Origin of the sequence: Geothrix sp. (assembly GCF_020622065.1) — a bacterium.
GTDB lineage: Bacteria > Acidobacteriota > Holophagae > Holophagales > Holophagaceae > Geothrix.
Genome location: NZ_JAHRYQ010000001.1, coordinates 960,766 through 1,404,966, shown reverse-complemented (window position 1 = coordinate 1,404,966; position 444,201 = coordinate 960,766). Strand labels below are relative to the sequence as shown.

General features: G+C 68.2%; 431 protein-coding genes and 3 tRNA genes (2 of these 434 cut by a window edge). 212 read left to right on the top strand and 222 right to left on the bottom strand.

Annotated elements, in window-relative coordinates; translation table 11 throughout:
* The 3 genes from QZ647_RS06600 to QZ647_RS06590 all read right to left on the bottom strand — a co-directional run.
* Nucleotides 1–1,201, bottom strand: the 5' portion of a protein-coding gene (locus QZ647_RS06600; RefSeq protein ID WP_291271399.1) for a nitric-oxide reductase large subunit. Its footprint begins 1,088 nt before the window's first position; 1,201 of the gene's 2,289 nt are visible here — the first part of the coding sequence; its start codon is at nt 1,199–1,201; its stop codon lies beyond the left edge, outside the window.
* 172 nt (nt 1,202–1,373) lie between these two features.
* Nucleotides 1,374–2,045, bottom strand: a complete 672-nt coding sequence (locus tag QZ647_RS06595; RefSeq protein ID WP_291271398.1) for a biotin--[acetyl-CoA-carboxylase] ligase — start codon at nt 2,043–2,045, stop codon at nt 1,374–1,376.
* Between the two features lie 4 nt (nt 2,046–2,049).
* A complete protein-coding gene (locus tag QZ647_RS06590) occupies nt 2,050–2,847 on the bottom strand; it encodes a type III pantothenate kinase (protein ID WP_286353134.1) in 798 nt (265 codons plus the stop codon).
* Between the two features lie 110 nt (nt 2,848–2,957).
* Here QZ647_RS06590 and QZ647_RS06585 point away from each other — a divergent pair, with 110 nt between their 5' ends.
* The 3 genes from QZ647_RS06585 (at nt 2,958) to QZ647_RS06575 (ending at nt 6,675) form a co-directional block, all read left to right on the top strand.
* Nucleotides 2,958–4,328, top strand: coding sequence for a tryptophanase (locus QZ647_RS06585; RefSeq protein ID WP_291271397.1), 1,371 nt, complete (start codon nt 2,958–2,960; stop codon nt 4,326–4,328).
* 59 nt (nt 4,329–4,387) lie between these two features.
* Nucleotides 4,388–5,788 carry an aldehyde dehydrogenase family protein gene (locus tag QZ647_RS06580; RefSeq protein WP_291271396.1) on the top strand — a complete coding sequence of 467 codons (1,401 nt, stop codon included), beginning with the start codon at nt 4,388–4,390 and terminating at the stop codon, nt 5,786–5,788.
* A 71-nt stretch (nt 5,789–5,859) separates the two neighbouring features.
* Nucleotides 5,860–6,675: a transglutaminase family protein gene (locus QZ647_RS06575; protein ID WP_291271395.1), complete on the top strand. Its 816-nt coding sequence runs from the start codon at nt 5,860–5,862 to the stop codon at nt 6,673–6,675.
* A 13-nt stretch (nt 6,676–6,688) separates the two neighbouring features.
* On the opposite strand, the gene QZ647_RS06570 is transcribed toward QZ647_RS06575, so the two are convergent.
* The 10 genes from QZ647_RS06570 to QZ647_RS06525 all read right to left on the bottom strand — a co-directional run bounded on the left by QZ647_RS06570 (nt 6,689) and on the right by QZ647_RS06525 (nt 16,451).
* Complete coding sequence (locus QZ647_RS06570) at nt 6,689–7,498, bottom strand: SDR family oxidoreductase (protein ID WP_291271394.1); 810 nt, start codon at nt 7,496–7,498, stop codon at nt 6,689–6,691.
* 39 nt (nt 7,499–7,537) lie between these two features.
* Nucleotides 7,538–8,314 (bottom strand): PhzF family phenazine biosynthesis protein, encoded by a 777-nt coding sequence (locus tag QZ647_RS06565; protein WP_291271393.1) that lies wholly within the window; start codon nt 8,312–8,314, stop codon nt 7,538–7,540.
* 28 nt (nt 8,315–8,342) lie between these two features.
* The gene (locus QZ647_RS06560) at nt 8,343–10,334 is read right to left on the bottom strand and encodes an ATP-binding cassette domain-containing protein (RefSeq protein WP_291271392.1); all 1,992 of its coding nucleotides are present in this window, start codon (nt 10,332–10,334) and stop codon (nt 8,343–8,345) included.
* 54 nt (nt 10,335–10,388) lie between these two features.
* A tRNA-Ala gene (locus tag QZ647_RS06555) sits at nt 10,389–10,464 on the bottom strand.
* A 50-nt stretch (nt 10,465–10,514) separates the two neighbouring features.
* The gene (locus QZ647_RS06550) at nt 10,515–12,491 is read right to left on the bottom strand and encodes a LysM peptidoglycan-binding domain-containing protein (protein WP_291271391.1); all 1,977 of its coding nucleotides are present in this window, start codon (nt 12,489–12,491) and stop codon (nt 10,515–10,517) included.
* A 43-nt stretch (nt 12,492–12,534) separates the two neighbouring features.
* The gene (gcvH, locus tag QZ647_RS06545; protein ID WP_286353142.1) at nt 12,535–12,921 is read right to left on the bottom strand and encodes a glycine cleavage system protein GcvH; all 387 of its coding nucleotides are present in this window, start codon (nt 12,919–12,921) and stop codon (nt 12,535–12,537) included.
* Between the two features lie 41 nt (nt 12,922–12,962).
* Nucleotides 12,963–14,066: a glycine cleavage system aminomethyltransferase GcvT gene (gene gcvT / locus QZ647_RS06540; protein ID WP_366526154.1), complete on the bottom strand. Its 1,104-nt coding sequence runs from the start codon at nt 14,064–14,066 to the stop codon at nt 12,963–12,965.
* A gap of 41 nt (nt 14,067–14,107) precedes the next feature.
* Nucleotides 14,108–14,854, bottom strand: coding sequence for a DNA/RNA nuclease SfsA (gene sfsA, locus QZ647_RS06535; protein ID WP_291271389.1), 747 nt, complete (start codon nt 14,852–14,854; stop codon nt 14,108–14,110).
* A complete protein-coding gene (locus QZ647_RS06530; protein WP_291271388.1) occupies nt 14,845–15,402 on the bottom strand; it encodes an HAD family hydrolase in 558 nt (185 codons plus the stop codon). The genes sfsA and QZ647_RS06530 overlap by 10 nt, the downstream gene beginning before the upstream one ends.
* Nucleotides 15,399–16,451: a hypothetical protein gene (locus QZ647_RS06525; RefSeq protein ID WP_291271387.1), complete on the bottom strand. Its 1,053-nt coding sequence runs from the start codon at nt 16,449–16,451 to the stop codon at nt 15,399–15,401. Before QZ647_RS06525 ends, QZ647_RS06530 begins: the two co-directional genes overlap by 4 nt.
* Nucleotides 16,452–16,535: 84 nt before the next feature.
* Here QZ647_RS06525 and QZ647_RS06520 point away from each other — a divergent pair, with 84 nt between their 5' ends.
* A complete protein-coding gene (locus QZ647_RS06520; protein ID WP_291271386.1) occupies nt 16,536–17,228 on the top strand; it encodes a CoA transferase subunit A in 693 nt (230 codons plus the stop codon).
* Nucleotides 17,229–17,233: 5 nt separating this feature from the next.
* Here QZ647_RS06520 and QZ647_RS06515 read toward each other — a convergent pair whose 3' ends face one another.
* The 7 genes from QZ647_RS06515 to QZ647_RS06485 are packed head-to-tail and all read right to left on the bottom strand — an operon-like array spanning nt 17,234 to nt 27,338.
* Nucleotides 17,234–19,051, bottom strand: coding sequence for a response regulator (locus QZ647_RS06515; protein ID WP_291271385.1), 1,818 nt, complete (start codon nt 19,049–19,051; stop codon nt 17,234–17,236).
* Nucleotides 19,048–20,718, bottom strand: coding sequence for an ATP-binding protein (locus QZ647_RS06510; protein ID WP_291271384.1), 1,671 nt, complete (start codon nt 20,716–20,718; stop codon nt 19,048–19,050). The genes QZ647_RS06515 and QZ647_RS06510 overlap by 4 nt, the downstream gene beginning before the upstream one ends.
* A gap of 57 nt (nt 20,719–20,775) precedes the next feature.
* Entirely contained in the window at nt 20,776–23,247 is a 2,472-nt protein-coding gene (locus QZ647_RS06505; protein ID WP_291271383.1) for a methyl-accepting chemotaxis protein, read from the bottom strand.
* Between the two features lie 37 nt (nt 23,248–23,284).
* Nucleotides 23,285–23,815, bottom strand: a complete 531-nt coding sequence (locus tag QZ647_RS06500) for an RsmD family RNA methyltransferase (protein WP_291271382.1) — start codon at nt 23,813–23,815, stop codon at nt 23,285–23,287.
* 16 nt (nt 23,816–23,831) lie between these two features.
* Nucleotides 23,832–24,860: a beta-ketoacyl-ACP synthase III gene (locus tag QZ647_RS06495; RefSeq protein WP_291271381.1), complete on the bottom strand. Its 1,029-nt coding sequence runs from the start codon at nt 24,858–24,860 to the stop codon at nt 23,832–23,834.
* 23 nt (nt 24,861–24,883) lie between these two features.
* A complete protein-coding gene (locus tag QZ647_RS06490; RefSeq protein ID WP_291271380.1) occupies nt 24,884–25,315 on the bottom strand; it encodes a chemotaxis protein CheW in 432 nt (143 codons plus the stop codon).
* Complete coding sequence (locus tag QZ647_RS06485; RefSeq protein ID WP_291271379.1) at nt 25,308–27,338, bottom strand: ATP-binding protein; 2,031 nt, start codon at nt 27,336–27,338, stop codon at nt 25,308–25,310. Before QZ647_RS06485 ends, QZ647_RS06490 begins: the two co-directional genes overlap by 8 nt.
* 123 nt (nt 27,339–27,461) lie before the next feature.
* Between QZ647_RS06485 and kdsB the strand changes: the two genes are divergently transcribed.
* The 4 genes from kdsB to QZ647_RS06465 all read left to right on the top strand — a co-directional run bounded on the left by kdsB (nt 27,462) and on the right by QZ647_RS06465 (nt 31,855).
* Nucleotides 27,462–28,247, top strand: a complete 786-nt coding sequence (kdsB, locus tag QZ647_RS06480; protein ID WP_291271378.1) for a 3-deoxy-manno-octulosonate cytidylyltransferase — start codon at nt 27,462–27,464, stop codon at nt 28,245–28,247.
* A 63-nt stretch (nt 28,248–28,310) separates the two neighbouring features.
* Complete coding sequence (gene trxB, locus QZ647_RS06475; RefSeq protein ID WP_291271377.1) at nt 28,311–29,279, top strand: thioredoxin-disulfide reductase; 969 nt, start codon at nt 28,311–28,313, stop codon at nt 29,277–29,279.
* Nucleotides 29,280–29,291: 12 nt separating this feature from the next.
* Nucleotides 29,292–30,431: an alanine racemase gene (gene alr / locus QZ647_RS06470; protein WP_291271376.1), complete on the top strand. Its 1,140-nt coding sequence runs from the start codon at nt 29,292–29,294 to the stop codon at nt 30,429–30,431.
* A gap of 47 nt (nt 30,432–30,478) precedes the next feature.
* A complete protein-coding gene (locus tag QZ647_RS06465; protein WP_291271375.1) occupies nt 30,479–31,855 on the top strand; it encodes a diguanylate cyclase in 1,377 nt (458 codons plus the stop codon).
* Here the strand turns inward: QZ647_RS06465 and QZ647_RS06460 are convergent.
* Genes QZ647_RS06460 through QZ647_RS06450 form a run of 3 tightly spaced genes read right to left on the bottom strand, consistent with a single transcriptional unit; the run spans nt 31,839 to nt 37,092 of the window.
* Complete coding sequence (locus QZ647_RS06460) at nt 31,839–34,151, bottom strand: putative LPS assembly protein LptD (protein WP_291271374.1); 2,313 nt, start codon at nt 34,149–34,151, stop codon at nt 31,839–31,841. The genes QZ647_RS06465 and QZ647_RS06460 overlap by 17 nt on opposite strands.
* 7 nt (nt 34,152–34,158) lie before the next feature.
* Nucleotides 34,159–34,881 (bottom strand): ZIP family metal transporter, encoded by a 723-nt coding sequence (locus QZ647_RS06455; protein ID WP_286353160.1) that lies wholly within the window; start codon nt 34,879–34,881, stop codon nt 34,159–34,161.
* A gap of 6 nt (nt 34,882–34,887) precedes the next feature.
* Nucleotides 34,888–37,092: an Rne/Rng family ribonuclease gene (locus QZ647_RS06450; RefSeq protein WP_291271373.1), complete on the bottom strand. Its 2,205-nt coding sequence runs from the start codon at nt 37,090–37,092 to the stop codon at nt 34,888–34,890.
* Nucleotides 37,093–37,439: 347 nt separating this feature from the next.
* Between QZ647_RS06450 and QZ647_RS06445 the strand changes: the two genes are divergently transcribed.
* The 6 genes from QZ647_RS06445 (at nt 37,440) to QZ647_RS06420 (ending at nt 44,560) form a co-directional block, all read left to right on the top strand.
* On the top strand, nt 37,440–38,414 hold the full coding sequence (locus QZ647_RS06445) for a phosphate ABC transporter substrate-binding protein (RefSeq protein WP_291271372.1): 975 nt from the start codon (nt 37,440–37,442) through the stop codon (nt 38,412–38,414).
* An 81-nt stretch (nt 38,415–38,495) separates the two neighbouring features.
* Nucleotides 38,496–40,667, top strand: a complete 2,172-nt coding sequence (locus tag QZ647_RS06440) for an ABC transporter permease subunit (protein ID WP_291271371.1) — start codon at nt 38,496–38,498, stop codon at nt 40,665–40,667.
* A complete protein-coding gene (gene pstA, locus QZ647_RS06435; RefSeq protein WP_291271370.1) occupies nt 40,667–42,268 on the top strand; it encodes a phosphate ABC transporter permease PstA in 1,602 nt (533 codons plus the stop codon). Before QZ647_RS06440 ends, pstA begins: the two co-directional genes overlap by 1 nt.
* A 161-nt stretch (nt 42,269–42,429) precedes the next feature.
* Nucleotides 42,430–43,176, top strand: coding sequence for a phosphate ABC transporter ATP-binding protein PstB (gene pstB, locus QZ647_RS06430; RefSeq protein WP_291271927.1), 747 nt, complete (start codon nt 42,430–42,432; stop codon nt 43,174–43,176).
* Nucleotides 43,176–43,841 carry a phosphate signaling complex protein PhoU gene (gene phoU, locus QZ647_RS06425; RefSeq protein ID WP_291271369.1) on the top strand — a complete coding sequence of 222 codons (666 nt, stop codon included), beginning with the start codon at nt 43,176–43,178 and terminating at the stop codon, nt 43,839–43,841. The genes pstB and phoU overlap by 1 nt, the downstream gene beginning before the upstream one ends.
* Nucleotides 43,842–43,855: 14 nt before the next feature.
* Complete coding sequence (locus QZ647_RS06420; RefSeq protein ID WP_291271368.1) at nt 43,856–44,560, top strand: response regulator transcription factor; 705 nt, start codon at nt 43,856–43,858, stop codon at nt 44,558–44,560.
* 24 nt (nt 44,561–44,584) lie between these two features.
* Here QZ647_RS06420 and QZ647_RS06415 read toward each other — a convergent pair whose 3' ends face one another.
* On the bottom strand, nt 44,585–45,934 hold the full coding sequence (locus QZ647_RS06415) for a HAMP domain-containing sensor histidine kinase (RefSeq protein WP_291271367.1): 1,350 nt from the start codon (nt 45,932–45,934) through the stop codon (nt 44,585–44,587).
* A gap of 113 nt (nt 45,935–46,047) precedes the next feature.
* Between QZ647_RS06415 and QZ647_RS06410 the strand changes: the two genes are divergently transcribed.
* The 8 genes from QZ647_RS06410 to QZ647_RS06375 all read left to right on the top strand — a co-directional run bounded on the left by QZ647_RS06410 (nt 46,048) and on the right by QZ647_RS06375 (nt 53,457).
* Nucleotides 46,048–46,695, top strand: coding sequence for a DUF47 family protein (locus tag QZ647_RS06410; protein ID WP_286353168.1), 648 nt, complete (start codon nt 46,048–46,050; stop codon nt 46,693–46,695).
* A 7-nt stretch (nt 46,696–46,702) separates the two neighbouring features.
* Entirely contained in the window at nt 46,703–47,719 is a 1,017-nt protein-coding gene (locus QZ647_RS06405; RefSeq protein WP_291271366.1) for an inorganic phosphate transporter, read from the top strand.
* 191 nt (nt 47,720–47,910) lie between these two features.
* Nucleotides 47,911–48,447, top strand: coding sequence for a GNAT family N-acetyltransferase (locus tag QZ647_RS06400; RefSeq protein WP_291271365.1), 537 nt, complete (start codon nt 47,911–47,913; stop codon nt 48,445–48,447).
* On the top strand, nt 48,447–49,127 hold the full coding sequence (locus QZ647_RS06395; protein ID WP_291271364.1) for a lysophospholipid acyltransferase family protein: 681 nt from the start codon (nt 48,447–48,449) through the stop codon (nt 49,125–49,127). Before QZ647_RS06400 ends, QZ647_RS06395 begins: the two co-directional genes overlap by 1 nt.
* Nucleotides 49,117–50,055 carry an arginase family protein gene (locus tag QZ647_RS06390; protein WP_291271363.1) on the top strand — a complete coding sequence of 313 codons (939 nt, stop codon included), beginning with the start codon at nt 49,117–49,119 and terminating at the stop codon, nt 50,053–50,055. Before QZ647_RS06395 ends, QZ647_RS06390 begins: the two co-directional genes overlap by 11 nt.
* A gap of 9 nt (nt 50,056–50,064) precedes the next feature.
* Complete coding sequence (locus QZ647_RS06385; protein WP_291271362.1) at nt 50,065–50,568, top strand: hypothetical protein; 504 nt, start codon at nt 50,065–50,067, stop codon at nt 50,566–50,568.
* A 37-nt stretch (nt 50,569–50,605) separates the two neighbouring features.
* Entirely contained in the window at nt 50,606–52,531 is a 1,926-nt protein-coding gene (locus QZ647_RS06380) for a hypothetical protein (protein ID WP_291271361.1), read from the top strand.
* Nucleotides 52,532–52,578: 47 nt separating this feature from the next.
* Nucleotides 52,579–53,457 carry a DUF2911 domain-containing protein gene (locus QZ647_RS06375; protein ID WP_291271360.1) on the top strand — a complete coding sequence of 293 codons (879 nt, stop codon included), beginning with the start codon at nt 52,579–52,581 and terminating at the stop codon, nt 53,455–53,457.
* 16 nt (nt 53,458–53,473) lie between these two features.
* Here QZ647_RS06375 and QZ647_RS06370 read toward each other — a convergent pair whose 3' ends face one another.
* The 3 genes from QZ647_RS06370 to QZ647_RS06360 form a co-directional block, all read right to left on the bottom strand.
* Nucleotides 53,474–53,929: a YfiR/HmsC family protein gene (locus tag QZ647_RS06370; RefSeq protein WP_291271359.1), complete on the bottom strand. Its 456-nt coding sequence runs from the start codon at nt 53,927–53,929 to the stop codon at nt 53,474–53,476.
* Between the two features lie 101 nt (nt 53,930–54,030).
* A complete protein-coding gene (locus tag QZ647_RS06365) occupies nt 54,031–54,699 on the bottom strand; it encodes a radical SAM protein (RefSeq protein WP_291271358.1) in 669 nt (222 codons plus the stop codon).
* Nucleotides 54,696–55,457 (bottom strand): SDR family oxidoreductase, encoded by a 762-nt coding sequence (locus QZ647_RS06360; RefSeq protein WP_291271357.1) that lies wholly within the window; start codon nt 55,455–55,457, stop codon nt 54,696–54,698. The genes QZ647_RS06365 and QZ647_RS06360 overlap by 4 nt, the downstream gene beginning before the upstream one ends.
* Here QZ647_RS06360 and QZ647_RS06355 point away from each other — a divergent pair.
* From QZ647_RS06355 to QZ647_RS06345, 3 genes are read left to right on the top strand one after another with little or no spacing between them, the layout of a single operon-like run.
* Nucleotides 55,456–58,011: a SpoIIE family protein phosphatase gene (locus QZ647_RS06355; RefSeq protein WP_291271356.1), complete on the top strand. Its 2,556-nt coding sequence runs from the start codon at nt 55,456–55,458 to the stop codon at nt 58,009–58,011. The genes QZ647_RS06360 and QZ647_RS06355 overlap by 2 nt on opposite strands.
* Complete coding sequence (locus QZ647_RS06350) at nt 58,008–58,502, top strand: hypothetical protein (protein ID WP_291271355.1); 495 nt, start codon at nt 58,008–58,010, stop codon at nt 58,500–58,502. The genes QZ647_RS06355 and QZ647_RS06350 overlap by 4 nt, the downstream gene beginning before the upstream one ends.
* Nucleotides 58,502–59,293, top strand: coding sequence for a transglutaminase-like domain-containing protein (locus tag QZ647_RS06345; protein WP_291271354.1), 792 nt, complete (start codon nt 58,502–58,504; stop codon nt 59,291–59,293). The genes QZ647_RS06350 and QZ647_RS06345 overlap by 1 nt, the downstream gene beginning before the upstream one ends.
* A 19-nt stretch (nt 59,294–59,312) precedes the next feature.
* Here the strand turns inward: QZ647_RS06345 and QZ647_RS06340 are convergent, their stop codons facing one another.
* Together QZ647_RS06340 and QZ647_RS06335 are read right to left on the bottom strand one after the other, a co-directional pair.
* Complete coding sequence (locus QZ647_RS06340; RefSeq protein ID WP_291271926.1) at nt 59,313–59,738, bottom strand: PAS domain-containing protein; 426 nt, start codon at nt 59,736–59,738, stop codon at nt 59,313–59,315.
* Between the two features lie 91 nt (nt 59,739–59,829).
* Complete coding sequence (locus QZ647_RS06335) at nt 59,830–62,082, bottom strand: NADP-dependent malic enzyme (RefSeq protein ID WP_291271353.1); 2,253 nt, start codon at nt 62,080–62,082, stop codon at nt 59,830–59,832.
* A 181-nt stretch (nt 62,083–62,263) separates the two neighbouring features.
* Between QZ647_RS06335 and QZ647_RS06330 the strand changes: the two genes are divergently transcribed.
* Both QZ647_RS06330 and QZ647_RS06325 read left to right on the top strand, forming a co-directional pair.
* Entirely contained in the window at nt 62,264–62,809 is a 546-nt protein-coding gene (locus tag QZ647_RS06330; RefSeq protein WP_291271352.1) for a hypothetical protein, read from the top strand.
* Nucleotides 62,810–62,833: 24 nt separating this feature from the next.
* Nucleotides 62,834–63,808, top strand: coding sequence for an alpha/beta fold hydrolase (locus tag QZ647_RS06325; protein WP_291271351.1), 975 nt, complete (start codon nt 62,834–62,836; stop codon nt 63,806–63,808).
* Nucleotides 63,809–63,827: 19 nt separating this feature from the next.
* Here QZ647_RS06325 and QZ647_RS06320 read toward each other — a convergent pair whose 3' ends face one another.
* The 3 genes from QZ647_RS06320 to QZ647_RS06310 all read right to left on the bottom strand — a co-directional run bounded on the left by QZ647_RS06320 (nt 63,828) and on the right by QZ647_RS06310 (nt 67,552).
* Nucleotides 63,828–65,087: a hypothetical protein gene (locus QZ647_RS06320; protein WP_291271350.1), complete on the bottom strand. Its 1,260-nt coding sequence runs from the start codon at nt 65,085–65,087 to the stop codon at nt 63,828–63,830.
* Between the two features lie 115 nt (nt 65,088–65,202).
* A complete protein-coding gene (locus QZ647_RS06315) occupies nt 65,203–66,351 on the bottom strand; it encodes an aminotransferase class V-fold PLP-dependent enzyme (RefSeq protein ID WP_291271349.1) in 1,149 nt (382 codons plus the stop codon).
* A gap of 7 nt (nt 66,352–66,358) precedes the next feature.
* Nucleotides 66,359–67,552 (bottom strand): alanyl-tRNA editing protein, encoded by a 1,194-nt coding sequence (locus QZ647_RS06310; protein ID WP_291271348.1) that lies wholly within the window; start codon nt 67,550–67,552, stop codon nt 66,359–66,361.
* A gap of 43 nt (nt 67,553–67,595) precedes the next feature.
* Between QZ647_RS06310 and QZ647_RS06305 the strand changes: the two genes are divergently transcribed.
* Nucleotides 67,596–68,984, top strand: a complete 1,389-nt coding sequence (locus QZ647_RS06305; protein WP_291271347.1) for a replication-associated recombination protein A — start codon at nt 67,596–67,598, stop codon at nt 68,982–68,984.
* Between the two features lie 64 nt (nt 68,985–69,048).
* On the opposite strand, the gene QZ647_RS06300 is transcribed toward QZ647_RS06305, so the two are convergent.
* From QZ647_RS06300 to QZ647_RS06290, 3 genes are read right to left on the bottom strand one after another with little or no spacing between them, the layout of a single operon-like run.
* Nucleotides 69,049–70,632 (bottom strand): methyl-accepting chemotaxis protein, encoded by a 1,584-nt coding sequence (locus QZ647_RS06300; RefSeq protein ID WP_291271346.1) that lies wholly within the window; start codon nt 70,630–70,632, stop codon nt 69,049–69,051.
* A 56-nt stretch (nt 70,633–70,688) separates the two neighbouring features.
* Entirely contained in the window at nt 70,689–71,555 is an 867-nt protein-coding gene (locus QZ647_RS06295; protein WP_291271345.1) for a pirin family protein, read from the bottom strand.
* Between the two features lie 10 nt (nt 71,556–71,565).
* The gene (locus QZ647_RS06290) at nt 71,566–72,264 is read right to left on the bottom strand and encodes a pirin family protein (protein WP_291271344.1); all 699 of its coding nucleotides are present in this window, start codon (nt 72,262–72,264) and stop codon (nt 71,566–71,568) included.
* 118 nt (nt 72,265–72,382) lie between these two features.
* On the opposite strand from QZ647_RS06290, the gene QZ647_RS06285 reads away from it, so the two are divergent.
* The gene (locus QZ647_RS06285; RefSeq protein WP_291271343.1) at nt 72,383–72,811 is read left to right on the top strand and encodes a universal stress protein; all 429 of its coding nucleotides are present in this window, start codon (nt 72,383–72,385) and stop codon (nt 72,809–72,811) included.
* Here QZ647_RS06285 and QZ647_RS06280 read toward each other — a convergent pair.
* From QZ647_RS06280 to QZ647_RS06255, 6 genes are all read right to left on the bottom strand, one after another.
* The gene (locus QZ647_RS06280; RefSeq protein WP_291271342.1) at nt 72,808–73,806 is read right to left on the bottom strand and encodes a patatin-like phospholipase family protein; all 999 of its coding nucleotides are present in this window, start codon (nt 73,804–73,806) and stop codon (nt 72,808–72,810) included. The genes QZ647_RS06285 and QZ647_RS06280 overlap by 4 nt on opposite strands.
* A gap of 62 nt (nt 73,807–73,868) precedes the next feature.
* The gene (locus tag QZ647_RS06275; protein WP_291271341.1) at nt 73,869–75,059 is read right to left on the bottom strand and encodes an acyl-CoA dehydrogenase family protein; all 1,191 of its coding nucleotides are present in this window, start codon (nt 75,057–75,059) and stop codon (nt 73,869–73,871) included.
* 203 nt (nt 75,060–75,262) lie between these two features.
* Entirely contained in the window at nt 75,263–75,850 is a 588-nt protein-coding gene (locus QZ647_RS06270) for a thymidine kinase (RefSeq protein ID WP_291271340.1), read from the bottom strand.
* Between the two features lie 9 nt (nt 75,851–75,859).
* A complete protein-coding gene (locus tag QZ647_RS06265) occupies nt 75,860–77,026 on the bottom strand; it encodes a DUF4388 domain-containing protein (protein WP_291271339.1) in 1,167 nt (388 codons plus the stop codon).
* A 1-nt stretch (nt 77,027) separates the two neighbouring features.
* Nucleotides 77,028–78,917: a tetratricopeptide repeat protein gene (locus QZ647_RS06260; RefSeq protein WP_291271338.1), complete on the bottom strand. Its 1,890-nt coding sequence runs from the start codon at nt 78,915–78,917 to the stop codon at nt 77,028–77,030.
* Nucleotides 78,918–78,934: 17 nt separating this feature from the next.
* Nucleotides 78,935–79,222 carry a DUF1844 domain-containing protein gene (locus tag QZ647_RS06255; RefSeq protein WP_291271337.1) on the bottom strand — a complete coding sequence of 96 codons (288 nt, stop codon included), beginning with the start codon at nt 79,220–79,222 and terminating at the stop codon, nt 78,935–78,937.
* A gap of 187 nt (nt 79,223–79,409) precedes the next feature.
* On the opposite strand from QZ647_RS06255, the gene QZ647_RS06250 reads away from it, so the two are divergent.
* Nucleotides 79,410–80,432, top strand: coding sequence for a carboxypeptidase regulatory-like domain-containing protein (locus tag QZ647_RS06250; RefSeq protein ID WP_291271336.1), 1,023 nt, complete (start codon nt 79,410–79,412; stop codon nt 80,430–80,432).
* A 62-nt stretch (nt 80,433–80,494) separates the two neighbouring features.
* Here QZ647_RS06250 and QZ647_RS06245 read toward each other — a convergent pair whose 3' ends face one another.
* From QZ647_RS06245 to QZ647_RS06220, 6 genes are all read right to left on the bottom strand, one after another.
* Complete coding sequence (locus QZ647_RS06245; protein WP_291271335.1) at nt 80,495–81,271, bottom strand: exodeoxyribonuclease III; 777 nt, start codon at nt 81,269–81,271, stop codon at nt 80,495–80,497.
* A gap of 13 nt (nt 81,272–81,284) precedes the next feature.
* The gene (locus tag QZ647_RS06240) at nt 81,285–81,626 is read right to left on the bottom strand and encodes an ArsC/Spx/MgsR family protein (protein ID WP_291271334.1); all 342 of its coding nucleotides are present in this window, start codon (nt 81,624–81,626) and stop codon (nt 81,285–81,287) included.
* Nucleotides 81,623–81,964, bottom strand: a complete 342-nt coding sequence (locus QZ647_RS06235) for a hypothetical protein (RefSeq protein ID WP_291271333.1) — start codon at nt 81,962–81,964, stop codon at nt 81,623–81,625. The genes QZ647_RS06240 and QZ647_RS06235 overlap by 4 nt, the downstream gene beginning before the upstream one ends.
* The gene (gene metG, locus QZ647_RS06230; RefSeq protein WP_291271332.1) at nt 81,961–83,865 is read right to left on the bottom strand and encodes a methionine--tRNA ligase; all 1,905 of its coding nucleotides are present in this window, start codon (nt 83,863–83,865) and stop codon (nt 81,961–81,963) included. Before metG ends, QZ647_RS06235 begins: the two co-directional genes overlap by 4 nt.
* Before the next feature lie 48 nt (nt 83,866–83,913).
* Nucleotides 83,914–84,480 (bottom strand): DNA-3-methyladenine glycosylase I, encoded by a 567-nt coding sequence (locus tag QZ647_RS06225; RefSeq protein WP_291271331.1) that lies wholly within the window; start codon nt 84,478–84,480, stop codon nt 83,914–83,916.
* A gap of 68 nt (nt 84,481–84,548) precedes the next feature.
* The gene (locus tag QZ647_RS06220) at nt 84,549–85,016 is read right to left on the bottom strand and encodes a peptidylprolyl isomerase (protein ID WP_291271330.1); all 468 of its coding nucleotides are present in this window, start codon (nt 85,014–85,016) and stop codon (nt 84,549–84,551) included.
* Between the two features lie 56 nt (nt 85,017–85,072).
* On the opposite strand from QZ647_RS06220, the gene QZ647_RS06215 reads away from it, so the two are divergent.
* The 4 genes from QZ647_RS06215 (at nt 85,073) to QZ647_RS06200 (ending at nt 87,301) form a co-directional block, all read left to right on the top strand.
* Nucleotides 85,073–85,522 (top strand): hypothetical protein, encoded by a 450-nt coding sequence (locus QZ647_RS06215; protein WP_291271329.1) that lies wholly within the window; start codon nt 85,073–85,075, stop codon nt 85,520–85,522.
* 68 nt (nt 85,523–85,590) lie between these two features.
* Nucleotides 85,591–86,016, top strand: a complete 426-nt coding sequence (locus QZ647_RS06210; RefSeq protein WP_291271328.1) for a hypothetical protein — start codon at nt 85,591–85,593, stop codon at nt 86,014–86,016.
* A 2-nt stretch (nt 86,017–86,018) separates the two neighbouring features.
* Complete coding sequence (locus QZ647_RS06205; RefSeq protein ID WP_291271327.1) at nt 86,019–86,312, top strand: 2Fe-2S iron-sulfur cluster-binding protein; 294 nt, start codon at nt 86,019–86,021, stop codon at nt 86,310–86,312.
* Nucleotides 86,309–87,301, top strand: a complete 993-nt coding sequence (locus QZ647_RS06200; RefSeq protein WP_291271326.1) for a hypothetical protein — start codon at nt 86,309–86,311, stop codon at nt 87,299–87,301. Before QZ647_RS06205 ends, QZ647_RS06200 begins: the two co-directional genes overlap by 4 nt.
* Nucleotides 87,302–87,312: 11 nt before the next feature.
* On the opposite strand, the gene QZ647_RS06195 is transcribed toward QZ647_RS06200, so the two are convergent.
* The 3 genes from QZ647_RS06195 to QZ647_RS06185 all read right to left on the bottom strand — a co-directional run bounded on the left by QZ647_RS06195 (nt 87,313) and on the right by QZ647_RS06185 (nt 89,995).
* Nucleotides 87,313–88,050, bottom strand: coding sequence for a CsgG/HfaB family protein (locus QZ647_RS06195; protein ID WP_291271325.1), 738 nt, complete (start codon nt 88,048–88,050; stop codon nt 87,313–87,315).
* A gap of 28 nt (nt 88,051–88,078) precedes the next feature.
* Nucleotides 88,079–88,375 (bottom strand): HU family DNA-binding protein, encoded by a 297-nt coding sequence (locus QZ647_RS06190; RefSeq protein ID WP_341849994.1) that lies wholly within the window; start codon nt 88,373–88,375, stop codon nt 88,079–88,081.
* Between the two features lie 147 nt (nt 88,376–88,522).
* A complete protein-coding gene (locus QZ647_RS06185; RefSeq protein WP_291271324.1) occupies nt 88,523–89,995 on the bottom strand; it encodes a leucyl aminopeptidase in 1,473 nt (490 codons plus the stop codon).
* Nucleotides 89,996–90,143: 148 nt separating this feature from the next.
* Between QZ647_RS06185 and QZ647_RS06180 the strand changes: the two genes are divergently transcribed.
* Nucleotides 90,144–91,448, top strand: a complete 1,305-nt coding sequence (locus tag QZ647_RS06180; RefSeq protein ID WP_291271323.1) for an anthranilate synthase component I family protein — start codon at nt 90,144–90,146, stop codon at nt 91,446–91,448.
* Nucleotides 91,449–91,460: 12 nt separating this feature from the next.
* On the opposite strand, the gene QZ647_RS06175 is transcribed toward QZ647_RS06180, so the two are convergent.
* The 8 genes from QZ647_RS06175 to QZ647_RS06140 all read right to left on the bottom strand — a co-directional run bounded on the left by QZ647_RS06175 (nt 91,461) and on the right by QZ647_RS06140 (nt 98,495).
* Nucleotides 91,461–91,967 (bottom strand): HNH endonuclease, encoded by a 507-nt coding sequence (locus tag QZ647_RS06175; protein WP_286353213.1) that lies wholly within the window; start codon nt 91,965–91,967, stop codon nt 91,461–91,463.
* A 54-nt stretch (nt 91,968–92,021) separates the two neighbouring features.
* The gene (rmuC, locus tag QZ647_RS06170) at nt 92,022–93,311 is read right to left on the bottom strand and encodes a DNA recombination protein RmuC (RefSeq protein WP_291271322.1); all 1,290 of its coding nucleotides are present in this window, start codon (nt 93,309–93,311) and stop codon (nt 92,022–92,024) included.
* A gap of 7 nt (nt 93,312–93,318) precedes the next feature.
* Nucleotides 93,319–93,753 (bottom strand): tRNA (adenosine(37)-N6)-threonylcarbamoyltransferase complex ATPase subunit type 1 TsaE, encoded by a 435-nt coding sequence (gene tsaE / locus QZ647_RS06165; RefSeq protein WP_291271321.1) that lies wholly within the window; start codon nt 93,751–93,753, stop codon nt 93,319–93,321.
* Nucleotides 93,746–95,140 carry an NAD(P)H-hydrate dehydratase gene (locus QZ647_RS06160; protein ID WP_291271320.1) on the bottom strand — a complete coding sequence of 465 codons (1,395 nt, stop codon included), beginning with the start codon at nt 95,138–95,140 and terminating at the stop codon, nt 93,746–93,748. The genes tsaE and QZ647_RS06160 overlap by 8 nt, the downstream gene beginning before the upstream one ends.
* Nucleotides 95,141–95,223: 83 nt before the next feature.
* The gene (locus tag QZ647_RS06155; RefSeq protein ID WP_291271319.1) at nt 95,224–95,805 is read right to left on the bottom strand and encodes a phosphoribosylglycinamide formyltransferase; all 582 of its coding nucleotides are present in this window, start codon (nt 95,803–95,805) and stop codon (nt 95,224–95,226) included.
* Complete coding sequence (gene pta / locus QZ647_RS06150; protein WP_291271318.1) at nt 95,802–96,806, bottom strand: phosphate acetyltransferase; 1,005 nt, start codon at nt 96,804–96,806, stop codon at nt 95,802–95,804. Before pta ends, QZ647_RS06155 begins: the two co-directional genes overlap by 4 nt.
* Entirely contained in the window at nt 96,803–97,165 is a 363-nt protein-coding gene (locus QZ647_RS06145) for a hypothetical protein (RefSeq protein WP_291271317.1), read from the bottom strand. The genes pta and QZ647_RS06145 overlap by 4 nt, the downstream gene beginning before the upstream one ends.
* A 22-nt stretch (nt 97,166–97,187) precedes the next feature.
* A complete protein-coding gene (locus QZ647_RS06140) occupies nt 97,188–98,495 on the bottom strand; it encodes an aldehyde dehydrogenase family protein (protein WP_291271316.1) in 1,308 nt (435 codons plus the stop codon).
* 187 nt (nt 98,496–98,682) lie between these two features.
* Here QZ647_RS06140 and QZ647_RS06135 point away from each other — a divergent pair, with 187 nt between their 5' ends.
* The 3 genes from QZ647_RS06135 (at nt 98,683) to QZ647_RS06125 (ending at nt 101,701) form a co-directional block, all read left to right on the top strand.
* On the top strand, nt 98,683–98,994 hold the full coding sequence (locus QZ647_RS06135; RefSeq protein WP_291271315.1) for an STAS domain-containing protein: 312 nt from the start codon (nt 98,683–98,685) through the stop codon (nt 98,992–98,994).
* Between the two features lie 76 nt (nt 98,995–99,070).
* Complete coding sequence (locus QZ647_RS06130) at nt 99,071–101,431, top strand: SpoIIE family protein phosphatase (protein ID WP_291271314.1); 2,361 nt, start codon at nt 99,071–99,073, stop codon at nt 101,429–101,431.
* Nucleotides 101,432–101,515: 84 nt separating this feature from the next.
* Nucleotides 101,516–101,701, top strand: a complete 186-nt coding sequence (locus tag QZ647_RS06125) for a hypothetical protein (protein ID WP_291271313.1) — start codon at nt 101,516–101,518, stop codon at nt 101,699–101,701.
* A 21-nt stretch (nt 101,702–101,722) separates the two neighbouring features.
* Here the strand turns inward: QZ647_RS06125 and QZ647_RS06120 are convergent, their stop codons facing one another.
* Complete coding sequence (locus QZ647_RS06120; protein WP_291271312.1) at nt 101,723–103,033, bottom strand: DUF4010 domain-containing protein; 1,311 nt, start codon at nt 103,031–103,033, stop codon at nt 101,723–101,725.
* A 19-nt stretch (nt 103,034–103,052) separates the two neighbouring features.
* Nucleotides 103,053–103,526: a hypothetical protein gene (locus QZ647_RS06115; protein ID WP_291271311.1), complete on the bottom strand. Its 474-nt coding sequence runs from the start codon at nt 103,524–103,526 to the stop codon at nt 103,053–103,055.
* Between the two features lie 83 nt (nt 103,527–103,609).
* Between QZ647_RS06115 and bshC the strand changes: the two genes are divergently transcribed.
* Genes bshC through ftsW form a run of 7 tightly spaced genes read left to right on the top strand, consistent with a single transcriptional unit; the run spans nt 103,610 to nt 111,792 of the window.
* Entirely contained in the window at nt 103,610–104,785 is a 1,176-nt protein-coding gene (bshC, locus tag QZ647_RS06110) for a bacillithiol biosynthesis BshC (RefSeq protein ID WP_291271310.1), read from the top strand.
* Nucleotides 104,782–105,513: a bacillithiol biosynthesis deacetylase BshB1 gene (gene bshB1, locus QZ647_RS06105; protein ID WP_291271309.1), complete on the top strand. Its 732-nt coding sequence runs from the start codon at nt 104,782–104,784 to the stop codon at nt 105,511–105,513. Before bshC ends, bshB1 begins: the two co-directional genes overlap by 4 nt.
* A 1-nt stretch (nt 105,514) precedes the next feature.
* Nucleotides 105,515–106,498, top strand: coding sequence for a tRNA lysidine(34) synthetase TilS (tilS, locus tag QZ647_RS06100; RefSeq protein WP_291271308.1), 984 nt, complete (start codon nt 105,515–105,517; stop codon nt 106,496–106,498).
* Nucleotides 106,499–106,554: 56 nt separating this feature from the next.
* Nucleotides 106,555–108,474 (top strand): ATP-dependent zinc metalloprotease FtsH, encoded by a 1,920-nt coding sequence (gene ftsH / locus QZ647_RS06095; RefSeq protein ID WP_291271307.1) that lies wholly within the window; start codon nt 106,555–106,557, stop codon nt 108,472–108,474.
* Between the two features lies 1 nt (nt 108,475).
* Nucleotides 108,476–109,288, top strand: a complete 813-nt coding sequence (gene folP, locus QZ647_RS06090) for a dihydropteroate synthase (protein WP_291271306.1) — start codon at nt 108,476–108,478, stop codon at nt 109,286–109,288.
* Between the two features lie 57 nt (nt 109,289–109,345).
* The gene (glmM, locus tag QZ647_RS06085; RefSeq protein WP_291271305.1) at nt 109,346–110,665 is read left to right on the top strand and encodes a hypothetical protein; all 1,320 of its coding nucleotides are present in this window, start codon (nt 109,346–109,348) and stop codon (nt 110,663–110,665) included.
* An 8-nt stretch (nt 110,666–110,673) separates the two neighbouring features.
* On the top strand, nt 110,674–111,792 hold the full coding sequence (gene ftsW / locus QZ647_RS06080; RefSeq protein ID WP_291271304.1) for a putative lipid II flippase FtsW: 1,119 nt from the start codon (nt 110,674–110,676) through the stop codon (nt 111,790–111,792).
* Here the strand turns inward: ftsW and QZ647_RS06075 are convergent.
* Nucleotides 111,789–112,925, bottom strand: coding sequence for a TIGR03936 family radical SAM-associated protein (locus QZ647_RS06075; protein ID WP_291271303.1), 1,137 nt, complete (start codon nt 112,923–112,925; stop codon nt 111,789–111,791). The genes ftsW and QZ647_RS06075 overlap by 4 nt on opposite strands.
* Before the next feature lie 317 nt (nt 112,926–113,242).
* On the opposite strand from QZ647_RS06075, the gene QZ647_RS06070 reads away from it, so the two are divergent.
* Nucleotides 113,243–113,953 carry a lipopolysaccharide kinase InaA family protein gene (locus QZ647_RS06070; protein WP_291271302.1) on the top strand — a complete coding sequence of 237 codons (711 nt, stop codon included), beginning with the start codon at nt 113,243–113,245 and terminating at the stop codon, nt 113,951–113,953.
* Here the strand turns inward: QZ647_RS06070 and QZ647_RS06065 are convergent.
* The 9 genes from QZ647_RS06065 to QZ647_RS06025 form a co-directional block, all read right to left on the bottom strand.
* Nucleotides 113,928–114,506: a peptidylprolyl isomerase gene (locus QZ647_RS06065; RefSeq protein ID WP_291271301.1), complete on the bottom strand. Its 579-nt coding sequence runs from the start codon at nt 114,504–114,506 to the stop codon at nt 113,928–113,930. The genes QZ647_RS06070 and QZ647_RS06065 overlap by 26 nt on opposite strands.
* Before the next feature lie 43 nt (nt 114,507–114,549).
* Nucleotides 114,550–116,343, bottom strand: coding sequence for a hypothetical protein (locus tag QZ647_RS06060; RefSeq protein ID WP_291271300.1), 1,794 nt, complete (start codon nt 116,341–116,343; stop codon nt 114,550–114,552).
* Nucleotides 116,340–116,993, bottom strand: coding sequence for a response regulator (locus QZ647_RS06055; RefSeq protein WP_286353237.1), 654 nt, complete (start codon nt 116,991–116,993; stop codon nt 116,340–116,342). The genes QZ647_RS06060 and QZ647_RS06055 overlap by 4 nt, the downstream gene beginning before the upstream one ends.
* Nucleotides 116,994–117,060: 67 nt before the next feature.
* Entirely contained in the window at nt 117,061–118,116 is a 1,056-nt protein-coding gene (flhB, locus tag QZ647_RS06050; protein WP_286353238.1) for a flagellar biosynthesis protein FlhB, read from the bottom strand.
* 1 nt (nt 118,117) lies between these two features.
* A complete protein-coding gene (gene fliR, locus QZ647_RS06045) occupies nt 118,118–118,903 on the bottom strand; it encodes a flagellar biosynthetic protein FliR (RefSeq protein WP_291271299.1) in 786 nt (261 codons plus the stop codon).
* An 8-nt stretch (nt 118,904–118,911) separates the two neighbouring features.
* Nucleotides 118,912–119,190, bottom strand: a complete 279-nt coding sequence (gene fliQ, locus QZ647_RS06040; protein ID WP_286353240.1) for a flagellar biosynthesis protein FliQ — start codon at nt 119,188–119,190, stop codon at nt 118,912–118,914.
* Entirely contained in the window at nt 119,187–119,942 is a 756-nt protein-coding gene (gene fliP, locus QZ647_RS06035) for a flagellar type III secretion system pore protein FliP (RefSeq protein WP_291271298.1), read from the bottom strand. The genes fliQ and fliP overlap by 4 nt, the downstream gene beginning before the upstream one ends.
* A complete protein-coding gene (locus QZ647_RS06030; RefSeq protein WP_286353242.1) occupies nt 119,939–120,469 on the bottom strand; it encodes a flagellar biosynthetic protein FliO in 531 nt (176 codons plus the stop codon). The genes fliP and QZ647_RS06030 overlap by 4 nt, the downstream gene beginning before the upstream one ends.
* Before the next feature lie 48 nt (nt 120,470–120,517).
* A complete protein-coding gene (locus tag QZ647_RS06025; RefSeq protein ID WP_291271297.1) occupies nt 120,518–121,387 on the bottom strand; it encodes a nuclear transport factor 2 family protein in 870 nt (289 codons plus the stop codon).
* A gap of 98 nt (nt 121,388–121,485) precedes the next feature.
* On the opposite strand from QZ647_RS06025, the gene QZ647_RS06020 reads away from it, so the two are divergent.
* The 6 genes from QZ647_RS06020 to QZ647_RS05995 all read left to right on the top strand — a co-directional run bounded on the left by QZ647_RS06020 (nt 121,486) and on the right by QZ647_RS05995 (nt 128,321).
* On the top strand, nt 121,486–121,947 hold the full coding sequence (locus tag QZ647_RS06020; protein ID WP_291271296.1) for a (2Fe-2S)-binding protein: 462 nt from the start codon (nt 121,486–121,488) through the stop codon (nt 121,945–121,947).
* A complete protein-coding gene (locus QZ647_RS06015; protein WP_291271295.1) occupies nt 121,944–124,091 on the top strand; it encodes a molybdopterin cofactor-binding domain-containing protein in 2,148 nt (715 codons plus the stop codon). The genes QZ647_RS06020 and QZ647_RS06015 overlap by 4 nt, the downstream gene beginning before the upstream one ends.
* 73 nt (nt 124,092–124,164) lie before the next feature.
* Nucleotides 124,165–124,638: a (2Fe-2S)-binding protein gene (locus QZ647_RS06010; RefSeq protein ID WP_291271294.1), complete on the top strand. Its 474-nt coding sequence runs from the start codon at nt 124,165–124,167 to the stop codon at nt 124,636–124,638.
* Nucleotides 124,635–126,785, top strand: a complete 2,151-nt coding sequence (locus tag QZ647_RS06005; protein ID WP_291271293.1) for a xanthine dehydrogenase family protein molybdopterin-binding subunit — start codon at nt 124,635–124,637, stop codon at nt 126,783–126,785. Before QZ647_RS06010 ends, QZ647_RS06005 begins: the two co-directional genes overlap by 4 nt.
* A 7-nt stretch (nt 126,786–126,792) precedes the next feature.
* A complete protein-coding gene (locus tag QZ647_RS06000) occupies nt 126,793–127,770 on the top strand; it encodes an XdhC/CoxI family protein (protein WP_291271292.1) in 978 nt (325 codons plus the stop codon).
* On the top strand, nt 127,767–128,321 hold the full coding sequence (locus tag QZ647_RS05995; RefSeq protein WP_291271291.1) for a nucleotidyltransferase family protein: 555 nt from the start codon (nt 127,767–127,769) through the stop codon (nt 128,319–128,321). The genes QZ647_RS06000 and QZ647_RS05995 overlap by 4 nt, the downstream gene beginning before the upstream one ends.
* On the opposite strand, the gene QZ647_RS05990 is transcribed toward QZ647_RS05995, so the two are convergent.
* Nucleotides 128,311–128,709 carry a helix-turn-helix domain-containing protein gene (locus QZ647_RS05990; RefSeq protein ID WP_291271290.1) on the bottom strand — a complete coding sequence of 133 codons (399 nt, stop codon included), beginning with the start codon at nt 128,707–128,709 and terminating at the stop codon, nt 128,311–128,313. The genes QZ647_RS05995 and QZ647_RS05990 overlap by 11 nt on opposite strands.
* A gap of 106 nt (nt 128,710–128,815) precedes the next feature.
* On the opposite strand from QZ647_RS05990, the gene QZ647_RS05985 reads away from it, so the two are divergent.
* The 9 genes from QZ647_RS05985 to QZ647_RS05945 all read left to right on the top strand — a co-directional run bounded on the left by QZ647_RS05985 (nt 128,816) and on the right by QZ647_RS05945 (nt 137,002).
* Nucleotides 128,816–129,367: a flavodoxin family protein gene (locus QZ647_RS05985; RefSeq protein ID WP_291271289.1), complete on the top strand. Its 552-nt coding sequence runs from the start codon at nt 128,816–128,818 to the stop codon at nt 129,365–129,367.
* Nucleotides 129,368–129,438: 71 nt separating this feature from the next.
* A complete protein-coding gene (trxA, locus tag QZ647_RS05980; protein ID WP_286353249.1) occupies nt 129,439–129,759 on the top strand; it encodes a thioredoxin in 321 nt (106 codons plus the stop codon).
* A gap of 29 nt (nt 129,760–129,788) precedes the next feature.
* Nucleotides 129,789–130,439: an NAD(P)H-dependent oxidoreductase gene (locus tag QZ647_RS05975; protein WP_291271288.1), complete on the top strand. Its 651-nt coding sequence runs from the start codon at nt 129,789–129,791 to the stop codon at nt 130,437–130,439.
* A 146-nt stretch (nt 130,440–130,585) separates the two neighbouring features.
* Nucleotides 130,586–131,575 (top strand): aldo/keto reductase, encoded by a 990-nt coding sequence (locus QZ647_RS05970; RefSeq protein WP_291271287.1) that lies wholly within the window; start codon nt 130,586–130,588, stop codon nt 131,573–131,575.
* Nucleotides 131,576–131,598: 23 nt separating this feature from the next.
* A complete protein-coding gene (locus tag QZ647_RS05965) occupies nt 131,599–132,459 on the top strand; it encodes an MBL fold metallo-hydrolase (protein WP_291271286.1) in 861 nt (286 codons plus the stop codon).
* 52 nt (nt 132,460–132,511) lie between these two features.
* The gene (hutU, locus tag QZ647_RS05960) at nt 132,512–134,176 is read left to right on the top strand and encodes a urocanate hydratase (protein ID WP_291271285.1); all 1,665 of its coding nucleotides are present in this window, start codon (nt 132,512–132,514) and stop codon (nt 134,174–134,176) included.
* A gap of 3 nt (nt 134,177–134,179) precedes the next feature.
* Nucleotides 134,180–134,578, top strand: coding sequence for a YchJ family metal-binding protein (locus QZ647_RS05955; protein ID WP_291271284.1), 399 nt, complete (start codon nt 134,180–134,182; stop codon nt 134,576–134,578).
* A gap of 187 nt (nt 134,579–134,765) precedes the next feature.
* Nucleotides 134,766–135,905, top strand: coding sequence for a hybrid sensor histidine kinase/response regulator (locus QZ647_RS05950; protein ID WP_291271283.1), 1,140 nt, complete (start codon nt 134,766–134,768; stop codon nt 135,903–135,905).
* A gap of 122 nt (nt 135,906–136,027) precedes the next feature.
* Nucleotides 136,028–137,002: a DUF1028 domain-containing protein gene (locus QZ647_RS05945; protein ID WP_291271282.1), complete on the top strand. Its 975-nt coding sequence runs from the start codon at nt 136,028–136,030 to the stop codon at nt 137,000–137,002.
* Between the two features lie 72 nt (nt 137,003–137,074).
* On the opposite strand, the gene lspA is transcribed toward QZ647_RS05945, so the two are convergent.
* The 6 genes from lspA to QZ647_RS05915 form a co-directional block, all read right to left on the bottom strand.
* On the bottom strand, nt 137,075–137,566 hold the full coding sequence (lspA, locus tag QZ647_RS05940) for a signal peptidase II (protein ID WP_291271281.1): 492 nt from the start codon (nt 137,564–137,566) through the stop codon (nt 137,075–137,077).
* Nucleotides 137,566–140,310 carry an isoleucine--tRNA ligase gene (gene ileS, locus QZ647_RS05935; RefSeq protein WP_291271280.1) on the bottom strand — a complete coding sequence of 915 codons (2,745 nt, stop codon included), beginning with the start codon at nt 140,308–140,310 and terminating at the stop codon, nt 137,566–137,568. The genes lspA and ileS overlap by 1 nt, the downstream gene beginning before the upstream one ends.
* Before the next feature lie 205 nt (nt 140,311–140,515).
* A complete protein-coding gene (mscL, locus tag QZ647_RS05930; protein WP_291271279.1) occupies nt 140,516–140,905 on the bottom strand; it encodes a large conductance mechanosensitive channel protein MscL in 390 nt (129 codons plus the stop codon).
* A 58-nt stretch (nt 140,906–140,963) separates the two neighbouring features.
* Nucleotides 140,964–142,112 (bottom strand): OmpA family protein, encoded by a 1,149-nt coding sequence (locus tag QZ647_RS05925; protein WP_291271278.1) that lies wholly within the window; start codon nt 142,110–142,112, stop codon nt 140,964–140,966.
* Nucleotides 142,113–142,372: 260 nt separating this feature from the next.
* Nucleotides 142,373–142,897, bottom strand: a complete 525-nt coding sequence (locus QZ647_RS05920; protein WP_291271277.1) for a biotin/lipoyl-containing protein — start codon at nt 142,895–142,897, stop codon at nt 142,373–142,375.
* A gap of 10 nt (nt 142,898–142,907) precedes the next feature.
* The gene (locus QZ647_RS05915) at nt 142,908–144,401 is read right to left on the bottom strand and encodes an acetyl-CoA carboxylase biotin carboxylase subunit (RefSeq protein WP_291271276.1); all 1,494 of its coding nucleotides are present in this window, start codon (nt 144,399–144,401) and stop codon (nt 142,908–142,910) included.
* Nucleotides 144,402–144,579: 178 nt separating this feature from the next.
* On the opposite strand from QZ647_RS05915, the gene QZ647_RS05910 reads away from it, so the two are divergent.
* Nucleotides 144,580–145,023 (top strand): hypothetical protein, encoded by a 444-nt coding sequence (locus QZ647_RS05910; protein ID WP_286353264.1) that lies wholly within the window; start codon nt 144,580–144,582, stop codon nt 145,021–145,023.
* 4 nt (nt 145,024–145,027) lie between these two features.
* Here QZ647_RS05910 and coaBC read toward each other — a convergent pair whose 3' ends face one another.
* Together coaBC and QZ647_RS05900 are read right to left on the bottom strand one after the other, a co-directional pair.
* Nucleotides 145,028–146,236 (bottom strand): bifunctional phosphopantothenoylcysteine decarboxylase/phosphopantothenate--cysteine ligase CoaBC, encoded by a 1,209-nt coding sequence (gene coaBC / locus QZ647_RS05905; RefSeq protein WP_291271275.1) that lies wholly within the window; start codon nt 146,234–146,236, stop codon nt 145,028–145,030.
* Nucleotides 146,236–146,706: a DinB family protein gene (locus QZ647_RS05900; protein ID WP_291271274.1), complete on the bottom strand. Its 471-nt coding sequence runs from the start codon at nt 146,704–146,706 to the stop codon at nt 146,236–146,238. The genes coaBC and QZ647_RS05900 overlap by 1 nt, the downstream gene beginning before the upstream one ends.
* Before the next feature lie 96 nt (nt 146,707–146,802).
* Between QZ647_RS05900 and QZ647_RS05895 the strand changes: the two genes are divergently transcribed.
* From QZ647_RS05895 to QZ647_RS05870, 6 genes are all read left to right on the top strand, one after another.
* On the top strand, nt 146,803–147,087 hold the full coding sequence (locus QZ647_RS05895) for a hypothetical protein (RefSeq protein WP_286353267.1): 285 nt from the start codon (nt 146,803–146,805) through the stop codon (nt 147,085–147,087).
* Between the two features lie 140 nt (nt 147,088–147,227).
* Nucleotides 147,228–147,923, top strand: a complete 696-nt coding sequence (locus tag QZ647_RS05890; protein WP_291271273.1) for a TetR/AcrR family transcriptional regulator — start codon at nt 147,228–147,230, stop codon at nt 147,921–147,923.
* A 26-nt stretch (nt 147,924–147,949) separates the two neighbouring features.
* Nucleotides 147,950–148,900, top strand: a complete 951-nt coding sequence (locus QZ647_RS05885) for an HlyD family efflux transporter periplasmic adaptor subunit (protein WP_291271272.1) — start codon at nt 147,950–147,952, stop codon at nt 148,898–148,900.
* On the top strand, nt 148,897–149,784 hold the full coding sequence (locus QZ647_RS05880; RefSeq protein WP_291271271.1) for an ABC transporter ATP-binding protein: 888 nt from the start codon (nt 148,897–148,899) through the stop codon (nt 149,782–149,784). The genes QZ647_RS05885 and QZ647_RS05880 overlap by 4 nt, the downstream gene beginning before the upstream one ends.
* Nucleotides 149,777–150,706 carry an ABC transporter ATP-binding protein gene (locus QZ647_RS05875; RefSeq protein ID WP_291271270.1) on the top strand — a complete coding sequence of 310 codons (930 nt, stop codon included), beginning with the start codon at nt 149,777–149,779 and terminating at the stop codon, nt 150,704–150,706. The genes QZ647_RS05880 and QZ647_RS05875 overlap by 8 nt, the downstream gene beginning before the upstream one ends.
* Nucleotides 150,707–150,714: 8 nt before the next feature.
* Nucleotides 150,715–151,842 (top strand): ABC transporter permease, encoded by a 1,128-nt coding sequence (locus QZ647_RS05870; protein ID WP_291271269.1) that lies wholly within the window; start codon nt 150,715–150,717, stop codon nt 151,840–151,842.
* Between the two features lie 56 nt (nt 151,843–151,898).
* Here the strand turns inward: QZ647_RS05870 and QZ647_RS05865 are convergent, their stop codons facing one another.
* The gene (locus QZ647_RS05865; RefSeq protein ID WP_291271268.1) at nt 151,899–152,699 is read right to left on the bottom strand and encodes a class III extradiol ring-cleavage dioxygenase; all 801 of its coding nucleotides are present in this window, start codon (nt 152,697–152,699) and stop codon (nt 151,899–151,901) included.
* A gap of 125 nt (nt 152,700–152,824) precedes the next feature.
* Between QZ647_RS05865 and QZ647_RS05860 the strand changes: the two genes are divergently transcribed.
* From QZ647_RS05860 to QZ647_RS05845, 4 genes are read left to right on the top strand one after another with little or no spacing between them, the layout of a single operon-like run.
* Nucleotides 152,825–153,553 carry a pyridoxine 5'-phosphate synthase gene (locus QZ647_RS05860; protein WP_291271267.1) on the top strand — a complete coding sequence of 243 codons (729 nt, stop codon included), beginning with the start codon at nt 152,825–152,827 and terminating at the stop codon, nt 153,551–153,553.
* A complete protein-coding gene (locus QZ647_RS05855) occupies nt 153,550–153,930 on the top strand; it encodes a response regulator (RefSeq protein WP_291271266.1) in 381 nt (126 codons plus the stop codon). Before QZ647_RS05860 ends, QZ647_RS05855 begins: the two co-directional genes overlap by 4 nt.
* Nucleotides 153,927–154,745, top strand: a complete 819-nt coding sequence (locus tag QZ647_RS05850) for a DUF4388 domain-containing protein (protein WP_286353276.1) — start codon at nt 153,927–153,929, stop codon at nt 154,743–154,745. The genes QZ647_RS05855 and QZ647_RS05850 overlap by 4 nt, the downstream gene beginning before the upstream one ends.
* Before the next feature lie 18 nt (nt 154,746–154,763).
* The gene (locus tag QZ647_RS05845; protein ID WP_291271265.1) at nt 154,764–155,693 is read left to right on the top strand and encodes a methyl-accepting chemotaxis protein; all 930 of its coding nucleotides are present in this window, start codon (nt 154,764–154,766) and stop codon (nt 155,691–155,693) included.
* 18 nt (nt 155,694–155,711) lie between these two features.
* Here QZ647_RS05845 and QZ647_RS05840 read toward each other — a convergent pair whose 3' ends face one another.
* Nucleotides 155,712–156,398: a fumarylacetoacetate hydrolase family protein gene (locus tag QZ647_RS05840; protein ID WP_291271264.1), complete on the bottom strand. Its 687-nt coding sequence runs from the start codon at nt 156,396–156,398 to the stop codon at nt 155,712–155,714.
* Between the two features lie 9 nt (nt 156,399–156,407).
* On the bottom strand, nt 156,408–157,328 hold the full coding sequence (locus QZ647_RS05835) for a tyrosine-type recombinase/integrase (RefSeq protein ID WP_291271263.1): 921 nt from the start codon (nt 157,326–157,328) through the stop codon (nt 156,408–156,410).
* 33 nt (nt 157,329–157,361) lie between these two features.
* Here QZ647_RS05835 and QZ647_RS05830 point away from each other — a divergent pair, with 33 nt between their 5' ends.
* The 3 genes from QZ647_RS05830 (at nt 157,362) to QZ647_RS05820 (ending at nt 161,611) form a co-directional block, all read left to right on the top strand.
* Nucleotides 157,362–159,188: a long-chain fatty acid--CoA ligase gene (locus QZ647_RS05830; RefSeq protein ID WP_291271262.1), complete on the top strand. Its 1,827-nt coding sequence runs from the start codon at nt 157,362–157,364 to the stop codon at nt 159,186–159,188.
* Between the two features lie 122 nt (nt 159,189–159,310).
* Nucleotides 159,311–159,745, top strand: a complete 435-nt coding sequence (locus QZ647_RS05825) for an FKBP-type peptidyl-prolyl cis-trans isomerase (RefSeq protein ID WP_291271261.1) — start codon at nt 159,311–159,313, stop codon at nt 159,743–159,745.
* A gap of 123 nt (nt 159,746–159,868) precedes the next feature.
* Nucleotides 159,869–161,611: a PAS domain-containing sensor histidine kinase gene (locus tag QZ647_RS05820; RefSeq protein ID WP_291271260.1), complete on the top strand. Its 1,743-nt coding sequence runs from the start codon at nt 159,869–159,871 to the stop codon at nt 161,609–161,611.
* Here QZ647_RS05820 and QZ647_RS05815 read toward each other — a convergent pair.
* Complete coding sequence (locus QZ647_RS05815; protein ID WP_291271259.1) at nt 161,601–162,263, bottom strand: response regulator transcription factor; 663 nt, start codon at nt 162,261–162,263, stop codon at nt 161,601–161,603. The genes QZ647_RS05820 and QZ647_RS05815 overlap by 11 nt on opposite strands.
* Nucleotides 162,264–162,510: 247 nt before the next feature.
* On the opposite strand from QZ647_RS05815, the gene QZ647_RS05810 reads away from it, so the two are divergent.
* From QZ647_RS05810 to QZ647_RS05785, 6 genes are all read left to right on the top strand, one after another.
* Nucleotides 162,511–162,924 carry a response regulator gene (locus tag QZ647_RS05810; protein WP_291271258.1) on the top strand — a complete coding sequence of 138 codons (414 nt, stop codon included), beginning with the start codon at nt 162,511–162,513 and terminating at the stop codon, nt 162,922–162,924.
* Between the two features lie 38 nt (nt 162,925–162,962).
* Entirely contained in the window at nt 162,963–163,418 is a 456-nt protein-coding gene (locus tag QZ647_RS05805; RefSeq protein WP_291271257.1) for a nitrous oxide reductase accessory protein NosL, read from the top strand.
* Nucleotides 163,419–163,506: 88 nt separating this feature from the next.
* Nucleotides 163,507–163,758, top strand: coding sequence for a hypothetical protein (locus QZ647_RS05800; protein WP_366526153.1), 252 nt, complete (start codon nt 163,507–163,509; stop codon nt 163,756–163,758).
* Entirely contained in the window at nt 163,721–164,857 is a 1,137-nt protein-coding gene (locus QZ647_RS05795; protein WP_291271255.1) for an FtsX-like permease family protein, read from the top strand. The genes QZ647_RS05800 and QZ647_RS05795 overlap by 38 nt, the downstream gene beginning before the upstream one ends.
* A gap of 2 nt (nt 164,858–164,859) precedes the next feature.
* Nucleotides 164,860–165,582 (top strand): ABC transporter ATP-binding protein, encoded by a 723-nt coding sequence (locus QZ647_RS05790; protein WP_291271254.1) that lies wholly within the window; start codon nt 164,860–164,862, stop codon nt 165,580–165,582.
* Nucleotides 165,579–166,571: a hypothetical protein gene (locus tag QZ647_RS05785; RefSeq protein WP_291271253.1), complete on the top strand. Its 993-nt coding sequence runs from the start codon at nt 165,579–165,581 to the stop codon at nt 166,569–166,571. The genes QZ647_RS05790 and QZ647_RS05785 overlap by 4 nt, the downstream gene beginning before the upstream one ends.
* Nucleotides 166,572–166,840: 269 nt before the next feature.
* Here the strand turns inward: QZ647_RS05785 and QZ647_RS05780 are convergent, their stop codons facing one another.
* From QZ647_RS05780 to QZ647_RS05735, 10 genes are all read right to left on the bottom strand, one after another.
* Complete coding sequence (locus QZ647_RS05780) at nt 166,841–167,347, bottom strand: hypothetical protein (protein ID WP_291271252.1); 507 nt, start codon at nt 167,345–167,347, stop codon at nt 166,841–166,843.
* 144 nt (nt 167,348–167,491) lie between these two features.
* The gene (gene hemN / locus QZ647_RS05775; protein WP_291271251.1) at nt 167,492–168,862 is read right to left on the bottom strand and encodes an oxygen-independent coproporphyrinogen III oxidase; all 1,371 of its coding nucleotides are present in this window, start codon (nt 168,860–168,862) and stop codon (nt 167,492–167,494) included.
* Nucleotides 168,859–169,848 (bottom strand): uroporphyrinogen decarboxylase, encoded by a 990-nt coding sequence (gene hemE / locus QZ647_RS05770; RefSeq protein ID WP_291271250.1) that lies wholly within the window; start codon nt 169,846–169,848, stop codon nt 168,859–168,861. Before hemE ends, hemN begins: the two co-directional genes overlap by 4 nt.
* Before the next feature lie 67 nt (nt 169,849–169,915).
* Nucleotides 169,916–171,172 carry a glutamate-1-semialdehyde 2,1-aminomutase gene (locus QZ647_RS05765; protein WP_291271249.1) on the bottom strand — a complete coding sequence of 419 codons (1,257 nt, stop codon included), beginning with the start codon at nt 171,170–171,172 and terminating at the stop codon, nt 169,916–169,918.
* A gap of 43 nt (nt 171,173–171,215) precedes the next feature.
* Nucleotides 171,216–172,193 carry a porphobilinogen synthase gene (hemB, locus tag QZ647_RS05760; protein ID WP_291271248.1) on the bottom strand — a complete coding sequence of 326 codons (978 nt, stop codon included), beginning with the start codon at nt 172,191–172,193 and terminating at the stop codon, nt 171,216–171,218.
* A complete protein-coding gene (locus tag QZ647_RS05755) occupies nt 172,187–172,879 on the bottom strand; it encodes a uroporphyrinogen-III synthase (protein ID WP_291271247.1) in 693 nt (230 codons plus the stop codon). The genes hemB and QZ647_RS05755 overlap by 7 nt, the downstream gene beginning before the upstream one ends.
* Nucleotides 172,876–173,754: a hydroxymethylbilane synthase gene (gene hemC / locus QZ647_RS05750; protein WP_291271246.1), complete on the bottom strand. Its 879-nt coding sequence runs from the start codon at nt 173,752–173,754 to the stop codon at nt 172,876–172,878. The genes QZ647_RS05755 and hemC overlap by 4 nt, the downstream gene beginning before the upstream one ends.
* Nucleotides 173,755–173,881: 127 nt before the next feature.
* Complete coding sequence (locus QZ647_RS05745; protein ID WP_291271245.1) at nt 173,882–175,045, bottom strand: NAD(P)-binding domain-containing protein; 1,164 nt, start codon at nt 175,043–175,045, stop codon at nt 173,882–173,884.
* A gap of 75 nt (nt 175,046–175,120) precedes the next feature.
* A complete protein-coding gene (gene aroC / locus QZ647_RS05740) occupies nt 175,121–176,251 on the bottom strand; it encodes a chorismate synthase (protein ID WP_291271244.1) in 1,131 nt (376 codons plus the stop codon).
* Nucleotides 176,252–176,266: 15 nt separating this feature from the next.
* Nucleotides 176,267–177,493 carry a glycosyltransferase family 4 protein gene (locus tag QZ647_RS05735; protein ID WP_291271243.1) on the bottom strand — a complete coding sequence of 409 codons (1,227 nt, stop codon included), beginning with the start codon at nt 177,491–177,493 and terminating at the stop codon, nt 176,267–176,269.
* A gap of 143 nt (nt 177,494–177,636) precedes the next feature.
* Between QZ647_RS05735 and QZ647_RS05730 the strand changes: the two genes are divergently transcribed.
* The 9 genes from QZ647_RS05730 (at nt 177,637) to mqnE (ending at nt 187,330) form a co-directional block, all read left to right on the top strand.
* Nucleotides 177,637–178,506 (top strand): NAD(P)-dependent oxidoreductase, encoded by an 870-nt coding sequence (locus tag QZ647_RS05730; protein WP_291271242.1) that lies wholly within the window; start codon nt 177,637–177,639, stop codon nt 178,504–178,506.
* A 75-nt stretch (nt 178,507–178,581) separates the two neighbouring features.
* Nucleotides 178,582–179,625: a GDP-mannose 4,6-dehydratase gene (gene gmd / locus QZ647_RS05725; protein ID WP_291271241.1), complete on the top strand. Its 1,044-nt coding sequence runs from the start codon at nt 178,582–178,584 to the stop codon at nt 179,623–179,625.
* Between the two features lie 4 nt (nt 179,626–179,629).
* Entirely contained in the window at nt 179,630–180,598 is a 969-nt protein-coding gene (locus QZ647_RS05720) for a hypothetical protein (RefSeq protein WP_291271240.1), read from the top strand.
* Complete coding sequence (locus QZ647_RS05715; RefSeq protein WP_291271239.1) at nt 180,595–182,382, top strand: peptidylprolyl isomerase; 1,788 nt, start codon at nt 180,595–180,597, stop codon at nt 182,380–182,382. The genes QZ647_RS05720 and QZ647_RS05715 overlap by 4 nt, the downstream gene beginning before the upstream one ends.
* Nucleotides 182,379–184,052: a capsule assembly Wzi family protein gene (locus tag QZ647_RS05710; RefSeq protein WP_291271238.1), complete on the top strand. Its 1,674-nt coding sequence runs from the start codon at nt 182,379–182,381 to the stop codon at nt 184,050–184,052. Before QZ647_RS05715 ends, QZ647_RS05710 begins: the two co-directional genes overlap by 4 nt.
* 48 nt (nt 184,053–184,100) lie before the next feature.
* Entirely contained in the window at nt 184,101–184,763 is a 663-nt protein-coding gene (locus tag QZ647_RS05705; protein ID WP_291271237.1) for a 3-oxoacid CoA-transferase subunit B, read from the top strand.
* 7 nt (nt 184,764–184,770) lie between these two features.
* Nucleotides 184,771–185,121: a hypothetical protein gene (locus QZ647_RS05700; RefSeq protein ID WP_291271236.1), complete on the top strand. Its 351-nt coding sequence runs from the start codon at nt 184,771–184,773 to the stop codon at nt 185,119–185,121.
* Nucleotides 185,121–186,149: a quinone-dependent dihydroorotate dehydrogenase gene (locus QZ647_RS05695; RefSeq protein ID WP_291271235.1), complete on the top strand. Its 1,029-nt coding sequence runs from the start codon at nt 185,121–185,123 to the stop codon at nt 186,147–186,149. Before QZ647_RS05700 ends, QZ647_RS05695 begins: the two co-directional genes overlap by 1 nt.
* Before the next feature lie 53 nt (nt 186,150–186,202).
* Nucleotides 186,203–187,330, top strand: a complete 1,128-nt coding sequence (gene mqnE / locus QZ647_RS05690; RefSeq protein WP_291271234.1) for an aminofutalosine synthase MqnE — start codon at nt 186,203–186,205, stop codon at nt 187,328–187,330.
* Here the strand turns inward: mqnE and QZ647_RS05685 are convergent.
* The gene (locus tag QZ647_RS05685) at nt 187,327–188,529 is read right to left on the bottom strand and encodes a phospholipase D-like domain-containing protein (protein WP_291271233.1); all 1,203 of its coding nucleotides are present in this window, start codon (nt 188,527–188,529) and stop codon (nt 187,327–187,329) included. The two genes, mqnE and QZ647_RS05685, sit on opposite strands and share 4 nt — an antisense overlap.
* A 65-nt stretch (nt 188,530–188,594) precedes the next feature.
* Here QZ647_RS05685 and QZ647_RS05680 point away from each other — a divergent pair, with 65 nt between their 5' ends.
* Nucleotides 188,595–189,152: a 5-formyltetrahydrofolate cyclo-ligase gene (locus tag QZ647_RS05680; protein ID WP_291271232.1), complete on the top strand. Its 558-nt coding sequence runs from the start codon at nt 188,595–188,597 to the stop codon at nt 189,150–189,152.
* Between the two features lie 9 nt (nt 189,153–189,161).
* Here QZ647_RS05680 and QZ647_RS05675 read toward each other — a convergent pair whose 3' ends face one another.
* Nucleotides 189,162–191,270 (bottom strand): FHA domain-containing protein, encoded by a 2,109-nt coding sequence (locus tag QZ647_RS05675; RefSeq protein ID WP_291271231.1) that lies wholly within the window; start codon nt 191,268–191,270, stop codon nt 189,162–189,164.
* Between the two features lie 47 nt (nt 191,271–191,317).
* Nucleotides 191,318–191,617: a YhbY family RNA-binding protein gene (locus QZ647_RS05670; RefSeq protein ID WP_291271230.1), complete on the bottom strand. Its 300-nt coding sequence runs from the start codon at nt 191,615–191,617 to the stop codon at nt 191,318–191,320.
* 44 nt (nt 191,618–191,661) lie between these two features.
* Between QZ647_RS05670 and QZ647_RS05665 the strand changes: the two genes are divergently transcribed.
* Nucleotides 191,662–193,044: an IgA Peptidase M64 gene (locus QZ647_RS05665; protein ID WP_291271229.1), complete on the top strand. Its 1,383-nt coding sequence runs from the start codon at nt 191,662–191,664 to the stop codon at nt 193,042–193,044.
* Between the two features lie 9 nt (nt 193,045–193,053).
* Here QZ647_RS05665 and QZ647_RS05660 read toward each other — a convergent pair whose 3' ends face one another.
* From QZ647_RS05660 to acpP, 4 genes are all read right to left on the bottom strand, one after another.
* Nucleotides 193,054–193,419 (bottom strand): hypothetical protein, encoded by a 366-nt coding sequence (locus tag QZ647_RS05660; RefSeq protein WP_291271228.1) that lies wholly within the window; start codon nt 193,417–193,419, stop codon nt 193,054–193,056.
* Between the two features lie 10 nt (nt 193,420–193,429).
* Nucleotides 193,430–195,481 (bottom strand): excinuclease ABC subunit UvrB, encoded by a 2,052-nt coding sequence (gene uvrB / locus QZ647_RS05655; RefSeq protein WP_291271227.1) that lies wholly within the window; start codon nt 195,479–195,481, stop codon nt 193,430–193,432.
* Between the two features lie 225 nt (nt 195,482–195,706).
* Entirely contained in the window at nt 195,707–196,960 is a 1,254-nt protein-coding gene (gene fabF, locus QZ647_RS05650) for a beta-ketoacyl-ACP synthase II (RefSeq protein WP_291271226.1), read from the bottom strand.
* A 90-nt stretch (nt 196,961–197,050) separates the two neighbouring features.
* On the bottom strand, nt 197,051–197,290 hold the full coding sequence (gene acpP / locus QZ647_RS05645) for an acyl carrier protein (protein WP_243288255.1): 240 nt from the start codon (nt 197,288–197,290) through the stop codon (nt 197,051–197,053).
* A gap of 98 nt (nt 197,291–197,388) precedes the next feature.
* Between acpP and QZ647_RS05640 the strand changes: the two genes are divergently transcribed.
* Nucleotides 197,389–198,336 (top strand): site-specific tyrosine recombinase XerD, encoded by a 948-nt coding sequence (locus QZ647_RS05640; protein WP_291271225.1) that lies wholly within the window; start codon nt 197,389–197,391, stop codon nt 198,334–198,336.
* A gap of 12 nt (nt 198,337–198,348) precedes the next feature.
* Here the strand turns inward: QZ647_RS05640 and QZ647_RS05635 are convergent, their stop codons facing one another.
* Nucleotides 198,349–199,227: a DMT family transporter gene (locus QZ647_RS05635; protein WP_291271224.1), complete on the bottom strand. Its 879-nt coding sequence runs from the start codon at nt 199,225–199,227 to the stop codon at nt 198,349–198,351.
* 100 nt (nt 199,228–199,327) lie between these two features.
* Between QZ647_RS05635 and QZ647_RS05630 the strand changes: the two genes are divergently transcribed.
* The gene (locus QZ647_RS05630) at nt 199,328–200,374 is read left to right on the top strand and encodes a WYL domain-containing protein (protein ID WP_291271223.1); all 1,047 of its coding nucleotides are present in this window, start codon (nt 199,328–199,330) and stop codon (nt 200,372–200,374) included.
* Nucleotides 200,375–200,380: 6 nt separating this feature from the next.
* Here QZ647_RS05630 and QZ647_RS05625 read toward each other — a convergent pair whose 3' ends face one another.
* Both QZ647_RS05625 and QZ647_RS05620 read right to left on the bottom strand, forming a co-directional pair.
* Nucleotides 200,381–201,946, bottom strand: coding sequence for an ABC transporter substrate-binding protein (locus QZ647_RS05625; protein ID WP_291271222.1), 1,566 nt, complete (start codon nt 201,944–201,946; stop codon nt 200,381–200,383).
* A 49-nt stretch (nt 201,947–201,995) separates the two neighbouring features.
* A complete protein-coding gene (locus tag QZ647_RS05620; RefSeq protein WP_291271221.1) occupies nt 201,996–202,571 on the bottom strand; it encodes a thioredoxin family protein in 576 nt (191 codons plus the stop codon).
* Between the two features lie 84 nt (nt 202,572–202,655).
* Between QZ647_RS05620 and QZ647_RS05615 the strand changes: the two genes are divergently transcribed.
* Complete coding sequence (locus QZ647_RS05615; protein ID WP_291271220.1) at nt 202,656–203,162, top strand: Rrf2 family transcriptional regulator; 507 nt, start codon at nt 202,656–202,658, stop codon at nt 203,160–203,162.
* Between the two features lie 18 nt (nt 203,163–203,180).
* Here the strand turns inward: QZ647_RS05615 and QZ647_RS05610 are convergent, their stop codons facing one another.
* On the bottom strand, nt 203,181–204,830 hold the full coding sequence (locus tag QZ647_RS05610) for a hypothetical protein (protein WP_291271219.1): 1,650 nt from the start codon (nt 204,828–204,830) through the stop codon (nt 203,181–203,183).
* Between the two features lie 128 nt (nt 204,831–204,958).
* On the opposite strand from QZ647_RS05610, the gene ttcA reads away from it, so the two are divergent.
* Nucleotides 204,959–205,810 carry a tRNA 2-thiocytidine(32) synthetase TtcA gene (ttcA, locus tag QZ647_RS05605; RefSeq protein ID WP_291271218.1) on the top strand — a complete coding sequence of 284 codons (852 nt, stop codon included), beginning with the start codon at nt 204,959–204,961 and terminating at the stop codon, nt 205,808–205,810.
* Nucleotides 205,811–206,275: 465 nt separating this feature from the next.
* On the opposite strand, the gene QZ647_RS05600 is transcribed toward ttcA, so the two are convergent.
* Nucleotides 206,276–207,466 carry a class I SAM-dependent rRNA methyltransferase gene (locus tag QZ647_RS05600; protein ID WP_291271217.1) on the bottom strand — a complete coding sequence of 397 codons (1,191 nt, stop codon included), beginning with the start codon at nt 207,464–207,466 and terminating at the stop codon, nt 206,276–206,278.
* 30 nt (nt 207,467–207,496) lie between these two features.
* On the opposite strand from QZ647_RS05600, the gene QZ647_RS05595 reads away from it, so the two are divergent.
* Nucleotides 207,497–208,642: a nucleotide pyrophosphatase/phosphodiesterase family protein gene (locus QZ647_RS05595; protein WP_291271216.1), complete on the top strand. Its 1,146-nt coding sequence runs from the start codon at nt 207,497–207,499 to the stop codon at nt 208,640–208,642.
* Between the two features lies 1 nt (nt 208,643).
* Here QZ647_RS05595 and QZ647_RS05590 read toward each other — a convergent pair whose 3' ends face one another.
* Together QZ647_RS05590 and QZ647_RS05585 are read right to left on the bottom strand one after the other, a co-directional pair.
* Nucleotides 208,644–210,329 (bottom strand): aspartate:alanine exchanger family transporter, encoded by a 1,686-nt coding sequence (locus QZ647_RS05590; protein ID WP_291271215.1) that lies wholly within the window; start codon nt 210,327–210,329, stop codon nt 208,644–208,646.
* A gap of 32 nt (nt 210,330–210,361) precedes the next feature.
* Nucleotides 210,362–211,420: an aminotransferase class V-fold PLP-dependent enzyme gene (locus QZ647_RS05585; protein ID WP_291271214.1), complete on the bottom strand. Its 1,059-nt coding sequence runs from the start codon at nt 211,418–211,420 to the stop codon at nt 210,362–210,364.
* Here QZ647_RS05585 and QZ647_RS05580 point away from each other — a divergent pair.
* Nucleotides 211,419–212,345, top strand: a complete 927-nt coding sequence (locus tag QZ647_RS05580) for a 5'-nucleotidase (protein WP_291271213.1) — start codon at nt 211,419–211,421, stop codon at nt 212,343–212,345. The genes QZ647_RS05585 and QZ647_RS05580 overlap by 2 nt on opposite strands.
* 134 nt (nt 212,346–212,479) lie before the next feature.
* Nucleotides 212,480–214,327, top strand: coding sequence for a glutamate formimidoyltransferase (ftcD, locus tag QZ647_RS05575; RefSeq protein WP_291271212.1), 1,848 nt, complete (start codon nt 212,480–212,482; stop codon nt 214,325–214,327).
* A 3-nt stretch (nt 214,328–214,330) separates the two neighbouring features.
* Here the strand turns inward: ftcD and QZ647_RS05570 are convergent, their stop codons facing one another.
* Together QZ647_RS05570 and QZ647_RS05565 are read right to left on the bottom strand one after the other, a co-directional pair.
* Nucleotides 214,331–215,014 (bottom strand): hypothetical protein, encoded by a 684-nt coding sequence (locus tag QZ647_RS05570; protein WP_291271211.1) that lies wholly within the window; start codon nt 215,012–215,014, stop codon nt 214,331–214,333.
* 89 nt (nt 215,015–215,103) lie between these two features.
* Entirely contained in the window at nt 215,104–215,562 is a 459-nt protein-coding gene (locus tag QZ647_RS05565) for a cache domain-containing protein (RefSeq protein ID WP_291271210.1), read from the bottom strand.
* A gap of 173 nt (nt 215,563–215,735) precedes the next feature.
* Between QZ647_RS05565 and QZ647_RS05560 the strand changes: the two genes are divergently transcribed.
* Nucleotides 215,736–217,268 (top strand): methyl-accepting chemotaxis protein, encoded by a 1,533-nt coding sequence (locus tag QZ647_RS05560; RefSeq protein WP_291271209.1) that lies wholly within the window; start codon nt 215,736–215,738, stop codon nt 217,266–217,268.
* 41 nt (nt 217,269–217,309) lie between these two features.
* Nucleotides 217,310–218,215: an RluA family pseudouridine synthase gene (locus tag QZ647_RS05555; RefSeq protein WP_291271208.1), complete on the top strand. Its 906-nt coding sequence runs from the start codon at nt 217,310–217,312 to the stop codon at nt 218,213–218,215.
* Here QZ647_RS05555 and QZ647_RS05550 read toward each other — a convergent pair.
* From QZ647_RS05550 to QZ647_RS05510, 9 genes are all read right to left on the bottom strand, one after another.
* A complete protein-coding gene (locus tag QZ647_RS05550) occupies nt 218,212–219,843 on the bottom strand; it encodes an ABC-F family ATP-binding cassette domain-containing protein (protein WP_291271207.1) in 1,632 nt (543 codons plus the stop codon). The two genes, QZ647_RS05555 and QZ647_RS05550, sit on opposite strands and share 4 nt — an antisense overlap.
* A complete protein-coding gene (locus QZ647_RS05545) occupies nt 219,843–221,726 on the bottom strand; it encodes a mechanosensitive ion channel domain-containing protein (RefSeq protein WP_291271206.1) in 1,884 nt (627 codons plus the stop codon). Before QZ647_RS05545 ends, QZ647_RS05550 begins: the two co-directional genes overlap by 1 nt.
* 92 nt (nt 221,727–221,818) lie before the next feature.
* Nucleotides 221,819–222,007 carry a hypothetical protein gene (locus QZ647_RS05540; RefSeq protein WP_286353337.1) on the bottom strand — a complete coding sequence of 63 codons (189 nt, stop codon included), beginning with the start codon at nt 222,005–222,007 and terminating at the stop codon, nt 221,819–221,821.
* Between the two features lie 102 nt (nt 222,008–222,109).
* Entirely contained in the window at nt 222,110–223,006 is an 897-nt protein-coding gene (locus QZ647_RS05535; RefSeq protein ID WP_291271205.1) for a proline dehydrogenase family protein, read from the bottom strand.
* Between the two features lie 204 nt (nt 223,007–223,210).
* The gene (locus QZ647_RS05530; RefSeq protein ID WP_291271204.1) at nt 223,211–223,711 is read right to left on the bottom strand and encodes a hypothetical protein; all 501 of its coding nucleotides are present in this window, start codon (nt 223,709–223,711) and stop codon (nt 223,211–223,213) included.
* A gap of 173 nt (nt 223,712–223,884) precedes the next feature.
* Nucleotides 223,885–224,457 carry a hypothetical protein gene (locus QZ647_RS05525; RefSeq protein WP_291271203.1) on the bottom strand — a complete coding sequence of 191 codons (573 nt, stop codon included), beginning with the start codon at nt 224,455–224,457 and terminating at the stop codon, nt 223,885–223,887.
* Nucleotides 224,458–224,802: 345 nt separating this feature from the next.
* Nucleotides 224,803–224,879, bottom strand: a tRNA-Lys gene (locus tag QZ647_RS05520).
* Between the two features lie 60 nt (nt 224,880–224,939).
* Nucleotides 224,940–225,929 (bottom strand): tryptophan--tRNA ligase, encoded by a 990-nt coding sequence (gene trpS / locus QZ647_RS05515; protein ID WP_291271202.1) that lies wholly within the window; start codon nt 225,927–225,929, stop codon nt 224,940–224,942.
* Between the two features lie 27 nt (nt 225,930–225,956).
* A complete protein-coding gene (locus QZ647_RS05510) occupies nt 225,957–226,706 on the bottom strand; it encodes a site-2 protease family protein (protein WP_291271201.1) in 750 nt (249 codons plus the stop codon).
* Between the two features lie 85 nt (nt 226,707–226,791).
* Between QZ647_RS05510 and QZ647_RS05505 the strand changes: the two genes are divergently transcribed.
* Nucleotides 226,792–228,360 carry an aldehyde dehydrogenase family protein gene (locus QZ647_RS05505; RefSeq protein ID WP_291271200.1) on the top strand — a complete coding sequence of 523 codons (1,569 nt, stop codon included), beginning with the start codon at nt 226,792–226,794 and terminating at the stop codon, nt 228,358–228,360.
* Between the two features lie 2 nt (nt 228,361–228,362).
* Here the strand turns inward: QZ647_RS05505 and QZ647_RS05500 are convergent, their stop codons facing one another.
* Together QZ647_RS05500 and mltG are read right to left on the bottom strand one after the other, a co-directional pair.
* On the bottom strand, nt 228,363–229,142 hold the full coding sequence (locus QZ647_RS05500; protein ID WP_291271199.1) for a TlyA family RNA methyltransferase: 780 nt from the start codon (nt 229,140–229,142) through the stop codon (nt 228,363–228,365).
* Entirely contained in the window at nt 229,135–230,151 is a 1,017-nt protein-coding gene (mltG, locus tag QZ647_RS05495; RefSeq protein ID WP_291271198.1) for an endolytic transglycosylase MltG, read from the bottom strand. The genes QZ647_RS05500 and mltG overlap by 8 nt, the downstream gene beginning before the upstream one ends.
* A 46-nt stretch (nt 230,152–230,197) precedes the next feature.
* On the opposite strand from mltG, the gene QZ647_RS05490 reads away from it, so the two are divergent.
* The 3 genes from QZ647_RS05490 to QZ647_RS05480 are packed head-to-tail and all read left to right on the top strand — an operon-like array spanning nt 230,198 to nt 232,907.
* On the top strand, nt 230,198–230,359 hold the full coding sequence (locus tag QZ647_RS05490) for a hypothetical protein (protein WP_291271197.1): 162 nt from the start codon (nt 230,198–230,200) through the stop codon (nt 230,357–230,359).
* Entirely contained in the window at nt 230,356–231,768 is a 1,413-nt protein-coding gene (locus QZ647_RS05485) for an amino acid permease (protein WP_291271196.1), read from the top strand. Before QZ647_RS05490 ends, QZ647_RS05485 begins: the two co-directional genes overlap by 4 nt.
* A 17-nt stretch (nt 231,769–231,785) precedes the next feature.
* Nucleotides 231,786–232,907: a saccharopine dehydrogenase C-terminal domain-containing protein gene (locus QZ647_RS05480; protein ID WP_291271195.1), complete on the top strand. Its 1,122-nt coding sequence runs from the start codon at nt 231,786–231,788 to the stop codon at nt 232,905–232,907.
* On the opposite strand, the gene rapZ is transcribed toward QZ647_RS05480, so the two are convergent.
* Both rapZ and secA read right to left on the bottom strand, forming a co-directional pair.
* Nucleotides 232,908–233,759, bottom strand: coding sequence for an RNase adapter RapZ (gene rapZ / locus QZ647_RS05475; protein WP_291271194.1), 852 nt, complete (start codon nt 233,757–233,759; stop codon nt 232,908–232,910).
* Nucleotides 233,760–233,850: 91 nt separating this feature from the next.
* The gene (gene secA, locus QZ647_RS05470; RefSeq protein WP_291271193.1) at nt 233,851–236,469 is read right to left on the bottom strand and encodes a preprotein translocase subunit SecA; all 2,619 of its coding nucleotides are present in this window, start codon (nt 236,467–236,469) and stop codon (nt 233,851–233,853) included.
* Nucleotides 236,470–236,608: 139 nt separating this feature from the next.
* On the opposite strand from secA, the gene ndk reads away from it, so the two are divergent.
* On the top strand, nt 236,609–237,028 hold the full coding sequence (gene ndk / locus QZ647_RS05465; RefSeq protein ID WP_291271192.1) for a nucleoside-diphosphate kinase: 420 nt from the start codon (nt 236,609–236,611) through the stop codon (nt 237,026–237,028).
* Nucleotides 237,029–237,103: 75 nt separating this feature from the next.
* Here the strand turns inward: ndk and QZ647_RS05460 are convergent, their stop codons facing one another.
* The 3 genes from QZ647_RS05460 to QZ647_RS05450 form a co-directional block, all read right to left on the bottom strand.
* Nucleotides 237,104–237,577 (bottom strand): hypothetical protein, encoded by a 474-nt coding sequence (locus tag QZ647_RS05460; RefSeq protein WP_291271191.1) that lies wholly within the window; start codon nt 237,575–237,577, stop codon nt 237,104–237,106.
* On the bottom strand, nt 237,577–239,418 hold the full coding sequence (proS, locus tag QZ647_RS05455) for a proline--tRNA ligase (protein ID WP_291271190.1): 1,842 nt from the start codon (nt 239,416–239,418) through the stop codon (nt 237,577–237,579). The genes QZ647_RS05460 and proS overlap by 1 nt, the downstream gene beginning before the upstream one ends.
* A 114-nt stretch (nt 239,419–239,532) precedes the next feature.
* Complete coding sequence (locus tag QZ647_RS05450) at nt 239,533–239,982, bottom strand: GatB/YqeY domain-containing protein (protein ID WP_286353354.1); 450 nt, start codon at nt 239,980–239,982, stop codon at nt 239,533–239,535.
* Between the two features lie 120 nt (nt 239,983–240,102).
* Between QZ647_RS05450 and QZ647_RS05445 the strand changes: the two genes are divergently transcribed.
* On the top strand, nt 240,103–240,564 hold the full coding sequence (locus tag QZ647_RS05445; protein ID WP_286353355.1) for a chemotaxis protein CheX: 462 nt from the start codon (nt 240,103–240,105) through the stop codon (nt 240,562–240,564).
* Nucleotides 240,565–240,642: 78 nt separating this feature from the next.
* Here QZ647_RS05445 and QZ647_RS05440 read toward each other — a convergent pair whose 3' ends face one another.
* On the bottom strand, nt 240,643–240,897 hold the full coding sequence (locus QZ647_RS05440; protein WP_291271189.1) for a ferredoxin: 255 nt from the start codon (nt 240,895–240,897) through the stop codon (nt 240,643–240,645).
* Nucleotides 240,898–241,031: 134 nt separating this feature from the next.
* Here QZ647_RS05440 and QZ647_RS05435 point away from each other — a divergent pair, with 134 nt between their 5' ends.
* Genes QZ647_RS05435 through recR form a run of 4 tightly spaced genes read left to right on the top strand, consistent with a single transcriptional unit; the run spans nt 241,032 to nt 243,384 of the window.
* On the top strand, nt 241,032–241,949 hold the full coding sequence (locus tag QZ647_RS05435) for an AIR synthase related protein (RefSeq protein ID WP_291271188.1): 918 nt from the start codon (nt 241,032–241,034) through the stop codon (nt 241,947–241,949).
* Entirely contained in the window at nt 241,946–242,464 is a 519-nt protein-coding gene (locus QZ647_RS05430) for a DUF2062 domain-containing protein (protein ID WP_291271187.1), read from the top strand. The genes QZ647_RS05435 and QZ647_RS05430 overlap by 4 nt, the downstream gene beginning before the upstream one ends.
* 1 nt (nt 242,465) lies before the next feature.
* A complete protein-coding gene (locus QZ647_RS05425) occupies nt 242,466–242,768 on the top strand; it encodes a YbaB/EbfC family nucleoid-associated protein (protein WP_286353359.1) in 303 nt (100 codons plus the stop codon).
* Between the two features lie 16 nt (nt 242,769–242,784).
* Nucleotides 242,785–243,384 (top strand): recombination mediator RecR, encoded by a 600-nt coding sequence (gene recR, locus QZ647_RS05420; protein ID WP_291271186.1) that lies wholly within the window; start codon nt 242,785–242,787, stop codon nt 243,382–243,384.
* A gap of 28 nt (nt 243,385–243,412) precedes the next feature.
* Here the strand turns inward: recR and QZ647_RS05415 are convergent, their stop codons facing one another.
* The 5 genes from QZ647_RS05415 to QZ647_RS05395 all read right to left on the bottom strand — a co-directional run bounded on the left by QZ647_RS05415 (nt 243,413) and on the right by QZ647_RS05395 (nt 247,604).
* The gene (locus tag QZ647_RS05415) at nt 243,413–243,694 is read right to left on the bottom strand and encodes a 2Fe-2S iron-sulfur cluster-binding protein (protein WP_286353361.1); all 282 of its coding nucleotides are present in this window, start codon (nt 243,692–243,694) and stop codon (nt 243,413–243,415) included.
* A gap of 60 nt (nt 243,695–243,754) precedes the next feature.
* Nucleotides 243,755–245,164 carry a deoxyribodipyrimidine photo-lyase gene (locus QZ647_RS05410; RefSeq protein ID WP_291271185.1) on the bottom strand — a complete coding sequence of 470 codons (1,410 nt, stop codon included), beginning with the start codon at nt 245,162–245,164 and terminating at the stop codon, nt 243,755–243,757.
* 68 nt (nt 245,165–245,232) lie between these two features.
* On the bottom strand, nt 245,233–245,574 hold the full coding sequence (locus tag QZ647_RS05405; protein WP_286353364.1) for a P-II family nitrogen regulator: 342 nt from the start codon (nt 245,572–245,574) through the stop codon (nt 245,233–245,235).
* A gap of 29 nt (nt 245,575–245,603) precedes the next feature.
* Nucleotides 245,604–246,926, bottom strand: a complete 1,323-nt coding sequence (locus QZ647_RS05400; RefSeq protein WP_291271184.1) for an ammonium transporter — start codon at nt 246,924–246,926, stop codon at nt 245,604–245,606.
* 165 nt (nt 246,927–247,091) lie between these two features.
* On the bottom strand, nt 247,092–247,604 hold the full coding sequence (locus QZ647_RS05395) for a YqgE/AlgH family protein (RefSeq protein ID WP_291271183.1): 513 nt from the start codon (nt 247,602–247,604) through the stop codon (nt 247,092–247,094).
* A gap of 56 nt (nt 247,605–247,660) precedes the next feature.
* Between QZ647_RS05395 and QZ647_RS05390 the strand changes: the two genes are divergently transcribed.
* Nucleotides 247,661–248,395 (top strand): hypothetical protein, encoded by a 735-nt coding sequence (locus tag QZ647_RS05390; RefSeq protein WP_291271182.1) that lies wholly within the window; start codon nt 247,661–247,663, stop codon nt 248,393–248,395.
* Here the strand turns inward: QZ647_RS05390 and QZ647_RS05385 are convergent, their stop codons facing one another.
* The 3 genes from QZ647_RS05385 to QZ647_RS05375 form a co-directional block, all read right to left on the bottom strand.
* Nucleotides 248,396–249,457, bottom strand: coding sequence for a cysteine synthase family protein (locus QZ647_RS05385; RefSeq protein ID WP_291271181.1), 1,062 nt, complete (start codon nt 249,455–249,457; stop codon nt 248,396–248,398).
* Nucleotides 249,458–249,530: 73 nt separating this feature from the next.
* On the bottom strand, nt 249,531–249,746 hold the full coding sequence (locus QZ647_RS05380) for a hypothetical protein (protein WP_291271180.1): 216 nt from the start codon (nt 249,744–249,746) through the stop codon (nt 249,531–249,533).
* A gap of 31 nt (nt 249,747–249,777) precedes the next feature.
* Nucleotides 249,778–250,263 (bottom strand): MogA/MoaB family molybdenum cofactor biosynthesis protein, encoded by a 486-nt coding sequence (locus QZ647_RS05375; RefSeq protein ID WP_286353370.1) that lies wholly within the window; start codon nt 250,261–250,263, stop codon nt 249,778–249,780.
* A 63-nt stretch (nt 250,264–250,326) separates the two neighbouring features.
* Here QZ647_RS05375 and QZ647_RS05370 point away from each other — a divergent pair, with 63 nt between their 5' ends.
* Nucleotides 250,327–251,481, top strand: coding sequence for a 5-(carboxyamino)imidazole ribonucleotide synthase (locus QZ647_RS05370; RefSeq protein ID WP_291271179.1), 1,155 nt, complete (start codon nt 250,327–250,329; stop codon nt 251,479–251,481).
* A 60-nt stretch (nt 251,482–251,541) separates the two neighbouring features.
* Nucleotides 251,542–254,877, top strand: a complete 3,336-nt coding sequence (locus QZ647_RS05365; RefSeq protein WP_291271178.1) for a serine/threonine-protein kinase — start codon at nt 251,542–251,544, stop codon at nt 254,875–254,877.
* 3 nt (nt 254,878–254,880) lie between these two features.
* On the opposite strand, the gene QZ647_RS05360 is transcribed toward QZ647_RS05365, so the two are convergent.
* The 11 genes from QZ647_RS05360 to QZ647_RS05310 form a co-directional block, all read right to left on the bottom strand.
* The gene (locus QZ647_RS05360) at nt 254,881–255,168 is read right to left on the bottom strand and encodes a hypothetical protein (protein WP_291271177.1); all 288 of its coding nucleotides are present in this window, start codon (nt 255,166–255,168) and stop codon (nt 254,881–254,883) included.
* A gap of 76 nt (nt 255,169–255,244) precedes the next feature.
* Nucleotides 255,245–255,658, bottom strand: a complete 414-nt coding sequence (locus tag QZ647_RS05355) for a hypothetical protein (protein WP_291271176.1) — start codon at nt 255,656–255,658, stop codon at nt 255,245–255,247.
* A 29-nt stretch (nt 255,659–255,687) separates the two neighbouring features.
* Nucleotides 255,688–256,797 (bottom strand): CofH family radical SAM protein, encoded by a 1,110-nt coding sequence (locus QZ647_RS05350; protein ID WP_291271175.1) that lies wholly within the window; start codon nt 256,795–256,797, stop codon nt 255,688–255,690.
* A 2-nt stretch (nt 256,798–256,799) separates the two neighbouring features.
* Nucleotides 256,800–256,964 (bottom strand): hypothetical protein, encoded by a 165-nt coding sequence (locus QZ647_RS05345; protein ID WP_291271174.1) that lies wholly within the window; start codon nt 256,962–256,964, stop codon nt 256,800–256,802.
* A gap of 74 nt (nt 256,965–257,038) precedes the next feature.
* Nucleotides 257,039–257,362: a ribosome-associated translation inhibitor RaiA gene (gene raiA / locus QZ647_RS05340; protein ID WP_291271173.1), complete on the bottom strand. Its 324-nt coding sequence runs from the start codon at nt 257,360–257,362 to the stop codon at nt 257,039–257,041.
* 52 nt (nt 257,363–257,414) lie between these two features.
* The gene (rpoN, locus tag QZ647_RS05335; protein WP_291271172.1) at nt 257,415–258,983 is read right to left on the bottom strand and encodes an RNA polymerase factor sigma-54; all 1,569 of its coding nucleotides are present in this window, start codon (nt 258,981–258,983) and stop codon (nt 257,415–257,417) included.
* Nucleotides 258,983–259,720, bottom strand: a complete 738-nt coding sequence (lptB, locus tag QZ647_RS05330; protein WP_291271171.1) for an LPS export ABC transporter ATP-binding protein — start codon at nt 259,718–259,720, stop codon at nt 258,983–258,985. Before lptB ends, rpoN begins: the two co-directional genes overlap by 1 nt.
* A 74-nt stretch (nt 259,721–259,794) precedes the next feature.
* On the bottom strand, nt 259,795–263,070 hold the full coding sequence (locus QZ647_RS05325) for a hypothetical protein (protein ID WP_291271170.1): 3,276 nt from the start codon (nt 263,068–263,070) through the stop codon (nt 259,795–259,797).
* Between the two features lie 51 nt (nt 263,071–263,121).
* Nucleotides 263,122–264,867, bottom strand: a complete 1,746-nt coding sequence (locus tag QZ647_RS05320; RefSeq protein ID WP_291271169.1) for a hypothetical protein — start codon at nt 264,865–264,867, stop codon at nt 263,122–263,124.
* Nucleotides 264,864–266,531: a DHH family phosphoesterase gene (locus QZ647_RS05315; protein WP_291271168.1), complete on the bottom strand. Its 1,668-nt coding sequence runs from the start codon at nt 266,529–266,531 to the stop codon at nt 264,864–264,866. Before QZ647_RS05315 ends, QZ647_RS05320 begins: the two co-directional genes overlap by 4 nt.
* Nucleotide 266,532: 1 nt before the next feature.
* Nucleotides 266,533–267,492, bottom strand: coding sequence for an acetyl-CoA carboxylase carboxyltransferase subunit alpha (locus tag QZ647_RS05310; RefSeq protein WP_291271167.1), 960 nt, complete (start codon nt 267,490–267,492; stop codon nt 266,533–266,535).
* Nucleotides 267,493–267,600: 108 nt separating this feature from the next.
* On the opposite strand from QZ647_RS05310, the gene coaE reads away from it, so the two are divergent.
* Genes coaE through QZ647_RS05290 form a run of 4 tightly spaced genes read left to right on the top strand, consistent with a single transcriptional unit; the run spans nt 267,601 to nt 273,428 of the window.
* Nucleotides 267,601–269,685: a dephospho-CoA kinase gene (gene coaE, locus QZ647_RS05305; protein ID WP_291271166.1), complete on the top strand. Its 2,085-nt coding sequence runs from the start codon at nt 267,601–267,603 to the stop codon at nt 269,683–269,685.
* A 2-nt stretch (nt 269,686–269,687) separates the two neighbouring features.
* Nucleotides 269,688–271,073: a TldD/PmbA family protein gene (locus tag QZ647_RS05300; RefSeq protein ID WP_291271165.1), complete on the top strand. Its 1,386-nt coding sequence runs from the start codon at nt 269,688–269,690 to the stop codon at nt 271,071–271,073.
* Nucleotides 271,073–271,687 (top strand): class I SAM-dependent methyltransferase, encoded by a 615-nt coding sequence (locus QZ647_RS05295; RefSeq protein ID WP_291271164.1) that lies wholly within the window; start codon nt 271,073–271,075, stop codon nt 271,685–271,687. The genes QZ647_RS05300 and QZ647_RS05295 overlap by 1 nt, the downstream gene beginning before the upstream one ends.
* A 40-nt stretch (nt 271,688–271,727) precedes the next feature.
* A complete protein-coding gene (locus QZ647_RS05290; RefSeq protein WP_291271163.1) occupies nt 271,728–273,428 on the top strand; it encodes a phospho-sugar mutase in 1,701 nt (566 codons plus the stop codon).
* A 63-nt stretch (nt 273,429–273,491) separates the two neighbouring features.
* On the opposite strand, the gene QZ647_RS05285 is transcribed toward QZ647_RS05290, so the two are convergent.
* The 4 genes from QZ647_RS05285 to QZ647_RS05270 all read right to left on the bottom strand — a co-directional run bounded on the left by QZ647_RS05285 (nt 273,492) and on the right by QZ647_RS05270 (nt 277,853).
* Nucleotides 273,492–273,725 carry a cytochrome c3 family protein gene (locus QZ647_RS05285; RefSeq protein ID WP_286353388.1) on the bottom strand — a complete coding sequence of 78 codons (234 nt, stop codon included), beginning with the start codon at nt 273,723–273,725 and terminating at the stop codon, nt 273,492–273,494.
* Between the two features lie 77 nt (nt 273,726–273,802).
* The gene (locus QZ647_RS05280) at nt 273,803–275,665 is read right to left on the bottom strand and encodes a cytochrome b/b6 domain-containing protein (RefSeq protein WP_291271162.1); all 1,863 of its coding nucleotides are present in this window, start codon (nt 275,663–275,665) and stop codon (nt 273,803–273,805) included.
* A 169-nt stretch (nt 275,666–275,834) separates the two neighbouring features.
* Entirely contained in the window at nt 275,835–276,086 is a 252-nt protein-coding gene (locus QZ647_RS05275) for a hypothetical protein (protein WP_286353390.1), read from the bottom strand.
* Nucleotides 276,087–276,197: 111 nt separating this feature from the next.
* Nucleotides 276,198–277,853, bottom strand: a complete 1,656-nt coding sequence (locus tag QZ647_RS05270) for a methylmalonyl-CoA mutase family protein (RefSeq protein WP_291271161.1) — start codon at nt 277,851–277,853, stop codon at nt 276,198–276,200.
* Nucleotides 277,854–277,932: 79 nt separating this feature from the next.
* Here QZ647_RS05270 and QZ647_RS05265 point away from each other — a divergent pair, with 79 nt between their 5' ends.
* The 3 genes from QZ647_RS05265 (at nt 277,933) to QZ647_RS05255 (ending at nt 281,206) form a co-directional block, all read left to right on the top strand.
* A complete protein-coding gene (locus QZ647_RS05265; RefSeq protein WP_291271160.1) occupies nt 277,933–279,537 on the top strand; it encodes an amidohydrolase in 1,605 nt (534 codons plus the stop codon).
* Nucleotides 279,538–279,541: 4 nt separating this feature from the next.
* Nucleotides 279,542–280,240, top strand: a complete 699-nt coding sequence (gene rpe, locus QZ647_RS05260; RefSeq protein WP_291271159.1) for a ribulose-phosphate 3-epimerase — start codon at nt 279,542–279,544, stop codon at nt 280,238–280,240.
* Between the two features lie 174 nt (nt 280,241–280,414).
* Nucleotides 280,415–281,206, top strand: coding sequence for a hypothetical protein (locus tag QZ647_RS05255; protein ID WP_291271158.1), 792 nt, complete (start codon nt 280,415–280,417; stop codon nt 281,204–281,206).
* On the opposite strand, the gene QZ647_RS05250 is transcribed toward QZ647_RS05255, so the two are convergent.
* Complete coding sequence (locus QZ647_RS05250; protein WP_291271157.1) at nt 281,190–281,429, bottom strand: GIY-YIG nuclease family protein; 240 nt, start codon at nt 281,427–281,429, stop codon at nt 281,190–281,192. The two genes, QZ647_RS05255 and QZ647_RS05250, sit on opposite strands and share 17 nt — an antisense overlap.
* Before the next feature lie 14 nt (nt 281,430–281,443).
* A complete protein-coding gene (locus QZ647_RS05245; protein WP_291271156.1) occupies nt 281,444–282,310 on the bottom strand; it encodes a hypothetical protein in 867 nt (288 codons plus the stop codon).
* 73 nt (nt 282,311–282,383) lie between these two features.
* Between QZ647_RS05245 and hutI the strand changes: the two genes are divergently transcribed.
* Nucleotides 282,384–283,592 (top strand): imidazolonepropionase, encoded by a 1,209-nt coding sequence (gene hutI / locus QZ647_RS05240; protein ID WP_291271155.1) that lies wholly within the window; start codon nt 282,384–282,386, stop codon nt 283,590–283,592.
* Between the two features lie 133 nt (nt 283,593–283,725).
* Here hutI and QZ647_RS05235 read toward each other — a convergent pair whose 3' ends face one another.
* Entirely contained in the window at nt 283,726–283,959 is a 234-nt protein-coding gene (locus QZ647_RS05235; RefSeq protein WP_286353403.1) for a YdcH family protein, read from the bottom strand.
* A gap of 149 nt (nt 283,960–284,108) precedes the next feature.
* Between QZ647_RS05235 and QZ647_RS05230 the strand changes: the two genes are divergently transcribed.
* The 7 genes from QZ647_RS05230 to QZ647_RS05200 all read left to right on the top strand — a co-directional run bounded on the left by QZ647_RS05230 (nt 284,109) and on the right by QZ647_RS05200 (nt 290,313).
* Entirely contained in the window at nt 284,109–285,080 is a 972-nt protein-coding gene (locus QZ647_RS05230; protein ID WP_291271154.1) for an ABC transporter ATP-binding protein, read from the top strand.
* A complete protein-coding gene (locus tag QZ647_RS05225; protein ID WP_291271153.1) occupies nt 285,050–285,898 on the top strand; it encodes an energy transducer TonB in 849 nt (282 codons plus the stop codon). The genes QZ647_RS05230 and QZ647_RS05225 overlap by 31 nt, the downstream gene beginning before the upstream one ends.
* Nucleotides 285,899–286,019: 121 nt before the next feature.
* Complete coding sequence (gene guaB / locus QZ647_RS05220; protein ID WP_291271152.1) at nt 286,020–287,480, top strand: IMP dehydrogenase; 1,461 nt, start codon at nt 286,020–286,022, stop codon at nt 287,478–287,480.
* A gap of 148 nt (nt 287,481–287,628) precedes the next feature.
* A complete protein-coding gene (locus tag QZ647_RS05215; protein ID WP_291271151.1) occupies nt 287,629–288,921 on the top strand; it encodes a dihydroorotase in 1,293 nt (430 codons plus the stop codon).
* A 5-nt stretch (nt 288,922–288,926) separates the two neighbouring features.
* Entirely contained in the window at nt 288,927–289,373 is a 447-nt protein-coding gene (locus tag QZ647_RS05210; RefSeq protein ID WP_291271150.1) for a DUF4440 domain-containing protein, read from the top strand.
* A 121-nt stretch (nt 289,374–289,494) separates the two neighbouring features.
* Nucleotides 289,495–289,992 carry a TspO/MBR family protein gene (locus QZ647_RS05205; RefSeq protein ID WP_291271149.1) on the top strand — a complete coding sequence of 166 codons (498 nt, stop codon included), beginning with the start codon at nt 289,495–289,497 and terminating at the stop codon, nt 289,990–289,992.
* Nucleotides 289,993–290,061: 69 nt separating this feature from the next.
* Nucleotides 290,062–290,313, top strand: a complete 252-nt coding sequence (locus tag QZ647_RS05200; RefSeq protein ID WP_291271148.1) for a hypothetical protein — start codon at nt 290,062–290,064, stop codon at nt 290,311–290,313.
* Between the two features lie 118 nt (nt 290,314–290,431).
* On the opposite strand, the gene QZ647_RS05195 is transcribed toward QZ647_RS05200, so the two are convergent.
* Nucleotides 290,432–290,569 (bottom strand): hypothetical protein, encoded by a 138-nt coding sequence (locus tag QZ647_RS05195; RefSeq protein WP_286353413.1) that lies wholly within the window; start codon nt 290,567–290,569, stop codon nt 290,432–290,434.
* A 186-nt stretch (nt 290,570–290,755) separates the two neighbouring features.
* On the opposite strand from QZ647_RS05195, the gene QZ647_RS05190 reads away from it, so the two are divergent.
* The 7 genes from QZ647_RS05190 to QZ647_RS05160 all read left to right on the top strand — a co-directional run bounded on the left by QZ647_RS05190 (nt 290,756) and on the right by QZ647_RS05160 (nt 293,965).
* On the top strand, nt 290,756–291,193 hold the full coding sequence (locus QZ647_RS05190) for an SRPBCC domain-containing protein (RefSeq protein ID WP_291271147.1): 438 nt from the start codon (nt 290,756–290,758) through the stop codon (nt 291,191–291,193).
* Nucleotides 291,194–291,215: 22 nt separating this feature from the next.
* Complete coding sequence (locus QZ647_RS05185; RefSeq protein WP_291271146.1) at nt 291,216–291,617, top strand: hypothetical protein; 402 nt, start codon at nt 291,216–291,218, stop codon at nt 291,615–291,617.
* Between the two features lie 75 nt (nt 291,618–291,692).
* Complete coding sequence (locus QZ647_RS05180) at nt 291,693–291,917, top strand: DUF2188 domain-containing protein (protein ID WP_286353414.1); 225 nt, start codon at nt 291,693–291,695, stop codon at nt 291,915–291,917.
* Between the two features lie 59 nt (nt 291,918–291,976).
* Nucleotides 291,977–292,522, top strand: coding sequence for a hypothetical protein (locus QZ647_RS05175; RefSeq protein WP_291271145.1), 546 nt, complete (start codon nt 291,977–291,979; stop codon nt 292,520–292,522).
* A gap of 84 nt (nt 292,523–292,606) precedes the next feature.
* Entirely contained in the window at nt 292,607–293,122 is a 516-nt protein-coding gene (locus QZ647_RS05170; RefSeq protein WP_291271144.1) for an SgcJ/EcaC family oxidoreductase, read from the top strand.
* Entirely contained in the window at nt 293,119–293,478 is a 360-nt protein-coding gene (locus tag QZ647_RS05165) for a nuclear transport factor 2 family protein (protein WP_291271143.1), read from the top strand. Before QZ647_RS05170 ends, QZ647_RS05165 begins: the two co-directional genes overlap by 4 nt.
* Before the next feature lie 82 nt (nt 293,479–293,560).
* Nucleotides 293,561–293,965 carry a hypothetical protein gene (locus QZ647_RS05160; protein WP_291271142.1) on the top strand — a complete coding sequence of 135 codons (405 nt, stop codon included), beginning with the start codon at nt 293,561–293,563 and terminating at the stop codon, nt 293,963–293,965.
* Between the two features lie 10 nt (nt 293,966–293,975).
* Here QZ647_RS05160 and QZ647_RS05155 read toward each other — a convergent pair whose 3' ends face one another.
* The 4 genes from QZ647_RS05155 to QZ647_RS05140 form a co-directional block, all read right to left on the bottom strand.
* A complete protein-coding gene (locus tag QZ647_RS05155) occupies nt 293,976–294,149 on the bottom strand; it encodes a hypothetical protein (RefSeq protein WP_291271141.1) in 174 nt (57 codons plus the stop codon).
* A gap of 112 nt (nt 294,150–294,261) precedes the next feature.
* Entirely contained in the window at nt 294,262–294,414 is a 153-nt protein-coding gene (locus QZ647_RS05150) for a DUF3309 family protein (RefSeq protein ID WP_291271140.1), read from the bottom strand.
* 213 nt (nt 294,415–294,627) lie between these two features.
* Nucleotides 294,628–295,434, bottom strand: a complete 807-nt coding sequence (locus tag QZ647_RS05145; protein WP_291271139.1) for a tetratricopeptide repeat protein — start codon at nt 295,432–295,434, stop codon at nt 294,628–294,630.
* A 56-nt stretch (nt 295,435–295,490) separates the two neighbouring features.
* Nucleotides 295,491–296,447: a winged helix-turn-helix domain-containing protein gene (locus QZ647_RS05140; RefSeq protein ID WP_291271138.1), complete on the bottom strand. Its 957-nt coding sequence runs from the start codon at nt 296,445–296,447 to the stop codon at nt 295,491–295,493.
* Between the two features lie 260 nt (nt 296,448–296,707).
* Here QZ647_RS05140 and QZ647_RS05135 point away from each other — a divergent pair, with 260 nt between their 5' ends.
* Nucleotides 296,708–297,268 carry a hypothetical protein gene (locus QZ647_RS05135; RefSeq protein ID WP_291271137.1) on the top strand — a complete coding sequence of 187 codons (561 nt, stop codon included), beginning with the start codon at nt 296,708–296,710 and terminating at the stop codon, nt 297,266–297,268.
* 55 nt (nt 297,269–297,323) lie between these two features.
* Here QZ647_RS05135 and QZ647_RS05130 read toward each other — a convergent pair whose 3' ends face one another.
* Nucleotides 297,324–299,876, bottom strand: coding sequence for a serine/threonine-protein kinase (locus QZ647_RS05130; protein WP_291271136.1), 2,553 nt, complete (start codon nt 299,874–299,876; stop codon nt 297,324–297,326).
* Between the two features lie 108 nt (nt 299,877–299,984).
* Nucleotides 299,985–301,028, bottom strand: a complete 1,044-nt coding sequence (locus tag QZ647_RS05125) for an NAD(P)-dependent alcohol dehydrogenase (protein ID WP_291271135.1) — start codon at nt 301,026–301,028, stop codon at nt 299,985–299,987.
* A gap of 108 nt (nt 301,029–301,136) precedes the next feature.
* On the opposite strand from QZ647_RS05125, the gene QZ647_RS05120 reads away from it, so the two are divergent.
* Nucleotides 301,137–301,646: a GNAT family N-acetyltransferase gene (locus tag QZ647_RS05120; protein WP_291271134.1), complete on the top strand. Its 510-nt coding sequence runs from the start codon at nt 301,137–301,139 to the stop codon at nt 301,644–301,646.
* A gap of 10 nt (nt 301,647–301,656) precedes the next feature.
* On the opposite strand, the gene QZ647_RS05115 is transcribed toward QZ647_RS05120, so the two are convergent.
* A complete protein-coding gene (locus tag QZ647_RS05115; RefSeq protein ID WP_291271133.1) occupies nt 301,657–302,223 on the bottom strand; it encodes a hypothetical protein in 567 nt (188 codons plus the stop codon).
* Nucleotides 302,224–302,329: 106 nt separating this feature from the next.
* On the opposite strand from QZ647_RS05115, the gene QZ647_RS05110 reads away from it, so the two are divergent.
* On the top strand, nt 302,330–302,923 hold the full coding sequence (locus tag QZ647_RS05110; protein WP_291271132.1) for a thioredoxin family protein: 594 nt from the start codon (nt 302,330–302,332) through the stop codon (nt 302,921–302,923).
* Here the strand turns inward: QZ647_RS05110 and QZ647_RS05105 are convergent.
* On the bottom strand, nt 302,920–303,861 hold the full coding sequence (locus tag QZ647_RS05105; RefSeq protein WP_291271131.1) for a tetratricopeptide repeat protein: 942 nt from the start codon (nt 303,859–303,861) through the stop codon (nt 302,920–302,922). The two genes, QZ647_RS05110 and QZ647_RS05105, sit on opposite strands and share 4 nt — an antisense overlap.
* A gap of 146 nt (nt 303,862–304,007) precedes the next feature.
* On the opposite strand from QZ647_RS05105, the gene QZ647_RS05100 reads away from it, so the two are divergent.
* The 5 genes from QZ647_RS05100 to QZ647_RS05080 all read left to right on the top strand — a co-directional run bounded on the left by QZ647_RS05100 (nt 304,008) and on the right by QZ647_RS05080 (nt 310,522).
* Nucleotides 304,008–304,790: a response regulator transcription factor gene (locus QZ647_RS05100; RefSeq protein ID WP_291271130.1), complete on the top strand. Its 783-nt coding sequence runs from the start codon at nt 304,008–304,010 to the stop codon at nt 304,788–304,790.
* Nucleotides 304,791–305,162: 372 nt separating this feature from the next.
* Entirely contained in the window at nt 305,163–305,756 is a 594-nt protein-coding gene (locus QZ647_RS05095) for a DUF4402 domain-containing protein (protein ID WP_291271129.1), read from the top strand.
* A 255-nt stretch (nt 305,757–306,011) separates the two neighbouring features.
* Nucleotides 306,012–306,803 (top strand): fimbria/pilus periplasmic chaperone, encoded by a 792-nt coding sequence (locus QZ647_RS05090; RefSeq protein ID WP_291271128.1) that lies wholly within the window; start codon nt 306,012–306,014, stop codon nt 306,801–306,803.
* 2 nt (nt 306,804–306,805) lie between these two features.
* A complete protein-coding gene (locus QZ647_RS05085; RefSeq protein ID WP_291271127.1) occupies nt 306,806–309,574 on the top strand; it encodes a hypothetical protein in 2,769 nt (922 codons plus the stop codon).
* 36 nt (nt 309,575–309,610) lie between these two features.
* Complete coding sequence (locus tag QZ647_RS05080) at nt 309,611–310,522, top strand: DUF4402 domain-containing protein (protein WP_291271126.1); 912 nt, start codon at nt 309,611–309,613, stop codon at nt 310,520–310,522.
* On the opposite strand, the gene QZ647_RS05075 is transcribed toward QZ647_RS05080, so the two are convergent.
* Nucleotides 310,497–311,306, bottom strand: coding sequence for an RNA methyltransferase (locus QZ647_RS05075; protein WP_291271125.1), 810 nt, complete (start codon nt 311,304–311,306; stop codon nt 310,497–310,499). The genes QZ647_RS05080 and QZ647_RS05075 overlap by 26 nt on opposite strands.
* A 31-nt stretch (nt 311,307–311,337) precedes the next feature.
* Between QZ647_RS05075 and QZ647_RS05070 the strand changes: the two genes are divergently transcribed.
* From QZ647_RS05070 to ccsA, 6 genes are all read left to right on the top strand, one after another.
* Nucleotides 311,338–312,258, top strand: coding sequence for a LysR family transcriptional regulator (locus tag QZ647_RS05070; protein ID WP_291271124.1), 921 nt, complete (start codon nt 311,338–311,340; stop codon nt 312,256–312,258).
* 79 nt (nt 312,259–312,337) lie between these two features.
* On the top strand, nt 312,338–313,936 hold the full coding sequence (locus QZ647_RS05065) for an aromatic amino acid hydroxylase (RefSeq protein WP_291271123.1): 1,599 nt from the start codon (nt 312,338–312,340) through the stop codon (nt 313,934–313,936).
* The gene (locus QZ647_RS05060; protein ID WP_291271122.1) at nt 313,933–314,178 is read left to right on the top strand and encodes a 4a-hydroxytetrahydrobiopterin dehydratase; all 246 of its coding nucleotides are present in this window, start codon (nt 313,933–313,935) and stop codon (nt 314,176–314,178) included. The genes QZ647_RS05065 and QZ647_RS05060 overlap by 4 nt, the downstream gene beginning before the upstream one ends.
* A gap of 69 nt (nt 314,179–314,247) precedes the next feature.
* Entirely contained in the window at nt 314,248–314,892 is a 645-nt protein-coding gene (locus QZ647_RS05055; protein WP_291271121.1) for a hypothetical protein, read from the top strand.
* On the top strand, nt 314,885–316,042 hold the full coding sequence (locus QZ647_RS05050; protein WP_291271120.1) for a cytochrome c biogenesis protein ResB: 1,158 nt from the start codon (nt 314,885–314,887) through the stop codon (nt 316,040–316,042). Before QZ647_RS05055 ends, QZ647_RS05050 begins: the two co-directional genes overlap by 8 nt.
* A gap of 2 nt (nt 316,043–316,044) precedes the next feature.
* A complete protein-coding gene (gene ccsA, locus QZ647_RS05045) occupies nt 316,045–317,817 on the top strand; it encodes a cytochrome c biogenesis protein CcsA (RefSeq protein WP_291271119.1) in 1,773 nt (590 codons plus the stop codon).
* A gap of 74 nt (nt 317,818–317,891) precedes the next feature.
* Here the strand turns inward: ccsA and QZ647_RS05040 are convergent, their stop codons facing one another.
* From QZ647_RS05040 to murD, 4 genes are all read right to left on the bottom strand, one after another.
* Nucleotides 317,892–318,443 (bottom strand): hypothetical protein, encoded by a 552-nt coding sequence (locus QZ647_RS05040; protein WP_291271118.1) that lies wholly within the window; start codon nt 318,441–318,443, stop codon nt 317,892–317,894.
* Between the two features lie 50 nt (nt 318,444–318,493).
* Nucleotides 318,494–319,897 carry a DASS family sodium-coupled anion symporter gene (locus QZ647_RS05035; protein WP_291271117.1) on the bottom strand — a complete coding sequence of 468 codons (1,404 nt, stop codon included), beginning with the start codon at nt 319,895–319,897 and terminating at the stop codon, nt 318,494–318,496.
* Nucleotides 319,898–319,921: 24 nt separating this feature from the next.
* Nucleotides 319,922–321,340, bottom strand: a complete 1,419-nt coding sequence (locus tag QZ647_RS05030; RefSeq protein ID WP_291271116.1) for an FAD-binding oxidoreductase — start codon at nt 321,338–321,340, stop codon at nt 319,922–319,924.
* 125 nt (nt 321,341–321,465) lie between these two features.
* Nucleotides 321,466–322,791 carry a UDP-N-acetylmuramoyl-L-alanine--D-glutamate ligase gene (murD, locus tag QZ647_RS05025; protein ID WP_291271115.1) on the bottom strand — a complete coding sequence of 442 codons (1,326 nt, stop codon included), beginning with the start codon at nt 322,789–322,791 and terminating at the stop codon, nt 321,466–321,468.
* Between the two features lie 78 nt (nt 322,792–322,869).
* On the opposite strand from murD, the gene QZ647_RS05020 reads away from it, so the two are divergent.
* Entirely contained in the window at nt 322,870–323,637 is a 768-nt protein-coding gene (locus QZ647_RS05020; RefSeq protein ID WP_291271114.1) for an EAL domain-containing protein, read from the top strand.
* Here the strand turns inward: QZ647_RS05020 and mraY are convergent.
* From mraY to QZ647_RS04975, 9 genes are all read right to left on the bottom strand, one after another.
* Nucleotides 323,615–324,703, bottom strand: a complete 1,089-nt coding sequence (gene mraY, locus QZ647_RS05015; protein WP_291271113.1) for a phospho-N-acetylmuramoyl-pentapeptide-transferase — start codon at nt 324,701–324,703, stop codon at nt 323,615–323,617. The genes QZ647_RS05020 and mraY overlap by 23 nt on opposite strands.
* Nucleotides 324,704–324,713: 10 nt before the next feature.
* Nucleotides 324,714–326,093: a UDP-N-acetylmuramoyl-tripeptide--D-alanyl-D-alanine ligase gene (gene murF / locus QZ647_RS05010; RefSeq protein ID WP_291271112.1), complete on the bottom strand. Its 1,380-nt coding sequence runs from the start codon at nt 326,091–326,093 to the stop codon at nt 324,714–324,716.
* Nucleotides 326,094–326,286: 193 nt separating this feature from the next.
* On the bottom strand, nt 326,287–327,273 hold the full coding sequence (locus QZ647_RS05005) for an L-threonylcarbamoyladenylate synthase (protein ID WP_291271111.1): 987 nt from the start codon (nt 327,271–327,273) through the stop codon (nt 326,287–326,289).
* Entirely contained in the window at nt 327,270–328,727 is a 1,458-nt protein-coding gene (locus QZ647_RS05000; RefSeq protein WP_291271110.1) for a UDP-N-acetylmuramoyl-L-alanyl-D-glutamate--2,6-diaminopimelate ligase, read from the bottom strand. The genes QZ647_RS05005 and QZ647_RS05000 overlap by 4 nt, the downstream gene beginning before the upstream one ends.
* Entirely contained in the window at nt 328,724–330,865 is a 2,142-nt protein-coding gene (locus tag QZ647_RS04995; protein WP_291271109.1) for a penicillin-binding transpeptidase domain-containing protein, read from the bottom strand. Before QZ647_RS04995 ends, QZ647_RS05000 begins: the two co-directional genes overlap by 4 nt.
* 60 nt (nt 330,866–330,925) lie before the next feature.
* Nucleotides 330,926–331,294: a hypothetical protein gene (locus tag QZ647_RS04990; RefSeq protein ID WP_286353449.1), complete on the bottom strand. Its 369-nt coding sequence runs from the start codon at nt 331,292–331,294 to the stop codon at nt 330,926–330,928.
* Nucleotides 331,295–331,305: 11 nt separating this feature from the next.
* Complete coding sequence (gene rsmH, locus QZ647_RS04985) at nt 331,306–332,268, bottom strand: 16S rRNA (cytosine(1402)-N(4))-methyltransferase RsmH (RefSeq protein WP_291271108.1); 963 nt, start codon at nt 332,266–332,268, stop codon at nt 331,306–331,308.
* Nucleotides 332,269–332,270: 2 nt separating this feature from the next.
* Complete coding sequence (locus QZ647_RS04980) at nt 332,271–332,756, bottom strand: hypothetical protein (RefSeq protein ID WP_291271107.1); 486 nt, start codon at nt 332,754–332,756, stop codon at nt 332,271–332,273.
* A 195-nt stretch (nt 332,757–332,951) separates the two neighbouring features.
* Nucleotides 332,952–333,311, bottom strand: coding sequence for a histidine triad nucleotide-binding protein (locus tag QZ647_RS04975; RefSeq protein WP_291271106.1), 360 nt, complete (start codon nt 333,309–333,311; stop codon nt 332,952–332,954).
* Nucleotides 333,312–333,323: 12 nt separating this feature from the next.
* Here QZ647_RS04975 and QZ647_RS04970 point away from each other — a divergent pair, with 12 nt between their 5' ends.
* The 4 genes from QZ647_RS04970 to QZ647_RS04955 are packed head-to-tail and all read left to right on the top strand — an operon-like array spanning nt 333,324 to nt 336,603.
* Complete coding sequence (locus tag QZ647_RS04970) at nt 333,324–333,779, top strand: tRNA (cytidine(34)-2'-O)-methyltransferase (protein WP_286353453.1); 456 nt, start codon at nt 333,324–333,326, stop codon at nt 333,777–333,779.
* Between the two features lie 14 nt (nt 333,780–333,793).
* On the top strand, nt 333,794–334,192 hold the full coding sequence (locus tag QZ647_RS04965; RefSeq protein WP_291271105.1) for a cobalamin B12-binding domain-containing protein: 399 nt from the start codon (nt 333,794–333,796) through the stop codon (nt 334,190–334,192).
* Nucleotides 334,192–335,556 (top strand): DNA repair protein RadA, encoded by a 1,365-nt coding sequence (radA, locus tag QZ647_RS04960; protein WP_291271104.1) that lies wholly within the window; start codon nt 334,192–334,194, stop codon nt 335,554–335,556. Before QZ647_RS04965 ends, radA begins: the two co-directional genes overlap by 1 nt.
* 60 nt (nt 335,557–335,616) lie before the next feature.
* Nucleotides 335,617–336,603, top strand: a complete 987-nt coding sequence (locus tag QZ647_RS04955; protein ID WP_291271103.1) for a hypothetical protein — start codon at nt 335,617–335,619, stop codon at nt 336,601–336,603.
* Nucleotides 336,604–336,745: 142 nt separating this feature from the next.
* Here QZ647_RS04955 and QZ647_RS04950 read toward each other — a convergent pair whose 3' ends face one another.
* The 8 genes from QZ647_RS04950 to QZ647_RS04915 all read right to left on the bottom strand — a co-directional run bounded on the left by QZ647_RS04950 (nt 336,746) and on the right by QZ647_RS04915 (nt 346,765).
* Nucleotides 336,746–338,473, bottom strand: a complete 1,728-nt coding sequence (locus QZ647_RS04950) for a nitronate monooxygenase family protein (protein WP_291271102.1) — start codon at nt 338,471–338,473, stop codon at nt 336,746–336,748.
* A 201-nt stretch (nt 338,474–338,674) separates the two neighbouring features.
* The gene (gene ilvC / locus QZ647_RS04945; protein WP_291271101.1) at nt 338,675–339,691 is read right to left on the bottom strand and encodes a ketol-acid reductoisomerase; all 1,017 of its coding nucleotides are present in this window, start codon (nt 339,689–339,691) and stop codon (nt 338,675–338,677) included.
* Between the two features lie 48 nt (nt 339,692–339,739).
* Complete coding sequence (ilvN, locus tag QZ647_RS04940; RefSeq protein ID WP_291271100.1) at nt 339,740–340,315, bottom strand: acetolactate synthase small subunit; 576 nt, start codon at nt 340,313–340,315, stop codon at nt 339,740–339,742.
* Complete coding sequence (gene ilvB, locus QZ647_RS04935; protein WP_291271099.1) at nt 340,312–342,036, bottom strand: biosynthetic-type acetolactate synthase large subunit; 1,725 nt, start codon at nt 342,034–342,036, stop codon at nt 340,312–340,314. The genes ilvN and ilvB overlap by 4 nt, the downstream gene beginning before the upstream one ends.
* 11 nt (nt 342,037–342,047) lie before the next feature.
* Nucleotides 342,048–343,736, bottom strand: a complete 1,689-nt coding sequence (gene ilvD, locus QZ647_RS04930; protein ID WP_291271098.1) for a dihydroxy-acid dehydratase — start codon at nt 343,734–343,736, stop codon at nt 342,048–342,050.
* Between the two features lie 210 nt (nt 343,737–343,946).
* A complete protein-coding gene (leuB, locus tag QZ647_RS04925; protein ID WP_291271097.1) occupies nt 343,947–345,083 on the bottom strand; it encodes a 3-isopropylmalate dehydrogenase in 1,137 nt (378 codons plus the stop codon).
* Nucleotides 345,084–345,085: 2 nt separating this feature from the next.
* The gene (locus QZ647_RS04920; protein WP_291271096.1) at nt 345,086–345,217 is read right to left on the bottom strand and encodes a hypothetical protein; all 132 of its coding nucleotides are present in this window, start codon (nt 345,215–345,217) and stop codon (nt 345,086–345,088) included.
* Nucleotides 345,218–346,765: a 2-isopropylmalate synthase gene (locus QZ647_RS04915; RefSeq protein ID WP_291271095.1), complete on the bottom strand. Its 1,548-nt coding sequence runs from the start codon at nt 346,763–346,765 to the stop codon at nt 345,218–345,220.
* Between the two features lie 133 nt (nt 346,766–346,898).
* Between QZ647_RS04915 and QZ647_RS04910 the strand changes: the two genes are divergently transcribed.
* Genes QZ647_RS04910 through QZ647_RS04895 form a run of 4 tightly spaced genes read left to right on the top strand, consistent with a single transcriptional unit; the run spans nt 346,899 to nt 350,744 of the window.
* Nucleotides 346,899–347,819, top strand: a complete 921-nt coding sequence (locus QZ647_RS04910; protein WP_291271094.1) for a LysR family transcriptional regulator — start codon at nt 346,899–346,901, stop codon at nt 347,817–347,819.
* Nucleotides 347,816–349,225: a 3-isopropylmalate dehydratase large subunit gene (leuC, locus tag QZ647_RS04905; RefSeq protein WP_291271093.1), complete on the top strand. Its 1,410-nt coding sequence runs from the start codon at nt 347,816–347,818 to the stop codon at nt 349,223–349,225. Before QZ647_RS04910 ends, leuC begins: the two co-directional genes overlap by 4 nt.
* A 1-nt stretch (nt 349,226) precedes the next feature.
* Entirely contained in the window at nt 349,227–349,829 is a 603-nt protein-coding gene (gene leuD / locus QZ647_RS04900) for a 3-isopropylmalate dehydratase small subunit (protein ID WP_291271092.1), read from the top strand.
* A 39-nt stretch (nt 349,830–349,868) separates the two neighbouring features.
* Nucleotides 349,869–350,744, top strand: a complete 876-nt coding sequence (locus tag QZ647_RS04895) for a DUF1732 domain-containing protein (RefSeq protein WP_291271091.1) — start codon at nt 349,869–349,871, stop codon at nt 350,742–350,744.
* Nucleotides 350,745–350,750: 6 nt separating this feature from the next.
* Here the strand turns inward: QZ647_RS04895 and QZ647_RS04890 are convergent, their stop codons facing one another.
* The 3 genes from QZ647_RS04890 to QZ647_RS04880 are packed head-to-tail and all read right to left on the bottom strand — an operon-like array spanning nt 350,751 to nt 353,557.
* Entirely contained in the window at nt 350,751–351,647 is an 897-nt protein-coding gene (locus QZ647_RS04890; RefSeq protein WP_291271090.1) for a DUF1684 domain-containing protein, read from the bottom strand.
* Between the two features lie 13 nt (nt 351,648–351,660).
* Nucleotides 351,661–352,518: a hypothetical protein gene (locus QZ647_RS04885; protein ID WP_291271089.1), complete on the bottom strand. Its 858-nt coding sequence runs from the start codon at nt 352,516–352,518 to the stop codon at nt 351,661–351,663.
* Between the two features lie 10 nt (nt 352,519–352,528).
* Nucleotides 352,529–353,557: a GntG family PLP-dependent aldolase gene (locus tag QZ647_RS04880; RefSeq protein ID WP_291271088.1), complete on the bottom strand. Its 1,029-nt coding sequence runs from the start codon at nt 353,555–353,557 to the stop codon at nt 352,529–352,531.
* A 67-nt stretch (nt 353,558–353,624) separates the two neighbouring features.
* Here QZ647_RS04880 and QZ647_RS04875 point away from each other — a divergent pair, with 67 nt between their 5' ends.
* The 11 genes from QZ647_RS04875 to QZ647_RS04825 all read left to right on the top strand — a co-directional run bounded on the left by QZ647_RS04875 (nt 353,625) and on the right by QZ647_RS04825 (nt 362,065).
* Entirely contained in the window at nt 353,625–353,948 is a 324-nt protein-coding gene (locus QZ647_RS04875) for a transcriptional regulator (RefSeq protein ID WP_291271087.1), read from the top strand.
* Entirely contained in the window at nt 353,945–354,694 is a 750-nt protein-coding gene (locus QZ647_RS04870; RefSeq protein WP_291271086.1) for a hypothetical protein, read from the top strand. Before QZ647_RS04875 ends, QZ647_RS04870 begins: the two co-directional genes overlap by 4 nt.
* A complete protein-coding gene (locus tag QZ647_RS04865) occupies nt 354,691–354,972 on the top strand; it encodes a hypothetical protein (protein WP_291271085.1) in 282 nt (93 codons plus the stop codon). The genes QZ647_RS04870 and QZ647_RS04865 overlap by 4 nt, the downstream gene beginning before the upstream one ends.
* 147 nt (nt 354,973–355,119) lie before the next feature.
* Nucleotides 355,120–355,419: a hypothetical protein gene (locus QZ647_RS04860; RefSeq protein ID WP_291271084.1), complete on the top strand. Its 300-nt coding sequence runs from the start codon at nt 355,120–355,122 to the stop codon at nt 355,417–355,419.
* Between the two features lie 37 nt (nt 355,420–355,456).
* Nucleotides 355,457–356,338 (top strand): undecaprenyl-diphosphate phosphatase, encoded by an 882-nt coding sequence (locus tag QZ647_RS04855; RefSeq protein WP_291271083.1) that lies wholly within the window; start codon nt 355,457–355,459, stop codon nt 356,336–356,338.
* 106 nt (nt 356,339–356,444) lie between these two features.
* Nucleotides 356,445–357,206 carry an ABC transporter ATP-binding protein gene (locus QZ647_RS04850; protein ID WP_286353477.1) on the top strand — a complete coding sequence of 254 codons (762 nt, stop codon included), beginning with the start codon at nt 356,445–356,447 and terminating at the stop codon, nt 357,204–357,206.
* The gene (locus tag QZ647_RS04845; RefSeq protein ID WP_291271082.1) at nt 357,206–358,396 is read left to right on the top strand and encodes an ABC transporter permease; all 1,191 of its coding nucleotides are present in this window, start codon (nt 357,206–357,208) and stop codon (nt 358,394–358,396) included. The genes QZ647_RS04850 and QZ647_RS04845 overlap by 1 nt, the downstream gene beginning before the upstream one ends.
* Before the next feature lie 86 nt (nt 358,397–358,482).
* The gene (locus QZ647_RS04840; protein WP_291271081.1) at nt 358,483–359,022 is read left to right on the top strand and encodes a tetratricopeptide repeat protein; all 540 of its coding nucleotides are present in this window, start codon (nt 358,483–358,485) and stop codon (nt 359,020–359,022) included.
* A 27-nt stretch (nt 359,023–359,049) separates the two neighbouring features.
* Nucleotides 359,050–360,039 carry a uridine diphosphate-N-acetylglucosamine-binding protein YvcK gene (gene yvcK / locus QZ647_RS04835; RefSeq protein WP_291271080.1) on the top strand — a complete coding sequence of 330 codons (990 nt, stop codon included), beginning with the start codon at nt 359,050–359,052 and terminating at the stop codon, nt 360,037–360,039.
* Nucleotides 360,040–360,210: 171 nt separating this feature from the next.
* Nucleotides 360,211–361,335, top strand: coding sequence for a DUF4388 domain-containing protein (locus QZ647_RS04830; protein ID WP_286353481.1), 1,125 nt, complete (start codon nt 360,211–360,213; stop codon nt 361,333–361,335).
* Between the two features lie 22 nt (nt 361,336–361,357).
* The gene (locus QZ647_RS04825; protein WP_291271079.1) at nt 361,358–362,065 is read left to right on the top strand and encodes a hypothetical protein; all 708 of its coding nucleotides are present in this window, start codon (nt 361,358–361,360) and stop codon (nt 362,063–362,065) included.
* A gap of 13 nt (nt 362,066–362,078) precedes the next feature.
* On the opposite strand, the gene ahpF is transcribed toward QZ647_RS04825, so the two are convergent.
* The 3 genes from ahpF to truA all read right to left on the bottom strand — a co-directional run bounded on the left by ahpF (nt 362,079) and on the right by truA (nt 365,331).
* Nucleotides 362,079–363,641, bottom strand: coding sequence for an alkyl hydroperoxide reductase subunit F (gene ahpF / locus QZ647_RS04820; protein ID WP_291271078.1), 1,563 nt, complete (start codon nt 363,639–363,641; stop codon nt 362,079–362,081).
* 127 nt (nt 363,642–363,768) lie between these two features.
* The gene (gene ahpC / locus QZ647_RS04815) at nt 363,769–364,332 is read right to left on the bottom strand and encodes an alkyl hydroperoxide reductase subunit C (protein WP_291271925.1); all 564 of its coding nucleotides are present in this window, start codon (nt 364,330–364,332) and stop codon (nt 363,769–363,771) included.
* A 207-nt stretch (nt 364,333–364,539) separates the two neighbouring features.
* Nucleotides 364,540–365,331, bottom strand: a complete 792-nt coding sequence (gene truA, locus QZ647_RS04810; protein WP_291271077.1) for a tRNA pseudouridine(38-40) synthase TruA — start codon at nt 365,329–365,331, stop codon at nt 364,540–364,542.
* Nucleotides 365,332–365,681: 350 nt separating this feature from the next.
* Between truA and QZ647_RS04805 the strand changes: the two genes are divergently transcribed.
* The 7 genes from QZ647_RS04805 (at nt 365,682) to QZ647_RS04775 (ending at nt 371,847) form a co-directional block, all read left to right on the top strand.
* Nucleotides 365,682–365,978: an HU family DNA-binding protein gene (locus QZ647_RS04805; RefSeq protein ID WP_243285920.1), complete on the top strand. Its 297-nt coding sequence runs from the start codon at nt 365,682–365,684 to the stop codon at nt 365,976–365,978.
* Nucleotides 365,979–366,251: 273 nt separating this feature from the next.
* Nucleotides 366,252–366,893, top strand: coding sequence for a flagellar basal body-associated FliL family protein (locus tag QZ647_RS04800; RefSeq protein WP_291271076.1), 642 nt, complete (start codon nt 366,252–366,254; stop codon nt 366,891–366,893).
* Nucleotides 366,894–366,965: 72 nt separating this feature from the next.
* The gene (locus QZ647_RS04795) at nt 366,966–367,271 is read left to right on the top strand and encodes a FliM/FliN family flagellar motor switch protein (protein WP_286353486.1); all 306 of its coding nucleotides are present in this window, start codon (nt 366,966–366,968) and stop codon (nt 367,269–367,271) included.
* 38 nt (nt 367,272–367,309) lie between these two features.
* Nucleotides 367,310–368,137 (top strand): bifunctional hydroxymethylpyrimidine kinase/phosphomethylpyrimidine kinase, encoded by an 828-nt coding sequence (locus QZ647_RS04790; protein WP_291271075.1) that lies wholly within the window; start codon nt 367,310–367,312, stop codon nt 368,135–368,137.
* Nucleotides 368,134–369,321: a hypothetical protein gene (locus QZ647_RS04785; protein WP_291271074.1), complete on the top strand. Its 1,188-nt coding sequence runs from the start codon at nt 368,134–368,136 to the stop codon at nt 369,319–369,321. The genes QZ647_RS04790 and QZ647_RS04785 overlap by 4 nt, the downstream gene beginning before the upstream one ends.
* A 25-nt stretch (nt 369,322–369,346) precedes the next feature.
* The gene (locus QZ647_RS04780; RefSeq protein ID WP_291271073.1) at nt 369,347–370,336 is read left to right on the top strand and encodes a cation diffusion facilitator family transporter; all 990 of its coding nucleotides are present in this window, start codon (nt 369,347–369,349) and stop codon (nt 370,334–370,336) included.
* Between the two features lie 38 nt (nt 370,337–370,374).
* Nucleotides 370,375–371,847, top strand: a complete 1,473-nt coding sequence (locus QZ647_RS04775) for a helicase HerA-like domain-containing protein (protein WP_291271072.1) — start codon at nt 370,375–370,377, stop codon at nt 371,845–371,847.
* A 14-nt stretch (nt 371,848–371,861) separates the two neighbouring features.
* Here QZ647_RS04775 and dusB read toward each other — a convergent pair whose 3' ends face one another.
* The 5 genes from dusB to QZ647_RS04750 all read right to left on the bottom strand — a co-directional run bounded on the left by dusB (nt 371,862) and on the right by QZ647_RS04750 (nt 376,744).
* Entirely contained in the window at nt 371,862–372,845 is a 984-nt protein-coding gene (dusB, locus tag QZ647_RS04770) for a tRNA dihydrouridine synthase DusB (protein WP_291271071.1), read from the bottom strand.
* 164 nt (nt 372,846–373,009) lie between these two features.
* Nucleotides 373,010–374,272 carry a transcription termination factor Rho gene (gene rho / locus QZ647_RS04765; RefSeq protein ID WP_291271924.1) on the bottom strand — a complete coding sequence of 421 codons (1,263 nt, stop codon included), beginning with the start codon at nt 374,270–374,272 and terminating at the stop codon, nt 373,010–373,012.
* 97 nt (nt 374,273–374,369) lie between these two features.
* The gene (locus tag QZ647_RS04760) at nt 374,370–375,203 is read right to left on the bottom strand and encodes an alpha/beta fold hydrolase (protein ID WP_291271070.1); all 834 of its coding nucleotides are present in this window, start codon (nt 375,201–375,203) and stop codon (nt 374,370–374,372) included.
* Nucleotides 375,203–375,676 carry a histidine phosphatase family protein gene (locus QZ647_RS04755; protein WP_291271069.1) on the bottom strand — a complete coding sequence of 158 codons (474 nt, stop codon included), beginning with the start codon at nt 375,674–375,676 and terminating at the stop codon, nt 375,203–375,205. Before QZ647_RS04755 ends, QZ647_RS04760 begins: the two co-directional genes overlap by 1 nt.
* A 9-nt stretch (nt 375,677–375,685) precedes the next feature.
* Entirely contained in the window at nt 375,686–376,744 is a 1,059-nt protein-coding gene (locus tag QZ647_RS04750) for an acyl-CoA thioesterase (protein ID WP_291271068.1), read from the bottom strand.
* 156 nt (nt 376,745–376,900) lie between these two features.
* Here QZ647_RS04750 and QZ647_RS04745 point away from each other — a divergent pair, with 156 nt between their 5' ends.
* Nucleotides 376,901–378,502 (top strand): DEAD/DEAH box helicase, encoded by a 1,602-nt coding sequence (locus QZ647_RS04745; RefSeq protein ID WP_291271923.1) that lies wholly within the window; start codon nt 376,901–376,903, stop codon nt 378,500–378,502.
* Nucleotides 378,503–378,532: 30 nt separating this feature from the next.
* Here the strand turns inward: QZ647_RS04745 and QZ647_RS04740 are convergent, their stop codons facing one another.
* Nucleotides 378,533–379,858: a hypothetical protein gene (locus QZ647_RS04740; RefSeq protein ID WP_291271067.1), complete on the bottom strand. Its 1,326-nt coding sequence runs from the start codon at nt 379,856–379,858 to the stop codon at nt 378,533–378,535.
* 66 nt (nt 379,859–379,924) lie between these two features.
* Entirely contained in the window at nt 379,925–382,435 is a 2,511-nt protein-coding gene (locus QZ647_RS04735) for a PBP1A family penicillin-binding protein (protein WP_291271066.1), read from the bottom strand.
* Here QZ647_RS04735 and QZ647_RS04730 point away from each other — a divergent pair.
* The 5 genes from QZ647_RS04730 (at nt 382,434) to QZ647_RS04710 (ending at nt 387,458) form a co-directional block, all read left to right on the top strand.
* Complete coding sequence (locus tag QZ647_RS04730) at nt 382,434–383,312, top strand: NAD(+)/NADH kinase (RefSeq protein WP_291271065.1); 879 nt, start codon at nt 382,434–382,436, stop codon at nt 383,310–383,312. The two genes, QZ647_RS04735 and QZ647_RS04730, sit on opposite strands and share 2 nt — an antisense overlap.
* 169 nt (nt 383,313–383,481) lie before the next feature.
* On the top strand, nt 383,482–384,882 hold the full coding sequence (vorB, locus tag QZ647_RS04725) for a 3-methyl-2-oxobutanoate dehydrogenase subunit VorB (RefSeq protein ID WP_291271064.1): 1,401 nt from the start codon (nt 383,482–383,484) through the stop codon (nt 384,880–384,882).
* Nucleotides 384,879–386,309, top strand: coding sequence for a 2-oxoacid:acceptor oxidoreductase family protein (locus QZ647_RS04720; RefSeq protein WP_291271063.1), 1,431 nt, complete (start codon nt 384,879–384,881; stop codon nt 386,307–386,309). Before vorB ends, QZ647_RS04720 begins: the two co-directional genes overlap by 4 nt.
* Nucleotides 386,310–386,334: 25 nt before the next feature.
* Nucleotides 386,335–386,598, top strand: a complete 264-nt coding sequence (locus QZ647_RS04715) for a hypothetical protein (protein ID WP_291271062.1) — start codon at nt 386,335–386,337, stop codon at nt 386,596–386,598.
* A gap of 92 nt (nt 386,599–386,690) precedes the next feature.
* Nucleotides 386,691–387,458 (top strand): TerC family protein, encoded by a 768-nt coding sequence (locus QZ647_RS04710; protein ID WP_291271061.1) that lies wholly within the window; start codon nt 386,691–386,693, stop codon nt 387,456–387,458.
* Between the two features lie 11 nt (nt 387,459–387,469).
* On the opposite strand, the gene truB is transcribed toward QZ647_RS04710, so the two are convergent.
* The gene (gene truB / locus QZ647_RS04705; protein WP_291271060.1) at nt 387,470–388,366 is read right to left on the bottom strand and encodes a tRNA pseudouridine(55) synthase TruB; all 897 of its coding nucleotides are present in this window, start codon (nt 388,364–388,366) and stop codon (nt 387,470–387,472) included.
* Nucleotides 388,367–388,756, bottom strand: coding sequence for a 30S ribosome-binding factor RbfA (gene rbfA, locus QZ647_RS04700; RefSeq protein ID WP_291271059.1), 390 nt, complete (start codon nt 388,754–388,756; stop codon nt 388,367–388,369).
* Nucleotides 388,757–388,861: 105 nt separating this feature from the next.
* Between rbfA and QZ647_RS04695 the strand changes: the two genes are divergently transcribed.
* The 4 genes from QZ647_RS04695 to QZ647_RS04680 all read left to right on the top strand — a co-directional run bounded on the left by QZ647_RS04695 (nt 388,862) and on the right by QZ647_RS04680 (nt 392,445).
* A complete protein-coding gene (locus QZ647_RS04695) occupies nt 388,862–389,587 on the top strand; it encodes a class I SAM-dependent methyltransferase (RefSeq protein ID WP_291271058.1) in 726 nt (241 codons plus the stop codon).
* 68 nt (nt 389,588–389,655) lie between these two features.
* Nucleotides 389,656–390,852: a phosphoglycerate kinase gene (locus QZ647_RS04690; protein ID WP_291271057.1), complete on the top strand. Its 1,197-nt coding sequence runs from the start codon at nt 389,656–389,658 to the stop codon at nt 390,850–390,852.
* An 8-nt stretch (nt 390,853–390,860) separates the two neighbouring features.
* Nucleotides 390,861–391,595, top strand: a complete 735-nt coding sequence (tpiA, locus tag QZ647_RS04685) for a triose-phosphate isomerase (RefSeq protein ID WP_291271056.1) — start codon at nt 390,861–390,863, stop codon at nt 391,593–391,595.
* A 55-nt stretch (nt 391,596–391,650) separates the two neighbouring features.
* The gene (locus tag QZ647_RS04680; RefSeq protein WP_291271055.1) at nt 391,651–392,445 is read left to right on the top strand and encodes a class I SAM-dependent methyltransferase; all 795 of its coding nucleotides are present in this window, start codon (nt 391,651–391,653) and stop codon (nt 392,443–392,445) included.
* A gap of 52 nt (nt 392,446–392,497) precedes the next feature.
* On the opposite strand, the gene QZ647_RS04675 is transcribed toward QZ647_RS04680, so the two are convergent.
* Together QZ647_RS04675 and QZ647_RS04670 are read right to left on the bottom strand one after the other, a co-directional pair.
* Nucleotides 392,498–393,259: a zf-TFIIB domain-containing protein gene (locus QZ647_RS04675; protein ID WP_291271054.1), complete on the bottom strand. Its 762-nt coding sequence runs from the start codon at nt 393,257–393,259 to the stop codon at nt 392,498–392,500.
* Complete coding sequence (locus tag QZ647_RS04670; protein WP_291271053.1) at nt 393,259–394,035, bottom strand: hypothetical protein; 777 nt, start codon at nt 394,033–394,035, stop codon at nt 393,259–393,261. Before QZ647_RS04670 ends, QZ647_RS04675 begins: the two co-directional genes overlap by 1 nt.
* Nucleotides 394,036–394,226: 191 nt before the next feature.
* Here QZ647_RS04670 and aroF point away from each other — a divergent pair, with 191 nt between their 5' ends.
* From aroF to QZ647_RS04655, 3 genes are all read left to right on the top strand, one after another.
* Nucleotides 394,227–395,258: a 3-deoxy-7-phosphoheptulonate synthase gene (aroF, locus tag QZ647_RS04665; RefSeq protein ID WP_291271052.1), complete on the top strand. Its 1,032-nt coding sequence runs from the start codon at nt 394,227–394,229 to the stop codon at nt 395,256–395,258.
* Between the two features lie 38 nt (nt 395,259–395,296).
* Complete coding sequence (gene secG / locus QZ647_RS04660) at nt 395,297–395,641, top strand: preprotein translocase subunit SecG (protein WP_291271051.1); 345 nt, start codon at nt 395,297–395,299, stop codon at nt 395,639–395,641.
* 75 nt (nt 395,642–395,716) lie between these two features.
* Nucleotides 395,717–395,802 (top strand) — tRNA-Leu (locus QZ647_RS04655).
* Between the two features lie 56 nt (nt 395,803–395,858).
* Here the strand turns inward: QZ647_RS04655 and QZ647_RS04650 are convergent.
* Nucleotides 395,859–397,286: a kelch repeat-containing protein gene (locus QZ647_RS04650; RefSeq protein WP_291271050.1), complete on the bottom strand. Its 1,428-nt coding sequence runs from the start codon at nt 397,284–397,286 to the stop codon at nt 395,859–395,861.
* A gap of 130 nt (nt 397,287–397,416) precedes the next feature.
* On the opposite strand from QZ647_RS04650, the gene QZ647_RS04645 reads away from it, so the two are divergent.
* Nucleotides 397,417–398,517, top strand: coding sequence for a hypothetical protein (locus QZ647_RS04645; RefSeq protein WP_291271049.1), 1,101 nt, complete (start codon nt 397,417–397,419; stop codon nt 398,515–398,517).
* On the opposite strand, the gene QZ647_RS04640 is transcribed toward QZ647_RS04645, so the two are convergent.
* From QZ647_RS04640 to QZ647_RS04585, 12 genes are all read right to left on the bottom strand, one after another.
* The gene (locus QZ647_RS04640; RefSeq protein WP_291271048.1) at nt 398,486–399,469 is read right to left on the bottom strand and encodes a hypothetical protein; all 984 of its coding nucleotides are present in this window, start codon (nt 399,467–399,469) and stop codon (nt 398,486–398,488) included. The genes QZ647_RS04645 and QZ647_RS04640 overlap by 32 nt on opposite strands.
* An 11-nt stretch (nt 399,470–399,480) precedes the next feature.
* Complete coding sequence (locus QZ647_RS04635; protein ID WP_291271047.1) at nt 399,481–400,194, bottom strand: tetratricopeptide repeat protein; 714 nt, start codon at nt 400,192–400,194, stop codon at nt 399,481–399,483.
* A 74-nt stretch (nt 400,195–400,268) separates the two neighbouring features.
* Nucleotides 400,269–400,982, bottom strand: coding sequence for a peptidoglycan-associated lipoprotein Pal (gene pal / locus QZ647_RS04630; RefSeq protein WP_291271046.1), 714 nt, complete (start codon nt 400,980–400,982; stop codon nt 400,269–400,271).
* 65 nt (nt 400,983–401,047) lie between these two features.
* Nucleotides 401,048–402,328 (bottom strand): hypothetical protein, encoded by a 1,281-nt coding sequence (locus QZ647_RS04625; RefSeq protein WP_291271045.1) that lies wholly within the window; start codon nt 402,326–402,328, stop codon nt 401,048–401,050.
* Nucleotides 402,329–402,360: 32 nt separating this feature from the next.
* A complete protein-coding gene (locus QZ647_RS04620; protein ID WP_291271044.1) occupies nt 402,361–402,756 on the bottom strand; it encodes an NUDIX domain-containing protein in 396 nt (131 codons plus the stop codon).
* Complete coding sequence (locus tag QZ647_RS04615) at nt 402,753–403,577, bottom strand: ribonuclease HII (protein ID WP_291271043.1); 825 nt, start codon at nt 403,575–403,577, stop codon at nt 402,753–402,755. Before QZ647_RS04615 ends, QZ647_RS04620 begins: the two co-directional genes overlap by 4 nt.
* A 32-nt stretch (nt 403,578–403,609) precedes the next feature.
* Nucleotides 403,610–404,281: a glycosyltransferase family 2 protein gene (locus QZ647_RS04610; protein ID WP_291271042.1), complete on the bottom strand. Its 672-nt coding sequence runs from the start codon at nt 404,279–404,281 to the stop codon at nt 403,610–403,612.
* Nucleotides 404,278–406,077: a PDZ domain-containing protein gene (locus tag QZ647_RS04605; RefSeq protein WP_291271041.1), complete on the bottom strand. Its 1,800-nt coding sequence runs from the start codon at nt 406,075–406,077 to the stop codon at nt 404,278–404,280. Before QZ647_RS04605 ends, QZ647_RS04610 begins: the two co-directional genes overlap by 4 nt.
* Before the next feature lie 19 nt (nt 406,078–406,096).
* A complete protein-coding gene (locus QZ647_RS04600; protein WP_291271040.1) occupies nt 406,097–406,798 on the bottom strand; it encodes a TetR/AcrR family transcriptional regulator in 702 nt (233 codons plus the stop codon).
* A gap of 90 nt (nt 406,799–406,888) precedes the next feature.
* Complete coding sequence (gene miaE, locus QZ647_RS04595; protein WP_291271039.1) at nt 406,889–407,485, bottom strand: tRNA isopentenyl-2-thiomethyl-A-37 hydroxylase MiaE; 597 nt, start codon at nt 407,483–407,485, stop codon at nt 406,889–406,891.
* Nucleotides 407,482–408,330: an EamA family transporter gene (locus tag QZ647_RS04590; protein ID WP_291271038.1), complete on the bottom strand. Its 849-nt coding sequence runs from the start codon at nt 408,328–408,330 to the stop codon at nt 407,482–407,484. The genes miaE and QZ647_RS04590 overlap by 4 nt, the downstream gene beginning before the upstream one ends.
* 23 nt (nt 408,331–408,353) lie before the next feature.
* The gene (locus QZ647_RS04585; RefSeq protein ID WP_291271037.1) at nt 408,354–409,007 is read right to left on the bottom strand and encodes a DUF2520 domain-containing protein; all 654 of its coding nucleotides are present in this window, start codon (nt 409,005–409,007) and stop codon (nt 408,354–408,356) included.
* Between the two features lie 51 nt (nt 409,008–409,058).
* On the opposite strand from QZ647_RS04585, the gene QZ647_RS04580 reads away from it, so the two are divergent.
* Nucleotides 409,059–409,784, top strand: coding sequence for a hypothetical protein (locus tag QZ647_RS04580; RefSeq protein WP_291271036.1), 726 nt, complete (start codon nt 409,059–409,061; stop codon nt 409,782–409,784).
* Here QZ647_RS04580 and QZ647_RS04575 read toward each other — a convergent pair.
* The gene (locus QZ647_RS04575) at nt 409,771–410,835 is read right to left on the bottom strand and encodes a sensor domain-containing diguanylate cyclase (protein ID WP_291271035.1); all 1,065 of its coding nucleotides are present in this window, start codon (nt 410,833–410,835) and stop codon (nt 409,771–409,773) included. The two genes, QZ647_RS04580 and QZ647_RS04575, sit on opposite strands and share 14 nt — an antisense overlap.
* Nucleotides 410,836–410,851: 16 nt before the next feature.
* The gene (elbB, locus tag QZ647_RS04570) at nt 410,852–411,529 is read right to left on the bottom strand and encodes an isoprenoid biosynthesis glyoxalase ElbB (protein ID WP_291271034.1); all 678 of its coding nucleotides are present in this window, start codon (nt 411,527–411,529) and stop codon (nt 410,852–410,854) included.
* A 99-nt stretch (nt 411,530–411,628) separates the two neighbouring features.
* On the opposite strand from elbB, the gene QZ647_RS04565 reads away from it, so the two are divergent.
* The 6 genes from QZ647_RS04565 to QZ647_RS04540 are packed head-to-tail and all read left to right on the top strand — an operon-like array spanning nt 411,629 to nt 418,388.
* On the top strand, nt 411,629–412,786 hold the full coding sequence (locus QZ647_RS04565) for a pyridoxal phosphate-dependent aminotransferase (protein WP_291271033.1): 1,158 nt from the start codon (nt 411,629–411,631) through the stop codon (nt 412,784–412,786).
* Between the two features lie 25 nt (nt 412,787–412,811).
* Entirely contained in the window at nt 412,812–414,836 is a 2,025-nt protein-coding gene (locus QZ647_RS04560; protein ID WP_291271032.1) for a DUF4178 domain-containing protein, read from the top strand.
* Nucleotides 414,836–415,015: a hypothetical protein gene (locus QZ647_RS04555; RefSeq protein ID WP_286353531.1), complete on the top strand. Its 180-nt coding sequence runs from the start codon at nt 414,836–414,838 to the stop codon at nt 415,013–415,015. Before QZ647_RS04560 ends, QZ647_RS04555 begins: the two co-directional genes overlap by 1 nt.
* A complete protein-coding gene (locus tag QZ647_RS04550) occupies nt 415,015–415,233 on the top strand; it encodes a DUF350 domain-containing protein (RefSeq protein WP_291271031.1) in 219 nt (72 codons plus the stop codon). The genes QZ647_RS04555 and QZ647_RS04550 overlap by 1 nt, the downstream gene beginning before the upstream one ends.
* Entirely contained in the window at nt 415,226–416,770 is a 1,545-nt protein-coding gene (locus tag QZ647_RS04545; protein WP_291271030.1) for a polyamine aminopropyltransferase, read from the top strand. Before QZ647_RS04550 ends, QZ647_RS04545 begins: the two co-directional genes overlap by 8 nt.
* Nucleotides 416,771–416,780: 10 nt before the next feature.
* Nucleotides 416,781–418,388, top strand: a complete 1,608-nt coding sequence (locus QZ647_RS04540; RefSeq protein WP_291271029.1) for an FAD-dependent oxidoreductase — start codon at nt 416,781–416,783, stop codon at nt 418,386–418,388.
* On the opposite strand, the gene QZ647_RS04535 is transcribed toward QZ647_RS04540, so the two are convergent.
* Nucleotides 418,350–418,910, bottom strand: a complete 561-nt coding sequence (locus QZ647_RS04535; protein WP_291271028.1) for a phosphoglycerate mutase family protein — start codon at nt 418,908–418,910, stop codon at nt 418,350–418,352. The two genes, QZ647_RS04540 and QZ647_RS04535, sit on opposite strands and share 39 nt — an antisense overlap.
* Before the next feature lie 290 nt (nt 418,911–419,200).
* On the opposite strand from QZ647_RS04535, the gene QZ647_RS04530 reads away from it, so the two are divergent.
* Genes QZ647_RS04530 through dsrP form a run of 4 tightly spaced genes read left to right on the top strand, consistent with a single transcriptional unit; the run spans nt 419,201 to nt 423,720 of the window.
* Nucleotides 419,201–420,955 (top strand): hypothetical protein, encoded by a 1,755-nt coding sequence (locus tag QZ647_RS04530; RefSeq protein WP_291271027.1) that lies wholly within the window; start codon nt 419,201–419,203, stop codon nt 420,953–420,955.
* On the top strand, nt 420,952–421,536 hold the full coding sequence (locus QZ647_RS04525; RefSeq protein WP_291271026.1) for a cytochrome c3 family protein: 585 nt from the start codon (nt 420,952–420,954) through the stop codon (nt 421,534–421,536). Before QZ647_RS04530 ends, QZ647_RS04525 begins: the two co-directional genes overlap by 4 nt.
* Nucleotides 421,533–422,465, top strand: coding sequence for a 4Fe-4S dicluster domain-containing protein (locus QZ647_RS04520; RefSeq protein WP_291271025.1), 933 nt, complete (start codon nt 421,533–421,535; stop codon nt 422,463–422,465). The genes QZ647_RS04525 and QZ647_RS04520 overlap by 4 nt, the downstream gene beginning before the upstream one ends.
* A 4-nt stretch (nt 422,466–422,469) precedes the next feature.
* Nucleotides 422,470–423,720 (top strand): sulfate reduction electron transfer complex DsrMKJOP subunit DsrP, encoded by a 1,251-nt coding sequence (gene dsrP, locus QZ647_RS04515; protein WP_291271024.1) that lies wholly within the window; start codon nt 422,470–422,472, stop codon nt 423,718–423,720.
* Between the two features lie 26 nt (nt 423,721–423,746).
* On the opposite strand, the gene QZ647_RS04510 is transcribed toward dsrP, so the two are convergent.
* From QZ647_RS04510 to QZ647_RS04490, 5 genes are all read right to left on the bottom strand, one after another.
* On the bottom strand, nt 423,747–424,829 hold the full coding sequence (locus tag QZ647_RS04510) for an HD domain-containing phosphohydrolase (RefSeq protein WP_291271023.1): 1,083 nt from the start codon (nt 424,827–424,829) through the stop codon (nt 423,747–423,749).
* Nucleotides 424,830–424,960: 131 nt separating this feature from the next.
* Complete coding sequence (locus tag QZ647_RS04505) at nt 424,961–425,407, bottom strand: hypothetical protein (protein WP_291271022.1); 447 nt, start codon at nt 425,405–425,407, stop codon at nt 424,961–424,963.
* 90 nt (nt 425,408–425,497) lie between these two features.
* Nucleotides 425,498–427,027, bottom strand: a complete 1,530-nt coding sequence (gene guaA, locus QZ647_RS04500) for a glutamine-hydrolyzing GMP synthase (protein WP_291271021.1) — start codon at nt 427,025–427,027, stop codon at nt 425,498–425,500.
* A gap of 100 nt (nt 427,028–427,127) precedes the next feature.
* Entirely contained in the window at nt 427,128–429,200 is a 2,073-nt protein-coding gene (gene glyS, locus QZ647_RS04495; RefSeq protein WP_291271020.1) for a glycine--tRNA ligase subunit beta, read from the bottom strand.
* The gene (locus QZ647_RS04490) at nt 429,197–430,141 is read right to left on the bottom strand and encodes a glycine--tRNA ligase subunit alpha (protein ID WP_291271019.1); all 945 of its coding nucleotides are present in this window, start codon (nt 430,139–430,141) and stop codon (nt 429,197–429,199) included. Before QZ647_RS04490 ends, glyS begins: the two co-directional genes overlap by 4 nt.
* A gap of 58 nt (nt 430,142–430,199) precedes the next feature.
* On the opposite strand from QZ647_RS04490, the gene QZ647_RS04485 reads away from it, so the two are divergent.
* Genes QZ647_RS04485 through QZ647_RS04475 form a run of 3 tightly spaced genes read left to right on the top strand, consistent with a single transcriptional unit; the run spans nt 430,200 to nt 432,041 of the window.
* The gene (locus tag QZ647_RS04485; protein ID WP_291271018.1) at nt 430,200–430,733 is read left to right on the top strand and encodes a GNAT family N-acetyltransferase; all 534 of its coding nucleotides are present in this window, start codon (nt 430,200–430,202) and stop codon (nt 430,731–430,733) included.
* A 50-nt stretch (nt 430,734–430,783) separates the two neighbouring features.
* Nucleotides 430,784–431,731, top strand: coding sequence for a carbamate kinase (locus tag QZ647_RS04480; protein ID WP_291271017.1), 948 nt, complete (start codon nt 430,784–430,786; stop codon nt 431,729–431,731).
* Between the two features lie 16 nt (nt 431,732–431,747).
* Nucleotides 431,748–432,041, top strand: a complete 294-nt coding sequence (locus QZ647_RS04475) for a YciI family protein (protein WP_291271016.1) — start codon at nt 431,748–431,750, stop codon at nt 432,039–432,041.
* 4 nt (nt 432,042–432,045) lie between these two features.
* Here QZ647_RS04475 and QZ647_RS04470 read toward each other — a convergent pair whose 3' ends face one another.
* Entirely contained in the window at nt 432,046–437,049 is a 5,004-nt protein-coding gene (locus tag QZ647_RS04470; RefSeq protein ID WP_291271015.1) for a PAS domain S-box protein, read from the bottom strand.
* A 305-nt stretch (nt 437,050–437,354) separates the two neighbouring features.
* On the opposite strand from QZ647_RS04470, the gene QZ647_RS04465 reads away from it, so the two are divergent.
* The 7 genes in view from QZ647_RS04465 to QZ647_RS04435 are tightly spaced (at most 15 nt apart) and all read left to right on the top strand, a layout consistent with a single transcriptional unit that may run on beyond the window.
* Entirely contained in the window at nt 437,355–439,136 is a 1,782-nt protein-coding gene (locus QZ647_RS04465) for a methyl-accepting chemotaxis protein (RefSeq protein WP_291271014.1), read from the top strand.
* 11 nt (nt 439,137–439,147) lie between these two features.
* Nucleotides 439,148–439,648, top strand: coding sequence for a chemotaxis protein CheW (locus tag QZ647_RS04460; RefSeq protein ID WP_286353550.1), 501 nt, complete (start codon nt 439,148–439,150; stop codon nt 439,646–439,648).
* Between the two features lie 5 nt (nt 439,649–439,653).
* Nucleotides 439,654–439,971 carry an STAS domain-containing protein gene (locus tag QZ647_RS04455; protein ID WP_291271013.1) on the top strand — a complete coding sequence of 106 codons (318 nt, stop codon included), beginning with the start codon at nt 439,654–439,656 and terminating at the stop codon, nt 439,969–439,971.
* Entirely contained in the window at nt 439,968–441,062 is a 1,095-nt protein-coding gene (locus tag QZ647_RS04450) for a methyl-accepting chemotaxis protein (RefSeq protein ID WP_291271012.1), read from the top strand. Before QZ647_RS04455 ends, QZ647_RS04450 begins: the two co-directional genes overlap by 4 nt.
* A 15-nt stretch (nt 441,063–441,077) precedes the next feature.
* Nucleotides 441,078–441,440 (top strand): response regulator, encoded by a 363-nt coding sequence (locus QZ647_RS04445; RefSeq protein WP_286353553.1) that lies wholly within the window; start codon nt 441,078–441,080, stop codon nt 441,438–441,440.
* 8 nt (nt 441,441–441,448) lie between these two features.
* A complete protein-coding gene (locus QZ647_RS04440; RefSeq protein WP_291271011.1) occupies nt 441,449–443,563 on the top strand; it encodes a chemotaxis protein CheA in 2,115 nt (704 codons plus the stop codon).
* Nucleotides 443,560–444,201, top strand: partial view of a CheR family methyltransferase gene (locus QZ647_RS04435; RefSeq protein ID WP_291271010.1) — the 5' portion only. 243 nt of this gene lie beyond the right edge of the window; only the first 642 of its 885 coding nucleotides appear in the window; its start codon is at nt 443,560–443,562; the stop codon falls past the right edge of the window. Before QZ647_RS04440 ends, QZ647_RS04435 begins: the two co-directional genes overlap by 4 nt.

Sequence of the window (444,201 nt, the reverse complement as noted above, 5' to 3'; positions counted from 1 at the left end):
ACAGGCTGCCCAGATAGCCGTTGATGCCCGCGAACTCGCCGAACAGGCTGCCGAAGACCACGATGGCCAGGGCGCCCAGCAGGACCAGCACGCCGGCCCTCTGTCCCTTGGGTTCCGAGCCGCCCACCAGGGGCGCCAGGAAGAGACCGCCGCCCACCCAGGCCGTGGCGATCCAGAAGATGGCCAGCTGCAGGTGCCAGGTCCGGGCCAGGTTGTAGGGGAGGATGCGCGCCAGGTCGAACCCGTAGAACCCGTCCGGCTCCACGCGATAGTGGGCCAGAACGCCGCCCAGGGCGGCCTGGCCCAGGAAGAGCACCGCCACCACGGCGAAGAAGAAGGCCACAGCCTTCTGGCTGGGGGTGAGGGTCCAGGCATGGAGCCGACCCTCCTCCGCGTGCTTCCAACCCGCCGCACCGCCCCAACCCAGGTAGTTGAACTTCCCGAAGATGAAGAGGATCAGGCCGAGGCCCCCCAGCAGGGTGATGAGGCTCAGGGCGCTCCACAGGTAGGTCGAAGCCGTGGGGCCATTGCCCACCAGGGGCTCGTAGGGCCAGTTGTTCGTGTAGGAGTAGTCCTTCCCGGGGCGGGGCGCCACGGTGGCCCAGGTGGCCCAGGCGAAGTAGGCCGTGAGGTGGGTCAGTTCCCGTTCATCCTGGATGAACTTCGCGGGCAGGCCCACCGCGGCCTTGCTGCCGGAGAAATAGGTCCGCCATTCCTCCACCTGGAGGCGGTAGGAGGTCGCCTCGACCTCGGTGAACTGGAGGGCGTCCGTCCCGGGATCGTAGCGGTTCTGCTTGATCTGGCTCTTCAGCAGGGCCCCGATCTCGAGGGCCTGGCCTTCGCTCAGATCCCGGAAGGCCCTGCCGTATTGCGCCCGGGCCAGGGTGTCCTGCCCGATTTCGGCCAGGCGGTGCAGGTACTCGGCGGTGTAGTCGGGTCCCAGGTAGGCCCCGTGCCCCCACAGGGTGCCGTGCTCCATGAGGCCGTACTTCAGGAAGACCTCCTGGCCGTCCTTGATCTCCTCGCCCGTGAAGAGCACCTGTCCCGAAGTTCCCATCACCCGGGCCGGGATGGGCGGTGCGCCGGTGTAGGTCTTGGCCGTGATCCAGATCAGCAGGCTGAAGCCGAAGATCATCACGAGGATGACCGCCTGGCGCCAGCGGGGGGAGAGGGGAGTCGAGTCCGTGACGGCACTGCTCATGGCGTATCCCTTTCTACTTGAGAATTTTAAAAAACAATCAAACAGTGCTCCCTTCAGCATCAATGCTCAAGCCATGATTTGAGTTCAAGTCTCTATTTCGACCAGAGGCGTGGGCAGGGATCTCCCCGTGAAGCCACCGCCCGCAAGATGGGGCCTGCACTTCCTACCGGCCCTACCCGAGCCCCGAGATCTCTCCTGCGCTGAGCCGCCGGATGCCATCGGCTGTGGCCACCTTCAGCCGGCCATCGGGCTCCCAGCCCAGGCAGGTGCCCTGCCCCTCCTCCCAGCGTATGGCGGCACCAGCGGTGGGCCATCGAAAAAGAGGTTGAAATTCTTCCTTCAAATCATTCCAAAAATGGGTGATATGGATGGCCAGCTCAAATGCCGGCGGCGTTTCCAAACCGAGATCCCCCAGGCTCGCCGGGGGAATGGCGCGGCCAGGCAGGTCCGGGGCGGCCGTCAGGTTCACGCCGAGCCCCAGAATGAGGCGTCCTCCGGCCTGTTCACCCAGGATCCCCCCCACCTTGACGAGGCGGCCATCCCGCCAGGCCACCAGGTCGTTGGGCCACTTCAAGCCCAGGGTCCGACCGCCGGGGTCCAGCACCCGGGCCGCGGCGCTCATGGCGCGCTGGAGCACCACCCCCGGGGCCACACCCGCCGGGGAAGGCAGCGCCGCCGACATCCAGAGCCCGGCCCCGGCGGCGCTTTCCCAGCGGTTGCCCTGGCGCCCCCGTCCCTGGCTCTGCTGGTCCGCCAGCACGACGCAAGGACCGAGGTGGGGATTCCGCCGCAGGAAGGCCTGGGTGGAGTCCACCACGGCCAGCCGGATCAGCGGCAGGTCCATCCGGCTACTTCCGGCCGCTGCCCTGGTTGCGGAACCAGAGGATGCGGAGGCCATCCAGGGTGAGATCCGGCGCGATCTGGCGGATGTGCTTGGTGTGGGGCGCGATCACATGGCCCAGCCCGCCCGTCGCGGCGATCTTGGCTTCCGGGCACTCGTCGAGCAGGCGGTCCAGGATGCCGTCAACCATCCCCACATACCCGTAGAAGATGCCGGACTGCATGGCCTGGACGGTGTTGCGGCCCACCAGGCGCTCCGGCTCGGCGATCTCCACGCGCGGAAGGCGGCTGGCCCGCTGGAACAGGGCATCCGCGCTGATCTTCAGGCCCGGACAGATCAGCCCGCCCAGGTATTCCTTCTTCGCATTGATGACATCGAAGGTGGTGGCGGTGCCGAAATCCACCACGATGAGGGGGGCGCCGTACTTCTCGATGCCCGCCACGGCGTTCACCAGGCGGTCCGCCCCCAGCTCGGCCGGGTTGTCGATGAGCACCTTCACGCCGGTCTTCACGCCGGGCTCGATGTAGAAGGCGTCCACGCCGAAGTAGTTCTTCGCCAGGCTCATGAGGATGGGGTGGAGCGGCGGGACCACGCAGGAGATGGCCACATGCTTGATCTGGCCGGCCTCGATGCCCTGGTGGCGCATCAGGGCCAGCGCGGAGACGCCGTATTCGTCCGCGGTGCGCTCGCGGCTGGTGGCCAGGCGCCAGGAACAGACCAGGGGCGAATCCGGTCCTTTTGACAGATCGTAGATTCCCAGCACCACATTGGTGTTGCCCACATCGACGGCCAACAGAAGACTCATGCGCACTCCGAGCCATCCAGGATCGCCTGACGCGCGCCGGGCCGCCAGCCCCTTGTGATGTCCATCCCGGTCGCCTCCGGTACTCTGGGAGTTCCGTCTCTGGAGCCTCCATGCCCCGCACGATGATCGAACCCTTCCGCATCAAGTCCGTCGAGCCCATCCGCATGACCACTCCGCAGGAGCGTCTGCAGATGCTGGAGGCCGCGAAGCTGAATGTGTTCAAGCTGAGGGCGGAGGATGTGCTGCTCGACTGGCTGACGGATTCCGGCACCGGCGCCATGAGCTCGGCCCAGTGGGGCGCCATCATGGTCGGCGACGAGAGCTATGCCGGCGCCCGGAGCTTCTTCCGGCTGGAGGCCGTGCTGCAGGGCATCACCGGCATGGCCCACTTCATTCCCACCCACCAGGGCCGGGCCGCCGAGAAGGTGCTGTTCAGCGCCGTCTGCAAGCAGGGGGACCTGGTGCCCAACAACTGCCACTTCGACACCACCCGCGCCAACCTGGAGTTCAACGGGGTCGAGGCCCTGGACCTCGTGATCGCCGAAGGGCTCCAGCCCAGCCTCATCCACCCCTTCAAGGGCAACATCGACCTGGCCCGCGTCGAGGAAGTGCTCAAGAAGGACGGCGCCCGGATCCCCTTCGGCATGATCACCATCACGAACAACACCGGCGGCGGTCAGCCCGTGTCCATGGGCAACCTTCGCGCCTACGCGTCGCTGCTCAAGAAATACGGCAAGCCGCTCATCATGGATGTCTGCCGCTTTGCTGAAAACGCCATGTTCATCAAGCTCCGGGAGCCGGGCTACGAAAACACCCCCATCAAGGCCATCTGCCAGGAGATGTTCAGCTACGCCGATGGCTGCACCATGAGCGCCAAGAAGGACGGCATGGTGAACATCGGCGGCTTCATCATGCTCCGCAGCGACGAATGGCTGGATCCCGTCCGCAACATGCTCATCCTCACCGAGGGCTTCCCCACTTACGGCGGCCTCGCCGGGCGCGACCTGGAGGCTCTGGCCGTGGGCCTGGAGGAGGGCATGGACGAGTCCTACCTCCGCTACCGCCTCCGCACGGCCGAATACCTGGGTGAAAAGCTGGAGGCCGCGGGGGTCGGGTTCGTGAAGCCCACCGGCGGTCACGCGGTCTACATCGACGCCAAGACCGTGCTGCCGGACATGCCCGTGGAGCATTACCCGGCCTGGGCCCTCTGCAACGCCCTCTACCTCGAAGGCGGCATCCGCGGCGTGGAGATCGGTTCCGTCATGTTCGGCAAACGGCTCGAGGACGGCACCGAGACCTACCACAGCATGGAGCTCGTGCGCCTGGCCTTCCCCCGCCGCATGTACACCCAGAGCCACTTCGACTTCGCCGCCGAGGTGATCGCCGATGTGAAGGCCAAGGCCAAGGAGATCCGGGGCGTGAAGATCGTCAAGCAGAGCAAATACCTGCGCCACTTCACCGCCGAAATGGCCTGGGTGTAGACACCCGCCGGACCTGATTCTTCGGTAGCATGGGCGGAACTCACCAATCGGGAGCGCCCGTGACCTCTGAGGTGGAAGCCCTGTTCGCCCGCCAGCAGGCGGCCCGGTGGCGGGTGGCGGCCACCTCGGCCCGGCAGCGCCAGGCTAAGCTCCGGGCGCTTCTGGAGGCCCTCATGACCCGCCGGGCCGAGGCCCAGGCGGCCCTGGCGGCGGACTTCCGGAAATCGCCGGAGGAAGTGGACCTCACGGAACTCTACCCCGTCATCTCGGAGATCAAGGAGGCCCTGCGCCACCTGCCCCGCTGGATGAAACCCCGCCGGGTGCCCACGCCCATCGGTCTCTTCGGCAGCACGGGTACCATCCGGCATGAGCCCAAGGGGCTGGCGCTCATCATCAGCCCCTGGAACTACCCCATCTACCTCACGCTCGGGCCTCTCGTCTCGGCCCTGGCCGCGGGTAACTGCGCCATCCTCAAGCCCTCGGAGTTCACCCCCCACACCAACGCCTTCCTGAGGAAGCTGCTGGCAGGCCTCTTTCCCGAGGACGAAGTCGCGCTGGTGGAAGGCGAGGCCGACACCGCCCAGGCCCTGCTCACCCTGCCCTTCGATCACATCTTCTTCACGGGCAGCCCGTCCGTGGGCAAGGCCGTGATGAGAGCCGCCGCTGAGCACCTGGCCTCCGTCACCCTGGAGCTGGGCGGCAAGTCCCCGGTGCTGGTGGACGCGGACGCCGACCTGCGCGGGGCCGCCCGAAAGATCGCCTGGGGCAAGGGCCTCAACGGCGGCCAGACCTGCGTGGCGCCGGATTATGTGCTGGTTCACGCCCGGGTCCACGACGAGCTGGTGACCCACCTGAAGGAGGCCTTCTCCCGCTTCTACGGTGCCGATCATGCCACGCGCCAGGCCAGTCCGGATCTGGCCCGCATCATCAACGACCGGCACTTCGCTCGGCTCCAGACCCTGTTGAGCGGCTCTTCGGCCCAGGTCGCCTTCGGCGGCGAGACCGAGGCGGTGTCGCGGTACATCGGCCCGACCTTGCTGACCGCCGTGGACCCGGCCTCGCCGGTCATGCAAGAGGAGATCTTCGGCCCCCTGTTGCCGATCCTGAAGGTGCAGGACATGGACGAGGCCGTGGCCTTCGTGAACGCCCGGCCCAAACCGCTGGCGCTCTATGTCTTCAGCGGCAGCCGCCGGACGGCGGAGGGCCTCATGGCCCGCACCACGGCTGGCGGCGGCTGCATCAACGACACGATCCTGCACTTCGCCCACACGGGCCTGCCCACGGGCGGCGTGAACACTTCTGGCTTCGGGAAGGCCCACGGGCGCCACGGGTTCGAGGCCTTCTCCAACGCCCGCGGCATCCTGCGCCAGCGCACCCGCTTCTCGGCCATCCAGCTCATGTATCCGCCCTACACGGGCTTCGTCCGCAGGATGGTGGATCTCACCCTGAAATACTTCTAGGGGCCCGCACCGGAACGAAGCGCGGGCTAAACCCGTGGCCCTGAGCCCCCGTACCTTGCCGTGGGGTTCCCATGCGCCTTGCCAATGTCCTGTCCATCGCCCTCTCCGTCAGCCTCGGCGCCCAGGCCCTGTCTCCCACGGAGGCTGGCCGCACCCTGGACGCGCCAGGCACGGTGCCCGTGCGGGTGGGCCGCCTGGTCGCCCACTTGAACCGCGCCATGCCCTTTGTGGCCACGGACTACCGGAATCGCACCGTGGAGGAGATCCTGCAGCGCGGCGCCGGGAATTGCGCGGACCACGCCCGGGTGCTCCGGAGTTTGCTGGAATCCAGGGACATCCAGGTGCGGTGGGTGCAGGAGATCAACCTTCAGGCCCCTTCAGAGCGGCGCCAGGCGAATGCCGCGGCCATGGTCCAGAAACGGGGAGCGCAGGCCAGCGTGTTTGGACGAGGCCACAACGACCATCGCTGGTTGGAAGTGTGGGATCCCCAGACAGGGGCCTGGTTCCCCGCCGATTCGAGCATCGGCGTTTCGGGAATCGATGCCTGGATCCGCCAGCGCCTGGGCTTTTCGGACCGACCAGCCGCCGTGGCCGAGATGATCGCCCCGGTGTTTGTGGAGGCCCTGACCGCGGACAAGGCGCGGGTCCCTCGCAGCTCGGCCTATCTGATCGAGGGCTTCAACCAAGCCTACGGCGGGCACTTGGCGGACCTCCCGGCGTGGCCGGCCTGGGTCGCCTCCGTGAAGGCCCTGGAACCCCTCGCATCGGGCGCCTTCAGGTCTGAAGTGGACCTCCATGATCAGGGCCGCCTCTTCGAGGACCTGGCTCAGGCCTACGGGCGTCTTGCGGCGGAGGCCCGGTCCCTGAACCTGGCCCCCCGGCCCTGAGACCGCGCCCGCCCTAGTGCCGTCCCACGAACTCGTCCATGCTCCGGTTCACGCCGAAGAAACCCAGCACCGCGTCGAAGAGGAAGGGCGGCAGCACCCGCACCACGGGGACGGTCATCACAAAGCGGGGCATGATCAGCCGGGCGCGGTTCCCCTCGATGGCCCCCATGATGCGGCCGACGACATAGCCGGGCTTGAGGATGGGCAGCAGCCAGGCGAAGCGGGTTTTCACGCCCTCGAACATGCCCGTATCGATGAAGAAGGGGCACACCACGGTGGTGCGCACCGGGCTGCCCAGGCGCTTCAGTTCCATGCGCAGGGACTCGTCGAAGCCCACCGCGGCGAACTTCGAGGCCGAGTAATCCACCAGCCGAGAGGTGCCTGCCAGACCGGCGGCAGAGGCCACGGTGACGATGTGGCCCTTCCCTGTCTTCGTCATGCCAGGAAGGAAGGCGCGCACCGTCCAGAAGAGCGCCAACGCATTCACCTGGAAGGTCCGTTCGATGGCCTCGTCGCTGCACTCCAGCAGAGGCTTGCCTGAGACGATCCCGGCGTTGTTGATGAGGATGTCCACGCCGCCCCGGGTCTCCAGCACCTCGGCGCAGGTGGCCTGGATGGCCGCCCGGTCCGAAAGGTCCACCACGAAGTCCTTGGCGTCCCCCTTCTCCCCTTGGATGGCCGCACAGACCCCCGCAAGCCCCGTGGCATCCCGGTCCACCAGGCTCACGCGGGCCCCCCGCCGGGCGGCCTCCAGGGCCATGAGGCGGCCCAGGCCGCTGGCCGCACCGGTGATGAAGACATGGGCGCCGCGGAACTGCGTCATGGAAGGCCTCGGATGGGGTGGCCCCATCCTATCAGCGCCTCAGAGGAAGAAAGTCCCCTCCAGCACTTTCACGGCGCGGCCGCCGATGGCGACCCGGTCCCCGCGCAGCTCGCAGTGGAGCTCGCCGCCTCGGGGGGAGACCTGCAGCGCCCGCAGCTTCGTCCGCCCCAGACGAGACGCCCAGAAGGGCACGAGGGTGCTGTGGGCGCTCCCTGTGACGGGATCCTCCGGGACCCCCACCCGAGGACCGAAGAACCGCGAGACGAAATCGGCCTCATCGCCCGGGGCTGTGACCACCACGGCGAAGTCGTCCATCTCGGCCAGGGCCGCCAGGTCGGGCTTCAGGCCCCGCACGGTGGCCTCGTCGTCCAGCACGGCCACCAGGTCCCGGGCCTTCCAGACCTCCCGCACACACGCCCCCAGGGCCTCCGACAGCCCCGCAACGGGTGTCATGGCCGCAGGCGGGCGGCTCGGAAAGTCCAGGACCAGCCGTTCACCCTCGCGGACCACCGACAACAGCCCGCTCCGGGACTGGAAGGCGATCTGCGACAGGAGGGGATCCCGCTCGAACAGCACAAAGGCCGAAGCCAAGGTGGCATGGCCGCAGAGGTCCACTTCGCAGGCCGGCGTGAACCAGCGGATGCGCCAGCCTGCGGGCTCGCATACCAGGAAAGCGGTCTCCGCCAGGTTGTTCTCAGCGGCGATGGCCTGCATCACCGGATCTTGCAACCACTGGTCCAGAAGCACCACGGCCGCCGGATTGCCCGCAAAAGCGCGGTCGGCAAAGGCGTCGATCTGATAGATGGGCAGGCGCATGCCCCCTGGATAGCACAAACCGCCCGGCCTACCGCTGGGCTTCCTCCAAAGCGGTCTGCGCGGCCTCCCAGTCGCTCATGGCATAGGCCAGATCCGCCTCCAGCGCCTTCTGGCCATCCAGACGGGCGTTGAAGGCCTGCCAGTCGGAAGGATCCATGGCGGCCATGTCCTTTTGCAGGTCGGCGAGCTTCGCCTCGAGGCCCACCACCTTGGCCTCGGCTTCGGCCACCTGTTTCTCGAAGCGCTTGATGGCCCTTTGTTTGTCCTTGTCGATGGCGGCAGACTTGCTGGACGGGGCGGGACCGGCCGCGGGGCCCGGAGCCTTTCCGGCCGCAGGTTGCTTCGGTTGCGGCGCTGCCGGTCTCTTCTGGGATTCGGGCTCCGGGCTTCCGGATCCCTCGTCCGCGCTCAAGTCCAGGTCCACCCAGGCCTGGTGATCCTCGTAGCCGCCTTCGCGGAACTCGGCCTTGCCCTCGTGGATGCGCAGCAGGGAATCCGCCACCCGGCCCAGCAGGTAGCGGTCGTGGGTCACCACGATGGCCGCGCCGGTGAAGCTCAGGATCGTGTCCTCCATGGCCTCCATGCTGGGGATGTCCATGTGGTTGGTGGGCTCGTCCAGCAGCAGCAGGTTCACGCCATGGCGGATGAGCGTGGCGATGCTCAAGCGGGCCCGCTCGCCGCCGGAGAGCGCCGTGACGGGCTTGTCCACCTCGTCGCCGCGGAACTGGAACTTCGCCAGGAAGCCCAGCACATCCTGCTTCAGCGCCTGGGGATTCACGGCGTGGATCTGCTGGAACACCGTGTTGCGGGGGTCCAGGTTCCGGTGATGCTGGTCGAAGTAGCCGAGCTTCACCTGGCTGCCCAGGCGGGCCTGGCCCGTGATGAAGGGGATCTCGTCGCAGATGGCCTTGAGCAGGGTGGATTTGCCCGTGCCGTTGAGGCCCACGATGCCCATCTTCTGGCCGCGCTTGATCTGCAGCTGCTCCAGCGGCGCGTAGAGGGCCTGCCCACCCCAACCCACGCTGGCGTTCTCCAGCACCAGCGCGACATCGCCGCTGCGTTGGGTCTCGGGAAAGCTGAACTTCACTTTGCGGCGGTCGCGGAGGGGTTTCTGGATGCGGTCGAGCTTGGCGAGGTGGGTGCGGCGACCCCGGGCCTGCTTCGTGTTCTGCCCCGCGATGTTGCGGCGGATGTACTCTTCCTGATTCTTGATGTAGGCCTGCTGTTGTTCGTAATGCCGCTCCAGCAGCTCCAGCTCCTGTTCCTTCTTCTCCATGAACTCCGAGTAGTTGCCTTCGTAGACCCGCGACCGGCCTATCTCCAGCTCCAGGATTTCGGTGGCGATCTTGTCCAGGAAGTAACGGTCATGGCTGATGACGGCCACGGTGGCGTCCGTCCCCTGGATGAAGTCCTCGAGCCAGCGCAGGCTGGGCAGGTCCAGGTGGTTGGTGGGCTCGTCCAGCAGCAGCAGATCCTGACCCTGGAGAATGGCTTTGGCCAGCATCACACGGCTCTTCTGGCCGCCCGAGAGCGTCTCCACCGGGCGCTCGAAATCCGCGGCCGCGAATCCCAAAGACTGCAGGATGCTTTCCGCACGGGCCCGGATGCTGAAGCCGTCGAGGTGCTCGAAGGTTTCCGTGACCTTCTGGTAGCGTTCCATCACCGACTCGAGATCTGCGCCGGCCTCGCCCATGCGGTGCTCCAGCTCGCGCATCTCGTGCTGCAGGCGCTCCACATCGCCGAAGGCCGCCAGCGCCTCTTCCAGCACGCTCCCGTGCGTCTCGGGCACCAGGTCCTGGGCGTAGTGGCCCATGCGGATGCCTCGCTCCTTCGTGGGGCGCACGACGGTGCCGCTGTCCGCCTCCAGCTGGCCCAGCAGCAGCTTGAAGACCGTGCTCTTGCCCGCGCCGTTGCGGCCGATGACACCCCAGCACTCGCCCTCCTGGACGGCCCAAGTGACATCCTTCAGCACCTCTTGAGGGCCGAAGCGAAGATCCACATGGTTGAGGGAAGCGAGCATGACGGGCGGCTTTCAGCTTTCAGCAAGAAGGCCACCTTGCGGTGGCCTTCTGTTTGGTGGAGCCAATCGGGATCGAACCGACGACCTCTTGCATGCCATGCAAGCGCTCTCCCAGCTGAGCTATGGCCCCATTCGGGAAAACCTAGTATCACACTCCTTTTGCGCTTCCGCAAGCACAGATCAGCGGGGGGACAACCGGAGCCGCTGGCCGGCCTGGATCCGGTCCCGTTTCATCCGGTTCCAGGCCTTGAGATCCTTGGGATCCAGGCCGTACTTCCGGCCGATGGCGGCGAGGGTCTCGCCCTTCTGGACCACATGGACGCGCGGGGTGGTCGAGGCCGTGCCCGAGACTGAAGCCGGGGTCGGAGCGGTGGCCCGGGCTGGGGCAGCCGGTGCCGGCGACCCCGGCAGTCGCACGGAATCGCCCGGGTGCAGGGCCTTCACGGCCTGGGGATTCAGACGCATGAGGGTTCCCAGGGGAACCCCGCGGGCCCGGGAGATCTTGGCCAAGGTGTCGCCAGGCCGGGCGCGGTACATGCTCCCGGGAACAGTCTCCGGCTCACCTGCGGGGGGCTCCGCCGCGGTTTCCGCAGGGCGGGCGGGGGTTTCGCGGGGCGGTGCCACCACGGCAGGCACCAGCCCGGACGCGGCCGCCGGTGAAGGTGAAGGTGGCACAGGCTTCTCCGCCACAGTCCTAGATTCGGCTTCCGCGGGAGCGGCCGCCTCCGAATCTGTCGGAACGGGCGTCAACACCGGAAGTGCCTCCAGGGGCCGATCTCCGAGCAGCTTCACGCGCTCGACTTTCGGGGCCAGATCCCGGTCATCCAGCGCGAGGGTGGGTGGAGGCGGCACCAGCAGCCGCTTCCCCGGCTTGAACTGTTTCGGCGTCAGGTCGTTGGCGTCCAGGAGATCATCCGGCGTCAGGCGGAAGCGCCGGGCCACCTTGGCCAGCGTGTCGCCCTTCCGAACGGTGTAGTGCTGGAAGTCCAGCCGCTTACCGGCCGGCATGCGGGCGAGCTGGCGCAGGCATTCGCCCGCCTTGCCCGGGGGCACGCGCAGCATGTAGGGGCCCGGTGGTGTAGACCCCCGCAGCAGTTCCGGATTCAGGACCTTCAAGGTGTTCGAATCCGTGCCGGCGCAGCGGGCAAGCACGGTGAGGCTGGTCATGCTGGGCACGGCCACGGTCTCGTAGGCGTACGGGGGCAGCGGCAGGATGCGCAGGCCGTAGCGCTCGGGGTTGCGCCCGACCAGGATCGCGGCGCACAGCTCGGGCACATAATTCTTGGTCTCGGTGCGCAGCCAGCGGGAGCGGGCCAGGTCCCAGAAGTTCCGGGTCCCGATGTTCTGGATGGCGCGTTCCAGCGTCAAGGGACCGGCATTGTAGCCGGAGGAAGCCAGATACCAGTCGCCGGAGATCTCATACAGCCGCTTGAGGTAGCGGGCGGCCGCGCGGGTGGCCTTCACCGGATCGCGCCGCTCCTCGATCCAGGCGTTGCCCGTAAGGCCGTAGATGCGGCCCGTGGAACGGATGAACTGCCACATGCCCACGGCCTTGGCGTGGCTCTTGGCCTCGTTGCGGAAGCCCGATTCGATCACGGCCAGGTAGGCGAGATCCTGCGGCACCCCTTCCTCCGCGAAGACTTGCCGGATCATCGGCATGTACATCGAGGCGCGGCCCAGGGCGTTCTCCATGAAGCCGCGCTTGGTGGTGGTGAAGAGGCTCACCCAGGTGAGCACCTTGTCGTTCAGATCGATGGGAAAATCGTAGGTGGCGCCCTGCTCTGCCGCCCGGACCCGCTCCAGTTCAGCCCGCAGTTCCTCGCCGCTGATGGACACCACCTCGCCGGTGGTCTTGAGGCCGGGCTCGGCCTCCGGAGCCTCCTCCTCGGCGAGCTGATCCTGGACTTCCTTCAACCGCTGCAGAAGGCTCTGCACCTCGGCATTTCGCAGCAGTTCCGCCGGCCAGTCCGCCGTGAGGACATCCGCCTCGTCGGCCCGGTCGGTCGCCGCCGTTTCGTCTTCGGCCTCCAGGGCCTGTTCGGCCGCTTCCACGAGGCTCCGGAGGCGCGCGATGCGGGTCGCGTCGGATTCCGGCGCCCGGGGGGGCGCGACCGCCACATGCGCCTGGGGGGACGACGCCGGCAGCTGCACCGGCATCGTCCCCCAGAGGAGGGCGGTCAAAAGCGGCAGCGCCATAGGTCTAGTGGCTCTCGGCGCTCACCAGGGCTTCATAGGCGGCCGCGTCCAGCAGATCGCCCGCCAGGCCGCCCGTCAGCTTGATCTTGACCATCCAGCCCTTGCCGTAGGGATCCTCGTTCACGGCTTCTGGGTGATCGGCCAGGGAGGCGTTCACATCGAGCACCTCGCCGGCGGAGGGCATGTTCAGTTCAGATACGGTCTTCACGGATTCCACCGTTCCGAATTCCTCGCCCTGGGCAAAGGTGGCGCCGGCCTCCGGCAGGTCCACGAAGACCACATCACCGAGCGCATCCTGCGCGTACTGGGTGATGCCCACCAGCGCGGTGCCGTCGCCCGCGGGCTTCAGCCATTCGTGGTCCTTGGTGTACTTCAGGTCGGCAGGAAACATGGATCCTCCATGGAGTGTGGGATGTGCGGGTGAAACGAAATCTACTTCGTCCGCTTGTAGAACGGCGTGGGGATGATCTCGGCGGGCACGGCGCGGCCGCGGATCTCGATCTCGATGCGGTTACCGGTCTTGGCCAGGTCCGTGGGGACATAGGCCAGGCCCAGGTTGATGCCACAGGTGGGCGAAGGCGCAGCGCTGGTGACGAAGCCGATCTGCTTCCCCCCCTGCACCACGGGCATGTGGTCGCGGGCGATGTCGCGCTTCTCCAGGGTCTTGAAGCCCACGAGTTTGCGGGGCGCAGGCGCTGCCTTGGCGGCCAGCAGGGCGTCGCGGCCGATGAAGTCACCCTTGTCGAGCTTCACGATCCAGCCCAGCCCGGCTTCCAGCGCGTGGATGCTGTCGTCGATCTCATGTCCGTAGAGGGCCATCTTGCACTCGAGCCGCAGCGTGTTGCGGCAGCCCAGGCCCGCGGGCAGCAGACCCAGGGGCGTTCCGGCCGCCATCACGGCGTTCCAGAGGCGCTCAGTGTCGCCCGCGGCACAGTAGAGCTCGAAGCCATCCTCACCCGTGTAACCCGTCCGGCTGATGATGCACTTGACCCCGGCGACTTCGCCATGGGTGAAGAAGTAGTAGCCGATGGGATCGAGCGGGGTCTTGGTGAGGGGCTGGAGGATGCTCACCGACAGGGGCCCCTGGAGGGCAATCTGGCCCGTGACGGGGCTTTCGTTCACCACCGTGCAGTCGTAGGCGCCGGCGTGCTTCTGCACCCAGGCGAAGTCCTTGTCCGAGTTGCCGGCGTTCACCACCAGCAGGAACTCCTCCTCGCCCTCGCGGTAGACCAGCAGGTCGTCCACGAAGGTGCCGTTTTCATAGAGGAAGGCCGTGTAGTGGACCTGGCCGATGACCAGCTTCGACACCGCGTTGGGTGTCAGATGCTCCACCAGTGCCAGGGCGCCGGGACCCTTCACGCGGATCTCGCCCATGTGGCTCACATCGAAGAGGCCAGCCTTGGTCCGCACGGCCTCGTGTTCGGCGAGGATCCCGGCGGGGTACTGCACCGGCATGTCCCAGCCACCGAAATCCACCATCTTGGCGTTCAAGGCCCGATGCGCGGCATTCAGGGGGGTCTTCATGAGCTCAGACACAGTGGCGGACATGCGGGACTCCTGAGGAGGAAAACCCCAGTCTAGCCACGCCGAACCCAGGGCAGAAGGCCCGGCACTTCCCACCCAAGGCTCCAGAGACCATCCGCCTCCCGCCTTGTGACAAGACGCACAGCCAGCGGGAGGACCATCACACCGGTTTCGGCGGCCCGGTCCAGCTCCGTGGCGTAGACCGGGTCGATCTCCCTCGCCGCATCGAAGCGATCCACATCCGTGCGGTGCACGAACAGGGCGATGGCGGCCCGGTGACCTTCGCGCACCATGGCCTGGAGCTCCCGCAGGTGCTTGGTTCCGCGCTCCGTCACCGCGTCGGGAAACAGGGCCCAGTCGCCCGCCTTCAGGGTGGTGTTCTTCACTTCGATGAACACCTGGCGCCCCTCGCCATCCAGGGCCAGCACATCGATGCGACTGTTCTCGGCCCCGTATCGAACCTCCGTGCGGACGCCGTGCAGACCGGACAGACCAGGCAGGACATCCTTCCGGGCGGCCGCGGCCACCACGCGGTTGGGCATGCCCGTCTCCACGCCCACCCAGCCCCCGGGGCGTTCCACCGTCAACCAGGTGAACTTCAGCTTGCGGTCCGGATTGGCGGCCGGCTCCAGCAACACCCGATCACCGGGCTCCCAGCAGGTCTTCATAGACCCCGTGTTGGTGGTGTGAGCGGTCACGAGACTGCCATCGTCCAGTCGCACATCTGCCAGGAAGCGCTTGTACCGCTGGATCAGCGTGCCGGGCACCAGGCCGGTCTTCTCGACCAGGATCATGGCCATTGGGCCAAGATGCGGTCCACGGCTCCCGCAAGATCCGGTGCCACCAGATCCGCCGCAGAACCATCCACCTGGGCGCCATAGCCCGTCCGGACGAGCGCCACGCGACAACCCGCCCGGCGGCCCGCCTCCAGATCGATGCCCTTGTCGCCCACCATCCACGAGCGCGCCAGATCGAGGCCCAGCTCCTCGGCGGCCCTCACCAGCATCCCCGGGTTGGGTTTGCGCTCCGGATGGTCCGCCACGGCGTAGGCCCCCTGCCCCTGCTCGTGATGGGGCGAGGCGTAGACCGCATCGATGCGGCCGTTCTCCTGGGCCAGCAGCGTACCCATCCGGCTCATGACCGCGGCGAAATCATCCCATCCGTACCTGCCGCGGCCGATGCCGCTCTGGTTGGTCACCACCACGACAGGGATTCCCCGGGCATTGAGCCGGGCCACGGCGGCCGCGGCACCGGGAATCATCACCAGCTGCTCGGGGTCGGACAGGTAATCGACCTCCTCGTTGAGGGTGCCGTCCCGATCGAGAAAGATCGCGGGTTTGGCGTTCACGGGAGCCACTCTGCCACGCACACATCGAACTGGCGCGGGCCCCGGGGGGCCCGGCCGCTCACCCAGAGCAGCTTGCGGCCATCGGAACTGAAGTGGGGGAAGGAGTTGAACACGCCGGTCCAGGTGAGGCGCTCCAGGCCCGTCCCGTCCAGGTTGATGCAGAAGAGGTCGAACCCACGCCCCTTGCCCTGGTTGTCATGGTGGTTGGTGGCGAAGACGAGGCCCTTGCCATCCGGCGTGAAGATGGGCGCGAAGGCCGCCCCCGGCAGTTTCGTGACCTGCCGCTTGGCGCTGCCGTCGGCGTTCATCACCCAGATGTCCATCTCCATGGGCTCGACGAGGTGGCGCTTGAGCAGTTCCTGGTACTTCACCGTGGCGGCTTCGCCCTTCGGGTAATTGGTGCGCCAGGCGATGAGCTTCGAATCCGGGCTGAACACGCCGCCGCCATCGTAGCCCACGCCGTCGGTCAGGCGCAGCAGATGCTTCCCATCGGTGTCCACCCGCCAGAGGTCCACATCGCCGCCGCGCTCGCTCGTGAAGACGATCCACTTGCCGTTGGGCGCCGCGGTGGCCTCGGCATCGTAGCCGGGAGCGGGCAGGAACGGCTTCGCATCGCGACCGTCGGCGCCGGCGATGTAGAGGTCATAGCCCTGGAACACGGGCCACTGGTACTTGCCCGGCGTGAAGGGCGGCCCCTCGGGGCACTCCGGGCCGGCCCCGTGGGTGCTGGCGTAGATGATCTTCCGATCCCCGGGCAGGAACCAGCCGCAGGTGACCCTGCCCTTGCCCGAGCTGACCCGCTTCTGGTCGGTGCCGTCGGCGTTCATGGTGTAGAGCTGGTCGCAGGGGTGGCCGTCCCGGGTGCTCTGGAAGATGATCTTCCGGCCGTCGTTCGACCAGTAGGCCTCGGCGTTGGAGCCGGTGTCCGTGAGCTTTTTCACGCCCCGGAGATGGGTCTCCCGGGCGTCGTGCAGGGCCTCCGGGGGTGGTGCCGGGGCCTGAGCGCCAAGGCTCAGCGCTCCCAGGACGGCCAGGAACCTCCTCCTCATGATCGACCCCCTTCCGGTTCAAACAGGAACTGGAGCAGGATGCCAGAGATGGCACACTGAAGGGACATTCCGAGGTTCCCCGTCATGATCGACAAGCGCGTCAGCAGTGCCCTGGAAGCCGTGCAGGACATCCCGGACGGAGCCCACCTCGCGGTGGGCGGATTCGGCCTCTGCGGGATCCCCGAGCACCTCATCGCCGCGCTGGTCCGGACCGGTGTGAAGGATCTCACCTGCTATTCCAACAATGCCGGAGTGGATGACTTTGGGCTCGGCCTCCTCCTGAAGAACCGGCAGATCCGGAAGATGGTCAGCAGCTATGTGGGCGAGAACGCCGAGTTCGAGCGGCAGTTCCTCCAAGGCGAGCTGGAGGTCGAGCTGGTGCCCCAGGGAACGCTGGCCGAGCGCATGCGGGCGGGCGGCGCAGGCATCCCGGCCTTCTTCACCCCCACCGGTGCCGGCACGAAGGTGGCCGAGGGGAAGGAAACCCGCCTGTTCCGGGGCCGGGAGTGCGTCCTGGAATCCGGGATCTTCGCCGACTTCGCCCTGGTGAAGGCCTGGAAGGCCGACCGCCTCGGCAACCTGGTCTTCCGCAAAACCGCCCGGAACTTCAACCCCATGGCGGCGACCTGCGGGAAGGTCTGCATCGCCGAGGTGGAGGAGATCGTCGAGGTCGGCGCGCTGGATCCCGATGCGATCCACACGCCGGGCATCTTCGTCCACCGGCTGGTGCTGGGTACGGCCTTCGAGAAGCGCATCGAGAAGGTCGTCACCCGTTAGCGGCCTCACTCCATCGGAAGGCTGATCCTCACGACGGTTCCCCGCTCGGTGGCCGCCAAGTGAGCGGTGCCCCCATAGGCATTCAGCAGCTGCGCGCAATGGGGCAGCTCGGTTCCCGGTTGCCGGGCCGGGCCGGGTTCCGCGGGTCGTAGCTGTGAGAAGGGCTCGAAGGCATGGTCGATGCGTTCCTGGGAGATGGCCCCGCCTTCGTCCTCGAGTTCCAGCCGGAAGTGGCGGTTCCCTCCCCAGGAGCGGATCTGGATCCGACCGGGTTCGCCCTGGCGGGCATGCGCCAGAAGGTGCCCCAGGATCTCCGAGAAATCTGTGTAGACGCCATAGATGAGATCCCGGGGCGCCTGCAGGTTGAGCTCCAGGGGAAGGCCTTCTGAGAGCGTCCCGTCAGCCTGGAGGAACTCGAGCTCCTGGTTCAACAGGTCGTGCAGATGGATCCATTCGGGGGCGCTGGCCTCCCCCTGACCTGCTCGGCGGAGGAGGGCCCTGACCAGGCTGTCCACCTGTGCGGTGGCCCGATGGATCTGTTCCATGGCCCGGTGGCAGGCCTGCCGGGCTTCGAGAGGGGGCAGCGCCCCTTCCTGGTCGATGGAAAGGGACAGGGCCTGGCTCTCCGTCTTCAGGGTCTGGACCGGAACCTGGAGGCGCTGGGCCATCTGCAGGAAGAGCCCTCCCAGGGTGGCTTTCCGGTCCTGGGCGCCCAGGGCCCGCTGGGCCTCCTTCAGGGCCTCGTAGGCGGACTCCAGGCCCTCGTAACTGGTGCCCAGGGCCTGGCTGGTCTCATCGAGATGGGCGATCAGCTCGGCGTTCTCCAGGCTCACCTGCAGCGTACCGGCATACAGGGCGGCCAGCTCGGCTTCGAAGGGTTGATAAGGGTGGTCAGCGCGATCCGCGGCGAGAAATCCCCAGAGGCGGTCTTCTCCGGAACGACTGCGGAGGGGGAGCAGGAAGGCCTGGGCCCGGGGATTCCACAATTGCAGCTCGATGCCCTGTTCCCAGGCCGCGGTCTGGCGGAGATCCGCATCGATGAGGACGCCTCCCGAAGCAAGGGCCTCGGCCTTGGCCGCGAGCGGGTGATCCAGGGGCAGCACCGCCGTTTCCTGGAACCCGGTGGGCCCCCAGACCAACCCCTGGAAATAGGCGCCGCTCGGGTGGAGCCGGTAGGCGCTCAGGCGGTCGAGCTGCAGCTCCTCGCGGAACTGGCCCAGGACCCGGGCCAGGATCTCGCCCGCGTCCCGCACGGGGATGATCTCCTTGCTGAGGGACAGCAGCCTGGACAGGTGATTGCTGCGCTGCTCCAGGGCGCCCTGCGCCTCCAGGAGCTTCTGGTTGCCCTCCTGGGCTTCCCGCAGCTGGGCCTCCAGATGCGCGACGACCTTCTGGCTGAACTGCCGGAGGGCCTCGCCTTCCCGCCCCTGCTCCAGGCGATCCCGCTGGCCGCCGAGGTAGGACTCCACCTGCCCCACAAAGAGGAAGGGATCGATGGGCTTGGAGATGAACCCGTCGCACCCCGTCACCAGCGCGGTCTCGCGGTCGCTCCGCATGGTCTTGGCCGTGAGCGCGACGATGACCGTGTCCTTCAGATCGGCGTTCTGCCGCAGCTTGGTGGCGACCTCGAAGCCCGACAACCCGGGCAGGTTGATGTCCAGCAGGATCAGGGCGGGCTTAAGCCGGGAGGCCGCCTCAAAGCCCTTGAGGCCGTCCTCGGCCCAGTGCATGTCGTACCCGGCCTGGGAGAGCAACCGCTGCACCAGCCGCCAGTTCATGGCGTTGTCCTCGATGCAGAGGATCTGGAGCGGCGGGGCGGTCATGCGGAGGCCCCTCCGCACAGCGGCATTTCCACGACGAAGGTGCTGCCCTCACCCTTGCGGCTGGTCACGCGGATCTGACCGTTCATGAGCCCCATGAACCGCTGGCTGATGGCCAGCCCCAGGCCCGTGCCGCCGAAGCGCCGCGTGATGCTGCCATCCACCTGCTGGAAGGGCTTGAAGAGACGCTCCAGTTCCGCGGCGGACATGCCGATGCCCGTATCCTCGATGCTGATCTGGAGCGACCCGGCGCCGAGAACCGCGGAAATGCGCACCGACCCGGCTTCCGTGAACTTGATGGCGTTGCCCACGAGGTTCGTGAAGACCTGCCGGAGGCGGTTCCGGTCGCCCATGACGCAGGCGGTGCCCTGTGGTCGCTGGTAAACGAGGCTGATGGGGCGCTCCTGGATGAGGCCCGCCGCCATGGCCTTCACTTCGTCCAGCAGCAGCAAGGGATCCACCTCCTCCAGTTCCAGCTCCATCTTGCCCGCCTCTATCTTTGAAAGGTCGAGGATGGAATCGATGAGCCCCAGAAGCGACCGGCCGTTCTGGTAGATGATCTGGAGATCTTCCTTCCCTTCCCGGCTCAGGCGGCCCTCCGGATCCTGCATCAGCATCCCCGAGAATCCGATGATGGAATTCAGCGGGGTTCGGAGCTCATGGCTCATGTTCGCCAGGAACTCGTCCTTCAGCCGATCGACTTCCTTCAGCCGCTGATAGCTGGTCAGCAGGCTGTCGTTCAGCTCCCGCAATTCCTGGGTCTTCTCCTGGACCTTCTCCTCCAGCGTGCTGGCCCAGGCGCGGAGCTCCTCTTGGCTCTGCTCCAGGCCGCGCGTGCGTTCCTGGACCAGGCGCTCGAGGTTGGCCCGGATCTCCTCCAGCTCCCAGATGGTCTCCATGAGCTGCCGCGTGCGCTCCTGGACCCGGTATTCCAGCAGCCGGTTCTGCCGCTCGATCTCGTCCCGGGAGACCCGGAGCTTGTCGGTCATCACCTCGAAGGATTGGCTCAGGTCCTGGATTTCGTCCCGGGTGGAGACCTTCACCGAAACGGTCTCGAAATTACCCTGGGCCACCTTCTGGGCGGCGTCCGTCAGCTGGATCACGGGGCGGAGGTAGCGGTTCGACAGGAAGACGGCAACGCCGATGCCCACCACCAGCGTCACCAGGCCCACCGCGAGGCTGGCCCGGATATTCTCCCGCACGGCGCGCTGGGTCCCTTCGGTGGTGAAGCCGATGACCAGGCTGCCGACCTGGTCGGCCCGCGGCTCCTCGTAGAAGACCGGCGCCACGACCACCAGCATGTTGCTCTCGCCGTGGGTGTAGGTCTGGGACACGCCATCCTTGAGCATCTGCCCCATGACCCAGTCCGGCGTCGTGGGCGTGCTGTCCAGGGCCTCTCCCCCGGCCCCATAGACGGCGCTGAACCGGAAGGAGGGGATGTTCTGGACACCCTGGAGCACCCTGGCGATGTCCCGGGTGTTGCCGGTGCTCACCGCCGGGCTCAAGGCATAGCTGGCGGTCTCGGCCACCTGGCGGGCGCTCAGTTCGGCCTGGGTGCGGATCTGCCGTTCCACCCAGCGCGGGTAGTACAGCAGGTTGAAGGCGATGAACGAGAGGACCAGGGTGCTGATGACTGCGCTCAGCTTGGTCTTGATGGAAAGACGGTACATGAAGGGGCGTCCGGGATCGGCTCCAGCCTAGCAGCCCGGCAGCCTGGCTCCACCCCGCTATAACTTGAAGATGTTCACTTCCCGGTTGAGCATGTGGACCTGCACACCCAGCTGCTCCACCGCTCCGCTGGAAGCCTCGATGGCGCGCTCGCTCTCCACGGCCTTGCCCAGCACGCGGTTCATGGTCTCCTTCAGCGACAGGACATGGTCCTCCTGCCGCGCCAGGATCTCGTGGAGGCTGCTGGCCAGGGCGCGGACCTGCTCCGTGGCCCGGGCGATCTCGTCGCTGCCGGTGCTCTGCTCCTTGGTGGAGTCGCGCACCACGCTGGTGGCCTGCTGGACATTCATGGCCAGGGAGAGGATGTAGTTGCTGGTCTGCTGCTGTTCGGCGATGACCGAGCGGATGGTCTCCACCTGGTTGTGGATGTTGCGGTTGGCCTCGTGGATGAGCGAGGCCTGGCCCGCCTGCTGGAGGGTCTCGTTGAGGATGCTCTCCACCACGCTGTCGGTCTCGCTGATGGACTCCAGGATGGCCTGCAGGGCCTCCTCGCTCTGCCCCACGGACTCAGCCCCGTCCCGGACGGCGTCGAGGCCAAGCTCCACCTGCTGGTAGGCCTTCCGGATCTCGGCCTGGAGGGTGCCGATGATCTGCTGGATCTCCTGGGTGGAGCGGCCCGTCTGCTCGGCCAGCTGCTTGATCTCGTCCGCCACCACCGAGAAGCCCTTGGCCTGCCCGTCCCCGCCCGCGTCTCCCTGGGAGGCGATGATGGCCGCGTTGAGCGCCAACAGGTTGGTCTGCTGCGCGTGGTCCCCGATGTAGTCGAGGATCTTGGCGATGTCGGCCCCGAGTTGGAGCAGGGTCCGCGTGGTGCCGTGGAAGTCCTGGACGACCCGCTCGATGACCTGGATCTTCTCCCGGTTCCGTCCCACCAGCTCCATGCCGCGGGCGGCGTTGTGGATCACCTTCTTGGTGTAGCGCTGGGCGATCTTCACGCTGTCGTCGATGGCGGAGGTGCTCTGTTCCAGGTTTTCGGCGAATTCCTTGGTGTGGATGGCGTGGCCCGCGAGGTGGTCCACATTCTTGCCCACATTCTTGATGGCGCTGTCGAAGTCGCGGATGGCCGAGGTGATGCCCTCCACCACCATCAGCAGTTCGTCCATGCTCTGGTTGATCTGCTGTACGCTGGCGGCCATCTCCACGATGGTGGCGTTGGTGCTTTCGGAGGCGAGGCTGAGTTCCATCGAGCTGGCGCTGATGCTGATGGAGGTGTCCGTCAGCTCGTTGATCTCCTGATGGAAGGACTCGATGAGCTCACGCTGGCCGTGGCTGGATTGCCGGACCCCGTCGGCGGATTCCCGGATCGCGCTGGAGGCCTTGGCCAGATCCCGGCTCGCCGAGCGGATCTGCACCACCATGCCCCGGAGGCTGCCGACCATGCGGCCGAAACCCTGGCTGAGGGCTGCCACCTCATCGTCGCTGTACACCGCCTCCAGGCTGTCAATGTGGCCTTCGCCCACCTGGCGGGCATTGCGGCTCAGCAGCAGCAGCGGCTGCTGGACATCACGCAGGATCAGCTGGATGAAGTAGATCAAGAAGATGGAGGACAGGACGAGGATGGCAAGGTTGGGTCGCAGGGCCTTCCAGACCGCGTCGGCATACTCGGCCTCGGGAATCACCGCCCTCAGCTCCGATCCATCCGGCAGGGGTTGGACCACCAGAATGTCGCCGGCGCCCGCGATGCGGGTGCGGGAACCGAGCACGGCCCCACCCCGGCTGGCTGGCAGCCGCAGGGACACACCTCCACCCGCTCCCAGTTTCAGCGTTCCCAGGAAGGCCTGGAGGTCCTCGGGGGTGGTGTTCATCTCCTGGACGAAAGCCACGGAATCGGCCAGGTTCATCAATTCGTTTTTTGCGTAACTGGTGACTTTGGTACGGATGGATGACTGGAGGGTGAGGCCGGATACCAGGATGGACAGGAGGACCACCCCACCGGTCATCGCCATGATGCCGAAGCCGAACTTGGCCCGCAGGCTGGTGGAGAACCGCGCCAGCGACTCGTTGAACCCGGGCTCCCGCGCCAGCAGCTGATAGACCTTCATCAGGTTCTGCTTGGCGAGGAAATACTGGCTGATGGCCGCCAGGGCGGCCATGACCACGAACATCACCATGATGAGGAAGCTGACCCAGATACTTTGCCCGAGGTAGAGCTTCACCCACAGGTAGGCGCCCACGCTGATGCAGGCCGCGAGGTAGAAGAACAGCAGGGACGAGGTCTGGGGAAACCGGGTCAGCGGGCGGTAGAGCTCGGGGCTGAGGGGCCCGTCGGCAAGGGACCGCCGGAGGTGCTCGATCTGGAGATAGGACCCCCCGATGGCCAGGGCCATCAGCCCCAGGGCCGCGGCTCCGCCCAGGAGGGAAAACCGGAAGTCCGGGAGCGAGGCGAAGAGGAACAACAGCCCGATGGTGAACCCGAGGAACCAGATGATCCCCGTGGCCAGACGCAGTCGGGTGATGACCAGCGCGCGCACAGAAGCACTGAGCTGAACGGGGGTCTCCGTCCTGAGCTCAGGCCGGGGTCCAGAGATGGAATCGTGCCGTACCATACTCGCGTGTTTCGGCCAGAGCCCACCCTGTCTGTAATTCCAACATGGTCTGCCGGTCCGTTTCGAAGACCAGGACCCCGTCCGGGGCCATCCAGCCCCTCAACCGGCCGGCCATCCGGCCCCAGAGGGCCGCGGCCTGATCGTAGGGTGGATCCAGGAAAATCACGGCCTGCCCGGTGTAAGCGCCCTCTGGAAGGCGCTGAAGGTCCGTCCTCAAGGGCTTGACGCCGGTACCTTCGGCATTGCGGAGCAGGCAGGACCAGCCCGGATCGGCGGCTTCCACGCAGGTGACCGGCGCGTAGCCCCGGGAATGGGCCTCCAAGCCCACGGCCCCGGTCCCCGCACAGAGATCCAGGAAGGGCCCGAACGGCCACCGCTGGAGGATCGAGAACAGCGCCTCCCGCGCCCGGTCCGAGGTGGGCCGCACGCGCAGGTCGCCGGGGGGGGGAGCCGTCAGGCGCCGCCCCTTCAGGGTTCCGGCGATGATCCGCACGGCGTCGGGCGCCGAATCAGTAGGCCCAGCGCAGCAGCGTCGAGCCCCAGGTGAAGCCGGCGCCGAAGGCGGACAGCACCACCAGATCGCCCTTCTCCACGCGCTTGGCCTCCACGGCCTGGTGGAGGGCCGTGGGAATGGTGGCCGTGGTGGTGTTGGCGTAGCGGTCGATGTTCACCATCATCCGGGAGGGATCCAGCTCCAGCCGCTTGGCGGCGGCATCCATGATGCGGATGTTGGCCTGGTGCGGGACGAAGAGCTTGAGCTCGTCGCCGCGGAAGCCGTTCCGGTCCATCAGCAGCCTGCTGTTGTCGGCCATCTCGCGCACGGCGTTCTTGAAGACCTCGCTCCCGGCCTGGTGGATGTAGTGCTCCTTCGCAGCCACGGTCTCGGCCGAGGCGGGCTTCAGTGAGCCGCCGGCGGGCATGTAGAGGAAGCAGCCGCCCGAGCCGTCCACCTTGTGCTCGAAGTCGAGGATGCCCAGCCCCTCCTCTACCCGCTCGACGATGACGGCACCCGCGCCATCACCGAACAGCACCGAGGTGGCCCGGTCCTCCAGGTTGATGATGGTGGACATGATGTCCACGCCCACCACGCCCACCCGGCGGACGCCGCCCGCAGCCACAAGGCTGGAGGCGGTGGTGAGGGCATAGAGGAAGCCCGAGCAGGCGGCATTCAGGTCAAAGCCGAAGGCATTGGTCGCGCCCACCATGTCCTGGATGCGGCAGGCCGTGGCCGGGAACAGGGTGTCGGGGGTCACGGTGGTGACGAGGATCAGGTCCAGTTCCGAGGCCTTGATGCCGCGGTTGTCCAAGGCCATCTGAAGGGCCGGGGCCCCCAGCTGCGAGGCGCCGGTGCCAGGCTCGACCCAGCGGCGCTCCCGGATGCCGGTGCGGGTCCGGATCCACTCGTCATTGGTCTCCATGATCTTGGAGAGATCGTCGTTGGTGACCACCCTTGGGGGAAAACATTGCCCAGTAGCAGTGATTCCAACGGGGGCGGCAAGGCGACGGTTCAAAGGAGCCTCCGATGACGAAACTGCCATCATCGCACGGACGGTCCCGCTCGTCAGCGCTCAGCGCGGAGGCGGTGCAGCAGCGCCAGTAGGCGGTCCACATCCAGCAAGGGCAGATCGCGTCCCTCCAGGTTGCACACGCCGGCGGTGAAGGCGCTGCAGGGATCCTCCTCGGACGAGGAGCGCCAGCCCTCCCCCGGGGGATCCAGCGTTCCGAACAGGCGCTCCAGGGGCACCCCCAGCCTCCGCCGGAAGACGGCCACCGCCGTGATGTCTCCGCTGGCCTGGGCGCAGTCCGGAAGGTGCTTCCAGGCCAGCACGGGCAGGAATTCGCCCTGGTGGATCACCACGCCCTGGATGCCCGGGGGGCCACCGGGGAGCCGGGTCACGGGTGCCGGGGCCACCACCTCCCAGAGGTCGGCGACGGAGAGCAGCATGTCCCGGCCCGCGGCCCGGACATGGAGAAGGGAGGAGTGCTCAGACACGGGCCACCCGTCGCATGAGGGAATCCATGGCCAGGCCCATGACGGCCTCCGGGTCCAGCACCCACAAGATGCCCTCGCCCTGGAGGCTGCCGCCCATGATCCCCTGGGCATGGGCCAGTTCCGGCAGGCTGCGCAGCAGGAGCTCCGTGCGCCCAGCCACTTCGTCCACCCCCAGGGCGATCTCCACGCCGTTGGCAGAGGAGGCGCCCTGCTGGCGGAGCACCACCACGAGGCGCTGGCCCCCCGGGGGCTCGGGCTGGGCCAGGCAGGCCTGGAGGGATTCCATCGGCAGCTTCATGCCCAGCACCTCCACCCGGTCGCCGCCGTGGAGGGGGACCGCACTGGCCTGGACGCGGACCACGCTGCCCAGCGGGATCCCGAAAGTCTGCCCGCCGCTGCGGACCTTGAGGCAGCTGATCACGGCACGGGACAGCGGGAGGGTCAGGCGGACCAGGCTGCCGCGCCGGGGCTCGCTGGAGATCTGGATCTCCCCGCCCAGGCCCTCGATCTCAGCCCGGACCACATCCATCCCGACGCCGCGGCCCGAGATCTCCGAGGCCTGTTCCTGGGTGGAGAACCCGGGCTCGAGGGTCAGGCGGTGCAGGCGTTCAGGCGTGTGGACCTGCCCCTCCTTGAGCAGCCCCATGGCGATGCCACGGGCCTCGATGCGGGCCAGGTCGAAGCCGCGCCCGTCGTCCCGGAGGTCGAAGCGCAGGTTCCGCCCCCGCTGGGAGGCCGAGATCCTCAGGGACCCGCTCTCGCTCTTGCCCTGGGCCGCCCGCTCCGAAGGGGTCTCCAGGCCGTGGTCAAGGGAATTGCGGATCAGGTGCAGGAAGGGTTCCGTGAGGCGTCCGAGCAGGTTCCGCTCCAGCTCGAGGTCCCCGCCATAGAAGGCCAGACGGACGGGCTTGCCCGTATCCCGGCTGAGGGTCTTCACCATGGGTTCGATGCGGGAGAAGAGGCTCTCCACCTTCACCATGCGCATCTGGAGCAGGGATTTCTGGACCTCCAGGAGCCCGGCCTCCATCTCCCCCATGATCCCCAGGGGACGCTCCTGGCCCGCGCCGCTGCCCTGACGCATGATCTGGCTGACGGAGTCCCGCAGCTGCGCCACCTCCATGAGGCGGGCCTCCAGGGCCTCCACCCGCTGCGCCGGGAGCCTCAGCACCTCCATGTCCGGGATCGGAGCTGAAGCGGGCGCTGGCTCCGGCCCCGACTCGGGGGGCGGAGGTTCCGGGGCCGGGGCGGCTGCGGCAGCCCGGACGCTGGCCGGCACCCGCTCGGGATCGGCCAGCCGGCGCGTGCCGATGAACTCCTCGGCCGGGATGCCCAGGGCCTGGTCCTCGACGGAGGGCGCAGCGACCAGCAGCAGGAAGGCCAACCCCTCCCTTCCTTCCGGCACCTCCCAGGGCAGCGTGGAAATGAGCTCGCCGCTGGCCGCCGCCGCCTCGCTCAGCGCCCGCAGGCGCTCGTCGAAGGTGGCGAAGTCCAGGCAGACGGCGAGGCCGTGGATCGGCGTGCCGGCCAGCAGCACGGCCGTCACCCGGGTGCGCTCGTAGTCGGAGAGGCCTTTCAGAACCTCGGGCGGCAGGTCCAGCAGGGAGGTCAGATCCTGGGTTCCGCCCTCCGAGGGGCGCGCCAGGGCCTCCAGTTCACCCAGCTGCCGCCGAAGCCCGCGCAGGTAGTCCTCAGGCTCCGGCCGCCCGCGCCGGAGCCCGGCCAAGCCGGACTCCAGGGCCTGAATGCCCGATTCGAGTGTCTCGATCAGGGAATCCGTCGATCGCAGGCGCCCCTTGCGCATCAGGTCGAAAATGTCCTCCATGCGGTGAGCGGCCCGGCTGAAGCTGGGGAAACCCAGCATCCCGGCCATGCCTTTGAGCGTGTGGGTCGTCCGGAACAGGGCATTCACCGAGGTCTGCACCACATGCGGCGGCTGAGGCGTCTTCAGCGTACCGAGGGTCTTCCGGGCCTGCGCGAACAGGTCCTCCCACTCTGCCCAGACATCGTCGAAGGATGGATCCAAACGCAACTCCTGACACCCCGATTCGGCACCGGGCCGCCGAATCTGGAATCTGGTCGGGATGGCCCGACCCGCCTGCCCCGATCTTCGGGTGATCCCGGTCCGCGACCATCCGATACTGTCGGGATGCGCACCCTCGCCGTCCTCCCGTCCCGCTTCCAGGCCTCCCGGTTTCCCGGCAAGCCCCTGGCCCCCATCGCGGGGAAGCCGATGATCCAGTGGGTCTTCGAGGCCGCCCAGCGGGCCGCCGGGGTGGATCGGGTGGTGGTGGCCACGGATGACGACCGCATCGCGGCGGCCGTGGACGCTTTCGGGGGAGAGGCCGTGATGACGGACGCCGCCCTGCCCTCCGGCACGGATCGCACCGCGGCGGCCCTGGCAATCCTCGGCGAATCCTTTGATTGCGTGCTGAACATCCAGGGCGACGAGCCCGCCATGCACCCCGACACTGTCGCTGCGTTGGTGGCCCTCATGCGCGCCCAGCCGGACCTGCCCATGGGCACCGCCGCCTGCCCCTTCGCCCACGCGAATGACCTGTTCAACCCCAATGCGGTGAAGGTGGTGGTGGACGACCGCCAGCGGGCCCTCTACTTCAGCCGCAGCCCCATTCCCTACCTGCGCCATTCCTCGATCTTCGAGGCGGACTTCCGGCCCTGGCTGAAGCCGGACCAGCTGCGCCACTTCAAGCGGCACTTGGGGCTCTATGCCTACCGGCCCGACGCCCTGCGGGCCTTCACGGCCCTGCCCCCCCACCCCCTTGAGCAGCTGGAGATGCTTGAGCAGCTTCGGGCTTTGGCTGCGGGCATCCCCATCGGCGTGGCCGAAACGCCCTTTCTGAGCCTGGGCGTGGATGTTCCCAGTGATGTGGCCGCCGTGGAGGCCCTGCTCCGGGAGCGGGGCCTCGCGCGCTAGCCGGTCCAGACGCGCTAGACTCGAAGGCTGGGACGCGTGCCCGTTCCTTGCCAGGAGAAGCCTGTGAGCCACCATAAAGTTGTCGTCGTCGGAACCGGCCCGGCCGGCTACACCGCCGCCCTCTACGCCTCCCGGGCCAACCTCGCCCCCCTGGTGTTCGAAGGTGCCCAACCCGGCGGTCAGCTCACCATCACCACCGAAGTCGAAAACTTCCCCGGTTTCCGCCAGGGCATCGCCGGTCCCGCCCTGATGGACGAGATGCGGGAGCAGGTCCTCCGCTTCGGCACCACCATCAAGTCCGAAACCGTGCTCAAGGCTGACCTCCAGAGCCGCCCCTTCAAGCTCAGCACCGACAAGGGCGAGTACACGGCCGATGCCGTGATCATCGCCACGGGCGCCTCCGCCAAGTGGCTGGGCATCGGCAAGGACGAGGCGCTCTCCCGCTCCGGCGGCGGCGTCAGCGCCTGCGCCACCTGCGATGGTTTTTTCTTCCGCGGGAAGGAGATCGCGGTGGTGGGCGGCGGCGACACGGCCATCGAGGAGGCCACCTTCCTCACCAAGTTCGCCACCAAGGTCCACCTCATCCACCGCCGGGACAAGCTCCGCGCCTCCAAGGCCATGCAGGACCGCGCCCTCAAGAATGAGAAGATCCAGCCGCACTGGAACCAGACCGTGCTGGATGTGGTCACGGCCACCCACGAGACGCCCATGGGCGAGAAGGTGGAGAAGATCCGCGCCCTGAAGCTCAAGGACACCGTGAACGGCGCCGAGTCCGAGCTTCCGGTGGAGGGGCTCTTTGTGGCCATCGGGCACCAGCCCAACACCGGCCTCTTCGCAGGGCAGCTGCCCATGGATGAGACCGGCTACCTCCAGGTGGAGAAGGGCTCCAGCCGCACCTCCATCCCCGGCGTCTTCGCCTGCGGCGATGTGCAGGACCATGTCTACCGTCAGGCCATCACGGCCGCCGGCAGCGGCTGCATGGCCGCCATCGACGCCGAACGCTGGCTGGTCGAGCAGGGTTTGGCCGAGTGAAGGCCCCCTGGCGTGAATGAACAGCACCTCGAACCCCTGAAGCCGCACCCGGAGGGGCGATCCCTCCGGGCCGAGGTGCACCTGGGGCGCATCGCGCGCAACTTGGATCGCATCCGCTCCGCCTCCGGGGGCCGGGAGATCTGGGGCGTGGTGAAGGCCAATGCCTACGGTCATGGGGCCGTGCCCGTGGGCCGGGCCCTGGAGGAGGCGGGCGTCCACGGCCTCGCCGTCTCCAACCTGGAGGAGGGGCTCGAACTGCGCCAAGGCGGCATCGAGTGCCCCATCCTCGTGCTGGGCGGCCTCCGGCCCGAGGCCCTGCCCGCCGCCAGCGCCGAGGCCCTCACCATCGCCGTGGTGGGACCTGAGCATCTGGCCGACTATGCGCGGCTCCTCCCCCAGCATCCGGTCCGGCTCCACCTGAAGCTGGATACGGGCATGGGGCGGTTCGGCCTGCTGCCTTCGGAGCTGGGGGACTGCCTGCCCGACCTGCGGCGGCTCGGCGCCTGGATCGAAGGCGTCATGGGCCACTTTGCCACGGCGGACGACCCGGATCAGGGCTTCGCCCAGCGCCAGCGCCGGATCTTCGATGCCTGCCTGGCGCAGCTCGCGGACGCGGGCATCCATCCAGGCCAGCGCCACCATGGCAACAGCGATGCGTGCCTGCGCGGCCTGCTCGACCAGGACACCCATCTGCGACCGGGCTTGGCCCTGTTCGGCCTCACCACGATTCCCGAGGGGCACGCCCTGGGACTGGAACCCGCTCTGGAGCTGGTGGCGGAGGTGGCGCGGGTGAAGGCCATGCCCGCGGGTGCCACCGTGGGTTACGGCCGGACCTTCGTGGCCCCCCATCCCCTCCAGATCGCCACGCTGGCCTGCGGCTATGCCGACGGCTACCGGCGGGACCTCGGGAACCGGGCCATGGTGGGTTTCCAGGGACGAACCTTCCCCGTGGTGGGCCGGATCTCCATGGACTACCTCACCGTGGCCCTGCCCCTGGATGTGCCCATCGCCCCCGGGGATCCCATGGTGCTCTACAGCGCCGACCCCTTCGCCCCCCACGGGCTGGAGCGGCTGGCCCAGACCCTGGGCACCATCCCCTACGAGCTGACCTGCGCCCTTCACCGTCGCATCACTCGTCGTTTTTTTCCCTAATCAGTCAATGAACTGCACTACCATGGGGGCTTCCGCCTACGGCCCCCATGAACCTGCTGGTCATCTCCCGCCATGACGATCTCGTCGAGCGCCTTCGCATGGCCTTCGAAGGCGCGGGGCACCGCATCCTCCATGTCGGCGACCCGCTGGAGGCCCTGGCGAAGGATGCCTGGAGCGAAGCCCATGTCCTGCTGGTGGATGCCGGCGGGGATCCTATGGACGGCTACCGGCTCTGCCGCCTCCTCCGCGGGGAGACCCGGATCCTCTTCCGGAACCTCCCCATCTTCGTGGTGGTGGATCACCCCCCCACCGAGCAGGACCAGGAGGCGCTCCGGGAGGTGGGGGGGGACGGCTTCATCCCGTCCCGCCACACGATCCAGCAGCTCCTGAACCACCTCGGGCCAGTGGTCGCCGGAGCCGCGACCCGCGGCGAGGCGGAGCGCGTTCCCGTGCTGGCCCTGGGCCTCCACCCCGGGCTCGCGTTGAAGGCCCGGGATCTCCTGCACCACTTTCTGATGGAGGTCCACTCGCCGCCGGCCCGCAATGCCGCCGAGGCCCAGCGGGTCCTGAAGGCGCCGGTGCTGCTGCTCGGGCTCACGGGAGGGGTCTCGGGCGCCCTGGCGCGGCTGGAGCATCTCCGCGATCAGGGCTGCCTGCCCTACACGATCCTCGTGGGCCAGGTGAAGGATGAGGCCATGCAGCGCAAGTTCCTCCTCGCGGGCGTCTCCGACTGGGTGCCGGTGCCTCTGTCTGCGCCCCGGCTTCTCCACGCCTGCAAGCGCGCCATTGAGTGGGTGCATGCCCGGCGCATCCAAGGCGAGTATGAATCCGCCATCCACGACCTCCGCGAGCGGCGCAGCATGCTGGAGATCGAGGCGGCGGCCCTCCGCAACGAAGTGCTGACCGACCCGCTCACGGAGCTGCTCAACCGCCGCGCCTTCGACCAGAACCTGGAACACGCCGTCCGCCAGTGGGAGCGCCACCGCCGCGGCTTCGTCCTGCTCCTCGGGGATGTCGACCACTTCAAGCTCATCAACGACCGCTTCGGCCATCCCGTCGGCGACGAGGTGCTTCGCCAGCTGGCCGTCCGCATCCGGTCCGCGCTCCGCCGGTCCGACCTCGCCTTCCGCATCGGCGGTGAGGAATTCGCCGTGCTGCTGACCGAGACCAGCCTCAAGGCCGGCGCGGAAGTGGCTGAAAAGCTGCGCCGCCGCATCGACGAGGACCCCATCGCCCTGGCCACCGGGCAGACCCTCTTCCCCACCATGAGCTTCGGGGTGGGCGGCCCCGGCAGCCAGAATCCCACCGACCTGCTGGCGGTGGTGGACAAGGCCCTGTACCAGGCCAAGCGCCTGGGCCGCAACCGCGTGGTCGTGGCGGAGGGCGGAGGCCGTCCCCCGAGGGCCCTCAGCGCCGGAAGCTGAAGAGGTCGCCCAGGCCCCTCAGGGTCAGCGTCAGATCGATGCGGTCCTCCCGCCCCCCGGAGACCAGGGCCTTGTTCACGGCCACATGGGTGAACTTCAGCACATAGGCCACGCAGGGTTCCACATAGGCCAGGGCCACCTGGCTGGAAGCGAAGCCGCTCTGGTGGAAGTCGTAGTTGGCGCTGAACTCCAGGCGGAGGCGGTCATCCCAGAAGCGCTGGACGCCACCCACCTGCAGGCCCTTCTGCCGCACCAGGAAGCGGTTGATGCCCGTGGAGAAGTAGGCCAGGTTGAAGCGGCTCCCATCCTGGGCCTTCACATCCAGGCTCAGGGCATTGTCGGAGCCTCCGGCACCCAGGTCCGAGGACCGGCGGAGGCTGATTCGAAGGCGCTCGTCGGGCTCCACATCCAGGTCCGTGTCCACGCTGGACCAGCCCTTCTTGTAGCGGCCATCGCTGAGGATGATGGGCGAGGCGTGATAGCGGGTGGCGATCCGCAGACGCGCAAGATCGGCGAAGCCTGAACCCGAGCCCGGGCGGCCCAGGATGTGCTGTTTCAGTCCCAGTTCGATGCTCCGCTCGCCGGAGGCGCTCTCGTTGACGCCCGGAAAGGAGTCCACGGTGTCGAAGCGCGGCAGGGCGCCGGCCTCCGAGTACCGGCTGGTTTCGGTGAAGCCGAAATAGGGTTCCGCCACATGCTTCAATTCACCCTTGTAGCCGAAGAGCGAGAAGTCCTTGAAGCTCCGGCCCACCTGGGGGCCCGAGAGGCGGAGGTGCCCCGAGGCCAGGAACCGCGTCGCCGCCGCGCCATCCACCTGGAAGGGGCTGGTGGCGGGATTCACCGCCGTGTCGCTGCTTCCCCCCTCCGCATCGAAGACCGGGGAGCTCAGCGAGGCGCTGTAGTGGGTGGCGCGGCCCATGATCTCGAGGTCGGCGCGGAAGGGACCCCACTGGCCCAGGCGCCCGTGCAGGCGCGTGTTGGTGTCCTGGCGGTCCCAGGCGTAGGCCCGGTCGGGCGTGGTGGTGCTGCCTTCGACGCGGTAGGCGAAGCGCCCCAGTCGCACCCCGCCGTCCAGGTAGAGCTGCGCGCCCAGCGCCACCGGGAAGAACCGGAACTCCCCCTGGGGCAGGGTCTGCCGCCGGAGGGAGGCGGGAAAATCAGGGCTGTAGAAGGGATCGCCCTGATCCGTCGTGAAGAAGAAGCTCCGCTGCTCCGCTGCCGAGAGGCTGAGGCTGCCGAAGGTGAAGCTGCGCCCCAGGTAGAGGGCCGAATCGAAGGTGGTGGCCCCCAGGTAGCCGATGCCCTTGCCGAAGTCCGCATCCACCAGGTTGTCCGAGGCCTGGTTCACATCGGCGGTCAGCTGCCAGCCGTCTTCCCGCTGCCAGACCTCGTTCAGGGAGTAGCGATAGCGATGGGTGTCGAGGCTGCGCTGGTGGATCGTCTGCCCGGACAGGCTGCCCTGATGGGTCAGGTCCGGCCGCCAGCGCATCTCACCGCCCCAGAGGACGCCCTCCTTGCTGAAGTATTCCGGCGCGAGGGTGGCATCCGCTGAGCTTCCCAGCACCTGGTAGTACGAAAGCCCCAGGGTGGATCCAAAGGCGCTCGAGAGTCCCAGCTTCGGAGGCAGCAGGCCCGAGGTCCGTTCCGCCTGGGCCGGATAGAGGGCGTAGGGCAGGTAGAAGATGGGCACGGGCCCCATCTGGACCCGGGCATTCCACAGGGTCGCGAAGCCGTCGAGATCCACTTTCAGGGACGAGAGCCGCGCCTTCCAGCCAGGCCGCTCCTCCGGACAGGGACTCAATTCCACACTATCGAAGGACCAGGTCCGCAGGGTCGTGAAGGCCACATGGGAGGAGCGGAGGGTCCAGGTCGGCGGCAGGTCCATCTGGAGCGCCCAGGCCTCGCCGGACCGCCGTTCCCAGTCCATCTCCAGTCGCTCGCTGCGCAGGCGCAGCCCGGGGCCCTCCAGGCGGATGTGGCCCTGGGCCACCAGGCGTCCTTCGGAAATGCGGTACTCAATGTGGTCCGCCAGGAGCAGCAGGCCCTCGGCCTGGATGGCGCCCTGCTCGAGGATCCAGACATCTCCCTGTTCCCGGACCCGCTCCCCGCGCCAGTCGAAGGGCACGCGGGAAAGGCCCGGGCCCGACTCGACCTGGAATGGCCTCAGGGGAAGCAGCTCCGCCAGGGTGGGCGCCTCCAGCGGCGCGGGAACCGGAATGAGGGGCGGGCCCTGCGCCGCCAGCAAGCACGGCAGGGCCCCCAGCAGCAGACCTCGGGTCTTCCCGGGGATGGTCATGAGGGGGTCAGTGATGGTGCGGCAGCAGCCGCGCGCTGAGCAGGAAGATCCCCACGCCGGAAAGCAGGGCCACCGTGCTCCGGAACCCTGATACCTTCTGCACCTCCGGCAGCAGATCCGAGCTGGCCACATAGAGCGCCAGCCCGGCCGTGAGCCCCAGGACCGGCCCCGTGGGGAGGTTCAGGAGGGACTGGCCGGCCGAGCCCACGAGGGCGGCCAGGGCCAAGGTGCCCGCCGCGAGAAGGGCGCCCCGGTTCCCGAAGCCACGCACCAGGAAGATCGAGGCGATGGTGCCGCCTTCGGGGATGCGGTGGAACAGGATGCCGAGCACCACCAGCGGGCCGAGGTTGCTGTGGGTGGCCAGGGCCGCCGCAATGGCCACGCCGTCCATGAGGCTGTGCAGGGACAACCCGATCAGGGCAAGCACCCCGCTGAGGGGCGACCCATCCTTGTGGGTTTCCTCGCCGTAGTGGAAGTGGAGCGTGATGCCGTGCTCCATCACATGGACGAGCAGATAGCCCGCCAGGACCCACAGGGCATTGGACTCCCCGCCCTTGGCTTCCAGACACTCAGGGATGATGCGGACCACCGTGACGGAAAGCAGGTAGCCCGCCGCCACACCTGAAAGAAGGCGCATGAACTGGGCGCGCCCCTGGAGGAACCGCACCACGCCCCAGCCACCCAGGAGGGTGGCGAGGGAGGCGAGAGGGGCCAGCCAGTAGAGGGACACGGCCGGTTACTCGGCCTTAGCCTTCTTGGCCCGGGTCGTCTTGGGCTTGGGCGCTTCTTCCGCCGTCTCGGCCTTGTCGGCCTTCTTGGCGGGCGCCTTGGGGACCTTGGCCTTGGGTGCGGCCTTCTTCTTCGCAGGACCTTCCGCCGTCACGGCCGGCTCGGGAGCGGGAACCGCGACGGGTTCGGGCGCCGAAGTCACCTTCGCGCGAGGGGTGCGCTTGGGCTTGGCCGAGTCCGCGGGCGCTTCGGGCGCGGCCAGGACCGGAGCTGCGGCGCCGATCCGCGGACGGGGGCTGGGAGTCAGCAGGCTGGCCACCAGATCCGCCGTGACCTTCGGAGGTTCGGGCTGGGGGGTGGATTCCGATCGGTCCTCACGGGGTTCGGCCGGGGCCGTGCCCTCGCCATTCCGCTCCGCTCCGCCCTTGCGCCGCCGCCGGCGGCGCTTGCGCTTGGCACCTTCGCCCTTGGCCTCGTCGCCAGGTTCCTCGGCCCCCTCCTCGGACTCCTCGTCCTCAGGCTTGGCGCTCTCGAACAGGGCCCGCAGGCGTTCCCGCTCGTCCAGGGCCGCCCGCTGCAGGTCGCGGCGGTCGTATTTGAAGGCTTCCTTCTTGGCCTCCTTGGCGCTTTCGCCCAGAGCCTTGTCGAAGGAGATGGGGCTGTCGCCGCCCAGCACCACGGTCTCCTCTTCCGGAGCGCCCTTCTCCCGGTGCGGCTTGGAAGCGGTCGGCTTCTCGGCCGGGGCTTCCTCGGCGCGCTCGATCTCGGCGGCCATCTCGCCGTAGCCCATGGACCAATCGGCCAGGATGAGGATCTTCGCGCCGCTCTCCTCTTCCATCTGAGTCAGGTCGCTGCGCTTCTCGTTGAGCACCGCGGCGGCGATGGCAGGGGCCAGCTTCACGCGGATCTCCCCGATGCCGCCCTTGGCCAGGATGCCATGGAGCTTGCGGACCACGGAGAGCGCCATCGCCTCGATGGTCTTCACCTTGCCGGTGCCGGCGCAGGTGGGGCAGGACTCGTGGTTCACATGCTGCAGGCTCGGGCGGATGCGCTGGCGGGTCATGACCAGCACGCCGAAGCGGTTGATCTTCCCCACCTCCATGCGCGCCTTGTCGGCCTTGAGGCAATCCACCAGCTTGTCCTGGACGGAGCGGATGTGGGATTCGCGCTTCATGTCGATGAAGTCGATGGCGATGAGGCCGGCCAGGTCGCGCAGGCGCAGCTGGCGGGCCACTTCCTCTGCGGCTTCCATGTTGGTCTTGAAGGCCATGTCCTCCACGCCATCGCCAGAGGTCTTGCCGCTGTTCACATCGATGGCCACGAGGGCCTCGGTCTGATCCAGCACCAGGGCGCCGCCGCTGGGCAGGGGCACCTTCCGGCCGTAGACGCGGTCGATCTGCTCTTCCAGCTGGTAGCGGGTGAAGAGGGGCTTCTTGCCCGTGTAGTGCTTCAGCACATCAAGGTGCTGGGGCATGGTGCGCTTGAAGAAGGACTGGGCGGCGTGGAAGGTGTCCAGGTCGTCGATCTGCACTTCCTCCACATCGGCGCTGAAGGTGTCGCGCAGGGTGCGGGTGACGACATCGTCCTCCTGCCACACGAGCCCGGGACCATGGCGGTGCTTGTAGCGGTTCAGCACTTCCTTGTAGGTGTCCAGCAGGTACTCCAGGTCGCGCTCGAAGTCCTCCTTCGTCACGCCCAGACTGGCAGTGCGGACGATCACGCCGATGTCCTCGGGGATCTCCAGGGTGTCGACGAGCTGCTTGAAGTGGCGGCGCTCCTCGGTGCTCTCGATCTTGCGGCTGATGCCGTTGACGGGATTCCCGGGGGTGATCACCAGGTAGCGGCCCGCCAGGCTGATCTGGCCGGTCATCATGGCGCCCTTGCTGCCCAGTTCCTCGCGCACGGCCTGGACCAGGATCTCCTGGTCCCGCTGGAGGACATCCTGGATGCGGCCCCGGCGACCGTCGCCGCTCATCTCCCGGGGGAGCTCCCCGAGGGGCAGGAAGCCGTTCTTCTGGCCGCCGAAGTGGACGAAGGCGGCCTGGAGGCTGGTGTCCACGCGGACGACCCTGGCCTTGTAGAGGTTGCCTTTGATCTTCTCGTTGTGGAGGAACTCGACATCGTAATCGAACAGGACGCCGTCGATCAGGGTGGCCACGCGGATCTCTTCCGGATCGGTGGCGTTGATCATCATCGTTTTCTTGGGATTCAAGGATTCTCCTGTGGTTCCCAGGGCTGCGGCTGGCGCAGGGTGTGCGCGGCGGCCTTGCATGGGGTTGGATTCGGGATGGGAGGTCGGGAAACCGAAGGGGGCCCTGCCCTGTCTTCGGCCACCCGGTAGGGAATAAAAGGGATGGTCGCAATCCGCGAAAGCAAAGGGCGTGGCCTCGATTTGCCCGCAGGATCTTCAGTCATTAAACCCACTTATTCCCCGGGGGGCAAGCAAAGAGCGCCCAGCCCCCCGGATACAGGCCCCGACGAAGTTACACGGATGTCACAACCCGAGCCAGGGACCTTCACCTCCGGCCCCCAGAGTCGAACCCATACGAGGAGGCATCGATGAGAATGCAAGTCCTGGCCCGCACCCTGCTGGCCGCTCTGGTGGGAATGTCCGCGACCGCCCAGACCGTCAAGGTCGACCCCAAGGTCACCACCTACAAGAAGGTTTCCGGGATCAGCGGGAACCTGAACTCCATCGGATCCGACACCCTGAACAACCTGATGGCCTATTGGGTTGAGGGATTCAACAAGAAATACCCCAATGTGAAGATCCAGGTGGAAGGCAAGGGCTCGACCACCGCTCCTCCGGCCCTCATCGAGAGCACCAGCCAGCTCGGTCCCATGAGCCGCGAGATGAAGAACGAGGAGATCGACAAGTTCGAGAAGAAATTCGGCTACAAGCCCACCAAGGTGGCCGTCGCCATCGACACGCTGGCCGTGTTCGTGAACAAGAACAGCACCGTCAAGTCCCTAAGCCTCCAGCAGGTTGACGCCATCTTCTCCAAGACCCGCAAGGGCGGGCTGGCCAAGGACATCAAGACCTGGGGCGACCTCGGCCTGACCGGCGAGGCGGCCTCCAAGACCATCAGCCTCTACGGCCGCAACAGCGCCAGCGGCACCTACGGATACTTCAAGGAGCACGCGCTCTTCAAGGGCGACTTCAAGGACACCGTCAAGGAACAGCCTGGTTCCTCCTCCGTCGTCCAGAGCGTCGGTTCCGACCGCTTCGCCATCGGCTACAGCGGCATCGGCTACGCCACCTCGGGCGTCCGCGCCGTGCCCCTCTCCGATGAGAAGAAGAACGGCGGCATGGCCTTCGCCGCGACCTACGAGAACGCCCTGAACGGGAAGTACCCCCTGTCCCGTTACCTCTATGTCTACATCAACAAGGACCCGAAGAAGCCCGTGGATCCCCTGACCCGCGAATTCCTGAAGTTCGTGCTCAGCAAGGAGGGCCAGGAGATCGTCGTGAAGGACGGGTTCCTCCCCCTCACCGCCAAGATGGAAGCCGACGAGATCGCCAAGCTGAAATAACAAAGTCGCGCACAGGCGTGCCGGGGGAATCCTCCGGCACGCCTGTGTTTTGACCCGGACCTACCCCTCTTACGAGACCCCATGCCCAGCACCCCCTCCAATCAGATCCGCGCCCAGCGCATGGATCGGTTCATGGCCTTCACCATTTCGGGTGGGGGCATTCTGATTATTGGCGCCGTGCTGGCGATGCTTCTCTTCATCCTGAAGGAAGCCATTCCGCTGTTCATCCCCCCCCAGTCCAAGTCCGTCGCAACCCTGCAGGCACCCCAGTCCGCCGCAGGGTGGCTGGATGAATCCGGGAAGGCGGGGGTGTTCCTTTCCCGGACAGAGGGCGTGAAGGCCCTTCGGCTCCCGGAGGGAACGCCCCTCCCCGTTCCCTCGGACGGCCCGCCTCTGCCCTGGAAGGCGCTCTCGCCCGCCACGCCGCGGGGTGAATGCCTCGTCATCGGGGCCGATGACCGGCTCTTCCTGGCCCGCATGGTCTGGTCGAAACCCGCTGGGGAGAACGACCCTGCCCAATGGACCCTGGAATCCCACTGGCAGGGCGGCGGGCTGGTCGGGCTGCAGGTGGGCGAGATCCTGACCTTCCAGACCTTGGAGGGGGGAGGCCTCGCCGGCGGAACCACCTTGAGGGTGGCCGCCCGCCGGGGCGATGGCCTGGTCTGGTCCGAATCGGCCCTGGATGGTACGGGCACCCTCGACTGGAAGGCCCTTCCCCTCGATCCCGCGCTCCATCCCACGGCGGCGGCCTGGAGCGGCGACGCCAAAAACCTCTTCATCGGAACCCGGGAAGGCCACCTGCTGGATGTGGATCCCGAGGCGAATGGCGTCCTCTCCACCTCAGATTTCGGCGAGCCGATCCAGTCCCTGGGCTTCGCGCTGGGGCACACCAGCCTTCTGGTCGGCGGGGCTCAGGGCAAGCTCGCCGCCTTCCAGCGGGTCCGGGTGAACGAAACCTTCCAGCTCCAGTCCTTCCACCACTTCCCCCGCCTGGACGGAGCCGTCCTGGGGTTTCAGCCCAGCCAGCGCGACAAGCGGTTCCTCGGTTGGACGGCCCGTCAGGTCGTGGTGGACCACCTGACAACTGAACGGCGGCTGTTCTCCATGCGCATCGACGGCCCCGGCCACGCCACCCTGGCGCCCCGGGGCGACCTCATCCTCCATGCGAACGCCGCCACGGGCGCCCTGCGCCTCTGGTCCCTGAGCGCCCCTCATCCGGAAGTCAGCTTCGGCCTGCTGTGGGGGAAGACCCACTACGAGGGGTACGAGAAGGCGGAATATGTCTGGCAGAGCACGGGCGGCACCGACGATTTCGAACCCAAGTTCAGCCTCGTGCCCCTGGTCTTCGGAACCCTCAAGGGCACCCTGTACGCCATGCTCTTCGCGTTCCCCCTGGCGGTCCTCGGGGCGCTCTACACCTCGCAGCTGGCCTCTCCGCGCCTGCGGAATGTCATCAAGCCCACGGTGGAGATCATGGCGGCCCTGCCCTCCGTGGTGCTCGGCTTCCTCGCGGGCCTCGTCATGGCGCCCCTGCTCGAAAAAATGGCCGTGGAAGTCTTCATCTACCCCTTCGCCGTCCTTTTCCTGGCCCTGCTGGTCATGCCCATCTGGAGCCGCCTGCCCCAGCCCTTCCGCAACGCCTTCGGCACCGGCCGCGAGGCGCTCTGGATGTTCCCGGTGCTGCTCGTGGGCATCTGGCTCGCCAGCCTGGCCGGGCCCTGGGTCGAGCACACGATGATGGGAGGCAGCTACCGCGCCTGGCTGCAGTCGGCCATGGGCGTCTCCTATGATCAGCGGAACAGCCTGGTGGTCGGCTTCGCCATGGGGTTCGCCGTCATCCCGATCATTTTCACCATCAGCGAAGACGCCCTGTCGAGCGTGCCCCGCTCGCTCACCTCGGCCAGCCTCGCCTGCGGCGCCAGCCCCTGGCAGACCGCCTGGCGCGTGGTGCTCCCGACGGCCAGCCCCGGCATCTTCTCCGCCACCATGGTCGGCCTGGGCCGGGCTATCGGCGAGACGATGATCGTCCTCATGGCCACGGGCAACACCCCCGTGCTGGACTGGAGCCCCTTCAACGGCATGCGCACCCTCAGCGCCAACATCGCCGTGGAGATCCCGGAAGCCCCGCTGCATGGAACCCTCTACCGCATCCTCTTCCTCGCGGCCTTCCTCCTCTTCATCTTCACCTTCATCCTCAACACCGTCGCCGAACTGGTCCGCCAGCGGCTGCGGCGCCGCTATGAGTCCATCTGATGAGCCGCTTGACCGAATCCTTCCGTCAAGGCGATGTCTTCGTCTGGCTCTCCGCCACAGTCCTCGCCTTCTGTCTTGCGATGATCATCGGCTTGGCCGGGTTCATCGCGGCCAAGGGCCTGGGCTACTTCTGGCCCAGTCCCATCGTCCAGGTCCAGACGCCTGACGGGCCCCTCCTGGGGGAGATCACGGGCCATGAGCCCGCCCGCGGGGCAGAATCCGAGAAGATCCAGTTCCGCGTCGCCAACCGCGACATCTATGGCCAGGACTTCCGCTGGATCCCCGCCGCCGACATCAGCAGCGCTCCGGAACGGCCGAAAGATGCCCTGCTCATCGAACGGCTCGAATACGGTCCCTTCATCGGCCGGATCGCCTCCATCAGCCACCAGGGCGAAGTCGTGGCCACGGGAACGCGTGCCTTGGCCGAGGCCCAGGGCCACCTGGGCGAAGCCTACCGCCTGCGCCGCCGCATCCAGTCCATCGAGAAGGGCGAAGTCGGGGAGCTCAACCGCCGCATCGAAGCCATCCGGTTGGCCCGCCGCAAAGCCGAAAAGAACGGCGATGCGGCCCTCCTCGAATCGCTGGATGCCAAGGTTTCCGCCCTCCAGGTGACCTATGACCAGGTCCAGGCGGGCCTGGAGGACCTCCGGGCGCAGTCCAGGACCTGGACCCTTTCCCTTTCAACGGCCGATGGACAGGTCAAGGAGCTGCCCCTGGCCTCCGTGGTCCGGCTGGTTCCCGCCAATGACATGAATGTCTTCGGAAAGCTGGGCGTGTACGCCTCGCGTCTCTGGGAATTCATGGCCGATTCGCCGCGGGAATCCAACACCGAGGGCGGCATCTTCCCCGCGATCTTCGGCACCGTGATGATGGTCCTGGTGATGTCGGTCCTGGTGGTGCCCCTGGGCGTGATCACGGCCCTTTATCTTCGCGAATACGCCCGGCAGGGCTGGCTGGTCCGGGCCGTCCGCGTGGCCGTGAACAACCTGGCGGGCGTCCCCTCCATCGTGTTCGGCGTGTTCGGCCTGGGCTTCTTCGTCTACGGCCTGGGGGGCACCATCGACCACCTCTTCTACGCCGACAGCCTGCCCACGCCCACCTACGGGACCGGCGGCATCCTCTGGGCCTCCCTTACCCTCTCCCTGCTGACGGTGCCCGTGGTGGTGGTGGCCACCGAGGAGGCGCTGGGAGCCGTGCCCCGTTCTCAGCGGGAAGCCAGCCTGGCCATGGGCGCCACCAAGTGGCAGACCCTCTGGAATGTCGTCCTGCCCAGCGCCACCCCCGGCATCCTCACCGGCCTCATCCTGGCCATCGCCCGGGGCGCGGGCGAGGTGGCGCCCCTCATGTTGACCGGCGTAGTGAAGCTCGCCCCCGCCATGCCCCTGGACGGAACCTTCCCCTTCCTCCACCTCGACCGGAAATTCATGCACCTCGGTTTCCACATCTACGATGTCGGGTTCCAGAGCCCCAATTCCGAGGCCGCCAAGCCCATGGTCTTCATGGCCTCGCTGCTGCTGCTGCTGGTGGTGGTCATCCTCAACCTGTTTGCCCTGAACCTGCGGCGCAAGCTGCGGGAACGCCTGGGCGGGAGCACATTCTGATCATGCCTACCGGAGCCCTCGCCATGGAAATCGACGACCCTCGCCCGGTGCCGGAGCCCGCGCTCTTGCCAGCACCGATCAACGGATCCGGTTCGCGCCCCGGAGTCCTCCCCAGGGCCCACCTGCCCCTGCCGGCCCCCAATGCCGGACCGGCGTCGACCATGCTGCGCGTCGAGCGGCTGAACCTGTTCTACGGCGAGAAGCAGGCCCTGTCGGACATCAACCTGCAGGTGGCCCCGAACTCGGTCATGTCGTTCATCGGCCCCTCGGGATGCGGCAAGAGCACCCTGCTCCGCTGCCTGAACCGGATGAACGACCTCATCGAGAATGTCCGGATCGAAGGCCGGGTCCTGCTGGGCGATACGGACCTCTACGCTCCCGAGACGGATGTGATCGCCCTCAGGAAGCGCGCCGGCATGGTGTTCCAGAAGTCGAACCCCTTCCCCAAGTCCATCTTCGAGAATGTGGCCTATGGCCTTCGCATCCAGGGTCAGCGGGACCGCACGGTGCTGGAGGAGGCTGTCGAAACCAGCCTGAAGGGGGCCGGCCTGTGGGACGAGGTCAAGGACCGGCTGAAGGACTCGGCCAACGGGCTCTCCGGAGGCCAGCAGCAGCGGCTCTGCATCGCCCGGGCCCTGGCGGTGAATCCCGAAGTCCTGCTGATGGACGAACCCTGCTCCGCCCTCGACCCCATCGCCACCGCCAAGATCGAGGACCTCATCACCGAGTTGAAGGAACGCCTCACCATCGTGATCGTCACCCACAACATGCAGCAGGCGGCCCGGGTCAGCGACTTCACGGCCTTCTTCTGGCTGGGCAAACTGGTCGAGATGGACCTCACCGAGCGGATCTTCACCACGCCGAGAGTGCAAATGACGGAAGACTACATCACGGGGAGGTTCGGCTGATGCGGCTGTTCGACACGGAACTCAAGGAGCTGCGGGACGGGATCATGGCCATGGCCGGCGTGGCCGAGGAGATGATCGATCTCACCATCCAGGCCCTGACGGAACCCTCCCCGGCCAAGGCCGAGCAGGTCAACCTTCTCGACCGCCGCATGGACGAGTGGGAGCTCAAGCTCGACCAGCAATGCATCGACCTCCTGGCCCTTCACTCCCCTGCGGCTTCGGACCTCCGCCGCATCGCCTCGAGCCTCAAGATCATCCCCGAGCTGGAGCGCATCGGCGACCACTGCTGCAACATCGCGCGCCGGGTGTCCCTGGTCCATCCGCCCATCCTGGCCGGCAACGACCTGGAGCAGCTGGGCACCGAAACGAGGAACATGGTCCGCCGGGCGGTGGATGCCTTCGTCAGCAGCGACGCCGCGCTGGCCCAGGCCGTGATCCTGAGCGACGACAGCGTGGACGCCCTCTACGGGAAGATCTACCGGGACCTGCTGCGCATCATGCTCGCGGATCCCCTCTGCATCGAGCGGGCGAGCCATCTGATCCTCGTCATCAAGAACTGGGAGCGCATCGCCGACGAGGCCACCAACATCGCGGAAGAGGTCCTCTTCATCCTCGAGGGCCGGAACGCCAAGCACCCATATCTCCGCGGCAACTCCGTAGAATAGCGACGAAGGGTCCCATGCCCCACATCCTCCTCCTGGAAGACGACACTGAGATCCGCCTGGGTCTCGAGCAGCATTTGCGCCGGGAGGGCTTCAGCCTGACCAGCGTGGGCACCGGCCGGGATGCCCTCCAGGCCCTCAGCGCACCAAGTCCCAGACTCGATGCGGCCCTGCTCGATCTGAGCCTGCCCGACATGGACGGCCTCGATGTGCTGCGGGCCATCCGGACCCATGCTTTGCACCGCGGCCTCCCCGTGCTGCTCGTCACCGCCCGGAGCGAGGAGATCGACCGGGTGCTGGGCCTTGAGCTCGGCGCGGACGACTATGTATCCAAGCCCTTCTCGGCGCGGGAGCTGGCGGCCCGCCTGCGGGCCATCCTCCGGCGCGCGGTCCCCACCGAAATCGCGGATCGCGCTCCGCAGCTGACCTTCGGCCCCATCACCGTGGACCTCGACATGCACACGGCGCGCGTGGACGGGCAGCTGGTCGACCTCACCCGCCGGGAGTTCGAGCTGCTGGCGTATTTCCTCGGCAATCCCCGCCGCGTCCTGAGCCGCGAGAAGATCCTGCAGCAGGTCTGGGGCCTGGAATACCTGGGCGAAAGCCGCACCATCGATGCCCATGTCCGGCGGGTCCGGGCCAAGCTCGGCGAGCCGGCGGCCGACCTCATTGAAACGGTCGTGGGGGTCGGCTACCGGCTCGGCGGGCCGGCTGGCGCCTAATCACCGCAGGATTTAAATCAGGCCCTAATCCTCCTGCCGGCTTGGCAACGGGGGCAGCATCACCCGGAAGGTGGCGCCCTCGCCTGGCTGGCTCTCCACCGTGACCTCACCGCCCATCAGGCGGCAGAGGTGCTTCACGATGGCCAAGCCCAGACCCGTGCCGGGTTTGGCCTTCGTAGCCTGGGAGCGGTAGAATCGCTCGAAGATGCGTCCCTGGTCAGCCAAGGGGATGCCCGGCCCCTGATCCTTGACCTCCCACAGCTGCCCCCGCTCGGAGAGCCTGACGCGGAGCTCCACTCGGCCGTCCGGCGGGCTGAATTTGATGGCGTTGGAGAGTAGGTTTTCCACCACCTGGCTCAGGCGCAGGGGATCCGCCAGGAGGGTGGCCCCTTCGGGAGCCTCGACCTCCACCGCCAGGCTGACGCCGGCTCCGGCGAGGCGCGCCTGCTGGTCCTTGACGAGGGAGGCGAGGAAGGCCGCCAGATCCAGGCGCACGGGGTCAAGATGCAGGGCCCCGCTTTCGATGCGACTCAATTCGGAGAGGTCGCCCAGCAACAAGGAGAGGCGATCCACGGACCGGAGGATGGACTGGGCCCCCGCCTGGGCCGAATCCGGCAGCGCCTCTTCCTGCAGATTCTCGGCGGCGATGCGGATGGCGGTCACCGGCGTCTTCAGTTCGTGGCTGACATTGGAGATGAATTTCTGCCGCGTGGTTTCGAGGGCCTCCTGGCTCGTCACATCATCGAGGGTGAGCAGCACGCCGCTGACGGAGCCTGCCGGGGCGAAGGGGATGGCCCGCACCCGGAGGGTCCGGCCCGCCCGCGCCAGGCGCCATTCCGAGGGTGCGCCTCGATAGGCCTTCTGAACCGCGGCGGAGCTGTCCGGGTCGCGGAACACCTCGCCCACCACCATGCCCTTCGCCAGGGGCGCCCCCAGGCCCAGGTGGCGCTGGGCGGCGGGGTTGAACTGTTCCAGACCGCCAGCAGGGCCGAACAGCAGCACCCCCTCCTCAAGTCTCGCCATGATGCTGGGCAGCAGCCGGTCCTCGCGCGCCGCCCGCTCGCGGAGATCCAGGTTCTCCTGTTCCAGGGCGGACCAGGCCCGCGGCAGGTCCTCGATGGTCCTGGGTCTGGATCCGCCCAGCAGCTGGCCCAGGGGCTCCGCCACCAGCCGCACCTGCCAGCGGGCCATGAGAATGACCACCAGGAACACCGTCATGACAAGCCCCAGGGTCCAGGGGACCGAGGCCCCCTGATGGACACTCATGCCCAGGCCGAGGCCGAGGAAGAGCACCGACCCCAGGCAGACCAAGGCCCGCCCCAGAAAAACCCGCACCCCGGACTCGACCTCGCGCTGAATCTCTTGTTCCGCCATGCCCTCAGACCATACACCTTCCCCGCGGCCCCACCCATCGCCCCGCCGCCAATTTACGCTCCGTTTACACCTCTGGAGCCGGTACAGTGGAAAACGGATCTGTGGGAGTTGTCATGTCCTTGAATGCCGTGATGCGCTGGCTCAAACCCAGGGAAATGGTCTTTTTCGATCTCCTGGAATCGGCCTCCGGGAATGTCTACCAAGCCGCCCAGCTCTTCGACCGGGAGATCCGCAGCGCCGATCCGGCGCGGTTTGCGGAGCTGCGCAGGCAGATGAAGGACCTGGAGCACACCGGCGACGACATCACCCACGAGATCATCGACCGCCTGAACCACACCTTCGTCACCCCCATCGATCGCGAGGACATCCTGACCCTCGCCCACGCCATCGATGATGTGATCGACCGCATCCATTCCGTCTGCGAACGCCTGATCCTCTACCGCATCAGCCAGGTGATGCCCGCGGTCACGGAGATCAGCTCCATCATCGTGGAGGGCGCCGGCGAGATCCTCCACCTCACGCGCTCCCTCCGCAACATGTCCAACCAGAAGGAAATCGGGGACCGCATCCGCCGGGTGCACGCCCTGGAGAACAAGGCCGACTCCATCTACCACGCCGGTCTCGCCCAGATCTTCGACAATCCGAAAGACCCCATTGAAGTGGTGAAGTGGAAGGAAATGCTCGAGAAGATCGAGGACGCCACCGACCGGATCGAGCTGGTGGCCAAGGTGATCGGCTCCACCGTCATGAAGAACGCCTGAGGCTTCGATGATCGAAGCGTTCCTCATCCCGTCCCTGGCGGTCCTGGTTCTTCTGGCTTGGGGCATCGATTACATCAACGGGTTCCACGACACCGCCAATTCCATCGCCACCGTGGTGAGCACCGGTGTGCTTCCCGCCAAGTACGCCCTCGTCATGTCCGCGACCCTCAATTTCGCCGGGGCCCTGGCGGGCACTTCCGTGGCCACCACCATCGCCAAGGGCATCGCCGACAGCCAGCATGTGGTCCCGGCGGTCATCGCGGCGGCCCTCATGGCGGCCATCACTTGGGATCTGCTCACCTGGTGGTTCGGCATCCCCTCCAGCACCAGCCACACCCTGCTCGGTAGCCTGGCCGGAGCCGTCGTGGCCCATGCAGGATTCGGGGCCCTCCACACCAAAAAGCTTGAGGAGATCGGTGCCTTCATCATCATCTCCCCCGCCATGGGCTTCATCGTGGGCATGCTGCTCATCCTGATCATCCTGTGGATCGTCCGTCATTTCTCCGGGCACAAGGTGAATGTCGTCTTCCGAAAGGCGCAGCTGGTGAGCGCCGCGGCCATGTCCTTCACCCACGGCCAGAACGACGCCCAGAAGGCCATGGGCATCATCTGTCTCGCGCTCATCGCGTACAAGTTCCATCTCCCCGTGGATGCCAAGGCCAAGGTGATCATTCCCCTCTGGGTGAAGATCGGCAGTGCCAGCTTCATGGCCCTGGGCACCGCCTCGGGCGGCTGGAAGATCATCAAGACCATGGGCTCGAAGATCGTGAAGCTGCGCCCCATCCACGGGTTCGCCGCCGAGACCGCGGCCGCGGCGGTGCTCTTCACCACCGCCCATTTCGGCATTCCGGTCAGCACCACCCACAGCATCACCGGCGCCATCATGGGCGTCGGCACCTCCATGAACGCCAGCGCGGTGCGCTGGGGCGTGGCCGGCAACATCGTGGTGGCCTGGGTGCTCACCATCCCCATCAGCGCCCTCCTCGCCGCGGGCTTCCTCAAGCTGGTGGCGCCCTTCTTCTGAGCCGGTGCTGGTTCACTCAGAAGTGACGCTCCCGTTTCCAGCGCGCCTCATCCTTCTGCGAGACTGATAGGCCCGATCCGCGGATGGCTTGTAACTATCCGGTATCAAGGTATTTGCGCGGAATTGCCGCGACCATCGCGGGACTGTCATCCCCGCCTCCGATCCTGGTTCCAACACCAGGGAGGTACGGCATGACCATCGAGACCCTCGCCCCCCATCCAGAGGGAGCCCGCTACGCGGTGCGGCCGCTGTCCAGCTCGGACTACGCCCACCTCCGCCGCCTCGAAGCGGAGATCTGGTCCGGAGACGGCGCTGGCGAACTCTGCCCCCACTATCTGCGCCTCTGCACCGAGCTCTACGGCGACTGGTGCTTCCTCGCCCTCGACGGCGACCGGCCCGTGGGCTATGTCCTGAACTTCGTGAAGGGCACCACCGCCTACTGCGCCACCCTGGCGGTCCACCCCGATTACCAGAAGGGGCGGGTGAACTACCTGCTCATCCGCGCCATGGTCTCCAAGCTGCTGCAGGAGAATGTGGACGAGTGCCGCTTCCTGGTGGAGCCCGGCAACGCCGACGCCCGCAGCGTCCACAACGCCCTGGGCGCCCGGGTGGTGGCCGAGGTGAAGGACTTCTACGCCCCCGGCGACACGCGCCTCTGGTCCGCCATCACGCGCGACGACCTGGAGCGCGTCCGGGCCCGCTACACCCGCCTCAAGCTGGTGAGCTAGTGAGCTGGGCCGGCGTCCTCTGGCCCACCTTCGCCCTGCTGCCCCGGCTGGCGGTCGGCACGGAGCCCCAGCCCGGCATGCACCGCTGGGCCCAGCGGCTCCTTCCGGCCCTGGGCCTGGATCTGGAGATTGCCGGGCAGCCCCGCCGGGACATCCCCCTCTGGGTGGCCAACCACCTCAGCTGGGTCGATCCCGTGGTGCTCATGAGCCTCCGCCCCATGGGCACCATCGCCAAGGGCGAAGTCACAGGCTATCCGCTCATCGGGCGATGGGCCCGGAAGTCCGGCATCCACTTCGTGGACCGGGAGGATGCCACCAGCCGCGCGGCGGCCCTGGCCAGCTTCACCACCTCGCTCCAGAGCGGCCGGGACATGCTCCTCTTCCCCGAGGGCACCACCACCCGCGGCGAACGCCTGGCTCCCTTCTACGAGGGCGGGCTGCGGGCCGCCTACGAGCTGGGGCTGCCCGCCCAGCCCATCCGCCTCAGCAGTCCCGCGCCCCACTACCCCTGGACCGGCGACGAGACCCTGCTCCCGCACCTCCGCACGCTGTTCGCCGCCCGCACCCCTCTCACCGTGACGGCCGAGGCCCCGCTGCATCCGGAAGACTTTCCGGATGCAGCCCAGTGGCTCGCCGCCTTTCGAGCGGCCCTCTCCCCCCGGAGCCCCGATGTCCGCTGACCTTCTCCTCCAGGGCCTCCGCACCGGCCTCACGCCGTTCTTCGGCCTGCCCCTCTGCCTCGATCCCCGACCCGCCACCGGCGTGGTGCTCGGCGCGCCCTGCGATGCGGGCGTCATCAACCGCCCCGGGGCCCGCCTGGGGCCCTGGGCGATGCGTGCGGCCGCCATGGGCATGGGTTCCCACCCGATGCCCGGGCGGCTCCGGGAAGCCCGCCCCGCCCTCGGCCCCGCGGCCGCCCGGGGCTGGCTGGACGGCGGCAACATCCCCACCCTGCCCTTCTCCCTGGCGGGGGCCCTCGAAACCGTGCAGGCCACGGTGGGCGCCTGGGCCATGACCGGTTGCCGCACGCTGATGCTGGGCGGCGACCACGCCCTCACCCTCGGCGCCCTGCGGGCCTTGGCCCGCCAGCACGGCCCTCTCGGCCTGCTGCATCTGGACGCCCACCCGGACGCGGCCGATGGGGCCGCCTGGGGCACGGACATCCACCACGGCGCCTGGCTCCGCCAGGCCCTGGAGGAAGGCCTGGTCGACCCGACCCGCGTGGTGCAGGCGGGCCTGCGGGCGCCGCGCTTCGATGACGACGAGCTGGCCTTCCTCCAGGCGGCCGGCGTGCGCATGTGGACGCCCGGGGATCTGCGTGATCCGCGGTTGGCGCCCCAGCTGGAAGAGGACCTGGCCGCCGTGGGCCGGGGTCCCGCCTACCTGAGCCTGGACCTGGATGCCCTGGACCCGGTGCTGGTGCCGGCCGTGGCCGAGCCCGTGCCCGGTGGCCTGAGCCTGGAAGAAGCCCTGCGCCTGATCCACGCCGCACGGCAGTGGCCCGAACCCTGGGTGGGCGCCGATCTCATGGAACTGGCCCCCACGCTGGAGGGCGCCGAGGCCAGCGCCCGGGTCGCCGTCCATCTCGCCCTTCATCTGCTGGTCTGAGGAGCTTGCATGAGCACCCCCACGCCCTTCGAGGCCTTCCGGATCATCCACGGGTCCCCCACCTGGGATGACATCGTCACGGGCCATGATTTCGGCTTCCTCGGCGCCGCCGAGATCCAGGGCTGGGTCCCCGGGGAAGGGCCTGCCGTGGCACGCCTGCGGGCCCTCCGGGGCGAGGATCTCAGCACTTTTGAAGCCCACCTCTGGGCCGCCTGCGCCGAGGCGGTGGGCAAGACGCCCCGGCCCGGCAGCACCCGCTGGTCCCAGGCCCAGGATCGCTGGCGGGAAGCCCTCCTGCGCGACGCCCTGTCCGCGGAAACCACCGCCGCGCAGCTGGCGCGCCGCGTGGAGCAGCTCTACGAGCAGGTGGGTTGCCCCGAGGACATGCTGGTCATGCTGAAACCCTCCCAGCCTTGGTCGGGCCTGCCGGCCACCGTGGATCCCCAGGCGGTGCAGCAGTTCCTCAGTCGGACTAGCCGGGACTCATCCCATCGATCGAGGTTCAAGCTCTAGGCTTGTGGCACTCTGGGGAACGCCACCAGGATTGCCGATGCCCCTGCCCGACCTCAGGCTGGATGATGTGCTGCTCGGTGGCTCGCCGAGGCCGGAACCTCTGCTCCGTTGGCTGCTGGCGGCCTCACCGGAGGCCCCTGCAGGAGGCGAACCCCACCGCACTGCCCAGCTGCGGTACCTTCTCGGCGCCCTGGCCGAACGCGGGCTCACGGGTCCCCTGGCCGAGGCCTGGAATCATGCCTCGGCCATCCGCCTGCTGGCCGAGACGGGCCTGCCGGACCGCACGACCCTGATGGGCGAAGGCTTCCTGCGGCTGGCGGACCATCTCATCCCCCGTCTGGATCCCGAAGGGGATCTCTACGCCCTGCTGGACCGGCTGAACCTGAAGGAGGCCGACGCCGCCTGGATCGAGGCCCTGCCTGGAGATCTCCGGGCCGCTTGGGGCGACATCCTGGCTCCGCCGCAGGAGACCTGGGTCCACGCCGCCTGCCTGCTGTCCCACCGGGCCGCCGCCGTGGGCCTGTCGCGCGATCTGCTGGCGCTGAGCCCCGAGGGCAGCGACGCGGATTCACCCTTCTTCCACCTCACCCGGGCCGTCCAGGAAGCTGCGGACCATCCCGTGGACGCCTCGGCCCACGCGGCCTGGGAGGCTTGCCGCGCGGCCTGCGTGGCCACCCTGGCCCGGGCCCATGCGAGTCTCGAAGCCCGGGGCGTCTCCACGGACCTGGTGTTCCGGCTCGAGCTGCTGGAGGCTCAGCTGGCGCGCATCGGCCAGCTGCTCGACTTCGCCGGGGCCCGGGGGGACGGCACCGCCCTCGCCGCCGAGCTGGTGCGGGGGAGCGCCTCCCAGCACGGCCTGCGGTTCCTGCTGCGCACGGTGGTCAAGCGCCTGGCCCGCAAGGTCGTGGAGCACACCGGCGAGACCGGTGAGCACTACATCGCCCGGGACCGGGCAGAGTGGTGGGCCATGGGCCGTTCCGCCGCCGGGGGCGGCCTGCTCACCTCGGTCACGGCCCTGCTCAAGGCGGCCTTCACCGCCCTGCCTTTGGCGCCCCTGCTCACGGGCCTCGCCCTCTCCGCCAATTACGCCATCAGCTTCTGTACCATGCAGCTGATGGGCTTCAGCCTGGCCTCCAAGCAGCCCGCCATGACCGCCGCCGCCCTGGCCCGGGCGCTGGAAGAAGGGGACGACCAGGCCCGCGAGATCGAACTCGTGGCGGCCATCACGCGCACCCAGGTCATCGCCACCCTGGGCAATGTGCTGGCGACGATCCCCGCGGCCCTGGGCATCGTCGCCCTCTGGGCCTGGGCCACGGGCCATGGCCCCCTGGGAACCGAATCCGCCCTGCACGGCTTGCATGGCACGCACCCCTTCCACGGCTGGACCCTGGTCTACGCGGCCATGACCGGCGTGCTGCTCTGGCTCTCCAGCCTGGCCGCAGGTTGGACCGCCAACTGGAGCGCCTATCGCTGCCTGCCCGAGGCCCTGGCCCAGAACCACCGCCTCCAGGGCTGGCTCGGGCAGGCGGGCGCCGCCGCCCTGGGCCGGTTCATCCATCGGCATCTGGCGGGCTTCGCCGGCTATTCGGCCCTCGGCATCCTGCTGGTCTTCGTGCCCATGGCCTTCGCCTTCGCAGGCATCCACCTGGAGGTCCGCCATGTCACCCTCCAGGCGGCCTCCCTGGCCCTGGCTTCAGCCAGCCTCTGGCTGGAGGGCACCTTGGCCTGGCGCGAGGTGCTCTGGGGCCTGCTGGGCATCGCCCTCATCGGGGTCATGAACTTCGCCTTCTCCTTCGCCCTCGCCCTCTGGACCGCCCTGCGCGCCCGCGACCTGAGCGGACGCGCAGGGCGCCGCCTGGGGATCGGCATCCTCAAAGCCTTCAATCGCCATCCAGGTCGTTTCCTGGGTGCGCCGCCGAAAGCCCCCACCAAGGCCCAGCCCCTCGCCGAAGAACCGCGCTGAGGCTCCTGCGGAACCCGGTAAGCTGGATGCCCACCCCGGAGATCCCCATGCGCAGCCTGTTTCTCCCTGCCCTTCTCGCAGCCGCGGTCGCCCTCCCCCTCGCCGCCCAGGCCGCCCAGGACAAGCCCGCGCCCGTGCGCCTGACGCCCCTGCGGGTGAGCCCCGCCTGCACGGTGTCGCAGGAGATCGGCATCAGCAAGATCGACCTTGCCTTCGCCCGCCCTGCCGTGAAGGGCCGCAAGGTCTGGGGCGACCTGGTGCCCTTCGGGCAGGTGTGGCGGGCCGGTGCCAACAACGCCACCGTGATCACCTTCAGCCATGCCGCCAAGGTGGCGGGCAAGGAGGTGCCCGCGGGCTCGTATGGCTTCTTCGTCGTTCCTGGCGAGAAGGCGTGGACGCTCATCCTCAACAAGAAGGCCAAGCAGTGGGGGGCCTACGAGTACAAGGCCGAGGAGGATCTGGTGCGCTGGGAGGCCACGCCCCAGGCCGGACCCTTTCTCGAATACCTGGACTACCGGGTGATCCCCACCGGAACCGGGGACGCCACGGTCGAGCTGGGCTGGGAGAAGTTGCGCGTGAGCTTCCCGGTGGCCTTCGATACCAAGGCGATCTACTGGGCCCACTTGGAGAGCACCCTGAAGAAGGCCCCCGAGACCGACTGGGTGCCCTGGTATCAGGCCGCCGCCTACTGCCAGGCCCAAGGCATCGAACCCCAGAAGGCACTCCTTTGGATCGAGAAGAGCCTCAAGGCCGGGGACAGCTTCTGGAATCACGAAACCGCCGCCCGGATCTACAAGGATGCCAAGCGGATGCCCGAGGCCCTCGCCCAACTCGAAAAGGCCATCAGTCTCTCCAAGGGCAAGGCGCCCAAGGAATACACTGAAAACCTCGAGAAAGAGCGGACGGAGTGGAAGGCGGGGAAATAACCCGGCCCGAGCCTGGCTAGACCTTCACGGCCATCCGGAGAAAGGACTCGGGAAGGCTGACGCCGCTTCCCTTCAGGTTCGCCTGATTGACGAAGACCGTCAGCCGCCCGCCGATGCGCTCGAAGGCGATGGCGCCGCCATCCGCGAACAGTTTCCGGTTGCTGCACACGACGAGCTTGCCCTGGCCGGCATAGAACCGGGTCTGATCCGAGGTGAAGGACCAGGCCACATTGGCTTTGGCGTCCACCGAGATGTCGGATTTCTTGAGCTGGGCAACCATGTCGAGTTCTTTGCAGGCGACCCGTCCTTCCGAGCCGGCACTGCTGGCCAGAATCAGAAGGAACTTGGCCGCCTCTTCCACCGGGACCCCTTGGGCCAGCAAGGGCACCACGGGCAGGGCGGCGACGAGGACCGCGGTTCCCAGGCATCGGGCCGCACGGTGATGATACAAGGGTCGAATCTGACGCAGCATGGCACGCTCCGTCCTCCCTTATCGTTCCGCCCCTTGACCACACCGGGCCCAAATGATGACGAGTTGGTAAATTTATTCGATCCTCTTCGGGGCCCCCTTCCTCAGACCCCCTTCTTCTCGGCCCCCCAGATGACCTTGTGCAGCTGCACCTGCAGGCGTACGGGCAGGCCGTCGGCGACGATCCGTTCGGCCAGCCAGGCCGGATCGAGGCTGCCCCACACCGGGCTGAAGAGCACCTCCAGGCGGTCCCACACCTGCCGCTCGGCGCACCAGTCCCGGGCCCAGTCATAGTCTGCGGGATCGCACAGGACGAACTTCAGCTCGTCCTGGCCGGGAACCATGTGGTCGAGATTGGATTCCAGCCAGCGATGGACTTCGCCGCTGCCGGGGGTCTTGCGGTCCACGATCTTGATGACCTCCCGGGGCACCGCTGCCAGGTCGTGGCTGCCGGCCGTTTCCAGGGCCACTTCGTAGCCCAGGTTCAGCAGGGACTGAAGCAGTTCCGGAGCCTGGGGATGGGCCAGGGGCTCGCCGCCAGTCAGTTCCACGAAGGGGGCATTGGGTCCTTTCCGCGGCGGGCCGAGGCGCTGCCGTGTTTCGGCGAGCAGGTCGTCCAGCTCCCGCAGGGAGCCGTCATAGAAGGCGTACGCCGTGTCGCAATAGGAGCAGCGGAGCGGGCAGCCCGTGAGGCGGATGAACAGGCAGGGCCGGCCGATCCGGGCGCCCTCTCCCTGGATCGAATGGAACACTTCATTGACCTTGACCTTCATCGGTCCACCCAACGCCGCCCGCCATCCTGGGTCAGGATGTCGCCCGTGAGGAAGGGACTGTCGGCGGCGAAGCGCACCGCGCGGCAGAGATCGGCGGGATCTCCGAGGCGCTTGAGCAGGGTGCGCTGGGCCAGGAAGCCGGCATCGCTCCCTTCCGCCGGCAGCACCGCCCCCAGGGCATGGCCCACCACCCGCACCTTCGGCGCCAGCAACTGCGCGAGCCCCGGCACGAGGGCGGCCAGGCCGGCCTTGGCGGCGCTGTAGGGCAAGCGCTCGAGCCAGGGGTGGTGGATGGAGGTGTCCAACAGGAGCTGGAGGCAGGCGCCAGCGACGAGCCGTGGCCCCAGGGCCTGGGCGCATAGGAACGGGAAGCTCAGGTTCATGCGCCAGGTCGTCTCGAGGAGATCCGGCGTCCAGGTGCCGAGGGGGCTTTTCGGGAAGGTCCCGGCCAGGATCACGGCGCCGGAAATCACCCATCCATCTGACGCCAACCTGTCCAGATCTGCCATCATGCGGGACACCAGTTCCGGGTTCTCGGCATCCCACTGAAGCGTCCGGATCCGCGCCGTCTCCGACAAGTCATCCACCCAGGTTTCCCCGTCCCAGGGCTCAGAGCTGGTCAGCACCAGGTCGTGGTCCCGGGCCAGATCCTCCGCCAGGGCCCGACCCAGCCGCCGCCTTCCGCCCACCAGCACCCAGCAGGCCCGATCATTCCGCGAGATCCGCTCCATCCGGGCATATTCCCACAAAGGCACCATGAATCCCTACCTCAAACGCATCCGTTGGCGCCTGCTGTGGATCAGCTTTGCCTGCCTGACGCTGGCGCTGGGATCCTTCGCGCTCAACCAGTGGGTCTACGCCGCCTCGGACGACCAGTGCTCCTGGGTCGTGGAAAACGGGAAGGTCGTCATCCGCGAGATCCTGCCCGAGGGCGTGGCCGAGGAGGCGGGGCTTCTCGAGGGCGATGAGCTGGTGAAGATCCAGGGCCGTGCCTTCGAACCCACTGAGGAAGGCACGCTCAAAGCCCAGCGCTTCATCAACTCCAAGCCCCAGGGCGCCATCCTGATCTACACAGTGAAGCGCCAGGGCCGCCAGATCCTGCTGCCCCTGCGCCTGGTGAAGCCCCTGGAACCGGTGCAGCTGGCCCTGCTGCTGAACGGCATCCTCGCCTGGGCCATCAGCCTGCTGGTGGTGCTGTCGGCCCCGGAGCGCAAGACCTCCCGCCATTTCTTCTACCTGGCGGCCACCGCCCTGCTGATGTCGGGGGCCACGCTCTCAGGCAACGCGCCGATCCCCATGCGGATCGCCATCGCCCTGATGACCGCCGTCGCCATCGCCTTGCTGCCACCGCTGTGGATCCACTTCTTCCTCCGATTCCCGCATGCCTTCGCGCTCCGCAAGAACCGGCGCTTCCTCCAGGCCGTGTACGGAACCTTCGCGGTGCTCTCCCTGTGGCTCCTCTTCGTCCGTCTGTGGGGCATCTTCACCGACGGCGCCCTCCGCACACCCGCGGGCCTGGCTCCCGTGGGCATGCTCAAGGCCGCCCTGGGCGCCTTCGGCCTGCCCATCCCGCTCTATGTCGTGGCCGCCCTCACGGGCCTGGGCTTCTTCCTGGCGGGCACTTTCCGGACCCACGAGCGGTTGCGCCGGGCCCTGCTGCCTTCGCTCATCGTGGCGGCGGTGCTCTGCCTCGACCTGGTGGCCTGGACCCTGCTCGACGCGAAATACGGGAAGAGCCTGCTCTTCCGCCGCCAGATCTTCATCTTCATGCTGCCGGCCCCCCTGCTGCCCCTGAGCTTCGCCTTTGCCATCTTCCGCCACGGCCTCTTCGATGTGCGCAAGGTGCTGCTGCGGTGGGTGAGCTACATGGCCATCCTCGGCATCACGATCGTGGCCTACCTGGGCGGCCTGGCCTGGGCCTTCTCCCACCTCTCCTCGATCCCGTCCGGCTGGGCCGGAGCCCTCATCGGCCTGTTGGCGCTCCCTCTGGGGTGGGCCCTGCGGCGCCTGCTCCGCGGCATCCGGCGGCGATTCCGCCGGGACTTCTCCAGCACCCGCGAGATCGCCCTCAGCGCCGTGCGGGAGCCCCGCAAGCGCTTCAGCGAAGAGGCCCTGATCAAATCCCTGCGCCGCGCCCTGGGCGAGGCCTTCCAGCCGCAGTTCCTGGAGGTGCTGCCCATCGAGGAGCGGCAGATCCTCCTGCCCGCCGCCGAGGCCGTGGACCGGGATGACCGGCGCCTGCACTTTCCGCCCCAGCCCCTGAGGCTCCCACCGGGCCTGCTCCGCCTCGCCCGCGAGAACCGCGAGCTGGTGCTGGGCCTGGGCAGCGAGGAGGCTGACTGGATCCGCGAGCAGGGCGAAGGCGTGCGGGCCCATGTGGACGCCCTGGAGGCCCAGCTGCTCCTGCTCATCGTCGCCGGGGACCAGCCCCACAGCGCTGTCCTGCTGGGCGGCAAATACGCCGAGTTGAACTACGGCCGGGAGGACCGCGAGCTGCTGCGCGAGGTGGCCCTGGCCGCCGGCCAGGTGCTGGAGACCGCCGTGATGCACCAGCGCCTCGTGGCCCAGGAGCGGCTCAGCCAGGAACTGGAAACGGCCCGCCGCATCCAGGAGGGCCTGATCACCTCCCATCTGCCGCCCATCCCGGGCTTCCAGGTCGCCCTGCGGCTCGAACCCGCCCTGGAAACCGGCGGCGACCTGCTCTTCGTCAAGCGGCGCCCCAGTGGCAACTGGCTGGCCGCCGTGGGCGACATCTGCGGCAAAGGCCTCGCTGCCGCGCTCTACATGGCCCAGGCCACGGCCCTTCTGGAGCAGGCCGCCCAGCGGGAGGACCAGCGCCTGGAGGAGATCCTCTGCTCGCTGGACCACACCCTGCGCCAGCTGCTGGGTCAGCGGGGCTTCCTCACCCTGGTTCTGCTGGAGTGGGACGAGGCCGGCAACTACCGGCTGGCGCGAGCCGGGCACCCCGGCGCGCTGCTGCTCCATGGCCTGTCGGAAGACTGTTCCACTGAAATGACGCCCCACGGCCGGGGCCTTGGCCTCCGCCCGGCGGGCCCCGGTGACTGGGAAGTCATCGAAGGGGTGCTGCCTCCCAAGGGCTGGATGGTGCTCTACAGCGACGGCCTGTCCGAGGCCATGAACCGGGACGGCGAACTCTACGGTGTGGGCCGCCTGGGCAACCAGCTGCGCCGCCTCTGGGGTACCGGCAGCCCCCGGGCCGCCTGCGAAGCGGTCTTCCAGGATGTGGCCGCCTTCGATACCCAGAACCGCGACGACCGGACTCTGTTTATCCTGGGAAGGGAGCACGCATGAGCCGCCCCACCCTCCGATGGACCATCCCCGCCCTGCTGGCGCTCCAGCTGGTGATGCTCTGGATCCAGGGCGCTCAGCTCCACCGCCAGGGCCAGGTGCTGCAGGCGCTGCGGGAGGACATCCAGCTCCTGACGGAATCCATCGAGAACAGCCAGGCACCTGCCTCCTACGAAGACGATGGCGCCGCCGTGCCCGCCTCCTTCCTGCCCAAGCAGGCTCCGCCGCGGAAGAGCGCCGCGGTCCTGGGCGTGCAGGAAGAGCAGGAAGCGGCCTCCAAGGACCTGCAGGCCTCGCGGGAATCCGCCCAGAAGGCCGTGAAGGATGCCCGGGAGGCGCAGTCCAAGCTCTCGCTGGAAGAGAACGCCCGCAAGGCCGAAGAAGGCAAGAAGGTGCAGGCGGCCACCACTGCCTGGCAGCGCTGGGTCTATGGCGCCCTGGCGCTCCTGGCACTGGCGCTGGTGGCCCGCGCGGTCATCCAACGGCGCGGCTGATGTCCCTGCTCGAGTACCTGCGCGAGGATCCCGAGTGCCGAAATCTGGCTGAGGGCGCCGTGCATGCCGTGGCGCCGGCCCTGGACGATCCCGATCCCGACCATGTCGCCCTGCAGCTCAATGAGTGGGCCTTCACCCTCGCGGGCCGCATGCCCCTGCCCTGGAACACCCACAAGGCCCTGGACGCGCTCAACCACCTGCTCTTTGCGGAACTCGGCTTCACCGGCGACCGCGAGACCTACGACGATCCACTGAATGCGCTGCTCCCGGCCGTGATCGCACGGCGGAAGGGCCTGCCCATCTCGCTGTCCATCCTCTGGATCGATCTGGCCCGGCGCATGGGGTTCGACGCCGTGGGCGTGAGGCTCCCGGGCCACTTCATCGCCGCCTTGCGCACGGACTTCGGCCTGCTCTGCTTCGACCCCTTCCACCAGGGCCGCCCCGTGGGCGAGGAGGGCGGAGCCGAGCTGGTGAAGTCCGCCACCGCCGGCCGCGTGGCCTTCCACCGGGACATGCTCAGCCCCGCGCCCGACCGGCAGATCCTCGTCCGCCTCGTGCGGAACCTGCACCTGCGATTTATGCATGCGGAGGACTGGGAGGAGGCCCTCTGGACCGGCACCCACCTCATCCTCCTCGAGCCCAGCAATCCAAGGGCCCACAAAGAGCGCGCCTTCATCCACCTGCAGCGCGACGAGCCCGGGCAGGCCCTCATCGACCTGCGCATGGCCCTGCACCTCAGCCCCGATCCCGACCCCGAGATCCAGGCGTGGATGCGGCAGTTGGAGCGTTGACGCGGCCTACGAAGGCTTTCTAGGGCAGCTTCCGGATCGCCACAGCCACATCCGGTTGTTTGTGGAGGAAGACGATCTGTACCCGGACCGGGCCCGCCAGAAACCGGAAGGTGAACTGGAAAGTCCGAGAGACTTCATCCCCCTCGCAGAACGCACGGAAAGAGCCTTCAAACGCTTGGACGGAGGTGCACGGGGCCACTTCCGTGAAGAAGTTCCGGCCGAGGACGCTGCGGGGTGCCCGCCCGGCAAGTTCGCCCTCGGCCCGGTTGTACGAGCGGATGATGCCATCCCGGGAAAGCACGATGACGCCGAAGGGCAGCTCGTCGAGCTCCTCCTCGGTGAGGTCGGGAAGGCCCCGGAGCCGCTGATAGCAGGGCTGGCAGATGCCGTGGGAATGCTCGGCCGCGCTCTGTCCGACCAGGGCCCCGCACCAGGCACACAGCACATCCGCCAACGCCGCTCCCGAGCCGTGAATTCCTCCCAGCATAGCAGCGGGGGCCCGAAGGCCCCCGCACACTGAGATTCAGGACTGCAGACTACTTCTGCTGCGCCTCCACGACGGTGAGCGCCGTGAGGTGGATGATGTCGTTCAGGTCGCTGTGGCGCTGCAGGACATGGACGGGAGCCGCCATGCCGCAGGTGATGGGGCCGATGACCTCGGCGTTCGCCAGCCGCTGCACCAGCTTGTAGCCGATGTTGCCGCTGGTGAGGTCGGGGAAGATCAGCACATTCGGGCCACCCGGCAGGTCCACCCAGGGGTAGTTCTCGGACAGGATGTCGGCGCCAAGGGCGGTGTCGGCCTGCATCTCGCCGTCGCACTTGAGGCCGGGCCGCTGGGCCTTGACGATCTCCACGGCCTTCTGGACCTTGCGGACCAGCGGATGCTCGACGCTGCCGAAATCGGAGAAGGACAGCATGGCGACCTGGGGCTCCATGTTGAAGGTGTCCTTCGCCAGATCCGCGGTCAGCAGGGCGATCTCGGCCAGTTCCTCGCTGCTGGGCTCGATGTTCATGGTGGTGTCGGAGAAGAACAGCACACGGTTCTTCAGCACCATGGTGTAGACGCCGCACACGCGCTTGACGCCCTTGCGGGTGCCGATGACTTCGAGGCAGGGGCGGATGGTGTCGGGGTAGTACATCGTCAGGCCGGCGATGAGACCATCGGCCTTGCCCAGGCGGCACATCATGGCGCCGAAGTAGATGCGCTCCTGCATCTTGCGGCCGGCTTCGTCGCGGGTGACGCCCCGGCGCTTCCGCAGTTCCAGGAAGGCGTCCTCCGCCTCTGCGCGCCAAGCCACGGTGGCCGGATCCAGGATCTCGATGCCGTCCACGGAGATGCCGTGACCGGCGGCCACGGCCTTCACCTTGGCGGGATCGCCCACGAGGATGGGCACGCAGATGCCCTCGTCCACCATCTGGGACACGGCCTGGAGGATCAGCGGATGGTCGCCCTCGGGGAAGACCACGCGCTTGGGGTTGGCCTTGGCACGGTGGACCACGCTGCGGATCACATCCTTGCTGCGGCCCTGGAGCCCTTCGAGGCGCTCCTTGTAGGCCTGCATGTCGGCGATGGGCTGCTTGGCCACGCCGGTCTCCATGGCGGCCTTGGCGACGGCGGGAGCCACCCACAGCAGCACACGGGGATCGAAGGGCTTGGGGATGATGTACTCGGGGCCGAAGCTGAATTTCTGGCCCGAGTAGGCCTTCACCACGGAATCCGGAACCTCTTCCTTCGCCAGGGCGGCCAGGGCCTTGGCGGCAGCCAGCTTCATGGGCTCGTTGATCTCCGATGCGCGTACATCCAAGGCGCCGCGGAAGATGAAGGGGAAGCCCAGGACATTGTTCACCTGGTTCGGATAGTCACTGCGGCCCGTGGCCAGGATGATGTCGTCGCGGGTGGCCTTGGCGGTGGGGTAGTCGATCTCAGGATCGGGGTTGGCCAGGGCGAAGACGATGGGGTTCTTGGCCATGCTCAGGAGCATCTCGGGCGTCAGCGCGCCCTTGCTGGAGCAGCCCACGAACACATCCGCGTTCACGATGGTGTCGGCCAGGGTGCGCCATTCGCTGGGCTTGGCGAACTTGTCCTTGTATTTGTTGTTGCCTTCCGTGCGGCCGGTGTAGACCAGCCCCTTGGTGTCGCAGAGCCACAGGTTCTCGAGCTTCACGCCGGCGGCGATCATCATGTTGGCGCAGGCGATGGCCGAGGCCCCGGCGCCGCTGAACACCACCTTCATGTCGCTCAGCTTCTTCTTCACGATCTCGGAGGCGTTCATCAGGGCGGCCGTGCTGATGATGGCGGTGCCGTGCTGATCGTCATGGAAGACGGGGATGTTCATCTCCTTCTTCAGGCGGGTCTCGATCTCGAAGCACTCGGGGGCCTTGATGTCCTCGAGGTTCACGCCGCCGAAGGTGGGCTCCAGCGCCTTCACCACCTGGCAGAACCGGTCGATGTCCAGCTCATTGACCTCGATGTCGAACACATCGATGTCGGCAAAGCGCTTGAAGAGCACGCCCTTGCCTTCCATCACCGGCTTGCCCGCCAGGGCGCCGATGTTGCCCAGGCCCAGGACGGCGGTGCCGTTGGAGATCACGGCCACCAGGTTGCCCTTGGCGGTGTATTTGTAAGCATCCTCGGGGTTCTTCTCGATCTCCAGGCAGGGTTCCGCCACACCCGGCGAATAGGCGTTGGCCAGATCGCGGGCCGTGGAGCAAGGCTTGGTGGCGACGACCTCGATCTTTCCCTTTCGTCCCTGCGAATGGTAGTCGAGGGCTTCCTGCTTACGACTCATAGCCACACTCCTTCAATTGAGTGCCCTGGTTTTTGGGCTGATTGCCCCCAGCTTACACCTCGTCTTACGCGATCTTTCCTGGAAGGTCATCAATTCGCGGCTTTGTTGCAGGAATCACAAGGAACGCTTCCGCGCGGCCCCTCCCGGAGGTACGATCCAACGATCTCTCCACGGAGCATCCATGCGCTTGCTGTCCATTCTGCTGCCTTGCCTGCTGGCCCTTCCGGTGGTCGCCCAGAAGGCCAAGGCGCCCACTAAGGAATCCGCCCCGAAACAGGCCCAGGTCGACTGGGACGGCGAGTGGACCCTCCAGGCCTCCCAGAGCGACAAGATCGACGAGCAGATCGATGCCCATCTGAAGGATCTGAACTTCGCCATGAAGCTCTTCTGGAAGAAGAAGCTCCAGGGCGCCTGCCGCAGCTTCAACAAGCTGGACATCCTGGCCGGGGACAGCTTCTCGGTGACCATGGGCCGGGAGCGCCCCATCGACACCCCGGCTGATGGCACCGAGAACGACTGGAAACGCAGCGACGATGTGGTGTTCAAGGCCACCCTCACCAAGGACGGCCCCACCATGATCCAGACCCTCACGGGTGATGGCTACACGCTGAAGCATGTCTATTCGATGCGGAAGGATGGCAGCTCCCTGGCCTTGCAGGTGACCTACGCCCATCCGAAGCTCGACAATCCGTTTTCGTACAAATTCGTCTTCAAGCGGAACGACTGAGGGCTCCGGGCGCAAACTGGGGTCATGCGCCCGCTCGTCCCTCCGCCTCTCTCCTGCCGCGCGCCCTGGTGGGCCGCCTCCGGGCACCTGCAGACCATCCTCGGCAACTACCTGCCGGGCGAGTTGCCGACGCATCCCTCGGAGCCCTTCCGCATCCAGCTTGCCGATGGCGACCAGCTCACGGGTCGGCACTACCCGGGTGAGACCAATGCCCTGGTGTTGGTCTTCCATGGCCTGGGGGGAGACGATCAGGCTCACTATGTCCGGCGCACCATCGCCCTGGCCCGGAAGCTGGGCCATCATGTCTGGACCGTGAACCACCGGGGCTGCGGCGAGGGGCGCGGCCTGGCGAAACAGCCCTACCACAGCGGTTCCGGCGAGGATCTGGGCGCGGCCTTCGCGGCCGCCCGCGAACGCCACCCGGACCTTCGCCAGCTGGCCATCGGCTACTCCCTATCCGCGAACGCCCTGCTCCTGAACCTGGGCGGTGGGCTGCGGGGGCCGGCCGCCCAGCCCGACGCCGCCATCGCGGTGAACCCGCCGGTGGATCTCGGCGCCTGCTCCGACACCATCCACCGGGGCCTCAGCCGCCTCTACGAACTCCGCTTCATCCGGCGGTGCCGCAAGGCCATCCACCAGCGCGTGGAGGACGGCCTCATCCCCGACATCTACCGGACCAGCCCCTTGATGAGCCTGCGGCAGTTCGACGATGCCTACACCACGAAGGCCGCAGGCTTCCGGGATGCCGACGACTACTACGACCAGTGCTCAGCCCGGTTCCACCTGTCGAAGATCACCATCCCCACCGTGATCCTCATGGCCAAGGACGACCCTTTCATTCCCTGGCGGCACGCCGCCGAAGCCCAGCCTTCACCGGCGGTCCACCTCCACTTCGAGCCCCGCGGCGGCCACATGGGCTACCTCAGCCGCGACCTGCCGGGCCACCGCTGGCTGCCCTACGCCGTGGAACACTATTCGAAACAGCTGCTCGGCGCCTAGGATCCGGTGCGGGCTGCCTTCAGTGGGAGTCCGTCAGGACCAGAGATCGGCCGTCGCCCTCGCCCTGGATCCAGATGAGCGAGGCCCCCTGCGGACTGAGCGCGATGCGCGGCGCGGCACAGACGGAACCGGGGGCCGATCCCATCGTCCTGGGAAGAGACCACCCATCCTCCCGGATCCGGACGGACACCTGGTCCCCGGTGGCTCCCCGCTGGACCACGACAAACCCCGCACGACCATCCTCTGCCAGGTCGATGGCATAGTCCTGGACGGGTTCATGGCCATGGTCGAGGCACTCCGCGCCGGGCTCCCAGCCCCTTCCCTTGAAGGCCTTCACGAGCAGTCGCGAGACGCCGGCGTTTTCCCGCTGGGACCAGGCGGCCAGGGCTTCGCCATCCCCATTCATGACCAGCCGGGGGGAAGACATCACATGGGCGCTCGCAAGCACCACGGGCTCACTCCACTCGCCATGAAGGGCCTCGTAGAAGCTGGCCTCGAGGAGGCTGCGCTGGCCGTACGGCGCGTGAACCCAGAGGGCCAGGGCGTTCCCGGAGTCGTCCATCGCCACCTGGTGATGCCGGGCGGCATGAGCCACGACGGGCACGGGACGATCGGACCAGATCCGATCCGCCGGCCAGTAGTGGCAGGCCATCAGTCCCTCGAACACGCTGTTCTGGGCTTCCCAGACCACCATGGCGTGCTCCCGCCGGTTGGCGGCCAGCTGCGGCGAAGCCGACGGATCCCCCGGGAGCCCCAGGAGGACCGGCGCCTCGTCCCAGGCCTCCCCGCGGGTGTTGAAGGCATGGGCCATCACCTCGATCTGGCCCACCCGTTCATGGACCCAGGCCACCAGCGCATTGCCGCGCCGGTCGACGGCCACCTGGAGCTGGTGGATCCGCCCCACCGTCCGGAACACGCTGCGGCCCGGGCTCTCGCCGGGGCCGAGAACGGCGCCCAGGATCTGGCGCTCGTCCTCCCCATCAGCCAGCCAGATCGCGAGCCCCCGTCCTTCGGGGTTCAGGGCCAGCCGCGGCGTCGTCCCATCTCCGAAGGGAAGTCGCATGAGCGCGGGCGAGGCGCCGGGGCCCATGGGCATGGTCCACAGCTTGCCCGCGTTCTCCCAGAGCAGCACGCCGCGCCCGTGGCGATCCAGGGCCACGCGGGCCTCTCCGATCCGTCCGCGATCCACCACGGCTGGTGTCCGCCACCGGATGGCCGCAGCCTGGGCGGGAGTGGGCAGGAACCCTTGGGCGAGGCGCTTGAGGCGTTCCAGGGCCATGATGCGCTCCAGGTCGGAAGGAGGCGGAAGGGAATGAACCTCCCCATCATGTATTCGATACCTACTCCATGAAAGTATTAAATTTCAATATTGCTCATGGAATTTATCGATCAATTCAAGATCGACCCAGCCCTTGGCGCAGCTCCGACACCAGCCCCGGCAGCAGGTCCATCAGCCGGGTCATCTGCACCGGTGTGGTACCCAATCCCAGGCTGAAGCGCACCGTCCCGCGCGCGTAGGTGTCGGGCACCTGCATGGCGCGCAGCACATGGCTGGGTTCCCGCATGCCCGTGCTGCAGGCGCTCCCCGTGGAGACGCAGATGCCCTGCTCGGCCAGCTTCAGCTGCAGGGCCTCGCCTTCGATTCCCGCAAACCCCACGAGACTGGTGTTGGGGAGGCGCTCCGCCCCGCTTCCATGGATGCGCACTTCCGGGACCTCGGCCATGAGGCGGGTCTCCAGGGCATCGCGCAGGTGCCGCACGCGGTCCATTTGCGGCAGCCGCGCCTGGGCGAGGGCCGCGGCCTTGCCCAGCCCCACGAGCCCCGGGACATTCTCGGTGCCGCCGCGGCGCCCCCGCTCCTGGGAGCCACCCAGCATGAAGGGCTTCAGGCGCACGCCCCGCCGGATCATGAGCAGGCCCGTCCCCTTGGGTCCATGAAATTTGTGTCCGCTGAGCGTGAGCAGGTCCGCGCCCCAGTCCGCCGCCGCCACGGGCACTTTGCCGATGGCCTGGGTGGCATCCACCAGGAACAGGGCGCCCTTGGCCTTCACCCGGCGCGCGATCTCGGCGACCGGGAACAGCACGCCTGATTCGTTGTTGGCGGCCATGACGGCCACCAGCGCCGTGTCCGGCCGCACGGCGGCCTCCAGCGCGGCCAGGTCAAGGCGCCCCTCGGCATCCACACCCACTTCCGCGACCTCGCCTCCCTGGGCCTTCCACCAGGTCGCCAGCGCTCGTACGGCGGGGTGTTCCACGGCCGTGGTGACCAGGTGCCGCTTCGTGGGAAACGCCTCCCATACGCCCCGGACGGCGTGGTTCAGGCTTTCCGTGCCCCCGCTCGTGAACACGATCTCCGCGGGGGCGCAGCCCACCAGGGCCGCCGCCTGCTCCCGCGCCGCCACCACCGCACCATCCGACAGGTGCCCCAGGGCATAGGCCGCGCTGGCATTGCCGAAACGCTCCGTGAACCAGGGCCGCATGGCTTCGAAGGCCTCGGGGTCGAGGGGTGTGGTGGCGTTGTGGTCGAGGTAGATCAGATCCATGGCGGCGTCATTGTCCCATCTCGGCCCAGTGCAGGAGGTGGGCCAGAGCCTCCCCTCGCGCAGACAGGCTCGGCGCCTTGCCCTGGAAGCTCTTGCCGGAACCGCCGCCCTTGGCCCCGAGGATCCCCGCCACGGCCTGGCCGACCGAGGGTACCTCCAGCCGGGAACCCGCACCCGCGGTCAGGAGGAAGAGGCCCTGCCCGCCAGGATCCGCCGTGAGGAACACGGCCTTGGCGGGATCCGCCGCGAGAATGCCCCGAGCCAGCTTCTGGAGAAAGGCCATGTCGCGACCTTCGAGGTGGGCTTCCACCAGGGCATCAGGCCGCGCGGCCAGCGCGGCGGCCTGGAACTCCACCAGCTCCTCCTCCAGCTTCCGGCTGCGGCGCTCCAGAGCCAGCAGCTGATCCAGCTTGATCTGGAGGGCGGCGACGAGTTCCTCGTCGGGTGCACCAAGCAGGGTCCGCAGCCTTGCATTGCGCTCTTCATGCGCGCCCAGGCGCAGCCTGGCGCGCCTGCCGGCCACATAGTAGAGGCGGGTGCCTCCGCGGATGCCTTCGGTGCCCAGCAGCTTCAGGGCCTCGATCTCCCCCGTGTGATGCAGGTGCGTGCCCCCGCAGGTGTTGAGATCCACCCCGGCGATCTGCACCAGGCGGATGTCGCCCGTGTGCCCCTCCGGCAATCCGCGGGAGCGCACGGCTTCGGCCCCGTAGGCCTCGGGGTTCACCCACCGGGCCGTGACCTCGCGCCGGGCACGGATCTCCGCCGCCACGGCCTCCTCCAGCCGCTCCATCTCCGCGGGGGAGATCGACGGCGCATCCAGCTCGATGTCGCAGACCGTTCCCCCCAGGTGGAAGGCCGTCGTGCCCCACTTGAACTGATCCTGGGCCACGGCCGTCAGCAGGTGCTGGCCCGTGTGCTGCTGCATGTGGTCGAAGCGGCGGATCCAGTCCAACTGCAGCGAAGCAGGCCCCACCGGGAGGGCCGCCGCAAGGTAGTGGCGGATCCCGCCCTCGCGTTTCTGGACCTCCACCACGGCCACGCCATTCACCATGCCCAGGTCGCAGGGCTGGCCGCCCCCCTCCGGGTAGAAAACCGTGTCTTCCAGGAGGACGAAGGGGCGTCCCCGCTCCTCCCCGCTGGCCAGGATGCGGGTCTCGAGCACCGTGGCAAAAGGGTCTCGTTCATAGGCGGGCGTGGACATGCCGGGAGCCTAGCACAGGCGCTGATAGGCTGGAGGGGTCGCCATGTCCCACATCCCCCTTCCCGAACGCCTCCGCCCCGCCACCCTCGATGAGGTGGTGGGCCAGGCCCACCTGCTGGGGCCGAAGGGCGCCCTGACCCGGCTCACGGCCGGGGGGCGCCTGCCCTCAATGGTGATGTGGGGCCCGCCAGGCACCGGCAAGACCACCCTGGCCCGCATCCTGGCGGAGGCCACGGGCCATGGCTTCATGGAGTTCTCGGGGGTCAGCGGCAGCGCGGCGGAGCTGAAGAAGTTCCTGGCGGACAGCCGCGAGATGCCGCTGTTCCGAAGCGTGCCGCCCGTGGTGTTCCTGGACGAGATCCACCGCTTCAACCGGGCTCAGCAGGACATCCTGCTGCCCTTCCTGGAACGGGGCGAGGCCGTGCTCATCGGCGCCACCACCGAGAACCCCGCCTTCTACCTGAACCCGGCGCTCCGCAGCCGCTGCCAGCTCATCGCCCTCAAGGCCCTCGAGCCCATCCACATCCAGCAGGTGCTGAAGCGGGCCTGGGCCAAGGAGCAGGCTGGCAAGCCCGAGCCCAAGGAGGTCTTCGAGTGGCTCTCCCACTGGGCCGGCGGCGACCTGCGCTCGGCACTCTCGGGCCTGGAAACCTGGATGGAGATGCCGGATCCGGATCTGGAATCCCTCCAGGGCGCCCTGGGCGGCCGCATGATGTTCGACCGCGCCGACGGCCACTACGACCTGGCCAGCGCCTTCCAGAAGAGCCTGCGGGGCTCCGACGCGGACGCGGCCCTCTACTACCTGAGCCGCATGATCCGCGGCGGCGAAGATCCCCGCTTCATCGCCCGGCGCCTCATGGTCTGCGCCGCGGAGGATGTGGGCAACGCCGATCCCCAGGCCTTCATTCTCTGCGAGGCCGCCAGCCGCGCCGTGGAGCAGATCGGCTGGCCCGAGGCCCGCATCCCCCTGGCCCAGGCCATCATCTATGTGGCCAACGCCCCCAAGAGCAACGCCACCGTGCTGGCGGTGGACGCGGCCCTGGCGGCCGATGACGCGCCCATTCCCGAGGCCATCCGCGACGCCCACACCGCCACCGCCCGCAAGGCCGGTCGCGGCGCGGGCTACCACTACTCCCACGACGACTACGACCGCGAGCAGGCTTTCCTGCCCGACAAGCTGCGGGGCCTTTCCTTTTACGAACCGAAGCGCCCCCAGGAACGCAGCTGGCGGGATCGCCAAGAACCGGACGCGACGGTCCTCTCGGCCCTCTGGCAGGCCTGGACGGAGGCCCACCCCGAGGGCGGCGAGCTCCCCCTGGAAGACTGGAGCTCGGAATTGGCCTGCAGCCGCGAAGCCCTGGCCCGGGCCCTGGGCAAGCTGGCCCAGGGCCGGTTCACCCTGGGGCGGAAGCTCGAAGCCAGGCCGATCTAAGAGGTCGTGACAAAACCATACGACACCGCACGAGGGATGGAGCCTGGCGAGCGCTCCGCGGCGTCTAGCTCTCGCTCGACCAGCCCAGCAGGCTCACGCCGTAGCGCTGGCCGCAGACATGGAGCGGCACTGTGAGCACCGTGATGATGGCGCCCGTGTCGCGAGCATAGGTCTGCACCAGGAAATCCTCCCGGCGGGCGGCCTTTTCGTCCAGGTCGGCCACCCGCTGGAACGCCGCCCGGCTGGCCCGGTCGGGGAGCGCCTCGGCCGCCTCGCCCAGGCCGTGCCGCGCCCCCCGCACCAGGACGCGGTTGTCCGTGAAGAAGCGCTTCACGCGGTTGCCGGCCAGATCCTTGTCGGGGTGGCCGGTCCAGTCCTGGGCGAAGCGTCGGTTATGGGAAGGGGCGTAGCTGTTGAGGTCGAGGACCAGGGCGAAGGTGAGGCGCGGCTCCTGCTCGAGGACGCGGTCGAAGGCTTCCTGCAGTGGCCGCTCCACCAGGGCATCGTAGGCGGTGCGGTATTTGGGGGGCGCGAAGCCTTCGGGCGGAACATGCAGCACATTGAAGAAGCGGGAGAGGCTCTGGATCTCCGCCCCCCGGATCTCCCGGTAGTCGAGCGCCAGCAGGTCCTCCGGGCGGACTCGCCCGTCACCGAGGGCCGCCTCGAGAATCTTGGCGCTGGTGGCGGTGAGGCCCCGAGCCAGGTCGAGCGCGCGGTGGAACAGCGAGCCCGTATCGTAGGCGGCCAGATGGCGGTGCCCGAGTTCGGTGAGCGAGGAGACGCTGAAGGCGTCCTGGGCCACGGCTTCCGCCTCGGTCTTCAGGGTGCCCGTGGCATCCAGCAGCTCTCCCGAGGCCGCCACAAGCCTCCGGGCCGCGGCGTGCTCCTCCGAGGCCGTGCGGGCCATGCTGGAGACATTCCCGGCAGTGGATTCCGCCAGCTCCGCGATGCCCGAGAACCGCTGCTCCACAGCCTCCACCTGGGCCCGGGTTTCGGAAGCCAGGCCCAGGCTCCGGCCCATGGCCTCCCGGGCCGGATCGAGGTCCCGGCGGATGGATTCCAGCAGCTGCCCGATTTCCTGGGTCTGCCTGGAGGTGCGATCCGCCAGCTTCCGCACTTCCTCGGCCACCACTGCGAAGCCCCGGCCCGCCGCGCCCGCATGGGCGGCCTCGATGGCGGCATTGAGGCTGAGCATCCCCGTGCGGTCCGCGATCTCCCCGATCACCTGCGAGACTTCGTTCACCTGGAGAATGTGCCCCATCAGGGATTCCAGGCGTTCGGAAGTGAGGGTCGTCTGTTCCTGGAGCTGCCGGACCGTGGCCACGGCCTCATCGCTTTCCCGGCGGCCCTGGCGTGTCAGGTCGGCCATGAGGCGGGTGGACTCGGCGCCCTCCTCCGCCGCCGAAGCCGCCTGGGAGATGTTCGCGTCCAGGCCTTCCAGGGTCCCCTGGATGCTCCGGGTGCTGTCGAGGATCCGGTCGATCTCCCGCGCCAGGGTCTGGATCCTCACCGAGGTCCGCGCCGCGCCTGCCGCCGAGCGGTTGATCACGGTCTCCAGGCCCGCCAGATCCTGGGCGAGCTGCGCCGGGTCGTGCTCCTCGGAGCCACTCGCGGCGGGCACGGCGGGCCTGGAGGTGGATTCGGACATGGGCGTTTCCGGGGGGACAGGCCTTCTTCTTCGGCCCGGCCCCCCGAATCTGAAGTTCAGTCCAGATGGCCCATGCGACCAGCCTGGTAGTCCTGGATGGCCTGCTCGATCTCCTCGTAGGTGTTCATCACGAAGGGGCCGTAGTGGGCGATGGGCTCCTGGAGGGGTTCTCCCGCCAGCAGCATGAGGCTGACGGGGACCGCCGCTTCCAGGGCCAGCGAATCACCTTCACCCAGCAGGGCCACGCTGTCGGCCGGAACCTCCGTGCCCTCGATGCGGATGGCTCCGTGCAGCGGCACGGCGGCGGCGATCCACCCGGCGGGGATGGCCTGCTCGAACCGCGCACCGGCCTCCAGCTCCAGGTGGGCATAGGCGATCTTCGCGGGCGTGCGGGCCGGGCCGGTCACGCCCGCCCAGGTGCCGGCCAGCACGCGCATGCGTCCGCCTGGGATGGCGGTCCACGGCATGGTGCCCGCCTGCAGATCCGTGTAGCCCGGGGTGGAGCCCTTCAGCGCCTTGGGCAGGTTGATCCAGAGCTGCACGCCCTCGATGGGGCCGCCGGATTCCAGGTGCTCGGGCACCGGCATCTCTTCGTGGACGATGCCGGCCCCGGCATTCATGAGCTGGGCGCCGCCGGGCTGCAGCAGCCCCGAGCCACCCGTGCTGTCCCGGTGCCGGAAGGCGCCCTGGATCAGATAGGTGAGGGTCTGGAAGCCCCGGTGGGGATGGGGCGGGAAGCCCGCATCCGTCCCCGGAGGCAGCACCATGGGACCGAAGTGGTCCATGAGCAGGAAGGGATCCATGGCACGGAAGGCCTCCGCGCCGCGCTTGCCCTGGCCGGGCACCAGGCGCGTGAGCGGCACGCGGTTGCCATCCTCCGTGGGGAGTCCGGGCACGAGGACGGAAACGGGTTTGCGGGTCATCGGAACCTCCTCAGGCAAGATCGAAGAACAGGATTTCGGCGGGTGATCCGGCCACCACGGTGATGGACGGCTCCCCTTCGATGCGGGCGGAATCCCCCGTGGTCATGGCCGCGCCGTTGAGGCTGATGGAGCCCCTGGCCACCTGGAGGAACCCCGCGCGCCCGGAGGGGATGGAGCCCCGCACCTCGCGGCCCCCGTCCAGCCGGGCCACGAAGACCTTCACATCCTGGAAGAGCTTCACGGAACCCTCCGCACCGTCGGGACTGGCGATGAGACGCAGCTGATTCTGAAGGTCGGCTTCGGGAAAAGCCACCTGGTCATAGCGGGGGGCGAGGCCCGGGCGCTCGGGCAGAATCCAGATCTGGAGGAAGTGCACGGGCTCGTCGGCCGAAGGGTTGAACTCGCTGTGGCGGATGCCGGTGCCGGCGCTCATGACCTGCGCCTCGCCCGGGCGGATGACGCCGTGGGTGCCCAGGCTGTCGCGGTGCTCCAGCGTGCCGGACAGCACCCAGGTGAGGATCTCCATGTCGCGATGGCCATGGGTGCCGAACCCCTTGGCCGCCTGCACGCGGTCCTCGTTGACGACGCGCAGGGCGTGGAACTGCATGTGGTCGGCGTCGAAGTACTCACCGAAGGAGAAGGTGTGGTGGGTGTCCAGCCAGCCGAAATCGAAATGGCCGCGGGTTCCAGCAGGTCGCAGCGTGATCATGATGCCTCCTGCATTCATTTTAGGTGTTGCAACTTTTATTTCAACCCCTCCCCCCAAAAAAACGGGAGCTTCATGAGGAACATGGACTTATCTTTGGGGTGTCCAAACGGAGGCCGCCGTGATCACGCGGGTGCTGGTGGGGATCGACTTCTCTGAGGCCTCGAAGCAGGCCCTGGAACGGGCCGGCAACTGGGCCACTCGGATGGGCGTCCCCCTGGTGGCCATGCATGTGCTTCAGCCTCCGGCGCCCATGCTGCCCGAGGCCCAGATCGCCCTGCCCGACCCCGCCTGGCTCCACAGCATGGAAGACCACGCCCGCGAGCAGCTGGAGGGCTGGCTCAGGCCCTACTCCGGGGCCACCGCCGTCGTGAAGTGGGGTGGGCCGGCGGAGGAGCTGATCTCCGAGGCGGATCACCGGACGCTGCTGGTGGTGGCCCAGGTGGGCCATTCCACCCTGGAGCGCCTGCTCTTCGGCAGCACCGCCGCGCGGGTGGTGAGACTGGCCCCCTGCGATGTCCTGGTGGTGCGCACGGAGAAGACGCACTAGGAGGTCGGGGCAACACCCCGGAGCAGCTTCGCCAGGGCCTCCACCTCCACAGCTTGGCGCTTGAGGATGCCCTCGGCCGCGCGCCGCAACCCCTCAAGATGCTCCGGGCTGGTGTCGTCCATCTCGCTGAGCCCCGCGTCGAGATCGGCCTGAAAGCGGTGGTAGCGCGGCATGCCGTCTTCGCGGGCGGGCAGCAGCTGGCGGAGCTGGTAGTCCACCGTGTCGGCCACGCCATCGAAGATCACATCCAGTACGGGCCTGGCCCACCCGGCCACGCCCCAACCCCTCGCCTCTTCGTAGCGGTAGGGCTTGGCATAGAGCCCCGTGCCCAGGGACACGAGGAGGAGATCCTCCGCGGAACGGCCAGCCTTTCCCAGCGTCTGCCACGCCTCGGCATAGGCGCACATGGCCGGGTTGTTGGCGAAAACGCCCCCATCCACGAGCACATCACGCTCCCCCGGCCACGACACCAGGGCCGGCTCGAAGTAGGTGGGAGCCGCGCTGGTGGCGCGGGCCGCCACGCGCAGGGGCACATCGTAGCGGGCGTCCTCCCGGGCCTTGCGGCGGCGGTAGAAGAAGGCATCCCGCTTCTCCAGATCGTAAGCGGTCACCAGCACCTCGGTGAGGGCCTCCTTGAGGCGGGCCTCCCCGAAGTACTGCTCGAGCACGCCCTCGAGGCCGTCCGACGGGTATTTCGCGGCCCGCAGCCCCATGGGGTTCGTGAGGCGGCGCCAGAGGCTCTCGTCAAAGATCCGCCCGCCCTCCTTCAGGTAGAGCCCGGCCAGATCCTGGGCCGAATAGCGGGGCCGCCCACCCTGCCCCGGCGCCGCGAGCCCCAGGGCCAGGATGCCGCCCGTGCTGGTACCCGCGATGAGGTCGAAGCAGTCCGCCACGGCCCGGCCCGTCTGCCGCTCCAGCTCGGCCAGCACCAGCGCCGGGATGAGGCCGCGGATGCCGCCGCCGTCGATCGACAGGATGCGGAAGGGTTGGGACATTCGGCATTTTATCCTCCGAAAAACGGGCCAAATGGCCCGTTTTTCGGAGCACAGAACGGCTTTTAGCGGTAGGCGGGAATCCCCGTGACCTCCTGCCCGATGATGAGGGTGTGCATGTCGTGGGTGCCCTCGTAGGTGTAGACGCTCTCGAGGTTCGCCATGTGGCGCATGACCGGGTACTCGTCGAGGATGCCGTTGGCGCCCAGGATGGTCCGGGCCTTCCGGCAGATCTCGAGGGAGACATTCACATTGTTCATCTTGGCCATGGAGACCTGGGCGGGGGTGTAGGTCTTCGCGTCCTTCAAGCGGCCCAGCTGGTGGACCAGGAGCTGGCCTTTGGTGAGCTCGGTGACCATCCAGGCCAGCTTCTCCTGCTGGAGCTGGTAGCTGGCGATGGGCTTGTCGAACTGGATGCGGGTCTTGGCGTAGTCCAGGGCGCACTGGTAGCAGGCGTCCGCGGCGCCCAGCGCTCCCCAGGCGATGCCGTAGCGGGCCTGGGTGAGGCAGCCCAGGGGGCCCTTCAGGCCCTTCACATTGGGCAGCAGGCTGGCCTTCTCCTCCACGATCACATCTTCAAGCACGAGCTCAGAAGTGGTCGAAGCGCGGAGGCTCCACTTGCCCTTCATCTCGGGGGCGCTGAAGCCGGGCGTGCCCTTCTCGACGAGGAAGCCGCGGATGCCGTCCTCGGTCTGGGCCCAGACCACCGCCACATCAGCCACCGTGCCGTTGGTGATCCACATCTTGGTGCCGTTGATGCGCCACTTGCCGCCGGGCTCGCGCACGGCCTTGGTGAGCATGCCGCCGGGGTTGGAACCAAAGTCCGGCTCGGTGAGGCCGAAGCAGCCGACCTTCTCGCCGGCGGCCAGCTTGGGCAGCCAGTGCTTCTTCTGTTCCTCGCTGCCATAGGCGTAGATGGGCCACATGACGAGGCTGCCCTGCACGGAGGCGAAAGAGCGCAGGCCGGAATCGCCGCGCTCCAGCTCATACATCAACAGGCCGTAGGCCACGTTGGACACGCCCATGCAGCCGTATTCTTCCGGCAGCGAGGGACCGTAGAATCCCAGCTCGCCCATCTTGCGGATGAGCTGCTTGGGGAAGGTCTGATCCTGGGCGTGCTTTTCGATGATGGGCAGCACCTCGGCGTTCACGAACTTCCGCGCCGTTTCTCGGATCATCCGCTCTTCTTCGGTGAGCAGGCCCTCGAAGCCCATGTAGTCGGTGATGTGGGTGAAGGTGGCGTAGGCGCCGGCCATGGTGACCTCCTGGAATGCCCTGAAGCCTCGGGCGGGTTGGCAAAACGGCGCTGCAGCAGCGCGCCGGGGCCAGTCTATCGCCCCGTCAAAACCCATTCAGCAAGCCACCCTCCACCGAGCCGCGCTTTCCTGTCGCAGCAGGAATCACCTTGACGGAGTGTCAATGTTCCAAGGGGGAAGGAACCCCTCCTGGAGGATGGAGCTCACTCGCCTTCGAGCATCCGTGGACCGGTGGCGTGGGGCGTCTCATGGCAGTGCCGGCAGCGGGCCTCATAGGCCTCGGCCGCGCCTACCAGCACCTGGCCGCCCGTGTGCACCATGCGCTGGGTGCGCCCCGCCAGGGCTCCGCAGACCATGCAGATGGCCTGGAGCTTGGTGACATATTCCGCCTTGGCGAGGAGGATGGGCATGATGCCGAAGGGCTCGCCGTTGGAGTCCTGATCCAGGCCACCGGCGATGACCCGCACCCCGCGGTCGGCCAGCTCCTCGATGATGGGGATGAGCCCCTCGTCCAGGAACTGGGCCTCGTCGAGGGCCACCACCTGGGCTTCCGGATCCAGATGGCGGAGCAGCTCTTCCGTGTTCTTCACCGGGATGGCCTCGTGCTTGCGCTGGCTGTGGCTGGCGATGGCGGAGGCATCGTAGCGGTCGTCCAGGGCGGGCTTGAAGACCTGAACCTTCTGCTTGGCGATGATCGCGCGCTTGATGCGCCGGATGAGCTCCTCCGACTTGCCGGAGAACATGGGGCCGCAGATCACCTCCAGGGAGCCCTGGCGTTGGTGCACGAACATCGGAAATCCTTATCGCTTGAGGCGTGGAGAAGGCTGGGGAGCCGCTGCCGGGACCTGAACCATCGGGTCGGGCAGTTGGGTCAGGTCGGGCACCGGGTTCTTCTCGCCCAGGGGCCTGCCGAGGTCCTTCGCCAGTATGGCGCCTCCGTCCCTCGGAGCGGCCATGCGGAGTGCCCAGGCCTGCCGCATCCGCGTGGGGCCTTCGGGCACCACGCGGACATCCACCGGCGCCAGGCTGGCCAGCCCCAGGTTCATGGATCCCCGCTGGTGGGGCACATAGAGGGCCAGGGGAAGGATGAAACCCAGGGCCACCAGGGGCCACAGCAGGGCGCTCGGCTCCCAGGCGTCGGGCGTGAGATCCGAGTGGCCATCCACCCAGGGGCGCACCACCTTGGGGGCCTCGCCGGAGATGGGCTCCAGCAGCCCCGCCTCCAGCAGGTCCGCGATGGCCTTGCAGGTGTCCAGCTCCTCGTAGCGGCTGATCTGGACGATGTCCTTGATGGCCTGGGGATGGTCGAAGTACGACAGCACCATCTCCTGCTCGTGGCTGAGGCCCGAGGAACCATGCTGGATCTGCCCCTTCCCGTCCAGCACCCCGGACACATCCCGGTCGATGTCCAGGTGGAGGGCCTGGGCGCGCGGCGAGCGCCCCAGGGGGAGGTCCATGGCCGGCAGGCGGCGTTCCACTTCGGGCCACTCGTCCTGGATCCGGGCGGCCTCCATCAGCACCGTGTCCACGGGGATGGGGACGAAGTGCTCCCGGTCCAGATCCGCGGGCAGGAAGGAATCGAAGCGGTAGTCGCCCTCCACCCAGCGGAAGGTGCGATGGAGGATGGCGGTGGCCTGGCCGAACAGCGCGTCCTGCAGGTCCGAAGCCTGGACCTTGCCGCTTTCGAGCAGCAGGGTGCCCATGCGCTTGAGCGTCTGCCGCTGCACCTGGACCATGGCCAGCAGTTCATCGCCCGTGAGGCGGCCCAGGCGCACGAGCATCGTGCCCAGACGATCCTCCATGCGGACCTGGTTGGAATCGCAGCCGACGATCTCGCCGTTCTCGAAGAAGACTTTGACGAATTCCTGCCCCTGGGAGAGAACCAGGGTGCCGTTCTTCCCCTGGATCTTGATCATGTTGAACAGGGAGAAGAGGTCGAAGTCCCGGAGGGAGCCTTCCAGTGCCATCTCAGGCCCTCCTCAAGATCAGCTTCAGCCACGAACGGACATACAGCAGTCCCACCAGGAGGGCCCCGATGGCCAGCCAGGTGGAGGTGGGATCCGCCAGGATCTCACCGGGGTAGCGCACCGACCGTCCTGTGGCCAGGATCATGCCCACCGCCAGGCAGAAGGGGATGAACTCCATCAGCCCTTCCCGCGTCTCCCCCAGGAAGGCCAGGTCGCACCCGGGCAGCAGCACGATCAAGGTCTTGTGGATCCATCGGGTGGTCTGCTGGTGGTCGGCCACCTCGTCCAGCTTCTTCTTCCGGTTTTCCGTGTGGAGCCCATCCCGCAGCACGAAGAGATGGTGGCACTTCGGACACACCTCGGGATCGGGGCTGTCGGTGGTGTGGAAGGGCTCCCCGCAACGGATGCACTGGGTGGGGTGCGCCATGCGGAGGCTGGCCCTCACGCGCACGAAGAACGCGGCCAGTCCGAGCAGGGGCAGCAGCAGCGCCACGAGGAAGGCGGGCTCCGTCAGCGGCACCCCTTCGGCCTTCTGACCACCCGCCGCTTCCACGAGGGCGCTCACGCGCTGCGGCGTGTCCGGGAGGGGCATCGGATAGGTGCGGACATCCTTCTGGGCATCGTTGAGGGCAATGAGGCGCGTGTAGGCCTCCGGGGCCACGGCCTGGGCCTCGTCCCGCTTGGAGGCGCCGAGCCCCGTGTCCAGGCGGTTGAAGGCGAGGATGCTCTGGTTGAGAAGGATCTCCATGCGAGGTCCAGCCTGGAGCGCCGCTTCGAAGGTCTTCTCCGCCCCAGCGACATCCCCCATCTGGAACTTGGCGACGGCCAGGTTGTTCAGCACCTCCCCCTGCTCGGGGTGCCGGCCCACCAGATCCTGGAAGCTGCCTTCGGCCTCCTTCCATCGCTGGTTCTGAAGGTGCTCCCATCCCTGGAGGAAGGCCTGGTCCGTCGGGGGAAGCAGGCGGAGGGTGGCCGCCGGCACAGGGCGGACCTGGGGCTGGAGCTGGAGGGTCAGGAGGCTGGGCTCCGGTTCCCGGGCGGACCAGGGTTCCATGGCCGCCAGCACGGGGTGGATCAGCTGGAGCAGGAGGAGGAAGGCTGTGACCTTCACTTCGGAAGCGAGAAGGAACGGAGCCAGGAGGAAGAGCCAGAGCATGGCCGCCACCAGGGGATCGAGGCCGAGGAGCACCGGACCTGCCAGGATCCCTGCGCCGATCAGGGCCACGGGAACGGGGCCGAGCCCCTTGCGCCGGAGGGGCTCCTCCCATAGGTGCCGGAAGGCGTTCCGGTAGCGCAGCCCCATGGTCAGCGCCCAGCCCCACAGCAACAGCGTGGCCGCCAGCCGCAGCATGCCGAGGTGCTGCACCATCCAGAGCCAGCGGTGGGCGGGGTGCTCCACCCGCAGGAGCGTCAGCCGGAGCACATCGGGGAAGCTCCAAAACCAGCCGCGGACGCCTTCCTGCCTCATCAGCGAGACCCGGGTGCCCAGGAGGCTGGGATGGTCGGGAGCCCAGCGCTCGACGGCCTGGAGGCCCTCCAGGCCCAGCGCGGCCCGGTCGGCCATGCCCTGCCCACGCGCCCAGAAGGCCGTGGCTTCGATCAGGGGGGTGACATCCAAGGTGGAGTAGGTCCGCCGGAGGGCCTCCACTTCCACCTGGGCCGCCCGCACCGCTTCGGGATCGCCCTTCGACAGGGCCGCGAACAGGTGCGTCGCCCGATGGCTGAGGGCGATGGCCGGCAGCGTCTCCGGGGCCTGCCCAGGATGCGCCTCGGTCACCGGCGCGGGCGCGACGGCCGCCTTGGGCGCCTCCCGGAGGGGGGCTCCGGACATCCCCACCTGACCCATCAGGCCCACCAGGGCCGCTGTCCGCAGAACCTGCCGGATTCCCATGCTGAGGCTCCCGAAGCTCATGACTGGGGTCCCACGGGGGTGCCCGGGGCGGCTTTGAGGTCCATCACCCGCATCCGGAGTCCGTAGAGGATGTCTTCCAGCTCCCGGGTTTCTGAATCCGTCCTTCGCCCCTCGGTCTTGTCCTTGAGGACGGCCAGCAGGTCCACATAGAAGCGGGCCGCTTCAGGGTTGGCCGGGGGCACTTCCTTCATCATCGGGTGGGGCACACCCATGGCCAGAAGCGCCTGTTCCGCCAGAAGATGCATCAGGGCCTGCAAGGAGGCTTCCGGTACCGCAGGAGTCATGGGCTACCTCGAACGCTTTCAGGACTTGTCTGGCGGGAAGCCTATCACAGCCCGAATTTTCCTGCACCCGTCTCGAAATAAGGCCTGTTCGGAGGGTGCCGTGCGGGAAGAGAAAGGCCTTTTTGACGAAAAGCACTCGGCGTCAGGCCAACCCTGTGGAACGATGAATGGGTTTGGAGGAAGACCCATGCGACGCCTCATTCTCACGCTTCTGCTTCCCGCAGCCTGCATGTCCATCTACGCAGAATCCACGGGCCGGATCTCCGGCAAGGTCCTCAACAAGGAGGGCAAGCCGGTCCCCGGGGCCAAGGTGAACCTCAAGCGGATCGACCGTAACTGGAGCAAGGACCTCATTCCCGACAAGGCCGGGAACTACCTGCAGGTCGGCCTGGACCCGAAGGATTTCGACCTCACGGTCAGCGGGGAAGGCTATGTGGACTACAAGGAGCGCATCAAGATCCCCCTGGCGGATGTGCTGGTCAGGAACATCACCCTGCTCACCCCCGCCGAGGCCCGCTCGCAGGCCGTGGCCTCCGGCGCCGCCCAGGCCGCCCCCGAAGATCCCGGTGCCGCCCTCGATGCCGCCGGCCGCGACTCGTTCAACCTCGCCATCCCCTTCTACAACGATGGCAAGTACGACGAGGCCCTGCCTCATGTCGAGAAGGCCTACAAGACCCTCACTGAGGCCAAGGACAAGCTGAAGGATGAACAGGCCAAGGCCGAGCTGATGCCGGAATTGCTGAAGGTCGAGCGGGTCCTCGGCATCTGCATCGCCCAGGCCGGCGCCAAGAAGGAAGAGGCCGAGCCCTATCTCATGCGGGCCCTCGAACGGAACCCCAAGGATGAGCGCGTGATCCTGGGCCTCATCGAGACCAGCAAGGCCAAGGGCGACAAGGCGACCGAGCAGAAGTACACCGCCATGCTGGAGACCCTCCAGGGACCGAACCCCGATGTGATCTACAACAAGGGCGTGGAGGCCTTCAACGCGGGCAAGACCAAGGAGGCCAAGGCCCAGCTCCTGAAGGCCCTGGAGATCGACCCCAAGTACGCCGAGGCCCACTACCTCCTGGCCATGGTCGAGTTCGGCGAGAACAACCTGCGCGGCACCAAGCAGAACCTCGAGAAGTACCTCGAGCTCGCGCCGGCCGGCAAGAATGCTGCCACCGCCAAGGAGATGCTGAAGGATCCTTCTCTGAAGCGGATCAAGTAGACACACCGCACCCAAGCAGAGGGCCCCGGTTGGGGCCCTCTGCTTTTGCCGTCAGGAAAGGATCAGATCAATTCGAGGCTGATGGGGCAGTGGTCAGAGCCCAGCACATCGGCGTGGATGCGGGCATCCTTCACGCGATCCAGCAGGGCCCGGCTGGCCAGGAACAGGTCGATCCTCCACCCCACATTCCGTTCCCGGGCGCCGCCGCGGGCCGTCCACCAGGTGTAGAGGCCCGGCACGCCGGGGTTTCGCTCCCGCAGCACATCCGCAAGGCCCGCCCCCAGGTAGAGCTTGAAGTCCTCGCGCTCCTCGGGCGTGAAGCCGGGATTCTTGGTGTTGTCCTTGGGCCGGGCGAGGTCGATCTCCTCGGGAGCCACATTCATGTCCCCCGTGAGGATCACCTGGTCCCCGGCCTTGTGGTGCTTGGCCACGATGGCGGCAAGATCCTTCGCGAACTGGCGCTTGAAGGGCAGGCGCACCAGCCCCTGGGAGGCGTTCGGAAAGTAGCCGGCGATGAAGACGAGCTTGTCCTTCCGGGACACGACCATGCGCCCTTCGGCATCGTAGCCCTCCAGGCCGAGCCCCTTGGCGTGGCTGAACCCCAGCTCCTTTTTCGTGAGCGTGGCGGAACCCGCGTAGCCCTTCTTGCTCGTCGCCGGGAACCAGCAGATGTCGTAGGCGCTCTCCAGCTGGCGCCGCACGCCGAGATCCACTTCCTCCCACTCGCAGCGGATTTCCTGGAGGGAGAGGGCATCCGGCTCGGCCTCCTCCAGCCAATCCATGAAGCCCTTCTTCAGAACCGAGCGGAAGCCGTTGACATTCCAGCTGTAGAAGCGCACGGGGACTCTCCTTTTAGGAACGCAAGGCGGCATAGGCCTCGGGATCGAAACCGATGATCACACCCTTGGCATGAACCAGGATGGGGCGCTTGAGCAGGTTGTTGTCCTGCACCATCAGCGCGATGGCCTCGGCCTTGGCAAGCGGTCGGCCCTTCAGGCCCAACTCCTTGTACTTGGGGCTCTTGGTACCGAGCATGGGGCTGGGGTCCTCCGGCAGGAGGCGCTCCAGCTCCGCAGCTTCCAGAGGTTGCTTGAAGTAGTCGCGAATCGCCACTTCGATACCCAGCTCCGCGAGCTTGGCCCTGGCATTGCGGCAGGTGGTGCAGCTCGACTTCATCCAGAGGACAGGCTTCACAGTTCCTCCACGAAACGGTCCAGCAGCCGGTCCGTGCGCCAGCGCAGCAGCCCGAAGAAGAGGAAGCCCGCCCAACCCTTCATCCGGCCCTCGAGACGCAGGTGGGCGCCCTTGGGATCCGGCCTCAGGGTCAATGCTCCGGACTCCTCGGCCCCGGCCATGGCGCGGGTCCAGCGGAGGACGACCCCCCCGGGCGCCTCTTCCGGCGCGGCCCAGCGGCTCAAGGGCCGCAGGCTCTTGAACGACTGCGGCGGGGCAGTCCGAAGCCGCTCGACGATGTGGTCGAAGGGCGCGTCCGTGAGGAGCTCGGCCTCGAAGCTGAAGACGGGGTGCTTCACTTCACCAGGAATCCAGGCTGGGCGTCGCTGGGCGGCGCCACCAGGTAGGGCTTGCTCGCATTGTCGCTGGCGGCCAGCAGCATGCCGTGGCTTTCGATGCCCATGAGCTTGCGGGGCGCCAGATTCGCGACCACGACCACGAGGCGGTTCAGCAGGTCCGCAGGCTCGTAGGCCTTGCCGATGCCCCCCACGATGGTCCGCTGCTCCAGGCCGATGTCCACCTTCATCTTGATGAGCTTGTCGCTCTTGGGCACGCGTTCCGCCTCGAGGACCCGTCCCACGCGCAGGTCCACCTTGAAGAAGGTGTCGGCGTCCACGGTCTCGCGGATCTCCGGGACATCCAGATTGGGTTTGGTCTCGGCAGGGGCTGCCGCAGCCGTCTCGAGGTCGCTCAATTCCTTCTCCTTGTCGATGCGTTGGAACAGGGGCTTGGGATCGCCGATGGGACCGATGGCGGGGCCATCCAGGGCGAAGCCGTGGAAGGTCCGCTCGGCCACCTTCGTGTCGTGGCCGAGGCTCTCCCACAAGGTCTGGGCCAGCTCCGGCATCACCGGCGCCACGAGCAGGGCGGTGGCGCGCAGGGCCCGGTATAGGTTCGCCAGCACGGCGTCCAGCTTGGCGTCGTTGGCCGGGTCCTTGGCCAGCTTCCAGGGCTCAGCCTTCACGATGTAGCCGTCGAGGGCGCGCAGGTGCCCCCACAGGGCGTCCAGGGCGGCATGGAAGTCGTTGGCGCGGGCCTTCTCCAGGTATTCGGGGAAGACTTCCAGCAGCTGGCTGGCCATCTGCTGGTCGAGCTCGTCCATGGCCGACGGCATGGGCACCACACCGCCGCGATAGCGCTGGATCATGCTCAGCGTGCGGGAGGCCAGGTTGCCCAGGCCATTGGCCAGATCGGCGTTGAGGCGGTCCATGAAGCCCTCGAAGCTGAAGCCGCGATCATGGCCGACCTGCATGTCGCGCATGAAGTAGAAGCGGAGGGCGTCATTGCCGAAGCGCAGCAGGGTATCCGGGCGCACGACATTGCCCTTGCTCTTGGACATCTTGTCCTCGCCCATGAGCCACCAGCCGTGGGCCAGGATGGTGGTGGGCTGGAACATGCCCGCCGCCATGAGGAAAGCCGGCCAGTACACGGCGTGGAACCGCAGGATGTCCTTCCCCACGAGCTGCAGGTCCGGTGGCCAGCAGCTGGGAGGACAGCCCGTGAGGTAGTTGAGCAGCGCATCGAACCAGACATAGATGACATGCTTCTCGTCGCCGGGCACGGGGATGCCCCAGCTGATGCTGGTCCGGCTGATGGAAAGGTCCTGCAGGCCGCCTTCCACGAAGCGCTTCACCTCGTTGAAGCGGAAGTCCGGCTGCACGAACTCTGGATGCTCCTCGAAGTGCTTCAGCAGGCGGTCCTGGTAGGCGCTCAGGCGGAAGAAGTAGGTCTCCTCCTCCAGTTCCACCAGCTGGTGGGCGAGGCCCTGGGCCTGCAGCTCCTTGGCCTGGGTCTCGGTGACATAGGCCTCGTCGCTCACCGAGTAGAGGCCCTTGTAGGTGGCCTTGTAGATGTCGCCCTTGTCGAGGAGCCGCTTGAAGAGGCGCTGGACCTGGGCCCGGTGGTCCTCGTCCGTGGTGCGGATGAAGCGGAAGTGGGTCATCCCCATGGCCTTCCACAGCTCCGTGTAGTTGGCCACCACCTCGTCGGCCAGCTGCTTGGGGGTGATGCCCCGGGCGGCCGCGGCCTTCTCCACCTTCTGCCCGTGCTCGTCGGTGCCCGTGAGGAAGTACACCTCCTCGCCCCGCATGCGGTGGAACCGGGCGATCACATCCGCCAGCACCGTGGTGTAGGTATGGCCGATGTGGGGCCGGTCGTTGACATAGTAGATGGGCGTGGTGATGTAGAAGGGCTTGGACACGGGGGCTCCGAGCCTTCCAGTCTACCGGCCCCCGCCCTGCTCCGCGAGTCAGGCTCTTTGCCGCTTCCAGCAGGTGGCCAGATGGTCATCGACCAGCCCCAGCGACTGCATGTAGGCGTACATGATCGTGGGCCCCACGAAGGTGAAGCCGCGCTTCTTGAGGGCCTTGCTGAGGGCCTCGGCCTCGGGCGTCACGGCGGGGACTTCCGCCAGGGTCTTCGGCCGGTTGACCTTCGTCTTCCCCCCCACGAAGGCCCAGAGAAAGGCGTCGAAGCTGCCGAATTCCCGCTGCACAGCCAGGTAGGCCAGGGCATTCTTCCGGGCCGAGAAGACCTTCAGCCGGTTCCGCACGATGCCCGGGTCCTGGAGGACCGCCTCCAGCTCTGTGTCGGTCATGGCTGCGACCTTCGCGGGATCGAACCCGTGGAAGGCCTTCCGGTAGGCTTCGCGCTTGCGGAGCACGGTGATCCAGCTCAGGCCCGCCTGGGCCCCTTCCAGCACCAGCTTCTCGAACAACCGCCGGTCGTCATGCTGGGGGACGCCCCATTCCTCGTCGTGGTAGGCCACATAGAGCGGATCCGTCCCACACCAGCCGCAGCGAATCTTCCCGTCCATGTCCTCCCCCCTCTCTACGAAAACAGGGCGGCAGCGCCGCCCTGTTTTCGGATGAACCGACAGGAGGCTTAAGCCTCCACCACCGTCGCCTTCACGATGCGGTCATTGGCCTTGATCGCCTGCACCACCTTGATGTCGGCCTCCGAGACGCACTGGCCGAAGACCGTGTGGACGCCATCGAGATGGGCCACATTGCGGCGGTCGCCGTTCACCACGAAGAACTGGCTGCCGCCGGTGTCCTTGCCCGCATGGGCCATGGAGACGGCGCCCAGCTTGTGCTGGTGGGGGTTGCCGGCGGTCTCGCACTTGATCTTCCAGCCGGGGCCGCCGGTGCCGGGCATGCCCGAGGCGCCGGGCTTGGTGTTGGGGCAGCCGCCCTGGATGACGAAGTCGGGGATCACGCGGTGGAAAGCCAGCCCGTCGTAGAAGCCGGCTTCGATGAGCTTCACGAAGTTGGCCACGGTGCCCGGGGCCTCCTTCGGGAAGAGTTCCAGGTTGATGTCGCCCTTGTCGGTCTGGAAGAGCACACGGGTCATGGTTCACCTCTCAGGTTCAATCCTCCAGAATAGAGGCCCCACCCCCTGGAGTCAGCATGAACTTCCTGCGCGCCCTGCCCGCCCTCGTCCTCGCCCTGCCCCTGTGGGCCCAGACCCCGGGTCTGGAAGAGATCGTCCAGGGAGGCGGCGAGATCGCCCTGGACGGCCTCGTCCACCGATTCGAACCCAGCACGGTGACGACCCTTCCGGACCTGGTGCGGCTGACCGGGCGCCTCGTCCCACCGGAGCCGGACAGAGCCTTCGATTTTGAGCTCGCCCTCAAGAAGGACGGCACCCTCCAGAGGCTCCAGATCCTCCGCCAGGCGCCGGGGGGTTACCCGGATACCTGGGCGGCCACCGGGAAGACGCGGATCCGGTTCCGCGTCCTGGAGGATCGCTCCGGCGGTCGTGTCGAAATCATCTGTGCCGGCCCCCTCACGGGCGTGGTTGGCCGGCAGCCGAAGCACGCGCTCTGGAAGGGTTTGCTCTGGGTCGTCCTGCCCTGAGCCGGTGGATGGCGGTCCGCGAGACCTCCCGCCCCCTCATCGCATATCATCAAGGTCCCGGAGGCTTCATGAAGTTCCACGCCATCGTTCCCACCCTGGTCCTGCTGGGGGTCGCCTCCTTCGTGGGCTGCCGCAAGGTGCCCCTGACGCCCAGCTCGCCCATTCCCTCCGGGACGGCTGTGTTCCGCTTCACCCGCGCGGTGCGGGGCCCGGTGGAACTGAGCCTCGACGGGGCCCGCATTCCCGTCCAGCAGCTGCCCAAGGGCGCGAAGAGCCTGGTCGTGAAGGGGCTGACGCCGGGCAAGCATCGCTTCTTCCTCACCAGCCAGCGCGAGACCTTCAGCCCGGACCAGGGTGAACTGGACATGGGCGCCGACAAGGGCATCTATCAGGTCACCCTCACCCAGAAGCTGGAATCGGTGCTCTACGGCAAGCCGGACCCCCTGCCCACCGCCGAGGGGCTTCCTGGGGTCTCGGCCACCCTCGTCAAGTAGCGATGCCGCTGGTGGCCCGCACCCGCCGGGCAGACCGCATCATCGGTGGGCGGGGAACCCTGATGGATCGCTGCCTGTCCGCGGGCCTGCCCGTGGCCTCGGCCTGCTCAGGCCGCGGAGCATGCGCCAGGTGCCTGGTCACCGTGCTGCAGGGGGGCGAGCAGCTCAGCCCGATCCGCACCCACGAAGCCCGGGTGCTGAGCCGGAACCACGCCGCGCCTGATCAGCGGCTCAGCTGCCAGTGCCGGGCCCTGAACGCGGCCGAGACCCTTCTGATCACGACGGGCTACTGGTGAGACGGTCGGCCTGGCTCGGCCTTGCAGCCCTCCCCCTCTTGGCGGTGGGGGGCTTCGTCGCGTGGAAATCTTGGAAGGTCGCGCGGGAACTGGTGGATCCGCCCTTCTACCGCCCCCAGCCCCTGGCCCGGGTCGAGGCCACCTACCGCGAGCTCGCGGCAGGCGGCGACGGCGACCCGGGCGGCGTCTGGTCGGCCCAGGAGGTCGATGGCCTGCAGCTCTGGCGCCTCCGCCGCCGGGAACCCTCCCGGGGGGTGGTCCTCCTGCTTCATGGCTTCGGGGATGACCGCTGGGGCACGAGCCCCGCCCTGAAGTGGTTCCCGGGCCTCGATGCCGCCATCTTCACCTACCGGCGCCGGGATGATGCCCTGCGGGCCGGCGGGTCCGCGCCGGCCGTCACCTTCGGCGTGGCCGAATCCCGGGATGTGGTGCGCATCGTCCATCGCCTCGAGGCCATGGGAACCCCCCGGTGCAAGATCCTCCTGTTGGGTCGCAGCCTCGGAGCCTCCGTGGGCCTGCTGGCGCTGGCCGACCTGGAGGGGGAAGGCCGGGGCCCTCTGGCGGGCCTTATCTGGGAGGGCGCCCCCGCCAGCAGCCGGAGCTTCGCCGAGCGCCTCGTGAGGGGTCCGGAGGATCGCTGGTGGCACCTCCTCGCCCCACCCATCGGAGCCCTGGCCAGCGCCGGGGCCGGGCGCATGGGCGGCTACGAGCCTTCCGAGACGGACCTGCTGCGCCGGACCCAGGGCCTGCGCTTCACCACTCCGAGCCTGTGCTTCCTGGCCACCCAGGACCGTCTGGCCCCGCCGGACATCCAACGGACCCTGGCCGCGCGGTTCGCCTCAGGGCGGGTGATCGAAGTGCCGACCTGGCACCTGCATTGCGCCGAGGTGATGGGCCCCGCCTACGCGGGCGCCATCCGGCAGGCCGTCTCCGAATGGCTTCCCCTTGAACCGGAAAGGGGCCCCGAAGGGCCCCGTCCGATTCCCTGAGCCGGGATTTCCTACTCTTCTTCGTGGGCCGCCACGGTGGCGCGCAGGAGCTTCGGCGTGATGCGCTGCACGATGGGCTCGAACACCTTGTTCACGAGTTCCTCGTCGTACTGCACCTCGGCGCCGGTGCCGGCCACTTTCACGCTGGTGTCGGAAATCTTGTCCTCGTCCTTCCAGGCGCCCAGGATCTCGCCGGTCTCCACCTCGATGAGGCGGATGTCCAGGCGGCCCGTGAAGGAGGCCTTCTTGACATTCACGCTGCCCGCCACGGCCCCGGCCAGGCCATCGCCCGTGACCTTGCTCACCAGGGCGCCCACGCCCCAGCCCGTGCCGAAACCGCCCTCCTTGTATGCGAAGCGGGTGATCTTGCCCGTCATCACATACTTCACGCCCAGCAGCTTGCCGATCTTCTGGACGGTGGCGGTATCCACTTCGCCGCTCTGCTGGAAGTTCAGCTCCTCGCGGATCTCGGACAGTCGCTCGCGCTCGATGACGCGGATCTTGTTCTTGCCCTTCTCCATGATCTCCGTGGTGAAGAGGTCGCGGAGCTGGTTGGAGATGGTGCTCATCTGATTGCCCCAGCCACCGAAGCGCCAGCCGTGCCAGGCGTCGGGCGCGGCCTTGAACTCAAGGATGGCGATGCGGGGGAGCTTGGCCTTGTCTTCTTTGGAGAGCTTCTTCTGGGCGAAAGCAGGTGTCGCGACAGCGGCGACGGCCAGAAGGGCGAGGAGCAGCTTGCGGAAACGCATGGGGACTCCAGGAAAGAGGTTGAGGCGACTAATCGTCGATCAGCTTGCTGCGAAGTTCCTTGCCCAGCTTGAAATAGACCACGCGCTTGGGCGGCACCTGGATGCTCTCGCCACTGCGGGGGTTGCGCCCTTGACGGGCCCGGCGATCCCGCAGCCGGAAGCTGCCGAACCCGCGCAGTTCCACACCCTCACCTGTCTTGAGAGATTCGATGATGCTCTCCAGGAAGGTGTTCACCAGGAGGTCGGCGTCCTTCTTTCCAAGCTCCAGGCGCTCCATCAGATGTCGGGACAGGTCGGCCTTGGTGAGGGTCTCCATCGCTTCCATGGGAACTCCGGGGGTGTGTGGGCTCAGGTGGATTGAAGGCAGTCCTCAATAAATCCCCATCTGTGGCCTGCGGTCAAGAGGGACATCTCCATCCATTTGAAAAAAAGGGGGCCGAAGCCCCCTTTTCAAACGACCCGGAGGGGGTACTCAAGCCATGAGCCATTCCAGGAGGAACCGCGGGCCCTCCCCGCTGGCGCCGTGGGTACGGTAGTCCCGCTCCTTGCCCGACCAGCCGCCGGAGAGGTCCACATGGGCCCAGGAGGCCTGCCCCACGAACTCGCGCAGGAAGAGGCCGGCCGTGATGGTGCCGCCCCAGCGGATGCCCGTGATGTTCTTCAGGTCGGCCAGGGGGCTCTTGAGCAGCTCGGCGTATTCCTCGACCAGGGGGAGCTGCCAGAGGTGCTCGCCCACGGCCCCGCCCGCATCCATGAGGTGGTCCACCAGCTTCTGGTCGGTGCCCATGACGGCCGAGACCCCATCGCCCATGGCGATGAGCGCCGCGCCCGTGAGGGTGGCCAAGTCCACCACATGGTCCGCGCCCAGCTCGCCCGCGTAGTGGAGGAGGTCCGCCAACACCAGCCGGCCCTCCGCATCGGTGTTGAGCACTTCAATGGTCTTGCCGCTGCGGCTGCGGAGGACATCGCCGGGTTTGTAGCTGGTGCCGGAGGGCATGTTCTCCACCAGGCCCAACAGGCCCGTGACCTGCACCGGAACCTCCAGCTGCGCGCAGGCCACGAGGGTGGCCAGCACGATGGCCGCGCCGGTCATGTCGTCCTTCATCGTCTCCATGCCCGAGGCGTCTTTGAGGGACAGGCCGCCCGAATCGAAACAGACACCCTTGCCCACCAACACCACATGCTTCTTCGGCTTCTCCTTCGGCTTGTATTCGAGCTTCACCACCCGCGGAGGCCGGGCACTGCCCTGGCCGACCGCCAACACGGAACGGAAGCCGCCCTTTTCGAGGGCCGGCACATCCATCACTTCGCAGTGGAGCTTGTGCTGCTTGGCCAGTTTCGAAGCCGTTTCCGCGAAAACCTCAGGATAGAGATCGCCCGCAGGGGTGTTGGCCAGGTCGCGCACCCGATGGCAGGCCACCACCCCGGCCTCGATCATGGGCAGCTTGCGGCGGGCCTTGCGGGTGTCATCCCCATTGGTAAAGATCTCGATGGACGAAAACTGTTTCGCCTCCGGCTTGCCGCCCTTGAACACCACGAAATCGTAGTTGGCCAGAAGGGCGCCCTCGGCGACGGACACCTGCACGGCATCGTGGTCCAGCGTGGAGGTGGAGGGCGAGAGCACGCCGATCTTCTTCCACTTTTTCTTGAGGCAGAAACGGGCGGCCGTACCCACGGCTTTGCGGATCTTGTTGAGTGTCACCTTCTCTTCGTCGCCAAGCCCCACCAGAACCATCCAGCGGCTTTCCTTCACGCCATTGGGATGATGCAGCGGCACAACTTCAAGATAGTCCGCCTTGAAATCCTCCTCATCCATCACTTGCCGTGCGACCTTGCTGATGGCGAGAGGCAGCCGATGTCGCTCACGCCCGGAGAACACCGGAACGATCAGCGCGTCTCCCGCGAAGTCCTTGCCGGTTTGAGAACTGATATCCACTGAAGACATGGAAGTTCCTCCTGGTCCAAGAGACTAGGCCGAACCCAAAAAAAAGAAAAGGTCGTTTTCGGTCATTATTTGTCACCGTTTGGCAATTTGTTAGCGAACTCTTTTTCAACGCTAGCCAATGGAGCAAGTTCCAGATTCTGATGGGATGATGTCCCGGATGGACCTCTCCCCTAGGCATCGTCTGCCCTTCCCCCTCCCCGGCCCCTGGCCGGCCTGCACCGGGGCGCTGCTCGCCCAGGGCGCGCCCTGGCTCCAGGATGGGCGGACCGGCGAGGGGCTCCTGGGCCTCCCCGGAGGCCCCGTCCTCACCTCCCGCTGGACGGGTAGGGCCTGGGAGACCCGCCTCGGGAAGTTGATCCTCCATGGTTCCCCTTGGCAGGCCCTGGAATCCGCCCTTCCAGAGAGCCCGGGCCCCTGGGTCGGCGCCGCCACCTACGAACTCGCCTGCGATGAGGCCGGCCTGCCCCGCCAGGGACTGCCTCCCGGCACCCTGGGCCAGCATTGGACGGCGCTTCGACAGGCCCTGCACCTTCAGGAGGACCAGGTGGAACTCTGGTCCTGGGAGGAGGGACCCCCAGACCCGGACCTCTGGCGACACCGCCTGGGGACCACCGGGGAAAGGACCGCGGTGATGGCCGCCCCCATTCTGGACCTTCAGCCCCGCTGGGAAGAGGTCACCCACCGGGCCGCGGTGGAACGGATCCGGGAGCGCATCCTGGCGGGGGATTTCTATGTGGCCAACCTCTGCGTCCCCTTCGAAGGACTCTTCCCGGGCTCGCCCAAGGCGTTCGCCCAATCGGCCTTCCTCCGAGCCCGCCCCCCGTTCGGGGCCCTGCTGGACCTGGGCGGCCGCCACCTGCTCTGCCTGAGCATGGAGCGCCTCCTGACCCGCCGGGAAGACCGCCTCTGGTCGCAGCCCATCAAGGGCAGCGTCCCACTCACGGGCGAGGCCGAGGCCGACTGCCGAGCCGCCGTGGCCCTGGCCGCCGACCCCAAGGAGCGGGCCGAGCACACCATGATCGTGGACCTCGTCCGCAACGACCTGGGCCGCGTGGCCCGGACAGGCTCCGTCGCCGTGAGCCGCCCCATGGCCGTGGAGCCCTACCCCACGGTTCAGCACCTGGTGAGCACCGTCGAAGCCCAGGCCCGTCCCGGCCTGGGTCTGGCGGCCCTCCTCCGCAGCGTCCTGCCGGGCGGCAGCGTCACCGGGGCACCAAAACACGCGGTCTGCACCCACCTGGCCCAGGCCGAGGCCGCCCCTCGAGGGTTCTACTGCGGGGCCCTGGGGTGGATCGGGCCCCGCGGCGACTTGGACCTGGCCCTGCCCATCCGCACCGCCCAGATCGCCGAAGGACGCCTGACCTACTGGACCGGCGGCGGGATCACGCGCCGCAGCGAGGCCACCCGGGAGTGGGCGGAGCTCTTCCTCAAGACCCGTGCCCTCCTGGGCTGAACGGGGAATGGATCAGGCCGCGCTGGCCCGCTTCAGCAGCTCCTCGAAGCGCTCGAAGAGGTGGGCCCGGGGCCCTTTGGGCTGGCGCTTGAGGATCATGCCGGCCTGCTCGGGCGTCCGTCCGCCCTTGCTCTGATTGCACGACAGGCAGCATCCCACGAGGTTCTGCCAGGTGGTCGAGCCGCCCTGGCACAGAGGCACCACATGATCCACCGTGGTGGCCTTCCGCTGGCAGCCCTCGTACTGGCAGAGGTAGTGGTCCCGGCGCAGCACCCGCCGCTCCAAACGGCCCAGCAGCAGCTTGGAGTCGCTGCAGGCCTGGGCGTGGGGGAAGATGATCAATTCCAGGCGACCCTCCAGGTTGCCGTGCCGCTCGAAGGTGGCGGGATTCAGCACATGGGCCCGGCCGGCCACCACGGCACAGAGGGCGCGACGGCGGCTTACTTCCTGCATGGGGACATAGTTCCGGTCCACGGCGATGACCTCGCCGGCTCCGTGACGACCCCCTCCCTTCAGCATCACACCCCCGGATTGGCCCGAATCCTAAGGCATTCCTGCGATTTGGGAAGTGAATTATTCGCTCCCGCTCGGCATCGCCAGCACTGGCGCGCCCTCGGCCTGTGCGTCCGCCGGAACCTCCGGAGCCGCCTCCACCCCCGCCAACCGCTTTTCCATGAGGTCCTTCCGCTTCGAGACCTCCCCCAGCCGCTTGCTGGCGTCATCCAGCCGGTCCTGGACCGCCGCCAGGGCCGTCCCAAACCGTCCGAACTCGGCCTTCACATGGCCCAGCACCCGCCAGACCTCGCTGCTCTGCCGGCTGATGGCCAAGGTCTTGAACCCCACCTGGAGGCTGTTGAGGAAGGCCGTGAGCGTGGTGGGGCCCACGAAGGTGACTTTGCATTCCCGCTGGAGCCGACCGAACAGCCCCGGCCGCCGCAGCGCCTCCGCATAGAGCCCCTCGAAAGGCAGGAAGAGCAGCGCGAAATCCGTGCTGTAGGGCGGCGCGATGTACTTGTCGCGGATGTCCCGCGCCTGGGAGAGCAGGCGGTTCTCCAGCGCCCGGCCCGCGGCCTCCACGGCGGCCAGATCCCCGGCCTCATAGGCCTCCATGAGCCGCTGGTAGTCCTCCAGGGGGAACTTGGCATCGATGGGAAGCCAGACACTGCCCCCCTCCTCGGCTCCCGGCAGCTTCACCGCGAACTCCACCACCTCGGCGGAACGGGGCTTCACCTTCACATTCGCCGCATACTGCCCCGCAGACAGGAACTGCTCCAGCAGCGCACCCAGCTGGGCCTCGCCGAGCACACCCCGGGTCTTCACATTGGTGAGCGCCCGCTTCAACCCGCCCACATCCTGGGCCAGGGATTGCATCTCGCCCAACCCCTTCTGCACCTGCTCCAGGCGCTGGGCCACGAGGTTGAAGCTCTCGCCGAGGCGCTTCTCCAGGGCTTCGTGGAGCTGTTCGTCCACCGTGCGGCGGATCTGTTCGAGCTTGGCCTCGTTCGAGGTCTGGATGGCATCCAGCCGCTGCTGCACCTGCTGTTGGACCAGGCCGAGCTGAGCGGCCTGCTCCGCGCGGGAGGCCCTCAGCGCCTCCTGGACGGCGGCCGTGAGCTGGCGAAAGCCCTCGCCCAGCTTTTCGGCCTGGGCAGTCCGCAGCTGGCCGAGCTCCGAAAAGACGGGCTGAATCTGCGTGGCCAGGGCCTGCCGGGCCTCGCCCCGATCCCGCGAGGCCAGCTCCTCCGCGTGGCGGCGCAGAGCCTCGAATGGCGCGGCCTCCAAGGGGGGCCGGCGAAGGGCCGCCCAGACCGCCAAGGCCGCGACGGAACAGGCGAGGAGGGAGACGATCAGCGGGAGGTCCATGCCCCCATCATCGTCCGCCGTGCGCGACAGGGAGTGTCCATTCCGCCCGGCGCCCCTCACCTTCCTGGGACAGCCGCAGCTCGGCCACCCAGTCCGTGGGCCAGGGACCATCCGTGCCGGCCCACTCCACCACGAGACGGTCCGCGGCCTCCAGGATCTCATCAAGACCCAGGGACCAAGCACCTCCGGGACCGGGACGGTACAGATCCAGGTGAAAGACCCGCCCCCCCGGGTGATCGTAGCGGTGGAGCACGGCATAGGTGGGCGAGGCCACTTCATCCGGATCCCCCCCCAGGCCCCGCAGGAAACCCCGGGTCCAGGTGGTCTTGCCGGCACCCAATTCACCCCGTAGCAGCCAGGTCCCGCCCGCCGGCGTGACCCGGGCCAGGGCTTCGCCCAGGGCCTCCGTGGCCCCATCATCGGCCAGAAAGGACTCAGGCACGCAACAGCTCCGGAAGCAGCGCCGCCAGATCCCGGGGGAGCAGCCCTGCGCCCGGGAGCTGATCCCCGGTGGCGCCGTGGAACCAGGTGGCCGCGGCCGCGGCCTCGCGCATGGGCAGACCCTGGGCGCGGAAGCCGGCCACCATGCCCGCCAGCAGATCGCCGCTGCCGCCCGTCGCCATGCCCGGATGGCCCGTGGGATTGATCCACAGGTCGCCCCGGGCGCCTCCGGCGATCACGGTCTGGGCCCCCTTGAGGACCAGAACGCCGGGCTTGCCCGCCGCCACCAACCGGGCCTGAGCCAGGCGCTCGTCCATCAGGAGTGGGCGCGAGAGCCGGAAGAGCCGGGCGAATTCACCGGGATGGGGCGTGATGGCCGTGCCGGGTCGCTCCATCCAGCGTTTCCCTTCCCCTTCCTTCAGGGCCGAGGCATCCACCACCAGCGGACCGTCCCAATCCGGCACCTGGGCGATGCCCCCGGGACCCACCAGGAGCACATCGGCCTCCGGGGGAACGGTCCCGCGCCAGGGATGCACCATGGCTTCAGGGACTTGGGCAGCGATCTCGGCACGGACCTCTGGCTCCGCCAGCACCGTCACCAGGCCCACGCCCACGCGCAGGGCGCCCAGGGCCGCCAGCACCGCGGCCCCGCTCATGCCCAGGCTGCCCGCCCGGATGACCACATGCCCGAAGCTCCCCTTGTGGGCATTCCAGGCCCGGGGGGGGAGGATCGGCCGTTCCAGCAGCTGCATCGCGGCTACCGGAGCGCGGTCCAGGGGGATGGGGATCACCGAGATCCTGCCGCAATATTCCTTCGCCGGAAGCAGGCCGTGGCAGACCTTGAGGGCTCCGAAACACGCCGTCCGCGCGGCTCGCACCGCTTCCCCGGGAATTTCGGCGGCACTGGGATCCAGGCCCGAGGGCAGGTCCAGGGCCAGCACCGGGAGGCCGCTGCCGTTCAGGGCCCTCACCCAGACCGCGGCCGGGCCGTCCAGCGGGCGGGTGGTGCCCAGGCCGAAGAGGCCGTCCACCACCCAGCCGCGCCAGGTCCGCATGACTTCGCCCGGCCCGGTCGCCCCCTGGATGTCTCCCCCGAGGCCCTTCCAGAGCCGGGCCTGGTGGGCCGCATCCCCGCGCCATTCGGGCTGGGTGAAGGGAGACCACACCGTGACCTCGCGCCCCTGGAGCCTGGCCAGGCGGGCCAACGCCAAGGCGTCACCGCCGTTGTTGCCAGGTCCCGCCAGCACCTGGATCGGCTCGCCGGGCGGGATCAGCGCCAGGGCTCCCAGGGCGGCGTGCTCCTGCAGAACCAGTGACGGCATGCCCCAGCCCTCGATGGCCTGGCGCTCCGCGGCCCGCATCTCGTCGGCGGTGAGGAGGGGAATCACGCGGCACCTCCAAGGCCGTGCCCTCCGGGCTTCGGCTTCGCCAAGGTGGCAGTCCGCTCCTGCTTCATGCTCATGGCGAAAGTCTAATCCCGTTCGGCGAGATATGCCGCCAGGGCCCTCGGGAACAGCTCCATCTCCGCCGCGTACACCCGCTTCTGCAGATCCTCCGGCATCTCTCCGGCCAGGACCGGCACCCGCAGCTGGGCGAGGATGCGCCCATGGTCGTATTCCGAGTCCACCAGGTGCACCGTGGCGCCGGATTCGGCCTCCCCCGCTGCCAGCACGGCTCGGTGGACATGCATACCGTACATGCCCGGGCCGCCGTAGTTAGGCAGCAGCCCCGGGTGGATGTTCAGGATGCGGCCCGCCCAGCGGGTGGGTACGGTCAGCTTCTTCAGCCAGCCGCAGAGGCAGATGATCTCGGCCCCTGCCGCTTCGGCGGCCTGGTAGCAGGCTTCGGAAAAGGCGTCATCCGACTCGAAATCCTTCCGAGTGACGACCGCCGTGGGCAACCCCTCGGCCCCCAGGCGCGCCAGTCCCCCGGCCTTGGCCGTGGAGGCGAGCCCCAGCACGGGAAGACCCGGGACCCGGCCCTCGCGGCAGGCCCTGAGAAGATTCAGGGCATTGCCGCCCGTGCCGGAGATGAAGAAGGCCAGCCGCTTCACTGAAGCGCCGTGAGCACCGCCACATCCGCGATGTCCTGGGCGCTGCAGCCCCGGCTCAGATCATTGGCCGGCCGGGCCAGCCCCTGGAGCAGCGGGCCCAACGCCACGGCGCCGCCCAGGCGTTCCGTGATCTTGTACGAGATGTTGCCGGCATCCAGGTTGGGGAAGACCAGCACATTGGCTTTGCCCGCCACCACGGAACCCGGCGCCTTGCGCTGGCCCACGGAAGCCACCAGGGCGGCATCCGCCTGCAGTTCGCCGTCCACGGCGAGATCCGGCGCCTTCTCCTTCAGGATGGCCAGGGCGGCGCGGACCTTGTCCACGCAGGGGTGTTCAGCGGAGCCGCGGGTGGAGAAGCTCAGCAGCGCCACGCGGGGCTCCACGCCCATCACCCGGCGGGCGTTCTCCGCCGAGGCGATGGCGATGTCGGCCAGCTGCTCGGGCGTGGGATCCGGCACCACCGCGCAATCCGCGAAGATCATGGCGCCCTGCTCGCCGAAGGCGGCATCGGGGTGGATCATCATGAAGAAGCTGGAGACGGTCTTGATGCCCTTCGCGGCACCGATGGCCTGGAGGCAGGCCCGCACGGTCTCGGCGGTGGTGTTCAGGGCCCCGGCCACCATGCCGTCGCAATGGCCCGCCTGCACCAGCATGGAACCGAACCAAAGAGGGTTGTGCATCGCTTCCAGCGCCTGGGCCTCGGTGATGCCCTTGGCCTTGCGGCGCTCGTAGTAGGCCCCGGCCAACTCCGGAAGCAGCGGACTCGCCGAGGGATCCACCATCTCGGCCCCCTTCAGCGCGAGGCCCAGGGCCGCCCCCCGCTTGGCCATATCGGCCGGATCGCCGAGCAGGGTCAGGCGGCAGAGGCTCTGATCCAGCAGGAGCTGGGCCGCCTGGAGCGTCCGGTCATCCCGGCCCTCCGGCAGGACGATGTGGCGCTGCAATTCCTTGGCGCGGGCGCGGAAACGCTCCATCCAGCGGGTGTGGTTGGCGTGGGTCATGGATTCCTCCGATGGCGGGACGAGGGTTTTGGCGAAGGGGGGTCGGCGAGGAAATCGTGGGGATCCTGACCGGTGCGCTCGCGGAAGGTGTCCGCCAGGCTGGGGGCACCCGAGCTGGGTTCATCCAGGTACAAGGTCTCCACGCGGTGCATGGGAATGAAGCGGGTGCCCAGGGCCACCTGGTCGGCCTCGCCCCGGCGCACGAGGGTCAGTACTTCCTCCCAGGGCACGAGGTCCACGCCGCGCAGCGCGATGCCCGAGGCATCCAGCCCCAGGATCCGTCCCCAGATCCGCTCCCGCGGGGACTGGAGCAGCACCACCACAAGGTCGCCGGGACGGAAGGGCATGGACAGGGGCATGGGAAGGGCTCCGATTCGATTCTTACAGGGCCGGGCCTTCGACGATGAGACGGCCTTCGGTGAAGCCCTCCATCGCCCACCAGGGTCCTTCGAAGCCGTTGCCGCTGGCCTGCACGCCCCCGAAGGGCGCCGCGTCCAGGCGGAAAGTGGGCGGAAGGTTCAGCAGGACACCGCCGGCCCTCAGCGTGGAAGCGGCCCGGCGGAGGTTCCGCTGGTCGCGGCTGTAGGCGCTGGCCCTCAGGCCGAAACGGGTGGCCGCAGCACGATCCAGGCCTTCATCGAAGCTGGCCACGAGGGTGAGCACCGTGATGGGGGCGAAGACCTCGTCGCATTGGAGCGGATCCGATTCCCCCAGGCCGGCGAGGATCGCCGGGGGCAGCAGCGCGCCATCCCGGCGCCCTCGCAGGAGGACCTGGGCACCGGCGGACGCTGCCCGGTCCAGACTCTCGTCCAGCCGGCGGGCGGTGGCCTCATCGATGAGCGGGCCGACGATCGTGGCGGAATCCATGGGATCGCCCACGGGCAGGGCTTGTACGGCCGCCACGAAGGCGGGCGCAAAGGCCTCCCAGATGCCCCGGTGGACATAGATCCGCTGGGCTTTGGAGCAGCTCTGCCCTGCCCCGGCCACAGCGGCGGGGGCGAGCTGGCGGGCGACGGCCGCGGCGTCCACGCCCTCATCCACCACCACGGCGCCGTTGCCGCCGAGTTCGAGCAGCAGCCGCTTGCCGGCCAGCACCTGCTCGAGATGCCGTCCCACGCGCTCCGAGCCCGTGAAGCTCACGGCGGCGATGCGGGGGTCCTTGGCCAAGGCCTCTGCGGCGGCAGGATCGGGCCCGGTCAGCTGCAGGAGATGCACGGGGGCGGCCACCGAGATCCGTGCGGCTTCAAAGGCCTCCCAGAGCAGCCGCGAGGTCTGCGGAGCCTGGGGGCAGGGTTTCCAGATCGCGCTGCAGCCCACCGCCAGGGCCGGGCCGAGCTTGTGCACCGCCAGGTTCACGGGGAAGTTGAACGGCGTAATCGCCAGAACCGGGCCCACGGGGAAGCGCCGCAGGACCGCGCGGCAACCTTCTGCGCCCGCCATCAGATCGTAGGGAACGGCCTGCTCGCCGAAGGCGGCTGCGGCCTCCACCGTGGCCTTCAGCGTGGCCTCGGCCCGCGCCACTTCCCCCCGGGCCAGGCTGATGGGCTTGCCGGTCTCCTCGGTGATGAAGCGCGCCAGGTCCTCCCGGACCCGGCCCACCTGATCCAGCCAAGCCTCCAGCAAGCGCCGCCGCTCCAGACGGGAGGCGTCCTTCCAGGCCTCAAAGGCCCGCTCGGCGGCTCCGACCATGCCCTCCAACGCCATCGCCGCCATGGTCCACCCTTTCCCTGGAGGCTTCAGAATCGCCCCGGACGCCCTCCCAGATTACTCATTAAGTCCTTGAAGGGCGTCACATCCACCTCTCGTGCAGAATTATCAACCTGTAGATCCACTTGACGATACAAAAGGGAGGCCGCCTCCCCCAAAGGACATCCCCATGAGTCTCACGCTGCACCAGGATCTCCAGGCTTCCCGGTTGAGGCTCGAGGGCCAATTCACCTTTGAAGCCCACACCCAGTTCCGCAGCGCCACCCAGGAGGTGCTGGATGCGACCGCGACCGGGCCCATCACCCTGGATCTCTCCGGCCTCAGCTACCTGGATTCCTCCGCCCTGGGCATGCTGCTGCTGCTGCGCGAGAAGGCCGACAGCAAGGGCCTCCGGGTGGTCCTGGGGAAACCCTCCCCGGCGGTGATGGAGATCCTCAAGATCGTGCAGTTCGGGAAGCTCTTCGAGATCCAGGAAGGATGAAGGCCGCCATGGGAATGGGGTTCCCGCTCCCGGATCCGCCGCGCCAGGCCAAGGGCTCGGAATCCATGGGCCAGCCGTGAGTTCCCGCCACTTCGGCATTCAGCGCAAGATCTTCATGGCCTTCGGCCTGTTCTTCTCGATGGTCGTGGCGGGTGGAGGCTGGGCCGTCGCCCGCTACTTCACCTCCGTATCCCGGGCCCGGATCGAGCAGCACCAGCTCAATGAAGTGACCTTGCTGGCGCGGGCCATGGACGAGACCATCGCCTTCTATCAGCAGTGCCTGGAAGGAGCCGCCCGGGAGATCCCACCCAGCACCCTACTCGACCACCGATCAGCGGCGCGCTGGCTCCAGGCGCGCACGAGCCTTCGCACCACCTTCCCGAACGGGGTGTTCCTGGTCGGGCCCGATGGCCGGCTCCTGACCGAGGCGGCCGACGCCCCCCAGGATGCCCTGGCGCCTGCTCCCCTTCGGCCCTTCCTCGACGCGGTAATGGCGAATCGTCAGGCTGGGGTATCCCCTCCCTATGATGTGGCGTCAGCCGGGCGACCTGCCGTCCTGATGGCAGTTCCCCTGTGGGGGAAAGATGGGCAGGTCCTGGCCGTCCTCGCGGGGGGCATCGACCTTCTCCACGATGATTTTCTCGGGGAGATCGCCCGCAAACAGCTGCCGGACTCCGGTTACCTCCAGCTGTTCGACTCCAAGCGCCGGGTGCTGATCCATCCGGATCCGGCCCGGCTCATGAAATCCTTCGACCCACCGGAGCCTTCCGAGCTCTTCGACCGGGCGCTCCAAGGGTTTGAAGGCAGCGGTGAGAGGGTCAACGCCGCGGGCGTGCCGACCATCTCCTCGCTCAAGCGGCTCCAAGCCATGGATGGGATCCTCGTGGCCAGCCTTCCGGTCGCCGAGGCCCTTCGCCCGGTCGAGCGGCTCCGGTCCTACCTCAAGCTTGCCGTGGCACTGGTCGTCGCCATGAGCCTGTTCCTCACCTGGTTGATCTCCCACCGCCTGGCCGACAACCTCGAGGACATCACCCACCAGGTGCGGGCCCTGGGGGACCTTCCGGCGGGGAACCGGATCATCCGGATCCGGGGGAACGACGAGGTGAGCGTCCTCGCCGAGTCCTTCAACGCGATGATCGGACGCCTGGAGGCCAAGGAGCGTTCACTGACCCGGGCCAGGGCCGAAACCGACGAAGAGCTCGCCATTACCAAGCACCTGCTTCGGCGCCTGGTCGAGCCGGGTCTGCGGGCCCTGCCGCCCGGATTCCACATGGAGACGCTCCAGACCCGGCGCATCAACGGCGATGCCTGCACCTACCGCCAAGGCCTGCCCGGGGTCCACTTCGGGTTCCTCTGCGACGCGACCGGCCACGGCCTGGCAGCGGGCGTATCCACCCTCCCGGCGGTCCAGGCCTTCCTCAGCATGGCGAACCGGAACATCCCGCTGGACACGGCCTACCGCCAGATCAATGCCCGGCTGCGCGAGATGCTGCCCTCGGGCCGGTTCGTCTGCCTGATGCTGATGCGGCTGGATGTCCACAAGGGCACCCTCTCGATTCTGAACGCGGGCCTGCCGGATGCCCTCTTGTTGCCCCGTCACGGCCCGCCGCGGCGGATCGCCTCGCACAACCTGCCCGCCGGGGTGGTGGACCGGCTGGATGCCCCTGTCGTGGAGCAGATCGCCGTATCGGAGGGCGACCGCCTGTTCGCCTTCACCGACGGCCTCCAGGACATGCTCGGCGAGCGCCTCCAGTCCATCCTCGCTCCCTCCGGGAAGCTGCCCTTCCCCGCCTGCCAGAAGGCGATCCAAGAGGCGCTCGCGGCGGATGGCCTGGATCGCGAGCAGCAGGACGACGCCAGCTGGGCGCTCTGGGAGGTGCCCGCCCCGGCATCTGCCCGCCTCTCGAATGCCGCCCGTCCCGCCGGAGATTCCGCTGAACCCCTCCGCACGATCTTCGCCCTGGACTTCATCCTGAATCCCCGGGAGCAGACGATCCGCGAGTTCCTGCCCGACTGCCTCCGCCTCCTCGGCAATCAGGGCCTTCCATCCGGGCCCTCCCAGCGTCTGGCCCTGGCCCTGACCGAGGCCCTCGCCAATGCGGTGGATCACGGCCTGCTTCGCCTGGATCCCCGGCTGAAGGAGGGGGGGATCGAGGCCTACGAGGCCGCCCGGCACGCCGGTCTGGAAGCCCTGACGGAGGGGACGGTCTCGCTCCGGATCAGCCTCCGGGCAGGTTCCCACTCCGGGATCCGCGAAATCGCCGTCGAAGTTGAGGATTCGGGGCCGGGATTCAATTGGCGGGCCTGGCAGGAACAGGCTGGCCAGGCCGAGCCTCCGATGGCCGGCCGGGGTCTTCTCACCCTTCGCGCCCTTTCCCGGGACCTGGGGTTCAACGCGGCGGGCAATGCCCTCCGTTTCACCTTGTCTTGCGGCTAGGGGACCGCCTGACCACCCCGCTCGCGCCGAGTTGCCGCCACGCCGCTTGCGGCACCAGCGTAGGATGAGGGCAGGAGTACCCCCATGACCAAGCCCCTCGTCCCCGCCGATCTGCTGAAGAACATCCAGGCCGCGGACAAGCCGGCCTCCGGCACCACGGCCGGAAGACCGAAGGCCTCTGCACACCCCAAGCCGGTCACCAAGGCGTCCACCAAGCCCCAGGGAAAGAGCGGCGTCACCCACACCCGCATGAGCAACCGCGGGAAGTAGCGGCCGCCACCCAGGGTCTATTCAGAACTGCAGGGCGGTCATCGCCAGCGTCGCCCCGAAGGAGAGGGCCAGCATGACCGCCAGCCGGAGGCCGAAGGCCCGCCCGCCCGCGATCCAGGCGAACCCGGCCTTGGCGAGGGTGTTCGCGCCGATGGCCAGCACGATGGCCAGCACGGCCGTGGCCGCCGGGAGCCCCACGGACCGCACCTGGCTGCTCACGGCCAGCGTGATCGCGACCACATCGGCCAGTCCCGAGAGACCGGCCGCCATCATGAGGCCGCGATCTCCGAACCCGTCCCGGGCGGCAGCGGAAACGAGCAGCACGGCGGCCAGCGCCAGGCCCCAGGCCAGGGCCCGCTTCAGGTGGAAGGGGTTGCGCACCGGCACCTCCTCCGCATCGATCTCGTGGGCCGCTCCGGACCGGAGGATCCACCAGGTCGCGGCGAGCAGCGTCACCACCATGGCGGCCAGGGGCGCCAGGAGGGGTCGCAGGAGATCCATTCCCCCCACCACGCCGGCGAGAAGCGCCACCCTCACCCCCATGACCGCGCAGGCCAGCATCACCGCCACCTGGCCGGGGCCGCGGAGGGAGGGATCAGTCTTGACCCGCCGCGACATGGTCACGGCCACGATGGTGGAGCTCACCATGCCGCCCACGAGCCCCGTCATCACCGCGCCCCGGCTCGATCCCAGGGTGCGGTTCAAGGCATAGCCCATGAAATCCACGGCCGCGACAAGGGCCACCATCCAGCCCACCTTCTGGGGCGAGAGCACCCCCCAGGGATCCAGGGTCTTCGATGGGAGCAGCGGCAGCAGGATGGCGAAGACGATGAGCAGCTGCATGGCGGCGGTCAGGTCTTCCCGGTGCAGGCGGGGAATCCAGGCGCGGAACCACGGTTTGGACAGCAGCAGCAGGGTGACGATCACCGTGACGGCCACGGCGAGGAGGGCGTCCCGCGTGAGGAGCATGCCCAGCAGGGGGGCGGCCAGGGCCGCGATCTCCGTGGTGAGGCCCCGCTCCGCCGAGCTGGTCTGGAAATAGAAGAGTCCGATGAGCAGCGCTGCGAACGCCTGCACGGCGATGGGCAGAGCCAGGCCCGTCCCGCCCACCTTCACGGAAACCCAGCCCAGGAGGGTGAGCAGGGCGAAGGTCCGCGCGCCCAGACTCCCCCGCAGGCCCTCGGCCTGATCAGATTCCCGGCGATGGTGGGGCTCATCGCGGCTCTCCTGGCTCCGCTCAAAGCCGCTGCGCTCGCGCTCCAGACCCATCATCAAGCCCAAGGCCACGGCCATGCCTGCTTCTTTCAGGGTGGACAAATCGAGGGTCAGCATGGAGCGCTCCAGAAATCGTCTAATCAGCCAGATTCCAGATCTGGATGTGGCTGGTGCGTTTCAGCACCTCGGCCACGAGTTCCGGCGCCGGAGATCCGTAGGTCCGGACCTGGAAGCGCTCGCCGCCCGGCAGGTGCACCAGGTGGACCGAGGCCCCGCCGGGAAAGTCGGGATGGTTGGCCAACGGCCGGGCGAGGGCGTCCAGGTCGAGCGCCTCGAACCAGCCCGAAGGCAGAGGCGCCGTGCGGGCTCCTGGAATCAGGGCGCCGACCTCCCGCGGCTGCAGAAGGACCAGATGGCTGCTTCCCTCCTGCCTGCCCAGCCAGCTGAGAAAGGGGGGCAGGTCGCCAAATCCGATGCCGCCCTTGCGCCATTCGGGCCAAGCCCGCAGGGAGGCCACGCCCGCCGCATCCGCCGCCGCCATGGCCAGGGCGGCCAAGTCCGGCACGGCCGGAGGGATCCAGGGTTCCACGCTCAGCATGCCGTCGAGCATGGCAGATCGGGTAGGCTGGGGCCCATGTGTACGATGCACCAGCCTGGAATGCCCAGATCGGCCCAAGCCCCAGGAGGGCGGCCATGACCGGAGCCCGGCCCGTCATCGCCACCGGGCAGCAGATCGGCGCCGGCTGGAGTCCGGCCCTGTCCGTGGCCAAAGCCCTGGCCGCATTGGCCGAAGCCCGGCGCAGCGGTGCCGAGGCCGTCTACTGGCTGGCGGACGAGGACCACGACCGCGCCGAGGTGGCGGGCGTCGTGGGCCTGGAGGGCGGCCGCCTGAAGCGCCATCGCTTCCGTTTCGAATCACGGACCGGCACCGCCACGGGCTGGCTGCCCTGGAACGCCACCCACCAGGCCGAGGCCGAGCGGCTCTGGGGCCCCCTGCCCCAGCCCCAGGAGCCCACGCTGCGGGGTCATGTCCTGGCCTTGGGCCAGCCGCTGTGGGACCGCGGCCTGCGTCCTTTTTCGCCGACGGAGCCTCGTATTCGGGCCTCCATCCAGACCGAGCTGGAACGGTGGCGGACCCTGAATCTCGAGGCACTGCTCATGCGGCAGGCGGAGGCTCTGGAGGCCCAGGGCGCACCGCTCCCCCTGGATCCGCGGGTGCAGGCCGCCTGGTTCTCCCTGGATCCCCAGTCGGGCCGGCGGCAGCGGCTGGAGCAGGGCGAGTCCCTGCCAGCCGGTCACTGGCTCAGTCCCGGTGCTGCCGTGCGCCCCCTGATGCAGTCCCTGCTGCTGCCCGTCGCCGCCGTGGTCCTCGGGCCTTCCGAGCGGGCCTACTGGCGTCTCTGCGAGCCGCTCTGGGAACGCGTGGGCCTCGCGGCGCCCAAGATCCTTCCGCGGCCAACGGTCTTCGTCATCCCCCCGGGCTTCAGCATCTCCCCTGACCAGCTCGATGCCCTCAGGCTGGGCGCCTGGGATCGCCTCGCGGCCTGGCCCGGCGCGCTTCCCACGGCCAGGTTCCATGCCCCCGAACCGGATAAATCCTGGCCTCAGGCCGTCCAGGCGCGCTTCCAGAAGGAACTCGCCCGGACCCGTGACCGCCTGACCAAGCTGGACCGCCGCCTGCACCGCGAGGCCGCCGCCCACCAGCTGAGCGGCGATCCCGAGCGGCTGCGCCAGCTCCTGTTCCCCTTCGACGCCCCCCAGGAACGCGTGATGCCCGGGGTTCCATGGCTGCGGAACGAGAACCTGCTCGATGCCATCCTGGAGCGCATGGATGGTGCATCTCCCGTGATCCTGGTGGAGGAACCATGAGCCCCGATCCTGAAACCACCGGCCTGGATGTCCTTGCCCTCGGCGCGCATCCCGACGATGTGGAGGTCCATGTGGGCGGCCTCCTGGCGCTGGCTACGGATCGCGGCTTGAAAGCCGGCATCCTCGACCTCACCAGCGGCGATCTCGGCACCCGCGGCACCGCCGAAACCCGCCGCGCCGAAGCCCAGGAAGCCGCGCGCATCCTCGGCGTGCCCCGTATCGTGCTGGACTTCCCCGATGGCCGGTTCACGGAGGAGGAATCCTACCGTCTGCGCCTGATGGCCGAGCTCCGGCGGCTGCGGCCCCGGGTGCTGATCCTCCCCGCCCCGGAGGACCGCCACCCCGACCATCGCCGGGCCCACCGCCTGGGCCGGGAGGCCGCCTACTACGCCGGGCTGAAGAACTACCCCTGCAGCGGAACCCCCTGGCGCCCCGAGGCGCTCGCCTGGGTGGGCGGCGAGAACCCCGGTCCGCCGGACCTGCTGGTGGATGTGAGCGCCGTGTGGGAGCGTCGCATGGCCGCCTTCGACGCCTTCGGCAGCCAGTTCACCCAGGACGCCTCGCAGCCCGCCACGCGCATCGCCCACCCCGCCTTCCGCCGCGGCGTCGTGGGCCGCGCCATGCACTGGGGCTCCTTCCTCATGTGCGACTGGGCCGAGGCCCTCTGGTGCGAGCGGCCCGTGCCCCCCGCCCTGCTCCGCCTGCTGGCGACGCTGGAGGGACGCTGACTTGAAGCGCTTCGAATCCGACCTGCTCGCGCAGATCCAGCGCCGCGGCGATGGCGTGAGCGGCCGGGTGCTGGTGGCCTGCTCGGGCGGAGGCGATTCGGTGGCGCTGCTGGTGCTGCTCTGGACGCTGCGGAAGAGCCTCGGCCTCGAGTTGACCGTGGCCCACGCGGACCACGGGCTGAGGCCAGAATCGGAAGAGGACGCGCACTTCGTACGGCAGCTCTGCCGGGCCTTGGATCTCGATCTCGTCGAGGCGACCCTCGGCGTGAGGGCCCACGCCGCATCACGGGGCCTCGGCCTCGAGATGGCCGCCCGGGAGCTGCGCTGGGACTGGCTGCGGCAGGAAGCCGGGCGCACCGCCACGGAGGCGGTCGCCACGGGGCACACGCTGGATGACCACACAGAGACCGTCTTCCTGCGCCTGGCCCGGGGTGGGGGCCTGGGCTGCCTGCACCCTCTCGCGCCGCGCCAGGGCCCCCGCTGGTCACCCCTGGCGGAGACGCGCCGTGCCGACCTCCGCGCCTACCTCAAGGCCCGGAACATCCCCTGGCGGGAGGACGCCACCAACGCCGAGCCCTTCACCGCGCGGAACCGCTGGCGGCCGCTGCTCGAGGAGATCCGCCGAGAAGCGAAGGAACTGGACCGCCACCTGTTCGAGACCCACCTGCAGGCCGAGGAGGCCGAGCAGTTGGCCCGGACCCTGATCGGCACCTGGGAGGGTTCGCGCTGGGTCATCCAGGACGAGGGTATTTCGTTCAAACGGGAGGTCTGGAGCGAGCGGGACCTGCGCTGGACCCTTGAAACCGCCTTCCGCCGGCTGGGTTGGCCCCGCGAGGCGACCCTGCTCAGGGGCCTTGCTCCCTGGCTGGCCGAACGCCTCTCCAGGGGTCGCAAACCCTCATCCTGGGGGAATTTCCACCTAAACCCTGAACCAGATGGCGGGTATCTGCATCTAAGACAAGGACCCGCGCCTTCCCGGACCTAGTAAACTGGAGGGCCACCTGGGCTCAGGCCCCAAGGAGTGACCCTTTGAATTCCATGATGAAAAGCGTTCTGGTCTGGCTGGGCATCGTCGCCCTCCTGGTTCTGGCCTTCCGCCAGATCCCCCAGAACAGTCGCCAGATCGAGATTCCCTTCTCGACCTTCTACACCGAGGGTGTGGGAGGCAAGTACAAATCCGTGACGCTGTCCGGATTTGATGTCGAAGGCACCTACAAGCAGCCCGAAAAGAACGCCAAGACCGGCGAGGCCATCGAGCGGTTCCGCACCGTGGCTCCGCCCATGCAGGACCTGGGCAAAGTCATCCTCAGCTGGAAGACCGAAGGGCAGCTCGAGGAGTTCAAGGCCGCCAAGCCCAGCGAGAACAACTTCGCCTATGTGCTGATGTTCTGGGCCCCCCTGCTGGTCTTCGTGGTGCTCTGGTTCGTCTTCATGCGCCAGGCCCAGATGGGCGGCAACAAGGCCCTGAGCTTCGGCAAGGCCCGCGCCAAGGGGCTTTCCACCAGCGCCAAGCGCATCACCTTCGCGGATGTCGCCGGTTGCGACGAAGCCAAGGAGGAGCTGAAGGAGATCGTCGACTTCCTGAAGGATCCCGCCAAGTTCGTGAAGCTGGGCGGCAAGATCCCCAAGGGCGTCCTGCTCATGGGCCCTCCGGGCACGGGCAAGACCCTGCTGGCACGCGCCATCGCGGGCGAGGCCAAGGTCCAGTTCTTCTCCATCTCGGGCTCGGACTTCGTGGAGATGTTCGTGGGTGTGGGCGCCAGCCGCGTGCGCGACCTCTTCGAGCAGGCCAAGAAGAGCGCCCCCTGCATCGTGTTCATCGATGAGATTGACGCCGTGGGCCGCCATCGCGGGGCCGGTCTCGGCGGCGGCCACGACGAGCGGGAACAGACCCTGAACCAGCTGCTGGTCGAAATGGATGGCTTCGAGGGCAATGAGGGCGTCATCCTCATCGCCGCCACCAACCGCCCCGATGTGCTGGACCCCGCCCTGCTCCGCCCCGGCCGCTTCGACCGGCGCGTGGTGGTGGACCGCCCCGATGTGAAGGGGCGCTTCGAGATCCTGAAGGTGCACACCACCGACAAGATCCCCCTCAGCCCTGATGTGGACCTGGAAGTCATCGCCCGCGGCACCCCCGGTTTCGCCGGTGCCGACCTGGCCAACCTCTGCAACGAGGCCGCCCTCACCGCCGCCCGCGGCAGCAAGAAGTGGGTGGAGATGGCCGACTTCGAGAATGCCAAGGACAAGGTCTACATGGGCAGCGAGCGCCGCAGCCTCGTGATGACCGAAGCGGACAAGCGCATCACCGCCTACCACGAGGCGGGCCACACGGTCGTCGCCGCCGTGGTGCCCGACAGCGACCCGATCCACAAGGTCACGATCATTCCCCGGGGACGCGCCCTCGGCGTCACCTGGCAGCTGCCGATCACGGACCGCTACAACACGACGCGCGACTACATGGAGAGCCGCATCGCCATCGCCATGGGCGGCCGCATCGCCGAGGAGATCTTCTTCAACCAGCTCAGCACTGGCGCGGCCAACGACATCCAGCAGGCCACCGAGATGGCCCGGTCCATGGTCACGGAATACGGCATGAGCGATAAGCTGGGTCCTCTCAATTTCGGCGGCGGCGGCAACCATGAGGTCTTCCTCGGTCGCGATTTCGCCCAGCACCGCGAGATCTCCGAAGACACCGCCCGCCTCATCGATGTCGAGGTGCAGGAATTCGTGCTCCGCAACTACGCCCGGGCCAAGTCGGCCATCGAGACCCACCGCGATCAGCTGGTGGCCATCGCCGAGGCCCTGCTGGTCCGCGAGACCCTCGATGGCAACGATGTCGAGATCCTCATGAAGGGCGGCACGCTGCCTCCCCCCAAGGCCGGCAGCACGCCCACCGCCCCAGCCACGGTGGAGGGACCGTCCACGGATCCCGGCCTCAATCCCGCCCTGAAGCCCGCCTAGGATGGCGCCGTTCGACTGGGGACCGCTTCTCGGGGGCGGTCCCCTTTTTCTCGGCATTCTGAATCTGACCCCAGACTCCTTCAGCGACGGGGGCCGGTTCGCGGGTCCCGCCGCGGCTCTGGAGCAGGCCCATGCCCTCGTCCAGGCCGGGGCAGGCATGCTCGACCTTGGCGCCGAGAGCACCCGCCCTGGGGCGGAGATCGTGGCCCCAGACACCGAATGGAGCCGTCTGGAGCCGGTCCTGTCCAGCCTCGCGGCGGCCCGTCCCGGGATCCCCCTCAGCCTGGATACGCGCTATGCGCTCACGGCCAGCCGTGGCCTCGCGACCGGCGTCAGGGTGATCAACGATGTCACGGGCTTTTCCGATCCGGCGATGCTGGCACTGGCGGCGCACTCCCCCTGCGGTCTCATCGCCATGCGGAGCCGCCGTGCGGGCGCGGGCTTCCACATGCCGCCCTACGACGATCCAGCCCCCCGGGATGCCGAACAGGCCCTTGCGGAGCTGCGCGCCGTCCGGGACCGCCTGCTCGGCGCCGGGATCTCCCCGGAGCGCCTACTGCTGGATCCCGGATTCGGCTTCGGAACCACCTTCGCGGAAGATCTCGCCCTGTGGGAGGCCCTGCCGCGCCTGCCGGAGCTCCTGGACTGGCCTGCCGAGCGGTTCTGCATTGGCCTTTCCCGGAAGCGCTTCCTGGCCATCCGGGCCGGCCGACCAGACCTCGCCCCCAACCTCCGCGACGGCCTCACGGCCCAGGCCCATGCCGAAGCAGCCCAATGGGGCTACCAGGTCTTCAGGACCCATGCCATCGCCTGAGGCCAGCGCCTGGGGCCAGCGGGTGAGGCGCCCGCCATCCTCGGTTAATCTGACGGCATGAGTCTTCGCTACTTCGGAACCGACGGCATTCGGGGCGCGGCCTATCGCTCTCCCCTCACCCTGGAGGAGGTTTCCCGCTGGGGCGCGGCCTGGGCGCAGGTGGCCCGGGAGGCGGGCGTCAAGCGCCTGGTGGTGGGCTGGGATCCCCGATCCAGCTCAGGCCCCATGTCCGAGGCATTCATCCTGGGCGTTGGCCTGGGCCTCCAGGTCCTGGTGCTCGGCATGGCTCCCACGCCCGCCGTGGCCTGGAAGGTGGCGAAGCTGACGGCGGAGGGCGGAAAGACCTGGGGCCTCATGATCTCGGCCAGCCACAATCCGCCCGAGGACAACGGGCTGAAGGGCTTCAACGAACTCGGCGAGAAGCTCGAGGAGGACCAGGAGCGGGCCATCGAGGCCGCCTTCGAGGCCCTGCCAGAACCGACCACCATCTCCGCGCCGCCCAGCCGCCTGGAACTCCGACCCTACCTGTCCCACCTCGGGGGCATCGACCTGCCCGACGACTTCAAGGTCGTAATCGACTGTGCCCACGGCGCCACGGCCGAGGCCGCCCTGGAGCTCTTCCGGGGCCGCGGCATCCACTGGCTGGGCGTACCGGCGGACGGCCCGAGGATCAATGTCGGCGTCGGCTCCACCCATCTGGATGCCCTCTCCACCGCCGTGCTGGCCCACCAAGCCCAGCTGGGCATCGCCTTCGACGGCGATGGCGACCGCTGTCTGCTGGTGGACGGTTCCGGCCAGACAGTGGATGGCGACCAGATGGTCTGGCTGCTGGCCCAGGATCGCGTGGCCTGCAACGACGCCCCGCCCGGTGTGGTGGGCACCCTGATGACCAATGGCGGCCTGGCTCAGGCCCTGGCTCACGCTGGCATCCCCTTTGTCCGCACCGCCGTGGGCGACAAGTTCCTGCTGCGGGAGATGGCCAGGCGGGGCTGGGACTTGGCCGCCGAAGCCTCCGGCCACCTCATCCAGAAACGCGTGGGTCCCAGCGGCGATGGGCTCGCGGCGGCGCTCTCGATCCTTCGCGCCCTCCTGCACCGCCCCGCGGATCGGCGCTGGGAGTGGACTTTCCGCCCCTGGCCCCAGCGCCTCGTCAATGTGGTGGCCCGCGACCGCAAGGCTCTCGAGGCCTGCGTGGACCTCACCTCCGCCATGGCCGCCGTCGATGCCCGCTGGGGTGAAGGCGTGCGTCAGGTGGTGCGCTGGTCCGGCACCGAGCCCAAGCTCCGCCTCATGGTGGAGGCTCAGGAATCCGCGTGGGTGGATCAGGCCCTCCACGAACTCGAAGCCGCGGCCCGCCGCGACCTGACGCTGGCCTAGGACCGGACATGGCGCCCGATGTCCGCCGCCCCGTCGACCGCTGGCTGGTGTTCTTCGCCCTGGCCCTGGTGGCCGTGGGCATGGTCTGGATCTATTCGGCCTCGGCCATCAAGGCCTCCCAGAACCACGCCGCCGCCACGGCCTTCCTCACCCGCCAGCTCCTCGGCGGCTGCATCGGCATCGCTTTCATGCTCGCCCTCTCCCAGGTGGACCTCGCCCCGCTTCAGGATCATCCCCGCCCCCTGCAGATCGCCTACGGGATCCTGGTGGTCCTGCTGCTCGCCGTGCTGTTCCTGGGGCCGAAGATCAACGGCGCCCACCGCTGGATCCGCCTCGGCCCCATGAGCCTGCAGCCCTCGGAGCTCTTCAAGCCCCTGTCCGTTCTCCTAGCCGCGGGCTGGATGGTGCGCCACCGCGAGGCCTGGTCGAACCATCGAGATGCCCTTCCCAAGCTGCTGGGCCTCACGGGCGTCATGCTCATCCCGCTCGCCCTGATCCTCCGCGAACCCGACTTCGGCACCACCTTCCTGATCGTCTTCGTGACGCTGATGGTGGTGTTCCTCGGCGGCGCGCCCAAGTGGATCTTCGCCGTGGCGATCCCCGTCCTCGGCGCCCTGGGCACCGCCTTCGTGGTGTTGTCGCCCTACCGGCTGGCCCGCGTGACCAGCTTCCTCAATCCCGCGGCCGACCCCCTGGGCAAGGGACACCAGGCCCTCCAGAGCCTCGTGGCCGTGGGCAATGGCGGCTTCATGGGCGTGGGTCTGGGCGGCGGGAAGCAGAAGCTGTTCTTCCTGCCCGAGGCCCACACGGATTTCATCTATGCAGTGATCGCCGAGGAAGCGGGCCTGATCGGAACCATCACGATCCTGGCGCTCTTCATCGCGATCCTGTGGCGGGGCTACCGCATCGCCCGCCGCGTGGGCGACGCCTACCTCAAGCTCTGCGCCATGGGCTTCGTGCTGCTGCTGGTGGTGCAGGCCCTCATGAACATGAGCGTGGTGCTGTCGCTGGCGCCCAACAAGGGCATTCCCCTGCCCTTCATCTCCTTCGGGCCCAACAGCCTCATCGCCAGCCTGGTCTGCCTGGGCCTGCTGCTCTCCATCAGCAAGGAAGCCGGGTCAGCCTAGTCAGGGCCGCCCAGGTGGATCGGCTCGTCATCGTCATCATCCACCAGCGTGATGTTGGAGCCGCCGGCCAGCAGCACCGCGTCTTCGTACATGTTCTTCAGCTTCGGCTCGAAGCGCTCTGCCTGGGCCAGCCGCGGGTCCGCCCGGAATGACAGGGAACGCCGCAGAAGGCCGTGCAGATCCGAGGGCTCCAAGCCCAGGATCGCCGCCAGGATCTTCAAGGGATTCGTGGCTTCGGCACCGACCAGGCTCGTCGTGCCGTACAGGGTGTCGCCCTCCCATCGGAGTTCCGTCACGAGGGGCCGCAGGTCCAGCTGCTTGGCCTGTTTCCGTCCCTCGACCTTCCCGCCCTTCTCCCAGATCCATTCGGAGGCGGCGAGGAAGGCCGTCGACCGGGCCCGGGCGCCCTCCGCCCGCTCCCTTGGACAGGTCCAGCACCAGTGGGCGGCCGTGGCCAGCTCCGCCAACGGCGAGGCGTAGGGTGCGTGCGGTTCCCATCCATGGATGCGCAGGCCTTCGGGAAGCCGCGCGTTCAACCGCGCCTGCAGGGCTTCGACGGGCTCTGCGGACTCCTTCCGGAGCGAGAGTTCGATCCATTCCGATAGCCCGCCGGCTCCAGCCGGCAGCGGGAGCGCCACGCGCAGCATGGGCCGCGGGCGCTTGCCCAGGTCCAGGGCCAAGCGGAAACCCTCCAGGCGGAAGGCCTGCAGGAAGAGGGCGTGCAGGTCCCCATCGTCGAAATCCAGCGCCGGGCCCTCCTTGGCGTACGCCGCGCGGACGGCGGTGCGCTGGGTATCCAGTTGCCACCCGGCCTCGCGCTTGACCTGGGCTCTGGCCGCCAAGGGTTCGAGCCGGGCGGCGACGGTTTTGACGATGGCCGGGTCGGCGCCGTCCCGCCGTGCGGATCGCAGCAGATCCAGGGCCTCTTCCGTAAGGTCCGCCGCGGCCACCGCCTCGACGACCACCCCCGGGTCTTCCGCCATCCCGACGAACAGGATCTGCCGTAGAGCCTGGAGTGGCGCCGGTTCGCGGCTCTCACCGCCACGCGCCATGGCCGCCAGGGCTGCGGCAAGCCGGGCCTGCCGGGCCTTCGCCTCGGCGGGGATGAAGGAAGGATGCCCAAGGTCGCCCACGCTCCAAGGATAGTGAGTGGAAGGTCGGAGCGTGGAGGAAACCCCACCCCTCTTCTCCGCAGAAATCGAGAAAAAGGAACGGTCCTTACTGCCGGCCCGAGGGGGGATTTCCACATCCTCTGTGGGAACCGGGTGTGCAATCCGGAAGAATGCCTTCCAATTCAAGCCACTTGGATCCGTGCTGGATTTTGGTGGCAGGTGCCCGACTTCACGCACCCATTGACAGATGCCTCCGGGTTGGTTCAACGCGTCCTCTACGCCGCATGTCAGACCTTTTGCCTTTCGGCGTCCGACCCGCCAAGCTGGGATCTATCGCCATGATCCACGACCCCTACCTCGTCCCCCCCCTCCCGGCCTCGTGGCCGTATGAGCCCGGCTCGCCGCTCCGACCGCTGGGATGCCGGATCAACCTTGAGCTCCCCAGCCTCGGCGGCGGCTGGCGTGTCTGCACGCCCGGGGGCGTCGCCCCCGTCGGCGAGGCGGTTCCCCTGGAAGGCGCCTTCGGCCGGGGCGGCATCGTCCGCGTGGGCGATATGGTGATGCGTCCCTACCGGCGCGGCGGCCTGCTGCGCCACTTGAACGAACGCACCTACCGCTCCCATCTTCGCTTCGCGGCAGAGCACGCCGTGCACCGCGGCCTCTGGGAGGCGGGGTTCCCGACCGTGGAACCGCTCGGCTACGCGTGGCGGCCCACCCGCTTCGGCGTGGAAGGCGTGCTGTTCACGCGCATGGCGGAGGGCGAGACCTGGCCCCGCCGCTGGGACCTGGGCACCGCCCGCGCCGGAGAACTCCGCCAGGCCATCGCCTGCCTCTGCGAATGGGGCCTGTGGGCTCCCGATCTGAACGCCACCAATGTGATGCTGCCGGAAGCTGGCGGGGTCCTGCTGCTCGACTGGGACCGCGCCCGCTTCGAGCCCGAGGGCGCGGATCTCTGGCCCCGCTACCGCGCGCGGCTCGAGCGCAGCCTCCGCAAGCTGGGGGCGCCCGCCGAGGCCTTTGCGATCATTGGATCTGAACCGCGTCCTTGATGAGCACGGTCTTCACCGGCAGGTTCAGGAAATCGCTGCGCTTGTTGCTCGTCTTCACGGCCTTGATGCGGTCGACCACATCCATGCCCTTGATGACCCGGCCGAACACGCAGTAGCCCCAGGTCTTGTCATTGGTCTTGCCCTTGAAATCCAAGGTGGGGTTGTCCACCACATTGATGAAGAACTCCGCGGCCGCGCTGTGGGGGTCCGGCGTCCGGGCCATGGCCACCGTCCCGCGCTTGTTCTTCAGGCCCGCCGCCAAGGCGCGGTCGGCCTCATTGGGGATGGAGGCGTCCGTGCGCTTCTTCCCCAGGTAATCCACATAGCCGCCGCCCTGGATCATGAACCCCGGAATGACGCGGTGGAAGATGGTGCCTTTGTACTGGCCCTTCTTCACATACTTCAGGAAATTGTCCACCGTCTTCGGCGCGGCTTCGGGCTCGAGTTCCATGACGATCACGCCCATGGAGGTATCCAGCTTCACCTGGGGCTTGGGGCCGGCACTCAAGGCCAGCGCGGCCATCGACAAGAGGAGGGCGATCAGGGGGCGCATCGGGTCTCTCCAGGGGGATCTCCCAGGATAGCGCCGACGGGCCCTAGTACGCGCCCAGACTCCGGGCGAGGGCATCCCGCTGGCCCTTGAAGCCCTGTTCATCCCGGGCTTCGCGGATCTGGAGCCGCGCCTGCTCCCGCTGGCCGAGCTTCAGCAGGGCCTGGGCCCGCATGAGGGCCACCCAGCCCCGCTGGTCCACCGCGGCCGTCTTCGCGGGGTACAGGGCCAGGGCGCCCCGGGCATCACCGGTCTGGAACCGCAGATCGGCCACCAGGATCCCGAGGGGTTCGCGGAGCTCTCCCTTCTCGGTGCACCGGGCCCACCAGCCCTCGGCTTCCTTCAGACGCTGGACCTGGGTCTCCCCCTTCCCCATCGGGCGCTGCAGCAGGCGCAGCAGCGCCTTCATCCGCTCCGGTCCGGGCCGTGCCCGTCCTAGCGCGCTTCGCAGCTGCGGCCAGCGCTCCAGCGCCGCTTCCGCCCGTGCCCGCGCCAGGGCTTCGTCCGGCGTATCCCCGCGGAGCGGCAGCAGCTTCAGCACGCCCTGCGGCTGGGCTTCCGGCTGGACCTTGGCCAGAGCGGCCTTGCGCAGCCCCGGACGCTCCTTGGCGGGAGCTTCGGCGATCAGGGACGGCAGGGCCTCCAGCAGGCCGTTGAAGGCCAGGAGCTCCGCCACCCCCGTGCGGCCCTTCGCTTCCAGCGCCAGGAAGGCGCCCGGTTTCAGGCGCGCCAGCAGCTCGCCCGGGAAGCCCTTCTCCAGCCGCTGGGCCACCCAGGCGTTCCAGGCGACCCGCCAGAGTTTCTTCGCTTCGGGTTCACTCGGGACGCCGCCCCCCTCCATGGCCTCCGCCAAGTTGAGAGATTCCTCCCAGAGCGACTTCCCCACCAGCACCCGCAGCTCCACGATCTGGGCGGGCCCCTTGGGCAGCTTCCGGCCGCCCTTGCGGATCTCGGCCAGCAGGGATTCCGCGCTGGGCATGTCCTTGGCATCGGCCAGGCTTCCATCCGTGAGCAGGCTCGCCAGGGCCAAGCGGGCGTCATCCGCCTGGACCGAGCTCGGATGGTCCTTGATGAGCTTGCGCAGCACCTCGGCCGAGCCCTTGGCATCTCCCGTGCGTCCCAGGGTCTGGCCATAGGCCAGGTTCACCCGGGCCAGCAGCTCGCTCTTGGGGTAGAGGTTCAGGAAGGCATTCCGGCTGCCTTCGATCTGGGCCCGGTCGCCCGCCGCGCCCAGGATCTCCACGATGGCCGCCAGCCCCTTTTCACTGGGTTTCTCGTTGCCCTCCAGGGGGCGGAGCGACTGCACGATGGGCATGCCCTCCCGGGGCCGGCCCTGCTCCACCAGGGTCCACAGCAGCAGTTCCTGGGCCTTCCGCTTGCGCTCCGAGGTGAGGTCGGAGGCCAGGGCTCGGTGCAGGCGGCCCTCCGCATCCTTGAAGCGCCGCTGCCCGACGGCCTCTTCCGCCAAGAGGGTCTGGACCTCCCCCATGAAAGGGGACTTGGGCCACTGCTTCTCCAGCTTCTTCAGGGGCGGGGCCGCCGCGCTGAGGTTCCCCAGGCGGGCTTCCAGCATGCCCTGGGCGTAGAGCACCAGCTCCCGCTCCGGCACCTTGCTCGACTTGAAGGTGTGGCCTTTCAGCCGGCCGAGCAACGCACGGATGGCGGTGGGGTTTTCTGCCCTCAGCGCCTCCTTGGCCAGCTCGGCGGCCTGGGCGTCCGTCATCCGCTGGGTGGCCTTCTCCTGTGCGGCGGTCCCGCCGGGGGCGGCCTTGGGCGACCCGTGCTGCCCCAGGAGGGAGGCCGTGGCGAACAGGATGACCAGGCCCGCGGGACCGTTCACGCGAGCCACCGCGCCAGCAGGTTCTTCTTGCCCTGGTCGAACTCCTCATCCGTGAGCAGGCCCTTGGCCTTCAGCGCGGCGAGCCGCTCGAGGTCCACCAGGGCGTCCGGCTTCTCGGCCGCTCCCCCCCCGGGGGCGATCTGGTTGGCCAGGATCTCCATGCGCCCCAGGGTGGTTTCCAGGCGTTCGGCCCGCTCGGTCAGGGCCTTCACCTTCTCCCGCAGCTCGTCGCGTTCATGGGCCATGTCCCGGCGCTCCATGAGACGCCGGAGGGTGTTTCGGAACTGGTCAATCTGCATGGGCTTGGTGACGAAGTCGAAGGCGCCCAGCTCCATGGCCTCCGTCGCCTCCCGCACGCTGCCGAAGCCCGTCAGGACCAGGACCGTGCAGCTCGGGTTGGTGTTCAGGGCGGCCCGGAGCACATCCATCCCCGACATGCCCGGCATCACCAGATCCGTGATCACCAGCTCGAAGGGGGGCTTGGCTGACCGCAACAACCGGTCGGCCTCCTCTCCCGTCGCCGCGGTCACCACCTGGAAGCCCTCACCCATCAGCAGCGTGGACAGCGTCTCCCGGGGCACGGGATCGTCGTCCACCAGCAGCAGTCTGGGGGGCGGCAGATGGGGCGGAACGATGGGACGAGGGGTCACGGGGGATCCTGGGGCTGGCCTAAAGATACCTTTTCGGCCCGATCCGTGCCCGACTCGAGCCTGGGGCTCATGCCGCCCCCCGCAGGCGGTAGACGAAGGCCAGGACCTGGGCCACGGCCTGGTAGAGGTCCTTGGGGATGGGCTGGTCCACCTCGACCGCCCGGTAGAGCGCCCGCGCCAGTTCCGGCCGCTCCAGGGTGGGCACACCGGCCTCCCGGGCTCGTTCGCGGATCTTCAAGGCGAGGTGGTCCAGGCCCTTGGCCACGCAGATCGGCGCGGCGGTCTGCTCGTCGTAGCGGAGGGCGATGGCCACATGGGTGGGGTTGGTCACCACCACCGTCGCCTTGGGGACTTCCGCCAGCATGTGCCTGCGCGCCGTGGCCTGCATGATGGACTTCTGCCGCTGCTTGACCTCGGGGCTGCCCTCGGAGTCCTTCGCCTCGTCCTTCACCTCCTGCTTGGTCATGCGGATGCTCTTCTCCCAGGTGAACCGCTGCCAGGCGAAGTCCGACAGGGCGAGCAGGAGCATGGCCAGCATCACATTCCGGTAGAGCGCGAAGACCGCGCTCTGGAACAGATCCAGCGACTGGCCCAGGGGCAGCTTCAAGGTATCGAGCAGGATCGGGATCCGCGGGGCCAGCACGGCGTAGGCCACGCCGGTCAGCAGGGTGAATTTGGCCAGGCTCTTGATGAGGTCCATGGCGGCCCGGGAGGAGAAGATCCGCTTGAAGCCCTGGGCCGGGTTCAGGCGGTCGAACTTCGGCTGGAGCGGCTTCGTGCTGAAGCTGAAGCCCCGCTGGGCAAACCCGGTCGCCAGGGCCACCAGCAGATTCACGGCCAGGAAGGGGAGCAGGAGGCGCCCCAGGATCATCACCACATCCCCCAGCAGGGAGACGCGGCCCGCTTCCGCCAGCGCCCCGGGCTGGGCACGGCGCAGGAAGTGGGCCACCTGCTGGGCCATCAGCGCCATGGTGGTGCCGCCCAGCCCCATGAAGAGGAAGAAGTTCCCCCAGAGAAGCACCGCCCCATCGAAATCCGTGCTTCGAGAGACGGATCCCTCATCGCGGGCCTTTTGCCGGCGCCGTGGGGTGGCCTTCTCGGTGCGGCCGGGATCGTTCGCCATCTCAGCCCCCCAGCAGCTTCAGGGCCAGGCGCGGCGCCGTCTCGAACAGCGGCACCAGCCAGGGGCCCAGCTCCCGGAGCAGGAGCCCGAGAATGACCATGCCCAGGGCGATCTTCAGGGGGAAACTCAGCTGGAGCAGCTGGAGCTGGGGCATGAACTTGCCGCAGATGCCCAGGACCAGATCCAGGAGGAAGAGTACGGCCAGCACCGGGAAGGCCAGCTGGAACCCCTTGGCCAGCAGCTGCCCCAGGAGCGAAACCAGGCCCATCACCTGCAGCGGCACGCCCTGCCCCAGGGGCGCCACGCGGTAGCTGTCCACCAGGGCCACGATCATCTGATGGTGCAGGCCCGTCACGAACACCAGCAGCGTCGCCGTCTGCATCATCAGCGACCCGGACACGGAGGTGCTCTGGGAGCTGGAAGGATCGATGAACTGCACGAAGGAGAAGCCCATCTGAGTGTCCATGAGGGTGCCTGCAAAGGCCACAGCCTCGAGGATCCAGGCCACCACGGTGCCCAGCAGCAGGCCGACGGCCAGCTCTGAGGCCATGAGGCCCAGCAGTTCCGGCAGGCCGGCCGGCACCGCGGCCGGAACGGGGATCACGGGAAGGATCACCGTGGCCAGCAGCGCGCCCAGGGCCGCACGGATCTGGAGGGGCATCTGCTCGGAGCCGAGCATGGGAAAGGCCGCCAGCAGCCCCGTGATGCGCGTGAGCACCAGCATCCAGAGCACCGCCTTGGCACCCGTGAAGGCCCAGATGGCGGAACTGGAGAGGGTCGGCGTCATGGTCCGCCTCAGTTCAACTGCCGTACGACACCGTTGAACTCCGTGAACATGCGGGTGGTGAACTGCAGCATGACCTGGAGCATCCAGGGGAAGCTGATGGCCACCACCACCATCACGGCCACGACCTTGGGCACGAAGGCGATGGTCTGGTCCTGGAGGCTGGTCACCACCTGGAACACCGAGATCAGCAGGCCGACCACCAGTGACACCACCAGGGCGGGTCCCGCCACCAGCAGCGCCGTGCGGAGGGCATCCTTCCCGATCTGGGCGATCAGAAGCTCGTTCATCCGGTGTACCCCCTCACGAGCGACCCGACGATGAGGTACCAGCCGTCCACCAGCACGAACAGGAGCACCTTGAAGGGCAGCGAGATCACCACGGGCGGCAGCATCATCATGCCCATGCTCAGCAGGATGCTCGCCACCACCATGTCCACCACCAGGAAGGGCAGGAAGATCATGAAGCCGATCTCGAAGGCGGTCTTCAGCTCGCTGATGAGGAAGGCCGGCAGCAGGCATTCCATGGGGACATCGGCCTTGGTCTTGGGCGCCTGGGCCTTGGCGATGCGGAGGAACAGCGCCAGATCCTTCTTGCGGGTGTGGCGCAGCATGAACACCTTCATGGGCGCCGCCGTGCGGTCCAGGGCCTGATCCGTGGTCAGCTCGTTGCGCTGCAGGGGCTGCAGCACCGTGGCGTTAATTTCTCGGGCCGTGGGCGCCATGATGAAGAAGGTCAGCACCAGCGACAGGCTGATGAGCACCTGATTCGAGGGCGTCTGCTGAGTGCCGAGGCCCTGGCGGAGGAAATGCATGACCACCACGATGCGGGTGAAGCTGGTGGCGGTCATGAGGATGGTCGGCGCCATGGTGAGGATGGTCAGCAGCAGCACCGCCTGGAGGCTGGAGCTGAGGGCCGGGCCCGAGGGCGTCTTGCCGAAATCCACCGTCAGGGAGGGCAAGGGGGCCGGCTGCTGCGCGCAGAGGCTCAGCCCGGCCAGGAGCAGAAAGGCGACGGGCAGCCAGCGGAGGATGCGCTTCACTGGCCACCTCCGCCCTGCTTCAGGAGGGCCTCCATCTCCTTCACGGGCACCGGGCGGCCCAGGTCCACCTGGCGCGACAGGGCCTCGTCGAAACTGTCCGGCTCACCCCGGTCCCCGGGATCGAGGCGGGAGATGAGGCTGATGCCCTGGGGCGTCAGCCCGATGAGGAACCGTTCCCCCTCGGCCTCGAGGATGGACACGAAGCGGCGGTCGCCCAGGGCGAGGGTTTCCTCCACCCGCAGCTTCCCGCCACCACCTCCGGGGAGACGGCCCCGCCCGTATTTCCTCAGCGCCCAGAGGCTTCCGCCCGCCAGGCCCAGGACCAGCACCAGCGACCCGAAGGCCCGCAGCCCCGAGGGGGCGCTTTCGGGGGCCTGTCCCGGAGTCGGTTTTCCGTCCTCCAGCGTCAAGGGAGCCTGCAGTTCCTTCTCCGCCGGGGTGGGCGGCGGCGCGGGCCGGTCTGTGCCCTGGGCCCCGAGACCCAGGCCCAGCAACAATCCAAAGGACAGCACGATCCGACGCAGCACGACAAACTCCCGACACAGTGCAGGAGAAGGGCGAGACGGATGCCAGGGCTAGTTCGGACGGGCCGGATGGGGGACCCGCACATCGAAGAGCACCCTCCAGGTGCCCGATTCCAGGGTCCAGATGCGGAGATAGCTGGCGGAAGCGCCGGCTTCGTCAGGCATGGTCTCTCCGCAGGTCCAGGCCAGGTCCCCGGCTCGGGAGACCTTGATCCGGCCCGGCTCCCAGCGGGTTCCGGGCCCCTCCGCCTGAAGAACCCCGGTGATCGCGGCCATTCCTCGGAGGGGAGGGTGCCCCCGCCGCAGGATCCGGGCGTCCCGGGCGAGCCAGGGAAGGAGGGCCGAACCGCCCTTCACGGCCCAGGCCCTGGACAGCTGTGATTCCAGCCGCTGGAGGGCCGCACTGGGATCCTGATCCTCGGTCTGCCCCTTGCGGCCCGCCGAAGGCCCCCCAGATGCAACCCCGGCGGCAAACAGGGCGGCGGGCTGCGCCGCTGCCGGGTGGGGCACACCGATGTCGGCCTCCACCTTCCAGCGCCCATCGCGTTGCTGCCGCCAGAGCGACAGGAAGTGGCCATGAACCAGGGGCGTCTCGCCTTTTTTCGCGGCGTAGGCCCAGGGGCCCAGGCTCCAGGCCAGGTCGCCGGAGGCGGCGAGACCCATGGCCTCGGGGTACCACGCGAGGTGGCCCGGGTCACCGGGTCCAGATCCGTAGTGCTCCCGGGCGGAAGTCATGCGGGGCGTGAAGACCAGGGCGTCCGGCTCCAGGCATGCCAGGAACGCCGTGCGGATCCCCTGCTCGTCGGCCAGACGGGCGAAGGCCAGCTCCGCTTGAAGGACCGGTTCGAGGGTAGGCCCCTGCGCCAGGAGCGAAGCCCCGACCGCCAGCACCCAGGGGAGACAGTTCAGGCGTCCCGGCACGGCTCCTCCGCAAGGTGTCCGAACCCTACCATCGTTGCGGGTCAGCCTCCAGCGGCGTAGGGTGGAAACCTCGTCACGCGATCTTTCCAGGAGCTGCCATGCCTTCCTATCAGCTCACCGTGAACGGCCGCATCCGCACCGTGGATGCCGAGGCCGACACGCCCCTCTTATGGATCCTGCGCGACACCCTCGGGCTCACGGGCACCAAGTTCGGATGCGGCCAGGGTGTCTGCGGATCCTGCACCGTCCACCTCGATGGGCAGGCCGTGAAGTCCTGCCAGACGAGCCTCAAGGAGGCCGCCGGGCACGCCGTCACCACCGTGGAGGGCCTGTCGAAGGATGGCTCCCACCCGGTGCAGCAGGCCTGGATCGCCGAGGATGTGGCCCAGTGCGGCTACTGCCAGCCCGGCATGATCATGACCGCCGCGGCACTGCTCAAGCGCCAGGCCCATCCCACGGACGGCGACATCGACGAGGCCTTCGCCGATCATGTCTGCCGCTGCGGCACCTATCCGCGCATCCGAAAAGCCGTGAAGCGCGCCGCCGGAGGTGTGAAATGACCAGCCGCCGCGACTTCCTGAAAGTGACCGGCGCCACCGGCGCAGGCCTGGTGCTGGGCCTGCACCTGGACGCCAAGCCCGGCCCGGGCGAACCCGCCAGGACCGCCTTCCACCCCAATGCCTTCCTAGCCATCAGGCCCGACGGCACGGCGCAGATCACCGTGCCGAAGGTGGAGATGGGCCAGGGCGTGCGCACGGCCCTGCCCCTGGCCCTGGCCGAGGAACTCGACCTCGACTGGTCGAAGATCGAAGTGGTGAACGCCCAGCCGGGTCCCGATTTCAAGGGCATGCAGACCGGCGGCAGCACCAGCGTGAGCACCACCTGGGATGCCCTCCGCAAGGTCGGGGCCGCCGCCCGGGAGATGCTGAAGGCCGCCGCCGCCGCCCAATGGAATGTGGGCGTGGGGCAGTGCCGGACCGAGAAGGGCTTCGTGCTGGGCCCGGGCGGGAAGAATCTGGGCTACGGCGCCCTCGTGGCGGACGCCGCCAAGCTGCCCGTCCCCAAGAATCCCCTGCTCAAGAAGCCTTCGGACTTTCGGCTGGTGGGCCAGCGGACCCCCCGGTTCGACGGTCCCGCCATCGTCACGGGCAAGGCCATCTTCGGGCTCGATGTGCGACGGCCCGGCCAACGCTTCGCCGCCGTCCTGCGCTGCCCCGTGTTCGGCGGGAAGCCCAAGGCCTGGGATGCGGCCAAGGCCAAGGCCGTGCGCGGCGTGAAGGCCGTGGTCGAAGTCCCCACGGGCCTGGCGGTCGTGGCCGAGAGCACCTGGGCGGCCTTCAAGGGGCGCGAGGCCCTCGCCGCCACCACCACCTGGGACGAGGGTCCGGCCCGTACCTTCAGCTCCGCCGATCTGGAGCGGCGCTCCCGGGCAGCGCTCACGGGCCCCGCCGACGAGGTCCGGCGCGAGGGGGATGTGGAGAAGGCCCTGGCGGCCTCGGCCCGGGTGCTGGAGGCGGATTACAGCTTCCCCTACCAGGCCCATGCCACCGTCGAACCCATGAACGCGACTGCGGTGATGCATGCGGACAGCGCCGAGATGTGGGTGGGGAGCCAGTCCGCGAACCGCGCCCAGGAGCGGGCCGCGGCGGCCGTCGGCCTCAAGACCGAGCAGATGAAGGTGACTGTGCCCCTCATTGGCGGGGGCTTCGGCCGCCGCCTCGGCACGGACTTCAGCACCGAGGCCGTCCAGGTGGCCAAGGCCATGGGCGGCGGCCCCGTGCAGGTGGTGTGGGACCGGGAGGACGATTTCCGCCACGACCTCTTCCACCCCGCCACCCTCCACCGCCTAAGGGCGGGCCTCGACGCCTCCGGCGCCCTCACCGCCTGGGCCCATCGCATCGCCGGCCCAGCCGTCATGAGGTCCTGGACCGGAGGCCAGAAAGTCCCGGCCCAGGCCGCCGTGGAGGCCAACGGCGCTTTGGACACGCCCTATGCCGTTCCCGCCATCGCGGTGGATTTCGCCGAGGTGGAAGTCCCCACGCCCCTGGGCTGGTGGCGCGGCATCCAGATCGTGCCCAATGTCTTCGCCCGGGAGTGCTTCCTCGATGAAGTGGCCCATGCCCTCGGCCGGGATCCCCTCAAGCTCCGCCTCGACCTGCTCGGTGACCGCGGCCTGGTCAAGTTCGGCCGCGAAGAGGCCGACATCCGACGCCTCCGGAAGGTGCTGGAGGTGGTCGCCGCCCAGGCGGGCTGGGGCCGGAAACTGCCGGTCGGCCATGGCCTTGGTCTCGCCTGCCATGCCTATGATGGCCGCACCTATGCCGCCCAGGTGGCCGAGGTGTCGGTGACGAAGGGGCGGCTCCGCATCCACAAGGTCACCTGCGCCGTGGACTGCGGGCTCGTGGTGAATCCGGCGGGCCTCGAAGCGCAGATTGAAGGCGGCATCGCCTTCGGCCTGTCGGCCCTGTTCACGGCCGTCACCTTCGACAAGGGCCAGGCCCAGCAGACGGCCTTCCAGGACTTCCCCCTGCTGCGGCTCGAGGACATGCCTGCCGTGGAGACCCATGTGGTGCCCAGCGTCGAAGCCCCCTCCGGCATGGGCGAACCACCGGTGCCCATCGCCATTCCCGCGGTGCTGAACGCCGTCTTCTCGGCCACGGGAAAGCGGATCCGGAAGGTGCCTTTGGAGGGTGGCCGAATCTAGTTTTTCCGGTTCGACACCTGTCTTCACACCGGATGTAGGATGATGGCGACCATCCCACATCCGGAGGTGCCCCATGGCGGTGTTCACCCTGTCGGTCAATGGCCGCTCGCATACAGTGGAGGCGTCCCCGGACATGCCGCTGCTATGGGTGCTTCGCGACCGCCTCAAGCTCACCGGCACCAAGTTCGGATGCGGTCAGGGCCTCTGCGGCGCCTGCACCGTGCACCTGGGCGGGGAGCCGGCCCGGTCCTGCATCACCCCCGTGGGCGATGTCGGATCCCAGCGCATCACCACCATCGAGGGTCTGGATCCCCGTGGGACCCACCCCCTGCAGAAGGCCTGGATCGAGGCGGATGTGTCCCAGTGCGGCTACTGCCAGACCGGCCAGATCATGACCGCCGCGGCCCTGCTGGCCAAGCATCCGAAGCCCACGGACCGGGACATCGACCAGGCCATGGGGGAGAATGTGTGCCGCTGTGGCACCTACCTGAGGATCCGCGAGGCCATCCACCTGGCCGCGGGCCGGGGGAAGGAGGTGGCACCATGAGCACCACCCGCCGTGACTTCCTCAAGACCACGGGCGCGCTCACCCTGGCCTTCACCTTGCCGGTGAAGCTGAAGGGCGCCGCCACCCCGACGCCAGCCCCCGCCTTCGAACCCAACGGCATGCTGCGGATCGATCCCGATGGCACCGTCACCGTCTGGGCCACGCGAACCGAGATCGGCCAAGGCGTGCGCACCAGCATGGCCATGACCATCGCCGAGGAGCTGGAGGCGGACTGGTCCCGGGTGAAGGTCCTCCAGGCCTCCACCGCGCCGCGCTTCGGCGACCTCGGCGTCACCGGCGGCAGCCAGACCACCCGCAGCACCACGATGGCGCTCCGCAAGGTGGGCGCCCAGGCCCGGGAGATGCTTCTGCAGGCTGCGGCTGACACCTGGGGCGCACCGAAGGCCGAGTGCCAGGCCCGCGGGGGCCGCATCCAGCATCCGCCCACGCAGCGGAGCCTGGACTACGGCGAGCTGGCGGCCCGGGCCTCGAAGCTCCCGGTCCCGGCCGACCCGCCCTTGAAGGCCGCGAAGGACTTCCGCATCCTCGGCCGGAATGTGGCTCGCGTGGACGGCCCGGACCTCGTCACCGGGAGGGCCCAGTTCGCCACGGATCTCCACCTGCCCGGCATGCTGGTGGCCAGCATCGAACGCTGTCCGGTCTTCGGCGGCAAGGTGAAATCCTTCGACGCCTCCGCGGCCCTGAAGGTGCCCGGCGTGAAACAGGTGCTGGAGGTCCCCAGCGGCGTGGCCGTCTTCGGCGAGGACACCTGGGCGGCCTTCGCGGGCCGCGAGGCGCTCAAGGTGCAGTGGGACGAGGGGCCGGCCGCGAAGCTGGACAGCGCCGCCCTCCGCCGGCAGTTCGAGGAGCGGCTCAAGTCCCCCGGCAAAACGGTGCGCGAGGTGGGCGATGCCGCCCGGGCCCTGCCCAAGGCCGCCAAGCGGATCAAGGCCACCTATGACGCTCCCTTCCTGGCCCACGCCACCATGGAGCCCATGGTCGCCGTGGCCGATGTCAGGCCGGACCGCTGCATGATCTGGGCCCCCACCCAGGCCGCGGGCATGGCCCTGCCCTTCGTGGAGAGGCTCACGGGCCTGAAGGCGGACCGCATCGAGATCCAGGTCACCTTGGCGGGCGGCGGCTTCGGGCGCCGGGCCATGGCCGACTTCGTCCTCGATGCCGTGGCCTGCTCCAAGGCCGTGGGCACCCCCGTGAAGGTGCAGTGGACGCGCCCCGACGACTTCCAGCACGACGGCTACCGCCCCGCCACCCTCCACGAACTGGAGGCAGGTCTGGATGCGAAGGGCCGGCCCGTGGCCTGGATGCACCGGTTCGCCGGCCCCTCCATCGCCGCTTCGAACCACTTCCCCTGGCCTCCCGAGGCCGTGGAGTTGGCCGGGGCCGCGGACCTCCCCTACGACATCCCCAACCTCCATGTGGAATGGGGTCAGAGTGACACGCCCGTCCCTGTCTGGTTCTGGCGCGCCGTGCCCGCCAGCTTCAACCCCTTCGTCACCGAGTGCTTCCTGGACGAGCTGGCCCACGCCGCCGGCAAGGATCCCCTGGACTTCCGCCTCCAGAACCTTCCGAAGGCCCCGCTGAAACTGGGCCAACACGAGTTCGATCCCGCGCGCTATCGCGCGGTGCTGGAGCTGGCCGCGGACAAGGCCGGGTGGCGGAAGCGGAAGCTCCCCAAGGGCTGGGGCCGGGGCATCGCGGCCCATGCCTACCTCGACTGCGGCACCTATGTGGCCCAGGTGGCCGAGGTGGAAGCCAAGGCCGGCGGCGGGATCCGTGTGCACCGCGTGGTCTGCGCCGTGGACTGCGGCCAGGTGCTGAACCCGCGGAATGTGAAGGGCCAGATGGAAGGCGGCATCGCCTTCGGCCTGAGCGCCGCCCTCTACGACGAGATCACCCTCAAGGATGGCCGCGTGACCGCCTCCAGCTTCTCGGAACACCCCATCCTCCTGCTGCCGTCCATGCCCAAGGTGGAGGTCCACTTCGTGCCCAGCGATCTGCCCCCAGGCGGCGTAGGAGAACCTGGCCTGCCGCCCCTGGCCCCGGCCGTGGGCAATGCCGTGTTCGCCGCCACCGGCAAACGCATGCGGAGCCTGCCGCTCCTCCCTCCGGCGCTCCGCAAGGCATAATCCTGGAATGCACAAAGAATTGCAGGACATCCTGGCCCTCATCCGGGAACAGGCGACGCCGCTGGCTCTGGCCACCCTGCTTCGCGTCGAAGGCTCCAGCTACCGGCGGCCCGGCTCACGGCTGCTCACCGATGGCGAGCAGGTGCTGCGGGGCTCCCTCAGCGGGGGTTGCCTGGAGGGCGAGGTCCTGGCCCGGGCCCGGGAGGTGCTGGCCGACGGCGTTCCGCGCCTGCTCCGCTACGATCTCCGGGGCGAGGCGGACCTCGTCTGGGGCAGCGGCAGCGGGTGCGAAGGGGTCCTGGACATCCTGGTGGAGCGGCTCGCCCCCGCCTCGCCGCCGGTCTGGGTGGGCTGGGCCGAGGCGGTGCTCCGCCACCGGCGCACCCTCCGGATGACCACCGCCATCGGCGAGGGCTTCCCGCGCCGCCGCCTGGACGACGGGGACATCGCCGGCGCGGGGGAAATCCTGGAGGTCATCCCCCCTCCCATCGCCCTCTGGATCCTGGGCGCCAGCGATGACAGCCGCCCCCTGGTGCGCCTCGCGAAGGAACTCGGCTGGCGGGTGGGTTTGCTGGATCACCGCCCGGCCTTCGCCCGCCCCGAGCGCTTCCCCGAGGCCAGCCGGGTTCTCGCGGGCCACCCCACGCAGCGGATCCCGGATCTCGGGCTGGACGCGCACAGCGCCGTGGTGCTGATGACCCACAACTACCTGAAGGACCTGGAGGCCCTGCGCCTGCTCGCGAACTCCAGCGCCCCCTATCTCGGCCTCATGGGCAGCCGGGCCCGCAGCGCCAAGATGGTGGCCGAGCTGGCCTCCGAAGGCCTCCACTGTGGAGATCGCCTTCACAGCCCCGTGGGCCTGGACCTCGGAGCGGAGGATCCCGGCACCATCGCCCTCGCCGTGCTGGCGGAGATCCAAGCCCGTTTCCGAGGCCGCACGGGCGGCTCTCTCCGGGCGACCCGGACGGCCGTGTCGACCTCATGATCGCCGCCGTGATCCTGGCGGCGGGAGCGGGCCGTCGCATGGGCGGACCGAAAGCCCAGCTCCTAATTGGCGGAGACACCCTGCTCCGCCGGGCCGCGCGGGTGGCCCTGGAGGCCGGCTGTGCGCCCGTGGTGGCCATCATCGGGGAAGGCGACCCGGGCCCTGGCGTCGAGGGGGTGCAGTTCCTCCCCAACCCCCAGGCGGCCGAGGGCATGGCCAGCTCCCTCCGCACAGGCATCGCCGCCCTGCCCCTGGCGGTGGAAGCTGTGCTGATCCTGGCAGTGGATCAAGTCGAGGTGGACGCGGCCCTGCTCAGGCGCCTCCTGGCCCTGGCCGCCGCCGATCCCAGCCGGCCCGCCGCCTGCGCCTACGAAGGCACCCTCGGAGTCCCCGCGGTGCTGCCCCGACGCCTCTTCCCCGATCTGCTGGCCCTGCGCGGAGATCGGGGCGCCAAGGCCATCCTCCTGCGCGAGGGGGCGACCGCCCTGCCCTTTCCGGGCGGATCTGCGGACCTGGACACGCCCGCAGATCTGAAGCGCTTCAGGCGCTGAGCGCGGCCTTCTTCTGGAGGTGGTCATAGCGCTTGCGGGCCTGCTCCAGCTCCGACAGGTGTGTACCCGCCCACTCGCAGAGGGCGCCCAGGGGCCCGATGAGCGTGTGGCCCAGCTTCGTCAGCTCGTATTCCGTGCGGGGCGGCACCTCGGGGAAGACATGGCGCGTGACGAGGCCATCCCGCTCCAGCTTGCGCAGCGTCTGGGTGAGCATCTTCTGGCTGATGCCGCCCACCTGACGATGGAGGTCGCCATAGCGCTGCTTCCCCTTCGACAGGAGGTAGATGAGCAGGGTCGTCCACTTGTCCGCGATGAGATCCAGCGCCTGCCGAGTCGGACACTGGGCGCTGAGGACATTGGGAGCGAGGGAACACGGTTTACTTACCATTGGGTGCCTACCTTCCAAATTAGTGCCTACTTTCTTTTCGATCGTAAGCATCTAAAGTCTGGATCACGGGCGAAGTGAATGCAAGCACCCGAAAAGGAGATAAGAGATGAGCCAGATTTCCATCGTGTTCCACAGCGGCTACGGCCACACCAAGGTGGTGGCCGAGAGCGTGAAGGCCGGCGCGGAGGCCATCCCCGGCACCAAGGTCCTGCTGGTTCCCGTCGAGGAGGTTGATGCCCACTGGGCGGACCTGGAAGCCGCGGACGCCATCATCTTCGGCAGCCCCACCTACATGGGCAATGTCAGCGGCCCCTTCAAGACCTTCATGGACGCCAGCTCCAAGCCCTGGAGCGAGCGGAAGTGGAAGGACAAGCTGGCCGCCGGTTTCACCATCAGCGGCAGCCCCAGCGGCGACAAGCTGAACACCCTCCAGTCCCTGATGATCTTCGCCATGCAGCACGGCATGGTGTGGATCGGCAACGCCGAACTGCCCTACAACGAGGAGGGTATCAACCGCCTCGGCAGCTACACCGGCCTCATGGCCCAGGCGGGCCAGGTGGCCCCCGAGGTCGAGCCCAACCTGGCGGACCGCAGGAGCGCCGAACTCCTCGGCCAGCGCCTCGCCTCCGCCACGGCGCGCTGGGCCAAGGGCGCCTGAAGGGGGATAATGTCATGACCGAGAAACCTTCCAGATCCGTTAATCTGGAAGGTCTCCACAGGAGTTCCGGCATGTCCGACCTCATCCAGCACCTGACCGATGCCACCTTCCCCGACGCCGTGGCCAAGGGCCTCACCGTTGTGGATTTCTGGGCTCCCTGGTGCGCACCCTGCCGGGAACTGGCCCCCGTGACCGAGATCCTTGCCGCGGAATTCCAGGGCAAGGCCGCCTTCGCCAAACTGAATGTGGACGACTTCACGCCGCTCTCCGAGCAGTACGATGTCCTGAGCATGCCGACCCTCGTGATCTTCAAGGACGGCAAGCCCCTGGACCGCATCGTGGGGGCCCTCCCCATCGATCAGCTGCGGGCCCGCATTCAGCAGGCGATCTGATTCATCTCCACCCCCGATCTGAGGCATCCATGAGCACCATCTCCGGCGAAAGCCTGCTCCGACAACTCAACTGGCGCTACGCCACCAAGAAGTTCGATCCCACGAAGCCGATTTCCCCGGCCGACTGGGCCGCGCTCGAAGCGTCACTGATCCTCACGCCCTCCAGCTACGGCCTGCAGCCCTGGAAGTTCATCGTGGTCACCGACCCCGCCCTCAAGGCCAAGCTGCGGCCCGCCTCCTGGAACCAATCCCAGGTGGAAGACTGCAGCCACCTGGTGGTCCTCACGGCCAAGCAGGACATCACCGAGGCCGATGTCGACCGCTTCATCGCCCGCATCGCCGAGGTTCGCGGCGTCACTCCGGAGAGCCTCGCCGGTTACAAGGGCTACATGATGGGCGACCTCGTGAAGGGGCCCCGCCACGCCGTCATCCATGAGTGGGCGGCCCGCCAGACCTACATCGCCCTGGGCAACCTCATGACCTCCGCCGCCCTCCTCGGCGTGGATGCCTGCCCCTTCGAGGGCATCGAGCCCGCCAAGTACGATGAGATCCTCGGGCTCAAAGGCACCGGCTACACCACCATCAGCGCCTGCCCCCTGGGATATCGCGCGGCGGATGACAAGTATGCGAGCACGCCCAAGGTTCGCTTCGAAGCCAAGGATGTGATCGAGCACCGCTGATCCGACCCGTCCGGCATTCCTCGGAAGAAGAAGCGTTCACCACCAAGGCACCAGGAAAAGCACGAGCGATGGCTTGCGCGGTTCTTGGTGCCTTGGTGTCTTGGTGGTAAGCCTTTCTCATGCGCATCAAGCGCGAAGGAGGTTTCATGCTGACCCGCCCCCTCGGAACCCAGGGACTCATCGTTTCCGCCCTCGGCCTGGGCTGCATGGGCATGTCGGACTTCTACGGTCACCGCGACGATGCGGAATCCGCGGCCACCCTGCACCACGCGGTGGACCGCGGCGTCACCTTCTTCGACACGGCCGACATGTACGGCCCCCACCTCAACGAGATCCTCGTGGGGAAGACCCTGGCGGGAGTCCGGAACCGTGTGGTGATCGCCACGAAGTTCGGAATCCTGCGCGATCCCAACGACCCGACCGTGCGTGGCGTCTGCGGGCGCCCCGACTATGTCCGCACGGCCTGCGAAGCCAGCCTCAAGCGTCTGGGCATGGAGGTCATCGACCTCTACTATCAGCACCGTGTGGATCCCGAGGTGCCCATCGAGGACACCGTCGGCGCCATGGCCGAGCTCGTCCAGGCGGGCAAAGTCCGGTTCCTCGGGCTATCCGAAGTCAGTCCGGCCACCCTGCGCCGGGCCTGCGCCGTGCATCCCATCAGCGCCGTGCAATCCGAGTACTCCCTGTGGACCCGCGACCCCGAAGAGGGCCTGCTGCAAACCTGCCGGGAGCTGGGCGTGGGTTTCGTGCCCTATAGCCCGCTCGGCCGGGGTTTCCTCGCGGGCCAGATCAAGCGGTTCGAGGATTTCGAGCCTGGCGACTACCGCCGCAACTCCCCACGGTTCCAAGGGGAGAACTTCCAGAAGAACCTGGACCTCGTCGCCCGCCTTGAGGACATGGCCGCCGCCCGCGGTTGCACGGCTTCCCAACTCGCGCTGGCCTGGGTGCTGGGCCAGGGCGGCGATGTGGTCCCCATTCCCGGCACCAAGCGCCGGGATCGCCTGGACGAGAACCTCGCTGCCCTCGACCAGGTCCTCTGCCCCGGCGAACTCCAGGAACTGAATGGCCTGTTCCCTCCCGGCGCCGCCGCGGGCACCCGCTACCCCGAGGCGGCAATGCACATGGTGAACCGCTGAGGCATCGAAGGAACGGAGGGTTCATGGCCCGACGCACCGATGCCCATCCCGACAACATTCCGGGTTCCTTCTTCGTGGATCGCACCTGCATCGACTGCGGCACCTGCTATCAGTTCGCGCCGGAGACTTTCGGGGATGGCGGCGACCATGCGAAGGTCCACACCCAGCCCTGTGATGCCCTGGCGCGGATGCGGGCCTCCATGGCCCTGGTGGCCTGCCCTGTGGGATCCATCGGAACCGACGACAAGGCGGACCTTGCGGCCGCCGCCCAGGCCTTTCCCCATCCCCTGGCCGAGGATGTCTTCTTCTGCGGCTACACCAGCGAGAAGAGCTTCGGGGCCTGGAGCTACCTGATCCGCCGACCAGCTGGCAATGTCCTCATGGATTCGCCCCGGGCCGCCGAGCCCCTCATGAAGAGCCTCGAGGCCCTGGGCGGCGTGGCCATGCTGGTTCTCAGCCATCAGGACGATGTGGCGGACCACGAGTCCTATCGCAAGCGGTTCGGCTGCGAGCGCGTCATGCACCAGGCCGACGGCTTCATGGGCATGGAGCGCCTCGTGGACGGCGAGGCATCCGTCGCCCTGGCGGAGGACCTGCTGCTGATCCCCACCCCCGGCCACTCGGCCGGAAGCGTCTGCCTGCTTTACCGGGACTTCCTCTTCACGGGGGATCACCTCTGGTGGAACCCGGACAAACGCCGGCTATCTGCCTCCAAGGCCTACAATTGGCACTCCTGGGAGCGCCAGCTTGACAGTCTGGAAAGGCTGCTCGCGTTCGACTTCACCTGGGTGCTGCCCGGGCACGGGAGCATCCACCATGCGGAATCTCCAGCCGCCATGAGGGCTGAACTGGAGCGGGCCCTGGCCATCCTCCGACGGTCTTGATCGCCGTCCCTCGGAAGGCGTGGGAAACTAGGGGGTTCCACCGGAGTCTCCCATGACCACCGCCTCTGATGCCCCCATCATCACCGCGCCCCGCGGCACCCACCTGCACTGCAAGGGCTGGGTCCAGGAGGCCGCGCTGCGCATGCTCATGAACAACCTCGATCCCGAGGTGGCCGAGCGGCCCGAGGATCTGGTGGTCTACGGCGGCCTGGGGAAGGCGGCCCGCAACTGGGACTGCTTCCACGCCATCGTCAAGGAGCTGAAGCACCTCAACGACGACGAAACCCTGCTGGTGCAGAGCGGCAAACCCGTGGGGGTGGTGAAGACCCACCCCGACGCGCCCCGCGTCCTCATCGCCAATTCCAACCTGGTGCCGAAATGGGCCACCTGGGAGCACTTCCGCGAGCTCGATCAGAAGGGCCTGATGATGTACGGTCAGATGACCGCCGGCAGCTGGATCTACATCGGCAGCCAGGGCATCGTACAGGGCACCTACGAGACCTTCGCCGAGGCGGCCCGCCAGCACTTCAACGGCACGCTGGCCGGCACCTGGACCCTCACGGCAGGCCTCGGCGGCATGGGCGGGGCCCAGCCCCTGTCCGTCACCATGAACGGCGGCGTGGCCCTGTGCGTCGAAGTCGACCGGACGCGCATCCAGAAGCGCCTGGACACCCGCTACCTGGACGAGTGGACGGATGACCTGGACACGGCCCTGGCCCTGGTTCATCAGTATGTGGACGCGAAGGAGGCCCGCAGCATCGGCCTGCTGGGCAACGCCGCCGAGATCCTGCCCGAGATCCTCAAGCGCGGCTTCCAGCCCCAGCTCGTCACCGATCAGACCTCCGCCCATGACGAATACAACGGCTACATTCCCGCGGGGATGTCGCTCGAACAGGCGGCCGACATGCGCCAGGCGCAGCCCGAGGCCTATGTGCAGCGTGCCCTGGCCTCCATGCGCACCCATGTAGAAGCCATGGTCGAGTTCCAGCGCCGGGGCTCGGTCGTCTTCGACTACGGCAACAACATCCGCGCCCAGGCCAAGCGGGCGGGCTTCGAGAACGCCTTCGCCTTCCCGGGTTTCGTGCCCGCCTTCATCCGCCCCCTCTTCTGCAAGGGCATCGGCCCCTTCCGCTGGGCCGCGCTCTCGGGCGACCCCGAGGACATCGCCGTGACCGACGCCGCCATGATGGAACTGTTCCCCGAGAACGAGGGCATGATCCGCTGGCTCAAGGCCGCCAAGGAGAAGATCGCCTTCCAGGGTCTGCCCGCCCGCATCTGCTGGATCGGGGCTGGCGAGCGCCATCTCGCGGGCCTCAAATTCAACGACCTGGTGCGAACCGGTAAGGTGAAGGCCCCCATCGTCATCGGCCGCGACCACCTGGACAGCGGCAGCGTGGCCAGCCCCAACCGCGAGACCGAGGCCATGAAGGACGGCTCCGATGCCGTCAGCGACTGGCCGCTGCTCAACGCCCTGACCGCGGCCTCCGGCGGCGCCTCCTGGGTGAGTTTCCACCATGGCGGCGGCGTCGGCATGGGCTTCAGCCAGCACAGTGGCGTGGTCATCGTGGCCGACGGCACGGAGCGGGCCGACCGTTGCATCACCCGCGTCCTCTGGAACGATCCCGCCATGGGCGTCTTCCGCCACGCCGACGCCGGCTACGAGAGCGCCCGCGAGCACGCCGAAGCCATCGGCCTCCACATCCCCATGAAGGGCTGAATCATGTCCCGCCCCTGCCCCTGCACCTCCAAGAAGCCCTACGACCATTGCTGCGGCCCCTACCATGCGGGCAAAGCGGCGCCGGAGACGGCGGAGCTGCTCATGCGCTCCCGCTTCTCGGCCTATGCGCTCGGCAAGGTGGACTACCTCATCGCCACCCGGCCCGAGGCCAAGCGCGCCGAAGAGAACCGCGAGGAGCTGGCCCAGTACTGCAAGTCCGTCAGCTGCGTGGGCCTGAAGATCGTCAGCAAGGAGAAAGGCGGCAAGGCCGATGACACCGGCGTCGTCACCTTCCATGCCAGCCTCCAGGCCAACGGCCGCCGCAGCCTCCACATCGAGACCAGCACCTTCGCCCGGGAGAACGGGAAGTGGGTCTATGTGGATGGTTTGGTGAAGGGATAGAACACCACCGGCCCTCTCCTGCCGGGTAACGGCCGACGCCTCATCCATGGCCTGAACGGATCGATAGGCCCTCGGTCGACCCCGACCGGGGGTGGCCGGGGCTACGCTTGTCGTGTTGTTTTTACAATGCGCTGCTGATTTTTTGATACCCTCGGGCCAGGCTCCGAAAACCCTTCTGAGGTCAGGAATGAAGGATGAATCCATTTTCATTCGCCGCGCTGACCATGGGGCCAAGGTCCTGGTGGTCGATGATGATCCTTTGGCGCGGCGGAGCCTCCGCGCCATGCTGGAGCGCGGCTACTACGAGGTGGAGACGGCCGAGGGCGGCGAACGGGCCCTGGAGAAGCTCTCCTCCTTCCAGCCGGATCTCGTGCTTCTGGACATCCACATGGACGGCATGGATGGGCTGGAGACCTGCCGCCGCATCCGGGACATCCCGAACGGCGAGCTGTTGCCCATCATCTTCCTGACGGGGGACGAGCGCCCCGAGATCCATGCCCAGGCCCTCCGGGTTAAAGGGGACGATTTCCTTCGGAAACCCGTCCTCTCCGCAGAACTGATCGTCCGGGTCCGCAGCTTGATGCGCCTCAAGCGGCTGCAAGCCGAAGTCCTGGCGGAACGGGACAACCTGCTGGATCTCCAGAAGCAGCGGGAGCAGCTCTTCGAGTTCATCGTGCACGACCTCAAGAACCCGCTCTCGACCATCCAGGTGGGCCTGGAGGTCCTGGACGGGAGGGATGACAACAATCCGGCCTCGCGGATTCAGCTCCGCCGCCTCCTGGACACGGCCCACAGCATGGGACGCATGATCCAGAACATCCTCGACATCGGCCGTGCGGAGCAGATCGGGTTGGAGCTCCGGAAAGTCGTCATTCCGCTGGGCACCTGGATTCCCCATCTGCTCAAAGAAGTGGAGTCCCTGGTCCAATCCCGAGGCCAGGAGCTGGTCTGGGAGTGCCCACCCGATCTGGAGGTCGAGGCCGACCAGGAATTCCTGCGGAGGCTTCTGCTGAACCTCCTCGACAACGCCCTCAAATACTCTCCCACCGGCAGCCAGACTCGACTTGAGGCGCGATCCACCCGAACCGGCGTTCGCGTGGCGGTCTACGACCAGGGAAAGGGAATCCCCGAGCACATGCGCGAACGGATCTTCGGGAAGTTCGTACGCCTCGAGAAGGAGGGCGCGAACACGCTGTCCGGTTCAGGCCTGGGCCTCGCCTTCTGCCAGCTGGTGGCCGAGGCCCACGACGGCCGGATCTGGGTGGAGGCGAACCCCACCGGGGGAAGCGTGTTCGTGGTGGAGATTCCCGGCGCCGGAGAGATTTGACGGCTGGCCTCCGCGCGAGGAAGGCTGCCGGTAGGCCCTGGCTCGACCTGGGGATGAGGCCCTCGGGGTTGGCCGCGGATCCAGCGCCCGCTGGTATGGTGGGGCATTCCCCCGAGGCCTCCATGCGCGCCCTTCTCCTGGCTCTGTCCCTGCCCCTTCTGGCATCGCAGCCGGATCCCGCGGCTCCGCGCCGCCCCATCCACACCTATTCCATCGTGGCCCGGGACCCGGTCACCGGGGACCTGGGCGTGGCGGTGCAGAGCCACTGGTTCTCGGTGGGCGCCTCGGTGCCCTGGGCCGAGCCCGGCGTCGGCGCCGTGGCGACACAAAGCTTCACCGATCCCAGCTACGGCACCCTGGGGCTGGCGCTCATGAAGGCCGGCCAACCCGCGCCCGAGGCCCTGAAGGCCCTGCTGGCGGCCGACGGCGACCGCGAGGTGCGGCAGGTGGCCATGGTGGACGCCCAAGGCCGAGCCACCGCCCACACGGGCGCCAAGTGCATCCAGGCGGCGGGCCACGAGGTGGGCGAGGGGTTCACGGTGGAGGCCAATCTCATGGACAAGGCCACGGTCTGGCCGGCCATGGCCCGGGCCTTCCGCGCCGCTCCAGGCGATCTCGCGGATCGCCTCCTGGCGGCCCTCCGCGCCGCCCAGGCCGAGGGTGGCGACATCCGCGGCCAGCAGAGCGCGGCCATCCTCGTCGTGAAAGGGAAGCCCTCCGGCCAGCCCTGGAACGACCGCCTCTTCGACCTGCGGGTGGAGGACCACCCCGATCCCCTGAAGGAGCTGGGCCGCCTCATCCAGCTGCGGCGGGCCTACCGGCTCATGGACGAGGGCGATGGCTTCGTCACCGCCGCCAAGTGGCCCGAAGCCAAGGCCGCCTACGCAGCCGCCGCCCGGCTGGCCCCCGGCATCTGGGAGATGCCCTTCTGGCAGGCGGTGGCCCTCGCCTCCAGCGGTCAGCGCGACGAAGCGCTCCCCCTCTTCAAGCGAGTCTTCGCCGCAGAACCCTTCTGGAAGCGCCTCGTCCCAAGACTCGCCGAAGTGGATCAGCTGCCCAAGGACCCTGCGCTGCTCAAGGCCATCGAAGCCCAATAAAAGTGATTCACCGCGAAGACACGCGACACGACGGATAACGAACCAGGCCGGCGTTCGGGCCTTCGGGGTGGATCAGTTCTCAGTGGTCGTGTGCTCAACCTTCGGCGCCAGGAGCATCCGCAGGCCGTAGAGGACGGCGCCCACGAGGATGAAGCTGTCGGCAAGGTTGAAGGTCCAGTAGTGCCAAGTGCCGAAGACGAAGTCGAGGAAGTCCACCACGGCACCGCGCAAGAGGCGATCGATCCCATTTCCCAGCGCCCCGCCGAGAATGAGGCCCAGGGCCACGCGGTCCCAGGTGGGCGTTTCCCTGGCCAGGAAGAGGCGGCCGAAGTAGATCAGCGCCGCCAGCCCCGCCACCGCGAAAAGAACGAACCGCGCCGCCGCCGGCAGCCAGGTGAGGCTGCCGAAGATGGCGCCGCGGTTGAAGCCCAGGGTCAGGTAGAAGAAACCCCGGATGACGGGCAGGGACTCGCTCTCGCCCAGGGTCCGGAGAATCCAGGCCTTGGAGCCGAGATCCGCGGCAAGGGCGAAGGCTGGAAGCAGCAGCCAGGGCAGACGGCGCACTAGGCCACCACCGCGGCACAGCGGACGCAGAGGGCTGCGTCCTCACCGGCGCCATGGCCGCCCTTGCGGTTCCAGCAGCGGGGGCACTTCTCGCCCTCATGGGGGGTGACGAGGACGATGGGGCCGTTGCTGGCGCTCGGATCTACGCCCCGGGCGATGGAGGAAACCACAAGGAGGTCGTCAAGCGATTCGCCGAGACCAGTCAGGAGATCCCAGTCGGCCTCGCTTCCGAGCGTGATGGCCACGGCGGCATCCAGGCTCGTGCCGATGGTCTTGGCGGCCCGATGGGGTTCCATCGCGGCCTGGACGGCTTCGCGCACCTGCCACAACTTCTCCCACTTCGGCTCGCCAGCGGGAGCCTTGAGCTCCGGGAACCGTTGCTCGTGCACGCTTCCCGAGCATCCCGGGATCTGCTCCCAGGCTTCGTCGGCCGTGAAGCTCATGACCGGGGCCAGCAGGGTGCAGAGCCCCTGGGCCAGTTCCCAGCAAGCTTGGCGGCAGCTGGCGCGGCGGGGCGAATCCAGGGCATCGCAATAGAGGCGATCCTTGATGATCTCGAAGTAGCGGCCCGACAGCTCCAGCTGGCAGAAGCCGTGGATGGCCTGGGTGGCGCGGTGGAACTCGAAGCGGGTGTAGGCGTCCCGGGCCTCCACCGTGGTGCGGGCAAAGGCATCCAGCACCCAGCGGTCCAGGGGTGCGAGGTCCGCAGGCGCAACGGCATCCCGGGCCGGGTCGAAATCCGCCAGGGCGCCCAGCAGAAAGCGCAGGGTGTTGCGGATCTTGCGGTAGGCGTCGGCACTGCGGTCGAGGATCTCCTTGGAGATGCGGATGTCCTCGCTGTAGTCGCAGGAGGCGGCCCACCAGCGGAGGATGTCGGCGCCCAGGGTCTTCAGGATCTCCTCCGGCGTGATGACATTGCCCAGGCTCTTGGACATTTTCTGGCCCTTGCCGTCCAGCACGAAGCCGTGGGTGACCACCTGCTTGTAGGGCTTGGTGCCCGTGGCGGCGAGGTTGAAGAGCAGAGAGCTGTGGAACCAGCCCCGGTGCTGATCCGAGCCCTCGAGGTAGATGAACTTGCCGTAGTCATCGCGGGTCAGTTCCGGGTGCGAAGCGCACACGACGGAGGCGCTGACGCCCGAGTCGATCCACACATCCAGGATGTCCGTTTCCTTCTGGAAGGCCGTGGAGCCGCAGGCACACCGGGCCCCCGCAGGGACCAGGCGGTCCACGGGGAGGTCGGCCCAGGCCTCGATGCCGCCCGCCTCGATGGCCGTGGCCGCAGCCTCGAAGATGGCATCGGCCACCAGCGGCTCGCCGCAGGCTTCGCAGCGCAGCACGGTGATGGGCGTGCCCCAGGCACGCTGGCGGCTGATGCACCAGTCGGGGCGGCCCTCGATCATGGCGTGGATGCGGTTCTGGCCCTGGGCGGGGATCCACTGGGTGCGCTCCACGCCCTCGAGCCCCAGCTCGCGCAGGGTACGGCCTTTCCCGGCCAGTTCCGAATCCATGGTGATGAACCACTGCTCGGTGGCCCGGAAGAGGATGGGCGTCTTGGTGCGCCAGCAGTGGGGATAGCTGTGGGTCAGGGTCTCCTCGTGGAGAAGGCGCCCTTCCCGCTTCAGCCGCTCCACCACCAGGGGATTGCAGTCGAAGATGTTCTTCCCCTCCAGCTCCGGGTCATTCACCGCGGGCAGGAACTTGCCGTCGGGGCCCACCAGCTGGAGCAGGCCCAGATGATGCGCCAGGTTGAAGTCGTCCACGCCGTGGTCGGGCGCGGTGTGCACCAGGCCCGTGCCGGTGTCGGCGACGACATAGTCCGCCAGCAGGATCGGGCTCTGCCGATCGATCCAGGGATGCCGGGCCACGAGGGTCTGGAATTCCTTGCCCTTGCGGATCTCCACGGTGTGCAGGTCGGCGCCGAGCTTCTTCCCGAAGTCCTCGCGCAGGGTCACCGCCACGATGTAGTGGCGGTCCGTGTCACCCACGCGGACGCGGACGACAGCGTATTCCAGGTCAGGGTGCATGGCCACGGCCAGGTTGCTGGGCAGAGTCCAGGGCGTCGTGGTCCAGATGGGCACGAACATCGGCGTGGGCAGTTCCAGCCGCTTGGCCTCGGAATCCGCGACCGGGAAAGCCACGGTGATGGCGGGGCTGGTCTTGTCGGCATATTCCACCTCCGCCTCAGCCAGGGCCGTGCGGGCGCCATAGCTCCAGTGGACGACCTTCAGCTTGCGGGTGACGGAGCCGCTGTCGAAGAGCTTGGCCAGGTGGCGCACCGTTTCCGCCTCGTAGCGGGGGTCCATGGTCACATAGGGCTGCTCCCAGGCGCCCAGCACGCCGAGGCGCTGGAAGGCCGTGCGCTGGGTGTCGATCCACTTCTGGGCGTAGACGCGGCACTTCTGGAGGAAGTCGGCGCGGCTCATCTCCCGCCGCTTGGGGCCGAGATCCTTCTCCACCGCATGCTCGATGGGCAGGCCGTGGCAATCCCAGCCCGGCACATACGGCGATTCGTAGCCCTCCATCCACCGGGACTTCACCACCACATCTTTGAGGATCTTGTTGAGCGCGTGGCCCATGTGGATCGCGCCGTTGGCGTAGGGCGGGCCGTCGTGCAGCACCTCGCGGCCCTTACCCTTGCCGGCGGCGTTATCGGTCTTCCGCTTCGCCTCGATGCGGCGATAGAGGCTCTCGGCCTTCCAGCGCTCCAGCCGTTTCGGCTCGCGCTGCGGCAGGTCCGCCTTCATCGGGAAATCGGTCTTGGGAAGGAAAACCGAATATTTCTTAACCGGAGCTTGCTCGCTCATCGGCGCCCTCGTGCGTCGGGGGGCGCACCCAAGCGCCCCGGGGTTGAAGCTCCAGTTCACCACGGGAACCCTTGCGTTCACAAGGGAAAGGGCCCGGAAGACCGGGCCCTTTCATGGCAGCCTCGGGCCGCAACCCGACCTGCGGCTACAGCGAACTCGTGCAGTGCTTGCAGCGGGTGGCCTTGAGGGGCACCTGCTCCAGACAGGCCGGGCATTCCTTGGTGGTGGGGGCGGCCGGGGCCTCCTCCTTCTTGATGAACTTGCCCAGGAACTTGATCAGCACGAGGAAGATCACCAGGGCGATGATCAGGAAGTTCACCGTGGCGCCGAGCACGGCGCCGATGCGGAACTTGCCGAGAACCCACTCTTCCCACTTGATGTTGGCGGGAAGCACATAGGTCACCAGCGGCATGACGATCCCGTCCACGAAGGCCGTGATGATCTTGCCGAAGGCGCCGCCCACGACCACGGCGATGGCCAGATCGACCACATTCCCCTTCATGATGAAGGCCTTGAACTCGTCTTTCATCGACATGAAGGCTCTCCTTAAGAGAACAGCGGGGGCAACAGCCCCCGCTGTTCGTGGGCTCGGCCTACTTGGTGGCCTTGGCGGCCTTCTTCACGGACTTCTTGGGCGCAGGAGCCGGAGCGGCGGCGCCATCGACGACTCCGGTCTCGGTCTTGCGGACCTCGGTCTTGCCGTCGTTGACCTGCACATCGATCTCCACGCGGCGGTTCTTGGCCTGGCCTTCCTTGGTCGCGTTGTCGGCGATGGGCTTGTCGGGGCCTACGCCCACGGTGGTGACCTTGGAGGCGGGGATGCCGGAGTCCACCAGGACCTTGGCAACCGCGTCGGCCCGGCGCTTGGCCAGGGACTTGTTCAGGGCCTTGCCGCCCACGGAGGAGGTGTGACCGCTCACCTCGAGCTTGTAGTTGCCCGGGTAGGCCTTGAGGCCGTCAGCCACCTTCTGGATGGCCGCGGTGGCGTCCGGACCCAGGTCCGCCTTGCCATTGGCGAAGTGCAGCACGGCCTCGTCCAGAACGATCTTGGCGGGCGGCGGCGGCGGCACTGGCTTCACCACTTCCGGTTCGGGAGCGGGCGGGGGAGGCGGCGGCGGCGGTGCAACCGGCTCGGGCTTTGGCTCGGGAGCGGGCGGGGGAGGCGGCGGCGGGGGGGCCGGAGCGGCCTTCTTGGCACCGCCCCAGGTGTAACCGAGGCCCAGCGTCGCCAGATACTCCATGCGCGACTTGGGAAGCTCCACGCTCACAGCCTTGACATTCAGGTCGAGCATGAAGTTCTCGGCCAGCTTGCCCATGACGCCGAGCCCGCCGTGGTAGTTGAGGCGGGTGGTCTCCTTGCCGCTGGGGGAGTATTTCTTGTTCACATTCGTCCCGCCGAAACCAGCGGAGAGGTAGGGATACCAGTTCTCAGCGCCGGGACGGAAGTTGAACAGGCCCGAGGCCAGCAGGTGGGTCTCATCCCCGGTGGGAGCACCAGGGATCTTGTCGGCCTTCAGGTCGTTATGCAGGGCGCGGAGGTCCAGGCCCCAACGATCGGTGTACCAATGCCCAACACCCAGACCGTAGTGGAGCTGATCCTTCAGCTCAATCCCAGGCTTAGCAAGGTTCTTGTCCTTCTCGAAAATGGTCTGACCCAGGTGGCCAGCCACCCAGGCCTGACCCTGCTGGGCGGAAAGACTCAACGCCGTTCCAGCCAGCAAGAACAGCAAGGTTTTTTTCATATCACCTCCAGGAATAGTGATTTGCATCACGCCTCAAGCTAGTCCCGGAGAGGGACTTCATGCAACCCAAAAAAGGTTCCCGACATAAATATGGAAAAATTAAATCGAATTATCTACATCATGAATCGATAGGAATTTATCTTCAAGCATGCCCCGCTACAAGCCGCCTGATTGATGCAGTTTCCTTGATTTTCAAGAAAGGGAGGTCATTTGTAACTTTTGCATGACCTGAAGTAAGAACGGCTCAGATAAACCTTCATTCAGGTTTCGGGCGCCACGACAGTGATAAGCGCAGCCCCCGTCTCCACGGTGGCGCCCTCCTGGACATGGACGACCGTCACAGTCCCGGTGGTGCTGGTCTTCAGTTCGTTCTGCATCTTCATGGCCTCCATGACGAGGAGGGTCTGGCCCTCCTGAACGGAGTCGCCGACTTTCGCGAGCAATTTCACGATCTTGCCGGGCATGGGCGAGGACAGCACGCCGCCACCGGCCCCGGCGCCGCCGGAACCCGCCAGGAGGGCCCGGCGGGGATCCACCAGGGCGAATTCGTAGGAGCCGTCGTAGAGCATCGCCCGGTAGGCATGGGTGTCGGGGTCCGGCGACTTGGCCGGGTCCAGGCGCACCTCCACCGAGCGGCCCTCCATGAGGATCGAATAGCAGCCGGGTTCCAGCTCCAGGATGTCGATGGGATGGCTCACCCCCTCCCAGACCAGCGTCGTCGCGCCGTCCTGGTGGATGAGCTCCACCTCGTGGGAGTCCTTGCCGAGGATCAGGGTCCGTTTCACGCGCGTCTCCCTACAACCGGTTGAACCGGCCCCAGTGCTTCCAGGCATCGGGTTTCCCCTCGCCCCCGGCGGACGGCTGGGTGGCCCGTCGCTGCTCGGTTTCGAGCTCGTGCAGCAGCGCCGCCGCCACCGCGAACTTCAGGTCGGGCCCCTGCCCCTTCCGCTTCCAGAAGGGTTTGTCCAGCATGCCCGTGTGCAGGGCGCCGGCCCGGAAGGGCTCATGCTCCATCAGCGCCTCGTGGAAGGCGATGTTGTGGCGGATGCCGCCGATGCGGTACTCGCCCAGGGCCGCGCGCATGCGCTCGATGGCCTCGAGGCGCGTGGGCCCCCAGGTGCTGAGCTTGCTGATCATGGGGTCGTAGAACATGGGCACTTCGGCCCCTTCGTAGACGCCGCTGTCATCGCGCACATTGCGGCCGCTGGGGGTGCGCAGGAAGGTGATCTTCCCGGGGCTCGGCATGAAGTTCTTGTCGGGGTCCTCGGCGTAGACGCGGCACTCCATGGCCCAGCCGTTGAGGGGGATCTCCTCCTGGGTCATGGGCAGCTGCTCGCCCCGGGCCACGAGGATCTGCCACTTCACCAGGTCCAGGCCCGTGATCCATTCCGTGACGGGATGTTCCACCTGGAGGCGGGTGTTCATCTCCAGGAAGTAGAAGTTCCGGTCGGCGTCGGCCAGGAACTCCACCGTGCCCGCGCCCACATAGTTCACGGCCCGGGCCACCTTGAGGGCCGCCTCGCCCATGGCCTTGCGCATCTCCGGCGTCACATGGGGGCTGGGCGCCTCCTCAATGACCTTCTGGTGCCGCCGCTGCACGGAGCATTCGCGCTCGTGCAGGTAGACATGGTTGCCGTGGGTGTCGGAGAAGATCTGGATCTCGATGTGGCGGGGCTGGACGATGGCCTTCTCCACATAGACGCTGTCGTCGCCGAAGCTGGACAGCGCCTCGCCGCGCGCCCGCGCGAGCGAGGAAGTGAACTCCTCGGGCTTGTGCACCAGGCGCATGCCCTTGCCGCCGCCGCCCATGGCGGCCTTGAGCATCACGGGGAAGCCGATCTTCTGGGAGGCGACCAGCAGCTCCTCATCGGCCATGGTCTCCTGGATGCCCGGCACCACGGGGCAGCCCGCAGCGATGGCCACCTCCCGGGCGGCGGTCTTGGAGCCCATGCTCACGATGCACTCGGGGCGAGGCCCGATGAAGGTGATGCCCGCCGCCTGGAAAGCCCTGGCGGCTTCGGCGTTCTCGGACAGGAAGCCGTAGCCCGGATGCACCGCGTCGGCGCCGCTGCGCTTGCAGACATCCAGGATCTTCTCCAGCACCAGGTAGCTCTCCCGGGCCGCCGCGGGGCCGATGAAGTAGGCCTCATCTGCCATGCGCACATGCAGGGCGCCGCGATCGGCCTCGGAATACACGGCCACCGTGGGGATGCCCATCTCGCGGCAGGTGCGGATCACGCGGATCGCGATTTCCCCGCGGTTGGCAATCAAGATCTTGGTCACGGGCATGGGCTCACCTTTGCTCAGGGGTGCTGGATCGCTGGCCTGCGCGGGGACCTGCCCCCGATCGCTTCGCTCCCGCTCCCTCGCTCCGCTCGACCCCGGAGGGGTCATCGTCCCCGCGGTTCGCAATCAGGATCTTGGTCACGGGCATAGGTGGACCTCGGAATCGGGCATGATGGAGGCGATGCGATTCTCCAGCCTAGCAAACCCGCTGCTCGCCATCACGCTTGGCGTCCTGATCTTCCACTGCGGGCGGAAGGGCGATCCCATCCCCCGCCCGCGCGCGGCCGCCCAGGCCCCCGAGGTCCGGCTGGAAGGCCTGCGCAAAGTCCGGCTCACGCTGCCTCCGGCGGATGTGAAGGGGGATCCCCTGGCGGGGGTGGAGCTGGTCCGGGTGCTGTATCTTCCCCTGGCCCTCGCCAAGCCCTCGCCCGAGGAGGTCTTCAACCACGGGGAGGTCGTGCTGGAGCGCCGGCGCCCCGACCTGCCGGGACCCGGGGAGCCCTTCACCATGGACCTGGGCTCGCTGCAGCGGCCCCAGGGCTGGATCGTGGTCGTGGCGGTGCGCCTGGGCAATGTGGCCGGGCGCCCCAGCGATGTGCTGCCCTGGATGGACCCGGCCCTCTAAGGCATTACCGGCCGCTCTCCCGGGCTTCCAGCCGGTGTGCCCACCACTGCACCACGGCCCGGGCCAGCTGATCCTTCGCCAGGGGCCCGAGGGGGTCATGGGGGCCCTGGGCCGTGACGGGCGTCAGGGTGTTGGCCTGGGCGCCGAAAGCCCGGCCGCCTTGAACATCGTTCACCAGCACGGCGTCCAGCCCCTTCTTCACCAGCTTGGCGGCGGCCTGCTCCAGGTGCTTCTCGCTCTCGGCCGCGAAGCCGAGCACCCACTGATCTGCCCGCCGGGCAGCCGAGAGGCGCGCCAGGATGTCCGGTGTCCGCACCAGCACCAGGGTTTCGGGCCCGTCGCCCTTCTTCACCTTCTCGGGCGCCAGCGCTTCGGGGCGCTGATCCGCCACGGCGGCGGCGGCCACCAGGCCGTCCGAATCCGCCCAGCGGGCCTCACATGCCTCCAGCATCTGCTGGGCGCTGCGGACGCGGAGGGTCTCCACGCCCCAGGGCGCCGGCAGGTCGCCGCCCAGCACCAGCTGGACCTGGGCCCCCACATCGCGGAAGGCCCGCGCCAGCTCGATGCCCATGGCGCCGGTGCTGCGGTTGGTGAGCGTGCGGACCGGATCCAGGTCCTCCCGCGTGGGGCCCGAGGTGATGAGCACGCGGCGGCCGCGGAGGCTGCGCAGCTTGGGTGTGCCGTGCATCTGGATGGCCTCGGCGATGGAGACCACCTCCGCCAGTTTTCCGGATCCTTCCTCGCCGCAGGCCAGGGTGCCCTCGCCGGGCTCCACCACCGCGTGGCCGAAGGCGCGCAGCCGGGCGATGTTCGCCTGCACCGCGGGATGCTCCCACATGCCCGTGTTCATGGCCGGAGCCCAGAGCACCGGGGCCCGGGTGGCGAGCAGGACGGTGCTGAGCAGATCCGTGGCGAGGCCGTTGGCGGTCTTTCCTAGGATGTTCGCCGTGGCGGGCACCACGGCCACCAGGTCGGCCCAGCGGGCCAGCTCGATGTGCTCGATGCTGGGATTGGCACGCCATTCCCCCTGGTCGGGGTTGGCACCGAAACAGGGCTCGCCCGTCAGGCTGGTGAGCGTGAGCGGTGTGATGAACCGCGCCCCGGCCTCCGTGAGGATGCAGCGCACCCGATGGCCCTGGTTGGCCAGCAGCCGGGCCAGCTCGGCGGATTTGTAGGCGGCGATCCCGCCGGTGATCCCCAGGATGATCTGCATCAGATGGCTCCTGGCAGGCCGTGCAATTTGCGGACGATGCCGATCTGCCCCAAGTGGTAACACTCGTGCATGAAGAGGAACGACAGCACCTGCTCCAGGGGCTGTTCCGCGCCCAGGGCCGGGTTCAGGGTCGGGCGATCCCAGTCCTCCAGTTGCTGGAAGGCGGTCTTCAGGGCCTGATCCGTCGCCCGGAAGGCCTCCAGCAGCCCCGCCCAGTCCAGGTGGGCGGTGGCTCCCGGACCGCCGCGGGCATAGTGCTGTTCCCAGGTCGGTTCCTCCGGCAGGCTCCCGCCCAGCATCTTCACGATCCGGCGCCGGGAGGCCACCAGATGCCCCACGATCCAGGCGGCCGAAGCCACGCCGGAGGCCGGCCGCTTGGCGGCCAGGTCCTCGGTGAGCCCGGCCCCGTTCAGCTCCAGGAGCCGGATGTTGCCGCCGAAGGCGGTCCGCCAGAGCTTGCCCCGTTCCATGGTCCCTCCCGGAAGACCCAATCCTACTCCAGGAGCCCGTTCGGACCATTGCTGGAAGCCCTTTCAGATGCTATGCTTCCAGGTTCGGAGTGCCCCATGACCCAGCGCACCATCGTTCGTGTCCCGGAAGAAATCGCCAACAAGTACCGCTTCGTCGTCGTGGCGGGCAAGCGCTGCGACCAGCTTCAGCGCGGCGCCTTCCCCAAGGTCGAGGTGATCGTGCCCGTGAACAAGCACGGCCAGGCCCAGGATGCACCCAAGCTCGCATCCTTCTGGGGCCAGGTCGCCGTCGCCGAGGTGGAAGAGAACCGCATCGCCTTCGAAGAGGCCGAGGTGCTCACCATCGAAGACACCACGGTCGTTCCCATCTCCAGCGAGTAGCCGGCCGTTTTCTTCTGAAGAGCCCCCGGAACCCCGGGGGCTTTTTGTGGTCTGCACTTTATTTCCACGGTCGATGAAATAAAACCTTGCGCAAGGACTGCACGGACCCCAATATTCAACGCGTGTTGAATTGGAGTCCCATGCCCTCTCCTGCGCCCCTTCCACACCCTTCCCGTCCCCGCGGCCCCAAGCCCACCCGAATGGATGCGGACCAGCTCCTGAACGCGGCCCAGGAGGTTTTCGCCCGGGACGGCCTGCGTGCCGCCAGCCTGCGCGCCATCGCCCGGCAAGCGGGCTGCGACCCGGCCCTGATCTATTACCACTTCGACAGCAAGGAGGCCATGTTCACGGCCCTCCTGGACCGCCGCATCCCGCCCCTGGTCGAGGAGCTGAAGCAGCTGGCGGATCCTTCCGATGATCGCCACACCGCCCTGCGCCTGTGGGAGGTCCTGGGCATCTACGGCCGGCGCCTCGGCCAGGATCCAGGCCTCCGCAGCCTCGTACGCGGGGAAATCGTCCGGGGGACCGAGGGCATCCAGGAAACGATCCAGAGCCGCCTGTTCGGGGCCGCCCTCCAGGTCCGGAGCATCCTTGAGCAGGGGGTTCAGCGGGGTGAGGTGCGGGAGGGGCTGGATCTGCTCCTCGCCACCTTCTTCTTCGTGAAGCTCCACTTGGAGGTTCTCGATGTGCTGCCCGTCGTGGCCCCGCGCATCCTGGGGCTGACGCCCGAGGAATCCGTGGCCAAGGGCGAACGCGCCTGGCTGGAGCTCTACTGGCGGGGCCTCGCTGCCGACCCGGCCGCTCCGATCCCCCCCCTGCCCGATACCCGTCCCTGATCCATCCCGACCTTAAAGGATCTTCCATGCGCAAGGCCCTGCTCCTGCTTCCGCTGCTCCTCCTGGCCTGCCGGCGGGATCCCCGCCCCCTCCTCAATGGCCGGGTGGAGGCTTACCTCACGGACCTCGGTCCCCGGGCCGGGGGGCGGCTCGTGGAACTCCAGGTCCGCGAAGGCCAGCGCGTGAAGGCCGGGGATCTGCTGGCCCGGGTGGTGGCCGAGGAACTGGACGCCGCCGTGCTCCGCGACCAGGCCGGCTTCGACAGCGCCGACGCCAAGCGCCTGGAACTGGACCGTGGCACCCGCGCCGAGCAGATCGCCCAGGGTGAAGCCCGGGTGCGCGATGCCGAGGCCGCGGTGAGGCTCGCCGAAGAGAACCTCCACCGCACGGCCCGCCTCTTCCGGGACCAGGTGCTCTCCCAGGCCGAGCTGGACCGCGTCACGGCCGAGCGGGATCGGGCTGCGGCGGCGCTGAACCTGCAGGCCAAGGCCCTGGTCGAGCTGAGGGCCGGGGCCCGCGTCGAGCAACGGCAGGCTGGTTCCGCCGAAGCACGGAAGGCCCAGGCCGTGCTGCAGCAGAGCCGGGCCCAGGCCGGCTTCACGGAGGTGCGGGCCCCCTTCGATGGCCTCGTCACCCACCGCTTGCGGGAGCCCGGCAGCATCCTGGCCCCGGGTCAGCCGGTACTTACCCTGGCCCGTCTCGACCAGCTGTGGGTGCGGATCTACCTGCCCCAGCCCCTGCAAGGCCAGGCGCGGCTCGGTTCCCCCGTCACCGTGGAGACGCCGGACAAGCGCATCCTCGAGGCCACCCTCGACGAAGTGGCCTCCGAAGCCGAGTTCACACCGAAGATGGTCGAGAGCCGTGAAGAACGCGTGAACCTCGTCTATCCCGCGCGGGTGAACCTCAAGGGCGGCTGGGAGCAGGGCCTGATGCCCGGCGTGGCCGTGGATGTCCGCCTGGGGAGCGCCCACCGATGATCCTGCTGGAGGCCCGGGACCTCACTTGCCGCTTCGGCCCGAAAGAGGCCGTGAAGGGGCTGGACCTGAGCCTTTCCGAGGGCGACCTCGTGGGCCTCATCGGCCCCGATGGCGCGGGGAAGACCACCACCTTCCGCATGCTCATCGGCCTGCAGAAGCCTTCCGGCGGAGCGGTAGTTCGCCACCTCGACCGTCAGGGCGTCAGCTATGTGCCCCAGACCTTCAGCCTCGCCCCCGAACTCACGGTGGCTGAGAACCTGCAGTTCCAGGCGGGCCTCTTCGGCCTGCCGGATCCCGCCCCCCGGATCCGGCGCCTGCTGGAATCCGTAGACCTGATGGCCTTCCGGGACCGGCCTTCCGGGGCCCTGTCCGGCGGCATGAAGCAGAAGCTCTCCCTCTGCACGGCCCTGCTCACGGAGCCGCGCCTCCTCCTCCTGGACGAGCCCACCACGGGCGTGGATCCCGTGAGCCGTCGGGAGTTCTGGGAGCTGCTGCACGCGGTCCACGACGAGGGCGTGGCCATCCTCTTCTCCACGCCCTACATGGACGAGGCCGAATACGCCCACCGCATGCTGCTCATGCACGAAGGCCAGGTTCTCCAGGAAGGGGACCGGGCCTCCTTCCGGCGGGGCCTGCCCGGCCTGGTGTTCCGGCTCGTGAGCGCCCGGCGCCGCGAGGTGCAGGCGGCGCTCGCCGCGCTGGCGCCCCTGGACCTGTTCGCCGAGGGCGAGGTGCTGCGCGTCCGGTTTCCCGACCAGGATCCCGCGCCGCTGCTGGCGCGGCTCTCCGCCCTGCCGGGCGTCGAGCAGGTCCGCCTCGCGGAGACCAGCGTGGAGGATGTCTTCCTGCACGCCCTCGTGGAAGCCGGGAACCTCCATGGCTGAGCCGGTTCTGCAGGTTCGGGGCCTCACGCGCCGCTTCGGCGACTTCACCGCCGTCTCGGAGCTCAGCTTCGAGATCCAGCCTGGGGAGATCTTCGGCTTCCTCGGGCCCAACGGTGCCGGCAAGAGCACCACCATCCGCATGCTCTGCGGCGTGCTGGCCCCCAGTGCGGGCGAGGCCCGGGCCCTGGGCCGGGACCTGTTCACCGAGGCGGACCAGGTGCGGGGGCGCATGGGCTACATGAGCCAGAAATCCAGCCTGCTGACAGACCTCACGGTGGCGGAGAACCTCCGCTTCTTCGGAGGCCTCTACGGCCTCGAAGGTCCGCGGCTGGCTTCCGAACTCGACTTCCGCCTGAAGGAGATGCAGGTCTGGGCCCACCGGGACCTGCTCGTATCCAAGCTCTCCACCGGCGAGCGGCAGCGGGTGGCGCTGGCGGCCGCCACCCTCCACCGGCCGGAGGTGCTCTTCCTGGACGAACCCACCAGCGGCGTGGACCCCCTGCGGCGAAGGCTCTTCTGGGAGGCCATGGACGAACTCGTGGCGGAGGGCATGAGCATCCTCGTCACCACCCACAACCTGGCCGAAGCCGACCAATGCGATCGCCTGGCCTTCATCCTCGGCGGGAAGCTCATGGCCTATGGGCGTCCGCGGGCTCTCAAGGAAGGCCTGGGCCGCCAGGTGGTCGAACTTCGGACCGAGGGCTTCCGCGCCTTGCGGGCTGCGGCGCGGACCCACCCGGAAGTGCTCGCCGCCGAGTTGCTGGGACGCAGCGTGCGCCTCTCCCTCCCGGCCGAGGCCGATCCCTCCTCGCTGCTCGCGACGCTTCGGCAAGCCGGCCACACCTTCGAGGCTCTGCCGCCGGAACTGCCTTCCCTCGAAGACCTGTTCGTGGATCTCGTCCAGCGCTCTCGCGCCGTCTAGGAGCGACCATGTGGAACCGCATCAAAGCCCTGGTCTGGAAGGAATTCCTGCAGCTGCGCCGGGACCGGATGACCCTGGCCTTCACGCTGGGCATGCCCCTCATGCAGCTCATCATCTTCGGCTTCGCCATCAACTACGATGTGAAGCACATGCCGGCGGCGGTGCTGGACGAGTCCCGGAGCCAGGAGAGCCGCAGCTTCGTGGATGGCCTGGTGGCCACCCAATACTTCGATGTGAAGGCCCATGTCGCCTCCGAGGCTGAGCTCCGCGCGGCCCTGGACCGGGGCCGGGCCCAGGTGGGCGTGTGGTTCCCGCCGGACTACGCCCGCCGCATCCGGTCGGGCCAGACCGGCGAGGTGATGATCCTCGTGGATGGCTCCAGTCCCACCACGGCGGGCAGCGCCATGTCCACGGCCGCCGGGGTGGGGCAGCTCCGCAACACCCAGCTGCTGTATGACCGCATGGGCTACGGCGGTGCCGCCAAGCCCGTGATGCCGGTGGAGGTGCGGATCCGGCCGTGGTACAACCCGGATCTCCGCAGCCCCACCTTCATCGTGCCAGGCCTGGTGGGCGTGATCCTCTCCATGACCTGCATCATGTTCGCGGCCAACGCCATCGTGCGAGAGAAGGAGCGCGGCACGCTGGATCAGGTGCTCGTCACACCGGTCACACCCATGGAGCTGTTCGCCGGCAAGATCATCCCCGTGGTGGTGATGGCCTACGCCCAGATGACCGTGCTGTTCGGCGTCGCCCACCTCTTCTTCCATGTGCCTGTGGCGGGCTCCGTACTCCTCCTCTACCTGATGGCCGGACTCTTCATCGTCGCCATGCTCGGCATCGGCATCCGCATCTCCACCACGGCCCAGAGCCAGGGCCAGAGCGCCCAGATGAGCATGCTCACCTTCCTGCCCTTCGTGTTCCTCAGCGGCTACATCTTCCCCCGGGAGGGCATGCCCCTGCCCTTCTTCCTCCTCGGCGAGATCATGCCGCTCACCCACTTCCTCATCATCATCCGGGCGGTGGTGCTGCGGGGCGCGGGCCTTGAGGCCTTCTGGCCGGAGGTGCTCAAGCTGCTGGGCCTCTCCGCCGTCATCTGGACCATGGCCCTGCGAAGCATGAAGCGGGCCGAGGCCTGAGGTGCAGAGGTGGCAACAAAACCCCACAACGCCGCGCAGGGTTTTGTTACGACCTCCTAATCGAAGCGATAGCTGGCCAGGCTGAGGTTGCCGAGCTGCCAGCCGTCAAACAGCTTGCCCGGCGCGGCCTGCTTTTCCGCCGCGGACTGGGAGGCCCCGAGGGCCACGAAGAGGGGGTCCAGATGTTCGGAGGTCGGCACGGATTCCACTGCACCCGGAGCCGACCGCCACTTCGCGAGCGCCCCGGCGTCCCGAGTCACCAGGCGGGCATCCACCCATGATTGGAAATCCTTGGCCCAGGATTCGGGTCCGGAGGCGTCCTGCCAATCCAGGTGGCGGAGGTTGTGCACCACGCCGCCGCTGCCGAGGATCAGCACGCCGCGCTCGCGCAGCGGGGCCAGGGCCCGTCCCGCCGCCAGGAGCCGTTCCGGCGTCCGGGGCCGGGGGAGGGACAGCTGCACCACCGGCAGGGCGGCCTCCGGGGCGAGGTAGCGCAGCGGCACCCAGGCCCCGTGGTCGAGGGGGCGCTGGGGATCCAGTTGGGTCTCCAGGCCCGCGGCCTGTAGCAGGCTGGCGGCCTCCCGGGCCAGGTCCGGGGAACCCGGGGCCGGATAGTCCAGGGCGTAGAGCGCCTCGGGGAAACCGCCGAAATCGTGCATGACACCCGGCCGTCCGGCCGAGGAGAACCGGAACGGGCCCGCGGCTTCCCAGTGGGCCGAGCAGACCAGGATGGCCCGCAGGGGCGGCAGCGTCCGGCCGAGGTCCGAGACGGCCTGCCCCCAGGCGCCCCCATCCAGGGCGAGCATGGGAGAACCGTGGGCGAGGAACAGGGAGGGAAGCGGGGTCGAGGCGTCCATGGGTTAAGGTTGGCAGTCCATTTTATGTGTTTCAACTTCTTTTTTGCCTCTCCTGCCTGCGCTCTCCGGTGCCGATGGAGTCAGTGAGGGGATAAGCTAAAGTAGATCACTCTCTGGAGCCCGCATTGAACCTCAGGCTTGGCGTCAACATCGACCATGTGGCCACCCTCCGGCAGGCCCGGGGAGGGCATGAGCCCGAACCCGTCGCCGCCGCCCTGCTGGCCCAGAGCGCCGGGGCCCATGGCATCACGGTCCACCTCCGGGGCGACCGCCGCCACATCCAGGACCGTGACCTCCGCCTCCTCAAGGAAGTGCTGGCGGTGCCGCTGAATGTCGAGTGCGCGGCCACCCCCGAGGCCCTGGAGGCCGTCATCCCCGCCCGGCCCTCCTGGGTGACCCTGGTCCCCGAAAGCCGCGAGGAGCTCACCACCCAGGGCGGCCTGGATGCCATCTTCCTCCAGGGCATGCTGCGCCCTGTGCTGCGGGAGCTGCGCAGCGCCGGCATCCGCGTGAGCCTGTTCGTGGATCCGGTGCTCGACCAGGTGAAGATGGCCGCCAAGCTCGAGGCCGATGCGGTGGAGCTGAACACGGGGGTCTACAGCGACCTGCCCATGGATTCCGATGCGACGGCGGAATTGGCCAAAATCCGCGATGCCGCCCGCCTGGGCAGCCGCCTCGGCCTGCGTGTGCTGGCGGGCCACGGATTGAACCTGCAGAATGTGGGCCCCATCGCGGCCATCCCCGAGGTCGAGGAGCTGAACATCGGGCACAGCCTCATTGGCAGGGCCGTGCTGGTGGGACTGGAGCGGGCGGTGGAAGAGATGCTCGGCGCCGTGATGGAAGCCCGGCCGTGAGCACTGTCCTGGTGGTCGACGACGATTCCGAGGTCCGGCTGGTCCTCCGGGAATACATCGAGATGGCCGGGCATCGCGTCCTGGAGGCCACCGATGCGAGTTCCGCCCGCCGGGCCCTGGCCCAGGAGCCGGTGAACCTGGTGTTCCTGGATGTCCTGATGCCCGGCGAGAGCGGCGCCGCCCTGTGCCACTCCATCAAGGACGATCCGGAGTGCCAGGGCATCAAGGTCGTGCTCCTCACGGGCTACGACGGCGAGTCGGCCTGGCGGGAGGGACTTCGCAGCGGCGCGGACATCTTCGCCGTGAAGCCCATCACCCGGGAACGGATCCATGTCCTGCTGCAGGAACTGCTCGCGCCGATTGAGGGGCAGCCATGAGCAACCTGCGCGGCACCCTGGAAAGCATCTCCCTGACGGATGTGGCGCAGCTGCTCCATGTCAACCGCAAGACGGGCATGCTTCAGGTCAGCTCCGGCAAGGTGAGCGGGGTGCTGTATTTCTCACGCGGTGAAGTGATCCATGCGGAGACCCTGTCGACCCGGGGCGAGCCCGCCGCCTTCGAGATCCTGGAGTGGGTGTCCGGCCAGTTCGAGTTCCTCACCACCCAGCTCCAGATCCCAGTGACCATCCGCCGCACGGTGCCCGACCTGCTCATGGACTCCGCACGGATCCAGGACAGCCGGAAGCGCCTCAACACCATCTTCCCCCGCCTTACGGCGGTGCCCTGGCCCACCCTGCCGGCCCCACAGCTCCTGGAGGGCCTCAAGCTCTTCGCCGAGGAACGCCGCGTCCTGCCCTTCTTCGACGGCTACCGCGACTTCCAGGAGATCATGGCGGCCTCCGGCCAGCACGATGTGGCCGTCCTCCAGGCAGCCTCCATCCTCAAGGACGCCGGTCGCCTGGATGTGCTGGAGCCCGATGCCCATGTGGCCGTCACCCAGCTGAAGACGGGGCTCTTCCGCAAGGGGGACCACCTCGAGCTGCCCAAGGCCATGGAGGGCTGGTGGACCGTGGTGGGGCCCTACCGCCACGGCGTCCGGAACCTGCGCATCATCTGGCCCAAGGGCCCGGCGGTGGAGCGGGTGGAGTTCGTGCCCGGTCTTCCCGACAAGCAGGTGGCCATCCCGCGAGAACTCATGCAGGCCTGGGGGCTGGCCGAAGGTACGCATGTGAAGGTGCGGCCCGCACCCTGAGGGCGCCCTGGAGTTTCCATGACCGATGCCCCCGACGACCAGATTCCAACCAGCGGCTCCGATGCCCTGGTGGCCGAGTTCCAGGCCCGCCGGGAGCGGCTTGACCAGCGGCTCATCACCCTCGAAGAACTGATCGGGGACCTGCGCCGGGATCTCCAGGGGGATTCCCAGGCCAGCCTCCTGCGCCTGGCCCAGGCCGCCCGGGACATGGCCAACGGTCAGGTGTACCAAAAGATCGACATCGAGGCCAAAGGCGAACTGGGGGCGCTCGTCTCCAGCATCAACCAGACCCTCCTCAACCTGCAGCAGCTGGATGCCTCGGTGAAGCACCAGAGCACCCAGGTGCCGGAACTGGCCGCCCAGCTCGACGCCATCACCTCGGACACCGAAGAGGCCACCCAGAGCGTCATGAACCGCCTGGATACCCTCATGGCCGCCAGCGACGACGCCACGCGAAGCCTCGAGGCCTGCCAGAAGGGCCTGAATGAACAGAGCCAGCGGCAGGCCCACCTGCAGGAGGCCGTCACCGGCTTCCTGGACCGGGCCGCGGGCGGTGAGGATCGGACCGCCCTGGCTCAGGAAGTGCTCGAATTCCTGTTCGCCCAGCAGGTCACGGCTCCGGCCGCGGCGACGGACCTGGCCCCCACGAAGGCCCTGCTCCAGCAGGTGAGCGATGAGGCCTTCGAGATCCTCAACATCCTCCAGTTCCAGGACATCACGCGCCAGAAGATCGAGAAGGTCGTGATCCTCCTCAAGCAGTTCCAGAGCGGCCTCAACCGGCTGCTGGTGATCTTCAACATCCATTCCGGCGCCATGTCCGGCGAAGGCTTCGCCGAACGCCGCGTGGCCACCCAGGACCACATCTTCGAAACCAGCCTGGAGGCCGACAGCCGCAAGGACAGCGTCGACGACATCATCGCCCAGTTCAAGAAGACCGGCGGAAACTGACGGCCCGGTTCCGGCCGATCAGACCAGGACGATCTCCAGCTCTCCGATGCCCTCGATGCCGCAACGCACGCGGTCCCCGCGGACGATGGCGCCGACGCCGGACGGCGTCCCGGTGAAGATGATGTCTCCGGGGGCCAGGGCCACATAGGACGACAGGTGGGCGATCACCTCGGCCACATTCCAGGTCATCTGGGCCAGGTCGCCGCGCTGCCGCTCCACGCCGTTCACCGACAACCAGATGCCTCCGGATGCCGGGTGACCGAGGCGGGCCGCCGGCACGAGTGCCGAGACCGGCGCCGACTGGTCGAAGCCCTTGGCCATCTCCCAGGGCTGGCCCTTGTCCTTGAACTTCGCCTGGAGGTCCCGGCGGGTGAGGTCGATGCCCACGGCGTACCCGTAGACGCAGGCGAGGGCCTCCTGGGCCGGAATGTCCCGTCCGCCCCCGCTGAGGGCCACCACCAGCTCCACTTCGTAGTGCAGGTTGGAGGTGACTGGTGGATAGGCGATGTCGCCACCGCCCGGCACCACGGCATCATGCGGCTTCCCGAAGAAGAACGGGGGCTCGCGATTCGGATCGCCGCCCATCTCCCGGGCGTGGTCCGCATAGTTCCGCCCCACGCAGTAGATGCGCCGGACCGGGAACAGAGGCTCCATGCCCTCGACGGGAATCGCAGGACGGGGGGGGGTGGGGATGACGAACGCCATGGAATGCTCCTAGCTTTTGGCCCGGGGGTGGGCCTTCTCGTAGGTTCGGGCCAGTTCATCGAGGCCCAGGTGAGTGTAGCGCTGCGTGGTGCTGAGGCTGGCGTGGCCCAGCAGCTCCTGGATGGCCCGCAGGTCCATTCCGCGATTCAGCAGGTGGGTGGCGAAGCTGTGCCGCAGCGCGTGGGGGCTGACGCGGGACCGCACGGAGGCCGCCTCCAGGGCCGCCCGGAGCAGCGCCCGCACACTGGTCGGCGTGAGCCGCCCGCCACGCTGGTTCAGGAAGAGGGCCGCGTTGGGCGGCAGCCCCTTGGCCGCCAGGAAGGCGGAGCGGAACCCCAGGTAGGCCGTGAGAATTTCCGCCGCCTGGACATGGTAGGGCACCAGGCGCTCCTTGCGCCCCTTGCCGAGCACCCGCAGGGTGCGCTGGTCCATCAGCAGATCCTGCAGATCGAGGCCCACCAGCTCGGACACGCGCAGGCCCGAGGCGTAGAGCAGTTCCAGCAGGCAGGTGAGGCGCGAGGAGGGGAAGTCGATGGCCGGCGGCAGGTCCAGGAGGGCCTGGCTTTCACCTTCCGTGAGGAAGGCCGGGAGCCGCTGGGGCTGCTTCGGATTCCGCAAGCCGGAAGCGGGGTTCTTGGTGATGCGCCGCGTCTCCCACAGCCAGCGGAAGAACCCTCGCACCGTGGAGAGGATGCGGGCCTGGCTGGCGGGATCGAGGCCGCGGTCCCCCAGTTCCAGGGCGAATCCGCGGACGGTGCGGGGACTGACCTCCCAGTCGTCCCATCGGCTGCGGACGGCATGGTCGAGGAGCTTGTCCAGATCGCCCTGCTGAGCCCGGGCCGTATGAGGTGACACGCCTCGGGCGCGCTGCTCCAGGTGGAAGGCCTGAATGCCCTCCCCCAGCGGCGCTGCGCCCTTCCCTGTTACCATGCCTTCACATCCCCCAAGTGTTTCGGAGTCATTGTGGCCCAGCCCATCGAAACCATTGCCCAGCTTTTCTATACGGCCGCAGAGAAGAACCTTCCTGACGCCCTCGCCGCGAAGCGCAATGGCGTCTACGAACCCATTTCCCACGCCGAGATCGTGGCCCGGGTCGAGCGTTTGGCTCTGGCCATGGCCGCCCGCGGCCTCAAACCCGGAGACCGGGTGGCGTTCATGTCGGAAAACCGCCCGGAGTGGGCCATCGCCGATTACGCCTGCGCCATCCTGGGCACCCCCGATGTGACCATCTACGCCACCCTGAACGCCGACCAGGCGGCCTATATCCTGAAGGACAGCCAATCCCGGTGGGTGCTCTGCTCCACTCGCGAACAGCTCGACAAGGTGCTGGCCCACTGGGACGAGCTGCCGGCTCTGGAGGCCGCCGTGCTGATCGATGGCGAGCTTCCGGCGGTGGCCAGCCGGAACCTCCTCCTCTGGTCGGATCTCCAGCGGGAAGGCCTGGCCATGGAGGCCCGTCGTCCGGAAGTCCGCGCCTGGGGCGAGCAGAGGAAAGCCTCGGACATCCTCACCCTCATCTACACCTCCGGCACCACAGGCGACCCCAAAGGCGCCATCCTCACGCACGGCAACCTCGTATCCAATGTCCTCGCGGGCCGGGCCACGGTGGCCAACATCACCGACAACGAGCGGGCCCTGAGCTTCCTGCCGCTCACCCACATCTTCGAGCGCATGGCCGGCCACTTCCTGTGGTTTCATGTCGGCGCCTCCATCTACTACGCGGAGAGCGTCAACACCGTCGCGGCCGACATGCTGGAAGTGCGACCCACGCTCATGGCCTCGGTCCCCCGCATCTACGAGAAGATCTTCGCGAAGATCTACGACGCGGTGTCCTCCGGCAGCTTCATCAAGCGCCTGATCTTCCACTGGGCCATGCTGGCGGGCCGCCAGGCGGTGCCCTACCTGCTGAAGGGCCAGGAGCCCCCCTCCTGGAAGGGCATGTGGTACCGCACGGCGAAGGCCGTCGTCTTCGAGAAGATCCGCCAGCGCACCGGGGGCCGGCTGAAGATCGCCGTCAGCGGCGGCGCCCCCCTCGGCGGAAAGATCATGGAGTTCTTCTGGATCCTCGGCATCCCCATCCTCGAGGGATACGGCCTGACCGAGACCAGCCCGATCATCACCGTGAACCGCTTCGGCGAGGTCATCCCCGGCTGCGTGGGCCGCCCGCTCTACAAGGAATGGAACGGCCGCCCCTTCGTGAAGATCGCGGAAGATGGCGAGATCCTCTGCCAGGGGCCGAACATCATGGTGGGGTACTGGAACAACGAGAAAGCCACCCAGGAAGCCATCGATGCCGACGGCTACTTCCACACCGGCGACATCGGGCACTTCGACGACGAGGGGCGTCTGTACATCACCGACCGGAAGAAAGAGCTCATCGTCACGAGCGGGGGCAAGAAGGTGGCCCCCCAGCCCATCGAGAACCAGCTCAAGGTGGACAAGTACATCTCGCAAGCCGTGCTCATCGGTGACCAGCGCAACTTCATCACCGCGCTCATCGTGCCCAATTTCGACAGCCTGGTGCGGTGGGCAGGCTACAAGAAGATCACCTTCAAGTCCCACGCCGAGCTCATCAAGAACCCGCTCGTGGTGGCCAAGGTGGGCAGCCGCGTCGAGCGGGTGAACGAACACCTCTCCAACTACGAGCGCGTCAAGAAAATCGTCCTGCTGGATCAGGAGATGACCCTCGAAGGCGGTCAGCTGACGCCCTCCCTCAAGGTGAAGCGGCGGGTCGTGAATCAGATGTACGCCGAGCAGATCGAGGGGATGTACACCGAGCTCAAGGGCTGATCGGGGCCTACGGGCACTGGCCGGCCCTGGGGAAAATCCCTACCCCGGCCAGCTCCCCCTGAAACCGCCCGGGAGCCACCTCTGATAGGCTGGACGGTCCATCCAGCCCAGGGAGTTCTTCCATGCGCGCCAGCATCGCCTGCCTGTCCGTCCTCCTGCTCGTCTCCGTCTACGGGTGCCGTACCCCTCAGGCCTCCGCACCGCACCTGTCCACCTCCCCAAGCGGCCTGGGGATCGCGGACCTCGCCCCTGGGAGCGGCCCCTCCCCGCGGATCGGCCAGACCTGCGTGGTCGAGGCCTTGGGCTGGGTGGAGGAGAGCGGCCAGAAGGGGCGCCTCTTCCTCGACACGCGCAAGCGGGGTTATCCCGCCACCTTCCCCCTCGGCGTCGGCCGGGTCATCAAGGGGTGGGACGAAGGCCTTGCGACCATGAGGCAGGGCGGGAAGCGCCTGCTCCGGGTGCCCCCCGCCCTCGGTTACGCCCCCCACGAGATCGGTGACGACATCCCTCCCGGAGCCACGCTGCTCTTCGAGTTGGATCTCGTCGACATCCGCTAGCCCGAGGATTTCCACCATCCGAGGTCATCCGTGACTGCCCCGCGCCGAGCGCCCTCCCCCCTTCCCATCCGGCCGACACCGCCGCCGGTGGAGAATCCACCGCCCACATCCCTCACGCGGGGCGTGATCCGGTCCTTCCTGATCGTGTCGGCGATCATCGTCATCACCGAACTCACCATCATGGTGGCCCTGGAGCCCCTGTTCCTGGACGACCACCTGACCATGGCGTTCGTGGATTCCGGGACCCTCATCCTCGTCTGCTTCCCCTCCATGTACTACCTGCTCATCAAGCCCATGGTCCGCCACCTCCTGGCCAAGGCGGAGACCGAACGGGCCCTGAGGGAGGTGCAGGCCACCAACGAGTTCATCCGCAACGATGCCAAGGAGCGGATCATGGCCGAGGCCATGGAGCGGACCAAGGCCGACGAGCGGATCCAGTTCCAGGCCAGGATCCTGGCCGTGGTCCAGCAGGGCGTGGTGGCCACCGGAAAGCACGGCGTCATCCTCTACTGGAATCAATTCGCCGAGCGGATGTTCGGGTGGACAGAGGAGGAAGTCCGCGGCGAGACGCTGGCCAAGGTGACCGCATTCAGCGCAGCGGCCGTGCGCCAGGGTCTGTCGTCCTTCGGAGCTGTGAAGGGCTGGTCGGGCGAAGTGCGGGCCGTGCGCCGCGACGACACCTGGTTTCCGGCCTACCTCACCTGCTCTCCCATCTGGCGGGCCGACGGATCCGTCGCGGGATTCGTCTACACCTTCATCGATACGACCGAACGCAAGAAGGCCGAGGAGGAGCTGCGCTACTCCGAAGAGAAATACAGCACCGTCGTGGAGAACTCCCCCACCGGAATCTTCATCTACCGCAACGGCAAGCTGGAGTTCGCCAACCAGAAGTTCTTCCAGATGGTGGGACGGTCGCCTTCCGACCTGGAGGCCATGGATGTCGCCGACATCGTCCATCCCGACGACTGGCCCACCGTCCAGGAGATCTGGCGGCGAAGATTCCTGGGGTCGGGCCCTTCCCAGGACTACGAATGCCGCATCATCACCTCCACCGGGGAGACTCGCTGGATCAGCGGTCGCAGCATCCTCATCCGGTACCGGGGCGAAAACGCACTCCTGGCGAACATCCAGGACATCACCGAACGGCACAAGGCCGAACAGGCCCTCCGCGATTCCCGCGAGGCCCTGCACCGCCTCTCGGCCCGTCTGCTCACGGCCCAGGAGAGCGAGCGCCAGCGCGTCGCCCGCGAGCTGCACGACAGCATCGGCCAATCCCTGAGCGCCATCAAGTTCATGGTCGAGCGCGTCCTGGACAGCGACGAGTGGCCCCCGGCAGGCGGGCGCCAGGCCCAGTCCCTGCAGGCGGTCATTCCCGTGATCCAGGCCTCGGTCGAAGAGGTCCGCCGCATTTCCATGGCCCTGCGCCCATCCACCCTCGACGACCTCGGGCTGCTGGCCACCATCGCCTGGTTCGTGCGGGAATTCCAGGGGACCTACCCCCACATCCAGGTGGAGAAGGTCATCGAGGTCGAGGAGTTCGAAGTCCCCGACCTCCTCCGGACGAATGTGTTCCGCATCCTCCAGGAGGCGATGAACAATGCGGCCAAGCACAGCCAAGCCGACAAGATCACCATCGTCCTGAGGCAGGTCCTCCACGACCTCCAGCTCATGATCTGGGACAACGGTGTGGGCTTCGACCTCGCCGTCACCCGGCGCGACGGTGGCACGACGGGCTTCGGCCTGGCCTCCATGCGGGAGCGGGCCGAACTGTTCGGCGGCTCGCTCATCCTCACCTCCACCGAGGGCGAGGGCACCATGATCATCGCCCGGTGGCCCACCTCCGAAGGAGAACCCGTCACTTCGTGACGAGCCCCTTCTCGATGGCGTAGGTGGTCAAGGCGGACACCGTATGCAGCTTGAGCCGGTCCATCAGGTTGGCCCGGTGCTTTTCCACGGTCTTGGGGCTGATGCAGAGGTACTCCGCGATGTCCTTCGTGCGGTAGCCCTCCGCGATGAGCTTCAGGACCTCCCGCTCCCGGGTGGAGAGTTCATCGAAGGCGGGACGGAGGGCGGTGGCATCCTTGGCCCCCAGGTAGCCCGACACCACGGTCGAAGCGATGGCGGGCCCAAGGTACCGCTCGCCGTTCAGCACGCTGCGCACGGCCAGCATCAGCTCCGATGCAGACGAATCCTTCAGCACATAGCCGTCCGCCCCGGCCTGGAGCGCGGTGAACACATAGTCCTCAGTCTTGTGGACTGTCAGGACCAAGACCTTGGTCTGGGGGCTGATGCGCTTGATCTCCTTCAGGGCTTCCAGCCCGTTGGACCGGGGCATGGAAAGGTCCAGCATCATGAGATCGGGGGTCAGCTCCTGCGCCCACCGCACCGCCTCGCGCCCGTCGGCCGCCTCCCCCACCACCTCGAGATCCGGTCGCGAACTCAGCAATGCCTTCAGCCCTTCCCGGAGGATGGTGTGATCCTCCGCGATGACGAGGCGATATCGCTGTTCTTGGGCCATGCCACTCTCGATCCCGTCGTGCGTATCGCCACAGCCTAGCGGGACCAGGGCCGAATTGCCTAGTCATTATGAAAAGTGGATATGGGGAGTTCCCACCCGACCAATGGGGGGTACCCCCCATTCGCCCGCCTTTCCCCGGGACCCACTATGGAGACCTGCGGGTGCGCATGTGCGCTAATCCCGCTACACGCCTCTCTTGGACCAGGCTCGCCGGAATTCTGGCGGCGCCGAGTTGAAATGAGACCCCATGGTACTGATCGTGGAAGACAACCAGTTGTTCCGGCGGTACCTCCGGGATTCGCTGAGCCGTCATTTCCCCGATTTGAGCTTCTATGAGGCCGAAAACCTGGCCCAGGGGCGGCAGAGGCTCCGGGAAACCCGCCCTGAAGCCGTTCTGGTGGACCTCTGCCTTCCCGATGGCACGGGCCTGGATCTGGTGGAGACCATCCATCGGGACTACCCGGAGATTCCGGTGGCCATCTGCACCGCCCACGATCTTCCGGAATACCGGGAGGCCGCACGGAAAGCCGGCCTGGACGCCTTTTTCGTCAAGAATCACCTCGACTGGGAGGGTGTCATCCAGCTCATCACCACCTCCCGGTACAAGTCCATGCGGCAGGCATGCCCCCCTCCGGCCCCGACTCCTGGCATGCTTTCGTGATCGCCTCCCTCGTTTCATCGATTCTCAGGAGACCTGCCATGCGCGCCCTCGCTCTCGCCGCGGCCCTGGCGGCCGGTCTCGCGGCGGCCCCCGCGCCCCCCCCCGAGCCCCAGGGCAACTGCGCCGTGTGCGGCATGTTCGTGGCGAATTTCCCCGACTGGGCCTCGGTCATCAGCTTCAAGGACGGCACCACGGCCTGGTTCGACGGGCCGAAGGATCTCTTCACCTGCCTGCTGGACCTGGGCCGCTACGCCCCGCGCCGGAAAGCGGCCGACATCGTTTCGATCCGGGTGAAGGACTACTACGGCCTCGCCCCCATCGATGGCCGGAAGGCCTTCTACGCGATGGGCAGCGATGTCATGGGCCCCATGGGAAGGGAGCTCGTGCCCTTCGCATCCGAAGCCGATGCACGCGACTTCCTCAAGGATCACAAGGGGCAGCGGATCCTGGGATTCCAGGAGGTCACGCCCGCTGTCCTCAAAGCCCTGGAGTAGGCTCCCCGCCGTGCGCAAATCCACCCTCTTCCTGATCCTGACGGGCGCCCAGGTCGGCCTGCTCGCGGCGGCCCTCCTCCATGCGCGGGTGCAGGAAGGGCCTGCCCTCCTCCAGCGCCAGCCCAGCCAGATCCTTGTTCAGGAACTGGGCCTCACGGACCTCTGCCTCTTCACCGAAGCCCGCTACACCCGCCACCCAGCCATGGCCGACCGCCACGCCGCTTTCCAGGATCACCCCCTGGGCCTGGAGCACTTCCCCTCCGGTTCCCTGGTGCCGCCGCCCGCCTTTCCCACGAGATCTCATGCCCCCGTCCCTGCGCCGCACCCGGAACATCCTTGATTTCGCGCTGTCGTCGCTGCTGAGGCGAAGGGGGCGGAACCTGTCGCTGCTCCTGGTCTACACGCTGGTGGTGGCCGTGCTCGCCTCACTGATCTTCTTCGTCCAAGCTTTGAAACGCGAGGCCCGGCTGGTGCTCGGCCAGGCCCCGGAGATGGTGGTCCAGCGCATGGTGGCTGGGCGCCACGATCCGATCCCCACGGCCCAAGCCGAGGCCATCCGCGCCATCCGGGGGGTGCGGGAGGTCACGCCGCGGGTCTGGGGTTACTACTACGACCCCGTCTATGGGGGGAACCTCACCGTCATGGGCCAGGAGGGCGGCGGCCTGGCGGCGGATTCTGTCCTCATCGGCCAGGGTGTGGCCCGCAGCATGCGCGTGAGGGAGGGGGACATGATCTCCCTCCGCGGCTACTCCGGCCTACCCATGCTGTTCGCCATCCAGAAGGTGCTGCCCGCCGAATCCGAGCTGGTGTCGTCGGATCTCGTCATCATGTCCCTGCCGGACATCCGCACCCTCTTCAACCTGCCCGAGGGCCAAGCCACGGACCTGATGGTCCGCGCCGGAAACCCCCGCGAGCTGCCCACCATCGCCGCCAAGATCGTGGAGCGGTTCCCCGATGCCCGGCCCATCCTGAAATCCGAGATCCTCCGAACTTACGACGCCATTTTCGACTGGCGCGGTGGCTTGCTGGTGGCAGTGCTGGCCTCGGCCATGCTCTCCTTCGTCATCTTCGCCTGGGACAAGGCCACGGGCCTCTCCGCCGAGGAGCGCAAAGAGATCGGCATCCTGAAATCCATCGGCTGGGAGACCTCGGATGTGCTGCTGCTGAAGTTCTGGGAAGGCACCGTCATCTCCCTCACGGCCTTCCTCTCCGGCGTCCTGCTCGCCTACGGCCATGTCTTCTTCTTCTCCGCCTCCCTCTTCGAGCACGCCCTCAAGGGCTGGTCGGTGCTCTTCCCGCGCTACCGCCTCATCCCCACGGTGGACGCCTATCAGCTCGGGGTGCTGTTCTTCCTCACGGTCCTGCCCTACACGGCCGCCACCCTCGTGCCGTGTTGGCGGGCCGCCACGGTGGACCCCGATGCCGCGATGAGGTCCTGACCATGATCGAGCTCACCCAGGTGGTGAAGACCTACCATGCCGGCCTCGCCACGCCGTTCACCGCGGTGGACGGCGTGAGCCTCCAGATTCCGTTCGGCCAGCTCACGATCCTCAAGGGCCCCAGTGGCTCCGGCAAGACGACCCTGCTGACCCTCATCGGCTGCATGGCCCGCCCCACCTCGGGCCGCATCCACCTCCACGGTCTCCCCGCGGTGGCCCTGCCCGGCCTCCCCGCGGGGGACGGCCTCGAGATCACCAGCCTCCCCGAGCGTTTCCTCACAGGCATCCGGCGCCGGACCTTCGGCTTCATCTTCCAGCAGTTCAACCTGATCCAGGGCATCTCGGCCCTGGAGAATGTGATGCTCCCGGCCTGCCCCACGGGGGAGGACGCCGCTGCCGTCCGCCGCCGCGCCCTGGAGCTGCTGGACCGCTTCGGCCTTTCGAGACAGGCCACAGCCGCCGTGGGCCGGCTGTCTGGCGGCGAAGCCCAGCGCGTGGCCGTGGCCCGGGCCCTCATCAACGATCCCGCCGTGATCATCGCCGATGAGCCGACGGCCCACCTGGACAGCCGGCTCTCCACGGAGTTCATGGAGCTGATGGGGACCTTCAAGGCCACCGGCCGAACCCTCCTCATCGCCAGCCATGACCCCATCGTCTACGAGTCGCCCCTCGCGGACCGGGTGGTGACCTTGCGCGACGGCCGCATCACCGCGACCACGCCATGATTCAGCACCCGGGAGTCCTCGCCCTCCTGCTCGCCTCGGGCCTCGTCTCGCTCATGCTGGGCTTCGCGGGCTGGCATGCCGTCGAGATCATGCTCCGGTGGAACCTCCGGAGCGGCAGCGAGCGGCAGCTCGATCTGGAACGGCGCACCTACCTGGTCTCCACCCTCGTCGCCAACGCCCTCGTCATCCAGATCCTGTCCCTGTTCCTGTTCGTCTTCACGGCGGATGGCCTGCACGATCAGTTCGTGGGCGCCATGTGCGCCGCAGGCTCCCTCGCCGCCAACGGGTTCGGCTACCCCACCCTCCTGGTGAAGCTCGGCACCTGCTTGCTGGCAGGGCTGTGGCTGGTCCTCCATCACGCGGATACCCGGGGCCACGACTACCCGCTGATCCGTGCGAAGCACGCCCTGCTGCTGCTGCTCGTCCCCCTGGTGCTGCTGGAAACCTACCTGCTGTGGCGCTATGTCGCCGGCCTGAAAGCCGATGTGATGACGAGCTGCTGCGGCAGCCTCTTCGGGCAGGGCCGCCAGAGCCTCGGAGCCAGCCTGGCCGGGCTGCCCCCACGGCTCATGCGCCCCGCCTTCTGGTCCGTCCTGGCGGCCCTGCTGGTCACAGGCGGCCTCGTTCTCCGGAGGCGCCAAGGCACGATCCCGTTCGCAATCCTCAGCCTGGCCTTCCTGGCGGTGGCCACCGCCTCACTGATCTCCTTCATCGGCCTCTACATCTACGCCCTGCCTACCCACCACTGCCCCTTCTGCCTGCTGCACCGGGAGTACGGCTTCGTCGGCTATCCGCTCTACGGAGCCTTGCTGGGGGGAGCCATCTCGGGCCTGGGCGTCGGCGCCTTGGCGCCCTTTCAAGGGCGCCCCAGCCTGGCGCTCGCCCTGCCCGGGATCCAGCGGAAGCTCACCTGGACCGCGCTGACCCTGGCCCTGCTCTTCACCCTCATCGTGGGCGCATGGATGGTGCTGTCGCCCTTAAAACTCTAGGAGTGCCGAACAAAACCCCCACGGGATCGCGCGAGGGCCGCCGGGCGAGTGAGGCGAGGAACGCGAGGAGACGCGTAGCGGGTAATACGCGTGACGAGCGTGACGCTGCATCGCGACGCTCGCCGGCCCTCGCCCGGAGGGAGCAAGCCAGGTGGGCGCCCCGCGGCGTCACGGCCCTTGAACGATGTCCCGCATCGCCCTGCGGGCCCTTCCTGGCGGTGCATCCCACCTGGCTTGCTCGCGGCCCCGTCGGGGTTTTGTTCGGCGCTCTAGGTCATGCCGTGGCGGCCGAGGTAGCGCCGGACGGCCGCCTGGGTTTCAGGCAGTTGGAGACCTGCTTCCATGGAGATCCGGAGCGCCTCCGACATGGGCATCCCCTTGTCCAGCACCAGCCACGGGCAGACGATGGCCGCGGCCCGGTTGCCGTTGCTGCAGTGGAGCAGCACCCGGGAGCCCTTGGGAAGGTCGCGCAACAGGGTTCTCAGGAAGTCGAAGTCCGCATCCGGAGGCGCCTTGGCCAGCGCGTAGCGCTGGTAGTGGATTCCCAGATCGGACATCTTCGCCGACTCGGACTCGCAATTGAGGTTCGGCTCGTCATCCCGGCGCAGGTCTATCACATGGGTGAAGTGGTGCTTCTTCAGCGCCTGGCAGGTGGTCTCGTTGGGCGTGCCCTTGAGCACAAAGACGCCGGTGCGCACCTCCACGGCGCCTGGAATCACCGAGTCCTGGGCCTGGAGCACCAGGGCCGGGAGAAGGAGGAGCGACAGTTTCAACATGGAACCCTCCGCGACATCGCCTGGATACCAGGCAGGTTCGCGGAGACCACCGGAGGGGCCGAAGGCTTTGGAGCCCGGGTCCCAGCGGGCGGGTCTCCACACTTCCCAATGTAGGCCTTTGGGTCAGCTATTCAATGGACCTGGTCAGACGGTTCTGGAAAAAGCCGTCTTGGCGCTGAGTTTCGCCAGGTAGGCATCGAAGGGCTGCACCAGGTTCCGGACGAAGCGCCGGCCCAGATCCGTGATGAAGATCCCCTCCGGGCGGACCTCCACCGTGCCCTGGGGCACCTCCTCTTTCAGCTGCGTCACGGCATCGGCGAAGAGTACCGGCCCGTCCACGCCGAACCGCTGCTTGAGATCCTCCCAGCGCAGCTCGAAGTGGCCCATGAGGTGGTGGATCACCCAGCGGCGCAGCTCGTCGTCCTCGGTCAGGCGATGACCCTTGTGGACGGCAAGATGCCCTTCCGTGATGCTCCGTTCCCACTTGGCGAGGATCTTCTCGTTCTGGGAGTACACGCCGGCCACATTGGAGATGGCGCTGGGCCCGAAGCCCACCAGATCCGAGCCCGCCTTCACCGCGTAGCCCATGAAGTTGCGGATGAGCTTGCCCTCCTGGACGGCCTTGGCCATGGGATCGTCCGGGTGGGCGAAGTGGTCCATGCCGATGGCGACATAGCCCGCCTTCTCCAGGATGTCCGAGGCCAGCAGCAGCAGATCCAGGCGCAGCTCCGGCGTGGGCAGGGTCTCCTCGGGGATGCTCCGCTGGAAAGGCATGATGCTGGGCAGGTAGGCGAAGCCGTAGATGGCCATGCGGTCCGGCGACAATTCCAGGGTGGATTCCAGGGTACGGCGGAAGGTATCCATGGTCTGGCCCGGCAGGCCGTAGACCAGATCCAGGTTCACGCCGTCAAAGCCCAGCTCCCGGCACTGCCGCATGGCCGTGAGGGTGTGGTCCCAGGTCTGGCCGCGGGTGATGAGGGCCTGCACATTCTCGTCCAGATCCTGCACCCCGAAGGAGACCCGGTTGAAGCCCATCTCCCGCAGCGCCGGCAGCTGATCCGGCTCCAGGAAGGTGGGGTCCACTTCGATGGCGATCTCGGCGCCCGGCAGGAACTCGAAGCGGTCCTTGAAGAGCTGGAAGGTGCGCTTGAGGTCCGCCGCCTTCAGGTAGGTGGGTGTGCCGCCGCCCCAGTGCAGCTGCAGGGCCTTGCGACGGTCCTTCAGGCGCGAGCAGACAAGGTCGAGTTCCTTCGTCACCGCCGCCAGGTAGGCCTCCACAGGATCGTACTGGGGGCTCACCACCACATTGCAGCCGCAGTAGGCGCAGCGCCGGGGGCAGAAGGGGATGTGCAGGTAGAGCGACAGGGCCTCGTCCGGGCGGGCGTTGGCGCGGTCGAGCGCCGCCAGCACCTCGGGCTCCGGAAAGTCGTCGGACCAGACCGGGGGCATGGGGTACCCCGTGTAGCGCGGCCCGGGCCGGTCGTACCGACGGATGAGATCGGCGAGCTGGTTCATGCCTTCACCTCGTCAAGAACGGCCGCCACCACGGCGGGGTCGGTCTCGGGCACGAGCCCGTGACCCAGATTGAAAACATGGGGGTGCCCCTTCATGGCGTCCACGATGGCCCGGGCCTTCCGCTTGGCGGTGTCGGCGCCCGCCAGCAACGCGGTGGGATCCAGGTTGCCCTGCAGCACCATCTTCGGGAAGCGGCGGCGGGCCTCGCTGATGGGCACCTGCCATGGCACGGCCAGGCCCTTGCAGGGCAGCTGGTTCAGGGCATCCGGCAGATAGCCGGTGCGGGCGAAGAAGAGGGTCGGCGCGGCCGTCACCTGGGAGAGCGTGCGTTCCACGGAGGGCAGCGCGAAGGTCGCGTAGTCGTCGGCGTCGAGCTCACCGGCCCAGGTGTCGAAGAGCTGCACGCCCTGGGCACCGGCCTCGATGTGCAGGTTCAGCAGCCGCGCGGCGGCGTCTGCCAGTTTGTCCATCCACTTCTGGGCCAGCACGGGGTTCTGGTGGATGAAGGCCTTGGCCTTCGCCCAGCCCTTGCTGCCCTTCCCTTCGATGCCGTAGGCCAGCAGGGTCCAGGGAGCGCCTGCGAAACCGAGCATCGTGACCTTCTCGGGCAGGTTGGCCTTCACCTTGCGGATGGCGTTGCAGACCGGCTCGAAGACCTTCTCGTCCAGGGGACGGTTGATGTCGATCTGGTCCAGCGTCTTGCCGATGCGGGGGCCGCCCTCGGGGATGGTGACCTCGCAGCCCAGCGCATCGAGAATCACCAGGATGTCGCTGAAGATGATGGCGCCGTCGATCTGGGGGAAGCGGCGGATGGGCTGCAGGGTGACTTCCGCCGCCAGATCCGAATCATTGAGCAGCTGCTCGAAGGTGACCTTGGCCCGCACCTCGCGGTACTCCGGCAGGAAGCGCCCCGCCTGGCGCATGAACCAGACCGGGGGCTTGTCGAGGACTTCACCGTTGAGAACACGCAGCAGGGACTGGGGCATCACATCACCGAAAAAACCATTCACCGCAGAGGAGGCAGAGAACGAAAAGGAAGAGGCTTGCGAAAGATCAGGCGAAGTCCTTGGCTACGACGGCCGCGGCCTGCTTGAAGCGGGCCAGCTCGGCTTCGCCGTGGGCGGCGCTGAGGAAGGCCACCTCGTAGCCGCTGGGCGGGAGGTAGACGCCCTGACCCAGCAGGGCCTTGTGCAGACGGTTGAAGACGCTGATGGCCTCGCCCTTCACCGCGTCGCTGCGGCGCACGCCGTCCTGGAACAGCGGCCAGAGCAGGCTGCCGTAGCGGGGGCAGTGGAGGCCGGGGATGGTCTCGAAGGCTGCGGCCCACTTCTCGGCATTGGCCTCCAAGCCGGCGTAGAAGGCCGGGGTGAGCTTCTCCATGGTGGCCAGGCCGGCGGCCATGGCCACGGGATTGCCGGACAGCGTGCCCGCCTGATAGACCGGGCCGTCCGGCGCGACCACGCCCATGATGTCCTTGCGGCCGCCGTAGAGGCCCACGGGCATGCCGCCGCCGATGATCTTGCCGTAGGTCGCCATGTCCGGGGTGATACCCAGGCGCTCGGCCGCGCCGCCCGGAGCCACGCGGAAGCCGCTGATGACCTCGTCGAAGATGAGGACCACGCCGTGCTGGGTGCACAGCTCGCGCAGGCGCTTGAGGAACTCGGGACGCTGGAGCAGCAGGCCGTTGTTGGCCGGAATGGGCTCGATGATGGCCGCGGCCAGCTCGTTACCGATCTCGGCGAAGGTGCACTCCAGGGTCTCCAGGTCATCGAGCGTGACCACCGAGGTCAGCTCGGCGATGGCCTTGGGCACGCCGGCGCTCGTGGGGGCGCCGAAGGTCACGAGGCCGGAGCCGGCCTTCACCAGCAGGCCGTCGCTGTGGCCGTGGTAGCAGCCCTCGAACTTCAGGATGCGCTCCCGGCCCGTGAAGCCGCGCGCGGCGCGCAGGGCGGACATGACGGCCTCGGTACCCGAGGACACGAAGCGCATCTTCTCGATGAAGGGCACCATCTCCTTGATCTTGCGGGCCAGGCTCAACTCGCGGCGGCTGGGGGCACCGAAGGTGAGGCCCTCCTGCATGGCCTCGTTCACGGCGGCCAGGATGTCAGGGTGGGCGTGGCCCAGGATCAGCGGGCCCCAGGACATGCAGAGATCGAGGAAGCGCTGGCCATCCTCGTCCTCGAACCAGGCGCCCGAAGCCTTCTTGAAGAACTTGGGCGTGCCGCCCACGGCGCGGAAGGCCCGCACGGGGCTGGAGACGCCGCCGGGAAAATGGGTGAGCGCTTCCTGGAACAGGGTCTCGTTGCTCATGAATGCCTCTTAGATGCTCTGCGGTTGACGGTTTTCCTTCGACTCAGGAGACCCATCCCTTTTCCACGGCCTCGCGGCCGGCGTAGGTGACGATCATGTCCGCGCCGGCGCGCCGGATGGCGAGGAGGTGCTCGTACATCAGCTGGTCACCGTTCACCCAGCCCAGCCGATCGGCCGCCTTGACGCTGCTGAATTCGCTGGACACATGGTAGGCGCAGATGGGTGCCAGCTGGGCTTCGCGCAGGCGCCAGATGAGGTCGAGGTTCGGCAGGGCCGGCTTGACCATGAGCATGTCCGCCCCCTCCTCCACATCCAGGAGCGCGTCCCGCAGGCCCTCGCGGGCATTGCGGGGATCCATCTGGTAGGTCTTCCGGTCGCCGAACTTGGGGCTGCTGTGGGCGGCTTCGCGGAAGGGGCCGTAGTAGGCGCCCGCATGCTTGATGGCGTAGCTGAGGATGCTGGTCTGGGTGAAGCCGTTCTGGTCGAGCAGGGCGCGGATCGCGGCCACGCGGCCATCCATCATGTCGCTGGGCGAGACCACATCGGCGCCCGCCTCGGCGTGCCGCAGGGCCATTTCCGCCAGGATCGGCAGCGTCTCGTCGTTCCGGACGACGCCCTCCTCGTCCACGAGGCCGCAGTGGCCGTGGCTGGTGGCGCCGCAGAGGCAGACATCCGTGATCACGATGAGGTCCGAGCCGAACGCCTTCTTCAGGGCCGTCACCGCCTTGGGGACGATGCCCTGGCGGTCGCGGACATAGGCCGCATCGGGCGTCTTGGAGCCTTCCTCCGGCACGCCGAAGAGCAGCACGCTGGAGAGCCCCTTCTTGAGGTCCTTCTCCACCTGGCGGACCGTGTCCTCCACGCCGGCATTGAAGATGCCCGGCATGCTGGAGATCTCGCTGCTGCCGGCCTGGGGCTGGACGAAGTGCCCCTGGATCAGGTGGCGGGCGCGAAGGTCGGTCTCGGCCACCAGGTTGCGCATGGCGGCGCTGGTGCGAAGGCGGCGGGAGCGGTTCAGCATGGGGACTCCTCCTTCTTGAGATGCTGCGCGAGCATGGCCCATAACAGGCTGGGCTTCGGCTCGCAGTGGGCGTGGGCGGGGGCACCGGCCTTGGCGAAGGCCTCGGCGGTGGCCTCGCCCCAGGCGAAGCGCTGCACATCCCCGGCCAGGGGCGCGAGGATCTCGGCCTGAAGCGGGCTCAGGGCCAACACGCCTTCAACCTTGGGCAGGGGCGGGAACGGCTCCCGGGGAGCCTCGCGGTGGGTGATCCAGGGATGGATGCGCCAGACCGAATCCCGCGCGGCGACTTCCAGATACTCGCGGCTCCGCTCTCCCCGGGCGAGGATGAAGTCTCCACCCTGGGGAAACCGGGTCTGCAGCAGGTCCCACAGGGCCTCGGCCCGCGCCTCGGAAGGCAGTTGGACATCCAGGTCGTCGCGCCCCAGGGCATCCGCGGTGCCCGCGCCCTGGACCAGGCAGGTCATCCCAGAAGGCAGGGCCGTGGCGGCCACCTTGGCCCCCGACGGGCTCAGGACCAGCAGCGCCCGGACCTCATCCAGCGGCAGGGGGGGGGCGCCCGCCGTGACTTTCAGGCAGGTGAACGAATAGGGAACCGGCCGCCAGCCGGCCTTGCGCACCGTGTCCGCCAGCGGATGCTGGGCGGGCCGGGCCAGCGCCAGGCGCGGGTGGTGGGCCGAAGGCGTCATGAGAGGCCGATGCCCTTCAGGACGCGTGCCAGCAGGGTCCCGTCATCCGTCCCCTGGGCCTCGGCCCGGCGGAGCTCGCCATCCGGCGCGTAGGCGGCCTGGAGCAGCAGCGACCCATCGGCCTGGGGGGTGGCCAGCGCCCCCAGCGGCTGTTGGCAGCCGCCGCCGATGCCGGCCAGCACCTGGCGCTCCAGGGCAACGCAGCGGGCGGTCATGGCGTCATGGATTTCGGCCAGGGCCTCGATCAGGTCGGGACGGTCGGCGCGGGCTTCCGCCAGCAGGGCGCCCTGCCCGGGCGCCGAAGGCAGCTCCGCCGCCGTGAGCGGCCGGACCGTCAGCCCCGCGAGGTCCAGGCCCAGGCGCTTCAGCCCCGCCGCGGCGAGCATGGTGGCATGCACTGGCTCATCCCGGAGGATGCCATCGCGCACGCGCTGGAGGCGCGTCTGGACATTGCCCCGGATCCAGGTGAAGCGGGCCTTGGGGAACAGCTGGCTCAGCACGCGCTCCCGGCGCACGGCGCTGGTGCCGATGACCAGATCCTCCGGCGCGTCCGGCCGCATCACCAGCCAGTCCGAAGGATCCTCGCGAAGGGGGATGCAGGCGGGCACGATGCCGGCCGGCCGCTCCAGCGATACATCCTTGAGGCTGTGGATCAGCAGGTCCGCATGGCCGCCGGCCATGGCGTCCTCCAGCTCCTTGGTAAAGAAGCCGCCGCCCACCTGCTTGTCGAGGGGCCCCTGCAGCCACTGGTCGCCGGAAGTGGAGAATTTGCGCCACGACACCTCGTAGCCCTTCGATTCAAGAAACCTCACCATGGGCTCGGCCTGGCCCACGGCCAGGGCGGATCCTCGGGTGGCGACCGTGACATGTTTCATGCGACACCTCCGCCTATCGCACGCGAGGCGTGCTCCGGCTCGTTCCACTCGCCGAGGCGGAGCCTCCCTGTGCCGCACCCTTCGGGCTTCGGCTTTGCGAAGGTGGAACTTCGCTCCTGCTCCGTTCTCATGGCTTGACCGCCTCTCCGTCTGCAGTGGGCTTCGGTTGGGTCTGGATCAGGGCGCGGAACGCGAGGGTGCGGCCCCGGGACAGGATCTCCTTGAGGGCTTCGCGCTGGGCTTCGTCGAGCCCCTGCATGGAGTCCTCGAGCGCCTTCACCTCGGCCTCCAGGGCGCCCCAGGCCGAATCCAGGCGCTCCTGGGCCGAAGCCAGGTGCCGTTTGTGGGCCCGCCCGTGGGCCCGGTGTCGCAGGCGGCCCGCGGCGCCCACGAGGAAGGATTCCGCCTTGAGGGCGGCCTCCGCCCGCTGGGCTCGCGCCGTGGTGGTCTGCGCGAGGAAGGCCGAGAGATCCACCCGATGGACCCAGGGCAGCTGCTCCAGGCCCGGTTCAGAGTCCGGCGGCAGGGCCAGGTCGAGGATGCGCAGGATCGGGCGCTTGAGGGTCTGCCAGGCATCCAGGGTGAAGATCGGTTCAGGGGCGGCCGTGGCGCTGACGATGGCGTCGAAGCCCAGGGGATCCCGCTGGAGCTGGGCCAGCTCCACAACGGGCAGGCCCAGGGGCTCCGCCAGTTCATGGGCTTTGCTCCGAGTCCGGTTGGCCACGACGACCTTGAATCCCCGCTCCGGCAGGCGCTGGGCGAGGTACTGCGTCATGGGGCCCACGCCGACCAAGGCGATGGAGGCCCCTGCGGGGAGGCCCTCGCAGAGATGCTTCAGAGCCACAGTGGCGACGCTGACATTGCCGTCCGCCAGGCCCAGGCGGGACCGGAGGCGCTGACCTTCGCGGATCACATCCTCGAACACGGCGTGAGCCTCTTCACCGGCCACGCCCACCTGGCGCGCCTGCTCAAGGGAATCCTTCATCTGGCCGGGGATTTCACGGTCGCCGAGGTTGGCGGACTCCAGCCCAGCCGACATCGCCAGCAGGTGGACCCATGCCTGCTCACCCTCGTAGCGCCGCACCCCGGGCCCCGGATCCAGGGCCGCGGGATTCCCGCCCCAGACCAGCCACAGCACCCGCTGGCAGGTGGCCAGATAGACCAGCTCACGGGCGCCGGTCTGCTTCTGCCATTCCCGGAGCCGGGCCGGCACGCCGTCCCGGACCACATGCTGCGCCACCACGTCCAGATCGTGGATGGGAGCGTGGAAGCTGATCAGCACGGGTTCCATATCGGACCCCATGATCAATTCAGGCGAACGGGGCTCCGTCATCGCTTCGTCACACCCTTTCAAAAGTGGCCATCATCACAACGGACGCGCCAGAAGCGCGTCCACCGCGGCCCAGTCCCATTCGCCGAGGGCGGCCACGGATCCCTCGCGGAGCGACTGCTGCGTCAGCCAGGCGTCGTAGATCACCAGGGCGCACATGGCCTCCGCCACCGGCACGATGCGGGGCGCGATGCAGGGATCATGACGCCCCTTCGTGGAGATGTCCGCCGGGTGGCCGGCGCGGTCGATGGTTTTCTGGATCTTGGAGATGGAACTGGTGGGCTTCACTGCCAGCCGTACTACCACGGGGGCGCCTGTGCTGATGCCGCCCAGGGTGCCGCCAGCATCGTTCTTCAGGGGGCCCCCGGGGCCCAGGGGATCATTGTTCTCGCTGCCCCGCCGCCGGGCGCCCTCGAAGCCCGCGCCCAATTCCACGCCCTTCACGGCCCCGATGGACATGCAGGCCAGGGCCAACAGGCCATCCAGCTTGCCGAAGGCCGGGTCCCCGAGGCCGACCGGCAGCCCCTCGATCCAGACCTCGCACACGCCCCCCACGCTGTCGCCCTCCGCCCGGGCGGCCTCCACGGCGGCCCGCTGGGAGGGAAAGGCCCCAGCATCCGCCACCCGAAGCGGATTGGATTCCACGAAATCCCAGTCCACGGCCGCTCCGCCGATCCCAGCTATCTCCCGGTTGAAGCCGCGCACCGTCACGCCCAGCGCCGCCAGCTGCTGTTTGGCCCAGGCTCCCGCGGCCACTCGGGCCAGGGTCTCGCGGCCACTGCTCCGCCCGCCGCCTCGCGGATCGCGGAGGCCGTACTTGCGATCGTAGGTGAGGTCCGCGTGACCCGGCCGGAAGAGGTCTGCAATGACCTTGTAATCGCTGCTCTTCTGGTTCTCGTTGAACACCGCCAGCGCGATGGGGTGGCCGGTGGTCCGTCCTTCGAACACGCCGCTCAACACCTGCACCCGGTCCGCCTCGCTCCGGGGCGTCACCAGATCCGACTGGCCGGGCCTGCGCCGGTCCAGCTCCCTCTGGATGGCCTCCACATCGAAGGGCAACCCGGGCTTCACCCCGTCCATCACCACGCCGACCGCGGCCCCGTGGCTCTCCCCGAAAGTGAGGATGCGGAAGGCCCGGCCGAAGGTGGAGGGGGAGTCGAAGAGCATCGAACCAGTCTACCTTCAGGCTTCCTGCAGCAGCGCCATCAACTGGGGGCCCACCGTGTCGACACCGTACCGGCTGCGGCAGGCCCGATCCGCCACGGCCCGGCGACGGTCCACCTCCGCGTCATCCAGGCTCCATACCTCATGGAGGGCCCCGGCCAACGCTTCGGGCGAGAAGGCGTCCACCGCCCATCCGAGGCGGCCACCATCCAGGATCTCCAGAGGACCGCCGTGGTCCGGCCCCACCAGGAGCAGGCCCTTGGCCGCCGCTTCCGGGTAGACCATGCCGAACGGTTCGTCGAGTGTCAGCAGGGCGAAGACATCACAGGCCTCGTAGACCCGGAGGAGTTCCTCGTCGGGGAGATAGCCGTGGAAGCGGATGGAGCCCGCAGGGCAGAGGTCCGCGGCCAGGGCTTCCAGGCGCGCCCTGAACGGCCCCGTCCCCACCACATGGAGTTCGCAGGGCACGGGACTCGCCGCCTGGAACTGCTGGAAGCCGCGGAGGACCGTATCGATGTTCTTCAGCACCTCGAGCCGCGAGTGGACCAGCACCCGCCGCACGGACCGCTCCAGTCCGCTGCGGTTCCGCCCCCCTTCGGGGAAGCGCACGATGGGATAGATCACCTCATCCCGGCAGCGGCCATAGATCCGCCGCGCATTGTCCCGGCTGAACTCGCTGATGGCGTAGATGAGGTCGAGCCCCCGGGTGACTTCCAGATCGTAGGTGTGGCGGGCCCTGAGGCTCGTGTTGCGCCTCATCCCCTGGTCGTGGCCCGCGAGGGCGAGTGAAAAGGCGCGGGTGGCCTCCTCCGGACCTGCGCCGAGGGTGGCGGCCAGGCGCGCCGTCAAAGCTGGGTTCGCATTCCTCATGTGGATGCTCCGCGGCGGTTCATTGCACTGCCAGACCTTGCGGCCCCGGATGGGGGCGGCCCCGAGCATGGCGCTGGCCGGGAAGTTGTGGGCGATCACCAGGTCGTACGGCTTCAACGCCTCGGCGGCGCGGAGCCCGCGCCGCCGGAGCTTGGCCAGGCGACCCAGGCCGAACAGGGGATCGGACCAGTGCCGCTTCAGCACCGTGCGCACGGGGATCCCGGCCAGCCGTTCGGACCAGCGGACCTCATCGAACCCGAGGGTCACGATCTCCGGACCGGCCCCCTGGGCCCGGAAATGCTGCGCCTGCGCCGCCACCAGGAGTTCCGCGCCGCCCACGGCCTCGAAAGCTGGATGAAAGATGCCAAGGCGCATCAGGTCCCCTCCACATACCGCGCCCACACCGCTCTGCCCGGGAAAGGCTAGATGCTAGCATTTCGCGAAGCCTCGCCTGGCGATGCCCAAGGCCGACCCCGGCGAAGGTGGAGCCGCCACCCGATGAACACTGGAGAAAATGCATGAAAGTCCTGGTGGTAGGAGGTTCCGGTTTCATCGGCAGGGCCCTGGTGGCCCGGCTCCTGGAAGCGGGCCACGAGGTCGACATCTGGGATCGGGCCATGGGTGACGAAGGTCCGCGGTTGCGATCCCACGCCGTGGACCTGCTCGGAGAGGAGGACCTGCCCCGTCCCGCCGGTCACCCCTGGGACGCGGCCTTTCACCTTGCGGCCTATTCGGTTCCCGGCATGGCGTGGACCCAGGATTTGGTCATGGCCAACCTCCGCATGACGGCCCGGGTCTTCGATCACTTGGCGGAAGTGGCGCCCGGATGCCGGGCCATCTTCACCTCCAGCGCCTTCGTCTATGCTCCGGCCTCCCATCGGATCCAGGAGACAGATCCCCTCGGAGCCGTCCATCCCTACGCCCTCTCCAAGCACCTGGGGGAAACCTGGGCCTTGAGCCACCAGCGGACCCTGAAGGTGTTCATCGTGCGCCCCTTCAATCAGGTCGGCCCCGGCATGGCCGCCGGCCTGCTCGTGCCGGAGTTGATGGAGCGCATCCGGGGCGGCGAGGACCCCATCCAGATGCGGGGCCGGGATGACATCCGCGACTTCCTCGACTGGCGGGACGCCATGGACGCCTACCTGCGGCTCCTGGAAGTCGATGCACCCAGTGGGTCCATCTGGAACCTCTGTTCAGGACGCGCCACCCGGGTGTCCGAGCTGGTCCGCGCCTTGCTCCTGGCCTGTGGCCGGGAGTACCCGATCGTGTTCGCCGACCCGGCCGTGGAATCCATGGTGGGTGACCCTTCCCACCTCATGGCGGCGACGGGATGGGCCCCTTCCCGCAGCCTGCTGGACACCGCCGAAGCCATCGCCGCCGCCCGGTGAAGCGGCCCCGGCGTGCCCTTCCTTACACCCCGCCTGGCCGGTAAAGTGAAGGTTTCCATTCGATCCGAGGAACCCATGCAGAAAATCGCACTCATCACGGGCGTGACCGGCCAGGACGGGAGCTACCTGGCCGAGCTTCTGCTGGCCAAGGGCTACCAGGTCCACGGCATCGTGCGCCGGGCCAGCCTCTTCAACACGGACCGCATCGACCATTTGCATGTGGGTGAGGCACCGAATCCCAGCTTCCATCTGCACTACGGCGACCTGTCGGACGCCGGGGCCCTGAGGAATGTGCTTGATGATGTCCAGCCCGACGAGGTCTACAACCTGGGCGCCCAGAGCCATGTGCGCGTGAGCTTCGACCAGCCCGAATACACCGTGGATGTGGTGGGCGTGGGCGTCATCCGCCTGCTGGAGGCCATCCGCAGCTACATGAAGCACAGCGGCAAGAAGATCCGCTTCTACCAGGCCGGCAGTTCCGAGATGTTCGGCAGCGCCAAGCCCCGCCAGCACGAGGGCACCCGCTTCGAGCCCCGCAGCCCCTACGCCTGCGCCAAGGTCTACGCCCACTACCAGGTGATCAACCACCGGGAGAGCTACGGCCTCTTCGCCTGCAACGGCATCCTCTTCAACCACGAAAGCCCCCGCCGCGGCGAGACCTTCGTGACCCGCAAGATCACGCGGGCCGCCACGCGCATCAAGGTGGGTCTGCAGGACAAGCTGTTCCTGGGCAACCTCGACGCCAAGCGCGACTGGGGCTTCGCGGGCGACTATGTGGAAGCCATGTGGCGCATGCTGCAGCAGGACCAGCCCGATGACTATGTCGTGGCCACCGGCGAGAGCATCAGCATCCGCGATTTCCTGGGGCTCACCTTCGGCCGCCTTGACCTGGACTGGCAGAAGCATGTGGAGATCGACCCCCGCTACTTCCGCCCCGCCGAGGTGGACCACCTCGAAGGTGACCCCGGCAAATCCCGAAAGCTCCTGGGCTGGGAGCCGAAGACGGACATCCGGACCCTCGCGGCCATGATGGTGGACTCGGACCTCCGGCTGGCCCAGAAGGAGCTGGTGCTCCGCGACGCCGGCCACGCCGAGGCGCCCCGCGCCGGCTACCGCTGATCCCATGGGCGGAGGATTCAAAGGTTTTTTCCAGCGCCTGAGCCGCTTCGGGTCCAGCCGCCACAAACGCAGGATCCACTACATCAAGGCCGAGATGGTCGCCCTTCGCCGCCAAGTGGCCGCCACCCTGGAACTGGCCGGTGGGACCGAGGCGCGGCGCGTGGCCGCCCTGCCGCCCCGAACGCCGCTTTCGGAGACGGAGTTCAAGGTCTATTCCCAGTTCGGGGATGACGGCATCATCCAGTACCTCATCGCCCACCTCCCTGTCATTCCGACCTTCGTGGAGTTCGGCGTGGAGGACTACACCGAGGCCAACACCCGCTTCCTTCTGGCCCACAGCCAGTGGCGGGGGTTGATCCTGGATGGCCGGCCCGACCTGGATGCCGTGGTGGCGGCCCAGGGCCTTCCGATGCTGTACGACCTCCAGGTGCGCAGCGCCTTCATCACTGCCGAGAACATCAACGACCTGATTCTCGGAGCCGGCTTTTCCGGGGAGATCGGACTTCTGAGCGTCGACATCGACGGCAACGACTACTGGGTATGGAAAGCCATCACCTGCATCCAGCCCCAGATCGTCGTCGCCGAGTACAACGCGGTGTTCGGGCCGGACCGGGCGGTCACCGTCCCCTACTCGCCGGCCTTCGACCGCCGTCAGGCCCACCACTCCTACCTTTATTTCGGAGCCTCCCTCCGCGCGCTCTGCCAGCTCGCCGAAGAGAAGGGATACGCGTTCGTGGGCTGCAACGAAGCCGGCAACAACGCCTACTTCGTCCGCAAGGATCTGTCGGATCCCTTCCTGGTCGTGTCACCCGAAGCGGGCTTCATGGACAGCCGGTTCCGGGAATCCCGCGACACCCAGGGCCACATGAACCGGTTGGCCGGACCTGCCCGGCTGGAAGCCATCGCCCATCTGCCCGTGGTGGACCTGGAATCCGGCCAGACCCTCCCTTTGCGAGATCTGCGGTCCCGATGAGCTCCCCGGCCCCGATCCTGCTCCTATCAGTCTCCCTGCTCGCCCAGGCTCCGCGGTTCACCGTGCGTGACGCCATCCAGGCCGAGTGGATGCGCCAGCCCCTGCCGTTCACCGAGGCACAGGTGAAGGCTCTGCCCCCGGCGGACCGCGCCCGGCTCGAGCGGACCCTGCAGCGCATCGGCGCACCCGGCGGACCCACCCTGCTGCCCCCAGAGCTGGACAAGCCCACGCTCGGCGTCTGGGAGGCCAAGGCTGCCGCCGCCCGGACACCCCAGCAGCGGTTCACGGCACTCTTCTTCCTGAATCGCCTGAAGAGCCCGAAGGCCCTGATGGCTCTGGCGGGCATCTCCCCCACCGAGGCCCGGACCTGGCCGAGGCACCTGCACCTCGAAGCCGCCATCGCTACGGCACGCCTGAATGGCTCGGAACCCTCCCCCGAACTCCTGGCCTTCCTCGATGCCATGCGGAAGGCGGGCAAGGTCGATCCCGTGCGGACCCAGGCCGCTCGTCTGCGGCTGATGATGGCCGGGAAGGAAGCCGGACTGCTCCCCCCGGTGAAAGCCACGCCCGGAAGCCTCCTGGCCCTGATGGATGCCTGGAACCGGGCACCCTGGTCCCAGCGCCGGGACTTGGCGCTGAGTGCTTTCTCCACCTTCTCGCCTCAGGCCCCGGCCTGGCCAAGGCTGGGCCTCATCCAGCCCAGCCAAGAGGTCCTGGACCGCAGCTGCGTGGGCATCCTGTCCCGGCTGGCCGAAGGCATTCCCAGCCCCGCCCCAACCGAAGCCTTCCAGGTCAGCGGCGCACCCTGGCCCTGCTCGGCCCATCCATTGGCCCTGTGGTATGGATTCCAGGCGCTGGCCAAGGCGGAGGTCCCCCTTCCCGGCCTTCACCCGGCGCTGGCCAAAGTTCTGCCTCTCGGCGCCTCCAACCCGCTGTTGCTGGGTGTCTTGCTTCCAGCTCTCCGGCGACAGGATCCCCAGCAGGCGGACCGGGTCCGGGCCCAGCTGCTGGAGGGACCCGAAGCCATCCCCCGTGCCGCGGCCATCGAGGATCTCCCCACCCCCCCCGAAGACCTCGCGGCCCTCACTCGACGCACCTGGCGCGATGACCAGTTCGAGACCCAGCAGACCCTCATCCACAGCTACGCCCGCTGGAAGATGGCGCCGGAGGATCAGAAGGCGCAGCTTCAGCCCTGGCTCCAGCACCCCAACTGGACCTGCCGCTGGGAGGCCTACCAGGCCCTGCTGAAGCTGGATCCGCGAACGCCGTGGCCGGGCGCGCCGAGCCCCACCGCGGCCGACCGCGCCATCCAGGACGAAGCCATTCGCCTTGCCGAACGGGGAAAGCCCGTCCGCCTTCGCCTCTCCCTCAGCGGAAGGCGTCGCTTGACACTCCGATTCGACCCCCGGGTGGCGCCCATGAACATTGCCAACCTGGTGCTGCTGGCCCGGAAGGGCTATTTCAACGGCCGCCTGGTGCCCCGCGTGGTGCCGGACTTCGTCGTGCAGATGGGTAGCCCCGTCGACACCATGGATGGCGGACCCGGTCATACGGTGCGCTGCGAAAACTCGCTCGCCTGGTACGGTCCCGGTAGCGTGGGCATGGCCCTGTCCGGGAAGGATACCGGGGGCAGCCAGTTCTTCATCACCACCAATGCCACGCCGCACCTCACGGGCCGGTACACGCGCCTCGGCGAGGTGGAGGATCCCGACCGGGCCCTGAAGATCCTCGATGACCTGGAGCTGGGCGCGAAGATCCTGTCCATGACCGTCCTCGAGCCATGAGTCCCGCCTTGACACCCTTTCCGACCCTGGAGTCCATCCTGTTTGAGTCCCGCACCACCTTCCGCGCCGCCGCCCTTCTGGGTCTCGTCGCCTCGCCCACCCTGGCCCAGGCGCCCGTGCTCCAAGACGGTGCCGAAGACCTCCGTCAGGCGCGGCTCGCCTGGACGGTGGGCGAGCCGGTGCCCCCTCCATTCCGCGTTCCCTCTCTAGAGGTGGGCCTGGGCGCAGCAGGGTCCGAAGGCCTCTACGCACCGCTCATCGGCGGCGAGGGTTTTGGCCACGGGATGCAAGGCTGGGGCGCCGGCCTCCAGGGGAAGTATTTCCGGGGCGGCTGGTCCCTATCCGCCACCGCCGTGACCTTCCGCGATGGCGCGATCACCCGGGGCATCTTGCAGCGCGGCACCCTCGCCTACCAGACCCAGGGCGGCTGGCGCTTCGCCCTGGAGCAGAATCCCTTCCAGTGGGGTTTCGGGCTCAACGGCGGCTATCTCATGGGCGACTCGGCCCGCCCCTTCCCGCGCGCCTCCGTATCCACACCCGAAGCGGCCTTGCATCTGTGGAGCATCCCCCTCGGCCGCTGGTCCGCGGAATTCTTCTACGGGCGCCTGGAATGGAACCGCGACATCCCGGAGTGGATGAGCAACCGGCAGACACAGCTCTCCGCCAAGGCGTCCGCCGGCGACATCCGCCGGCCGGACTTGTCCGGTGCGAGGTTCACGGGGCGTTTCGGTCCCCATGTGGAGCTGAATCTCGCCGGGACTTCCATGTGGGGCGGGGTGGACCCTTCGGGCCGCAATCGCCAGCGGGGTTACACCTGGGATGACTACCTGCTGGGCTTCTTCGGCGCCGAGAACATCGGTCGCAGCGAGGCCAGCGGTGGCCAGGGGCATTTCGACCTCAGCGGCTTCAAGCAGATCTCCATGGGCCACGCCATGGCCGAGGCCCGGGTGCGGATTCCCGCGCTGGCGGACTACATGGGCGCCAAGGGCGCCTCCGTCTACCTGAGCCGCGGGTCGAAGAATGTCAACTGGCAGTGGAAGGACTTCCTGCGGCACCCGGGCGCGGCCATCCGCCGGGACCTCAGCAAGGACTGGGAGCTCATCAAGCGCGGCCGGGTCCGGGGCGGCGACTACATGGACAGCATCTGGGGACGGGGCACCCGTGAAGCGGTGCCCACCCTCGAACACGCCAATGACATGCTCGGGCTTCAGCTGGTCTGGGAACGCTGGGACCTGGGCCTCGAATACGCCGACACCGTGAACATCCCCGCCGATGGGAATGGCTACCGGGTCTACTCCCACAGCACCTATCTGGCCGGTTATTCCCGGTACGGGGACTCCCTCGGCCTGCCCTTTGGCGGCGATGCCATCACCCGCACCGTGGATCTGGGCTTTCCGCTGATCTGGGAAGGCAAGGGCCGCCTCAAGGTCGTGAGCGGGATCCGGGCCTTCCGGGACAACCTGGCCCTCTGGACGGCCGCCCACCCTGGCCAGACCCCCGAGCTGGACCGCTTCTGGTTCCTGCAGGCGGACGCGCAGTGGCGCACCCCCAACGGCCGCGTGGGGGCCTCCATCTCCTCCGAGCGCGACCGCAACCTCCAGTTCGTCGCCGGGGCCTCACCCCGCTGGGGCTGGGCCTTCAGCGTCTTCCAGTCGTTCCGGGTCTTCTGAGACCCGCTCCGGCCTGCGGTATCCTGATGGCTCCACCTCGAGGTCCGAATGGCGTTGTCCCGCGATCAACTCGTCCGCCGCGCGGCGCAGGAACTCCGTGATGGCTACTATGTGAACCTGGGTATCGGCATCCCCACCCTCATCGCCAGCGTGATCCCCCCGGGCATGGAGGTCGTCCTCCAGAGCGAGAACGGCCTCCTGGGCATCGGCCCCTTCCCGGTTCCCGACGAGGTCGATGCGGATCTCATCAATGCGGGCAAGCAGACTGTGACGGCGGCACCGGGCGCCAGCTTCTTCAGCAGCGCTGACAGCTTCGCCATGATCCGGGGCGGCAAGATCGACCTCAGCATCCTGGGCGCCATGCAGGTGGATATGGAGGGCAACCTCGCCAACTGGATGATCCCGGGAAAGATGGTGAAGGGGATGGGGGGTGCGATGGACCTTGTCGCCGCCGCGAAACGCGTGGTCGTGGTCATGGAGCACACCAACAAGGACGGCGAGTTCAAGATCCTCCGCAAGTGCAACCTGCCCCTCACCGGACAGCGCTGCGTGCACCGCATCATCACCGATCTGGCCGTCATCGATGTGGTGCCGGGCCGCGAGGGGCTGCGGCTGGTGGAGACCGCCCCCGGCGTCACTCGCGAGGAAGTCCAGGCCCGGACCGAACCTCCGCTGGTGATGGACCGCGTCACCGAAATGACTGGCCTCTGAGGTTCCCATGCTGATCCGCGCCCTCCCCCCCGTCCTCTCCCTCCTGCTGGCCTTCGCCTGCAATGCCCCGGGAACCACCGTGCCCGCCGAGCCCTTCAAGCCATCCATCAGCCTGCGCCCCGTCGCCATCAGCCTCGCCAAGGGAGCCACCCAGATCTTCCAGGCAGAGGTCAACTACCCCGAAGGTCAGCGCCCCCTCCGGCAACCCGTGGCCTGGACGGTGGTGGAACCCGAAGGCGGCACCATCACGGCCGCGGGCCACTACACCGCCCCCGCCACGCCCGGCACCTTCCATGTGCGGGTCACGCGCGAGGACTTCCCGGAGCTCACGGCCACCGCCACGGTGACGGTGAACTGATGGATCTGTACGGCGCCCTGCGCCCACTGATCTTCCGCCTCGATCCTGAAACTGCCCACAACCTCGCCTTCTGGCTGGGGGAGCGCGTCTGCGCCTGGCCCCGCCTGCCGGAGCCGGCGCATGCTCCCGCCCTGCGACGCCCCGCCTTCGGCCTGGACTTCCCCTCGCCCCTGGGCCTCGCCGCGGGGCTCGACAAGGGCGCCACCCTCCTCCCCCTCTGGAAAGCCATGGGCTTCGGCCATGTGGAGATCGGCACGGTCACGCCCCGACCCCAGCCCGGAAACTCCAGGCCCCGCCTGTTCCGCTTCCCCGAGGCGGGATTGATCCTCAACCGCATGGGCTTCAACAGCGAGGGCGCCGAGGTGGTGAGCGCCCGCCTACGCCGGCGTCCAGCGGGGCTCATCGTGGGGGGCAACCTCGGTAAGAACAAAGAGACGCCCGAGGCGCTGGCCCTGGACGACTACCGCGCCGCCTATCGCCTCATCGCGCCGCAGGTGGACTACACCGCCCTCAATGTGAGCAGCCCCAACACACCGGGCCTCCGGAACCTCCAGGCCCCCGAGGCCCTGAAGCCCCTGCTGGAAGGGATGCTCCGGCTGCGGAAGGAGATGGGCCTCGAGCGCCAGCCGCTCCTGCTCAAGCTCGCGCCGGATCTGGCTCCCGAGGACCTGGATGCCATCGTCGAAGTGGCTGTGACCTCAGGCATCTCCGGACTCATCGCCACCAACACCACCCTGGACCGGGGCGTCGTGCCAGAGCCCCTGCGGGCCCTCGTTGAGGCCAAGGGGGCCGGCGGCCTCAGCGGAGCGCCCCTCAAAGCCAAGGCCCGGAAGGTCCGGCGCCGCATCCTGGATGCCCTCGGGGGCCGCCTGCCCCTGGTGGCCTGCGGCGGCCTGGGTTCGGCCGAAGATGTGCAGGGGGCTCTGGATGACGGGGCTGCCCTGGCTCAGATCTACAGCGCCCTGATTTTTGAAGGTCCCCGGCTCATCTCGCAGATCCATGAGGGGTTGGGATCGCCCAGAACCTGAGCGGGGCTCGGAGGGCCCGCCAGGGGGCGCTACACTGGAAGGCCGAGGTATCGATGTTGTCACTGCAATCGAAAATTCGTGACCCGCGCCTGCTGCCCCTGGCGGACAAGGTGCTGCGCGGCGAGCGCCTGAGCTTTGACGACGGCCTGCTGCTCTACGAGAGCCCCGACCTGACGGGCATCGGCGCCATGGCCCACCATGTGCGCCTCCAGAAGAACGGCCGGGCTGCCTACTATGTCATGAGCCGCCGGCTGTCCTACACCAATGTCTGCTTCACCCACTGCCAGTTCTGCGCCTTCCAGGCCAAGCCCGGCGACCCCAGGGCCTACGCCCTCTCGGCGGAGCAGATCATCGCGGAGCTGGAGAAGCCCGAGAACGCGGGTGTCCGCGAGCTGCACATGACCTCGGGCCACAACCCGAAGCTGAAGATCGACTACTTCGAGGATCTCTTCACGAAGATCAAGGCCCGCTTCCCGTCCATCCATCTCAAGGTCTTCACCATGATCGAGATGGACTACTACGCCCGCATCTCGGGCCTCAGCACCGAGGCCTTCCTGGACCGCTGCATGGCCGCGGGCCTGGAGAGCTGCCCCGGCGGCGGCGCGGAGATCTTCGACGAAGCTCTGCGCGAGCAGATCTGCATCGGCAAGAAGGACGCCCAGGTGTGGCTCGACACGGCCGAGCTCTGCCACCGCAAGGGCCTACCCACCAATTGCACCATGCTCTACGGCCACATCGAGGAGGCCCGCCATCGGGTGGATCACCTGCTCCGCCTGCGGGACCTGCAGGACCGCTCCCAGGCCGCGGGCTACCAGGGCTTCCTGGCCTTCATCCCCCTGGCCTACCAGAACGAGGACAACGAGCTGAGCGCCACCCATGTCATCCACGAGACCACGGGCACGCAGGATCTCCGCGAGATCGCCGTGGCCCGGTTGCTCCTCGACAACATCCCGCACATCAAGGCCTACTGGGTGATGATCTCGCCGGGGCTGGCCCAGGCGGGGCTCAGCTACGGTGCCGATGATGTGGACGGCACTGTCATCGCCGAGGAGATCGCCCACGACGCTGGCGCCAAGACGCCCCAGGGCCTGCAGCGGGCCGAACTGGTGCGGCTCATCGAGGAGGCCGGCTTCGAGGCCCTGGAGCGTGACAACCTCTACAACACCTACGCCACGGTCTAGTCGACCTTTCGCTTTTCATAGACCTTCGCTGGATCCAGGACGAAGGCGTACCGGCTGGTCCAGAGACGGTCGTGGATGCGGGCTGCCTGGGCAGCCAGGGGCGAGTCACGGAAGATCAGCTCGATGTTGCGGGAGTCGGTGAAGTAGCTCTCCTCCCAGTTGCTGGTGCCCAGGACCAGCTGCGCTTCATCCACCACGAGGTACTTGCTGTGGATGGTGCGGGCATAGGGAATGTGGCCCTCCTTCGCCTCCGGGATGGGCGCGACCCTCACCTCCAGATTCGGGATCAACGCGAGGGCCTTCAGATGCGGGAGGGCCCGGCCGCCCAGCACCCAGTCCGAGACCAGCAGACGCACCTTCACGCCCCGCACGGCCGCGGCCCGAAGGGCGTCATCCAGCACCGGCCAGAAGCGGTCCTGGCCCGCCACCGGCGAATAGGTCAGCAGCTGCACCCGCACGGTCTGCTTCGCCTGGGCGATGAGCTCCACCAGGGCCTCGACGGACGGACGGATGTCCTTCGGCGTGAGGAAGGGGGGGCTGGCCACCAGCTCCACCTGCGGGCGGGCCGACATCGGCGGCCGGGCGGGAAGCTCCGGGAGCTTCCCGGTTCCGGCGAAGGTCCAGTCGACGGCGAACAGCTCGGTGAGCCGGGTGACGATCCGGGCGTCGGAGGTCCGCACGCCCAGCTCGTGGATGTGCTCCAGGGCCCGCCAGTCGAAGTTCTGGCTGCCCAGGAAGGCCTCCCGGCCATCCACCACGAAATACTTGGCGTGGAGGATTCCCCTGGAGACCCCCGCCAGATCGAAGCTGCGCACCTGGGCGCCGGGAATGCGGCGAAGGCGCGCCACCGAGGCCGGATCCTGATCCAGCATCTTCGAGGAGAGCAGGAAGCGCACCTTCACGCCGCGGGCCCCCGCCTTCTCCAGTTCGGCCAGCGCAGGTTCGAGGGCGCTGCCCGGGCGGCTGGTGACATAGAACTCCGCGGCGTCGACGCTCGTCCGGGCACCGCGGATCAGGTCCACCCACACATCCTTGGCGAAAGGCAGCGCCGGGTCCGCCAGGTCCGTCTCCGCGGGGATCGACTGCACCAGGCGGGTCGCGGGCACGGAAGGCTCGCTCCCGGGCTGCGCCAGCGCAGACTGGGAGGCGCCAAGGCACCCGGCGGCAGCGAGAGTCAGAAGCAGGGAACGGAAGGTCATGGCATCACTCCAGCTGCGAGGATACTCCGTTGACGCGGGCCCTTCGCCCCTGCTGAGGTGAGGGCATGGACACCAAGGCCGAGTTCCGCACCCACCTGAAGGCCCGCCGGAACGCGCTGCCCGCAGAGGCGCGCGCGGCCTGGTCCAAAGCCATCGCCGGGCACCTGGATACGCTCTGCCGCCAGCGGCGCGTCACCCGCATCGGCGCCTTCTGGCCCTTCGGCTCGGAGATCGACCTCCGCCCCGCCGTGGCCGCGCACCCGGACTGGCTGTGGTTCTTCCCGCGCGTGGCCTCCACCCACCCCCCCCGGTTGGCCTGGGGCACGGAACCCCTGGAAAAGGGGCATTGGGGTCTCCTGGAGCCGGCCCTGGCCCAACACTTCCTCCCGCCGGTGCAGCTGCTGCTGGTGCCGGGCCTCGCGTTCGACGACGAGGGCTACCGCATCGGCTATGGCCGGGGGTTCTACGATGCGCTGCTGGCCAAACTGCCGGAGGAGATGCTCACCGTGGGCGTGGGCTTCGAAGCACAGATGCACCTTCCCGTCCCCGTGGATCCCCATGACTGGCCCGTGCAGGCGCTCCTGAGCGAGCGCGGCCTGCGTCTTCTGAATACCGAAGACTGAAGGCTCCCCCTACCCCAGTTTCAGGATGCTCGAGCCGTCCGCGTAATCCTCCGTGGGCGTCTCCCGCATTTTCTGGAGCACCTGCACCAGGGCGCGGATGCGGTCGACCATGTCCCCGATCTTGGCCAGCTTGGCCTCTTCGGGGTATTTGCGCTGGAGCATCTCCACCTGCATGGAGATGATCGCCAGCGGATTGTTGATCTCGTGCTTGAGGGTGCCCGCCATCTGGCGGAAGGACTCCAGCCGCTCGGCAGCCAGGGCCCGCTGCTGCAGTTCCGTGTGCCCCCGGAGCACCTGGAGGCGGTGGTACAGCGCTTCCCAGCGGAATCCCTCGGCCAGCCAATCCGTCGCCCCGGCCTCGATGAGCCGCGAGGTCTCGTCCTCGCTGGAGCGCACCACCAGGATGGGCGTGGTGGCGAAGGAGGGATGCTGCCGGTAGGCCCGGATCGTCGATTCCAGCTCCGGGTTGCCTTTGGCGTCGATCACCAGGAAACGGAACTTGGGCAGGGGCGGCGGGGGCGGCTGGGTTTCGAGAGGATGCAGCAGCAGATCCCCGGCCTCGGCCACGGTCTGGAACAGCCCCAGCAGGCCAAGTTCATCGCTGACGAGGCCCAGCAACGGCCGGCTGGGCTCCTCGGGCATGGCGTCGGGTCCCTCGGGCAGGTAGAGATCCAGGGCCTGGTCCGCCCACTGCCAGCGGAGCCCCGCATCCTGCAGTACCCGCTGGGTCCAGGGATCGGGGGTGGGGGCGTGCAGCCCCGGGGGCAGCCCCAGCCGCAGGATGTGGAAGCCCCGTTCCTGGTCCCACCGGGCGGAAATCTCCATGCCGGGAGACAGCTGCATGAGCATGAGCTCGACGAGTCCGGCCAGAGCCGGGATGAGAGGGCCCCCGGGCATCCAGACGAACCCCTGGGGCGGATCCGACCAGCGCATCGTCACCCGGCGGAGGGCGAGGAGGGCCTCCCAGCGGCGGGCCAGATCCTCCTGGAGGGACGAAAGCGGAAAAGGATGGCCCGTGGTCGAGGCGGCCGCCTCGGGCAGCCCCTCGCGGTGCCCGTGATCCAACAGGGTGGTGAGCTGGTCCAGCTGGCCCCGGATGGCTTCACCCGCCGCCGCCGGCAACTCCTCCGCCCACCCCTGGATGCGCCGCAGGGGAACGGCCATGGCCGCGAGAAGCTCGCCATGGCGGTCCATCTCGCGCTGGCGCTCGTTCCGCAGGCGCAGCAGCTCGCCCTGCTGTTCCGCCTGGCTGAGGGCCCTCCGCTGAAGCATGGCCTGGCGGAGGGCCAGAGAGCCCTGGCGCACGAAGGCCTGGAAGATGGCCAGGTCGAAGCGGCTGAAGGGCCTACCGGCCGATTCACGGTCCAGGTAGAGCGCGCCGAGGATGTCCCCTTCATCGATCATGGGGGCGCAGAGCAGCGACCCGCGGTGCAGCTCCACCAGGCTCAATCCACCGAACCGGGGATCGGCCAGGGGCCGGTTGGACAGCACGGCCGTGTGCTCCTGGGCCACATAATCGAGCACAGAGCGGGACAGCCCGATGCCCTCCTGCACATCCCCGACGCGGTGGACCGTGCGCCAGCCACCCTCTTTCAGCCGCATCACCAGGAAACCCCGGTCACCGGCCAGCAGGCGGAGGGACTCCTCCAGGAGGCCCCGCACCTGGGCGTCAGAATCCATCTCGCGCAGGAGCCGCTCGGTGGATCGGTACAGCAGCTCGACCCCCCGGATGAGCACCATCGCCTGAGCCGGCTCGGGCTGGACCTCCTGGAAGAGGTCCCCCACCCGCTCGGCGAAGGTCGTGCCGTCCAGCCCCGGAAAACCAGCGGTGAAGGTCACATGCCACCCGCCCAGCGACAGCTCATCCCCGTCCTGGAGGGTGTTGCCCTGGGGGCGGTTGAGGGGCAGGCCGTTCAGGGTGGTGCCGTTGGCCGAATCGAGGTCCTTGACCCACCAGACCCCGCCGATGCGCCTCAGTTCGGCGTGGGTCCGGGACAGGCTGCCCAAGGCGGGCTGGGCCACGGCGCAGGCCATGGGATCGCGGCCCAGGATGCAGGGATCTTCCGTGATCGCATGTCGGAAGCGCTGGCTTCCCTCCATCCAGGACAGATACGGCATCCAGCCCCCCCACTGTCCCCTTTCGGCGGATGCCGGCCAATCCTGAATCAGGAAGGCAAAGGATACCGCGTGTCGTGGGTGCGGCTGGGACGGAAGAAGAGCATGGTGTGGCCGATGGTCCAGACATGCTCCAGGCCCGAAACCGCAGCGCAGAGGGCCTTGGCGGCAGTGCCTTCATCCTCGAAGCTGTTGGGGTTGATCTTGACTTTGACAAGTTCCAGGCTGTCGACCATCACATCGAGTTCGGCGGCCTGGGCGGGCGTGACGCCCCCCTTGCCCACATGCATGACGGGCTTGAGCTTGTGGGCCTGGGCCTTGAGGAACTGGCGTTGTTTGGGCGTAAGCATCGGGTCTCCGGCCTTCCAGTCTATCCTCGATGGCGAGGTGTCCCATGCTCCGTCCTCTGCTGCTCTCCCTCGCCGCCCTGGCCTGCTTGGCCGCCCCGCCCCGCACCCTGCGGGTGGACTACGGCCACACGGGAGATGCCACCTCCGAGCGCTTCGGCGTGGACCGGGTGGTGCTGGAACCCCTGCCCTGGCCCGGCGATCCCGCCAAGGCCGTGGACACCAGCAACCTCGGGAAGTACTGCTTCGAAGTGACTGACCAGGCCACCGGGAAACTGCTTTATTCCAGGGGTTTCGCCAGCATCTACGGCGAATGGGAGACCACCGACGAGGCCAAGACCCTGGGCCGCTCCTTCGCCGAGTCCCTGCGCTTCCCGCAGCCCGAGGCGCCCGTCCGCATCCAGGTGAAGAAGCGAGACGCCAAGAACGCCTTCCAGACCCTCTGGACCTTCGAGCTCGATCCCAAAGATCCCCTCATCGAGCGGACCCCCGCCCCGGCCGCGGGTGATCTCATTGCCCTCCAGAAGGCCGGCGATCCCGCGGACAAGGTGGACTTCCTCATCCTGGGCGATGGCTACACGGCCGCCGACCGCGGCAAGTTCGAGCAGCAGGCGCGCAAGGTCATGGAGCTGCTCTTCCAGCAGACCCCCTTCAAGGAGCACCGGAAGGACTTCAATGTGTGGGCCCTCTGCCCCGAGTCCAAGGAGAGCGGCATCTCCCGGCCCTCCACGGGCGTTCACAAGCGCACGCCCCTGGGCACCACCTACGACGCCTTCGGCAGCGAACGCTATGTGCTCACCTTCGACAACCGCGCCTGGCGTGACATCGCCGCCCAGGCCCCCTACGAGTTCGTGGAGATCCTGGTGAACGCCGAGACCTACGGCGGCGGCGGAATCCACAACCTCTACAGCACCGCCTCCGCGGGCAACAGCACCATCGGCTACCTCTTCGTGCACGAGTTCGGCCACCACTTCGCGGGCCTGGCCGACGAGTACTACACCTCCGATGTGGCCGTCACCAACAGCCCCTCCCGCCCCGAGCCCTGGGAGCCCAACGCCACCGCCGACCCGAAGCACCCCAAGTGGGGGAATCTTCTGACCGCCGGCGTGCCTCTGCCCACCCCCTGGAAGAAGGACGAGTTCGAAGCCCACAGCCACGCCTACCAGAAGGAGCGCCGCGCCATCCGCGCCGCCAACCGGCCCGAGTCCGAGATGGACGCCCTCTTCGCCCGGGAGAAGGTCTTCGAGACAAAGCTGCTGGGCACCGACGCCCACAGCGGGAAGGTGGGCGCCTTCGAGGGGGCCAACTACGAGGCCAAGGGCTACTTCCGCAGCCAGGAGGACTGCCTGATGTTCACCCGCGACGAAGTGGGCTTCTGCGCCGCCTGTAGAGCTGCCATCGAGAAGGTGATCCGGCAGTACGCGAAGTGAGGCCGCGGGTCATTCCGGCCCCAGCATCCGCCGCAGAAGGCGCCCGGCCAGAACGCAGCTGAAGGCCAGCCCAAACCCGAACGCCGCCGCCATGACCACCTCGAAGGGCCACAAATTGTGGGAGGTGGGATCCTTCATACCCTCCACCACCACCCGGGCCATCACAGCGCTGGGCACAGCGGAACCCGTGATGAGGGTGGCCCGCCCCACCCCGAAAGGTGTCCACCCCCCGGCCCAGGCGGCAATGACGACGAACGCCAGGAAGCCGATCATCGAGACGGGATGGGAGAAGGTGAACCGGTTGTAGGGGGCCACCCACCAGGGGATCCCTGCGGCAAGCAAGGCCGCGGCAAACCAGAACCACGAAGGCTTCATCGGGTCGGCCTCAGCCCGGCACGGGCCCGGAGGCCATGGCGAGGGGCGAATCCCCGGCGGACAGGAGCCGATCGCGGCGGGCGTGGAGGATGCGGTCGCGCAATTCCGCAGCCTCCTCGAACTTCATGTGGGAGGCCAGCTCCTTCATGCGCTTCTCGAGCTTGGCCACTTCCCGCTCGAAGGCCTTGTCCTCGAGGTAGAGCAGCGGCTCTTCGGCGGCCTGATCCTCTCTGGAGACATTGATGAACTCCCGGGCCAGAGCCTCACCCATGACATCGTCCAGGTTGCGCTTGACGGTCTCGGGTGTGATGCCGTGCTCCAGGTTGTGCGCCAGCTGCTTGTTGCGGCGCCGCTCGGTCTCGCCGATGGCCTGCTTCATGGAACCCGTCATCACATCGGCATAGAGGATGGCCCGGCCGTTCACATGGCGAGCGGCCCGGCCGATGGTCTGGATGAGGCTGCGGTTGTTGCGGAGGAAGCCCTCCTTGTCCGCATCCAGAATGGCCACTAGGCTCACTTCCGGAAGGTCCAGGCCCTCGCGCAGCAGGTTGATGCCCACCAGCACATCGAAGACACCCCGACGCAGGTTCTTCAGCAGCTCCACCCGCTCCAGCGTGTCGATCTCGCTGTGCAGGTACTCGGCCTTGATGCCCAGCTCCTGGTAGTAGGCCGTGAGCTGCTCCGCCAGCTTCTTGGTGAGGACCGTCACCAGCACGCGCTCGTCCCGGGCCACGGTCTTGCGGATCTCCTCCAGCAGGTCATCCACCTGGGTGCCCACGGGGCGCACCTCCACGAGGGGATCCACCAGGCCCGTGGGCCGCACCACCTGCTCCACGAAGGCGCCGCCGCTCTGCTGCAGCTCGTAGTCGCCGGGGGTGGCGGAGACATACACCACCTGCTTCACCCGGCTCTCGAATTCTTCGAATTTGAGAGGGCGGTTATCCAGGGCGGAAGGGAGGCGGAAGCCGTAGTCCACGAGCGTGGTCTTGCGGGAGCGGTCGCCGTTGTACATGCCGTGGAGCTGGCCTGTGGCCACATGGCTTTCGTCCATGAAGACGATGAAGTCCTCAGGGAAGTAGTCCAGCAGCGTGTGGGGCGGCTGGCCCGGCTGGCGGCCGTCCAGGAAGCGGCTGTAGTTCTCGATGCCGCTGCAGTGGCCCATCTCCTTCATCATCTCCACATCGTAGATGACGCGCTGGTGCAGCCGTTGCAGCTCGACGATCTTGCCCGCGGCCCTGAACTCGTTCTCCCGCGCCTCCAGCTCCACCTTGATGTCGTGGATGGCGGCCTTGAGCTTGTCCTCGGGGGTCACATAGTGCGTCTTGGGCCAGATGGTGAGGTCGTCCAGCTTCTCGGTCACCACGCCCCGCAGGGGGTCGATCTTCGAGAGGCGCTCCACTTCGTCGCCCCAGAGCTCGATGCGGTAGGCCACATCCTCGTAGGCCGGATAGACCTCCACCACATCGCCCCGCACGCGGAAGATGCCGGGCTCGAAGCTCAGGTGGTTGCGCTGGTACTGGATGGCCACCAGATCCCGCAGCAGCATGGCCCGGTCGATGGTCTGCCCGGTCTTCAGATTCACCGAGAGGTTCAGGTATGAGCTGGGATCACCCAGGCCGTAGATGCAGCTCACAGAGGCCACCACGATGGTGTCGCGCCGCTCCAGCAGGCAGCGGGTGGCACTGAGGCGCAGCTTCTCCAGCTCCTCGTTGATCTTCGCGTCCTTGTCGATGAACAGGTCCCGCTCGGGCACATAGGCCTCGGGCTGGTAGTAGTCGTAGTAGCTGACGAAGTACTCGACGGCGTTCTCGGGGAAGAACTGCTTGAACTCGCTGAACAGCTGCGCGGCGAGGGTCTTGTTCGGCGCGAAAATGAGCGCCGGACGGCCGGCCCGGGCGATGGTGCTGGCCATGGTGTAGGTCTTTCCCGAACCCGTCACCCCCAGCAGGGTCTGGGCACGGTCCCCTCGCTGGAGCCCTTCCACCAGCTGCGCGATGGCCTCCGGCTGGTCCCCGGCGGGGGAGTACGGCGACACGAGCTTGAAGGGAATTGCCTTGGCCATAGAACCAAAAGCAAACCACAAAGCAGGGATGACGCGAAGAATTATTCGCCTTTCATTCGCGTTTTCGCGACGCCGACAACGCCCGTTCCCCGGGCGAGGCGAACCGCCCTGTCAGGCTCTTTTGGATGAATTCAGCCGGGATGAAGGGGATGGGATGCGAAGCGTGGCTTCGAGACATCCCTTTCATCCCCTGCATCCTGGCTTGTCCGGAAGCTCCCGGGAAACCTAGATTTTCCGCAGAACCAGGCAGCCATTGGTGCCGCCGAAGCCGAAGCCATTGTTCATGGCGTATTCGGCGTCGAAGGTGCCGGCCACATTGGGCGTCACATCCAGATCGCACTCGGGGTCCTGACGGTCCACATTGATGGTGGGCGGGATCTTCCCGGTCTTGACGGCCATGACGGCCACGATGGTTTCCAGGCCGCCGGCGGCGCCCAGCAGGTGGCCATGCATGGACTTGGAGCTGCTCACCTTGATCTTCTTCGAGTGCTCGCCGAAGACCTTCTGGATGGCCTGACACTCCAGCTTGTCGCCCACGGGCGTGCTGGTGCCGTGCATGTTCACATAGCCCACTTCCTCGGCCGCGATGTCGGCGTCCTTGATGGCCGCCCGCATGACGCGCTGGCCGCCCTCGCCCTCGGGGGCCGGGGTCGTGATGTGGTTGGCGTCGCCGCTCATGCCGTACCCAGCGACCTCGGCATAGATCTTGGCGCCCCGGGCCTTGGCCAGCTCGTACTCCTCGAGGATGACGATGCCGGCGCCCTCGGCCATCACGAAGCCGTCCCGGTCCACATCAAAGGGCCGGGAGGCGCGCTCGGGCTCGTCGTTGCGGGTGCTGAGGGCACGCATGGCCGCGAAGCCGCCCACGCCCAGCTGGTTCACCACCGAGTCGCTGCCGCCGGCCATCATGCGGTCCGCATAGCCGAAGGCGATGAGGCGCGCGGCGTCCCCGATGGCGTGGGCGCCGGTGGCGCAGGCGGTGGCCACGGCGCTGCACGGGCCCTGCAGGCCGTACTTGATGCTGGCCTGGCCGCTGGCCAGGTTCACGATGAGGCTGGGGATGAAGAAGGGGCTGGTGCGGCGGGGGCCGCGGTAGCCGTTGGCCTCGTCCCAGATGGTGCTGAGGCCGCCGATGCCGCTGCCGATGTAGGTGCCGAACACCTCGCGCTCGGCCTTGGTGAGTTCCACCTGATCGAAGCCCGCATCCACCCAGGCCTCGTGGGCCGCGCCCAGGGCGTAGTGGATGAAGATGTCCATCTTCTTCTGCTCTTTCTTCTCGATGAACAGGTCGGGGTTGAAGCCCTTGACCTGCCCCGCGATCTTGCAGGCGAAGTCGGTGACATCGAAACGGTCGATGGTGCCGATGCCGCTCTTCCCGGCCAGGAGGTTGGCCCAGGTCTCGGGAACGGTAAGGCCGCAGGGATTGACCGTTCCCATGCCCGTGATGACGACGCGACGGCGCTGGACAGTCCTGCTCATGGCTTCACCTCACTTATCGTTGGACGGACGGGAAAATAAACATGCCGCAGGGCCGTGGGGGCGCTGCGGCATGTAACGATCCACGCAGGACTAGGCCTTCGCGTGCTTCTCGATGTAGGCGATCGCATCGCCCACCGTGCGGATCTTCTCCTGCTCGCTCTCAGGGATCTCGAGGCTGAAGGCCTCTTCGATGGCCATGATGATCTCGACGGTATCGAGGCTGTCCGCACCGAGGTCGTCCACAAAGTGGCTGGATTCGGAAATGGAATCCTCGGGCTTGGCCAACTGCTCGGCAATAATCGCAATGACCTTCTTACGCACATCAGCCATCGTGGGCTCCTCCAAACGAACCCGGAAACCCTAACACACTCTCCGCCCGATTGCCAAACCCCGGGTAGGTTGGCTAAGTGTCAGTTCAGGAATGCCCCATGCCCCGCGCCCGAACGCATGAAGAACCCGAGAACGGCTGGCCGCTGGGTTGGGGGACCAGCCTCCGCGAGTTCCGCACCTTCCTGGCGGTGGAGCGGGGACTCTCGGTCCACACGGCTTCGGGCTACCTCTCCGATCTGAACCACCTGGTCGTCTGGGCCTGTGATCGGGGCATCTCCGCCACCGACCTGATGCGGGACCACCTCACCGCCTTCCTCGTCTCCCAGCATGCCGAAGGGAAGGCTCCCCGCAGCCTGGCGCGGATGAGCTCCAGCCTGCGTGCCTTCCTCACCTTCCTCCGCATGGAGGGCGGCGAGGGTGCGGGCCCCGAGGCCGTGGTGAAGCCACCCCGCCCACCCCGCATCCTGCCCCGCACCCTGGGCGAAAGCCAGGTGGAAGCCCTGCTGAATGCACCGGACACGGCCACGCCCCTGGGCGTGCGGGATCGTGCCTGGCTGGAGCTCCTCTACGCCTCGGGCCTCCGCGTCTCCGAACTGGCGGGGCTCCCGGCCCTTTCGGTGTTCCTGGACGAAGGCTTCCTCAAGGTCACGGGCAAGGGCCGCAAGGAACGGCTCATCCCCTTCGGCTCCAGCGCCGAGCGGTGGATCCGCGCCTGGCTCACCCTGCGCCCCGGATTCAAGCCCAGGGGCGGCGAACTCTTCGTGGGCCAGCGCGGAGAGGGGATCACGCGCCAGCACCTGTGGCGGCTCCTCAAGGCCTACGCCCTCAAGGCCGGCCTCCGCGTCGAGGCCGTGAGCCCCCATGTGCTGCGCCACGCCTTCGCCACGCACCTCCTGGACCACGGCGCCGACCTCCGCGCCGTCCAGGCCATGCTCGGCCACGCCGACATCAGCACGACCCAGATCTACACCCATGTCCATCAGGCGAGACTCCGCGCCCTGTACGATCAGATGCACCCCCGGAGCGGTTCGCCGATGGGCGATTGATGGCCGGCGGCTTTACAGCTGCGTGAGGAGGACGCCGCCCAGCACCAGGGCCGCGCCCACCGCAAAAGCCGGCGTGATGGCCTGCCCGTAGAAGATCCAGGCCAACAGGGCCGTGGCGACGGGCTGCCCGTTGGTGGCGATGGCCACCCGGCTGGGTTCCTTCATGGACAGGGCGTGGAACCAGAGCAGGTAGGACACCACGCTCGTCATCAAGCCCAGGTAGATCAGACCCACCCAGGCCATGGGCGGAACGGCGGCCACCATCAGCCTGGGCAGACCCAGGGCGCCGAGGGGTGCGAAGATCGCCAGACCGAAAAGGATGGACAGCGTGGTGGCCCGCTGGGCGCCGTGTTTCTGCACCAGGGGCCGACTCATCACCGTGTACCCCGCCCAGGCCACGACCGCCACCAGCACCATGAGATCGCCCAGAATCCACCGGGGCGGCAACACCCGACCGGCCTTTCCCGAAAACAGCACCAGCACGCCCGAAAAGGCCAACGCGAGGCCCCCCAGCTTGCGCGGGCCGGGCCGCTCCTGCCCGCGGGCCCAGGCCAGCAGCAGCACCACGGTGGGTGTCAGCGCGTAGAGCAGCGCGGCGTGGGAGGGCAGCGTGAGGGCCAATCCGCCGAGGAAGGCGAGCTGGTTGAGCGTCACGCCCAGGAACCCGGCCCAGAGATAGGTCCGCCAATCGCTGCGGACCACCGTCCACAGATCCAGGTGCCGGATTCGAGCCAGCAGAAGAAAGCCTGCACCGGCGATAAGGAAGCGGAGCAGACCCAGAGCCAGGGTCGGCATCGTGTCCGCCGCAGTCTTCCCGAGCAGGAAGGTCCCGGCGGAGATGAAGGTGTGAAGCCCCATGACGGCGGCAAAGCGAACATTGCGATGGCCCATCCCTCCAGCATGGCCAAAGCGGGGCCGGCCCGGGCCGTCGAAATGGGCATGGACCGCCCCCGACGGAATGAGCGATGATGAGCCAGGAGCCGCAAACCCTATGGCCGTGACCAAGACCCCCCGCAAGAAGCCCGTGACCGCCCCCGCCGATGAGAAGAAACCTGCCGCCAAGGCCAAGGCGCCGCTGAAGAAGGCCGCCCCGAAGAAAGTCGAGGCCGCGGAACCCAAGGCCAAGGCCGCCCCCAAGGCGCCCGCCAGGACCAAGACCGCCAAGGCCGTGGAACCTGCAGCCGAAATCGCCGCTCCCGCCATTCCAGCGCCTCTTCCGGAGCCGGCAGCGGGCACCCCCAAAAAGCTTTCGGCCATGCCGACCCTGCCGCCCCTGGCCGCGTCCATCCTCGCCGCCATCCAGGAGGGCCGCGCCGTCGAGTTCATTTTCGCCGATGCAGACGCCAACGCCCCCCGCACCTTCGAGCCCCGCCATCTCACCTTCGATGCCCTCAGCCAGGCCTGGTATGCCTGGGGCTGGGACCGTCGCTACAACGCCGAGCGCCACCACCGCCTGGATCTGCTGGCCGAGGTGAACGAGGTGGAGGGTGTGGGCCGGGCGGCCCAGGGCCCCTATCCCGAGGGAACCCCCGCCAACCAGATCGGTGGCTGGCTGGGCGGCGATGCCATCGCCGTGAAGGCCACGCTGCTCAAGCAGTGGGTCTTTGCCGTGAAGCAGGCTCCGCCGGCCTTCCCCCACTTCAAGCTCGAGGAGCTGGGTGACGGCCAGGCGCAGGTCACCTTCTCGGCCACGGACCTGCGGGCCATTGCCCGCTGGGCCATGCAGTTCGGCGACGGCATCCAGGTGCTGGAACCCGCCCGGCTGGTGGATCGCATCAAGCAGGTGGGCGCCGTCTGGGCGGGCCGGGAACGGCAGCCCAGTGCGCCGGCCCCCAGGCCGGCTCAGCGTCCGGAACCCTCCTCTGAGCCCCGCCGCGCTGAGGCCCGTCCTCCGCACGAGGTGAAGCACGAGGCGAGGCCCGACACCAAGCCCGAGCCGCGGCCCCACCGCGAGCCCCGTCCCGAGCGGGAGCGCGAGGAGTCTGCCCCCAAGGGGAAGGCCGGCAAGGTCGAGGTCATCCGCTTCGACCGCCTCTGATCGGGCTCAGTCCACCAGCGTCCAGCCCCGCTTGCCGGGCCAGAAGCCGTAGGCCTGCCCCAGCACATTGAAGGACACGCCCTGCAGCCGCCGGGTCGCCAGGATCCTCGCCAGGTTGTAGTTGAGGGGGATCACCGGCTTGTCCCGCCAGATGATTTCGGAGAGCTTCAGGTAGATCTTCCGGCGGGCCTCTGGATCCAGCGTGTGCCGCCCTTCATCGAAGAGCCGATCCACCTCCGGGTTCAGATAGCCGCTGACATTGGCCTTGGTGCGGTAGCCGTCCCGGGTGAAGAGCGGGGCGTCCACATCGGGATCCAGAGAGGTGGTCCACCCGTAGGACCAGATGTCGCCCTCGTGTTCGGCGGACTTCTCGGTCAGGGCCTGGAAAGTCAGCTTCCGCACCTCGATGCGGATGCCTACTTTGGCGGCCCGTTCCGCCAGGAGTCGAGCCATGCTGCGGGTCGCAGAATTGACCTGCTCATAGGCCACGAGGGAGAGGGTGCGCCCTTTCGCATCCCGCCGGACGCCACCGGACCCCAGGTGCCATCCGGCTGATTCCAGGATTGATTCCGCACGCTCGGCCTGGGGCAGCGGCCTCGGTTCAGGGTCATGGGCCCAGTTCTCCGGTGGCCAGAACGACGAGGCCAGACGAGCGGGGAAGAACTGGCGGGCCCGTGCAAACTCCTGCCAGGGGGTCAGTTCCGCCAGGGCCTCTCGAAGGGCCAGCTCGCCCAGCAGACTGCGCTTCGGATCACAGTTCAGGAAAAAGGCTCCGAAGGCGGCCTGGGGCACGGAATAGACCTGGAGATGCCCCGCCCCCAGGGCGCCCTTCCGCACCAGGTAGTGGGATAGGGCACTGGTGGCCGCAAAGTGGAACCGCCCCTCCAGGATCGCCTTGGCCGTGGATTTCTCGGCGGTGGGATCGCTGAACTCGAAGGCGGGCCACGAGCCCGGGTGGGCTCCGCGGTACCCCTCCCAGCGTTCGAGCTTCAGGTGCTTGGTGGTGGCCCGCTCCACGACCCGGTAGGGCCCCGACCCAACGGGCTGGAAGTTCACCGGTGCGGCCATGGGCTTCGCCCCCATCTGGTAGTGGCGCCGGGGGACCGGGATGAAGTTGTAGAGGTCCGAGAGGAGGGTTCCCCGCGGCCGGGAGAGTCGGATCCGCACCCGGAGCGGCCCCTCGGCCATCAGGCTGTCCAGACTGGCCACGCCTCCGACCGTGTCCGCGATGGCGCGGACCTGGGGGAGCCTCAAGGTCCGCCAGGTGAAGACCAGATCCTCCGCCTCGATGGGCGTGCCGTCATGCCAGGTCATGCCCGGCCGCAGCTCCAGGACGACTTCGCGCCCACCCTTGAGGATGGTCCAGCTCTGCAGCAGCTCAGGAATGAAGTTCCCGTCGGCGTCCAGGGTCACCAGGCGGTCGAAGAGGAGATCCACCGCCTCCCCATCCGTATCGCGGGACATGAGCAGGGGGTTTACCGTGGTCCATTCATCCACGGCCACGCGGATCGGCTCGGCGGCGCCCAGGCCGCAGAGCAGGCAGGTCAGCAGGATCAGGCGGCGCCAGTACATGGTTCTCCCTCATCGGCGGCGGGAGGGGCCATCCTGAAATCCTGGCGGTTCAGGGCTGGGCGGCGGCCGTCTCGACCAGCTCCACCAGGGCTTCGGCCATGCGCTGCCCGGCCCGCGGGGGATTCTCCACCACGGACCCCACCAGCTTCTGCTCGCCGCCGGGCTGGGTGGAGAACAGGTAGAAGGTCGGCACCCGAACCGCTTTCTGGGGGGCGCAGCCCTTGGGCCACGCGGTCGCCTCGATGGCCTTGTCCCGGTTGACCCCCAGGTAGTGGACTTCGATGAACGGGTTGGGATCCGCCTCGAGCGCCAGCAGGTCCGGCAGCTGGTAGTGGCTGTCGCCGCACCAGGAGCCGAAGACCGCCACGAGGGTCAGGGGCCGGCTCACGCCCTTCCAGCGGGCCTTCAGGGCCGGCGAGAGCTGCACTTTGGCCAGCGTGTCCCGGAAGATGGCGCGATGGGCCAGGATGGCCTTGGGCGTCGTCTCGCCCAGCAGCAGGGGGAGGTGGTCCTTGGCGTCCACCTGCGGTCCGCCGGGGAGGGCCGCCGGCAGGGAGACGGGGACCGGACCGGGCGGCTGGGCCAACAGTCCCAGGGTTCCGAGAGCCAGAAGGGCAGGTTTCATGGGAATCTCCGGATCCAGTGTAGCGATTTCATAAACTTGACCCATTCACTCAAGAATACTAGCCTGGAGGCTGGAGAACCTTTCGTGAAGATCTCGGCCCGAGGCAGGTACAGCATGCAGGCCCTGTTCGACCTGGCTCACCACAGCCATGGCCAGCCGGTGCCCCTGCATGTGATCGCCGAGCGCCAGAAGCTCTCCCTGCCCTTCCTGGAGCAGATCTTCAACAAGCTCAAGAAAGCCGGCGTCGTCGCCAGCGTGCGCGGTCCCAAGGGCGGCTACATCCTCACCCGGCCCTGCAACCAGGTGAGCGTGGGCGAGATTCTGCGCCTCACGGACAGCAGCTTCTACGCCGTGGCGAAGGAGGATCCCAGGGCCGCCAACCAGGCGCTCATGGCCGATGAGCGCATGAGCCTCATGCTCTGGAACCGCCTCTCCGACCACATCTCCGCTTTCATGGAGAAGGTGACCTTCGCCGACCTGTGTTCGGAGACCTCCAGCAACTCCTGCCCGGACTGCACCTGCCCTGACTATGTCAAGGATGTCCAGGGCCAGATCAGCCGGGGCGAACGCAAGGCCTGCGGCGTGATCTGACCTGGCGGCGAAAGGGTCCTACCCTTTCTCCTTGACGCACAGGCACGAGGTCTCGGCTCTCACCTGGGCCCGGGCCTGGGCGCGTCGGAGGTCCTTCTCCGCGGCCGCGGCCTCGGGCTTGCGTCCCTGGGCAGCCAGCGCCTTCTGGAGGCCCAGGAGGGACCAGTAGTTGGCGGGGTAGGCCCGGAGATCCGCGCGGTAGACGGCTTCGGCTTCCTTGGCCCGACCGGCGGACAGGAGCACGGCCCCCAGGGCATGGCGAGCGGGGACGACACAGGCGGGGGGCTCGTCGTACTTGAGGGCGTCCTCCAGGCGCACCGCCTCCTGAAGGCGCTCAATCGCCGTGTTCACCCGGCCCTGGCCGAAGGCAATCTCGCCGGCCAGGAAGGCGCGGGACACCTGCATCACCTGACGGGCGTTGTTGGAGCCCCAGAGGTGGGCCTCTGGAATGAGCGGCAGGACCGCTTCGAAGGCCGCCTGCGCCTTCAGGGCCTCCTCGTTCCGTCCCGTGGCGGCGAAGGCCGTGCCCCGCAGGGCGTGCCAGCTGGCCGTGGCCAGGGGCAGCCGGGCGTCCGGCGCGGGCTCCGCCAGCAGCTCGTCCCAGAGGCCGAACCGCTTCAGGGCCTCCCAATGCCGGGTGGTGAAAGCTTCGGCGAAGGTGGCGTTGGCCACCACCCAGTCCAGCGGGAAGGTTGTCACCACGGACTGGGTCTGGGCCAGGGCCACCTCTTTGCGGCCTTCCATGAGGGCCGTGTAGGCCAGGAAGTCCGCGTTGTGCACCATGTAGAGCCCATAGAAGCCGATCTCAGTCTGTCGGGCCCGGTAGCGGCCGTCGGCCTCCATGGCCCGCTCGTTGGCCTCGGCGGCCCCGCCCCAGTCGCCGATCCGGGCGTAGATGTGGCCGGGCATGTGGATCAGGTGCCCCGCGTCGGGCACCAGCCGGCGCAGGCGGTCGGCGGCGGCCTTGGCCCGCTCGGGATGGGGCGAGCCTTCGTAGGCATGGATGGTGAGATGGAGGGCCAAGGGATGGTTTGGAGCCAGAGCCAGCGCCCGTCGGAGGGCGCCCAGGATCTCCGTGGTGCCGGGCTGGGGTTCGCCCTCCCGGGTCCACTGGTCCCAGGGCCGGGTGTCCATGAGGGCTTCCGCATGGAGGGCCGCCACATCGGCATCCTTGGGAAAGCGGGTCGCTACCCGGCCCATGGCCTGGGCGTAGGCCGCGTCCAGGGCGCTGCGGTCCGCCGGGTTGGGCAGGGCATAGCGGGCCCCGAGGGCCTCGATGAGGGCCCGCTCCACGGGTGGCGCCCCGGCGGCCCGCTTCTGGGCCTGTCCGAGGGCCTCCCAGGCCGCCTTGGCCTGGGCTTCATCCATGACGGAATTGTTGATGTGGGGGCCGTTCACCAGAGCCAGCCCCCACCAGGCCATGGCGCAGTCGGGATCCAGGCGCAGCGCCTCCTGGAAGGCCCGGGCGGCGGCCTCATGGTTGAAGGCGTAGGCCCAGACCAGCCCCTGGTCGAAGGCCGCCTGGGCCCCGGAGACTCGGGTGGCGACGCGGCGCTGATGCCGTCCCAGGTCGTAGGGTCGCCAGGAGGTGGGAGCCGTCCCGGATTCCGGCAGGGCGGCCAAGGCCAGGGTGCAGACGAGGAAGGCCGGAAGAAGGGGGAAACCCATGCATCACCTCTTTGATCATGCCGGCGCCAACAATAGTTGAATAAGATAAAAAAGGCAATGTCATCATTCTAGCAATCAATCATGCAGAGCTGCCGCGGTGCTATCGTTTCCTTTTGGATGCACGCCGCATGAGCAATCCCTGCGCCCTCCCCAGCCTGGCCCTGCCGCCCACCGAAGCCGAGCTCAAGGCCCTGCCCCAACTCGAGAAGAAGATCGCCCGCCGCGTGGGCGAGACCAATGCCGCCTACAAGCTCATCGAAGAGGGCGACCGCATCCTCGTGGCCGTCAGTGGCGGCAAGGATTCCTGGGCCCTGCTGGATGTCCTGGAGCGGCTGCGCAAGCGGGCCCCTGTGACCTTCCAGGTCGAGGCCGTCACCGTGGATCCAGGCTTCCCCCAGTTCAATCCCGATCCCATCGCCGAGACCTGTGAGCGCCTGGGGGTGCCCCACCACATCATCCCCGCCCCCATCGACAAGATGGTGCGCGCCAAGCCCGAAGAGCTGCCCTGCATCATCTGCTCGCGGCTGCGCCGCGGCGTGCTCTACTCCTTCGCCAAGCAGCATGGCTACTCGAAGATCGCCCTGGGCCACCACCTGGACGACCTGATCGAGACCCTGCTCATCAACCTGTTCTTCGAGGGCCGCCTGAGCACCATGCCCCTGCGCCTGGTGAGCGACGACGGCGCCAACACCGTCATCCGCCCGCTTGGCACCTGCGAGGAGAAGGACCTCCAGCGCTACGCCTGGCTGCGCGGCTTCCCCATCGTGCCCTGCGGCTGCCCCCTCTGCGGCTGCTCCAGCCTGGAGAGCCGCCGCAAGCAGGTGAAGGAGCTCATCGCCGCCATGGAGACGAGCATCCCCCGCCTGAAAGCCTCCATGCTCGGCGCCATGGGCAATGTGAAGCTGAGCCACCTGCTGGACCTGAACCTCGGCGCCCTGCACGCCAAGGGCGTGGACGAGGCCGTGGAGCGGCTGGGCTAGGAACTTCTGCCTGGGTTATTGCACTGGTCCTTCCATGCGAATCCTGCGGGTTCTCCTGCTGGGCCCCTGGCTTCCAGCACGGAATCGGCTGCCGAGCCCGGTCCAAAGACAGTGCCTCTGCCCCGGCGCCTCAAGCTCCAGGCGGTCCCGATGCGCCCCCTGGAGATGATGAGAGCCATGGCGGCCCTAGATCAGGCCCGGCGGAGGCAGCCAGGCGCGACCGTGGAAGTCATCGGTCATGACGATTCGGCTGCACTGAAACTCTTGAGCCTGGGCATGGCCGCAAATATCCGGCATGAGTACCGAGTCACCGACAAGGCGCAACACCGGGAGCTGCGGGCCTTCATGCAACAGGACCCGAGCAAGCCCTCGCCCATCCTCTTTGTGCCGAGGCTACCCGGCCCCTGACAACGACAAAAAGCAGGACACCGATCGGTGTCCTGCTTAACTCCTCGCCCCATTTCTTTAGTCCACGCTCAGCCACAGCCCCTTGAGGTAGAACCCTTCGGGATGGTTGAGCGAATAGGGATGGTCGCTGGGCTGGCCCAGATGGGCCAACACGCGGGCCTCGCGGCCGGCCTCCAGCAGGGCCGTCCACACGGCTTCCTGGAACCGCATCCGGTCCAGGTGCTGGCTGCAGGAGAAGCACCAGAGCATGCCACCGGGCGCGGTGGCCCGGGCGCCGAGGCGGAAGACATCCTTGTAGGCCTTGAAGGCCTTATCCACATCCTTGCGCTGCTTGGCGAAAGCAGGAGGATCCACGATGACGCGGTCCCAGGCCATGGGTTCCAGTTGCCGCATCAGCTCGAAGGCATCGCCCTCCATGCGGAGGTGCGCGGCGGGATCCAGGCCATTGGCGGCCCAATCACGCTCCGCCTGGTCCAGGGCCGCCGCGCTGATGTCGAGGGTGGCCACCTCCGCAGCACCGCCCAGACCCGCGTGGATGCTGAAGCCGCCGGTATAGCCGAAGGCGTTGAGGACACGCCGCCCCTGGGCCACCCGGCCCAGCTGGAGCCGGTGCTCCCGCTGATCCAGGAAGAAACCCGTCTTCTGTCCGCGCAGGAGATCCACGGTGAGACGCGCGCCCCCTTCCTGGACCGTGATGGGGCCGCTCAGGCTGCCTTTCAGCAGGCGGTTCACGGGATCGAGCCCTTCCTCCCGGCGGCCGGACTGGCTGCGCTCCACGAAGGCGGTCAGGCCCTCGCGCTTGCCGATCTCGAAGAGGATGGGCCACCAGATCTCGCGCAGGAGCTCCAACCCTGCCGTACCCACCTGGAGCACCAGGGCCTGGGCGTAGCGATCCACCACCAGCCCCGGCAGGCCGTCGCCTTCGCCGAAGATCCAGCGGCAGCCGCCTTCCGGATGCCACAGGCCCAGCTCCTTGCGCAGGGCCAGGGCTGATTCGAAGCGGGCACGGAAAAACGCCTCGTCGAGGGGCGCGTCCTCGAAGCGGAAGATCCGGGCCGCCAGAGGGTTCGCCGGGCTCGCCGTGCCGACGCCGAGCACCTGCCCGGAATCATCGGCCAGCCGCACGAGGTGGAATTCCGAAGGCCGCGCCACGGCCCCGGAGAAGACCCAGGGGTGGCGCTTGGACATCAGCCCCTCTTTGCCGGGCTTCAGTCGGAGCAGGGGGTAGGGCCAACGCGGCAGGTTCATGCATCCAGGTTAGCTTGATACCCTCATGGGATGCGCGTTTCCACCGTCCTTGCCGTCGCCTTCTCCGCCGCCCTGCAGGCCGCGCCGCCCGTGCTGATGCTCAGCGCGGATGGACTGGGCGCCAACCAGTTCAGCGCCCGCACCATGCCGGGACTCTGGGCGCTGTCGGAACAGGGCCGGCGCGGGGAGGGCCTGCCGCCCTTCCCCGCCACCACCTTCAACGGCCATGTGAGCCTGGCCACGGGCTGCTGGCCCGAGCATCACGGCGTTGTCGCCAACGGCTACCTGGACCCGGCCACGAAGGCCCTGGTCCCCACGGCTTCCCGCACCGAGGATGTCCAGCGGGAGCCGCTCTGGGTGGCCGCCACCCGCAGCGGCGTGCGCACAGCCGTCTTCCAGTGGGTGGGCGCCACGGGTCCCTGGGAGGGCGTCAGCCCCTGGCGCCTCGAGACCTTCCGCGCGGGGCGGCCGGATTCGGAGGCCCTCGCCTTCAGCGAAGCCGCCCTCAAGGACGGCGCCGGGCTCGTCATGACCTACCTTTCCGGCACCGACGAGGAGGGCCACCTCCAGGGCCCCCACAGTGCCGAGGCCGAGGCCAAGCTGAAGCGCATGGATGAAGAGCTGGCGCCCTGGCTCCGTCGCATGCAGGTCGAACATCCTGGCCTGCGCGTGATCGTCGCCGCGGACCACGGCATGGCGCCCATGCGCCGCCGGATCCACCTGCCCACGCTGCTGGACGGCATCGGCAGCGAGCTCATCACCCATGGGGGCAGCGCCTACATCTACCTGCAGAATCCCAAGGATGCGCCCCGGGCCTTGGCCCGCCTGCGCCGGGCCGGGCTCCAGGCCTGGACCCGGGACCGCGTGCCCACCCGGTACCACCTGTCGGGAAACCCCCGGGTGGGTGACCTGGTGGTGCTGGCCAAGGAGGGACAGTGGCTCTCCAAGGCCCGGTCCAGCCGCGAGGAGCAGGATGAGCGCCATGGCCGCCACGGCGCCCACGCCTATACCTCCGAGACCCCGGCCATGCACACCTGGCTCATCGTGCTCGGCGCCGGCCGCGGCTCCCTCGGTCCGGTGCCGCTCTGGGACCTCGCGCCCACCGTGGCCTCCTGGTTGGATATCCGCTGGGCCCGACGGCCGGACGGGAAGGCCGTGCCCAGCCTGGTGAAGTGAATCAGGGAATCAGCGCCAGCAGCACCTGGGCCAGGACGATCTTGAGGATCGTGGCCAGGGGATAGACCGTCGCAAAACCCACATTGGGCAGGTCGTTGCCCGTGTGATGGTTCGCGTAGCCCAGCACCACCGGCTGGGTGTGGGTGCCCGCCACGATGCCGAACATGATATTGAGCGGGATGCGGAACACCTTGTAGCCCAGCAGCATCGTCAGGGAATCCGCCACGAGGCAGACCAGGAAGGCCGCTCCCAGGAAGAGGGGGAGCACCGAGGCGTCCTTCGACATGATGGCCCGGAAGCCCTCGCCGGAGATCACGCCGATGCCCGCGGCGAACAGCACCAGGCCGAACTGCCGGATGGTGTGGTTGGCACTGTAGGGGAAATTCCAGACCAGGGGCCCGATGCGATGGAACCGGCCGAGGATCAGCGCCACGGCCAGGGGGCCGCCCGCGAATCCCAGCTTGAAGACGATGCCGTGGCCCAGGGGGATGGGCAGCTGGCCCAGGGCGAGACCGGCGGCCAGCCCCATGGCGAAGGTGAGGAAACTCACCTCGCTGAGGGCCCGGTAGCTGTCGCCAAAGAACTCCTCGATGGCCTCGATGTTGTCCCGGCGCGTGGTCACCCGCACGCGGTCACCCAGTTCCAGCACCGTGTCGCCATCCGGCACGAACCAGAGGTCGCCCCGGCGGACGCGGGTGATGATGGCCTGGTGCTTGTTCACGAGGTCGAGCTTCCCGAGGGGGACGCCCACCACATCCCAGCGCGACACGAACACCCGCGTGGCGTCGAGGGCGCTCTGGTCGCGGTCCAGCTCCACATGGCTGCGCTCGCCGATGAGGGCCTCCACCTGGACGAGGTCATCCGGCGATCCCACGACCGTCACCAGGTCATCCAGCTTCAGCCGGAATTCGGGCCCCGGCAGCAGCAACTCCGCTTTGCGCAGCACCCGGCCGAAGACCACATGGAAGCGGCCCGCCGCGCGAATCTCGCGCTTGGTCAGGGATTCGGCCTCGGGCTTCGTCACCCGCAGCGTCCAGACCTCCAGCTTCTGATGCCCGGTCTGGTAGTCCTTGAGGCCATCGGCCTCCTCCTGCAGATTTACGCGGAACACCTTTGAACTGATGAGGATGATCAGCATGGGCACCAGCACGCCGATGGGGTAGGCGATGGCGGAGGCCACAGTGGGCTGGGCGAGTTCCACGGGTCCCACGCCCGCCATGGTCTTCACGCGCTCGATGACGCCCGCCAGAGCCGGCATGTTGGTGAAGCTGCCCGTGAGCAGGCCCGCGGCGTAGCGGGCGTTGAAGCCCAGCAGACGGGCGAGCAGCACCACGAAGCCCGTGGAGGCCAGCATCACCAGGAAGACCACCGCGTTCTTCTTCATGCCTTCGCGGCTGAAGGCGGCCCAGAAGCTGTGGGAGATGGAGAGGCCCATGGCGTAGACGAACACCGCCAGACCCAGTTCGTAGACCAGCTTCATCTCCTTGGAGATGTCCTTCTTCAGCCCGGCATCCAGGCCTGGCGCCATCACCAGCGCGCCCAGGGCGATCCCCGCGAAGAGGATGCTGGCGATGCCGAAGGAGGCCCCGGCGATGCGGATCTTGCTGATGGGGTAGCCCAGCGCCACCACCGCGAACAGCATCAACAGCGGGTTGTGTGCGAAGAAGAAGAGAACCTGCTCGATCATGTCCGCTCCACGCCTGCTGGCTTTCTAGGGGCTCATGTCAACCGCTTGATGGCCGCCACCAGGGCTTCCACCTCGACGGGCTGCGCATCCGGGAGCATCGAAAAACGAAGCACCGATCGCGCGTCGTCCAAACTATACCCCAAGGTCGTGATTGCATGACTGGGCTTCACCGCCCCGCTGTGGCACGCGCTCCCGGTGCTGACGGCGAATCCCGCCAGGTCCAGGGTGGCCTGCAGGGCCTCCCCGTTCCAGCCCCGGAACAAGGCGCAGGTTGTATTTGGCAGGCGTGGAGAGCCCCCGCCGATGACCTCGATGTCCCGGTTCCAGGATGTGATTTCCGTCTCGAAGGCATCCCGCAGCGACTGCAGCTCTGCGTTCGCCCTTTGACGCTCCGTCAAGTGCCGCGCGGCGGCCGCCAATCCCAGGATGGCGGGCAGATCCTCCGTGCCCCCCCTGCGGCGGCGCTCCTGGGGGCCCTCCATCAGGGCCTCCCAAGGCAGGCCTGGCCGCATCCACAGCAGGGCCGCGCCGCGGGGGCCGCCCATCTTGTGGCCGCTGAACACCGCCGCGTCGCAGTCCGACAGATCCACAGCCACCTTCCCCCAGGCCTGGCAGCCGTCCTTGATGCGCACGGCATCCAGCACGGACGGCATCCCGTAGAGGATCCCCGTCTCGTTGTTGGCGGCCATCTGTACGACGGTGGCGCAATCCGCAGGCAACTCCGGCAGCCAGCTCACCCGCGACCAGTCCCGCAGGGGATTCAGGCAGGCGCTGTGCTCCCCCGGGAACACCGCCGCGGGTCGGTCCCCCAGGGCGGGCTGCAGCCCCCGGATGAGCAGGTGCAGGGCCTCCGTGGCGCTGGCGCAGAAGACCAGCTCCCCCGGCGCCACGCCCAGGGAGGCCGCGATCTCCCGCCGGGCCTCCTCGAGGCGGTGCCGGGCCCGCTGCCCCTCCCGGTGGGTGCTGGTGGGGTTCGCCCAGTCCTCGGCCATGGCCCGCCGCACGGCCTCCACCGCCTCCGGGTGGGGCGGCGCGCTGGCGTTGGCGTCGAAGTAGAGCCTGGGCATGACCTCAATGTACCCTGAGGCCATGCCCAAATCCCTGGAAGGCAAGCTCGTCGTCGCCATCTCCTCCCGCGCGCTGTTCGATTTCGAGGAGGAGAACCGGGTGTTCGAGGAATCGGACGACCGCGCCTACATGGAGCTCCAGCTGTCGCGGCTCGATGTGCCCGCCAAGCCCGGCGTGGCCTTCCCGCTGGTGAAGAAGCTCCTGGCCTTCAACACGGATGACGAAGGCCGCGTGGCCGTGGTGATCCTCTCCCGCAACGATCCTGTGAGCGGCCTGCGGGTCTTCCGCAGCGCCCAGGAGTCGAACCTCCAGTTGGAGCGCGGCGTCTTCACCCGGGGCCGGAACCCCTATCCCTACCTCACCTCCCTGGGCGCGAACCTGTTCCTCTCCGCCAAGGAGGACGATGTCCGCGCGGCCCTGAACGCGGGCTTCGCGGCCGCCCGGGTCTATCCCGATAGCGCCCTGGCCGCGGACCGCCACCCGGACGAGATCCGCATCGCCTTCGACGGCGACGCCGTGCTGTTCAGCGACGAGGCGGAGCGCGTCTACGCCCAGGGCGGCCTGGCGGCCTTTCAGGCCCACGAGATCGAACGGGCCGGCGTCCCCCTGCCCCCGGGCCCCTTCAAGCCCCTGCTGCAGGCCCTCCAGCCCCTTCAGGACATGGCCGCGGGCGCGCCCATGCGCATCCGGACCGCCCTGGTCACCGCCCGCAGCGCCCCCGCGCACGAGCGTGCCATCCGCACCCTCATGGCCTGGAACATCCAGGTGGACGAGGCCATGTTCCTGGGCGGCCTCGAGAAGGCGGACTTCCTGCGCGAGTTCGAGCCTGACTTCTTCTTCGACGACCAGACCGGTTACTGCGACACCGCTTCCCGCGTGGGGCCGACCGGCCATGTGGTGAGCGGCGTGAAGAACGAACTGGGCGAGTCGGGATCAGAGCCTCGGTAGGGCCCGGAAGGCGGTGCATCCCGGGGAAGGAAGCGCCTTTCCTTTAGCAAGTTGTCAACCATCCCCCAGAGCCCGGCCGCCCCGCGGCCCGCCTCTGGAGCCGCCACGGCTAGACTTGAACGAACGGAGGAATCATGTCCCGCAAGCTGGTGGAGTGCGTGCCGAACATCTCGGAAGGCCGGGATGCCGCAAAGATCAAGCAGGTGACGGATGCCATCGCCGCGGTGCCGGGGGTCCGGATCCTCGATGTGGATCCGGGCGCGGACACCCACCGCACGGTCATCACCTTCGTGGGCCAGCCCGAGGCCGTGCTGGCCGGCGCCTTCGCCTGCATTGCAGAGGCCGCCAAGGTCATCGACATGCGCCAGCACCACGGCGCCCATCCCCGCATGGGCGCCACGGATGTGGTGCCCTTCGTGCCCGTCGAAGGGGTGACCATGGAGGACTGCGCCGAGCTGGCCCGCCGCCTGGGCGCCCGGGTGGCCAAGGACCTCGCCATTCCCGTCTACCTGTACGAGGCCGCCGCCTCCCGGCCCGAGCGCCGCAACCTCGCCGAGGTCCGCCGGGGCGAATACGAGGGCCTGGAGAAGAAGCTGCAGGATCCGGCGTGGGAGCCCGACTTCGCGGCGCCCTACCACGCCGGCGCTGGCGCCACCATCATCGGGGCCCGGGAATTCCTCGTGGCCTACAATGTCACGCTCAATTCCGGCGACAAGGCCCACGCCACGGACATCGCCTTCGAACTCCGTGAGAAGGGCCGCGTGGCCCGGCGTGGGCGCATCAAGCCCTACTACCAGGCCGGGGAGCTGATCTTCTACGCCGAGGGCAGCTTCCCCTGCGGCAACTGCGACTTCACGGGCGCCTCGTTCCAGGAGACCGTGGACCACTGCGCCTCGGCCCACGGCTACGACCTGCCCGCCCTCATGCGCCTGAACGATGTGGATCCGGCGAATCCCGTGGGCCAGAAGGTGCGCCGCCGGGGCACCTTCAGCCACTGCAAGGCCATCGGCTGGTATGTGGACTCCTACCGCCGCGCCCAGATCAGCGTGAACCTCACGGACTACAAGCAGACCGCGCCCCACACCGTGCTGGAGGAGGCGCGCCGCCTGGCCGCGGAACGGGGCCTCGTGGTCACGGGCAGCGAGATCGTGGGCCTGGTGCCCTTCCAATGCCTGCAGGCCTCGGGCCGCCACTACCTGAAGGCCATGGGCAAATCCACCGGCGTGCCCACCTCGGATCTCCTGCAGGCGGCCGTGTTCTCCATGGGCCTGGGCGATGTCGCCCCCTTCGAGGTCGAAAAGAAGGTGCTGGGCCTGCCCTCCTACGATCCGAAGGCCCTGGTGTCCATGCCCGTCCATGCCTTCACGGACGAGGTCAGCCGCGACACGCCGGCCCCCGGCGGCGGCTCCATCGCGGCCCTGGCGGGCAGCCTGGGCGCGGCGCTGGCCAGCATGGTGGCCAACCTGGCCCAGGGCGGCCCTGATGCCGACAAGGACGCCAAGCTCATCGCCCTGGCCGAGCGGGCGCAGGCCCTGAAGGACCGCCTGATGGTGGCTGTGGACGCCGACACCAACGCCTTCAACGCCTTCATGGACGCCCGCCGCCTGCCGGATGCCACGCCCGAGCAGAAGGCGGCCCGCCACGAGGCCATGCAGGCCGGCCTCAAGGTGGCCATCGAGGTCCCCCTGGACACGGCCCAGACCAGCTTGGCGGCCCTGGAGCTGGCCGGCGAGGCCGCCCGCCTGGGCAAAGTGGCCTCCATCACAGACGCGGCCGTGGGGGCCCAGATGGCCCATGCAGGCGTCCGCGGTGGCATCTGGAATGTGGTCATCAACCTCAAGGACATCACGGATCCGGGGTATGTGACCGACATGCAGGCCCAGTGCGCGGACCTGCTGGAGAAGTCCACGGCAAAACTGGGGGAGATCACGGCGTTCGTGGACCAGAAGCTCCTGGACCGCCTGAACAAGGCCAAGAAATAGCGGCTACTCGGCCATCCAGAAAAACAGCGCCGTCATGCGCTTGGTCGCGAGGTCGTGGCCGAAGTAGCCCGTGGCCGAGTGCACCAGGTCCGCCCGGTAGAGCAGCAGCCGGTTGAAGACATTGGGCACGGCGACATCGGGGTGCCAGGCCTGCAGCGGCAGGCCCGTGACCCCCAGCGCCTCTCGCAGGTTGGCGTGGGGCGGCGGGCAGAGGTTTCCGCTGAGGGTGCCGTTGGGGTAGCGCAGGCGATAGAAGGTGGTGCCCGCGGCCGAAGGCGCCCGGGGCGTGAGATAGATCACAGCCGCGTAGCGGCACAGCTTCCGCGAATCCGTATGCGGTCGCGGGCCGGATTCCTTCGCGCCCACCACTTGCACGACATTGTGGTTGAGGTAGGCACCGTCCGGGGCGACCTCGGACCAAAGGCGCCTCGATCCAGTCAACTCCCGCACCCTGGCCTCCAGCGGCGCCAGTTCCTCGGGGCGCAGGGCGTTCCGGGACCGCATGCCGGGCCAGGTCTCAGGCGCGTGGGGAAAGCCCAGCTCCCACTCCTCCAGAGCCCGGAAGCGCCCGGCCACGGCCTCCGCATCCGGCAGGATCCCATCCACGATCCAGTAGTCCCGACCCTCCTGGGGCTTCCGGTAGGGCAGCGAAGGCGGCCGCGGGGGAGCAGATCCGGGCAGGGGCATGGAACCTCTCCAAAAGGGGGTGGATCCAGCCTACACCGGGCATGACGAGGGGGCCTCGCGGCCCCCCGGTCGAGCCCTCGAAACCGCACCTACTCGTAGATGCCGGCGCCGATGACCATGCCGTTCACGAGCTCCACCCACGAGGCCTTCTTCATGACCTTGTTGCCCTGGGCAGGGTTCAATTCCTTGTATTCGATCCAGCCGCTGCCCTTCTCCTTGACCATCTTGGTCCAGTCCTGGATCCAGGGCTTGCCGTCGGGATCCTTGGCGGCCCAGCGGTTGATGCCCACCAGTTCGCGCCGCACGCCATGCGCAAGGACCTTGCCTTCCTGGTCGTAAACGAAGATGTAGAGGTCATGGTTCTGCCCCTTGACGAAGTGGAACTGGCCCTTGGGCCCGCTCACCTCCTCCAGGAACTTCTCCCTGGGGTTCTTCTTGGCGAAGTCCACGGCCTGCTTCACGAAGGCCTTGGCCTGGTCGCGAGTCTGGGCGGCGAGGGGGAACGCCATCGTGACCGCCATGGCCAGGATTGCCCATGTCTTGCGCATGTTTCCTCCATTTGAACCCCGACGGGGGTTCCTTCCCTAACGGTCTCCTTCGACCGGATCTTGAAAAAGCAACCCACCCGCAGGTCAAGATGGCCCCGATTCAACTCCCCCCCGCAAATGGCCGAAATAGAATATCTGACAAGAATCAATGGAATGCCAAGGAGTCGCAGGCGATGAACCGGAGTGGCCTTGCCCTGAAATTCTTCCTGCCCGTCGCCCTCTCCCTGGCGGCGCTCCTGGGGCTGGCGATCTGGGGGGTGAGCGCCTACCAGACGGGCCGGGCGGAAAAGGCCTTCGAGGAGCACCTGACCTCCCTGGCCGTGGCCTCCCGGTCCATGTTCCATGCCGATGCGGAGGATTATTGCCGGAGCCGGGGCATGACCTTCCACCGGATCCTGGAGGGCCGCCGCTCCGAGGATCCTGCCTCGGCGGCCTTCGAGCGCGAGTCCATGGATGCCTTCGCGGCCAGTCCCTCCCTTGAGCAGCGGGTCGGGCACCTTCAGGACGCGAACGGAGTCCCTCGCCTCTATGTCTTGAGCCCGGGCCGCTTGAAGGATTCGTGCATCCACTGCCACGGCGCCTTCGGCATCGACACCTTCAAGGATCGCAAGGCAGGCGAGCTGGTGGCCTCCTTTGGAGTCTCCATGTCCACGGCGGAGCTGTACCGGAGCGAGCGGAACACCCGCATCCTCTCGGCATCGGCGGGATTCGCCCTCCTCGTTCTCATCAGCCTCATCATCGTCCGGCAGGTGCGGGTCTCCATCCTCCGACCCCTTGATGACCTGTCCGGGGCCATCGGCCAGGTGGCCGCAGGCGACATGACCGTGAAGGCCGCCGTGGGAAGCCGGGACGAGATCGGCCAGCTGGCAGGGACTTTCAACGGGATGGTGACCGATCTGAACCAGGCCCTCGGAAACATGGGGGAGGCCTCTGAACGGGTGGCTTCAGGCAGCACGGAATTGGCGGCCAGCGCCGAGCAGATGAGCGCCACCGTCCAGGAGACCGCCCGGGTCGGCGAGGATCTGCGCCAGGCAGGCCGCGAGGTCCAGGAAGCGCTTCGCAGGCTGGACGCGAATGTGGAGGCCATGGCCGAGCACACCCGGCGCACCGGGGCGAAGGCCGAAGAAGCCGTGGACGACACGGACCGCGGGGCCAGGACCGGCCGCGGCACCGCCGAGGGCATGGAGGCCATCCAGCAGGCCACCTCGCGCATCGTCGAGGCGGTCCAGGCCATCCAGGGCATCGCCCGGCAGACCAACCTGCTCTCGCTCAACGCCGCCATCGAGGCCGCCAAGGCGGGCACCATGGGCAAGGGCTTCGCCGTGGTCGCCGAGGAGGTCCGCATCCTGGCGGAGCGCAGCGGGCAGTCGGCGAAGGAGATCGAGGAGATCATCCAGGCCATGCAGTCGGCGGTGTCCGATGGCGTGGGCAGCGTCGAGGTGACCCTCCAGCACCTGGAGGCCATCCGGGATCGCATCTCCCAGGTGTCCGGCAGCATCCACGAGATCGGGAACCTCAGCAGCGGCCAGGCGCGGACCAGCCAGGATGTGGGACGGATGATGAACCAGACCGCCGCCCGGCTGGATCAGAACGCCGCCGCCACCCAGCAGCTGGCCGCCACCGTGCAGCAGATCTCGAACACCGCCGATGACTTGTCCAAGGTGGCCGAGGGCCTGCGGGAAACCGTGCAGCGCTTCAAGCTGTGATGATGGAGCCCCCGGCCGGCCCGGAGGCTTCAGGAGACGGGATGGCGCGGAAGAACCAGGGGGTCGTCCACTGGGAGCTGATTGGCCCCAGAGGCGCCGGCCTCTCCCTCCTGGCCCACCTCTCGGCCCGGTATCCCATCGCCTCCCCGGCAGACTGGCTGGAGCGGATCCTGGGTGGCCAGGTGCGGCTCGACGACGACGAGCACCCTTCGCCGGAAGCCCTTCTGCGCCTGGGCCAGCGGGTCGCCTGGGCCCGCCCCCCCTGGATCGAACCCGAGGTGCCCCTGGCCACGGCCATCCTCTTTGAGGATGAGGATCTGCTCGCCGTGGCCAAACCCAGCGGCCTGCCCACCCTGCCCGGCGGAGGCCAGTTCCAGGAGCACACCCTCCTGACCCTGGTGCGGCGGCGAGCCCCCGAGGCCAGCCCCATGCATCGCCTGGGGCGGGGCACCTCGGGCCTCGTGCTGTTCGCACGGACGACGGCCGCGCGGAAGCCCCTCCAGGCCGCGTTCCAGGATCACCGCACCCGCAAGATCTACCGGGCCCTCTGCCAGGGCCACCCCGCCCTCGACGCCTTCGAGGTGGCCGCCCCCATCGGGGAAGTTCCCTACGGTCCCCTCGGTGCCCTGCACGCCGCCCATGCGGGAGGGCGGGCCTCCCTCAGCCGGGTGACGGTCCTGGAGCGACGGGCAGAGGCCACCCTCGTGGATGTGGAGATCACCACGGGCCGCCCCCACCAGATCCGCATCCACCTGGCCTGGGCGGGCCATCCGCTGATGGGGGACCCCCTCTATGGGCCGGGTGGCCTCCCGCTGCCAGAGACCCAGGCCCTGCCTGGCGACCCGGGCTACCTGCTGCATGCCCATCGGCTGGAGCTGGAGCACCCCCGCACCGGGGCGTGGCTCACCCTCGAATGCCAGCCGCCGCCAGCGCTCCGATCAACCTAGTTGTGCACGCCCGGGGCCTCGCGGCCCATGCGCTCGACATATTCCGCGTAGGAACCGCCGAACACCACGGGACCCTCGTGTTCCTCCCCACCCAGTTCCAGCACCCGGTTCGCCAGGCCGCGCAGGAAGGTGCGGTCGTGGGAGACAAAGAGCATGGTGCCCTCGAAGTCCTTCAGGGCTTCGATGAGCATCTCCTTGGTGGCCAGGTCCAGGTGGTTGGTGGGCTCGTCGAGCACCAGGAAATTCGGGGGATTGAAGAGCATCCGGGCCATGACCAGCCGGGATTTCTCGCCGCCTGAGAGGGCGCGCACCCGCTTGTCCACATCGTCGCCGGAGAACTGGAAGGCGCCCAGCAGGTTGCGCAGCACGCCCAACCCCTCCATGGGGAAATCCTTCTGCATCTGCTCGATGACCGTGAGCTCAGGGTCGAGGAGGTCCAGGGCCTGCTGGGAGAAATACCCGAGGCTCAGGCTCGCGCCCAGCTTCACATTGCCGGCGTCCGGCTGGATGGCGCCGGCCACCATCTTCAGCAGGGTGGACTTGCCGGCGCCGTTCTTGCCCATGACGCACCAGCGTTCGCCGCGGCGGATGTGGAAGGCGAACTGGTCGTAGATGCGGCGCTGGCCATAGGCCTTGCTCACGCCCTCCATCATGACCACATCGTCACCGGAGCGGCCGGGGCTGCGGAAGTCCCACTTCACCACGCGCCGCTGCTTCGGCGGCTCGATGCGCTCGATCTTGTCCAGCGCCTTCACCCGGCTCTGCACCTGGGCGGCCTTGGCGGCATGGGCCGAGAACCGCTCGATGAATCGCCGTTCCTTGGCCAGCTTGGCCTGCTGGCGGGCATAGGCGGCCTCCTGATTGGCGTCACGCTGTTCCCGCTCCTTCACATAGAAATCGTAGTTTCCGGAGTAGGTGACGATGTCGCCGCCGTCGATTTCCAGCACCTTGGTGACCACGCGGTTCATGAAGTCGCGATCGTGGCTCGTCATCAGCAGGGTGGCGGGCACGGCCTTGAGGAAGTTCTCCAGCCAGAGGATGGACTCGATGTCCAGATGGTTGGTGGGCTCGTCCATGAGCAGCACATCGAAGTTGCCCAGCAGCACCTTCGCCATGGAGACGCGCATCTTCCAGCCGCCGGACAGGGCGCCCACATCGCCATCGATCTGCGCGTCCTCGAAGCCGAGGCCGTGCAGGCAGGCCCGGGCCCGGGCCTCCAGTTCGTAGCCGCCCAGGTGCTGGTATTCCTCCTGGACATGGCCGAAGCGCTCGAGGATGGCCTCCAGCTCATCGCCGCGCTCCGGGTCGGACATGGCGTGCTCGAGGTCGATCAACTCGTGGTGCAGGTCGCCCAGGCGCCCGCTGCCCGCGATGGCCTCGTCCAGCACCGGGCGGCCCGCCATCTCGTCCACCTCCTGCCGGAAGTAGCCGAGGGTGAGCTTCTTCGGCAGGGTGACGGAGCCGTCATCCGGCGATTCCTCGCCCATGATCATGCGGAACAGGGTGGACTTCCCCGCCCCGTTGGGGCCCACCAGCCCCACCTTCTCGCCGGGATTGAGCTGGAAATCCGCCTCGATGAACAGGATCTGCTTGCCGTACTGCTTGCTTACATTGGAAAACGAAATCATCAAGCCTCGACTTTCACATCAGGTTCGCCGGCTTCCCCGCGGGGGCCGTGCATCAGTTCCACCACGGCCTGGTTCAGGCGCAGGCGGGCCTCATGGCGCGCCGAGGCCTGCGTCAGGTAGCGGGCGCGGATCTCGATGCCATTGGCTGTCGGCACCACATTGAGATCCGGGACCACCGAGAAGCCGCGCACCCGGTAACGGGCCGCGACCCGGTTCAAGTCCTTCTCGGCCAGCCGGGCGTTGCCCTCCGTCTGTTCCTCCACCAGCCTCTGCACCCGGTCGATGATGGGATAGGGATCCTGGCCGGTCGGAATCATCACGCGCAGTTCGTCCCACATCCACTGGCCCGAGGTGGTGAAGTTGAAGAAGTGCCCCTCGATGGCAAAGCTGTTCACGAAGGCCACGCGCCGCCCGGTGGGATGCCCGGCGTCGCTCCAGCTGCCAGTTTCGAGCAGCACGGTACGGAGGAGGCCGATCTCCACCACCTCGCCGCCCACGCCCCGGATTTCCACCCAGTCGCCCACGCGGATGCCATTGCGGCCCATCAGGATGAACCACCCGAAGAAGGCCACGATGAAGTCCTTGAGCGCCACCGTCAGGCCCGCGCCGGCCAGGCCGAGGACCGTCGTGGTCTGGGCCGGCATGCCGAAGATCACGAAGCCGATGGCCAGGACGCACAGCACCTGGACCACCAGCTTCACGACGGTCCGCAAGGTGCCGGCGCCCTTCTTGTCGCCGGCGGCGGCCCGGTGGAAGAGGTGGTCGATGAGCAGGCCCGCGAGGTAGGCGCCCAAGACCAGGCCCAGCACCCACAGGAGGCGGGCGAGGAGCCCATGCAGGGCCGCATTCCGGTTGCCGTCCACCAGCCCCATCCAGCTCCCATAGACTTCCGCCAGCTCCTGCTGATCCTGGATGCGGCGGCCCATGTCCGAAAGCCTGCGCTGGACATCGCCGTACTTCCGGAGGTAGGAGACGGCCTCCTGGGCCTGCTCCCGGCCGGGGCCGCCGCCCGCCGCGGCGGACCCCTGCACCAGGTTGTTCGCCCAGTACTTCGCGGCCTCCCGGTCGTCCTTCTCCTGTTTCGCCCGGGCCTCGATGGTCTCCCGGCGCTTGGTGAGCACCTGCACCTTGCCCAGGGCATCCAGCCGGGCCTGGTCCAGGCGCCGGTACTTCGTGCGCTGGGCCGTCCACTCACCCAGCCGGGCCAGCAGGCTCCCCTGCTGGAAGGCCGAGGCCGGCCGGGGGGCGGCCATGACCTGGGAGGATTCCTTGTCCGCCGCCTCGTGAGCCTCCTTCAGGCGCCGGATCCGGGCCTGGGGATCACCGCCGACCCTTGCCAGGTCCTCTGAGGCAGCCTCCAGTTCGTCCTTGTCCAGCTCCGCCTGGGCCTTGGCGACATCCAGCTGGTCCTCCAGGGCCCCCTTCTGGGACTCCCGGGCTGAGGCGAGCTCCTTCGTCAGGCGCGCGATCAGCTGCTGGTCGGCCTCCACGGTCGCCTGGGCCTTGGCCTTGAGCTCAGCCAGCTCCTTGACCTCCGGAGTCTTGGGCGCCTGGGCGCTCGACGCCCTCCGCAGGGCGTCGGTGAAAGCCAGGTCCACCTCATGGTTGGCCAGCCGTTCGGCCTGCCGGGCCAGCTGCTGTTCTTCGAGGGTGACCGCCAGGGGCACCAGGCTGCGGGCGGTCAGCAGCGGCGTCTGGTCCACCAGCCGCTCCCGGACCGGCGCGGCCCGGCGGAGCCCACCCTGCTTCTTGACGGGGGTTCCGCCATCCTGGGCTTGGGTCTGGGCCGCGGGAAGCGGATCCCGGGTCCACACCCACCCCGCCGTGGTCGCAGCGGTCAGAAGCAGCAGGGCAGCGGCGGGAATCCAGGCGCGGACATTCATTCTTCCAGACAATCACGAATGACGGCGGAACGCAAAAGCCCCGGAGACAGGCTCCGGGGCTTTTCACGGGCCTCCCTGAGAAGGCGGGGAGGTCAGCTCTTCTTGGGAGCTTCCTTCTTCTTGCCGCAGTCCGGGCAATCCTTGCAGGACGCGACCTTGTTCTTCTCGCAGCAGGCCATGCCACAAGCCGGCTTCTTCTTGGCTTCAGGCTTCTTCTCTTCGGCGGCGAAGGCCACCAGCGCGAAGGAGCTCACCAAGGCAAGCGCCAGGATCTTCTTCATGAAACCCTCCATCCAGGTGGGGCACGGGGCCCACTGGAAGCACCTTAGCCACATCCAGGGGCTTTCCCAACCCCTAAATCCAACCTGGGAATCCTTGGGAAATTAACGACCGAACAAATTCTTGATCACCATGGCGGCCATGGCGGGATTGGCCCCCAGGCGGCGCTTCATGTAGTGCACGGCGTACTTCCAGTCCTCGGCGAAGGGGACATAGAGCCGCATGACCTGACCACGCTTCACGATCTCCTGCTGGAGCTCCATGCGGGGCACGCCCAGCAGCATCTGGAATTCGTAGGCATCCTTCGCCACGCCGCGCTGGTCCAGATAGGCCATGCACCGGCGGACCGTGGGCTCATCGTGGGTGGCGATCTCGGGATAGTGCCCGTGCTCGAGCAGGAGCTGCACGCACTCGAAGAGCTTCTCCTTCATGTCCCGCTTGTCCTGGAGGGCGACCTCCGCCGGCTCCTTGTAGATGCCGATGCAGATGCGGACCTTGCACGGCTTGGTGTGGAGAGCCTTGATGTCTTCCGGGGTGCGGAAGAGGCGGCTCTGCAGCACGATCCCGAAGTTGTCGAACTCATTCCGGATGGCCTTGAACATCCGCAGGGTGACATCGGTGAAGTGGCGGTCCTCCATGTCCAGGGTGATGTGGATCTTGTGCTCCGCAGCCGCCGCCACGATGCGGCGGAGGTTCTCCTGGCAGTAGGCCTCGCTCTCGTTGATGCCCAGCTGCGTGGGCTTGAGGCTGATGGTGGCGAAGGGGCGGTCCTTCACGGCCTCGATCATCCGGAAGTAGACCTGGACCGTGGCTTCCACATCCTCGCGCTTGAACACCTCTTCGCCCAGGAGATCCAGGGTGGTGGAGAGGCCCAGCTTGCTGTGGATCTCATCGGCTTTCGCCACGCCACTCGAGATGCCCTTGCCCGCACAGTAGGGGGCGGCGAAGGTGCGGACCAGCATGTCCGGCATGAGGTCAAGGATCGTGCGTTTCAAATCCACGGTATTCCTCCCGTCGTTCCTGCGTTTCCCGCCCCTTCCATCAGGATCGGGCGGACCATCAAATATAGCTCCACGGCCCCTTCCATTGACGATGGAGAGGGTGGAATGTGACCGACAGGGGTCTGCAAAGGCGCACCGGTCTGTGGTCTGGGCGCTTCCCGGCCCCTTGCCCAGCAGCGGATCAGGCCCCGGATGGGCGGAAGGTCACAGCCGCGCTTTCAGGTAGCCCCGGATGGCCTCCTCGGTTTCCGGCACGGCCAGCCCCGCCCGGCGCGAGGCCACCAGGACTTCTTCCATGGGCAGGTGCTGATCGAGGATGAGCCAGGGGCAGATCGCTGCCGCGGCGCGATTGCCGTTGCTGCAGGTGATCACGATCCGTGCGTCCTTGGGGAACCCCTTGAGCAGGGTCCGGAGGAAATCGAGATCCCCGGCGGGGGGGACCCGGCTCGTCGCGTACCGCATGTAGTGCACCTTCATTTCCTGAAGGGTCGTCACCACGAAGGCCGACTGCGGGGTTATTTCCCCATCTTTTCTCAGATCAACGACATGGGTGATGTGCTGCTGCTTCAGGGCGGAGTAGATCGCCGGCGTGGCGCCGCCCTTCAGGATGTAGATCCCCGGCCGCATCTCCACGGCTTCGGGGATGGGACTGGTCGAGGCCGCAAGCACCAGACCCGACAGAATGGGGAGCAGGCCTCGCAGCACAAGCGCCTCCAAGTCTCCGCCTCCAAGGGTACTGGGCCCTGGGACCCGGGCCAGGATTGGTTGTATGAACAGCGTCACATTCTGCGGAAGGGTCCCGGCCGGGCGAGAGGCGATCTCTGGGACCGGACGCCAAAAAGCCCGGCATCGCCGGGCTTTTCCAGGAAGATACCCCGTCATTTCACGGAACGGACCTGAATGGTGGCCATCCCCTCCCTCCCGAGGATCAGGCTCGACTTCTGGGTGATCATGCTCCGCTCGGGAAGGTGCACCTCGATGGTGCCGATCAGCCGGTCGTTCACCAGGACCTGGCCTTCGGTCCCCTCCCCCACGCTGAACACGGCGCCCTGCTTCAAGGCGATGGGAGTGGTGGCCACCGTCGGGATGCCCATGGTCGCCAGCCGCTTGATGACGACGGTGGAGGCGTAGACTCCGTCGTGATAGAGCAGGTCCTGGGGCATCACCACGAGGTAGTCCACCTTCTGATTTCCGAGCACGGCGGCCACGCCAACGGGGTTGAGGTCGCTCCGCGCATCCACCACCGTGATGAAGCTGTCCACGCCCGCAGCCTTGGCGAGATCCCACACGGCATCCAGGTTCTTCTGGTAATTGCAGATCACCCCGATGTGCCGCTTTTCGGGCCAAGTGGTTCGGGTGGTACCCATCAGGGTCTGGAAATCCTCCGCGAACAGGCTTCCACCGAGGAGCCCGGCCGCGATCAGACCAGCGGTTTTCACGATGCGATTCATGTTGCCTCCTGCATGGATGGCCCGCCGGGTCCGGTCCGGGCGGGGATGGAAAGAGAAGAAGTCCTGTCATCACGACAGGGCGCATGTCCAGGTGGGCGTTCCCACCCGGCCCAATGTCAGCCCGACCTCCGAGGTCCCCAGATCCGGTTTGAAAATGGGAGACCCACCGGTACCAGCACTCGATTTTTAACCACCCACGGGTGGATTGATCAGAGGTCCTCGCCCCCCATCGACGGCTACGCCTCGTGGATCCTCGACCGGAATCGAAGCCTCCGCCAGCCGGCACGCTGCGTCCGGCCCCAAAAACAAAAACCCCGCAGGCTCAGCGACTGCGGGGGTCTTGAGTGGTGGTCCCTCCCGGACTCGAACCGGGGACCCTCTGATTAAGAGTCAGATGCTCTAACCAGCTGAGCTAAGGGACCACGAGAAGGAAATCTTACCAGGGCCGGGCCGGAACGCAAGAGCCCGTTGTGGCCCCCCTCTCAGATGTTCGGCATCTTCATGGCGCCGCGCACATCCGCCATGGTTTCCACCGCCACGGCGCGGGCCCGGGCGCTGCCGTCACGCAGCACTTCCTGCAGGTCGTCCGGCCGGGCCAGGTAGCCTTCGATCTTCTCGCGCACGGGCTCGACGCGGCGGATGATGGCCTCGGCCACGCGCTTCTTGCAGTCGAAGCAGCCGATGCCCGCCCGGCGGCACTCCGTGTTCACCAGCTGGACCGTCGCGTCATCGCTGAAGAGCTTGTGGAACTCGAAGACGGGACAGATGTCGGGGTTGCCGGGATCGGTCTTGCGCACGCGGGCGGGGTCGGAGGCCATCTGCCGGGTGCACTTCTCCAGGATGTCGGCGTTGCTGTCCCGCAGGTAGATGCAGTTCCCGTAGCTCTTCGACATCTTCCGGCCGTCCAGGCCCGGCACCTTGGGCGTCTTGGTGAGCACGGCCTCGGGCTCGGGGAACACCTCTCGCTGGTAGAGGAAGTTGAAGCGGCGGAGCACCTCCCGGGCGAGCTCGACATGGAAGAGCTGATCCTCGCCCACGGGCACCTTGTGGGCCTTGTAGATGATGATGTCCGCGGTCATCAGCAGGGGATAGCCGAGGAAACCGTAGCTGCCCAGATCGGCCACGGCGTTCTGCATCTTCTCCTTGTAGGTGGGCACCCGCTCCAACCAGGAGAGCGGCGTGACCATGGACAGCAGCAGGTGCAGCTCGGCGTGCTCCTTCACCAGGCTCTGCACGAAGATCGTGGCCTGATTCGGATCCAGACCCGCCGCCAGGTAGGTGGCGGTGAGCTCCAGCGTGGCGGGCCAGATCTCCCCGACGGATTCGTACTTCGAGGTGAGCGCGTGCCAGTCCGCGATCATGTAGAAGGCCTCGCCCTTCCCCTGGAGGTGGGTGAAGTTGTCGAGGGCGCCCACCAGGTGGCCGATGTGCTGAGAACCCGAAGGCTGGATGCCGGACAGGATGCGGTGCATGGGAATGGGACTCCGAGAGAAGAGGGATCAAGCCCCGAGAAAGAGGCGGGCGATGGCTTCGACGCCCATCAGGATCACGCCGAAGACGGGCCCGATGACATAGCCCAGCAGGCCCGTGAGGGCGAGGACGATCAGGGCCCCGCCCATCCAGGGCTGGACGCGGTCGTACTTCGGCAGCCAGCGCCAGGGCAGCATGCCGCGGAGGATGCCGGAGCCGTCGAGCGGTCCCAGGGGCAGCAGGTTGAAGAGCGCCAGGCCGAGATTGATGAGCACCAGCCGGCCCGTCAGGGCCAGGCCCAGGGTCAGCGCCGATCCCAGTTCCAGGGCCTGCAGGCTCTCGACCTTGCGGGCGAACAGGGCATACGCGAAGAGCTTCATCTCCAGGGCCTGGGGCGGGGCCGCCACCTTCACCAGGATGACCAGGATCCCCAGGAAGAGGGCCGCCAGCGCCACATTGGAGGCGGGCCCGGCCGCCGAGACGATCGCCACGCCGCCCCGCTGGGTGAAGCGGCGGGTGAGGTTCCGGGGATCCACCGGCACGGGCTTGGCCCAGCCGATGAAGGGGAAGCCCGTGGCCATCCCCAGCAGCGGAAACACGAAGGTGCCCAGCAGGTCCATGTGCGCCAGGGGATTCAGGGTCATCCGGCCCAGCCGCGCCGCCGTGTCGTCCTCCAGCCAGTAGGCCGCGGTGGCATGGCTGGCCTCGTGCACGCTCAGGCTGAAGAGCAGGGCCACATAGCTGACGAGGATGGTGGGGATGGAGATGCTGTCGAACACCCGGGCTCCGGCAATCTCCCAGTCTAGCGGGTGTGGGAGGGGCCGGCAGCCGCGTTATGCTTACGGGTTACGCCAGGAGTCAGGCATGTACCTCAAGCCCAACGCTCCCGCCGCCGCCAGCGCCGGGAAGTCCGTGATCGGCTTCAACCTCATCAACGGCCGCGAGGTTGAGGGCGATCTGGGCATGATCGAGTCCCGGTCCGCCGTGGATCGGCGCGACCTGGTGGGCATGTTCCCCGACAGCGGCGAGAAGGATGTGGCTCGGGCCGCCAAGGCCGCCGCGGATGCCTTCAAGTCCTGGTCCACCACGCCCGTCGCCGCGCGCGGGGCCGTGATCCAGCGCGCCGGGGAGATCCTCGCCGCCCACCGGGAGCGGCTGGCCCGCATCATCACCCGCGAAGTCGGCATGACCCCCGGGGAGGCCCTGGCCGAAGTGCAGGAGGCCATCGACGCCTGCGCGTTCTTCACCTCGGAAGCCATGCACCTCCAGAGCCGGAAGCTCGCCTCGGGCGCGGCGGCCCACCGCCGGCCCGTCGGAGTCTGCGGCATCCTCGCCACCGGCAGCTCCCCCCTGGCGGCGCCCTGGCGAAAGATCCTGCCGGCCATCCTCTGCGGCAACGCCGTGGCCTGGAAACCCAGCGACAACGCCCCGACCGCGGCCTACCTCCTGTTGCGGGCCCTGATGGAAGCGGGCCTCCCGCCCGGCGTGGTGAACACCGTCAATGGCCGCGGCCGGGCCGGCTGCGGGAAGCACTTCCTCGCGGGCATCGACAAGGGGCACTACCAGTCCTTCAGCTTCGTGGGCTCCGCCGCCCTGGGGCGGACCGTGGGCGAGATGTGCGGCCGCAACCTGATCCTTCCCAGCCTGGACCTCGTCGGCAAGGGCGCCATGGTCGTCATGCCGGACGCCGACACCGATCTCGCCATCCAGGACGCGCTCCGTGCCGCCTTCGGCCACGCCGGCCAGCGCCCCATCGGCCTGGTCAACATCCTCCTGCACGAAGCCTGTGCGGCCCGCTTCACCCAGCAGTTCATGGATAAGGTGGCCAGTCTCGAAGTGGGCAACCCCATGACGGATCCCGGCGTGGCCTACGGCCCCATGATCAATGCCCGATCGGCCGCCACCTTCCGTGAGCACTGGGACCTGGGCCGGGCCGAAGGCGCCACCCTGCTCTCCGGCGGTGACCAGTGGACCGAGGCCAACCGCACGCCCCAGGTGAAGGGCAACATCGGGCACGGCGCCTACATGCAGCCCTGCGTGTGGGAAGGAGTCACGCCCGGCATGGGTCTCTTCCGGAACCAGGTCCTGGGCCCCACCGTGAACCTCTCCAGGTTTGCGGACTTCGACGAGGCCCTGGCCGGGGTCAACGCCAGCCCGTGCGGCCCCGCCATCAGCCTCTACACCCAGGACCGCGCCTGGACCGAGCGGTTCAAGCGCGAGACTCGGGCGGACATCACCAACCTCAACACCACGGCCGATGATCCGGGGACCCGCCTGCCCTTCGCCGGCTACGGCACCCACCCCGGCAGCCAGGTGGCCCTCGACGGGTTCACGCGCTGGCAGGCCGTGAGCGATGGCGTGGTGGATGACCCCTCCCAGGGGACCCCGCTCGCCCCCGCCAGCCCCCTGCAAACCGACTGGGCGAGTCTCTAGCCTTAGAGCCCCAGTCCTTCCAGCGCAGCGCCGAGACTTCCGGGCTCCGCCCCCAGGCCCAGCCGCAGCAGGAACTCGCTGTTCCCTTCCCCGCCCTTGATGGGGCTGAGGGCGAGATCCAGGGGCCGCAGGTCCGTCCCCGCGAAGAACGCCCAGGTATCCACAAGCACCCGGCGGTGGACGGCGGGATCGCGCACGATGCCCCCGGCGCCCACATCCTCGCGCCCCGCCTCGAACTGGGGCTTCACCAGCAGCACGGCTTCCGCCCCCGGCAGGAGACTGGGCAGCACAGGCGGGATGGCCAGCCGCAGCGAGATGAAGCTCAGGTCCGCCACCAGCAGGCTGCACCGCTCGGAGATGGCGGCCGCCTCCCAGGTGCGGAGGTTCACCTGCTCCATGGAGATCACCCGCGGATCGCTCCGCAGCTTCCAGTGGAGCTGGTTGGTGCCCACATCCACGGCGTAGACCTTCGCCGCGCCCCGCTGCAGCAGGCAGTCGGTGAAGCCGCCGGTGCTGGAGCCCGCGTCAAAACAGACGAGGCCGGTGGGGTCGATCCCCCAGCGATCCAGGGCCCCGGCCAGCTTCAGCCCGCCCCGGCTCACGAACGGCAGGGGCTCGCCCCGAAGGCGGATGAGTGCGTCCTCGGCAACGGCGGTGCCCGCCTTGGTGACGGGCCGGTCCTCCACCAGCACTTCCCCCGCCAGGATCCGCGCCTGGGCCTTGGCGCGCGTCTCGCACAGGCCGCGCTGCACGAGAAGCTGGTCCAGGCGCACCTTAGCCACGGGCGATCCGCCTCTGCCGGGCGATTTCCTTGCGGTAGGCGCCGACATTCCGGTTGTGGTCCTTCAGGCTGGGCGCGAAGCTGTGGCCGCCCCGGCCGGTGGCTACAAAGTAGAGATCCCGGCCCATCTCCGGCGCCTTCGCCGCCTCCAGGGCCGAGGCGCTGGGCACGGCGATGGGCGTGGGGGGGAGTCCGGCCGTGGTGTAGGTGTTGAACGGATGGACGCGACGGATGTCCTCCGGCAGCGGGGCGGTGAAGCGCAGGTCGCCGGTGAGCCACCGGGCGTAGAGGCTGGTGGGATCGCACTGCAGCCGCATGCCGATGTCGAGGCGCTTCTTGTAGACGCCCGCCACCTTCGGCTGCTCCTCGGGGAGCCGGGTCTCCTTTTCCACCAGGCTCGCCAGGATCAGGGTCTCGTAGGGGGGCAGGACGCCGCCTTCGAGCCTGGGGCGGATCTGGTCGCGAAAGGCCTCCACCAGCATGAGCATCACCTCTTCGGGCTCCATGGCATGGTGCAGCTTGTAGGTGGCCGGGGCTACGAGGCCCTCCAGGCTCTCGGCCTGCTCGAATCCCGCTGTCTTCGCCAGGCGGGGGCTCTTCCAGAGGGTCCAGAAGACCTCTTCGGGCACGAAGCCCTTGAGGCGCTTCTGCACGGACCAGGCGTGGGCCCCCTCGGGAATGGACACCGCGGTGTAGTGGATCTCCGCCCGCCGGAGTTTGCCCGCCACATCCGAGAGGCTGGCCCTGGGATTGAAGGTGTACTCGCCGCGGATCAGCTGGAGCTTGCGGGCCCGGGCCCAGAGCTTGAACAGGGAGGCGGAACGGATGACGCCATCCCGCTCCAGCTGATCGGCCACCTGGTTGAGGTTCGCGCCCTTCCTCACCAGCACCGTGGCCTCCTGCCGGAGGGGGCCCTGCCCCTTCCAGGCCCACCAGCCGCCGACGGCGGGGGCCACGGCCAGCAGGACCGTGGCCACGAGGAAGCGGAGGGACATCGAGGAGCGTGCCATGCCTCCAGAATGCCGTGGTAGCGTGGATCCATCCACCCGAGGCTCCATGAATGCACCTGGCTACCGGCGCCATGTCGGTCTGTTCTCGGCCACCATGCTGATCGCTGGCTCCATGATCGGCAGTGGCGTCTTCTCGGCATCGCCTGCGGCGATACGCGAGGCAGGGGCAGCCCACCACCGCCAGCCCCTGCCGCTGGAGCCGGCATGAGCCAAGGTTATCGCCGCCATGTCGGTCTGTTCTCGGCCACCATGCTGATCGCTGGCTCCATGATCGGCAGTGGCGTCTTCATCGTCGCCGCCGACATGGTGCGCACGGGCCGCTCGGGTGGCTTCCTCCTGGCGGCCTGGGGCCTCACGGCGGCACTCACGCTCTTCGCCGCCCTCAGCTATGGCGAATTGGCAGGGATGTTCCCCAGGGCCGGAGGCCAGTACACCTACCTTCGCGAGACCTACGGCCCGGCCGCGGGGTTCCTGTACGGCTGGACCTTCTTCGTGGTCATCGAGTGCGGCACCATCGCCGCAGTGGCCGTGGGCTTCGGGAAATACCTGGGCAGCTTCTTCCCCTCCATCACCGATGCGGCCTGGCTCGGCCCCCACCTGGATGTGCCCCTCATCAGGGTCACCGAGGCGATCTCCGTGGGGCCCTACCACCTGGGGCTCACGCCTTCGCGGCTGTCGGGCATCGTCGTGGTGCTGCTGCTCAGCGCCGTGAACCTCTACGGGGTGAAGCTGGGGACCCGCATCCAGGATCTGTTCACCGTGACCAAGATCGGCGGCCTCGCGGCCCTCATCCTGCTGGGCCTGCTGCTCCGCCCCCCCGCGGCCCCCTCTCCGGCCCCGTTCGTTCCGCTGGATGGTGCCGCGGCCCTGCCCTTCCTCACGGCCCTGCTGGTGGTCCAGACCGGCAGCATGTTCTCGGCCGATGCCTGGAACGCCATCACTTTCATCGCCGGGGAGGTGAAGGATCCGGAGCACACCATCCCCCGTTCCCTGTTCATCGGCACCACCCTCGTCTGCGGCCTCTATGTCCTGGCCAACGCAGCCTACCTGAAGGTGCTCGGCCCCGCGGGCATCGCCACCGCCCCCCAGGACCGCGTGGGCAGCGCGGCCCTCCAGGCTCTGCTGGGTTCCGGCGGCGGGCTCATCATGGCGGGCAGCATCCTCATCTCCATGTTCGGCTGCCTGAACGGGCTGGTGCTGTCCGGAGCCCGGGTTTATCAGCGCATGGCCGAAGACGGCCTCTTCTACCCCCAGGCCGCCACGCTCAATGCCCACGGCGTGCCGGGATTCGGCCTCTGGATCCAGGCCCTCTGGACCTGCCTCCTCACCCTCACGGGCACCTATGGCCAGTTGCTGGACTTCGTGATGCTGCCCACGATCCTCTTCTATGTCCTCACCGTGGGCGGAGTCTTCCTGCTGCGCTGGCGGCGGCCGGACTTTCCGCGCCCCGTGCGGGTCTGGGGCTATCCCTTCGTCCCCGGCCTCTACCTCGCCGGCGCCCTGGCCATCATCGGCGCCCTCTTCATCCACCGGCCCAGCTATTCCTGGCCGGGCCTCCTCCTGGTGGCCTTGGGCTGGCCCGTCTATCTTGTGGTGAAGCCCCGCATCACCACCTGAGCTGCAAGGAGTCCGCCGTGACCCACATCGTCATCCTCGGAGCAGGCCGCGTCGGCGGCGCCATGGCCAGGGACCTGGCCCCCGACTTCAAGGTCACCGTGGCGGACCGCTCCGAAGCCGCCCTGGCCCGCATGGGCGATGCGGGGATCGCCACACGACCCGCGGACCTCGCCGCCGCCGCCGCCGTGAAGGCCGCCGTGACCGATGCGGACATCGTCGTGGGCGCCGTACCCGGATTCATGGGGTTCGCCACGGCCCGGGCCGTCCTGGAGGCCGGCAAACCGCTCGTGGACATCTCCTTCTTCGATGAGGATTGCTTCGAGCTGGACGCGCTGGCCCAGCGTCAGAACTTGACCGCCATCGTGGACTGCGGCGTGGCGCCGGGCTGCGGCAACCTCATCCTGGGCGACCTCTCCCGCCAGTGGGACCGCATCCACGCCTTCGAGTGCCTGGTGGGCGGGCTCCCCGTGGTCCGCACCTGGCCCTATGAATACAAGGCGGGCTTCAGCCCCATTGATGTCATCGAGGAGTACACCCGTCCGGCCCGCTATGTGAAGGACGGCCACACGGTGACGCTGCCCGCGCTGTCCGAGCCGGAGCTGCTGGATTTCGATGGCCTCGGCACCCTGGAATCCTTCAATACGGACGGCCTCCGCAGCATCATCAGGACCTTTCCCCAGGTGCCCGATATGAAGGAGAAGACCCTCCGCTACCCCGGCCACATCGAGAAGATGCGGATCCTGCGCGAGACCGGCTTCTTCGGCAAGAGCCCCATCCCCCTGGGCAGCGGCGAGGTCGTCCCCCTCGATCTCGCCACCGCCCTGCTCTTCCCGCTCTGGCAGATGGGGGAGGGCGACGAGGACTTCACGGTCATGCGCGTCACCGTGGAAGGCGAAAAGGCCGGTCAGCGGCTGCGCAAGGAGTGGAACCTCCTGGATCGCTACGATCGGGCCACGAAGACCACCTCCATGGCCCGGACCACCGGCTACACCTGCACCGCCGCCGTGCGCCTGCTCGCCCAGGGGGGGTACCGCCGAAAGGGCATCAGCCCGCCGGAATTCGTGGGCCAGGAACCCGGTGCCTGGGACTTCATCCGCGAAGAACTGGCCAAGCGCGGCGTGGTGTTCGTCGAGGCCTGATCAGCCTTCCAGCTCTCGGTGGCGGATGACCAGGGTCGCCACCTCCCGCTTGAGGCGCTGCCCGAGCATCTCCACCAGCGCCACGGAGCGATGCTGCCCTCCGGTGCAGCCGATGGCGAGGGTGTGGTAGGCCCGCCCCTCCTGCTGGACCAGGGGCAGGGACCACCGCAGCCAGGATTCAGCCCGATCGAGGAATTCCCTGAACTCAGGGGACTCCAGCAGGTATTCCTGCACGGCCCAGTCCCGGCCCGTCAGCGGCTTCAGGGCCTCGACATAGTAGGGATTGGGCAGGAACCGGGCGTCCAGGATCACATCTGCATCGGCCGGAACCCCCCGTTTGAACCCGAAGCTGAGCAGCCGCACGGCGGTGTTCCGCGTGGGTAGGGCCGGTATCAGGGACGCGACTCGCTGGCGCAGCTCCGACAGGTTCAGGTGACTGGTGTCGAGGATGGTGGTGGCCATGGCCCGGATGGGGGCAAGCAGTTCCCGCTCCCGGCGGATGCCCTCGCCGGCGGACCCGAGGAGGGCCAGGTGGTGGGGCCGGCGGGTCTCGGAGTACCGGCGCAGCAATGCCTCGTCATCCGCCTCCAGGAAGACCACCTGCACAGGGATGTTTTCGGCCTGGAGACGCTCCAGCAGCGGTCCGAACTCCGCCGCGAAATCGGGGTGGCGGCTGTCCATTCCCACCACCAGCCGATCGCGGCCGGGTTGCAGCTTGGATTCCAGCTCGAGCAGCGGCTCCAGCAGGCGGGGTGGCACATTGTCCAGGGCCGTGCAGCCGGTGTCTTCCAGCGCGCCGAGCACCGCATGGCGTCCTGCCCCCGAAAGCCCCGTGACCACGATGAGTTCCATACGAGCACCCTAGCAGGGCCCAAGGCCCCGCCTCTAGCAAAACGCGGGGGCAAAGACCCCCGCGTTTTGCGAACAGGAAGAGCTGAAAAGCTCAGTCCTCCAGGCCCCCAGCCGTGAACCGGAGGACGCGCTGGATGCCTTCCGAGGCGTTGCCCTGCTCGTCGGGCCCGAGCTCGATGGTCTCGGAGGGGCCGCGGAAGAAGTCCTCATCCGGCACATAGGCGGGCTGAGGTTCCACGCGGAAGAGGTACGAGATGATCTCGTCCTCGTAGCCGAAGCGCATCTGCTCGAAGTATTCGTAGCTTTCCCGCTTGTATTCCACCAGGGGATCCTTCTGGCCGTAGCCGCGGAAACCGATGGCCTCCTTCAGGTGGTCCATGACCAGCAGGTGGCGCTTCCAGGCCGCGTCGATGATCTGGAGGATGGACCAGCGCTCGTAGCTGCGCATGCCGTCGCCGCCCAGCCGCTCATCCTTGCCCTCGTAGATGCGCTGCACCAGGCTGGTCAGGGCCACGGTGGCCTGGGCCTGGGGCAGCTGACCCACCGCATCCACCTCTTCCCCTGAAATGGCGAAGAGCTGCTCCACACGCTCGCGGAATCCGGCGAGGTCGCGCTCGCCCTTGTCGGGCAGGAAGTCGTTGGAGATGCCTTCGGCGATCTCGCCAGCGACCTGCAGGACATAGTCCTTGGTATTGCCCTTGAGGATCTCCGTGCGCAGCCCGTAGAAGAAGATGCGCTGCTTGTTCATCACATCGTCGTACTCGAGCAGGTGCTTGCGGATCTCGAAGTGGTGGGTCTCCACCCGCTTCTGGCTGCGCTCGATGGCGCGGGTGACCATGCCGGCCTCGATGGGCTCGTCATCGTTCATGCCCATGGCGCCCATGAGATTCTTGATGCGGTCGCCGCCGAAGATCCGCATCAGGTCGTCCTCGAGGGACAGGTAGAAGCGGCTGCTGCCAGGGTCGCCCTGGCGGCCGGCGCGGCCGCGGAGCTGGTTGTCGATACGGCGGCTCTCATGGCGTTCTGTGCCCAGGATATGCAGGCCCCCCAGGCCGACCACTTCCTCATGCTCCGCCGCGGTCTGCTCGCGCATCTGCTCCACGAGGGCCGAGAACTCAGCCGTTTCGAAGCCCTCTTCGTCGTAGAGCGCGATGTCCTTCTTCTTCGCTTCGAGCCGGGCCAGGCCCTCGGGATTGCCACCCAGGATGATGTCCGTGCCGCGACCAGCCATGTTGGTGGCGATGGTGACAGCCCCCTTCCGGCCGGCCTGGGCCACGATCTCGGCTTCCCGCTCGTGGTGCTTCGCATTCAGCACCACATGGGGGATGCGGGCCGCCTTGAGGGCGTCCGCCAGGTCCTCGCTGCTCTCGATGCTGGCGGTGCCCACCAGGACGGGCTGCCCCTTGGTGTGCAGTTCCTTGATCTCCTCGACGATGGCCTTCTTCTTCCCGGCGCGGGTCGAATAGACCGTATCCGCGAAGTCCTTGCGGATCATGGGCATGTTCGTGGGGATGATGATCACATCGAGCTTGTAGATGGAGTGCAGTTCCGTGGCCTCGGTCTCGGCCGTGCCGGTCATGCCCGCCAGCTTGCTGTACATGCGGAAGAAGTTCTGGAAGGTCACGGTGGCGAGGGTCTGGTTCTCGGCGTTGACCTCCACGCCCTCCTTGGCCTCGATGGCCTGGTGCAGGCCGTTGGACCAGCGGCGGCCCGGCATGAGGCGACCCGTGAACTCGTCCACGATGACCACTTCCATGCCCTTGCCGTCTTCCTTCGGGCGGACCATGTAGTCCACATCCAGGCGATAGAGGTTGTGCGCCAGCAGGGCCTGGTTGAGGCCGTGGAGGGTCTCGATGCTGGTCGGATCGTAGAGGTTCGCCACCCCCAGCAGCTGCTCAGCGTAGTGGATGCCCTCGTCGGTGAGCATCACCTGACGGTCCTTCTCGTCCACCTTGTAATGGACTTCCGCCTTGAGCTTCGGCACCACCGCATCGATGCGGAAGTACTTGGAGGTGTCCTCTTCGCTGCTGCCCGCGATGATGAGCGGGGTGCGGGCCTCATCGATGAGGATGCTGTCCACTTCGTCGACGATGGCGTAGCTAAAGCCGCGCTGGGTGAATTCCTCCAGGTCCCACTTCATGTTGTCGCGGAGGTAGTCGAAACCCAGTTCGTTGTTGGTCGCGTAGGTGATGTCGCAGGCGTAGGCGTCGCGACGCTGCTGGTCCTCCAGGCCGTGCTGGATGATGCCGATGCTGAGGCCGAGCCAGGTGTAGAGGCGCCCCATCCACTCGGCGTCGCGGCGGGCCAGGTAGTCGTTCACGGTGACGAGGTGGGCGCCCTTGCCGGCCAGAGCATTCAGGTAGAGCGGCAGCGTGGCGGTGAGGGTCTTGCCTTCACCCGTCCGCATCTCGGCCACTTTGCCCTCGTGCAGGGCCATGCCGCCCACCAGCTGCACATCGAAGTGACGCATCTTCAGGACGCGCTTGCTGGCTTCGCGGCAGACGGCGAAGGCCTCGGGCAGGATGTCCTCCAAGGTGGCGCCGTTGGCCAGCTTCTCCTTGAGGTAGGGCGTCTTGGCCTTCAGCGCATCATCGCTGAGGGCCGAAATCTCCGGTTCCAGGACATTGATGGCCTGGACTCGGGCCCACAGCCGCTTCAGCTCCCGGTCGTTCTTGGAGCCGATGAGTTTCTTGAGGAAGTTGTCGAGCATGGATCCGTCCAGTCGCGTAAACCATCGATTGTAGCGCGGCGGATCCCCATTTCCCAGCGTTGGAGGCCAGCTCCAAGCCCCCGCGGTTGCCGAAGTTACCCACCCAAGGCACACTGATCGTTTGGATTCTGGAGGAATCATGGCCTTAGAGCGCACCTTTGCCATCGTCAAGCCCGATGCCGTCAAGGACGGTCACATCGGCGAAATCATCGCCGCCATCGAGCAGAGCGGCCTGAAGATCGTGGGCCTCAAGCTGACCCAGCTTACCCGCGCCATTTGCCAGGGCTTCTACCACGAGCATGTGGGCAAGGGGTTCTATCCGGAACTGGAAGCCTTCATGACCGAGGGCCCTGTGGCCATCATGGTGCTCGAGGGCGAGAACGCCATCCTGCGCTGGCGTGACCTCATGGGCGCCACCAACCCCGCCAACGCCGCCGAGGGCACCCTCCGCAAGCGCTTCGGCGCCAGCATCGGCCGCAACGCCACCCATGGCAGCGACAAGCCCGAGAGCGCCAAATTCGAAGTGAGCTACTTCTTCAACGCCTTCGAGCAGATGTAATTTTTAGGCGAGGTCCCTGCAAAAATCGGCGCCAGTGGCGCCGATTTTTGTTTGAACGGGGCGAAGAATGGAGACTCACCCTTCCGCCACCGCCTGGAGGGCGGCCTGGCAGAGTCGGCGGACGCCCGGCAGGAGATCGACGCTCTGGAGCGCCTTGTCGCTGAACCACTGGCCGCCGGGAGGCGGCGTGGGCAGCTCATCCTCCGGAGCCTTGGTGCGGAGCAGGTGGCTGAGGTAGAGCCGCTGCTGGCCTTCGAGTCCTTCCAGCCGCAGCAGCCAGGGGGTCGGCAGTCGGCTGGTGCGCTCGTCGAACACCACGGGCAGCACGGAATGATCCACGAAGCGGAAGGGCATGCCCCAGGCGGCCTCGATCTGGGCATTCAGCAGGGCCGTCGGCAGGAAGCCCGGCGACCAGGGGATCTGGGCCGGCATGAGCAGGCCGCGATGGGGGCTGTGGGGCGAGGGCACCAGCAGGACGAAGGGGGTCTGCGTCCCGTGGACCAGCACGCCTTCGATGAAGGTGGTGAGGTGGACCCGGCCCTCGGCCATCAGCGCCCTCCTGCGGTTTCCAGTTCCTGCATGATGCGGTCGCGGGCGGCGGACACCTCGGCCACGGCGGCCTCCGGCTTGAGCTTGACGACCTCCTTGGTGCGGCGGTCGCGCAATTCCACGAGGCCCTCCTTCAGCCCCTTGGCCCCCACGGTGAGGCGCAGGGGGAAGCCGAGCAGGTCCGCATCCTTGAACTTGGCACCGGGGCTCAGGCCCTCACGGTCGTCGTGCAGCACCTCGAAGCCGGCGGCTTCCAGGTCCTTCTCCACCATGGAGGCCACGCCCGCGACTTCTTCGCTGCCGGGATCCAGGCAGACCACCTGCACCTGGTAGGGCGCGATGGGCCAGGGCCAGATGATGCCGTCGGCGTCGAAGTTCTGTTCGATGGCCGCAGCCACCGTGCGGGTGATGCCGATGCCGTAACAGCCCATCACCATGGGATTTTCCTTGCCCTGCTCATCCAGGAAGGTGCAGGACATGGACTTCGAGTACTTGAGGCCCAGCTTGAAGACCTGGCCCACCTCGATGCCACGGAAGGCTTGGTACTGGCCTTTCCCGCAGCGGGTGCAGGCGTCGTGCTCGGCGGCCATGCGCAGGTCCGCGAAGGTGCAGCCCGGCAGGTCGCGGGCCGGATCCAATCCGAAGTGGTGGTAGTCCGTCCGGTTCGCGCCGCAGGTGAGGTTCACCGCCCCTTCGAGGCTGCGATCCACCAGCATCTTCACACCCTGCAGACCCACGGGTCCCATGAAGCCCGTCTTGGCGCCGGTGAAGGCCTCGGCCTCCTCCAGGGGCATCAGCTCCATCTCGGCCGCGCCGAGGAAGTTCTTCACCTTCACGGGATTCACCTCGTGGTCGCCGCGCAGTACGGCACCAGCCAGCTGCGTGGTGCCATCCGCGAAAGTGACCCGGTAGAGGAAGAACTTGCTGGTCTGGGTGAGAGGCATGCCCTGGGGATGGTCCGCATCGATCATGCCTGCCGCCTGCTCCACCTGTCCCACGACGCCCGGCGTGCGGAAGTGGTCCCGCTTCAGCCCGAAGGCCTTGCCGTGGTCTCCGATGGGCAACACCGGGGCCTCCGTCTTCTCGATGTTGGAGGTGTAGTCGCAGGCGTTGCAGCTGAGGATCGCGTCCTCGCCGCTGCCGGCCAGCACATGGAACTCGTGGGTGAAGCTGCCGCCGATGGCACCGCTGTCGGCCTCCACGGGCCGGAATTTCACGCCCAGGCGCGAGAAGATGCGCTTGTAGGCATTGAACATGGCCCAGTATTCGCGGTCGGCGCAGGCGTCATCCGCATGAAAGGAGTAGCCGTCCTTCATGGTGAACTCGCGCCCCCGCATGAGGCCGAAGCGCGGGCGCCGCTCATCCCGGAACTTGGTCTGGATCTGGAAGAGGTTCATGGGCAACTGCTTGTAGCTGCGCACATTCTTCCGGACGACATCGGTGATCACTTCTTCGTGGGTGGGGCCGAGGCAGAAATTGTAGAAGTCGCGCTCGTCCGGCTTCTCGCCCTTCTGTCGGCGTTCGGCCATGTCGGCCTTGGCCTTGCGGTCGCAGAACCGGAGCAGTTCGTCGCCATAGAACTTCCAGCGGCCGCTTTCCTGCCAGAGTTCGGCGGGCAGCACCGCGGGCATGAGCAGCTCCTGGCAGCCGTCCTTGGCCAGCTCCTCGCGGACGATCTCCTCGAACTTGCGGATGCTCCGGAAGGCCAGAGGCAGGTAGCTGTAGATGCCCGCGGCCACTTTCTGGATCATGCCGGCGCGCATCATGAGCTGCTGGCTCACCACATCGGCATCGCGCGGCGTCTCGCGCAGGGTCTGGATCAGGAGCTTCGACTGCTTCATGGGGGCCTCGAACCTTCAAGTCTATACGAGGAAGGGGGGACCGCCTGCTCGCTTCGCTCGCGATGTCCCCCCTTCAACGCTCACGCATCTAGCATGGCCGCGGCTCTCGTGGCGTCAGGCCAGGAGGCCCTGCACCAGGGCACTGGCGGCCTTGCCGTCGAAGGCGCCGCCGTGGGCTGCCTGGAGGGCCTTCATCACCAGACCCATGTCCTTCTTGGCCGTGGCCCCGGTCTGGGCGATGGCCGCCCGAACGGCGGCCTCCAGGGCCGGCCCCTCGAGCATGGCCGGCAGGTAGGGCTTCAGCAGTTCGATCTCCGCCCGCTCCTGGGCGGCCCGATCCGTCTGGCCCACCTTCTCGAACTGGGCGACGCTGTCCTCCCGCGACTTCACCAGGCGCTTGAGCACCGCCAGGGCGTCGGCTTCGGCCAAGGTTCCCTGTGGGCCGAGCCCCTTGGCCACGGCTTCGTTCTTGTAGGCGGCCAGGGCCATGCGCAATACCTGGGTCCGCGGCGCATCCCGCGCCAGCATGGCGGTTTTCAGATCGGCCTGCAGGCGATTGAGCATGGGACTCTCCGGGGCGGAAGGTCCATGGTGACGCGGGCGCCCATTCCCCTCAATGCCAGAAATCATGCCGGAGAATTCCCTGGTCGAAACAAGGGGAATCAGACATTCGGCCGGGGTCCCATGAACGTCGCCTTCATCAATCCATTCATCGAAGCCACCCTTCGCAGCCTCGAAATGATGGCCAACATCTCGGCCGAGAAGATCGGCCTGTCCGTCAAAGAGGACTTGATCACCACCTATGACATCTCCGCCATCATCGGCATCACCGGAGACACTTCCGGATCCATCATCCTCAGCTTCCCCGTGGGCCTGGCCTGCCGCATCGCCGGCAACATGCTCATGGAGGAGATCGCCGACCTGAACCAGTCGGTGGAGGATGCCATCGGCGAGATCGGCAACATCGTGGTGGGCGACGCCCGGCGCCTGCTCATCCAGGACGGGTTCAGCCTCTCCATCTCGGTGCCCACCGTGGTGGTCGGCAAAGGCCACAAGATCAGCCGCAGCGGCGATGTCCCCTGCATCGCCATCCCCTTCACGACCCCCTTCGGGGAGTTCGAAGTGAATGTGGGGCTGAAGGATTGAAGGATTAGTCCTTGATCAATGCAGAACGGGCGCCCTGGGGCGCCCGTTCTGCACGGAAACGGCTTCGCCGTTTCAGCCTTAAGCCTTCTCGAACTTGATGACTTCCACGGGGCAGCCGGCGGCGGCGGCCTCGATGCTGGCCTCCAGGTCCGTGCCGAAGCTGCCGGCCAGGGCGCTCATTTCCTCACGGTTCTCGGAATCCACGCCGTCCTCGCGCACGGAGCCATTGATGTTGCAGCTGGTGTCCGTGACATGGAAGACATCGGGGCACTCGGCTTCGCAGGCATTGCACACGATGCAGCCTTCTTCGATCCAGACTTTGGTGATGGCCATGGTCGTCTCCTAGAGATCCAGTGGGGGCCCGGCGATGGGCGAACTCAATCAACCTAGCATCGCCGTGGCCCCGGACCAAGCTTCGCCTCGCCTTCGGAGGCGTGGGAGACTGGACTTGTGACGGAGGTCCGCCCATGAGCCTGCAGGAGACGGGAATTCTTGCCCAGATCCGGACCCTGCTGCCCGGAGGCGAGAGCCTGGTGGACGACTGCGGCGCCCTGCCCCCCACCCCGGCCGGCCACCGCCTTCTGGTGACCACGGACCTCATGGAATCCGGCCAGCACTTCCGCCTCGACTGGCATCCGCCGGACCTCTTGGCCCGCAAGCTCCTGGCCGTGAACCTGTCGGACCTGGACGCCTCCGGTGCCCGCCCCTTCGGCTACACCCTCACCCTGGCGCTGGGGCCGGAGATCCACGGCCCCTGGCTGGCGGCCTTCCTGGCGGGCCTGGCCGGGGCCTCCCGGGAGGCCGATGTCCAGGTTCTGGGCGGGGATACGGTGGGCCGGCCTGCGGGTCTGGGCCTGGGCCTCACGGCTTTCGGGTTCGCGGCCCGCTGGCTGCGGCGCGATGGTCTGCGGCCCGGCGATCGGATCTTCGTGGACCAGCGCCCCGGCGCCAGCCTCCGGGGCCTGCGGAAGCTCCAGGCGGGGCAGCGCTGGGATCCCGCCCATCCCGATGCGGATCTGGAGGCCCACCTGGCCCCGCGCCCGCGGCTGGGCCTCGGCCTCCGGCTGGCGGAGATCCCCGAGGTCCATGCCTGCCTGGATTTGTCCGATGGCCTGAGCCGGGATCTCCGCAACCTGGCCGAGGCCTCGGGTCTCAGCATCGTGCTGGACCCGGCCCTGGACGAGGATGCCCGGAAGGGCGGCGAGGACTATGCCCGCTGCTTCGGCACTTCTCTGCCCCAAGCGGATCTGGAATCGCGGCTGGGCCTGCCCCTCCTTCCGGTCGGCACGGCCATGCCCTGCGGGGTGGCCCCCCTCCTGGCCTATGATGGGGATTCGCTGCTCCCCCTGCCCGACCTCAGCTTCGATCACTTCGGATCTTCATGACGCATCACGACAAATCGCACCTCTGGGCCCGCACCAAGCGGTTTCTGGCCGATCCGGGACTGGAGCCGCACCATCTGGCCTGGAGCTTTGCCCTGGGGCTCTCCATCGCCTGGAACCCCCTGCTGGGAACGCACACGGGGCTGGTGCTGATCGCCTGCGCCTTGACGCGGAAGCTGCATCGCCCGCTCACCTTTCTGGGCGCTTTCACGAACAATCCCTGGACCATGGTGCCCATCGCCACGGCTTCGACCTTCTTCGGCAACCTGCTGCTGGGGCGCGGCCTGCACCTGGATCTCAGCGGCGTGGATTGGAAGAGCATCGGCTGGCAGAGCTTCACCTCCCGCGAGGGCTTCCAGGCCGCGGCCGCCATGCTCAAGCCCATCCTCGCGCCCTACCTGCTGGGTGGCTTCGCGCTGAGCGCGGTGGCCATACCTGTGGGATATTTTCTGATGCTGCGGCTGGCCCACCGGCTGCGCTCCCCCAGGCCCACGCCCACCCCCCTTCCTGGAGACTGACATGGACATGCGCTTCCTGATGAAACAGGCCCAGCAGATGCAGGCGAAGCTCGCCGAGGCTCAGGCCAATCTGCGCGTGGAGGGCACCGCCGGCGGCGAGCTCGTGAAGGTCACCCTCAACGGTTCCAAGGAGCTGAAGGGCATCTCCATCGCCAAGGACGCCATGGATCCCGAAGATCCCTCCATGCTCGAAGACCTGCTGGTAGCCGCCTTCCACGATGCCGCCGCCAAGGCCGACGAGGCCATGAAGAAGCAGATGGGCGGCATGGGCGCGGGCCTCAACCTGCCTGGCCTGGGACTATGAGGGCTGGGGCTCGCCCATGAAGCTGCCGCCGCCGCTCGAGGCCGTGGTGGAGAGCCTCCAGAAGCTCCCGGGCGTGGGCGCGAAGTCCGCCCAGCGGATGGCCCTCCACCTGCTGAAAGAGGGCCCGGAAGGCATGGCCCACCTGGCCCACCAGCTGCAGCAGGCCGCCGAGAGGGTGGGCTTCTGCCAGGTCTGCGGCGCCTTCACGGACCAGCCCACCTGCCCCATCTGCCTCGATCCCCGGCGGGATGCCACCAGCCTCGTCATCGTGGCGGAAGCCTCCAATGTGCTGAGCTTCGAGCGCAGCGGCCACTTCCGGGGCCGCTACCATGTGCTGGGAGGCCTGATCTCCCCCCTGCGCGGCGTAGGCCCCGACCAGCTGCGCATCCGCGAGCTGCTGAAGCGGCTGGAGGATCACGCCATCCAGGAAGTCATCCTGGCCACCAACCCCACGGTGGATGGCGAGGCCACCGCCAGCTGGCTGGCCCGCATCCTGGAACCCATCGGCGTCCGCACCACCCGCATCGGCCTGGGCCTCCCCATCGGCAGCGACCTCGAATACGCCGACGAACTCACGCTGGATCGCGCCATGGAAGGGCGGAGACCCGTCGGATAGCCGATGGGGCCGGTGGGCTAGGCGGAGGCTAGTACTTCACGCTCACATCGCCCTTCGCCCAGGTCTGGCAGGCGAGGCGCTGGTCGGCCCCGGCCTTGAGCACGCCCAGCACCCGGGTTTCGATGGCCCCCTTCTCGCTCAGGTGCTCAGCACCCTCCACCACGGTCACGAGACAGGTCCCGCAGCGCGCATGGCCGCCGCAGCGGTGGGGCAGCGGCACGCCCGCCCGGGTGCTGGCCGCCAGGAGGGCGGTCTCCTGCTCGCAGTCCGCGGTTCCGGGTTTCTTGCCGTCGAATCGGATGGTGTGCATGGAATACCCGTAAGTAAATAAAGCAATCAAGATAAGGGACCATGAGCCCCCCCCACTGTATCAGGGTGCCTGGCGTCCCAGGTGCGCTTTCGCCGCCGCGAGGAACCGCTGCCGGGCCCAGGCGTGATCCACGATCGGCTCGGGGTAGTCCAACCTTCCGCGGAGCGCCGCGGGGGCCCTCCAGGGTTCATGGACGAGGCCCGGGGGCAGCGCAGCCAATTCAGGCAGCCAGCGCTTCACATAGACGCCATCCGGATCGAACTTCAGGCCCTGGGAGGTGGGGTTGAAGATGCGGAACCAGGGCTGGGCGTCGCAGCCGCAGCCCGCGCTCCACTGCCAGCCGGCATTGTTCGCGGCCCAATCGCCATCGGCGAGCCAGGTCAGGTAATGGGCTTCGCCGCGCCGGTAGTCCAGCAGCAGGTGCTTGGCCAGGAAGCTGGCGGCCACCATCCGGGCCCGGTTGTGGACGAACCCCTCGGCCCTCAGCTGCCGGGCGGCGGCATCGACCACGGGATACCCTGTGAGGCCTGCCGTCCAGGCCCTCCAGGCGGCCTCATCCTCCCGCCAGGGAAAGGCCTGGAACTCCGCGCGGAAGGGGCGTTCCAGCAGCTCCGGCCATTCCCACAGCAGGTGGTGGCTGAACTCACGCCAAAGCAGCTCGTTGAGGTAGCGCCGCGCGGATTCGCCCTGGCCGCTCGCCGCCACCGCCCGCCAGACGGACCGCACGGAGAGGGTGCCGAACTTCAGATCGGCGCTGAGCCGCGAGGTTCCGGGGCGGTCCATGCGGTCCCGATCCGTGCCGTAGCTCGCCAGAGGCCCGGCCAGGAAGGCCCGCAGGCGCTCCCGGGCGGCCTCCTCACCTCCCCGCAGAAGCCCCGGGTTCGCGTCGATCCCCAGGTCGGCCAGGGCCGGGATGGGAACCTCGTCAGCGGAAATACCCTCAGGAAGTGGTGGAAGTTTTGGATGCAAACATTGAACCAACGGTAGATCTATCCGAGCCATGCTGGCTTTCCCGAAGGGCGTGAACACCCGGAATGGACCCCCCTGCCCATTCCGAACAGACCCCGGCGGCAGCAGGGTCTCCCCCTCGAACAGGCGGAACCCGGTGCCCTGGTGCGCCAGGGCTTCGCCCACCCGGCGATCCCGCTCCCGGCCGAAGGGCTCCACCCAGCGGTGAGCCAAGACGCGATCCACCCGCCATTGGGCCGCCAGCCGCGGCACCACCTCCACGCTGCGCCCTGGCACCACCAGCAGGCGCGAGCCCATCTGCGCGAGGCTGGCCTCGAGCGCCTTCAGCGATTCCAGCAGGAACTGCATCCGGTGGGGCAGTTCCCGGGCCCGCTCCGGCGCGAAAAAGAAGGGATCCAGCACGAACAGCGGGATCACCTCGCCCGAAGCCGCAGCCTCCGCCAGCGGACCGTGATCCGCCACGCGCAGGTCCTTGCCCCGGAACCACACGATGCTCCGCATCCTGCGAGCCTAGCGGAGATCCGGGCATCCAGGTCCCACCGGAACCTGGACGATCCTCGCCTCCGCCTTCAGATGGCCTGGCCGCCCCGCTCGCCGGTGCGGATGCGGATGCACTCCTTCAGGTCCTGGACGAAGATCTTCCCGTCCCCCACCTCGCCCGCGCCATGGCGGGCCGTGCGGATGATGGTGTCCACGGTGATGCCCTCGAAGTCGTCGTTGCAGGCGATGGTGATCTGGATCTTGGGGATCAGGTTCGGCACGACCTTCTTGCCCCGCTGGACCACGATCTCCTGCTGGCGCCCGTGGCCGCTCACCCGGGAGACGGTGATCCGTTCGATCTCCGCTTCGATCAGGGCCTCGCGAACCTCGTCGAGCTTCTCTTCAGGGATGATGGCGGTGATGAGCTTCATCGGATCCTCCTGATTCAGCCTGGTTCGGCCTAATTGAGATTGTTCAGCCCGTAGGCGCGTTCCCCGTGGATCTCGTGGTCGAGGCCGGTCTTCTCCACCGACTCGGCCACGCGGAAACCGACGACCTTTTCCACCAGCCAGGCGATGAGGAGCGTCATGACGACGGAGAACACGATGGTGGCGCCCACCGCGAAGGCCTGGACCTTCAGTTGGGCCAGCACCCCCCAGCCGGGCGACTTGGCTGCGGCTTCGGCCCACCAGGAATCCCGGATGAAGAAGGTGAGGCCCAGGGCCCCGACGATGCCGCCGGTCCCGTGGATCCCGAAGGCATCCAGGGAGTCGTCGTAGCCCAGCCGATTCTTCAACAGGATCATGCCGTAGCAGGTGCAGGCGGCGATGGCCCCGAGGGCGAGGGCCCCGCCCACCTGGACCACGCCGGCCGCGGGCGTGATGACCACCAGGCCCGCGAGGATGCCCGAGGCCATGCCCAGGCTGGTGGGCTTGTCCTCGCGGATGGTCTCGATCAATACCCAGGTGAGGGCGCCCGCGGCCGCCGCCACTTGCGTGACCGTGAGGGCCCGGGCGGTCTCCAGATTCGAGGCGATGGACGAGCCCGCGTTGAAGCCGAACCAGCCCACCCACAGCAGGCCCGCGCCGATGAGGGTGAAGGTCAGGTTGTTCGGGGCCATGGCGGTCTTCGGATAGCCGTGGCGGGCCCCCAGGAACAGGGCCAGGGCCAGGCCGGCCACGCCCGAGGAGATGTGCACCACCGTGCCGCCGGCGAAGTCGATGGCCCCCTTGGCCCCGAGGTTGAAGAAGTAGCCATCCGAGGCCCACACCCAGTGGCAGAGCGGGCAGTACACGAAGAGCACCCAGAGCGTGATGAAGGCCACCCAGCCCCGGAACGAGATCCGCTCCGCCACGGCCCCGGCGATCAGGGCGGGCGTGATGATGGCGAACTTGCCCTGGAACATGGCGAAGGCGTACTCGGGCACGCCCGCAGGAAGGATCGTGTGGTCGATGCTGCGGAGGAGGACCAGCCCGCGGCTCCAGCCGATGAGGCCGCCCAGGGCGTTGGGCCCGAAGCTGAGGGCGTAGCCCACCACCGTCCAGAGGACGCCCACCACGGCCATGGCCGAGAACGAATGCATCATGGTGCCGAGGACATTCTTGGTGCGGACCAGCCCGCCGTAGAACATGGCCAGCCCCGGCACCATCAGCAGCACCAGGGTGGTGGAGGTCAGCATCCACGCCGTGGTGCCCGTATCGTTCACCGGACCGGCGGTCCCGGCGGCCAGGGGAAGCCCCGCACCCAGGATGGCGGCGAGCGAAAGGGATCGCTTCCAGGTCATCGGTTCCTCCGAAAAAGCGTGCGGATCCAACCCATGCAATAAAGTCCTGGATTCTAAATCAATTTAATAAGCCATCCACCCGACATAAAAAATATTGATACAGGCATAACCCAGCCGCACAGGCCCCGAGCCGCTCGCCAAGCTGGAGGAGGAGCTCCCTTCAGGTCACCCGCTGGTCTCGCTGCCCAACGCCACCTGCCAGAGCCCGGTGGGATCGGGATGCAGCAGCCACTCGGACACCACGGGGCGGCGGGTCCAGGCTCCGAGCTCAAGCTCCTGATCCAGCTGGCCGGCGCTCCAGCCGGCGTAGCCCAGGAACAGGCGGTACCGGGCCGTGGGATCTCCCAGGAGGGCTTCCAGCAGATCCTTGCGATGGCTCACGAAGTGCGTGAGGTCCACCACGGTGTCCTCTTCTTCGGGCAACCCGCCCTGCACCAGGAGGATGCCCCGCTGGGGATCCACGGGACCGCCCCGCCAGGCCGTGGCTTCGGCGGAACCCTCATAGGCCATGCCGCCCTCCTCGCAGACCTGGGCCAGGGACAGCGGCAGGGGACGGTTCAGCACCAGCCCCAGGGCGCCTTCCTCGTCGTGCTCCACGATGAGCACCACCGCATGGAGGAAATTGGGATCCAACAGCGCGGGGCTGGCCACCAGGAGACAAGGAGCTTCGGGCGTCATGATGCCGATGATGATAGCCCACCGCCCCAGTCCGGGAGCCCGGATAGCCTGGAAGGATGCGTACGCCCCTACCATCCCACCTCGGCGCCCTTCGCGAAGGGGTGGCCCTCCTCCTCCGCCATCCCTGGCTCGCCTTCAGCCTGGTCCTGCTGGCCATGGTGCTGGCCCAGTTGGGCCCCGCACTGGAACTGGCGGCCGGCGCGACGCCCAGCCTGCTGACCCAGCCCATCTTCGGCTTCGCGGGTCTCCTTCCCCTGGAGATGTACTTCGTGCCGAAGCTACAGGCCCGGCTGGACGCCGAGACCTTGGACACCCCCGGCAACCCGGTCGCCGCCTGGCGGGAAGGCTTTGATCGACGCTGGGCCCTGGCCTTCCTCGTCCGCCTCGGACTCAGCGTGATCATCGGACTCGGGCTGCTGCTCTTCCTCGTGCCGGGCATCGTGATCCTCACCCTGTTCGGCTGGGCGCCGATGCGCATGCTGCTCCGCGGAGAGGCGCCGCTGACCGCCCTCCGCTGGAGCCAGGCCTCGATGGTCCGCCACTGGCCGCGGATCGTGCAGGCGGTGCTGGCCATGATGCTGGTGGCTCTGGTCTACCAGGTCGCCGCGGGCTGGAGCCTGGAACGGCTGCTCCCCACGGCGGATCCCGACCTGGGGCCCAGCGCCCTGCTGCGGCTGAAGCATCCCGCCTTCTGGCTCTTCAACCTGCTGGGAGGCGTCATGAACCTCTGGCTCAGCTGCTCCCTGCTGGCCCTGTACCACCGGCTGGAGGCCGCCGTCCTGCGGCCCTAGCTAGCAGCCGCAGTCCCGGACTTTTTCCCCGCCCTGGATGCAGACCTCGCAGACACGGATGGCCTGTCCGATTCCGATCAGCTCGACCTCCGGGCTGAGAAATCCCGGTTTGAGGGGTTCGGCCTTCATCAGGTCGGTGGAGAGGTATTTCTTGTTGCTGTCGCTGAAGACCGTCACGACCACCGCCTCCGGGCCGAGCCGGTCCTGGGCCTCAAGGGCCGCCAGGAAGTTGGCCCCGCTGCTGATGCCCACGCCCAGGCCCCGATCCGCCAGCTTCTGGGCCATGAGGATGGCGTCGCCATCGTCCACGGACAGGATGTCGTCCATCTGATCCAACTTCACGATGCTGGGAATGAATTCATCGGAGATGCCCTGGATGCGGTGCTTCCCCGTCTTGTGGCCCGTGTGCAGGGTGGGGGAGTTGGAGGGCTCCACGGGATGGATCCGGATGCCGGGATCCATGCCCTTGAGGAAACGGCCGACGCCCATCACCGTGCCGCCCGTCCCCACGCCGGCCACGAAGGCATCCGGCCTCAGCCCCTTCGAGGCGAGCTGGGCCCAGATCTCCGGGCCCGTGGTGGTGGCGTGGGCCTCCACATTGACCTCGTTGGCGAACTGGCAGGGCAGGTAGGCGTCCGGCGTCTCCGCCGCCCAGACCTCGCTGAGCCGGATGGACCCCAGGAACCCGCCCTCGACCGCGCTCACCAGGCGGATCTGCGCGCCGAAGGAGCGGATCAGGTCCTTCCGTTCCTGACTCATCCAGTCCGGCATGAAGATGGTCACGGGGTGCCCCAGAGCCCGGCCCAGGGCCGAGAAGGAAATGCCGGTGTTTCCGCTGGTGGCCTCGGCGATGGGCGCCCCGGGCTTGAGGGCGCCGCTCTCATGAGCCCTCCGGAGGACATGCAGGGCCATCCGGTCCTTGATGCTGCCCGTGAAGTTGAAGCTCTCGGCCTTGGCGTAGATCCGACGCGCCTGACCGCGAAACCGGACATCCACCGCCAGCAGGGGCGTACAGCCCACCAGGCGGCTCAGGGTTCGGAGGGTCTGCTGAATCTCGATCATTCCGGGGGCCTCACCATAAGGAGGCCTTCACCATCGCACGGCGGGATCCTTTGTTCATCCAGAAGCGAACGGGCTAATCTTCGTCGAGAAAATACCCCGGGTCCTCGATCTCCACCAGCTCCCCCGCCCCCATTCTCCGGCGCTGATCGGGGCTCAGGGCCACTTCGATCCAGCGCGGATCCGTGCGGCCATTGAGGAAGTGGGCCGAGGGCTCGGCGGCGTCGAAGGCCTCGCGGGTGCGCCAGAGGTGCACCCAGCCCACATGGTTGATGCGCACCCAGACCTTCATGATCGCCCCGCCCCCTTCAAGCCCGTCTGGTTCAAGTGCAGGGCCCCCCCGCTTCGCCTTCCTTGCGGAGCACCGACACCGCATGGAGGAGCAGCGGCCAAGCCAGCTGGATCTGCTCCAGCGCCGCAGCCGGACGGCCGGAAAGGTTCAGGATCACCGAACGCGATGCGATGCCGCAAACCGCCCGGCTGGCGAAAGCCAGCGGATGGCCGCCCTTGGCGCGGATGAGTTCGCAAATGCCGGGAGCCTCCCGCTCGATGACGCGGCGCGTGGCCTCGGGCGTCGTGTCCCGGGGGCCGAATCCCGTCCCCCCGCAGGTGAGGATCAGGGGCACCTGCTCGGCCACGGCCCGGCGCAGATCCACCTCCAGGACCGCCGGATCATCCGGCATGAGCGAGGCGGTGACCCCCGCCACGCCCTGTCCCTTCAGCCAACTGGTCAGCAAGGGGGTGGACTGGTCCTGGTACTCGCCCTTGGAGGCCCGGTCCGAGAGGGTGACGAGGTGCACGCGATCCATGCGGAGTCCTCCCTGAGTTGGCATCGGTTGGGCATGTCCCATCTGAGGATGCCACAATGGGCCATGGCCGACGCATCCCTGTCCAGATCCATCCGTCCCGGGGCCGCCCTGGGCCTGCTCGGCGGGGGCCAGCTGGGCCGCATGTTCACCCTGGCGGCCCGCAACCTGGGCTTCCGCGTCCACGCCCTGGATCCTGGCCACGACTGCCCCGCGGGCCAGGTGGCCGATCTCGAGATCCGCGCCGCCTACAACGATGTCTACGCCGCCCAGGCTCTGGCCCGGGGCGTGGATGTGGTGACCGTCGAGTTTGAGAACATTCCGGCGGAAACCCTCGAGGCCGTGGCCACGATCCGGCCCATGCACCCCGGGGCCCATGTGCTGCACACCGTCCAGCACCGGCTCCGCGAGAAGCGGTTCCTGGCCGAGCACGCTTTTCCCGTAACGCCCTTCCGCGAGATCAACACCGAGGCCGAGCTCCATGAGGCGACCTCCGCGCTGGGGTTCCCCTCGGTGCTCAAGACCGCCAGCTTCGGCTATGACGGGAAGGGGCAGAAGAAGCTGATGGGCGCCGCCGACATCGGCCCGGCCTTCGCCGCCTTGGGCGGCCAGCAGGGCATCCTCGAAGCCTGGGTGCCCTTCGAGCTGGAATGCAGCGTGATCTGTGCCCAGTCCGCCACCGGCGAGACCAGCGTCTGGCCCGTGGCCGAGAATGCCCACCAGAATCACATCCTCGACACGACCGTCTTCCCCGCCCGCATCCCTGCCGCCGCCGCCGCGCGGGCCCAGGCCATGGCCCTGGAGATCGCCAAGGCCCTGGGCGTGGTGGGCATGCTGACCGTGGAGTTCTTCCTCAAGCCCGGAGGCGAGCTGCTGGTGAACGAGCTGGCGCCTCGACCCCACAACAGCGGCCACGCCACCATCGACGCCTGCGTCACGAGCCAGTTCGAGCAGCAGGTGCGCGCCGTCTGCGGCCTGCCCCTGGGGGACACCACCCTGCTCCGCCCCGCCGCCATGGCCAACCTGCTGGGCGACCTGTGGCCGGCAGACGGCGAGCCCGCCTGGGAACGCCTCCTCGCCCATCGCGAGGTGAAGCTGCATCTCTACGGCAAGACCGACGCCCGCCCCGGCCGGAAAATGGGCCACCTCACCGCCCTGGCCGACACGCCGGAGGAAGCCCTGGCGAAGGTCCTCGCCGCCCGGGAAGCCCTGCGGGGATGATGCGCCTTGAGCCGCCGGGCCATCCCGGGCCACACTCGTTCTGACCGGAGGAGGGCGGTGGTGGACAGCGACCCGCAGGAGCCCAGGCCGGACTCCCGCCAGGACGAGGCGGATCCCGGGTCCTCCGGTGCCGCCTCGGTTTCCACCTCCGGCGGCGATCAAGCGACAGCCCTGGTCCGCTTCGCCGAAACCGACGACACGCTGACGCCAGACTCCCGGCCCCACTTGTGCGGGAAGCCTCGGGTTCCCCGCGTGTCCGGAGAGAGCTCCGAAATCGCGCCCCACCTCCGGGCCCCGGGAGAGGATCCCTGGGACAGCCTTCCCGCCCCCGAAAGCGAGCCCGGCTCCAGCGGGCGCCAGGTGCTCCGGGTGTTGACCCTGCCCGCCTGGAAGCACTACCGGAACCTGCGCTTCTTGGCCCAGGGCGGCATGGGGCGAGTGTTCAAAGCCTACGACCCCACCCTGAAACGCACCGTGGCCCTCAAGTTCCTCCGACGCGACGAACCGGACCTCGTGGCGCGGTTCTCCCTCGAGGCCCAGCACCAGGCCCGGATCGACCATCCGAACATCTGCCGCGTCTACGAGGTGGGCGAGTGGCAGGGCCAGAGCTACATCGCCATGCAGTTCTTGGAGGGCGAGACCCTCGATGTCGCCCGCCTGAACCTCACGCGGCCTGAGATTATCCAGATCATGGAGACCGTGGCAGAGGCCATCCATGCGGCCCACCGCACGGGACTCATCCACCGCGACCTCAAGCCCGCCAACATCATGGTGCAGCGCGGAGAGGCAGGGCTGACGCCCGCCATCCTGGACTTCGGCCTCGCCCGGGGGCACGAGAACCAGCAGCTCACCCAGCAGGGGCTGGCGGTGGGGACGCTCCACTACATGGCCCCCGAGCAGGCCCAGAGCGACCACGCGAGAATCGACCGGAGGACCGATGTCTACGGCCTGGGCGCCACCCTGCACAAGGCCCTGACAGGCGAACCCCCCTTTGCCGCCTTCGACGGGATGGAGGTCCTGCGCCGGACCCTCGAGGTGGAAGTGCCGCCGCTCCGCCGCCTCGTCCCGAACCTGCCGGAGGACCTGGACACCATCACCCGCAAATGCCTGGAGAAGGATCCCGCTCGGCGGTATCCGAGCGCCCTCGCCCTGGCCGAGGACCTGCGGCGCTGGCGCGAGGGAGAACCCATCCTGGCCCGGAAGCCCTCGCTCGCCTATCTCGTGCGCGTTTGGATCCGGAGACACCGGCTGGTGACGGCGGTGGCGGGGACCGCCCTGGTGGCGATCCTGGCCCTGGCAGGCGTGGCCATGGCCACGGCGGCTTCCGCGCAGGCCCGGGCCCGTCATGCCCAGCATTTCGGCCAGGAGGCGGAGCGCATCGAGGCCGTGCTGCGCTATGCCCACCTGCTCCCGCCCCATGATGTGCGGCCTGAGCTGGCCCAGGCCCGGGCCCGCATGGCCGCACTGGAAGTCGAGGCCCGCCGCGTGGGTCCCCTGGCCGCGGGTCCTGCGGCCTACGCCCTGGGGCGCGGCCATCTGGCCCTGGGCGAGGTGGAGCCCGCCCGGCAGCTCCTGGAGCAGGCCTGGGACAGCGGATTGAAAGGCCCTGAGGTCTCGCTGGCCCTGGGTCGCGCCTTGGCCGCCAGCTACCAGCGGGCGCTGGATCTCGCCCGGGCCCTGCCCTCCCGCGAACTGCGCGAGGCGCGGGAAAAGGAGCTGGCCCGCGACCTGCGCGCCCTCGCCCTCACGCGGCTGCGGGAAGGCGCTTCTGCGGCCCTGGAAGCCCCGGCCTACCACGAAGCCCTGGTGGCCTTCATGGGTGGACAGTGGGACCAGGCCCAGGTCCGGGCCCGGGCGGCCCTGGCTGCCACGCCCTGGCTCTTCGAAGCCAAGCGCCTGGAGGGTGAGGCCCTCCTGGAATCCGCCAAGGCCCTGCCCAGCCCCGTGGAGGCGTTCCTGCTGCTGCAGCAGGCCGAAGCCACACTAGCCGATGCCCGGCGTCTGGGTCCCAGCGACCCCGCCACGGCCCTGGCCGAAGTTCGCGTCCTGGCCGAGCAGGTCGTCCAGCGCCTCGCTTCGGGGGGCCAGGCCGATGCCCTTCTCCTCCGATGCCGGGAGGCCGTTCGGCGATCACGCGCCCTTCAGCCCGATGGCGGCCAGGCCCCCGCGAATCTGGCCCGGGCCCTCATCCGCTGGGCCGAGCTGCGGCCCCCGAACGCTCCGGAGACCCGGGCCGCCCTCCAGGAAGCCGCCGCCCTGTCCGCCGAGGCCTTGCAGCTTTCTCCGGAGGACCCCGCCATCCTGGCCACCCGCATCCCCGTGCTCCTGGTCATCGGCATCCGCGATCACCGGGCCCGCCGGATGGACCCTCTGCCCCTCTACCAGGAGGCCCAGGAGCTGGCCCGGAAGGCCCGCCTGCGCCATCCGCAGGAGCCCCTCTTCCCCGCCCTGCTCGCCAGCGCCTGCATGCGGCGCATGACCTGGGAGATCAACACCGGCACCCCCCCCTGGGCCACCTTCGAGGAGGGGCTGACCCAGGCGCTGGCCCTGCGCGACCGGTTTCCCGACTTCATCGGCGGATACCAGGGCCTGGCCAGCCTCTGGGTGGAGCGGGCGGAGTACGAGCGGCGCCATGGCCTGGACCCCCGTCCCTCCGTAGCCGCCGCCCTGGAGGCCCTGAGCGCCGCCGCGCGCCGGGGGCTCCGACTCCGCCATGCGGGTTGGAGCGAAGGCGACGCCCATCTGATCCGGGCTCAGTATCTCCTCGCCACCCAGGGCGGCGGGGAAGAGGACTTTCGACGGGCCACCGAGGAATACCAGCGCGTCCTGACGGACAACCCCAACCTCCTCCAAGCCCACAACGCCCTGGCCGAGGCGGCACTGGGGCGGGCCCAGAGCCGGCTGGAGCTGGGCCAGGATCCCCGGCCGATGCTGGCGGAAGCGGCGGATCACTTCGAGCGGCTTGGCCACCGATCCTCGGTGCCCGACCAGACTGAATACCTCAAAGGCCAACTCGCCCTCCTGCGCGGCCGCCTCCGCCTGGCCTCCGAGGGCACCCCCGACCCGGACTGGGCTCAGGCCATGGCCGCCTTCCGCCGGGCGGTGGCCCAGGGCGGCCTGGCCAAGTCCCAGCTTGGTTTGGCGGAGGTCCTGGCCCGGGTCTATCGCCACCGGGGCCGGGCCCAGGACCGGATCCAGGCCCTGGCCGCCGCCCGGAAGGCCCTGGAACTGGATCCCCTCCATGCCGAAGCCTGGCTCTGGATCGCCGTGACCGAACAGGAGGCCGCCCGGCGCGGCGACGAGCGCGCCGCGGCCCGTGCCGGGGAGGCCTGGAACCGGGCCCTCAGCCTGGACGCCAATCTGCGCCGGACCGCCCTCAGCCTCGGGATGCCCTGAGCCTCACGGCCATTCGGAGGGCAGACAGTCGGGGGTCTTCAGCGCGATGAGGGCCGTGCCCCCGGCTTCAGGAGCCGTGGCCGCATCCTTCGGCTTCGCCTTGGGGCAGGCGCGGTCCCGCACCTCCTTGGCCATGGCGGGATCGTGCTTCACCTGGTCGTAGTAATCCGCCAGCACACTCCAACCCGCATCGCCCCAGACCAGGAGGCAGTTCTGGTCGAGATCCACCGGGAAGGTCTGGGGACCGCCGTCAGTCTCGACCGTCACGACGATGGAAGTGAGCCGGTTCATGGAAGCTCCTTGATGCGCTGCCGACAGGCTACCGGATCAGCCGCGCTGAACCTGCTCCAACACGAAGAGGCCGCCCTCACCACCGCGTCCATCCCAGCACCCACAGCACGCCCAGCACGGCCAGGGCGTCGCGGTCACCGGGATCCATGCGCTCGTTGCGGCGGGCGAGCTCTTCGGGGCCGGGGCCGCGCATGACGACGCGGTGGGTGTCCTGGGCCGGGTCCTCCAACAGCACCCAGTCCGGGGCCGTACGACCCACCACGGCGGCGCCCAGGCGCAGAGTGCCCGGCTTCCAGCGGACCTCCAGGGGTTCCCACTCGCCGGCGTTCATCAGCCGCCAGGGGCCTTCAGCGGGCGCGGCACCCAGATCCAGCACCGCATCCCGATCCAGGAACCGCACGATGAGCCGGGCCTGGGGCGGGGTCGTCGATTCGGGATGCCGGCAGCCGAGGCCCGTCAGCAGAAGCAGGGTGAGGAACAGGAACCGCATCGGGCCTCCCTGCTGAATGGCGGGCCGAGCTACCCGACCCGGGCCGGAACCTCGCCGTAGATGTTGTCCCGCTGCCAGGGCTCGTAGCCGGCGGCGCGGATCATGCGGGTCATCTCGTCCTTGTTCACGCTGTAGCAGGTGCCCGCGGCGCTGACGACATTCTCCTCGAGCATGAGGCTGCCCATGTCGTCGCAGCCGTAGTGCAGGGCCAGCTGGCCGGTCTTGCGGCCCATGGTGACCCAGCTGCTCTGGATGTGCGCGAAGTTGTCGAGGAAGATGCGCGCCACGGCGATGGTGCGGAGATACTCCACATCCGTGGGCTTGGGCACCTTGCCTTCCCAGGGCGTGTGGCCGCTCTGGAAGGGCCAGGCCGCAAAGGCCGTGTAGCCGCCGCCATTGTTCCGGGCCAGGGCGCGGTCCTGCTGGTCGCGCAGGGCCTCCAGATGCTCGATGCGCTCGGCCAGGGTCTCCGTGATGCCGAACATCATGGTGCCCGTGGTCTTCACGCCCTCTTCATGGGCGGCTTCCATCACTTCGAGCCACTTGTCGCGGCCACCCTTCAGGGGAGCGATCTTCTTGCGGATGCGGTCCACCAGGATCTCGGCGCCGCCACCGGGGATGGAACCGAGGCCCGCCTCGCGCAGATCCGCGATGGTCTTGCCCAATGTCTGGCCGCTCAGCTTGGCCATCATCTGGATCTCCACCGGCGAGAAGCCGTGGACCCAGATGCCGAGATCGTGGTGGAGGTAGCGAACCAGATCCAGGTAGTAGTCCCAGGGCAAATCCGGGTTCACGCCGCCCTGGAGCAGGAAGCCCGTGCCGCCGATGGCCTGGGTTTCCTCGGCCTTCTGCTTCAGCTGCTCCTTCGTCAGCACATAGCCGCGCGTGTCGCCGGGCTTGTGGTAGAAGGCGCAGAAGGTGCAGTAGACATTGCAGATATCGGTGTAATTGACATTGCGATCGATGACATAGCTGACGCGCCGCGGATCGGCATGGCGGTCCCGGACCACGGTGGCGGCGACGGCGAGGTCGGGCAGCTCGGCCTGCTCGAGAAGCACCAGGGCTTCCGCGGCAGAGATTCGGCGCCCCTGGAGCACGCCCTCCAGGATGGCTTCGGGCGAGGTGACGCTCTTGAGCATGTCTAGACCTTGTACCCCATCACCTGGAGGCAGCGGCGGCAGACGCAGTCCTGCCCCTCGATCCCGTGCTGGAAGTGATCCAGCGTGTAGGGATTCCGGCACTTCTCGCAGATCTGGGTGGGCTCGGTGGTGGTCTTGGGGGCGTAGAGGTGGGTGGGATCGGGCATGGCGGACTCCGGATCTTCAAGGATACCAAAGGCGGCCCCGCGGGGCCGCCTTTGGTCGGAAAAGCCAGGGACGCCTACTCTTCGACGGCGCCGGCCTTGGCACTTTCGTGGGGGCGGGTGTTGCGCTTGTCCTGCAGCTTGTGGGCCTGCACATCCAGCTTCTCGACAGCCTGGGTGATGCTGGCGTACATGTCGTCCGTGGTGGCGGAGGCGACGAAGGCGCTCGCGCGGGTCTTCAGCGTGATCTCGGCCGCGTGGCGATGCTTCTCCACACTCAGGATCACATGGACATCGATGATGTCGTCCAGGTAGGTGGCCATCTTGTCCAGCCGCTCCTTCGTGAACTGCTTCAGGGGCTCGGTGAGCTCCATGTGGCGGCCGGTGTAGTTGACCTTCATGGGACACTCCTGAAAAGGGCCGGGTGGCCCGTGGATCGTGGATCCGGCCCTGTTATCGGCGCCGGCGCTGGGAAGCTGGTGGAATCTTCAGTTCCTCCCGGTACTTGTTCACCGTGCGGCGCGCCACCTTGATGCCATCCCGTTCCAGCAGCCCGGCGATCGCCTCGTCGGAGAGCGGCTTGGCCGGATCCTCGGCCTGCACGAAGGCCTTGATCCTGTGTTTCACCACGGTGGCGGAGATGTCGGATTCCTTGGGCCGGGCCGAGAAGAAGTAATTCAGGTCGTAGAGGCCCTGCGGGGTGTGGATGGTCTTGGCCTTCACCACGCGGCTGATGGTGCTTTCGTGGAAGCCCGTCGCCTCGGCCACATCGCGCAGCACCATGGGGCGCAGGCGCTCGATGCCGTGTTCGATGAATTCCTTCTGCAGTTCCACGATCTGGGCCGACACGCGGAGCACGGTGCGGTTGCGGTCCTCCACGCCTCGAATGAAGTCCCGGGCGCTGCGGAACCGCTCGCGGATGAAATCCTTGTCGCACTTGGCTTCGCTGGAAGCCATGAAACGCGGATATTCGCCGTTCACCCGCAGCCGCGGAAGCCCTTCATCGTTGAGGTAGACCTTCCAGTTGCCGTCCTCGCCCCGGAGCACCACCACATCCGGCTTCACCACCCGCTCGCCCTCGGGGTCAAAGGCCCGGCCCGGGGAGGGGTTGAGGTGCTTGAGCTGTTCCATGGCCAGGCAGAGCTCTTCCTCCGTGCAGCCCAGGGCCTTGCGGAGCTTGCCACTGTCGCGCTGGGACAGCTGCTCTGAATGATCCTGGATGATGCGGACGGCCAGATCGTCGGGTTCCGCGCCCGCGTGGCGGAGCTGAAGCAGCAGGCTTTCCTGCACCGTGAAGCAGCCCACACCGGAGGGATCGAACTCCTGGAGCACATCCAGCGCCGCGCGAAGCTCTTCCTCGGTGACGCCGAAATCCGCCGCCAATGCCGCAGGGCTGACCTCCACGGAAGGCTGGTCGGGATCCAGGCGGATGAAGCCCTTGGGGTCCATCCGGTCGATGAGCCGCTCCACCAGGGGCGCCCGGGGGTCCTCGTGCTCCAGGGTCTCGTAGAGCTGGCCCACCAGATGATCCTGCAGCGACTCAAAGGCGCTGAGCCGGTCCTCCCAGGAGAGGCGATCCTCCTCCGGCAGGTTGCTGGTGCGGGGAAGATCCTGGTCCCAGCTGTTCTCTGCGCCCAGTTCGGTTTCCTGGACCTGGGCCACGCCCTCTTCCGTGAACCGCTCCAGATCGTTTTCGGGATTCATTTCACCCGCCGCGTCCAGCATCGGTCCCAGATCGACGGTGTCCACCCCCTCGGGCAGTTCGACGCCATCGGAGGCCTGATCACCCGTGCCTTCCGTCACATCCGAATCGCGGCCTTCTTCGATGGCTTCGAGGGTGGGTACCTCATCGCTGTCATCGGCCAGCTCCAGCAGGGGGTTGTCCTCGAGTTCCCGCTCGATGGTCTGCGACAGTTCCTGCAGGTTCATCTGCCACAGCTTGAGCTTCAGCTGCATGGCTGGCGTGAGCGCGAGGGTCTGGCTCTGGGCCAGGCGCTGGGAGAGGAAGGGACCGGCTGCCATCAGTCCAGCCTGAACCGGTCGCCCAAGTAGACCCGGCGAATGTCCGGATCCTCTGCGATCTCACTGGGCAAGCCGTGTTTCATGATCATCCCGTCCGCCAAGATATAGGCGCGGTCGGCGATCTGCAAGGTCTCGCGGACATTGTGGTCGGTGATGAGCACGCCGATGCCTCGCGCCTTGAGGTCGGCGATGAGGCCCTGGATCTCCAGCACGGACTTGGGATCCACGCCGGCAAAGGGCTCGTCCAGAAGCATGATGCGGGGCTCGGTCACCAGGGCCCGCGCCAGTTCACAGCGCCGTCGCTCGCCGCCCGACAGGCTCATGCCCAGCGTGTCGCGCACCTTGTCCAGGTGGAAGTCGGCCAGAAGCCGTTCACAGCGGTCCTTCTGCTCCGCCTTCGGGACCGGCTGCAATTCCGCCAGCGCCATGAGATTCTCCCACACCGTCAAACCCCGGAACACGCTGGACTCCTGGGCCAGGTAGCCGATGCCCAGTCGTGCCCGCCGATGCATGGGCAGGGCTGTGACATCCTGCCCCAGCCAGCGGATGCTGCCGCGATCCGGGGCCTCCACACCCACCACCATGTAGAAAGTCGTGGTCTTGCCGGCCCCGTTGGGCCCCAGCAGCCCCACCACTTCGCCCGTGCCCACGCAGAGACTCACATCCCGCACCACGGTGCGGTCGCCATAGCGTTTCTGGAGGTTCACGGCCTCAAGGCAGGGAGTCTGCTCGGTCATGGCTCTATCAGAACATACTGGCTGCCCGATCGCGCCGGGGCCGCGCGCCTGGTCGGCGCGCGGCGGGAAATCCCCTAGCGGGAAGTGCGCCCGGGCGTGTAAGGGGCCTTGGCGGCCTCCAGGGCGTCTTCCAGCCCCTTCAGCAGCCCCGAGGCGGCGTCGAATCGGCCCTGGAAGGTCTTGAGCCCCTCCTCGGCCCAGGCCAGGTTCTGGCGCTGGGTGCCCGTGGGCAGCTGAGTGGTGGCCCAGACGCTGCCCGTGACCTCGCCAACGCGGCCCAGGATGCCCGGGACCGTGGGCTCCTGACGGGAGGCCACGGTGGCATCGCCACTGAGCAGGCTGCGGAGGTCCTTCAGGTCGACATGCAGCGTGCGGGCCCGGGCCAGCAGGGCCGGATCCGCCGCCGGCGCTTCCAAGAGGGCCTTCCGCACATGGTCGAGCCGGTTCTGGGCTTCGGTCAGGCGCTCCGAAGCGGCCATGGCCGCGCGCTGAGCCTCGCCCATGCGGGCACAGAACGCGCTGTACTCCGTCCACTGGGCCGGCGAGAGGCGGTCGGCATCCAGGGGCTTCACCTCGAAGGCGACGGGGCCGGCCACGGGCTTCAGCACCCCATCCACCTGGAAGGCGAGCGTGGCCTGGTAGCGGCCCGGCGCGGCCAGGGCCCCGTGGGCCCCGTAATCCCAGGGATCTCGCTCACCCGGAACCTTCAGGCGGATGGGCGCGGGATTCGGGAAGCGCAGATCCCACGCCACCCGGTGGAGGCCCTTCTCGGGTTTCCCCGTGATGCGGCGCACCACCTGGCCGTCAGCCGCGGTGATGGTCAGCACGGCCGCGGGCGGGAGCTCACGGTCTTCTGCGCGCAGCGCATCCCAGGAGGGGATCACGGGATCCTGCCCGGCCTTCGCGGCCTCCTTCTCCTGAGCCTGGCGCTGCTTCTTCAGCGTCTTCGGTTCCGTCTTCACATGGTAGGTGAACACCGCACCGAACGGCGGGTTGGGCGCCAGGAAGAGGGCCTCCCCCTGGAAGGATTTCCCAGGCCCTCCAAAAGGTACCGCGGGCACATAGGCGAGGGCGGGCCGGAGGCCGAACAGGTGGGCCTCCTGCTCCAAATGCTCGGCGCGGGCTTCGCGAAGGGCGGTCAGGTCATCCAGGACATAGAACCCCCGCCCGAAGGTAGCCACGACCAGATCACCCTCCCGGGCCTGGATGGCCAGGTCCTTCACGGCGATGGTGGGCAGGTCCGTGAACTTCGACCAGGACTTGCCGGCATCAAGGCTGAAGAACAGGCCGAACTCCGTGCCGCAGTAGAGAAGCCCCTCCCGGGCCGGATCCTCGCGCACGGTATGGACGCTGCCCCGCTCGGGCAGGCCTCCGGCGAGCGCTTCCCAGCTGCGTCCGCGATCCCGCGAGCGCATCAGGTAGGGCTTGAAGTCACCGGTCTTGTGGTTGTTGAAGGCGGCGTACACCGTGCCGGCCTGATGCGGGCTCGCGCTGAGGCAGGCCACATAGGTGAGGTCGGGCACGCCCGGGAAGCGCTCGACCTTCCGCCAGGTCTTGCCGCCATCCTCGCTGATCTGGATGAGGCCATCGTCGGTGCCGGCATAGAGCAGGCCTTCCACCTTGGGGCTCTCGGTGAAGGCCACGATGTTGCCGAAGAAGCTGGTGGAGGCGTTGCGGGCCACCGCATCCACGCTCTGGACCTTGTCCATGATCTTCAGGCGGCTGCGGTCGATCTTCCGCGTCAAATCAGGGCTCACGGCCGTCCAGTTGTTTCCGCGATCATCGCTGCGGAAGAGTTTCTGCGCGGCGAAGTAGAGGCGCTTCGAGTTGTGCGGGCTCAGCAGCAGCGGCGCGTCCCAGTTCCAGCGGTAGGGCTCTTCACCGGGCGCCGGCTGGGGCTGGAGCTCCACCCGCTCGCCCGTGCGGCGGTCGAAGCGGGCCAGTCCGCCGTACTGGCTTTCCGAATACACCGTGTCGGGATCCTCGGGGTCCGCCTGACTGTAGAAGCCATCGCCCCCCTGCGTCACGAACCAGTCGTAGTTCGTGGCTCCGTGCAGGTTGCGGGTGCGGCTGGGGCCGCCCATGGAGTAGTTGTCCTGGGTGCCGCCGTAGATGGTGTAGAAGGGTCGGGCATTGTCCACGGCCACGCGGTAGTACTGGATGATCGGCAGGTTGGCCTTGAACTCCCAGGTGGCGCCGCGGTCGCGGCTCTCGTAGACGCCGCCGTCGCAGCCGGAGATCAGGTGGTCCGTGTTCGCGGGATCGATCCAGAGGGCGTGGTTGTCGACATGCTTGTGGGTCTCGCCCACGCGGCGCCAGGTCTTGCCGCCGTCGTCGGTCACCTGCATCCAGGTGTCCATGGAGTAGACGCGCTTCGCATCCTTGGGATCGCAGAAGAGCTCCTGGTAATACTGAGCGCTCCCCGACACCATTTCGTTGCGGCGCTCCCAGTTCCGCCCCCCGTCGGTGCTGCGGAAGAAGCCGCCCGCCTTGTTGGCGGCTTCGATGGTGGCGTAGACCGTGTCCGGTTCGCTCTCGGGGATGGCCAGGCCGATGCGCCCCATGTCCTCCTTGGGCAGGCCCTCCTTCAGGCGGGTCCAGGTCAGCCCGCCGTCCAGGCTCTTGTGGATGCCCGCGCCGGGGCCGCCGTCGACCATGCCCCACACATGGCGCCGGCGCTGGTACGAGGCTGCGTACATCACATCCGGGTTGCGGGGGTCCATGAGTACATCCGTCACGCCGGTATGGGCGTCCACGGTGAGCACGGCCTTCCAGGTCTTCCCTGCATCCGTGGACTTGTAGAGCCCGCGCTCCCCGCCTTCCTTCCACAACGGGCCCTGGGAGGCCACGAACACCACCCGGCTGTCCCGGGGATCCACGAGGATCTTCGCGATGTGCTCGCTGGTCTTCAGGCCCATGTTCTCCCAGGTCTTCCCGCCGTCGAGGCTGCGGTACACGCCATCGCCGTAGGCCACGGAGCGCTGCGAGTTGTTCTCGCCCGTGCCCACCCAGATCGTGAGGGGATCGCGGGGGTCGATCGTGATGCAGCCGATGGAGAAGGAGCCTTCCTTGTCGAAGATGGGCGACCAGGTGGTGCCCCCATTGAGGGTCTTCCACACACCGCCGGAGGCTGCCGCCACATACCAGGTGTCCGGTTTCCGGGCATCGATGGCGATGTCACCCACCCGGCCCGAGGTGACGGCGGGGCCGATGTTCCGGAAGGGCATCGCCGCCAGGGGTGATTCTTTGGCGGCCGCGACCTCCGATTTGACGGCGGGCTTGGGCGCGGCCAGGACCGGTGCGGCCACCAGGATGAAGGCCAGGGGCGCGAGGGAACGGAATCGGGGCATGGTGCCTCCTAATACGAGGTTTGCCCCATCATGCCCGAAAAGCGCCTGGCGTCACCAGCCGGAGCCTGCCCCCTTGCCGCGTACCCGGCCCTGCCACCGCACTGTCTGGGGCCCGGGCTCCAGCTCCAGCGCTTCGCCCTGGCCTTCTCCGAGGCGCCCGCGCAAGGTCACGGTCCCCTCTGCCTGGATGAGCCGCACGGTGCGGTCGGACCCGACCGTGACGGTCACCGTGTCCGCCGCCAGCCGCCAGCCTTGGCCCTGGCACTCCACACCGCCGCCGAGGGTGATCTTCTGGGCCTCGCTCTGGCCCCGCTCCGCCCGCAAGAACAGGTCCCCGTCCGCCGCCGCCAGGGTTCCGCTCAGACCTTCCGGAAAACTCACCACCTCACCTCGGCGGACGATGCGCGGCCCGGAGAGTCGCTCCCGCAGCCGACTCCAGGTGGCGGGACGGCCCGTCAGCGTCCAGAGCGCATCCTCCCAGACCAGCTTCGCCCCCCGCAGGCTCCCGCCGGAAAACAGATTCAGCTGCACGGGACCTTCAATGGTCCAGGACCTGGGATCGCCCTGCCCCGCCCCGCCGGTGAAGGTGCCCTCCTCGCCCCGGCCCAGGACCGGTGCCTGGAGCTTCCAGCGGCGCGTGGCTCGCTCCACCAGGATGCGCGGCGACGAGAGGCTGCGCCGCCCCCAGGTGAGCAGGGCCTGGCCTTCCGCCGCGGCATGCCCGATCGGCAGGGCGGCTGGCAGATCCTGGCCGGGCGCTTCCCGCATGAAGACCCGGGGGGCCTTCAGCGTGAGGCGTTGGCCATCCAGGGGCTGATCCCAGACCACGCTCCCTTCGAGGCGCAGTCCCGCCGGGGTCCAGCGCGCCCCCTCCGTGGACAGGTGCTCCTCCCCGCCGGCCACGGCCCGACGCGCCCGGAAGCCCCTCAGCTCCACCTGCTGGAAGCGGGCCCCCGGGGCGGGACGGGGGGCCACTCCCCCCTTGGCTTCGCCCCGCCAGCCATCGGCCCGCTCGAAGGCCAGGGGCCCCGGCCAGATCACCGTGTCCGGCGTGAGGTCGGCCACCGAGGCCTGGAGCGAGCCTTCCGCCAGGCTCGCCCTCACCCCTTCCAGGTGGCCCGACAGGAAGCCCGGCGTGGCCCAGAGCCGGTCCGCGTCCATGGCCTTGAGCGTGGCGGGGGCCGTGCCGTCCGTCGGGGCCAGCCAGCGCACGGGGCCCCGCTCCACGCGGAAGCGGCCGTCGCCTTCCCGGCGCCAGCCCACCGGCAGGTTCCAGGTGCCCCGGGTGGAGCCCTCCAGGGATTCCCACCGCAGGGGGGCCAGGCCCTCCCATTCCCCGCCGGTCCAGCGGAGGGCCGGGCCCTCGCTCTCGATGCGGCCCTTGCCGAGCGGGGTGGTGGTCCCGGGCTGGGCCACGCCCAGGTCCATGGGGCCCTGCAGGGTCCAGACCCCGGCCTGGCGGCGGGCCTTGGGCGAGAGCAGGCGCCACTTCCCGGCCGGCTCGTCCAGGGAGCCCCTCACCTGGTCCAGGCGCAGATCCTCCTCGGAACCTTCGATGGTCTTGTAGGCCAGCACCATGCGGTTCTGGCCCAGCTGCTCCGTGAGGGTGCCCACGCTGCCCTTGGTGCCTTCGCCGAACAGCGGATCGCCACCCACCGTGCGGCCCGGCATGCCGCCACCGCCCACCAGGAGGAAGCGCAGCGTCAGCCCCAGGGTGCCCGCAGCCAGGCCCCAGCCCAGGCCCCGCCAGAGCGGGTGCCGCGCGGGGGGGAGGCTCTGGAGCAGGGAGGCCATCATGGGGCGGCCCCTTCAAGGGCCATGTCCACCAGCCAGGAGCGGCCCCAGCGGGCGCTGCCCTGGGGGGCGGCCGCCACGCAGATCCGCTCCCCGGCGCGGGGCTGAGCCGGCCGTTCGTGGTTGGAGAACCAGGTGAGGGGATCGGAAAGCCCGGCCACCCGCAGCTTCCAGTGATCCGCCCCGAAGACTGCGGAGGAGGTCAGCGTGCCCTCCACCCGCGCCAGCGGGGGGGCGAAGCCCTGGCCAAAGGGCTCCAGGCGGGCCAGATCCGCATCGTCCGGCAGCTCCCCAGGAGCGCCGTCCAGCAGGAGGGGCGGCAGCTCGCGGCCCTCGGCCTGCATCGCGGCCCCCCGCTGGAGGGCCTGGCGGACGAAGGTCAGGCGGGACGCCTCGAAGCTGAGGCCCGCGGCGGCGCGGTGGCCGCCGCCGCTCAGGATAAAGGGCTGGGCCAGAACCAGGAGCTCGCCCAGGTCATAGCCCTCCGGCGCGCGCAGGCTGCAGTGGGCCACGCCGTCGATGACGGTGCAGACGCCCGCCGGGCGCCCCGTGGCGCGCATGCGCTGGCCCGCCACGATGCCGATGACGCCCTTGTGGGCCGCCGGGTCCAGCACCAGGTCGAAGGCCGCGCCGTCCGGCGGCGGCAGGCTGGCTGTCAGCTCCTGCTGGATGGCGCGGCGTTCCTGGTTCAGAGCCTCCACCCGCACCATGAGGGCCTCGGCCTCGGTGGCCTCCCTCGTGAGCAGCAGGCGGACGGCATCTTCCGCGCCGCCCATGCGGCCCACCGCGTTGAGGCGCGGGGCCAGTCCGAAGGCGATGTCCTGGCCGCCCAGGGCGCCCTCCTTCTTCGCGGCGCGAAGCAGAGCCGCGAGGCCCGGGCCGTTCTTCCCGCCGAGGGAATCCAGCCCCCGGCGCACCAGCAGGGCGTTCTCGTCCACCAGGGGCATCATGTCCGCCACGGTGCCGATGGCCACGAGCTTGAGCATGCCGTCCAGAAAGGCCGCGTCGGCGCCCGTGGGATGGGGCACGGCACCCATCAGGGCCTGGGCCAGCTTGAAGGCCACGCCCACGCCCGCCAGGAAGCGGTTCGGGTAGCCGTCCAGATGGGGGTGCACCACGGCGCAGGCGGGGGGCAATTCCGGGCCCAGGGCGTGATGATCCGTGATCACCCAATCCATGCCCAGCTCAGCGCTGGCCTTCACCTCATCCACGCTGCGCACGCCGCAATCCACGGACAGGAGCAGGCCCGGGTCGCGCGTGGCCTTCAGCTCCCGAATGCAATCCAGATGCAGGCCGTAGCCATCCGAGAAGCGGTTGGGGATGAAGAAGGAGACTTCGGCGCCGAGGCGCTCCAGGGCCCGCACCAGCAGGGCCGTGGCGGTGACGCCATCCACATCGTAGTCACCGTAGACCACGATGCGCTCCCGGGCCCCGATGGCCTGACGGATGCGCGCCACGGATGGATCCACACCCGGCAGCAGGTGGGGATCGGTGCTGCGCGTCCAGCTGGGATCCAGGCGCCAGGCCAGGTCCTCGGGCTGGTCGGCGCCCCGCAACCAGGCCAGTCGCGCCAGCCGGGGCTCCAGGTTCCAGGCCGCGGCCAGGGCCCGCCAGGGCGCCGGTCCCGCCGGGATCTCCCGGCGGAGGCGCCAAGTCTTGGCCTCCATGTCAGCCCACGCTGCCCATGCGGGCGAACTTCTGGTACCGCTCCTCCACCAGCTGCTCAGCCGTCAGCTCGGAGAGCTCGGAGAAGGCCTCGATGATGGCCTCCTTCAGCGCGGCGGCAGCGGCGTCGAAATCCGCGTGGGCCCCTCCCAGAGGCTCCTTCACGATCCCGTCGATGATGCCCAGCTCCAGCAGGTGGGGCGCCGTGAGCTTCAGGGCTTCGGCGGCCTTGGGAGCCTGCGTGGCGTCCTTCCACAGGATTGACGCGCAACCTTCCGGTGAGATCACCGAGTAGATGGCGTTCTCCATCATCAGGACGCGGTCCGCCACGCCCAGGGCCAGGGCCCCGCCGCTCCCCCCCTCGCCGATGACCACGGCCACCACGGGTACTTCGAGTTTGGCCATCTCCAGCAGGTTCCGGGCGATGGCTTCGGCCTGGCCGCGCTCCTCCGCATCCACGCCCGGATAGGCCCCAGGCGTGTCGATGAGGCAGAGGATGGGCCGCTGGAATTTCTCGGCGAGCTTCATGAGGCGCAGGGCCTTGCGGTAGCCCTCGGGCTTGGGCATGCCGAAGTTGCGCAGGATCTTCTGCTTGGTGTCCCGGCCCTTCTGCTGGCCGATGATCATCACCGGATTGCCCTCGATCCAGCCCATGCCGGCCACGATGGCCGCGTCGTCGCCGAAGCGGCGGTCGCCGTGCAGCTCCTCGAAGCGCTCGCAGATGCGCTCCAGGTAATCCATCGTGTAGGGACGCTTGGGGTGGCGCGCCAGCTGGGCCCGCTGCCAGTCCGTCAGGTGGGAGAAGAGTTCCGCCTTCAGCTTGTCGAGCTTCTTCTGCAGCTTCTCCCGCTCCTTGGCCTGGGAAGGATCCATCTCCATGGCCCGGATCTGGGCCTCCAGCTCAAGCACCGGCTTCTCCAGCTGGGACAGATCCATGGTCTGTTCGGGGGTAGCGTCTTTCATGTGACCTCGGGTCAAGAAGAGGAACGGTCCAGTGTAGCCGAGAGGCTGGAATCAGGCTCTGTGCACCTTAGAGCCCGGTTGGGAGCAGAATCAGGGCCGGAGTTCCCCATGCACGGTTCGCCCTTCCCCATCCTCGGCCTCAGCGGCGGCATCGCGGCGGGGAAGAGCTTCGTGGCGGGGAAGCTGGCGGCCCGGGGGTGGGCCGTGGTGGATGCGGATGGCCTCGCACGGGAGGCGGTGCTCCCGGGCAGCGAGGGCCTTTCGGCCCTCGTGGCGGCCTTCGGCCCCAGCTGCCTCCGGCCCGACGGGGCCCTGGACCGCGCCTGGCTGGCGGCCCATGTGTTCTCCGATGACGCCGCCCGGGCCCGTCTCAATGCGATCCTCCACCCGCGCATCGAGGCCCTGCTCGCGGGCCGCCTCGCCGGGTTGCCGGCCGATACCCGCGGCGCGGTGCTGGACGCCGCCCTGTGGGTGGAGCGCGGCAAGGCCCACCACTTCGACGCCTTCTGGACCGTGGACGCACCGGAGGCCCTTCGGCTCCAGCGGCTCCAGGCTCGGGATGGGATCTCCCGGGAGGCCGCCCTGGCCCGACTCCGGGCGCAGGCCACGCCCCCGGAGCGGGCCCTCCATGCGGATCTCGTGATCCCCAATGACGGGCGGGATCTGGCTGGAATCCTGGCGGGAGCCGAGGCGGCCCTTCTGGCAAACTGGAAGGTCCGCCGTGCGCGGACCTGGAGAACCCCGATGCCCGCACCCTTCAGCGCCGACCAGCTGCGCGATGTCCTGGCCACCCTGCTCAGCCGGGGCGGCGACTACGGCGAGGCCTTCGTGGAGCGCCGCCGGGCCCATGCCCTGGGCATGGACGACGGCCGCATGGAGGATGTGCTCGCCTCAGAGACTTTCGGTGCGAGCCTGCGCCTGGTGGATGGCGAGACCACCCGCTTCGCCGACCTCATCGCCCCCACCTTTGAAGAGTTGACCGACGCCGCCCGCACCCTGGCCGCCCCCGGCACCGGCGCCGCCGCTGAGGTCCCGGCCCTGGTGCTGAAGACCCACCCCACCCCCAGCCCAGTGGAACGCGATCCGGGCCGCGTGGCCCTGAGCGAGAAAGTCGCCCTGGTGCGCCGCGCCGAGGCCCTGGCCCGGACCGAGGCCGAGGCGCTGCGCCCCGGCGCGCTGAAGCAGGTCTCCGTCGGCTACGGCGACAGCACCCAGCGGGTGTGGATCGCCGCCGCCGAATCCCGGGATGGCGCCTGGTCGGGCGCCCTCACGGAGGACCACCGCACCCAGGTGGTGCTCCGCGCGAATGTCACCGCCGGTGACGGTACCCAGCTCCAGACCGGCTACCAGGCCCTGGGCGAAACCCGCGGGTTCGAGCTCTTCACCGATGAGGCCGTGGCGCACACCGTGCGCGAAGCCGCCCGTCTGGCCGTGCAGGCCCTGGACGCGCAACCCGCCCCCGCCGGCACCTTCCCCGTGGTGCTCTGCAGCAGCGCCGGCGGCACCATGATCCACGAGGCCTGCGGGCACGGCCTGGAGGCCGACCTCGCGCTCGCGGGCATGAGCGCCTTCGCGGGCAAGCTGGGCCAGAAAGTGGCGGCCGAGGGCGTGACGATCATCGATGACGGCACCCTGCCCCACAAGCGCGGCAGCCAAGCCATCGACGACGAGGGCAACCCCGTGAGCCGCGTGGTGCTCATCGAGAACGGCGTGCTGAAGGCCTACCTCCAATCGCGGAAGACCTCGCGCAAGATGAATGCGGAACCCACCGGGAACGGCCGCCGCGAAAGCTACCGCCACCTGCCCATCCCCCGCATGCGGAACACCTTCCTGGCTGCTGGGGGCGAGGCTCCCGAAGCCATCCTTCGCGACCTGGACCGCGGGCTGCTGGTCAAGCGCATGGGCGGTGGCCAGGTGGACACGGTCACCGGCAACTTCGTGTTCCAGGTGACCGAGGGCTACTGGGTGGAGAACGGCGAGCCCAAATACCCCGTGAAGAACGCCACCCTAAGCGGCTGTGGCCCCGAGGTGCTGAAGGGCCTCACCCGCATCGGCAGCGACCTGCATCACTTCGACATCGGCACCTGCGGCAAGGACGGCCAGGGCGTGCCCGTCAGCGATGCCCTCCCCACCATCCTCTGCCCCGCCCTCGTGGTCGGTGGCACCGCCGAACCCCTGCCGAGCGTGATCTGACCATGAACCCCTTCCCTTCTTTCATTCCCGATTCCCTCGAAGCCCGCCTGCAGGACGGCATCCAGCACGCGTTGAAGCTGGGCGCGGAGGGTGCGGAGGCCTTTACCTCCGTGTCCCGCTCCCGCAAGGCCAAGGTGCAGAACGGCGCCCTGGAGGACCTCACTGCCAGCAAGCGCGGTGGCCTCGGCGTGCGGGTGATCCGTGCGGGGGGCAAGGGCTTCCGCACAGGCCTGGCCACCACCACCGATCTCGCCGCTGCCGATTTCCGCGACCTCTTCACCCAGGCCTGGGAACTGAGCGCCCTGGGCGACGAAGATCCCTGGCTCCGGCAGGCCGACCCCTCCGGCGTCGATGACCTGCCCAGCCGCTTCGACGCGACCGTGGAGGCCATCACGCCCCAGCAGCGCATCGGCTGGGCCCTGGACCTGGAAGCCCAGGCCCGGCGGGCCTCCACCAAGGTGGCCGCCGTCCGGGAATCGGCCTGGAGCGACGGATCCGGCGCCAGCCTGCTGCTCACGCAGAAGGGCGTGCGGGCCGCGGACGCCTGGTCCAGCTGCTCCGCGTCCATCGAGCTGGCGGTGGCCGACGGCGAGGAACGGCAGGCCGCCTGGCACTGGGATGTGGCCCGGCGCCCCGGCCTCGACCTCGCGGCCATCGGCGCCGAGGCAGCCCTCAAGGGCGAGCGGAAGCTGAACCCCCAGCGGCTGCCCGCAGGGAAGTACGCCGTGGTGCTCCATCCCGAGGTGGCCGTGGATCTGCTCGGCATCGTGGCGGGCATGCTGGACGCCGAATCCGTGCTCAAGCAGCGCAGCCTCTTCGCCGGGAAGCTGGGCGAACCGATCGCCTCGCCCCTGCTCACGCTGATCGACGATGGGCGCCTCGCAGAGGCGCCTGGCCGCCCCGCCTTGGGCACCGAGCCCTGGGATGCCGAGGGTCTGCCCACGCGGCGCAATGTTCTGCTCGAAGGCGGCGTGCTCAAGACCTACCTGCACACGCTGAAGACCGCCGCCGAAATGGGCGTGGCCCCCACGGCCAGCGCGGGCCGGGGCTTCGGCAGCCAACCCGGCGCCACCACCTTCAACCTGTTCCCCCTGCCCGGCGACACGGCGCCCGACGCTCTCTATCGCATGGCCGGAAACGGCGTCCTCATCACCGAGATCATGGGCCTGCACACGGTGGATCCCGTCAGCGGCGACCTCAGCGTGGGCGCCAGCGGGATCCGCATCCGCGAGGGCGCGCTGGCCGAACCCGTGGACAAGCTCACCTTCGCGGGCAACCTGCGGGACTTCCTCACGCGTATCGCCGCCCTGGGCAACGACCTGCGCTGGTACGGCAGCAGCGCGGGCCTGAGCATCCTGCTGGAGGACATCGCGCTCGGAGGCGCCTGATGGGACAGGGATTCTGGGATCAACGGTACGCCGAGCCCGATCTGGTCTACGGATCAGAGCCCAACGACTTCCTGCGCGAGATGGCCCCCCGCATTCCGCCGGGCCCCGTGCTGGGGCTGGGCGAGGGTCAGGGCCGGAATGCGGTCCACCTGGCCACCCTGGGCCACGCCGTCACCGCGGTGGACCAGTCCCCCGTGGGGCTGGCCCGCGCCCAAGAGCTGGCCCTCAGCCGCGGCGTGACCCTCGCCACGGTCGCGGCCGACCTGGCGGATTTCGACCTCGGCCCGACGCACTGGAGCGGCATCATCTCCATCTTCTGCCACCTGCCCTCCGCGCTCCGGCGGCGCCTCTATCCGCGCTACGCCGCGGCACTCGCGCCCGGGGGCATCCTAATCCTGGAGGCCTATACGCCCCGGCAACTGGAGTACGGCACCGGCGGCCCGAAGGAGCTGGATCTGCTCAGCACCCTGGCCGAGACGGTGGAACTGCTTCCGGGTCTGGAGCTGGAAGTCGGCCGGGAGGTCGTGCGGGACATCCACGAAGGTGCCTACCATCACGGCCCCGGCGCGGTGATGCAGGTGGTGGCCCGACGGCCCGCAGGGTTCCGGTCCTAGGCCGGATCTGCGATCCTGGACGCTTGTCCAGGAATCTGCCATGAGCCTCGCCTCCGCCCGCGCCTACCTTGCCTTTCCCCACCTGGAACCCGAACTCCGTGCGGAACTGGAACCCCTCGTGGCCGCTGCCGAGCGTGGCGAGGCCCAGGCCACCGCGGAGTTGGAGGACCGCTTCTTCGAACCCCTCGCCTTCGGCACAGGCGGCCTGCGTGGCTTCATGGCCGCGGGCCTCCGCCGCATGAACCGGCCCAATGTCCGCCGCACCACCCTGGCGCTGGCGGCCGTGGCCCAGCGGCGCGCACCGGGCAAGAGGGTGGCCGTGGTGGGCTACGACACGCGCCTCAATTCTGATGTCTTTGCGACGGAAGCCGCCTCGGTGCTCGCTGCGGCGGGCTATCAGGTCTTCCTCGGCACGCGCCCCCTCCCCACGCCCTTCCTCTGCTTCGCCATGAAGGCCCTGAGTTCGGCCTGCGGCGTGATCATCACCGCCAGCCACAATCCCAAGGAATACAATGGGTACAAGGCCTACAACGACCTGGGCGGTCAGGTGGTGGAGCCCTGGGACGCCGAGATCGAGGCGCAGATGGCCGCCCTGCCGGTGGTCCCCGTGCCCCCTGTCGTCCCGCCGGGCCGCATCAGCCCCATCCCCGTCGAAGTCGAGAACGCCTACCTCGCCCTGGGCCGGGACCTCCTCCAGCATCCACGGCCCTTCGAGCCGGCCCGCATCCTCTACACGCCCTTCCACGGCACCGGCATCGCCTTCGTCCCGGCCCTGTTCGAAGCGGCCGGCATCCCCCTCACCATCAGCCCCAGCCAGGGCGTCCAGGATGGAACCTTCCCCACGGCACCCCGCCCCAACCCCGAAGAGCTGGCGGCCTATGCCGCCCCCCTGAGGGAGGCCGGGGCCATGGACGCGGAGGTCATCCTGGCCAATGATCCCGATGCCGACCGCATCGGCGTGGTGGCCCTGCGGGAAGGGGCCTGGGAGCTCATGTCCGGCAATGACCTGGCCGCCCTCACCCTCGACTACCTCTGCACACAGAAGGGCCGTTCCGGCGCCGTGGTGAGCACAGTCGTCACTTCGGACTTCATGGCCGAAGTCGCCCGCCACCACGGCCTGCCCGTCGTATGGACCCTCACGGGCTTCAAGAACATCGCCGTGTGCATGGACCGCCTCGAGACCCTGGGCGAGGCCTACGCCTTCGGCGCCGAGGAGAGCTACGGCATGCTGCTGCCGCCCAGCCTGCGCGACAAGGACGGCGTCACGGCGGCCCTGGTCGTCGCCGAGATGGCCGGACATTACAAGGCGAAGGGGCTGACCCTCTTCCAGGCCGTGGATGCACTCATGGCGAAGGTCGGAACCTTCCACAACCGCCTGGTGAACCTGGAGGATCCCCGGCCCGGGGGCGCCAAGCGCTTTGCCGAGGCCATGGGCCGCATCCGCGCCGCCGGTCTGGCCTCTCTGGGCGGTGAGCGGGTCGCCAGCTGGGAGGATTTCCAAACGGGCCTCTGGCATGGCGAGAGCGGCACCGAGACGATCCTCGACCGTCCCGACCGCCGCGGGGTTGCCCTGCCCATCCCCCGCAGCAATGTGCTGAAATTCCGCCTCCAGAGCGGAGCCTTCGCGGCCTTCCGCCCCAGCGGCACCGAACCCAAACTGAAGGTCTACCTCCAGTCCCGCGGCGACGCCGCCCAGCTGGACCGCATGGAAGCCGAAGCCCGCGCCCTGTTGGGCCTCTAGGTTTCTTCTCCCCCACGAAAAACGGCGCCGATGGGGGCGCCGTTTTTCGTGGGGAGCGGAGTGCTACTTCTTCTTGATGGTGGTCAGCTTGCCATCGGCCCAGCCGTGGCAGTCCTTGCACTGGGACTCCTTGTACTTCGCGACCATCTTGGTGGTGGCGGCGTTGAACTTCTTGTCCTTGGGGGCCCCTTCGTGGCAAGCGGTGCACTTGGCACCCTTGACGGTGGTCATCTTGGCGCTGGCGACGGGGGCGACGGCCAGGGCAAGCAGGGCGGTGAGGAGGGTGATGCGGCGCATGAGGGCTCCTACTTTGTTGGGGTTGGGACCGGGCTCAAGGGCCGGGTCAGGGGAGGAAAAGCAAACAGCATTCCAAGTTATTCAGCACGGTCCTTCTGGGCTTCTTCCTGCTTCTTCACCAGAGCTGCATAGTACTCGGGCCGGGTTTCGCGGAGGTGGTCCGCGGAGGCCTTTCCGGTCAGCCAGGCCAGATCCATGGGGTAGACCTCGGGATCGAAGATCACCAGGTACCAGTGCCACACGAGGATGGAGAGGGTGGCCAGGATCGCTTCATACCAGTGGGCGGCGGTGGCGGCATCGAGCACCCAGATGGGGAAGTGCTTGAGGCTCCAGTTCTGCGCCCAGAGGAGGAGGCCCGTCACGGCCATCACCACGGTGCCCCACATGAAGGCCCAGTACTCCATCTTCTCGGCGTAGCCGAACATGCCGAAGGTGGGCCGCTTGTCGGTCAGGCCCAGGTTGTAGCGCAGGGCGTTGGCGATGTCCTTGGCGTCCTGCCAGCCCGGCAGCAGCTCGAACAGGATCACGCGGTCGCGCTTCACCAGGGCGAGGTGGATCACATGCATCACGGTGGCGGCCATCATGACCACGGCGGCGATGCGGTGGACCCAGCCACGGATCAGGCCGGCTCCATTCATGCCCAGGACCTTCACCCAGCCCGCCTCGGGGAACTTCAGGGCGAAACCGGTGATGACCAGGAGGATGAAGCTGACCATCACCATGCCGTGGGTGATGCGGAAGGTCTTGTTCATGCGGGGCAGCTGCTCGCCCGTCCCGTGGTGGGGCTTGTGGCGGCGCAGCTTGGCGAAGTAGTCCAGGCCGTTGTGGAAGAGCATGAAGCCGATGGTCATGGGGATGAGGGCGTAGTAGGCCCAGCGGATCCACTTCACCGAGATGTGCTCGATGCCGCCGGCGGTGCGCACATGCACCTTGCTGCGGGCGATCTTGTCGCCGGCGCCGGGGTGACACTGTCCGCAGGTCTTCTGGAGGTTGGCGGGGTTGACCGTGGAGCGGATGTCCGCGGACGGCAGGATGTTGTGCACGCCGTGGCAGGAAGCGCAGTTGGCGGCGGTCTGCTGTCCGCCACGGATGGCCAGGCCGTGGAAGCTGTCCTGGAAGGCCGGCACCTTGTCGCCGAAGCCGTAGCGCGAGTTGAGCCGCTCGTCGCCGTGGCAGCGGCCGCAGGTGACGGTGGACACGCGGGCCGCGTTCACCAGGGAGCCCGCTTCCTTGGGGGCCAGGATGTTGTGCTCGCCGTGGCAGCCCGTGCAGGTGGGCGAATCCTTGGAGCCGCGCTTGACCGCGAGACCATGCACGCTGTCGGCGTAGACGGCCTGGACATCGTTGTGACAGACGCCGCAGGTCTCCGCCACATTCGCGCGATTCACCTTCGCCTTGGGATCCGCGGAAGGCAGGATGTCGTGGCTTCCGTGACAATCAGAGCAGGAGGCGGCGCTGGCGTTCCCCTTGGCCACTTCGCGGCCGTGGACGCTCAGGCGGTAGGCTTCCACCGGCTTGGCGAAGGGAATCTTGTGCTTGGCGAGGAAGTCCGGGTTGGAGTGACAGGCCCCGCAGGTGTCCGCCAGGTTTTTCTTGTTCACGGCGGAGGCCGGGTCGCTGCTGGCCACGATCTGGTGCGTGGGGCCGTGGCAGGACTTGCAGGTGGCCGTATCGGCCATCCCGTTCTGCTTGGCGACGCCGTGGATGCTCTTGCCGTAGGCCTTCACCTGGTCTTCGTGGCAGGTCGCGCACTTCACCGGCGCGGGCTTGTCGGCATGGGGCAGCTTCGTGATGCTGCTGTGGCAATCCGTGCAGGCCATGCTGCCGTGCTTGGTGGCGGCGAACTTGGCGAGATCCACCTCGTGGCACGAAGTGCAGTCCTGCGCGGTCGGGGCCGCGGCAAGGGCGAGGGAGAACAATCCAGCAAGCAGCAGACGCATAGCCACCTCTCAAGTCCTCTAACCCTAGCCTGAGTCTTCAGGTCGGTGCTAGGCCCTGGTGATCTGGATCACGACATTTGTCTGGATCCGCAGCAATCGCGACTCATCCGTACAGAAAAAACCGGGCGGAAACCCGCCCGGTTCGGTGCTTGAACCACCTCTCAGCGGCTCACTTGCCCTTGTAGTCCTTCAGCCAGTTGAGATCAACCTCAGCGGCCTTCTTCTTGGCCTTGGTCTCTTCCAGGAACTTGCCGCGGGCGGACATTTCGCCACCCTTCTTGGGGGCGCCCACATGGCAGGCCTTGCAATCCTTGACCTCGGCGAAGCCGAGTTCCTGGGACTTCTTGACCCAAGGCATCTTGGCCTGGGCGGGAACAGCGAGAATCAGCGCCGCAGCGGCGATGAGGGTGGCGATGCGCATGGTGCCTCCGGGAAGTGGGGGTCCCGCGAACGGGACGGGTCGAGTCACAGGTCTGCAATAAGGGTACCGAGAATTGATGTCGTTACAAGACCCTGGAGGCGTTTGAATCGGCTAGAGCACCAGATGCTCCTGATATTCCCCAAATTCACCGCGCAGCGAATCGCAGATTTCCCCCACCGTGGCCTCAGCCTTCACCGCCGCAAGGATGAGCGGCATCAGGTTTTCCGTGCCGCGGGCCGCCTTGGAGAGGGCCGCGAGGCAGGCCGAGGCGGCGCCCTGGTCCCGGTTCGCGCGCACGGCGGCGATCTGGCGGCGGCGGGTCTCACCCAGGGCCTCGTCCACCCTCAGCAGATCCGGCTTCACCTCACCGGTGATGGCGAAGCGGTTCACGCCGACCACGACCTGCTCGCCCTTCTCCACGGCCTTCTGGTAGGCGTAGGCCGCGTTCTGGATCTCCCGCTGGGGGAAGCCCTTCTCGATGGCGCTCACCATGCCGCCCAGGTCGTCCACCTTGGCCAGCAGGGCCGCCGCGCGGGCCTCGAGCTCGTCGGTGAGGGATTCGATGAAATAGCTCCCGGCGAAGGGATCCACCACATCGGCCACCCGGGATTCATAGGCCAGGATCTGCTGAGTGCGCAGGGCGATCATGGCGCTCTGCTCCGTGGGCAGGGCCAAAGCCTCGTCCCGGCTGTTGGTGTGCAGGCTCTGGGTGCCGCCACACACGGCGGCCATGGCCTGGACGGTGGTGCGCACGATGTTGTTGTCCGACTGCTGGGCCGTGAGGGTGCTGCCCGCGGTCTGAGTGTGGAAACGCAACATCTGGCTTTTTGCATCGTCCGTCTTGAAACGCGTCTTCATGATCCGGGCCCAGAGGCGGCGAGCGGCGCGGAATTTGGCGACCTCCTCGAAGAACTGGTTGTGGGCGTTGAAAAAGAAACTCAACCTCGGCGCAAAGGCCTCCAGCTTCAGCCCGGCATCCAGGGCCGCCTGCACATAGGCGATGCCGTCGCCCAGGGTGAAGGCGATCTCATGGGCCGCCGTGCACCCCGCTTCGCGGATGTGGTAGCCCGAAATCGAGATGGTGTTCCAATTGGGCACCTGGTCCGCGCAGAAGGCGAAGATGTCGGTGATGAGGCGCAGGCTCTGGCGGGGCGGGAAGATGTAGGTGCCCCGGGCCATGTATTCCTTGAGGATGTCGTTCTGGATGGTGCCGCTCACCTTGTCCCAGCTCACGCCCTGTTCCTCCGCCACGGCGAGGTAGAGCGCCAGCAGCACGCTGGCGGGGGCGTTGATGGTCATGCTGGTGCTGACCTTGTCCAGGGGGATGTCGCGGAACAGCGTGCGCATGTCGTGGATGGAGCTGATGCTCACGCCCACCTTGCCCACCTCGCCCAGGGCCATGGGATGGTCGGGATCCATGCCGATCTGCGTGGGCAGGTCGAAGGCCACGGACAGGCCCGTGGTGCCCTGCTCCAACAGGTAGCGGTAGCGGGCGTTGCTCTCCTCGGCGGTGGCGAAGCCCGCGTACTGGCGCATGGTCCAGAGCCGGCCGCGGTAGCCCGTGGGCTGCACATGGCGGGTGAAGGGGAACTTCCCGGGGGCCCCGAGATCCCGCAGGGGATCGTGCTCCGCCAGATCCGCGGGGGTATAGCTGTTCTTCAGGGGAATGCCCGAGCTGGTCTCGAAGACCTTCTCGCGCAGCTTCGCCGGATCTTCCTTCACCGTGAGCTGTGCCCGCACCTGCTCCAGGAAATCCCTCTGGTACATGAAGCCTCCGATGAGATCCACCTTATCGCCGGGCCGCAGGCAGACGCTACACTGGCCCCTTCCTTTCTCCGAGCCCGCCATGCCGCTGCCGCCTCCGCCGCCCGCCTCCGTTCAACTCATCACCGGTGCCGATGTCTGGACCTCCCAGGGGCCCCAGCGCGGTCAGGCACTCGTCCTCCGGAAGGGGAAGATCCTCGCCGTCGGGGCCATCGAGACCCTGGCCAAGGCCCACCCAAAGGCCACCCGCATCGACCTGCCGGGCGGCACGCTGCTGCCGGGTCTCATCGAGGGGCACGCGCATGTGGGTGGCCTCGGCGCCCTCGCCCGCAAGGTGGATCTCACGGGCGCCGTCAGCCTGCCGGCCGCGCTGGACCGCCTCAAGACCTGGACCGCTGCCCATACCCAGGGCTGGCTGCTGGGCCGGGGCTGGGACCAGAACCGCTGGCCCACCAAGGCCTTTCCCCGGGCCCATGACCTCGATGTGCTCACGGGCACCCGCCCGGCCTTCCTCCAGCGGGTGGATGGCCACGCCGCCTGGGTGAACAGCGCCGCGCTGGCCATGGCGGGCATCGGCCCCAAGACGCCGGATCCCGAGGGCGGCCGCATCCTCCGGGACGAGTTCGGCCGGGCCACGGGCATCCTGCTGGACAACGCCGTGGACCTGGTCCGGAAGCTCATTCCCGAACCGGGCCGCGCCGAACAGGAAGCGCGCCTGAGAGCCGGACTGGAGGCCCTGCGCGCCCAGGGCTTCACCGCCGTGGCCGACATGGGGGTGACGGGCCCCGAGCTGGCCGCCTACCGCCGCATGGCCGCCGCAGGAACGCTCCCCATCCGTGTCTTCGCCTACCTCAGCCACGACCACCGGCTGATGCTCCGCGAACTGAAGCAGCCCCGGCCCAAGAACCTGTCCTTCTTCCAGGTGCAGGGCGTGAAGTTCTACCTGGATGGCGCTCTGGGCAGCCGCGGCGCCCGACTCCTGGCGCCCTACGCCGACGAGCCCGCCACCCAGGGCCTCTGGGTGACGGAGCCCGCCAAGGTGGCCCTGGATGCGGCCATCACGATGAAGGCCGGCTACCAGCCCGCCATCCACGCCATCGGCGATGCCGCCAACCGCGCGGCCCTCGACCTCCTGGCCCAGGCCATGAAGAAGGGCCGGGGCGCCCTGCCCCCCCGCATCGAGCACGCCCAGATCGTCACCGCCGACGATGCCGCCCGTTTCGGTAAGCTCGGCGTGGTGGCCAGCGTCCAGCCCGTGCACTGCACTTCGGATCACAGCTGGACCCCCGCCCGCCTCGGCCCCGAGCGCCTGAACGAGGCCTTCCCCTGGCGCAGCTTCGAAAGCGGCGGCGCCCTGTTGGCTTTCGGAAGCGACGCGCCCGTGGAGGATCCCAATCCCTTCATCAGCCTGGCCGCGGCCGAGACCCGACGGGACCCGGACGGCAACCCGCCCGGCGGTTTCCTTCCCGCCCAGCGGCTCACGCGCCTCGAGGCCGTCCGCGCCTACACGGCGGGCAATGCGACGGCCCTGGGGCGGGGGAAGGAGCTGGGCACCCTCCAGAAAGGGGCCGTGGCCGACCTCCTCTGGGTGCAGGCTCCGATTGGAGACCTCACCCCCGAGGCCCTGCGGAAGCTGAAGCCTGGACGCCTGTGGGTGAACGGGGTGGAAGTGCCCCTGGCACACTAGAGCCATGAGCCACCCCCCGAGCCTCCGCCCCGCCGCCCCCCTGCTGGCCCCGTCCCTGCTCTCCGCGGACTTCACGCGGCTGGGCGAGGAGCTGCGGATGATCGAGGCCGCCGGGGCCCAGGTGGTGCATGTGGATGTCATGGACGGCCGCTTCGTGCCGAACATCACCATCGGCCTGCCGGTGGTAGAGAGCCTGCGGAAGGCCACGGCGCTGCCCCTGGACTGCCATCTGATGATCGTGGAACCCCTGCGCTACGCGGCCGAGTTCGTGAAGGCCGGCGCCGACTGGGTGAGCGTCCACCAGGAGGCCGATCCCCACCTGCACCGCACCCTGGCCGCCATCCGCCAGGCGGGCGGCAAGGCCGGCGTGGTGTTGAACCCGGGAACCCCGGTGGAGGCGCTGGTGGATCTCGTCGGCGACTTCGACTTCGTGCTGCTCATGAGCGTGAATCCCGGCTTCGGCGGCCAGAGCTTCATCCCCCGCGTGCTCGACAAGGTGAAGCGCCTGGACGCCCTCCGCACCGAGCGCGGCGCGCCCTTCTTCATCCAGGTGGATGGCGGCGTGAGCCTGAAGAACGCGGGGGATCTGGTGCGGGCCGGCGCCGACTGCCTCGTGGCGGGCAATGCCGTGTTCAAGGCCGCGGATCCGCGCGCCGCCGTGGCGAACCTGCTGGGAGAGATGGCCGCCGGCCGCCAGGCCTGAGTTCCGGTCCGCTGCAGGATGCCACGCCCTCCCCCTGGGCCGCAGGCCACCGAGACAGCGGCAAGTCTCCAAATCACAATCACATCCCTGTGTTTGGCCCCGGGGTGGCACCGGACCTGCTACCCAGGCATCCAATCCAGCGCCTGACTCGAAGACCTGGCCAGGGAGGCACCCATGACACGGCATCGACGCGCAAGCACCTGGGCCCTGCTGCTGATGGTGGCGGGCCTCCACCTGAATGCTCAGCACGACCGCCGAGAGGAACCGGCCCGCCCGGAACGCCCTCGCGAGGGCCGCCCCCTGACCGAAAGAGGCCAGGAGCGGGGTCGGGAGGCGCCGTCCCGGTCCGCCCCGGCCCCCCGGGAACGGGGGTTCGAGGAGCGCGTGCGTCCGGAGCAGCCGCGACGCAGCGAGCCGGAGCGGCTCCGGCGAGCTGAGGAAGTCCGGCCGCGCCCGGAACCGCGGGCTGAACGGAGGGAACCCGCCGCCCCCCGGGGCGCCCCTTCCACCCGGGACCTGGGTCGGCCCCCACGCCAGGAGCTTCGCCCCGGGCCGGTCCGGCCTGAAGCCGCCCGCGCCTGGCAGGCCCGGGAATCCTGGCGCCGGGACGCCTGGCCCGCCCACCCCTCGTGGCGGGAGCATCGGGCCCATCGCTGGGAAAGTGAGCACCGGACCTGGGCCCAGCGCGGAGGCTACGGCGGCTACCGCATCCCCGAGCCGCAGTTCGTTGCCCGCTTCGGTGACCGGCACGCTTTCCGGATCGGGAGCCGCCCCATGATCTACCGCGGCTATCCCCGGTTCCGCTGCGGCGGCTACTGGTTCCTCATCGTGGATCCCTGGCCCGAGTTCTGGGCGGATGAGTGGTATCTGTGGGACGACATGTACATCGACGATGCCTTCGACGGCTACTACCTCACGAGCCGCCGCCACCCGGGAATCCGGCTGGCGATCATGGTCTCGCTGTAGCCGCCAGCGCCGCTTTCGCCTCCCGCCGCATCCGCTTGATCTCCCGCTCCCGGCGCAGCGCATCGCCCTTCGTGCCGCACCCCTCGCGGTAGACCAGCTCCAGCGGGCCCCGGCCCCGGGTGTATTTGGCGCCCTTCCCCGCCTGATGCTGCGCCAGGCGCGCCGCCACATCGAGGGCGACACCGCAGTAGAGCGTGCCGTCCGCGCATTGGAGCAGATACACCCACCAGATCCCGCTCAAGGCTTCAGACCCAGGATCTCCCGGATGCGGGCCAGGCCTTCCGGCTTGCCCTGCCCCCGGGGCAGGTGCAGCACCACCAGGGCCGATCCGCGGCCGCCAGCCACCCAGGCGCTGGTGGCCGTGGGTTCCCCGATCACCGGCGCAGTGCCCGTCTTGAACCACCAGCCCTCCTTGCCGAAGAGATCCTTCACCTCGACCCAGAAGCCCGCGAGGTAGCGCTTCCCGAAGATGACGACCTCTCCCTGCTGCGGCTCCATGAGCCAGCGCAGGAACGCCTCAGGACTGGTGCGAAGCAGGTCGCCACCCCCCACCCAGGCTGCCGAGAAAGCGGGAAGGCCCTCTCCCGGCGGAAGCCGGCGCCCCAGGAAGGGCGCGAAGACCTCCTCCATGCGCAGGCGGGCCGCGGCATCTCCGTAGTCCTGCAACCACCGCGTCTGCGCTTCTGCGATCCAGACCAGGAAGGCCAGATCGCAGTCTTCCGCCAGGGCCCGGCCCAGATCCATGCGCCCATGCCCCTCGCGCTTCCCGCAGAGGAAGGATCCGGCCATCCCCTGGCAGCGGAACTGGACATTCCGGCTGGACCAATCGGACCCCTCGAGCCGCATCCAGATCAGCTTGGCGAGGCCCCCCATGGGCGCCTCCTTCTGGGCCTCCCCGTAGCTCCGCACCTCCCCATCGCCCAGGGTGAGGGACAGGCCCTCGCCAGGCTTCAGCACCGGCATGGGGAGCACCAGCCTGGATCCGGCCTCGGAGGGCTGCGCCACCGCCAGCAAGGCCGGGAGCAGCACGGCCAGCAGGAGCCTCGCCTTCCCCCACCACGATCCGCCGCGCGAGCCCCGCCCTGTCACGCCCCGTGCCCGCACTGGAACCTCCGCTGTGGGGCGATGCTACCAAGAATCGGAAGGCGCCGCCGATCGTCCCTGGCAGACTGATGGCATGTCGGAACGCCGTGTACTCGTGAACCTCCGGGGCCTGCTGACCCCCAATCCTGCTCAGGCCTGGGCCGTGGATCGCATCCCGGAGGCAGCCCTGGCCCTGGAAGGTGGCCGGGTGGCCTGGCTGGGCCGGGCCGCCGACCTGCCGGCCACCTGGGCGGACGCGCCCCGGGTGGATGGCGGCGGGGCCTGGGCCACGCCGGGCTTCGTGGACCCGCACACCCACCTGCTCTTCGGGGGCAACCGGAGCGGCGAGTTCAACCGGCGGCTCCACGGCGTCAGCTATCAGCAGATCGCCGCCGAGGGAGGCGGCATCCGCGAGACCGTGCGCGCCACCCGGAGCGCCACGGTGGCAGAGCTGGTGGCCTCGGGCGAGGCGAGGCTGAAGGCCTTCCGTGAGCGCGGCGTGGTGCATCTCGAGTGCAAGACCGGGTACGGCCTGGAGCTGGAAGCGGAGTCCCGCCTCACCGCGGCCTACGCGGAACTGAAGCGGCGCGGCTGGAGCCTGGATGTAACGCTGCTGCCCGCCCATGATCTGGCGCCGGAATTCGGCGGGGATGCCGAGGCCAATGCCCGGGCCGTGGCCGAGGACTGGCTGCCGGAGCTGGTGCGCCGCCATCCCGGCGTGGCACGGTTCTGCGATGTGTTCGTAGAGACCGGCGTCTTCAGCGCCGACCAGGGCCGTCGCATCTTCGAGGCGGGACAGCGCCTGGGCCTGATCCCCCGCCTCCATGCGGACGAGCTCACCTGGACCGGCGGCGCCGAACTGGCCGCAGACCTGGGCGCCGCCAGCGCCGATCACCTCATGTTCTGCAGCGAGGCGGGCATGAGGGCCATGGCCGCGACGGGGGTCACTCCCGTGCTGCTGCCGGCGACCACGCTCTTCCTCGGCATGCGCGACTGGGCTCCCGCCCGGAAGATGATCGATGCGGGCTGCCGCGTGGCCCTGGCCACGGACTTCAACCCCGGGTCGTGCCCCTGCGTGGATCCCCTCACCGTGCTCCGTCTGGGCTGCCTCCAGCTGCGGATGACCTTCGAGGAGGCCTTCACCGCCATGACCCTCCACGCCGCCCGCAGCCTGCACCACGCCGACCTGGGCCACCTGCATCCCGGCGCCCGCGCCGAAGTGCTGCTGTGGGATGTGGAGGAGATGCTGGAACTCGTCTACTGGGTGGGCGAGCCCTACCGGCCGAGGTTCCTGCCCAGTTGAAGAAAGGACCTTCCACCGCAGCGATCACGAAGGGCGCAGGGAAAGGATCTCTTGTCCTCTGCGCTTAAAAAACCTTCAAAAAACGAAGCCCCGGGCCGATTCCCGGGGCTTCTCCTACGAGTGCTAGGTGGCCTTACTGTTCGGCGTGCCTTGAGGCCTCCTGCACGATGTGATAGATCCGTTCCTTTGCGCGCAGCTTGGTCTTCTTCAGTTCCACCTCTTCCAGGGACTCCTTGGCGGAGAGGCTCGGCTTCCGCTGGAGATCGCCCAGGCGTGTGTCGGCAGCCTTGTGCTCCTCCATCAGCTTCCGAAATTCAAAGTGTTCCTTCATCAGGCGCTCCTGAAGCTCTGGGCGCAGAAAATCCATGACTCCTCCATGCCGGGGCGGGATCGGGCGGGACCCCGCAGGGTGATAGGGTGGCCCAAGATTAGGACCGCCCCGAGGGGCGTCAAGGGGTATTCCGGGATAGACCGGAACTCTTTTGACTTCTGTTATTTCCATGGGATTCTGGGGCCATGTCCCTGGTCATCGATGCACTGCTCCTGGAACGGGCGGACGGCGTCCGTCTGCTGGGGCCCCTGAGCCTTTCCCTGGCCCCCGGGGAGCGCCTGGGGCTGGCGGGGGAGAGCGGGTCAGGCAAGAGCCTGCTGACCCAGGCCTTGTTTGATGTGCTGCCCCCGGGAGTGCGGCAGGCGGGGGGCTCGATCTCGGCCTTCGGCGTACCCCTGGACCGGCCCGGCGCAGCGCGGGACCGCCTTCGGGGCGCCCGGATCAGCTGGGTGCCTCAGGATCCCGGCCAGGCCCTGAATCCCCTCCTGACCCTGGCCCAGCACTTGACCCTGTTGCCAGAGCTCCACCGCGGAGAATCCACCTCGACCGCCCTGGCCCGGCTGACGCCCCTGCTGGAGCATCTGCGCCTGCCAGCGGATGCGGCTTTCCTGAGGCGCTTCCCGCACCAGCTCAGCGGGGGCCAGCGCCAGCGCCTCGGCCTTGCCATGGCGCTTTCCTGCGATCCAGAGCTGCTGGTGCTGGACGAGCCCACCACAGCCCTGGATCCGACGACGCAGAGGGCCTTCGTGGATCTGGTGCTCGACCTCCAGCGGCAGCGGGGCCTCGGCTTCCTGTGGATCACCCACGATCTGGCCCTGGCGGCCCAGGCCTGCGACCGCCTGCTGGTGCTGTACGGAGGTGAACCCATGGAGGCCGGGCCGGTCGCCCGGCTGCTGGGGGCCCCACGCCATCCCTACACGGCCCGCCTGGTGGAGGCCTCCCGGCGCCAGCCATCCCGCGAATCCGGTTTCCTGCCCGCGCCCCAGGATCGCCCGGCGGGTTGTCCCTTCCGCCCCCGGTGTGCCGTCGCCTCGGGAGCCTGCGCCGCCTGGGCGCCCTGGCAGGGAACACCTGGCCGGGGTTTCCGTTGCGAGCAGCCCCTGCCGTCCGCAGACTGGTCCTCTCCATGCACCCCCTGCTCCGCACCCTCGACCTGACGCCCGGCGCCAGGACGGAATCCTCGGTCCACGACCTGCGCCCCATCAGCCAGGCCGCCGCGGCCCGATCCCACGCCGTCCCGGTCCTCCTCAGCCTCGGTCTGACGCCGCTGCTGGTCTATGGGCTCTGCCTGAGTCTTCTCGCGCCCGCTTCGCTGCAGTCCGCCCGGAGCGGCGTCAGCCTCGCCGTCCGGTCCGTCACGCTCCTGCTGCAGGAACCCGCCGCCCCCGCCCATCTCAAAGAACCGGTCCGGAACCTCGTGGGCCCCGAGGGCCCCGGCGGAGCGGGCCACCGGGAGGGGACCTCCACGCTGGATCCAAGGCTGGCCGGCATCCAGACCTCAGCGCGGTCCATGCCCACCGATGCCGTGGATCCGGACGAACTGAGCCTCTCCCCCCGGGCGGAGCGGATCGGCCTATCCCTGAATCCCGCCCTCCCCCTGCAGGCCGGGGGCAACGGGCTGGCCCGGGGGACCGGGAGGGATGCCGCCCGGGGACCGGGAGGGCTCATCCGGCCCCCCGTTCCCGTACCGGTCCCGGATCAGAAGCTGGTCCCCCTCCGCCAGGTGCCCATCTACCACCGCCTCGCCCCCGGCGAGGAAGGCGCCGCCACCCGCCAGCCGGTGCGGGTGCGCATCCTCATCGGCGACGATGGCGTGCCCTTCCAGGCCACCGTGGTGTCCGGACCCGCCCTCCTGCACGAAGAGGCCCTCAGGGCCGCCCGGGAATGGCGCTTCGAGCCCCTGGGGGGCCATGGCCTCAAAGCCCCGGTGTCACTGACGCTCACCTTCCACCCCAACCTTCTGCGCCAGCGCTGAAACGGCAGCCAATGCGGACCTTGGCGCCGCCAAGGAACCCTGGTGCTGGAACCTCGGGCCGGCCCATGAGACCATGGCGTGCAAGGCGCCGCAGGCCGCGGGCCCCGACCGAAGGCTCCCCATGCTGACCTTGCCCCTGATGCGCGCCCTCACCTTCGACGATGTCCTGCTCGTCCCTGGCTACTCGGAGATCCACCCCAACCAGGTGGACCTGGGCACCCGGCTCACCAAGGACATCTCCCTGCGCATCCCCCTGATCTCGGCGGCCATGGACACGGTGACGGAAAGCCGCATGGCCATCGCCCTGGCCCAGCTGGGCGGCATCGGCATCGTCCACAAGAACCTGCAACCCGAGCGCCAGGCCGAGGAAGTGGACAAGGTGAAGCGGTCCGAGTCCGGCATGATCACCGATCCCATCACCATCGGGCCCGATGCGCCCATCCGCGATGCCGAGGCGCTCATGGCCAAGTTCCGCATCAGCGGCGTGCCCGTGGTGGAGGGCCATCGCCTGGTGGGCATTCTCACGAACCGCGACCTGCGCTTCGAGACCCGCTGGGACATTCCCGTGCGGGAGGCCATGACCAAGGACAACCTGGTCACCGTGCCCGTGGGCACCACCCTCCAGGAGGCCAAGGGCATCCTCCAGAAGCACCGCATCGAGAAGCTGCTGGTGGTGGATGCCCAGGGCCAGCTCAAGGGCCTCATCACCGTGAAGGACATCGAGAAGTCCATCGAGTACCCCAACGCCTGCAAGGACAGCCACGGGCGCCTGCGCGTGGGCGCCGCCGTGGGCGTGGGCAAGGATCTGCTGGACCGCGCCGCCGCCCTGGTGGAGGCCAAGGTGGATGTGCTCTGCCTGGACAGCTCCCACGGCCACAGCAGAGGCGTGCTCGAGGCCGTGAAGGCCCTCAAGAAGGCCTACCCCTCCCTGCCCCTGGTGGCCGGCAATGTCGCCACCTACCAAGGCGCCAAGGACCTGGCGAAGGCCGGGGCGGACGCTGTGAAGGTGGGCATCGGGCCCGGCTCCATCTGCACCACCCGCATCGTCACCGGCGCGGGCATGCCCCAGATCACCGCCGTGGCCGAGGCCAGTCGGGCCTGCCGCGAGGCGGGCATCACCTGCATCGCCGATGGCGGCATCAAGTTCAGCGGCGATGTGGCCAAAGCCATCGCCGCGGGCGCCGACTGCGTGATGATCGGCAGCCTCTTCGCCGGCACGGATGAGGCCCCGGGCGAGACCATCTTCTACGGCGGACGCACCTTCAAGGCCTACCGCGGCATGGGCAGCCTGGGCGCCATGAAGCAGGGCAGCAAGGACCGCTACTTCCAGGAAGGCAAGGACGACACCAAGCTCGTGCCCGAGGGCATCGAGGGCCAGGTTCCCTACAAGGGCAAGATGGGCGACCTCGTCACCCAGCTCATGGGCGGCCTGCGGGCCGGCATGGGCCTCAGCGGCGGCGCCACCATCGCCGACTTCCACCAGAAGGCCACCTTCGTGGAGATCAGCGGTGCCGGCCTGCGCGAAAGCCACGCCCACGATGTGATGATCACCAAGGAAGCCCCGAACTACCGGATGGAATAGGGCAGTCCGGAGGCCGGAATCTGGAGGGCTCGCAGGCCGATGGCCCGCGAGTAGAGAAAAAGAAGCGGCGCGATGCGCCTCGGGGGGCCGTACCTCCCGACTCCAGACTCCAGCCCCCGCTAGACTAGTCCCATCCCCGGAGCCTCCCATGTCCCTCCTCGTGAAGAATGTCCGCCTGGTCGATCCTGCGCAGAACCTGGACGGGCCCGGCCTGCTGCTGGTGGTGGACGGGAAGGTGGAGGCCATTGCCACGGACGCCGCGGCCCTGCCGAAGCACGAAGGCGTGGAGGTGGTCGACGGCGGCGGCGCGGTGCTGACGCCGGGCCTCGTGGATCTTCATGTGCACTTCCGCGAGCCGGGGCAGACCCGCAAGGAGAGCATCGAGAGCGGCAGCCGGGCGGCGGTGGCGGGTGGCTTCACCGCCGTGTGCGCCATGGCCAACACCAAGCCCGTGAACGACAGCGTGGCCATCACGGAGATGATGCTCACCCGCGCCGCAAAAGCCGGCCTCTGCCGCTACTTCCCCATCGGTACCGTCAGCCGCGAGATGAAGGGCGAGGAGCTGGCCGACATGGGCACGCTGAAGGCCGCCGGTTGCGTGGCCTTCTCCGATGATGGCCTACCCATCTCCAGCGCCTCGCTCATGCGCCGCGTCCTGGAATACACGCGCTGGCTCGAGGTGCCCGTGGTGGCGCACGAAGAGGATCGCGACCTCGCCGGCAAGGGCTACATGCACGAAGGCGCCGTGAGTGCATCGCTGGGTTGCCTGGGCATCCCCGCCGCCGCCGAAGAGGCCATGGTGGCCCGGGACATCGTGCTGGCCGAGCACACCGGCGGCCACCTGCACCTGGCCCACCTCAGCACCAAGGGCTCCCTGCGCATGGTGCGCGAAGCCAAGGCCCGGGGGCTGAAGGTCACCTGCGAGGTGACGCCCCACCACTTCGCCCTGTCGGACAAGGAGCTGATGAAGTTCGACAGCGACTACAAGATGAACCCGCCCCTGCGCACCGAAGCCGACATCCAGGCCGTGCTGGAGGCCCTGGCCGATGGCACCGTGGACGCCATCGCCACGGATCACGCCCCCCACGGCTGGGACGACAAGGAAGTCGAGCTGCCCATCGCCGCCTTCGGCGTCATCGGCCTGGAGACCGCCCTGCCCCTCACGCTCGAGCTGCTGGTGAACAGGAAGGTCATCAGCCTGGCCAAGGCCATCAGCCTGCTCACCTGGGAGCCCGCCAAGGTCTTCCACCTCGACCAGCAGGGCCTCGGCGCCTTGAAGCCCGGCGCCCCCGCCGACTTCGTCCTCTTCGACCCCAGCGCCCAGGTCCAGGTGGACCGCGCCTTCATCCAGTCCAAGTCCTACAACACCCCCTTCAAAGGCTGGAGCCTCCCCGGGAAGATCCTGGGAACCTGGGTGGGTGGGAAGCGAGTCTGGGGCTAGTCCCCATGAGGTCATCACTTGCGGCAGCTCTTTTCCCTCTGGTGTCGCTTCCGTCCAGCGCCCAAGGGCTACCGCCACCGGTTCAAACCCAACCTCACAATCAGGGATTCGTACAGATCTCCAAACAGTGGTTAGCCGCATACAACGACGGCGACACCAAGCTTCTGGGACGGCTGTACGCAATAGATGCCCAATATATTTCGGGCCATGTCCCCGGATTGGTTGCGATCGGACGAGAGAAGGTAATTTCGTACTTCCAGGCTGGTATTCAATTGGGTGGGCATATCGATAGCCTCACCGTTCTTTCGGTTTCCGAATCTTGCAATCTGGCGACCGTTTTGTGTGAATACCGTGCAAACAACGCAGGTCAGAAGGCAAACGGTAAGTCTTTGTTGCTTTTCAGAAAAGAAGGCGATCATTGGCTGATCTACCTTCACATGACAGTCGTTTAAACTCGGCCGAGTCGGCGTCCTGCCCTTGACTCAACCCAGACCCTACCTGCATTACCTTCCGTTCTCGCTCAACTTCCCCGTTCGCATTGGCCTCATCCGCCAGGTGTTCTCTTGGTGCCCCATGGCCCTCTATCCCATGTCCAAGCAGGTTCTAGGCTTCTTTGGGTGGCTCAGCATCTGTTTCATGGCCGCGGCACTCGGTGCACTCGCCTCTGTGCAAGCAGGCGCCTTCTATCAATCCCTCATGCGCCCCCCTTGGGCACCGCCTGGATGGCTTTTTGGCCCTGTTTGGACGGTCCTCTACATCCTCATGGCCATCTCAGCCTGGCTGGTATGGCGTGAGCACGGCTTTCGAAAAGCGGGCCTTGCACTGTCTCTATTCCTTGTCCAGTTAGCCGTGAACGCTTTATGGACCTGGTTGTTCTTTGTTTGGCATCTGGGCAGCCTGGCCTTTGCCGAGATCCTCATTCTGTGGTTGCTGATCCTCATCACAGCAGGGATGTTCGGGCGTCGAAGCCGGGTCGCCGGGGCTCTCCTTGTCCCCTATCTGGCCTGGGTATCTTTCGCCTCCGTCCTCACATGGGCCGTGTGGAGAGGCAATCTCCACATCCTCGCCTGACCCTTCGCTTAGCACCTCGGTACAAGCAGGGGTGATCACTTTGCTTCGTCAAGCCTCGCGAGCCCTGCCATGCGAGTTCTGAGCATCATCCTGATCCTCCTCGCCGCCCTGGCGGCTCTCTTTCTCGTGGATCGGCTGGGCCTATGGGCCGAGCGTCGCGGTTGGATCTACTGGAGGAAAAGAAAATCGTCCTCAAATGCGCTCGGGTCCATCACGCTTGAACTGCAAACCCTGTTCGAATCCGGCAAAGCCCGACATGTCATCGAAGCGAAGCGTGAGCCCAAAAAGGACACACCCGATCCGGGCTCAGGCTCGGCCTGACCCCTCGCTCGATGCAGGCCCTGCCTGATTGGGCTTCGCAGAGCGCCGGGACGCAGGCAAGTCTGGTCAGCTTCCTCGGCTCGGTCCCACCGAGCTTCGGTGGGCTCGAGGCCCTGTCCTACTTTTTCTTCTTGGCGGGAAAGAGCGCAGCTTTCGCCAGAGGTTCTGCGAGCTTGCCACTGAGTTCTGCGCCACGATGGGTGGCACCGTGGATCACCGTCGGTTTGGCCTTCTTCGGTTTCTTGTCGTTCGACATGGCCGTTCTTTCCGAGCGCCGGCAATTCGAGACCGAGCTCCTTGCCCATCATGGGCTCGATTCCCGATGGCGCTCGGTATTTCGCCTGAAAGAGCTTCTCCTCTCCGGCAGCTTGGCCACTCCCCAGGGCTTCCCTGGTTCGGCGCCACGGTACCATTCAAGTCATTTCAGCTCCCGGAGGTGTTGATGTCCGTCTTCCGCCACTCCCGAGACATTCCGGCTCGTCCTGAATCCGTGTTTTCGGCCATCCAGGATCCCGAGCGGCTGGCCCGCTGGTGGGGCCCGGATGGGTTCACGAATACCTTTCAGACCTTCGAGTTCTGGCCCGGAGGGGCGTGGCTGTTCACCATGCATGGTCCCGATGGGACCGACTATCCAAACCAATCGGAGTTCCTGGACATCGTTCCCCCTTCACGGGTTCGGATCAAACATGTGAACCTGCCGCATTTCGAGCTTTCCCTGTCTCTGGGACCCAGCGCGACCGGAACCCTCGTCTCCTGGGTCGGCGTGTTTGAAAATCAGGACTTCGCCGAGAACATGCGCTCGTTCCTCGAGACCGCCAATGAGCAGAACCTGGACCGCCTGGTTCGTGAAGTCAGCGCCGGTGCGTCGCACGGCGGCTGACCCCCACTCGACAGGCTCCCCCATGAGTTCCAGCGCACCTCAGTCCTACCCATCCAACCCACGGGGCGCCGTGGGCTGGTTCTTCACGGGCGTCATCGCGTGCGTTCTGTTCTCGCTGCTATTCCACAAGGTCTGGTTCGTCTGGCTTTCGTGGAAGATCCTCCACATCCCCATGGGCCTGGGTGGCGCGATCTACGCCATCTTCTTCATCGGCCCCGTGCTGGTCGGGTCCACGCTGTATCAGGCCCCAACCCAAATCATCCTCTTCAGGGCCAAGGCTTCCCGGAGGCATCGGTTCGTGTTTTCGTTCCTCATTCCGTTCGCAGTGATCGCGGGCCTGCTCATCATGAACTGCCCCATGGAGGGCGATCAGAGCTACACCAGGGCTTTCCTGAGCGCTCTTTTCGGAAGATCCCCGTCATGAAGGCCTCCATTCCTTGGTGAAGCAGCACGAAAAGCCTATGTTAGGCATCGGCGAACGCCACACGAGGAGGGCGATATGAAAAATTATCACCTCGCCAAGGAAGGAAACGCCTGGGCCCTCAAGCCTGAGGGCGGCCGCCGGCCCGTCGTCCACGCGGCGACCAAGGCCGAGGCCATTGGACAGACGCGGGTCTACATGCAGCAGCATGCGGGCTCGGTGAAGATCCACAAGGAAGACGGCCAGATCCAGGAGGAGCGGACCTATCCGAGGTCCATGGATCCCCGGCGCATCAAGAGCTGAAGCTTGATCTACCCCGAGCGGCCCCCGGGTGCTGGTCCCGGCCCGGGTAGCATGGGTTCATGCTCGCGGTCCTCCTCCTCTTCCTGCTTCCCATCGGGGGCGGGATCCCGGCGGGGGTGTTGCTGGCCCAGTCGAAGGGGCTGGGCTGGGGACTGACGGCGGGGCTGTACCTCGCGTCGGACCTGATCCTGGCCCTGGCCTTCGAGCCCGTGCTCCGGGGACTGGTGTTCCTCGCCCAGCGCAGCCCCTTCCTGGCCCGGTTCGGCGCCGCGCTGAAAGCGGCCATGGCCCGCAGCGCAGCCCAGATCGGCGGCCCGGGCCTGGGGCCCATCACCCTCGTCATGGTGGCCTTCGGGGTGGATCCCATGACGGGCCGCAGCGCAGCCCTGGCCGCGGGTCACGGTTTCCTGACGGGCTGGGCCATCGCCATCGCGGGCGACCTGCTCTACTACGCCGTGGTGGCCCTCGCCACCCTGCGCCTCCACGCCTGGCTGAAGCATCCCGAAGCCACCGTGTGGATCATCCTCGCGGCCATGCTGCTGCTTCCCGCCCTGGCACGCCGCCTCCGCCCGGGGCGGCCCGCGCCCAGTCCCGCAGGGCTCTGAATGGCCGGGATCGGTAGCCTTCGTCCTGCGGGACGATTCGGCTACTTTATCCCCAGAGCTCCACCCAGCCCGCCGGAGACCTTCATGCACCGCCTGAACCGATCCTCCGTCCTGCCTCTGGTCCTGACCCTAGCCATCACCGCAGACCACATCTTCGCGCAAGCCTCCGTACCCGCCCCTGCGCCCACGGCCACGGCGGCCTCCCTGCCCTCCGTGGCGCTGCCGCCAGACCTCGACCGCGTGCTGCGCGACTACGAGACCGCCTGGCAGCGCCGCGACGCCACAGCCCTGGCCGACCTCTTCGCCGAGGACGGATTCGTCCTGGCCCAGGGCAAGGCGCCGGTCCGCGGCCGGGCCGCGATCCGGGAGGCCTACGCCGATGCAGGCGGGGCGCTGTCCCTGCGCGCCCTGGCCTACGCCACGGATGGATCCCTCGGCTACATCCTCGGCGGCTTCACCCACCGGGCCGGAGCGCCCGACGCCGGCAAGTTCGTGCTGACCCTCCGGCGCGGCGCGGGAGGCCGGTGGCTCATCGTGTCCGACATGGACAATCCGAACCACCCGCCCCGGCGAATGGGCCCGCCGGAGGTGGTGCGATGAGGCCGAAGACCCGCGTGGCCGCCTGGGTCGAGGCCTTCAACCGCGGTGATGCCGATGCCCTGGCCGCGATGTACCACACGGACGCAGTGAACCACCAGGTGGCGGAATCCCCGGTGGAGGGCCGGGAGGCGATCCACGCCATGTTCGCCCGGGAGTTCGCCGCCGCGGAGATGGTCTGCCTCGTGGAGAACCTCTTCGAGGACGGCGAGTGGGCCATCCTCGAATGGCGCGATCCCCTGGGCCTGCGGGGCTGCGGCTTCTTCCGCGTGGTCGGCGGGCTGATCGTCTTCCAGCGCGGCTACTGGGACAAGCTCAGCTTCCTCCGCCAGCACGGCCTGCCCATTCCGCCGAACTGAGGCGGGACGGCCGTCCCGGGTGGTCTGAGGTCCGCCGCGCTCGGCGCTCGATGCGGTTAAGGTCTTCCTGCAGGAGTCGCCGGTGTCCACGGATCACGAAGAAGCATTCGCCAAGGCCTTCCTCCCCTCGGAGAAGCGGGCCCGGTTCACCCAGTTCCTCGCCCAGCCCAAGCGGCGCAAGGAGGCTCTCGTCCAGCTGAGCCGCGGCCTGCCCTGCCTGCCGGAATTCGCCATCGAGGTGCCGGGGCCGCAGGACTTTCCCGAGGAACTGGAAAAGCTCCTCACGGCCCGGGGCGCGGGCCCGACCTGCCATGTGATCGCCGATGGCCTGAAGGCCGATGGCCGGGAGCTGCCGCTCCGTGAGGCGCTGCGCCTGGTCTGCCTGCATGGGCCAGGCGCCATCCTGTCCTGCATTCCGGGTCGCCTCGCCTACTACAAGCCGCCGTCCCCCAGGCCAGGCATCCTGCTGGAGCGGCCGCAGCCCTGAGAGTGGCTTTCTAGGCCGGTGGATCCTTCTGGCGCGTGGCCTTGACGCCGGTCAGGATGCCGACTCCCAGCATCACGATGGCCCCGACGGCGATCCATTGGCCGGGCACATGCATCAACGCAGCGCCGTAGATGAGCCCGGCGATGACGATGGCAAAGCCCATTGCGTAAAGTCCGAATGACATGGCGGTTTCACCTCGGTTTCGACCCTGGAGCCCAGGACGGGGGAGACATTCGGGGAGCGGGTCGGGGAGGGCGGCCCCGGATCACTCCTGGGCGCCCAGCCGAGCCGTCGGTCTAGACCCGGCCCAGGACCAGCAGGACGAGGAGCACCACCACGACCAGGCCCAGGCCACTGCTCGGGAAATAGCCCCATTGCTTGCTGTGGGGCCAAGTGGGAAGGCTGCCGAGGGACATCAGGAGCAGAATGACGATCAAGAGCACGAGCATGGAATGCCTCCTGGGGTCCCTGAGCGGGGCTCCACCTTTCCAATCAAGGTGCATGCCGACGAAGATGCGGCCTCTCCATGTCGACTCAAGCCCAACGAGATCAGTCGTTCGAGGCGATGGACTGCTGGAGGATGGAACGGAGCGGTTCCTGAGCCACCCCTCGACCCATTCAAAACGACGGGAGCCACGCTTCAAATCGATGGAGGCGCCGGCTTACCTCGGCGGCTGAGTGTCCGCGGCCTGGGCGGAGACTTGGGCCGCGGCTGCGAGGACGGCCTGCTTCAGGTCGGGACGGATGGTGATGTGGCCGGCCTCGGCACGATCCAGGTCAGCCCGGGCCTGGGCATGGGCCTTGGCCTCCCACTGCAGGCTGATGAGGTTGTTCCAGGCGCCCGCGTGGGCGGGATCCTTCTGCACGGCCTGCCGGTACTGATCCAGCGCCTCATCCCGGCGACCCAGACGGTAGAGGCAGTTCCCATGCAGGAAGGCGTACTCCGCGGGGAAGGCGAAGGGATTCTCCCGGTCGTGGAGATGCCCCTTCCTCGCCTCGTAGTAGTCCAGCGCGTTCTGCTTGCTGCGGAACAGCGGAGCCGTGCAGCCGCTGGGGTCGGCGCCCCGGGAATAGAGGTTGTCCAGGCTGGTCCGCATGGCCTGCTCTTCCGCCTCCACCTGGGCCTTCATGGCCGCCGTCTCGTCGCGGTAGAGGCGATCCAGTTCCGCCAGGCTCTGCCGGGCGACCTCGAGGTGCCCCAGCGCCCCGGCGAAATCCTTCGCCTCGTAGGCCATCTGGGCCAGGAGGAAATGGGCCTCGAAGTGCTCCGGCACCTTGGCCAGGCAGGGTTCCAACAGCCGCTGCGCCTCCCCGAAGCGGCGCGCGGCCACGGCGCGGCCCGCCTGCTCCACCGTGCCGTTCAGCGCGAGGTACCGAAGGAAGATCGAAGCGTCGCGCGCCTCCTGCGCCCGCAGGCCCGCGACGAGCAGAAGACCCGGCAGGAAGAGGGAATATCGTCGAAGGGTCATGGCAGGCGACGGAACTCCGGGAAGGGAAGGCACCTCTCCGCCAGTCTAGGCTCTTTTCAGGGCCTCCCCTGGCTTCCGGCGGCGGCTCCGGCCGCCGGGATGGGCTCGGCCCCCTGCGGGGGCAGCGCCCGGTCCGACGCCCGGCCCAACGCCTGGCCCACGAGATAGGTGGCGATCCCCTGGTGTGCCTCGTGGAGGTTCTCAGGGCTGGAGAGAAAGACCTGATCCCCCAGGCCCTGCCCGCCCCGCCTGGTCAGGTGCACGGCGATCCGATAGCCCTGGGCATCCCGGGCCAGGGTCCAGGTCAGCACCAGGTCGGCTGCCTGTGCGCCCCGGGGACCGGATGACTCTGCCGGGAGAACCCGCAACTCCCGGGTGGCTGCCAGATCCTGGGCCACCTGACGACCCAGGGCCGAGGCGAAATAATCCACGGCCAGATCCCCGGTCCCATTCACCAGGGGCGTGAGGGCCACCGTCAGTGTCCGGGTGCGGAAGGCACCCCAGACGAGGGCTCCCGCGCCCAGCAGGACGAGGCCCAGCGCCCCCGCCATCCAGGCTTTGCCCAGGCTCCGCCCCAGGTCCTTCACCGCCTCCCACCCCCGGCGGGCAGGCAGGGCCGGACGCGGGGCCCAGCCTGAGTCTGGCCGGTAGACCGGCATGGGAAAGGAGGCCGAGGGGGGACGGGGGCTCCCGGGCAATGGCGTCACCCGGCCCACGAAGCGGTAGCCCTTCCGAGGCACGGTTTCGATGAACTGGGGCCGCTCGGCGGAGTCTCCGAGGGCCTGCCGGAGCCGCCAGGCGGCCGCATTGAGGCCATCCTCGAACCCCACATGGATGCCGCCGGTCCAGACCCGCTTCTGGAGTTCCTCGCGCCCCACCAGCTGCCCCGGCCGCTCCAGCAGGCAGAGCAGGAGCTTGAGCGGCTGTTCCTGGATGCGCAGGCACGCCCCGGCCTTCCAGAGCTCGCCGGAGGTCGGGTCCAGCTCAAAGTCGCCAAAAGCCAAGCGGGCCATAGCTACCCCTTGGGGGTGGAGAAAGTATGGTGCCTCCAAGGTCATCTTCAAGCGCCATCCCCGAGCTAACGGTCGGCTAACGGGGGCACCCACCCGCTCATCCATGGAAAAAAGCGGTCTTCCAACTCGCCGTGAGTCAGCATTTCGGATTTCAGCCAGCGGTCATGGCGCGGTGAGGTGCCCCGGGCCAGGTTGACCTCCGCCGCAGCCCCTGGCTCGGCACCACCCGGCCCGACCGGGCCCTTTCACGGAGGTGTTCCATGTTCCGCCCCACCCATGCGCTGGTCGCCCTGGCAGCCCTCTCCACCGCCCTCGTCGCCGAGGATTTCGGTCCGGTGGTGAAGGCCGCGAACCTGATCTACCAAGGCAAGATCCACTACGGCGTGGTCTGCGATTACGGCCGGAGCCGCACCCAGGTGGCGGATCTCGAGCGCGCCCTGCCCAACGGCTCCGTCCTCACGGTGGTCGATGTGCGGCATCCCATGCAGGTGGGGGCGGCCGGGACAACCATCCTCCAGCGGGGCGTCGAACTGCTCGCCCTCATGCCGAATGATCCGCTCATCCGCGATGGCTCCCCTCATGCCACGGCCCTGGTCCAGCGCCTCAACGGCACCGTCGCGGCCTTCGGGACCCGCCCCGAGGCGCTGAAGAACGGCTGCGCCCTGGCCCTGGGCTCGGCCACCAACTGGGAGCTGATGATCAATCCGAAGATCCTCGATCCCGAGCTGAAGGGCACCATCGGCCCCATCGAGATCTCGCCCATGCAGCGCGGTACCGCGCGGGGCGCGGCCACGCTCGACCAGGTGCTCCGGCGCCGGTGAATCCCGTCTGAACCAGGGCGCGCCCCGCTGCGGCGGGGCGCGCTGCGTTCGGGGCTCAACCCGAGGCCTCGGCGAGCTTCCGGCGCAGGTCTTCCAGTTGCACGCAGAGGTAGTCGGGCAGTTCCCCCCGGGCCTTGGCCTGGTCGAGCTGGCGCACCACGGCGGCCGTGGCCTTCCGGGTGGCGCGCAGGATGCCGGGAAAGCGCGGATGGCTGCGGAGCGTCTGCATGTCGGGATCCATCAGGAGCCAGTCCAGGGGCGGTGGAGCGCCCATGTCCAGGCTCTTCTGAAGCAGCCGGCAGGCCTCGTCTCGGAGGCCCACCCGCACCAGGCACGGGGCATTGAAGAGCACGGCGTTGCCCAGATCGATGGCCCGCGGTTTGGGCCCCAGCCAGTGATCCAGGAGCGGCCCGGCCAGCGCCCGGGCCGCTTCGGCCTGCCCGCGGTGGGCCGCCAGCAGGAATCGGGAGTTGGCGCGGAGCGGCCGGCCGGAGCGGGTCAGCTGCGCCTCCGCCTCCTCCAGGCGGCCCAGCCGCATCAAGGCGTAGGGCTTGACCGTGTCGTTGAAGAGCACATGACCGGGTTCCCTCGGCAGGGCCCGCTCCACGATGGCCAGCGACTCCTCCCCCCGGCCCATCCAGGCCAGCCCCAGGGCCACGAAGGCCGGCCCCGTGAGATCCATGGGATCCAGCTCCATGGACCGGCGCCCGCCCGCGATGAAAAGCCCCACGGAACCCGGCCCGGACACGATGGTGGCCAGGGTGATGTGGACCTGAGCCTGATTGGGGGCGAGGCAGACCCCCTTCACCGCGTGTTCCACGGCCCGCTCAGGATCCTCCCGCCGCGCCTGGACCTCGACCGCCCCCAACAGGCTCCAGGCCATGCCACAGCGCGGATCGACCTGCAGCGCCCGTCGGGCCCAGGCTTCCTCGACCCGCCGTTCGGCCTCGCCGGCCGGGGTCGGGCCCAGCTGGTAGGAGCGCCAGCCGTGGAGAACCGCCAGCTGGGCGGCGGCCTCCGCCTGATGCGGATCCAGGCGGAAGACCTTCTCGAAGGCCGCCACCGCCTGCTTGAAGTCATCATCCTGCTGCAGGGCCCGGTAGCGGTACTGGAAGTGCTTTCCCTCCCCGAAGGCCAGTTCGGCCTCGGAGCTGGTGGTGGGCCGCGCCAGCACCGGCGCGCCGCCTGCCTCCTCTCGCAGGAGCGCGCGGGCCAACGCTCCGGCCGCCTCCCGCATGAGATCGTTGTACGCGGCTTGGGTCCCCTGATACTGGTGCCCCCAGCGCACCTTCCAGGTCCGGGTGTCCACCAGCTGCACATCGAGGATCAACCGCTTCGCCTGCTTGGTGATGGTGGTGACCACGAGGTGATCCGCCCGGTAGGCCTCGGTGATCTGAGCCAGGTCGCCATGCCACTTGTCGACCTGGACGCTGGAGGGCGGCGATTTGGTGTCGAGGCCCTCCACGCCGGCCAGCAGCGTGGAGAGGGAATTGGGTACGGCGTCCGTCAGGTAGGCGGCCTCGTCGGCTCCCAGGACCCGCGCCGGCAGGGCCAGCACGCTGGGAGCCCGCGAGGCCGCCGGCGCGGCCAGAGGCACCGGCACGGCCGGCACCCGGCGCCAGGCATAGAGCCCGCTCGCCGTGGCCAATGCGCCCAGCCCCAGGGCCGCCCACAGCGTCCGCCGCCGGGCCCCAAGCTCAATCCGGGGCCTCAGGTCCCAGGCCGGCCGGGGCCCCAGCTCCGTCCGGGCGGCAAACCGCAGGGCCTCCGCGAGGTCCAGGGCGCCCTTGAAGCGCTGGGAGGGTTCCTTCGCCAGGCAGACCCGGAGGATCCGGCCCAGGGGCGAAGGGGGCCGTTCCGAGCCGGCGGGCACCTCGGGCCGGCCCAACCGGATCGCCCGCATGGTTTCGTCCGGGGCGCCGCGGCGGAAGGGGTGGCCCCCCGTGGTCATCTCCCACAGGATGACGCCCAGGCTGAAGAGATCGCTGCGGGCCTCCACGGCCTGACCCTGCACCTGCTCCGGGCTCATGTAGTCGGCGGTGCCCATCACCAGGCCCGCCTCGGTGAGCCCGCCGGTCGACGCCGAGGTTCCCACGGCCCGCAGCATCCCCGGAGGGAGGGTCTGCTCCTCACGCAGTTTCACCAGCCCGAAATCGAGGATCTTCACATGGCCGTGGACCGTCAGCATCAGGTTCTCGGGCTTGAGGTCCCGGTGGATGATCCCCTTGGCGTGGGCCGCCGCCAAGCCATCCGCCACGGCCGCGGCCAGTTCCGCAGCCTGGCGCCAGGGCAAGGGACCGGCGGCCATCCGTTGGCGGAGGGTCTCCCCTTCCACCAGTTCCATGACCAGGTAGGGGCGCCCCAGGTGCTCCCCCACATCGAAGATCTGCACGACGCTGGGATGGGACAGGGCGGCCAGCGCGTGCGCCTCCCGCTGGAAACGGTGCAGGCGAGCGGGATCCTCCGCGAAGGCCTCAGACAGGACCTTGATCGCCACCTCGCGGCCCAGCTTCGGATCCCAGGCCCGGAACACCTCACCCATTCCGCCCACGCCCAGGACGCCCACGATCTCGTAGGCGCCCAGGGTCGTGCCGGCCGCAAGGGACATGGGACCTCCGCACGCGCAGCGGGGGAGGGAAGCGACCCACTATACGGCCAAGTGGATCACCATGTAGCCGTTTTTTTCCACCTCAAGTTTTATGCCGGAGGCGGCCCCTCACAGGGTCTTCATGTCCAGCACGAAGCGGTAGCGGACATCGTTCTTCAGCATGCGCTCGTAGGCCTCGTTCACCTGCTGGACGGGGATGAGCTCAATCTCGGAGACGATGCCGTGCTCGGCGCAGAAATCGAGCATTTCCTGGGTTTCCTTGATGCCTCCGATGAGCGAGCCCGTCAGCACCTTGTGGCCGAAGATGAGCGATCCGGCGGCCACGGGGGTGGGTTCCGGCGGCACGCCCAACAGCACCATGGCGCCCTCCAGGCGGAGGAGGCCCAGGTATTTGTTGTAGTCGTGGGGCGCGGAGATGGTGTCGATGATGAGGTCGAACTGGCCCGCCAGCCGCTTGAAGGTGGCGTCGTCGGAGGTGAGGCCGAAGTGGTGGGCGCCGAGCTTGCGGGCATCGGCCTCCTTCGACTTCGAGGTGCTGAGCATGGTCACTTCGGCGCCCATGGCGGCGGCCAGCTTCACGGCCATGTGGCCCAGCCCGCCCAGGCCCACCACGCCCACCTTGTCGCCCTTCTTCGTGTTGAAGCGGCGCAGGGGCGAATAGGTGGTGATGCCCGCGCAGAGCAGGGGCGCGGCTGCAGCCAGATCGAGTTTGGGGGAGACCTTCAGTGCGAAGGCCTCATCGACCACCACACTCGAGGAGTAGCCCCCCTGGGTGGGAGTCTTCTTGTCCATCTCGAAACTGTTGTAGGTGAAGGCGGCCCCCTTCTCGCAGAACTGCTCGAAGTGGCGCTGGCAACTGGGGCAGGTGCGGCAGCTGTCCACCAGACAGCCCACGCCCGCCAGGTCGCCGGTCTTGAAACCCTTCACATGGGCGCCCGCGGCGGTGACGCGGCCCACGATCTCGTGGCCGGGCACCATGGGGAACTTCGAGCCGCCCCACTCGTCGCGCACCTGGTGGAGGTCCGAGTGGCAGATGCCGCAGTAGGCGATCTCGATCTGGATGTCGTGGGGCCCCACGGCCCGGCGCTCGAACTGGAAGGGGGTGAGCGGCGCCGAGGGAGAGGTCGCGGCGTAGGCTTTGGCGATGGCCATGGAAACTCCTTGAGGCAGGACATCCACTCTAGTCCATGGCCGCGGGAAGACCAGAAGGCACCCCGGGGTGCGTGGCGTCGGGCCGGTGGGTTGGGCCATCCTGGAGCCATGACGCCCCTGCTGACCCGCCGCCTGCTCATCCGCCCCTTCACCCTGGAAGACGCGCCCTTCATCCTGCGGCTGCTCAACGAACCCTCCTTCATCGAGCACATCGCCGACAAGGGCGTGCGCACGATCGACCAGGCCGAGAACTACCTGCGTCAGGGCCCCCTGGCGAGCTACGCCGTCCACGGCCACGGGCTATGGATGGTGCAGGACCGGGGTGCGGGCACGCCCATGGGCATGTGCGGCCTCATCCGGCGCGAAGCGCTTCCCGAGGTGGACCTGGGCTACGCCTTCGTGCCGGAGTTCTGGGGACGCGGGCATGCCCGCGAGGCCGCCGCAGCGTGTCTCGCCTACGCACGCGAGGCCCTGCGGCTGCCGGGGGTCCTCGCCATCGTCTCGCCCGGCAATGCGTCCTCCATCCGCCTGCTTGAGGCCCTGGGCTTTCGTTCCACAGGAAGCATGGAATGGTCGCCGGGCGATGAGGTGGTCGTGTATCGCTTGGCCCTGGATTGAGCCGTCCTCATTACACAGATTCGATGGGTCCGTCGGTGACCGGCTCCTCCTCCTGGCGATGCAGCAGGATCAGATACCAGCCCAGGGCCGCCAGCAGGGGCACCCGGGGGCTGAAGTGGCCCGCAGGCGTGACCTCGACCTCAGCCTGGACCCGGTGAGGCCCTGGCCCCTCCTCGCCGTCGGGGTGCAGCTGGAGGGCGACCAGCACCTCCCCCCCGTCGCCGCGGAAGGACCAGGTGGCGGAGCCCAGGCCCTCGTGCCGCCACTGGAAGACGACCCCGCTGGTGAACCGGAGGCGGCCATGGCCCAGCAGGCCGGGACGGAACACGGCGAGGTCCAGATCGGATTCCTCCTCGCGCACGAGAATCGAGGGCCGGAGGAAGCCGGCCTGCTGGAAGGTCCATCGGCCCTCCTGGGTCTCGACGGTTCCGAGGGTCCGGCATGGCGACCCGAAGGACAGGGTCGCCAGCAGGTCCTCGCCGGCCCATAGCTCGTACCGGGGCTCGTACCGGGGCTCGGCGGCCTGGGGTTCCTTCCATTCGAGGGATGATCGGGTCGAGTCGGCGGTCTCGTTCATGGCTCCCCCTCCTCCAACGCTCCAGCGGGATGCGCTGGGCGCCGCCCCAAAGGTACGCCCGGAACGAGGGCCGACATGGCAGCATCAAACGACCACCGGAGGTTCCATGCCCCGCCCAGCCACCCTGCCCCTCCTCGACTGGAAAGCCGTGTTCGAATCCGGCCAGGAATACGCCGCCTGGTTGAGCGCAGCTGAATCGACCGAGCAGGCCCACGAGATCGAGGCACAGCGCCGTGCCCTCGTGCTGGATCCCACCGCGGCGGGCTTCCTGGCCACGCTGCCCGTCCCCGTGCATGTCGTGGCCATCGCCGAGGACTGGTGCGGGGATGTGGTTCGCCATGTGCCCGTGCTCCAGCGCATGGCCGACGCCGGGCCCAACCTCCGGGTCCGCTACATCAGCCGGGAGCAGCACCCGGGCGTGTTCATCCGCTTCCTCACCAACGGCGGCGAGGCCATTCCCAAGTTCATCTTCCTGAGTGACCGCTTCGTGGAATGCGGGAACTGGGGGCCCATGCCCGAGGCCTGCCGGGAGCTCATCGCCCGGGGCAAGGCCAGCGGGAATGTGGCCGCCGCGCGGAAGGAAGTCTCCGCCCGCTATGGGCAGGACGCCGCCCGCCAGGAAGTGGTCGACGAGCTGCTGCACCTCACCGACATCGCCGCCAGCCGGGAGCGCCAGGACCAGAGGCAAGTCGGCCTTTAGGGCGGGTCCGTCGTCCCCGGGCGGAGCCCCGTGAGCGGTCCGCCCTCCGCCCGGACTTGCGCCAGGAGCAAGGCGGTGCGCGCGTCCTCTGGATTCCGCGCGAGGATGGTCTCGTAGCAGCGGATGGCTTCGGCCGGAACACCCAGCTGGAGCTGCACCTTGGCCAGCCCGAGCAGGGCGGAGCGGTCGTAGCCGGAGTCGAGGGCGCGGCGGAACAGGGCCTCGGCCCGGTCGCACCGACCCAGCCGCGTGAAGCAATCCCCGGCCCGGCAGAGCACCTGCCGGTTCCTGGGATCGGCCTCCAGGATCTCGTCCCAGTAGGGTGCCGCCTCCTCGAAGCGGCCCTGCCCCCGCAGGGCGTCGGCCAGCCCGAAGACCGCGTGGGCATTGTGGGGATCCAGGGCGAGGGCCTCGCGGAAATGGTGCTCCGCGCGGAGGAAATCCAGTTTCCGGCGGCACAGGTTCCCAGCCATGGTGCGGATGTTCAGCAGGCCCGGGGCGAGGGTCAGAAGCTGCTCCCAGCAGGCCAGCGCTTCCTCCGAGCGATGCGCCTTCTGGTGCAGGTCGCCGAGCCCCATGAGGGCATAGCGGTCCCGCGGATCGTGATGCAGGGCGGCCTGGTAGTGGGCGGCGGCCCGCTCCAGCTGACCGGCCCGCCGGCAGGCGTCGCCCACGCGGGTCTGGACGGCGACATCGTCCGGCCGAACCGCGAGGTAGCGATCCCAGGTCTCGAGGCACCGCCCGGCCTCGCGAAGGCCCCGGTAGGCCTCGGCCAGCCCCCGCAGGGCCTGGGGATGGCGTGGATCCCATTCCAGAGCACGCAGGTAATGCTCGCTGGCGGCCTGGAAATCCCGGGCCTTGGAACTTGCGGCGCCCGCTTCGATTCGGCCCTGGAGGGTCTCCGCCCCGGTGTCCGACTCAGTCCACCCGAAAGTCATGTTATCCACCCAAAAGCATGATCAAGCATAGGCTGATTAGGTAAAAAATAAACATTGATAACTTGAACATCTTAAAAGAACATGCTAGCTTTTGCCCTTGGCGCCCGAGCCTGTTTTCCGTTCCGGTCGCCCCCCTCCGGGGATCCATGAACCAGCGGACACCCTGCACCTTCCAGCCGACCTCCACGGAGGTTCCCCTTGGTGCGTCCCGGAATTCGCATGGCCCGAGCTGGATCGGAATCCTGGGACCCACCTGTCCGGTCCTGCTGGTGGAGGATGATCCCGTCGCCCGGAAGTTCATCCGGATCACGCTTCAGAAGGCGGGCTTCAAGGTCCACGAGACGGGCAGCGGCGAGGAGGCTCTCGACCTCTTCAACCGCCATCCAACGCAGGTGGCCCTCCTGGACATCGGCCTGCCGGGCATGGATGGATTCGAGCTGTGCCAGAAGCTGAGGCAGCAGAGCGAAGCGCTGGCCATCCTCATCCTCACGGGACGGGGCGACGACTCCGACAAAGTGTCGGGCCTCGATCTGGGCGCGGATGACTACCTGGTGAAGCCCTTCGGTCCGGATGTGCTCGTGGCACGGATCCGGGCCGTGCTGCGGCGGTACGCGCACCAGTCCCAGATCTCGAACACCCTGTCCCTCGGCGACCTGCGCCTGGAATGCCTGACGATGAAGGTCTTCAAGGGCGGCCGCGAAGTGGATCTCACGCCCCGGGAATTCGCCTTGCTGGCCGTGTTCCTCCGGCACCCGGGCGAGGTGCTCACGCGGGAGCAGCTCCGCGAAGAGGTCTGGGGCGAGCACCACTTCGGCAGCGCGAAGGCCCTGGATGTCTTCGTGTGCAAACTGCGCGAAAAGCTCGAGGACGACCCCGCCCACCCGCAGCATTTCAAGACGGAGTGGGGCGTGGGTTTCGTCTGCTGCTAGCAGGAAGCCCCCTGCCCAAACCGGGGAACCCCAGCCGGCAGGCACTGGGCAATGAAGATTCAAACAAAGAAATAAAATGATTTATATTGTGGTTTTTCATCGATTTTTTAACAAATCTTAACCATTTTCGCCCTTGCTCGCTTTCTTCCACGGCATCACCTTAGACCTGTTCCAGTCACCTGCATCGGTCCGGTCAGGAACCCTCAATGCAACGCCCCAAGGCCGCTGCGCCCGCATGAACCCGGGACTGCGCCCGCCAGTGGCCTGTCTCACCCCGGAAACCCCCGCTCGGGGGAATCCGGGTTCCCCAAACATTGTCCGGCCAGGGTTGAATCCATCGCCCACCGGACGCTAGCCCCATATGGAGAATTCATGCGCAAGTTCATCGCCTTCGCGCTCGTCGCATCCCCATTGCTGGCCCTCGATCCGGTCGGCATCGGCAACAGCGACACCGCCACCGCCCACTCCTTCGCCAAGATCATGGCGCCCGTCAAGGTCGTGTCCACCCAGGACCTGAACTTCGGATCCATCGTGCTGGATGAGCTCGGAAAGGCCGCCAGTGTGGAGCTGACCTTCAACACGCCGCCCAACGGCAACCCGTCCCTCACCGACAAGAAGCTCGTGAACTGCGGCTTCTACAACAAGACCGCAATGCCGACCGCGGCCTTCTTCCACTATCAGCGGGACAACAACTTCGGCGGCGGCGGCCCGAGCCTCATGCCCGTCCCTGATGGCGATCCCAATGTGAGCATCGACATCACCGCCACCGATCTGATCGGCCCCCATGGGAAGGCCTGCCACTTCACCCCGAAGAACGACCTGCCCGTGGACTCCTGCCTCTACTTCCCGCCCAAGGAAGGCACCGCGGCCAAGCACTTCTCAGTGTTCGGCAAGCTGGACATCCCCTCGGATGCCATCCCCGGCAACTACGCCGGGACCATCACGGTAAAGGTCACCTACAACTGAGCCTCTGCGGCGTCAGGAATCCCCGGGGGCCGCGAGGTCTGACCTCGCGGCCCCCGGGTCGGCGCCGAAGGCCCAACACCCACCGCCATGATGCCGAGCCGATCTGCCCTATCCATCCTTCTTGGCTGCCTGCTGGCGATCTCCCGAGACGCCGGCGGCGGCCCATCAGCCGTCCCCCAGACGCCCGCGCCGTCTCCGCCCACCGCGCAACCGGCGTCACCTCCTGCCGGCCAGCCGATCAAGCCCCCTTCAGGGATGCCGGCCCCCCGGCCCGGAGGAACCGGAGATCTCGCCATCTTCCCCACCCGCGTGGTGCTCGAGGGACGCGAGCGCTCCGCCGAGATCATGCTGCAGAACTGCGGGGTCACGGCCGCCTCGTACCGGGTGAGCTTCAAGGAAATGGACATGCTGCCCGGCGGAAGGATCCAGGAGCGGGAGCGGAGGCCCGGTGAGATCACCGCTGCGGATCTGGTCCGCTTCTCCCCCCGCCAGGTGGATCTCGCCCCCGGCGAGTCCCAGACGGTCCGAGTCCAGGTGCGCAAACCGGAAGGGCTCCCCGACGGCGAATACCGATCCCACCTGCTGCTCCAGGCCATCCCCACCGCCGAGCCCCCCAAGCCCTCCGGCGAGGACCCCGAGCAGAAGCTGAGCTTCAACATCACGCAGCTGGTGGGCATCTCCATACCGATCATCGTCCGGCATGGACCGACCACGGCGAACATCACGCTCACCGGGTTCCGTTTCTGGCAGCCGGATGTACCCGAGGCGCTCCCGGTCCTGAGCCTCACCATGGAGCGCACCGGGAATCGCAGCGTCATCGGCGAGTTTGCCGTCACCGTGGAATCCGGCGGCAAGTTCAAGAAAGGCGCCCGCATCAGCGAGCTGAAGGCGATCGCCATCTACGCGAACCTCGCCAGACGGGAAGTCCACCTGCCCATGCAGCTTGGGCAGAACGGCGGGCTCAAGGGGACCCGGGTCAAGGTCACCTTCACCGCCACCGACATGAAGCTCCCCCCGGTCTCGGCCTCCTTCGACATCGACCACTGAACATGCCTCCAGATCGGTGTTTCCTCCGGGCGGCCGCGGCGGTGTTCCTCGCGGCCGCCCTGGTGGATGCGCAAGAACGGAAAGACGGCCCCCTGGACGAGGCCGACGCCATGATCCTGCAGCCCTACCTCGACCGGACCCCCTTGGGTGACGGCCTCCTGGCCTTTCCGGCCCGGCCGGCCCCCCTCGTCCCCCTGGGGGAACTGTCGCGGCTGCTGTCCCTCGGCATCACCGTGCAGGGCGCGAAAGGGCAGGCCTCAGGCTTCTTCATCTCGCCCAGGCGGCGCTTTGCGCTGGACCTCGCGGGCCGGACGGTGGAGGTGGAGGGTCGCCGCATGACCTTCGAGGCTGCGCAGGTGCGCGCCTTCAAGTCCGACCTCTATGTGGACGCCCGCCTCTTCCAGACATGGTTCCCCCTGGAACTTGAGATCGACCTGCGGGCCTCCGCCATCCAGATCAAGGCCAAGGAGCGCCTGCCGATCCAGGCCGCCTGGGACCGCGACAAGCGATACGGCGGCAAGCTCGGCTTCGCGCCGGATACTGACCCGGCGAACCAGGCGCCGCGCTATCCATCGCCCTATGCCTTCATCGATGTCCCCATGGTGGATCTCAGCGCCTCCTGGCGGACAGCCCAGCGGGGGGCCGGCGCCCCGGTCCAGGGCGCCGTCATGACCGGCGGCGACCTGCTCTGGATGAGCTCCGAAATCTACCTCACCCGGGACGCGAACGGCTCCTTCAATTCGAGCCGCGGGACGCTGTCCCGGGACGACCCCTCGGGCGGCCTGCTGGGGCCCCTCCACGCCAGGCATGTCGCCCTGGTGGACATCCCCACCCCCTCGCTGGAACTGGCCGGCTCCCTGCCCTCCGGACGCGGGGTGCTCGTGGACAACTACCCCACCTCGTACCGCGCCACCTTCGCCGCCCGGACCTTCCGGGGGCCCCTGCCGGAGGGCTGGACGGTGGAGTTGTACCAGAACGGCAGCCTGGTATCGTTCCAGCGGTCCCGGGCCGATGGCCAGTACGAATTCATGGATGTGCCGATGCGGTTCGGGCTGAACCAATTCCGGCTGGTCTTCCATGGCCCGCTCGGCCAGCGCACGGAACGGAACTACCGCCTGGACATCGCGCAGGAGCAACCGCCTCCGGGGACCTTCTACTACCGCGCGGCGGGTTGGCGGCCGCGAGCGTCGTACCTCACCTACCCCCTGGTGAGCCTCGACCCGAGTGCCCAGCCCATCCTGCTGGATCCGACCCACCGGACGGCCCTGCTGGCCGAGGCCGAATATGGACTGTCCACCATGTTCTCCGTGAAATCGGGCTTCAGCCGCATGGCCGTCTCCACCGGCACGCACGACTACAGCGTGCTGGGACTCCGGGCGATCCTGCCCTTCCTGTCCCTGCAGCTGAACGGAGCCCAGGACCAGGCTGAGAAGACGGATGGAACCGAGTCCAAGGGACTGGCCGCCGAGGGCATCCTGATGACCGGCATCGGCTACTCCACCATGACCCTGAGGCGGTCGGAGTACCGTCGGGGCTTCTACAAACTCGGCATCTCGGAGCGCGGCGAAGTGATCCGCACCGAGGACTTCGCGGACTTCTCGGCGCCTCTTCCCCTCAAGAGCTTCCCGCTGAACCTCTACCTCCAGCACCAGCGCCAGGTCTTTCTCGACAGCGCCTTCCAGAGCGATCGCGCCCAGGTCACGGCCAGCCTCTCCCGGCTCAGCATCTCGCCCATCCTCACGCGCATCCGCTCCCTGCGCGCCGGCCAGGAGTCCGTCCGGACCGAGGGGAGCGTCTTCGTCTCCTCCTTCGGCGAGAACCTCAACCTTCTGGGTTCGGTGACCTTCGCCCGGGAGCAGAACCGGACGCGGTTCCAGAGCTGGGGCCTGGGCGCGGACTACCGCCACGGAGAAGGGATGCTCTACCGGGTGACCCTGCAGGGGAGCAACGGATCCCTGCGCGACACGGCGATCAACGCCAGCGTCACCAAAATGACGGGGCGCATCGCCTACGGGGTCGATGCCAGCTACGCCCGGGCCACGGGCTATACCGCCGGCCTGCGCCTGTCGGCCTCCTTCGGACGCGAACCACGGACGGGCAAAGGCTTCATGGATGCCCGCGCCATGTCGTCCATGGGAGCCGTCTCGGCCTCCGCCTTCATGGACGAGAACTTGAATGGGCGGCGAGATCCCGGCGAACGCACCCTCGAGGATGTCCGGTTCAAGGTGGGTGGGAGCGAACTGCCGGAACGGCGGCCCGATCCCAAGGTCGCGTTGTACTCCCATGTGGGCAGGAGCCAGGATCTGGCCTTCCAGGTGGACGAAGGCACCCTGGAGGATGCCTCCATGCGGCCGACCCTCGCTTCCTATCGGATTCTCCCCAGGCCCGGCAAGGTCATGACCGTGGACTACCCCATCACCATCATGGGCGAGGTGAGCGGCACCACCCGGCTCCGCAAGGCCGGCAAGACCGAGGAGCTGCCGGGGCTCGAACTGGAGATCATCACGCCCGCCGGCACCTCCCTCAAGACGAAGCGGAGCGCCTACGACGGCTTCTTCGAGTTCCGTGACCTCCCGCCCGGTGACTATGTGCTTCGCATCACGCCCGAGGAGGTCCGCCGCCTGGGCTTGACGCACGCACCTTCGCGCCCCATCCACATCGATGCGAAGAAGAGCTTCCTCGAAGGCCTCGACCTGGTGGTGGAAGAAGGGCCCGCCGAAGCACTGCCCGTCCCGCCCGCCCGGGAGGACCCTCCTCCCCGAAAGCCCTGATCCGTTCGACCCCGACCCACCTGGAAAGGAGCTGCCATGTTCACCCGGCCCATCCTGCTCACCCTCGCCCTGTCCTCGGTGCTGGCCCAGGCCCAGGATCCGGCCATCCGGCTGGTGCAGGACATGCACTTCGGCGGCCTCCAGGTGGCGGACCGGGGCGGCATGATCACCCTCACCCACGAAGGGGTGCGGATCGCCTTGAGCCCCGGCCTCAGCCCCATCCTCCGGCCGACCAGCCAGGAGGCCCGGTTCCAGCTGTCAGGTCCACCCCGGGCCCGGTTCTTCCTGCGGCTGGATCCGCCGAAACCGCTGCTCGCTGGACCGCGGGGCGGGCAGATCCATGTGGAGTCGTTCTTCCCGTCCTTCCCCAGCCTGGAGGGAACCTTCGATGCCCAGGGTCAGGCGGAACTACGGCTCGGCGCCAAACTCGACATCCAGGCCGGCACGCCCGAAGGCCCCTACGCCCTCGAGCAGGTGATTCTGGAGATGCGGGTGCAGGGGAGCCCGGAACCCCGGGTGGCGCGGCAAGCCTTCGGCATTCGTGCCTACCTGCGCCCTGTCCTCAAGCTGAGCAACGGGAGCCCCCTGGACTTCGGGAGCCTGCTGCCAGGCTCCACCGAGGGCACCTTCAGCATCGCCCCGGATGGCTCACACCGGAGCACCCCCGCTGGGGGACCGCGTCTGGTCCGCGGCAATCCCCGGCCCGCGGCCTTCCTCCTGTCGGGCCCTCCAGGCTCGGGCTACAACCTGCAGCTGCCCACCCGGATGTTGCTGACGGGGCCCGGCGCACCTCTGGAAGTCCGTGAATTCGTCTGCGACCTGCCGGTCCAGGGCGCCCTTCCGACGGGCACGGTGCCCTTCCGGGTGGGTGCCAGCCTGGTGGTGCCGCCCGGACAGGCGAGCGGGCTCTACCGCGGGCTGTTCAAGGTGTCCGTCTGCTACCAGTGAAGCCGGATCCCGCCATCTGGAACATCAGGATCGCGCCGGCGGCGGCGACATTGAGGCTGTCCATGCCCGACGCCATGGGGATGGCCACCGCACGGTCGCAGCAGGCCAGCTGGCGGGCATCCAGGCCCGTGTCCTCCGGACCCATCACCAGGGCACAGCGGGGGGCCGGCCGCCAGGCATGCGCCTCCTCCGCCCCCGGCGTGAGCGCGGCGGCCACGGCTTCCGAGCCGGGTTCCGCCGCCTTCCAATCCGCCAGGAGCGCCCAGGGATCCTCTGCCCGCCACACGGGGATGCGCCACACGGCGCCCATGGAGACGCGCACGGTGCGCCGGGTCCACTGGCCCGGCCCCGGCCCCGCCAGCACGCCATCCAGGCCCAGGGCCGCGGCGCTACGCAGCAGCAGCCCCAGGTTCTCGCTGTCATAGAGGCGGGGCAGCACCAGCAGGCGGCGGGCGGCGCGCAGGGCCGGGGCCGGCGGCGGTGCGGGCACCTGGGCGCAGGCCATGAGGCCGCGGTGGAAGGGAAAGCCCGCCAGCTCCGACAGGGCCGCGGGTTCCATCGTCAGCAGGTCCGTGCCGGCCGGAAGGCGGTCGCGAAGCTCTGCCGCTGCCGAGGTGGTGGCGGCCACGGAGATGACCTTCAGGCGCCCGGCGCGGCCCGCCTCCAGCAGGTCCTCCACCAGGATCCGGCCCTCCGCGATGAAGCAGGTCCCGTAATCCGGGTGCTCCCGCGTGCCGGCGAAACGCAGGTCGCGGTAGGGGTCCCAGGGGTCGAAGGCCGGCATGGGATCAGGTTACAGGCGGTAGGCTGGTGCCATGCCCCGCAAACTTCCCCGGCACCTCACCTGGCTCGAGGCCTTCGTGGCCGTCGTGGAGACGGGCTCGCTCGAGGCCGCGGCCCAGCATCTGAGTGTGGCTCGCTCGGTGGTGAGCGAACACCTCCGCGCCCTGGAGGAGACCCTCGCCGAGGGCGAGACCTTGGTGGAGCGCGGGCCGGGCCGCCGCCTGAGCCTCACCCCGCGGGGGGAGCGCCTCTTTGCCGGCGCCCAGGCCTCCTTCCATCAGCTGGACCTGAAGCGCCTGCGGGATCTCGCCTCGCCGGAACCCGGGCTGCGCCTGGGCCTGAACCCCACCCTCTCCGCCCTGCTGATGGAGCCGCTGGCCCAGGCCGCCGCGCGCACGGGCCTCAAGTTGGAGGCGGCCTTCGGTGGCGCCCACGAGCTGGTGCGCCAGATCCAGACGCGCCAGCTGGACCTGGCCCTGGGCTTCACACCTCTGCCGCCCCACCGGGGGGTGGAATACCGCGTGCTCGCCCGCCTGCCCTTCGTGGTGCTGGCCGCGCCCGGCTGCGGGCTGGGGTGCGGGCTGGCTCCCGGGGCGGGCTTCCTCCGGGTGAAGGACCTGGCCGACAAGCCCTTCGTGGATTGGCTGAGGGACGATCCCTACGGCGGCGCCAACTCGGCGCGCTTTGCAGGGGCCGGGATCCAGGTGCGGGAAGCGGCCCGGGTGGAGAATTTCCTCCAGCTCTATCCGACCCTGCGGGCCTTCCGGGCCTGCGCCATCGCCCCGGATCTCCGGGCCCTGGGGCCCTTCCCCGCGGATCTCCATATCTGGCCGCTGAAGGAGCGGAAGGCCCAGGCGGTGGAAGTGGTGGCGCTCTGGCCCTCGGGCGGGGCGTCCGCCGCGGCCGAGGCCTGTCTGAAGGCCCTGGCCGCCCACCTTCGCAAACGACGATAATTCGACGAATGGTTCATTATTTATTTAATTTCCGCCTATCTGTTCTGACACTAGGCTTGGGGGGTTCCCGGAGCGCGGTTTGACCCTCCCCTCGGCCCATCCCCTGACACCCAGTCCCACCCGGCGAGCCATCGACCGGCTGCCGGCCCACCTCCGCCGCTATGTGGTGGATCAGGACCACGGAGCCTACACACCCAGGGACCATGCCGTGTGGCGGCACATCCTCCACCGGCTGACGGACCGCCTGAAGCACACCGCCCATGCGAGCTACCTATGCGGCCTGGCCGCCACGGGCATCGGTCTCGAGGCGATCCCCAGCCTCGACGAGATGAACGGGAAGCTGGAGGCGCTGGGCTGGTCGGCCGTGGGCGTGCGCGGCTTCATCCCCCCGGCGGTGTTCACGGAGCTGCAGTCCCTGGGGGTGCTGGCCATCGCCGCGGACATCCGCAGCCACGAGCACATCGAATACACGCCGGCCCCGGACATCGTCCATGAGAGCGCGGGGCACGCGCCCATCCTGGCGGACCGCCGCTACGCCGACTACCTGAAGCGCTGCGGCGAGGCGGGCTTCCGTGCCATCGCCTCGGTGGAGGACCAGGCGGTCTACGAGGCCATCCGTCATCTCAGCGTGGTGAAGGAGGATCCCTCCGCCACCGAGGAGGAAACGCAGCTGGCGGAGGCACGGTTGCGCGCGGCGGCCGCCAGCCGGCGTTACGAGAGCGAAAGCACCAAGGCGAGCCGCCTCTACTGGTGGACCGCCGAGTACGGCCTGGTGGGCGACCTCGATGACCCGAAGCTTTACGGAGCCGGGCTCCTCAGCAGCCTGGGCGAAGCGGTCCATTGCCTCACGGACACGGTGAAGCGGGTGCCCCTCAGCCTGGCCTGCGTCGATGCCGAGTACGACATCACGCGCATGCAACCCCAGCTCTTCGTGGCCCGGGACTTCGACCACCTCTTCGATGTGCTCGAGGCCTTCGAGGCCACCCTGAGCTGGCGGCGGGGCGGGGATCACGGATTGGCAGAGGCCCTGCGGGCCCGCACCGTGAACCACCTCCAGCTGGCAGATGGCCTCGAATTGACGGGTCGCGTGACGGGGCAGATCGTGGCCCGCGGTCCGGTGGCCCCGGGACTCTCCACGGCCCTGGCCCGGATCGAGGGCCCGGTGCTGCTGTCCCGGCGCGGCGCAGCGGAAGGCCCGCCTTGGGCGGGCGAGGCCCTGGTGGCCTTCGGACGGGGCGCCTTGCCCCCGCGCGGAGCCTTCAGCCTGGAGCTGCCTTCCGGGCTCGCCCTCTCGGGCTTCCGCGTGGACGGGCACGAGGTGATCGACCTGCGGGGCCACCTGGATGGCCGCCCCCTGGACCTGCCCAGCTGGGCCCTGCTCTTCCTCAGCGAAGGCCTGCCCTCGGTGGCGGGGGGGCCGGCGGATCCGGGTTCCTGGGATCGCTGGTTCGGCGATCAGGGGGCCTTTTCGGAGGGAGAGGCCGAGGCCCAGGCCCGGACCCGCAAGGCCGAGTCCCTTCCGGCGGAAGTTGCGGAACTTTACCTCGAGGTCCGGGCATTGAGGGAAGGTGGCCGGCGGGATGGCCCAGGCCTGCGGGCCCTGGCCGACCAGGTCCGGAGGCATCCCGCCGAGTGGCTGCTGCAGGCTGAACTGTCGGAACTGGAGGCGATGGCATGAGCTGGACCGAAGAGAACGGAAGCCTGGTGCGGACCTTCAAGACCCCGGATTTCCTCACGGCCTACCACCTGGTTGGTGCGGTGGTGGGGCCCGCCGAGGGACTGAACCACCATCCCGACATCGCCTTCGGCTGGGGCTATGTCCGCATCGCCCTCACCACCCACGATGCGAACGGCATCACCGACCTGGACCACCGCCTGGCCCGGCTCATCGATGATGCGGTTAAACCCTTCGGACTATGACCATTTGCCGTTTGTTTACTGTCTGAGCATGGACAGGTCCGTTATTCTGAAAAGTCCATGAGGAACCCCTTGCCGACCCTGCCACCCCCCCCCCGCCACCCCCATCCATCCCTGCTGAAGGGCGCCCTCGTCGGGATCGGCCTGCTGGGCCTGACCCTGGGCTGCCGCCCGGACGGGGTCTCCCACTTCCGGGTGCCCAAGGAGACCGCCGCGCCCCACCCGGACCATCCGGGACACGCCGAGGAGACCATGCCGCCCCAGGCGGCCGGTCCTGAGCCCGCCGGTCCCGCCGCCTCGGCCCGGGGGCCGCTGAAGTGGTCCCTCCCCAAGGGCTGGAGCGAGCTGCCCGGCGACGGCATGCGCTTCGCCACCTTCAAGACCCCCGTCGCCGGTCGTCTGGAGGCCACCGTGGTGGTCCTGCCGGGTCCGGCGGGCGGCGAGCTGGCCAATGTGAACCGGTGGCGCGGCCAGATCACCCTGCCCCCGATCGACGAGCAGGCCCTGGCTGCCGCCCGCGTGGTGCTCAAGACCAAGGCTGGCGCCGTGAACCTCTACGACTTCACCAACGACGGCACCAAGAGCCGTCTGGTGGCCGGTCTGATCTCCACGCCCGACGGGAACACCTGGTTCCTGAAGATGAGTGGGGACGCCGCCGCCGCGGCGAAGGCCAAGCCTGACTTCATGCGCATCCTGGAGAGCCTCCGCCTTGATTAAGACACTCGCCACCCGCCTCTGGAAATTCCTGAAGTCCTTCCAGCTCACCATCGTCCTCCTGGCCCTCCTCATGGCGCTGGTGGTGCTCTGCACCCTGGCCCAGGTGGAGATGGGCACCGCGGGCGCCGTGAACGCCTACATGCGCAGCTTCTTCGTGTGGCGCCAGTTCCCGGCCCTGCCCTTCCCCCTGCCGGTGTTCCCGGGCGCCGCGCTCGTGGGCCTCCTCCTCACCCTCAACCTCATCGCCAAGACGCTCGACATCCAGCGCTCCTGGACCAAGGCCGGCATGTGGCTCGTCCACTCGGGCCTGGTCATCCTCTTCGCGGGCGAATTCGTGGCCGGCATGATGCAGGTGGACACCAACATGTCCATCGAGGTGGGTCAGACGGTCAACTATGTCCAGAGCTACAAGAATGTGGAACTGGCCGTCATCGATGTCACCGATCCCGCCTTCGACGAGGTCTATTCCGTCCCCGACACGCTGCTGTCGCGCCGTGCCTCGATCCCCGTCCCCGGCACGCCCATCACCCTGAATGTGAAGCGCTTCTATCCCAACGCGGAGCTGAGCAACCTGCCGCCCGGTTCCCCCGCCCTGGCCACGGCCGGCGTGGGCCAGGGCGTGGCCATTGTGGAGCGCCCCACGGTCACGGCCGACAACGACATGAACCAGACCTCGGTCGTCGTGGAACCCGTCGCCGGCGGCCGGAGCTATGGCACCTGGCTGGCCTCCGTGGCCATCGGCCAGCCGCAGACCTTCACCCATGAGGGCCGCACCTACGCGCTGACCATGCGCCTGCGCCGCCAGTATCTGCCCTACGCCTTCACGCTCAAGCAGTTCCGGCACGATGTCTATCCCGGAACGGACATCCCCAAGAACTTCTCGAGCCTCGTCCAGGTGGTGAATCCCGCCCAGAACGAGTCCCGCGAGGTGCTCATCTACATGAACCAGCCGCTTCGGTACGAGGGCAAGACCTTCTACCAGGCGAGCTTCGGCAAGAACGACACGCTCTCGGTCCTTTCCGTGGTTGAAAATCCCGGCTGGCTGCTCCCGTATGTGTCCTGCGTGCTGGTCTCCCTGGGCCTGCTCGTGCACTTCGCCATCGTCCTCCGGCGCTCCCTCAAACGGCGCCAGGACAAGAAGGAGGGCTGACCATGACCTTCGTTCAGAAATACCTCGCCTGGGGGGCCGGCACCCTCGCCCTGCTCGTCGCCCTCATCTTCGCCCTGCCCGGCGGCAAGGCCCGCGGCTTTGATGTCAGCGGCTTCGCCACCCTGCCCATTCTCGAGGGCGGCCGCGTCAAGCCCCTGGACTCCGTGGCCCGCAACTCCCTGCTGGTGATCCACAGCCGCCAGGGATTCCGTCACGAGGGCCGCATGGTGGGCCCCGACGAATGGATCCTTGATGTGATGTTCCGACCCCAGGTGGCGGATCAGCAGGCCATCTTCGTCATCGACGATCCCGATGTCATCGGCCTCATCGGCGCCAAGCAGACCAAGAACCGGAACTATTTCAGCTTCGCCGACCTCTCCTCCCACCTGGAGGAGATCCAGAAGCAGGCCATGGCGGCCCAGCCCATCGCCGCCCAGAAGCGCACCCGCTTCCAGAGCGCCATCGTCAACCTGTTCGACCGGGTCTACCTGTATTACAAGCTCCGGAATACGCTGCAGTTGGCCGGGTCCCCCGGCCTGGGCTGGGAGATCCAGTCCCTCGGCACGCCGGATGCCACCCTGCGCCACCAGGACCTGATCCAGCTCGCCCAGTTCCGGATTCTGCCGCCCCCGGCAGGAGCGGGTCCTGATGCCTGGCAGAGCGTCGGCCAGGCCCTCAGCGCCGCTTCCAGCGGTGGCGCGATGCACCCGGGCCTGGTGCCCCTGGCCAAGCTCAACGCCGCCTACATCACCAACGATCCCGCCAGCTTCAATCAGGCCCTCGATGAGATGAAGGGCGTGGTCACCACCCTGAAGCCGGGCGCGCTCAGCCACGCCTCGAACGAGATCCTCTTCAACCGCGCCCAGCCCTTCTTCGTGGGCCTCTCCATCTACTTCGTGGCCTTCCTCGTGCTGTGCGTCTCCTGGATCTGGAAGCCCGGGCTCCTGCAGCCCACGGCCTACGCCCTGCTGTTCGCCGGCGCCATCGTCCACACCCTGGGTCTGGCCGCCCGCATCATCCTGCAGGGCCGCCCCCCGGTCACCAACCTCTACTCCTCCGCCGTTTTCGTGGGCTGGGGCGCGGTGATTCTCGGCCTCATCGTTGAGCGGATGTACCGCAAGGGCTTCGGCACCGCCGTGGCCGCTGCGGCCGGCTTCGCCTCCCTGATCGTGGCCCAGAACCTGGGCACCGAGGGCGACACCATGGAGATGATGCGCGCCGTGCTGGACTCCAACTTCTGGTTGGCCACCCATGTGGTGACCATCACCATCGGCTATTCCGGCACCTTCCTCGCGGGCGCCATTGCCATCGGCTACGCGTTGCGCAAGCACATCGCCGCCAAGGCCGATCCGGAAACCGACAAGGCCCTGGTGGACATGGCCTACGGCATCATCTGCTTCGCCCTGTTCTTCAGCTTCGTGGGCACCGTGCTGGGCGGCATCTGGGCCGACCAGTCCTGGGGCCGCTTCTGGGGCTGGGATCCCAAGGAGAACGGCGCCCTGCTCATCGTGCTGTGGAACGCCATCATCCTCCACGCCCGCTGGGCCGGTTATGTGCGCGAGCGGGGCACCATGGTCATGGCCATCTTCGGCAATGTGATCACCGCCTGTTCCTGGTTCGGCGTGAACATGCTCGGGGTGGGCCTCCATTCCTACGGCTTCATGGACCAGGCCTTCTGGGCCCTGACCGGCTTCATCGCCAGCCAGCTGCTCCTTATGGCCATCTGCTACGCGCCCGCCCGGTTCTGGATCACCAAGCCCGGCGCCCACACCTAGGCTTTTCTCCGCCGCAAAAAAGGGCTCCCGATCCGGGGGCCCTTTTTTGCGGCCGCGAACCTCCAGGAAGGCTGTCACTTCACCTGGCGCGTGGCCCCTTCAAGGTAGGTCTTGAAGGCGTCCGGCGCCAAGGGTGGGGCGATCTCGAAGCACACGGTGACAGCAGCGTCGGGCTTCTGCAGGTAGGTCAGGCGGAAGCGGGGACCGGGGGCCGGCTCGCTGGTGAACGCCACCCCCCCAGGCACGGCGGCCCCGGTGTAGCGGATGACATGGCCCTCATTGTCGAAGTAGATGGCCTTCAGCTGCCCGCCTTCGGCGAAGATCGTCATCAGATCCTCGTGATGGGTGGCGGGGCGCCCGTTGGCGGGGGGGTAGTCCGCGTGGCTGCGACGGACCAGGGCCTTCCCCTCCAGCTCGAAGCGGAAGGTCGCGGCCCCGGTGGCCTGGCCGGGCTGGCCATCGCCCTCGCCCTTCCACTGGCCCACCAGGAAGCGGACCGGCGAGAAGATGTCAGCCTTGGGCGCGGCTGCAGGGGCTGGCGTCTGGGCAGCCGTCGGCGTGGTCGTCTGGGCCGCCTGGGTCGTCAGGGGCGCCGCGATCAGCAGGGCAAGGATGGAAGGGCGCATGAAGCCTCCGAACGACCCTTGAATCTACCGCCAGATCTTGACGGTGGCGATCACTGGACGAGTCCCAGCCACTTCCAGTAGGTGAAGACCACGCCGGTCATGAAGGCGGCGGCCAGCACGCTCATCACGGCGCCGGTCTTCATCAGCTCCTTGGTCGTGACATGACCGGTGCCCATGGCCACGGCGTTGGGCATGTTGCTCACCGGCAGGAGATACTGATGCTGCATGTTCATCCCGAGAATGAGGGCGAAGCCCAGGGGATTTGCGCCGATGGCCACGGCGTGGGCGATGATGATCGGCGTCAGGGCCGTGGTCTTCGGGCCTCCACCCGTGAAGAAAATCTGCAGGCCGGTGATGAACCAGATGAGGATCACCATCTGAACCGCGTGGGGCATGGTGACGATGGGGGAGAGCATGGTGCCCGCCAGCCATTTCGCCGCACCGGAGCTGGCCAGCGCCGTCCCCATCGACAGACCCGCACCGTACAGCACGAAGACATTCCAAGGTACCTTCTGCTGAGCTTCCTTCCAGGTCATCACGCCCTTGCTGGGCCAGAGCAGCAGGATCACGGACAGCATGCCGATGATCACCACATTGATCTTGTGGAAGGAGTCCGTGGCCCAGAGGACCAGGGTGAGCAGGAAGACGGCCAGAGTGTAGGCCTCCATGCCGCTGAACTTGCCCAGGGCGGCCAGCTCGGTGCGGACGAAGTCCTGCCCCTTGCCCAGGTTCTTGAACTCGGGCGGCCACATCAGCTGGATCACATACACCGACACGAAGGCCAGGATGAAGGCCGGCGGGGCGCCCACCTTGAGCCACTGGGACCAGGAGATGGTGCTCTTCGTGGCGGTCTGGATGAGGCCTGCCGTGATGGGATTGCCCACATGGGCGGTGAGGACGCCGATGCTCATCATCGTGCCGCTCATGGCCACGATGAAGAGCAGCGCCTTGACGATGTTGCTCTCGCCGGGCTTGGTCCCGAAGGCCTGGCCCACGCCGAGGATGATCGGCAGCATCAACAGCGTGCGGGCGGTGATGGAGGGCACCAGGAAACTCAGCACCGCCATGACCAGCGCCACGGCCCAGTAGACCTTGATGGCCGAGCCGCCCGCCGCGTTCACCAGGAACAGCGCGATGCGCTTGGACAGCCCTGATTTCTCCATGCAGGCCGCCATGATGAAGCCGATGACGATGAGCCACAACGCCGTGTTGGAATAGCCAGCGAAAGATCCCGTGAGGTCCGTGGCCTTCAGTGCCGCGAGCAGGAATACGATGACGAGGGCGCTCAGGGCATCATCCAGGGCCTGCGTGACCCAGACGATGATGGCGAAGACCGCGATGGCCAGCGAGGCCTTCGCCGCGGGCTTCAGCGCCGCCGAGGTGGGCATGAACCACAGGATTCCCGCCAGACAGGCGAAAGCCAGCACCAGGTAGAGCCACTTCTTGCCACCCATGGGTCATTCCTTTCAGAAGGCCGTTCAGTCCAGGCGCGTGGTGCCCAACAGATTCCTGGCATCGAGGTGCTGCTTGAGCGCATGATTTACGCCCTTCACTGGCTCCGGCGTATAGGCGTCGTAGAACCTCTGGTTATGGGGTCCGACGCCATGCTCGGCGCTGTATGAGCCGTCGAAACCGCGCACTGCCAGTTCGTAGATCCGGGCCTGCAGTTCCTCGACGATCTCCGCCGTCGGGCGCGGGGATTCCGCTTCCATCCAGACCAGGTTGAGGTGCGTGCCCCCATCGCCCCAATGGCCGAAGTCGCAGGCCCGGACGAAGGGGTAATCCTTGGCCAGGAGGGCCACAGCCGCATCGGTGAAAGCCGCCATGCGGCTGCGGGGCACGCTGATGTCGAAGGCCAGCACTTTGCCTTCGTTGCGCAGGCTCTCGCTGATGTGGTGGCGGATGGCCCAGAATTCCTCGGGCTTGCCCATGAACACATCCGTGACCCCTTCGCCCGCCTCGCTTTCCAGGAAGGCGCCCAGGCGCTCCTCCAGGACCTCGGGCAAGTTCAAGGCGGTGTCGGGCAAGGTGGATGACAGCTCCACCAGCGCCGTGTAGGCGGGAGGTTGGCTGCTGCCGTAGGGATTGCGGATATCCTCGTGGTGCCTGAACACCGGATTCAGCGCGTTGGCGCTGATGACTTCGTAGGCCGTGAAGACATCCGCAAGCTCGCGCTCCAGGACCTGCATCAGGGCCAGCACGGCCCCACCTGAGACGCAGCCCACCAAGGCCACCGCATGCTGGCGGGGCACGGGCACCACCTGCAGCACCGCCCCGGTGATCACGCCATAAACGCCGCTGGTACCCACGAAGAGCTGCTTGAGGTCCAGGCCCGTGTTGTTCTTCCGCAGGTGGTTCAGCGCATCGACCACCGTGCCGTCGGCCAGCACGACCTCCACGCCCTGCAGGTTGTGGCGCACATCCCCGTATTTCAGGAGGCGCGTGCCACCGGTGTTGGTGGCGATCATGCCGCCGATGGTGGGATCCGCCCCGAGGTCGATGGGGAAAGTCAGGCCGTGCACGGAAAGGGCCTCATTGAGCGTGCTGAGCAGCAGGCCGCCATCCACCACCGCGGTGCGGTTGATCGGATCGATCTCCAGACGCTTGTTCAGGCGCTCCAGGCTGAGCACCAGCATCCGGCCGCTGGCGTCCGGGTTGGATGCACCCACCAGCCCGGTATTGGCCCCCTGAGGCATCACCCGGATCCCGCGCGCCTGGCAGTAGGCCATGAGCTTCGACACCTCGGCCGTGGTGCCAGGGCGGGCCGCCAGCAGGGCCTTGCCTTTCCCGTACCGCCAGCCCGACTCGTAGCGGACGAGATCCTCCGCCTCAGTCAAGACGGCATCGGCGCCCAGCATGGCGCGCAGGTCGGAAGCGATTTGGGCGAGGTCGTGCATGGGCTCTCCAGGCGGACAGCGGAAACGGGTTCCAGGGCCCCTCGGGAGCCCTGAACGCATGGATCACAGCGATGGTTCCGGGAAGGAGGCCCGTTCAGTCGGTCAAAGACGATCCAACAGTAATTTTACTCGAGCCAGGCCCCGATCAGGGCTTCAAATCGCTCACCCCGCTGCTCGAAGTTGTCGAACTGGTCGAAGCTGGCGCAGGCCGGGCTGAGGAGCACCTGGTCGCCGGGCCGGGCCAGGGCCAAAGCCGCGTGGACGGCATTGTCGAAGGCCGGCACCACCTCGTGGGGCAGATCGCCGAGATCGCGGGTGAGCTGGGGAATGGCCTCCCCGAGGAAGACGAGGCGTCGCAGCTTGCCCTCGAGCGCCGCGCGGAGGGGCTCGTAGCTGGCACCCTTGTCCGTGCCACCCAGCAGCAGCACCAGGGGACCCGGCAGCGCTTTGATGGCCGTGACCGTGGCGTCCACATTGGTACCCTTGGAGTCGTTGTAGGCGCGGACGCCGCCCTTCTCCCCGCAGAAGGCGATGCGGTGGGCCAGGCCGGGGTAGCTCCGCAGGCCCTCGCGGATGGCCTCCAGGCTGGCGCCGCCGTGCCGGGCCAGCAGCGCCGCGGCCAGGGCGTTCTCCACATTGTGGTCGCCTGGAATGCGCAGCTCATCGCGGTGCAGGAGCGCCTCTCCATGAAGGGTCAAGCGGCCTTCCCCGTCACACCAGGCTTCGCAGGGCGTCCAGCCGAATCGGGCCGCGCGCCCCGTCCCCGGGGCGTCCTCCCACCACTCGGAGTGGGCGGCGGGCACCACGCGGAGATCTCCGGCGCCCTGCCGTTCGAAGATCCGCAGCTTGGCCCGGCGGTAGGCCTCGAGGGTGCCGTGACGCGCGAGGTGGTCGGGCGTGAGGTTGAGGAAGGCGGCGCCCTCCGCATGGAACGCCGCCAGGGATTCGAGCTGGTAGCTGCTCAGCTCCACCACATAGACCGTGCCGGGAAGGCCGGCCGCGACGGCTTCGATCACGGGGGTGCCCAGGTTGCCGCAGGCCACCGAGGGCGTCCCCGCGGTCCCCAGCAGGTGCGCCGCCAGATCCGTGGTGGTGCTCTTGCCGTTGGTGCCCGTCACGGCGAGCACGAGGCTCCCGTCATTCCGGGCGCGGAGGACGCGATGGGCCAGTTCCACCTCCCCGATCACGGGGATACCCCGGACCAGGGCCTCGGCCACGAAGGGCGCGCTGCGGGGAATGCCGGGACTGATGACGAGCTCGCCGCAGCGCTCCAGCAGGGCTTCGGGATGGCTCCCCCAGACGCCGGGAATGCCCGCCTTCGCCAGGGCGAGCTCCAACTCAGGGCTGGGCTCGGAGCGGCTGTCCGTGACCACCACCGGCCGCCCGGCCGCCGCCAGGAAACGGGCCGCCGCCAGGCCCGAGCGCCCTGCCCCCATGACCACTGTCCTCATGCAGCCTCCCGCTCCAGCGTAACGGGGGACGGCCCGCCATGGGGTACACTGCCCTTCCGGCCCTTGTATGGAGCGGTCATGCAGAAGGGCATCCTGGAACATCTGCTGAGCGGCGAGGGCGCCATCGTGCCCCATGTCCAGCCCATGTACCGGCTCCGGGACAACCGCATGATGGCCCAGGAGTACCTGGCCCGGCACCTGGATGCGGCGGGCGTGACCCACCCCGTGGGCCCGATCCTCCAGGACCCGGGCCTGGCTCCGGCGGACCGCCTGGCCCTGGACCTGCGCTTCCTCGACGCCACCTTCGCCGCCCTCGCCCGCCACGGCGAAGGCGACTTCCTGCATTTCGTGAACCTCGAGCCGGTGAGCCTGGAGGCCCCCGGGTTCTGGGACTGCCTCCCGCGCTGGCTGGAGGCCCTGCCCTTCCCCGTGGAGCGCGTGGTGATGGAGTTCACCGAATCCCAGGGCGTGCATGATCTGGCGGCGCTCCAGCGCTATGCCCAGAAGCTGCGCGACGCCGGCCTGCGCCTGGCGGTGGACGACCTGGGGGCCGGCGTGGCCAGCCTCACCCACATGGCCCGCCTGGCCCCGGACTTCATCAAGGCCGACCGCAGCCTCGTGGAGCAGGTCCACCGCCGCCCCTACCAGGCCGCGCTGCTCAACGCCCTCTCCCACTTCGCCCAGCGCATGTGCATCGGCTTCATCGCCGAGGGCATCGAAACGCTCGAGGAACTTGAATCCGTCATGGATGCCGATGTGCCTTGGGGCCAGGGCTTCATCCTGGGCCAGCCCTGGCCGACCCGGCCCAGGCCGATCGCTGGGCCTATCGCAGCTTCAGAGAGCTGAGGGCCAGGATCGAGCAGACGATGGCGGTGATCCACATGCGGATCACCACTTTCGTTTCCTGCAGCCCGCCCAGCTCGAGGTGGTGGTGGAAGGGCGCCATGCGGAAGATGCGCTTGCCGCCCCGCAGCTTGAAGCTGCCCACCTGCAGGATCACGCTCACGGCCTCCACCACGAAGAGACCGCCGGCGATCACCAGCAGCACCTCCTGCTTGATGATGACGGCCACCGTACCCAGCGCGCCGCCCAGGCCCAGAGAGCCCGTATCCCCCATGAAGACTTCCGCGGGGTGGGCGTTGTACCAGAGGAAGCCCAGGCAGGCCCCGGCCATGGCCCCCATGAACACCGATAGTTCGGCACCGCCCGGAACATGAGGCACCACCAGGTAGGCGGCGATCTTCACATGGCCCACCACATAGGCCAGGATCGCGTAGGTGAGCGACACGATGAGCGTGCCGCCCGTGGCCAGCCCGTCCAGGCCATCCGTGAGGTTCACGGCGTTGCTCGTGCCCACCATCACCAGCCAGATCCAGGGAATCAGGAAGATGCCCACATCCGGCCGGAAATTCTTGAAGAAGGGCACGGACAGCTGGCTGGTGGCCGTACCCCGCAGGCCGAAATGCAGGATGAGCCACGCCACTACCAGCGAGATGCCGGTGAGCAGGGCCATCTTCTGCCAGCTGCTGAGGCCCAGGTTCTGCTTCTTGAGCAGCTTCTGGGCATCGTCGAAGGCGCCCACGGTGCCGAAGCCCAGCAGGGCCATGAGGGCCACCCAGATGGCGCCGTTCTTGAGATCGCACCAAAGCAGCGTGGATACGGTGATCACCAGCAGGATGAGGATGCCGCCCATGGTGGGCGTGCCCGCCTTCTTCTGGTGGTGCTCGGGGCCGACATCACGGATGTGCTGGCCCATCTTCAGGGCCGTCAGGGTGCGGATGACCCAGGGGCCCAGGAGCAGGCTCAACACCATGGCCGTGGCCGCCGCCATGGCCGTCCGGAAGGTCACATAGCGGAAGACGGAGAAGCCCGGAACCAGGTCGCGGAAGGGATAGAGCAGCCAGGGAAGCATGGGGATCCGTTCAAGAGCCTGAGGACTGGGGACTGAGGGCAGAGGATTGCAGAAGGAATTCCACGGCGCGCTCGGCCCGCCAGAATCGGCTTCCCTTCACCAGGATACGGGCTCCCGGCGGGATTGCGGAGAGTCCGCCGGCCCCGTCGCGCAAAGCCTCGAAATCCGGGAAGGCCCGGGCCCCAGGCCCGAAGCCCTCGGCGTAGGCGGCCGCGAAATCACCATAAGCCCAGAGGCGGGAAAGGCCCTGGGCCTTCAGGGCCACGCCGGTCTCCCGGTGGATGCGCAGCGCCTCGGGACCCAGTTCGCGCATGGAGCCCAGCACAGCCAGGGCCTCGCCACCCGGCAGCTGCAGAAGGGCCCGGGCGCAGGCGAGGATGGAATCGAAGCTGGCGTTGTAGGTCTCGTCCAGGATGCAGCCGCCCCCGGCGAGCGGGAGGAGACGCCCCCGGCCGGGCTCGGGCAGGACGGCTCCCAGGCCCGCCACGACACGCTCCGGATCGAACCCGGCTCGGAGCGCGAGGGTGGCGGCGAGCGCCGCATTCCGAACCTGGTGTTCCCCTGGCAGCTGGATCCTCACCGGGAGTTCGCCCATGGGCGTCCGCAGGCGGAAGGCCTCGCCGGCGGCGCCCAGGGATTCGACCCCTTCCCAGCCGTAGGCCTGCCCCTGGCCCACGGGGAGGGCCTCGGCATGGCGGGCCCAGGGCTGCCCGGCGATCCAGCGACACCACTCGTCCGCCGCCAGGTAGGCCCAGGCGCCTCCCGGCACCAGGCCCGCCACCAGCTCGCCCTTGGCCTCCGCAATGCCTTGTTGGCCCTTGGCGAAGTTCTCGATGTGGGCTGTGCCGACCAGGGTGATGAGTCCGAAATCCAGCGGGACGATTTCCGTCAGGCGGCGGATCTCGCCGGGTGTGCTCATGCCCATCTCAAGCACCGCGGCGCCCAGGCCCTCCGGCAGGGTCGCCAGGGCCTCGGGCAGCCCCAGGGTGTTGTTGCGATTGCCCGGTGTCTTCCAGCCCCCCACGGCCGCCGCCAGCAGCTCCTTGGTGCTGGTCTTGCCCACGCTGCCGGTCACGCCGAACACGGCCCGGGGGCGCACGGCCGCCAGCCGCACCTGGCCCCACCGCTGGAGGGCCGCCAGCGTATCGGGCACCACCAGCTGTGGACACCCGCTGTCCAGAGGATGATCCACCAGCAGGGCCGCGGCGCCCCTCTCGACCGCCTGGGCGCAGAAAGCATGGCCATCCCGCTCGGCCCGCAGGGCGACGAAGCAGGCGCCAGGCTGGATCGTCCGGGTATCCAGGGAGAGGGACGAGGGCCTCACCGCGCCGTCGCCGAGGATCTCTCCCCCCACTTGGGAGGCCACCTGGAACAGGGACCAGAGACTCATGCGGCACCTCCGCCTAACGCACGCGATGCGTGCTCCGGCGCGCTTCGCTTGCGGAGGCGGAGCCTCCCTGTGCCGCACCCAGGGACCCGCCTCAGCGAGGCAAGGCCGAGCAGGAGCACCTGGCTTGATGCCAGGTGCGATAGGGGGGAGGGCTTCGGCTGCGCCAAAGTGGCACTCCGCTCCTGCTTCGTGCTCATGCCGGCTCCTTGGCGGATGCACGGCGTAGCCGGTCCCGCACCGCCAGCCAAGCCTCCGTCTCCGGTGGCCGTTCCATGAGGATGCGCTCGAATCCCGCATCATCCAGCTCGTGCAGGAGGGCGTACAGCCGAGTCCCCACGGCCTCCGCGTCCAACGGAAGGAGGACGCCGCGGACCCCGCCGGGCAGGTGCGGCAGGACCCCCAGGGCCACATAGGCCACGCGCCCGGAAGCAGCCGCCAGACCCGATCCTGGCGCCACCAGCTCCAGCCGGGCCCGGGGCGCGTAATGGCGCTCCGCCATGCCGGGGGCGGCTTGGCGCACCCCAGCCTTCACCGCACCCGCCCACAGGTCCACTGGGCCGATGAGGGCGGCCAATTCAGCAGGCTGGATGGGCCCGGGCCGCAGGATCCGGGGAGCCTCTCCGCTGAGATCGAGGATGGTGGATTCGAGACCGGCTGCCGTCGCCCCCCCATCAAGGATGAGATCCACCGCCTCCCCCAGGCTGGAAGCCACATGCTCGGCGCGGGTGGGAGAGAGGTGCTGGCTGCGGTTGGCGCTGGGTGCCGCCAGGGGCCGGCCCGCGGCACGGATCAGAGCCAGCGCCACCGGATGCGCCGGGCAGCGCAGCGCCACCGAAGGGCCCCCCGCGCGGACGATGGCGGGCACCGTCTCCGAGGCCGGCAGCACCAGGGTCAGCGGGCCCGGCCAGAACCGCTCGACCAGGGCCTGGGCCTCGGCGGGCCATCGGGACACCAGCGCCCGGGCCGCACCGGCATCGGCCACATGCAGGATGACGGGGTTCGTGGCGGGGCGGCCCTTCGCGGCGTAGATGCGCGCCACAGCCTCGGGATTGAGCCCGTCCGCACCCAGACCATAGACGGTCTCCGTGGGGAAGGCCACCAGGCCGCCGGAGGCCAGGATCGCGGCCGCTTCGCGGATCGCGGGATCGTCCGGACCCGTGACCTGGAGCAGCCGCGTCACTTCGACTCCCCGAGCACGGCTTCCACGGCGCTGCGGTCGCTGTAGGGGTATTTCACGCCACCGATTTCCTGGTAGGGTTCGTGGCCCTTCCCCGCCAGCAACAGCAGGTCGCCGGGCCGGCAGTCCATCAGGGCGCGACGCACGGATTCGCGGCGATCGGCGCGGCGGTGGTACCGGGCGCCGTCGGCACGGATGGCTTCGGGAATCCCGGGGGCGGCATCGTCCAGGATGCGCTCCGGGTCCTCGGTGCGGGGGTTGTCGCTGGTGTGCCAGAGCACATCGGCCCCGGCCGCCACGGCTGCCGCCATGAGGGGGCGCTTGGCCCGGTCGCGGTCGCCGCCGCAGCCGAAGAGCACATGCAGGCGGCCCCCCGGCGGCAGCAGGCGCCGGCCTTCGGCCAGCAGCTTCTCCAGGGCATCTGGCGTATGGGCGTAATCCACCATCACGCCAAAGGGCTGACCGCAGTCCACCCGCTCCAGCCGGCCCGGGGCGCCAGTCACCTTGGGCACGGCCGGCACCAGCCGATCCAGATCGAAGCCAGCCTCAGCGCAGGCGGCCAGGGCCGCCAGCAGGTTGTAGACATTGAAGCGGCCCAGCAGGGGGCTGTGGACTTCCCAGCTTCCCTTGGCCGAATGGAGGGTGAAGCGGGTCCCCGTGGGGCCCAGCTCCAGACCATGGGCCCGGTAGCAGGCGGGGCGGTCCACGGCGTAGCTCACATGGCCTTCCCGCTCCAGCAGGCCGCGGCCCCAGGCGTCGTCGGCGTTCACGAGGAAGCGCCCGCTTTGCGCCACCAGGCGGTGCTTCGCCTCGAAATAGGCCTCCAGGGTGCCGTGGTAGTCCAGGTGATCCTGCGTGAGGTTCGTGAAGACGCCCACCTTGAAGCGCGCGCCGTGGACCCGGCCCAGGCAGAGGGCGTGGCTGCTCACCTCGACCGCCGAGGCCCGGTCGCCGGCCTCCACGCTGCGGTGCAGCCAGCGGTAGAAGGCGGGGCTTTCCGGCGTGGTGCGGACGGCCTCCTCCTCCCGGTCCCCCGCGGCATTCAAGACGGTGCCCACGAGCCCGCAGCCGATCCCCGCGCCGCGCAAGAGTTGGCGGATCAAAGTGGTGGTGGTGGTCTTGCCGTTGGTACCGGTGACGCCGATGAGGGCCAGCCGCTCATCCGGCAGGCCGTGCAGGCGACGGGCCAAGTCGGCCATCTGCAGCCTGGGATCCCCCGTGAAGGTGCAGCTGGCGACAGTCTCGGGCACCGCGACGCCCATGGCCGAAACGACAGCGCTGGCACCTTGCGTCAGCGCCTGGGGGACGAAGGCCGCGCCATCGGCCTGCTCGCCCTTCAGGGCCAGAAAGGCCCAGCCGGAGCGAACTTCCCGGCTGTCGCTGGTGAGGTCCACCACCTCGACCTCTGGACCGGAGCGCCGCAGGGCGATTCCATCAATGAGCGCGTCCAGCTTCATGGCATCCCCGCCTTGATCTTCACCACTGTCCCCGGCTCCAGCGGGGCGCCGGGTTCGGGGCTCTGGCCCAGCACCCGCGTCGCGGTCGTTCCCGGCGACGACTCCACCCGGGGACTGCCACCCACCAGCACCACGCGGTGGATGGCAGCCTTGAGGCTCAGCCCCTTGAGGTCGGGCACGCGGCCCCGCTCCACATGGACGGCGGCCTCGTCCGTCTCGCTCACGGGCCAATCGCGCAGGGACAGCTTCAGGTCCGCTTCGCGGTCCAGGTCCGGGGTGGTCTGCCGGAAACGGAGGATCCCATCGCCGATGCGCTTGAAGAGGGGCGCGGCCACATCGCCGCCGGTGGTGTCGCCCGCGGGATCGTCGAGCATGACCAGCACGCCGTACTGCGGCTTGTCTGCCGGGAAGAAGCCCATGAAGGAGGCGAAGTGGCGCTTGGGGTCGTACTTCCCGTCGATGAGCTTGCGGCTGGTGCCGGTCTTGCCGAAGGCCTCCACGCCGTTGTCGAGCCGGGCCCGCTTGCCCGTGCCCTGGGTGAGGACGCCCTTGAGCGTCTCCTTCATCAGGTTCGCGGTCTCCTCGCTCAGCACCTGCCCGCGCACAGTGGGCTTGAATTCCTTCAGCAGGAGGCCCTTGTCGTTGTAGATGCGCTGCACCAGGATCGGCTGCATGAGCTTGCCGCCGTTGGCCAGGGCGCAGCCGGCCATGAGGATCTGCAAAGGCGTGGTGCTGAGGCCATAGCCGTAGGAGAAGGTGTACTGGGTCGGCACGCTCCAGCGGTCAGGGGCGATCATGCGGCCCGGGCTCTCGCCTGGGAAGTTCAGCCCGGTCGCATCTCCGAAGCCGAACTTGCGGAGGTACTGGTAGTGCACGGCGGGATCCAGCCGGATGCCCATCTTGGCGGCACCGATGTTGGAGCTCTGCCAGAGGACTTCCTCGAAGGTGAGCACGCCGTGGCGGTGTGTATCGGTGATGGGGGGGACCTTCGGGCTGTACAGCCAGCGGCCGGCCAGGCAGTCGATGCGTTCCCCCAGGTGGACCTTGCGCTCTTCCAGGGCGATGGCGGCGGTGAAGATCTTCATGGTGGAGCCGGGCTCGTAGACATCCTCCACGGGATGCACCTTGCGGGCCGCCTTCTGGCGTTCCAGCTCCCGGCGCAGCTCTTCGCGCTCGCTGGCCGACAGCTCGGCCTCGCCGCGGTTGAGGAACTTCTTCGGCAGGATGTGGTTCGGGTCGAAGGTGGGCGTGCCGGCCATGGCCAGGATTTCGCCGGTCTGGGGATCCACCACCACGGCATAGGCCGTGCGGGGACGGGACAGGCGCACCCCCTCCTCCAGCGCGTCCTCCACGATGTGCTGGATGGAGGCATCAAGGCTTAGCTGGAGCGAGGCCCCATTCACGGGCACCTGGCTATAGTTCTCCTGGAGGATGAGCAGCTTGCCATGGGCGTCGCGGGGGGCGATGAGCTCCCCCTTCAGCCCCGCCAGCTGCTTGTCGTAGGTCTGCTCGATGCCCAGCTGGCCCAGGCCGTCGATGTTCGTGAAGCCGATGATCTGCGCCGCCAGGCTGCCGCGCGGGTAGAAGCGGCGGCTCTCGGGCTGGAACTCGATGCCATCCAGGTTCAAGGCCCGCACGGCGGCGGTCTTGATGGGGGGCAGGTGCCGCTCGAGGTAGACGAAGGTCTTCTTGCGCAGGAGCTTTTCCATCACCTGCCCACGGGTCTGCTCCAGGATGGGGGCCAGCTTGGCGGCCACCTCGGACGCGGCCCGGCGGTCCGGCTCGCCCCAGTGCCGCTCCTCCCCCTTCACCGGCTTGTAGTCCGGATAGAACACGCGGGGATCGGCGAAGAGGCTTTCGACTTTGATGGAGATGGCCAGCGGCTCGCCCCGTCGGTCCCGCAGCTCCCCACGGATGGGCGGAATGGGTACCACCGTGGTGTGCTGCTGGTCGGCCTTGGCGCGGTAGCGCTTGTGCTCCACCCCCTGCAGCCAGAAGAGCCGAAGGAGGATGCAGAGGGCCCAGAAGGCCATGCCCCCCATGATCCAGGGCATGCGCCGGCCCAGCAGATCCTGGGGATCCTGCCGGCCCAGCAGGCGCCGGGAAGCACGGGGTTCAGTGGCGAAGCGGAGGGACACGGGAAGGCCGGGGCTGGATGGAGCGGTGACGCGGGGCCGCAGCGCCCCACAGCCTATAGGCTACAGCCCTTCGGAGGACACGGGACGGAGCTTGGCGAGGCGCTGGTCCTCGGGCGTGAAGGCCCGGCGGATCAGATGGCCCTGCTTGCGGGGCTGGAGCCCCGCCTTCTGGGCGTAGACCTGGACTTCCTCATCGCGCTGGTAGCGGCTGCGCTCCAGCATGAGCTTGCGCTGGAACTCCTCCTCCTTGCGGATGCGCTCTTTCAAGTCGCCCATGGCGTAGCTCAGGCGCGTGCTCTGGATCTTCAGATAGGCAAGGGTGCCGAGGGGCATGGCCAGTGCCAGCACCAGCAGCAGCATGCGCAGGATGCCTTCGCTCTCGACCATGCGGACGGGAGCGGCGGGGCTCGGCAGAGTTCCGGCGGCCATGGGTACCTCGGTCAGGGGAGCCGTTCCGCCACGCGCAAGCGGGCGGACCGGGAGGGGGGGTTGCCGGCGGCTTCGGCCTCGCTGGGGGCGATGCCACCGGGATGGATGAGCTTGAGGACCTTGGGAAGCGGTGCGGGGGCCACGCGGCCGGGCCCGTCGTAGGTGCCCGCGAGGCGCCGCAGGGTCTGCTTGACGATGCGGTCCTCCAGGCTGTGGAAGCTGATGACCGCCAGGCGACCGCCGGGCCGCAGGTGGGAGACCGCCGCCTCCAGCGCCCCAGCCAGCCGGTCCAGCTCGCCGTTCACGGCGATGCGGATGGCCTGGAAGGTCCGGGTGGCGGGATCGCTCTGGCCCTTCCTCTTGGCCGGTTCGCGGGGGATCACGGTGTAGACGGCCTGGGCCAGATCCCGCGTGGTGGCCAGCCGGCCTTCGCCATGCGCCCGGAGGATGGCGCGGGCGATGGGCCGGCTGGCACGCTCTTCGCCGAACTGGTAGATCGCGTCGGCCAGGCTTTCGTCGGTCTGCTCCGCGATCCATTCCAGGGCGGTGGGGCCGGCATTCGTGTCCATGCGCATGTCGAGGGGGCCTTCGTCCCGGAAACTGAAGCCCCGCTCCGGAGTTCGGAGCTGCAGCGTGGAAACGCCCAGGTCCGCCAGGATGGCGTCGAAGCCGCCCGGGGCATGGGCTCCGGTCCAGGCCAGGAACTGGGGATCGGTCCAGATGTCCTCGTAGTTCCCCGCCAGGATCTCCACGCGGCCGTCGTCGCCCAGGCGGCGGCGGGCCAGGTAGCGGGCCTCGGGGTCGCGATCCACACCCAGGTAGGCGGCAGCCTTGTCGCACCGCCCCAGCAGGGCTTCGGCATGGCCGCCCAGGCCCAGGGTCAGGTCGAGGACCCGCGCGGCCGGAGGCAGCATCAGGTTGTCCAGCACCTCCTGGAGGAGGACGGGCACATGGATGGGGGGCTGAATGGTCATCATCAGATCCCCAGGTCCGCAAGCTGCGCCAGGTCGTCGGCACCGAGGGGCTCGGCCGCGAGGCGCCGCTCGAAGCCGGCCTTGTTCCACAGGGCCAGGTGGTCCATCTGGCCCAGCACGGCCACCTCGCCCGTGAGCTGGGCGGCCTCGCGCAGGATGGGCGGGATGACGAAGCGGCCCTGGGCATCCGGCTCCACTTCGCTGCCGAAGTAGGCGGTGGTCTCCAGGAACTTGCGCTTGGCGGGGCTGGTGGACGGCAGGGCCGCCAGACGCGCCTCGATGGCCTCCCAGACCGGCAGGGGATAGAGCCGGGCGGAGCGGCCGTCCAGCGAAGTCAGGTAGTGCCGCAGGGCGGGAATGCCCTCGCGCAGACCCCGGCCCCCTTCGCCCTGGGCGAAGGTTTCCAGCTCGGCCTTGAAGGATGAGGGGAGCTTCAGACGGCCCTTCTCATCCACCGTGGCCGGTGAGTTTCCGCGAAGTCGCAGCACCGGTATCGCCTTTCAACCAGCTACCCAGGAGAGGCCGATGGATGCGAGGTGAGACCACTTTGATCCACTTCAGACCACTTTTCTCCACTGAGAGCCACCTCAAAGTCTAGAAAGACCCGAGATTGCAACAAGCGGAAATAAAAACGAAAAAGACACGCAAACGCGTGCCTTTTTCGCTAAATGGAAGGGTTTCGGCTACTGGCAGAGCTTCCCGCCGAGGGGTTTCCCCCCCAGCAGGTGGAAGTGCAGGTGGAAGACCGTCTGGCCCGCATCGGGGCCGCAATTGCTCAGCAGGCGCCACCCGCCGGCCATGACGCCATGATCCCGGGCCAGCTGCGCGGAGAGCTGGAGGATCCGACCCGACAGGGCGACCACCTCGGGGCTCAGATCGCCCAATCCTTTGCAGTGGGCCTTCGGAATGATGAGCAGATGGACGGGCGCCTGGGGGAAGATGTCTTTGAAGGCGAGCAGTTCGTCGTCTTCATACACCAGGGCCGCGGGGATCTCCTTCCGCGCGATCTTGCAGAATAGGCACTCGCTCGCAGGGGCGCTCATCCGGGACCTCCCATGTTCCACATCATCTTGCATCAGCCCGAGATTCCGCAGAATACCGGAAGCATCGGCCGCCTCTGCGTGAACAACGGCGTGAAGCTGCACCTGATCCACCCGCTGGGCTTCGACACCAGTGACTACTACCTGCGCCGGGCGGGCCTCGACTATTGGGAGAAGCTGGATCCCACCCACTACGCCGACTGGAACGATTTCCTGGCCCGGAATCCCGCCAAGCGCCTGTGGTTCTTCACCACCAAGGGCGCCCGCCGGCACACCCAGGTGCCCTGGGCTTATGGCGATGGGCTCGTCTTCGGCCAGGAGACCGTGGGGCTGCCCGAGGACCTGCTGGCGGCCCACAAGGACTCGCTGCTGCGGATCCCGATGCTGGGCGACCACCACCGCAGCTTGAACCTGGCGCAAGCCGCGGCCATTGGCCTTTACGAGGCCCTGCGGCAGACTGAGGGTTGGTAACCTCCGGAGCCCCCATGAACCCAGCGCCGATCCGCGTCGTCATCGCCAAGCCCGGCCTCGACGGGCATGACCGCGGCGCCAAGGTCGTGGCCCGCGCCCTGCGCGATGCCGGCATGGAGGTGATCTACACCGGCCTGCGGCAGACGCCGCAGCAGATCGCCGCCGCCGTGGTGCAGGAGGACGCCCGCGTGCTCGGCATGAGCATCCTCAGTGGCGCCCATAACCAGATCTTCCCCGAGGTGCTGCGACTGCTGAAGGAGCAGGGCGCGGACGATGTGCTGGTCTTCGCCGGCGGCATCATCCCCGACGAGGACATCCCCGGCCTCAAGGCCCAGGGCATCCGGGAGATCTTCCAGCCCGGCACGAACACCGACGACATCGTGGCCTTCATCCGGCGCGAGATCCCGAACTGATGGCGAAGACCAGTCCCCTCTTCGAGTGCACGGCCTGCGGCGCCCGCCATCCCAAGGCCCTGGGCAAGTGCACGGGCTGCGGCGCCTGGGACACCGTCCAGGAGATCCGCGGCACCCTGAAGCGCGACCTCCAGCGGGCTGGATCCGCCTACGCGCAGAGCCACTACGCGGGCCCCATCGCCCTTCCCGATGTGGAGGTGACGGACGCCCAGCGCAGCCCCACCGGCATCACGGAGCTGGATCGCGTACTGGGCGGCGGCGTGGTGCCGGGCATGGTGGCCCTGCTGGGCGGTGAGCCGGGCATCGGCAAGTCCACGCTGCTGCTGCAGTGGGCGGCCACGACGGAAGGCGCCGTCCTCTACGCCAGCGGCGAAGAGAGCGAGCGCCAAATCAAGCTGCGGGCTCAGCGCCTCGGCGCGGAGAACCCGGGCATCCACCTGCTGGCCGAAACGGATGTGCGCCGCATCCTCGAGGAAGCCGAGCGCATGAAGCCGGATCTGCTCCTGGTGGACAGCATCCAGACCCTCTTCGATCCCGACTTCGAGAGCAGCGCCGGCAGCGTGAGCCAGGTGCGCGGCTGCGCGGCCATGCTCACGCGCTGGGCCAAGACCACGGGCACACCCCTGGTGCTGGTGGGCCATGTCACCAAGGACGGCAGCCTCGCCGGGCCCAAGGTGCTGGAACACCTGGTGGACACGGTGCTGGCCTTCGAAGGCGACCGCCACCACCACCACCGCCTCCTGCGGGCCCTCAAGAACCGCTTCGGCGCGGCCTTCGAGCTGGGCGTCTTCGCCATGACGGAGAAAGGTCTGGTGGCCGCCGAGGGCAACCCCTTCTTCCTGGACGCCGAGCCCCGGCCCGGCTGCGCCGCCACGGTGGTGCTCAGCGGCACCCGGCCCATGGTGGTGGAGATCCAGGCCCTGGTGGCCGCCGCGGGCCTGGGCATCCCCCGCCGCACGGCCCTGGGCATCGACGGGCAGCGGCTGGCCATGCTCTGCGCCGTGGCCGAGCGCCGCGGCGGCGTGCAGCTCCATGACCGGGACATCTATGTGAATGTGGCCGGCGGCCTGGAGATCGAGGATCCCGCCGCGGATCTCGCCGTCATCGCCGCCCTGTGCAGCAGTGCCGGCGGCCGTCTGCTGGCGGAGAAGTGTCTCTTCATGGGCGAAGTCGGTTTGACCGGCGAGGTGCGCCCCGTGGCCCAGCTGCCCCTTCGGCTCCAGGAGGGCGCCCGCCTGGGCTTCAGCTGCGCCGCCGTGCCCCGCCTGGGACTGGAGGGCAAGAGCCCCCTCGACCTCTTCCCCGAGACCAGCGTGGAGCGCCTGCGGGGCAAGGCCTGGCTGAAAGGCATCGTGGAGGAGTAGCGGGCGACCCGCTGGAAATCCCCGGATGGTTCCGGCCCCCATCCGACCTATGCTCGACCCATGACCTGGAAGCCCGCTCCCCGGCCCGGCTTGGATCCCCTCGCCCTGCCCCTCGATCCGCTCCAGGGCTACCTGTTGTCGCGGCTGGACGGAACCCTCGATGTCCCGACCCTCGCGCACCTCATGAACCTGGAGGAGCGTGAGGTGGCCGGGATGCTGAGGGCCCTGGTGGCCCTGGGCGCCGTGGCCCCCGAAGGGCCCGCCGCTCCGCTTTCCGCTTCACCTTCCGGGCCGCCGCCCTCCGCGTCGATGGAGCCCGGCTCGGAGAACCCCGAAGCGGGGGAGGAGACTCCGCTCGCCAAGGCCCGGGCCGCCACCCACCGGGCCCTCTTCGAGCAGCGGCTGCATGCCCGACCCGTGGATGAGCGCGTCGCCCTGGCGCGGGGGGCGACGGAGCCCGAACTGAGCGCCTACTGCTTCGACCCCACCGCCGAAGTCGTCCGCGCCGTGCTGGACAATCCCCAGGTGGGCGGTCTCCACGCCCGCCTCATCGCGGCCCACCACCGCACGGCGGCAGGCCTGGAGGCCCTGGGCGGGCGCACCGCCTTCACGAATGATGGCGGCGTGCGCCGGGCGCTGCTGCAGAATCCCCTGCTGCCGATCGGCCTCTACCGGCGCCTCTGGTCCTCCCGGCGCCTCCTGGAGCAGTACCTCGTGGCGACCTCCCGCGATTCGCCCGAGCAGGTCCGCGCCATGGCCCGGGAGCTGCTGCGCACGAGTTTCAACCAGCGCACGGGCGAGGAGCGGGCCGAGCTCATCCTCACCACGGAGGGCCGCTGCCTCGCGAGCCTGGTGGGCCTCACCATCGACGGCCACACGACGGCCCTCCTCTGCCGCCGCACCTATGTCTCCACCCTGCTCATCCAGAACATCGCCCGCTGGAGCGCCGCGCCGCCCCCGCTCATCGCCCACCTCCGCCGCCAGGAGGCCGTGAAGCGCAATGCGGCGCTGCGGCAGCTGCTGGAACGGCATCCCAACGCCAGCTGACCATCCAGCGGATCCCGACGGGAACGGCACCCGCAGAGACCGCGGAGTGGGCGAAGGGCGCCGGGAATGGCGGGCACACCTTCCCCTCTGCGAACCTCCGCCCCCTCTCCCAACCTCCGCGAGTGTCGCTCTCTTGAGCCGCTTAGGCGTAGACCCGCTGCAGGCCTGGATCCTGCGTCAGTTCCTCGATGAGGTCGCGGACGCTGACCAGGTCGCGGAGCTTGGCGCCGTTGCTGCCGGTGAAGAAGAGGCCACTCTCCTCGTCGCCGCGCATGGCGTCGGCCAGACGGTCCGCGATGCAGTAGCCCACGGCGGCGGCCCCCTTGCCGTGGCCGCAGGGCGACAGGCAGTTGCTCACGCAGCGGATCTGGGGCGCGGTGCCGGCCTCGATGCGCCGCTGCAGGGAGGTCCGCACGCCCCGGGCGGGCAGGCCCACCGGGGACTTCATGAGGCCGATGTCCTCGGCCTTGGCCCGGAGGATGACCTCCTTGAAGATGGGCGAGGCGTCGCACTCGAAGGTGCCGATGAAGCGGGTGCCCATCTGCACGCCGGAGGCGCCCAGGGCCAGGAAGCGTTGGATGTCGGCGTGATCCCACACACCGCCCGCCACCAGGATGGGGAAGTCGCCCCACTTGTCCCGCTCCTCGATGACCTCGGGCAGGATGTTCTCCAGGGTGTGGGCCGGATCCAGACAGCCGTCGTGGCTGAAACCCTGGTGACCGCCGCTTTCGGGGCCTTCCAGCACCACGGCATCCGGCAGGCGGTTGTACTTCCGCTGCCACTGCTTGCAGATCACCTGGAGCGCCCGGCCCGAGGACACGATGGGCACCAGGGCCACATCCGCGTCGCCCACATAACCCGGCAGGGCCAGGGGCAGGCCTGCGCCGGACACGATCATCTGGGCGCCACCGGCGATGGAAGCCCGCACGGCGGACTCGTACCCTTCGATGGCGCAGAGGATGTTCACGCCCACGGCGCCCCGGCCTTCGGAGCGCTCCCGGGCGGCGCGGATGATCCATTCCAGCGCCTTGGGCGGGTTCAGCGAATCGGAGCCATCGGGGCGGCCCAGGCGCATGGTGGGGTTGGCTGAGCCGTGGTAGCCCGTGCCGATGGCCGAGACCAGGCCCACGCAGCCCTCACGGGCCACGGCGCCCGCCAGGCCTTCCCAGGAGATGCCCACACCCATGCCGCCTTGCTGGATGGGATAGGCCAGGTCGAGGTTGCGGATGCGCAGGCGCGGCAGGGTGCAGGCACCCTTGCGGACGAGCGCCTGGGCCATGGAATCCAGGCCGGCCATGAGCCGGGTGCGGAAGGCGGCCAGGGGCGAAGCGTCCAGCAGCGAAGGCGTGCGCGGCTGGAGGCCGATGGCCCCATCGGCCATGGCCTGCTTGGCCTCGGCTTCCGTATCGGCCACTGCCATCACGGGAAGTCCCAGGAAGCGCAGGGCTGCCACATCGCAGGCCCGGGCCAGCAGGGCGGAAGCGCCGCCGGCCTTGGCCTGGGCTCCTTCCTCGGGGCTCTGCACGGCCACAAGGCGGGGCATGTTCGCGTGCTTCAGCATAGCCAGCGAGGGCGGCAGCTCCGCCGTGTGCAGCAGGAAGGCCACGCCGGCCTCGCGGGCGGCGGCCATCACGCTATCGGCGCTGTCCCGCAGGCCCCGGAGGTCCAGACCGATCTTGGCGCCCTCGCGCATGGAGGCCTTGAGTTCGTGCAGCCGCTCCCGGAGCTTGGCCGCGTCGGGGAAGGCCTCGGTGCGGGGCAGCGCCCAGCCTCCGGCCCGCAGGAAGGCGGCCTGGAAGTCGAGGGAACCCGGCGCCTGCCAACCCTGGAGGGTGGGCAGCGTCGAGGTGTTGAAGAAGGACTCAGCCATTGCGGGCTCCGGGATCGCGGGAAATGTCTTACCGCAACAAGCATTCTGGGGCCAAAACCCTGTGACGGCGTTCAAGGTTTTGACCCCAGGTCAGGCCATCCCGGGCCAGACCTCCTGAAGCCAGGCAAGCCGCTGGTCATGAAGGTAAAAAACAGTGGCCAAAAATAACCTCTGGCGGATCCTCCGCGATGCGGCGAAACGCTACGGCCGGGCCACCGGCGCGGGCGTCTCCACGGGATCCAGGAAGGGCATCATGCGGCGCAGGTTCCGGCCCACCTGTTCGATGGGATGGTCGTGATCTGCGGCCCGCTGCGCCTCGAACCACCGGCGCCCCGTGCGGTTCTCCTCGATCCACGCCGCGGCGTAGCGGCCGTCCTGGATCTCCTTCAGGATCTCCTTCATCTCGGCCTTGGTCTGCTCGGTCACCAACCGGGGCCCTCCGCTGTAGTCGCCGTATTCCGCCGTGTCGCTGATGCTGTAGCGCATGAAGCTGAGGCCGCCCCGGTACATCAGGTCCACGATGAGCTTCAATTCATGCAGACACTCGAAATAGGCAATCTCGGGCTGATAGCCGGCTTCCACCAGGGTCTCGAAGCCCGCCTTTACGAGGGCGCTCGCCCCCCCGCAGAGCACCGCCTTCTCGCCGAAGAGATCCGTTTCAGTTTCTTCCGCAAAGGTTGTCTCCAGGACGCCTGCCCGAGTCAGGCCAAGGGCCGCTGCGTAGGACAGCGCCAGGGCCAGGGCCTGCCCGCTGGCGTCCTGGTGGACGGCCACGAGGGCCGGCGTGCCCCCGCCTTCCACGAAGACCTCGCGCACCCGGTGGCCGGGGCTCTTGGGGGCCACCAGGCTGACATCCACCCCCGCGGGCGGCTGGATGCAGCCGTAGCGGATGTTGAAGCCGTGAGCGAACATCAGCGTCTTGCCCGGCGTCAGGTGGGGCGCGATGGATTCCTGGTAGAGGGCGCCCTGCCCCGTGTCGGGGGTGAGGACCATGATCACATCCGCCCAGGCCGCGGCTTCGGCGGGCGTGGTGACGGTGAGGCCCTGGGCTTCGGCCTTGGCCCGCGAGGCGGAGGCGGCCGGAAGCCCGACGCGGACATGGACGCCGCTGTCCTTGAGGTTGAGGGCATGGGCGTGGCCCTGGGAACCGAAGCCCAGGATGGCGACCTTGCGGGCGCGGATGAGGCCGAGGTCGGCGTCGTAGTGGATCTTGGCCATGGGGGGGCTCCTTGGGTGAGGGGGAATGAGCGCGTGGGCGTGGGGCAATCAGACGGACATGGCTTCGGGGCCGGTGCCTGTATGCAGCGGCATCGCGGCGCGGGTCGGCGGGGGCGTGCGCGTGCCCCGGGCCATGGCCACCGCGCCGGTGCGGCCCAGCTCGAGGATGCCGAAGGGCCGCATGGCATCCACCAGGGCATCGATCTTGTCGAGGCTGCCGGTGCATTCGATGACGAGGCTGTCTTCGGCGATGTCCACCACCGTGGCCCGGAAGACCTGGGCCAGCTGGAGCACTTCGGAACGCACCTCGGGCCCGGCCGCCACCCGCACCAGCACCAGGTCGCGCACCACTTTGGGCCGCTCCCCCAGCGGCTGGACCTCCAGGACATTCACCAGCTTGCGGAGATGCTCCACGGCCTGGCGCACCATGGGTGCCTCGGAATCCACGACGATGGTCATGCGGGACAGGCCGGCCCGCTCCGTGGGACCCACAGTCAGGGAGTGGATGTTGAAGCCGCGGCGCCGGATCAGGGAGGCGATGCGGGTCAGGACGCCGGGTTCGTCATCGGTGTAGACCACGAGGACCTGAGAGTTGGAAACCTGGAGCACAGAGCCTCCTTTCATGCGGGATCCGAACCGGTTTCGGCGAGGGCGCTGGGGCGGCGGATCATGTCGTGCAGCGCCGCGCCCGCCGGCACCATGGGGTAGACGCTGTCCTCCTGCTCGACCTTGAACTCGATGAGCGCCGGACCTTCAACCGCCCGGGCCCGGGCCACGGCGGCGGCCAGGTCGCCCCGGGCCTCCACCCGCTGCCCAGGGATGCCGAAGGCCTCCGCCAGCTTCACGAAGTCCGGTGAACGGATGGGCGTGGCGGCGTAGCGGCCCTCGTAGAACATGGCCTGCCACTGGCGGACCATGCCCAGGTACCCGTTGTTGATGATGGCGATGTGGACCTTCACGCCCTCCTGCACGGCCGTCATGAGCTCAGCGAAGGTCATCTGGAAGCCGCCGTCGCCCGCCACCACCCAGACTTCGGCCTCGGGCCGCGCCAGCTTGGCGCCGATGGCCGCGGGCAGCGCGAAACCCATGGTGCCCGCGCCCCCGCTGGTGATGAGGCTCCGTTCACCGTCGTGCTTGTAATACTGGGCCTCCCACATCTGGTGCTGGCCCACATCGGTGACCACCACCGCCTCACCCTTCGTGAGGCGCCAGAGGTCGTGCATGACATGGGCCGCATAGAGGTGCCCGTCGTCCGGCAGGTTCTGGATGTCGCGCACGGCGGAATCGCCCCGCCACTCCCGGATGGTGCCCAGCCAGCTCGAGCGGTCCGCCACCGGCACCCCGGGCAGCAGCGCCCTGAGCACCTCCAGCAGGTCCCCCGCGATGGCCACCTCCACCGGCACATTCTTGTTCAGCTCGCTGGCGTCGATGTCGATGTGGACCTTCCGCGCGTTCGGGGCGTATTCCCTGAGCTTGCCGGTCACGCGGTCATCGAAGCGCATGCCCAGGGCCAGCAGGAGATCCGCCTCCTGGATGGCGCGGTTCACCCAGGATTCACCGTGCATGCCCATCATCCCGAGACTGAGGGGATGCGTGGCGGGCACGGCGCCCAGGCCGAGCAGCGTCAGGGCGAAGGGGATGTCGGCGCGCTCGGCCAGCGCCAGCACTTCGGCCCGGGCCCCGGCCAGTTGGATGCCGTGGCCGGCGAGGATGACGGGCCGCTTGGCGTGGCGGATCAACTCCAGCGCGCGCGCCAACTCGGCCGGATCCGGCGGGGGCGGCAGGTGGCGCCGGTGGCGCTGGGGCGCAGCTGCCGCCCAGTCCAGCGTCGCCCGGGACTGCTGCGCGTCCTTGGTGATGTCCACCAGCACGGGGCCGGGGCGGCCGCTGCGGGCCACCGCGAAGGCCTCGCGGAGGGCCGGGACGATCTCTTCGGCCCGGGTCACCAGGTAGTTGTGCTTGGTGATGGGGATGGTGATGCCCGTGATGTCCACTTCCTGGAAGGCGTCCGTGCCCAGCAGGGCCGAGCCCACCTGCCCGGTGATCGCCACCAGCGGCGTGGAGTCGAGCATGGCCGTGGCCAACCCGGTGACGAGGTTGGTCGCTCCGGGGCCCGAGGTGGCCACCACCACCCCCACGCGGCCCGAAGCCCGGGCATAGCCATCGGCCATGTGCGCGGCGCTCTGCTCGTGGCGCACCAGCACATGCCGGATCGGGTAGCCCACCATGGCGTCGTAGGTCGGCAGGATGGCTCCGCCGGGATAGCCGAAGACCGTGTCCACCCCTTCGCGCTGGAGGCTCTCCCAGATGAGCTGGGCCCCGGTATGCGTCCCGTCCTGGTTCATGGCCACCCCCTTCACCGCGCGACCGTGATGGCGCCTTCGGCGGCGCTGGCCACCGTGGCGGCGTACTTGGCGAAGACGCCCGTGCGGTAGCGCGGGGGCGGGGTTCGCCACTCGGCCCGGCGCCGCGCCAGTTCGTCCTCGGCCACCTTCAGGTCGAGCCGGCGCGTGGGGATGTCGAAGACCACGGTGTCGCCCTCCTGAACCAGCGCGATGGGGCCGCCCACGGCCGCTTCCGGCGCCACATGGCCCGCCATGAGCCCGCGGGTGGCGCCCGAGAAGCGGCCATCCGTCAGCAGGGCCACGGATTCGCCGAGGCCCGCGCCCACCAGGGCCGCCGTCACGCCCAGCATTTCGCGCATTCCCGGGCCGCCCCGCGGGCCCTCGTAGCGGATCACCACCACATCGCCCGGATCGATGCGCCCGGCCTGGACCGCGGCAAAGGCCTCGTCCTCCGTTTCAAAGACACGGGCCGGTCCCGTGTGGTGAAGCCGCTCGTGGCCCGCCACCTTCACCACGGCCCCTTCCGGGGCGAGACTGCCCCGCAGGATGACCAGGCCTCCGCTCGTTTTGATGGGATTCGACGCGGCGCGCACCACCTCCTGGCCCGGCGTCTCCCGGGCCGAGGCCAGCTCCTCGGCCAGGGTCCGCCCGGTCACCGTGAGCGCGGCGCCATGCACCCTGCCCCCTTCCAGCAGGCGCTGGGCCACCAGGCGGATGCCGCCGGCCGCGTGGAGATCCGTGGCCGTGAAGCGGCCGCCGGGCTTGAGGTCCGCCAGCAGGGGCGTGCGGGCGCTGATCTGGTCGAAGTCCTCGAGCGTCAACGGGACGCCGGCCTCCCGGGCCAGGGCCAGGTAGTGCAGCACGGCGTTGGTGGACCCGCCGGTGGCGGCCACCGCGGCGATGGCGTTCTCAAAGGCTTCGCGGGTGAGGAGGGCGCTGGGCCGCAGGTCGCGCTTCAACAGCTCCATCGCGAGGCGCCCGCAGGTCTCGGCGGCCTCGCCCTTCCGGGGATCCTCCGCCGGAATGCCGTTGAGGCCCATGGGGCTGAGGCCGATGAGCTCGAGGCTGCTGGCCATGGTGTTGGCCGTGAACTGGCCGCCGCAGGCCCCGGCGCCGGGACAGGCGGCATCCTCGACCTTCTTCAGGCCCGCGTCGTCCAGGCGGCCCGAGCTGTGGGCGCCCACGGCCTCGAAGACATCCTGCACGGTGAGATCCCTGCCATCGCAGTGGCCCGGGGCCGTGGAGCCGCCGTAGAGGATGAGGCCGGGGATGTCGAGGCGCGCCAGGGCCATGGCCACGCCGGGGTTGGTCTTGTCGCAGCCCGACAGACAGACCAGGCCGTCGAAGGCATTGCCGCGGGCCACCAGCTCGATGGAATCCGCGATGACCTCGCGGCTCACCAGTGAAGCCTTCATGCCCTCAGTGCCCATGGTGATGCCGTCGCTGATCGAAACGGTGCAGAACTCCATGGGCGTGCCCCCGGCGGCGCGCACGCCCACCTTCACGCGCTCAGCCAGCTCCCGCAGGTGGTGGTTGCAGGGGCCGATCTCGGTCCAGGTGTTCGCGATGCCGATGATGGGCTTGGCCAGGTCCTCATCCGTGAAGCCGGTGGCCTTCAGCATGGCCCGGGCCGGGGCGCGATGGGCGCCCTGGGTGATGACCCGGCTGCGACGGTTCAGAGGCTGGTCGGTGGGCGTCATGGCAATCCTCGGTGGCTCTTGAACGGGAACGGCCCCGCCTGGGGGTGCGGGGCCGCGGTCGGTGGAGATCCGGACAGCGCCCCTAACCCGTCAGTCGCAGCTCGAAGCCGAGGCCCACGGGCCGCGCGATCACCCCGATTCCGGTCCAGCGGGCCGGGATCGGGAGTGCGGAGGCGGGAAACAGGGACATGGCTGGAGCCTTTGGAAAAGTCAGGGGCGGGAACGGTGGCCTTCCGGGGAGCCGCACCAGGAATAGGCCGAATCCACCAGCCGGGGGGCCCTGGCGCGGGGCGGACGGATGGCGTCGCGGATGCGGGCGCCCAGGGAGCGTGTGCCGTGGGGATGGACGGCGCCCTTCAGGTCGCCCGTGCCATGCCCGCCCTGAAGCACCCGATCCACGGCGGATTCCAGCGCCAGGGCCTCGGCCTGGAGGTCCAGGCCGTGGCGCAGCAGCAGGGCCGCCGACAGGATGGTGCCGATGGGGTTGGCCCGGTCCTGGCCCGCGAGGTCCGGCGCCGATCCGTGGATGGGCTCGAAGACGCCCACGGATCCCCCGAGGCTCGCGGAAGGCAGCAGGCCCAGGGACCCCGCCAGCACGGCGGCCTCGTCGGTGAGGATGTCGCCGAAGAGGTTCTCCGTGAGCACCACATCGAAGTCCCGGGGCCGCGTGATGAGGGCCATGGCGAAGCTGTCCACATAGGCGTGCTGGACCTTCACGGCCGGGTAGGCCGGCGCCAGGTCGTCCACCACCTGGCGCCACAGGCGCGAGGTCTCCAGCACATTGGCCTTGTCCACGGACACCAGGTTCCGGCGCCGGCCGGCCGCCAGCTCGAAGGCCACCTTGGCGACGCGCTCGATCTCAACCCGGGTGTAGGGCAGCGTGTTCACGGCCGCCTGGTCCGAGTACGACCGGGGCTCGCCGAAATAGAGACCGCCCGAAAGCTCCCGCACGAACATCAGGTCCGTCCCGCGGACGACCTCGGGCTTCAGGGGGGAGGCGTCCTCCAGGGCCGGGTGGACGGCCACGGGCCGCAGGTTGGCGTAGAGGCCCAGGGCCTGCCGCAGGCGCAGGAGACCCGATTCGGGTCGCTGATGCCGGGGGCACCCATCCCAGGCGGGACCGCCCACGGCCCCCAGCAGCACGGCCTGGCTGGACCGGCAGGCCGCCAGCGTGGCTTCGGGCAGCGGATCGCCGGTGGCGTCCACGGCCGCTCCGCCGATGGGGGCCTCCTGGAACACGAAGCGGTGGCCGAACTGCTCTCCCACGGCCGCCAGACAGGCCACAGCCTGGGCGGTGACCTCAGGCCCCACGCCATCTCCGGGAAGGACGGTGATCCGCGCGTCCATCTTCAAACCCCCCAGCCGTACTGGTCGGGGTCGGCCTCCGGGCCGTCGGCCAGGTTCGCGGCGGAGGTGGTCAGGAGGCCCTTGGCAGGCCGATCCGGGGTTTCCGACTGGGGTTCAGGCGTGGCTTCGGCCATTCAACACCTCGTTTCGGCTTCGACCGGCACGGACGCGCGGCGGGCGAAGAGGACCTTGTTCGTGGCGTTGAGATAGGCCCGGGTGCTGGCCTCCACCACATCCGTACTGGCGCCCTTGCCGCCGTGGATCACGCCGTCGAACTCCACCTGGACGAACACCTCGCCCACGGCATCGGCGCCGCCCGTGAGGGAGTGGATCCGGAAATCCACCAGGCGGCCGGTCAGTCCCGTGAGCTTGTCCACGGCCGCGAAGACGGCGTTCACAGGTCCGTCGCCCATGGCCGTCTCCGTCGCCTCGCCACCCTCAGTGGCCAGGGTGACCAGGGCCGTGGCGAACATCGAGGTGCCCGCCGTGGCCTGGAGCGCCCGGAGCTTGAAGATTTCGGGGATGTGGGTCAGGCCGTCGCGGACGATGGCCAGCAAGTCCTCGTCGAAGATCTCCTTCTTCTGGTCGCTGAGCTTGGTGAACAGCTTGTAGGCCTTGTCCAGCTCCGTGCGGCCCAGGGCATAGCCCAATTCCTCGAAGCGCTTGGCCAGGGCGTGGCGGCCCGAGTGCTTGCCGAGCACCAGGCTGGTGCGGCGGACGCCGACGGACTCCGGCGTCATGATCTCGTAGGTGGAGCGGTGGCTCAGCATGCCGTGCTGGTGGATGCCGCTCTCGTGGGCGAAGGCGTTGCGTCCCACGATGGCCTTGTTGGGCTGCACCTCGATGCCCGTGATGTGGGCAAGGGTCTGGCTGGCGCGGTAGATGGCCTCCTGGTTGACGCCCGTGGCGAAGGGCAGCGCGTCGCGGCGCACGGACAGCGCCATCACCACTTCCTCGAGCGCGGCATTGCCGGCGCGCTCGCCGATGCCGTTCACGGTGCATTCCACCTGCCGGGCCCCGGCCGCGACGGCGGCCAGGGAATTGGCCACCGCCAGTCCCAGGTCGTTGTGGCAGTGGACGCTGATGGTCACGCCTTCGATGCCCGGCACGCGGGCGCGGATGTGGCTGATGAGCTTCCCGTATTCATCCGGGACCGTGTAGCCGACGGTATCCGGCACATTCAGCACCGTGGCGCCCTCCTCGATGGCCACGGCGAACACCTGCACCAGGTAGTCCCAGTCGCTGCGGGTGGCATCCTCGGCGGAGAACTCCACCTCCGGACAGAGCGATCTGGCCCGCCGCACGCCGTCCCGGATCATCTCCAGGGCCTCGGTGCGGGTCTTCTGGAGCTTGTGGGCCAGGTGGATGTCGGAGGTGGCCAGGAAGGTGTGGATGCGAGGCCGGGCGGCTTCCCGGAGGGCCTCCCAGGCGCGGTCGATGTCCCGGGGGAGGGCCCGGCAGAGGGCGGCGATCACCGGCTTCCGGCACTCCCGGGCGATGGCCTGCACCGCGGCGAAGTCGTCGTCCGAAGCCACCGGGAAACCGGCCTCGATGACATCGACCCCCAGGGCCTCCAGCTGGCGGGCCATCTGCAGCTTCTCGTCGAGGTTCATGCTGCAGCCCGGGGACTGCTCGCCGTCGCGGAGCGTGGTGTCGAAGATGGCGATCCGCTCGGTGCCCATGGGGGTACTCCTGGACCGGCCGGAGCCGGGGGATCACCTAACGATCATCCGAGTCGAGCTATAAATACATTTAATTTTTTTTATGATTACATAAGTAATACTTAAGATCCTACACTCTCCCGTGGGAGGCCCCATGGATCTCGGGCAGCTGGAGACATTCCTGGTGGTGGCGCAGGAGAAGAGCTTCTCCCGGGCTGCGGAGCGCCTCTTCCGCACTCAGCCCGCCGTGAGCCTCGCCCTCAAGAAACTCGAGGAGGAGCTGGGCGAGACCCTCCTGGACCGGACCACCAAGGGTGGCGTCCTCACGGATGCCGGCACCACGCTGTTGCCGCTGGCCCAGCGCATGTTCGACCTGCGGCAGGAGATCTTCGACACCTTCGGGGCCCTGAAGGGGCTCCAGCAGGGCCGTCTCAATGTCGGGGCCAACGAGAGCGTGTCGGAGTTCCTGCTGCCCCGGATCCTGCTGGCCTATCAGCAGGCCTGCCCCGCCATCAAGATCCAGGCCTATCGCCAGACCTCGGAGCGCATTCCGGGCGAGGTGCTGGACCGCAGGCTCGATGTGGGTTTCGTCTCCTACGACGCGCTGCACCCCGAGCTCGTGAGCCAGGTCATCCACCGTGACCGCATGGTGCTGGTGGTGCCCCCGGGTCACCGCTTCGCCCGGCGGAAGAACCTCCGCATCACCGATCTGGGGGAGGATCGCTTCGTGGCCCACAACGCCCCCACACCCACCCGGACCGCCATCATCGAGCTGTTCGCGCGCTGCGAGACGCCCCTGCGGCTCACCATGGAGCTGGCCTCCATCGCCACCATCCTGGAGTTCGTGGCCCTGGGCGCCGGGCTGGCCATCCTGCCGCGGATGACCGTGGCCGCCGCGGTCCGCGAGGGCCGCCTGGTGGAGGTGCCCGTGCAGGAACTCCAGCTGGAGAAGCTCATCCGCATCGTCACCCGCCGCGAAGCGGCCCAGTCCCCGGCCACCCGGGCCTTCCTCGGCCTGATCCGCTCCATCGACTTCAGCCAGCCCCTGCCCGGCCCTGGGAGGAAGCGTCCATGACTCCGCGCACCCTCTACGACAGGATCTGGGACGAGCACCTGGTGGCCACCCGCGCCGACGGCACCAACCTGCTCTACATCGACCGGCACCTGGTCCATGAGGTCACCAGCCCGCAGGCCTTCGAGGGCCTCCGCGAAGCGGGGCGGCCCCTGCGCCGGCCCAACGCCATCCTCTCCGTGGCCGACCACAATGTCCCCACACTCCACCGGGAGGAGGGCATCGCCGACGAGACCTGCCGCCTGCAGGTCGAAGCCCTCGAAACGAATGTGAAGGCCTACGGCGTGCCCTACCTGCCGCTGCTCGACGACCGCCAGGGCATCGTCCATGTGATCGGCCCGGAGCAGGGCTTCACCCTGCCCGGCACCACCATCGTTTGCGGTGACAGCCACACCAGCACCCACGGTGCCTTCGGGGCCCTGGCCTTCGGCATCGGCACCAGCGAGGTCGAGCATGTGATGGCCACCCAGACCCTGCCGCAGCGGAAGTCGCGCAACCTGCGCGTGCGCTTCGAGGGCGCCCTGCCCCGGGGACTCGGCGCCAAGGACCTGGCCCTGGCCCTGATCGGCCGCATCGGCACCGCCGGCGGCACCGGCCATGTCATGGAGTTCACGGGGGCCGCAGTCCGCGCCCTGTCCATGGAAGGCCGGATGACCCTCTGCAACATGAGCATCGAAGGCGGGGCCCGCTCCGGCCTGGTGGCCCCGGACGACACCACCTTCGCCTACCTGCACGGCCGGCCCATGGCCCCCCAAGGCGCCCTGTGGGACCAGGCCCTGGCCCATTGGCGCGGCCTGGCCTCCGAGGAGGGGGCGGTCTTCGACCGAGAAGTCGTGCTGGACATCTCGGACCTGGCCCCCCAGGTCACCTGGGGCACCAGTCCCCAGTGGGTGACGGACATCACCGGCCGCGTGCCCGACCCCGCCTCCGCGACCACGCCCGATGATCGGCAGGCCATGCTGCGCGCCCTCGACTACATGGATCTCCGGCCCGGCACGCCCATCGAGGAGATCGCCCTGCAGGCCGTCTTCATCGGCTCCTGCACCAACGGCCGCATCGAGGATCTCCGCGAGGCCGCCGCAGTGGCAAGGGGTCGCCAAGTCGCGCCGGGGATCCGCGCCCTGGTGGTGCCGGGATCGGGGCTGGTGAAGCGCCAGGCCGAGGCCGAGGGCCTGGACCGGATCTTCCTGGAGGCCGGCTTCGAGTGGCGCCAGCCCGGCTGCAGCATGTGCCTGGGCATGAACGAGGACCGCCTCGCCGAGGGCGTCCGGTGCGCCAGCACCAGCAACCGCAACTTCGAGGGCCGTCAGGGCCGGGGTAGCCGCACCCACCTGGTGAGTCCCGGCATGGCTGCCGCCGCGGCCGTGACGGGGCACTTCACTGATGTGCGCCGATGGCTGGAGGCCTGAGATGGAACCGTTCACCACCCTCACCGGCATCGCGGCGCCCCTGCTGCGCGCCAACATCGACACGGACCTCATCATTCCCAAGCAGTTCCTGAAGACGCTGGTGCGTTCGGGCCTGGGCAAGAACCTCTTCCAGGAGATCCGGTACGACGCCCAGGGGCGGGAGCGCCCGGACTTCATCCTGAACCAGGCGCCCTACCGCCGGGCCTCGATCCTGCTCGCCGGGCCGAACTTCGGCTGCGGCTCGAGCCGCGAGCATGCGCCCTGGGCCCTGAAGGACTTCGGCATCCGCGCCATTCTGGCACCCAGTTTCGCCGACATCTTCTTCACCAACTGCTTCGCCAACGGCCTGCTGCCGGCGGTCCTCCCCATGGAGGCACTTGAGGTCCTGGCGACGGTTGAGGGCCCGCTTACCGTGGACCTCCCCGCCCAGCAGGTGCGCGGCGGAAGCCGGTCCTTCGCCTTCACCATCGAGCCCGCCCGCAAGGCCGTGCTGCTCGAAGGGCTCGACGAGATCCGACGCACCGAGGCGAACCTGGCCGACATCGCGGCCTTCGAGGCCCGCCGACGCGAAGAGGCGCCCTGGCTGGAGATCCGCGTGCCCTGAGAGCAGGCTACCCTGGAGGGCCAACCTCCAGGATGCCGCATGAAATCCATGACCGCCTTCGCCGAGATCGTCCGTCCCCTGGAGGCCGGTCAGCTGCGGCTCACGCTCCGCAGCGTCAACCACAAGACCCTGGACCTGAGCCTGCGCCTGCCCCCCGCCCTGTTTCCCCTGGAGGCCGGGCTGCGCGCCCAGGTGCGCGACGCCGCCCAGCGCGGGAAGCTGGACCTGGTGGTCGAGGTGCAGGACGAGCCCTCGCTGGAGCCCCGCATGAACCGCGCCCTGCTGCGCGCCGTGGCCAAGGGCTGGCAGGAGGACGCGGAATGGCTGAACCTGCCCTCCCTCACGGCCGAGGCCTTCTTCCGCCTGCCCGGGGCCTTCCAATCCCCCGCCTCGGATCTCGGAGAGCGGCTCCAGGCACCGGTCCACGAGGCGCTGAAGGCCCTTCTGGAAACCTGGAACGCAGGCAGGGCCCGTGAAGCGGAGCGGCTGCGGCCCTTCTTCGAGGACGGATTGGTGCGGCTTCGATCCCTGCGCGAACGCCTCCAGGCCGAGGCGGAAGCCCAGGCCGCCGAGCTTCCGGGCCTCTACCGCCAGCGCATCGAACAGATCCTCGAGGACGCCCGCCTCACGGGCCAGCTGCCCGCCGAGCGCCTGCTGGCCGAAGCCGGGGTGCTGGCCGAACGCCAGGATGTGCGGGAGGAGCTGACCCGGCTCGCCGCCCACCTGGACGACTTTGAAGAGCGGCTGGCGAAGGGCCGCCTTGAAGGCAAGGCCGTGGATGTGTGGTGCCAGGAGGTGCTGCGCGAGCTCAACACCACCGGCAGCAAGTGCAAGCGCATCGACATGACCCGCGCCGTCATGGAGGCCAAGGGCGTCCTCGATCAGATCCGGGAGCAGTCCGCCAACCTGGAGTAGCCGCCTTCAGTGCTCTCCGTAGGTCTTCTCGCCGGCCGGGATCCGCACCTTCAGCAGGTTCTGCTTTGGGGGCAGCGGACAGGTGGCGAAGGGCGTGAAGGCGCAGGGCGGGTTGACGGCCCGGTTGAAGTCCAGGACGAGCTTCCCGTCCTTGGGCGGATCGGCGTAGAGGAAACGCCCCGCGGGATAGGTCTCGGCACCGGCCGTGCCATCCCGGAAGATGAAGAAGAACTTCGAGTCCGGCCCGCCTTCCTGCACAGGCTGCAGGGTGTAGGAGCGCCCCTGGAGGCGGAACCTCACCAGGCCGGGCGCTGGCATGGCTTCCGTGGTGCCGAGCACCGTGGGGATGGCCACGGTCCTGGGCGTGGGATAGGGCTTGAAGGTGGCCACGACCCGATAGGCGGCATCCGGCGGAAAGGCGTCCACGCCCTTGAAGGCCTTGAGTGCCGGGTTGGCGGTGTCCTTCACCCGGACGGCGAAGCGGTCGCCGCGGCGGATGACATGGAAGCGCAGCGTCCCCACCCGCAGGACATCCGGCTCGCCTTCGGCATCCGTGCGCAGGGGGACCTCCTCCACCGTTTTTCCGCGGAGGGTCACCCCGGCGCCGGGCTCGGCGCGGAAGGTCACGCGGCCCTGATCCAGCCGGAAGACACCGACCCGGGACGGCACGCCGCTCGGCAGGACCACGGGAAGGCCCGCCTCCGATCCCGCCTCGTTCGCCCCCTCCTTCAGGAAGTGCAGCCCCACCAAGCTGAGCCACCCCTCCTCCGCCGACAGGGAACGGAACCGTTCGGCCCGCCAGCTCTGGTGGGCCGCGGTGAACTCGGCGGGGGCCTGGGCCAGAAGGCTGGGAGCGGCGAGCAGGAAGGGAACGAATTTCAGGATCTGGGGTCCAAGAGACATGGGGCAGCTCCAGTCAGGGTTCGTAGGAGAGATCCATGGCGCCCTTCCAGACGCCGAAGAGCCGGGTGCGGGTCCAATCCTCCGCGTTGGGACGCAGGCGGCGCAGGCGGCGGGAGAGGAACCACACGGAACCATCCTTCAGGCGGACCTCGTCGTAAGGTGCCAGACGGACCTTCGCCATGTCCTCGGGGTCGATCTTCCCGGGGAACGCGGCCCAGGCCCATCGCGCGGCGGCTAGACTTTCGGCCCAGGCCCGGCTCTCCATCAGTCCGGGATCCGTCGCCACCCGCAGCCCCGCGATGCCGGCGGGGCCGTGGACGAAGCCGGCGGACCTGGAGAGCGTCATCCCCCGGCGCAGGAAGGGGCCGCTTCCCGGCACGCGCCACCGCGAGAGGAGCGCCGGAAGGTCCGCCTGGCGGGCCTTGAAGCGAAGCTCCAGGGTGTCCGGATCGATCACTCGGGAATGACCTTCCAGCCGCGTCAGGTCCGCTGCGAGCGCCGCGGCGAGTCTCCCGGCGTCGAGCAGGCTCCCGTCCTGCATCCGCCAGCCGGGGATCACCGACAACCGCCAGCGGCGGCCGTGGCGGCTGCCCTGGAGCCCGGAGAGCAGCTGACCCGCCCAATCGCCCTCCGGCCCCTTCTCCAGCAGGGTGAGGTCGGACTGGGTGGCCAGGAAGGCCTCCAGCTTCTCCCCGGCGGGCAGGAGCGCCTCCAGGACCACCTCGTCCTCCCCGAACTCCGGCCGGGCGGGCACGAAGAGCGCCTGCCCGGGCGCCAGGGGCACCGGCACGAGGGTGTCCTGGTACCAGAGGTACCCGGCAATGCCCGCCACGATCAGCGCCAGGGCGGCAAGGAGGAGACGACCCTTCATGGTTCTCCCTTCAGGCGGTGCGAAGCAGGTGGGCCAGCGGCTCGAGGCGGCGCAGCGCTTCCTCGATGTCGGCCATCTCCAGGTCGCGGTGCGGAATGAAGCGGATGGCCGATCCCACGGGCAGGACCCGCACGCCGACCCCTTCCAGCGCCGCCAGAGCCGCGGGCGCGTCCGGCACGGGCACCAGCAGGATGTTGGTCTCGGGAACCGGCGCGGCGACGCCGAAGCCGCGCAGCCCCTCCGCGAGACGCCGGGCCTTGGCGTGGTCCTCGGTGATTCGGGGCAGGTAGTCCAAGGCCACCAGCCCGGCCGCGCCCACGACGCCGCCCTGGCGTACGCCGCCGCCCAACATCTTGCGCAGGCGCCGCGCGTCAGCGATGGCCGCCTGTGATCCCGCCAGCAGCGACCCCATGGGGGCGCCCAGCCCCTTGCTGAGACAGACCTGCACGGTATCGACGCCTTCCGTCAGCGCCGAGGGCGGAAGCCCCAGCGCCGCGGCCGCGTGCCAGATTCGTGCGCCATCCAGGTGCACCGCCAGCTTCGCCGCCTTCGCGGCGGCCACCAGGGCGCGATGCTCGGCCTGGGGTGTCACGGCCCCGCCCGCGAAATTGTGGGTGTTCTCCAGGCAGAGCAGCGTCGTGCGCAGCGCATAGTAGGGGCCGGGAGCGCCGGCGGCCTTCGTCACCTGGGCGGGTGTGGGCCGGCCGGGCCCGCCCTCCCAGGCCAGGGCCTCGGGCATGCCGCCCGCCAGCCAGGCCCCGGTGCCCAGTTCCGCGCCCAGCACATGGGCCTGGGCGGGCGCCAGGAAGCGGTCGCCGCGCTTCAAGTGGAGCATCAGGCCGATGAGGTTGCCCATGCAGCCGGAAGGCACCCACAGGGCCGCCTCCAACCCCAGCAGGTCGGCCACACGGCCCTCCAGCCGGGCCAGGGTGGGATCCTGCTCCAGCACATCGTCACCCACTTCCGCAGCGGCCATGGCGGCGCGCATCTCCTTCGAAGGCTGGGTCACGGTGTCGGAACGGAGGTCGATGGGTCGCATGGGGAGATTCAATCACGGGCGTCGGTTTTTGGCTTGACGAAACAAGTTTGTATTGCAAACTTGTTTCGTGACTAAAACCGGAACCACCCCCAAGTCCATCCTCAGCCTCGATCGCATGATCCACGAACCCGCCCGCCTGGCCATCCTCACCGTGCTGGCGGCGGCGGAGGAGGTGGGCTTCCTCTTCCTCCAGCGAGTGACCGGCCTGAGCAAGGGCAACCTCTCGAGCCACACCCAGAAGCTGGAGGGGGTCGGCTACCTCGAGACCGTCAAGGCCTTCCAGGGCCGCATTCCCGTCACCAGCTTCCGCATCACGGAGGATGGGCGGGCGGCCCTCAGGGCCTATCACAAGCAGCTGCGGGCCCTGTTGCCCGAGGAGGGCCGGCGATGAGCGGAATCGACATCCAGAGGCTGGAAGCGCTCACGCATGACTACGCCGACTTCGACACCCGGAAGAGCGGCCTCGCCACGGCGCTCGGCGGAGTGATGGCCCTGATCATGAGCCTGCATGTGTTCTCCCATGCCACGAGAATGCTTCTCGGCCCCTGGTGGCACCTCCAGGCCATCCTGATCTTCCTCATGCCCCTGCTCTGGCTGCCCCTGAAACAGTTGCTCTTCCATTGGCTCTACCGCGGGCTGGGCCCCGTGAGGGCCCTTCAGGACGCGGCGCACGAGCAGAGGAAGTGGCGCTGGATCTTCGCCATCGCCCTGTTCCTGATGACCTTCCAGACCCTCGCCCTCCTGGGCTTCGTGAGTGGATACGCCGGCGTCCTCCAGCGCCCGGAAACCATCCCACAGCTGCCGGCGAGGCTTCCTTCCCTCTGGAGGTCCTGGCTATGGGTCGCGGTCCTCCCGTGGCTCTACCTGCTGGTGGCCCCGTGGTGGATCAAGGGGGTCGAGGAGGCCCGCGCCTACCTCGTCCTCGTTGGTCAGGGCGTGATCTGGATCGCCTTCGGATTCAACCAGGTAGGGGCGAACATCGGCCGGGCGACCAAGGGCTGGTTGCTTCCGGTCTTCCTGGGAATCCAAATCGGCGTCTTCATATGGGCCCTCAGGACGATCCGGCGGGGCTGGCGGGAGCACCGGGGATACCGATCTCTCCTGTTGTCTCTCACCCCCGAGGAAGAACGGCCATGACTGCCCCCAATCTCGATGCCCTGATCACCCTCACGCGCGACTACGCCGTCTTCCAGGCCCGCAAGAGCGGGCTGGCCACGGCCCTCGGGGGCCTGATGGCCGTGCTCCTGGTCCTCGCCGCGCTGAGCCCGGACTTCATGGGCGCCCGTGCCACGGGCCGCCTGCTCATCGAGTACCTCATCTGGATCCCCCTCCTCTGGCTCGCCCTCAAGGGCCTGGCCGGGCGGGCGCTCTACCGGGGCCTCGGCACCGTGAAGGCCTCGCCCGATAGGACCTAAGAGCGCCGGCGCTGGTTCTGGATTCTGGGCCTCGCGTTGTTCCTCATGGGGGTCCTGCTGGCGGCCCTTTATGCCTTCGCCTCAGGCTTCCTGCAGGCGAACCGGTCCCAGGCGGCGCTCTGCCCTCCCCCTCTTTGGATTCTGTCGATGCCCCTGCTCTATCTCCTGCCCTTGCCCTGGGCCATCCGCGGCATCGAGGAAGCCCGGGTCTATGCGGTCCTGGTCGGCCAGTGCATCCTCAGGCTCGTTCCGCTCTTCCTCTTCCGTTTCAGGGCATCGGCACCGTCCCTGCCCCAGGACTGGGGACTGTTCGGCCATTTCACGGCCGTCGGCCTGGTGATCCTCATCCTCCTCATCCAAATATGGGGGGCCCTGTCCATGGTGCGGGGCTGGAAAGAGCACCGCGAGTACCTGGCCATCCTGAGGTCGATGCCCCGGGAATCCTGACCGCTCTGGCACACTGGTTCTTTGCGCCGGAGCTTGAATGAATCTGTTGCACGCCATCCTCCTGGGTCTGATCCAGGGCCTGACGGAATTCCTGCCCGTCTCCTCCACCGCGCACCTCACCCTGGCCGAGCACCTGATGTTCGGGGGGCGCCCTATGCCGCTGGCTTTCGATGTGCTGCTCCACGGGGGCACGCTCATCGCGCTGATGGTCTACTTCCGCCGGGAGCTGGTGCAGCTGGTGATGGGGTGTCTGGGACGGGATGCGGAGGGCCGCAAGCTGGCCTTCTGGCTGTTCCTGGCGATGATCCCCACGGGCATCTTCGGGCTGGCCACCCGCGGGGTGAAGGAGGCTGCCAAGGAGCACCTCTGGGTCTACGGGATCGGCCTCCTCTGCACTTCGGGCCTGCTCTTCCTCGCCAACCGGATGAGCCGCGAGCGCAACAACATGCTCAGCGAGGATCAGGCGGGCCGGGGCATCGGCGACCTGCGGGCCTCGGACGCGCTGGCCGTCGGCACCATCCAGGGCCTTGGCGGGGGCTTCGGGCTCTCCCGCTCGGGCTCCACCATCGCCATGGGCGTGTTCCAGGGCCTGCGCCTTCCCGCCTCGGCCCGCTTCAGCTTCCTCCTCGGCATGCCCACCATCGCCGCGGCCGCCGTGGTGGAGCTCCGCGGCCTGCTGAAGCCCCTGTTCAAGCACCAGCCCCTGCCCGCGGAACTGGCCTTCCCCGCCGGGTCGGCGGCTCCCGGGCTGCTGTGCGTGGCCGGTGTGGTCGCCGCGGCCATCTCGGGCTACCTGGCCATCGGCCTCCTGGATCGCTTCACCCGCAAGCCCCGCCTCAATGGGTTCGCCCTCTACTGCCTGGGCCTGGGCCTGGTGATGCTGGTCCTGGGCGGCACAGGCGCCCTCAACCACCACTGAAGGTGCGGGCCGCGCCGTTCGCCGGCCCGGATCCTCCGTTCGCCGGTCCGGCCCAGGGCCCCCCGGATTCGTGGCCTAGACTTGGGCTTTCCCATCCGGAGGCCCGGTGATCCAGCTGAACGAGGTCCACAAATCCTTCACCGTGAAGGACCGGAAGACCCGCGTCACCAAGCGCATCGATGCCGTGCGCGGCATCTCGCTGCAGGTGAATCCCGGCGAGATCTACGGCCTGCTCGGGCCCAACGGCGCCGGGAAGTCCACCACCTTGCGGATGATCGCGGGCCTCATGGATCCCGACGGCGGATCCATCCATGTCTGCGGTCTCGATACCCGGGTGAAGCCCGAGGCGGTGCGCGGCTGTCTGGGGTACCTCAGCACGGACATGGGCGTCTACACCCGTTTCACGCCCCGTGAACTGCTCAGGATCTTCGGCGAGTTCCAGGATGTGGATCCGGTGACCGCCGAGCGCCGTGGCATGCACCTGCTCGAGAAGCTCCACCTGGCGGACTTCGCGGATGTAAAGATGGAGGGCTTCTCCTCGGGCCAGAAGCAGAAGGTGAGCATCGCCCGGGCCCTGCTGCACGACCCCAAGGTGGTGATCTTCGATGAACCGACCACCGGCCTTGATGTGCTTACGGCCAAGACCGTGCTGGACCTGCTCCGCATCATGCGTGAGGAAGGCCGCACCGTGATCGTGTCCACCCATGTCATGCCCATGGTCGAGGAGATCTGCGACCGCGTAGGCATCATCTTCGACGGTCGGCTGCACGGAGATGCGCCGCCGCACGAGATCCTGCAAAGCAGGCGCGCCAAGACTCTGGATGAGGTCTTCTTCCAGCTCGCAGCCGAATCCGAGGGAGGCAACTGATGCGCGGCGCCCTGCTCATCGCCAAGAAGGAGTTCCTGGAACTCTCGAAGGATCGCAAGACGCTGTTCTTCGCCTTCGTCCTGCCCTTCCTGCTCTACCCGGCCATCTTCGGCATGATGGCCAAGATGTCCAAGCGGGACGAGGCCCAGAACCGCAACAAGGCCAGCCGGATCTATGTCTCGGACCCCTCGGGCGCCCTCACCGGCGTGCTGCAGGGCGATCCGAAGCGTTTTGAGCTGGTGCCGAAGCCCGAGGGCGACCTGAAGCAGGCGCTCCGCGACCAGAAGCTGGATCTGGCCCTGGAGGTGGCTCCCGGCGCTGCCACGGCCCTGGAGAAACACGAGACTTTCACCGTCGCCGTCTCCGTGGACGAAAGCGAGCGCACCTCCGAGATGGCGCTCAAGCGCCTCCGCGAGGCCATGAAGGGCCAGGAGAAGGCCTGGGTCCAGGCGCGCCTCCAGGGGCTGGGGGCCTCGGCCCAGCTGGCCGAGCCCGTGAAGCTGGAGGTCAAGAACGCGGCGGACACGGCCCTGGAGATGGGCAAGGTCATGGGCCGGCTCCTGCCCTACCTGCTGATGATCATGATGTACACCGGCGCCATGCAGCACGGCATCTACGCCACCGCCGGCGAGAAGGAGCGGCACACGCTCCTGAGCCTCATGGCCACGCGGCTGCCGCGCAACCAGATCATCCTCGGGAAGCTGCTCTACATCTTCTGCATGGGGGTCATCGCGGCCCTGCTGAACCTGCTGAGCATGGGGCTCTCGATCCCCTTCATGGGCGGCGGCTCCACGGGCTCCATGCAGGCCATGGCGGCCATCGCCAACCCCATGACGCTCGGCCTCACCTTCCTGATCATGGTCCCCCTGGGCCTGTTCTTCTCGAACTTCATCCTGCTCATGGGCATCCAGGCCAAGAACACCATCGAGGCGGGCAGCGCCATCACACCGGGCATCTTCCTGGTGGTCTTCCTGGGCGTCTTCACCATGGCCCCGGGCGTGGACAAGATGGCCTTCCTGTCCTATGTGCCCGTGGTGAATGTCTGTCTGGCCCTCCGCAAACTTTTCAGCCAGCAGTTCAGCTGGGCGGAGTACCTGATCGCCTTCGCCATGACCGTAGGCCTGGCGGGCATCATGACCCTGGTTTCCACCCGGGTCCTGAACCGGGAGAAGGCGCTGTTCAAGGCCTGAGGGGCCATCCCCTGCACCGGGCCCGGGATTTGCCGGCGGAAACCTGTCACTCTATAGTTTCCACAAGGTTTCCAGAGGATCCACGCATGGCGACGAAGGCTAAGTCAGAATCCACCCCCAAGTCCGCCCCGGCCCCCGCTCCGGCGACCGCTCAGCACACGCCCCTCGCGGCCACTTTCGCCAAAGCCGTGAAGCTCGTGGATTCAGGAAAGCATCCCGAGGCCGTGAAGGCCCTCGAGGCCCTGATCCAGGAGGCCCAGGCTGCCGGTGACTGGGCCGTGAAGCGCCGGGCGCAGGTCTACCTCGCCCTTTCGGAATCCAAGGTCCATCCCGCCAAGGCCGTCGCTGCGGACCCGGTCACGGAAATCCAGGCCTGCCTCAACCGCCGGGATACCGACGAAGCCATCAAGATGGCGGAGAAGGCCCTCAAGAGCCATCCCACCGCGGGCTCGCTGCATTACCTCAAGGCCGTGGCCTTCGCCCAGGCCGAGAATGCCGAAGCCTCCGCCGAAAGCCTGAAGAAGGCCATGGAACTCGATGCCGACCTGGTCTTCCAGTGGCACATGGAGCCGGACTTCAACCCGATCCGCAAGTCCCCCCTCTTCGCCTTCACCGAGGGCCGCTAGGCTCCGTCAGGGCATGGGATCGGTCTGATGCCCAGCCCCCCGGCCCTTCACGCCGACCAGCCTCTCAAGGTGGTGGCCCTGGGCGGTGGGACCGGCTTGGCCGCCCTGCTGCGGGCCCTGAAGCGCGAAGCGGGGCGCAGCCGGGAGCCCTGGCGGCTCACAGGCATCGTGACCGTCTCCGACAACGGGGGCTCCTCGGGGCGTCTCCGGGACGAACTGGGCGGCCTCCCCCCGGGCGACCTCCGTAACTGCCTGGCGGCCTTGACCCTGGAGGATTCGGCCCTGTCCGACCTCCTCAACTACCGTTTCAAGGGGGAGGGCAGCCTCGCGGGCCACTCCCTCGGCAACCTCATGCTCTGGGCCCTGGCGGACCTCACGGGCGATTGGGTGCGGGCCATCCGGCAGCTCTCGAGCGTCCTCGTCACCGTGGGCAGGCTCTTCCCCTCGACCATCATGCCCGTCACCCTCTGCGCCGAGGACATGGCGGGGGTGCGGTATGTGGGAGAGACCGCCGTGGGGTCCTGCCGCCCCCCCCTCGCCCGGCTCTGGCTGGAGCCCCGGGGCGCCGAACCCCTACCCGAGGCCATCCTGGCCCTCCTTCGCGCCGACCTGGTGATCCTGTCGCCAGGCAGCCTCTATTCCTCGACCATCTCCAACCTCCTGCTCCCGGAACTGCAGGAGGCCGTGGCCATCTCCCGGGCCCCGGTCCTCTATGTGGCCAACCTGATGACTGAGCCCGGCGAGACCGCCGGGCTGGATCTCGAAGGGCACCTCAGCGCGATCTCGGCTTTCGGCCGGGTCCAGGTCTCCGCCGTGATCGCCAACGCCGACCCCCTGCCGCCGGACATGCTCGCCCGCTACCGGGAGGAGGGCGGCGAGCCCCTGACCGCCCCCGGGGACCGCATCCTGGACATCCCGATCCACCGATTCCCCCTACTGGACCCGGAGGCCCCCCTGGCCCGGCATCACCCCAGCCTCCTGAACCAGGCCATCCGGGAGACCCTCACCCGACTTTGAGGCCACCTAGCCCCCCAGGGGCGAGATGCGCGAAGGCCGTGACCCCTCACGCCCGGCCCCGCCCTGCCGATAGGTAGGTGAAGGGGCCCCGGGGCCCTTGTAGATTTATCGGCAGGTTCATTTTTCGACAAGGAATCTGGGGTACCCTTTAGGCAAGGCAGGGGGCATGAGTTGGCGCTGAGTGGCGATCTTGCGACGATGGGCCTGGAAGACATCTTCCAGTGGCTGGCCGTGGGCAAGAAGACCGGCGTCCTGGAGCTGCGGGGCTCCCTGCACACCAAGCGCGTGGCCTTCCACGAGGGCCGCATCACCAGCATCTGGTCCTCAGATCCCCGCGAGTACCTGGGCCAATACCTGCTCGCCTTCAACCGCATCACCGAAGAGCAGCTGCGCGACGCCCTGGCCACCCAGGAGGATGAACAGCAGCTCCTGGGGCGCATCCTCATCAACCGCCAGCTGGTGACCGAGGCCGAGATCCGGCGCATCGTCCAGCTCAAGGTGGAAGAGAGCATCTACGACACCTTCCTGTGGAATGTGGGCAGCTTCGAGTTCCACGATGGCGCCGCCTCCCACCAGAAGTCCATGCTCCTCAGCCTCGATGTCACCGGCATCGTGCTGGAAGGTGCCCGTCGCATGGACGACTGGAAGCGCATCCGCAAAGTCATCAAGGGCGGTGATGCCGTCCTGGCCCCCATCTCCGAGGCCATCGCCGAGCGCCTGCCCCTGGCGACGGATGATGCCGACATCCTCGCGCGGCTGGACGGCCACAAGCGGGTGGACCAGCTGGTGCTGGACATGCGGATGCCCGAGTACAAGATCAACAAGCTGCTCTTCGACTTGCACGAGAAGGGCCTCGTCCGCATCCTCAACTCCGGCGGCAACCTCGGCGAAAACCCCAGCCTCCAGCTCCAACGGGCCCGGGCCCTGGTGGAGAAGCAGAAGCTGCAGGAAGCCCAGGAGGAGTTGCGTCGCATCCTGAAGGACCAGCCCCGCCATCTCGATGCCAGCAAGATGATGGCCGTGGTCCAGGACCTGCTGGAGGACAAGAAGCTCGATCAGGACCTGATCCCCGAGCTGGCTGTGAGCCTCGACGAGCTGATGACGACGAACCTCGGCCCCAACGAGGCCTTCCTCGCCAGCCGGGTCAATGGGCTCTGGGCCATCCGCGACATCCTCACCATCGCCCCTTTCGAGCAGGATGAATGCCTCGCCATCTTCTCCAAGCTCATCAAGCGTGGGATTCTCAAGACCACGAAACCCGCCCAGGGGGGTCATCAGCCGGATGCCTTGCGCTGAACCCTCCGCACCCGGAGGCGCCATGCGCATCGTCCTTGCCCTGCTGCTGATCGCCGTGCCCCTCGCGGCGGCCAGGAAACCGACGCCCGCCCAGCTGGAGGCCCAGGTCCGGCGTCTCACCGAAGAGCGGGATGGCCTCAAGCAACGGCTAGCGGCCACGGAGGACCTGCAGCAGGAACTGGCGGCGTCCCAGAAAGCCAGGGATCTGGCTCGGTCCGAGGCCCAGGCCGCCCGCCGCGAGGCCGAGCAGGTGCGCGCCACCCTCACGGAGAATCAGGGGGGCGGTGAGGCCATGCTCAAGGAGCTGCAGGCCGCGAAGCAGGAAGCCACTGACGCCAAGGCCGAGGCGGCCAGGCTCAAGGCCGAAAACGACGAGTTCCGCAGCAAGGCCGGGGCGACTCCGGCCGAAGGAGACCTGGTGCTGCTGAGTGAAGACATCCAGCCCGCCCGGCCCCTGAACCTGAACCGGGTCGTGCCGCGCCTGAAGTCCTCGGGCTTCTTCTCGGGCCGGCCCAAGGGCGTGGTGGTGGTGAATGTCCTGGTCAGCGAGAAGGGCGAGGTCGTCGCCGCCCGCCTGATCCAGGGGCTGCCGGGCGAGGGGCCCGATGTGAAAGACGCCGGCGAAGCCTGCGTGGAGGCCGCGAAGAAGATCGTCTTCGATCCCGCCACCTCCAAGGACGGCAAGACCCGCTTCAAGGTCTGGCAGGGCGTGGGGTTCTACCTGGATTGACCCCTGATGGCTCTCAGGCGGGCACGGAGGTCCGGATCAGGTGGTCGAAGGCGCCCAGGCTGGCCTTGGCACCCTCGCCCATCGCGATGATGATCTGCTTGAAAGGCACCGTGGTCGCATCGCCGGCGGCGAAGACACCGGGCATTGAGGTCTGGCCCCGGGAATCGACCTCGATCTCGCCGCGCGGCGAGAGGGCCACCGCGCCCTTGAGCCAGTCGGTGTTGGGCAGCAGGCCGATCTGGACGAAGATCCCCTCCAGGTCGAGCGCGTGGGATTCGCCGCTGATCCGGTCCCGGTAGGCGAGGCCGACGACCTTCTGCCCGTCACCCAGGACTTCGGTGGTCTGCGCCGAGGTCACCACGGCCACATTCGCCAGACTGTGGAGCTTCTTCTGGAGGACGGCATCGGCCCGGAGGTCCCGGTCGAATTCGATCAGCGTGACATGGGCCGTGATGCCGGCCAGATCGATCGCGGCCTCCACGCCGGAGTTCCCGCCGCCGATCACGGCGACGCGCTTGCCTTTGAACAGCGGGCCGTCGCAGTGGGGGCAATACGCCACCCCCTTGGTGCGGTACTCCTGCTCACCCGGCACCTTCATCTCCCGCCACCGGGCGCCGGTGGCGAGAATCACGGTCCGGCTCTTGAGGACCGCCCCGCTCGCCAGGCGCACTCCGATGAGGCTGTCGGCCCCAGCCGGAATCAAGGCCTCGGCCCGCTGCAGATGGATGATGTCGACCTCGTACTCGCGGACATGCTGCTCAAGCGCCTGCGCCAGCTTGGGCCCCTCGGTCTCCTTCACCGAGATGAAGTTCTCGATGCCCAGGGTGTCGAGCACCTGCCCGCCGAAGCGCTCGGCCACCAGGCCCGTGCGGATGCCCTTGCGGGCGGCGTAGATCGCAGCGGCTGAACCTGCCGGGCCGCCGCCGACCACCAGAACCTCGAAGGCCTCCTTGTGGCTGAGCTTTTCCGCTTCCCGCCCGGCGGCGCCCGCATCCAGCCGGGCCAGGACTTCCTCCACGCTGGTGCGACCCTGGCCGAAGGGCTCCCCGTTCAAAAAGATCGCCGGCACGCCCATGATCTGGCGGGCATCGACTTCCGCCTGGAAGAGCGCCCCGTCGATCATCTCCGCTTCAAAGCCCGGATGGAGCGCGGCCATCGCGTTGAGGGCCTGTACCACCTCCGGGCAGTTGTGGCAGGACAGCGAGACGAAGGTCTCGAAGCGAAATCGACCGTCCAGACCACGGATCTGTTCGATGGCCTCCGCTTCCAGCTTGGGTGGATGGCCACTGACCTGCAGGAGCGCCAGCACCAGCGAGGTGAATTCGTGGCCCATGGGAAGGCCCGAGAAATGCACGCGCGGAACCTCGCCCACCCGGCTGATGCCGAATGAGGGCCGGCGGGGGTGGTGCCCGTCCGTGCGAAGATCCACCTTGCCGGAGAGTGTTGAGATCTCCTGGAGCAACGCGAGCATCTCGGCGGACTTGGTGCCGTCATCGAGCGAGGCCACCAGCTCGATCGGCTGGACGAGCTTTTCGAGGTAGCCCTTCAACTGGGCCTTGATGTCTGCCGCGAGCATCGTCGTTCTCCAAAGAAGGGTGCTGCGGGAACGCCCGGGACAGGCGTCCCCTCGCCCGGGCAGAGGACTCTGGAGCCGGTGCCCCGGAATCCTCTGCGCTGCGGGCCGTCAGGGTGGCGGAAACGCCTCAGATCTTGCCGACGAGATCCAGCGAAGGAGCCAAGGTCGCCTCGCCTTCCTGCCACTTCGCCGGGCAGACCTCGCCGGGGTGGCTGGCGACATACTGGGCGGCCTTGATCTTGCGGAGCAGCTCTTCAGCGTTGCGGCCGATGCCCCCGGCGTTGATCTCGATGATCTGGATCTTGCCTGCCGGATCGATCACGAAGGTGCCGCGCTCAGCCAGGCCGGCCTCTTCGATGAGCACGCCGAAGTTCCGCGAGATCGCCTGGGTCGGGTCGCCCACCAGCGGGTACTTGATCTTGCCGATGGTTTCCGAGGTGTCGTGCCAGGCCTTGTGGGTGAAATGGGTGTCGGTGGACACCCCGTAGATTTCCACGCCCAGCTTCTGGAATTCGGCGTAGTGGTCAGCGAGGTCGCCCAGCTCGGTGGGGCAGACGAAGGTGAAATCCGCGGGATAGAAGAAGAACACGGACCACTTGCCCTTCAGGTCGGCCTCGTTGACGGGAATGAACTGGCCATTCTGGAAGGCCGTGGCTGAGAAGGGTTTGACCTCGGTGTTGATCAAGGACATCGTCATCGGGCTTTCTCCTGAGGAACCGCAAGCGGCGGTTCCCCTAAAGAGCCAAGCGCATGCCAACATCATAAATAAATTATTTTTAAATATTTATGCAATAAACACCGAGCTTGGCGCGCTTCGATTCCCGGCATGTCGAGAGGGCCATTCCCGACATGTCGAGACGACCTGGCCCCACCGGGAGCCCAGAGCCGGCCCTCTGAATCAGGCCCGCTCACCGAAGGGGCTCGGCTCCCCGACGCCCCATCGGGCTTCGTACCAGACCTTCTCGAGGCACAGGCCCCCCGGAGGTGCCGTGAGGCCGGCCCGGGTGCGGTCCCGCGCGGCGAGCAGTGCGCCCAGCGAATCCGGACGCCGGCGCCCCCGGCCCACCTCCACCAGGGTGCCCGTCATGATGCGGACCTGGTGCATGAGGAAGCTGGTGCCTTCGAAGATGAGCTCCACACCGCCCTCCATGGGCGCGAGGCGGAGGTCGTGGAGGGTCCGCACCGGCGTTTTCGCCACGCACTCCACGCAGCGGAAGCTCGAGAAATCATGGGTGCCCAGCAGCGGAGGCACGGACTCCGCCATGGCCTGCAGATCCAGAGGCGCAGCCTGGCGGACATGCCAGCGGAAGGGGGCCAGCAGGGGGTCCTCCACCGGCCCGAGACCCAACCGATACACATAGCGCTTGGCCACCGCGTGCTGGCGAGGGAAGAAGCCCTCCGGCGCCGGCTGCGCGGCCATCACGCGGATGTCCTTGGGAAGATGCGCATTCAGGGCCGCGAGCAGGCGATAGGGATCCCAGGCGCGGACCGTGCGGATCAGCACACCCTGGGCCCGCGCATGGACACCCGCGTCCGTGCGGCCCGTGCCCTGGGGCATGGGGGCTTCGGGATCCAGGGCCTGGAGAGCCTTCCACAGATCTCCCTGTCCGCTCCGCAGGCTCGTCTGGATCTGCCAGCCATGGAAACCCGCGCCGGCATAGGCCACGGTCAGAAAGAAGGGGTACGCCATGCCTCATCATAGGCCGTGGCGGGCCTTTCGCGGATAGGGGCCCCCCAGGTCGCCCGTTCTACGGTGATCTGCGCGATTCATGGGACTTACAGGCAAGCATTTCCGGCCATTCAGATGTTCCATGCATGCCTAGACTCCCCAGGAATGCCGATCTCCCGTTTTTTTTCGAAGAAAAACCTTGACCACACTGCATCTGCGGCGTAGCTTCTTGGCAGTTTAGGAAATACAGTATTCATCGGCTTCTACGGGCCTTTGATATTCGAAAACCCAGTAAGCACGGTCGTCTCCATCCGGGGGCGATTTCGTTTCCCTCAACCTGGGGACGCAATTCCCCAAATTCGGAGGTTTCCATGAACAAGGCTGAACTGGTTAGCGCCGTCGCCGACAAGGCCGGCATCACCAAGGCCCAGGCCGCTGCCGCCCTGGATCAGGTGCTTGGTGGTATCGCTTCCGCCCTGCGCTCCGGCGACAAGGTCACCCTGGTGGGCTTCGGCACTTTCTCCGTCGCCAACCGCGGTGCCCGCACCGGTCGCAACCCCCGCGACAACAAGCCCATCAAGATCGCTGCCAAGAAGGTTGCCAAGTTCAAGCCCGGCAAGAAGCTGGCTGACGAAGTCAACGGCAAGGGCGGCAAGAAGCGCAAGTAGGATCGAGCGAGCCGGTTTCGGCCGGTTTCCAGGATCTTCGGGGCCCGTTTCGACGGGCCCCGATTCATGCCAAAGCTCTTTTTTGATGCATTATGGGTCGGAGATTCCCGGAGCTGGCAACAGGCGTCAACTTTCGTTCTCAGCGAATTCTGCCCTCCTAAATCCCGTATCCCATTGGTATGGGCCCGATTTGCCCCAGAGAACCGGCACCTGTCCGCTATTCAGGCCCCCCGCCTGCCCTTCCGATGAGAGGGGGTGTTGCGAGAGGTTTCCATGTCTGACGAAGAGGTCTCCCCCAAGAAGAGCCCCCTGAAGCTGATCCTCCTCATCGTGGTCGCGCTGGCGGTCCTCGGTGGGGGTGGGGCGGGCACCCTCTGGTATCTGAAGAAGCGCCAGGCGGCGAAGGCGGCGGCCGAGGCTGCTGCGGCCCAGGCCGCCACCCAGGCCGAAGCAGCCCCTGGTGAGCCAGGCCCCGCCGAGGCGAACTCGGACGACTGTGAGGGCGCCGGCGACGGGAAGGAGGCCGGCGGGCACGGGGGCGCCGAAGCCTCGCCCGTGATGGTGCTGACCCGCACCGTGAACCTCACCGGCCCCCGGAGGAACGCCTTCCTCCGCTGCGAGTTGAACATCCTCTTCTGCGACGCCGAACTGGGGAAGCTGGTCTCCGGCGACAAACCCTCCCCCGAGAAGAGCCTCATCCAGTCGATCATCCTGGGTGCCCTCTCCGGCAAGAGCGTGGAGGAGGCTTCGGATGCCGAGTCCCGCGAGGCCCTGCGCCAGGAGATGAAGGACAAGCTGAACGAACAGTTCAGGCCCCACCCCCCCAAGCCCGGCGAGAAGGAAGATCCCAAGCACAAGAAACCGAAGCGGCCCATCAAGAGCGTGCTCATCGTGGACTGGGCCATCCAGCAGTAATCGGGGATCTGGCATGCCCGTTGCGGCGCCGGGAACGCGGGTCCATGCTTTGACAGGACCATCGGGAGGGACATGATCAAGCGGGGAGATCGGCTCGAGGTCGACCGCGTGCTCAGCTTTGAGCAGGTGGTGGCGGAGGTCATGCCCTTCATCGAGACCCCTCTTTCGCTGGAGATCCAGCTGGGCCAGGCGCGCATGACCATCCGCGAACTGCTGGACCTGGAGCCGGGCTCCCTGGTGGAGCTCAAGAAGAGCGCCGGCGAGCCCATGGATGTCCTCTGCAAGGAGCGCGTCATCATCCGCGGCGAGGTCACGGTGCTGGAAGACACCCTCGGACTGCGGGTCACCGAGATCGTGGATCCCGACCGCCGGGTGTAAGGGACGGCGGCCATCCTGTGTCATCCTGGGACTTCGCCATGGATGACACCCGCTCCAGCACCCCGCCGGTCGCCCTCTGCCTGGGCGGCATGGATCCGTCCGCCGGTGCGGGTCTGCTGCGCGACGCCTTGACTTTGGCGGAACTGGGCTGCCAACCCATGGCCGTGAGCCTCGCAGAGACCCTTCAGAACGGCCTGGCCTGCACCCGCATCGAAGCTCCCGGCCTGGATCCGGTCCAGCGTGTCGAGACCCTGGCCCCGCACCTGGCCGGCCGCTGGGGCCTGAAGCTCAGCCTCTGCGCGCTGGATGCCCAAGGCTTCCGCCGTCTCTGCGCCACCCTTCGCCACTTGGCGCCACCGGTCCGCATCTGGGATCCCATCCTTGCGCCCAGCGCCGGCGTGGGCCTCCACGACGGGGAAGACCTGCGCCGGATGGCCGGGGATCTGCTGCCCATGGGCGGCTGGGTGGTGAGTCCCAACCGCGGTGAGGCCGCCGCCTTCGCCGGACTCCCGCCGGAGGCCATCCGCAGCGCCGCACCCGAAGTGCTGGCTGCGCCCTGGCTGGAGGCCGGGGCCGCCGCCGTGTGGCTCAAGGGCGGCCATGCCGCCGGCGACCAGGTGCAGGATGGGTGGTTCACGACCGAGGGCACCTGGCGTCTTGAATCCGCGCCCCGGCTCCCCGGCGAGCGTCGCGGCACCGGCTGCCTCCTGTCCGCCAGCTGGCTGGGTCTCCGGCTCCGGGGCCTGACGGACCTTGAGGCTGCTGAAGAGGCCGCTCGCCGCCTGCGCGGCCGCTGGAACCTGGCCTTCGCCCCCGGGGGTGTCGGCCGGCCGATGTTCGCCCCCCTTGCCGCGGAGGCGCGGTGACGGAGACGGAGGGTCGGGGGTTCCTGCTGCGCGCTGCCACCGACGGCCCCTGGGCCGGCTGGGCCGGCTCGCGCTTCCTGGAAGAAGGTCTGGCTTCGGTCCATGCGGCGCCGGGCCGGGCCCTGGCCCGCCTCATGCATCTGGCTTCGCTCCTTCCCGGTGGCTTCGGTCTGGTGTGGGACCACCCCCCGGCCTGGATGGAGGCCCTCCCCGCAGAGTCCCGCCAGGGCTGGTGGGAGGCCATCTCCGCCGTCCCCGGCCTCAGCCTCCATGTGGGGCCCGACACAGCCGCCCAGCTCCCCGGGGGCGCCTTCCGTGCCTGGGTGCACGCCCCCGGGATGCCCGAGGGGCCGATCGGCGAGGCCTGGCGCCACGGAGTCCTCGGTTGGGCGCCCCGACCCACGCCTGCCTGGCATCTGCCGGATCTCGGAACGCCCGCCCCGGGAGACGAGGTGCCGCCGGGCTGGCTCTGGGGGGAAGTGACCCTGCCTCTGGGGGCCCTCTCCACGCTGGCCTCGGGTGAAGCCCTGGTGACCGCCCTGTCCGAAGCCCAGGGGTCGGCCGAGCGGGGCTTGGCCCAGCGCCTGTCGGTGGGCGCCTGGGGGGATCTCCCCTTCTCGCGCCGCACCGCCGGCTGGCGCGTCGCCCTGACCGGCGGGGTGGAATTCCAGCGGGCGGGCGGCACCTGGGCCGCCGCTTTCGGTCAGCTCCGGGCCCTCAAGGCCCTGCTCCAGGAGCGCCTGCGCACGCCCATCCATCTCGGTGCCGGCAGCGATCCCCGGATGGCCGCCCTCCTCGGCCGCCAGGCCCTCCGGGAAGGCCTGCCCTGGCGGGCCAGCCTGCCGCTTCCCCCCGCGCCCGGCGCCTTCACGCCCGGGCTGGCCGCGGACCCGCGGGACCCCGCCCCGCTGGAGGCCCGCGCCCTCCAACCCGCCGCCTGGGCGGACACACTCGACCACTCGCCCGCAATCCTGCTGCGGGTGCCTGCCGTCCCGCCCGAGGCCGGGGCCCAGGCCCTCCTGGCGCAGATCCAGCCCGCGCCGGCCCTGCGCTGGCTACCTCCGGACCTGCCGCCACCGGCCCCCTTCGATCCCGACCGCCCCTGGGCCCTGCCCGCTGCCTTCCCCTTCCCGGCGGATCCCGGCAATGGCGTCCAGCGCGGGCTCTTCGAAGATCTCGGCTGATACCCTGAGGGCCACCGGAGCCGCCATGTCCGCCGAACACCTCGAACAGCGATCCCGGGTCCGCATCGCCCTCCTGTCCATCGGAGCGGGGATCTGCGTCCTCGGCCTGAAGTATCTGTCCTTCCTGCTGTCCGGCTCCGTGGCCCTGAAGTCCGACGCCATCGAGAGCGTGGTGAATGTGGTGGCGGCCGTGTTCGCCCTGGGGGCCGTGATCTTCGCAGGCAAGCCCGCCGACAAGGAGCACCCCTACGGCCACGGCAAGATCGAGCATTTCAGCGCCGCCTTCGAGGGCGGCCTCATCTCGCTGGCGGCAGTGCTCATCATCTTCGAGGCCGCCAAGGGCTTCTTCTACGGCGTGGAGCTCAAGGACCTGGGCCTCGGCCTCATGGTCAACCTGGTGGCTGGCGCCATCAACGGCCTGCTGGGGTGGTTTCTGCTGCGCCAGGGCCGGAAGACCCGGTCCAAGGCCCTGGAAGCCGATGGCCATCACATCCTTTCCGACTTCTGGACCACCGTGGGCATCGCCACGGGCCTGCTGGCCGTGAAGCTCACGGGCCTCAAGTGGCTGGATCCCGCCATGGCCATGCTCGTGGGCCTCCTGCTGGCCCGCACGGGCTTCCGCCTGGTGAAGGAATCCTCCCAGGCCCTGCTCGACATGGAGGATCCCGATGTGCTCGGCAAAGTGCTGGCGGCCATGAACCGGGTTCGCACCTGGGACATCATCGCCGTCCACGAGATGCGCACCTTCCGTTCTGGCCGGTTCACCCATGTGGATGTGCACATCGTGGTGCCAGAGTTCTATCCCGTGCGGCAGGCCCACGACCTCTGCGAGGCCTTCGCGAAGAAATCCCTCGAGGAGGGGGGCGTCGAAGGCGAAGTCCACACCCATGTGGATCCCTGTGGACGCCTCTACTGCGAGCGCTGTCCCGCAGAGGGATGCACCATCCGGATGGCCCCCAAGACCGCCGACGCCGCCTTCCTTCTCGAAGAAGCGACCGCCGCCGGGCCGGCCTGACCTCTCCATCTAGATCCTTTCCCGCCTCCGAGGTTTCCATGCCCCAGCCGCTGGTGATCGCCAAAGCCGCCTCCGACCTCGTCCTGCTGCCCCGCATGGCCAACCGCCACGGGCTCGTGGCCGGCGCCACCGGCACGGGCAAGACCGTGACGCTGCGCACCATGGCCGAGCGGTTCTCAGCCATCGGCGTGCCGGTCTTCCTGGCGGATGTGAAGGGCGACCTGCCCGGCCTCTGCAAGCCCGGCGGAGACAACCCGAAGGTGGCCGAGCGCGTGGAGCAGCTGAAGCTTGAGGGCTTCGAATACGCGGGCTATCCCGTCGCCTTCTGGGACCTCTACGGCCAGCAGGGCCACCCCGTGCGCACCACCATCAGCGACATGGGCCCCCTGCTCTTCGCGCGGCTCCTGAACCTCAACGACACCCAGGGCGGTGTGCTGAACATGGTCTTCAAGATCGCCGACGACAACGGCCTGCTGCTGCTGGATCTCAAGGACCTGCGCAGCATGCTCCAGTTCGTGGGCGACCACGCCGCCGAGTTCAAGACCCAGTACGGCAATGTCTCCGCCGCCAGCATCGGCGCCATCCAGCGCGGCCTGCTGGAGCTGGAGAGCCAGGGCGCCGAGGCCTTCTTCGGCGAGCCGGCCCTCGACCTCGACGACCTCCTGCAGACCGACGCCAAGGGCCGCGGCGTCATCAACATCCTGGCGGCGGACAAGCTCATCAATGCGCCGAAGCTCTATGCCACCTTCCTCCTGTGGCTGCTGTCCGAGCTGTTCGAACGCCTGCCCGAGGTGGGCGATCCCGAGAAGCCCAAGCTCGCCTTCTTCTTCGATGAGGCCCACCTGCTCTTCAACGACGCGCCGGATGCCCTGCTGGACAAGATCGAGCAGGTGGTGCGCCTGGTGCGCTCCAAGGGCGTGGGGGTCTACTTCGTGAGCCAGAATCCCCTCGACATCCCCGAGAAGGTGCTGGGCCAGCTGGGCAACCGCGTACAGCATGCCCTCCGGGCCTTCACCCCCCGGGACCAGAAGGCCGTGAAGGCCGCCGCCGAGACCTTCCGGGCCAACCCGGATCTGGATGTGGCCACGGCCATCACCGAGCTGGCCGTGGGCGAGGCCCTGGTGTCCCTGCTGGACGAGAAGGGCCGTCCGGGAATCGTGGAGCGTGCCTTCGTCTGCCCGCCCCAGAGCCAGCTCTCACCCATCACGCCGGAGGAGCGGCGGCAGGTCATCACGACCTCCTTGCTGGCAGGCCACTACGAGCAGGCCATTGACCGGGAGAGCGCCTTCGAGAAGCTGAAGGCCCGCGCGGAAGAGGCCATGCAGCAGGAAGCCGCCGAGGCCCAGGCGAAGGTGGAGGCCAAGGCCAACAAGGAGCCCGCCCGCCGCTCCGACAGCATGATCGAGGCCTTCGGCAAGAGCGTCATCCGCGCCGCCGGAAGCTCCATCGGCCGCCAGATCATCCGGGGCGTCATGGGCTCCATCTTCGGTGGTGGCGGGCGCCGGCGCTGAGGGCTGGTCGGCCCTCAGGCCGCGCCCTGGTGCCGCAGGGCGTCGATGGCGGCCATGAGGGCCTGGGCATCGCTGGCGGCATGCAGGTTCTGGCGGAAGCCATGGCCGCCGGGCACGCCCTTGGTGAACCAGGCGCCGATCTTCTTGATCTTGTGCAGGGCTTCGCGGGGCTCCAGCAGATCCAGCAGGATCTGGAACAGCCGCAGCGTGGCATCGATGCGCATCTCCGTGGTGACCACGAACTCCGGGTCAAGGATCTGCCGGAAGAGGAAGGGATTGTAGAGAGCCCCGCGGCCGATCATCACCGCGGCGCAGCCAGTCTCCGCCACCATGCGGTAGGCATCCGCGGCGGCGTTCACATCCCCGTTGCCGATGATGGGGTACGAGGTGCCCGCCTCCACGGCCCGGGCGATGATGCTCCAGTCCGCGTGCCCCTCGTACTGCTGGGCCCGGGTGCGGGGGTGGATGGCCAGGGCCTGCACGCCGGCCGCCTCGAACATCCGCAGGAAATCCAGGAACTCGCCGCGATCCTTCTGTGAGGCGTCCCAGCCCGCGCGCATCTTCACCGTCACAGGGATCTTCACGGCCTTCACCATGCCCGTGACGCACCGCTCCGCCAGGCGGATGTCGCGCAGGAGGGCAGAGCCCGCGCCGCCCTTGGTGACATTGCTGGCCGGGCAGCCCATGTTGAGGTCCACCAGATCCGCACCCGCGGCCTCGCACAGCGCCGCGCCTTCCGCCAGGGCCTCGGGGCGCCCCCCGGAGATCTGCATGGACAGCGGCCGCTCGCCCGTGGCCGCCATCATCTTCTCCGCCTTCACCGCGTGCCGGATCAGCGCCTCGCTGCTGATCATCTCCGACACCACCAGACCGACGCCGCCGATCTCCCGGATGAACTTGCGGAAGGGCTGGTCGGTGATCTCATGCAGCGGCGCCATGACCAGGCGGTTGGGAACCTGGACATCGCGGATCTGGAAGGGGGCATGGGGAAAGGTCAATGGAATGCTTTCAAATGACCTTCCAGTTTAACCCGGTGCGCCGCTTGACCCGTCTCTGGATTTTGGAATGACAGGGGCGCTAACCGCAGAGAGCGGTGAGGAACGGAGGATTGCGGTTGAGGGTCCCCTCCGCATCCTCTGCGCCGGTAATCGGCTTGAGGGCATTACCGCCGCGGGGGCGGCTCCTGGAGGTTCGCCAGGAACTCGTCGTTGGTCTTGCTCTTGCCCAACCGATCCACCAGCAGTTCCATGCTCTCGCTGGGGCCGCTGGCGCTGAGGACCTTGCGGAGCACCCAGATCTTGGCCAGCTTGGCGGGCTCGATGAGCAGGTCTTCCTTGCGGGTGCCGGACTTCTGGATGTCCATGGCCGGGAAGATGCGCTTGTCGCTGAGCTTGCGGTCCAGCACGATCTCGCTGTTGCCCGTGCCCTTGAACTCCTCGAAGATCACATCGTCCATGCGGCTGCCGGTCTCGATGAGGGCCGTGGCCACGATGGTGAGCGAGCCCCCGCCCTCGATGTTGCGCGCGGCCCCGAAGAAGCGCTTGGGCCGCTGGAGTGCGTTGCTGTCCACGCCGCCCGAGAGCACCTTGCCGCTGGGCGGAACCACGGTGTTGTAGGCGCGGGCCAATCGGGTGATGGAATCCAGCAGGATCACCACATCCTTCTTGTGCTCCACCAGGCGCTTGGCCTTCTCGATGACCATTTCGGCCACCTGGACATGGCGGGTGGCGGGCTCGTCGAAGGTGCTGGAGACCACCTCGCCCTTGACGCTGCGCTCCATGTCGGTGACTTCCTCAGGCCGCTCGTCGATGAGCAGGACGATGAGGAAGACTTCGGGGTGGTTGGCGGTGATGGAATTGGCGATGTTCTGCAGCAGCACTGTCTTGCCCGTGCGGGGCGGCGCCACGATCAGGGCACGCTGCCCCTTGCCGAGGGGCGTCATCAGGTCCATGACGCGGGTGCTCAGCTCCTGGGCGTCCCGCTCCATGCGCAGGTGATGCTTGGGGTAGAGGGGCACCAGGTCGTCGAAGTGGAGGCGATCCTTCGCCGTCATCGGGGGATCGAAGTTCACCGCATCCACCCGCAGCATGGCGAAGAATTTCTCGCCTTCCTTGGGGGCGCGGATCATGCCGGACAGGGTGTCGCCCGTGCGGAGGTTGAACTTCCGGATCTGGCTGGGGGAGATGTAGATGTCCTCGGGCCCGGCGAGATAGTTCGCGTCAGGGCTGCGGAGGAAGCCGAAACCCTCCGGCAGCACCTCCAGCACACCCTCGGCGAAGAACTGGCCTTCGCGCTCGGCCTGGGCCTGCAGTACCCGGAACACCAGCTCCTGCTTGCGCATGGAGAGCGGGCTGTCGATCTCCAGCTCTTTCCCCAGCTCGGCAAGCTTGCCGATGGAGAGTTCCTTGAGCTCTTGCAAGCTCAGAACGGTCGGAGACTGAGAAGGGGTGGCCATAGGTCACCTCGGGGGCAGGGCGAGTCAGGAGTGGCTCGGGGAAGAAGGTATGGTAGGCCAGATTCTCCTATCGGCCAAACCCGGCATCGTCTTTATCCAGGAAACGCCGAATCCTGGCCGCGTACTTCTTGGGATTCTCTACAGGGTAGGCATGTCCGATGTCCGGCACCACCTCGAATCGGCTGCCCGGAATGCGCCGGGCCGTCTCGAGGCACTTCCAGGGGGGCGTCAGCAGGTCCTCCGCCCCGCAGAGCAGCAGCACCGGTGCCTGGATGGCCTCCAGCCGCTCCCGGATGTCCCAACCCTGGATCCCCCGGATCTGGTGGAGATTGCCGTGCATGGGCTTGTCACCGCCCGTCACCACCTGGTGGTAGGCCCGGAGGACGCCGTGCCGGGCCTCCAGGAAGCCGTCGCCCCACAGGAACGGCGCTACGGCGTCGAACTGCATCAGGGGGCCGCCGACTTCCAGACAGCGGGCCCAATGCTCGGCCTTGAGGTTCATGGCGAAATCGAAGCGGCACATGGCGCTGGTGAGGACGGCCCCCGCGAAGGCCTCGGGATGTGCCGTGAGCAGCTCCAGGCTCATGGCGCTGCCGTTCGACAGCCCCATAAGCCAAGGCCGCTCCACCTTCAGGAGTCCGAACAGCTCCCAGGCCTCCTGAGCCAACAGGGCCGTGGGATAGGGGCCCTCCAGCGGAGCGTCCGACTTCCCCTGCCCCCGGCTGTCGAAGGTCAGAATGCGGTAGCGGTCCGCCAGGCCCGGCAGCACCCCAGCCCACATGGTGGTGTCTGACAGCAGGCCGTTGAGCAGCACCACCCAGGGCCCCTCCGGGTTCCCCTGAACGCGGTAGTGGAGCTTCAGGCCTGAAGCCAGCGTGGCGAAGGTGGGTTGAGTCCGCATCAGCCCCTCAGCTCCGCGGGCTGGTACTGGCGCTCGAAGCGCCAGGCGCCAGCCTCCCAGCGGATCACCGTGCAGCTGGCCTTCTTCACCTCGAGGCCCCGGCCCGTGAGGTGGAAGATCAATTCGCCCAGAAAGGGCTGGTGGCTGACCAGGGCCAGCACGCCTTCCGGGGCTTCAGCCGCGAGCCCGCGCAGCCAGAGATCTGCCTGGGCCGGGCGCCCCTCCGGCACCAGCCCGAGGGTGGTCTCCATGGGGAAGCCTCCGATGGCTTCCTGAAGACAGGCCATGGTTTCCATGGCGCGCCGGTAGGGGCTGCTGAATCCGCGGGTGGGCGCGTGACCCAAGGCGGCCAGGCCCCGCATCGCCGCCCGGGTCTTCCGCCAGCCCTCCTCGGTCAGGGCGCGGTCCGCATCGCGCAGACCGGGGCGCGGATCTTCGGCGATGCCATGACGGATGAGCAGGAGTGTGGCCATCCCGCGATCTTACCGCTTTCGTGACGCCTTCCAGGCCAGTCGGGTGGCATGCCGGCGATGGGCCGCGAGATAGCGGGCGTCCTCGGCGTAGGTGGTGGGATAGATCGGCGGCACCGGCTGGGGCCGCAACTCATCGTCCACATTCGCGAAGGTGAAGATGCAGCTGTTGGACAGGTTCGTCTGGGTGCGGTCCCGGCTCACCCGGATGATGTCGGTCTCCACGCAGACACTGGTGCTCCCCGAGTAGACGGCCCGGCTCAGGAACTGCAGCTTGTCGCCCATGCGTACGGGCTGCACGAAGTTGATGCGGTTCACGGCCACGATCACCGGGCGGTGGGGGGCCACCTGTTCGGCGCAGATGGCCGACTGTTCGAAGGCCTGCCGGATCAGGTGTCCGCCGAAGATCTTGGTGGGCACATTCTCGTGCTCGGGATAGGTGCGCTCCCACCCGCTGGTCACGCAATCGCCCGCCATCAGGCCCTGGAACCCGGGCTTGTCCTGGGCCGCATGCAGGGCCATCAGCAGGGAGTATTCCTCCCGGCTCGGCGGCTCCTGGGCCTGATGCAGCTGCTGGCGGTAGCCCTCGCGCCGGGCGATGGCCCGCTCCCAGCGCCGCACCGCCAAGGCATCGCTCGATTCGAAGGTGGGCAGGATGAGGCTCTCGGCACCCGCGCCCGTGGTGCTCCGGGCCACCATCGTGAAATAGCAGGAGGCGATGTGCGCCGGAGGGCTGCCATCCGCACCGGCGGCATGTTCGACGCGGATGCCCACCTCCAGGCTCGTGCGTCCCACGAAATTGACCCGGGCCCGGAACACCAGGTCGCGATTCACATCCGCGGCGCTGCGCACATAGATGTTGTCGATGGCGGCCGTCACCACCCGCGCCTGGGGGTGGGCGCGGCGCACATAGTCGAGGGCGCATTCCTCCGCCAGCTTGTCGAGGACCTCCAGGATCAGGCCGAAGCGCACATTGGCCGGGAGATCCTCATCGAGCAGCATGAAGCGCCGCCGGAGGGAGGGATCGGAACCGAGGGGAAGTGTGAGGACGCGATCGTCGGGGAGGGCCATGAATCAGTATGCCTGATCCGGGATTTCTCCTGGGATTTCAAGGGGTTTCGTGCGACACTAATTGTTTGGGCCCCTCCCGGCTGGCGCTGTTCGCCAATAGAGACTGCCACCTCGGCACACTCGCAGGGATAGCCCCGGGAGATACCAGTGAGTGAGATGACTTTTGCGGCCCTCGGCTGCAGCGAAGCCCTGTTGGCCGCCCTGGCCAAGCGCGGTTTCGAGACCCCCATGCCCGTCCAAGCCCAGACCATCAAGCCGGGGCTCGAAGGCCGCGACCTGCTGGTGCAGAGCCGCACCGGCTCCGGCAAGACCCTGGCCTTCGGCCTGCCCCTGCTGCAGCGCCTGTCGGACGAGCGCCACACCCAGGCCCTCATCCTCGCGCCCACACGCGAGCTGGCGCAGCAGGTGGGCGCCGAGCTGCACACCCTCGTGCCCAAGCTGCCCATCGCCAACCTCGTCGGCGGCGTGGCCTACCCGCCCCAGCTCCGGGCCCTGCAGATGGGTTCGCCCGTGGTCGTGGGCACGCCGGGCCGGGTGAAGGATCACCTGGACCGCGGCACCCTGGACCTGAGCCGCGTGAGCATGATCGTCCTCGACGAGTGCGACGAGATGCTGAACATGGGCTTCCTCGAGGATGTGGAGACCATCCTCGCCAAGGTGCCCGCCGGCCCGCAGACCTACCTGTTCTCGGCCACCCTGCCCGTCCCCATCGCCAAGCTGGCGAAGCGGTTCCTCAAGGATCCCGTGCAGATCCAGCTGGCCGAGGCGGGCGAGTCCGCCGTCCATGCCGACATCGCCCACACGCCCGTGCTGGTGCCCGATCACCAGCAGGTGCGGGCGCTGGTGAACCTCCTGCTCCGCGATCAGCCCAGCTCCGCGCTGATCTTCACCAAGACCAAGGCCCAGACTGAGGAAGTCGCCGAGGAGCTGACGGTTTCGGGCCTGCCTGCGGCTTTCCTGCACGGCGATCTGGCCCAGGCCACCCGCACCCGCATCCTGGGGCAGTTCAAGGACGGCAAGCTGCGCTACCTGGTGGCCACCGATGTCGCCGCCCGCGGCCTGGACATCGAGGGCCTCCCCCTGGTGGTCCATGTGGGCATCCCCACCCAGCTCGAGAACTATATTCACCGCAGCGGCCGCACAGGTCGCGCCGGCGCCAAGGGCACCAGCCTGGCCCTGGTGGGCTGGAAGGAGAGCCGCATCCTGCTGGCCTGGGGCCGCCGGGGCGGACTCAAGCTCGACTGGCGCGCCGTGCCCACGCCCGCGGAGATCCGCGAGGCCCAGACGGCCAAGCTCCTGGAGGGCATCCAGGGTGCCGCCAGCGCGGCCCTGCTCAGCCAGGCCGCCCAGCTGCTGAAGGACGCCGATCCCGTTCGTTTGGTGGCGGGCCTGCTGGGCCTGGTCCAGTCCGAACAGTCCGCCGGTTTCGACCTGCCCAATGAGCCCGAGCGCAAGGCCAAGCCCCGCTTCGACTCGGCCCGCGAGCGCAAGGAGGGCGGCCCCCGCCCCCAGCGCACCTATGCCGAACGCGCGGCGGCGCGCGGCACCGAGCGCCCCGATTCCGCCTTCTCCAAGACCCGCCCCGATGGCAGCTTCAAGCCCCGGCGCGACTTCGAGGACAAGCCCCGTCCCTATGTGAAGCCGAAGGCTGATGCCCCCTCGGGCCCGCGCAAGACCTGGGAGGACCGCCCCGCCACCAAGGACGCGCCTCGCCCCTGGAAGACAGCTCCCGCGAAGACCTGGAAGAAGAAGGGCTGAGCTGATTCCAACGAATGAACCCGGCGCCGCTCAGCGGCGTCGGGTCAGCGTATAGACCGCCTCTACCCGGAAGAAGTGGCCAGCGTCCCGTCCCGTATAGAAGGTGCCCGGATCCAGCCGCTCCCAGAGCAGGTGGCCCTGCCAGCGATCCGTCAGCGTGAGGTCCGCCCGCGCTTCGAGGAGCCGCCCCCGGCCCATGCCCGGCGCGAAGATAGCCCCCCTGGCCGTGGCGGGCTCGAAGGCCCGGAGCCAGAAGGCGCTGACCCTCAGTCCCAGGCGAGCGTGGGGCCGGACCTGCACCGTGGCCTCCCACATCCGCAGGTTCGACCAACTGGCCACGCCTGCTTCCAGGACCTGGCTGTAGACATAAAGCTCGCTCCACTTCGGCCAGCGGCTGAAGAGCGGATCCCAGCCCTCGCGGGTGGGCGTGGCAGGATCGTCCCCGGAAAGCCCCACCCAGCCCAGGGTCACTTCGGGGCGCAGGGGATGCTCGAAGGTGCGCGTGACCTTCGCCTGGGCCCCCCAGGCCCGGATGGTGGAAGACGGTTCCAGGGTGCCGGGCCGACCCTCCTGCCGCCCGGACTGGAGCGCCCCTTCGGCGGTCGCCGTCAGACCCCGGGCCAGGGGTTCGGATAGCCGCGCCCCCAGCGTCTCGACCCGGCGATCCGGTGTGAAGAGGGGATCCGCCAGGGCGCGGACATCGCGGCGCTCGGTCTTGTGGAAGGCGTAGGCCTGGAGATCCCGGCCCACCTTTCGCCAGGTCGCGTAGATCCCGAGGGCGGCCTCGTCCCGCTCGTTCAGCAGCTGGCGTTCCTTCGGATTGCCGGATTCGTTCAGGCGCGGCAGGTAGCGGTCCTTGAACGGATCCGAAATGGCGAGCAGCTCGACCTTCAAGCCTCCCGAGGTCCAGGCGAGGTCCAGTGCATTGACATAGGCCGCGCGGCTTCCATCCAGGGCCCCACCGTCCCAGAGCACGAACCCATCGCCCCGCATGAGGGTCTGGCGCCCCGCCCGCAGCGACCAGGCCGAGCCCGGGTGCCAGTCCAGGTAGAAGGTCTCGAAGACCACTTCACGGCCATGGACTGCCTGATCCGGGCGGACCAGCTTCCGGTTCTCATTCACCAGCCCCGCCGCGAAGGTGAAGTCCCGGCCGAGGGGCACCCCCACCCAGAACCTCGTCCGGAAACGGTACTGGATCCGATCATCCGGCGTGGCCGTCCGGTGGTCGGTCAGGTTGTCCCAGGATTCCGAGCGCACGCGCTCCTGGAATCCGACCTCCACCCCGGAGGGCGGTTCCTGGGCCAGGAGCGTACCGGCACTGAGGCAGAGGATGGACAGGGCTCGGGCCAGGGACACGGGGCGCTCCAGCCCTCCAGCATCGCAAACCCGGGCCGTAGCCCCCGTCACAAGGTGGCGAGGAGGCTAGGCGTTCGGATCGCTGGCGCCCAGGTCCACGGGCTTGGGTTCCTCCACGGGCTTGGGGCGGCCCCAGATGCGGACCTCCGTCGGCTGTCCGTTGGCCTTGTCGCGGGCCTCCCGCACCTTCTGGATGGCCTCGGCATCACTGCCGGACCGGGGCGCCGTGCCGGGCTTGAAGGCCAGGTGCAGCACCCGGTCGGAGGTGGCAGAGGTCGCCAATAGGCCGGTGTAGCGGTCCACATCGGCCCACTCCATGCCCTCCGGCGCCTGGAATTCCTCCCGCGGAGTGGTGGGGAGGGCCGCCTTCATGAAGTCGATCCAGATGGGCAGGGCCACCTTGGCACCGTCGGCCCCGCGGAAGATGGTTTTCTTCTCGTCCAGTCCCACCCACACGCCGCACACCACGCGGGTGGAGAAGCCGATGAACCAGCCGTCGGTGTGATCGTCAGTGGTCCCGGTCTTGCCCGCCACGGGCCAGCCCACCTCGTTGCTGCGGGCGCCGGTGCCGCTGGTGGCCACGCCCTGCAGGCACTGGATGAGCTGGAAGGTGCTCTGGGGATCCAGCACCTGCTCCGTGGCGCTGCCGCCGTGGCTCTCCAGCACGCGGCCGTTGCGGTCCACCACCTTCTTGATCAGGAAGGGCGCTGGCGATTGCAGCCCGCCGTTGGCGATGGTGGCGTAGCCGCGCACCATCTCCTTCAGTGTGAGGTCGGCCGAGCCGAGGGCCATGCTGGGATAGGGCGGGATGGTGCCGGTAATGCCGCACTTCCGCGCGAAGTCGATGACATTCAGGACGCCGACATCATCCAGCGTGCGGACCGCAGGCACATTGCGCGAATCGCGCAGGGCTTCCCAGATGGGGATGGGCCCCCAGAAATCGCGCTCGTAGTTCTTGGGCTCGTAGGGCTTCACATTGGAACGCAGGGGCTTGAACTCCGAGGTGCCATCGGGGTTCGTGACCGTGAGGAAGTCCACGGTGTCGAGGAACCGCGTGGGCACATCCTGGACCATGGTGGCGGGGGTCTTTCCGGCCGTGAAGGCGGCGCCGTACACAAAGGCCTTCATGGTGGAGCCCACCTGGCGCAAAGCCTGGGTGGTGCGGTTGAACTTGGAGCGGTTGAAGTCATAGCCGCCCACCATGGCGCGGATCTCGCCGGTCTTGGGATCCACCGCCAGGAGGGAGCCTTCCACCGAGGGGTCCTGGTCGAGTTCCAGCGTCTTCGGCGTCCCATCCTCGGCGGTCTTCACCGTGAAGAGCGGTGCGGCCCCCCGGGGCAGCAGCTTCTGGAGATCCTTGCCGGCCCAGGCGAAGGCGGTGTCGGGCACCTCAAGGGTGACCTTGCCGATGCGCACCTGCGCCTTGCCGCCCTTCCAGCCGAGGATGACGCCCCGGACACCGTCGCCCGGCTCGAGGTAGCGCTTCCAACCGTTCAGCTGCGTGGTCTCGGGGTCCGTGACGAACTGCACCCCCTCCTTGCGGAAACCCCGGCGGCGGTCCACGGCCTTGACGCCGGCCCGCACCGCATCATTGGCCGATTCCTGCCAGAAGCTGTCCAGCGTGGTGGTGACCTCCAGGCCGCCGTTCAGCACCTGCTCGCGGCCGTATTTCTCGTAGAGGTACTTGCGGACTTCTTCGACCGCGTAGGGGGCCACGGCTTCTTCGTGGGCATTCTCCCGGGCGAGACGGATGGGCCGCTCCAGGAGCAGGCTGGCCTCCTGGGGCTTCAGGTAGCCTTCCTTGGCCATGCGGATGACCACATGGTCCCGCCGGCTCCGCACCAGCCGGCGGATCGCCGGGTCGTTGGAGTAGGGGTTGTAGTAGGCGGGGTTGTTGATGATGCCGGCCAGGAGGATGCACTCCTCCACATTCAGCTGCGGGGCGCTCTTCCCGAAGTAGAACTGGGCGGCCACTTCGATGCCGTACCGGGTGCCGCCGAACCACACCTCGTTGGCGTACATCTCCATGATCTGCTTCTTGGAGTAGGCCTTCTCCAGCTTGCGGGCGAGGATGATCTCCTTGAGCTTGCGGTCCAGGCGCTTCTGCCGCTTGGCCGTCACGGTGCGGATGAGCTGCATGGTGAGGGTCGAGCCGCCCTCGCGGCGGCGGCCGAAACTGGCGACGAAATTCCAGCCGGCGCGGGCGATGCCCCGCCCGGAGACGCCGCTGTGCCCCCAGAAGTCGGCATCCTCCGTGGCCACCACGGCGTTGACGAAGGCCTTGGGAATGTCCCCGTAGGGGATCACCACGCGGTGCTCCTCGGCGAAGATGCCGATGACATTGCCATTCTGGTCCAGCACCTTGGTGATGGTCTTGGGCACCCGCAGGGCGAACAGCGTGAGGAAGCTGTCGGCATCGCGGGACAGCACGGACCAGGACACCGCGAAGGCCGCGGCGCCCACGGCGATGACGGCGGCCATGGCCACGAGGGCCCGGCGCAGCCAGTGGCGGGAGAGGATGGAGGAGGTCGCCGACGCGGAAGCCATGCCCCAAGGATAGCGGTAGAGTGATGCCATGCCCCAGCGACTGATCCTCGTGGCCAAGGTCAAATCCCCGCACCTGGGGTCCACCCTGCGCGCAGCGCTGCCTCCCTTCCTGGAGCGGGGCTGGACCGTGACTGGCGAGCGGGCCCTGGCCGAGCCCTGGGCCCTGGCGGGACTGGACCCGGCGCGGCTCGTCCTGGATGAAGAACTGGGCGCCGCCCAGCCGCCCGCGGCCCTCTGCCTCGTGCTCGGCGGCGACGGCACGCTGCTCCATGCGGCCCGCCGCGTGGGCCTGCGGGGCACCCCGATCCTGGGCATCAACCTGGGCTCCCTGGGTTTCCTCACGGCCCACCCCGTCGAGGGGGCCCGCGCGGCCGTCGGGGCCTTCCTCGCCGGTTCGCTCCTGCCCGATGTGCGGCCCATGCTCGAAGCCGAGCTGTGGCGGGGGGACGAGCTGCTGGCGCGCCACACCGTGCTGAACGACGCCGTGGTGGCCAAGGGCGCCCTCGCCCGCATCATGGACATGCACCTGCGGGTGGGCGCGCAGGACGCCGGACCCATCAAGGCTGACGGGCTCATCGTGGCCACGCCCACGGGCTCCACGGCCTACGCCCTGTCTGCCGGCGGCCCCATCCTCCATCCCAGCCTCGAGGCCTTCGTCATCGCCCCCATCTGCCCGCACACCCTGACCCTGCGTCCCTCGGTGGTGCCCGCCGACCGCCCCATCTCGATCACCCTCGAAGAGGCCGAGGACGCCCACCTCACCCTGGATGGCCAAGTGGGCCTCAAGCTGCTGCCCGGCGACCAGGTGCGCCTGCGCCAGGCCGAGGCCAGGATCACCCTGCTCCAGCAGCCCGGCCTCGATTTCTTCGCCCTGCTCCAGCAGAAGCTGCACTGGGGCGATCGGTAGGACTCCAGCCTGCTTTCCGGTCTGTCCCACGCAGACCGCCCACCCCGGGGCCCATTCCCGACCTTTTGGTCGGCGGCGGTCTGCGATCCTGCCCGCTTGTGACCACGCGCACATGGAGGGGGCCTGACACTTCCCCCAAGTAGGACCTGCGTCCCTGCATGGAGTTTCCATGGCTCTCAAAGAACGACCCAAACCCTTTCTGCTGCCGGAGTATTGCAAGGGCTGCGGCCGGTGTCTCGACGCCTGCGCCAAGGACTGCATCACGCTGAGCGACCAGATCAATCCCCTGACGGGCCTGGTGCCCGTGGAGCTGGACCTGGCCAACTGCAACGCCTGCGGTCTGTGCATGGACGCCTGCCCCGAGCCCTACGGTCTGCGCCCCGCCCATGAGGGCGAGATCCAGGACTTCGAGCTGGAGGATCCCGCCAAGCTCTTCGGCGTGAAGCCCAGCGATGCGCCCGAGCCCATCGACCTGCCCTCCGAAGTCCTGCCCCTGCCCCGCACGGAGCCCCTGGTCATCAAGGGCACCTATGCGTCGGCCCTGGGAGCCCTGCTGGCCGGTTGCCGCCATGTCTACGGCTACCCCATCACCCCCTCCACCGAGGGCGCCGAGCTGATGGCGAAGTTCCTGCCCAAGCTCGACGGCACCTTCATCCAGGCCGTCAGCGAAGTGGCCACGGTGAACATGATGTACGGCACCGCCGGCGCGGGGCTGCCCACCATGACCTTCACCTCCTCGCCGGGCTTCAGCCTGATGCTGGAAGGCGTGTCCTACATGATCGGCGCCGAGCTGCCGGGCGTTTTCGTGGATGTCATGCGCGGCGGACCGGGCCTGGGCAACATCGCCCCCGAGCAGTCCGACATCAAGCTGGCCTGCCACGGCCTGGGTCACGGGAACACGCACGCCATCACCCTGGCCCCCGCCACGCCCCAGGAGATGCTCGACCTCACCATGCTGGCCTTCGAATTGAGCTTCAAATACCGCAACCCCGTGATCCTGCTGGGCGACGGCTACCTGGGCCAGATGACGGGCAAGGTGCAGCTGCCCGAAACCATGATCAAGCCCGGCATTCCGAAGTGGGCGGTCTACGGCGATGCCATGCACCGCCGGAATGTCATCACATCGATCTTCCTCACGGAAACCGACCTCGAGGCGCACAATGTGCATCTCAATGCCAAATACGAGGCCATGAAGGTCGAGGCCCGCTCCGAGTCCTTCCTGTGTGACGACGCCGAGGTGATCCTCATCGCCTGCAACACGCCGGCCCGCACGGCCAAGGGCGCCGTGCAGGACCTGCGCAACCAGGGCGTCAAGGCCGGCCTCTTCCGGCCCATCACCCTCTGGCCCTTCCCCGTGGAAGAGCTGAAGAAGGCCATCCACGGCGCCCAGCGCATCGTGGTGGTCGAGGCCAGCGCCGGGCAGCTGGAGGACGAGGTGCGCCTCGCCCTCAGCAAGGCCGGCGTCCGCCAGTTCCCCGAGATCGAATCGGTCCGCCGCATGGGCGGCATCCTGCCCCAGCAGAGCGAGATCATGACCCGGGTCCTGGGTCAGAAGGAGGTGCTCGCATGAGCAAGGCCAGCGTCTTCTACGACAAGTTCGAGCGCCACTCCCACGGCGAGGGCCTGAAGGGCCACGCCACCCACTACTGCCCCGGTTGTGGCCACGGGTTGGCCCACAAGTACCTGGCCGAGGCCATCGACGAGCTCGGCATCCAGGACCGCACGGTGGCCATCAGCCCCGTGGGCTGCTCCGTGTTCCTCTACTACTACTTCGATGTGGGCAACAGCCAGGCCGCCCACGGCCGCGCCCCCGTGGTCGCCCTCGGCCACAAGTTCGCCAACCCCGAGAGCGTGGTCATCAGCTACCAGGGTGACGGCGATCTGGCCTCCATTGGCCTGGCCGAGACCATCGCCACCGCCCAGCTCGGCGCCCCCATCACCGTCATCTTCATCAACAACGCCATCTACGGCATGACCGGCGGCCAGATGGCCCCCACCACCCTGATGGGCCAGTCCAGCTCCACCAGCCCCGCGGGCCGCAACGAATACAATGGCCAGCCCATGAAGATGGCCGAGATCATCGCGGGCCTCGACGGCCCCGTGTATGTGGAGCGCGTCGCGCTCTTCGACGCCAAGCAGCGCATCAAGGCCAAGAAGGCCATCCAGAAGGCCATCAAGCTCCAGGTGGAGGGCCGCGGCTATTCCTTCATCGAGGTGCTGGCCGAGTGCCCCACCCACCTGAAGATGGACCCCGAAGCCACCGCCAAGTGGGTCAAGGAGTGCATGGAGCCCGTCTATCCCCTCGGTGTGAAGAAGGACATCACCGTCGAGCCCTGGTTCAAGCGCAACCCGCCCTGCTTCAAGGGCGAGAAGCTCCTCAGCCTGGCCGGCGCCACCTCTGAGCACTCCGATCGCTTCTGCAAGGGCTTCCCCACCCACCTCGACGCCCAAGACATCTCGCTGAAGCTGGCGGGATCCGGCGGCGACGGTGCCCAGACCGCAGCCATGCTCATCGCCCGCGCCGCCATCAGCGAGGGCTTCGACGCCACCCACATCCCCAGCTATGGCCCCGAAAGCCGCGGCGGCACTTCCTACGCCGATGTGCATGTGGCCAAGGACGAGGTGCTGAACCCCGGATCCCCCGATCCCCAGGTGCTCATCGCCTTCAACACGCCCAGCCTCGTCAAGTTCGGCCCCACGGTCCGCAAGGGCGGCTTCGTGATCTACGACAGCTCCGTGGTCACGGAAGCCCCCGTGCTGGATCCCAGCATCAAGGTCTTCCCCGTGCCCTTCACGGGCATCGCCACCGATCTGGGCAAGGCCGTGGTGAAGAACATCGTGGCGCTGGGTGCCCTGCAGGCCGCCACGGGCATCTTCCCCAAGGACACCCTCCTCACCGCCATCCGTGTGGCCCTGAAGGACAAGTGCGCCCTGATCCCCCTCAACGAAGAAGCGTTCGCCTGGGGCATCAAGTCTGTGGAAGCCCTCGACAAGTAGTTCGGCATCTCCCCCGGAGGCAGCCATGACGGATACCGCCATCCAGACCACCCTCAGCACCGAGGAATGGAAGCTCGTCATGGCCCTCCGGGAGATCCCGGACAGCCCGCTCCGCACGAAGGTCTCCGGCCTCATGGGCGAACTGGTGCGCTTCATCCAGCAGCCCCGCTGCCTCGGCATGCAGAGCGACGGCTTCCCCTGCGGCACGCCCCACACCAGCTGTGAAGAGTGCCAGCACATGCTGAAGGTCCTCGACGACCTCGCGGCGAGGGTGCCCGCCCAGGATTAGGCGGCCTGCCCATTCCCGCGATGCCGAGGGGAAGACCATCGGGCTAGGATGGGAGTTTTCGGTTTGCCGCCGACTCCCGGAGATGCCCCCCCATGAGCTGGATGACCAGTCCCGAGGCCTGGATTGCCCTTTTGACTTTGACGGTCCTTGAGATCGTCCTGGGCATCGACAACATCATCTTCATCTCGATCCTGGCGGGGAAGCTCCCTGCGGAGAAACAGGCCAAGGCGCGGCAGACCGGCTTGCTGCTCGCCATGGGCATGCGCATCGTGCTGCTCATGTCCATCGCCTGGATCGTGAAGCTCACGAATCCGCTGTTCCAGATTCTGGGGCGCGGGTTTTCAGGGCGGGATCTCATCCTGCTCGGCGGCGGGCTCTTCCTGATCGCCAAGGCGACGCACGAGATCCACCACAAGCTCGAGGGCATCGAAGGCGCCTCTGTGAAGAAGGTCGCCCCCTCGTTCTCGGGGGTCCTGATCCAGATCATGCTGCTCGACATCGTCTTCTCCCTCGACTCGGTGATCACCGCGGTCGGCATGGCCCAGGACCTCGCGGTGATGGTCACCGCGGTCGTCATCTCCGTCGGCGTGATGATGCTGGCCGCCAAGCCCATCGGCGATTTCGTCGAGACGCACCCGACGCTGAAGATCCTCGCCCTCAGCTTCCTGCTCCTCATCGGCACCACGCTCGTGGGGGAGGGCACCGGAATGCACATCCCCAAAGGCTACATCTACTTCGCGATGGCCTTCTCACTGCTGGTGGAGATGTTGAACCTGCGGCTGAGGGTCAAGGCGAAACCCGTCCATCTGCACTCAGAGTGGACCGAAGAGCCCGGGAAAGCCCCAGACCAGCGCCCCTGAAGCCGGGAATCCTAGAGCCCGCCCCGCAGGTTGGCGAAGGTGCGCAGGCCATCTTCGGTGGGCTTGAGCAGGGCGACGAGGCGCCCCTCATGCAGGGCCCGCAACGGTGCTCCTGGATCTGGAAAGCCTTCGGGCAGGGCCCAGGTGGGGGGAACCGATTCGCCCACGGGAATGGCGCGACCATGGCTCAGATGCTCCGCCTCCTCATCCGTCAGCAGACGGGAGGGGCACCAGGGCAGCAGGTCGGCGCCGGAGATGAGCCGCTCCTGATCCGAGCCGGGATCGGTCCAGGGGCCGATGGCGGTGCGATGCAGGGCCGTCAGGTGCGCGCCGCAACCCAGCGTGCGGCCCAGATCCCGGGCCAGGCTCCGCACATAGAAACCGCCACGGCAGGTGATTTCGAGGGTGCTGGCCCGCGGCAGGTCGTGGGCGGTCCAGCGGGCGGACAGCAGAAAGACGCGGCAGGGTTTCATCACCACCGTCTCGCCGCGATGGGCCTTCCGGTAGGCCGCCTCCCCGTCGATCTTCTTGGCGCTGGTGGCGGGGGGCACCTGGTCGGTCCAGCCCTGGAAGGGGGCCAGAGCGGCCTCCAGGGCCTCGGGTGAGAGCTGGGCTTCGGTGGCTTCCGAGGCGGGCTTGCCGTGGAGGTCGCAGGTGTCCGTTTCCAGGCCCCAGGCCACTTCGGCGACATAGGTCTTCGGCAGCGGATGCATCAGCTCCATCAGCCGCGTGGCCTGGCCCGCCAGCACCAGCAGCAGGCCGTCTGCGAAGGGATCCAGCGTACCGCCGTGCCCCAGGGCCAGCTTCTTCTGCCCGGCCTCGAAAGCCCGGCGCTTGAAGCCCCGGATCACATCAAAACTGCTCTGGCCCACGGTCTTGTGGACGAGGTGGATGCCGGATTCGATCATTCAGGCTTCCGGTTCGGGGTCGGCAGGCCGCGCGGCCCGCTCCTTCTCGATTTCATCGAGCAGGGACTCCAGATGGTTCCCCTCTTCCAGCGTGCCGTCCGGGAAGAAACGCAGCTCGGGCACCCGCTTCATCTTGAGGCGCGAAGCCAGCTGGCTGCGGAGGAAGCCCGCCGCCCGGCCCAGGGCCTTGCGTGTGAGCGCATCCTGGGCCTCCTGGTCGCCGCCGTTCGCGGGCAGGACCGTGAAATAGACCCGGGCCATGCTGCGGTCCGGCGTCAGGCGCACGGCCGTGAGGGTGAGGAAGCCGAGCTCCGGATCGCGGAGTTCGCGTTGGATGAGGGTCGACAGTAGGAAGTGGACCTGGTCTTCAAGGCGTTCTGGGCGTTGCATGCTTTTCCTTTGCAATCCCCATTGTAGCCGACCGCGATTTTTCTCCTTCCCCATGGGGTCTGCCGCGCTCCATTTGGATACTCTGGGCCTTTCGAAGGGCGCACCTTGGCCGAATGGTTCGAAGCTTGGTTTGACGAGGACTATGCCCTGCTCTACGCCCACCGGGATGCGGACGAGGCCCGCCAGGCCGTGGAACTGGCCCTGCGCCTGGCCCCGGAGCTGGCCGCGGGGCCCGTCCTCGACCTCGCCTGCGGCGCGGGCAGGCACCTCGGGATCCTGCGGCGGACGAACCCCCTGGGCTTCGGCATGGACCTCTCCCGGATCCTGCTCGGCCTGGCCCCCGTGGACCTGCGCCCCTGGCTGCTGCGGGGCGACATGCGGGCCCTGCCCGTGAAGGACGGCGCGCTGTCCGGCATCTGCCTCTGGTTCACCCCCTTCGGCTACTTCTCCGACTCAGAGAACCACGCGCTGATGCTCCGCCTCGGGCAGCTGCTCCACCCTGGCGGCGTACTGGTGATGGACTACATGAATGCCGGCCAGGTAGCCCGGACCCTGGTGCCCGAGGACACGGTGGAGCGGGCGGGGGTGCGCGTCGTCAGCCGCCGGGCGCTCGAGGGCGACCGCCTCGTGAAACACATGGAGCTCATCCGGCTGGACACGGGGGAGCGCCGCCAAGCCATGGAGAGCGTCCGCCTCTACCACCCCACGGACCTCCAGGCCATGGCCCTCCACGCCGGGCTCCGCCTCCGGAGCGTCCGCGGCACCTACTCGGGCGAGGCCTTCACCGAGGACAGCCCTCGCTGGATCGGAATCCTCGAGAAGGCCCGGTAGCGGAAGGCGCCATAGCCTGCCCGCCCCTCCTCCGTCAGAATGGAGCTTTCCATTTGCAAGGAGCAGCCATGGGCTTCCAGTCGGTGCGGGATCTCGATGTGAAGGGCCACCGGGTCTTTCTGCGGGCGGACCTGAATGTGCCCTTGAAGGAGGGCCGCATCACGGACGCCACCCGCATCCGCGAGACCCTGCCCACGCTGAAGTGCCTGCTCGATGGCGGTGCCTCCGTGGTGCTGGCCTCCCACCTGGGCCGACCTGAAGGCAAGGGCTTCGAAGCCGCCTTCAGTGCCGCCCCCATGGCTGCCTGGCTCAAGGAGCAGGGCTTCGACTGCCGCCTGGCCAGCTATGTGAACGGTGCGGCCGTGGAGGCGGAGGCCGCCGCCCTGAAGCCGGGCCAGGTGCTCCTGCTGGAGAACCTGCGCTTCGAGAAGGGCGAGACCAAGAACAAAGAAGACTTCGCCGAGAGCCTGGCCAGACTGGCCGACACCTATGTGAACGACGCCTTTGGCGCGGCCCACCGGGCCCATGCCTCTGTCAGCGGCATGGTCGGTCATTTCCCCAAGGATCGCGTGGCCGCAGGTTTCCTCATGGAAAAGGAGCTGAAGGCCCTGGGCAAAGTCACCGAAACCCCCGACAAGCCCCTGGTGGTGATCTTCGGCGGCGCCAAGGTGAGCGACAAGATCGAGCTGATCCAGAACTTCCTCGGCAAGGCCGACGCCATCCTCATCGGCGGCGCCATGAGCTACACCTTCCTCAAGGCCCAGGGCTTCGAGATCGGCAAGAGCCTCTGCGAAGAAGACAAATTGGATTTGGCCCTGGGGCTGCTCAAGCAGGCCGAGGCCAAGGGCACCCGCCTGCTGCTGCCTCTGGATCATGTGGCCGCCACCGAATTCAAGGAAGATGCCGGCTGCGCCATCACGGTGGATCAGAACATCCCCGCCGACCGCATGGCCCTGGACATCGGCCCAGAGACCGTCGCCGCCTACGCGGCCGAGATCCGCGCCGCGAGGACGCTGCTGTGGAACGGTCCCATGGGCGTCTTCGAGATGGCCTCCTACGCCAGCGGCACCTTGACCATGGCCGAGGAGCTGGCCGAAGCCGCGGACCGGGGCGCCTTCGTGCTGGTGGGCGGCGGCGACAGCGTGGCCGCCGTGAACAAGGCCGGTGTCGGCGCCCGCATGTCGCATGTCTCCACCGGCGGTGGGGCCAGCCTGGAGTTCCTCAGCGGCCTCGAGCTTCCCGGCGTCGCCGCCCTGTCGAAGTAAGGAGATCCATGCGCTGCGTCGTCGCCAACTGGAAGATGAACCTGACCTCGGATGAGGCGAAGGCCTTCTGCGAGGACCTGCTCGGGCGGTTCGCCCCCGGGGCCGGCACGGAGGCCGGCATCGCCCCGCCGTTCACCCTGCTGCATCAGGTAAGCGGACTGGTGCGGTCGAAGGGCCTCCAGGTCTTCGGCCAGAACGGACATGCCGAACCCAAGGGCGCCTTCACCGGGGAGGTCTCCATGCCCCAGCTGAGGGACGCGGGCTGTTCGGGCGTGATCCTGGGCCACAGTGAGCGGCGGCAGCTCTTCGGCGAGACCGACGCGGCCCTGGCGAAGAAGGTCAAGGCCGCCTGGCAGTGGGACTTACTGCCCCTGCTCTGCATCGGCGAGACGCTGGAACAGCGCGATGCGGGCCAGACTCTGGAAGTGCTCGGCCAGCAGCTGTCCATCCTGGCCGAGACCGGCCCCGGGCCCCTGTGGGTGGCCTACGAACCCGTCTGGGCCATCGGCACCGGCCGCCGCGCCGAGGCCGCACAGGTGCGCGAGGCCCACGCCTTCATCCGCGCCGAGCTGCAGCGGCACCTGGCCGGTGCGGACTACCGCGTGCCCATCCTCTACGGCGGGAGCGTCACCCCGGAGAACTTCCCCGAACTGCTCGCCATCCCCGAGGTCGCCGGGGGGCTCGTGGGCGGCGCCAGCCTCGATTCCAGGAAGTTCGCAGAGCTGGTGAGGCAGGCGGGGTAGACTCGCTCCTTCAGTGGGCCGCTTTACAGATGGTCAGCCCCGCATCGGAGATTGAATGGCCAAGGAAGCCGAACGTCGGTACCTTTCAGCCCTGAATGAAGCCTCCCGCTGCGAGGTGGAGGGAAAGCCCTTCAGCCTTGAGGACTGCGGAAAAATGTTCATGGAAATGGGAGCGCTGTTCTCCCTGCTCCCGCCGCCTCCCGCGCGGCTGCTTGACCTTGGCTGCGGCCTCGGATGGACCAGCCGGTTCTTTGCCCGCCGCGGCTACGATGTCACGGGCGTCGACATCGCCCCCGACATGGTCGAGGGTGCTGAGCGGCTGAGGCAGATGGAAGGCATGACCTCCAACCTGCGCTTCGAGGTCATGGACTACGAGTCCTGTCCCTTCGTCGAAGCGTTCGATGCGGCGGTCTTCTTCGACTCGCTCCACCACGCCGAGGATGAAGGGCTGGCCTTGCAGGCCGTCTACCGCGCCTTGGCTCCTGGCGGCATCTGCCTGACCTCCGAGCCTGGGCTGGGGCATGCCGATTCAGCCGAATCCAGGGAGGCCATGGCGCGTTTTGGCGTGACGGAAAAGGACATGGATCCGCCGAGGATTTGGAAGGCGGCGCAGCGGGCCGGATTCACCAGCCACACACTCTATGCCCACACCTATCGCCTGGGGCACTACTACAAGGTCGGGCCGAGGTTCCCGGGCCGAAAGCCATTCTGGCTGCTGCTGAAGGCCCTGGAGCGCCTGATGCGGCCCCGGGCTGTGCGCCGGGGCGATTCCTTCGTCGACCTGCTCAGATTGGCGAAAGGAATGGCTTCCTCCACCTCTGAAGACGCCATCGTCCTGCTCAGGAAGTGAGCGGAGGGACTGGCACATCCAGTTACTCCCCGGTTTCCCTGCGGGAGTGAACTCATGGCCGGCCCAGGAACAATCCCGCCGCATCCATGGCCAGGCCCACCAGGTCCGTGGCAGTCAGCCAGTGGCCCGGGGCGCTCCCTTGCTGGCCGAACTCGTAGGAGGAGACCGCGTGTTCCGGTGGGGCCACGGCCTTGCGCTTGGCCTCTTTCAGCTCCTCAAGTTCCCGCTGCCGGGCGCGGTCGAGCCCCCCGCCGGCAATGAAGGCCAGCACCCGGCGCAGCTCGTCCCGATCGAACCAGAGCCCATGGGCCCGGCAGACATCCAGCACCACGCCCGACCGCCTGGCGTAGTTCACGCGGTTCATGCGCTGGCCGCAACCGGGGCATGGGCGGTACTGCACCGAGCCCAGCGCGGCCCCGGCCGGCCCCATGGCAGCCGTGGGGCGGGCCGGAGGGGCGGGCAAGGCCCCCAGCACGGCCCCCTGCCGCTCGCGGCTGGCGCCCAGTTGCTCGAAGATCGCCCGGTCCAGCCAGAGCCCACCACAGGCTTGGCAGCCTTGGAACGCGAGATCTCCTATTCGGGAGGCGGCCAGGGGCTTGGCGCAGGCCGGGCAGGGTGCGCCCCCGGAAGCGGCTTCGACCCGGGCCGCCAGCGCGGCTCCGCAGGCCGGGCAATGCTCCACCGTCAGGGGCACCAGGGCGAGGCAGGCCGGGCAGGCCACCGTGGCCAGCTGGGCCCGGCAGTAGGGACACTGCGGCGCATCCGGAGGCACCGGCGCCCCGCAGCCCGGACAGCGGAGGGTGCGGGCTTCCATCAATCTTTCTTCGGCTCTGCAGGCGTGGGCTCCGGGCCTCGGCTGGGGAGATCCCCCTTCTTGGCGGCCGGATCCTCGTAGAAGCGCTGGTCCGTGAAGCGCACCCACTGGAAGTGGGAGGACAGTTTCTGCACCACCACCCGGGCGAACCCCTTGGCCTCCTCTTCGCGGATGCGGCCGTCGTCGTCCCGGGCACCTGGAGGGAGCGGATCCATGGCCTCGACCACTTCCACCGGCTCGACCGAGTCCACCCACAGGGGTTCGGGAATGCCCTGCCGCACCAGGCGGATCTGGGCCCGCACCACCTGGGGCCGGTAGCCCAGGCGATCCTGGGTCCGCTCCTGGTGCATGGCGGCATGGCTGCCGACCCACAGGCCCCAGAACAGGCCATCCACCACGCCCCAGCCCCGGTTGCCCGAGGCGGCGCTGATGGCCCCCACGGCGACGCCCGTGGCCACGCCGATGGCGGCAGGGCTGGGCTGGCCCGAGGCCGGGGAGATGTCCCGGATGTCCACCTGCAGTTCGGCAGCTCCCACGGGGGGCTTGACGCCCTCGGGGACCACCACCACCCGCGTGGCGAGCCGGCCGCGCAGGGCCGAGGCATATTCCTGCTGGAATCCTTCCCGGTCCGCCAGGCGCTCGGGCAGGCTCACGGTCACGCTCACGGGCGGGGGGCTGATGCGGAAGGCCTCGACCTCCGGCCGGGTGCAGCCGAAGGCGAACAGCAGGGGAACCAACAGCAGGGAACCGGAAATGGGGGTGGGGGCGAGCCGCATGGGGACCTCCGGGGCCAAGTCTGGATGCCGCTTCGTTCCCTGTCCAGGCTCCGATCTTGTAGAGGCGCTAGAATCGGAAGTCTTCGCGAGGCCGCATGCTCAGTCTCTTCGCCCTTCCGGGCTCAGGCTTCAGGCACGGATTCCCCCCCTCTCACGCTCGTCCGGCCATCTCCCGCCGCTAGAGGATCCTCATGCTCATTCTCATGGAACCCTCCGCCACGCCGGACCAGGTGGCCGAGGTGCTGGCCCTGCTCGAATCGGCGGGCATCCGCAGCCAGGTGAACGAAACGCCCGAGGCCCTCAGCATCGTGGCGCCGAACGCCTCCAAGGCCCTGAAGCCCGACCGCATCGAGCCCATGGCCGGGGTGCGCCGGGTCGTCCCCATCACCAGCCCCTACAAGCTGGCCAGCGCGGACGCCGTGGCGGGCCGCACGGTGGTGGAGGTGCGCGGCGTGAAGATCGGCGGCCCGGATCTGGTCCTGGTGGGCGGTCCCTGCGGGGTGGAAAGCCGCGAACAACTTTTCACCGTGGCTCGCTATGTGGCGGAGACCGGCGTCAAGCTGCTGCGGGCCGGCGCCTTCAAGCCCCGTACGAGCCCCTACGCCTTCCAGGGCCTGGGACTCGAGGGTCTGCGCCTGCTGGAGGAAGCGCGCAAGGAATTCGACCTGGGCGTCGTCACCGAGGCCACCGAGGTGGAGACCTTTGATGCCGTGGAACGCAGCGCCGACATGGTGCAGATCGGCGCCCGCAACATGCAGAACTTCGCCCTGCTGCGCCGGGCGGGGCGCTGCCACAAGCCCGTGCTGCTCAAGCGTGGCCCCTCGGCCACGCTTGAGGAATGGCTCTATGCCGCCGAGTATGTGCTGGGCGAAGGCAACCGGAATGTCGTGCTCTGCGAGCGCGGCATCCGCACCTGGTCCGATCACGCCCGCAACACCCTGGATGTCAGCGTGGTGCCCGCCGCCAAGGCCCTCACCCACCTGCCCGTGATGGTCGATCCCAGCCACGCCACCGGGCGCCGCGACCTGGTGATCCCCTGCGGGCTGGCGGGCGTGGCCGCGGGCGCTGACGGCCTGCTGGTGGAGACCCACTGCAACCCGGAGAAGGCCCTCAGCGATGGCCCACAGGCCCTGCTGCCCTCGGATTTCATCCGCCTCGTGGAACGGGCCCAGGCCGTGCATCGCGCGCTGCAGACCCCCAACCTCACGGGGCTCTGGATGTAGAGGGGCAGGCATGGCAGACTAGGAGGTTCGGAGTTTACATGAACGGCCTCGCCCTCGCGCTTCTGATCCTGTTCGGCGTCCTCCTCATCGGGGCGATCCTGCTGCAGCCCGGCACCAAGGGGGGCCTCGGCGCCTCCTTCGGCGGCGGCGGCGCGAACTCCGCCTTCGGCGCCCAGGGCGCCACGCCTTTCCTGTCCAAGGCCACCTACTGGCTGGCCGCCGGATTCCTCGGCACCACCCTGTTCATCGAGGTGCTGATCATCCGCGGCAACCGCTCGGTGCTGGACAAGATCGGCGACAAGCCAGCCGTCACCGTGCCCGCCCCTGCCCCGGCTGCTCCCGCGCCCGTGCCGGCTCCGGCCCACGCGCCTGCCAAGCAGTAGCATCCTCGCCCGGCCGGGGCTCGAAACGAGTCATTGACCGCGTTCGCGCTTTGAGTGAAGATGAATGTTCCGCGTGCCCGCGTGGTGAAATTGGTAGACACGCCATCTTGAGGGGGTGGTGGCCACAAGCCGTAGCAGTTCGAGTCTGCTCGCGGGCACCAAATCGAAACGAGCGCCCCCTGGGCGCTCGTTTTTCGTTCAGGGACTCCGTCTTTAGCTAGCGGAATACCTCCGCCAGCTTGATGCCGCCTCCCCCCTCGCTGCCCCCCGCCAGGAGCACCTCACCTGAGAGCAGGCGGGTCGCCGTGTGGCGGTAGCGGGTGGTCAGCGAGGATGTCAGCAGCGTGGCCTGGCCCCGGGCCAGGTCGATCACCTCGAGCGTGGCGGAAGCCAGGGAGCCCTCGCCGACGGTCCGCCCCCCGGCCAGCAGGACGCGCCCGTCCGTGAGGAGGGTCGCCGTGTGGTGAGTCCGGGGCCGGAGCATGGTCCCCGCCTGGGTGAACGAGCCGGTGGCAGGATCGTAGATCTCGAGGGAGGTGGACACATCCGTGTTGGGAAGGTCCGGCGTGGTTCCCCCGGCGATCAGGATCCGTCCATCGGGAAGCGGGGTGGCAGTGTGCCCGTACCGGGCCTGGGCCATGGTTCCCGTGGGGGAGAAGGTGCCCGTGGTGGGATCGAAGAGCTCCGCGGAAGCCCAGGTCAATTCCTGGCAACCGAAGAGGCAGGTGCTGTTCCTTCCGCCGACGATGAGGAGCTTCCCGTTCGCGAGCCGCGTGGCCGTGTGGCCGGTGCGGGGTGATCCCATCGAGCCGGTGGCGGCGAATCTCCCCGTCGCCGGATCGAAGACCTCCGCCGTGGCCGTGGCGTAGGTGTCGGATCCGGTGGCAGGCAGCCCCCCGGTCAGCAGGACACGGCCATCCTCCAGCGCCTCGGCCGCGTGCAGCAGGCGCGAAGCTGTCAGAGATCCCACGGGGCGGACGCCTGTTCCGGCGTCGTAGACCTGGGCCGTCGCCAGGGCGACGGCGGTGGCTCCCGAGAAGCCGACGCCACCCGACAGCAGGATCCCGCCCCCCGGGAGGGGTGAGGCCTGGTGGGCCCACCGCTTGGCGCCGAGATCCGCCGCCTGCACGAAGGTTCCGGAGGCCGGGAGATACCGCTCGAGCAGGCTGGATTCCATCCCCCCCGCCAGCAGGACGCTGCCATCTGGAAGCAGGGTGGCGCTGTGGTCGAAGCGCGAGAACTGGGAGGGCGGGGCTGCCGCAACGGCCGCCTGGTAGAGCGAGACCCTCACCGGCACCTCGGCGACGGCCCCGGGCACTTGGCTGCTGGTGGCCCGAAGGTGGTAGGTCCCCGCCACCGGAGGGGCCTGATAGCGACCGGTGGCCGTCACCTGGCCCCCCTGGGGCTCCACCACCGAGAAGGTTGCCGGGACGGGGCTTCCTTGAGCATTCTCCGCCCATACCTGCAAGGAGCCGCCCACCTTGATGTCGGCGCCGGCCGGGAGGACCTTCAGCACGGCCGGTGCTGGCGCCCCGACGCCCCCAGAGCCGGAGGCTCCGCCGCCGCAGGCTCCCATAAAGACCACGCCCAGGCTCGCGCCAAGAGACACCAGCGCCGAACGGAGCGTCATGCGCATCGTTTCCATGGTTCCTCCATGAAAAAAGAATGATTCTAAATGGGGTCGGAGTTTCCGAATACCCCTCAGATGCCATGAAAAACACCCCTTCCCCGCCGAGCCCCAAGGCGGGCGAATCCAGGAATGGTAGGGTCTGGGGATGCCTTGGCCCGCCGCCCTCAATCTCCTCGCCCCCCTGGCCCCCTGGTTCGACCGCATGCGACGGGACCTGCCCTGGCGCGCCCACAATCTGGATGCACCGCATCCGGATCCCTACGCCGTGTTGGTGTCTGAGTTGATGCTGCAGCAGACGCAGGTGGCCACGGTGGTGCCCTATTTCAACCGTTGGCTGGAGCGGTTTCCCACGCCGCAGGCCCTCGCCGAGGCCGATGAGGACACCGTCCACAAGGCCTGGGAGGGACTCGGGTACTACCGTCGCGCACGCTTCCTGAAGGCCGCCGCAGCGTCCGTCGCCGCTGAGGGGTGGCCCGAGGACCTGGAGGGCCTGACCCGGTTGCCGGGCCTCGGCCCTTACTCCGCCGCCGCCGTGGGCGCCATCGCCTTCCAGTGGCCCGCCCCGGCCCTGGATGGGAACGCCTTCCGCGTGCTGGCCCGCCTGCTGCTGATCGAGGGCGACCCGAAGATCCGGGCCGCCGAACTGCGGGCCTGGCTCGTCCCGGCCCTCGAGGCTCACGGCCCTTCCCGCCTGACGCAGGCGATCATGGAGCTGGGCGCCACGGTCTGCACGCCGACGCCCGACTGCGGCGCTTGCCCCCTTGCGGACGCTTGCGCCGCCCGGCGGGCGGAGCGTACCGGGGAGATCCCGCCTGCGGGCAAGCGCGCGAAACCCAAGGAAAGCTCGATCTGGCTGGTGGCCATGGAGGCGGAGGGACACCTGCTGCTCCATGCACCCGCGGCCAAGGGGCTCCTGGCGGGCCTCTGGCGCTGGCCGACCATCGACGCGTCGGAAGGGGTCCCCCAGCCCCCACTCCCCGGCTCATTCCCCATGCTGGCCTGGCCCGGCTGGACCCAGGTCTACACCCATCGCCGGGAGGCCGTGAACCCCCTGCACCTGCGCCTCAACGCGCGCTTCCAGGCCGCCGGGGGCCTGCGCTGGATCCCGGCCGCCGACCTCTCCACCCTGCCCCTCGGCAAGCGGGATCAGCGCCTTCGGGGTCTGCTGGCCACGCCGGGGCAGACGCCCCTGGAGGCCCCGGACCCGGGCGCGCTCATCCGAGCCTGTGCAGCCCCCTTGGGGTGATCCGCAGATCCAGGGGCGGGAGGCCCATGTCGCGCAGGGCCGCCTCGGCGGCTTCCCGACGGCCGTCCTTCGCCACCAGCAGGCAGCAGCCGCCTCCCCCCGCACCGCAGGGCTTCATGCCCGCGTACCAGCCCTCGCGGCGACCACGGTCCCGCACGGCGCGCATCGCATCGGTCTCCACCGCCGGGGACAGGTTCACTCGGGCCTGGCCTTCGCGCTCCAATAGGGCGGCCACGGCGGCAGGATCCGCAGGCAGCACCGCCGCCATGTCCCAGGCGATGCCCCGGATGTCGGACAGGGCCTGCCGGGTCTGGACATCGCCCTCGATGAACCGCTTGTAGGCTTCCCAGTTGGTCATGCCCGAGTGGTGCGGCTTGCCGGTGTAGAACACCACCAGATCCGCCAGCAGGCCCGGATGGGGTTCCAGTCGCTCCCAGCGCGGTTCGGGCCCATCCCAGTGGAGCGCCAGGGCGCCGCCCAGGGCGGCTGGATAGTAGTCCTGCCAACCCGCCGGGGTCTGAAGTTCCCGACTTTCCAGGTCCCGCAGAATCGGCACTTTGCGTGCCAGACCTTCACCGGCCTCCTCCCCGAGGGCCGCGCCGAGCAGGCCCACGCCGAGACAGGAGGACACGCCCAGCCCCGAGCCCTGGGGCACAGGGCTGTGGATGGCCACGGAGGCCGGCGGCGCACCGGAGCCGTCCAGCACCCGCCAGACCCAGGAGAGACCGGCGGGCGGTTCCGCTGGCCAGGTCTCGCAGGCCAGGTCGATCCCCAGGTCCCGGCTCCGGAGCCGGTGGCCGGGGCCGCTGCGGCGGATCTCCAGCTCGATCCACAGATCCACGGCGGCGTTCACCGTGAGGCAGCCGCCCATCATGGCGTAGATGGGCCACAGGTCGAGGGTGCCGCCCGCGAAGTCGATGCGGACAGGAACGCGCCAGGTTTCAGGGTTCATGGCGGGTCGGATCAAAGGCCCAGGTCGCTCAGTTCCTGCTGGGCGGTGCGGGCCTCGGCGCTGCCGGCGAATCCATCCACCAGTTCGCGGAAGGCCTTCACCGCAGCGGGCTTGAGCCCCTGCTTGAGAAGGCACTGGGCGCGCTTGAGCTTGGCGGGCAGGAACTGGGGCGAGGCGGCGTGATCCTTGATGATGCGATCAAAGGCCTGCTGGGCCTTGTCGAAGGTCCGCTGGTTGTAGTGGCAGAGCCCCAGGAAGAAGAGCGCATCGGGACGCTTGGCGCTTTGCGGGTAGTTCTTCAGGAAGAGATCCAGACCCTCGGCGGCCAGCGGATAGTTGCCGCGGTTGTAGTCCAGCACCGCCGCGTTGAAGGCGCGCTCATCCTCGGAGGCCTGGGCCGCGGGTGCGGCATCGACCGCCGGTCGCGTCCCGCCCCGGGGCAGGCTGTTCAGGCGGTTGTTCAGCACACGGGTGGTGTCCTGCACCTGGCGGAGGCTTTCCTGGAGGTCGGCCTGGAAGCGTCGATCCTGGCTCCGGGACTCCTGCGCGGCCTTTTGCTCGGCCTCGGAGCGCTTGTTGCCGTCCTCGACCTGCTGGCGGAGTTTGAAGACCTCGAGCTTGAGGTCACCGACCTCCTGCTCGACGCGGCGGAGCTGGTCTTCGGATCCGCACCCGATGGTGAGGAGCGCGGTCAGGGCCGGAAAGAGCAGGGTGCGGGCACTCATGGGAACTCCGGGATGCACTTCATCCTAAACGAAAAGCGGGGGCCGTAGCCCCCGCTTCGCGTGATCAGGAACAGTTACTTGAGCTTGAACTCGGCGCGGCGGTTCTGGCTCCAGCAGGCTTCCTTGGCCTCGGTGCAGAGGGGCTTTTCCTTGCCGTAGCTGATGGTCGTGAAGCGGGCCTCATCCACACCCAGGGTCTTCAGGTAGGCCAGGGCGGCGGCAGCGCGGTGGTTGCCGAGCGCGAGGTTGTACTCGTTGGTGCCCCGCTCGTCGCAGTGGCCTTCGATCTCGAGCTTGGCGGCGGGGAAGGCCTTCATGAAGTCGGCGATGCCCTGGAGGGTGGCGCGGTCGCCTTCCTTGATGTCGGACTTGTCGAAGTCGAAGTGGATCATCTTGAGGGCGGCTTCGGCGGCCTTCTTGAAGGCAGCGGCCTTCTCGGCCTCGGCAGCCTTGCGGGCGGCTTCTTCCGCGGCGGCCTTCTCGGCGGCGGCCTTGCGGGCGGCTTCGTCGGCGGCGGCCTTCTCGGCGGCGACCTTGTCAGCGGCATCCTTGTCGGCCTTGGCCTTGTCCCAACCGTCGTACCAGCCCTGCATCTTGTGGGGGTTTTCCTTGTCGTTCAGATAGGGATTGGTCGTGCGGGCCTTCCCATCCTTGAACGCCTGGTAGCCCTCGTTGAAGGCCGCCTGGGTCTCCTGCTTGAGCTGCTCGGCCGTTTTGGGCGGCTTGCAGGCGAGGCTGCCGAGGGTCAGCACAATCGCGGCAGGGACGAGGTAGGTTCCGTATCGCATGGGGTTGTTCCTCCTGGATAAGCCTGAGTATAGTTCGACGGAACTCAGGGAATCGTCATTATTTTTCATCTTGCGCGGGTCCATTTCGGACTTTGGCAGTTCGGGAGCTCCGTCATCCGCACCACTTGGCGGCCTGAGAGGTCGGTGGTGAAGATCTGCATCGAGCCAAAACGGTTACTTGTGAACACCAATCGGCGCTCATCCGGAGACCAGGCTGGCGACTCGGAAGTGCTCACGCCAGTGGTGATCTGGTAGGCCTTGCCTTCGCCTAGTTTGTAGATGAAAAGGTCGAACTTGCCCTCGAAACGCGAGACATAGGCCACCATGGCGCCGTTGGGGCTCCAGGCGGGGCTGGCGTTGTAGGTGCCCTCGGCCGTCAGACGGCGGAGGTTGGAGCCGTCGTCCTGCATGAGAAATACCTGGGGGCCGCCTTCGCGGTCGGAGGTAAAGGCGATCTGCGTGCCGTTGGGGTTCCAGGTCGGCTCCGTGTTGATGCCGTTCCCGTCCGTCAGACGCCGGGCCCGCCCCGTGCCCAGGTCGAGGATCATGATGTCGCTGTTGCCGCGACGGTCGAGCTGCACGAAGGCCAGACGCTTCCCGTCCGGCGACCAGACGGGCGTGGACACCATGCCACCCGCGCCCGCGAGGGGATAGAGCTTCTCGTGGGCGCCGTCGCGGCGGCGCTGGCCCCAGATCTCGGGCGCGCCGCCCTTGTAGGTGACATAGGCCAGGCGTCCGTCCGAAGCCACCGTGGGCGACAGGGTGAGGCTGCCGTGCCGCGTGAGCTGGACGAGGTTCGCGCCGTCCCGGTCGATCTGGAACAGCTCCTTCACGCCTGGCGCCATCTGCCGCACGAACACCACGCGGCTCGAGGCGACGCCCCGCTCCCCGGTGAGCCGGGCGACCAGGTCATCGGCCAGGGCATGGGCCAGCCGCCGGAGGGGCACCAGCCGGTCGGCCTTGTAGGGCTTGGTGAAGACTGCCTTCTCGGCGGCGGTGTCCAGCGCCGAGGCGTCCAGCTGGAGCTCGCCGCCCGCCGCCCGCGTGAGCCGGACGGTCAGCAGCCACTGGGCGCCGGCCTCCTTCCAGGCCTTCGCGGGAGCGGAGTCAGCGGGTAGCCGCTCCTGCAGCACCGCGAACACGCCTGTCTCGTCCAGGTCGCGCTTGAGCACGGCCGTGAATTCGGTGGCCACAAGCCCATCCTCAATGCCGGTCAGCTTCGGCGCGGGCATGGCCAGCACCAGCTTGGCACTGCTGGAGGCGCTCAGCACCACCTCCGTCTGCTGGGCCGACAGGCCCAGGGCGGCGAGGGCGCAAAGGAAGGTCCGAATGAGGAATCGCGGCATGGCATCTCCGGGCCTGGGGGGCTTCCAGGTTATCAGATGGAGCGGGGCGGGCCGGAATCGGCCGGTGGAGCGGCTCCAGCCAGGCTGTGGAGCAACGGGACATTGGCTGGAGGAACACGGAGGCGCAGGATTTCAGCGGCGGTGAACCAGCCCCAGGCCAGAGGCGTTCGCGGACGCCCCTCTGCCACAACGCAGAAGGGATGCAGGCGCACAGCCCCCTCCATGGAAGGCAGCGGCTTGGCCGCCAGGACCTTCATGTCCACTTCTTCCCGGAGCTCGCGCCTGAGGGCCTCGAGAAGCGACTCGCCCGCTTCCGCTTTACCACCCGGGAACTCCCAGAGCCCCGGCAGCACCGGATTGGAGACCGCCCGGCGCTGCAGGAGGTAGCGGCCCTCCCGCTCCACCAGGGCCAGGACCACCTCCGTCACTCGGGATCCTTGGCCAGGCCCTCGGCATTCGCCAACTGGGCCAGACGGTCCGCATAGTGCCGCCTCAGGGTCTCCACCCACACCAGCTTCAGCCGGCCATAGGCCGGGCGCAGGTCCGAGAGCACCCAGGCCTGCAGTTCGGCCACGCTGACGCAACGATCCAGGCTGCGGCGCAACTCGTCGCGCAGATCCTCGTCCACCCGCTGGAGCGCCGCCACGGGGGCGTAGCTGATGCGATGCACGCAGGACACACCCAGCTCCTGGATGCGTGCCCGGTGCAGGGCCGTGCCGTAGCCCTTGTGCTGGCCGAAACCATAGCCCGGATGCTGTTCCTCCAGGCCGATCATCAGCGCATCGCGGTGGGCCTTGGCCAGGATGCTCGCCGCGCCGATGGCGCAGCTGACGGCGTCCCCATCCACCACGAGCCGCTCGGGCAGGCCCGTCCTGGGGCCCCGGTTCCCGTCCACGAGCAGGAGGCGGGGCCGGATCGCCAGATGGGCCACCGCCTGCCGCATGGCCATCAGGGTGGCCTCCAGGATGTTCTCCCGGTCGATGGCGAGCGGATCCACTTCGGCGATGCCGTAGGCCGGAAGCACGGACTTGAGCTCCGCCGCAAGGACCTCCCGCCGCTCGGGCTTCAGTTGCTTGCTGTCCCGGACGCTCCGCAGCACATGGCCCCACTTGTGGACCGTCTCCCCATCCAGGACGGCGCAGGCGGCCACCACCGGCCCCGCCCAGGCGCCGCGCCCCGCCTCGTCCACACCGCCCCAGGCCACGCCGGGAGGTACATTGCCGAGGTCCCAATCGAGCGGGTTGATCATGAATTCAGGCTAGCAGGCCGGAATCTGGAGGCTCAGCATTTCAGAGATTCCCAGGCGATGAGCCAAGTATCCATCACGCCGCGGAAATGGCTCCGGGGCGGTCCGGGCTGGTAGATGGCCTGGATGGGGATGTGGGCCCATCGGAGCTTCCAGTCCGCGGCCTTCATGGCGATCTCCATCTCGATGGCGAAGCCTGACGAGCGCAGGTCCAGGCGATCCAGCACCTTCTTCCGGATCATGCGGTAGCCGCTCTGGCTGTCCTCCCACGAGACGCCGGCGATGCGGCCCAGGGTCCAGGTGCCGAGGGCGTTGGTGCGCCACCGCTTCGCCGGGATCCGGGCGCGGTCCTGGAGACGCGATCCGATGAGGAAATCCGTGTCGGGGTGGGTCGCCAGGTGGTCGAGGAAGCGCCGCAGGTCCGTGGGAGCATGCTGGCCGTCCGCATCCAGGAAGAGGTAGAAATCGAAATCGTCGGACCGGAGGTGCGCGATGCCCGCGCGGAGGGCCTGGCCTTTCCCGCCGCCCCGGCCGGGCTCGAGCCGCAGCACCTCGGCCCCGGCGGCAGCGGCCACGGCGCCGGTGCCGTCGCCGGAGCCGTCGTCCACGACCAGGATCCGGTGCAAGCCGAAGGCCTCGAGCCCGGCCAGCACCGGCCCGATGTGATCGGCCTCATCGTGGGCGGCGAGGATCGCGGCGATCCTCAACGGCGGGTTCCCTGCTTGATCGGCGCCGAGGGGAACGGCTGGCCGTAGGCCGCGACGAAGGCCGCGCGCTGATTGGCGGTGGCCCGGGGATCCGGCACCAGGCCGTGGCTGCGGTCGGGGCTTTCCATCACCGGCACCCGCACCTCGAAGACCCGGCCCCGATCCGCGGCCAGCACGGTGGCCTTCCCCCCGGGGCCCGGTTCGGCCAGCAGGCGCTGAACCTCCGCCGAACTGGCGGTGCGCCAGCCATCCACGGCGAGGATCTCCATGCCGAAGCTGAGGCCGGCTTTCGCCGCCGGACTGCCGGGGATGATGTTCTGCACGGAGGGCCCGTTGGCGGCCAATACGAGGCCCGTCCAGGCCCGGGCCCGGCGCTGAGCCGCGGGATCCTTCGCCTCGGCGGCGGGCAGGGACTCCCAGGGGGCCTTCGCCACCAGGGTCAGGCCATAAGCGCGGCGCAGAGGCGCGGGGTCGAGCTCCGCCCGGCCGGAGATGTAGGCCTCCCAGAAGGGGGCGGGATCCTGGCCGGAGAGCTCCTGGAAGGCCCGCCGCACATCGCCATCGGTCAGGCCCTTCTCGCCGTGCCGGGCCCACAGCCTGGCAAAGAGCTCCGGCAGGCCGGCCTTGCCGCGGCTGCCGGCTCGGAGGGTCGCATCCATGAGCCAGGCCACGGCCTCGCCTTTGTCGTAGTAGCTGACGGAGCTGTTGGGACTGAACTCGTGCTGCTTGTAGAGGCGGATCCAGGCGTCCCAGCTGGATTCCTCGAGGCTCTGCTCCAGGCGGCCCGGACGCTGCACCTGCTCGCTCCAGCAGCGGGTCAGCTCTTTGGAGGCATGGCTCCAGGGCACCACGCCGGCCCGGAGGACGATGAGATGCTCCATGTACGAGGTGAGTCCCTCGTGGAACCAGAGCATCTTCGTCGGGTTCTCGCGACTGTAGTCGAAGGGGCCCAGGGCGGGATCATGCAGGCGCTTCACATTCCAGGCATGGAAGAACTCGTGGGCCACCAACTGGTAGAGGGCGTGGTAGCCCTCCGGCTTGTCGAAGGCATGGCAGTCGGAGATGAGGCTGGTGCAGTCCTTGTGCTCCAGGCCGCCCCGGAGCTTGGGCGTGAAGGTGAAGAGGAACACATAGCGCTTGAAGGGGAAACCGCCGAAGATCGCACCAGCCGCCTCGACAATCTTCTTCGTGGCTTCGGCAATGCGCCCCTCGTCGCCGTTGTGGTCGCCGGTGAAGGCCAGCTCGAACGCGGTGCCTCCGGTCTTGAACTGCCGGGTCCGGAATGCCCCCAGCTCGAAGGGTGAATCCACCAGCGTGTCGAAGTCCCTGGCCGTGTAGACACCCCGCTTCTGCGGCAGCGCCGAAGCCACCTTCCAGGTGGCGGGGAAGCCCTCGAAACTCACCTCCACCGGCCGGTCCAGCTGGCCTTCCAGGTAGAGGAAAGTGGCGGCCGGGACGACTTGGGCGTGGGTGGCGTCCACATGGTTGGTGCGGACGGTGAGGTCGTTGCCGTAGAGGCGGTAGCGGACCGTGAGCTCCCGCTTCGTGGCGGGCAGCTGCCAGCGCTGCTTGTCGAGCTTCTCCAGCGGCCATTCCCGGCGGCCCTCCACCCGGCGGACGCGGTCCACGAAGCGGGCGTAGTCCCGCACCAGGTAGGAACCCGGCGTCCAGGCCGGCAGGGCCGCCGTGGCGCCGGAGGCCACGGCCTCGGCGGGGAAAGTCAGTTCCACTTCAAACAAGTGCTGGGGCAGGTCCAGCGGACGGACGGTGGCCCGGATCGGGGTGAGCTTGGTCATGGTGCCTTCTCTCGGAGGTTCAACCTTGGACGCCGTGAAGCCAGCGGCGGGTCACCCAGCGGACTTCGCCGTCGGTGATCTGGTAATTCGGATCCCGGAGCTTCTCCTCGATGAGCGAGCCCACCAGGGAGGTGAACAGCAGCACCTCCTTGCGGGCCTGCTCCAGCCCCGTGCCGAACACATGGTTCATGAAGAGGCCCAGGGGACTCAGGCCCCTTTCCACGAGGGGCATGAGGTCCCGGAAACTGGAATCCGGCGAGGGCACCGCGATGGAACGGAGGATGAACCCGGTGAACTCCTGGCTCTCCTGCAGCAGGTCCAGGTAGGCCCGCGCCAGCCCGGTGCAGGCCGCGTCCACGGCCTCCGCGCTCTGGATCGGCGCCTGGAGGAAGGGCTCCACCATGGCCTGGATGCGCACGGCCATGGCGGCGAGCGACACCAGGCAGAGCTGGCGGAAGAGCCCCTCCTTGCTGCCGAAATGGTAGTAGAGGGTCGGCTTCGACACGCCGGCCTCCTCCGCCACCTCCTTCACCTGCACCCCGTCATACCCCTTGGCCGCGAAGTGGGAAAGGGCCGACAGCAACAGCCGGGCCTTCAGATCACCCTCGCCGCTCAGGCGCTCCAGGGCGGTTCGGAAGCTGCCTTCCGCGCCCACACCCAGGGCTTCAGGACCGAAGACCGGCACCAACTCTTTCAGACCATGGTCGGGAACGGTGGACATGAGACTACCTCGGAGGTCCGTCCAGCATGCCACGAACCGCCTTACTGGGGGTTAAGGGACCTGTGGAGCCGATGACGCCCAGGCTGGCGTTCAGTGCACCGCTGACCGCCAAGGCAGGGCCCGGATCACTTCGGCCTCCCGGTCCAGCCACCAGTCCATCCGCGTCGCGGCCGCCGCAGCACCGAACCGCTCCTCCGCCAGGCTGCGGTAGACCTGGGCGTGGCCCGCCTCGCAGTGTTCCAGCTCCAGCAGGAAGGCCAGCCACGATTCGGATCCCGGCGCCGGCTGCGCGGCCCAGGCCCGCTCCAGCAGACCCAGCCGTTCGCAGCTGCGAGCCTCGATGAGCGCGGCGATGAGCAGCTGATCCAGCAGTCCCTTCGACGCCAGTTTATGGAGAGCCTGGGCGTAGGCATTGCCGTGATCGGGGCGGAGCTTCCATCCGAAGGCCTGAAGCGCCTCCAGCACGCGCCGGTAGTGATTGAGCTCTTCTTCCGCCAGCCGGGCCAGCAGTACCGAGGCGCGGGCCATGTCGCTGAGATGCTGGGCCATGTTCAAGGCCGTCAGCGCGGCCTTCTTCTCGCAGTGGGCATGGTCGGACAGCAGGGCCTCCGGATCGGCCAGGGCGGCCTCGGCCCAGGTGGCGGGCGTATCGGTCCGGAGGGGTAATGGAGGTTTGAATCCGCTCATGACCGCGCTCCAGTGATGCCGTTCAGCCCGAGGGCACAGGCGATGACCGCCCCGCCGGCGGCCAGCCTCGGCCAATCCACGGCTTCGCGGAACACGAGGCCGGAGGCCAGGATGGCCAGGGGGATCTTCATGTTGTTGAAGATGGCCAGCGTGCCAATGTCCGTCCGCCGGGCCCCGGCGTTGAAGAGGAAGAACCCCAGGCCCGAGGCCACCACGCCGAGGTAGACCAGCACGCCCATCTGGCGCAGGTTCATGCCGAGCACCTTCGCCCACGGAACGGACGGCGCGGCCATGGCCACGGCCACCACGGAGGCCCCCAGGTAGAGCAGGCCCATGAGGTCGCGATCCCGCTTGCCCGACGCGGGAACCGCGCGGCGGTAGAGCACCTGGCCGAGAGCGAAGCACAGGTTGGCCGCCTGCATCAGCAGGAAGCCCCGCAGCATCCCGCCCCGCCCCAGGCCGGACCAGACGCAGATGCCCGTGCCCAGCACCGCCAGTCCGGCCGTGAGGAGGAACAGCCAGGACATCCGTCCCTCCAGCAGGTCGCTGACCAGCGTGACGAAGAGGGGCGTGAAGATGGTGAACAGGGCGACTTCCGAGGGCCGCAGCCACCGGTAGGAGGCGATGTAGAGCAGGTACATGAGGCCGAACTGCAGGGCGCCGATGCCGGCGAAGGCCAGCAGGCGCCGGGCGGGCATCCCCTTCACATCCAGGAAGGGGAGGAACACCAGGGCCGCCAGGACGGTCCGGGCCGCCGTCACGAACGGAGCCCCCAGGTCGCTCACCTCTGCCGTCAGGCCGAAGGAGAGCGCCCAGATGACCGAGACGATGAGCAGCAGGGACATGAAACTCCGTGAGGAAAAAACCCTCAGTCGAGGCTGCGCCCCAGCTTCAGGAAGATCTCGCGCCAGGGCTCCGGCAGCGCCTCCACATCCCGGGCGATGGTGGCCTCATCGCCCCGGGGGAAGGGCCCCGTGCGGCCTGCCGGCCCCAAGAGGGCGACATTGCGCAGCGTCGCCTCCGCCAGCGGCAGCAGTCCCCGCCCTGGCAGGGCCACGCCCTGGGCCCTCAGCAGCGCCGCCGCGCCCAACCAAAGCGTGGCCGCATGACCCGAGGTGAGGACCGCCGCGGCATGGTACAGGGGCTTCAGCTCCGCGGGCAGATCGAAGGCTGCGAAGCCCAGGTCGCCGAAGGCCCGGCGCAGGGCGTCCGGCACCGCTCCCGTGATGGCCAGGGGCGTGCCGGTCCAGTCCCGGGCCTCTCCGTCGAAGCTGGTGAGGGGATGGGCGCAGGGCACCCCGGGCAGGTGCAGGCTCCCGGCCAAGTGGACGCAGCGTCCCGGGAAGGCCTTCGCCAGATCCTCCACCGCGCGATCCGGGACCGCGAGCAGCACCAGCCCTTCCGGGCGGGCCTCATGACCCAGCAGCGTGGCCCGCGCCCCCCAGGCCGCCGCCAGCGAGCGCCCCGCGCGGCCCCGGCCCAGGATGGTGAATTCGAAGGTCATGGAAACAGTGTGGCGCAATTCAGTCTTCAGTCTTCAGTCTTCAGCCTGGAGACCTCCTAGACTTTCCCCATGCCTCCTCCCTCCCCCGCCCCCTGGGCCCTGCCGCCCGATGTGCCGTGGCCGCGGTTCCTGAGGATGCTGCGGCATCCGGATCCTCCGCGAGGCTGGCTCGAGGCCGCGGCGGAGCTCGCAGAGTTGAAGAAGCGCCCGCTGCTGCTGCGCTGGATCGCCCAGCATCCCAAGGCACCCGCCCACTTGCGATCGCACCTCCTGGCCCGGCTGCCCTGGCGGGCCCTGGCCGCCGTGGCGGCCGATGCGGCAGCCCATCCCCAGGCCCGCCAACAGGCCACGGAGAAACTCCAGCAACTGTGGACGGCCATGACCACCGGGGAGCGCCGCAGCCTGGCCCTGCACGCCCCCCGCGCGCTCTGGCCCTTGGTTTGGCGCACGCCCACCCTCAGCGTCCTCGCGTCGTTCCTCCAGCATCCCCGGCTGGGCCTCGAGCCCCTGGTGGCCCTCATCCAAGTCCCCCTGCGCCCCACCCAGGCCGAGGCCCTGGCGACCTCGCGCTGGCGGGAGGCCGTTCCCATCGGCCAGCAGGTGCTCCTGGCCCTCGACCGCAGCCTCGCCCTGCCGGAATCAGGCTTGGTCCTGGGCCACGCGGCACCATGGATCAGGGCCCTGGATGAGGAGACCCGGCTCCTCGTCGCCAGTCACCTCGTCACCCCGGCCCTGCGGCGAATGGCGCATCCGAACCGCGATCCCGGGTGGGACTGGCCAGCTAGCGCCCCTTGACCGCCTGCCTCGCGCTGCGGGCCCGCTTCATTTCGTACATGGCCAGGTCGGCTTGGTGCAGGAGCGCCTCCACTTCTCCGCCGTCTTCGGGGAAGACCACGGTGCCCACACTGGCGCTCAGGTCAAAAGGCATGCCGTCGAAAGAGAAGGTTCCCTGGATTTGGTTGGCCAGCTTGAGGGCGAAGTCCCGGGCCGCCGCCGGATCCTTGACCGCCGCCAGGAGGATGCCGAACTCGTCGCCACCCAGACGGGCGAGGGTGTCCGATTCCCGGGTGAGGGCGCGGAGCCGCTCGGCCAGAATCCTCAGGGCGGCGTCGCCCGCCTGGTGGCCATGCTCGTCGTTGATGCGCTTCAGGCCATCCATGTCCACGAGGGCGATGCCGAGCGAATGCCCGTGCCGCCGCGCCAGCTTCAGGCCCTGGTGCAACCGGTCATAGAACAGCGCGCGATTGCCCAGCCCCGTGAGGGAATCCCGCGTGGCCCGGAGGAAGAGGTCCCTGGCCGTCTCCACCTGGGTGGAATAGCGGGTGGCGTGGACCAGGGCCGAGGCCACCACCTCGGAGATCAGCTCGAGCGTCAGGAGATCCGCCTCTTGGAAGGCGGCGGGCTGGGCCGACAGGACCTTGAGCACCCCCACGGTGAGGTCCCCGTGACGCAGAGGCACCACGATCATCGAACGCAGACCCACCGAGCGGCAGGCCTCCCGATCCACCCGGGCATCGGTTTCCGAGTCCTCGCAGTGAAGCGGCGTCCCCTGCTCCACGCAGAGTCCCGAAAGGCTCCCCCGGCGGGTCAGCCGCAAACCCAGCTGGCGCTCGGCGATCCCCGAGGCGGCTCGGTAGACCATCTCCTCGCCTTCCGCCAGTTCCACCACGGCCCCGGAACCTCCCGTGAGGATCTGGGCCAGGAGCGCGACCCGCTCGATCACCACGGCGAGATCCAGACCGACCTTGGCGATCTCCGTCTGGAAGCGGATGATGCCCAGCAGCCGCTCCGGTGGCAGGGAGGCGGCAGGATCGGCGATCAGCTGGCTGGGAAGCAGGGAGGACATGGGAATTCTCCTGGGTCTAGCAGCGCTTCAGCACTTCCGCCACGCAGCGTTCGATGCCGATCCAGACATCGCTCAGCTTCGCATCGTCGAACATGTAGGCGGGGGTGGTGACGAGCTTATGGACCTCGTCGACCACGATCTCCCGCGCGTTCGGGGTGTCCTTGTGATGGTGGCCGAGCGTTCTCATGGCCTCGGCGCAGCCGGCATCATTGCCCAGGGTGAGCTCGGCGGCCCCCCGCCCCGACAGTGCCAGGGCCACCAGGGCCGGCGCGATGCAGATGGCCCCCACCGGCTTGCCCGCATCGAAGAATCCCCGGATGAAGGCGGCCACATCGGGCCGCACTTCGGCCTCCGCGCCCTTGATGGCGAAGGTGCAGTGGTTCTTGGCCACCCCATAACCGCCCGGCATCACCAGCGCATCGTAGTCGCCGGCCGCGGCCGAAGCCAGGTCCAGGCACTGGCCCATACGCGCGATGCGGCTGGCCTCTTCCAGGATGTTGCGCCGGGCACCGGGCACGGGGCGGCCGGTGGCATGGTCGACGACATGGTACTGATCCGCGTTGGGTGCGATGCACTGGAAGGCCGCACCGTGCTGATCCAGGGCCAACAGGGCCAGCACCGCCTCGCGCACCTCCGCGCCGTCGAGATGGCCGCAGCCCGCCAACAGCACCGCGACCTTCGGTGTCTTTGCCATGGGAGCCTCCTGGGTTTTCCCGATTATCCATGGAAAGACAAGATCAGGCCGTCCCGGCCCTTCCCGTCGGCCGAAGGGCAGTTCGTCTACCCTGATTCCATGCGCCTCTCCTCCCGCCTGCCGTCCGGATTCGATCCGAATGCCCTGTCGGCTGCGTTGGGTCGCCTGCGCGCGGCGGGCCATCCGATCCTCGATCTCACGGTGTCGAACCCCACGCGCTGCGGCTTCGCCTACCCGGAAGCCGAGATCCGCGCGGCCTTGTCCGCGCCCTCGGTGCTGGCCTACGATCCCGATCCCCAAGGAACACGGACCGCCCGGGAGGCCATCGCGGCCCACCATGGCCACGGCCTCCGAGCGGAGGAACTGCTGCTCACGGCCTCCACCAGCGAAGGTTACGGACTGCTGTTCAAGCTGCTGGGTGATCCCGGTGACGAGGTGCTGGTGCCCAGTCCCAGCTATCCGCTGTTCGACTGGCTGGCCCGGCTTGAGGGTCTGCAAGCGCGGCCCGTACCGTCCTACTTCCATGACCGCTGGCATCTGGATCTGGGGGCTCTGGAAGCCGCGGTGGGTCCCCGCACCCGCGCCGTCATCGTGGTGAATCCGAACAATCCCACGGGACATTTCCTGTCCAAACCGGAATGGCAGGGACTCACGGAGCTCTGCGCCCGGCGCGGCCTGGCCCTCCTGGTGGACGAGGTCTTCGTGGATTACCCGCTCGAGGCCCCGGAGGATCACCTTCCCACGGCCCTGGCCGATGCCCAGCCGCCCTGCCCGGTCTTCCTGCTGTCGGGCCTCAGCAAGGTGGCGGCCCTGCCGCAGCTGAAGCTCGGCTGGATCGCGGTGCGAGGCCCCCAAACCGCCGCGAGCCTGGAGGCCCTCGCTTTTCTGGCAGATCAATATCTCTCCGTGTCCTCTCCCGCGCAGGCCGCGGCGCCGACGCTCCTGGCGCTGGCCCCCGGAATCCGAGCTCAGGTGCTCGGGCGCCTCCGCGCCAACCTCGCCGCGCTGGATGCCGGGCTGGCGACCCATCCCCGCCTGTCCCGGCTGCCCGTCGAGGGCGGCTGGTCCGTCCTGCTGCGCCGCCCTGCCGTGGACGGGGACGAGGCCTGCGCCCTGCGCCTGCTGGAAGCGGCCTCGGTCCTCGTCCACCCGGGCTCGTTCTTCGACCTGCCCGGCGACGGGCACCTGGTCCTGAGCCTCCTGACGCCGGAACCCCTTTTCCGCGACGGGCTCGACCGCATCTTCCCCTTGGTCTAGAAGCCTGCATAATCACCGGATACTGATGAGCACACTCGCCTCCTGCCCCAGCTGCGGTGCCGCCCTGAGCTTCCGGCCCGGGACCATGGTGGCCGTCTGCTCCTACTGCAAGGCCCTGGCCGCGCGGCGGGACCGCGACCCTGAGCTGATCGGAAAGGTGGCCGACCTCGTGGATACGGGCTCGCCTCTGGGCCTGGGCGCCTCGGGGACCTTTACGGGCAGAGCCTTCACGCTGGCCGGCCGGGTGCAGCTGAAGCATCCCCTGGGCGGCGTGTGGGACGAGTGGTACCTCGCGCTCGACGATGGCCGATGGGGCTGGCTGGCGGAGGCCCAGGGCCGCTTCTACCTGACCTTCACGCAGGCTCCGCATGGCCCCCTTCCCCCCTTCGAGGGCCTGCAGGCCGGTGGCCTCGCCGACCTCGGGCCCGACGGCCTCTGGACCGTGGGCGAGCTCAGCGAGGCCACCTTCCACAGCGCCGAGGGCGAGATCCCCTGGACCGTGGAACCCGGAGCCACCTACCGCTTCGCAGATCTCTCCGGTCGCCACGGCGCCTTCGCCACCCTGGACTACAGCGATGAGCCTCCGCTGTTCTTCCTGGGCCGGGAGGTGCCGCTGTCCGACCTCGGCATCCAAGGGGGTACGCGCAGGACTCCCAAGCTGGGCGCCCAGAGCCTCAACTGCCCCAAGTGTGGGGGCGCCCTGGCCCTGCGGGCACCGGACCAGACGCAGCGCGTGGGTTGCCCCAGCTGCGGCAGCCTGCTGTCCGCGGAGAACGGCAAGCTGGCCTTCCTGAAGAGCCTGAAGCAGCCCCATCAGGAGGTGGTGATCCCCCTGGGCGCCGAGGGCCTGCTGGACGGCGAAAAAGTCACCTGCATCGGCCAGCTGCGGCGCAGCTGCACCCTTGAGGACACCGCCTATCCCTGGACCGAATACCTGCTGCTGGACGGCCAGCAGGGCTTCCGCTGGCTGGTGCAGAGCGACGGCCACTGGAGCGTAGCCGTCGCCGTGGCGTCCGGCGACCTCCCCCAGGCCCGCGACGGGCAGAAGAACCTGTCGGCCCTGGGCGCGGACTGGCGGCGATTCCAGGATGTGGAAGCCGTCGTCGAGGGCGTGTGGGGCGAGTTCTACTGGCAGGTCGAGCAGGGTGAGCGGGTGCAGGTCACCGAGTTCGTCGCCCCGCCCCGCAGCCTCACCCGCGAGCGGCAGGCGCACCAAGGCGGTGGCGAGGAAGTGAACTGGAGCCTCTCCACCTACCTCGAGCCCGAGGCGGTCTGGAAGGCCTTCAAGCTCCACGGGGCCCCTCCTCCACCCACCGGCATCGCATCCTTCCAGCCCAACCCCCACAAGGTCGCCTTGGCGAAGTCCGCCCTCTGGGTGGTGGGCGCCCTGGGCCTCCTGCTGGTGGGGGTGATGGTGGAATCCATGACCCACCGCAACCAGGAGCTGTTCCGCCGGCGGCTCGATCTGTTCGAGCTGGCCCACCTCCAGCCCACGGCTGTGGAGGCCCCCCGGAAGACCATCCCCGCCCGCAGGCCCGCGGCACCAGCCCAGGTCCCGGCCACGAACGCCCCCTCCGGCGAAGCCCAGGAGCCCGTCTTCTTCTCCGATCCCATCGAGATCAAGAACGGCTACCGGAACCTGGCCGTCACCCTCAGCGCCCCCGTCAACAACAGCTGGGTCGGATTGGAGGGTGCGCTGGTGAGTGAGACCAGCGGTGTGGCGGAGCTCTTCCTCGTGGAGTCCAGCTGGTATCACGGCGTGGATGGCGGTGAGTCCTGGTCCGAGGGGGCGCAGGCCCAGACCGTCTTCCTGAGCGCAGTGCCTCCAGGTACCTATGTGCTGCGCCTGGCCCCCCAGTGGGATGGCCCTGTGCCTCCAGTCCGCACCATCGAGGTGCAGCTGCGCCAGGGCGTGATGCGGTGGCTCTACCCCGGCCTCGCCCTGGTGGCCATCCTCGTGGGGCCCCTGCTCATGGTGTTCCGCCTGGCGGCCTTCGAAAGCCGGCGCTGGCAGGAAAGCATGTACGCACCCAACAGCGGAGGCAGCTGATGCGGATCCTCTATCTGCTCTTTCTCGGCGGTGGCTTCAGCCTGATGATCGCCAACGGTTTCTTCGGTCGGGAGTTCTTCGGCCAGCGCCGCCGCGCCGATCTGCCGCCCAGCGTCCGCCAGACGCCAGGCGCCTACCGCACCTTCCTGCACAACAACGGCTTCCACGGAGGTAAGTGATGATCACGAACCAGCTGCTGCATCAGCTTCTCGTCGCCACCGTCTTCTCCGTCCTGGGCCTCGTCATCCTCGGCCTGGTGTGGCTCGTGCTCGTGAAGGTCCTCCCCTTCTCCCTCCGCAAGGAGATGGAGGATGACCAGAACACCGCCCTCGGCATCGTCCTCGGCTGCCTCATCCTTGGCATCAGCCTCATCATCGCCGCCGCGATCCATGGGTGATGCGCCACAGCCCACCGGCGAGGTGTCGCAGCCGACGCTGAAGGCGCCCCTGCTCTTCATCAGTGTGCTGCTCATCGCCAGCTGCGGGCTGATCTATGAGCTGGTGGCGGGGACGCTGTCGAGCTACCTCCTGGGGGATTCCGTCACGCAGTTCTCCACGGTGATCGGGGTCTACCTCAGCGCCATGGGGCTGGGGTCCTGGCTGTCGAAGTTCCTCCAGCGCGGCCTGGCCCGGCGCTTCGTGGACCTGGAGCTGGCGGTGGCGCTGGTGGGCGGCTTCTCGGCCCCCATCCTCTTCCAGGCCTTCGCCCACACCCACGCCTTCCGGGTGGTGCTCTACGGCGTGGTGATGGCCGTGGGCACCCTCGTGGGCCTGGAAATCCCCATCCTGATGCGCATCCTCAAGGATCAGGTGCGCTTCAAGGATCTGGTGGCGGGTGTGCTCACCCTCGACTACATCGGCGCCCTCTTCGCCTCCCTGCTCTTCCCGCTCCTGCTCATGCCCAAGCTGGGCCTGGTGCGCACCAGCCTCCTCTTCGGCCTGCTGAACGCGGCCGTGGGCCTCTGGTCCACGCACCTGCTGCAGTCCCAGCTCGGCCCCACCCGGATGATCCGCCTGCGCTGCGCCGTGGTGATGGCCCTGCTGGCCGTGGGGCTGGTCTTCGCCGGGAAGTTCACCTTGGCCGTGGAGGAGGAGATCTTCGCCGACGAGATCGTCTACGCCAAGGACAGTGCCTACCAGCGCATCGTGCTCACCCGCGGCCGGGGCAGCTTCCAGCTCTTCCTCAACGGCAATCTGCAGTTCTCATCAGCCGACGAGTACCGCTACCACGAAGCCCTCGTGCATCCGGCCTTCGGCGCCCGGCCCGATGCGAAGCGCATCCTGATCTGCGGCGGAGGCGACGGCCTGGCCGTGCGGGAAGTGCTGAAGCACCCCTCCGTGCAGGAGGTGGTGCTGGTGGATCTGGATCCGGCCATGACCGACATGGCCCGGAACCAGGTCATGGTGCGTCAACTTAATGGCGCGGCCCTGGACGATCCCCGAGTCAAAGTCGTCAATGCCGACGCCATGGTCTGGTTGCAGGAGACCCCCGGCCCCCCCTTCGACCTGGCCTTCGTGGATTTCCCGGATCCCAACACCTACGCCCTGGGGAAGCTCTACACCTCCCGGTTCTACCGCATCCTCCAGCGCCGCCTGGCCGATGACGCGCTCGTGGCCGTGCAGAGCACTTCGCCCCTCATGGCCCGGCAATCCTTCTGGTGCATCGCCGCCACCATGGAGGCCTCGGGGCTGAAGGTCCGCCCCTACCACCTGGCCGTGCCCTCCTTCGGCGTGTGGGGCTTCGCCCTGGCCTCGAAACGCGACTTCGAGGTGCCCACCCGCGTGCTGCCGGGGCTGCGCCACCTGTCTGACGAGGCCACGGCCGCCATGTTCGCCTTCCCCAGGGACATGGACCGCGTGCCCGTGGAGGTGAACCGCCTCGACAACCAGGTGCTCGTCCACCTCTACACCCGGGAGTGGCGGCGGTGGTCGTGAGCCCACGATCATGAAGCGCCGCGATTTCCTTGTCGCCGGGACCCTGTCGGCGATGTCGCTGGCCTGCCGCAGGAAGCCCGAGTTCCCGTTCCAAGGTGAACTCGTGGGGCCGGATCTTCCCCTGGGCCATTGGCTGCGGGGCGGCGCCTTCCCCGATCCCGAGCGCTTCGAACCCGTCTCCGTGCTGGTCGTGGGGGGCGGCGTGGCGGGGCTCAGCGCCGCCTGGCGGCTGGCCGGCGGTGGCCTGGATGATTTCCGGGTGCTGGAGCTGGAGCCGGAGCCCGGTGGCACCTCGAGGTCCGGCCGCAACCATGTGAGTGCCTTCCCCTGGGCCGCCCACTACCTGCCCGTGCCCGACCGCGGCAACCATGCCGTGCTGCGATTGCTGGACGAATGCGGCGTCCTGGAGGGCTTCGACGCGAAAGGCGATCCGCGCTTCGCCGAAGAAGCCACCGTTCGCGCGCCCGAGGAGCGCATCTTCGCCTACGGCCAGTGGTGGGAGGGCCTCTACCTGCGGGCGGGCGCCAGCGTTGAGGATGAGCGCCAGTACCACGCCTTCTTCCGCGAGGTGGACCGCTGGGCCGCCTTCCGTGATGCCCGGGGCCGCCCTGCCTTCAGCATTCCCCGCTCCCGGTGCTCGGATGCGCCGGAGGCCCGCGCCCTGGATGGCCTCCCCTTCTCCGCCTGGCTCGACCAGCAGGGGCTCTCCTCGCCGCGTCTGCGCTGGCTGCTGGATTACGCCTGCCGGGACGACTACGGTTCCCATCTGGAGACCACCAGCGCCTGGGCGGGCCTCTTCTACTTTGCCGCCCGCAAACAGGGCCCCGGCGAGGATTCGCGCCCCCTCCTCACCTGGCCCCAGGGCAACGGCTTCCTCATCGACCACCTGCGCAGGGCCTGCGGAGACCGCTTGCGTTGCGGCACGATGGCCACCGCCATCCGCGCGGAGAAGGACGGCCTCCTCGTCACGGTCTGGGATGCGGCGAACCAGCGGCGCCTCGGCTGGAAGGCGCAGCGGGTGATCTTCGCCGGGCCGCAGCATGTGGCCCGTCATGTGATCGAAGGCTTCGCCTCCGCGCGCCCGGCTTCGACCCGCATCCGCAACGCGCCCTGGCTGGTGGCCAACCTCACGCTCCGGGCGCGGCCCAAGGAGACCGGCTTTCCCCTGGCCTGGGACAATGTCCTGCGGGACAGCGAGGCCCTGGGCTATGTGGTGGCCACCCACCAGAGCCTGAAGGACCATGGGCCCACGGTCTGGACCTGGTACCGTCCCTTTGCCGGAGCCGATAGTGAGGCCGAGCGGGCGCGCCTTCGCGCCATGGATTGGCCCGCCTGCGCGCGCATGGTGATGGATGACCTGCGGCCAGCCCACCCCGACCTGAAGGGCCTGGTCACGCGCCTCGATGGAATGCGCTGGGGCCATGCCATGGTGCGCCCGGAGCCTGGGCTGCTCTGGGATCCGGCCTTCCTCAGCCTGTCCCGCCCCTTCGGCGCCATCCACTTCGCGCACACGGAGCTCAGCGGCCTGGCCCTCTTCGAGGAGGCCCAGGACCACGGTCTCCGGGCCGCGGAAGAGGTGCTAGCGGCCCTGGGCCGCCCCGGCGGCAGCTGGCGCTGACGGCTCCTGGATCCGCTCCTCCAGCGTGACTGCCCCCTGGGCGGGCACCCGCACGATCCAGAGGCGGTCATAGGTGTCGAGAGTCCAGTAGGGCAGAGGCCCTTTCACCCCCAGCCCCCGGGCCACCTTCTTCACCAGGTCGTGGTGCCAGCAGACGATCACCGTGCGGCCCCGGTGATCGCGGAGGAGCTCGGCGGCCAGGGCTTCGCTCCCGTCCTTGGATCGCACCAGCGGGACCATGCCGAGCTTCGCCGCCAGCGGAGCCAGGGTCTGCTGGGTGCGCCGCAGGTCCGAAGTGTAGAGCGCCGCGGGCCGGAAGCCCTCCAGCAAAGGCACCAGGGCCTGGGCTCGGCGCAGACCGGCTTCGGCCAGGGGCGAATCGGCATCGAAGAGCGACTGGCGCTCGGCGTGACGGAGCAGCACCACCGTCAGATCCCGCGTCAGGCCCTGGGCACCCAGGTTCACCGCCAGGGCGAGCAGGCAGGCGAGGAGGATTCCGCGGCGAAGGTGCAACACAGGCATGAGGGCTCCGGTCCTCCAGCCTAGCGGGGTTGGGGCCGGGGCTGTGACGGCCGGCACATGCCCACTCCCACGGGCGAACCATCGGGACACCTGTATCCATCGGTTTTCTCACAGGGCCCTGGCGCCGCCCGGAAGACCGTGGACTTCACGATGTGATAACACCATTCATTGTTTTCTTTATGCATTATTTGGAATGTCTTTATTTTTCTTGACGCTCCTCCCCCTGGGGCGTGGCATGAAGGCCCAACACCCTACCCAAAGTCGATTCCACCTCCTCAGAGGAACGATCGATGTCCAGGACCGAGGTTTCTCCTCTCAAACCCGCTGCAGCCGAAGGCCTGTCGAGTTCCCTTGAGGCACGCCTGGCTGTCCTGGCGGAGCAGGTCCAGCACCTGGAGGTCCGGGTTTCGGCCCTGGAGTCCTCAGCGCCCGAACCCGCCGGGACCCCGGTGGTCCTGGCCCTGGAATCCCACCCCACCCTGCCCACCCCACCCGCCCTACCCAGCCCGGCCCACTTCGTGGGGCTCATCGGCCGCGTCTGCCTCATCCTGGGCGGCGCCACCTTCATCCGGGCCCTCGTGGACGCGGGCACCCTCCCTCGCGGCTGGGGCATGGCTTTGGGCCTGGCCTACGCCCTGAGCTGGGCGCTTCTCGCCGACCGCGGCAAGCACCCCCTGGATTCCGCCTTCCACGCCCTCGCCTCCATCCTCATCGCCTATCCGCTGATTGTGGAATCGACCACCCGGTTCGGCATCCTGGCGCCCGGTCCCGCGGCCCTCCTCCTCCTCGCTGTCACCGGTCTGCATGGCGCCGTGGCCTGGCGGCGGGACCTCCAGCCCATCATCTGGATCGCCACCCTCGCCTCTCTGGGGGCGGGCTTCGCCATGATGGCGATCCGCCAGGCCATCGAGCCCTTCGCCGCGGCGTTCCTCCTGCTGGGGGTGGCGGCCCTGTGGCTCACCTACGGACGGCGGTGGCACGGCCTGCGCTGGCCCACCGCCCTCGCCGCGGATCTCGGCGTGCTGATCCTCGCCCTGCTGGCCGCCTGGCCCGGGGGGCCGCCCGAGGCGTACCGCGGGATCTCCCCGGACCGCGCCATGGCCCTGGCCCTGGCCCTGGCGGCCCTCTACATCGGCAGCTTCGCGGGGCGGATGCTCCAGCGGCGCCGGGTGATCAATGCCTTTGAATCCGTGCAGACCGCCATCGTCCTGCTGGTGGGCTTCGGGGGCGCCGTCCGCATCGCCCTGACCTCGGGATCGGGCGCGGCCCTGCTCGGGGGTGGCGTTTCCTTGGCGGGCGTGGGCTGCTATGCCGCCGCGGCCCCCTTTGCGGAGGACCAGGAGGAGACGCGCGCCAATTTCAACTTCTTCACCTTCCTCGCCCTCATCTTCCTCCTGCTGGGGGGGCCCATCGTCTTGCCACAGCCCCTGTTCGCCGTCTTCAGCGGTGCCCTGGGACTGGCCGCCATGGTGGCGGGGCTGCGCCTCCGCAGGGCCGTCCTCATCCTGCAGGGCGCGATCTACCTCATCGCCTCGTCCGTCGCCTCGGGGCTCGCCCTCTGGTCCCTCCGCGCCTTCCTGGATCCTGCCGGGGCCGCCGCCCGCCTGCCCCTGGCCGGCTTCGCCAGCCTGGCGGCCCTGGCGGCCTCCCTGGCGCTGTTCCTGCTGCGCCGCCCCCCGGATTCCATCGCGGCCCGCATGCGGGCCCCCGTGCTGGTGCTCGGGGCGCTGACCGCCGCGGGTTTCGGGGCGCTGACGATCTGGGGCTGCTGTCGGGCCCTCGCCCGGGGCGCCCCCGACCCCGGCACCTTGGCCGTGGCCCGCACGGGCGTGCTGTCGGCCCTGGCCATCGCCCTGGCCTGGCTCGGGCGCCGGCTCCCCGTCCTTGAACTGCGATGGCTGGTCTACCCGATGCTCGTCCTCACCGCCCTGAAATTCCTGTTCGAAGACCTGGCCGTGGGTCGTCCGCTGACCCTCTTCCTGGCCTTCATGTTCTTCGGGACGACGCTCATCCTCGCGCCCCGCCTGCTGAAGGTGAACCGATGAAAGAACTCCTGGTCCGTCGCCTCTCGCTCCCCGCCCGGACGGCGGGACTCCTGGTCACCCTGGGGCTGGCCGCCCTGGCGGACCCTCCCGCCCCGCCACCCGCGCCTCTTCCGACGCTTGGCGCAGTGGCCCAGGAGGGCATCCAGGTGCCCAAGCCTCCCTTCAGCGAGGGAATTTTCCCCTGCTCTTCCTGCCACGACGGCAAGTCCATGAAGGTGAACCCCCAGCGCCGGGAACTCACGGGCATGCACGGGGACATCGTCCTCAACCACGGCCCGGAAAGCCGCTGGTGCCTGGACTGTCACGACCCGGCGAATAGGGACCGCCTGCGCCTGGCCAGCGGAGAGCGGATCGGGTTCGACACCTCCTACCAGCTATGCGGCCAGTGCCATGGCGACAAGTTCCGCGACTGGCGCGTGGGCGTTCACGGCAAGCGCACCGGCAGCTGGAACGGCGCCAAGCAGTACCTGCTCTGCGTTAATTGCCACAACCCCCATTCGCCGCGGTTCCAGGCACTGAAGCCCATGCCTCCGCCCACCCGGCCCGAACAGATCCAAGCCCGGAAGGGGGGTGCCCGATGACGGCCCAAGAACCCATCCAGCCCGCCGAGGGCTGCGCCTCATCCACCCCGGGCGGCGGCAGCCGCCGCGAGTTCCTCGGCACGGCCGTGGCGGCCGTGGCCACAGCCCTCACGGGGTGCGGAAAGCTCAGCCACGAGGAGTTCCTCCAGCACAACTTCCGCGAGCTGTCGAAGGATGAAGTGCGCGATGTCATCGCCCGCCTCGAGAGGGAATACAAGGAGAAGTACGGCCGTGAGGTCAAGGTCACCAACACAGCGCCCCTGCCCGGGGTGATCTTCGGCTACGCCCTGGATCTCAGCCGCTGCATCGGATGCCGCCGCTGCGTTCATGCCTGCGTGAAGGAGAACAACCAGTCTCGGAGCCCGGAAGTGCAGTGGATCCGCGTCCTTGAGCTGGAGAAGGAGGAGGGCGTCAACCTCCAGCACGCGGATCAGTACTACGATCCCGCGGAGGTTCCCCGCGAAGGCCACTTCTACATGCCGGTCCAGTGCCAGCAGTGCAAGAAGCCGCCCTGCGTGAAGGTCTGCCCTGTGGGCGCCACCTGGCGCGAGAAGGACGGCATCACGGTCGTGGACTACAACTGGTGCATCGGCTGCCGCTATTGCATGGCCGCCTGTCCCTACGGTGCCCGCCACTTCAACTGGGGCGAACCGAACCTGCCCCCGGACCAGGTGAATCCCGACACACACTACCTCGGCAACCGCCCGCGGCCCAAGGGCGTCGTCGAGAAGTGCACCTTCTGCATCCAGCGCACCCGCAAGGGCCTCTACCCGGCCTGCGTGGAGATCTGCCCCACGGGCTCGCGCAAGTTCGGCAACCTGCTCGACAAGACCAGCGAGATTCGCTATGTCCTCGAGAACAAGCGCGTCTTCAAGCTCAAGGAAGAACTGAATACCCAACCCAACTTCTTCTATTTCTACGGAGTCTGAGGCCATGCTGCGGAATTTCTGGCAGTTCATCACCGACACGCTCCGACTCATCACCCGGGGCAACCGCTACTACTACGCCTGGATTGCCTTCCTGCTGCTGCTCATCGCCATCGGCACCGGCGCCTACATCGGCCAGGTCAACGAGGGGCTGATCGTCACGCGGATGCGGGACCAGGTGTCCTGGGGCTTCTACATCGGCAACTTCACCTTCCTGGTGGGCGTGGCAGCGGCGGCCATCATGCTGGTCATCCCCGCCTATGTCTACGACTGGGAGCCCATCAAGGAGATCACCATCCTGGGCGAGATGCTCGCCATCAGCGCCCTCATCATGTGCCTCGGGTTCGTGATGGTGGACATCGGCCGGCCCGACCGCTTCTGGCACATCATCCCGCTGGTGGGACGCCTGAACTGGCCCCAGTCCATGCTGGCCTGGGATGTGATCGTGCTGAACCTCTACCTCCTCCTCAACTGGTTCGTGGTCACCTACCTGCTCTTCTGCGCTTACACAGACAGGCACTATGTGAAGAAGCTCGTGCTGCCCCTCGTGCTGCTCTCCATTCCCATGGCCGTGAGCATCCACACCGTGACGGCCTACCTCTACAACGGCCTGGCAGCGCGGCCTTTCTGGAATTCCGCCATCCTTGCGCCGCGGTTCCTGGCGTCGGCCTTCTGCTCGGGACCCGCCATCCTCCTCATCCTCCTCCAGGTGCTGCGGAAGACCACCAAGCTCAGCATCAAGGACGAGGCCATTTTCAAGATCGCGGAGCTGATGGCCTACACCATGGGCTTCAACCTGTTCCTGACGGCCGCCGAGGCTTTCAAGGAGCTCTACTCCGGTACTGAGCACATGGTGTATTTCCAGTACCTGCTGTTCGGCCTCAAAGGCCACACCACCCTCGTGCCCTTCGCCTGGGCCTCGATCCTCTGCGGATTGGCCGCCTTCATCCTCTTCCTCGTGCCCCGGTTCCGCACCAACTGGACATTGCTCAACCTGGGTTGTGTCCTGATCTATGCCAGCGTCTACATCGAGAAGGGCATGGGGCTCATCATCCCCGGCCTCACGCCGGATGCGCTGGGGGAGATCTATGTCTACCGTCCCTCCTACACCGAGGTCGCCGTGGCCGCCGGCATCTTCGCCATCGGCTTCCTGGTCTTCACCCTCATGCTCAAGGCCGCCGTACCTATGATGCTGGGGGAATTCACCCTCACCCGGGGGCGGAGGCGCCTCGACGCACCGGAGGCCGATCCAGTCTGAATCCGCCCCTCGCTCCTCACCGCGGGTCAGATCCCCGGATCCTCGTCCGGCGCTTCGTCGGGGTTCGCCTCGAGGATGGCCCGGAACTTCTCCAGGTTGGCCAGGAACAGGTCCACCAGCCGTGGGTCGAAATGGACGCCGCGGCCCTTTCGGATCAGCTCGATGACCTGGTCTTCAGGCCAGGAGTCCTTGTAGTGGCGGCGGCTGCTGGCCGCATCGTAGACATCCACCAGCGTCGTGATGCGCGCCTCCATGGGGATGGCCTCGCCCTTCAGGCCCCTCGGGTAGCCGGTGCCGTCCCACTTCTCGTGGTGGCCGATGGCGATGCGCGCGCCCATCTGGATGAAGGGCACCGTCGAGCCCTTGAGGATGGCGGCACCCATGCTGGTGTGCCGTTTCATGGCAACCCATTCCCCTTCATCCAGGGAGCCGGGCTTCTGGAGGATGGCGTCGGGCACGCCGATCTTGCCGATGTCGTGCATGGGGGCGGCCGATTGGATGGTGTCGATGCCCTGGTGGTCCCAGCCCAGCAGACGCGCCATCTCTGCCGCATAGAGCCCGATGCGGCGGACATGCATGCCCGTCTCGTTGTCACGGTGCTCGGTCGCCGCGATGAGGCGAAGAGCGATCTCCTCGCGGGAGGCGCGGATCTCCAGGGTCTGCTCCCGGACCTTCTGGGCAAGCTGGGCCTCGCGGTCGCGGAAGGCGATCTCCAGCATCCGGCGACGCAGGGCCGCATTGACCTGCACCAGGATCTCCCGCGGCTGGAAGGGCTTCAGCACATACCCGAAGGCCCCCTGCTGCAGGCACTCGATGGCTGTTTCCGCATCCTCCATGGAGCTCACCATCAGCACCGAGATCTCCGGGATCTGCGGCTGGAGGGCCTTGACCAGATCCAGTCCCGAGGCTCCCGGCATCTGAATGTCGCAGAGCACCAGATCGGCAGGCTCCTCTTCAAGGGCCTGCAGCGCATGGGGAACATCTTCCGCATCCCGGCAGTGGTAACCGGCTTTGGTGAGGATGCGCTGGAGGGAGAGGCGGATAATGGGCAGATCGTCCACGATCAGGATGCGGACCTGCCCCGGCACCACCTGAATCTCTTCGCCCATGCGCCTCCCCTGACTCCTTGCTCCAGCGGCCTCTTGGATGGATGACTGTCGTCGGAGATCATCGCACAGGGAGAAAAAACCCGGATAACCTCATCCGGGCCCGTCTTTGACTTTGTTGCCTGGTTCAAGGTTTATCGGGCCCATTCCAGGGAATCGCGCTTGGCCGCGTAGTGGGCCCCCAGGTCGAGGGCGATGGCCCGCTCGCACAGCTCCAGGGCGGCGTGAAAGTCCCCCAGCTCGCTCTGGGCCTGGACGCCCCGCTCGAAGCAGGTCATCCCCTCCAGCATCCGCCGGTACTCGTGGGGGAAGGCGGCCTCCAGGTCGGCCAGGTAGCCCACCGCCTGGCCCACGGATTCGACACAGGCCTCCCACTGGCCGCACTGGGCCTGGGCCTCGGCCATCAGATCGTAGGCGATGCCCTTCACCGCGTTGGGCAGGCTGGCCTGGCTTTCAAAGGTCCGGCGCAGGTACTTCAGGGCGGACTCGGGGCCGCTGAAGGCTGCCTCCCGGTGGCCCACCAGCAGGTCCTCCAGGGTGTCCTTCACCGACTTGCGGACGGGTTCATTGCGCTTGGCCATGGTGATCCGGACAAAAAACATTCACCGCAGGGGACGCGGAGAACACAGAGAAAGACAGGTGGCTTTCTCTGCGGCCTCTACGGTTAACGATCATTCGTACTCGATGGTCGCCGGGGGCTTGGAGGTGATGTCGTAGACCACGCGGTTGATGCCCTTCACTTCGCGGACGATGCGCTGGGCGATGCGATCCAGCAGCTCGTGAGGGATGCGGGCCCAGTCGGCGGTCATGAAGTCCTCGCTGGTCACGGCGCGGAGGGCGCACATCCACTCGAAGGTGCGCTCGTCGCCCATGATGCCCACGGTCTGCACGGGCAGCAGCACCGCGAAGGCCTGGCTGGTCTTGCGGTACCAGCCGCTCTCCTTCAGTTCCTGCATGAAGATGGCGTCGGCGTTCTGGAGGATGGTCGCCCGCTCGCGGGTGATGGCACCCGGCAGTCGCACCGCCAGGCCCGGCCCCGGGAAGGGGTGCCGCTGGTTCATCTCTTCCGGCAGACCCAGCGCCAGGCCTGTGGCCCGCACTTCGTCCTTGAACAGCTCGCGCAGGGGCTCCACCAGCTTCAGCTTCATGCGCTCCGGCAGGCCGCCCACATTGTGATGGGACTTCACCAGGATGGCCCCGCCGATGCCGCTGGATTCGATGACATCCGGGTAGGTGGTGCCTTGACCGAGGAAGTCGGCCTTCACCTTGCCAGCCTCGCGCTCGAAGACTTCGATGAACTTGCCACCGATGATCTTCCGCTTCTGCTCGGGGTCGGACACGCCCGCCAGGGCGCCCAGGAACTCCTCCGAGGCATCGACCCAGATCACATTCAGCTCGAAGGGCGCGAAGTAGGCCTGCACCTGCTTCATCTCGTCCTTGCGCATGAGGCCGTGGTCCACGAACACACAGGTCAGCTGCTTTCCGATGGCCTTGTGCAGCAGCAGGGCCGCCACGCTGGAGTCCACGCCGCCGCTGAGGCCCAGCACCACCGTGCCCTGCCCCACCTGCTCCCGGATGGCCTTCACCTTCTCCTCGATGAAGTTGCCGGCGTTCCAGTCCAGGCTCATGCCGCAGTGCCGGAGGAAGTTCAGCAGCAGGGGGGTGCCCTGGGTGCTGTGGGTGACCTCCGGATGGAACTGGAGGCAATAGATCCCGCGCTTCGAATCTTCCATGGCCGCCACGGGCACGCTGGGGGTCTTCGCCGTGACCGTGAAGCCTGCCGGCGCCGCCTCCACATGATCGCCGTGGCTCATCCACACCTGCTGGGCGTGGGGCAGCCCCTCGAAGAGCATGGAGCGTTCGGGCATGGCCTGGATCTCGGCCTTGCCGTATTCGCGGCTGGCGGACCGGTGCAGCTGGCCGCCCAGGTTGCGGGCCAGGAGTTGCTGGCCGTAGCAGATCCCCAGAATCGGCACGCCGAGCTCGAGAATGGCCGGGTCCAGGTCCGGCGCGCCGGGCTCCAGCACCGAATTCGGCCCGCCCGATAGGATCACGCCCTTGAGGTCCGCCCCGGCGATCTCCTTCGCCGTGGCACCGCTGTTGTAGACGAGCCCGAAAGCGCCCAGCTCCCGCAACCGCCGGGTGATCAACCGCGTGTACTGGCTGCCGTAGTCGATGATCGCAATGCGCTCGTGGTGCATGGAGGCCCCTTGAAATCGTTTTAACCGCAGATACCGCAGAGATCGCGGAGAAAAGAACGGGTACCTCTGCGCACGCGGCGTCCTCTGTGGTCGATGTTTTTTATTGCCAGAGACTGAAGTCCGCCACTCGCAGGAAGGCCTGGCGCAGGCGATGGAGCAGGCTGAGCCGGGCGGCGCGGAGGGCCGGGTCCTCGCATTTCACCATGACGGCATTGAAGAAGGTCTCCAGGGGTTGGGCGAGGTCGGCCAAAGCGGCCAACAACCCCTTTTGATCGGCGATGCCTTCCAGTTTCGCCAGGTGCCCTGCCAGCTCTTTTTCCTCGGTCTGCGTCAGCAGGCCATCCTCGAAGCGCTCAGCCGGCGTTTCGTCCTTCAGGATGTTCCCGATGCGCTTGGCGCTCTGGGCCAGAGAGGCGAACCGCGGGTCCTCCGCAAAGGCCGACAGCGCCTCGCACCGGGCTTTGAGGTCCACCAGGTCCTCCCAGCCAGCCGCCAGGGCCGACCGGCGGACCGAACCCGCATAGCCGGCCACTTCCAGCTGATAGGCCACGCGATCCTTGAAGAACGCCAGGAGGGCCTCGGTGGTTTCGGCCTCGGGCTTGGTGGCCTTGGCGCCCACGGCCCGGAGGGCGGCGGCGATGAGATCGGCAGGCGGGAGTGCCCAGCCCTGTTCCCATAGGATCCGCACGATGCCCTGCCCCGCCCGGCGCAGAGCGAGGGGATCCTTCGAGCCGCTGGGAACCAGGCCTACGGCGAAGCAGCCGGCGACGGTATCGAGCTTGTCGCAGAGCGACAGCAGGCAGCCCATGGGCGTGCCCGGAATGGCGTCGTCGGCGCCCACTGGCCGGTAGTGCTCCTTCACGGCCTTCCAGACTTCCTCGTGGGCGCCTTCATGCTTGAGGTATTCGCCACCCATGACCCCCTGGAGCTCCGGGAACTCGCCGACCATGAGGGTGCGCAGATCGCACTTGGCCATGCGCGCCGCTTCCAGGGCCCGGTCGATGTGGTCGTCGTCATCCGAGAGACGCGATGCGAGATGCTTCACCAGCGCCACCACGCGCCCGGTCTTGTCGTGATAGCTCCCAAGCTCCCGCTGGAAAGTCAGCGCCTTGAGCTTTTCGAGCCGGGCCGAAAGCGCCTGCTTGCGGTCCTCCGCGAAGAAGAAGCGCGCGTCGTAGAGCCGCGCCTTCAGCACCCATTCGTTGCCGGCCTTCACGAAACCCGCGGGGTCATCCGTGCGGTTGGCGGCGGTGAGGAAGAAGGGCAGCAGGGCCCCATCAGGCCCCTCGATGCAGAAGCTCTTCTGGTGCTCGCGGAGGCTGGTGACCAGCACTTCCTTGGGCAGTTCCAGGAAGGCCGCCGGGAATTCGCCGCGCACGATCGTCGGATACTCCACGATCTCCGCCAGGGTGTCCAGCAGCTCCGCATCGGCGACCACGCGCCCCTTCACCTCGGCGGCGAGCGCCTCCAGCTGCTGGGCGATGCGTGTACGACGAGCCTCCATACTCACGACAACCCCAGCGGCCTCCAGGGCGGACTCGTAGGCGTCCGGCGTGGGGATCCGCACCGGCTCAGGATGCTGACGGTGGAAGAGGCGATGGCCCCAGGTCGTGTTCGAGGCGGTGACGCCATCCACCGTGATGGGCACCACCTGATCGCCGAAGAGGCAGAGGATGTTGCGGATGGGGCGCACGAACTCGAACTCCGACTTGCCCCAGCGCATGGCCTTGGGGACATGGAGCCCGGCGATGAGCCCCGGCAGGGCCTCCATCAGCAGTTCAGCCGTGGGGCGCCCTTTCCGGGTGATCGTGACGACCGCGCAAGGCTCCTTCTTCCCCGCGGGCTGCTCGAAGCGCACGGTATCGAAATCCACGCCCCACTTCTCGGCGAACTTCAGGCCCTGGATCGTGGCCTGGCCAGCCTCGTCCACGCACATCCGCTGCGGCGGGCCGACCTGGGTGTCGGTCTGGTCGGGCTGAGAGGCGGGGAGGCCCTGGGCTCGCCATGCGAGTTTGCGTGGCGAGTAGAACGGTTCGAGCGAGGCGAGTGACAGGCCCTGTCCATTCAGCCAAGCCTGGAAAGCCGAACGGAAATCTTCCGTCAGCGGCGCCAGGAACCGCGCCGGAATCTCCTCGCAGTGCAGCTCCAGCAGGAAGGTCTGGGTGGCGCTCACTTCGCACCCCCCTTCCCGGTAGCCACAGCATCCTTCTCTGCGCCCTCCGCGTTCTCTGTGGCTGGCGTTTTTGCATTTTCAAAGTCCAGGTACGCCCGAGCGCACCCACAGGCCAGATCCCGCACGCGCTTGATGATGCCGGGGCGCTCGGTGGTGCTCACGGCACCGCGTGCGTCCAGCACATTGAAGGTGTGGCTCATCTTGAGGGCCTGTTCGTAGGCGCTGAGGAAGTGCCCGTGGTCTTTGAGCAGGCGCCAGCCCTCCTTCTCGAAGGCGTCGAAGAGGGTGCGGTGCAGGTCCAGGTCCGCGTGCTCGAAACTGTAGGCCGAGAGCTCGAACTCCTCACGCTGGCGCATCTGGCCGTAGGTCACGGGGAAGACGCCGTCGTCGGTCTTCACCTCGCCGTGCACGAGGTCGAAGATGTTGTCGTAGCCGCCCAGGAACATGCAGATGCGCTCGATGCCGTAGGTCAGTTCGGCGCTCACGGGGCGGCAGTCGAGGCCGCCTACCTGCTGGAAGTAGGTGAACTGGCTGATCTCCATGCCGTCCAGCACCACCTGCCAGCCCACGCCCCAGGCGCCCAGGGTCGGGGATTCCCAGTTGTCCTCCTCGAAGCGCAAGTCGTGCTTCGACAGGTCGATGCCCAGGGCCTCGAGGCTTTCGATGTAGAGATCCTGCACCTTGGCGGGACTGGGCTTGAGGATCACCTGGAACTGCAGGTGCTTGTAGACGCGGAACGGGTTCTCGCCGTAGCGGCCATCGGCCGGGCGCCGCGAAGGCTCCACATAGGCCACATTCCAGGGCTTGGCGCCCAGCGCACCGAAGAAGGTGAGCGGGTTCATGGTGCCGGCGCCCTTTTCCAGATCGTAGGGCTGACCGATGAGACAGCCCCGGTCGGCCCAGAACCGCTGGAGGCGGAGGATCAGTTCCTGGATGTGCATGGGGACTCGCCAAAACGAGCATTGTAGCGGGTTTTCACCATTTCGTTAAGCTGGAGGCATGGTGATCCGACCCGCCCTTCCCGCCGACGCCCAGGCCCTGGCGGCCCTTGGCGAGCGCCTGTGGCGCGAGACCTATGCCGGCCTCATCCCCGCATCGAACCTGGAGCTGCACCTGGCGGAAACTTTCGGGCCGGACCGGCAGGCCGCCGAGCTGGCCGATCCGGCCTGCCGGACGCTGGTGATCGAGGAGGGGGGCGCCCTTCGGGGCTACACCCTGCTCCGGGCCGGCGGCCCGGAGGAAGCGAGGGCCTCTTTCCACTTCGTCAATCCGCTCGAAGTGGCACGGTTCTATGTGGATGCCTCTCTGCATGGCCGTGGCGCCGCCCAGGCCCTGATGGCCGCCGCGCTGAACCATGCGGCCTCGGCGGGCCACGATGGCGTCTGGCTGCAGGTCTGGGAGCAGAACCCCCGTGCCATCCGCTTCTACGCCAAGGTCGGCTTCACGGATGCCGGAGAGGCGACCTTCCGCGTGGGTGAGCAGGTGGACCGGGACCGGATGCTGGTGCATGACTTGATGATCCGTCCACTGTGATGGCCGTCCGGCCGACACCTTGCTAGAATCCCGGTTTCCCGGGGATCCGCATGACCCGAAAAATCGCACTCCTGGCCATCGGCGGCAACGCGCTTCTGAAGGAGAAGGAGCGTGGGCTGCAGGAGGAGCAGCTGGAGAACGCCCGGGAGACGGCGGAGATGCTGGCGCGGGTGGTGGCCGAGGGCTACGCCCTCTGTGTGGTGCATGGCAACGGACCCCAGGTGGGCAACCTGCTCATCCAGCAGGAGGCCGGTTCCGGGCAGATCCCCCCCTACAGCCTGGACATCTGCGGCGCCATGACCCAGGGGTCCATGGGCTACATGCTGGAGCGCATGCTCATCAACCGCCTGCGCTTCATGAAGCTCGACGCGCCGGTGACCTCCGTGCTCACCGAGGTGGTGGTTGACAAGGAGGACAAGGGCTTCCAGGACCCGACGAAACCCGTGGGGCCGTTCTATCCCGAATTCCGCGCCCTCGAACTGATGCGGTCCAAGCGCTGGAAAATGAAGGAGGATTCGGGCCGCGGTTGGCGCAAGGTGGTGCCTTCGCCCAAGCCGATCGAGATCGTCCAGCTCGACGCCATCAAGACCCTGCTGCAGTCCGGGAGCTCCGTGATCGCCGGCGGCGGCGGCGGCATTCCCGTGATCCGCGACGCCAGCGGCTTCCTGGTGGGCGTCGAAGCCGTCATTGACAAGGACCGCCTCAGCGCGCTGCTGGCGGCCCAGCTGGGCGCCGACCTCTTCATCATCCTCACGGGCGTGCCCAAGGTCGCCCTGGATTTCGGCAAGCCCACCCAGCGGTGGATGGACCGCATCACCGCCAGCGAAGCCCGGAAGCATCTGGTCGAAGGCCAGTTCCCACCGGGCAGCATGGGCCCCAAGATCGAGAGCGCCCTCTCCTACCTCGACGGCGGCGGCCACGAGGTGCTCATCACCACCGCCGAGGCCCTGGCCACCGAGGATCCGGCGACCGTGGGTACGCGCATCGTGCGGGACTGACCTCCAGGAGCCACTCATGTACGCGATGATCATCGTCCGCTACCGCCGCCCCCTGCCCGAGGTCGAGGCCGTCACGGAAGCGCACCGCGCCTACCTCCGGACCCTCCAGGAGCAGGGGATCCTGGTGGCCTCCGGCCCCCTGGATCCCCGGTTCGGCGGCATGTGGCTGGTGCGGGTCCAGGATGAGAACCCCCTCGCGGACCTGGATGCCCTCCGCGACGGCGATCCCTTCCACCAGCACGGCCTGGCCAACTACGAGCTGCTCCCCTGGAAGGTGATGCAGGGCAAGGAAGGCTTCGACCGGATCTAACAACCTACGAGGCGGAGGGCCCTGCCGGGCGGATGCCGAGGTCGGCGATCTTCTTCTGGATCTCCTTCATGCTGAAGGGCTTTCGCAGGCTGGCCACGCCGGGGTTCTCCTCCAGCAACGGCGCGATCTCCTGATCGCTGTAACCTGTGGCCATGAGCACCGGCAGGCCGGGCCGGAGGTCCCGGATCCGGGGCAGGGTTTCCGGGCCGCTCAGGCCCGGCATGTTCATGTCGAGGATCACCAGGTCCACCGGGAGGCCGCCCTGCAGGAGCCGGAGCGCCTCCTGGCCCTCGGGCGCGGTGGTCACGGCATGGCCCAGCATCTCCAGCATCGGCGCCACCGATTCCCGGATCAACTCGTCGTCATCCACCAGCAGCACCTTCAGCGGGGCCTGCTCGGCCTTCGGCAGGTCTTGGGCGGTCGACGGGACCGGGGCCGGCCTCCCCACCCGATGCGCAGGGAAGCGGAGGATGGCTTCGGTGCCCTCCCCTGGCTGGCTCAGCAGTTCCAGCGTGCCGTCATGGGCCTTCATGGTGCCGTAGACCATCGCCAACCCCAGGCCAGTTCCCTTCCCCTGGGGCTTGGTGGTGAAGAAGGGCTCCATGGCCCGGGCCAACACCTCCGGACTCATGCCCTGGCCCGTGTCCTTCACGCGCAGCTCCAGGCCGCCGTCAGCGGTCTCCCGCGTCGAGATGTAGAGGACGCCGCCGTCGGGCATGGCATCCATGGCATTCACGCAGAGGTTCATGAGCGCATGGCTCAGCGCCCCGTTATCGCCCCGTACCAGGCCGAGCCCATCCTGGAGGTCCATCCGGAGCTGGACACGCTTGAGCATGGTGTAGCTCAGGAGGTGGCTCATCTCGGTGACCAGCCCATTGAGGTCGATGAGCTGCTCTTCCTGAAGATCCTTGTGGGCGAAGTAGAGGAGGCTCTTGACCACGCCGCGCCCGCGGAGGCAGGCGCTCATGATCGTGTCGAGGTTCTTCGCTGAAGAGGAGAAGGGGTCCGCCGCTTCCCGCAGCGTCGAGGCCAGCCCCAGGATGGCTCCCAGCACATTGTTCATGTCGTGGGCCACGCCGCCGGCCAGGCTGCCGAGGCTCTCGAGCTTCTGCGACTGATGGAGCTGGGCTTCCAGGGCGCGGCGCTCCTCCTCGTCGCGCTTCCGCTGGGTGATGTCCTCCTTGATGGCGATGTAGCTGGTGAGGATGCCCGCTTCGTCCCGGACCGGGGCGATGGTGGCCCGTTCGTAGTACGGCTCGCCCCCCTTCTTGAGGTTCTCGAACTCGCCCACCCACACCTCGCCGCGCGCCAGGGTCTCCCACATCTGTTGGTAGTGTTCGGGCGGCGTGACGAGGGATTTCAGGATGCGGGGGTTCTGCCCCAGGGCCTCCGCGGCGGAGTATCCGGTGATCGCCGTGAAGGCGGGATTGATGTACTCGATGGTCCCCTGGGGATCGGTGATCACAATGGACAGCGGATTCTGCTCCACCGCCACGGAGATCTTGCGCAGCTTGGCTTCCGATTCGCGCCGCCGGTCCTCGCCCGCCAGGTGATCCAGGGCGAAGGAGACATCGCCGGCCGCCTCCTCGAGGAGCGCCACTTCATGGGCGCCGAAGAAGTCCTTCTCCGAGGAATAGACCATCAGCGCCGCACAGACCTCGCCTGCCAGCCGGATGGGGAAGGCCGCCGAAGCCGCGTACCCGCACCGGACGGCCGCCGCATGCCAGGGGGCCGAGGTCGAGGTGCCCAGGAAGTCGTTCATCACGCAGGGGCGCCCTTCTCGGATGGCCGTGCCAGTGGCTCCGCGGCCCAGGAGCGTGTCGTCGCTGCGGATCTGCAGGCCATCGAGGTACCCGTGGGCATCTCCATAGTGGCTGAGCACCCGGACCTCATGGGTCGATGGGTCGTCCCAGCCGATCCAGGCCATGCTGAACTGCCCGAACGCCACCATCACTTCACAGATCTTGGCGAGCAGCGCCTCGCGGGTGGGGGACCAGACGATGGCCTGGTTCACCTGGCTCAGGGCGGCGTAGAGCTGGGTGAGGCGCTCGAGCTGGCGGGCCTGGGCCCGGGACTCGGTGATGTCCTGGATGACGCCCCGCAAAACCACGGGCTGTCCCGCTTCGTTCCACAGGAGCTCCCCCGCCCCGTGGACCCAGCGCAGCTCGCCGTCCGAAATGCGGACGATGGGGTAGTCGAGATCGAAGGGCGCATGGCGTTCGATGATCCCGGCCACATAGGTGTGCATCTGCTCCTGGAAGGCGGGAGCCACGAGGCGCGTCCAGCCCACGAGGTTCCGCGGATAGTCGGCGTCGATGCCGAAGATCCGATCGAGGTGGGGACTGCTCTTCCAGTGATCCGCCTGGATATCCCAGGTGTAGGTTCCGACGCCCCCGGCCTCCTGGGCCTCCCGCAGGAACCGCTCGCTCTCCAGGAGGGCGGCCTCCGCCTCGCGGCGGCGCGCCTCGCCCGCCAGGTGGTCCAGGGCGAAGGAGATGTCCATCGCCGCTTCCACCAGCAACGCCTCCTCCTGCGGGCCGAAGAAATCCTTCTCCCGGGCGTAGACGGCCAGGGCTCCCACCACCCCCCCATCCTGCCGGATGGGGAAGGCGGCCACGGCGGCGAACCCGCATTCAGCCGCGGCATCGCGCCAGGGTTCAGTCCCAGCCGCCGTCAGGAAGTCGTTCAGGACGCATGGGCGGGCTTCCCGGATCGCCGTCCCCACCGGTCCCCCCGCCAGGATCGAGTCCCCGCTCTCCACGCGGATGCGGCCCAGGTAGCCCTTCACATCGCCGGACTGCGCGGCGACCGTCACGCCACGCGTGAGGGCATCATTCCAGCCGATCCAGGCCATGCTGAATTGGCCAAATTCGATGAGCACTTCGCAGACTTTGTCGAGAAGGGCCTCTTTGGTGGACGACCAGACGATGGCCTGATTGACCTGGCTCAGCGCGGCGTAGAGGCGGGTCATCCGTTGAAGCTCGCGTTCCCGGGCGACCCGCTCGGTGATGTCCCGCAGGAAGCTGATCACCCCGGGGGCGCCGTCGAAGTGGACGGCCCGGGCACTGACCTCCACCGGGAAGGTCGAGCCGTCCCGGCGGCAGTGGAGGGTTTCGAACCGGATGGACCCATGGGCCTGCAGCCGTTCCAGGTGGCCTGCCGTCTCCGACCGCGACGCCACTGGCCGGAGCTCCGAGACCTTCATCTTCCTCAGCTCGGTGACTGAATAGCCATAGCTCTCGGCGGCCTGAAGGTTCGCCTCCAGGATGCGGCCCTCTCCATCCAGCAGCAGGATGATGTCATTGGCTTCCCGCATGAGCCACTCGAACCGTTGAGAGAGGGCCAGCTGCGCATGGATCATGTCCGCATCATGGTGCCGCACCATCAGGCCCAGGGTGGCGGCGGCCAGGGCCAGCAGCCCGATCAGCGCGGCTCCAGTGATCCACACGCGCTGCCGAAGCGGGCCGTAGATCTCGGCCTCATCCACCTTGGCCACCATGTGCCAGGCCGTCCCGGGGATCCTGTGCAGGGCAGCGAGGACCGGCACGCCCCGGTAGTCGCGGCCGGTCACCACCCCCTCTTCGCCCCGCGCAGCCCGGGCCGCGGGCATGTCGGGCGCCGTCGCCAGGGGCAGCCGCAGGGTCATGGGAGCGTACCCCCCATGACGGAGTTCGTTCAGGAACAGAACCTCGTCACCCTCTCTCCGGACGAGGAGGGTCTCGGCGCTGGGGCTTTGCGTTGGCCAGGACTGCACCAGCGGATACAGGAACTGCTTCGGATCCAGGAGGAGAAGGAGGACGCCCTCGGGCCTCGTGCCGGGTCGGACGCCGATGGGTACCCACAGGCTCAGGTGGAGATCAGGATGATCCGCATCCCGATGCAGATCCTTCACCGTGATCCCGGGTACCCGCAGCACGGCCTCCAGCTCATCCGCGTCCAGCGCGTCCAGGCTGGAGGAGGGGGCCTCCGGCACCGAGATCTTGATCCGGCCCTGCCCGTCCGCCAGGATCAGGCGCTGGTAGGTGTTCCGCTGCAGCCCCTCCATCCAGGCCCGGATGTCGTGCTCGGAGGCCTGAGGAGCCCCCGCCAGGAACCGCCGCAGCTGACCTTGGACGAGGGGGCCTTCGAACAGCTGCTCCGCATCGAGGCGGCGCTCGCCGGACCAGGCTTCGATCTGACGGACCTTGAGTTCCGCGATGGCCGCCAGCTCCCCGAGGGCCCGCGCCCGGGTCGCCTTGAGCTGCCCGCGCAGGTAGAACGAACCAGCCGTGAGGATCAGCACGCCCAGCAGCAGGAAGAGCACCAGGGGTCCCATCAGGTACCAACGGTCCACGGGGCCGCCCCCCTTCTTGGGCATGAGGCCGAAGGCCGCCAGGGGCCAGACATCGAATCCGGCCGCCAGCGTCAGGGCCATTCCGAGGCCCACGGCGCAGAGCGCCGAAGGCAGGGACATCGGGATGGTGCCGGTTCCGTACAGCACCGGGGCGCCCGCCACATAGCTGACCAGGACCACCGTGCCCATCATGACGGGGACCAGCGCCAGGACGGCGGCACCTTGCCGGCGACGCCACGCAGGCTCGGGAAAGGGCCACTGGAGCAGGGCCGACAGGGCGGCGCAGAGGGTCGCCAGGGCAGTCAGCAGCGAAGTGTGCTGAACCTGCGACTGCCCCAGGAACAGCCCGTTCTCCAGCAGTGAGGGGCGATTCAGGAGGTGGCCGATCACCACCCCCAGGCTCAGGAGGGCCACGCCCAGCGCCGCACCGACCGAGAGGCGCCGAAGCCCCCGGGCGCGGCTCCAACCTTCGGCCGCGAGGACGGCCAGGCTCAGCAGCACCACCAACCCCATGCCCAGCGGTGACATGGGCACCTGACCCGAGCCCAGGGTCGCGAGCCAGGGCCGCCTCAGCAGGGTGCCCAGCGCCGCCAGGAATGCCACGGCCCCCGCCGCGGCCGATAGGAGCAGCGTCAGCCTCCGGACGGCTTTCTGAAGGAACCTCTCCTGAGGCATGGGTGACTCACCAATCCAAAAAAGGGGCCTGTCTCAATCTGCGACGGAAGCTCCAAGCGGGCAGGTCCTGTCGTTCCGCGGTGCATCTCCGATTTGACCGTGTCTTCCCGGCGGTATCGATCGAGTTGCTGAGGACTGTGACAAAGATCACTCGAAGATCACCAATTGTTATCCGTCAATCAGCGATGCCGATGGAAGAAGTTCATCCATCACCCAGAGCCCTTCGTGGACAGTCGAGGGTGTCATGAAAAAGTAAGCATAACTATTATGCCTGGTCGATTTTGCCTTGGCCTTTTTTGCAATTAATGCGCTCGCCTGTAGCCCTTTCCCCTACCGCTCCACTCGGAGGAACCACCGTGCTCACCAACCTGAAGATCGGAACTCGCCTGAGCGTTGGCTTCGGAATTGTCCTGGCGCTCCTCCTACTCATCGCAGGCGTCGGATTGAACCGGATGAGCCACATCGCGGATGACACCAACGAGATCGTCACTCGTTACAACAAGCAGGTGGCCTGGGCCAATGGCATGTCCGATCAGCTCTTCACGATCAGCCGCATCACCCGGACCATCCTCCTCATGGACAACATCCCGGATCGGAAAGCAGCCGTCGAGCGGATCGGCAAGGCGCGCGACATTTTTAACGATCTGTCCAAGAAGCTCGAGGACTCCCTCGTCAGCCCGGAAGCGAAGGCGAATTTTGAGAACCTGCAGGTGCAACTTCAGAAAGTAAGAACGGCCAACAACCATGTCATAGAGGCCAACCTAGCGGGCCGGGACAAAGAAGCCACCCGGCTGATGTTCGATGAGGCCCGTCCGGCGGATCAGGCCCTTCAGGATGCGGTCCTCAAGACCGTCAAATTTTTCGATAGTGCCGTCACCGCACGCCACGAGCAAGCCAAGGACAGCTATAAACAGGCCATGATCATCGTCGTTTCCTGCTCGGTGTTGGCCCTGATCGCCGGCTCCTTGATGTCCTTCTTCATCACCCGCAGCATCACCCATCCACTGCGGGAAGTGGGTGCGGTCATGGAGACCGTGGCCCAGGGTGACCTGACCCAGCGCCTTGAGCTCCGCTCGAAGGACGAACTGGGCGAGCTGGGACGCATCATCAACACCACCAATGAAGGACTGCGGGAGATGGTGCTGCAGATCCAGGAAAGCGCGCTGGCCATCTCCACGGCCTCGGGCGAGATCTCCATGGGCAATACGGACCTGAGTCGTCGCACCGAGGAACAGGCCGCCAGCCTTGAAGAGACGGCCAGCAGCATGGAGCAGATCACCAGCAATGTGAACCAGACCGCCGACAACGCCCGGTCCGCCAACCAGGAATCCGGCAAGGCCCGCCAGGTGGCCCAGGACGGCGGCACCGCCGTCGGTCAGGTCATCGAGGCCATGGAGGCCATCAACCAGAGCTCCGCGAAGATCAACGAGATCATCGGCGTGGTGGACGAGATCGCCTTCCAGACCAACCTGCTGGCGCTCAATGCCGCGGTGGAGGCCGCCCGGGCCGGCGAGCAGGGCCGCGGCTTCGCGGTGGTGGCGGCGGAAGTCCGCAACCTCGCTAAGCGCAGCGCCGACGCCGCCAAGGAGATCAAGGTCCTCATCCGCGAAAGCGTCGCCAAGTCCCAGGACGGCACCAAGGTCGCCGCCCACGCCGGAGACACCATCCAGGAGGTGGTGACCAATGTGCAGCGCGTGACCTCGCTCGTGGGCGAGATTGCCGGGGCCACCCAGGAGCAGAGCACGGGCCTGAACGAGATCAACAAGGCCGTGGTCCAGATGGACGAAGTCACGCAGCAGAACGCTGCCCTGGTGGAGGAATCCGCCGCCGCCGCCGAATCCCTGGATGCCCAGGCCCACGCCCTGACGGAGATCGTGGCCCGGTTCAAGACCGGCGTGGAAGTCCGTCGCACGGAAGCCACCCGCGTCCGCCCCAATGGCGCCCCGCACCCCCAGGCGCTCCGCCCGACCGCCAAGCCCGTCCGTGCCGCCGTGAAGCGCGGCAGCGCCCGGCCCGAACTCGCCGCCGCCAAGCAGCCCGTGCCCACGCCCCGGAGCGACGACGACGGGCAGTGGGAAGCCTTTTGAGGAGCCCCGCCATGGCCGCCGCTGACAGCAGTTTCCAGGCGCTCCAGCAGGTGCTCTGCTTCGCCCTCGCTGGCGAGGCCTACGCCCTGCCCATCCTGAAGGTCCGGGAGATCCAGGCCCAGGCCACCATCACCCGGATCCCCAAAGCGCCGTCGTACATGCCCGGCGTGATCAACCTGCGGGGAGCCATCGTGCCGATCCTCGAGCTGCGGCAGCGGTTCGCCCTGGGAGAGGCGCCCGAGGACACCCGCCCCGTCATCATCATCGTCGAGGTCCAGGGCCGCACCCTGGGCATTCGCGTGGACTCCGTCTCCGATGTGCTCGATCTCGACGCCTCGGCCATCCGGCCGGCACCTGAGCTCGGCACCCAGACCGCGCTGGGCCGCGAGTTCATCGCCGGCCTGGCCTCCCTGCCCGGCGCCACGGGCTCGGATTCCATGCTGATCCTCCTCGACCTGGACCGCCTGCTCTCGGACGGCGAACTGCTCGCCCTCGAAGCGGCCACAGCTTGATCGCCATGGCCCGGAAACCTTCGCCGCCCGGTCCATCGACACCCCAGATCGCCCTGGCCCTCCAGGGCGATCTGGACATCTTCGCCATCCACTCGCAGTGGGAGCAGATCGCGGCGCAGGCGGCCGCCAGCGGCCTGCCGGCGGTCCTGGACCTCTCGGGCATCGGAGATCTGGACCTCTCGGGCCTGCAGCTCCTGGCGACCCTGGACCGCGACTTGCGCGCCAAGGGCGGATGCCTGGCCTTGACCGGCCTCAAGGAGGCCTGGAAGGACCGCTTCAACCTCCTCGGCCTGACCGACCTGCTCCAGGAAGTTCCCTCATGAGGAAGTGGTTCCTTCCTTCGGCGCCCGCCGCCACGGCCGGGGTCACGGCGCTGGAGCTTCCGGCCCCGGCCGGCCTGCCCGAGGCGATCCCGGATGGAGTCCTGGCGCCGCTGCTGGGGCAGCTGGCATCCCGGGAGGCCACCATGCTGGAGGGCCAGGTGAATTTCCTGACGCCCGAACTCCACCAGGTGGACAGCCTGGTCCGGGAGGCGGCCGCCACCCTGGAGGCTGCGCTCAAGACTTTGGACCAGAGCGTCCAGCACCAGCATCGCCTGGCGGAGGATGTCCAGGTGGCCATGCGGATCACGCTGGGAGGGGGCCAGGCCACCGAGGGCCTGGACGCCGTGGGGGCCTCGATCATGGGGACCCTGGATGGATTCGTGTCGAACATGCTCGAGATCTCCAAGTCCTCCATGCAGCTGGTGGGGGAGATCGAGGACATCCGGACGCGCTCCGACCGCATGGAAGGCATGCTGGGGGAGCTGTCCGAAATCGCGGGCCGCACCCACCTGCTGTCCCTGAACGCCAGCATCGAGGCGGCCCACGCCCGTCAGTTCGGCGCGGGCTTTGCGGTGGTGGCCGGCGAGGTCTCCAAGCTGGCGGACCGGAGCACGGCCCTGAGCGCCACCATCCAGGACCAGATCAGTGGCACCCGCCAGGCCCTGGAGCGCACGGACGCCTATGTCCAGGCCATCGCCAGCAAGGACATGAATATGGCGATCCAGTCCAAGGGCGAATCCGAGGTGCTGGTGCATGCCCTCGAGGCCAGCAACGCCCGCGTGAAGGACCTGGTGGCCCAGCTCGAGACCAATGCCCTCACCATCGCCCAGCAGGTGGGGCATGTGGTGCGCAGCCTCCAGTTCGAGGATCTGGTCCACCAGACCCTCACGGCCTGCCTGCAGGAGCTGGGCAACCTGATGGAACAGGCCCATGCCTGGCGGGTGGCCGAATCCAAGCTGGCGGCCGGGGAGGTCCCCGCCATGGTCCTCTCCGAGCTGCATGCCACCCTGGGCGAAGTCGAGGACGCCCGCGTTCAATTCAAGGCCGTGAAGCGGGGCGACCTGGCTGCGGGCGAAGTAGACCTGTTCTAGAAAAGGAACCGAGCCATGCCCGGATGCATTCTGACCGTCGATGACTCCAGCACCATGCGCCAGATGATCAGCTTCACCCTGAGGGGGGCCCAGTTCGAGGTCCTCGAAGCGGGGGATGGCGTGGAGGCCCTGGAGGTGGCCCAGGGGAAGAAACTGTCCCTGGTCATCACCGATGTGAACATGCCGCGCATGGACGGCATCACGCTGGTGCAGCGGATGCGCGCCCTGCCGGAGTTCAGGTTCACGCCCATCCTGGTGCTCACCACCGAATCCGGCCCGGACATGAAGCAGAAGGGCAAAGAGGCGGGAGCCACCGGCTGGATCGTGAAGCCCTTCAGCCCCGAGAAGCTCCTCGATGTCGTCAACAAGGTCATCTGAGGTCCCCCATGTCCGATCCGATGGCTCAATTCCGCACGGCCTTCTTCGAGGAGGCGACTGAACTGGCGGATGGCATGGAGGCCACCCTGCTGTCCCTGGATCTGGAGGCCGTGGAGACGGAGGATCTGCATACGCTGTTCCGGGCGGCGCATTCCATCAAGGGCAACGCGGGCACCTTCGGGTTTCCCGCGGTGGCCGCCTTCACCCACCAGCTGGAGAACACCCTGGAGCCCGTGCGCCAGGGCTCCCGGGCCATGACCGCCGATCTGCGCGAGCTCCTGCTGCAGGGCGTGGACCTCATCCGCAGCCACCTGCACCACGCCCGGCTGGAGGAGGCCCTCCCGGCCAAGGACCAGCTGGCCCAGGAGACCCTGGTCGCCAAGCTCCAGGCCGGCGCGACCCTGCCCGGCGCGCCGGCGCCCGCAGCTCCCGGAGCCCCCCCCGCACCCAGGAGCGGCACCGGCTTCGCCATCCGCTTCGAGGCCCCGGTGGATGCCTTCCGCCGTGGCGTGAACCTGGAGCGGCTGTTCCGGGATCTGGGCAAGCTCGGCACCCTGCGCGCCTGGCTGGACGCCACGCGGCTTCCGGCCTTCGACCAGCTGGAACCCGAGGACTGCCACCTGGCCTGGGACCTCCGCCTCGAGTCGGCCTGCCCGCAGGCAAGCGTGGAGGAGATCTTCGAGTTCGTGGTGGAAGGCAAGAACCTGCGCATCCAGCCCCTGCCGCCCGAGCATGCCGTGCCCCCCCTGGGCGAGATCCTCCAGGTGGAAGCCGGCGTCAGCCCCAAGGACATCCGTGACGCGCTCTCCCAGCAGAAGCACCTGGGCGAGCTGCTGGTGGAGGCGGGCAAGGTGAAGCCCGAGGCCGTCAGCAAGGCCCTGGACCAGCAGCAGAAAAAGCGGAACCAGGCGGAGGCCTCCACGGTCCGGGTGGCCACCGACAAGATCGACCGGCTGGTGAACCTGGTGGGCGAACTGGTCATCACCCAGGCCATGCTGGCCCAGGCCTCACAGCTGGCCCACACGCCCGCGGGCGAGGAGCGGATGAGTGCAGCCCTCCTCCAGCTGGATCGCCAGACCCGCGAGCTGCAGGAGCGGGTCATGGGCATCCGCATGGTCCCCGTGGACATGGTGTTCTCACGCTTTCCGCGCATGGTCCACGAACTGGGCAAGCAGCTGGGGAAGGATGTCGAACTGGTCATGGAGGGCCAGGCCACGGAGCTGGACAAGACCTTCATCGAGATGCTGGTGGATCCCCTCACGCACCTGGTGCGCAACGCCGTGGACCACGGCATGGAAGAGAAGGAAGCGCGCCTCGCCTCCGGCAAGCCCGCCGTGGGCACCATCGCCCTGAGGGCCGCCAGCCGCGGCGGGCACATCCACATCGAGGTCAAGGACGACGGTCGCGGCCTGGACCGGGACCGCATCTTCGCGAAGGCCGTGGAGCGCGGCTTGCTGCCCGCCGGCAACCGGCCCCCGGATGAGGAGCTGAACCTGCTGATCTTCGAGCCGGGCTTCTCCACCGTCGAGCAGGTCTCGGACCTCTCCGGCCGCGGGGTGGGGATGGATGTGGTGCGCCAGAATGTGCGGGCCCTGGGGGGCCGAATCGAGGTCGAAAGCCAGGTCGGCCGGGGCACCACCATCCGCCTGGTCCTGCCCCTCACGCTGGCCATCCTGGACGGGCTCACGGTGCGGGTGGGCGAGGAGACCTTCGTCTTCCCCCTGGCCTCGGTGCTGGAGAGCTTCCAGCGACAGGCCTCGGACATCCAGACCGTGAAGGGCGACCGCGAGGTGATCAGCCTGCGGGGCGAGTTCATCCCCGTGGTGCGCCTCCAGCGTCTGATGGAGGGCGGCGCTGCAGACGGCACCACCGGCCGCACGCTGCTGGTGCTGGTGGAATCCGAGGGTCGGCGGGCCGCCATGGCCGTGGATGAGCTTCTGGGCCAGCAACAGGTGGTCATCAAGAGCCTGGAGACCCATTACCGCCGCGTGGAGGGCATCTCGGGCGCCACCATCCTGGGGGACGGCCGCGTGGCCCTGATCCTCGATGTGCCGGGGCTCCTGCGCATGGAGGCCACCGCCGCCGCGGTCCCAGCTACGGTCCCAGCCACGGTCGAGACATGACGCGGTCCACCGCGGACCACGGGCCCCGGGGCCCGGCGCTCCGGGAGATCGCCGGGCCCGACCGCGTGCCGCTGTCCCAGGAAACCTTCCAGGCCTTGCGGAATCTCTTGCACGGCCATTCGGGCATCGCCCTGGCCCCCCACAAGCTCACGATGGTCCAGTCCCGCCTGGCCAAGCGGTTGCGCGTCCTGGGCCTGCCTGACTACGAGGCCTACCTGGAAAAGGTCAGCGAGACCGACTCCAGCGAGTGGGCCGAGTTCATCAACGCCCTCACGACGAACCTCACCAGCTTCTTCCGGGAAGGGCACCATTTCACACGGCTGGTGGAGCTGCTCGCGGCCTCGGACGCCGCCACAGGCAAGCTCCGCGTCTGGAGCGCCGGCTGCTCCACCGGTGAGGAGCCCTACACCTTGGCCATGACCCTGCTGAAGGCCTTCGGCCCCTCGGCCCGCATCCAGATCGTGGCCACGGACCTGGACACCGCTGTGTTGGAGACCGCCGCCCGCGGCATCTACCCCATGGCCCGCATTGAGGGGCTGTCCGATGAGTGGAAGCGCTTCGCCTTCCTGCGCGGCACGGGCGAGCGCCGCGGCCAGGCGCGGGTGCGGCCCGAGGTCAGGGATCTGGTCTCGTTCCAC

What these genes read in the sequence shown, in the direction of transcription:
- QZ647_RS05360 (WP_291271177.1), bottom strand. Translation starts at nt 255,168, where the DNA reads ATGAACCGGCTCACTTCCATCGTCGTGACGGTCGAGACTGACGGCGGT.
- QZ647_RS04490 (WP_291271019.1), bottom strand. Translation starts at nt 430,141, where the DNA reads ATGCACATCCAGGAACTGATCCTCCGCCTCCAGCGGTTCTGGGCCGAC.
- QZ647_RS05795 (WP_291271255.1), top strand. Translation starts at nt 163,721, where the DNA reads ATGCCCCCGTCCCTGCGCCGCACCCGGAACATCCTTGATTTCGCGCTG.
- rsmH (WP_291271108.1), bottom strand. Translation starts at nt 332,268, where the DNA reads ATGACCATTCAGCCCCCCATCCATGTGCCCGTCCTCCTCCAGGAGGTG.
- QZ647_RS05125 (WP_291271135.1), bottom strand. Translation starts at nt 301,028, where the DNA reads ATGGCCATCGCCAAAGCCTACGCCGCGACCTCTCCCTCGGCGCCGCTC.
- QZ647_RS06115 (WP_291271311.1), bottom strand. Translation starts at nt 103,526, where the DNA reads ATGCTCGACGGCATGCTGAGCGTGGAACCCTGGATCCCTCCGGCCGTG.
- QZ647_RS06205 (WP_291271327.1), top strand. Translation starts at nt 86,019, where the DNA reads ATGCCGCTGGTGGCCCGCACCCGCCGGGCAGACCGCATCATCGGTGGG.
- leuB (WP_291271097.1), bottom strand. Translation starts at nt 345,083, where the DNA reads ATGGACGCGCGGATCACCGTCCTTCCCGGAGATGGCGTGGGGCCTGAG.
- QZ647_RS06330 (WP_291271352.1), top strand. Translation starts at nt 62,264, where the DNA reads ATGCGCTTGCTGTCCATTCTGCTGCCTTGCCTGCTGGCCCTTCCGGTG.
- QZ647_RS04590 (WP_291271038.1), bottom strand. Translation starts at nt 408,330, where the DNA reads ATGTCCCTGCTGCTCATCGTCTCGGTCATCTGGGCGCTCTCCTTCGGC.
- QZ647_RS05235 (WP_286353403.1), bottom strand. Translation starts at nt 283,959, where the DNA reads ATGGATTTTCTGCGCCCAGAGCTTCAGGAGCGCCTGATGAAGGAACAC.
- gcvH (WP_286353142.1), bottom strand. Translation starts at nt 12,921, where the DNA reads ATGTTTCCTGCCGACCTGAAGTACACCAAGGACCACGAATGGCTGAAG.
- QZ647_RS05320 (WP_291271169.1), bottom strand. Translation starts at nt 264,867, where the DNA reads ATGATGGCCTCCCTGCTCCAGAGCCTCCCCCCCGCGCGGCACCCGCTC.
- QZ647_RS05115 (WP_291271133.1), bottom strand. Translation starts at nt 302,223, where the DNA reads ATGAACGAGACCGCCGACTCGACCCGATCATCCCTCGAATGGAAGGAA.
- QZ647_RS06010 (WP_291271294.1), top strand. Translation starts at nt 124,165, where the DNA reads ATGGCGGTGTTCACCCTGTCGGTCAATGGCCGCTCGCATACAGTGGAG.
- QZ647_RS05205 (WP_291271149.1), top strand. Translation starts at nt 289,495, where the DNA reads ATGGCCCTCTATCCCATGTCCAAGCAGGTTCTAGGCTTCTTTGGGTGG.
- QZ647_RS06185 (WP_291271324.1), bottom strand. Translation starts at nt 89,995, where the DNA reads ATGTCTTCAGTGGATATCAGTTCTCAAACCGGCAAGGACTTCGCGGGA.
- QZ647_RS05280 (WP_291271162.1), bottom strand. Translation starts at nt 275,665, where the DNA reads ATGCGTCTGCTGCTTGCTGGATTGTTCTCCCTCGCCCTTGCCGCGGCC.
- QZ647_RS04520 (WP_291271025.1), top strand. Translation starts at nt 421,533, where the DNA reads ATGACGGCCCAAGAACCCATCCAGCCCGCCGAGGGCTGCGCCTCATCC.
- QZ647_RS04580 (WP_291271036.1), top strand. Translation starts at nt 409,059, where the DNA reads ATGCCTCCTCCCTCCCCCGCCCCCTGGGCCCTGCCGCCCGATGTGCCG.
- hemN (WP_291271251.1), bottom strand. Translation starts at nt 168,862, where the DNA reads ATGAACCAGCTCGCCGATCTCATCCGTCGGTACGACCGGCCCGGGCCG.
- rpoN (WP_291271172.1), bottom strand. Translation starts at nt 258,983, where the DNA reads ATGGCAGCCGGTCCCTTCCTCTCCCAGCGCCTGGCCCAGAGCCAGACC.
- QZ647_RS04735 (WP_291271066.1), bottom strand. Translation starts at nt 382,435, where the DNA reads ATGGCATCACTCTACCGCTATCCTTGGGGCATGGCTTCCGCGTCGGCG.
- mqnE (WP_291271234.1), top strand. Translation starts at nt 186,203, where the DNA reads ATGTTGTCACTGCAATCGAAAATTCGTGACCCGCGCCTGCTGCCCCTG.
- glmM (WP_291271305.1), top strand. Translation starts at nt 109,346, where the DNA reads ATGAGTCTTCGCTACTTCGGAACCGACGGCATTCGGGGCGCGGCCTAT.
- QZ647_RS04750 (WP_291271068.1), bottom strand. Translation starts at nt 376,744, where the DNA reads ATGGCCCTCCCCGACGATCGCGTCCTCACACTTCCCCTCGGTTCCGAT.
- aroF (WP_291271052.1), top strand. Translation starts at nt 394,227, where the DNA reads ATGCTCATTCTCATGGAACCCTCCGCCACGCCGGACCAGGTGGCCGAG.
- QZ647_RS05755 (WP_291271247.1), bottom strand. Translation starts at nt 172,879, where the DNA reads ATGACGCCTTCGGCCCACCACCCGCGCCTGGCGCTGGCCCGGCCCGCC.
- QZ647_RS05810 (WP_291271258.1), top strand. Translation starts at nt 162,511, where the DNA reads ATGGTACTGATCGTGGAAGACAACCAGTTGTTCCGGCGGTACCTCCGG.
- QZ647_RS05620 (WP_291271221.1), bottom strand. Translation starts at nt 202,571, where the DNA reads ATGAAACCTGCCCTTCTGGCTCTCGGAACCCTGGGACTGTTGGCCCAG.
- QZ647_RS05350 (WP_291271175.1), bottom strand. Translation starts at nt 256,797, where the DNA reads ATGCTCAAGAGCGTCACCTCGCCCGAAGCCATCCTGGAGGGCGTGCTC.
- leuD (WP_291271092.1), top strand. Translation starts at nt 349,227, where the DNA reads ATGGAACCGTTCACCACCCTCACCGGCATCGCGGCGCCCCTGCTGCGC.
- QZ647_RS06400 (WP_291271365.1), top strand. Translation starts at nt 47,911, where the DNA reads ATGACCATCGAGACCCTCGCCCCCCATCCAGAGGGAGCCCGCTACGCG.
- bshB1 (WP_291271309.1), top strand. Translation starts at nt 104,782, where the DNA reads ATGAGCCCCGATCCTGAAACCACCGGCCTGGATGTCCTTGCCCTCGGC.
- raiA (WP_291271173.1), bottom strand. Translation starts at nt 257,362, where the DNA reads ATGAAGGTCAACTACACCGGCCGCCACATGGAGCTCACCGAGCCCCTG.
- trxA (WP_286353249.1), top strand. Translation starts at nt 129,439, where the DNA reads ATGTCCGACCTCATCCAGCACCTGACCGATGCCACCTTCCCCGACGCC.
- QZ647_RS05705 (WP_291271237.1), top strand. Translation starts at nt 184,101, where the DNA reads ATGGCGTTGTCCCGCGATCAACTCGTCCGCCGCGCGGCGCAGGAACTC.
- QZ647_RS05435 (WP_291271188.1), top strand. Translation starts at nt 241,032, where the DNA reads ATGAGCCTGCAGGAGACGGGAATTCTTGCCCAGATCCGGACCCTGCTG.
- QZ647_RS05870 (WP_291271269.1), top strand. Translation starts at nt 150,715, where the DNA reads ATGTGGAACCGCATCAAAGCCCTGGTCTGGAAGGAATTCCTGCAGCTG.
- mraY (WP_291271113.1), bottom strand. Translation starts at nt 324,703, where the DNA reads ATGCTTCCCTGGCTGCTCTATCCCTTCCGCGACCTGGTTCCGGGCTTC.
- QZ647_RS06520 (WP_291271386.1), top strand. Translation starts at nt 16,536, where the DNA reads ATGATCGACAAGCGCGTCAGCAGTGCCCTGGAAGCCGTGCAGGACATC.
- hutI (WP_291271155.1), top strand. Translation starts at nt 282,384, where the DNA reads ATGTCGGAACGCCGTGTACTCGTGAACCTCCGGGGCCTGCTGACCCCC.
- QZ647_RS06385 (WP_291271362.1), top strand. Translation starts at nt 50,065, where the DNA reads ATGAGCACCCCCACGCCCTTCGAGGCCTTCCGGATCATCCACGGGTCC.
- QZ647_RS05890 (WP_291271273.1), top strand. Translation starts at nt 147,228, where the DNA reads ATGCCCTCTCCTGCGCCCCTTCCACACCCTTCCCGTCCCCGCGGCCCC.
- QZ647_RS05395 (WP_291271183.1), bottom strand. Translation starts at nt 247,604, where the DNA reads ATGACGCCCGAAGCTCCTTGTCTCCTGGTGGCCAGCCCCGCGCTGTTG.
- QZ647_RS05555 (WP_291271208.1), top strand. Translation starts at nt 217,310, where the DNA reads ATGGCGCGGAAGAACCAGGGGGTCGTCCACTGGGAGCTGATTGGCCCC.
- QZ647_RS06350 (WP_291271355.1), top strand. Translation starts at nt 58,008, where the DNA reads ATGAGCCGCCCCACCCTCCGATGGACCATCCCCGCCCTGCTGGCGCTC.
- QZ647_RS05375 (WP_286353370.1), bottom strand. Translation starts at nt 250,263, where the DNA reads ATGGATCGCGTGCACCTCGTCACCCTCTCGGACCGGGCCTCCAAGGGC.
- QZ647_RS06120 (WP_291271312.1), bottom strand. Translation starts at nt 103,033, where the DNA reads ATGCTGACCCTCGATTTGTCCACCCTGAAAGAAGCAGGCATGGCCGTG.
- QZ647_RS05680 (WP_291271232.1), top strand. Translation starts at nt 188,595, where the DNA reads ATGGACACCAAGGCCGAGTTCCGCACCCACCTGAAGGCCCGCCGGAAC.
- QZ647_RS05670 (WP_291271230.1), bottom strand. Translation starts at nt 191,617, where the DNA reads ATGCTTACGCCCAAACAACGCCAGTTCCTCAAGGCCCAGGCCCACAAG.
- QZ647_RS05225 (WP_291271153.1), top strand. Translation starts at nt 285,050, where the DNA reads ATGCACCCCCTGCTCCGCACCCTCGACCTGACGCCCGGCGCCAGGACG.
- QZ647_RS04675 (WP_291271054.1), bottom strand. Translation starts at nt 393,259, where the DNA reads ATGGAAGCCCGCACCCTCCGCTGTCCGGGCTGCGGGGCGCCGGTGCCT.
- QZ647_RS04755 (WP_291271069.1), bottom strand. Translation starts at nt 375,676, where the DNA reads ATGGCCACACTCCTGCTCATCCGTCATGGCATCGCCGAAGATCCGCGC.
- QZ647_RS06065 (WP_291271301.1), bottom strand. Translation starts at nt 114,506, where the DNA reads ATGCGCCCCCTGATCGCCCTCCTCTTGTCGATGGCCGCGCTGGCCTTG.
- QZ647_RS05060 (WP_291271122.1), top strand. Translation starts at nt 313,933, where the DNA reads ATGAGCTGGACCGAAGAGAACGGAAGCCTGGTGCGGACCTTCAAGACC.
- QZ647_RS06575 (WP_291271395.1), top strand. Translation starts at nt 5,860, where the DNA reads ATGCGCCTTGCCAATGTCCTGTCCATCGCCCTCTCCGTCAGCCTCGGC.
- QZ647_RS04990 (WP_286353449.1), bottom strand. Translation starts at nt 331,294, where the DNA reads ATGGCCGCCGGAACTCTGCCGAGCCCCGCCGCTCCCGTCCGCATGGTC.
- QZ647_RS05100 (WP_291271130.1), top strand. Translation starts at nt 304,008, where the DNA reads ATGAACCAGCGGACACCCTGCACCTTCCAGCCGACCTCCACGGAGGTT.
- QZ647_RS06550 (WP_291271391.1), bottom strand. Translation starts at nt 12,491, where the DNA reads ATGCCGGTGCAGCTGCCGGCGTCGTCCCCCCAGGCGCATGTGGCGGTC.
- QZ647_RS05565 (WP_291271210.1), bottom strand. Translation starts at nt 215,562, where the DNA reads ATGCGCAAGACATGGGCAATCCTGGCCATGGCGGTCACGATGGCGTTC.
- QZ647_RS05095 (WP_291271129.1), top strand. Translation starts at nt 305,163, where the DNA reads ATGCGCAAGTTCATCGCCTTCGCGCTCGTCGCATCCCCATTGCTGGCC.
- QZ647_RS05595 (WP_291271216.1), top strand. Translation starts at nt 207,497, where the DNA reads ATGCGCGTTTCCACCGTCCTTGCCGTCGCCTTCTCCGCCGCCCTGCAG.
- QZ647_RS04625 (WP_291271045.1), bottom strand. Translation starts at nt 402,328, where the DNA reads ATGCCGCGATTCCTCATTCGGACCTTCCTTTGCGCCCTCGCCGCCCTG.
- truA (WP_291271077.1), bottom strand. Translation starts at nt 365,331, where the DNA reads ATGGCGTACCCCTTCTTTCTGACCGTGGCCTATGCCGGCGCGGGTTTC.
- QZ647_RS04885 (WP_291271089.1), bottom strand. Translation starts at nt 352,518, where the DNA reads ATGAAGGGTCGTCTCCTCCTTGCCGCCCTGGCGCTGATCGTGGCGGGC.
- QZ647_RS05285 (WP_286353388.1), bottom strand. Translation starts at nt 273,725, where the DNA reads ATGCGCCGCATCACCCTCCTCACCGCCCTGCTTGCCCTGGCCGTCGCC.
- QZ647_RS05180 (WP_286353414.1), top strand. Translation starts at nt 291,693, where the DNA reads ATGAAAAATTATCACCTCGCCAAGGAAGGAAACGCCTGGGCCCTCAAG.
- QZ647_RS04525 (WP_291271026.1), top strand. Translation starts at nt 420,952, where the DNA reads ATGAAAGAACTCCTGGTCCGTCGCCTCTCGCTCCCCGCCCGGACGGCG.
- ftsH (WP_291271307.1), top strand. Translation starts at nt 106,555, where the DNA reads ATGAAAAGCGTTCTGGTCTGGCTGGGCATCGTCGCCCTCCTGGTTCTG.
- QZ647_RS05400 (WP_291271184.1), bottom strand. Translation starts at nt 246,926, where the DNA reads ATGACCTGGAAGCGATCCCTTTCGCTCGCCGCCATCCTGGGTGCGGGG.
- QZ647_RS04645 (WP_291271049.1), top strand. Translation starts at nt 397,417, where the DNA reads ATGCCTTGGCCCGCCGCCCTCAATCTCCTCGCCCCCCTGGCCCCCTGG.
- QZ647_RS05900 (WP_291271274.1), bottom strand. Translation starts at nt 146,706, where the DNA reads ATGGAACGGGGCAAGCTCTGGCGGACCGCCTTCGGCGGCAACATCCGG.
- QZ647_RS05735 (WP_291271243.1), bottom strand. Translation starts at nt 177,493, where the DNA reads ATGCGCCTTGGCATCTTTCATCCAGCTTTCGAGGCCGTGGGCGGCGCG.
- QZ647_RS06420 (WP_291271368.1), top strand. Translation starts at nt 43,856, where the DNA reads ATGCCCCACATCCTCCTCCTGGAAGACGACACTGAGATCCGCCTGGGT.
- QZ647_RS04865 (WP_291271085.1), top strand. Translation starts at nt 354,691, where the DNA reads ATGACTGCCCCCAATCTCGATGCCCTGATCACCCTCACGCGCGACTAC.
- QZ647_RS04605 (WP_291271041.1), bottom strand. Translation starts at nt 406,077, where the DNA reads ATGACCAAGCTCACCCCGATCCGGGCCACCGTCCGTCCGCTGGACCTG.
- QZ647_RS05765 (WP_291271249.1), bottom strand. Translation starts at nt 171,172, where the DNA reads ATGAGCAACGAGACCCTGTTCCAGGAAGCGCTCACCCATTTTCCCGGC.
- QZ647_RS05785 (WP_291271253.1), top strand. Translation starts at nt 165,579, where the DNA reads ATGATTCAGCACCCGGGAGTCCTCGCCCTCCTGCTCGCCTCGGGCCTC.
- coaE (WP_291271166.1), top strand. Translation starts at nt 267,601, where the DNA reads ATGCACGGTTCGCCCTTCCCCATCCTCGGCCTCAGCGGCGGCATCGCG.
- QZ647_RS04445 (WP_286353553.1), top strand. Translation starts at nt 441,078, where the DNA reads ATGCCCGGATGCATTCTGACCGTCGATGACTCCAGCACCATGCGCCAG.
- hemE (WP_291271250.1), bottom strand. Translation starts at nt 169,848, where the DNA reads ATGCCCCAGTCCCTGCTGCGTGTTCTCAACGGTGAAGTCCTCGACAAG.
- QZ647_RS06015 (WP_291271295.1), top strand. Translation starts at nt 121,944, where the DNA reads ATGACCAGCCGCCGCGACTTCCTGAAAGTGACCGGCGCCACCGGCGCA.
- QZ647_RS06210 (WP_291271328.1), top strand. Translation starts at nt 85,591, where the DNA reads ATGAAGTTCCACGCCATCGTTCCCACCCTGGTCCTGCTGGGGGTCGCC.
- ileS (WP_291271280.1), bottom strand. Translation starts at nt 140,310, where the DNA reads ATGAAGGCGGACCTGCCGCAGCGCGAGCCGAAACGGCTGGAGCGCTGG.
- QZ647_RS05405 (WP_286353364.1), bottom strand. Translation starts at nt 245,574, where the DNA reads ATGAAGCTCATCACCGCCATCATCCCTGAAGAGAAGCTCGACGAGGTT.
- QZ647_RS05550 (WP_291271207.1), bottom strand. Translation starts at nt 219,843, where the DNA reads ATGATTTCGTTTTCCAATGTAAGCAAGCAGTACGGCAAGCAGATCCTG.
- QZ647_RS06370 (WP_291271359.1), bottom strand. Translation starts at nt 53,929, where the DNA reads ATGCTGCGTCAGATTCGACCCTTGTATCATCACCGTGCGGCCCGATGC.
- QZ647_RS04510 (WP_291271023.1), bottom strand. Translation starts at nt 424,829, where the DNA reads ATGGGCGAAGAGATTCAGGTGGTGCCGGGGCAGGTCCGCATCCTGATC.
- QZ647_RS05075 (WP_291271125.1), bottom strand. Translation starts at nt 311,306, where the DNA reads ATGCCGGCCTTCGACCCCTGGGACCCCTACCGCGACCTGCGTTTCGCC.
- rapZ (WP_291271194.1), bottom strand. Translation starts at nt 233,759, where the DNA reads ATGGAACTCATCGTGGTCACGGGGCTTTCGGGGGCAGGACGCCATGCG.
- miaE (WP_291271039.1), bottom strand. Translation starts at nt 407,485, where the DNA reads ATGAGCGGATTCAAACCTCCATTACCCCTCCGGACCGATACGCCCGCC.
- ilvC (WP_291271101.1), bottom strand. Translation starts at nt 339,691, where the DNA reads ATGGCCAAGATCCACTACGACGCCGACCTCGGCCTCATCCGCGCCCGC.
- QZ647_RS04680 (WP_291271055.1), top strand. Translation starts at nt 391,651, where the DNA reads ATGGCCAAGGAAGCCGAACGTCGGTACCTTTCAGCCCTGAATGAAGCC.
- QZ647_RS06000 (WP_291271292.1), top strand. Translation starts at nt 126,793, where the DNA reads ATGCACAAAGAATTGCAGGACATCCTGGCCCTCATCCGGGAACAGGCG.
- QZ647_RS04455 (WP_291271013.1), top strand. Translation starts at nt 439,654, where the DNA reads ATGGCCCGGAAACCTTCGCCGCCCGGTCCATCGACACCCCAGATCGCC.
- trpS (WP_291271202.1), bottom strand. Translation starts at nt 225,929, where the DNA reads ATGCACCGCATCCTGTCCGGCATCCAGCCTTCGGGTTCTCAGCACATC.
- QZ647_RS06300 (WP_291271346.1), bottom strand. Translation starts at nt 70,632, where the DNA reads ATGTCCGAATCCACCTCCAGGCCCGCCGTGCCCGCCGCGAGTGGCTCC.
- QZ647_RS05880 (WP_291271271.1), top strand. Translation starts at nt 148,897, where the DNA reads ATGATCCTGCTGGAGGCCCGGGACCTCACTTGCCGCTTCGGCCCGAAA.
- QZ647_RS05290 (WP_291271163.1), top strand. Translation starts at nt 271,728, where the DNA reads ATGAGCCTCGCCTCCGCCCGCGCCTACCTTGCCTTTCCCCACCTGGAA.
- QZ647_RS05730 (WP_291271242.1), top strand. Translation starts at nt 177,637, where the DNA reads ATGAAAGTCCTGGTGGTAGGAGGTTCCGGTTTCATCGGCAGGGCCCTG.
- QZ647_RS06020 (WP_291271296.1), top strand. Translation starts at nt 121,486, where the DNA reads ATGCCTTCCTATCAGCTCACCGTGAACGGCCGCATCCGCACCGTGGAT.
- ccsA (WP_291271119.1), top strand. Translation starts at nt 316,045, where the DNA reads ATGACCTTCGTTCAGAAATACCTCGCCTGGGGGGCCGGCACCCTCGCC.
- QZ647_RS05745 (WP_291271245.1), bottom strand. Translation starts at nt 175,045, where the DNA reads ATGGAACCCGTGCTGATCAGCTTCCACGCTCCCATCCACGATCTGGAC.
- QZ647_RS06590 (WP_286353134.1), bottom strand. Translation starts at nt 2,847, where the DNA reads ATGAGTCTTCTGTTGGCCGTCGATGTGGGCAACACCAATGTGGTGCTG.
- QZ647_RS05425 (WP_286353359.1), top strand. Translation starts at nt 242,466, where the DNA reads ATGGACATGCGCTTCCTGATGAAACAGGCCCAGCAGATGCAGGCGAAG.
- QZ647_RS05970 (WP_291271287.1), top strand. Translation starts at nt 130,586, where the DNA reads ATGCTGACCCGCCCCCTCGGAACCCAGGGACTCATCGTTTCCGCCCTC.
- QZ647_RS05585 (WP_291271214.1), bottom strand. Translation starts at nt 211,420, where the DNA reads ATGGCCTCAGGGTACATTGAGGTCATGCCCAGGCTCTACTTCGACGCC.
- QZ647_RS05885 (WP_291271272.1), top strand. Translation starts at nt 147,950, where the DNA reads ATGCGCAAGGCCCTGCTCCTGCTTCCGCTGCTCCTCCTGGCCTGCCGG.
- QZ647_RS05695 (WP_291271235.1), top strand. Translation starts at nt 185,121, where the DNA reads ATGGATCTGTACGGCGCCCTGCGCCCACTGATCTTCCGCCTCGATCCT.
- QZ647_RS06135 (WP_291271315.1), top strand. Translation starts at nt 98,683, where the DNA reads ATGAGTCTCACGCTGCACCAGGATCTCCAGGCTTCCCGGTTGAGGCTC.
- uvrB (WP_291271227.1), bottom strand. Translation starts at nt 195,481, where the DNA reads ATGGCCAAGGCAATTCCCTTCAAGCTCGTGTCGCCGTACTCCCCCGCC.
- guaA (WP_291271021.1), bottom strand. Translation starts at nt 427,027, where the DNA reads ATGCACCACGAGCGCATTGCGATCATCGACTACGGCAGCCAGTACACG.
- QZ647_RS06440 (WP_291271371.1), top strand. Translation starts at nt 38,496, where the DNA reads ATGCCCAGCACCCCCTCCAATCAGATCCGCGCCCAGCGCATGGATCGG.
- QZ647_RS04650 (WP_291271050.1), bottom strand. Translation starts at nt 397,286, where the DNA reads ATGGAAACGATGCGCATGACGCTCCGTTCGGCGCTGGTGTCTCTTGGC.
- QZ647_RS06525 (WP_291271387.1), bottom strand. Translation starts at nt 16,451, where the DNA reads ATGAGGAGGAGGTTCCTGGCCGTCCTGGGAGCGCTGAGCCTTGGCGCT.
- QZ647_RS04505 (WP_291271022.1), bottom strand. Translation starts at nt 425,407, where the DNA reads ATGGCCAAGCGCAATGAACCCGTCCGCAAGTCGGTGAAGGACACCCTG.
- QZ647_RS04855 (WP_291271083.1), top strand. Translation starts at nt 355,457, where the DNA reads ATGAATCTGTTGCACGCCATCCTCCTGGGTCTGATCCAGGGCCTGACG.
- QZ647_RS06415 (WP_291271367.1), bottom strand. Translation starts at nt 45,934, where the DNA reads ATGGCGGAACAAGAGATTCAGCGCGAGGTCGAGTCCGGGGTGCGGGTT.
- lptB (WP_291271171.1), bottom strand. Translation starts at nt 259,720, where the DNA reads ATGACCGAGCAGACTCCCTGCCTTGAGGCCGTGAACCTCCAGAAACGC.
- QZ647_RS05610 (WP_291271219.1), bottom strand. Translation starts at nt 204,830, where the DNA reads ATGGGTTTCCCCCTTCTTCCGGCCTTCCTCGTCTGCACCCTGGCCTTG.
- QZ647_RS04575 (WP_291271035.1), bottom strand. Translation starts at nt 410,835, where the DNA reads ATGTCCTCCCTGCTTCCCAGCCAGCTGATCGCCGATCCTGCCGCCTCC.
- QZ647_RS06380 (WP_291271361.1), top strand. Translation starts at nt 50,606, where the DNA reads ATGCCCCTGCCCGACCTCAGGCTGGATGATGTGCTGCTCGGTGGCTCG.
- QZ647_RS05130 (WP_291271136.1), bottom strand. Translation starts at nt 299,876, where the DNA reads ATGTCCCTTGCGGCCGGCACGACCCTGGGCGCCTACGAGATCGTGGGC.
- pstA (WP_291271370.1), top strand. Translation starts at nt 40,667, where the DNA reads ATGAGCCGCTTGACCGAATCCTTCCGTCAAGGCGATGTCTTCGTCTGG.
- QZ647_RS04635 (WP_291271047.1), bottom strand. Translation starts at nt 400,194, where the DNA reads ATGAGTGCCCGCACCCTGCTCTTTCCGGCCCTGACCGCGCTCCTCACC.
- QZ647_RS04670 (WP_291271053.1), bottom strand. Translation starts at nt 394,035, where the DNA reads ATGCGGCTCGCCCCCACCCCCATTTCCGGTTCCCTGCTGTTGGTTCCC.
- QZ647_RS05570 (WP_291271211.1), bottom strand. Translation starts at nt 215,014, where the DNA reads ATGCCCCTGCCCGGATCTGCTCCCCCGCGGCCGCCTTCGCTGCCCTAC.
- QZ647_RS05685 (WP_291271233.1), bottom strand. Translation starts at nt 188,529, where the DNA reads ATGACCTTCCGTTCCCTGCTTCTGACTCTCGCTGCCGCCGGGTGCCTT.
- QZ647_RS06140 (WP_291271316.1), bottom strand. Translation starts at nt 98,495, where the DNA reads ATGGTCGGAGCCGCCGAGCGGGCCTTTGAGGCCTGGAAGGACGCCTCC.
- bshC (WP_291271310.1), top strand. Translation starts at nt 103,610, where the DNA reads ATGACCGGAGCCCGGCCCGTCATCGCCACCGGGCAGCAGATCGGCGCC.
- rmuC (WP_291271322.1), bottom strand. Translation starts at nt 93,311, where the DNA reads ATGGACCTCCCGCTGATCGTCTCCCTCCTCGCCTGTTCCGTCGCGGCC.
- QZ647_RS06250 (WP_291271336.1), top strand. Translation starts at nt 79,410, where the DNA reads ATGCGACGCCTCATTCTCACGCTTCTGCTTCCCGCAGCCTGCATGTCC.
- QZ647_RS04550 (WP_291271031.1), top strand. Translation starts at nt 415,015, where the DNA reads ATGATCACGAACCAGCTGCTGCATCAGCTTCTCGTCGCCACCGTCTTC.
- QZ647_RS05600 (WP_291271217.1), bottom strand. Translation starts at nt 207,466, where the DNA reads ATGAACCTGCCGCGTTGGCCCTACCCCCTGCTCCGACTGAAGCCCGGC.
- QZ647_RS04715 (WP_291271062.1), top strand. Translation starts at nt 386,335, where the DNA reads ATGACGGATACCGCCATCCAGACCACCCTCAGCACCGAGGAATGGAAG.
- QZ647_RS05780 (WP_291271252.1), bottom strand. Translation starts at nt 167,347, where the DNA reads ATGTTGAAACTGTCGCTCCTCCTTCTCCCGGCCCTGGTGCTCCAGGCC.
- QZ647_RS05155 (WP_291271141.1), bottom strand. Translation starts at nt 294,149, where the DNA reads ATGTCATTCGGACTTTACGCAATGGGCTTTGCCATCGTCATCGCCGGG.
- QZ647_RS06295 (WP_291271345.1), bottom strand. Translation starts at nt 71,555, where the DNA reads ATGACCCGCAAACCCGTTTCCGTCCTCGTGCCCGGACTCCCCACGGAG.
- QZ647_RS05625 (WP_291271222.1), bottom strand. Translation starts at nt 201,946, where the DNA reads ATGTACTGGCGCCGCCTGATCCTGCTGACCTGCCTGCTCTGCGGCCTG.
- QZ647_RS04690 (WP_291271057.1), top strand. Translation starts at nt 389,656, where the DNA reads ATGGGCTTCCAGTCGGTGCGGGATCTCGATGTGAAGGGCCACCGGGTC.
- QZ647_RS05035 (WP_291271117.1), bottom strand. Translation starts at nt 319,897, where the DNA reads ATGGGTGGCAAGAAGTGGCTCTACCTGGTGCTGGCTTTCGCCTGTCTG.
- QZ647_RS05380 (WP_291271180.1), bottom strand. Translation starts at nt 249,746, where the DNA reads ATGAAGGTCTGGGTGCGCATCAACCATGTGGGCTGGGTGCACCTCTGG.
- QZ647_RS05415 (WP_286353361.1), bottom strand. Translation starts at nt 243,694, where the DNA reads ATGCACACCATCCGATTCGACGGCAAGAAACCCGGAACCGCGGACTGC.
- QZ647_RS06305 (WP_291271347.1), top strand. Translation starts at nt 67,596, where the DNA reads ATGTCCCACATCCCCCTTCCCGAACGCCTCCGCCCCGCCACCCTCGAT.
- QZ647_RS05135 (WP_291271137.1), top strand. Translation starts at nt 296,708, where the DNA reads ATGTTCCGCCCCACCCATGCGCTGGTCGCCCTGGCAGCCCTCTCCACC.
- QZ647_RS06410 (WP_286353168.1), top strand. Translation starts at nt 46,048, where the DNA reads ATGTCCTTGAATGCCGTGATGCGCTGGCTCAAACCCAGGGAAATGGTC.
- QZ647_RS04615 (WP_291271043.1), bottom strand. Translation starts at nt 403,577, where the DNA reads ATGATCAACCCGCTCGATTGGGACCTCGGCAATGTACCTCCCGGCGTG.
- pta (WP_291271318.1), bottom strand. Translation starts at nt 96,806, where the DNA reads ATGACCCACGCCAACCACACCCGCTGGATGGAGCGTTTCCGCGCCCGC.
- QZ647_RS05505 (WP_291271200.1), top strand. Translation starts at nt 226,792, where the DNA reads ATGTACCTCAAGCCCAACGCTCCCGCCGCCGCCAGCGCCGGGAAGTCC.
- QZ647_RS05895 (WP_286353267.1), top strand. Translation starts at nt 146,803, where the DNA reads ATGACCCAGCGCACCATCGTTCGTGTCCCGGAAGAAATCGCCAACAAG.
- QZ647_RS05450 (WP_286353354.1), bottom strand. Translation starts at nt 239,982, where the DNA reads ATGCTCAATCGCCTGCAGGCCGATCTGAAAACCGCCATGCTGGCGCGG.
- QZ647_RS06445 (WP_291271372.1), top strand. Translation starts at nt 37,440, where the DNA reads ATGAGAATGCAAGTCCTGGCCCGCACCCTGCTGGCCGCTCTGGTGGGA.
- QZ647_RS05430 (WP_291271187.1), top strand. Translation starts at nt 241,946, where the DNA reads ATGACGCATCACGACAAATCGCACCTCTGGGCCCGCACCAAGCGGTTT.
- QZ647_RS04440 (WP_291271011.1), top strand. Translation starts at nt 441,449, where the DNA reads ATGTCCGATCCGATGGCTCAATTCCGCACGGCCTTCTTCGAGGAGGCG.
- QZ647_RS06315 (WP_291271349.1), bottom strand. Translation starts at nt 66,351, where the DNA reads ATGGATCTGATCTACCTCGACCACAACGCCACCACACCCCTCGACCCC.
- QZ647_RS05955 (WP_291271284.1), top strand. Translation starts at nt 134,180, where the DNA reads ATGTCCCGCCCCTGCCCCTGCACCTCCAAGAAGCCCTACGACCATTGC.
- vorB (WP_291271064.1), top strand. Translation starts at nt 383,482, where the DNA reads ATGGCTCTCAAAGAACGACCCAAACCCTTTCTGCTGCCGGAGTATTGC.
- QZ647_RS05355 (WP_291271176.1), bottom strand. Translation starts at nt 255,658, where the DNA reads ATGCGGTTCCTGTTCCTCACCCTGCTTCTGCTGACGGGCCTCGGCTGC.
- QZ647_RS05210 (WP_291271150.1), top strand. Translation starts at nt 288,927, where the DNA reads ATGAGGTCATCACTTGCGGCAGCTCTTTTCCCTCTGGTGTCGCTTCCG.
- QZ647_RS05875 (WP_291271270.1), top strand. Translation starts at nt 149,777, where the DNA reads ATGGCTGAGCCGGTTCTGCAGGTTCGGGGCCTCACGCGCCGCTTCGGC.
- QZ647_RS06280 (WP_291271342.1), bottom strand. Translation starts at nt 73,806, where the DNA reads ATGTCCCAACCCTTCCGCATCCTGTCGATCGACGGCGGCGGCATCCGC.
- QZ647_RS04730 (WP_291271065.1), top strand. Translation starts at nt 382,434, where the DNA reads ATGCCCCAGCGACTGATCCTCGTGGCCAAGGTCAAATCCCCGCACCTG.
- QZ647_RS05460 (WP_291271191.1), bottom strand. Translation starts at nt 237,577, where the DNA reads ATGGCCGAGGGCCGGGTCCACCTCACCACCTTCATCGAAGGCGTGCTG.
- QZ647_RS06405 (WP_291271366.1), top strand. Translation starts at nt 46,703, where the DNA reads ATGATCGAAGCGTTCCTCATCCCGTCCCTGGCGGTCCTGGTTCTTCTG.
- QZ647_RS06460 (WP_291271374.1), bottom strand. Translation starts at nt 34,151, where the DNA reads ATGACCATCCCCGGGAAGACCCGAGGTCTGCTGCTGGGGGCCCTGCCG.
- QZ647_RS06270 (WP_291271340.1), bottom strand. Translation starts at nt 75,850, where the DNA reads ATGTTCGTGCACCAACGCCAGGGCTCCCTGGAGGTGATCTGCGGCCCC.
- QZ647_RS05990 (WP_291271290.1), bottom strand. Translation starts at nt 128,709, where the DNA reads ATGGTAAGTAAACCGTGTTCCCTCGCTCCCAATGTCCTCAGCGCCCAG.
- mltG (WP_291271198.1), bottom strand. Translation starts at nt 230,151, where the DNA reads ATGGCACGCTCCTCGATGTCCCTCCGCTTCCTCGTGGCCACGGTCCTG.
- leuC (WP_291271093.1), top strand. Translation starts at nt 347,816, where the DNA reads ATGACTCCGCGCACCCTCTACGACAGGATCTGGGACGAGCACCTGGTG.
- QZ647_RS05090 (WP_291271128.1), top strand. Translation starts at nt 306,012, where the DNA reads ATGCCGGCCCCCCGGCCCGGAGGAACCGGAGATCTCGCCATCTTCCCC.
- QZ647_RS04465 (WP_291271014.1), top strand. Translation starts at nt 437,355, where the DNA reads ATGCGCTCGCCTGTAGCCCTTTCCCCTACCGCTCCACTCGGAGGAACC.
- QZ647_RS05190 (WP_291271147.1), top strand. Translation starts at nt 290,756, where the DNA reads ATGTCCGTCTTCCGCCACTCCCGAGACATTCCGGCTCGTCCTGAATCC.
- QZ647_RS04760 (WP_291271070.1), bottom strand. Translation starts at nt 375,203, where the DNA reads ATGCGGACTCAACCCACCTTCGCCACGCTGGCTTCAGGCCTGAAGCTC.
- secG (WP_291271051.1), top strand. Translation starts at nt 395,297, where the DNA reads ATGAACGGCCTCGCCCTCGCGCTTCTGATCCTGTTCGGCGTCCTCCTC.
- QZ647_RS06225 (WP_291271331.1), bottom strand. Translation starts at nt 84,480, where the DNA reads ATGGACGGGAAGATTCGCTGCGGCTGGTGTGGGACGGATCCGCTCTAT.
- QZ647_RS05925 (WP_291271278.1), bottom strand. Translation starts at nt 142,112, where the DNA reads ATGAAAAAAACCTTGCTGTTCTTGCTGGCTGGAACGGCGTTGAGTCTT.
- QZ647_RS04825 (WP_291271079.1), top strand. Translation starts at nt 361,358, where the DNA reads ATGCGCATCGTCCTTGCCCTGCTGCTGATCGCCGTGCCCCTCGCGGCG.
- ahpC (WP_291271925.1), bottom strand. Translation starts at nt 364,332, where the DNA reads ATGTCCTTGATCAACACCGAGGTCAAACCCTTCTCAGCCACGGCCTTC.
- QZ647_RS06515 (WP_291271385.1), bottom strand. Translation starts at nt 19,051, where the DNA reads ATGACCGCCCCGCCGCTCCAGATCCTCTGCATCGAGGACAACGCCATG.
- QZ647_RS05370 (WP_291271179.1), top strand. Translation starts at nt 250,327, where the DNA reads ATGGCCGACGCATCCCTGTCCAGATCCATCCGTCCCGGGGCCGCCCTG.
- QZ647_RS04450 (WP_291271012.1), top strand. Translation starts at nt 439,968, where the DNA reads ATGAGGAAGTGGTTCCTTCCTTCGGCGCCCGCCGCCACGGCCGGGGTC.
- kdsB (WP_291271378.1), top strand. Translation starts at nt 27,462, where the DNA reads ATGCGCACCCTCGCCGTCCTCCCGTCCCGCTTCCAGGCCTCCCGGTTT.
- QZ647_RS05965 (WP_291271286.1), top strand. Translation starts at nt 131,599, where the DNA reads ATGGCCCGACGCACCGATGCCCATCCCGACAACATTCCGGGTTCCTTC.
- QZ647_RS05325 (WP_291271170.1), bottom strand. Translation starts at nt 263,070, where the DNA reads ATGCCCCGATTCCGTTCCCTCGCGCCCCTGGCCTTCATCCTGGTGGCC.
- QZ647_RS05110 (WP_291271132.1), top strand. Translation starts at nt 302,330, where the DNA reads ATGCCCCGCCCAGCCACCCTGCCCCTCCTCGACTGGAAAGCCGTGTTC.
- QZ647_RS05000 (WP_291271110.1), bottom strand. Translation starts at nt 328,727, where the DNA reads ATGAAGCTGGACGCGCTCATTGATGGAATCGCCCTGCGGCGCTCCGGT.
- QZ647_RS06565 (WP_291271393.1), bottom strand. Translation starts at nt 8,314, where the DNA reads ATGCGCCTGCCCATCTATCAGATCGACGCCTTTGCCGACCGCGCTTTT.
- QZ647_RS06320 (WP_291271350.1), bottom strand. Translation starts at nt 65,087, where the DNA reads ATGGCCCTGGAACGCCTCAAGCGCCTCGCCCAAGGGTTCCTGCCCACT.
- QZ647_RS05640 (WP_291271225.1), top strand. Translation starts at nt 197,389, where the DNA reads ATGCCCCGCGCCCGAACGCATGAAGAACCCGAGAACGGCTGGCCGCTG.
- fabF (WP_291271226.1), bottom strand. Translation starts at nt 196,960, where the DNA reads ATGAGCAGGACTGTCCAGCGCCGTCGCGTCGTCATCACGGGCATGGGA.
- ttcA (WP_291271218.1), top strand. Translation starts at nt 204,959, where the DNA reads ATGAGCAATCCCTGCGCCCTCCCCAGCCTGGCCCTGCCGCCCACCGAA.
- QZ647_RS05215 (WP_291271151.1), top strand. Translation starts at nt 287,629, where the DNA reads ATGTCCCTCCTCGTGAAGAATGTCCGCCTGGTCGATCCTGCGCAGAAC.
- QZ647_RS05040 (WP_291271118.1), bottom strand. Translation starts at nt 318,443, where the DNA reads ATGCGCCCTTCCATCCTTGCCCTGCTGATCGCGGCGCCCCTGACGACC.
- QZ647_RS05255 (WP_291271158.1), top strand. Translation starts at nt 280,415, where the DNA reads ATGACACGGCATCGACGCGCAAGCACCTGGGCCCTGCTGCTGATGGTG.
- QZ647_RS05295 (WP_291271164.1), top strand. Translation starts at nt 271,073, where the DNA reads ATGGGACAGGGATTCTGGGATCAACGGTACGCCGAGCCCGATCTGGTC.
- folP (WP_291271306.1), top strand. Translation starts at nt 108,476, where the DNA reads ATGGCGCCGTTCGACTGGGGACCGCTTCTCGGGGGCGGTCCCCTTTTT.
- QZ647_RS05485 (WP_291271196.1), top strand. Translation starts at nt 230,356, where the DNA reads ATGAGCCAAGGTTATCGCCGCCATGTCGGTCTGTTCTCGGCCACCATG.
- ndk (WP_291271192.1), top strand. Translation starts at nt 236,609, where the DNA reads ATGGCCTTAGAGCGCACCTTTGCCATCGTCAAGCCCGATGCCGTCAAG.
- QZ647_RS05030 (WP_291271116.1), bottom strand. Translation starts at nt 321,340, where the DNA reads ATGCACGACCTCGCCCAAATCGCTTCCGACCTGCGCGCCATGCTGGGC.
- QZ647_RS04920 (WP_291271096.1), bottom strand. Translation starts at nt 345,217, where the DNA reads ATGGCCGAAGCCACGCCTGAACCCCAGTCGGAAACCCCGGATCGGCCT.
- QZ647_RS05085 (WP_291271127.1), top strand. Translation starts at nt 306,806, where the DNA reads ATGCCTCCAGATCGGTGTTTCCTCCGGGCGGCCGCGGCGGTGTTCCTC.
- guaB (WP_291271152.1), top strand. Translation starts at nt 286,020, where the DNA reads ATGCTGACCTTGCCCCTGATGCGCGCCCTCACCTTCGACGATGTCCTG.
- QZ647_RS06220 (WP_291271330.1), bottom strand. Translation starts at nt 85,016, where the DNA reads ATGACCCGTGTGCTCTTCCAGACCGACAAGGGCGACATCAACCTGGAA.
- QZ647_RS06390 (WP_291271363.1), top strand. Translation starts at nt 49,117, where the DNA reads ATGTCCGCTGACCTTCTCCTCCAGGGCCTCCGCACCGGCCTCACGCCG.
- QZ647_RS05805 (WP_291271257.1), top strand. Translation starts at nt 162,963, where the DNA reads ATGCGCGCCCTCGCTCTCGCCGCGGCCCTGGCGGCCGGTCTCGCGGCG.
- truB (WP_291271060.1), bottom strand. Translation starts at nt 388,366, where the DNA reads ATGATCGAATCCGGCATCCACCTCGTCCACAAGACCGTGGGCCAGAGC.
- QZ647_RS05635 (WP_291271224.1), bottom strand. Translation starts at nt 199,227, where the DNA reads ATGGGCCATCGCAATGTTCGCTTTGCCGCCGTCATGGGGCTTCACACC.
- sfsA (WP_291271389.1), bottom strand. Translation starts at nt 14,854, where the DNA reads ATGGCCATGATCCTGGTCGAGAAGACCGGCCTGGTGCCCGGCACGCTG.
- QZ647_RS06465 (WP_291271375.1), top strand. Translation starts at nt 30,479, where the DNA reads ATGAACCTGCTGGTCATCTCCCGCCATGACGATCTCGTCGAGCGCCTT.
- QZ647_RS05345 (WP_291271174.1), bottom strand. Translation starts at nt 256,964, where the DNA reads ATGCCCGATCCCACCCACCTCTACGCCCCCAAGACCACCACCGAGCCC.
- QZ647_RS05105 (WP_291271131.1), bottom strand. Translation starts at nt 303,861, where the DNA reads ATGACTTTCGGGTGGACTGAGTCGGACACCGGGGCGGAGACCCTCCAG.
- QZ647_RS04860 (WP_291271084.1), top strand. Translation starts at nt 355,120, where the DNA reads ATGCCCCTGCTCTATCTCCTGCCCTTGCCCTGGGCCATCCGCGGCATC.
- QZ647_RS04475 (WP_291271016.1), top strand. Translation starts at nt 431,748, where the DNA reads ATGTACGCGATGATCATCGTCCGCTACCGCCGCCCCCTGCCCGAGGTC.
- QZ647_RS05200 (WP_291271148.1), top strand. Translation starts at nt 290,062, where the DNA reads ATGCGAGTTCTGAGCATCATCCTGATCCTCCTCGCCGCCCTGGCGGCT.
- QZ647_RS04845 (WP_291271082.1), top strand. Translation starts at nt 357,206, where the DNA reads ATGCGCGGCGCCCTGCTCATCGCCAAGAAGGAGTTCCTGGAACTCTCG.
- QZ647_RS06360 (WP_291271357.1), bottom strand. Translation starts at nt 55,457, where the DNA reads ATGGTGCCTTTGTGGGAATATGCCCGGATGGAGCGGATCTCGCGGAAT.
- QZ647_RS04530 (WP_291271027.1), top strand. Translation starts at nt 419,201, where the DNA reads ATGTCCAGGACCGAGGTTTCTCCTCTCAAACCCGCTGCAGCCGAAGGC.
- QZ647_RS04915 (WP_291271095.1), bottom strand. Translation starts at nt 346,765, where the DNA reads ATGGGCACCGAGCGGATCGCCATCTTCGACACCACGCTCCGCGACGGC.
- QZ647_RS04975 (WP_291271106.1), bottom strand. Translation starts at nt 333,311, where the DNA reads ATGAGCGCCCCTGCGAGCGAGTGCCTATTCTGCAAGATCGCGCGGAAG.
- flhB (WP_286353238.1), bottom strand. Translation starts at nt 118,116, where the DNA reads ATGGCGAACGATCCCGGCCGCACCGAGAAGGCCACCCCACGGCGCCGG.
- QZ647_RS04780 (WP_291271073.1), top strand. Translation starts at nt 369,347, where the DNA reads ATGTCCGCCGAACACCTCGAACAGCGATCCCGGGTCCGCATCGCCCTC.
- phoU (WP_291271369.1), top strand. Translation starts at nt 43,176, where the DNA reads ATGCGGCTGTTCGACACGGAACTCAAGGAGCTGCGGGACGGGATCATG.
- secA (WP_291271193.1), bottom strand. Translation starts at nt 236,469, where the DNA reads ATGCTCGACAACTTCCTCAAGAAACTCATCGGCTCCAAGAACGACCGG.
- QZ647_RS05525 (WP_291271203.1), bottom strand. Translation starts at nt 224,457, where the DNA reads ATGAATCGCATCGTGAAAACCGCTGGTCTGATCGCGGCCGGGCTCCTC.
- ilvD (WP_291271098.1), bottom strand. Translation starts at nt 343,736, where the DNA reads ATGACGCCCACCGACCAGCCTCTGAACCGTCGCAGCCGGGTCATCACC.
- ilvB (WP_291271099.1), bottom strand. Translation starts at nt 342,036, where the DNA reads ATGAACCAGGACGGGACGCATACCGGGGCCCAGCTCATCTGGGAGAGC.
- QZ647_RS04710 (WP_291271061.1), top strand. Translation starts at nt 386,691, where the DNA reads ATGAGCTGGATGACCAGTCCCGAGGCCTGGATTGCCCTTTTGACTTTG.
- elbB (WP_291271034.1), bottom strand. Translation starts at nt 411,529, where the DNA reads ATGGCAAAGACACCGAAGGTCGCGGTGCTGTTGGCGGGCTGCGGCCAT.
- QZ647_RS06510 (WP_291271384.1), bottom strand. Translation starts at nt 20,718, where the DNA reads ATGTACCGTCTTTCCATCAAGACCAAGCTGAGCGCAGTCATCAGCACC.
- QZ647_RS06265 (WP_291271339.1), bottom strand. Translation starts at nt 77,026, where the DNA reads ATGGCACTGGAAGGCTCCCTCCGGGACTTCGACCTCTTCTCCCTGTTC.
- QZ647_RS05145 (WP_291271139.1), bottom strand. Translation starts at nt 295,434, where the DNA reads ATGACCCTTCGACGATATTCCCTCTTCCTGCCGGGTCTTCTGCTCGTC.
- QZ647_RS05665 (WP_291271229.1), top strand. Translation starts at nt 191,662, where the DNA reads ATGCTCCGTCCTCTGCTGCTCTCCCTCGCCGCCCTGGCCTGCTTGGCC.
- QZ647_RS05840 (WP_291271264.1), bottom strand. Translation starts at nt 156,398, where the DNA reads ATGGCGTTCGTCATCCCCACCCCCCCCCGTCCTGCGATTCCCGTCGAG.
- fliQ (WP_286353240.1), bottom strand. Translation starts at nt 119,190, where the DNA reads ATGAACGAGCTTCTGATCGCCCAGATCGGGAAGGATGCCCTCCGCACG.
- QZ647_RS05835 (WP_291271263.1), bottom strand. Translation starts at nt 157,328, where the DNA reads ATGGTAACAGGGAAGGGCGCAGCGCCGCTGGGGGAGGGCATTCAGGCC.
- QZ647_RS06180 (WP_291271323.1), top strand. Translation starts at nt 90,144, where the DNA reads ATGTCCCGGATGGACCTCTCCCCTAGGCATCGTCTGCCCTTCCCCCTC.
- QZ647_RS04950 (WP_291271102.1), bottom strand. Translation starts at nt 338,473, where the DNA reads ATGGCTGAGTCCTTCTTCAACACCTCGACGCTGCCCACCCTCCAGGGT.
- QZ647_RS05825 (WP_291271261.1), top strand. Translation starts at nt 159,311, where the DNA reads ATGCGCGCCAGCATCGCCTGCCTGTCCGTCCTCCTGCTCGTCTCCGTC.
- QZ647_RS04460 (WP_286353550.1), top strand. Translation starts at nt 439,148, where the DNA reads ATGGCCGCCGCTGACAGCAGTTTCCAGGCGCTCCAGCAGGTGCTCTGC.
- QZ647_RS05985 (WP_291271289.1), top strand. Translation starts at nt 128,816, where the DNA reads ATGAGCCAGATTTCCATCGTGTTCCACAGCGGCTACGGCCACACCAAG.
- QZ647_RS06325 (WP_291271351.1), top strand. Translation starts at nt 62,834, where the DNA reads ATGCGCCCGCTCGTCCCTCCGCCTCTCTCCTGCCGCGCGCCCTGGTGG.
- QZ647_RS04545 (WP_291271030.1), top strand. Translation starts at nt 415,226, where the DNA reads ATGGGTGATGCGCCACAGCCCACCGGCGAGGTGTCGCAGCCGACGCTG.
- QZ647_RS05490 (WP_291271197.1), top strand. Translation starts at nt 230,198, where the DNA reads ATGAATGCACCTGGCTACCGGCGCCATGTCGGTCTGTTCTCGGCCACC.
- QZ647_RS06275 (WP_291271341.1), bottom strand. Translation starts at nt 75,059, where the DNA reads ATGGCCGGCGCCTACGCCACCTTCACCCACATCACCGACTACATGGGC.
- fliR (WP_291271299.1), bottom strand. Translation starts at nt 118,903, where the DNA reads ATGACGCCGACCCTCTCCAGTTCCGCCATCTGGGCCTTCACGGGTGCC.
- QZ647_RS04955 (WP_291271103.1), top strand. Translation starts at nt 335,617, where the DNA reads ATGACCTGGAAGCCCGCTCCCCGGCCCGGCTTGGATCCCCTCGCCCTG.
- rpe (WP_291271159.1), top strand. Translation starts at nt 279,542, where the DNA reads ATGAGCCACCCCCCGAGCCTCCGCCCCGCCGCCCCCCTGCTGGCCCCG.
- QZ647_RS05170 (WP_291271144.1), top strand. Translation starts at nt 292,607, where the DNA reads ATGCACCGCCTGAACCGATCCTCCGTCCTGCCTCTGGTCCTGACCCTA.
- QZ647_RS05540 (WP_286353337.1), bottom strand. Translation starts at nt 222,007, where the DNA reads ATGAAGAAGATCCTGGCGCTTGCCTTGGTGAGCTCCTTCGCGCTGGTG.
- QZ647_RS04895 (WP_291271091.1), top strand. Translation starts at nt 349,869, where the DNA reads ATGAAATCCATGACCGCCTTCGCCGAGATCGTCCGTCCCCTGGAGGCC.
- QZ647_RS04560 (WP_291271032.1), top strand. Translation starts at nt 412,812, where the DNA reads ATGAGCACACTCGCCTCCTGCCCCAGCTGCGGTGCCGCCCTGAGCTTC.
- QZ647_RS06570 (WP_291271394.1), bottom strand. Translation starts at nt 7,498, where the DNA reads ATGACGCAGTTCCGCGGCGCCCATGTCTTCATCACCGGTGCGGCCAGC.
- QZ647_RS05975 (WP_291271288.1), top strand. Translation starts at nt 129,789, where the DNA reads ATGAGCACCATCTCCGGCGAAAGCCTGCTCCGACAACTCAACTGGCGC.
- QZ647_RS04890 (WP_291271090.1), bottom strand. Translation starts at nt 351,647, where the DNA reads ATGTCTCTTGGACCCCAGATCCTGAAATTCGTTCCCTTCCTGCTCGCC.
- ftsW (WP_291271304.1), top strand. Translation starts at nt 110,674, where the DNA reads ATGGCGCCCGATGTCCGCCGCCCCGTCGACCGCTGGCTGGTGTTCTTC.
- QZ647_RS04600 (WP_291271040.1), bottom strand. Translation starts at nt 406,798, where the DNA reads ATGTCCACCGTTCCCGACCATGGTCTGAAAGAGTTGGTGCCGGTCTTC.
- QZ647_RS05700 (WP_291271236.1), top strand. Translation starts at nt 184,771, where the DNA reads ATGCTGATCCGCGCCCTCCCCCCCGTCCTCTCCCTCCTGCTGGCCTTC.
- QZ647_RS04745 (WP_291271923.1), top strand. Translation starts at nt 376,901, where the DNA reads ATGACTTTTGCGGCCCTCGGCTGCAGCGAAGCCCTGTTGGCCGCCCTG.
- QZ647_RS04840 (WP_291271081.1), top strand. Translation starts at nt 358,483, where the DNA reads ATGGCGACGAAGGCTAAGTCAGAATCCACCCCCAAGTCCGCCCCGGCC.
- ftcD (WP_291271212.1), top strand. Translation starts at nt 212,480, where the DNA reads ATGTCCCGCAAGCTGGTGGAGTGCGTGCCGAACATCTCGGAAGGCCGG.
- QZ647_RS05080 (WP_291271126.1), top strand. Translation starts at nt 309,611, where the DNA reads ATGTTCACCCGGCCCATCCTGCTCACCCTCGCCCTGTCCTCGGTGCTG.
- QZ647_RS05410 (WP_291271185.1), bottom strand. Translation starts at nt 245,164, where the DNA reads ATGCGGAGCATCGTGTGGTTCCGGGGCAAGGACCTGCGCGTGGCGGAT.
- murD (WP_291271115.1), bottom strand. Translation starts at nt 322,791, where the DNA reads ATGAGGACAGTGGTCATGGGGGCAGGGCGCTCGGGCCTGGCGGCGGCC.
- pal (WP_291271046.1), bottom strand. Translation starts at nt 400,982, where the DNA reads ATGCGATACGGAACCTACCTCGTCCCTGCCGCGATTGTGCTGACCCTC.
- QZ647_RS05845 (WP_291271265.1), top strand. Translation starts at nt 154,764, where the DNA reads ATGACCGATGCCCCCGACGACCAGATTCCAACCAGCGGCTCCGATGCC.
- QZ647_RS05865 (WP_291271268.1), bottom strand. Translation starts at nt 152,699, where the DNA reads ATGGACGCCTCGACCCCGCTTCCCTCCCTGTTCCTCGCCCACGGTTCT.
- QZ647_RS04910 (WP_291271094.1), top strand. Translation starts at nt 346,899, where the DNA reads ATGGATCTCGGGCAGCTGGAGACATTCCTGGTGGTGGCGCAGGAGAAG.
- QZ647_RS06335 (WP_291271353.1), bottom strand. Translation starts at nt 62,082, where the DNA reads ATGAGTCGTAAGCAGGAAGCCCTCGACTACCATTCGCAGGGACGAAAG.
- QZ647_RS04870 (WP_291271086.1), top strand. Translation starts at nt 353,945, where the DNA reads ATGAGCGGAATCGACATCCAGAGGCTGGAAGCGCTCACGCATGACTAC.
- QZ647_RS04540 (WP_291271029.1), top strand. Translation starts at nt 416,781, where the DNA reads ATGAAGCGCCGCGATTTCCTTGTCGCCGGGACCCTGTCGGCGATGTCG.
- QZ647_RS06195 (WP_291271325.1), bottom strand. Translation starts at nt 88,050, where the DNA reads ATGCGTTTCCGCAAGCTGCTCCTCGCCCTTCTGGCCGTCGCCGCTGTC.
- QZ647_RS06585 (WP_291271397.1), top strand. Translation starts at nt 2,958, where the DNA reads ATGCCCCGCACGATGATCGAACCCTTCCGCATCAAGTCCGTCGAGCCC.
- ahpF (WP_291271078.1), bottom strand. Translation starts at nt 363,641, where the DNA reads ATGCTCGCGGCAGACATCAAGGCCCAGTTGAAGGGCTACCTCGAAAAG.
- coaBC (WP_291271275.1), bottom strand. Translation starts at nt 146,236, where the DNA reads ATGCAGATCATCCTGGGGATCACCGGCGGGATCGCCGCCTACAAATCC.
- QZ647_RS05580 (WP_291271213.1), top strand. Translation starts at nt 211,419, where the DNA reads ATGCCCAAATCCCTGGAAGGCAAGCTCGTCGTCGCCATCTCCTCCCGC.
- QZ647_RS05195 (WP_286353413.1), bottom strand. Translation starts at nt 290,569, where the DNA reads ATGTCGAACGACAAGAAACCGAAGAAGGCCAAACCGACGGTGATCCAC.
- hemC (WP_291271246.1), bottom strand. Translation starts at nt 173,754, where the DNA reads ATGAAACATGTCACGGTCGCCACCCGAGGATCCGCCCTGGCCGTGGGC.
- QZ647_RS06255 (WP_291271337.1), bottom strand. Translation starts at nt 79,222, where the DNA reads ATGACTCCTGCGGTACCGGAAGCCTCCTTGCAGGCCCTGATGCATCTT.
- QZ647_RS05560 (WP_291271209.1), top strand. Translation starts at nt 215,736, where the DNA reads ATGAACCGGAGTGGCCTTGCCCTGAAATTCTTCCTGCCCGTCGCCCTC.
- QZ647_RS05150 (WP_291271140.1), bottom strand. Translation starts at nt 294,414, where the DNA reads ATGCTCGTGCTCTTGATCGTCATTCTGCTCCTGATGTCCCTCGGCAGC.
- QZ647_RS06125 (WP_291271313.1), top strand. Translation starts at nt 101,516, where the DNA reads ATGACCAAGCCCCTCGTCCCCGCCGATCTGCTGAAGAACATCCAGGCC.
- QZ647_RS05185 (WP_291271146.1), top strand. Translation starts at nt 291,216, where the DNA reads ATGAGTTCCAGCGCACCTCAGTCCTACCCATCCAACCCACGGGGCGCC.
- QZ647_RS05230 (WP_291271154.1), top strand. Translation starts at nt 284,109, where the DNA reads ATGTCCCTGGTCATCGATGCACTGCTCCTGGAACGGGCGGACGGCGTC.
- dsrP (WP_291271024.1), top strand. Translation starts at nt 422,470, where the DNA reads ATGCTGCGGAATTTCTGGCAGTTCATCACCGACACGCTCCGACTCATC.
- QZ647_RS04555 (WP_286353531.1), top strand. Translation starts at nt 414,836, where the DNA reads ATGCGGATCCTCTATCTGCTCTTTCTCGGCGGTGGCTTCAGCCTGATG.
- QZ647_RS05175 (WP_291271145.1), top strand. Translation starts at nt 291,977, where the DNA reads ATGCTCGCGGTCCTCCTCCTCTTCCTGCTTCCCATCGGGGGCGGGATC.
- QZ647_RS05310 (WP_291271167.1), bottom strand. Translation starts at nt 267,492, where the DNA reads ATGAAAGACGCTACCCCCGAACAGACCATGGATCTGTCCCAGCTGGAG.
- QZ647_RS04480 (WP_291271017.1), top strand. Translation starts at nt 430,784, where the DNA reads ATGACCCGAAAAATCGCACTCCTGGCCATCGGCGGCAACGCGCTTCTG.
- QZ647_RS06310 (WP_291271348.1), bottom strand. Translation starts at nt 67,552, where the DNA reads ATGTCCACGCCCGCCTATGAACGAGACCCTTTTGCCACGGTGCTCGAG.
- QZ647_RS06260 (WP_291271338.1), bottom strand. Translation starts at nt 78,917, where the DNA reads ATGGGAATCCGGCAGGTTCTGCGGACAGCGGCCCTGGTGGGCCTGATG.
- QZ647_RS05915 (WP_291271276.1), bottom strand. Translation starts at nt 144,401, where the DNA reads ATGCCCGTGACCAAGATCTTGATTGCCAACCGCGGGGAAATCGCGATC.
- QZ647_RS05790 (WP_291271254.1), top strand. Translation starts at nt 164,860, where the DNA reads ATGATCGAGCTCACCCAGGTGGTGAAGACCTACCATGCCGGCCTCGCC.
- QZ647_RS05815 (WP_291271259.1), bottom strand. Translation starts at nt 162,263, where the DNA reads ATGGCCCAAGAACAGCGATATCGCCTCGTCATCGCGGAGGATCACACC.
- QZ647_RS04795 (WP_286353486.1), top strand. Translation starts at nt 366,966, where the DNA reads ATGATCAAGCGGGGAGATCGGCTCGAGGTCGACCGCGTGCTCAGCTTT.
- QZ647_RS04790 (WP_291271075.1), top strand. Translation starts at nt 367,310, where the DNA reads ATGGATGACACCCGCTCCAGCACCCCGCCGGTCGCCCTCTGCCTGGGC.
- murF (WP_291271112.1), bottom strand. Translation starts at nt 326,093, where the DNA reads ATGAGTCTCTGGTCCCTGTTCCAGGTGGCCTCCCAAGTGGGGGGAGAG.
- QZ647_RS05020 (WP_291271114.1), top strand. Translation starts at nt 322,870, where the DNA reads ATGCAGAAGGGCATCCTGGAACATCTGCTGAGCGGCGAGGGCGCCATC.
- QZ647_RS05300 (WP_291271165.1), top strand. Translation starts at nt 269,688, where the DNA reads ATGAACCCCTTCCCTTCTTTCATTCCCGATTCCCTCGAAGCCCGCCTG.
- gmd (WP_291271241.1), top strand. Translation starts at nt 178,582, where the DNA reads ATGCAGAAAATCGCACTCATCACGGGCGTGACCGGCCAGGACGGGAGC.
- QZ647_RS06345 (WP_291271354.1), top strand. Translation starts at nt 58,502, where the DNA reads ATGTCCCTGCTCGAGTACCTGCGCGAGGATCCCGAGTGCCGAAATCTG.
- QZ647_RS04485 (WP_291271018.1), top strand. Translation starts at nt 430,200, where the DNA reads ATGGTGATCCGACCCGCCCTTCCCGCCGACGCCCAGGCCCTGGCGGCC.
- rbfA (WP_291271059.1), bottom strand. Translation starts at nt 388,756, where the DNA reads ATGCAACGCCCAGAACGCCTTGAAGACCAGGTCCACTTCCTACTGTCG.
- QZ647_RS05675 (WP_291271231.1), bottom strand. Translation starts at nt 191,270, where the DNA reads ATGCCGTATCTGTCCTGGATGGAGGGAAGCCAGCGCTTCCGACATGCG.
- QZ647_RS06290 (WP_291271344.1), bottom strand. Translation starts at nt 72,264, where the DNA reads ATGATCACGCTGCGACCTGCTGGAACCCGCGGCCATTTCGATTTCGGC.
- QZ647_RS04565 (WP_291271033.1), top strand. Translation starts at nt 411,629, where the DNA reads ATGCGCCTCTCCTCCCGCCTGCCGTCCGGATTCGATCCGAATGCCCTG.
- radA (WP_291271104.1), top strand. Translation starts at nt 334,192, where the DNA reads ATGGCGAAGACCAGTCCCCTCTTCGAGTGCACGGCCTGCGGCGCCCGC.
- proS (WP_291271190.1), bottom strand. Translation starts at nt 239,418, where the DNA reads ATGAAGCAGTCGAAGCTCCTGATCCAGACCCTGCGCGAGACGCCGCGC.
- QZ647_RS04535 (WP_291271028.1), bottom strand. Translation starts at nt 418,910, where the DNA reads ATGCCTGTGTTGCACCTTCGCCGCGGAATCCTCCTCGCCTGCCTGCTC.
- QZ647_RS05385 (WP_291271181.1), bottom strand. Translation starts at nt 249,457, where the DNA reads ATGATCGAGATTCAGCAGACCCTCCGAACCCTGAGCCGCCTGGTGGGC.
- QZ647_RS05070 (WP_291271124.1), top strand. Translation starts at nt 311,338, where the DNA reads ATGCCCCGCAAACTTCCCCGGCACCTCACCTGGCTCGAGGCCTTCGTG.
- QZ647_RS06190 (WP_341849994.1), bottom strand. Translation starts at nt 88,375, where the DNA reads ATGGAAGCGATGGAGACCCTCACCAAGGCCGACCTGTCCCGACATCTG.
- aroC (WP_291271244.1), bottom strand. Translation starts at nt 176,251, where the DNA reads ATGCTCTTCGACTCCCCCTCCACCTTCGGCCGGGCCTTCCGCATCCTC.
- QZ647_RS04805 (WP_243285920.1), top strand. Translation starts at nt 365,682, where the DNA reads ATGAACAAGGCTGAACTGGTTAGCGCCGTCGCCGACAAGGCCGGCATC.
- QZ647_RS05390 (WP_291271182.1), top strand. Translation starts at nt 247,661, where the DNA reads ATGCGTACGCCCCTACCATCCCACCTCGGCGCCCTTCGCGAAGGGGTG.
- QZ647_RS04965 (WP_291271105.1), top strand. Translation starts at nt 333,794, where the DNA reads ATGAACCCAGCGCCGATCCGCGTCGTCATCGCCAAGCCCGGCCTCGAC.
- QZ647_RS05660 (WP_291271228.1), bottom strand. Translation starts at nt 193,419, where the DNA reads ATGAAGCCTTCGTGGTTCTGGTTTGCCGCGGCCTTGCTTGCCGCAGGG.
- QZ647_RS06145 (WP_291271317.1), bottom strand. Translation starts at nt 97,165, where the DNA reads ATGCCCCTGTCCATGCCCTTCCGTCCCGGCGACCTTGTGGTGGTGCTG.
- QZ647_RS06375 (WP_291271360.1), top strand. Translation starts at nt 52,579, where the DNA reads ATGCGCAGCCTGTTTCTCCCTGCCCTTCTCGCAGCCGCGGTCGCCCTC.
- QZ647_RS05275 (WP_286353390.1), bottom strand. Translation starts at nt 276,086, where the DNA reads ATGCGCATCGCCACCCTCATCGCCGCTGCGGCGCTGATTCTCGCTGTT.
- QZ647_RS04640 (WP_291271048.1), bottom strand. Translation starts at nt 399,469, where the DNA reads ATGAACCCTGAAACCTGGCGCGTTCCTGTCCGCATCGACTTCGCGGGC.
- QZ647_RS06560 (WP_291271392.1), bottom strand. Translation starts at nt 10,334, where the DNA reads ATGCTCGCTTCCCTCAACCATGTGGATCTTCGCTTCGGCCCTCAAGAG.
- QZ647_RS05315 (WP_291271168.1), bottom strand. Translation starts at nt 266,531, where the DNA reads ATGGAGGCCAAGACTTGGCGCCTCCGCCGGGAGATCCCGGCGGGACCG.
- QZ647_RS05140 (WP_291271138.1), bottom strand. Translation starts at nt 296,447, where the DNA reads ATGGCCCGCTTGGCTTTTGGCGACTTTGAGCTGGACCCGACCTCCGGC.
- QZ647_RS05165 (WP_291271143.1), top strand. Translation starts at nt 293,119, where the DNA reads ATGAGGCCGAAGACCCGCGTGGCCGCCTGGGTCGAGGCCTTCAACCGC.
- QZ647_RS05630 (WP_291271223.1), top strand. Translation starts at nt 199,328, where the DNA reads ATGGCCGTGACCAAGACCCCCCGCAAGAAGCCCGTGACCGCCCCCGCC.
- QZ647_RS06070 (WP_291271302.1), top strand. Translation starts at nt 113,243, where the DNA reads ATGATCCACGACCCCTACCTCGTCCCCCCCCTCCCGGCCTCGTGGCCG.
- hutU (WP_291271285.1), top strand. Translation starts at nt 132,512, where the DNA reads ATGACCACCGCCTCTGATGCCCCCATCATCACCGCGCCCCGCGGCACC.
- QZ647_RS05950 (WP_291271283.1), top strand. Translation starts at nt 134,766, where the DNA reads ATGAAGGATGAATCCATTTTCATTCGCCGCGCTGACCATGGGGCCAAG.
- QZ647_RS06355 (WP_291271356.1), top strand. Translation starts at nt 55,456, where the DNA reads ATGAATCCCTACCTCAAACGCATCCGTTGGCGCCTGCTGTGGATCAGC.
- hemB (WP_291271248.1), bottom strand. Translation starts at nt 172,193, where the DNA reads ATGCTGAACCGCTCCCGCCGCCTTCGCACCAGCGCCGCCATGCGCAAC.
- QZ647_RS05715 (WP_291271239.1), top strand. Translation starts at nt 180,595, where the DNA reads ATGAGCTCCCCGGCCCCGATCCTGCTCCTATCAGTCTCCCTGCTCGCC.
- QZ647_RS04880 (WP_291271088.1), bottom strand. Translation starts at nt 353,557, where the DNA reads ATGCGACCCATCGACCTCCGTTCCGACACCGTGACCCAGCCTTCGAAG.
- QZ647_RS06175 (WP_286353213.1), bottom strand. Translation starts at nt 91,967, where the DNA reads ATGCTGAAGGGAGGGGGTCGTCACGGAGCCGGCGAGGTCATCGCCGTG.
- QZ647_RS06495 (WP_291271381.1), bottom strand. Translation starts at nt 24,860, where the DNA reads ATGGCAGTTTCGTCATCGGAGGCTCCTTTGAACCGTCGCCTTGCCGCC.
- QZ647_RS06215 (WP_291271329.1), top strand. Translation starts at nt 85,073, where the DNA reads ATGAACTTCCTGCGCGCCCTGCCCGCCCTCGTCCTCGCCCTGCCCCTG.
- acpP (WP_243288255.1), bottom strand. Translation starts at nt 197,290, where the DNA reads ATGGCTGATGTGCGTAAGAAGGTCATTGCGATTATTGCCGAGCAGTTG.
- QZ647_RS05710 (WP_291271238.1), top strand. Translation starts at nt 182,379, where the DNA reads ATGAGTCCCGCCTTGACACCCTTTCCGACCCTGGAGTCCATCCTGTTT.
- QZ647_RS04470 (WP_291271015.1), bottom strand. Translation starts at nt 437,049, where the DNA reads ATGCCTCAGGAGAGGTTCCTTCAGAAAGCCGTCCGGAGGCTGACGCTG.
- QZ647_RS04970 (WP_286353453.1), top strand. Translation starts at nt 333,324, where the DNA reads ATGTTCCACATCATCTTGCATCAGCCCGAGATTCCGCAGAATACCGGA.
- QZ647_RS06595 (WP_291271398.1), bottom strand. Translation starts at nt 2,045, where the DNA reads ATGGACCTGCCGCTGATCCGGCTGGCCGTGGTGGACTCCACCCAGGCC.
- QZ647_RS05850 (WP_286353276.1), top strand. Translation starts at nt 153,927, where the DNA reads ATGAGCAACCTGCGCGGCACCCTGGAAAGCATCTCCCTGACGGATGTG.
- QZ647_RS06005 (WP_291271293.1), top strand. Translation starts at nt 124,635, where the DNA reads ATGAGCACCACCCGCCGTGACTTCCTCAAGACCACGGGCGCGCTCACC.
- QZ647_RS05910 (WP_286353264.1), top strand. Translation starts at nt 144,580, where the DNA reads ATGCGATTCTCCAGCCTAGCAAACCCGCTGCTCGCCATCACGCTTGGC.
- QZ647_RS04720 (WP_291271063.1), top strand. Translation starts at nt 384,879, where the DNA reads ATGAGCAAGGCCAGCGTCTTCTACGACAAGTTCGAGCGCCACTCCCAC.
- yvcK (WP_291271080.1), top strand. Translation starts at nt 359,050, where the DNA reads ATGCCCAGCCCCCCGGCCCTTCACGCCGACCAGCCTCTCAAGGTGGTG.
- QZ647_RS04775 (WP_291271072.1), top strand. Translation starts at nt 370,375, where the DNA reads ATGCCCCAGCCGCTGGTGATCGCCAAAGCCGCCTCCGACCTCGTCCTG.
- QZ647_RS06365 (WP_291271358.1), bottom strand. Translation starts at nt 54,699, where the DNA reads ATGAAGGTCAAGGTCAATGAAGTGTTCCATTCGATCCAGGGAGAGGGC.
- QZ647_RS05270 (WP_291271161.1), bottom strand. Translation starts at nt 277,853, where the DNA reads ATGTACCAGAGGGATTTCCTGGAGCAGGTGCGGGCACAGCTCACGGTG.
- QZ647_RS05995 (WP_291271291.1), top strand. Translation starts at nt 127,767, where the DNA reads ATGATCGCCGCCGTGATCCTGGCGGCGGGAGCGGGCCGTCGCATGGGC.
- QZ647_RS05265 (WP_291271160.1), top strand. Translation starts at nt 277,933, where the DNA reads ATGCCGCTGCCGCCTCCGCCGCCCGCCTCCGTTCAACTCATCACCGGT.
- QZ647_RS05720 (WP_291271240.1), top strand. Translation starts at nt 179,630, where the DNA reads ATGGGCGGAGGATTCAAAGGTTTTTTCCAGCGCCTGAGCCGCTTCGGG.
- QZ647_RS05120 (WP_291271134.1), top strand. Translation starts at nt 301,137, where the DNA reads ATGACGCCCCTGCTGACCCGCCGCCTGCTCATCCGCCCCTTCACCCTG.
- QZ647_RS05590 (WP_291271215.1), bottom strand. Translation starts at nt 210,329, where the DNA reads ATGATCGAGCAGGTTCTCTTCTTCTTCGCACACAACCCGCTGTTGATG.
- ilvN (WP_291271100.1), bottom strand. Translation starts at nt 340,315, where the DNA reads ATGAAAGGAGGCTCTGTGCTCCAGGTTTCCAACTCTCAGGTCCTCGTG.
- QZ647_RS05445 (WP_286353355.1), top strand. Translation starts at nt 240,103, where the DNA reads ATGAACGTCGCCTTCATCAATCCATTCATCGAAGCCACCCTTCGCAGC.
- mscL (WP_291271279.1), bottom strand. Translation starts at nt 140,905, where the DNA reads ATGTCGATGAAAGACGAGTTCAAGGCCTTCATCATGAAGGGGAATGTG.
- QZ647_RS04800 (WP_291271076.1), top strand. Translation starts at nt 366,252, where the DNA reads ATGTCTGACGAAGAGGTCTCCCCCAAGAAGAGCCCCCTGAAGCTGATC.
- recR (WP_291271186.1), top strand. Translation starts at nt 242,785, where the DNA reads ATGAAGCTGCCGCCGCCGCTCGAGGCCGTGGTGGAGAGCCTCCAGAAG.
- tpiA (WP_291271056.1), top strand. Translation starts at nt 390,861, where the DNA reads ATGCGCTGCGTCGTCGCCAACTGGAAGATGAACCTGACCTCGGATGAG.
- QZ647_RS05545 (WP_291271206.1), bottom strand. Translation starts at nt 221,726, where the DNA reads ATGAATGTCCGCGCCTGGATTCCCGCCGCTGCCCTGCTGCTTCTGACC.
- QZ647_RS05440 (WP_291271189.1), bottom strand. Translation starts at nt 240,897, where the DNA reads ATGGCCATCACCAAAGTCTGGATCGAAGAAGGCTGCATCGTGTGCAAT.
- pstB (WP_291271927.1), top strand. Translation starts at nt 42,430, where the DNA reads ATGCTGCGCGTCGAGCGGCTGAACCTGTTCTACGGCGAGAAGCAGGCC.
- QZ647_RS05945 (WP_291271282.1), top strand. Translation starts at nt 136,028, where the DNA reads ATGCGCGCCCTTCTCCTGGCTCTGTCCCTGCCCCTTCTGGCATCGCAG.